This is a genomic window from Pelomonas sp. BJYL3, assembly GCF_027257975.1.
Classification (GTDB): Bacteria; Pseudomonadota; Gammaproteobacteria; order Burkholderiales; family Burkholderiaceae_C; genus Roseateles_B; species Roseateles_B flavus.
The window spans coordinates 57,672-426,277 of the sequence record NZ_JANZKX010000005.1; the positions used below are offsets into that span (position 1 = coordinate 57,672).

Genomic DNA, 368,606 nt, shown 5'->3' on the forward strand with positions numbered 1-368,606 from the left:
ACCTACATCGATGGCGACAAGGGCGAGCTGCTGTACCGCGGCTATCCCATCGAGCAGCTGGCCGTCAACTGCGACTACCTGGAAACCTGCTACCTGCTGCTGAACGGCGAGCTGCCCAACGCCGACCAGAAGGCCGAGTTCGAGAACCGCGTGATGCACCACACGATGGTCAACGAGCAGATGCAGTTCTTCCTGCGCGGCTTCCGCCGTGATGCACACCCGATGGCCGTGATGACCGGCCTGGTGGGCGCGATGTCGGCCTTCTATCACGACAGCACCGACATCAATAACCCCGAGCATCGCGAGATCGCGGCCATCCGCCTGATCGCCAAGATGCCGACGCTGGTGGCCATGGCCTACAAGTACACCATCGGCCAGCCCTACATCTACCCGAAGAACGATCTCTCGTACGCCGGCAACTTCATGCGCATGATGTTCGCCACGCCCTGCGAGGAGTACAAGCCCAATGACGTGCTGGTGCGCGCCATGGACCGCATCTTCACGCTGCACGCCGACCACGAGCAGAACGCCTCGACCTCCACCGTGCGCCTGTGCGGCTCGTCGGGCACGAACCCGTTCGCGGCCATCGCCGCCGGCGTGGCCTGCCTGTGGGGCCCGGCTCACGGCGGCGCCAACGAGGCCTGCCTGAACATGCTCAACGACATCCAGCAGATGGGTGGCGTGGCCAAGATCGGCGAGTTCATCAAGCAGGTCAAGGACAAGAGCAGCAACGTCAAGCTGATGGGCTTCGGCCACCGGGTCTACAAGAACTACGACCCGCGCGCCAAGCTGATGCGCGAGACCTGCCATGAAGTCCTGGGCGAGCTGGGCCTGCACAACGACCCGCTGTTCAAGCTGGCCATGGAACTCGAGAAGATCGCGCTGGAAGACGAATACTTCGTCGCCCGCAAGCTCTACCCGAACGTGGACTTCTACTCGGGCATCGTGCAGCGCGCGATCGGCATCCCCGTGCCGCTGTTCACCGCCATCTTCGCGCTGGCCCGTACCGTGGGCTGGATCGCCCAGCTGAACGAGATGATCGCCGACCCCGAGTACAAGATCGGCCGTCCGCGCCAGCTCTTCGTGGGCGCCACGCCCCGCAACGTCAAGCCCATCGCCGAGCGTTGATCCTTCGCCCCGGCCGGCTTGCGCTGGCCAGGGTGAATGACCGGAAGCCCCGTTGCAGTGATGCGCGGGGCTTTTGCTTTGTGGCCCGGGCTGGGTTGGATGGGTGCTGGTGCTGGTCGAGCGCTGCTCCGGGCCGCTGCTCCGGGCCGCTGCGCTCCTCGGCGCCACGCAAGGCGCCCAGCCGGGATGGCGCCACCACCGGGCAGAAGCACTGAGCGCAGGCCAGGAAGGCAAGCCATGCCAGGCTCGCCCCTGCGCACCCCCGCGTGCCTCGGTACGACGCAAGGCACTCGGCCGGAGCATGGCGTTCAGGCTCCAAGCGCAGGGGTCGCATGCCCCAGCGCAGGACCGGGGCAGGGCGCTCGCGCTATGCTGGCCGGATGACTCGACCGCCCATCCTCGATCCGCGCGCCGTGCCGGTGGCCTCCCGTGACGACGGCCTGCCGGCGGTGCCGGCTGAAGCGCTGACGGCCGAGGCTCTGCGCGCCCGCTTCCGCGCGCCGCCGGACTGGGCGCCGGAGCTGCCGGGCGATGGCGGCGTGCTGAGCCAGCGCGAGCCGGCCTCGGCGGCGGTGCTGGTGCCCCTGGTCCAGCGCCCGGGCGGTCTGCAGGTGCTGCTGACCCAGCGCACGGCGCATCTGCGGGACCACGCCGGCCAGATCAGCTTCCCCGGCGGGCGCACGGAGCCGGAGGATGCCGACGCCGTCGCCACCGCCCTGCGCGAGGCCCAGGAGGAGATCGGTCTGCAGCCACAGCATGTGGAGGTGCTGGGTCAGCTGCCCCTCTACCGCACGGTGACGGCCTTCATGGTGCATCCCGTCGTGGCCCTGGTGCAGCCCGACTTCCGCCTGGTTCTGGACGAGTTCGAGGTGGCCGAGGCCTTCGAGGTGCCGCTGGCCTTTCTGATGGATCCGGCGCGCCACCAGCGTCATGTCTTCCGCTGGCAGGAGGGGGAGCGGCAGTTCCTGTCCATGCCCTGGACGGGGTCAGATCTTGCTGGCGTGTCGCGTGAGTACTTCATCTGGGGCGCCACGGCTGCCATGCTGCGCAACTTCTACCGCTTCCTCTCCGCCTGAGGGGCGCAGGGCCGCTATCATGCGGGCCCATGAACTTCTTCGCCGTCCTGCTGGCCCTGATCTGTGAGCAGCTCAAGCCGCTGCCGCATGGCAATGCCGTGCACGAGGGCGTGATCAGCTGGGTGCGCTGGACGGGTCGCAATTTCGACGCCGGCAAGGAACGCCACGCCCTGGTCGTCTGGGGCATCACGGTGCTGGGGCCGGCGTTGCTGGCCGCGGCGATCTACGGCCTGGTGCGCCACTTCACCGTGCTGGGCGCCCTGGCCCTGGACGTCCTGGTGCTGTACCTGACCCTGGGCTTCCGGCAGTTCAGCCACTACTTCACCGACATCCGCGACGCCCTGGAGCGCGCCGACGAGCTGGAGGCCCGCCGCCTGCTGGCCGAATGGCGGCACCTGGACGCCAGCGAGCTGCCCCGCACCGAGCTGCTGCGTCATGTGATCGAGCATTCGCTGCTGGCCGCGCACCGCCATGTCTTCGGCGTGTTCTTCTGGTTCATCGTGCTGTCCACCGTGGGCCTGGGGCCGGCGGGCGCCATCCTCTATCGCATGGCCGAGTTCGCCAGCCGCTACTGGGCTTTCAAGAGCCGCACCATCGACGCGCCCACCAATGAGCGCCTGATGCAGATCTCCCGCCAGTTCTTCGGCTGGGTGGACTACGTGCCCGCCCGCCTGACCGCCACCGGTTTTGCCATCGTCGGCAACTTCGAGGAAGCGGTGAACGGCTGGCGGCGCGACGCCGGCCTGTGGATGCACCCCAACGAGGGCATCATCCTGGCCTCGGCCGCGGGTGCCCTGGGCGTGCAGCTGGGCGGCTCGGCCGCACCGGGTGTCACCCCGGACCGCAGCAAGACCTTCGAGGCCGGTGGAGACATGGACGCCACCCGCGCCGAAGGTTCCACCCCCGGCATGCCGCCCGCCCTGGGTCATCTGCAGAGCGTGGTGGGCCTGGTCTGGCGTTCCGTGGTGCTGTGGATGTTCCTGCTGGCCTTGCTGACGCTGGCCAATCTGCTGGGCTGATCATCCCGCCCGGCCCTGGGCGCGGTTTACCTGCATGGCCACTTGCGGGTCTCGACGCCCGCCGGCCTCAGGCCTCTCTCACGTCCGCGATCACCTGCTCCCCGAAATCCGGCCGCGCCAGGTAGCGCAGCACGGCAGTGGCCGTCTGGGCCGGGCTGCTGAGCTGCTGTTCGGCCTTCAGGGCGCTGAACCGCGGCTGGTCCGGGAACGCGGCGGGTGCGGCGCTGCGCAGCTGCTGCTGCATGTCGGTGTCGATGACGCCCGGCGCCAGGGAGACGATGCGGGCCGCCTTCAGCCCCTGGCTCGCCCGGTGTGCCTCGTCCAGGGCCATGGCCCGGGACAGGTGGTCCATGGCCGCCTTGGCCGCGCAATAGGCCGCCGTGCCGGCCATGGCGCGCCGCCCAAGTCCGGACGAGATATTCAGCACGCGCAGCTCGCCCGGCACGTGGCGGCAGGCGTCCAGGAAGGCCGCGCTGAGCAGCAGGGCTGCCTCCGCGCCCACGCGCAGGGCGCTGGACAGCTCGGCCAGGGGCGTGTCCTGCACGGCGCCCGGGTGGGTCACCACGCCGGCGTTGTTGATCAGCGTGAGGCTGTTGAAGCGGTCCAGGGCTTGCGCCTGCAGCCACTGCTTCAGGGCCTGGGCCACGGGCAGGGGCTGGGCGAGGTCCTGGCGCCACTGCTGCAGCACGCTGCCGGTGGAAGCTGCCAGGCCGTAGAGCGCTTCGTTGTCCCGCCGGGCAATGCCCAGGACCTGGTGCTCGGGGCTGGCCAGCAGCTCGCGCGCAAGGGCCAGGCCCAGGCCGCGTGAGCTGCCGCTGACGATGTAGAGATGGCGCTTGGGGCTGTTCATGCCTGCATTCTCGCGCTGGATTGCATCGGATGGCGCCGGGCCGGGCGCTCAGAACGGGGGTGTGCTCTGCAGCTGCAGCGCCGGCACCTCGCCCAGGGCGGGCAGGCCCAGCTGGCAGGCGTGCAGCAGCAGGCGCGGGGCCGCCTGCTGCAGGGCGGGCGGCGCATAGAGCGCATCGCCGAGGATGGGGTGGCCGATGGCCAGACAGTGCACCCGCAGCTGGTGCGAGCGCCCGGTCAGCGGCAGCAGCTCGACGCGGGTCTGCTGACGGGCGGTGTCGCGCTCCAGCACCCGCAGAAGGGTCTGCGAGGGCTTGCCGCGCTGATGGCAGACCATTTGCCGCGGTCGATTCGGCCAGTCGGTGAGCAGGGGCAGGTCGATGGCCTGCTCGTCGGCTTCGACCAGACCGCCCAGCACCGCCACATAGCGCTTCTCGACCCGGCGCGTGGCGAAGGCATCGCTCAGCAGGCGCTGCATCTCGGGGCTGCGGGCGAAGACCAGCAGGCCGGAGGTGGCCATGTCGAGACGGTGCACCACCAGCGCCTCGGGGAAGCGCGCCTGCACGCGGCTGGCCGCGCAGTCCTGCTTGTCCTCGCCCCGGCCGGGCACGGACAGCAGGCCGCTGGGCTTGTCCACGACCACGCAGCCCGGGCCGACATGGACCCAGCCCAGCTGCAGCGTCTCGGGCGCCGGTGCGGGTGGCAGTGGGCTGGTGGCGCTCAGAACTGCTCCACCCAGCCGCTCTGCACGGCGGACTGGGGATTGGACCCCGCCTGCCGCACCCGCTGCAGGGACTCCTCGACCTCCAGGCCGAGGCCCTTGAGCACGCAGGCCGCCACGGTGCCGGTACGGCCAATGCCCGCGGCGCAGTGCAGCAGCACGCGGTCGCCTACGCGCAGGCTGTGGATCAGCGTCTCCACGCCCTGGCGGAAGGCCTCGGGATTCGCGCCCAGGCCGAAATCGCGCATGGGCAGGTGCTGCCAGCGAAAGGGCAGGCGGCCCTCGCTGACGGCCTTGTGGTACAGCGGCGAGAGCTGGGCCACCTCGTCCAGCGGATTGAGGCAGCTGACCAGGCTCAGCTGGCGCAGCCGGGCTTCGTCAAGGAATGCGCCCCAGGGCTCCAGGCGGCCGGGCATGGACTGCAGCCACAGCCGGCCGCTGATGTCGGGAGGGAGTTCGAGTGCACGGAATGGCATGGCGGGATTGTGCCTTCGGTGCCTGCCGATGTCAGCGGCGCGCTCGTGGTTAATCAACGATTTGTTGATAAATTGAAGGCCTGCCTGCATCATGCCGCCATGACGAATCGACAGCCCCCCGCGGCCGCCCCCGCACCATGAGCGCCGCACTCCATCCTCCGCTGCCCCAGCCCGAGGCCCCGCAGATCCGCCATCCCTACTGGGTGCTGGGCGCCGTGTGCGCGCTGGCCCTGATGAGCACGGTGGGCGTGTCCATGCCCTATCCCATCCTGGCGCCCATCTTCGTGGACGGGCCGCCGGATGCCTTCACCCACTTCCTGGGCCTCGACCCCAAGCTGCTGATGGGCCTGGCCCTGGCGGTCAACCCGCTGGGCATCCTGCTGGGCAGCCTCTTCATCGGGCCGCTGTCCGACCGCTACGGCCGGCGTGCCACTCTCAACGTCACGTTGACGGCCACGCTGCTGGGCTATCTGCTGACCGCCTATGCCCTGCATCAGCGCTGGTTCCTGGTCTTCGTGCTGGCCCGCTTCCTGACCGGCATCACCGAGGGCAATGTGGCCGTGGCCCGTGCCCTGGTGGCGGACCTGCACGGCCAGATCGACCGCACCCGCGGCCTGGCCTGGCTCAATGCCTGCCTCTATGCGGGCTGGCTGCTGGGGCCCCTGGTTGGCGGGCTGACGCTGGGCCTGGGCGAGCCTGTGCCCTTCGTGCTGGCCGGCCTGGCCATGCTGCCCTGCCTGGTGATCCTGGGCGCGGGCGTGCCCGCCGGCAAGCGCGTGAGCGGGCCCCTGCATCTGCTGCAGTCCATGCGCGAGCAGCAGGCCCTGGGGCTGCTGCGCGAGGACCCGGTGCTGGCGCGTCTGGCCCTGCTGCAGTTCCTCTACACGGTGGGCGTGACGGCCCTCTATGAATTCGCGCCGCTGTGGATGCTGGAGCAGGCCGGGCTGGGCAGCCGCGGCATTGCCTACGTCACCGCCGCGCAGTGCGCCACCATGACGCTGGCCAGCGTGATGGCGGGGCGCTTTGGCAGCGGGCGGCGAGCCCATCCCCTGCGCGACGCCGCCTGGCTGGCCCTGCTCGCGGCCCTGGGCCTGAGCCTGCTGGCGGTGCTGCCGTCCACGCCGGGGCTGGTGATGATCGCCTTCCTGGGCCTGCCCCTGGCGCTCTACAACGCCGTCATGCCGGCCTGGATGTCCGAGCGCTTCGCCAGCCATGGCCAGGGGCGGGTGATGGGCCTGCTGTCCACCATCTTCTGCCTGGCCAATGTGGTGGTGGCCCTGCTGGGGTCAGGTCTTGCCTTGCTGTCCTCGCGCTGGATCATGGGCCTGGGCGGCCTGACCTGCGTGCTGGCGGCCTGGCAGCTCGTGGCGCTGGCGCGGGCGGAGCATCAGAGGGGTCGGCAGCAGGAGGGCCAGGCATGAAGACCGAAGCCCGCCAGCGCCTGCTGCAGCAGCTCAAGAGCGGCGGCCCTCAGACGGCGGCGCAGCTGGCCGAAGGCCTGGGCCTCAGCGGCATGGGCGTGCACAAGCAGCTGCAGCAGCTGGCTGACGAAGGCCTGCTGCTGTGGCAGGACGAGGCCGGTGCCGTCGGTCGCCCGCGCCGCGTCTGGCGGCTCAGTGCCGCGGGCCATGCCGAGTTCCCGGATCGCCACGGCGAGCTCACGGTGCAGCTGATCCACCAGGTCCGCAGCCTGCTGGGCGAGCCCGCGCTGGAGCGCCTGATCGATGCCCGCGAGCAGGACAGCGAACGCCGCTACCAGGCCGCCCTGGCCGGCAAGCGCGGCCTGCGCAGCGCCCTGCTGGCGCTGGCCGCCGAGCGCGAGAGCGAGGGCTATATGGCGCGGGTCGAGCGCGCGGGCGCGGACTGGCTGCTGATCGAGGACCACTGCCCCATCTGCGCGGCCGCCCAGGCCTGCCAGGGCTTCTGCCGCTCGGAGCTGGCCCTGTTCCAGCGCTGCCTGGCACCCTGGGGGCAGGTGCAGCGCACGGAGCACCAGCTGGCGGGCGCGCGGCGCTGCGCCTACCGCGTCAGTCCGCACCCCTGAGGACGACGCGCAGCCAGGGATCGAGCTGCAGCAGCTCCTGCGCCAGCGCCTCGCGCGCCTGCGTGGCGGCCTGGGTGCAGCGCTGTTCCCAGCGTTGCCGTTCGGCCTCCAGCTCGCGGATGCGGTCCTGGGCATTGGGTCCGTCCATGGCACGCAGGCTGCGCAGGGCCTGTCGCAGGACCGAGCCGTGCAGCTGTACATTGGCCTGCAGGTCAGGCTCGGCGAGCAGGCGGGCCAGGAGCTGCCAGGCTTCGCCTGGGCGGCCCCGGCGGTTCAGCAGGTCGGCCAGGGTTTCCTCGGCCGACCAGCGCCAGTAGCGCGTCCGGTCATCGACGGACCATTGCGCCAGCAGCTGATTCAGCAGGATCTCGGCCTCATCCAGACGGTGCAGCAGCACCAGCAGGTGGGCCACGGCCAGCTTCAGCACGCCCTGGAAGATGGCATGCAGGCGGCCGTCCTGGGCCAGCGAGCGCGCCCCGCCCAGGTGGCGCTCGGCGCGGCGCAGGGCGAGGCGGGCCATCACCCGGCCTTCCTCGTCGCCGCGGTCCAGGGCCTGCTCGTGGGCGGCGGCCATGGAGACCAGCAGATTGGTGTAGGCCCGCATGCGGTCGCCGCTGTCGATGGACTCGCGGGCCAGGGAGAGGGCCCGCATGTGCAGCAGCTCGGCCTGGTCCAGCTCGCCCAGCCGGGCGTGGACATGGCCCAGGCAGCTCAGGCAGGCGGACAGCGGCTCATGCAGCTGCTCGCGCTCCAGGTAGCGCACGGAGGCGCGGGCCAGGGGCAGGGCTTCGGCAGCCAGTCCGAACTCGCACAGGGCCAGGGCGGCCTGGCGCAGGGCATGCGGGAGGGCCGTGGACGCCGGCCCGCCACTGAGGGCGGCCGCAGCGGCCAGGGCCTGGCGGCAGCTGCCCAGCAGATCACCGGTCTGCCAGGACTGGATGGCCCGCTCAAGCAGGGCCTCGCCCGTGGCAGGGGCCTCCGGGGCGTCGGCGGCGGTGCGGGGAACCTCGGCCGGGGCGGCATCGGGGTGCTGCGGGTACTGCGGGGACTGCATGCCCGGACTCTATGCCAATTCCTTGGCGCCTCGCTCCCGGGATTCACCGCTAGACTGGGGCGAGAACCGTGATGCCGGATCCTGCCATGCCCGCCGACAAGTCTTCCGAAGTCCGTGCCGCCCTGGACCGGCATGCCGACACCCACGAGTGGTTTGCGCTCTTCGAGCTGGCACCGATGTCCCTCTGGCTGGAGGACTTCAGCGCCCTGGCTCAGCTCTTCCGCCGGCTGCGGGCCGAGGGTGTGAGCGAGCTGCGACCCCACCTGCAGCGCCATCCTGAGGACCTGCGGGTGTGCACCGAGGGTCTCCGGGTGCTGTGCGTCAACCGCATGACCCTGAGCCTGTTCGGCGCCCGGGACCAGGCCCATCTGGTGGCCAATCTGGGCGCCGTCTTCCGGGACGACATGCTGGACCACCATGTGCAGGATCTGGAGCGGCTGTGGCGCGGCGAGCTGAGCTACGAGAGCCAGACCGTCAACTACACCCTGGACGGCCGCCGCCTGGACGTGCGCCTGTCCGTGCGCGTGCTGCCGGGGCATGAGGCGGACTGGTCACGGGTGCTGCTGTCCCTCGAGGACATCACGGCGCGCGTGCAGGCCCAGCGCGAGCTGCAGGCCAGCGAGCGCTATGCCAACGGCCTCTTCGAGCATTCGCCTGTCTCGCTGTGGGTGGAGGACTTCAGCGGCGTCAAGCGCCTGTTGGACGAGGTCCGCGAGCAGGGCATCACCGACTTCCGTACCTTCACCGACGTCCATCCGGATTTCGTCGAGCGCTGCATGGCCCAGATCCGCGTGCTGCGCGTCAACCGCCAGACCCTGCGCCTGTTCCGCTCGCCCGACCAGGCCACCCTGGTGGCCCGCCTCAGCGACGTGTTCCGGGACGAGATGCGCCGCCCCTTCACCGAGCAGCTCATCGAGCTGTGGAACGGCCAGATCTTCCAGCAGCGCGAGACCGTCAACTACACCCTGGACGGCGAGCTGCTGCACGTGCACCTGCAGTTCAGCGTGCTGCCGGGGCATGAGCACGACTGGTCCCTGGTGCAGGTCTCGCTGACCGACATCAGCGCCCGCAAGAAGGCGGAGGCCTATCTCGAGTTCCTTGGCAAGCACGACGCCCTGACCAAGCTGCGCAACCGCAGCTTCTTCAGTGACGAGATCAACCGCCTGGAGCGTCGCGGGCTGGCGCCGCTGGGCATCCTGCTGCTGGATGTCAACGGGCTGAAGCGCTTCAACGACGAGACCGGCCATGCCGCGGGCGACGCCCTCCTGCGCCGTGCCGGCGAGGTGCTGGCCAAGGCGGTGGAGGCGCCGATGACGGCTTCGCGCATCGGCGGGGACGAATTCGTGCTGCTGATGCCCGGTGCCGACGAGGCCGCCGTGGAGGCCATGCAGGCCCAGGTCGAGGAGCTGCTGGAGCTCAACAATCAGTTCCATGCCGGGGCGCTGCTGGAGATGTCCGTCGGGCGGGCCGTGTGGCGCGGCGGCGAGCGCATCGAGGCCGCCGTGCATCGCGCCGACACGATGATGTACGAACACAAGAAGGCCTTTTACGCCGCCCGGACGCATGATCGGCGCGCCTGACCGACGCACCTGACGGACGCACCTGACCGACGCTGCGGCGGCCCGGCTCAGGACACCATGTAGGCCGCCGATCCCGTGCTCAGGAGGCGTCCCTGGGCATCCATGAACTCCATGCGGGTGCTGGCCACGCGGCTGCCCAGGCGCAGCACCTCGGCCCGGGCCCGGAAGCGTTCGCCGATGGCGGGGCGCAGGTAGTCCACCCGCAGGTCGATGGTGCCCAGCTTGTTGAAGCGCTGCAGGCGGGCGGCCGGGAGCTCGTCGCGGTGGCGGTCGCCGATGGCCGTCATCACGGCCAGGCCGCCCAGAGCGTCCAGCGTGGCCGAGATCACGCCGCCATGCATGCGGTGGTGGGCGAAGTGCCCGATCAGCTCGGGGCGCATGGCCACGGTGGCTTCCGCGGCCTGCGCCTCCAGTGCGGTGACCTGCAGACCCAGCACCTTGTTGAAGCTGATGTGCTCCTCGAAGATCTGGCACAGGGCGGTCGTGAAGTCGGCCTCGAAGACCGTGCGGGGCGGCGTGCTGCTCATCCCCCGACACTAACCCAGCGGCCGTCCGCCGGGGCCTGGGGCCTTCCCCTGCAGAATGACGCCCAGGCGACAAGCCGCAGGGCCGCCGAGCCGGCTTAAGCCGGGGCTAAGACGTCTGCCGATCCTGCGCAGCACACTAGCGCCCATGATCAGCGTCCATCACTTCCGCCCCCTCCGTCCGGCAGCGCTGCTGGCGGCCCTGGCCTTCAGCGCCACCATGAATCTGGCGCAGGCGGCCGGCTTCAGCCTGCCGCAGGCGGCGGCCGAGGAGCCTGCCTTCCTGGCGGCCCTGGGCGTGCCGGCGCAGACCCCGCTCCGCTACCAGGACGAGGACGGCCGCGACCTGCCCCGAGAGGCCTTCTACCAGCGCCTCAAGGCGGCCGAGGGCAAGCTGAGCGTGGCCATCTCCAAGAGCACGCAGGGGGTGGCGCTGCAGCTGCAGCCGCCCGGCAGACGGCCGGACACGGCGCGCTTCAAGGTGTCTGCGGGCGATGCCGTGCCCGGCTTCTCGCTGCGCTCCCTGGACCAGGCGGCGCTGTCGCCGGACACCCTCAAGGGCCGCTACACCCTGATGAGCTTCTACTTTGCCGGCTGCGCCCCGTGCGTGGCGGAGGTGCCTGTGCTCAACGGGCTGCAGGCGCGCATGCCTGAGCTGCGTCTGGCCGCCGTCACCTTCGACGACGAGGCCACCAGCCGGCGCTTCGTCCAGGACCACGGTCTGCGCTGGCCGGTCTATCCCCAGGCCAAGCCCTTCCTGCAGTCCCTGGGTGTCAACAGCTTCCCGGCCTTCGCGCTGCTGAGCCCCGAGGGCAAGGTGGTGAGCATCGGGCCCCTGCACGAGCTCCAGCGCAGCGAGAAGCCGGTCGAGCTGCTGCAGCGCTGGGTCCAGGAGCAGATCGCCCGCGATGCAGGCAAGACCTGACCCCGGGCCTGACTCAGGCGCCGCTATGGCTCACTTGCTGTCCGGCGTCTTGCAGGTGCTCATGCCGAAGGGCAGGTAGGCCGGGCAGAAGCGCAGCAGGCCGGTGGCAATGAAGACCAGGCCGATCCAGCCCCAGGCGCCGATGAAGCCCAGCAGGGTGGCGGCGATCAGGACGACGCCGGCAATGACGCGCATGGCGCGGTCCAGGGTTCCGACATTGGCTTGCATGTGAGTACTCCTTCGGGGGTCTGTGGTTTCAGTGGGTGAGGGGGGTGGCAGGCTTGAGCAGGGCGCCCTCGGCATCCCGCACTTCCGTGGTGATGGCAATGCCCTGGCCCACGCTCTGCGTCACGGTGCAGAAGGCCTCGAACTGGCTCAGTACGCGATCCAGGTGCTGCAGCTGCGCGGCGGGCACGCCCAGCTGCAGCTGGGCGCGCATGGCCAGCACCCGCACCCGGCCTTCGGCATTGCGGCCGACCTGGGCCTCCACACTGCAGCGCAGCGGCTCGGGCGCCTGTTTGTACTTGCGCAGGGCGAAGAGCAGGGAGTCCGAGAGGCAGTTGGCCACGGCCGCGCACAGCAGCTGCACGGGCGACGGGCCCTGGCCGGTGCCCAGGGGGGGCGGCTCATCGGTCAGCAGGGCGGGGACCTCGCCGCCGAAGCGGGTGTCGAAGCGGTAGTCCGCTTGCTGGACCAGGTCGACGCGAACGAGTTCATCGCTCATCAGGCATGTCCTTTCTGGAGATGGGATTGAAGCCAGCGAAGCAGCTCGGCAGCCGACATGGCGCCGCTCTGGCGCGCAATCTCGCGGCCGCCAAGGAACAGCGCCAGGGTGGGGATGCTGCGGATGCCCAGCCGCGCGGCAGTCTGCGGGCAGGCTTCCGTGTCGACCTTGATGAAGCGCACGCCGGGCGCCTGCGCGGCCGCAGCCTCGAACTGCGGCGCCATCATGCGGCAGGGGCCGCACCAGGCCGCCCAGAAGTCCACCAGCACGGGCGCCTCGGTCTTGGCGATGTAGTCGGCGAACAGGGCGTCAGCGAGGGCCAGCGGGCGGGGCGGTGCGATCTCGGCCCCGCAGCGGCCACAGACCGGCTGGTCCTGCAGGCGCTCGGGCGGGACGCGATTGGTGGCGCCGCAATGGGCACAGACCAGATGCATGGACTTCTCCTTGATTCAGCAGCCCGGGCGCACCCCGAGCTTTCGCAGGATCGATTCCATCATGCACCAGCGGGTGAAGCCGCTCTGCAGCAGGTTCAGGCCGACAAAGGCGGTGAAGGCCAGCCACCACTGCGAGTGAAACACGGGACTGCCGGGCAGGCCCAGGGCCAGGGACAGCAGCACGAAGAAGCCGGCGGCGATGCGCACGATTTGCCAGGAAGTCATGTCAGTCTCCTTCAGTGGGTGAGGTCGTGGGAGCGGGGGCCAGCAGCAGGTGCAGGCGGTGGCGGTAGGCGACGAAATAGAGGGTCGGGATGACGATCAGCGTCAGCAGGGTCGAGACCAGGATGCCGAAGATCAGCGAGATGGCCAGGCCGTTGAAGATGGGGTCGTCCAGGATGAAGAAGGCGCCCAGCATGGCGGCCAGGCCCGTCAGCAGGATGGGCTGGGCGCGGGTGATGGCGGAGCGCAGGATGGCCGTCTCGAAGGGCAGGCCGGCCCGCAGCTGCAGCTGGATGAAGTCCACCAGCAGGATGGAGTTGCGCACGATGATGCCGGCCAGCGCGATCATGCCGATCATGCTGGTGGCGGTGAACTGCGCGCCCAGCAGGGCGTGGCCGGGCATCACGCCGATCAGGGTCAGCGGGATGGGCGCCATGATGACCAGGGGCGTCAGGTAGGAGCCGAACTGGGCCACCACCAGCAGGTAGATCAGCACCAGGCCCACGGCGTAGGCGGCGCCCATGTCGCGGAAGGTCTCGTAGGTGATCTGCCATTCGCCGTCCCACTTGAGGGCGTAGCCGCGGAAGGCGTCGTCGGGCTGGCGGATGAAGTGCTCGTCCACCGGCCCGCCGTCCGGCGCCCGGAGCTGGGCGATGGCGCTGCGCATCTGGAACATGCCGTAGAGCGGGCTGTCCACGCGCCCGGCCATGTCGCCGGTGACGTAGTTCACCGGCAGCAGGTCCTTGTGGAAGAGCGGCTGCTCGCGCTGCGTGTCGGACACCGTCACCAGCTCGCGCAGCGGCACCAGCGCGCCCTGGGCCGAGCGCACGCGCAGCGAGAGCAGGGCGTCCAGGCTGCCCTGCTGCTCGGGCGGCAGCTGCAGCCAGGCGGCCGTGGGGTACTTGCTCTGGTCATGCAGCCACAGCACGGCCTCGCCGGCCTGCGCCGTGCGCAGGGTGCTGACGATGGCCGCCTGGCTCACGCCCAGCTGCGCCGCGCGGGCGCGCTGCACCAGCAGCAGCTGGCGCGGGGCCGCGGCGATGCTGCTGTCGTCCACGTCGACCACGCCGGCCTGCTGCTCGAAGACCTGGCGCACCTGGCGGGCCAGCTGCTGGCGGCCGGCGTCGTCGGGGCCGTAGACCTCGGCCACCAGCGGGGCCAGCACCGGCGGACCCGGCGGCACCTCGACCACCTTCAGGTTGGCGCCGAAGCGCCGCGCGATGGCCTGCAGCGGCGGGCGCAGGCGCGTGGCGATCGCGTGGCTCTGGTCCTTGCGGTGCTGCTTGTCGACCAGGCTGACCTGGAGATCACCCTGCTCGCTGCCGGAGCGCAGCCCGTACTGGCGCACCAGACCGTTGAAGTTGATGGGCGAGGCCGTGCCGGCGTAGGCCTGGTAGTGCAGCACCTCGGGCACGGTGGCCAGGTAGGCGCCCAGCTCGTGCATCACCGCGGCCGTCTGCTCCAGCGGCGTGCCGGCGGGCAGGTCCACCACCACTTGCAGCTCTGACTTGTTGTCGAAGGGCAGCATCTTCAGCATCACCAGACCGGCCACCGGCAGGGCCAGGGACAGGGCGATCAGCCCCGCGATGCCCAGGCCCAGCAGGCGGCGGCTGCGCGGGCCCCGCTTCGCGTCCAGCAGCGGCGTGAACAGCCGCGTGAAGACGGGCGCCAGCTTCGCCGAGAGGCCGTGCAGCGCGTCCGGATCCGCCGCGTGGTCGGCCGGCAGGGCCTTCATCCACAGGCGGGCCAGCCAGGGCGTCACCACGAAGGCGATGGCCAGGGACAGCAGCATGCCCATGCTGGCGTTGATGGGGATGGGGCCCATGTACGGCCCCATCAGCCCGCTGACGAAGGCCATGGGCAGCAGCGCGGCAATCACCGTCAGCGTGGCCAGGATGGTGGGGCCGCCGACTTCATCGACGGCACCCGGGATCAGCTGCGCCAGGCTGCGGCCGGGATGCAGCTGCTGGTGGCGGTGGATGTTCTCGACCACCACGATGGCGTCGTCCACCAGAATGCCGATGGAGAAGATCAGCGCAAACAGCGACACCCGGTTGAGCGTGAAGCCCCAGGCCCAGGAGGCGAAGAGGGTGACGGTCAACGTGAGGATCACGGCCGTGCCCACGATGGCGGCCTCGCGCCGGCCCAGGGCCAGGAAGACGAGGGCCACCACCGAGGCGGTGGCGAAGAGCAGCTTCTGGATCAGCTTCTGCGCCTTGTCGTTGGCGGTGGCGCCGTAGTTGCGCGTTTCCTGCACCTGCACGTCGGCGGGGATGACGGTGTTGCGCAGGGTGTCCACGCGCTGCATCAGGGCGTTGGCGACGTCGATGGCGTTCTCGCCGGCCTTCTTGGTGATGGCCATCGTGATGGCCGGATATTCGCCACGCACGCCGGAGGCCGCACCAGGCGGCAGCGGGGCGCCGCCCGTGCCATGCCAGACATAGCGGCTGGGCGTCAGCGGGCCGTCCACGATGCGGGCCACCTCGCGCAGGAACAGGGGCTTGCCCTCGCGCACGCCCACCACCAGCGTCTCCAGGTCCCGGGCCGAGGCGAGCCAGGGGCCGGCCTCCAGCGCGACGGCCTGGCCGCCCTGCAGCAGATCGCCCAGGGGCAGACCCATCTGGGCCGACTGCAGGGCCTGGCGCAGCTCGCCCAGGCTCAGCCCCGCCTTGGCCAGGCGGGCGGCATCGATGTGGATCTGCACGGCGCGGCCCGGGCCGCCCAGGCTCACCACGTCACGGGTGCCGGGCACCCGCTTGAGCTCGCTCTCCAGGCTGTGGGCCACGCGTTCAAGCGCATAGGCCCCGGTCTCGGGCTGCGTGCTGAAGAGGGTGAGGCTGACGATGGGCACGTCGTCGATGCCCTGGGGCTTGACCAGGGGCTGCTGCACGCCCAGGCCGGCGGGCAGCCAGTCCGCATGGCTGCTGACGGTGTCATGCAGGCGCACCAGGGCCTCGGTGCGCGGCACGCCCACCTTGAACTGCACGGTCAGCACCGCCAGGCCCGGCCGCGAAACCGACATCACATGCTCGACGCCCGCCATCCGCGCCAGCACCTGCTCGCCGGGGCTGGCCACCATCTGCTCCACGTCCTTGACCGAGGCGCCGGGGAAAGGCACCAGCACCTGGGCCATGGTGACGTTGATCTGCGGCTCCTCCTCGCGAGGCGTGACCATCACCGCGAAGATGCCCAGCAGCAGGGCCACCAGGGCCAGCAGGGGCGTGATCTGCGCAGACTGGAAGAAGGCCGCGATGCGACCCGAGACGCCCAGTGCCGGCTTGTCCATTGATTTCATGGGGCCTCCCGCTCAACGCACTCGGGCTGCGGCCTGCGGCTCCAGGGCCACGCGCTCGCCGGCCCTGAGGCCGCTGAGGATCTCGATCTCGCCGCCGCGGCGCTCACCCAGGCGCACCTGGCGCAGCAAGGGGCGGCCTTCGGCGTTGAGCACATAGAGCCCCGTCATCTCGGCGCGCCGGACCACGGCCTCCGCGGGCACGAGCAGGACCGCGGGCCCTGCCGCATCCGGCGCGGTCCCGCCGAGACGGATGCGGGCAAACTGCCCCGGCACCAGGCCCTTGAGCGTGGACGGCAGCTCCGCCCGCAGCTCCACGGTGCCGCTGCCGCTGTCGACGGTGGGCAGCCACTGCACGCGGCTGGGCATCTGGCCCTGAATGCCGAGGCCGGGGATGTCCACCAGCACGGTGCGGCCCGTGCCCTGGGCGAGCTGGGCCTGGGCCTGCGGCACATGGGCGGTGACGCGCAGGGCGGCCGGGTCGTAGAGCACGGCGAGGCTGCGGCCGGGCAGGGCCATGTCACCCTGCACCACGGGCACCTCGGCGATCACGCCGGCATAGGGCGCGCGCAGCTGGTACCAGGCGCTCTGGCTGCGCGCGGCGCCGGCCTGGGCCAGCTGGGCCTGCACCTGCGCCTCGGTCGCCTTGAACTGGGCTTCCGCCTGATCCAGGGCCGCCTGGCTGATGAAGCGCTGGCGGAAGAGCTGCTGCTGGCGGTCCAGCTCGCGCCGCGCCAACTCCAGCTGCGCACGGGCGACCTGGGCCTGGGCCTCGCTGGCCTGGGCGCTCTGGTCGGCGCTGCGCGCGTCCAGCCGCATGAGCAGCTGGCCGGCCTTGACGGCGTCTCCCGGCTTGATGCGCAGCTCAAGCACGGCGCCAGCCACCTGGGCGGCCAGCGTGGTCTGGCGCAGGGCCTCGACGCGAGCCTCGTGCGCCTGGCCCAGCCCGCCCGTGCCGGACTGCACGGTGTAGGTCTTGAGCGCCGGCTGAGCCGCCCCGGACGCCAGGGCCGGCAGGCCGGTCAGGGCCCACGCCAGTGTCAGCGCGGCGGCCGGAGCCCAGGCGGGCAGGGGCCGGAGCGGGTGCGAGGGAGGAGGGGTCTTGCGCATGGTGGGGGTCGCGGGCTGGACAGAGGGCTGTGTTGGATTTATTATTTGCGCAATCACGCAAATAGTCAAATGAATCTGAACCGGCAAGGCGAACCGAAGCCCGCCTGCCGCCGCGCCGGAGGTCGGTCTTCCATGCCCCAGTCCCGTTCTGATGCTGATCCGCCGCTGCCCGGGCCGCCGCCGGCCGTCGCCCCGCACTGCGGCCTCCGCGACCTGCCCGACAGCGCCCTGGAGCAGGTGGCAGGCTTCTTCCAGCTGCTGGCCGAGCCCAGCCGGCTGCGCGTGCTCAACCTCCTGCGTGAGCAGCCGCAGTGCGTGGGTGATCTGGCCCGGGCCTGCGGCAGCAGCGCCGCCAACATCTCCCGCCACCTGGCGCAGCTGCAGCGCCATGGCCTGGTGCACCGCGAGGGCCGGGGCACCAGCGTGTACTACCGCATCGCCGATCCCTCGGTCTACGCGCTGTGCGACCTCGTCTGCGGCCAGCTGGCCCGCCAGCAGGCCCATCTCGCCGAGGTCCGGGCCCGCTTTCTCAAGCCCTGAACGCCCGGCGGTCCCGGTCCCTCTTGAACGCAACGGAATCCCGCAATGAACGCTCACCTGCTGTCCCTCGATCCCCGTGCCGCTCTGGAAGCCCTGGCGCAAGGGGCCTGGCTGGTCGATGTCCGCGAGGCCCACGAGGTCCGGAGAATGGCCTATGACGTGGAGCGGGTGCTGCACCTGCCCCTGAGCGAGCTCGAGCGGCGCCACCACGAGCTGCCCATGGATGCCGAGCTGCTGATGGCCTGCGCGGCCGGCGGCCGCAGCCAGCAGGCCATGAACTACCTTCTCCATCATGGGCACCGCAAGGTACGCAACCTGGCAGGGGGCATGGCCGCCTGGCTGGCCCACGGCCTGCCGGTGCGGGCTTCCTGAGGGAATCGGCCGCCAGCCGCAGGCCCGGATTCGCGGCATCTGTCGCATATCAAGGCTTGTCCCTGTGGCGTAGACGCCCATGCAACGGGCCGGCCGTCGCCTGCTTCCTCTAGGATGGTTGGATGGTGTTGCGCATCCTGCTGGTTTTGTCATGCCTTCTGGGATTCCCGGGCCTGCCGGTCCCGGCTGCGGCTCAGCCGGCGGCCAAGGTCCTGCGCGTGCTGGCCTGGCCGGGCTATGCCGATCCTGAGGTGCTGCAGGGCTTCACGCAGAAGACCGGGGCGCGGGTCGAGCTCACCGTGGTGGGATCGGACGAGGCCATGCGGCAGCGCCTGCTGGCCAACAAGGGCCGGGACTTCGATGTCTTCGCGCTCAACACCGCCGAGCTTCAGCAGTACATCGATCAGGGCATGGCCCTGCCCATCGAGCTCCAGCGCATCCCCAACACCCGCCGCCAGCTGCCGCGCTTTCGCGAGCTCTCGTCCATCCCGGGCCTGAGCCGCCGGCGCGAGGGCCAGCTGCAGGTCTTTGCCGTGCCCTACACCTTTTCTGAGATGGGCCTGATCTACGACCGGCGCCAGGTCACGGCCCCGCCGGCCTCCCTGCAGGAGCTGTGGGATCCGCGCTGGAAGGGCAAGGTCCTGGCCTATGCGGGCGGCACCCACAACTTCTCGCTGGCCGCCCTGGCGCTGGGGCAGAGCCAGCCCTTCCGCATCGAGGACGCGCGCTGGCCGGCGGCCGTGGACAAGCTGGTGGCCCTGCGGCGCAATGTGCTGGGCTTCTACAGCCTGCCTGAGGAATCCGTGCAGCTCTTTCTGCGGCACCGCGTCGCGCTGATGTACGCCAACTACGGCATGCAGCAGGTGCACCTGCTGAAGGCGGCCGGCGCCGATGTGGGCTACGTCATCCCGCGCGAGGGGGCGTTGGCGTGGCTGGACTGCTGGGCCATCTCCGCCGCGACGCAGCAGGCCGAGCTGGCCCATGCCTGGATCAACTTCATGCTGGAGGAGCCCGCCAGCAGCCTGCTGGTGACGCGCCAGGGCCTCGCCAACACGGTCAGCGAATCGGTGAGCAGCGCGCCGCAGGTGACGCTGCGCTGGCTGGAGCCGGTGGAGGATGAGCAGCGGCGCGAGCAGCTGTGGTCGCGCATCCAGTCCGGCGACCGGCCGTCCAAGGTGCTGCAGCGATGAAGGGCGGCATCTCCTGGCGCCTGGGCCTTGCCCTCGCCCTGAGCGGCGTGCTGGCCGCCGGGCTGACGGGCTATTACGCCTACAGCGCCAGCCGCCAGCTCCTGGTGTCCGCCGCTGAGCAGCGCCTGGTGACGGCCACCCGGGTGCTGGTCCGGCAGCTGGCCGTGGGCCTGGACGGCACGGCCCGGGACGTGCTGATGGTGGCCGGCCACCCGGGCGCGGCCCGCATGCTGCTACGGACGGACCCGGAGGTGCTGGCTCGCAGTGAGACGACCCTGGCCCTCCTGTTCCGGCAGATGCTGGAGACGCATCCCGAGTACTTCCAGATGCGGCTGATGGACGCCGCCAACCACGGCATCGAGCGCGTGCGCGTGGACCGCGACGACCTGGGCGTGACGCGCGTGCAGGGCGACGACCTGCAGGAGAAGGGCCACTATCCCTACGTCTACGAAGCCCTGCGGCTGCAGGCGGGCCAGGTGTACGTCTCCCGGGCGGTGATCAACCACGAGGTGGGGGCGCACGCCGGGCAGGGCAAGCCGGCCCTGGAGGTGTCGGCGCCGGTGATGGACATGCGAGGCGTGGCCCTGGGCGTCATCGTGATCAATGTGGACCTGAACGGTCTCTTCGGCCAGCTGGCCGCCGACCTCCCGCCGAGCCTGCAGCTCTACCTCAGCAATGCCCAGGGCGAGTACCTGGTCCATCCCGACCGGAGCAAGACCTTTGCCTTCGACCGCGGACAGTCCTCGCTCGTGCAGGACGAGTTTCCCGGCGTGCGCGAGCTGCTGGTGAACCCGCCCGCCCAGGACGAGCAGACCGTGGTGACCCGCTCCGAGGGCAGCGATGCCTCCGTGCAGGTGGCGGCCTTCGTGCGCCAGCCGGCGACCGCGCTGAAGGCCGAGGAGGATTTTGTGCTGGGCCTTTCGCAGCCCCTGTCCGAGGTGCTGTCCGAGAGTGACAGCCTGGGGCGCATGGTGCTGCGCATCGTCGCGGCCTTCAGTGCCATGGCGGTGCTGCTGGCCGCCCTGCTGGCGCGTGCCCTGACGCGGCCGCTGGCGCAGATCGTCCGTGCGGTCGAGGGCTTCGTGGGCGGCCTGCGCAGCGGCGAACTGCCCACCGACCGCCGGGACGAGATCGGCATGCTGGCCCGCTCCATCGAGCACATGCAGCTGCAGATCAGCGGCCAGTTCGCCAAGCTCGCCCAGAAGCAGCACGAGCTGGACCACCTGGCCAGCCATGACAGCCTCACCGGCCTGCAGAACCGGCGCTTCTTCATGGACCGCCTGGACCACGCCCTGGCCCATGCCCGGCGCGACCAGGGCCGCCTGGCCATGCTCTTCGTGGACCTGGACGGCTTCAAGGAGATCAATGACAGCGTGGGCCACGCGGCCGGCGATGCCGTGCTCAAGGCCCTGGCCCTGCGGCTGCGGCACCTGGTGCGGGAGTCCGACACCGTGGCCCGCATCGGCGGCGACGAGTTCGTGATCCTCATCGACCAGGTCAGCGACCCCGAAGACGTGGACGTGGTCGCCCGCAAGATCCGCGACGCCCTGGCCGAGCCCGTGCAGTGGGACGGGCGCGAGCTGCGGGTGGGCGCCAGCGTGGGGGTGGCTCGCTTCCCCGAGCACGGCCAGGACGCCGAGACGCTGATGGTCGCAGCCGATCAGGCCATGTACCGCGCCAAGAGCGGCGGTGGCGGCCTCATCTGCCATGCCGAGGCGCCGCCGCGGCGCCTGCCCTGAAGAAGGCCGGGCCGGGCCGCCGCCCGATCAGGGCCGCCGCGCGCGGCAGAGCATGGCCATCAGCAGACCGAACCCCAGCAGGGACAGACCATGCAGCCAGGCCGCGCAGGGCAGCAGGTGCGAGGCGCCCACGCCCACCTGGCCCAGGGCCCGCAGCAGCAGGCTCAGCGCCATCAGGCCCAGAGGCGCCAGTGCCCAGGGGCTGTAGCGCGGCTGCAGGCGCAGCAGGGCGGGCAGCATGATGGGCGCATGGCCGAAGACCATGGCCATCACGAAGCCCAGCCACAGCCAGTGCCAGGCCAGCTGCGGCAGGCCCTGCAGCCCCGCCAGTGCGGCCGCCGCGGCCCAGGCATAGCCCAGCAGCAGGCAGCGCGCCGTGTGGCCGGCCCAGGCCTTTGCACGCCACTGGCGGCGGGCGATGTCGAAGACCAGCAGCCACAGGGCCAGGCCCAGCAGCAGCGGCCAGGCCAGCCGCGCGGCGAGCGCCGGCTGCCAGAGGCTCAGGCCGCCGCTGGCCAGCAGCCCCGCCCACAGCAGCAGGAATCCGTGGCGGGCCAGCGGGCCCAGGGGCAGCAGCCGGCAAAGCTCGCGCCGCTCCCCCGCGATGGTCAGCAGCAGGAAGAGGGATCCGTTCCAGCGCAGGGCGAAGTCCGAGCCCTGCGCCTGCCCGGCCACGGCCATCAGCAGGGGCAGGGCGGCGCTGGCCTCGATCAGCAGGGGCAGGGACCAGGCCCGCGAATGCCCCGCCCACAGGTACAGCGCCAGCAGGCCCAGTGCGGCAGCGGCCCAGAGGCCCAGGGCCACGCCGGGCAGGCCGGCGACCAGGACCACCCCGGCCAGGCCGCAGGCCAGCGGCACCGCAAAGCCACGGCCCAGCGCGGCCGCCCGCTCCAGTGAAATAAGGGTGGCGAAGAAGCCGCCCAGCATCAACAGCCCATGGTACTGCAGGGCCTGCTGGGCGATGAAGGACAGGCCCACAGGCAGGCCGCCCAGGCGCTGCAGCCCGCCAGCCAGGGCCAGCAGCAGATTCAGCAGGGCCAGGGGCAGCGCGAGGCGCAGGCCCAGGGGCAGGGGGCGGCGCGCGTGGGGGTTCACGGGGTGTGGGTGACGCCGGCGGGGCTCAGGCCCAGCCCAGGCGCAGGCGCAGGGCGGTGGACATGCGCTGGGGCGTCCAGGTGGCGTCCCAGTCCATCTCGACCGCCACCGCCCAGTCCGGCGGGCAGGCCTGGCGCAGGGCGGTCTCGGCATCCTCGATCAGCACGTCGGCCATGGGGCAGGTGGCGCTGGTGGGGATCAGCGTCAGGGTCACGCCGGCGGGGCCCAGCACGAGGCTGTCCACCAGCCCCAGGTCCACGATGCTCTCGCCGATCTCGGGGTCGGCCACGCGGCGCAGCACGGCCATGAGGCGCTCACGCTCGGGGTCGGCGGCGGCTGTGGGGCTGGTGGCGGGGTCAGGTCTTGCGTCGTCCATGAGGGCTCCGGGGTGGCGCTGTCAGCGCGGCACGAAGAAGCTGGCCTCGGCCTGGAAGGCGGGGGCCTCTGGATGGTCGAGGTCGCGGGCCAGCAGCTGCACGCGGCGTGCACCGCTCTCCCGGACCACGCCCGGTGGCAGGCGCAGCTGCACGGGCAGGGACACGATGGCGGCCGGCGCCACCTCCACCCGTTCACCGCCAAGCAGGCGCAGGCCTGGCAGGCCGGCGGCCTCCAGCGTGAGGTGCAGGGTGCGCTCGCTGCGGTTGAGCAGCTGCAGGCGGTAGACGTTCTCGACCTGGCCGTCGTCGACCTGGCGGGCCATGACCCCGCGGTCCTTGATGACGTCGATCAGCAGGGCGCTTCGCTGGCTCAGCTGCCAGACCATCAGTGCGCCCAGGACAGCCAGGGCGCCGCCGTAGATCAGCACCCGCGGCCGCAGGGTGCGCCGCCACATCTGGGCGCGTGTGAGCCCCTGGGCCACGCCGTTCTCCGTGGCATAGCGGATCAGGCCGTGCGGGGCGCCGATCTTGTCCATCACCTGGTCGCAGACGTCGATGCAGGCGGCGCAGCCGATGCACTCGTTCTGCAGGCCCTTGCGGATGTCGATGCCGGTGGGGCAGACCTGCACGCACAGGGTGCAGTCCACGCAGTCGCCGCGGCCCTGGGCCAGCACCTCGGCCGACTTGCGCGAACGTGCGCCGCGCGGTTCGCCGCGCTTGGCGTCGTAGGTGATGATGAGCGAGTCGGCGTCGATCAGGGCGCTCTGGAAGCGGGCATAGGGGCAGATGTACTTGCACATCTGCTCGCGCAGCCAGCCCGCATTGCCATAGGTGGCGCCGGCGTAGAACAGCACCCAGAACAGCTCCCAGGGCGAGAGCGCGAACTGCATCAGCGCCGCGCTCAGCTCGCGGATGGGGCTGAAGTAGCCGACGAAGCTGAAGCCGGTGAACAGGGCCAGCAGGATCCAGCCGGCGTGCTTGGCCGACTTGCGGGCCAGCTTCTCGGGGCTCCAGGGCGAGGCGTCCAGGCGCATGCGGGCCTGGCGGTCGCCCTCGGTGTGGCGCTCTATCCAGAGAAAGAGCTCCGTGTAGACGGTCTGCGGGCAGGCATAGCCGCACCACAGCCGCCCGGCCACGGCGGTGAAGAAGAAGAGCAGCAGGGCGCTGAAGACCAGCAGGGTCGCCAGGTAGATCAGGTCCTGCGGATAGAAGACCAGGCCGCCGATGTAGAAGCGCCCGCCCACCAGGTCGAAGAGCAGGGCCTGGCGGCCTTCCCATTGCACCCAGGGCATGCCGTAGAAGAAGAGCTGGGTCAGCGCCACCAGGGCCCAGCGCCAGTTGGCGAAGCGGCCGCTGACGGAGCGCGGGTAGATCTTCTGCTCGGCCACGTAGAGCGAGCTGCCGGCCGCTGCGGCAGCGGCCTGGATGGGAATGACGCGGCGGGCCGCGGGGTCGGCGGCAGGGGGCTCGGCGGAGGACATGCGCGGGGTCAGGCCTTGAGGGCGCGGATGGGGAAGTCGGGAGGCGGGCGCAGGGGCAGCTTGCGGCCCGGCGGCGGGAGCAGCTCGGCCAGCGTGTGCTGGTCCAGCTCGCCCAGGAAGGCCGCGAGCGCTTCCTTGAAGATGCGGGTGAGGCGGCAGCGCTGGGTCAGGCGGCAGTCGCTGTCCTCGCCCAGGCATTCCACCAGCATGAAGTCGGGCTCCACGGCGCGCACCAGGGCGCCGAGGTTGATGGCCGAGGGATCGTGCGCCAGGCGCATGCCGCCGCCCTTGCCGCGTACAGTGGTGATCCAGCCGCCCAGCCCCAGCTGGTGGGTGATCTTGGTCAGGTGGGCCTCCGAGATCTCATAGGCTTGCGCGATCTCGGCGGTGGTGCACAGGCGCTCCGGATGGCTGCCGAGGTAGATCAGCAGTCGCAGCGCGTAGTCGGTCATGGTGGTGAGGCGCATGGAGGCATTGTCTCCCTGTCAGGCTCAACCGGGCTGGCCATCTGCGCGGGTGCGCACCAGGAACGGTACATAGCGCCACAGATAGAGCGCGAACGAGACGCTCCACAGCAGGGACGAGGCCAGGGCCGCTTCCATCAGCCACTGCGGCCGCAGCAGCGGCAGGGCTACGCGGACCAGGGCCGCGGCGAACATGCAGAGGTAGGCGAGGGTCTCCACCGGACCGGCCTGCAGGCGGCGCCCGGTGTGCCCCAGGGCCGTGCGGGTGATCATGCCCAGGGTGATCATGCCGATCACGCCCACTGTCAGCGCATGGGTGGCCGGGCCGCTGGGCAGCTGCCACAGCAGGGCGGCGATGCGCAGCAGCAGATGCACCGGCAGCCACAGATAGGCGGCGTGCAGCACCCACACCAGCGGATTGCGCCAGGTCTTCCAGGGCTGCCACAGCAGCAGGCGCCAGCTGTGGGCCAGCAGCGCGAGGCTCAGCACGGCAAAGCTCAGGCCGCCGCCCACGCCCAGGGCGTCCAGCACGAGGAGGGCGATCACGCTGCCCAGCGAGGCCTGCTCCACCCAGGGCTCGCGCCGCGCCTGCATGCCCGGCACGCCGTTGTTGGAGAACATGGGCACCACGCGACCGGCCATCACCGCGATCATGAAGAGCACGACGTCCAGCCCCAGCGGCAGGCCGGCGGCGCTCAGCAGCGGCAGGTTCAGCAGGCCCATGCTGCCCAGGTGCAGCAGCGCGCTGCCCAGGCCCATCAGGACCAGCAGACCGACGAAGAAGTAGTTGCGGCGGTTGCTCCCCTTGTGCAGGGCCTGCCACAGGCCCCAGGCCGCGGCCCAGGGCACCGCCACATTGAGCAGCAGGGACAGCCAGGCCCAGGGGCTCAGCACCGCCAGGCGGGCCAGCACCCACAGGGCCGCGAGGGCCTGCAGCGGGCGCCCGGTCGGCGTGGCCTGCCCGGACCAGTTGCGCCCGGCCGTGAACAGGAAGCCGATCACCACCGCCAGCGCATAGCCGAACACCATCTCGTGCGCGTGCCAGGCCGGGCCCTGGAGCAGCGCGTGCGGCAGCCAGCCGCTGAACTGCAGCGCCCACAGGGGCACCATCAGCAGGGCCTGCAGCGCGGCCAGCAGGTAGAAGGGCCGGAAGCCCAGGGCCCACAGGGCGAAGCCAGCCCGCGGGGCCGGCGGTTCCTCGAGGCGCAACAGGACGGTGCTCATGGTGTCAGTCTTTCTTGCCAAGGCGTCAGGGCGAGGCCTCAGCCTCCACAGCAGCCACAGCAGCTCTTGCCGGCGGGCTTGCGGGAGATGCGGACACGCCACTGCTCGGGGCCCGACTCCAGGGCCTCCCACTCGAACTGGCCGGGCCACATCACCTGGAACTGGCGGTGCAGGGGCTCGGGGTTGTGGTCGTTGCTGAGCTCCAGCCAGCCACCAACGGGCAGGGCCTCGAAGGTGCCGAAGATGGTGGGGTGGCGCTCCTGCGGCGGCAGGCTGGGCACATGGATGTGGGGCATGGCGGTGGTGTTCATCTTTAAACCTTCATGTGAGATGTAGGAATTGTGCCGAGCGGCATGACGTAAAGCAATATTTAGGATATTTCTTTTGACCTGGATCAAGTGGCGCCGGCCGCCTGGGCGGCGCCGCCGGCCCCGGTGCTCAGTCTTCGGGCATGGACAGGCGCTTGACCGCCCGCACGAAGCGGCTCAGCGTGGGCGACAGCGAGCCGGCCGGCAGCCGGGCGTCGATCAGCTGGAAGCGGCCGCGCTGCTGGAGCGCCTGGTCCAGCGCCATGCGCAGCTCGCCCACGGTGGCGGCGCGGTGGCCGGTGCCGCCCATGCCGGCGGCCATGGCGGCGAAGTCCCAGTCGCCGCGGCCGTGGTAATGGCCTTCGGGCTGGAAGGTGCGCAGCATCTCCCAGCTGCTGTTGTTGAAGACCACGACGATGGGATCCACGCCCAGGGCCCGGGCGTTGCCCAGCTCCCAGCCCGTCATCTGGAAGGCGCCGTCGCCGACGAGGATCAGCGGCCGGCGGCCGGTGGCCACCTGCAGGCCCAGGCCGGCGGGCACGCCGTAGCCCATGCTGGCGTAGTAGCCCGGCGCGAGCAGGTCGCCCGGGGCCAGGTCCAGGGCGCTGAAGAGGCAGTCGCCCACATCGCTGGCCACGGGCATGGCGCCGTGGCGCTGCTGGAACTCGTTGAGCACGCTGATGATGGCGCCCGGACTCAGCGCTGCGTCTGCGCTGGGCAGCAGGGGCGCGGGCCAGGGGTGGGGCGGCGCGGCCGGACGCAGGGGCCGGGTCAGCAGGCGCAGCAGCAGGGCCTCGACCAGGTCCTTGATCGGCACGTCGTGGTAGCTGTGGTGGCCCATCTCCACCTGGCCCTGCCACACGCGGATGCCGTGGCGGAAGTCGATGGGCCGGCGGGCGGCGGCGAAGTTGGTGTCGCTGAGGATGGCGCCCAGCAGCAGCAGGCCGTCCGAGCTCTCGACCTGCTCGGTCAGCGCCGCGTCGCCGGCCAGGCCCAGGTAGGTGCCCAGCAGGGGCACGCCGGCATCGTGCAGCAGGCCACGACCCATCAGCGTGGTGGCCACCGGGATGTCCAGGCGCCGCGCCAGCTCGGCCACCTGCTCCTCGATGCCGTAGCGGCGGATCTCCACGCCCACCAGCATCAGCGGATGACGGGCCTGGCGCAGGCGGGCCAGCAGCTCGTCGGCGCAGGCGGCCAGGCGCTCGGCGTCCACCGGGCGTGCCTGCGGTGCGGGCACGGGCTCGCAGGGGCGGGCGGGCATGTCGCGCGGGATCTCGAGGTAGACCGGCCCGGCCTCGCGCAGGGCCGAGTCCAGCACGCGGGCGATCAGGGCCGGCGCGGTGCGCGGATCGTCCAGGCGGGCCTGGTCGACGGTGATCTCCTGGAAGATGCGCCACTGGCTGTCCAGGGACTTGACCTGATGGTGCAGCATCAGCCCGCTGGCCGCCTCGTGCGCGGCCGGGGCGCCGGACAGAATCACCAGCGGCACCCGTTCCGCATAGGCACTGGCCACGCCGTTGACGAGGTTGAGCGCGCCGGCGCCGTAGGTCACCGCGGCCACGCCCAGGCCGCCCCGGGCGCGCGAGGCCGCATCCGCCGCGAAGGCCAGCGCGGGCTCGTGTGAGAGCGGATGCAGGGGCAGGGTGCCGGCCTTCTGCATCTCCAGGAACAGGGGCAGGGCGAAGTCGCCGGGGATGCCGAAGACCTCGGTGGCGCCGCGCGCCTGGAGAGCCTGCAGCAGGGCTTGGGTGAGATTCATGGCGGGCTCCGGCCGGTGGCGGTTCAAGGCTTCAGAGAGGGCGCCCGAAGGCGGTGGCGGGCAGCAGCGGGCCGATGGCATCGAGGGTGTTCTTGAGCATCAGGCCGAACTCGGTGTTGCCTTCCATGACCAGGGCGCGGTCGAAGAAGAGGCGGTCGGCGTCCTCCTCGCCGCGCAGCAGCCGCCACAGGGCGGGCGTGCGGGCGCGGATGCGCAGCAGCACCGGCGCCTCGCGCGGGGCCAGCGTGAAGCCGGCATCGCCCAGCTGCAGGCGCAGGCGGATGCCGGGTTCCAGCAGCTCCAGCTCCATCACCTTGTGAGACAGGCTTTGGCGCTGGCTGGCATCCAGACGCGGCAGCAGGACCTGGTCCAGCAGACGAGCGGCGACGAAGGAGGGCGGCTCCACGGGCAGGCGCCGCACCACGCCGCGGACGTGGTCCAGCAGCATCTGGTGCAGGCCGGCCGGGGCCGTGGGGCGTGCAGTGGCGTCGCGCGGGGAGGCTTGCATGGGAGTCCTTTCAGGCCAGGGCCTGCATGCCCGGCTGCTGGTGGGCGAAGCCATGGACCAGGCTGCCGGGCAGGTCCAGGGTTTGCAGTTCGGCCAGGGCCTCGTCGGCATCGGCGCCCTGACGGTAGACGGCGTCGAAGAGCGCCAGCACGCGAGAGAAGCCGCCGCTGCAGGGTGAGAGCCGCAGGGCCTTCACGCCCGCGGCGCGCACGGCCTCGTGTTCCTGCAGCAGGCACTGCAGGCCGGCTGACTGCGTCGAGATGCCGTTCAACGCGAGGAAGGGCTGGCCCTCGCTGGTGCGCAGCAGCAGGCCGTCGGCGTCGTCACGGCAGCGGAATTCGCACTGGTCCTTGCTCAGGCGGTGGTGGCGCGCAGTGAAACAGCGGGCCGAGAAGGCCAGCGGCATGCGGCCGAAGGCCAGCAGCTCGGTGGCCACGGGCCGGCCCAGCGCCTGCACCGGATCCAGCGGCGGATTGCAGCGTGCGAGGGCCGCCAGAGACATCTCCGCCGGCGGCACCCAGACGCCCGCGCCCAGGCTGGCCAGCTCCTCCAGCGCGGGCCGGTTGTAGACGTTGATGTGCGGCCCCAGCACCAGCTGGCTGCGGCGCTCCTGCGCGGGCAGCTCGCGGGTGAGGCCGTGCCAGACCTGCAGGGCCGAGGCGTCACCCGCCTCGAAGTCCATGGGCGTGTCAGCACTGAGGGCGGCCTCGGCCAGGCGGCGCAGGCCGCGCAGCTCGGCCTCTGACATCAGCAGCGGCATGCTGGCCAGGCGCACGCGCTTGCCGGCCTGCTGCAGCTCGCGCGCGATGGCCAGCCAGTCCTCCAGCGAGAACTCGTTGCGGCGCGAGCAGGTGACCTCGCCCAGCACGATGGCATGGGCGGGGCTGTCCGCCAGCTCGGCGTAGAAGTGCATCAGCGTCTGGCGCGGCCACCAGTACTGCAGCGGGCCGACGGTGAGGGTGGGGGCTTGTAGGGCGGTCATCGGACGTTGGTCGCTGCGGCTCATCGCCAGGGTCGGTCAAAGGCGCCCAGGGTGCTCTGCTGGCCCTCGGCCCAGTGCGAGAGTGCCTGCTGCCAGGCGGGCGTGACGGTGTAGCGCTCGCCCGAGGCGGCGCGGTCGATGGCCTCGCGCCAGACCTTGCTGACCTGGGCCACATAGGCCGGGCTGCGCTGGCGGCCCTCGATCTTGAGGGCACGCACGCCGGACTCGATCAGCTGCGGCAGCAAGGCCAGGGTGTTGAGGCTGGTGGGCTCCTCCAGTGCGTAGTCGCGCTGGCCCTGCACGTCGAAGCGGCCCTTGCACAGCGTGGGGTAGCCGCGCGCCTCCTCGGGCGCGTAGTGGTCGATCAGCACGCCGTTGAGCCGGGCCTCGACGCCGTCCCCGCGTTCCTGCCACTGCACGGCCGAGGGGGGCGAGCACACCCCATGCGTGTTGGGCGACTGGCCCGTGGCATAGGAGGACAGCGCGCAGCGGCCCTCGACCATCACGCAGAGGCTGCCGAAGCCGAAGACTTCGATCTCCACATCGGTATGGCGGATCACGTGCTGAACCTGCTGCAGCGTCAGCACGCGGGGCAGCACGGCACGCTGGATGCCGTAGCGCTCGCGGTAGAAGTTGATGGCCTCGTAGCTCGTGGCCGAGGCCTGCACGGAGAGGTGCAAGCGAAGCTGCGGATGGGCCCTGGCTGCATAGGCCAGCACCGCGCAGTCGGCGACGATCAGCGCATCGGCGCCCAGGCTCGCGGCGCTGTCCACCGCGGCAAACCAGGGGGCCAGGTCTTGCGACTGGCCGTAGGTGTTGAGCGCCATCAGCACCTTGCGCCCGCGCTGGTGCGCATAGGCCATGCCGCTGCGCACCTGCTCCAGGTCGAAGTTGAGGCCACCGAAGTTGCGGGCATTGGTGGCGTCCTTGAGGCCCAGGTAGACGGCGTCAGCGCCCGCATCCACCGCCATCTGCAGGGCGCGCAGGCTGCCGGCCGGACACACCAGCTCAGGCTTGTTCAGGCTCATGAATAGAAGGGCCAGGCCCCCCGCTTTTTAAAGTTGCAAAATATATGAACCTTATTCGCGCAGGGTTTTGCGCCCGCGCAAATGCGGGTGGCCCCGCGACCTGGGGGAAGCGCTGATCCGGCGGAAGGGCTGGGCGTTGATGCCGCTCAAACTGGATCGATCAGCGGCGCCGCAAAGTGTGGCTTGTGCACGATTCAGTGGCACGACTCCGAGGAGACCCGCATGGGATCGATCGACTGCGCATCGACGGCGGCGCCAACACCCGAGGGCGCCCTGGAAAGGACGCATCGCAGGCGCGCCGCCGCGATGGCTCAACCGCTTATTTCCGAACGTGTGGCGGCACCGCTGCGCGAAGTGCTGATAGAGGTCGGCCAGTGGCGCCGCGTGCCCGCCGGTCAGCCCCTGTTCGAGCAGGGCGAGCACTGCGAGACCATGTGGCTGCTGCTGGAGGGCAGCGTCTGCCTGGGCCACCACGACAGCCAGGGCGAATGGCGCCAGTTCCGCCTGGCCGAGGCCGGTGAGTGGATGGGCTGCGCCGCCTGCTGGCTGCGCGAATCCCACAACCTGCGCGCCGTGGCCGCGGTGGACGTGCTGGCCGTGGGCATGAGCCGCGCACAGATCGACGCCTGGGCCGCCGAGGACCCGGCCGCCTGGCGCGCGGCCATGGAATCCGTGGTCGATGCCCTGGCCGAGCTGCAGCTGCAGCAGACCCGCCAGGCCGTGCGCCGCGAAAGCCTGGATGCGCTGGGCCGCGTGTCCGAGTGGCTGCTGGACATGTGGCGCCGCCAGGGCAGCCCGGTGCGCTTCATCCAGCGCAAGAAGTACGTGGCCTCGCAGCTGGCGATCACGCCCGAGACCTTCTCGCGCTGCCTGCGCCAGCTGGAGGAGGAGCAGTGCATCAGCGGCGCAGGCTACGAGCTGCAGATCCTGGCGCCCGACCTGCTGCGCCAGAAGGCCAGGCCGCGTTGCGAGGACAAGGCCGCCGCGGCCCGCGCAGGCGCCTGAGCGGCCGGCCACGGTAACGCGGGACAGGGGGCCGGCATGCCGCTAAGCTCTGGGCTGGCAAATTTCCGGAGCCGCCCATGCAAGCCCCCGTGCACCGCTTTTCCGACCTCTTCGCCCAGCTGGGCCTGGCCAACGACGCCGCCAGCATCGAGGCCTTCCTGCTGGACCATTCCCCCTTGCCCGACACGCTGCGGCTGGAGGAGGCGCCTTGCTGGAACGCCGCGCAGGCCGCGCTGCTGCGCGAGGAACTCCGGGCCGATGCCGACTGGGCCGAGCTGGTGGACCAGCTCAACGCGGCCCTGCGCTGAGCGGCGCCCCGGCCGTGGCATCCGCTACGGTGGCGCGCTAGCGTCGGCGGGGCTGGCCTTGAAAAAGGCAAACTGCATCAAGGATTCCTTGGGCGCGCATCCCTAGACTGGCCACTTCGTCAAGCAGAGGCAGGGAGTCTCGCGATGGAGTTCGTACGCCGCCGTCAATGTCTTCTGTGGGTGCCGGCCCTCTGGCTGGCCGGCCAGGCCCATGCCGAGGTCCGTGACCTGCCCGATGCCATCAACAAGGCCGGTCGCCTGCGCATGCTGAGCCAGCGCTGCGCGAAGGCCTATATGGCCCTGGGCCAGAAGGTGCGGTCGGAGCAGGCGGAGAAGGTCCTGTCCGATTCCATGGCGCTGTTCGACCGCCACCTGGTCGAACTGCGGGCCTTTTCACACAGCCCGGCCGTGGCCAAGGTCTACGAGCAGATGGACGGCAGCTGGAGCGCCTACAAGCTGCTGCTGGTCGGCGAGCGGCCTCATCCCAAGGGGGCAGAAGCCGTGATGGCCGCGGCGACCCAGGTGCTGGCCCAGGCCCAGCAGGGCACGGGGCTGCTGGAGCAAGCCTCGGGCAAGTCGGTGGGGCGCCTCGTCAACCTGGCGGGGCGGCAGCGCATGCTCAGCCAGCGCATGGCCTCGGCCTACCTCGGTGCCGCCTGGGGCGTGCAGAGCGAGGGCCTGGTCAAGCAGCTGAATCAGGCCCGCGAGGAATTCACGCAGGCCCAATCCAACCTCAAGGCCGCGCCCGAGACCACGGCAGCCCTGCGCTCGGAGCTGGAGATGGTGGACCAGCAGTACGTCTTCTTCGACGCCGCGCTGCGCGCCCTGCGGCCCGGCAACACCGACACCCGCTCGCTCAGCGAGGTCTTCACCACCAGCGAGCGCATCCTGCAGCTCATGGACGAGGTGACGCAGCAGTACGCCCGGCAGGCCTGAGGTCAGGGGGCGCTTTTGTGCCGGGCCAGGCCCTCCGGCGGCGCAGCGGATGCCAAGTCCCGGCGCCTGCAGGGGATGCCGCTGCATGCTAGGCTGCCGCCCCATGAGCAAGCCCACACTGATCTACTTCGACGCCCCGGTCAGCCGCGGCGAGGAATGCCGCCTGGCCCTGCACCTCGCAGGGGTGGATTTCGAGGACCGCCGCATCCCGTCCGCCGACTGGCCGGCGCTGAAGCCCTCGACGCCCTACGGCGCCATGCCCATCCTCGAGATTCCAGGCCAGGCGCCGCTGGGCCAGACCAACGCCATCCTGGTGCTGATCGGCCGCCGCCACGGCCTGCATCCCAAGGACGACTTCGAGGCCGCGCGCCACGAGGCCATGATGGCCCACGTGGAGGACCTGCGCGCCGCGGTGGGCCCCACTATCCGCATGGAGGCCGAGGAAAAGCGCCGCGTGCGCGAAAACCTGGTGGCCGGCTTCCTGCCCGACTGGGCGGCGGCGGCCGAGCGCAACATCCTGGCCCAGCCCTTCTTCGGCGGCGAGCAGCTGAACGTGGTGGACCTGAAGCTGCACATGGCCGTGCGCTGGTTCCTGGGCGGCAAGGTCGATCACATTCCGGCCGACATCTTCGCGGCCTACCCGCGTCTGATGGGTGTGCACGACGCCGTGCGCGAGCATGCCGGCGTGAAGGCCTGGTACGCCAGGGGCTGAGCGCGCACAGCGCCCGGCGCCTCGATAGCCGGGCGGTGAGGGGCTTGACCTTCCCACCGGGGCAAGCCTCACAGTGCGACTGCCGCGACTCCCGCGGCCGTCCTCTTACACTTCGAGCATGAGCACTTTCTGGCGGATCGCACTGGCATGGATGCTGGCCCTGGCCTTGCCCCTGCAAGGCCATGCCTCCCAGCGTCTGCTCGCCAGCGCCTTCGCGCCGGTGCTCGCCGGTGTTGAACCCATGCAAGCCCGCGACGCAGCCGGCGGACCCGGTCTGCACGAGGGCATGATGACCGGCCTGGCGAGCGCTCATGCCAGCCATTGCGACCAGGCCGCCGCCGCGGCGGATGGCGATCCCGCCAAGCCCGCCTCCACGGGCAGCTGCAGCGCCTGCGCCTCCTGCTGCCATGCCGCGGCCCTGCCTCCGGCGGTGCCCCAGCTGCCCCTGATGCCTCTGGCCCTGCCCGAGGCGCCCGAGTTCCACCTGGCCCTGGCCTATGTGTGGCTGGACGGGCTGGAGCGGCCGCCCAGGCCCGCCCTGCGCTGAAGCGCGCGCGGCCCTTTTGCGCCGCCACACCGTGCGGCCCTGTCCGGGGGCCTGCCATCCTTGATCCCGTCGATGCCAGGCCTGCGCACCCGAGCCGGGCCGGCCGGCGTTCAACGCACCCGCTGCCTGTCGACGCCTGCGCCAGCCCATGGCTGCCGGCACCGCCGGGCGAGCCCTGACGATTCCCATGGTCTCCACGCCAATGAACGAGCTGCCCATGCACCCCCACATCACCCGAGTCCGCCTGTCGCGGCTGGCCCTGGCGCTGGCCCCGCTGCTGCTGGGCGCCTGCGCCAGCCTCAGCCCCGATGAGGGCATGGCCCCCCTTCAGTCCACCGCGAGGCAGCAGCTCCAGGCCGAGCTGCAGACGGCGCGCACGCCGCAGGACCAGGACCGCATCGCTGCCCGCGTGGCCGAACTGCTGCGGCAGCCCCTCAGCGCGGACAGCGCCGTGCAGCTGGCCCTGCTCAACAATCGCGGCCTGCAGGCCGGCTTCCAGTCCCTGGGGATTGCCGATGCCGAGCGGGTGCAGGCCAGCCGCCTGCCCAATCCCGGTTTCCGCCTGGGCCGCCTGAAGCAGGGCGAGGAGCGCGAGATCGAGCGCACGCTGGCGCTGGACCTCGGGGCCCTGATCAGCCTGCCCCTGCGCCGCCAGCAAGCACAGCAAGGCCTGGTGGCCCAGCAGCGCGAGGTGGCGCTGCAGATGCTGGCCCTGGCCGCCGACACCCGCAAGGCCTTCTACGAGGCCGTGGCCGCGCAGCAGACCGCCGCTTACCGCCGCGACGCCCGCGAAGCCGCGCAGGCCGCCGCCGAGCTGGCGCGTCGCATGCAGCAGGCCGGCAACTGGAGCGCCCTGGACCAGGCCCGGGAGCAGGGCTTCCTGGCCGAGGCCCGGCTGGGCGCTCTGCAGGCCGAGCTGGCACAGGGCCGCGCCCGCGAACGGCTGGCGCGCCTGCTGGGGCTGGCCAGTCCCGATGCATTCCTGCTGCCGGACCGGCTGCCCGCGCTGCCGGCCCAGGTGGAGGCGCCGCCGGACATCGAGCGGCAGGCCCTGCAGGGGCGCCTGGACCTGCAGGCGGCCCGGGCTCGGATGGAGGCCAGCGCCCGCGCCCTCGGGCTGAGCCGCGTGACCCGCTTCGTCGATGTGCTGGAGCTGGACCTCAAGCACAACAGTGCCAGCGAGGCCCCGCGCCAGACCGGCGTCGAGCTCGGCTTCGAGATTCCTCTCTTCGACTGGGGCGAGGCGCGTGTCGCCCGGGCCGAGGCCCAGTACCTGCAGGACGCCCACCTCGCCGCGCAGGCCGTGATCGAGGCCCGCTCCGAGCTGCGCGAGGCCTACCAGGGCTACCTCAGCGCCCATGAGGTAGCCCGCCACTACCGCGACGAGCTGCTGCCCCTGGCGCGGCGGGTGTCGGACGAACAGCTGCTGCGCTACAACGGCATGTTCATCGGCGTCTTCGAGTTGCTGGCCGATGCGCGCACGCAGATCGGCACCGTCAGCGCCTCCATCGAGGCCCTGCGCGATTTCTGGATCGCCCGGGCGGACCTGGACCTGGCCCTGGTCGGCCGGCCCGCGCTCGCACCGACCGTGGCGCCCGCCCCCTCGAACAGCGCCCGCGGCGCCGCGCACTGAAAGGACAGCCCATGTTTTCCCGACGCAATTTCTTCCGTGGTGCCGGTGCGCTGACGGCCGCCGTGTCGGCCGCCTCCGTCAGCCGCGTGGCCCTGGCCGCGCTGCCTGAGGCCGTCCAGCAGACCAGCCCCGACACCCAGCCGCCCCTGGCGCCCAGCGCCGGCCGCCCCTACCGCCCGGTGGTCACGCTCAATGGCTGGACCTTGCCCTTTCGCATGAACCAGGGCGTCAAGGAGTTCCACCTCGTGGCCGAGCCCGTGCTGCGCGAGCTCGCGCCCGGCATGAAGGCCCGGCTGTGGGGCTACAACGGCCAGTCGCCCGGGCCCACCATCGAGGTGGTGGAGGGCGACCGCGTGCGCATCTTCGTCACCAACCGCCTGCCTGAGCACACCAGCGTGCACTGGCACGGCCAGCGCCTGCCCAACGGCATGGACGGCGTCTCCGGCCTGACGCAGAAGGCCATCCAGCCCGGGCAGACCTATGTCTACGAGTTCGTGGCGCGCCGCCCCGGCAGCTTCATGTACCACCCGCATGCCGACGAGATGACGCAGATGGCCATGGGCATGATGGGCCTGTGGATCACGCACCCCAAGGGCCGGCACCCGCTGATCGAGGAGGTGGACCGCGACTTCTGCTTCCTGCTCAACGCCTTCGACATCGATCCCGGCTCCGCCACGCCGCGCATCATGACCATGCTGGACTTCAACCTGTGGTGCTGGAACAGCCGTGTCTTCCCCGGCATCGACACGCTCAATGTGCGCAGGAACGACAAGGTCCGCATCCGCGTGGGCAACCTCACCATGACCAACCACCCCATCCACGTGCATGGCCATGAGTTCACCGTGACCGGCACCGACGGCGGCCCCGTGCCCAAGACCGCGCGCTGGCCCGAGGTCACCACCGACGTGGCCGTGGGCCAGATGCGCCAGGTCGAGTTCGTCGCGGACGAGGAGGGCGACTGGGCCTTCCATTGCCACAAGAGCCACCACACCATGAACGCCATGGGCCACCAGGTGCCCACCATGATCGGGGTGAAGCAGCAGGACCTGGCCGAGAAGATCGCGAAGCTGGTGCCCGACTACATGGCCATGGGCGAAAGCGGCATGGCCGAGATGGGCAGCATGCAGATGCCCCTGCCGGACAACACCCTGCCCATGATGACGGGCGACGGCCCCTTCGGTGGCGTCGAGATGGGCGGCATGTTCTCCATCCTCAAGGTGCGCAAGGACCAGAAGCCCGGCGACTACAGCGACCCGGGCTGGTACCGCCACCCGCCCGGCACCGTGGCGCGCGAGTGGACGGGCGGCCTGCCCGATGCCGCGCGCTCCGGCACGCCAGGCGGCCAGTCCATGCCCCGCCAGGCCCCCTCGGAGACCGAGCTGCGCGCGCGCAAGCCAGGCGCTCATGGAGGGCACGGTGGGCATGGCGAGCATTGAGGGCGGCCAGCGAAAGGCATCACGATGAAGACAAACGAAATGGCAAGACCTGACCCCCTGCGCCGCCACGCCCTGCATTTGGTCCTGGGCCTCGGCGCCCTGGCCGTGCCCGGCCTGGCCCTTGCGGCGGCGCCGCGCGTGCAGGTCTGGAAGGGCCCGGCCTGCGGCTGCTGCACGGACTGGATCCGGCATCTGCAGGCCCAGGGCTTCCAGGTTGACGTGACCGAGGGCGGCAACACCCAGGCGCGCCAGCGGCTGGGCATCCCCCTGGCGCTGGGCTCCTGCCATACCGCGCTCGTGGGCGGCTATGCCCTCGAAGGCCATGTGCCCGCCCGCGAGATCCGCCGTCTCCTGCAGGAACGCCCGCAGGCCCTGGGCCTGGCCGTGCCCGCCATGCCCCTGGGGTCGCCCGGCATGGACGGGCCGGCCTACGGCGCTCGCAAGGATCCCTACGAGGTGCTGCTGCTCCTGAAGGACGGCAGCACCCGTGTCTACCAAAACTATCCATGAAGGACGTACGCATGCACACGATCAAGCTCAAGCCCAAGCACCTCGCACTCGCCGCACTGATCGCCGCGGGCGCTCCCCTCGCAACACCTGTCCTGGCCCAGAGCACGGCCGCCTCCACGCCGGCCAGCGAGCTGAGCGAGGGCGAGATCCGCAAGGTCGACAAGGAGGCACGCAAGCTGACCATCAAGCATGGCGAGCTCCGCAATCTGGACATGGCCGCCATGACCATGGTGTTCCAGGTGAAGGACCCGGCCATGCTGGACCAGGTCAAGGCCGGCGACCACGTGCGCTTCAAGGCCGAGCGCAAGGGCGCCAGCCTGGTGGTGACGGAGCTGCAGCCCCCGCTGCGCTAAGGCCGCCCCCCCTTTGATCTGAGGCAAGCTGCCGCTGCCGCCGCCTTCTATGCTTGCGACCATGCAACTCGCCAGGCGCCTTCGCCGCTGGATGGGCTCCGGCCTGTCGCTGGCCCTGCTGTTCATGCAGCTGGCCACGGCGGCCTATGCCTGCCCGCAGCTGGCGGCCGCTTCGGCAGCGGTCTCGATGGCGGCCCAGATGCCTGGCTGCGAAGGTATGGGCGCCGGCATGGACGAGGACCAGCCCCAGCTGTGCAAGGCCCATTGCGAGAAGGATGCGCAGGGCAGGGCGCTGTCGGCCGTGCCGGACCTGCAGCCCAACGCCTCGGCGCCGGCCCTGCTGATGGGCGTCGTCACGCCGCTGCAGCCGGCCCTGCCGCCGCTTCTGCAGCGCCTGCATGCCGGCGCGCCGCTGCGCCCGCCCGGGGCGCCGCCCTTGTACCTTTCACTGCTGATCCTCAGGAATTGAGCCGGACCCGCGTCGCCGCGCATGGGGCGCGGCCGACTGTCGTCCTGTCTCGATGCCGAGGATCACCATGTCTGCCTTCCTTCCCGGCCGTGCGCGCAGTCGCCCGGCCCCTGCCGGCGCCGTCAGTGCGCGGGCGGCGCTCCTGTCCTTCGCCCTGCTGGCCGGTCCGGCCGTCGCGCTGGACCCGGCCGAGGCGCTGCGCCTTGCCGAACAGCTGAACCCCGCCCTTCACGCCCAGCAGGCCAGTGCCGACGGCGCCCGGGCTTCGCAGGCCGCCGCCGCCGCACTGCCCGACCCGCGACTGAGCCTGGGCGTGGAGAACCTGCCCACCACCGGCCCCGACCGCTGGAGCCTGACGCGCGACTTCATGACCATGCAGCGCCTGGCGCTCATGCAGGAGGTGCCCAACGCCGCCAAGCGTGCCGCCCGCGCCGAGGCCGCCCAGGCCCGTGCCGACCGGGAGCGCGCACTCCTGGTGCTGCAGCGCCTGCAGCTGCGCCAGGCCCTGGGCACGGCGTGGATCGCGGTGCAGTCGGCGCAACGGGGGCGCGACCTGCTGCAGGCCCTGGTGGACGAGAACCTGCAGCTGCAACGCACCCTGCCGGCCCGCATCGCCGGCGGCAGCGCGGCGGCCGCCGAGCTCGTGATGGCGCGCCAGGAAGCCCTGGCCCTGGCGGACCGGCAGGATGAGCTGACGCGCGAGCTGTTCAAGGCGCGCGCGGCCCTGCGCCGGCTCGTCGGCCCGCGGGGCGACGAGCCCCTCATCGGCGAGCTGCCCCTGCCCCCCGTGCAGGCTGAGGCGCTGCGGGCCCGCCTGCATGCCCATGCCGAGCTCGCCGCCTTCCCGGCTCAGCAGGCCCTGGCCCGGGCCGAGCTGCGCGAGGCCGAGTCCGAATCGCGCGGCGACTGGGCCTGGGAGCTGGCCTACAGCCGCCGTGGCCGGCAGTGGGGCGACATGCTCTCCTTCCAGCTCAGCTTCGACCTGCCCTGGCAGCGGGAGCGCCGCCAGCAGCCCATGGCCGCGGCGCGCCAGCGGGAGCTGGAACGGGTGCAGCTGGAGCGCGAAGAGGCCGAGCAGCGCCACCGCCTGGCGCTGGAGGAGGACCTCGCCGAGCTGCAGTCCCTGGCAAGTCAGCACGAGCGCCTGACTTCGCAGGGCCTGCCCCTGGCGAAGGACCGCGTGAGCCTGGCCTTGAGCGCCTACCAGTCCGGCAAGTCCGACCTGGGGGCGGTGCTGGCGGCGCGCGCCCAGCTGCTGGAGCTGCGCCTGCGCCAGAACGAGCTGCAGACGCGGCAGGCGCTGCTGCAGCTGCGCCTGAACAGCCTGGCTGAGGAGTGAAGCCATGAATCGCAAGATGATCCCCTGGACCCTGGTCCTGCTCGCGCTCGGCGCGGGTGCCGGCTGGTGGGTGTCCCGCTGGAGTGCCAGCCCCACGTCGCCGGCTGCGCCCGCCGAGCGCCGGGTGCTGTACTGGTACGACCCCATGGTGCCGGGCCAGCGCTTCGACAAGCCCGGCAAGTCCCCCTTCATGGACATGCAGCTGCAGCCCCGCTATGCCGACGAGCCCGAGCCCGGCGGCCCGGCCCTGCAGCTGGACGCCCGCACCGTGCAGGCCCTGGGCCTTCGCACGGTACCGGTGCAGCGGCGCGAGGTGGCCGCGGCGGTCGAGGTGCCGGGCACGCTGCAGCTGAACGAGCGCGATGTGAGCCTGGTGCAGGCGCGCAGCGGCGGCTTCGTCGAGAAGGTGCACGCCCATGCGCCGGGTGAAGTCATCGCGGCGGGCGCGCCTCTTGCGGATCTCCTGCTGCCGGACTGGCTGGCCGCGCAACGGGAGTTCCTGGCCGTGCGAGCCCTGGGCGACGTCGCCCTGACCGACGCCGCCCGCCAGCGCCTGCCCTTGCTGGGCATGCCGGCGGCGCTGATCGCCGAGGTCGAGCGCAGCGGCCAGGTGCAGGCGCGGCACACCGTCGTGGCGCCGCGCACTGGCCTGCTGGCCGAGCTGATGGTGCGCCAGGGCATGACGGTCTCGGCCGGCATGAGCCTGGCCCGCATCAATGGCCTGGACCCGCTGTGGTTCGAGGTGGCGGTGCCGGAGCTGCAGGCCGGTGCCATCGCCCTCGGGCAGGAGGCCGAGCTGCGCCTCGCGGCCTACGGTGCCGAGGTCTTCAAGGCCCGCGTGAGCGCCGTGCTGCCCGAGGCCAGCCGGGAGACGCGCACCCTGCGCCTGCGTCTGGAGCTGCCCAATCCGGGCCTGCGGCTGAAGGCGGGCCTGTCCGGCCAGGCCCGCCTGCAGGGGACGCCGCGCACGGCCCTGCTGCTGCCCAGTGAGGCAGTGGTGCGCAGCGGGCGGCGTGCGATCGTGTACGCGGTCGATGCGCCTGGCCGCTTCCATCCCGTCGAGGTCCAGCTGGGCGCCGAGCTGGGGGACGAGCTCGTCATCACCGGCGGGCTGGAGGCCGGGCAGTCGGTGGTGGCCTCGGCCACCTTCCTCATCGATTCCGAGGCCAGCCTGCGCGGGGTGCTGCCCGTGCCGGCCGCGAGCGAGCCTGCGCCGGTGGCTCAGGCCGTGAGCCACAGCGCGCTGGGCCGCATCGAGGACCTGGGGGCGGGCGAGCTGATGTTGTCCCACGAGGCCATCCCGGCCCTGCGCTGGCCGGCCATGACCATGGGCTTCAAGCTGGCCGAGCCGCGCCTGGCAGCCGGGCTGACGAGGGGGCAGACCGTGCGGTTCAGCTTCGTGCAGCGGGGCGATGAGCCCGTGATCACGGCGATCCAGCCCGTTGCGCCGGCAGCAGCGGCCTCGCGGACCGGAGGTCGGCCATGATCGCCCGCCTGATCCGCTGGTCCGTCGGCAACCGCTTCCTGGTGCTGCTGGCGACCCTGCTGCTGACCGGCTGGGGCCTGTGGGCCGTGCGCGGCACGGCCATCGACGCCCTGCCCGACCTGTCCGACGTGCAGGTCATCATCCGCACCTCCTACCCGGGGCAGGCGCCGCAGATCGTCGAGAACCAGGTGAGCTATCCGCTGTCCAGCACCATGCTCTCGGTGCCCGGTGCCAAGGCAGTGCGTGCCTTCTCCTTCTACGGCGATTCCTTCGTCTATGTGCTCTTCGAGGAAGGGACCGACCTCTACTGGGCGCGCTCCCGTGTGCTGGAGTACCTCAACCAGGTGCAGGGCCGCCTGCCGGCCTCCGCGCGCCCGGCGCTGGGGCCGGACGCCACCGGCGTCGGCTGGATCTACCAGTACGCCCTGGTGGACCGCAGCGGCCGCAACGATCTTTCCCAGCTGCGATCACTGCAGGACTGGTTCCTGAAGTTCGAGCTCAAGAGCCTGCCCGGCGTGGCAGAGGTGGCCAGCGTAGGCGGCATGGTGCGGCAGTACCAGGTGGTGCTGGACCCCCTGCGGCTGAGCGCGCTGGGCATCACCCAGGCCCAGGTCCGCGAGGCCCTGACGGCCGCCAACCAGGAGACCGGCGGCTCGGTGCTGGAGCTGGCCGGCGCCGAGTACATGGTCCGGGCCGACGGCTACCTCAAGACCCTGGACGACTTCCGCGCCGTGCCGCTGGCCCTGCGCTCGGGCGTGCCGGTGCGCCTGGGCGACGTCGCCACCGTGCAGCTGGGCCCCGAGATGCGGCGCGGCATCGCCGAGCTGGACGGCGAGGGCGAAGTGGCCGGCGGCGTGGTGATCCTCCGCTCCGGACGCAACGCGCAGGAAGCCATCGCGGCGGTGCGCGCCCGGCTGGCCGCACTGCAGGCGGCGCTGCCGCAGGGCGTCGAGATCGTCACCACCTACGACCGCAGTGCCCTCATCGAGCGTGCCGTCAGCAATCTGAGCCACAAGCTGCTCGAGGAGTTCCTCGTCGTGGCCCTGGTCTGCGCCGTCTTCCTGTGGCACCTGCGCTCGGCGCTGGTGGCCATCCTGGCGCTGCCGCTGGGCGTGCTGGCCGCCTTCATCGTGATGCGCTACCAGGGCATCAACGCCAACATGATGTCCCTGGGCGGCATCGCCATCGCCATCGGCGCCATGGTGGATGCGGCCGTGGTGATGATCGAGCACGCGCACAAGAAGCTGGAGGCCTGGCAGCATGCGCACGAGGGGCGGATCCCGTCCGGCGGCGAGCGCTGGCAGCTCATCACCGACGCTGCCGTGGAGGTGGGACCGGCGCTGTTCTTCTCGCTGCTGGTGATCACGCTGTCCTTCGTGCCCGTCTTCACGCTGGAGGCGCAGGAAGGGCGTCTCTTCGGCCCGCTGGCCTTCACCAAGACCTATGCCATGGCGGCGGCGGCGGGGCTGTCCGTCACCCTGGTCCCGGTGCTGATGGGCTTCTGGATCCGCGGCCGGATCCCGGACGAGCAGCGCAACCCCATCACCCGTGCGCTGATCGCCGTCTACCGGCCCGCGCTGGAGTGGGTGCTGCGCCGGCCGCGCGGCACGCTGGTCCTGGCCCTGATGGTGCTTGCCAGCACGGCCTGGCCCTTGATGCGCCTGGGCGGCGAGTTCCTGCCCGCCATCGACGAGGGCGACCTGCTCTACATGCCCTCGGCCCTGCCGGGACTCTCGGCCCAGCGTGCGACCGAGCTGCTGCAGCTGAGCAACCGCATGATCCGCACGGTGCCCGAGGTCGAGCATGTCTTCGGCAAGGCCGGCCGCGCCGAGACCGCCACGGACCCGGCGCCGCTGGAGATGTTCGAGACCACCGTCAAGCTCCGGCCCCGCGAACAGTGGCGCCCCGGCATGACGCCGGAGAAGCTGGTGGAGGAGCTGGACCGGGCGGTGCGCATCCCCGGCCTGTCCAATCTGTGGATCCCGCCGATCCGCAATCGCGTGGACATGCTGGCCACGGGCATCAAGAGCCCCATCGGCGTCAAGGTCAGCGGCCCGGATCTGGCGGCCATCGAGCGCATGAGCCTGAGCATCGAGCAGGTGGCGCGCACGGTGCCGGGCGTGAGCTCGGCGCTGGCCGAGCGCCTCACCGGCGGGCGCTATCTCGACGTGCACATCGACCGAACCGCCGCCGCACGCTACGGTCTCAACGTGGCCGATGTGCAGGCCGTGGTGGCGGGCGCCATCGGCGGTGAGAACATCGGCGAGACGGTGGAGGGCCTGGCCCGCTACCCCATCAACCTGCGCTATCCGCGTGAATGGCGGGACTCGCCGCAGCGCCTGGCCGAGCTGCCCCTGCTGACGCCCGCGGGCCTGCAGATCACCCTGGGCAGCGTGGCCCGGCTGCGCCTCGGCGAAGGACCGCCCATGCTGCGCAGCGAGAACGCGCGGCCCACGGGCTGGGTCTATGTCGACGTGCGCGGCCGCGACCTGGCCGCGGTGACCCGCGAGCTGCGGGCTGCCGTGGCGAGGTCGGTGAAGCCGGAGCCCGGCACGAGCATCGCCTACTCGGGCCAGTTCGAATATCTGGAGCGCGCCAATGCCCGGCTGCAGGTGGTGGTGCCGGCCACGCTGCTGATCATCTTCCTGCTGCTGTACCTGACCTTCCGCCGGCTGGACGAGGCCTTGCTGATCATGGCCACGCTGCCCTTCGCGCTGACCGGCGGCGTCTGGTTCCTCTACCTCATGGGCATGCATCTGTCGGTGGCCACCGGGGTGGGCTTCATCGCGCTGGCAGGGGTGTCGGCGGAGTTCGGCGTGGTGATGCTGGTCTATCTGCGGCATGCGCTGGAGGCGCGGCAGCGCGAGGGCGAGGCGCTGTCTCGCGCCGAGCTGCTGGACGCCATCCGCGAAGGTGCCGTGCTGCGCGTGCGGCCCAAGGCCATGACGGTGGCGGTGATCCTGGCCGGCCTGCTGCCCATCGTCTTCGGCAGCGGCACGGGCATCGAGGTGATGAGCCGTATCGCCGCGCCCATGCTGGGCGGCATGCTCAGCGCTCCGCTGCTGTCGCTGTTTCTGATCCCGGCCGCCTTTCTGCTGCGGCGGGGCAGGGCTTGAGCGGGCGCAAGCTCCGCGGCGATGCCAGGCTGCGGTCGTTATGCATGGGTGTATATTGCGCTCGATTCAATCCACCGCCTCCGCAATCCACAAGGACTGCGCACCGTCATGCTCCTTCCCCACCGTCTCCTGCTGAAGGCCGCGCTTGGCGGCGCCATGCTCTGCGCGCTGCCGGCCCTGGCGGCTGATCTCACCGTCTCCGCTGCGGCGAGCCTGGGCAATGCCTTCAAAGAGATCGCACCGGCCTTTGAAGCCCGCCACCCCGGCACGCGCGTGCTGCTCAATGTCGGGGCCTCGGACGCTCTGCTGGCCCAGATTGCCAAGGGTGCGCCGGTGGACGTCTTCGCCTCCGCGGACCAGGAGACCATGGACCGCGCCGAGGCACAGAAGGCCGTGCTCACGGGCACGCGGCGCGACTTCGTGGCCAACAGTCTGGTGCTGGTCGTGCCTGCGACCGGCGCGGTGAGCCTCAAGGCCCTCACAGACCTGCAGCTGCCTGCCGTGCAGCGCGTGGCCCTGGGCAAGCCCGAGGGCGTGCCGGCGGGGCGCTATGCCAAGGGTGCCCTGGAGGCCGCCAGGCTGTGGCCTGCAGTGGCGTCCAAGGCCGTCTATGCCAGCAATGTGCGGCAGGCCCTGGACTATGTGGCGCGGGCCGAGGTGGACGCCGGCTTCGTCTATGCCACTGATGCGGCCGTGCAGCAGGAGAAGGTCCGTGTGGTCGCCGTGGTGCCGACCGTCTCGCCCATCCGCTACCCCGTGGCGGCCGTGGCCGGCGGCGGCAATGCCGAGGGCGCCCGCCAGTTCATCGACTACCTGCTCTCGCCGGCGGGCCAGGCGGTGCTGGCCCGCCACGGATTCCAGAAGCCCTGAGGCGCGGCTCAGATCATGCTGTCCCAGGGCGCCGAGAGTCGCACGGCGCTGTGGATGATGCCCACCATGGAGTAGGTCTGCGGGAAGTTGCCCCAGAGTTCGCCCGTGGCCGGGGCCAGGTCCTCGCTCAGCAGGCCCAGCCTGTTGCGGCGGGACAGCATGGCCTCGAAGTTCTCCCGGGCCTGCGCCCGCCGGCCGGTGCGCGCCAGGGCGTCGATGTGCCAGAAGGTGCAGACATTGAAGGCGGTCTCGGGGAATCCGAAGTCGTCGCGGCCTTCGTAGCGGCGCATGAAGTAGCCGTCGCACAGCGTGGTCTCCAGGGCGCGGACGGTGCTGATGAAGCGCGGGTCCTGCGGGTTCAGGAAGCCCACCTCGCCCATCAGCAGCACGCTGGCGTCCAGGTCCGATCCCTCGAAGCTCTCGACGAAAGCCTGGCGCTTCTCGTTCCAGGAGCGGGCCAGGATCTTGGCCTGGATGGCATGGGCCCGCGTGCGCCAGAGGGCGGCGCGCTCCGGTTGCGACATGCGTTGCGCCACGTGGGCCAGGCGGTCACAGGCGGCCCAGCACATGAGGGCCGAGGACGTGTGGATGCGTGCCCGCGTGCGCAGCTCCCAGATGCCGGCGTCGGGCTGCTCATGCAGCAGCCAGGCCTGCTCGCCCATGGACTCCAGGGCCTCGAAGTCCTTGGTGTCCGCCTGCCTGAAGAGGCGCATGTCATGGAAGGCCTGGGCCGCGCCCAGCACCACGCTGCCGTACACGTCGTGCTGGAAATGCTCGTAGGCCTGGTTGCCGATGCGCACCGGCCCCATGCCCCGGTAGCCGTACGCGCCTTCCACGATGGACTCCGGCAGATCGGCCTCCAGGCCCAGGCCGTAGAGCGGCTGGACATGGCCGTCTCGCGCGCTGCGGATCACGTTGTAGAGCCAGTTCAGGTAGCCCTCCATGGTGCCCACCTCGGAGAGGCCGTTGAGCGCGCGCACCACGAAGAAGGCGTCGCGAATCCAGCAGTAGCGGTAGTCCCAGTTGCGGCCGCTGTTCGGGGCCTCGGGAATGCTGGTCGTCATGGCGGCCACGATGGCGCCGGTCTCCTCGTACTGGCACAGCTTGAGCGTGATGGCCGCGCGGATCACCGCTTCCTGCCATTCCAGGGGCAGGGCCAGGCGGTGGGTCCAGTGGCGCCAGTACAGGGAGGTCTGCTCCTCGAAGCTGCGCGCCGTCTCCTCGATGCCGGCGTCGAGGGTCTCGTCCGGCCCCAGCAGCAGGCTCACCGGCTTGTGCAGGGAGAACCAGGTCTGGTCGACCAGATAGCTCAGCGGCACATTGGTGCTGAGCCGCAGCACCAGCTCGGGCAGGATGTAGCGCAGGTGATGGCTGCCGCGGGTGAGGGTGGGGGCCGTGCGCCCCCAGTCGCCACGCGGTGTCACGCGGAAGCGCACGCGGGGGTGCCCGGCCAGGGGCCGCACGCGGCGCACGAGCTGCGCGGGCCTGAAGGGGCGGTCACGGGTGATGAAGCGAGGGGCGAAGTCGATCACCTCGATGCCCTGGCCCTGCGCGTCCCACAGCTCGGTGCGCACGATGGCCGTGCCCGGCTCGTAGCGCTGCTCGGATCGCGCCAGGTGCTCGATCTCCACGCTGAAGACGCCTTCCGAGCCGATGCCCTCTGCCGAATGCATCAGCGCGTCGAAGACCGGTGTGCTGTCGAAGCGCGGCATGCAGCACCAGACGATGTGGGCCTTCGCGTCCACCAGGGCGCTGATCTGGCAGTTGCCGATGAGTGCCAGGTCCAGGGACGCCGGCGAGGTTTGCAGCGATTGCTTGTCCTGCATACAGAGACCTCTTGTTGCTGATCGAAACCCATGAAGCGCGCGTCGTTGACGCAATATTGGTACAAGAACGCTCGCATGGCACCGGGCCCCGCCTCGGAATCCGGGCCCATGCCGGAATCCAGGGATGAAGACACTCAGACTCCAACTGCGCTTCCTGCTTCCTCTGGCGGTTGCGCTGGTAGGGGCGGCCTACATCGCGCTGCCACTGCTGGATCAGGTTACCTTGCGATGGTTCTCACGGGACCTCAATAGCCGTGGCGCCCTGATGGTCAATGCCATGTCGGACGCCGTGGCGGAGGCCCTGCTGGACCCGCGCGGGGAACGGCTGTCCACGCTGCTCGACCGGGCGGTGCAGGACGAGCGCCTGTTCGCCATCGCCGCCTGCGATGCCCAGGGCACGCTGCTGCATGCCACGCACGCCTTTCCGGACGGGCTCAGCTGTGCGCGCAGCCTCTCCATCGCCAACCGCCAGGATCCTCGTCTCAAGCTGGCGGGCGGTGCCGTGCATGTGGGCGTGCACCACATCATGCGGCCGGCGCCTGATCTGCCCGCCGAGCCCTGGGGAAATCCCGCCAGCGGGCCGGCGACCTTCGACGCCGCCTCGGCTGCGCCCGCCCAGGACGCGGCCGCTGCGGCTCAGGGGCCTGCGATCGTCGGCCGCCTGGTGCTGCTGCATGACATGAGCTTCATCGAGAAGCGCAGCCAGGACACCCGGCGCTACCTGGTCGGCTTCATCGCCATCCTGGGCTTTGTCATCGCCCTCATCACCGTCATCGTGGCGCAGCTGAGCTGGCGCGGCTGGGTCAAGGGTGCGCGGGCCATCATGCGGGGCGAGGGGCTGGTCAGCCCGCTGCTGCCGCCGCCGGAGCTGGCGCCCTTTGTCGACGAACTCCGCAACAGCCTGCGCGACCTCGAGGACGAATACCGCCGCATGCAGGGCCCGGCCCTGGAATGGACCGGCGAGCGCCTGCGCAACCTGCTGCAGACCCAGCTGCGGGGGGACCAGGTCATCGTGGTCTCCAACCGCGAGCCCTACATCCATGAGCAGGGGCCGGAGGGCATCGTCGTGCGCCGGCCCGCCAGCGGCCTGGTCACCGCGGTGGAGCCGGTGATGCGGGCCTGCTCGGGCACCTGGATTGCCCATGGCAGCGGCAGCGCGGACCGCGAGGCCGTGGACCGCCACGACCGCGTGGCCGTGCCGCCCGGCGTGGAGGACTACCAGCTGCGCCGCATCTGGCTGACACCCGAGGAGGAGCAGGGCTACTACTATGGCTTCGCCAACGAAGGGCTGTGGCCGCTGTGCCATGTGGCGCACGTGCGGCCGGTCTTCCGGGAATCGGACTGGGAGGCCTACCAGCGGGTCAACCAGCGCTTCGCCGATGCCGTCGTGGCCGAGGCCCGCAGCGAGGATCCCGTGGTGCTGGTGCAGGACTACCACTTCGCCCTGCTGCCGGCCATGATCCGTGCCCAGCTGCCTCAGGCCACGGTGCTGACCTTCTGGCACATCCCCTGGCCCAATCCGGAGTCCTTTGGCATCTGCCCCTGGCACAAGGAGATCCTGCAGGGGCTGCTGGGCAGCACCATCCTGGGCTTCCATACCCGCTTCCATTGCCGCAATTTCATGGAGACGGTGGACCGCTCCCTGGAGGCCCGCATCGAGGCCGAGTACTCCACCATCCGCTTCCAGGACAAGGAGACGCTGGTGGAGAGCTACCCCATCTCCATCGAATGGCCGGAGCCCGCCACGGTGGCGGCCTGGCCCAGCGTGGCCCAGTGCCGCCAGCAGGTGATCGACCGCCTGGGCCTGCCGCAGGACCTGTGCCTGGCGGTGGGTGTGGACCGCTTTGACTACACCAAGGGCATTCTGGAGCGGCTCAATGCCGTGGAGCGGCTGCTGGAGAAGGCGCCCGAATGGATCGGCCGCTTCGTCTTCGTGCAGGTGGCCGCGCCCACACGCGCCTCGCTGGACGAATACCGCAGCTTCCAGGAACATGTGGAGCGGGTCACCGAGCGCATCAACACGCGCTTCGGGCGGCCCGGCTACCGGCCGGTGCACCTGCTGGCCCAGCACCATGAGCCGGACGCCGTGAACGAGCTGTTCCGCGCCGCGGACATCGGCGTGGTCACCAGCCTTCACGACGGCATGAACCTGGTGTGCAAGGAGTTCGTGGCTGCCCGTGACGACCAGCAGGGTGTGCTGGTGCTGAGCCGCTTTGCCGGCGCGGCCCGTGAGATGACGGAGGCGCTGATCGTGAATCCCTATCACGTCGAGGAGACGGCCGACGCCCTGCTGCGCGCCGCCACGATGCCACCGGCCGAACAGCGCGAGCGCATGGTGAGCCTGCGCAGCACGGTGCGGGAGTTCAACGTCTTCCGCTGGGCGGCCCGCATGCTGGCCGATGCCGGCCGCTGGCGACTGCGGGCGCGCGTGGAGGCGCGCGTGCGGCGGCTCGGCTCGGGCTGAGGGCAGGGCGGGCCATGAAGCTGCACATCTTCAGCCCGCAGGGGGAGCTGGCACTGGCCGCCACCATGGCGTCCCGCCCGCTGCTGGCTTTCGATTTCGACGGCACGCTGGCCCCCATCGTCGCCCTGCCCGACATGGCCCGCATGCCCCCCGGTGTCGTCAGCCGCCTGCGGCTGCTGTCGCTGCGCCTGCCGGTGGCCATCGTGACGGGCCGGGAGGTGGCCGATGTGCGCAAGCGCCTGGACTTCACGCCGACCTACATCGTCGGCAGCCATGGCGCCGAGAGCGATCTGCTCGATCCATCTCCCGTGTGGGTGAGCGCCATGGAATCGGCCCGGGAGTGGCTGCAGCCCTTTCGTGCCGAGCTGCAGGAGCTGGGCGTGCAGGTCGAGGACAAGCGCAGCTCCATCGCCTTGCACTACCGCATGGCGCGGGACCGCGAGCGGGCGCGGCAGCGGCTGGAGGAGATCATGAAGACGGCGGGCCCGGCCCTGCATGTCTTCGGCGGCAAGCTGGTCTTCAACATCGTGGCCGCCCGGGCGCCGGACAAGGCCGATGCCGTGCATGCCGTCGTGGCCCGCGAAGGGGCGGCCGCAGCGGTCTTCATCGGCGACGACATCAATGACGAGCCGGTGTTCCAGCGGGCCCCGGCGCATTGGCTGACCATCAAGGTCGGCCGCACCAGCTGGCAGTCCAGGGCCCGCTTCTACCTGGACAGCCCGCTTGAGATGGCCCTGCTGCTGGACCGCATGCTGGCGCAGTCCGGCGCCCCGCCAGCCCGGCCTGCCGGCCTTCAGTGAGCAGCGCCGGCCAGCTCGTCCCGCAGGTGGAAGCTGGCCACGGCCTGCAGCAGACCCTGGGCCTGGTTGCGCAGGCTGTCCGCGGCCGCGGCACTCTCCTCGACCAGGGCGGCGTTCTGCTGCGTCACCTGGTCCAGCTGGCTCACCGCCGCATTGATCTGGCCGACGCCCGTGGACTGCTGGCTGGTCGAGGTGTTGATGTCATGGATCATGTCGGTCAAGCGCTTCACCTCGGCCACGATCCCGGCCATGGAGGCGCCCGCCTGACGGACCAGCTGACTGCCCTGGTCGACCTTGCTCGAGCTGTTCTCGATCAGCTGCTTGATCTCCTTCGCCGCCTGGGCGCTGCGCTGGGCCAGGATGCGCACCTCGCCCGCGACCACCGCGAAGCCCCGGCCCTGTTCTCCCGCCCGGGCGGCCTCCACGGCCGCGTTCAGGGCCAGGATGTTGGTCTGGAAGGCGATGCCGTCGATGACGCTGATGATGTCCGTGATGCGCTGGCTGGCCTGGCCGATCTCGTCCATGGTGTGCATCACCTGCTGCATGACCCGGCCGCCGGTGTCGGCCGCGCTGGTGGCGGCCTGGCCGACCTCGCTGGCGGCGCGGGTGGTCTCGGAGTTGATCGCGATGGAGCCGGAGATCTGCTCCATCGAGGCCGCCGTCTGCTGCAGATTGCTGGCCTGCTGCTCCGTGCGCTGGCTCAGGTCCAGATTGCCCACGGCGATCTCGCTCGCAGCGGTGGCGATGCACTCGCTGCTGTTGCGCACGTTGTGGATCAGGCCGTGCAGCGACTGCTGCATGGCGCTCATCGCGGCCACGATGCTGCCGGGCCGTGCCCGCGAGGCGTCGATGCGGGCCGCCAGATTGCCCCGCGCGATCTCGTTGGCCATGGCCGCCACGGCCTCCGGCTCTCCACCCAGCTGGCCGGTGATCCGGCGCGTCAGCAGGGCGCCGATGGCAATGCCGAAGGCCCCGCTGAGCACGGTCAGCAGGAGCAGGATGCCGCGGGCCTGCTCGTAGACCTCGGTGCCGGCGTCGGCGGCCTTCTTGCCCTGGGCTTCCTTCAACTCGGAGAGGTGGGAGAGCTTGTCATCGACCTGCTGGTTCAGGTCCCGCACCTGGGTGCCGAGCTCGCGGCTCGCGGCCGAACGCTCTGACAGCGGATCCTGTGCCGCGGTCTTGAAGAACTGCCGCGCCACCGGCAGCCAGCGGTCGATGGACTGCCGGGTGTCGGCGAACTGGCCCTTGCCTTGCTCCGTGATGAACAGGGGCTGGGCCAGGGCCAGCTGCTTTTCCATCGACGCGATGGCCGATTCGAAGTTGCGAACGGCCGTCTCGCGTTCTTGCGGCGTCGTTGCGGCCGAGAAGCGGGCGCGCTCCCGGCCGGCATAGATCAGGTTGATGTTGGCCTCCTTGATGTAGGAGAGGCCCAGCAGCTCTCGGTCATAGAGCCTGTCATTGAAGTCGTTGACCGTGCCAATGCCCCGGATGCCGACCATTGCGACGATCACCCCAAAGGCCACGACGGCCATGAAGCCGAGGATCAGGCGCGTGGCGAGCTTCATCTTCGAAACGCTCATGTGAATGCTCCCTTTCTGATGACCCTGACTGCCCAGGGGGATGGAAAGAATCGCGCAAAACGGCTGCTTTGAGAAATGGCCCTACCGATGAAGAGGTTCCGCACGGCAAGGCGGGCGAGGCCTTTCAGGGCACGGCGCTTGCCCCGCAGCGCCATCAACTTCTGGAGCTTCCATGCCATTCAGTGATGGGCCTTCCTGCCTGGACGGGCAGCCCGCCGCCGGCATCTCGCAGGCATGAAGGCGCTCACGCCCCCCGGCCCTGATCGGCCCTGATCGGTCATGTGCTGCGCATCACGGCCGATCTGGGCCTTCTGGAGGCAGGCGCCGATCACATCAGCTCAATCTCGCCGCCGCGAAAGGTGTTGCCTGGCGGGTCGCAGGCGTTGGGCAGCGGCCCGTGGCGGGGCTGATGAGCCATGCGGCCACGGCCGGTGACGCGCATTTCCGCAGCAGGACTTCCAGCAGGCGCGCCCTGTGATCCATGCCCGCCTCAGGGGCTCCCTGGACCTCATCCAGCAGCCGGCTCGCAGCAGGGTCGAGCGCCGCTTGGGCCGCATGCCGGCCTAGGGCTCCATGGCCGGCCCCCGGTCGAGGCGGCCTGCAGATGGCGGCGGCAGGGTCATGAAGGGGAGTGTCATTAAGGCGTTATTGGTTCCACTCTAGAGTGGCCCAGGCATGCGCTCCGACCGGAGTGTGTGCTCCCACAGATCCTCAAAAGGGATCTTTCGCAACCACGCAGGAGATGGCATTTGCCATTGATTCATGAAGAAACTGTTGAAGTGTCCCCCGCTGTCGCATTCACTTTCGCTGGGGCTGAGTCTCCTGGTCGCCACCGTGCTGTCCTCGGCCTCATGCCAAGCTTCCGCCCTCGAGCCGGCCAGGTCTGAGACGTCGGAGCTCGTCGCCAAGGGCAGGGCTGGCCGCGTGTACGCCTTCACCCGGCTGCACGTCGCGAGAAGCCAGGGTCATACCGTGACCCCGCTGGGCGATGGCCGCCTGCTGGTGCTGGGTGGCCGCAGCGACAACCGTGCGACCCGCGCCGCAGAGCTCATCGATCCGCTGACGGGCCAGGTGGAACTCCTGAGCAGCATGGTGCAGGCTCGCCAGGGTCATGCGGCCACGCTGCTGCCGGACGGCCGTGTGCTGGTCACGGGTGGAGACCTCGGCGACGGCCGGGTGCTGGCCATGAGCTCGGCCGAGATCTTCGACCCCGTCAGCAAGACCTTTCAGGCCCTGCCCAGGCCCATGACGCTCGAGCGCTCCCGCCATACCGCAACGCTGCTCAACAGCGGCAAGGTGCTGATTGCCGGCGGCCAGGGGCTCAGTCCTGCCATGGTCACGTTCTCCGCGGAGCTCTTCGATCCTGTCAGCGGCAGCTTCGAGAGCCTGGCACCACAGCGCCTCGTGGCGCCGCGTACCTACCATGCGGCGGCCTTGCTGGCGTCCGGCCAGGTGCTGATCGTCGGCGGGACCGACTGGCAGACGCTGCGGGCGCCAACGTCAGCAGAGCTGTATGACCCGGTCCGCAACACCTTCACGCAGCTGGCGTGCCCCTTGTCCTTCAGGAACGAGATGCCGCAGCTGATCACGCTCGGCTCCGGTCGCGTGATGGTGCTGAACTCGCGGGGCGCCGATCTGTTCGATCCCCTCAGCCAGACCTTCCAGGCCATCGCGGGGCCGCGCAAGGCACGTGCCTACGAGGCGGCCAGCGCCCTGGGTGATGGCGGCGCGGTGGTGCTCGGAGGGCTCAGCGCCGATGCCGTCACCCCGACCGTGGAACGCTACGACCCCCTGCGCGGCGTCTTCTGGTCCGCCGGCCGGCTGCACAAAGAGCGTGCCTGGGGTGTGGCCATCCTGGCCAACCATGGGGGCGTGCTCGTCATCGGGGGCGTCGACCAGGGTGATGCAGCGATCGCGGATGTGGAGGTCTACTGGCCCTGATCCCGCATTGAGACCGCACAGAGCAGCACAGGAGATCGGGCTGCTCACACATCGCACCCCGGTGGCGCGCCCTGTAAGACCTGCTAGGGCCTCAGTGGCCTCTGTGCCCCTAGCATGCTGACCGCGGAAGTCCTCGGCCTGGATCGCAGGCATCGGTGCACAGAGGAGGCGTCAATGAACGGAAAGTCGGAACGCGGGTCCGCAACGGCGGCCATGACCTTTGACTGCATGTGTCGTGTCTCGATCGACCAGCGGGCGCTGGGCATCACGCTCTACTACCTGTCCCGGGATGGGGGCTCGTTCGGCCCCGAGATCATTGCGCTCGCCGGCACGGTCAAGAGTCCCGCCTCGGTCTACCCCAAGGGCATGCTGAGCTGCATGGTGCCGCCCCAGGCCCTGTCGGGCATGGCCGTCACGATGACGCTGCAAGGGTATGGCCCGCCCAGCGAGTCAGTCAGTACGCTGTCCTTGCGTGCGGTCGAGACAGGCCAGCTGATCGCAATCGGCGACCTCTACGGTACCGGCCTGGGCAGCGGACTGGCCGTCGGCGCCGGAACCTTCGGCCAGGCGAAGCCGTTCATGCTGGCCATGGCCCCTGAGAAGTACGTGATGACCATTGGCGGCAGCGTGAACGAGGCTGGCAGCCCCATCCTCCTGGGCGAACGCAACTGGAGCGACGCCCAGGCCTGGCGATTCAGGCCCGCCAAGGCGCCCGGCTTCTACTGGCTGGAGAACTACGTGAGCGGGCTGGTGGCAGGCCCGTCGAAGGCGACTGCAGGCGCGGGCACTCCGCTGGAGCTGCAGGCCCGGACGGGCGACGACGCGCAGCTGTGGTCCCTTGCCTATGCGGCCGTGGACCCCCATCGAGTCGTGCTGTCATCGAAGGCCGATGCGTCGCAGGTGGTGACCTTGTCGGGAGGCAGCATGGAAGACGGCGCCCCCATCGTCCAGGCGGCCGCCGACGGGCAGGTCACGCAGGCGTGGCTGATCCTGGGGTCAAGGGCTTGGGGGGAGTCCTGATCTTTGCGCAAGTTGCAGCATCGACGGGGCCTCCTGTGCACGTCATGGCGTGCCACTCAGTCGATGAGCTGGCGAGAGCGCAGCGCGCCGATGAACTGGCCCAGGAAGAGGGTGCGGACAAAGTAGAGCAGCACGCTGCGCTCGATCAGCGCAGGCCGTATGTCAGGCAAGAGCGCGGCATGTGCCGAAGGCAGCTCAGTCCAGTGCAGCCGCTCGTTGTCGTGATGGGCCGTGTGGTAACCCACGTTGAACCAGAACCAGTTGATCCAGCCGACGAAGTTGCGTGAGTGGTTGTGCCTCGACCCTGCCACCGCATGCGCATGCTGGAGGTAGTTCGATGCCAGCAGGAAGTGCAAGCCCAGCAGCTGGGGCAGCGCAACGTAGATCAAGGCCTTGAACGGGTCCAGAACCACCAGGGTGGCCCAGAGCGACAGCAGCGCCAGGTGCTGCAGCATGATCCACCAGAACTCCGCGCGGTCCTGATGCCAGCACTTCCGCAGGTGGTCCCGCCTGAGGCGCTGGAGGGCGGGCAGCACCTGGAACGGGAAGCGCAGGTAACCCAGCAGGGTGTTGCCCGTGTCATGGCGCGCCACCCGCGTCAGGTCACCCGGGCTCTGGTTGTGCCGATGGTGGCTGTCGACGTGGGCGGGCTGGAACAGGAACACGGGCTGGCCTTGCAGCAGACCGATCCAGAGATCGGTGATCCGGTTCAGGATCGGGTATCGCCAGATCGGCAGGTGCGCATGGTTGTGATTGATGCAGCACAGACCGATGACCAGCATGAGGGTCAGCCCGTAGGCGGCCGCATTGACCGCCGCTTGCTGCCACTGCCAGCTCACGAGAGTCGGCAGTGCGATGAGGTAGGAGACGCTCTGCCAGTCGCGGCGATGGTGCACAAGAGTCATCGTGAGTTCAGTCGTGCGAGTGGGGGGCATCAGGGGACCGTCCTGACCGCTTGCCCGGACGCCGGCCTGGCGAGGACGTCGCAAAGGCGCCTGAGAAACGCTTCCAGCCGGCCGCCATCGCCGCTGGCCGCCGGGCACGACAGGGAGATCTCGAGGCCGTGATCATGCTGGATCGATTCCACGCTCAAGGCGGTTCCGGGCGTGTTGAAGGGGAGCAATGACACGGCGTCCGGGGTGCACTGGGGCGTGGCGAAGTCGCTCAATGCGACGCTTCCAAGGTGCGAGAGCGTGGCGGAGGTGAGGTAGGCGCCGCGCCTGACCTGCCGGGCATGGTATCGATCAAAAGTCCGGCCCAGCAGGGCCCGGGGCAGCATCGGGATGAATCCATCCAGCGCTGAATAGCGAAGCTCGTCATGCCGCCGCAGGGCGGTGATGATGTCGCGGTAGCACGTGTTCCAGTCCGACGCTGTCTGCAGCGACAGGAACAAGGGATTGCTGAGATTGGCCGTGGAGCGCAAGGTCGCATCCTTCCTGCGAAGGTCTACCGGCATCATGAGGCGGCAGGGCTGGCCAGCACACATGGAAGCCATGAATGCGGCCATCCGGGCACTGGCGGTGACCACCTGACCTGGGACCGTGGCATGGGCATGCACGAAGTGCCTGCCGGCGTGGGCAGGTGGCCCCAGGGGCGAAGTCTGGTCGGCCTTCAGGAACGGGCGACGTCCGGCATGGGCCCGAGCCTTCAGATAGTCATGATCGGAGACCATACAGGCAGTGCCCGCCGGGGACGTTCCCCGCAGGATCCGGAAGACGTCTTTGGCGAAGAGGAGCAGCCCTGCTGCATCCATCAGCGCATGCGAGCAGCGGAAGATCAGGCCGCAGCCGGGCCAGTACAGCACTTCCAGGAGGGGCGTGTCCTGGATGCCGAGCTGCTGGTGCAGGGCGGGATGCGCCAGGGTAAAGGGGAGGGCGTCGCCGGGCAGGCGCAGTTGGGGGGCGAGGCCGCTGTCATGCCAGCGCCTGCCGCGAACGCGGAGCCGCGCACCGGGGTTCGCGCTCGCCGCCTGCTGGATCGCCGCTTCCAGCAGGGCCCGCTCGGGCAAGCGGGCGAGTGCGACGCGCAGCTGGATCGCGAAGGGAGCGAAATGCGGGGAGGCCGCCAGGTACAGCCATTCATAGGGCGTCACCCTTCGTACAGGCGTCCAGGGGGGGAGCACCTCAGGCCCGGTGTTCACGGACGATCCTCCGGCATTTGGCAAGGGCCTCCCCAGCGGGCACGGTGCCGTGGCAGGTCCAACTGAGCTGCTCGGTGGCGATGCCGAGCCGAGCCAGCCCATCGAGCAGTCCCTGCTGTAGCAGCGTCATGCCGTGAGGGTCCAGGCTGGCATGCAGGTCCAGGTTGGCGGGGCCGCGCTGTATCAGGCGATAGTCAGCCTCCCGGGGCAGGCACTGCGCAATCACCCGTGACAGGGAATCGGCAAAGACCTGCACCTGCGGGTGGCGCCGGCCGGGGAGCAGCAGCATGTCGTCATGCCGGCCCTCGATAGCATCCAGGGCGAGGCAGGCGCTGCCGCAGGGGCAGGGCGCCTGGCGCGCCAGCAGCACGTCATCAAGCCGGTAGCGCACGAAGGGCTGCGTCAGCCGCGTGAAGTCGGTGATCACCGGGATGAAACGCCGCCGTTCGTGGTCCAGCCAGCGCGGCTCTACATGGACATAGCCTTCGTTGAGATGAAGGACCCCGTGTGCACAGGTGCTGGCGAGAAAGCCTTCGGTGGCCTGATAGACCTGATGGACCGGCCCGAAGACGCTGGCGATCAGCTCGCGGTCGCGAGGCTCCAGCACCTCGGCCACCGAGATCACGCGGCGGGGCCGCAGGCGCAGGCCGCCCTCCAGTGCACGAAGTGCCAGGGCGCGAAGCACCTGGGCTGGGGCGACGATGATGGTGGCATCGAAGGCCTCGAGCGCATCGAGGTTGTCATCGAAGGGTTGCAGGAGATCGAAGAATCGGAAGGCGATCCAGTGCGAGCGGACGCTCTCGTACACATTGCTGTTCGCCCGCAGGAACAGGGCGACACGCTCCCGGGCGAGAAGGCCGGCAGGCAACATTCTGGCCAGCATGACGCCGGCCCAGATCGCCGCCTCCCGGTCGCTGATGGCGAACACGCCGCGCTGCCCCGACGTGCCCGACGACAGGCCGACATTGATGGACTTCAGTCGTGGCCTGAAGTCCCGGCTGCGCTCGGCGTCCAGGGCCGCATCAAACACCTGGCGCAGCTGGAGTCCTGCCGTGTTGATGTCGTCGAAGTGGGCCAGCATGCGCTGCTTGTCCATGTCAGGCCATTCGCACAGGGGCCGGTCGCCCAGGCCAGCGTAGAAGGGACTGGCAGTGGCCAGCATTCGCTGGAATCGAGCCAGGTGGGTGCGCTGATGGGCCTCCAGTGCCTCGCGCGAGGCGAAGCGCATCCGGCGCTCGCGCAGGTAGGCCGTCAGCAGTCGAAGGCCGCGCATCATGGCGCTTGCTCCGGTGCCTCGTGGGTCAGCATGACTGGAATGCCGCGTGCATGCAGTGCATGAAGACTGTGCAGGGTGCGGTAATAGGCGGACCGCCTGTGCTGGATGAGGAAGGACAGTTCGGACGGACCCCGCAGGGCCTCGTAGCTTTCCTTTGCCCAGGCCGCATCGGAGGCGATCAGCAGCCAGCCCTGTTCCAGGCGGACAAAGGCCCCGAGGTGACCGATGGCATGGCCGGGCAGCGGGACGATCAGGACTTCACCACTGCCATCCAGGTCCGCCCCAAGGGCGAAGGGTGACAGTTCGGCCGGCAGTGCGCGCTGCGGCAAGGACTCGACGAACTGCAGACGCGACTGTGTGTCCGCCGGCACGAGCCCTGGCAGGAAGGCACGTCGAAGGGCCCGCAAGCCGCTGAGTCCCTGGACACTGTCCCAGGCCTCGCCCGAGCAGACGATCCTCGGCGTCGGGAAGTCCTTGAGCCCCGCCATGTGATCGGCATGGAAGTGGGAGATCACGATGGACTGCAGGTCCCTGCCGTGCAGGCCTTCTCTGCGCAGTTGCTCGACCAGCGCAGCCTGCGCATCCAGATGCACGGGGGTCACCAGCGGATACAGACGATAGATTCCGCGCGCTGCATCTTTGAAGTGCGTGGCATAGCCCGTATCCCAGAGGTGCAGCCCGCGCGAGGTCTCGATCAACCAGGCCCTCGAAGGAAAGCAGCGGCTCTCCAGTCCCGCACCTTTCAGGGCCATGCAGGCGGGGTGCATGCAATGGCCAACCTCGAACGCACGCAGTCTAGCCATGGGACTTCAGCCAGTCGGCCGTCCGTGCAATGCCTAGCTCCAGGCTCACCGCGGGCTCGTAGCCCAACAGGGCCCGGGCGCGCGCCAGATCCAGTGTCATGTCATAGGACAGCACCCCGACGCTGTACCGGGTCAGGCGCGGCTCACGTCGGGTGAACAGGGCCTGGCACTCCATGACCGTCGCCGCGGCAGCCAGGGCGAGGGGGGGAATGTCCAGGATCTGCATGCGCCAGCCCAGCTCCCGCGTGAACAGGCGGTGGAGTACCTCCGCGATGGGGGCTGGCTCGCCGTTGGTGATGTTGAAGGCGAGGCCGGAGGACAGTTCTGCACGCAGGGTGGCCAGCCACATCGCCTGGACCACATTGCCCACATAGGTCATGTCGATGACGGCACGACCGCCCCGTGGCAGCGGCAGGCGACCGCCATGCCGCCGCAGCATTTCCTGCAGGCGCGGGACGAGTACCTGGTCATGAGGTCCGAAGATGGCCCGGGGTCGCAGGATGGCCACGCGCATGGAGGGAAAGCGCAGGCCAGCCTCTTGCACGGCATCCTCGGCCAGCGCCTTGGTGCGGGCGTAGTGATTGACCGGCCGACGGGCCCGGAATGACTCGTTGACACCATGGCGGTGCGAGTAGTCGAAATAGATGGCTGGCGTGGAGACATGGATGAAGCGCGACACCCCACATTCGCCAGCGGCCTGGACAAGGCGGGACGTGGCCCGCACATTGCAGTCCTGGAACCGTTCACGGGCCCCCCAGGGCGAGGAGAGCGCCGCGCAATGCCACACGGCATGCACGCCGTCCAGCAGGGCGCGCAGGGCGGGCCCATCCGCCGTCACGAGGTCCAGGCCCATGAATTGGGCGCCGCGCTGGCGCAGCGCGCTGCCGACCTGCGCATTGCGTCCTGTCGCCCTCACGTCGACGCCTTGCTCCAACAGAAAATCGACAGCATTGCGCCCCAGGCCCCCGGTGGCTCCGGTCACAAGTACGCGCATGTCAGAGGTCCAGGACCAGCCCGCCCAGACTCACGCCCGCGGCGGTGCCTATCAGCAGGGCGCGGCGCCCCGGGCCCAGCAGGCCGGACGACAGCGCTTCATGCAAGGCCGTGGGGATTGACGCTGCCACCTGATTCCCGTGCGTGGGGTAGATGTCCACGATGCGGCACCTGTCCAGCCCCATCTTGCGGATCATGTGAGCCATGCCAAGGTGGCTGGCTTGGTGGGGCACGACAACGTCGATGCTGTCGAGGGTGATTCCCGCGGCGGCCAGGAGCTCACTCATGAAGCCCGGCATCTTCTGCAAGGCCAGCTTGAGGACCTGCTTGCCATTCATGCTGAAAAGGAAATCGGCACCTTGGGCCCCGTCTGCCAGCGTCTTGCCCGTGCCGCCGCCGCGTATCTCGCACAGGCGCCGCCCCTCGGTGTAGGTCTGGTAGCCAAAGGAGCGGATCCCTTGCCGGCCCTGGCCTCGCTCCACGAGGGCTGCGGCCGCCCCATCGCCGAAGATGAGGGACGACTCCGGATGGCTCCAGTCCAGCCCATGGGAAGCCTGGTCCGCGGAGACCACGGCAATGCGGCGGTAGCTGCCCGAGGCCAGCAGCGACGCGGCCATCTTCAGGGCGACGACAAAGCCCAGGCAGCTGGCGTTCACGTCAAAGGCCGGTGTGCCGGCAGGTAGCCCGGCATGCGCCGCGATGGCGCAGGCGGTGGATGGCAGGGCCTGCTCCTGGACGCCACAGGCGGCGATCAGGAGGTCAATGGATGCCGGGTCGACGCCCGCGTTCCTCACCGCGTCCCCGAGAGCCCGCGCGGCCAGCTGACTCTGCGATTCAGCGGCCGACGAAAATCGCCGGCAGCGAATGCCCGACATCTTGAAGCTGTAGCCCGCCGGCTGCCGGAGCTGCTCGTCCAGCATGGCCGCGGTCATCAAGGTGTCTGCTTCTGCCTTGCCGGTGGCCAGCAGCCGAAGGCTCAGGAATGGCGGGTGGTCGCCAGCGCTGAGCGCAGGGTCAGTCCTTGCCTCCTCCGCACGGGCCTGTGCGCCCGCGAGGGCACGCTTCCTGAACGGAATCGTTCCTTGTTCGTTCATTCTTCCCCCCTGTCTGTCGCTCTTGTTTTATGCGAATGTTATGCCGGCCCGCTCATGTGCTGGGCCGTTCGGCATGTTAGCGCGGGCGCAGGGGCAGGGTCGGAGTCAACGCCAACAGTGCCCCCATCCGCCCGTCAAATAGCTCTCGACGTGCGCCGCCTCCCCCCAACTGGCCAACCATTGCTTCATCCGATCAAGGTGCTCTGATGAAACTCCGTGATCGACATAGAGGGAGACTCGCCTCGTCGTAGTCATGCGAGCGCCTCTCCTGCGCCCCCAATGACTCGAAACGAGCTTTGGCCGGGTACAAAAGGAAACAGCCCCTGTCGAGGCTGTTGAATTCACGGCTTGCACCTGTGAAATGAACTGAAGGATTGCACACGGTGCAATCCAATGCTTCAAGTCACACTAAGCATCAAGGGCTTAGATGCCGGTGGTGGAGAGGAGGAGGATCGAACTCCCGACCTTCGCATTGCGAACGCGACGCTCTCCCAGCTGAGCTACCCCCCCACGGTCGCGAAAAGTATAGCCAGGCACTGTGACGTGTGCGAGTGCCCGTTGGAACTGAGCGAAACTGCGGGCCTTGCCACGGAGTCCGGGCTTGTGCACCCGGGAGCAGCCATGTCCGAACACAGCGCCGATTGGTTTGAATCGCAGTACAACAACCGTCGCCGTGTCCCCGAGGCCGAGGTCCTGTTGCAGCGCTGGGCCGAGGCGTCGGCGCTGGTGCGGGAGCAGGCACGCTGCCAGCTGGATCTGCGCTACGGTGCCGGGCCACGGCAGCGCCTGGATGTGTTCAGTGACAGCGTCGCCAAGGCGCCCGTGCTGGTCTTCATCCACGGCGGCTACTGGCGGGCGCTGTCCAAGGAGGACCTCTCCTTCGTCGCGCCGGGCTTCACCAGCGAAGGCGCGGTCGTGGTCATCCCAGGCTATGACCTGTGCCCCGAGGTCAGCATGGAGCGCATCCCGCTGCAGCTGGCCGAGGCGCTGGCCTGGGTCTGGCGCCACGTGGCGGACTATGGCGGCGACCCCAATCACATCGTGCTGGCCGGCCATTCGGCGGGCGGGCATCTGGCCGCCTTGCTGAGCTGCTTCGACTGGAAGAGCCTGGCACCGGACCTGCCGCGCCAGCTGGTCAAGGGCGTGCTGTCCCTCTCAGGCCTGCATGAGCTCGAGCCCCTGGTGCATACGCCTTTCCTGCAGGCCGACCTGCGCCTGGACGAGGCCAGCGCCCGCCGCCTGAGCCCGGTGCATCAGGCGCCGCCGGATTCCCCGCTCTATGCCGTCGTCGGCGGAGCGGAAAGCGAGGAGTTCAAGCGCCAGTGCCGCCTCATCCAGGAGGCCTGGGGCCCACAGGCCGTGCCCGTGGTCGAAGAAGTGCCAGGCTACAACCACTTCGACCTGCTCTACGACCTGGTGGCGCCCGAAGGCATCAGCCATGCCCTGGCGCGCCGTCTGCTGGACCTGCGCTGGTACAGCCCGCTGCTCTGAAGTTGCGGCGGCTCAGACCGCCATGTAGCGCCCCGGACGGTGGTTGATGGCCAGGGCCGCGTTCATCGCGGCCATGCCCAGCAGGGAATAGCCGATGCGCTCGGGGCTGACCACCGCCATGGAGGCCAGCAGGATGCTCGCGTCCAGCGCGGCCTGCATGTAGCCGGCACGCCAGCCGCGGCTGTCCTGGAGGTACAGCACCAGGATGTTGAGGCCGCCCAGGCTGGCCCGGTGGCGGAACAGGATCAGCATCCCCGCGCCAATCATCAGGCCGCCGGCGATCGCCGCGAACCAGGTGTTGATCTGGGAGAACTGGACCAGGCGCGGCAGCGCCTCGGACAGCGTGGACATCAGCGTCACCGCCGCCACGGTCTTGAGCGTGAAGGCCAGGCCCATGCGCCGGTAGGCCAGCCAGTAGAAGGGCAGATTGATGCAGAAGAACAGCAGACCGAAGGGCCAGCCGCTGGTGTAGTGCAGCAGGAAGGCGATGCCCACGGTGCCGCCGGTGAGCATGCCCACCTGCTTGAACAGGGCCACGCCCAGGGCCACGAAGAGCGTGCCCGTCAGCAGGGCCTGCGCGTCCTCGAACAGCGTGTGCCGGAAGCTCTTGGTACTGATCACGCCCATGCGGACCTCATTCGCCGACACCGGACAGGAAGAACTTGATCAGGCCCTTGGCGGCAAAGCCCACCAGGCCGAAGCCCAGGCCCAGCAGCAGGATGAAGGTGCCGAACTTGCCCGCCTTGGACTCGCGCGCCAGCTGCAGGATGATGAAGACCATGTACAGCATGAAGGCCGTGACGCCCACGCTGAGCCCGAACTGGGCGATCTGTTCCTCGGTATAGCCAAACATCTCTTCAATCGTTGCGGGTCAGGCCCGAGGTGTCCACGAGGTCCCGGTAGGCATGCCAGCTGGCATGCCCCAGCCAGGGCAGCACGACGACGAAGCCCAGCATCAGCGTGGCCATGCCCAGCAGGGTCAGGCCCATGATGAGGACGGCCCACAGCGCCACCGGCGCGGGGTACTCCATCACCACGCGCCAGCTGGTGAACACGGCGCCCAGCACGCCGATCTGGCGGTCCAGCAGCAGGGGCACGGCGATCACGGTGGAGGCGAAGACAGGAGCGGCCAGCAGGGCGCCCAGCGCCAGCCAGACCTCGAAGAGATGGCTTTGCTCGTTGAGCACCACATGGCGCAGGAAGTCCAGGGGCTTCAGGATGGGCACGCCCGCAAAGCCGGTGATCAGCGAGGCCGAGGTCATCACCCAGCCGGTGCCGGCAAAGGCCAGCAGCACGCCGAAGAGCACCAGCCGCCCGTCGCGGGGCTTCCAGACGTTCAGCACCGTGCGCAGGCCGGGGTGGCGGTTCGCCTCGATCTCGCGGCTGATGGCGTAGAGCCCGGTGGCAAGAATGGGTGCGACCAGCAGGAAGCCGCTGAAGGCGCCGGCCAGCAGCCAGAAGCGGTCACGGCCGAGCAGGAAGATCAGCGCACCGAGCAGGGCCAGCACCAGGCCGTGCAGCAGCGAAGGGCCGGGGCAGCGCGTCATGTCTGCCCAGCCGCGGGCCAGCCAGCCCAGCGGGCGCAGTGGCGGCACGGGCTTGACGCCGAAGCGGCGCGACTCCTGCAGGGCTTTCTCGGTGTACTTGTTGGGCATCAGGATGTTCATGCTGCCATGCTCGACCCTGGCGGGCCTTGATGGGCATCAAGACTAACCCTGATGCCCGCGGATCATCCGGCCGGGGAGGGCGTGGCCCATGAAAAAGCCGCCCCGGCCGGTGGCGGGGGCGGCTTTCGCTGGGGCCTTCAGCCTCAGATAAGCGGCACGATGCGGTTCAGGTCATCGTCCTCGCCAGGCGCCTTGCGCAGCGGCACCAGCTGGTGGTGCAGCACGCCGTGGTGGCCCGGTTGGGTGACCCCGTCGCCCAGCAGGTTGCCCGCCGGTCCGGCCAGGACGTCGCCCAGGCTCAGCTTGGGTTCGCCGGACTTGCCGTGCTCCGGCGTCGCCGCATGGGCGTCGCCCGAGCTGGCGGCGCTGCTGGCGGACTCGCCCGTGTCCTTGGCGAACCAGACGTCCGCCATGTCATGGGTCTTGCCGTCGCTGGTCGTGTAGCCGGAGACCAGGCCCACCAGGTTGCCGTTGTTCACCGCCGTGCCGGTCTGCGCATGCAGGTCCAGCGAGGTGATGCCCAGATCCGCCAGGGCCTTCAGCTCGCCCGCGTCGGTCTTGCCGTCGTGGTTGGCATCCACCCAGAGCTTGAGCTGGCCGAACTGGGCGTCGGTGGCGTTCAGCGCGCCGTCATGGTTGCTGTCCAGCGTGGCCATGGCCTGGTAGCCGTTGGCGGCGCGGCTGCCGTCCGCCAGCTGGGTGCCGCTGCCGAACAGTTCCTTGCCGTCGTTGATCTGGCCATCGCCGTTGCGGTCCATGACCAGCAGGCCGTCGTTGCCGCCCACCCAGCCCCACTTCTGGGCGTTGCCGGTGCCGTTCAGGTCGAAGCTGACGCCCTGGGCCGCCGCGGTCGTCGAGACGCCGTTGCCGTCCAGGTCCAGCACGATGGGCGAGGTCAGCCACAGGGCATCCAGTTGGGCGCCGGTCATCGCGTGGATCACTTCCGTGGTCAGCGCGCCGAACTGGGTCATGTTCAGCTTGGCGATGTCCTCGGACTCCATGCCCAGGATCTGCTCCGTCGTGAGGCTGTGGATCTGCTCCGTGGTCAGCCCGGCGATCTGCGAGGTGGTCAGGGCCTTGATGTCATCGCTGGCGAGGTGCGAGAACTGGTCCGTCGTGAGCGCGTGGATCTGGGCCGAGCTGAAGGCCGCGATCTGCGTGGTGCTCAGCGCATTGATGTCATCGCTGCTGAAGGTGCTGATCTGGTCCGTGGTCAGCGCCAGCACCTGGGCCGTGCTCAAGGCGGCGATGTGCTCGGTGCCCAGGGCCGAGAACTGCTCGGTCGACAGCGCATGCAGGGCGGAGGTCGACAGCAGCTTGATGTCATCGCTGCTGAAGGCCGCCATGTCGGCGCTGTCGATGCCCTTCACCTGAGCCGAGGTCAGCAGACCGATCTGCGTGCTGGTGAAGGCATCGATCTGGTCGGAGCTGAAGGCCTGGAGGTCATCAGACTGCAGGGCGCGGAAGGCCGCCGTGCTCAGGGCGCGGATGTCCTCGGACGAGAAGGTCACGATCTGGTCCGAAGTCATGGCCGTGACCTGGGCCGCGCTGAGCGAGGCCACCTGGTCGGAGCCCAGGGCCTGGATGTCGGCGGTCTCCCACTTCTGGACCTGCGTCGTCGTCAGCGCGGCCACCTGCACCACGCTCAGCGTCGGCACCTGGTCGCTGGTCAGGGCGTTCAGCTGGTCGCTGCTCAGGGCGCGGACGGCGAAGGCGTTCAGCGCGCGGAGGTCGTCCGTCTGCATGGCCGCGATCATGCCCACGCTGATGCCGGGCACCTGGACCGAGGTCAGGGCCGCCATCTGGGCGGTGCCCATGGCATTGAAGTCGTCCGAGCCCATCGCGTTGATCTGGGCCGAGCTCAGCGCCGCCACCTGGGTCACCGTCAGCGCGGCGACCTGGTCGGAGGTCAGCGCCACGAACTGGTCGGTGCTGAAGCTGCGCAGGGCTGCAGTGCTCAGGGCACGCAGGTCATCCGTGGCCAGGGCCGCGATCTGGTCGGAGTGCAGACCGGCGACCTGGTTGGAGGTCAGCCCGCTGTACTGCGCCGTGGTCAGCGCCACCAGCTGGTCCGTGCCCATGGCGCCCAGCTGGACGCTGCTGATGCCGCGGATGCCGGCACTGCTGATGGCCTGCAGATCCTCGGTCGCCAGCTTCATGAACTGGTCGGTGCCGATGGCTGCGACCTGCGTCGAGCTCATGGCTGCGTACTGGTCGGTCGTGAAGGCCACCAGGTCCTCGCTGCCCAGGCCGCGGATCTGTGCGCTGGTCAGCGCATTGACCTGGGCCGTGGTCATGGCGGCGAACTGGTCGGAACCGAGCGTGCCCAGCACATCCGTGCTGATGGCGCGCAGGGCGGCCGTGCTGATGGCACGCAGATCGTCCGACTGCATCTTGGCCAGCTGATCACTGCTGAAGCCCACGATCTGGCTGCTGGTGAGGGCCGCGGCCTGGGCCGTGGTCAGTGCCACGACTTCATCCGTGGTCAGCGCGGCGATCTGGGCCGAGCTCAGGCTGCGCAGGGCGGCCGTGTTGAGCGCCGCGAAGTCCTCGGTCTGCAGGGCACGCAGCTGGTCGGTGCCCAGGGCAGAGACCTGCGCCGAGGTGAGCACGGCGAACTGGTCGGTGCCCAGCGCGTTCAGGTCGTCGCTGACCATGCCCTTGATCTGCGCGCTGGTGAGCGCGGCCACCTGGGCGGTGGTCAGGGCGCCGATCTGGTCAGAGCCGAGGGCACCGATCTGCTCGGTGCCGAGGGCCCGGATGGCCGCGGTGCTGATCGCACGGAGGTCGTCGGTTTCCAGCGCAGCGATCTGGTCGGTGCTCAGGCCCTTGACCTGCGCACTGGTGAGCGCCGCGGCCTGGGCCGTGGTCAGTGCCTTGATCTCGTCGGTCGAGAAGCCGCCGAACTGGTTGCCCGGGCTGGTGGCCAGCGAGGCGATCTGGGCCGAGGTGAGGGCCACGATCTGGTCGGAGGTCAGCGCGGCGATCTGGTCGCTGCTCAGCGCCTTGATCGTGGCGGTGCTGAGGGCGCGCAGGTCGTCGGTCTCGATCTTGGCGATCTGGTCGCTGGTGAGGCCGGTGACCTGGCTGCTGGTGAGGGCCGCGGCCTGGGCGGTGCTCAGGGCCACGATCTCATCGGTGGTCAGGGCACCGATCTGGACGGAGCTCATGCCACGCAGGGCCGCCGTGTTGATGGCGGCGAGGTCCTCGGTCTGCAGGGTCTTGATCTGGTCGCTCGTCAGGGCGGCCACCTGGCTGGAGCTCAAGGCCTTGAACTGGTCGGTGCCCAGCGCGTTGAGGTCGTCGCTGGCGAGGCTCTTGAGCTGGCTGCTGGTCAGCGCCTGGACCTGGCTCGTGGTCAGCGCGCCCAGCTGGTCCGAGGTCAGCTGTGCCAGCTGGTCGGTGCCCAGCGCCTTGATCACCGAGGTGCTCAGGGCACGCAGGTCCTGGGTCTCGAGCTTGATCAGCTGGTCGCTGGTCAGGCCGCCGATCTGTGCCGAGGTCAGGGACGCCGCCTGGTCGGTGGACAGCCCGATGATCTGGTCGCTGGTCAGCGCGCTCAGCTGCGCCGAGGTCAGGCCCTTCAGGGCGGCCGTGCTGATGTTGCCGAAGTCGTCGGTGGTCATGGTGCGGATCTGGTCCGTACCGATGGCCGCGATCTGGGCCGAGCTCAGCACCTTGATCTGGTCGGACACCAGGGCATTGAGGTCGTCGCTGCCCAGGCCCTTGATCTGGGCGGTGGTCAGGGCCGAGACCTGGGCGGTCGTCAGTGCGCCGATCTGGTCGGAGCCCAGGGCCGCGATCTGCTCGGTGCTGAGGGCCTTGATGGCGGCGGTGCTGATGGCGCGCAGGTCATCGGTCTCGAAGGCGGCCACCTGGTCGGTGCTCAGACCCTTGACCTGGCTGCTCGTCAGCGCAGCGGCCTGGGCGGTGGTCAGGGCGCGGATGTCGTCCGTGGCGAAGCCGCCGAACTGGTTGCCCGGTGCGGTCGCCAGGGCCGCGATCTGGGCCGAGGTCAGGGCCACGATCTGGTCAGACGTCAGGGCGGCGATCTGCTCGCTGCCCAGGGCCTTCAGCGTCCCGGTGTTGAGGGCGCGCAGGTCGTCGGTCTCGAGCTTGGCGATCTGGTCGCTGGTCAGGCCGGCGACCTGGCTGCTGGTCAGCGCGGCGGCCTGGGCCGTGGTCAGGGCCACGACCTCGTCCGTGGTCAGCGCGCCGAGCTGGACCGAGCTCATGCCACGCAGGGCCGCGGTGTTGATGGAGGCGAAGTCCTCGGTCTGCAGGGTCTTGATCTGGTCCGAGGTGAGGGCGCCGGCCTGGGCGCTGGTCAGCACCTTGAACTGATCGGTGCCCAGGGCATTCAGGTCGTCACTGGACAGCGCGCGCAGCTGGGCCGTGGTCAGGGCCGTGACCTGGGCCGTCGTCAGCGTCGCCAGCTGGTCGGAGCTCAGCGCGGCGAGCTGGTCGGAGCTCAGGGCCTTGATGGTGGCGGTGCTGATGGCGCGCAGGTCATCGGTCTCCAGCTTGACCAACTGGTCGCTGGTGAGGCCGCCGACCTGGTTGCTGGTCAGTGCCGCGGCCTGGGCCGTGTTCAGGGCCACGATCTCGTCCGTGGTCAGGGCGGCCAGTTGGGCCGAGTTCATGCCGCGCAGGGCCGCGGTGTTGATGGAGGCGAGGTCCTCGGTCTGCAGGGCCTTGATCTGCTCGGAGGTCATGGCGCCGACCTGGGCGCTGGTGAGCACCTTGAACTGGTCGGTGCCCAGGGCATTCAGGTCGTCCGTGCCCATGCCCTTGATCTGGGCCGTGGTGAGCGAAGCCACCTGGGCCGTGGTCAGTGCGCCGATCTGGTCGGAGCCCAGGGCCGCGATCTGCTCGGTGCTGAGGGCCTTGATGGCGGCCGTGCTGAGGGCGCGCAGGTCATCGGTCTCGAAGGCGGCCACCTGGTCGGTGCTCAGACCCTTGACCTGGCTGCTCGTCAGCGCGGCGGCCTGGGCGGTGGTCAGGGCGCGGATGTCGTCCGTGGCGAAGCCGCCGAACTGGTTGCCCGGTGCGGTCGCCAGGGCCGCGATCTGGGCCGAGGTCAGGGCCACGATCTGGTCAGACGTCAGGGCGGCGATCTGCTCGCTGCCCAGGGCCTTCAGCGTCCCGGTGTTGAGGGCGCGCAGGTCATCGGTCTCGATCTTGGCGATCTGGTCGCTGGTGAGGCCGGCCACCTGGCTGCTGGTCAGGGCGGCGGCCTGGGCCGTGTTCATGGCCACGATCTCATCCGTGGTCAGCGCGCCGAGCTGGACCGAGCTCATGCCACGCAGGGCGGCGGTGTTGATGGAGGCGAAGTCCTCGGTCTGCAGGGTCTTGATCTGGTCCGAGGTGAGGGCGCCGACCTGGGCGCTGGTCAGCACCTTGAACTGATCGGTGCCCAGGGCGTTGAGGTCGTCACTGGACAGCGCGCGCAGCTGGGCCGTGGTCAGGGCCGTGACCTGGGCCGTCGTCAGCGTCGCCAGCTGGTCGGAGCTCAGCGCGGCGAGCTGGTCGGAGCTCAGGGCCTTGATGGTGGCGGTGCTGATGGCGCGCAGGTCATCGGTCTCCAGCTTGACCAACTGGTCGCTGGTGAGGCCGCCGACCTGGTTGCTGGTCAGGGCCGCGGCCTGGGCCGTGTTCAGGGCCACGATCTCGTCCGTGGTCAGAGAAGCGAGCTGGGCCGAGTTCATGCCGCGCAGGGCCGCGGTGTTGATGGAGGCGAGGTCCTCGGTCTGCAGGGCCTTGATCTGCTCGGAGGTCATGGCGCCGACCTGGGCGCTGGTCAGGACCTTGAACTGGTCGGTGCCCAGGGCATTCAGGTCGTCCGTGCCCATGCCCTTGATCTGGGCGGTGGTCAGGGCGGCCACTTGTGCCGTGGTCAGCGCGCCGATCTGGTCGGAACCCAGGGCCGCGATCTGCTCGGTGCCCAGGGCCTTGATGGCGGCGGTGCTGATGGCGCGCAGGTCATCCGTCTCGAAGGCGGCCACCTGGTCAGTGCTCAGGCCCTTGAGCTGGCTGCTCGTCAGCGCGGCGGCCTGGGCCGTGGTCAGCGCCTTGATCTCGTCGGTCGAGAAGCCGCCGAACTGGTTGGCCGGCGCCGTGGACAGGGCCGCGATCTGGGCGGTGGTCAGGGCGACGATCTGGTCAGACGTCAGCGCGGCGATCTGGTCGCTGCCCAGGGCCTTCAGCGTCCCGGTGTTGATCGCCCGCAGGTCGTCGGTCTCGATCTTGACGATCTGGTCGCTGGTCAGGCCGGCGACCTGGCCGCTGGTCAGGGCGGCGGCCTGGGCCGTGTTCATGGCCACGATCTCGTCGGTGGTCAGGGCCGCCAGCTGGGCCGAGTTCATGCCGCGCAGGGCTGCGGTGTTGATGGAGGCGAAGTCCTCGGTCTGCAGCGCCTTGACCTGCTCGGAGGTCATGGCGCCGACCTGGGCGCTGGTCAGCACCTTGAACTGGTCGGTGCCCAGCGCGTTGAGGTCGTCCGTGCTCATGCCGCGGATCTGGGCCGTGGTCAGGGCGGCCACTTGTGCCGTGGTCAGCGCGCCGATCTGGTCGGAGCCCAGAGCACCGATCTGCTCGGTGCTGAGCGCCCGGATCGCAGCGGTGCTGATGGCGCGCAGGTCATCCGTCTCGAAGGCGGCCACCTGGTCGGTGCTCAGGCCCTTGACCTGGCTGCTCGTCAGCGCAGCGGCCTGGGCGGTGGTCAGGGCGCGGATGTCATCCGTGGCGAAGCCGCCGAACTGGTTGCCCGGTGCGGTCGCCAGGGCGGCGATCTGGGCCGAGGTCAGGGCCACGATCTGGTCAGACGTCAGGGCGGCGATCTGGTCGCTGCTGAGCGCCTTGAGCGTGCCCGTGCTGAGGGCGCGCAGGTCGTCGGTCTCGATCTTGGCGATCTGGTCGCTGGTCAGGCCCGCGACCTGGCTGCTGGTCAGGGCTGCGGCCTGGGCTGTGGTCAGCGCGACCACCTCGTCGGTCGTCAGGGCACCCACCTGCACGGAGCTCAGACCACGCAGGGCCGCGGTGTTGATGGAGGCGAAGTCCTCGGTCTGCAGGGTCTTGATCTGCTCCGAGGTGAGGGCGCCTACCTGGGCACTGGTCAGCACCTTGAACTGGTCGGTGCCCAGGGCATTCAGGTCGTCACTGGCCAGGGCACGCAGCTGCGAGGTGGTCAGGGCCGCGACCTGGGCGGTGGTCAGCGTCGCCAGCTGGTCGCTGCTCAGGGCGGCGAGCTGGTCGGAACTGAGGGCCTTGATGGTGGCGGTGCTGATGGCGCGCAGGTCATCGGTCTCCAGCTTGATCAACTGGTCGCTGGTGAGGCCGCCGACCTGGTTGCTGGTGAGGGCCGCGGCCTGGGCCGTGGTCAGTGCCACGACCTCATCCGTGGTCAGCGCAGCCAGCTGGGCCGAGTTCATGCCGCGCAGGGCGGCGGTGTTGATGGAGGCGAAGTCCTCGGTCTGCAGGGCCTTGACCTGCTCGGAGGTCAGGGCGCCGACCTGGGCGCTGGTCAGGACCTTGAACTGGTCGGTGCCCAGGGCGTTGAGGTCGTCACTGGCGAGGCCACGGACCTGGGCCGTGGTCAGCGAGGCCACCTGTGCGGTGGTCAGGGCGCCGATCTGGTCGGAGCCCAGGGCGCCGAGCTGTTCGGTGCTGAAGGCCTTGATGGCGGCGGTGCTGATGGCGCGCAGGTCATCCGTCTCGAAGGCGGCCACCTGGTCGGTGCTCAGGCCCTTGAGCTGGCTGCTCGTCAGCGCGGCGGCCTGGGCGGTGGTCAGGGCCTTGATCTCGTCGGTCGAGAAGCCACCGAACTGGTTGCCCGGCGTGGTCGCCAGGGCCGCGATCTGGGCCGTGGTCATGGCCACGATCTGGTCGGACGAGAGCGCGGCGATCTGGTCGCTGCTCAGGGCCTTGATGGTGCCGGTGCTGATGGCACGCAGGTCATCAGTCTCGATCTTGGCGATCTGGTCGCTGGTGAGACCGGCGACCTGGCTGCTGGTCAGCGCCGCGGCCTGGGCCGTGCCCATGGCCACGATCTCGTCCGTGGTCAGGGCGGCCAGCTGGGCCGAGTTCATGCCACGCAGCGCGGCGGTGTTGATGGAGGCGAAGTCCTCGGTCTGCAGCGCCTTGATCTGCTCGGAGGTCATGGCGCCAACCTGGGCGCTGGTCAGGACCTTGAACTGGTCGGTGCCCAGGGCGTTCAGGTCGTCCGTGCCCATGCCGCGGATCTGCGCGGTGGTCAGGGCGGCCACCTGGGCCGTGGTCAGCGCGCCGATCTGGTCGGAGCCCAGGGCCGCGATCTGCTCGGTGCTGAGGGCCTTGATGGCGGCGGTGCTGATGGCGCGCAGGTCATCGGTCTCGAAGGCGGCCACCTGGTCGGTGCTCAGACCCTTGAGCTGGCTGCTGGTCAGCGCAGCGGCCTGGGCGGTGGTCAGGGCCTTGATCTCGTCGGTGGAGAAGCCACCGAACTGGTTGCCCGGCGTGGTCGCCAGGGCGGCGACCTGGGCCGTGGTCAGGGCCACGATCTGGTCAGACGTCAGGGCGGCGATCTGCTCGCTGCCCAGGGCCTTGATCGTGGCGGTGTTGATCGCCCGCAGGTCGTCGGTCTCGAGCTTGGCGATCTGGTCGCTGGTGAGACCGGCCACCTGGCTGCTGGTCAGCGCCGCGGCCTGGGCCGTGGTCAGGGCTACGATCTCGTTCGTGCCCAGGGCACCGATCTGGGCCGAGTTCATGCCGCGCAGGGCGGCGGTGTTGATGGACGCGAAGTCCTCGGTCTGCAGGGCCTTGATCTGGTCCGAGGTGAGGGCGCCGACCTGGGCGCTGGTCAGCACCTTGAACTGGTCGGTGCCCAGGGCATTCAGGTCGTCGCTGGACAGCGCACGCAGCTGCGAGGTGGTCAGGGCCGCGACCTGGGCGGTGGTCAGGGTCGCCAGCTGATCGGAGCTGAGGGCGGCGAGCTGGTCGGAGCTCAGGGCCTTGATGGTGGCGGTGCTGATGGCCCGCAGGTCATCGGTCTCCAGCTTGACCAGCTGGTCGCTGGTCAGGCCGCCCACCTGGCCGGTGGTCAGGGCCGCGGCCTGGGCGGTGCTCAGGGCTACGATCTCATCCGTGGTGAGGGCCGCCAGCTGGGCCGAGTTCATGCCGCGCAGGGCGGCGGTGTTGATGGAGGCGAGGTCCTCGGTCTGCAGGGCCTTGATCTGCTCGGAGGTCATGGCGCCGACCTGGGCGCTGGTGAGCACCTTGAACTGGTCGGTGCCCAGGGCATTCAGGTCGTCCGTGCCCATGCCCTTGATCTGGGCCGTGGTGAGCGAAGCGACCTGGGCCGTGGTCAGTGCGCCGATCTGGTCAGAGCCCAGGGCGGCGATCTGGTCCGTGCCCATGGCCCGCAGCGTGGCGGTGTTCAGCGCACGCAGGTCATCGGTCTCCAGGGCGGCGATCTGGTCGCTGCTGAAGCCGCGGATCTGGCTGCTGGTGAGGGCCGCGGCCTGGGCCGTGGTCAAGGCCTTGATTTCATCGGTGCTCAGGCCGCCGAACTGGTTGGCCGGCGTGGTGGCCAGGGCGGCGATCTGGGCCGAGGTCATGGCCACGATCTGGTCGCTGCTCAGGGCGGCGATCTGATCGCTGGACAGCGCCCGGATGGCACCCGTGCTCATGGCGCGGAGGTCGTCGGTCTCGAGCTTGGCGATCTGGTCGCTGGTCAGGCCGGCCACCTGGGCGCTGGTCAGGGCGGCGGCCTGGGCGGTGCTCAGGGCCACGATCTCGTCCGTGGTCAGTGCGCCGACCTGGGCCGAGTTCATGCCGCGCAGCGCGGCCGTGTTGATGGAGGCGAGGTCCTCGGTCTGCAGCGCCTTGATCTGCTCGGAGGTCATGGCGCCGACCTGGGCGCTGGTGAGGACCTTGAACTGGTCGGTGCCCAGGGCATTCAGGTCGTCCGTGCCCATGCCCTTGATCTGGGCCGTGGTGAGCGAAGCGACCTGGGCCGTCGTCAGGGCGCCGATCTGGTCGGAGCCCAGGGCCGCGATCTGCTCGGTGCCCAGGGCCTTGATGGCGGCGGTGCTGATGGCACGCAGGTCATCGGTCTCCAGCGCGGCGATCTGATCAGTACTCAGGCCCTTGACCTGTGCACTGGTCAGCGCGGCGGCCTGGGCGGTGGTCAGGGCCTTGATCTCGTCGGTCGAGAAGCCGCCGAACTGGTTGCCCGGCGTGGTCGCCAGGGCGGCGACCTGGGCCGTGGTCAGGGCGACGATCTGGTCAGAGCTCAGGGCGGCGATCTGGTCGCTGCTGAGGGCCTTGATGGTGGCGGTGTTGATCGCCCGCAGGTCGTCGGTCTCGAGCTTGGCGATCTGGTCGCTGGTCAGACCGGCGACCTGGCTGCTGGTCAGCGCCGCGGCCTGGGCCGTGGTCAGGGCCACGATCTCGTTCGTGCCCAGGGCACCGATCTGGGCCGAGCTCATGCCGCGCAGGGCGGCGGTGTTGATGGAGGCGAAGTCCTCGGTCTGCAGGGCCTTGATCTGGTCCGAGGTGAGGGCGCCGACCTGGGTGCTGGTCAGCACCTTGAACTGGTCGGTGCCCAGGGCGTTGAGGTCGTCGCTGGACAGGGCGCGCAGCTGCGAAGTGGTCAGGGCCGTGACCTGGGCGGTGGTCAGGGTTGCCAGCTGATCGGAGCTCAGCGCGGCGAGCTGGTCGGAGCTCAGGGCCTTGATGGTGGCGGTGCTGAGGGCGCGCAGGTCGTCGGTCTCCAGCTTCACCAGCTGGTCGCTGCTGAGGCCGGCCACCTGCGTGCTGGTCAGGGCCGCGGCCTGGGCGGTGCTCAGGGCCACGATCTCGTCCGTGGTCAGGGCCGCCAGCTGGGCCGAGTTCATGCCGCGCAGGGCGGCGGTGTTGATGGAGGCCAGATCCTCGGTCTGCAGGGCCTTGATCTGTTCCGAGGTCATGGCGCCGACCTGGGCGCTGGTCAGGACCTTGAACTGGTCGGTGCCCAGGGCGTTCAGGTCGTCCGTGCCCATGCCCTTGATCTGGGCGGTGGTGAGCGAAGCGACCTGGGCCGTGGTCAGCGCGCCGATCTGGTCAGAGCCCAGGGCCGCGATCTGCTCGGTGCCCAGGGCCTTGATGGCGGCGGTGCTGATGGCGCGCAGGTCATCGGTCTCCAGCACGGCCATCTGGTCGGAGCTCAGGCCCTTGATCTGGCTGCTGGTCAGGGCGGCGGCCTGGGCCGTCGTCAGGGCGACGACGTCTTCGGTGTTGAGGGCGCCCAGCTGGCTGCTGGTCAGGGCGGCGGCCTGGGCCGTGGTCAGCTGGGACACCTGGTCGGAGCTGAGGCTGCGGATCTGGTCGCTGCTGAAATTGCGCAGGGCGCTGGTGCTCAGCGCCCTCAGATCGTCCGATTCCAGCTTGGCCAGCTGGTCACTGCTGAAGCCGGTGACCTGGCTGCTGGTCAAGGCGGCCGCCTGGGCCGTGGTCAGCGCGACCACCTCGTCGCTGGTCAGTGCGCCGATCTGGGCCGAGCTCATGCCGCGCAGGGCGGCGGTGTTGATCGAGGCCAGGTCTTCGGTCTGCAGCGTCTTGATCTGGTCGGTGCCGATGGCGGCGACCTGCGCCGAGGTCAGCACCTTGAACTGGTCGGTGCCCAGGGCGTTCAGGTCCTCGCTGCCCATGCCCCGGATCTGCGAGGTGGTCAGGTTGGCGACCTGGCTGGTGGTCAGTGCGCCGATCTGGTCGGAGCCCAGGGCCGCGATCTGGTCGGAGCTCAGGGCCTTCAGGGCGGCCGTCGAAATCTGGCGCAGGTCTTCCGTCTGGATCAGCGGGATCTGGTCGGAGGTAAGGACGCCGACCTGCGTCGAGGTCAGGGCCTTGTACTGGTCCGTGGTCAGCGCCTGGAGGTCGTCGCTGCCCAGGCCCTTGATCTGGCTGGTGGTCAGGGCGGCGACCTGCGTGGTGGTCAGCGCGCCGATCTGGTCGGACCCCAGCGCACCCAGCTTGGCGTCCGACATCGCGCGCAGGGCGGCGGTGTTGAGGGCCCGCAGGTCCTGCGTCTCGAAGCGCGCGATCTGGTCGCTGGCCAGGGAGTTGATGGCGAAAGTTCCGAGCGAGGCCACCTGCTGGGTGGTCAGCGCGATGATCTGGTCGCTGCTGAAGGCGGCCCAGTCTTCCGTCGTGAGCTTGGCCAGCGTTTGGGTCGACAGGGCAGCGATCTGGTCGGTCGACAGGGTGAGAATCAATGACGCCATGGTGTGCTCACTTGGTTATTGCTGGACGCCCGGCCTGAAAGCTCGGGAGCTGGGGAAGTGCGGCTCCAGGCGCCCCGGCTGGGGCCTGTACACCACTTCCTGACCATCAATGTCAATCAATGCGTTGCGCGGGACTTTTCCCGCTTCAGTCGGATTTCGACCCGCCCAGCGCAAACTTGAGCGCAGGCGCGCCCCCGACACCGGGGACGAGGCTGGAGGGGCGAAAGGGCGGAGGTTTTTCACGAATTTCAGCCTTGGCCGTCCGGCAGGGGCCCGGACGCAGCCTGGGAATAGCTCGCCCGGCGATGCTAGGGGCGGGCGGACGCTGGCAAAGCCGGCAAAAGCTGTTGCAATACTTGCCTGTTCCCGCCATGGGCGTGGCTGCATCCGGCTCCAATGACGTCGACGATGGGGCCCGGCATGCGCCCGGACCGATCCATTGATGCCTCTATGCAGATCACCACACTCATCCCGGCCTACAAGACCAAATACCTCGCGGAGCTGCTGACGGGCCTGCTGACCCAGACGCGCCCCGCCGAGCGGGTGATCGTGTCGGATGACAGCCCGGACGGCAGCTTCGGCGCCTTGCTGAGGGAAGGGCCGCTGGCCAGGTTCGCGTCCCGGCTGCCCCTGGAGATCCATCCGGGGCCGCGCGCGGGTGCCTATGAGAACTTCAAGCACCTGGTGAAGCTCTGGGGAGGCCAGTCCGAACTCTTCCATATCCACCTGGACGACGACGTCATCTACCCCGACTTCTATGCCCAGCACCGCATGGTCCATGCTGCGGGAGACGCGATCTCCTGCAGCGTCAGCGCGCGCTGGACGGCAAACGAAAAGGGGCAACCCATCGAGGGCATGCCCATCCCGGATGGAATCTTCCATGCTCAGGCCCGCATGATGTCGGTCGGCCCCATGGCCCTGATCTCCAGTACCGTGCCTTATTGCCAGAATTGGCTGGGAGAATTTTCGAACTGCGTCATCCGGGCCGAGCATGCCGGCTTGCTGGCGGACACCCAGTTTGGCGGCGTCTCTTACGCCGGCCTGTGGGACCTGGGCTTCTTCATTGCGGCCAGCCTGCGCCAACCCATCGCCTACATCCAGGACCGCCTGGGCTACTTTCGCGCCGGCGGCGAGGGCCACTCGGCCCAGGTCAACGGCAAGCACATGAAGGCGGCCCACCTGGGCTATGCGGCACTGGGCGTCGGTCTGCAGCGCCTGGGGCGCATGAATGAGGCGCAGGCCAGGCTCTGCTACGAAGGCATCGCGCAGGCCCTGATGGCACGCTATGGCGGCCAGGAGGACATGCTGCCGTTCGCCGCCCTGCTGATGCGCATGGCGCAGCAGGATGCGCAGGCGGGCGAGGACTTCGTGAACGCCTGGCAGGCCTTCCTGACCCAACACGGCTTCTGAGATGAATCTGATGCAACGCCTGGAGCGCTGGCGCGGCCTGATCAGCCGCCTGCCGGCGCTGGAACTGGAGGGCGCCGTGCGGGCCCTCCTTGTGCACTTCTTCTTCCACACGTCCGACAAGCAGCGGGTGGAGCTGGTGGGTGAGGGCCCGCGCACGGTCAACGTCCTGACGCCCACGGTATTCAAGGGTGCCGGGGCCTTCAGGCTCAGCAATCGGGCCGTCTTCGGCGTGCCGCGCTCGCCGGGCAGCCTGTCCTGCAGCTACTTCGAGTCCCGCACGCCGGAGTCGCTGATCGACATCGGCCCGGGCACGGTCTTCAACAACCGCTGCGTGCTGATCTCGGAGGGCGCCTTCATCCGCTTCGGGGCGGACTGCCTCGTGGGCCAGGAGCTGCAGGTCTTTGACAGCCATCTGCACGACCTGCGCCTGGCGCACCGCCGCTCGCCGGACCCGACGCCGCGTGGGGTGGAGATCGGCAATCAGGTCTTCATCGGCGCGCGGGTGACGATCCTCAAGGGCGTGAAGATCGGCGACGGCTGCATCATCGCCGCCGGCGCCGTGGTGACGCCGGGCTTCGAGGCGCCGCCCATGACCCTGGTGGGCGGCAACCCGGCGAGGGTGCTGGGGCCGGTGCCGCAGGACTGAGCGGTCGTCGGGTCCGCATGAAAAGGAAAAGGGCGCTTCGTGCGCCCTTTGTCATGGCTTGATGCGCGTCAAGACTCGTCGTTGAGGCGCAGCAGGTAGGTGTCCTGCGCCCGGGTGGCGCGCACGACGCGGCGGCCGTGCTCGTTGACGGCCAGGTAGAGGTCGATCGAGCCCTTCTGCGCGACCTGGGCCTGCAGGGCCTCGGGCACGTCGTAGCCGATGGTGGACACGGGCTGCTCGGCGCCGTGCTTCTGGGGCGACAGGCCGGTGTACTCCCAGGATCCCAGCATGGAGCGGCGGGCCCAGCTGTCATCGGCGGGCAGGGCGGTGCCGCGGTCCACGGCGCGGCAGACGATGGAGATGAAGCCGCACTCCTTGCCCGGCACATAGAGGGCGGCATCGGAGGGGTGGCGGCTGTAGAGGCAGTCGATGGGCGCGAAGTTGAAGTAGCGCAGCATGTACTCCAGCAGCGGGATCGAGGGGTACCAGAAGGTGTTGGGCTCGGTCTGCAGCTTGCCGGCGGTGTTGAAGTGCATCACGTCGGACTGCTCGTTGACGACGTTGGTCGAGAGCATGAAGAGCCCGTTCTTCTTCACCAGCGGCCGGGCGCAGGCCAGCGTGTGCATGGGCGAGAACACGTGGTAGAGCACGCCGGAGAGGTTGACGTAGTCGAAGGTGCCTTCGTCGGCCAGCTTCTGGTGCAGGTCGTACATCAGGCCGACCTCTCGGAAGTCCCAGTCGGCCTTGTAGACCTTCTTGAGCCAGTCCATCTTCTGGGCGCAATGGGGCACGGCGTCGGTGGCGAGCACGCGGCGGGCGCCCTTGCGGTTCATCAGCACGGGGATCACGCCTTCCATGCTGCCGAGGTCCAGGCAGTCCTGGCCCTGGAGATGGGCCTGGCGCATCAGCATGCGGGGCATGTAGGGGAAGTCGGGCGGATAGGTGCCCTGGGCGACGAGGCCGGGGGAGAGCTCGACGGTGTAGTACCACCATTCCTTGGCGGCCTGGGCCAGTTCTTCGTTGCTGAGCATGGGAGGGGCTCCTGTCCGTGGACGACGTGGCAGCGGCGCCTGCGGGCGGGGCTGCATACCGGGAGTCTGCCTGGGGTGGCCGGGGCTGATCCATCCTGGATGGGGCGGGGGAGGGGGTAATTCCGGCGTTTGGGATGGTGCTGGGCTTCATGCGTCGGGTGGAGCATCGCCGGGATGCGGGGGCACGGGATTGCTCCGTGTCCTCCGGACCGCGTTGCGGTCCTCCCCCTTTTACCTGCGCAATCCCATGCCCCCGCATCCCGGCTCGTGCGCAGTGAAGTTGTGCGGAGAGCTTGCTACGCGAAATGCTTGAAAGGGAGCTTGGGTTGGGCGTATGAGTCAGGCCGCCTGCGGCGCCGCCGCATTCAGCCCATTCTCGAAATGCAGCCTCATGCGCTGAGCCACCTGCTCCGGCCGGCGTTCGATGAGGGCCTGCATCAGGTCCCGGTGCTCCTGCAGGGATTCGGCCAGACGGCCCTGCTTGAAGAGCGAGTGGTGGCGGTTGAGCTTCATCACGCGGCGCAGGTCGGTGACGATCTGCTGCCGCCAGCGGTTGCCCTCCAGCTCCAGCAGGCGCAGGTGGAAGGCCTCGTTGAGGGCGAAGAAGCGCTCGCGCTCACCAATGGCGGCCTCCAGCTGCGCGTGCAGGGTCTGCAGCTCCGCCAGCTCTTCGCCCGTGGCCCGCTCGGCCACGCGCGCGGCGGCGTCGCTCTCCAGCAGGGCCAGCAGCTGGTAGGCCTCGCGCACGTCGCGCTCGGACATCTCGGTCACGTAGGCGCCACGGCGGGGTCGCATGGTGACCAGGCCCTCGACGGCCAGCACCTTCAGCGCCTCGCGCATGGGCGTGCGGCTGATGCCCAGCTCGCCGCAGAGCTTGAGCTCGTCGATCCAGCTGCCGGGCTCCAGCAGGCGGCCGAAGATGCGCTGGCGCAGCTGCTCGGCCACTTCCTCATAGAGCGGACGCTGGGCAAACGGGGAGGTGGCCGGCATGGTGGGCTGCAGTGTTGGACGTCGGATGGGCCCGCAGCACGCAAGCTGCTGCGCAAGGCCGATGCTGTCAGAGTGTAGTCAAATTTGCATTCATAATTATGAATAACGAAGGCGCTATGATGCGTGGCCTTCAGGAGTTGTCAATGTCTGATTCGTCCAACGACAAGCAAGAATTCGCCACCGCCACGCTGGAGCAGTGGCACAAGGCCGCCGCCAAGTCGGCCCCCGGGGGCGATGTCTCGGCCCTGAACTGGGTGACGCCAGAAGGCCTCACCGTCAAGCCGCTCTACACCGCGGCGGACACCGCGAATCTGCCGCACGCCGACACCCTGCCGGGCTTCGAGCCCTTCCTGCGCGGCCCGCAGGCCACCATGTATGCGGTGCGCCCCTGGACCATCCGCCAGTACGCCGGCTTCTCCACTGCCGAAGAGTCCAATGCCTTTTACCGCAAGGCGCTGGCCGCGGGCGGGCAGGGCGTTTCCGTGGCCTTCGACCTGGCCACCCACCGCGGCTATGACAGCGACCACCCCCGCGTGACGGGCGACGTGGGCAAGGCCGGCGTGGCCATCGACTCCGTGGAAGACATGAAGATCCTGTTCGACGGCATTCCGCTGGACAAGGTCTCCGTCTCCATGACCATGAACGGCGCCGTGCTGCCCGTGCTGGCGGGCTACGTGGTCGCGGCGGAGGAGCAGGGCGTCTCGCAGGACAAGTTGAGCGGCACCATCCAGAACGACATCCTCAAGGAGTTCATGGTCCGCAACACCTACATCTACCCGCCCGAGCCGTCGATGAAGATCATCGGCGACATCATCGAGTACACGAGCCAGAACATGCCCAAGTTCAACTCGATCTCGATCTCGGGCTACCACATGCAGGAAGCGGGCGCCAACCAGGCGCTGGAGCTGGCCTTCACCCTGGCCGACGGCAAGGAGTACGTGAAGACCGCCCTGGCCAAGGGCCTCGACGTGGACGACTTCGCCGGCCGGCTGTCCTTCTTCTGGGCCGTGGGCATGAACTTCTATCTGGAGATCGCCAAGATGCGGGCCGCGCGCCTGCTGTGGTGCCGGATCATGAAGGGCTTCAATGCCAAGAACCCCAAGAGCCTGATGCTGCGCACGCACTCGCAGACGTCGGGCTGGTCCCTCACCGAGCAGGACCCCTACAACAACGTGGTGCGCACCACCATCGAGGCCATGGCCGCGGTCTTCGGCGGCACGCAGAGCCTGCACACCAACTCCCTGGACGAGGCCATCGCCCTGCCCACCGAGTTCAGCGCCCGCATCGCCCGCAACACGCAGCTGATCATCCAGGAAGAGACCCACATCACCAACGTCGTCGACCCCTGGGCCGGCAGCTACCTGATGGAGTCGCTCACGCAGGACATGGCCGACAAGGCCTGGTCCATCATCGAGGAAGTCGAGGCCATGGGCGGCATGACCAAGGCCGTGGACTCCGGCTGGGCCAAGCTCAAGATCGAGGCCAGCGCGGCCGAGAAGCAGGCGCGCATCGACTCCGGCAAAGACGTCATCGTGGGCGTCAACAAGTACCGCCTGGCCAAGGAAGACCCGGTCGAGATCCTGGAGGTGGACAACCTCAAGGTGCGCGACGCCCAGATCGCCCGCCTGCAGTCCATCAAGGCCAGCCGCGACAGCGCCGCCGTGCAGGCCGCGCTGGCCGCGCTGACCGAGGCCGCGAAGTCCGGCCAGGGCAATCTGCTGGACCTCTCGATCAAGGCCATCCGCCTGCGCGCCACGGTGGGCGAGGTGTCGGATGCGCTGGAGTCGGTGTATGGTCGCCACCGTGCCGACACGCAGAAGGTGACCGGGGTGTATGCCGCTGCCTACGATTCCGCCGAGGGCTGGGCCAAGCTGCAGGCCGAGATCCAGGCCTTTGCCGAGGAACAGGGCCGCCGGCCGCGCGTGATGATCGCCAAGCTGGGCCAGGACGGCCATGACCGCGGCGCCAAGGTCGTGGCCACGGCCTATGCCGACCTGGGCTTCGACGTGGACATGGGCCCGCTGTTCCAGACCCCCGAGGAATGCGCCCGCCAGGCCATCGAGAACGATGTACACGCCGTGGGCGTCTCGACCCTCGCCGCGGGCCACAAGACCCTGGTGCCGGCCATCATCGCGGAACTGCGCAAGCAGGGCGCGGACGACATCATCGTCTTCGTCGGGGGTGTGATCCCGCAGCAGGACTACGACTACCTCTACGAAGCCGGCGTCAAGGGCATCTACGGCCCCGGCACGCCCATTCCGGCCAGCGCCAAGGACGTGCTGGAGCAGATCCGCAAGGCGGTGAGCAGCGCCGGGGCGGTGGCCTGATGGCGCTGCGCCTGGTCCCGGTCGTGGCCGAGGACTTCGAGGAGCTGCTGGCCCTGCGCATCGCCGCCATGCAGGACAGCCTGGAGCGCGCCGGCATCTTCGACCCGGAGCGGGCCCGACAGCGATTCCTGGGCCAGTTCGACCCTGCCAGCACCTGGCACATCGAGCGCCTCACGGCGGCAGGGCCGGTGCGCGCCGGACTGCTGACCCTGAAGGTGCAGGACGGTTTCCTGCGCCTGGAGCACCTCTACATCCATCCCCGCCACCAGAACCAGGGCGTGGGCACCTGGGCGCTGGCGCAAGCGAAGTCGAGGGCGCGCGAGGAGGGGCTGGATCTCTCGCTGGCCGCGCTCAGGATCAGCGACGCCAACCGCTTCTACCAGCGTCACGGCTTGCGTGCGGTGAGCTCCACCGAGCTGGACACCGAGTACCGCTGGTCTCCTGAAGGAGACCGCGCATGAGCCTCGCGCACGCCATCCTGGCCGGGCCCGGCCCGGCCCAGCGCCGCGCCATGGCCAAGTCCATCACGCTGCTGGAGTCCACCCGGGCCGACCACCGCGCCCAGGCCGACACCCTGCTGGGCGAGCTGCTGCCGCACACGGGCCGGTCGCTGCGCCTTGGAATCTCGGGCGTGCCAGGCGTGGGCAAGAGCACCTTCATCGAGGCCCTGGGCCTGTTCCTGATCGAGCGCGGCCATCGTGTGGCCGTGCTGGCCGTGGACCCGTCGAGCACGGTGTCGGGTGGCTCCATCCTGGGGGACAAGACCCGCATGGAGCGCCTGTCCATGGACGAGCGCGCCTACATCCGCCCCAGCCCCAGCAGCGGCACTCTGGGCGGCGTGGCCGAGAAGACGCGCGAGGCCATGCTGGTCTGCGAGGCCGCGGGCTTCGACGTGGTCATCGTCGAGACCGTGGGCGTGGGCCAGAGCGAGACCGCCGTGGCCGGCATGACGGACATGTACGTGCTGCTGCAGCTGCCCAATGCCGGCGACGAGCTCCAGGCCATCAAGAAGGGCGTGATGGAGCTGGCGGACCTGGTGGTGATCAACAAGGCCGATGTGGACCCCGCCGCGGCGACGCGGGCGCAGGCCCAGATCATGTCCTCGTTGCGCCTGCTCGGGATGCACGGCCGGCCCGAGCACGCGGCGCATGACGAGACGCTGTGGCACCCCAAGGCCCTGCAGCTCAGTGCGCTCAAGTTCCAGGGCCTCAGCGAGTTCTGGGCTGCTGTCGAGCAGTTCCGGCAGCTGCAGACCGCCGGCGGCCGTTGGGCCGAGAAGCGCCAGCAGCAGGCCCTGGCCTGGATGTGGGAACGCATCCAGAGCGGGCTCAAGGCGGCCTTCATGGCAGACGCTTCGGTACGCGCCCAACTGCCCGACACCACGGCCCGCGTGCTCGCCGGCCAGCTGGCGCCCTCGACCGCCGCACGCGCGCTTCTCACCGCTTTCCATGGCCAGGCGGCCGCGGCCGGGCCGGTTTCCCCGACATCCGACTCCTCCAGTTCCCAGGTGCCAGGTCTTGCCCCCGCGGCGACGCCCGGCACTGCCCCGTGAAAGGACCGTTATGCACGACATCCAACAAATGCTTGAAGAGAAGCGCGCCAAGGCGCGGCTGGGCGGTGGCGAGAAGCGCATCGCCGCCCAGCACGCCAAGGGCAAGCTGACGGCGCGCGAGCGCATCGAGCTGCTCTTCGACGAAGGCACCTTCGAGGAATGGGACATGTTCGTCGAGCACCGCTGCGTCGACTTCGGCATGGCCGACAACAAGATCCCCGGCGACGGCGTGGTGACGGGCTACGGCATGATCAACGGCCGCCTGGCCTTCTGCTTCAGCCAGGACTTCACCGTCTTCGGTGGCGCGCTCTCGGAATCGCATGCCGAGAAGATCTGCAAGATCATGGACCAGGCCATGAAGGTCGGTGCCCCGGTGATCGGCCTCAATGACTCGGGCGGCGCGCGCATCCAGGAAGGCGTGGCCTCCCTGGGCGGCTATGCCGACGTGTTCCAGAAGAACGTGCTGGCTTCGGGCGTGATCCCTCAGATCAGCCTGATCATGGGCCCCTGCGCGGGCGGCGCGGTGTACTCGCCGGCCATGACCGACTTCATCTTCATGGTGAAGGACAGCTCCTACATGTTCGTCACCGGCCCCGAGGTGGTGAAGACCGTGACGCACGAGGAGGTCACGGCCGAGGAGCTGGGCGGCGCAAGCACGCACAGCAGCAAGAGCGGCGTGGCGGACCTGGCCTTCGAGAACGACGTCGAGGCCATCATGATGCTGCGGCGCTTCTTCAACTACCTGCCGCTGAACAACCGCGAGAAGGCGCCGAGCCGCCCCAGCGGCGATCCCGGCAACCGCATGGACATGTCGCTGGACACCCTGGTGCCCGACAACCCCAACAAGCCCTACGACATGAAGGAGCTGATCCTGAAGGTCGTCGACGACGGGGATTTCTTCGAGCTGCAGCCCGACTACGCCAAGAACATCCTCACCGGCTTCGCCCGCATGGACGGCCAGACCGTGGGCATCGTGGCCAACCAGCCGCTGGTGCTGGCGGGCTGCCTGGACATCAAGAGCTCCATCAAGGCCGCGCGCTTCGTGCGCTTCTGCGATGCCTTCAACATCCCCGTGATCACCTTCGTCGACGTGCCCGGTTTCATGCCCGGCACCTCGCAGGAGTACGGCGGCATCATCAAGCACGGCGCCAAGCTGCTCTACGCCTATGCCGAGTGCACGGTGCCCAAGGTCACCGTGATCACCCGCAAGGCCTATGGCGGCGCCTATGACGTGATGGCCTCCAAGCACCTGCGCGGCGACGTCAACTTCGCCTGGCCCAATGCCGAGATCGCGGTGATGGGCGCCAAGGGCGCGGTGGAGATCATCTTCCGCGAGGACAAGGGCGATCCGGCCAAGCTCGCGGCCAAGGAGGCCGAGTACAAGGCCCGCTTCGCCAACCCCTTCGTGGCCGGCGCCCGCGGCTTCATCGACGACGTCATCCAGCCGCACGAGACGCGCAAGCGCATCTGCCGCTCGCTGGTGATGCTCAAGGACAAGAAGCTCGAGAACCCGTGGCGCAAGCACGGGAACATTCCGCTTTGACCCGTCCGGCGCGAGCACGACTTCCGTCCATCATGCCCAAGTCCATCCTGCTGTCGCTGTTGCTGGCTGTCCTGGGCTCGGCTCACGGCGCTCCTCGACCGCTGACGGCCGAGGCCGTGGCGCCCTGCGTGGCGTTGCGTGCCTTGCCGGCCCTGAGCCTGGACTACCTGGACGCACGCCACACCGAGCAGGGCATGGCCATGCTCCTGCTGCTGGAGCAAGGCAGCGAGCTCGCCGCCGAGGACCAGGCCTGGTGGCGCGAGCAGCTGGCGCAGCCGGGCGAGATCGACGACGCGCGTCTGCGGCACTGGGCCGAGCAGGGCTTCGAGCGCTGCACGGCCCGCCTGGTGCCGGACAGCAGCCCCGGACAGCGCGCGGCCTGCGGTGCGGACCTCGACACCCTGCCGGTGATCCTGCTGTACCGCGCCGACGGCCTGCCGCTCAAGGAAGCGCGTCGTGACCTGCGCGAGGCGCTGGCGCAGGGCGTCGACGGCCTGGAGGCCGGCCGGGCCGAGGCCATGCTGCGCTTCGGCTACGAAGGCACGGGCCCCCGCAAGGGCGACATGAGCGCCTGGCTGCGCGAGCGCCAGGAGCGCTGGGTCGCGCGCTGCCTGCAGGCGCGCACCGCGAAGTCGCAGCCATGAACCACTGTCTGAAATTCGAATCGAAGGCTGGCGTGCTGCCAGCTTGGAGGCACTATGTTTAAGAAGATCCTGATTGCCAATCGCGGAGAGATCGCCTGCCGGGTGATCAAGACGGCTCGCAAGATGGGCATCAAGACCGTCGCCGTCTACTCCGAGGCCGACAAGGACGCCCGCCACGTCGAGCTGGCCGACGAGTCCGTGCTGCTGGGCCCGGCCCCGAGCCGCGAGTCCTATCTGGTGGCCGACAAGATCATCGCCGCCTGCAAGGCCACGGGCGCCGAGGCCCTGCACCCGGGCTACGGCTTCCTGTCCGAGAACGAGGACTTCGCCCGGCGCTGCGAGGAGGAGGGCATCGTCTTCATCGGCCCCAAGCACTATTCCATCGCGGCCATGGGCGACAAGATCGCGTCCAAGAAGCTGGCCAATGAAGCGAAGGTCAGCACGATTCCGGGCCATAACGAGCCCATCCTGTCGCCGGAAGAGGCCGTCGAGATCGCGAAGAAGATCGGCTACCCGGTCATGATCAAGGCCAGCGCCGGCGGCGGTGGCAAGGGCCTGCGCGTGGCCTTCAACGACAAGGAATGCTTCGAAGGCTTCAGCTCCTGCCGCAATGAGGCGCGCAACAGCTTCGGCGATGACCGCGTCTTCATGGAGAAGTTCGTCGAGCAGCCGCGCCACATCGAGATCCAGGTGCTCGGCGATGCCCACGGCAACGTGGTCTACCTGCATGAGCGCGAGTGCTCGATCCAGCGCCGTCACCAGAAGGTGATCGAGGAGGCGCCGTCGCCCTTCATCAGCGACGCCACCCGCAAGGCCATGGGCGAGCAGGCCGTGGCCCTGGCCAAGGTGGTGAAGTACCAGAGCGCCGGCACGGTGGAGTTCGTGGTCGGCAAGAACCAGGACTTCTATTTCCTGGAGATGAACACCCGCCTGCAGGTGGAGCACCCGGTCACGGAGTGCATCACCGGCCTGGATCTGGTCGAGCAGATGATCCGCGTGGCCGCTGGCGAGAAGCTCACCTTCGGCCAGGCCGACATCCGCAAGGAGGGCTGGGCCATCGAGTGCCGCATCAACGCCGAGGATCCGTTCCGCAACTTCCTGCCGTCCACCGGCCGTCTGGTGAAGTACCAACCGCCAGCCGCCAACCTGGAGCAGGGCACGCCGACGCTGCAGGGCGAGGCCTATGCCCTGGCGTCCTTCGGCGGCGTGCGCGTGGACACGGGCGTGTACGAGGGCGGCGAGATCCCGATGTTCTACGACTCGATGATCGCCAAGCTCATCGTGCACGGGAAGGACCGCAACGAGGCCATCGCCAAGATGCGCGAGGCACTCAACGGCTTCGTGATTCGTGGCATCTCCAGCAACATCCCCTTCCAGGCGGCCCTGCTGGCCCACCCGGACTTCGTCAGCGGCAACTTCAACACTGGCTTCATTGCCCAGCACTACGGCAGCGGCTTCCGCGCCGAGGACGTGCCGCATGCGGATCCGCGCTTCCTGGTGGCGCTGGCGGCCTTCATCCGCCGCAAGACCCGCGAGCGCGCCGCCGGCATCAGCGGCCAGCTGCGCGGCCATGAGGTGCGCATCGACAGCGATTGCGTGGCCGTGGTCAGCGAAGGCGCGGGCAAGCACACGCACCACGAGGTCCATGTGGCCGAGTACGCGGGCCACAAGGGCGAGGCCACGGTGGACGTGGGCGGCCAGCGCTACCTGATCGTCTGCAACTCGCGCCTCAACGACATCCGCCTCGAAGGCTCGGTCAACGGCCAGCCCTTCGTGGCCCAGGCCGAGCGCGGCACGGGCAAGAATCCGCTGGCCTATCGCATCAGCCACAACGGTTTCGCCATGGACGTGACCGTGCTGCAGCGCCGCGCCGCCGAGCTGCTCAAGCTGATGCCCTACAAGGCCCCGCCCGACACCAGTAAGTTCCTGCTCTCGCCCATGCCGGGCCTGCTGGTGCACATCGCCGTGCAGCCGGGGCAGCTGGTGCAGGCCGGCGAGCGCCTGGCGGTGATCGAGGCCATGAAGATGGAGAACATCCTCGTGGCCGAGCGCGATGTGAAGGTCGCCGAAGTCCTGGCGAAGACGGGCGAGAGCCTGTCCGTTGACCAGCCGATCCTTCGATTTGAATGAACCACCCCCTACCGGCTGCGTCGGCCCCCTCGAGGGGGGGGCGCACCCGCAGGACCGGCGGAGCCGGATCCTCGGGTGCCGCTGAGTCCCCAAGGCCTCGGTGCCCCGGTGTTGTCGGCCCTGGAGAACTTCAGTGACACACAAGCCCTATCGAATCCTCGGCATCCAGCAGATCGCCATCGGCGGTCCGGACAAACAGGCCCTGCGCAAGCTGTGGGTCGACGTGCTGGGCCTCACCGTGACCGGCAACTTCGTCTCCGAGCGCGAGAACGTGGACGAGGACATCTGCGCCATCGGCAGCGGCGCGCACAAGGTCGAGGTCGACCTCATGCAGCCCCTGGACCCCGAGAAGAAGCCCGCCGTGCACGTCACGCCGCTCAACCACGTGGGCCTCTGGGTGGATGACCTGCCCAAGGCCGTCGAGTGGATGAGCGCCAACGGTGTACGCTTCGCGCCCGGCGGCATCCGCAAGGGCGCTGCGGGCTTCGACATCTGCTTCATCCATCCCAAGAGCAACGAGGAGTTTCCGATCGGCGGGGAAGGGGTGCTGATCGAGCTGGTGCAGGCCCCGCCTGAGGTGGTGGCAGCGCTGGGCTGACCCGAGAGACCGGCCTTCGTCCGCGGACCGGGGCGCCCGTCGCGGAACCAGGGGGCTGGTCGCATGCCTGTCGACCCGGCAGGTCCGTCCCGCTCATGCTGGAGGCCTGTTGATTCCCCGAGGGAGACTTGCATGGATTGGAAAGTACTGTTTGCCGCGCCTGCTGCGGTGCTCCTGATGGCTGCCGCCAGCTCAGGTTTCGAGAACGCCAAGGGCTGGGGTTCATCCAGCACGGGCCCGGGACCCACGGCCTACCGCATCGGCCTGGACCCGCAGAGCGCCTACCTGGACGCCCCGACCCTCTCGGTGCAAAGCACGGCGGCGCTTGACGAGTTCACCCATGGCTCGGCCACGACCTGGGCCACGGGCTATGCCGGCAAGCGCGTGCGCCTGAGCGGCTTCTACCGCACCGAGGGCGTCAAGCATTGGGCCGGCGTCTACATGGAGGCTCGCGAGCGCCCCGACAGCGCCAGCTTCGTCGGACCGCGCCGCGTGCTGAAGAGCAGCGAACTGCCTCTGGTCGTCGGCACGAACGGTGATCCCGCCCAGCCGCGAGACAGCGCCGGCTGGCAGCCTTTCGCCATCACCCTCGATGTGCCGCAAGGCAATGGCGGCGTGGTGATGATGGGCCCGCTGGTCCGTGGCGAGGGCAAGGTCTGGGTCGCCCGCATGCGCTTCGAGGAGGTGGGCCAGTCCGTGCCCCTCAGCGTGGACCGCCTGCCGCTGCGCCTGGAGGCCTTCAACGCCGGGCTGCAGCAGGTGCCGCAGTACTCGGCCAGGCCTCAGCCTCCGGGCAATCTGGACCTGATGTGAGCCTCGCCCCGTCCGCAGACCGGCAGGCCTGGCCCGAGCTGCTGGCTCCGTATGTTCTGAACCGTGGCCAGCTGCTGCCGACGGCGCTGTACGTCGCCGCCCTGGTCGGGGCCCGGGCCTGGGGCGCGTCGCCCTGGGTGCTGCAGCACCTCCTGTCCCTGTGGGTGGCCTACACCGCCGTCGGGCTGTGGTTGACGGGCTGCCGATGGGCCTGCGGGCGCACGCGGGTGGGCCCCTGGGCCGCCCGTCACGCGCGCTGGAGTGCCGTGGCGGTAGTGCTGGGCGCGCCGCTGCCCGCAGCGGGCGCCGCCCTGCTCGCGACGCAGCTCGGCACCCGGCTGTATGGCTGGCCCCTGAAGGAGATTCCGTGGCACCAGCTCCCGGCGCCATTGACCTTCGCCCTGGCCCTGCACGGTCTTCCCCTGCTCGGGCGCTGGCGCCAGTGGCGGCAGCAGCAGGGCCAGCGGGCACGCCAGGCCCAGCAGGCCGTGCTTTCGGACCTTGCCCGCCAGGTGACGCAGTCCGAGCTCAAGGCCCTGCAGGCCCAGATGGAGCCGCACTTTCTCTACAACACCCTGGCCGGCATCCAGTACCTGGTCCGTCACAACCCGGCGCTGGCCGACGAGATGCTGGGGCGCCTGCACCGCTACCTGCGCCTGGCGCTGCCTTCCATGCGGGCGCCCATGTCCACCCTGGCCCATGAGCTGGAGCTGGCCTCGCACTACCTGGCACTGGCGCAGATGCGCCTGGGCGAGCGCCTGCGTGTCGACATGCCTGCCGTGGCCGACGACCTGGGCGCACAGCCCCTGGCGCCGCTGATGCTGGGAACGCTGGTCGAGAATGCCCTCCAGCACGGCATCGAGCCCAGCGCCCGTGGCGGAACCATCCGCGTGCTGCTGCAGCGCGAGGCGGAAGGCAGCGAAGACGCGGCCTGGCTCCTGGCAGTGGAGGACGACGGCGTGGGCCTGTCCACCGGCCCGGCCGCCAGCGCCGGCTCGGGCCTGGGCCTGCACAATCTGCGCGAACGCCTGGCCCTGCTGCACGGACCGCGGGCCCGGCTGTCGGTCACGAGCCGGCCGGGCGGCGGGGTGCGGGCGAGCCTGCACCTGCCCTGGCAGGCGTCCGATGCCGCTGCGGGCCGTCCCTGAAGCGGGCTGCGCCCGCCTTTTCCGTCAAGTGCTCTCCTGCCTGCCCATGCCCCGTGCCCTGCTGATCGAAGACGAAGCCCTCCCGCGTGCCGCCCTGCGCGAGCAGCTGGCCCTGCTGTGGCCCGAGCTGGTGCTGGACGAGGCGCCCGACGGCCAGCAGGGCCTGGCGCTGTTCGAACAGCATCGACCCGAGCTCGTCTTCCTGGACATCCGCCTGCCTGTGCTGGATGGCCTGGCCCTGGCTCGACTGCTCTCGGGCCGGGCCCATCTCGTCTTCGTGACCGCCTACGAGCAGCATGCGCTGCAGGCCTTCGAGCATGGCGCAGTCGACTACCTGCTCAAGCCCTTGCAGGTGGAGCGCCTGGCCCAGACCGTGCAGCGCCTGCGCGAGCGCCTGCGCCAGGCGCCACCAGACCTGGGCGCCGTGCTGGACCGCCTCGCCAGACCGCCGGCTGCACAGCCCCTGCGCTGGCTGCAGGTGGGGGAGGGCGAGGCCCTGCGCCTGCTGACGGTGGCCGAGGTCCTCTATTTCCAGTCCGACAGCAAGTACACCCAGGTCGTGGCGCAGGGCGGCGAGGCCTGGATACGCACCAGCCTCAAGGACCTGCTGGCCCAGCTGGATCCGCAGCAGTTCTGGCAGGTGCACCGCGGCAGCGTGGTCAACCTCAGCCATGTCGACTGGGTGGAGCGCCACGGCCTGGGGCAGATGCGCATCCACCTGCGTGACCACCCGCGCACCCTGGCGGTGAGCCAGAGCTTCCAGGGCAAGTTTCGCCAGATGTGAGGGGGCGTCGGCCTTCGTCGCCACCGGCTTGGGTCCGGCGCGGGATTGCTGTATTCTTCGCTTTGCGCGAAGGCTTGTTTGGGTGATTGGGTAGTAACAAAGTCTTCCGCGAAGACTAAATTACTGCCAAGGCCACTCACATGCGACTCGACCTCACCACCCTCAACCTCGTGCTGGCGATCGAACAGACCCGTTCGATCACCCGCGGCGCGGAGCGCGAGCACCTCGCACTGGCCGCGGCCTCCAAGCGGATTTCCGATCTGGAGACGCGCCTGGGTGTGCAACTGTTCGAGCGCCGCGCCCGTGGCGTGGAGCCCACCGAGGCCTGCCGCGCGCTGGTGCGCCACATCCGCTCCCTGCATGCCTCGCTGCATGCGCTGGAGAGCGAGGTGATGGAGTTCGCCCGCGGCATCAAGGGCCATCTGCGCATCGTGGCCAACAGCGGCGCCATTGCCGAGGCCCTGCCGCCGGACTTGGTGGCCTTCTCGCAGGCCCACCCGCAGATCCGCATCAGCCTGGAAGACCTGACCAGCGCCGAGGTGCAGGCCGCCGTGGCGGAAGGGCGCGCCGATGTCGGCGTGTTCACCGCGCCGCTGCTGGACAGCCGCATGCAGACCTTCAACTACCGCTCTGGCCGCCTGGCCGTGCTGGTGCCCGAAGGCCATGCGCTGGCGGACCGCGCCTCGATCAGCTTTGACGAGCTCCTGGACTACGACCTCGTCGGCCTTCATGCCGGCGCCGCCGCCCAGGAGCTGATGCGCGAGCAGGCCCTGGCCCGCGGCCGCACGCTCAACGCGCGCCTGCAGGTGCGCGGCTTCGATGCCATCGCCCAGCTCGTGGAATCGGGCCTGGGTGTCGCCGTGCTGCCCCAGGCGCCGGCCGAACGTTTTGCCCAGGTCTTCAAGGTCCGCCAGCTGCGGCTGGAGGAAGACTGGGCCCGGCGCGACTACGTGCTGGGCGTGCTGCGCCAAGAGCGCCTGCCCACCGTGGTCCAGCGATTCGTGGACGCCCTGTGCCCGCCCGAGACCCGGACCGAGACCACGGCCACCACCCAACCCCTGCGCGGCACGGCCTGACCCGCTGGCCGCATCACAGCCTGAGAGACCCACATGAGCGCACGCACCCTCTACGACAAGCTCTGGGACGAGCACGTCGTGCACACCGAGGAAGACGGCACGGCCGTGCTCTACATCGACCGCCATCTCGTCCATGAGGTGACCAGCCCGCAGGCCTTCGAGGGTCTGGACATGGCGGGCCGCAAGGTCTGGCGCCTGTCAGCCAACCTGGCGGTGAGCGACCACAATGTGCCCACCACCGACCGCAGCGCCGGCATCGCCGATCCCATTTCGCGCCTGCAGGTCGACACTCTGGATGCCAACTGCGACCGCCATGGCATCACCCAGTTCAAGATGAGCGACCGCCGCCAGGGCATCGTCCACGTGATCGGCCCGGAGCAGGGCGCCACGCTGCCCGGCATGACGGTGGTCTGCGGCGACAGCCACACCTCCACCCACGGTGCCTTCGGTGCGCTGGCCCACGGCATCGGCACCTCCGAGGTCGAGCATGTGCTGGCCACGCAGACGCTGCTCGCCAAGAAGGCGAAGAACATGCTGGTGAAGGTCGAGGGTCAGGTCTTGCCTGGCGTCGGCGCCAAGGACATCGTGCTGGCCATCATCGGCAGGATCGGCACGGCCGGCGGCACGGGCTACACCATCGAGTTCGCCGGGTCGGCCATCCGTGCGCTGAGCATGGAAGGCCGCATGACGGTCTGCAACATGGCCATCGAGGCCGGTGCCCGCGCCGGACTGGTCGCGGTGGACGAGGTCACCCTCAGCTACGTCAAGGGCCGTCCCTTCTCGCCGCAGGGCGTGGAATGGGAGCAGGCGATGAAGTACTGGCGCACCCTGCACTCGGATGCCGGCGCGCACTTCGACGCCGTGGTCGAGCTGGACGCCGCACAGATCCGCCCCCAGGTCACCTGGGGCACCTCGCCCGAGATGGTGCTGTCCATCGAGGACCGCGTGCCTGACCCTGACAAGGAAAAGGACGCCGTCAAGCGCGGCGCCATCGAGCGCGCGCTGACCTACATGGCCCTGGAGCCCAACAAGGCCATCAGCGACATCCGCATCGACAAGGTCTTCATCGGCTCCTGCACCAACAGTCGCATCGAGGACATGCGCGAAGCCGCCGCCGTGGTGAAGCGCCTCGGTGGCCGCATCGCCAGCAATGTGCGCCTGGCCCTCGTGGTGCCGGGCTCGGGTCTGGTGAAGGCGCAGGCCGAGGCTGAAGGCCTGGACCGCATCTTCACCGCCGCGGGTTTCGAGTGGCGCGAGCCGGGCTGCTCCATGTGCCTGGCCATGAATGCCGACCGCCTGGAGCCGGGCGAGCGCTGCGCTTCCACCAGCAACCGCAACTTCGAAGGCCGCCAGGGCGCGGGTGGCCGCACCCATCTGGTGAGCCCGGCCATGGCGGCCGCGGCCGCGATGCAGGGCCATTTCGTCGACGTGCGCAAGATCGCCTGAGGACCCCGTCATGGAAAAGTTCACCATCCACAAGGGCCTCGTGGCGCCCATGGACCGCGACAACGTCGACACCGACGCCATCATCCCCAAGCAGTTCCTGAAGTCCATCAAGCGCACCGGCTTCGGCCCCAACCTGTTTGACGAATGGCGCTACCTGGACAAGGGCGAGCCCGGCCAAGATCCCGCCTCGCGCAAGCCCAATCCGGACTTCGTGCTGAACCAGCCGCGCTACGCGGGCGCTTCCATCCTGATCGCCCGCAGCAACTTCGGCTGCGGCTCCAGCCGCGAGCACGCGCCCTGGGCCCTGGAGCAGTACGGCTTCCGCGCGCTGATCGCGCCCAGCTTCGCCGACATCTTCTTCAACAACTGCTTCAAGAACGGCGTGCTGCCCATCGTGCTGCCGGAGAGCCAGGTGGCCCGCCTGTTCGACGAGGTCCACGCCTTCCCCGGCTACCAGCTGACGGTGGACCTGGAGCGCCAGGTCGTGATCAAGGCGGACGGCACCGAGCTGCCCTTCGAGGTGCAGCCCTTCCGCAAGTACTGCCTGCTCAACGGCTTCGACGACATCGGCCTGACCCTGCGCCATGCCGAGAAGATCAAGGCCTTCGAGGCCGAGCGCCTGCTGGTCAAGCCCTGGCTGGGCCGGCGCATCTGAGGCGGGCGAGGGCGCTGCCGTGATGGCCCCGAGAGCCTGGTTCCGCCGTGTGGTGCTGGCCAGGCCCGGGCTCGCCTTCATCGTGATGGTGCTGAGCTTCTTTGCCTTCGGCATCGGCACGCTCAACCTCTTTCACCTGCTCTCTGCCAACGGGCGCTTCCTGCTGGACCACGGCTGGGACGCCGTGCTGGAAGGCGGCTTGCGCCAGCTGCTGGAGCTGCTGCTCAACGGATTCCTGGCCATGATGGCCTATGTGGTGTTCAAGGCCTGCGAGCACCGCCTGAGCCACTGGCTGTCGGACGACTGACCCCCATTTTCGAGACTGACCCACCATGAAGATTGCAATCCTGCCGGGTGACGGCATCGGCACCGAGATCGTCGCTGAAGCCGTCAAGGTGCTGAAGGTCCTGGACCTGCCCTTCGAGATGGAGACCGCGCCCGTGGGCGGCGCGGCCTACGAGGCCGCCGGCCACCCGCTGCCCGAGAGCACCCTGGCCCTGGCCAAGGCGGCGGACGCCGTGCTCTTCGGCGCCGTGGGCGACTGGAAGTACGACACCCTGGAGCGCCGCCTGCGCCCCGAGCAGGCCATCCTGGGCCTGCGCAGGGAGCTGGGGCTCTTCGCCAACTTCCGCCCGGCCATCTGCTATCCCGAGCTGACGCACGCCTCCAGCCTCAAGCCCGAACTCGTGGCCGGCCTGGACATCCTCATCATCCGCGAGCTGACCGGCGACATCTACTTCGGTCAGCCCCGCGGCCGTCGCACCGCGGTGGACGGTCATTTCCCCGGCGCCGAGGAAGCCTTCGACACCATGCGCTACTCGCGCCCCGAGATCGAGCGCATCGCCCACGTCGCCTTCCAGGCCGCCCGCAAGCGCAACAGGAAGGTCACCAGCGTCGACAAGGCCAATGTGCTGGAGACCTTCCAGTTCTGGAAGGACGTGGTCACCGAGGTCCATGCCCAGTACCCCGATGTGGAGCTGGAGCACATGTACGTGGACAACGCCGCGATGCAGCTTGTGAAGGCGCCCAAGAAGTTCGATGTGGTCGTAACTGGCAATATGTTCGGTGATATCCTGTCCGACGAAGCGGCCATGCTGACGGGTTCCATCGGCATGCTGCCTTCGGCCTCGCTGAATGCGGCCAACCAGGGCTTGTACGAGCCCAGCCACGGCAGCGCGCCTGACATCGCCGGCAAGGGGATCGCGAATCCCCTGGCCACCATCCTCTCCGCTGCCATGATGCTCAAGTTCTCCCTGAATCAGCCGGAAGCCGCCGCCCGTATCGAGGCCGCGGTGCAGTCCGTGCTGTCGCAGGGCCTGCGCACCGCCGACATCCATTCGGAAGGCACGCGCAAGGTGAGCACCCGCGAGATGGGTGATGCCGTGGTGGCTGCCGTCACGGCAGGTGTCACCATGACCAAAACCATTAAGGGCTGATCCAGCTCCGGTTCGTCTCGCCTCCACAAACCCGGCGAACGAGCCGGAGAAGGACCAGAAGGGTTTGTGGTGTGAGATGACAAAGGAAGCAAGATGACGACTCTCGTAGGTTTGGTGGGCTGGCGTGGCATGGTCGGCTCTGTGCTCATGGACCGCATGACGGCCGAGCGCGATTTCGACCTGATCGAACCGCTGTTCTTCAGCACCTCCAATGCCGGCGGCAAGGCCCCGGCCCAGGCGAAGAACGAAACCACGCTGCAGGACGCCTTCGATATCGAGCAGCTCAAGCGCTGCGAGATCATCATCACCGCCCAGGGCGGCGACTACACCAGCGAGGTCTTCCCCAAGCTGCGCGCTGCAGGCTGGAACGGCCACTGGATCGACGCCGCCTCCACCCTGCGCATGAAGGATGACGCCGTCATCATCCTGGATCCGGTCAATCTGCCCGTGATCAAGGACGCCCTGGCCAAGGGCGGTCGCAACTGGGTGGGCGGCAACTGCACCGTCTCCTGCATGCTGATGGGCGTGGGCGCGCTCTACAAGGCCGGCCTGGTCGAGTGGATGAGCACCCAGACCTACCAGGCGGCCTCCGGCGGCGGCGCCCAGCACATGCGCGAGCTGCTGACGCAGTTCGGCACCCTGAACGCCGAGGTGCGTGAACTGCTGGCCGACCCTAAGAGCGCCATCCTCGAGATCGACCGCAAGATCATCGCCAAGCAGCGCAGCCTGAGCGCCAGCGAGACGGCCAATTTCGGCGTGCCCCTGGGCGGATCGCTGATCCCCTGGATCGACAAGGACCTGGGCAACGGCACCTCCCGCGAAGAGTGGAAGGGCATGGCCGAGACCAACAAGATCCTGGGTCAGGGCGAGGGCTTCGGTTCGCCGGCCGTGCCGGTGGATGGCTTCTGCGTGCGCGTGGGCGCCATGCGCTGCCACAGCCAGGCCCTGACCTTCAAGCTCAAGAAGGACGTGCCCCTGGCCGACATCGAGGCCATGATCGCCGCCGACAACGAATGGGTGAAAGTCGTCCCCAATACCCGGGAAGCCACCATCCAGGACCTGACGCCCGTGGCCGTCACCGGCACCCTGGGCATCCCGGTGGGCCGCCTGCGCAAGATGGCCATGGGCCCCGAGTACCTGGGCGCCTTCACCATCGGCGACCAGCTGCTGTGGGGTGCTGCGGAACCGCTGCGCCGCATGCTGCGCATTCTGCTGAGTCAGTAAAATCCCTCGGCCAGCCTTCGCTACCCGTTGCCCACATGCGACAGCTGGTAACGGGTAGTGAACCAGACGCTTGTCAAGGGTGAAATTCAGCCTTTGCATGAGTTGTCTGGCGTATATGCTTGACGCTGTTGTGATTTCTGCAGCGCTGAAGCCGTGTACGACAGCATCTCGAGGGCTGTGATCCACATAACAAACATCGTCGAAACAGGCGGACACCTTGGGGTGCCCGCTTTGTTGCTTTGGGGGACGCCTTGAACAAGTACTCTCGCGCTTTCGGGCGCTTTGCCTTGACCCGCGTTGCGGTGGCCGCCTTGTCTCTGGCCAGCTTGCAGGCCTGGGGCCTCGGGCTGGGTAGCTCAAAAGTCCAGTCTTCGCTGGGCGAGACGCTCAAGGCCGAGATCGATGTGAGCAGCATGACGGCCGAAGAGGCCGGCTCGCTGAAGGTCCGCATCGCCACGCCGGACGTCTACCGCGCCAGCGGCGTCGAATTCAATTCGGTGCTGACTTCCACCCAGGTCCAGCTGCTGCGTCGACCCGACGGTCGCCCCTACCTGCGCATCACCAGTGATCGCGCCGTGCAGGAGCCCTTCGTCGACCTGATCCTGGAACTGAACTGGTCCACCGGCCGGCTGACGCGTGAGTACACGCTGCTGTTCGATCCGCCCACGCTGGCCCGCCCGACCGCGCCCAGCGAAGTCACCACGGCGCCGGTCATCGCCGCGGCACCGGTGGATTCCAAGGCCGTCGCCAGCCAGCCCGCCCAGCGTCCCGCTGCGCAGCGCCCGGCCGTGACCCCGCCGGCGCCTCGTGCCGAGCCCAAGCCGGCGCCCGCGCCTGCTCCCGTGAACCCCACGGCCGCCAGCGACTACGCGGTGAAGCCGGGTGACACCCTGTCGCGCATCGCAGGCAAGACGCAGGTCGATGGCATCTCGCTGGACCAGATGCTGGTGGGCCTCTACCGCGCGAACCCGGACGCCTTCGTCGACAACAACATGAACCGGCTGAGGGCTGGCGTCGTGCTGAAGGTGCCTGGCAGCGAGAAGCTGGGCGAACTGAGCCCGGCCGAAGCCCGCCAGGTGATCCAGGCCCAGAGCGCCGACTTCAACAGCTACCGCCAGCGCCTGGCCTCTGGCGCTCCCCTGATCCACCAGGACGAGAGCGACAAGTCCGCCAAGGGTCGGGTGCAGGCCGAGGCGGCGGACAAGAAGCCCGCTGCCGCCGCGCCCGACAAGCTGACCCTCAGCAAGCCCAGCGCCTCGACCGGCACCGAGGTCAAGGCCTCCAAGGACACGGAGAAGAAGGACTCCGCGGCGCGTGTTGCTGAGCTGACCCGCAACGTGGAAGAGCTCAAGAAGCTGTCCAGCCAGACCAAGCCGACGGCTGCGCCCGCGCCAGCTCCGAGTCCGGCGCCGACTCCCGCGCCGGCCCCGGCTCCGGCGCCCGCCGTGACCCTGCCGGCAGCGCTGCCCACGCCTGCCAGCGTGCCGAGCCCGGCGGCGTCCGTTGCTGCCCCGGCTGTCGCTGCCTCGCAGGCCGCTTCGGAGGCTGCCCCGGCGGCGAGCCGTCCCAAGCCGGCACCGCGCAAGCCTGCTCCTGCGCCTGCACCTGAGCCCAGCTTCATCGACTCGCTGACCGACGGCCCCATCCTGCCGATCCTGGCCGGCGTGCTGGTGGTCGCTCTGGGTGGCCTGGGTCTGATGCGTCTGCGCAATCGCCGTCCTGAGTTCAAGGCCGAGACCGCCTTCACCGAAAGCCGCCTGCAGCCCGATTCCTTCTTCGGTGCCAGCGGTGGCCAGCGCATCGACACCCGGGAGTCCGGCAATTCCAGCCAGAGCTCGATGAGCTACTCGCTGAGCCAGCTGGATGCCATCGGTGACGTGGATCCGGTGGCGGAAGCCGATGTCTATCTGGCCTATGGCCGCGACCTGCAGGCCGAGGAAATCCTGAAGGAAGCCCTGCGCGCGAACCCGGAGCGCCTGGCCATCCGCCTGAAGCTGCTGGAGGTCTACGCCAAGCGCCGCGACACCAAGGCCTACGAGCAACTGGCCTCTCAGCTGTACGCCGAGACGCAAGGCCAGGGCGAGGACTGGCCCAAGGTGCAGGAGCTGGGTCGTCAGATCGATCCCGAGCATCCCCTGTACCAGCCGGGTGGCATGCCTGCCGCCCTGGCTGCTGGCGACGCCGAGCAGCGCCCCGAGCCCATGAACGCGACCACCCTGCCTGCGACCGCCGGCATGATGGGCACGCCTGCGACCGATCCTGGTCCGGCCAGCAGCCTGGACCTCGACCTGGACCTCGATCTCGGGGGCTCCAGCTCCTCGATGGAGGCGACGCAGGCGCTGCCGGTGTCCGCAGCCCAGGCGCCCCTGCGCATGGATGTGGACCTGGGCGCGCCCAAGCTGCCGGAATCGGCGCAGGCCGCCGCGGCTGATCTGCAGTTCGACCTCAACGAGCTCGGCGACTTTGATGCAGCCACCGCCGCAGCCCCGCTGCCGCCGGATGCCCACAGCCTGGACTTCGACCTGTCCTCGATCGACCTCGACCTGCCGGCGACGGACGCCCCGTCGCCCACGGCCACGGCCACGGTCGCGGACCCGCTCGGTCTGGAGACCTCGGGCCGCAGCGCCGCTGACCAGCTGGCCGATGCCATCGACGCCCTGGCCGACGACGAAGGCGATCCTCTGCAGCGTCAACTGGAGCTGGCTGAGGAATTCCGTCAGATCGGTGATGTGGAAGGGGCCCGCGACGTCCTGCAGGAACTGGTGATGAAGGCCGAGGGCAACCTCCGCGCCAAGGCCCAGGCCATGCTGGACGAGCTCCGCTGAGCGGCCTGCTCACGAGCGCGGCGCAATGTCCGCGACAATGACAAGGCGCCCGAGCTTCGGGCGCCTTTTTTCTTGGCCGCAAGACCTGACCCCGTTGCCGGGGCGGCGGCGGCTTGTGACCGGCGAGGGCAGGGCGGCAGGCCCGGCATTTCCTGTGAGGATGATTCGATGACGCAGCGCGTGGCCCTGGGGGTCAGTTACCGCGGAGATGGCTACCTGGGCTGGCAGTCCCAGCCCAATGGCCGCACCGTGCAGGATGCCCTGGAGAAAGCGCTGTCCCAGTTTGCCGATGCGCCCATCCGCACGATCTGCGCCGGCCGCACGGACACCGGCGTGCACGGGCTCAACCAGGTCGTGCATTTCGATACCGAGGCCTTGCGCGAGCCTTTTTCCTGGGTGCGCGGGACCAACCGCTACCTGCCTCCGGACATCGCCATCCAGTGGTGCGCCTTCCCGGGGGCGGACTTCCATGCCCGCAACCACGCGCGTGGGCGGCGCTATGCCTACCTGCTGCTGGAGTCTGCCGTGCGGCCGGCCATCGAGAGTGGCGCCTGTGGCTGGGTGTTTCGCCCGCTCGATGGGGAGGCCATGCGTTCCGCGGTTCAGCACCTGCTGGGCGAGCACGACTTCTCCTCCTTCCGCTCCGCCGAATGCCAGGCCAAGTCGCCGGTGAAGGTGCTGCGCGCCATCGACATCCACCGCCGCGGCGCCTACTGGCGCTTCGAGTTCGATGCCTCGGCCTTCCTGCACCACATGGTGCGCAACATCATGGGCTGCCTGATCACGGTGGGCAGCGGGCTGAAGCCGCCCGAGTGGATGGCCGAGGTGGTGGCCGCACGCAGCCGACAGGCGGCAGCGCCGACCTTCTCGCCGGCAGGGCTGTACTTCCTCGGCCCGTACTACGATGCCCCTCTGGGCTTGCCGGAGCGTACGGCGGCCATGGATTGGCTGCCGTGAGGCCCTTGCCGCGGTCCAGCCTGGGAGAGCAGCGATGACCCGAACACGCATCAAGATCTGCGGCCTGACCCGCGAGCAGGACCTGGACTTCGCCGTCCAGGCCGGGGCCGATGCCATCGGCTTCGTCTTCTATGAAAAGAGCCCGCGCCATGTGAGCCCGCTGCGCGCCGCCGAGCTGGCGCGGCGCCTGCCGCCCTTCGTCACGCCTGTGGGCCTCTTCGTCAATGCCAGCGATGAACTGCTGGCCGAGGCCATGGCGGCGCTGCCGAACCTGCTGCTGCAGTTCCATGGCGACGAGACGCCGCAGCAGTGCGAGCGCATGGCGCGGCCCTATATCCGTGCGGCACGCATGAGCCCCGGCTTTGATTTGCTAGACTTCGCCCAACAGTTCTCTAGCGCCCAGGCCATGCTCGTCGACGCCCATGTCGAGGGCTATGGTGGTGGTGGAAAGGTCTTCGATTGGTCACTGCTTCCTCGAAACGTGCCCTCTCCAGTCGTTTTGTCTGGTGGGTTGCATGCCGGAAATGTGATCGAAGGGATTCTTCGCGTCCGGCCCTGGGCCGTTGACGTCAGCTCCGGGGTGGAGGAGGCCAAGGGCCTCAAGAATCCCCTGCTGATGCGTCAGTTCTGCGAGGCTGTCCGTGAAGCGGATGCCCGCCTTGAAGATGCCGGCTGAGCCCGCCCGGGATGGGTGGCTCGGCCCCTGAAGAGAGAACCATCATGTCGCACTACAACATGCCGGATGCCCGCGGGCATTTCGGACCCGTGAACGGCCAGGTCTATGGCGGCCGTTTCGTCGCAGAGACCCTGGTCCATGCGCTGGACGAGCTCAACGAGGCCTATGCCCGCTACAGCCAGGACCCGGACTTCATCGCCGAGTTCAAGAAGGAGCTGGCGCATTTCGTGGGGCGCCCCAGCCCCATCTATCACGCCGATCGCCTCAGTCGTGAACTGGGGGGCGCGCAGGTCTACCTCAAGCGCGAGGACCTCAACCACACCGGCGCCCACAAGGTGAACAACACCATCGGGCAGGCCCTGCTGGCCCGGCGCATGGGCAAGAAGCGCATCATCGCCGAGACCGGCGCCGGCCAGCACGGCGTGGCCACGGCCACCATCTGCGCCCGCTACGGCATGGAATGCGTGGTCTACATGGGCAGCGAGGACGTCAAGCGCCAGTCGCCCAACGTCTACCGCATGAAGCTGCTGGGTGCGACCGTGGTGCCCGTGGACTCGGGCTCCAAGACCCTCAAGGACGCCCTCAACGAGGCCATGCGCGACTGGGTGACGAACGTCGAGTCGACCTTCTACATCATCGGCACCGTGGCCGGCCCGCATCCCTATCCGATGATGGTGCGCGACTTCCAGCGCATCATCGGCGACGAATGCCTGGAGCAGATGCCGCCGATGATCGGCCGCCAGCCGGATGCCGTCGTGGCCTGCGTGGGCGGAGGCTCCAATGCCATCGGCATCTTCTACCCCTACATTCCTCACGAGCAGGTGCGCCTGATCGGCGTGGAGGCCGCGGGCGAAGGCCTGGAGGGCCACAAGCATGCGGCCACGCTGAGCCTGGGCAGCCCCGGCGTGCTGCATGGCAATCGCACCTATCTGCTGCAGGACGAGAACGGCCAGATCATCGAGACGCACTCCGTCTCCGCCGGTCTGGACTATCCCGGCGTGGGGCCTGAGCATGCCTATCTGAAGGACATCGGTCGGGCCGAGTATGTGGGCATCACCGACCAGGAAGCCCTGGATGCCTTCCACCGCCTGTGCCGCACCGAGGGCATCATCCCGGCGCTGGAGTCCAGCCATGCCGTGGCCCATGCCATGAAGCTGGCCCCGACGATGCGCCCGGACCAGCACATCCTGGTCAACCTCTCCGGACGGGGTGACAAGGACATCGGCACGGTGGCTGACCTTTCCAAGGCCGACTTCTACTGCCGGCCGTCGTGTCGTGGCCAGTCGGTGAAGGGGTCCGACACCGTGGTTGTCAGCGCGCCCGCGAAGGGAGGTGCGCAATGAGCCGCATCCAGTCCACCTTTGCCCGCCTGGCCGAGCAGGGTCGCAAGGCCCTCATCCCCTACGTTACCGCTGGCGATCCCTTCCCGGACTGCACGGTCGAGCTGATGCTGGCCATGGCGCGTGCCGGTGCCGACGTCATCGAGCTGGGCGTGCCCTTCTCCGATCCCATGGCCGATGGTCCCGTGATCCAGAAGGCCGCCGAACGCGCGCTGACCCATGGCATCGGCCTGAAGCAGGTGCTGGCCTATGTGCGAGCCTTCCGTGAGCAGGATGGCGAGACGCCCGTGGTGCTGATGGGCTACGCCAATCCCGTGGAGCGCTATGGCCAGGCCGCTTTCGTGGCCGATGCCAAGGCGGCGGGCGTGGACGGCGTGCTGATCGTCGACTACCCGCCCGAGGAATGCGAGGCCTTCGCCGGCCTGATGAAATCCGCCGGGCTGGACCCCATCTTCCTGCTGGCGCCCACGTCCACGGACGAGCGGATGGCCAGCGTCGGCAAGGTGGCCAGTGGCTATGTCTACTACGTCTCGCTGAAGGGCGTGACCGGGGCGGGGCACCTGGACACCGAGGCTGTGGCCCGCATGGTGCCGCGCATCCGGGCCCGGGTTTCGGTGCCGGTGGGGGTGGGATTCGGCATCCGCGATGCGGCCACCGCCCAGGCCGTGGCCCGCGTTTCCGATGCCGTGGTGATCGGTTCCCGCCTGGTTCAGCTGCTGGAGGTCGAAGCACGCGATAATGTGGCTTCCACCGGGGCGGCCTTCATCCGCGAGATCCGCGAGGCGCTGGACGCCTTGCCTCGCAGCTGAAGAGGGCTGACGCCCCTGCTGACCCCGGCGACCCATCACCCAAGAGGCGGTGGGTCGCCCGAAAACGAGACCTGAGACGAAGGAGTCTGCCCATGAGTTGGCTTGAGAAACTTCTGCCGCCCAAGATGCAGCAAAGCGAGGCCGCCGAGCGTCGCACCGTGCCTGAAGGGCTGTGGATCAAGTGCCCGTCCTGCGAGACGGTGCTCTACAAGACCGACCTGGAGCAGAACATCAATGTCTGCCCCAAGTGCAGCCATCACCACCGCATCGGTGCCCGTGCACGCCTGAACGCCTTCCTGGACGGGGAAGGGCGCTATGAGATCGGCCAGGAAGTGATCCCGGTCGATGCCCTGAAGTTCAAGGACAGCAAGAAGTACCCGGACCGCCTCAAGGAAGCCCTCGAGACCACCGGCGAGACCGACGCCCTCGTGGTGATCGGCGGCGCCGTGATGAGCGTGCCCGTGGTGGCCGCCTGCTTCGAGTTCGACTTCATGGGCGGCTCCATGGGCTCCGTGGTCGGTGAGCGCTTTGCCCGGGGGGTCGAGACGGCCCTCGAGCAGAAGACGCCCTTCATCTGCTTCACTGCCACCGGCGGCGCCCGCATGCAGGAAGGCCTGCTGTCCCTGATGCAGATGGCCAAGACCAATGCCGCGCTGACCCGCCTGGCCAAGGCCAAGCTCCCCTACATCAGCGTGCTGACCGACCCGACCATGGGCGGTGTCTCGGCCTCCTTTGCCTTTGTGGGTGACATCGTCATCGCCGAGCCCAAGGCCCTGATCGGCTTTGCAGGCCCCCGCGTGATCGAGAACACCGTGCGCGAAAAGCTGCCGCCGGGCTTCCAGCGCGCTGAATTCCTGATGGAAAAGGGCGCCGTGGACATGATCGTGGACCGCCGTCAGCTCCGCGAGACCATCGCCCGCCAGCTGGCCATGCTGCAGCGCCAGAGCTCTGACGCCGTCGCCTGATCCGGTTCCATCGCCCCCTCGCGGCCAGGCCCCCAGCCTGGCCGTTTTGCATTCCGGACACTCCCGCCCATGACCACCGCCCCGATTGCCCACCAGAGCGCCCCCGCCAGTGCCGCCCAGCAACGCCTGGACGACTGGCTGGCCCACTGCGAGCGCCTGCACCCCAAGGAAATCGACATGACCCTGGCCCGGGTCAACACCCTGCGGGACCGCCTGGGCCTGCGCTTCCAGGCGCCGGTGGTGATGGTGGCGGGCACCAATGGCAAGGGCTCGACCTGCGCGATGCTGGAGTCCATCGCCCTGCAGGCCGGCTACCGGGTGGGCCTGTACATCAAGCCGCACCTGGTGCATTTCCAGGAGCGCTGCCGTGTGGGCGGGGCGCCTGTCGATGCCGACAGCCTGCTGCCGCACTTCGAGGTTGTCGAAGCGGCGCGCGGCGAGGTGGCCCTGACCTATTTCGAGTTCACGACGCTGGCCATCCTGAGCCGCCTGGCGGCGGAGCCGCTGGACCTGGTCATCCTGGAGGTGGGGCTGGGCGGGCGGCTGGATGCCGTCAACACCATCGACGCCGATTGCGCGGTGATCACCAGCATCGACCTCGACCACGTGGAGTACCTCGGCCCGGACCGCGAGTCCGTGGGGCGGGAGAAGGCCCACATCATGCGCCCGGGCAAGCCGGTGGTCGTCAGCGACCCCATGCCGCCGGCCAGCCTGGCGGCGCATGCTGCGGCCGTCGGCGCCGATCTGCGCCAGCTGGGCAAGGACTTCAGCTATGGCGGCGACCGCCAGCAATGGCAGTGGGCAGGGCGCCAGCGCAAGTTCAGCGGTCTGGCCTTTCCGGCGCTGCGCGGCGTCAACCAGCTGCTGAATGCCTCGGGCGTGCTGGCCGTGTTCGAGGCCTTGTATGAGCAGTTGCCGATCAGCGCCCAGGCGGTCCGCACCGGTCTGGCCCTGGTGGAGCTGCCGGGGCGATTCCAGGTGGTGCCGGGTCAGCCGGCCCTGGTGCTGGATGTGGCCCACAACCCCCATGCCATCGCGGCCCTGGCCCAGAACCTGGACCAGATGGGCTTCTTCCCGCGTACCCATGCCGTTTTCGGTGCCATGGCGGACAAGGACCTGGCGGAGATCCTCGCGCGCATCGCGCCCCTGGTCGACCGCTGGCATTTTTGTGATCTGCCGCTGCCCCGGGCCGCGACCGCCACCGCCCTGGCGGAGCGCTTTGCCGCGCTGCAGGCGCAGGGAGGGCTGAAGACGCCCAAGGAGGTCAGCATCGCCCAGCACGCAGACCCGCAGTCCGCCCTGGCCGCCGCCGCGGCCGAGGCGGACCCCGCTGATAGAATTCTGGTCTTCGGTTCCTTCTACACCGTGGGCGGTGTGCTGAAGGACGGTGTGCCCAGGCTGACGGCCGGTGCAGCGGCTGCCAAGCCCTGAGCCTGCTCCCGCTCGCCACCGGCCTGACCGAGTCCCAACGCCTGTCTCACGCGGCCCTGGCGCCGTCCATCTCCGGCTCTCCAAGGTGCCGCATCACACATGGGTTTGCTGTCATTCTTCAAGCGTGCCGAGGACAACAAGACGGCGGCCAAGCCGGTGGCCGAGGGGCTGGATGCCGTGCAGCAGCTGCGCCTGCGCGCCAGGCGGCGCCTGATCGGCGCAGCGGTGCTGGTGGCGGCCGGCGTGATCGCCTTCCCGCTGGTCTTCGAGACCCAGCCGCGACCCGTGCCGGTGGACCTGCCCATCGAGATCCCCAAGAAGGACGGCCTGCCGCCCCTGAGCGTGCCCGTGGCCACTGCGCCGGTCGCCAGCGCTGAACGCCATGCGGCAGCGCCTGCGGAGCAGGGCACTGGCATCGTGAACGAAGTGCCCGCGCCTGTGGCGGAGCCGGTGAAACCCACCGAGGCGCCCAGGCAGGACACGCATCCCGAGGCCCGCAAGGAGGCCGCCAGCAAGCCCGAACCCAAGGTGGAGCCCAGGCCGGAGCCGCGCAAGCCCGCTGACAAGGCGCCGGAAAAACCGCAGGACAAGGCCGCGGCCAAGCCCGCTGAGAAGCCCGCTGAGAAAGCCACCGAGAAGCCACAGGACAAGGCGCATGCCCGCCCTCAGTCCGAGCGTGAAGCCGATGCCGCCCGCGCCCAGGCCCTGCTGGAAGGGCGTGAGCCGCCCAAGCCTGCCGACAAGAAACCCGATGCCGTGGCTGGAGCCCGCTTCATCGTGCAGGTGGGCGCCTTTGCCGAGGCCAAGGCGGCGCAGGACGTGCGGGGCAAAGTCGAGAAGCTGGGCTTGAAGACCTACACGCAGGCGATCGAAACGCCGGACGGCAAGCGCATTCGCGTGCGCGTGGGCCCCTTTGCCAGCCGTGAGGAAGCCGATCGAGCGGCTGCCAAGCTGCGTGGCGGCGGCCTGTCCGGCACGGTGCTGACGCTCTGATCCGATGGGCTGGGTCGACCTGTCCCTGTTGATCGTCCTGGGCCTGTCCGTCGCCGTCGGGCTGTGGCGGGGCCTCGTGTATGAGGTGCTCGCGCTCGCCGGCTGGCTTGTCGCCTACCTGCTGTCACCCTGGCTGGCGCCTGTGGTGCAGGGCCTGCTGCCCGAGGGGCGCCTGGGCCCGACCCTGAGCCATGCGGCCGGGCTGGTGCTCGCCTTCATCGCCATCCTGGTGGTCTGGAGCCTGGTGGCCAAGCTGGTCCGCGCGCTGATCCAGGCCTCGCCGCTGTCCTGGCTGGACCGCCTGGGCGGTGGCGGCTTCGGCGCCTTGCGCGGGCTGTTCATCGGCCTGCTCGTGGCCCTGCTGGTGGGCATGACGCCGCTGGTGCAGTCTGAGCCGTGGCAGGGCTCCGCGCTGGCGCCATGGTTGCAGTCGGGGCTGCGGGTGCTGCATCCCCTGCTGCCGGAGTCGGTCAACAAATTCATCCCGGCCTGAGCGCCACAAGCGCCCGGGCCCTGTGTATCGTAGCGAGTGCTTCCAGCCCAGGAAGCCGACAAGTCGAGGAAGAGAACATGTGTGGCATCGTTGGTGTGATATCCCAGACGCCGGTCAACCAGCTGATCTATGACGCGCTGCTGCTGCTGCAGCACCGCGGCCAGGATGCCGCCGGCATCGTCACCATGCAGGGCAACAAGTGCTTCATGCACAAGGCTCGCGGCATGGTGCGCGACGTCTTCCGCACCCGCAACATGCGCGCGCTGCCGGGCAATGTGGGCCTGGGCCAGGTCCGCTACCCGACCGCCGGCAATGCCTACAACGAGGAAGAGGCCCAGCCCTTCTACGTCAACGCGCCCTTCGGCATCGTGCTGGTGCACAACGGCAACCTGACCAACGCCCATGCGCTGAAGCAGGAACTCTTCGCCGTCGACCGCCGCCACATCAACACGGAGAGCGACTCCGAGGTGCTGCTCAACGTGCTGGCCCATGAGCTGGAACAGGTCGCCCGCGAACTGCCGCTGACGCCTCAGGCCGTGTTCAAGGCCGTGCGTGCCGTGCACAAGCGCATCAAGGGCTCCTATGGGGTGATCGCCCTGATCGCGGGCCACGGCCTGCTGGCTTTCCGTGACCCCTTCGGCATCCGCCCGCTGTGCTTCGGCCATGGCGCCAATGGTGACGTGATGGTGGCCAGCGAGAGCGTGGCGCTGGAAGGCACGGGCGTGAAGCTGGACCGCGACGTGGCCCCCGGCGAGGCCATCTTCATCGACACGCAGGGGCAGGTCCACACCGAGCAGTGCGCCGAGAACCCCTCGCTGAATCCCTGCATGTTCGAGTTCGTCTACCTGGCGCGCCCGGACTCCGTGATGGACGGCATCTCCGTCTACCAGGCCCGCCTGAACATGGGCGAGACCCTGGCTCAGCGCCTGATCTCGACCATGCCGCCCAGCGAGATCGACGTGGTCATCCCCATTCCCGAGTCCAGCCGTCCCTCGGCCATGCAGCTGGCCCACAAGATCGGCAAGCCCTATCGCGAAGGCTTCGTGAAGAACCGCTACGTGGGCCGGACCTTCATCATGCCGGGGCAGGGCGCGCGAAAGAAGTCGGTGCGCCAGAAGCTCAATGCCATCGGCCTGGAGTTCAAGGGCCGCAATGTGCTGCTGGTGGACGACTCCATCGTGCGCGGCACCACCTCCAAGGAGATCGTGCAGATGGCCCGCGAGGCCGGCGCCAACAAGGTCTACCTGGCCTCGGCCGCGCCGCCGGTGCGCTTCCCCAATGTCTATGGCATTGACATGCCGACGAAGGAAGAGCTGATCGCCCATGGCCGCAGCATCGAAGAGGTGCGCCAGTACATCGGGGCCGATGCCCTGATCTACCAGGACGTGGATGCCATGAAGCGCGTCGTGGCCGCGCTTCGGCCGGGCCTCAAGGGCTTCGAGGCCTCCTGCTTCGACGGCACCTACATCACCGGCGACGTCTCGGCAGAGGACTTCGCCACCATCCAGGCTCAGCGCAAGAGCCAGGGCGACGAGGAAGACGGTCCTGCCCGCACGCGCCTCGCCCTTCAGAGCGGGGGCGATGCCCAATGAGCCAGAACGAGGAAGCGCGCCGCCTGGCGCGCGCCCAGCTGCCTGAGGGGCTGCGCCCCGAGACCCTGGCCGTGCGCACGGCCCTGGCTCCCAGCCAGCATGGCGAGAATTCCGAAGCCCTGTTCCTGACCAGCGCCTATGTGCAGCCGGATGCCGCGACGTCGGCCCAGCGCTTCTCGCAGTCGGAAGACTTCACGTACTCGCGCACCAGCAATCCCACCGTGCGCAGCCTGGAAGCCCGGCTGGCGGCCATGGAGGGCACGGAAGCAGCTATCTGCACCTCCAGTGGCATGAGTGCCATCCTGCTGCTGTGCATGGGGCTGCTGAAGGCGGGCGACCACGTCATCTGCTCGCGCTCGGTCTTTGGCTCCACCATCAATCTCTTCGCCAAGGAGTTCGGCAAGTTTGGTGTCGAGACCAGTTTCGTCTCGCAGACTGATCTGCAGGAGTGGCGGGATGCGATCCGACCCACCACGCGCCTGCTCTTCGCCGAGACGCCCACGAACCCGCTGACCGAAGTCTGCGACATCCAGGCGCTGGCCGACATCGCCCATGCAGCGGGCGCCTTGCTGGTGGTGGACAACACCTACTCGTCGCCCGCGCTCCAGCAGCCCGCGAAGATGGGCGCTGACGTGATCATGCATTCGGCCACCAAGTACATGGACGGGCAGGGCCGCGTGATGGCCGGTGCCCTGTGTGGCCCGAACAAGCTGATCAAGGACGTCTTCGGCCCGGTGGTTCGCACGGCCGGCATGGTGCTGTCGCCCTTCAATGCCTGGGTGGTGCTCAAGGGCCTCGAGACCCTGGGGCTGCGCATGAAGGCGCAGAGCGAGCAGGCCCTGGCCGTGGCGCGCTGGCTGGAGACCCGCCCTGAAGTGGCGCGTGTCTACTACCCCTCTTTGCCCTCGCATCCACAGCACGCGCTGGCCATGCGCCAGCAGTCGGGGCAGGGCGGGGCAGTGCTGTCCTTCGAGCTGAAGGGCGATACGCCCGAGGCCGCCCGCGCCGCCGCCTTCCACGTGATCGACAGCACCCGCGTGCTGAGCATCGCCACCAACCTGGGTGACACCAAATCCATCATCACCCACCCTGCCACCACCTCGCATGGCCGGCTGAGCGAAGCCCAGCGCCAGGCGGCCGGCATCGGCCAGGGGCTGATCCGGCTGTCGGTCGGACTTGAGCACGTCGACGACATCACCGATGACCTGCTGCGCGGACTTTCCACCTTGAATCACTGATGAGCACCTCTGCATCCACCCCTGTGCGCACCCGCATTGCGCCGTCCCCGACCGGCTTCCTGCACCTGGGCACCGCCCGCACGGCGCTGTTTTCCTGGGCTTTCGCTCGTCACCACGGCGGCGAGTTCGTGCTGCGTATCGAAGACACCGATGTCGCGCGCTCGACCCAGGACTCGGTCGACCAGATCCTCGCCTCCATGCACTGGCTCGGCCTGGAATATGACGAAGGCCCCGTCTACCAGATGCAGCGCCTGGACCGCTACCAGGCGGTCGTGGACCAGCTGATCGCCGAAGGCAAGGCCTACCGCTGCTACACCACGCCTGAACAGCTGGAGGCCATGAAGGCTGCCCAGGAGGCACGAGGCGAGAAGCGCCGCTATGACGGCACCTGGCGTCCGGCCGCTGGCAAGACCTTGCCGGCCATCCCCGAGGGCGTGCAGCCGGTGATCCGCTTTGCGAATCCGGTGGACGGTGCGGTCACCTGGGACGATCTGGTCAAGGGCCCGATCACCATCGGCAACAAGGAAATCGACGACCTCATCATCATGCGCGCCGACGGCGTGCCCACCTACAACTTCGCAGTGGTGGTGGATGACTGGGACATGCGCATCAGCCATGTCTTCCGTGGCGACGAGCACGTCAACAACACGCCCTGGCAGATCAACATCTTCCAGGCCTTGGGTGCGCCGCTGCCCAAGTTTGGCCATGTGCCGGTGATCCTGGGCGATGACGGGCAGAAACTGTCCAAGCGCCGTGGCGCTGTCAGCGTCACTGCCTACGAAGAAAACGGCTACCTGCCCGAGGCCATGCTCAACTACCTGGCCCGCCTGGGCTGGAGTCATGGCGACGACGAGCTGTTCAGCCGCGAGCAGCTGGTGGCCTGGTTTGATGGCAGCCACCTGTCCAAGAGTCCGGCGCAGTGGGATGCCGCCAAGCTGGAGTGGGTCAACGGTCAGTACATCAAGCAGGCCGACGATGCCCGCCTGGCTGAGCTGGTGGCCCAGCAGTTCGGCAAGCGGGGTCAGGTCGTGCCTGAAGCGGCCCGTCTGGCCCGGATGTGCGCGCTGTTCAAGGACCGCTGCAGCACCACGGTCGCCCTGGCGGACTGGCTGTCGATGTATGTGACGGATGTTCAGGCCAGCGATGAAGAGCGGGCCCAGCATCTGACGGATGCCCTCCGTCCGGCGCTGCACGCCCTGGCTGACAAGTTCGGCAGTCTGGAATGGACGAAGGCGGCCATCCAGGGGGCGATCAAGGAAGTGATCACCGCCCATGGCCTGAAGATGCCGCAGCTGGCCATTCCGGTGCGCGTGCTGGTGTGCGGCCGCGCCCAGACGCCCTCCGTCGACGCAGTGCTCGAACTCTTCGACAAAGAAATTGTTGTGAACCGCTTGCGCTCCTTCTAAAAAGCGTTCTATAATCTTTTTCTCGCTTGAACGGCGCAACAAACAAAGCGCAGCGCGATGGCCTCGCAGGGTTAGCCAAGGTTGACCAGAGTGGCAGAAGCGTTGAGCAGTGTTTGCCCAAAGAAGAGATTCGATGGGGGTATAGCTCAGCTGGGAGAGCGCTTGCATGGCATGCAAGAGGTCAGCGGTTCGATCCCGCTTACCTCCACCAAATTCAAATGAATGGGTGGCGCGCAGTTCAAGGAAGAAGGTTTAGTCCCCTTCGTCTAGAGGCCTAGGACACGACCCTTTCACGGTTGTAACAGGGGTTCGAATCCCCTAGGGGACGCCAAGTTTGACAAGGCTTGGCAGTTTGTTGAAAAACAGATTGCAAACTTGTTAAATATTGTGGTTATAATACGCTGCGATATTTGGAGTGGTAGTTCAGTTGGTTAGAATACCGGCCTGTCACGCCGGGGGTCGCGGGTTCGAGCCCCGTCCACTCCGCCAACAATTTGTATGCAGTAAATAAATACTGTGTATAATATATAAAGCTTGAACGGCGCGCCGTTATTGAGTAAAGCTCAATGGGGGTATAGCTCAGCTGGGAGAGCGCTTGCATGGCATGCAAGAGGTCAGCGGTTCGATCCCGCTTACCTCCACCAATATTCTTATGAATAGGTGGCGCGCAGTTCAGGGTAGAAGGTTTAGTCCCCTTCGTCTAGAGGCCTAGGACACGACCCTTTCACGGTTGTAACAGGGGTTCGAATCCCCTAGGGGACGCCAAGTTTGACAAGGCTTGAGAGCATCGCTCTGAAACTTGTCCTGTGCTGGCTCGCAAGAGGCAGCATCAGGAGTGGTAGTTCAGTTGGTTAGAATACCGGCCTGTCACGCCGGGGGTCGCGGGTTCGAGCCCCGTCCACTCCGCCAAATTTGAAGCCCTGGTTGCAATGCAGCCGGGGCTTTTTCTTTTCCCTCTCTGAATGCTGTGTTTGCCAGCGGGGAGGTGCTCCGCAGCGCTTCGGCGCGCCTCTGCAGGCGCTTCCGGGGCGGCATGGCAATTGCCAGCATCTCCAGCTGGAGGCCGAGGCGGCATTTTTGCTGCAATTTATGACTGTAGAGGTATGGCCGGGGGTATCACTTGCCCACGCCAATATCGTGCGCTGCACATGGCATGGGAAGAGTTTCTTCTGTTTCATGTTGTGCGGGAGGCGGCAGCCCTTCATCGCCAAGGGCTCGTCAATAATCCTTCACAGTTCACATCTAAGCTTGCATACGATTTCAATGTGAAATTTTTCATATTCGTTGATGTGGTGAAACAAAAGGTATCAGTGCGCCTTTGTGAACTACCGCACCAACTCAGGGGGCGCCCCTCCAAACAGGGGGCTTTCATCGAAGAGGCCTGGAGGCATGATGCACCGCACTGCAAGTCCGGCGGAGTCCTGATGGCGCAGCAAGCCATGGGGGCAGCCCGATCGATCGGGAAGCGTGTTTGGGGATTGGCATGATCAGAATTTTTAACCACTACCTTCATCGGCGCACGCTGATGCAAGTTGCGCTCGACCTGGGCCTGATCTTCCTGGCAACGATGCTTGTCGTGATGGCAAAAGGAGATTCGGCCGATGCGCTGATTCCTTTCGCCGCTTCGCAGGGGCTCTCCCTGGCGGGCTTCATGTTTGTCATCAATTCCGCTTCCGGTCTGTATCAGCACACGCATAACCGTTCGCTGACGCAGTCCTGCGCCCGAGCCTTGCTGGCAACCCTGGTGGCTCTGCCGCTGGCCTATGGCTTCTCGAGGCTGGTGCCGGCATCCATTCCCCATCGCGACCTGCTGGTCCTGGCAGCCATGGCTGCCATTGCTGCGGTGATGGTGCATCGTGTCTATGCCGCGCATTCGTCGGTCCATACCCGCTCGCGCACCAAGATCCTGATTTTTGGTGCTGGCCCTGTGGCCAAGTCGGTGGGTGCGACGCTGAATTCTGCAGATCCGCATGCGGAGATCGTGGGTTATTTCGCCGGCCCCAACGAGACTGAAACGGCTGTCGGGCAGGCAGACATCATTCATCCGCAAGGCACCCTCACCGAGACTGCGCTGCGCCTGGGCGTCGACGAAATCGTCGTGGCCCTGAGCGAACGCCGGGGCGGCAGCATGCCATTGCGCGAGCTGCTGGACTGCAAGATCTACGGCGTGCGAGTCGTGGACATCGCCACTCACTTCGAGAAGACACTGGCCCAGATCAAGATCAGCCATGTGAATGCCGGCTGGCTGATTTTTGGCGACGGCTTCAACCAGGGCATGTTCCGGACCTTCGTGAAGCGCAGCTTCGACCTGCTGTTCTCGGGTCTGCTGCTGGTGCTCAGCAGCCCCATCATGCTGCTGGCAGCGCTGGCTGTCCGCCTGGAGTCGCGCGGCCCTGTCTTCTACAAGCAGGAGCGTGTGGGCCTGAATGGCACGACCTTCGACGTGGTGAAGTTCCGCAGCATGCGCACCGACGCCGAGAAGGATGGCAAGCCGCGTTTCGCCAGCAAGAACGACGACCGCGTGACGCGCGTTGGTCGCTTCATCCGCCGGGTCCGGATTGATGAACTGCCGCAGCTGTTCAATGTGCTGCGGGGCGAAATGAGTCTGGTGGGCCCGCGTCCCGAGCGTCCCTTCTTCGTCGATGACTTGACCACCAAGGTGCCTTATTACGCAGTGCGCCACAGCGTCAAGCCGGGCGTGACCGGCTGGGCCCAGGTGCGCTACGAGTACGGGTCTACGCTGGAAGACTCCGTCGAGAAGCTGCAATACGATCTGTACTACGTCAAGAACCATACGCTGTTCCTGGATCTGCTGATCCTGCTGGAAACTGTTGCGGTGGTCCTGACTGGCAAGGGCGCTCGCTGAGCAGCGTCCAGGCACATGGGTGGCGCGGCCCCGCCGCGGCGCTGTTCATACATTGATGCACATCGCTGATGTCATTTGATCTGGGCGTGGCCGGCTTTCTGCTGGCCTTGCTTTTTTATGGGGCATTTGCGGCAGCCTACGGCCTGCAGCTGAGGCGTCTGCAGGGGGAGCAGCGTCGTGGCGCGTGGTTCTTCTGGGCGGGCCTGCTATGCAGCGCTGCCTGGGCGGCCACAGGGCTGGTCCAGGAGCTGCAGACCCACGATGGCATCCTGCAGGCGCTACCGCCCCTGTTTGATGCAGCGCGCTACCTCGCCTGGCTGGGCTTCATGCGCTGCTTGCTGCAGGAGGGCCGTAGCTCTGGCGACGATCGCCTGATCCATCGCAGTGCGCAGTGGCTCGCCCTGGCGCTGCTGCTGGGCAAGGCCGTGCTGGAGGGACTGTCTGAGCTGCTCCCCGCCCCGCGAGCCGTGCTGAACCATTGGGCCGCTTTTGACTGCCTGGCGCTGGCAGTGCTCGGCCTGGTGCTGGTCGAGCAGCTGCATCACAACGTCCAGGCCAGTGCGCGCTGGAACGCCAAGCCGGTCTGCATCGCGCTGGGCGTCATCTTCGCCTTCGATCTGTACCTGTATTCGCAGATGGCCCTGTTCAGGGAGTCCGACCTGGATGCCGTGAGCATCCGTGCGGGCGTGCATGCCATTGCCGTTCCTCTGCTTTTCGTCGCTGCCAGAAGGCACAAGGACTGGATCGCCAAGCTGCATGTGTCGCGCGCGGCCGTCTTCCATTCAGCGACGCTGATCCTCAGCGGCCTGTACCTCCTGTCGGTTTCTGCCGTGGGTTACTACCTGCGCTACACCGGTGGCGGATGGGGCCGTGCTTTGCAGATCGGCTTGCTGGTCCTGTCCCTGGTCGGACTGCTGCTCCTGTTCTTTTCAGGGGCCTTGCGCGCCAAGCTGCGTGTCTACATCAGCAAGAACTTCTTCAGCTACCGATATGACTATCGGGAGGAGTGGCTGCGCTTCACGGCCATGCTGTCCTCGCAGAATTCACCGGAGGCGCTGGGGCAGTCCATCATCGAAGGCTTGGCCAACCTGGTCGAGAGTCTGGGTGGGTCACTGTGGTTGCCCTCTCAGACCCAGGGCGGCTTTGTGCAGGCGGTGCGGCACAACGCGGTCCGCAGCCCGCTGGTGGTCCTTGAGCAAGACGAGTTCGCCCAGTTCCTGTCCAGCAGCGGCTGGATTCTGGACCTGGACCAGCTGCGTGCCGGCGGCGCCGAGGTGGGCAAGCAATGGGTCCGCGTGCCGCAGGCCCTGCTCGATGAGCCGCGGCACTGGCTGATCGTGCCCTTGCTCGCTGGCCCGCGCCTGATCGCCTTTGTGGTGCTCGAGCGCTCGCGCGCAAGCCTGGATGTGAACTGGGAAGTCCGCGACCTGCTCAAGACGGCCAGTGCCCAGGCCGCCGGCTTCCTCGCGCAGGTGCAGGCGACCGAGGCCCTGCTCGAGGCGCGCAAGTTTGACGCCTTCCACAAGATGTCGGCCTTTGTGGTCCATGACCTCAAGAACATCGTCACCCAGCTGTCGCTGATGATGAAGAACGCTCAGAAGCATCGCGACAACCCCGAATTCCAGGACGACATGCTGGCCACGGTCGAGAACTCGCTGGAGAAGATGCGCCAGCTGTTGATGCAGCTCCGCGATGGCCAACGCCCCTTGGGAGCTCAGGGCGGCGTTGAGCTGCAGGCCCTGCTTCGGCGTTTGCAGGCTCAGGCGGCAAAGAAGGGGCGTTCGCTGGAGCTCGGCGAGCTGGAGGCCATCCAGTGCCGGGGCCAGGAGGACCGCGTCGAACGCGTGTTAGGCCATGCCGTGCAGAATGCGCTGGACGCGACGCCGCCGGAGGGCAGGGTGTCGGCGAGCCTGCATCGGCACGGCAGCAATGCCGTGGTCACCGTCACCGACACCGGCGTGGGCATGAGCGAGGACTTCATTCAGACCAAGCTCTTCCGGCCATTCCAGACGACCAAGGAAACGGGCATGGGCATCGGTGCCTTCGAAAGTTTCCAGTATGTCCAGGAATTGGGGGGCAAGATTGAGGTGGCGAGCGTCGTGGGGGAGGGCACACGCCTCACAATCAGCCTGCCGCTGCTTTTGACACAGGAAGGCCAAGGCTTGGGGATGGTGGATGCTGCATGAGTAACGAGAACACACGTCAGCTGCTGATCGTCGAGGACGATCTGGCCCTGCAGAAACAGCTCAAATGGTCACTGGACGGCTTTGAGGCCGTGCTCGCCAGCGATGGTGCCAGCGCAGTGCAGCAGTTCCGCCGGCATCAACCGACCGTGGTCACGATGGACCTCGGCCTTCCCCCTGACCAGGACTCGGTCAGCGAAGGATTCAAGCTGCTGGAGCGCCTCCTGGAGCTGGATCCCGCTGCCAAGGTGATCGTGCTGACGGGGCAGAACGACCATGCCAATGCGTTGCGCGCCATCCGCCTGGGCGCCTACGACTTCCTGTCCAAGCCGGTGGATCCGGATGTGCTGTCCCTGACAGTCGAGCGTGCCTTCCGCCTGCGTGAGCTGCAGGATGAGAACCGTCGCCTGCAGCGCGAACAGCAGCATGATGCCCTGGGCGGCCTGCTGACCCGCGATCCCCAGATGGTGAAGGTCTGCCGCATGGTCGAGCGGGTGGCTCCCAGCGATGCCACCGTTCTGATCCTGGGTGAAAGCGGCACCGGCAAGGAAGTGCTGGCCCAGGGACTGCATGCCGCCTCGCGCCGCAGTGGCAAGTTCGTCGCCATCAATTGCGCGGCCATCCCCGAGGCACTGCTTGAGAGCGAGCTGTTCGGCTATGAGAAGGGCGCCTTCACGGGGGCGACCAAGACCACCGTCGGCAAGATCGAAACCGCCAACGGCGGCACCTTGATGCTTGACGAAATCGGCGATCTGCCCATGGCGCTTCAGGCCAAGCTTCTGAGATTCCTCCAGGAGCGCAGCATTGAACGCCTGGGTGGGCGGGGCGAGATCCCGGTGGATGTGCGCGTGGTCGGTGCCACGCACCAGGACCTGCAGGCCCTGATCGCCGAGGGCCGGTTCCGCGAGGATCTGTATTACCGCCTGGCTGAGATCGTGGTCGAGGTGCCGCCGTTGCGTGAGCGCCTGGGCGACGCCGTGCTGCTCGCGCATGCTTTCGTGAAGCGCTTTGCTGCGGAGCTCCGGCGCCCCGGCTTGAGCCTGGGCGAGGACGCGCAGTCCGTCATCGAGCGATGGAAGTGGCCCGGCAATGTCCGAGAGCTGCAGAACGTGATCAAGCGTGCGGTGATCATGGCCGAGCATGAGCGCATCTCGGCTGCAGACCTGTCCATCCGCGGGGCGGTGGATGACGGTGCACAGCCTGTCAACGCAGAGTTGGATCTGCGCCAGGTGCGCGAGCGAGCGGAGCGAGAGGCTGTGGTCAAGGCGCTGGCGCGGACTGACGGCAACATCGTCCGTGCCGCCGAGTTGCTGGGCGTCAGCCGCCCCACGCTCTACGATTTGATGAACCGCTTGCAATTGAAGTGAGCGGCCAGAGACCGCGCTAAAGGAGGCAGCTTTGCTGGCAATTTCCAGAACGATTCTTGCCGCAGGCTTGGCGGCAGCCCTGCTTGGCGGCTGCGGCAGCAAGACGCCCGAGCAACACTTGACCGCCGCCAAGGCCATGCTTGCCAAGAACGACGGCAAGAGTGCCGCGATTGAGCTGAAGAGCGCCCTGCAGGGCGACCCCTCCATGGCAGAAGCGCGGTTCCTGCTGGGGACCACCTTGCTGGCGCAGGGGGACCCCATCAGCGCCCGGATCGAGCTGGAGAAGGCGCGTGAGCTTGGCTATCCCGCGGACCAGCTGGTGCCGCCGCTGGCCCGGGTCCTTTTCATTTACGGCGAGTATGAGAAGGTCATCAGCGAATTCTCCCGGACTCAGCTGGATGTGCCGGCCGCCCAGGCCGACCTGATGACCACCCTGGCCGAGTCGGCCTTGCTGCTGCGGCGCAAGGAATATGCCGAGCGCTTCATCCAGTCAGCGTTGAGCCTGGACGCCAAGCAACCGCGGACCCTGCTCGTGGCGGCCAATGTGGCCGGCTACAGCGGTGACTACGAGACGGCGCTGCAGCGCGTGTCCCAGGTGCTGGCCGACGAGCCCAAGAATGCCAAGGCCTGGCTGGCCAAGGCGGAGTTCCTGCGCTTCGGCTTGGGGCGTGACTCGGAATCCGTGGCGGCCTACGACCAGGCGCTTTCCCTGGACCCCAAGTCCGTCGGCGCGAATGTGGGCCTGGCCACCTTCCGGCTCACCAAGGGTGAACTGGACGCTGCGCGCAAGCAGGTTGAGCTGATGCGCAAGGCCTTGCCAAACCATCCCCAGACCCGGTTTGTTGCTGCACTGGTGGCCCTGGAAGGCGGCGATCTGAAGCAAGCCAACGAGGAATCCCAGGCCATGCTGAAGCTCGGCCCGGAGGATGCCCGCTTCCTGCATCTGGCCGGTGCCATCGCTGCGCAGTCCGGTGCGCTGCTGGTCGCCGAGAAGTACCTCAGCCAGTCATTGAACCAATCTGCCGACAACCCTTCGGCACGCTTGCTGCTGGCTCACACCTTGCTCAAGGCGGGTGAGGCCGGCAAGGCCCTCAGTGCGCTGCAGCCCCTGATGGAGCAGCAGGGGCGCAGCCATGCGGCCATGGCGCTGGCGGGGCAGGCCCACCTCATGCAAGGGGAGACGGCCAAGGCTGTGGAGGCCTTCCGCAAGGCTGTCGAGCTGGACCCCAAGGATGTCCGCAGCAAGACGGCCCTGGCCGTGGTGGACTTGGAGAAAGGGCGCATCGATGAGGGGCTGGGCGCGCTGAAAGGCCTCGCCAGCAGTGATGCCACGGGCTATACCGCCGACCTCGCCCTGATCAGCGCGTTGCTGAGCCGAGGCGACTCCGCAGGTGCCCTGCAGGCGATTGCCCAACTGCAGCAGAAGCAGCCCAAGCTGGCTGACGCGCCTTATCTGCGGGGAAGCATCCAACTGAGGGCCAAGCAACTGGCTGAAGCGCGGGCTTCGTTTGAGCAGGCGTTGCAGCTGGCACCGGGGCATTTCCAGGCTGCCGTCGCCCTGGGACTGCTGGACGTCGATTCCGGACACATCACCGATGCCATCAAGCGCTTCGATGCGATGGTGGAAAAGGATCCCCGCAATATCCGCGCCCGCATGGCCGCCATCGAGCTGCGCGTCCGTGCTGGCGCCAGTGCCGCAGAGTACGAGCAGCAGCTGCAGGGGGCCATCAAGGCCTCGCCGGATGCGGCGGAGCCCAGGCTTGCTTTGATCCGTCACCGCATGGCGCAGGGCGATGTCAAACAAGGGTTGCAAGCTGCTCAGGAAGGGCTCAGTGCCATTCCCGACAGCGCCGAGATGCTGCTGGCCCTGGGGCAGGTGCAGGCACTCAGCGGGGACGTCAACCAGGCGGTCAGCACGCTGAACAAGCTGGTAGCCAAGATGCCGAATTCGCCGGACCCTTACCTGCGCATGGCTGAAGTGCATGCGCAGGTCAAGGATCTGCCTTCGGCAGCGCAGGACCTGCGACGGGCCATGGTGCTGGCGCCCCGCAATGTGGAGGTCGTGGGCAAGCTGGTCGCGGTGCAGGTGGCATTGGGCAAGTTTGCCGATGCCCGGGCTGCCTTGAAGGACATGGAAGTGGCGGGCACTGCAAAGCCGGTCGTCCTTGCGGCCTACGGCGACCTCGCTTACGCCCAGAAGGCCTGGCCCGAAGCGGCACGTCAGTACCGGGCTGCCCTGGATCTGCAGCGGGACGACGTGATGCTGGCCATCAAGCTGCACAGCGTGCTGCTCAAGGCAGGTCAGTCCGCTGAGGCGGCACGCCTGGCTTCCGCCTGGACCGGTTCGCACGCTCAGGATGCCCACTTCCTCAGTCACCTGGCTACGCAGGCATTGCAGGCGGGCAAGATGGCCGAGGCTGAATCCCTGTACAGACAGGTGCTTGCGATCGAGCCACGTCATTCGGCGGCGCTGAACAACCTGGCCTGGCTCCTGATGAAGACGGGCAAGTCCGGCGCCCTGGAGTTCGCCCAACGTGCGGTGCAGGTTCGTGATGATGTAGACGACTACTGGGACACCCTAGCCATGGTCTACCTGGCGGGCAAGGAGCCTGCCCGTGCTCTGGAGGCTGTTCGCAAGGCCGTCCAGCTGAATCCCTCGGGGCTCGCATCTCGGCTGCACCTGGCTCAGGCCATGCTGGAAACGGGCGACAAGAGCGGTGCCAAGGCGGAGCTGCTCAAGCTGGACGCGGCGCCCTTGACTGGCGAGCTCAAGCGCCTCAAGGACGAACTGCAGCGTCAACTCTGAATCAGCGAAGCGGAGGGCAAGACTTGACCGCGCTCGTGGCGGCCTTCTTGCAGTAAGCTGCATCAGGCTCAGGCCTCGACGAGGCTTGGCAGGGAGGAACGTTCATGGCCGCAATCAAGCGATCAAGTCTGCGCAAACGTCTGCACACGGGCCTGCGTGCCTTGTTCGGTGGACTGCCCAGGGACTGGCGATTTGCGGTCTATCGCCGCATGGTGGATTGCGACCCGCAGCCAGACTCCCGGCTGCAGCTGAAGATCGCTGAAACCCAGGAAGAGTTGGAAGCCTGCTTCCGCATTCTTCATGACGCCTATGTGGCTGCCGGCTTCATGAAGCCGGATCCCTCCGGCATGCGCATCACGATCTACCACGCGCTGCCGACCACCACCACCATATGCGCCAAGTGGGATGGCAGGGTGGTGGGGACGATCTCCATGATCCGGGAAGGCGTCTTCGGATTCCCGCTCCAAAGCGTGTTCGATCTTGCCGGGGTGCGCCGCAAGCGCGGCAACATCGCCGAGATCTCTGCGCTCGCCGTGCATCCGGATTTCCGCAAGACGGGCGGGGCCGTGCTCTTCCCCCTCATGAAATTCATGCACCAGTACTGCACGGAGTATTTTGATACCCGGCATCTGGTCATCGCGGTCAATCCCGACAAGATCGAACTGTACGAAGCCCTGTTGTTCTTTGAGCGTCTGCAGGCGCGCACGGTCGATGCCTATGACTTTGCGAACGGTGCACCCGCGGTGGGGGCCACCCTGGATCTCAGCCAGGCAGAGGCGCTGTTCCGGGCGGTGTACCAGTTCCGGCCCCTGCGCAAGAACCTTCACCACTTCTTCTATCGCCAGTCGCTGGACAACATCATCTTGCCCAGCCGTCGCTATTTCACGACCAATGATCCGGTGCTGACCCCTGCATTGCTGGACCACTTCTTCAACCAGCGAAGTCCGGTCCTGCAAGGCCTCGATGATCGCAAGAAGGCTCTGCTCTGGTCCATCTACAACACCCCCGAGTACCGCCAGGTGCTCCCCATGCTGGCTGGTCAGGCGCTGGAGCATCATCCGCTCCGGCAGCATCAGCGGTATTCGATTCGGTGCCCCGCGGAAATGCGACTGGTGTCGGCTACTGGCGAGCGCGTCTGTGTGCTGGACATCATCGAGATTTCCGCGGCCGGCTTCCAGGCCCGTTGCGGGAATGACTTGGCGCTGGAAGTCACTGGTGATGTGGTGGTCGATCTCGGCGAGCATGAGCGCGCCAGGTTGCGAGCTCAGGTCGTGCGCAAGCGCGAAAGCGAGCAAGGTCGCTTCTTCGGCTTCAAACTGGTGGAAGAGCCTGATGCGCCCTGGCGCAATTGCGTTGCTGCCTTCGAAACCGGGCAGACGCATCGAGATTTGTGAAGCGCCTTAAACCGTGGCCTCCGACCAAACGGGATGGCGCATGCTCGCGGCGAGGTTCTGCGTAGCCCAACTGGGCGCTGTGGTGGGACCTTGTTTGGTCGCCATATGCCGGCTGGATGGGGCCGGCGGCCGGCCTAGCAGTCACGCACCAGGGCCAGCCGATGTCTGCGGATGCGATGTCTGCGGTGCTGGACCCACGAAAAAGGGGTGCCATCGGCACCCCTTCGTCTTGGTCAGCGAAGCTGATTACTTCTTGGCGCTGCGGCGACGGGCCACGCCCAGACCCAGCAGAGCGACGCCAGCCAGGGCGATGCTTGCGGGTTCGGGGATGTCACGCACCAGGTAGGCGTCGCCACCGGACGTTGCCGTTGCCGTGATGCAAGTGGCCGATGCATCGAAGGAGCACTTGGCCGGGCCGGTCGTCGACGAAATGAAGTTATTGGTGACGGTCTGGAACAAAACCTTGCCCGAAGCCATGTCCGAAGCCAGGCTATTGCCCAGGCTGTCCTTGATGGAGAAGCCGGGGTTCAGGATGTTCAGCACCATGGCCAGCAGGGTGGAATCGCCATTCACGCCGCCGATCACTGTCGTCGACGAAGCGTTGCCGCCCAGGCCGATGATCGAACCGGACGCGTAGGTCGGGCCACCGTCTTGACCGATCGAGAACATGCCCGAGGTGAAGGTGTAGTGGAAGCCGCCACCCGGGTTCAGAGAGGTCACCTTGCCAGCGACGTTGCTGAAGCTGATGATCAGATCATCACCCAGGGACTTCGGAGAACCCGTGTCACCTGCACCAACAGTGTTTTCCTTGGTATAGGTCACGCTGTAGATGGTGCCGGTCTCAGTGAAGCGGGCGCCAACGAAGGCTTGACCCAGACCGTTGACTTCTTGCTGAACCTGGGCGTCTCCGCTGGCCAAGTTGAGGCGACCAATTTGGGACTTGCTGGTCGAGGGCGTGGTCAGCTGCCAGCCATCCAGCACCACGTAGCCTGCGGAAGCCGAAGCGCTTGCTGCGACCAGGGCTGCTGCGGCAGCGGTGCGCACGATGTGCTTGAAGTTCATGTTTCTCTCCATTCCTTGTTTCAGGTTGGTCAGCTGTGTGATTCGCTGAGCCGCCTGCGGTTCTATGAGCAAGCCCTGTGCCAGAGATGGGAATTTCATAAAAATCAATAGCTTGCGTCGTTCAATTTTTGCTGAACTGGTTCAAGGGGCGGGAGTTGTAAAGCGCGCCGACATGCCTGTCGCGAGCTTCAGACCTGCAATGACGACAAAGGGCGCCGAATCGAGCGAGCTTTCGCAGCCGGGCCATGTCCCACTCGCCCCATGAAGATGGCCCGTTCGGCCAGATCAGTGCCCAGCAGGCGCTCCATCCGGCCGCGGATGTCGTGAGCCATTGGCATGGCGTGTGCAGACCGGGAGAAATGGCGGCTCTCGCGCGAATACCTGCTAAATACCAGCGGAGTGACCTCGGGTTGCAGCTGTAAGCTCAGCGCGCTGGCCTGGAGCCAGAAGCGTTGAATGGCGCGCCCCGCCTCCACATAGTCCTGTGGATCGCGTGCTGGCCTGGAGGCGTGGATCACGAAATGTGCGGCGCAGCAAATGGACGGCACGAAATCCAGTTCGATGCGCGGTGCCCAGGTGCCCGCCAGAAAGGTGTTGAAAAACTTGACACGCTGCCAGCTCTTCATCACCTGGCGCATCAGCAGCACGGTGCCGGGGCTGGCGCCCAGTGCCTGGTCGGGGACTTTGTCGGTGCTGAATTGCGCATGCCACTCAATGATGTCCCGATGGACCTCATAGGCTTCCTCGATGGTCAAGCGCAATTTGGCGGAGTGAAACAGCAGCTTGGCTGTCTTCAGGCGCTCAAAGCGCTGGTCGAGCCAATGCACGGCCATACCCTCGGGAAGACAGGACTGGAGCGCAGATTTCTCCTGCGCGGTGAGGGGCGTGCGGTGCAGGGGGCGTCGTTGCACGCTGCGCTTCTCGATCTGGGCGGCCAATTCCTGCTGGCTGGGGGCGTCTGCAGGATGGATGCTGATGTCAAAGCGCGGCCTGGGCTCATCGCTGAAGTCCAGCTGGTCGATGTTCATGCGCCAGCCCTTGCTGGCAGCAGCAATTGAGAATGTCTCCAGCCAGGTGCCGAAACTGATCTGGCTAGGGTGGCCGTCCAGGTCATAGACGCAATGATCTCGCGTATCGAAACCATGGACGCGCAGCTGCCGATCGCCCAGCTTCTCGAAGCGCCAAGGCTGGGTGTTGTCCCCACTCGGGGCCCATCGGGCCATGTCCAGCAATCGGTCCAGCATATCGGGCTCAGTCATTCAAGTCTCCCTGTTGGCGAATTGCCGGGTCTTCTGGAATCTTGACATAGCTTCCGAAGATTGGCGCAAACTGGCGGGCGGTGGTGGTTGGTCCAAAGCTTGGCTCAGAATGCAGCGAGGCACGCGCCCCGTGCGGGGTGATCAGGGAAGAACATATGCAAGAACAGTCCGGATTCGATTACGGCAAGGCTTTTTCCCGAAATATCGGGTGGGTGACTGAAGTCGAGCAGCAGAAGTTGAGGCGATCCACCGTGGCGATTGCCGGGCAGGGCGGGGTAGGGGGGGCGCACGCCCTGACGCTCGCGCGCCTGGGAATCGGCGGCTTCCGCCTGGCCGACTTCGATGAATTCGAGGTGCACAACTTCAATCGGCAGGTCGGTTCTTCCATGGAAACGATCGGCAGGCCAAAGGTTGATGTCATGGGTGAGATGGTGCGAAGCATCAACCCGGAGGCGGACGTTCGCTGCTTTGAGCAAGGTGTCAACGAGGACAACGTCGCGGCTTTCCTGGACGGGGTGGATGTCTATGTCGATGGCATCGACTTCTTCGCCGTCGATGCCCGTCGCCTGCTTTTTGCTGAATGCGCACGCCGTGGCATTCCTGCGCTCACGGCTGCCCCGCTGGGCATGGGAGTGGCGCTGCTGTATTTCAAGCCTGGCGCCATGAGTTTCGAAGAATATTTCAAGGTCGATGGCCAGCCTCGCCAGGAGCAATATGCCCGTTTCATCGCCGGGCTTTCACCAGCCATGCTGCAGCGGCCTTATCTGGTGGAGCCGCTGGCTGTCAACTTTGCCGAGCGCAAGGGGCCGTCGACCATGATGGCCTGCGATCTTTGCGCTGGCGTGATGGGAACTTCCGTGCTGAAGGTGCTGCTGGGCCGGGGTGAGCTGCGCCCGGCACCCTGGGCCATGCAGTTTGATGCCTACCGCCAGAAACTCAGCTATACCTGGCGCCCAGGAGGGAATGGCAACCCCTTGCAGAAACTCCTGATGATGTTCATTCGGCCCGTACTGCGCGGCACAAACTCGTAAGCACTTGTGAGTGCCAGGCGTGCCGCACTCATACGAGGGATGGGCATGGCGCGGCGACTGGTGTGCAATCTCCGCCTGGGAAAATGGCCCTTGACGGATGCTGGCGGTCGCCGGTGCCGATGAGGCTTGCGGGAATGCTTGCGGGCTGTCGGCGCCCCTATGGCATGATGACTTGCCGGGTACGTTGGCTTGGCACGCGGTGCGCTCAGTCATCCCTTTCTGAAGATCAGCGAAGAAGGACAGCTCTATGTTCAAAGCCCTTGCCCTGCGTGGGTTCGTCGTTGTCGCGCTCGGCGCGGTTCTGAGCCTGCTCGGTGCCTGTGCCACGTCCGGCAAGTATCCGCAGGCCCCTGCCAAGGTGGGTGAAGGCAATTACAGCTACATCATCGGTGCCGGGGACAACCTGAACATCATCGTGTGGCGCAACCCCGAGCTGTCCATGACGGTGCCGGTCCGCCCTGATGGCAAGATCGCCACGCCGCTGATCGACGAGCTGGTGGCTCAGGGCAAGAATCCCGTGGAAGTGGCACGGGACATCGAGAAGCAGCTCTCCAAGTATGTCCGTGATCCGGTGGTGACCGTGATCGTGACCAGTTTTGTCGGCCCCTACAGCGAACAGATCCGCGTGGTGGGCGAAGCTGCCAAGCCTCAGTTCCTGCCCTACAAGCAGCAGATGACCTTGCTGGACGTGATGATTGCCGTGGGCGGGCTGACAGACTTCGCTGCGGGCAACGAGGCGACCATCCTGCGTTCGTCGGAAGGCAACAAGCAGTATTCGGTGCGCCTCAAGGACTTGATCAAGCGGGGCGACGTGTCCGCCAATGTCGAGATGCGGCCTGGCGACATCCTCATCATTCCCCAGAGCTTCTTCTGAGCCCCATGACCGGCTTGGTTCCTCCGAGGCCGGGCATGCAACTTGACGGCGGTGGTCGCGCAGGCGGTCACCGCTGATTGCTTCCGACAAGCGGACAACAATGGAACAGTTATTCTCTCAGTTGCTGACGTTGGGTCGGCGCATGTGGAAGTACCGTTGGGCCGGTCTTCTCGCAGCCTGGCTGGTGGGGGCCCTGGGCGTTCTGGTGGCCTTGCTGCTGCCCAATCGCTATGAGGCCAGCGCCCGCATCTACGTGGACACCCAGTCCATCCTGAAGCCTTTGATGAGCGGCCTGGCTGTCCAGCCAAATGTGGACACGCAGGTGCAGATGCTCAGCCGGACGCTGATCAGCCGTCCGAACATGGAAAAACTCGTCCGCATGGCGGATCTGGACCTGGGCAACCAGAGCAAGGCCCAGCAGGAAGCGCTGATCGAGATGCTGACGCGCGAGCTGTCCATCCGCAGCACGGCCAAGGACAACCTCTACACGCTGTCCTATCGCGACAAAGACCCCGACACCGCCAAGCGGGTCGTGCAGTCGCTGGTGTCCATTTTCGTCGAGTCCAGCCTGGGTGCCAGCCGCAAGGAAACGGCGACGGCGACTACCTTCATCAACGAGCAGATCAAGAACTACGAGGCCAAGCTGGAAGAGGCCGAGGCGCGACTGAAGGAATTCCGCCTGCGCAATCTCGAGCTCACCGCCAGCGAAGGCAAGGACGCGGCCTCGCGGCTGGGCGAGCTGAGCAACCAGCTGGACCGGGCACGCCTGGAGCTGCGCGAAGCCGAGAACGCGCGCAGTGCGGCCAAGCAGCAGCTGGCCGCCGAACGGGCCCGCTTGGACAGTGCGGCTCAGACGGCTCTGCAGGACCCTTCCGCCTTTGCCATGCCGGAGATGGATGCCCGCATCGACGCCCAGAAGCGCAACCTGGACGTGCTGCTGCAACGTTTCACGGACCAGCACCCGGACGTCATCCAGACTCGCAAGCTGATCAAGGATCTGGAAGAGCAGAAGAAGCGCGAGCTGGCCGACATGCGCCGCAACAACAGCGGCTCTCTCGGCACCGGCAGCGCCAGCACGGGAACCCCCGTGCAACAGGACCTGTCCCGCATGCTGGCCACCACCGAGGTGCAGGTGGCCCAGTTGCAGGCGCGGGTGGGCGAGTACTCGGCGCGTTATCAACAGGCCCTGTCCGCGCTCAAGACCGCACCGCAGTTGGAGGCCGAGGCGGCCCAGCTGAACCGTGACTACGCTGTCCACAAGAAGAATTACGAAGAGCTGGTGGCGCGTCGTGAATCGGCGGCCATTTCGGGCGAGCTGGACGTGGCGTCTGGCGTGGCCGACTTCCGGCTGATCGACCCGCCGCGCGCATCCAACCAGCCCGTGGCACCCAACCGCCTGGTTCTGTTGGCCGCGGCCTGGGGCCTGTCGGTGGCGGCTGGCCTGGGGACCTCCTTCATCGCCAGTCAGCTGCGCCCGGTGTTCCATGACACCCTCGAGCTGCGTGACATCACCGAGCTGCCCGTTCTGGGCGTGGTCGGCCGCCTCAACACGCCGGCAGAGGTGTCTCGAGCGCGGCGCAGCATGCTGCGCTTCTGGTCGGCGGGCAGCCTGCTGTTCATCTGTTTTGCCATCGGGATCGCAGCGATGGCCGTCATTGCGAATCGGGGGGCTTGATCATGGCCGGCAGTCTGATTGAACAAGCGGCGCAGCGCCTCGAGCAGCTGCGGCAGGCCGGGGTGGACATCGACCAGCTGACGCCTCCCGCCGTCCCTCCGCCCATGGTCAGCGATGACCTGGCGTCGCCCCTTCCGGCGGCCCCGGTCACGGCAGCGCCGCGGGCTCCCGTGGCGTCGTCCGCGACGGCCTCGGGTGGCGCCGTGGCAGCGGCCCGCAGCGCGTCCGTGCCTGCGCCCGCCGTCTCCAAGCGTGTCGAGCTGGATCTCGAAGCCCTGGCGGCCATGGGTCTGGTGACGCCCAACGCCCCGCGGACGCCCATGGCGGATCAATACCGCGTGATCAAGCGCCCGCTGATCCGCAATGCCACCGGACGTGGCGCTGAGATGCTCAACCATGGCAACCTGATCATGGTCACCAGCGCCCTGGCTGGCGAGGGCAAGAGCTTCACCTCTCTCAACCTGGCGATGAGCATCGCGGCCGAACTGGATCACACGGTGATGCTTGTTGACGCCGACGTGGCGCGCCCTTCCGTGCTGCGCATGCTGGGCCTGCCTCCGGGCCCGGGCCTGCTTGATGTCCTCGATGAATCCGTGGACCTGGCGGATGCACTGCTGCGCACCAGCATCGACAAGCTGACCGTCCTGCCCAGCGGGACACCTCATGCCCGCGCGACCGAGCTGCTGGCCAGCGATGCCATGCGCAAGCTGCTGGATGACATGGCCCGGCGCTATCCGGACCGCATCATCATCTTTGATTCGCCGCCCTTGCTGCTGACCACCGAGTCCGCCGTGCTGGCTTCCCAGATGGGTCAAATCGTGGTGGTGGTGCACGCCGAGAGCACGCCGCAGTCCGCGGTCCGCCGTGCCCTGAGCACCATCGAGTCCTGCCCCGTCCGCCTGATGCTGCTGAACCAGGCACGTGTCGATGCCGATGGCAGCTATGGCTACGGCTATGGCTATGGTTACGGCTACGAGCACAGCGAGTCGCCGGACGCCTCTGCCAGCCTGCAGCCTGCCGAGGTGTCTGGACATGAGCATTAAGACGCGGGATCGCTCGTCGCCGCTGGTGCTGGGGGTCTGCATGGCAGCCGGGCTGCTGGGGCCGGCCAATGCACAGGAGGCCGCCGAAGGCACCAGTGCTGCAAGCCGGCGCCAGATCACGCTGGAGCCGCGAGTTCTGGTCTCCCAGGGCTACACCAGCAACCTCAAGCTCTCGAGCAATGCGCCGGATGCCGCCCTGGTCACCACCCTGGCTCCGGGGCTGTCCTTGCGCGCGCGTGGCCTGGAGCTCAATGGCAATCTGGACTACTCGCTGAACGGGAACTACTACATGAAGTCCCCGGAGCCGGATCGCGTCTACCACCGGCTCAGCTCCCAGCTGCGCTGGGCGCCCACCGACGGCTCCATGTTCGTGCAGGCGGCGGCCACCATCTCGCAGCAGAACCTCAGCGCGCTCGGGCCGCGCAGCGTGGACCCCAATCTGCCCAACCCGAATGCGACCCAGGTGGCCAACCTCAGCGTGATGCCGGGCCTGCGGCTGCGCCTGGGTGATGCCGCGATCCTGGAATCACAGGTCAACCTGACGCTCAACCGGGCCAAGGACACCAATCTCGGCGACAACAGCGGCTATGCCGCGGGTGCCGTGCTGCGGCCGTCACGTGCCGGCACGCTGCTGGGCTGGCAGGTCATGGCCGACGTGCAGTCCACCCAGCCGCGAGTCGGGAGACGGGTGGCCAGCGATCGCCTGATCGGCATGCTGACCTATCGCCCGGACCCCGACTGGGAGGCCAGCGTCAATTTCGGCACCGACGCCAACAACTTCACCAGCGAGGCCAAGGAACGCAAGCCGGCCTACGGCGTCCAACTGGCTTGGCGGCCATCGCCGCGGACCACGGCCTCTCTGGCCGCAGACCGCCGCTCCTATGGCAATACCCACAGCCTGGCCTTTGAGCACCGGCTGGCGCGGCTGTCCTTGCGGGTCTCCGACATCCAGCAGGTGGCCCCGCCCGGCGTGCAGGGGGGGCTGGGCACGCGGACCAACTACGACCTGCTGTTCCAGATGCTGGCCTCACTGGAACCCGACGCCGACAAGCGGCGGGAGTTGGTGCTCGCCACTTTGAGGGCCAGCGGCCTGCCGCCGGATGCGGTGTCGGCGCCGGGCTTCCTCAGCTCGGCGGTCAGCTTGTCGCGCTCGCAGCAGCTGGGCTTGCTGTGGCAAGGCCTGCGCACCACGGTGAGTGTCTCGCTGGCACACACCCGCAACCAGCGCCTGGGCGCGGTGAGCCTGCCGGGCGATGACTTCGGCCTCGGCGACCGCATCTCGCAGCAGGGTGGGGTCGTGGCCGTATCGCACCGCCTGACACCCATGAGCAGCCTGTCGCTGGGCTACACCGACCAGCGCACCCGCACCGAACAGGCCAAGGTGACCAGCACGCACCTGCGCACGCTCAGTGCGGCGCTGAGCATGCGTCTGCCGCAGGAACGGACGCTGTCGTTCAGTGTCCGCCGGGCCGAGATGGAAAGCCCTTTGCAGCCCTATGTGGAGAACGCCGTCACCGGCACTCTGCAGCAATTGTTCTAGTTCCATGTATGAAGCTTTTTACGGGCTGACGAGCAAGCCGTTCCAGCTCAGCCCGGATCCCAATTTCTATTTCGGCAGCAAGCAGCACAGGCGCGCCAAGGCCTATCTGGACTACGGCGTGCTGCGCAATGACGGCTTCATCGTCATCACCGGCGAGGTGGGGGCGGGCAAGACCACGCTGCTGCGCGGCCTGCTGGACAGCCTGAACCGCAGCAATACCGTCATCGGCAACCTGGTGACCACGCAGCTGGACGCCGAGGACACGCTGCGCCTGGTCGGCGCGGCCTTTGGCGTGCGGGTCAAGGACATGGCCAAGTCCGAGCTGCTGATGGCCCTGGAGGCCTTCCTGGTGAGCCAGGCGGCCCAGGGCAAGCGCTGCCTGCTGGTGGTGGACGAGGCGCAGAACCTCAGCGCCCGCGCCGTTGAGGAGCTGCGCATGCTCTCCAACTTCCAGTACGGCAACCAGTCGCTGCTGCAGACCTTCCTGGTCGGCCAGCCCGAGTTTCGCGCCATCCTGCAGCGGCCGGAGATGGAGCAGTTCCGCCAGCGCGTGGCGGCCACCTGCCACATCGGCCCGCTGGACGAGGAAGAGACGCAGCGCTACATCGAGCATCGTCTCAAGTGCGCGGGCAGCACCGGCAATCCCAGCTTCGAGCCCGCAGCCTTCGGCGCCATCCACAAGGCCTCGCGCGGCATTCCGCGCCGGATCAACAGCCTGTGCGATCGCCTGTTGCTCCTGGGCTTCATGGCCGGCCGCATGTTGCTGACGCAGGCGGACGTCGAGGAAGTCGTCAAGGACATCCGGGACGAAGCCGCCATTCCTGACTCTGCGCATGCGGCCCTGGCCACGGGTCCGGCTTCGTTGCCGGCCGCGCACCTGGGGCAAGTCGGCCTGGACATCGACATCGGCCAGATCCAGCTGCCGGCAGCGACGGGGCAGGGCATGTCCGCCCAGATCCTGAACCTGGCTCAGGACCATCACACGGACCGCCTGCAGCGCCTGGAACGCAGCCTCATGCGCCTGGAGCGCATCAATCTGCAGACGCTGGCGCTGTTGCAGAAGCTGGTCGACGCCGCCAGCATCAAGGAAAGACGGGAAGGGACGGAGCCATGAAGCCGGTCAACGCCATGACCATCGACGTGGAGGACTACTTCCAGGTCTCCGCCTTTGCGCCCTACATCCGCCGGGAGCGCTGGAACGAGCTTGAATGCCGGGTCGAGCGCAACGTCGACCGCATCCTGGAGCTGCTCGCCGCCCATGACACGCGGGCGACCTTCTTCACCCTGGGCTGGATTGCCGAGCGCTACCCGGCGCTCGTCCGGCGCATCGTCGCTGCGGGGCACGAACTGGCCAGCCACGGCTACGGCCACGAACGCGCGAGCGACCTGAGTCCTGAGGCCTTCCGCGAGGATCTCAGCCGCGCCAAGAAGGTGCTGGAAGACCTGGGCGGCCTGCCGGTCCTGGGCTATCGGGCCCCGAGTTTCTCGATCGGCAAGGGCAATCTCTGGGCCTTTGATGTATTGCGGGAGACCGGCCACCAGTACAGCTCCAGCGTCTATCCGATTGCACACGATCATTACGGCATGCCGGATTCGCCGCGGACGCCGTATTTCGTCCGCGAGGGCCTCCTCGAGATTCCGATTACCACGTTGCGCCTGTTCGAGCGCAATCTGCCCAGCAGCGGCGGCGGCTATTTCAGACTGTTTCCGTATGGCCTTTCGCGCTGGATGCTGGAGCGCGTCAACGCCCATGAGGCGCAGCCGGCGGTGTTCTATTTCCATCCCTGGGAAATCGACCCTGATCAGCCGCGCGTTCAGGGGATTGATGCGAAATCCCGCTTTCGCCACTATGTAAATCTTTCGCGCACGGAGGGGCGGATTGCCCGTCTGTTGAAAGATTTCAAATGGGGCCGCATGGACGAGGTTTTCCTCAAACCTCGATTGACGGCTCAAGCAGCGGGTCAGCACTGAATGTCATTCGAGTTGGTAATCCAAGGCCTGGTGTCCATGGCTCAGGTCCGGGATGGGCGTGTGCGCGTGGCATGCAGGCGTCCGGACGCCGGTCGCTCCGAGGCGTCCACGCGATGGCAGGTGATGCCGGCACGCCGTGCCAGGCCGGTGAGGGCTTGAGATGGCCAACATCCTCTACCTCGTCCACCGCCTGCCGTACCCGCCCAACAAGGGCGACAAGGTCCGGTCCTGGCATCTGCTGAAGCACCTGGCGCAGCGCCACCGCGTTTTCCTGGGCACCTTTGTCGATGACCCGGAAGATTGGCAGTACCTGGACAAGCTGCGCAGCGTCTGCGCCGATGTCTGCGCCCTGCCGCTGAACCCCAGGCTCGGCAAGCTGCGCAGCCTCAAGGGCTTGCTCAGCGGCGAGCCCCTGGGCCTGCCCTACTACCGGGATGCCGCGATGAGCGCCTGGGTGCAGCGCTGCCTGAAGGAACAGGCACTCGATGCCAGCATCGTCTTCTCGTCCACCATGGCCCAGTACGCCCTGGATCTGCCTCTGCCCATGCTGGTCGACCTGATCGACGTGGACTCGCAGAAATGGGTGGGCTATGCCCGGGCGCATCGCTGGCCGATGTCCTGGGTCTATGGCCGCGAAGGGCGCACGCTGCTGGACTACGAGCGCCGCATCGTCGGCGCTGCCCGGATGAGCTATCTGGTCACCGAGCCGGAACGGCAGCTGTTCCTGGGCCTGGCGCCCGGGCTGGATGCCAAGATCCAGGCCCTGTGCAATGGAGTCGACAGCGACTTCTTCCAGCCGCAGCAGGACAGCGCGAGCCCCTTCTCCGGCCCCGGGCCGCATCTGGTGTTCACCGGCGCGATGGACTATTGGCCGAATGTGGATGCGGTGTCCTGGTTTGCCGAGGCGGTGTTGCCGGCGGTGCTGCAAAGGCATCCTCAGGCGCAGTTCCACATCGTCGGACGCAGTCCCACGCCGGCCGTGCAGGCCCTGGCCGGGCCGCAGGTGCGCGTGACAGGCACGGTGCCCGACGTGCGGCCCTATCTGCAGCATGCCGATGCTGTCGTCGCCCCGCTGCGCCTGGCGCGAGGCGTGCAGAACAAGGTGCTGGAGGCCATGTCCATGTGCAAGGCCGTGGTCTCGGCGCGCGGCTGTGCGCAGGTGATCGGGGCCCTGCATGGGGACGCCCTGTACGAAGCCGAAACGGCCGAGGAATACCTGGGCGCACTCGAGACCGTGCTGGCGGATCGCGAGCAGTCGCGGCGCGTCGGGCTGGCCGCACGCCGCTATGTGCTGGATCACTACAGCTGGGATGCGCACCTGTCGGCCATCGACGGTGCCCTGGACCGGGCCATGGGGGGCGCATGCTGAAGGAACTGCTGCAGGACTGGGTCCACGACACCCGTAGCTTCTGGCGCAGCCTGCCTGACAGCCTGCGCGCCAGCTGGCGCGCAGCGCTGCTGGCCTGGCTGCTGTGCACCGTGGCCGCCGTCGGCCTGCTGTGGCCGTCCTTCGAGTCCATGGTGGGCATCTGGTCGCGCTCGGACACCTTTGCCCATGGCTACCTCGTCTTCCCGGCGGTGCTGTGGCTGGTCTGGCGCCGGCGCTATGACTGCCTGGTGCTGACGCCGCGCCCCTGGTGGCCGGCCCTGCTGGGTCTGGCCCTGCTGCTGCCGGCCTGGCTGGTGGTGCGCCTGGCCCATGTGAATGCGGCCGAGCATTTCGCCATCGTGGCGCTGCTGGTGCTGCTGGTGCCCCTGGTCTTCGGCCGGGCCGTTGCCCTGCGCCTGCTCTTTCCACTGAGCTTCAGCTTCTTTGCCGTGCCCTTCGGCGAGTTCCTGCTGCCCACGCTGATGAACTCCACGGCGGACTTCACCGTGGCAGCCCTGCGGGCCACTGGCATTCCGGTGTACCGCGAAGGCCTGGAGTTCGTCATTCCCAGCGGGCACTGGTCCGTGGTGGAGGCCTGCAGCGGGATTCGCTACCTGATCGCCTCCTTCATGGTGGGTACGCTGTTCGCGTACATCAACTACCGCAGCGCCTGGCGCCGCTGGATCTTCGTGGTGGTGTCGCTGGTGGTGCCGCTCATCGCCAACTGGCTGCGGGCCTACATGATCGTGATGATCGGCCATCTGTCCGGCAATGAGCTGGCCACGGGCGTGGATCACATCATCTATGGCTGGATCTTCTTCGGCCTGGTGATGACCCTGCTGTACATGGTGGGCATCCGCTATGTCGATGCGCCGCTGGTCGAGCCGCGGCCTGAGGTGCCTGCCCAGCCGCAGGGCGCTCGTGCGCCCTGGCTCCAGACGGCGCTCGCCCTGGTGCTGCTGGCCCTGCCGGCCGCCTGGGCCTATCACGTCGAGCATCTGCCGGGCGCAGATGCGCCAGTCGCGCTGGCACCCCTGGATCTCGAGTCCCAGGGCTGGCACCTGGTCGAGGGCACGACGCCGGGCGGCTGGAAGCCAGCCTATGGCGGCGAGAGCGCTCGGCAGCAGTCCTGCTATCAGAAGGACGGGCGTTCCTTCTGTATCTGGGTGATGTTCTACCGGGGGCAGGACGAAGAACGCAAAGTGATGAATTCGGAGAACCGCCTGGCCGGCTTCAAGGACGACTGGGTGGAGCAAGCCGCGGCCGAGGCCGGCCCGGCGTCGGGCATCTGGCGTGCTGCCCAGCTGCGGCAGCGCATGCACGTGACCGGCACGCGCGAGGCGCTGCAGGTGATGCAGACGCACTGGGTGGACGGCCATTTCACCAATTCCTCGGTGCGCGCCCGTCTGTTCACGGCCTGGTGCCTGCTGGGAGGGCGCGTGGACAACGCGGCCGCCGTGTTCATCTACGCACCGCAAGCGGAGGAGGGGGGCTCAGCCCTGGCAGAGCTTCTGCCAAGCTTGACCCCCGTGATTCAAGGCTACCTGCAGTCACAGTCTCAGCGCTGAGGACTGGCCATAATTCGAGAATCTTCAGAAAGGCATTTGTATGACGACTTTGGCAGTGATCGGTCTGGGCTATGTGGGCCTGCCGCTGGTCGTGGAATTCGGCAAGCAGATCAAGACCATCGGTTTTGACATCCACCAGGGCAAGGTGGACGCCTGCAAGCGCGGGACCGACCCGTCGCGCGAACTGACGGACGAACAGGTGCAGGCTGCCAAGCACGCGGTCTACACCTCGGATCCCGCCATGCTGGGTGAGGCCGACATCATCATCGTCGCCGTTCCCACCCCCGTGGACGAGGCCCACATCCCCGACTTCAAGCCCCTGATCGGTTCCTCGACCAGCGCAGGCCGCCACATGAAGAAGGGCGCCATCGTGGTCTATGAGAGCACCGTGTACCCCGGCGCCACCGAAGAGGTCTGCATCCCCGTGCTGGAGCGTGAATCCGGCATGAAGTGGAAGCAGGACTTCTTCGTGGGCTACAGCCCCGAGCGCATCAACCCGGGCGACAAGGAACACACCCTCACCAAGATCCTGAAGATCGTCTCCGGCGACACGCCCGAGACCCTGGATCGTGTGGCCAAGCTCTACGAAATGATCATCGTGCCGGGCGTGCATCGCGCTTCCAGCATCAAGACCGCCGAGGCGGCCAAGGTCATCGAGAACACGCAGCGTGACCTCAACATCGCGCTGATGAACGAGCTGGCCATCATCTTCGACAAGATCGGCATCGACACCAGTGAAGTGCTGGAAGCCGCCGGCACCAAGTGGAACTTCCTGAAGTTCAAGCCGGGCCTGGTGGGTGGCCACTGCATCGGCGTGGACCCCTACTACCTGACCCACAAGGCCGACATGCTGGGCTACCACCCGCAGGTCATCCTGGCCGGCCGTCGCATCAACGACAGCATGGGCAAGTTCATCGCCGAGCAGACCATCAAGCAGATGATCGCCAGCGGCTCGCACATCAAGGGTTCCAAGGTCAATGTGCTGGGCCTGACCTTCAAGGAGAACTGCGGCGACCTGCGCAACTCCAAGGTGATCGACATCATCAACGAGCTCAAGACCTACGGCGTGGACGTGATCGTGACCGATCCCCAGGCCGAGTCGGCCGAGGCCGAGCACGAGTACGGCGTGAGCCTGACGCCCTGGGACGAACTGCCCAAGGCCGACGCCATCGTGGCGGCCGTGTCGCACCGTGAATTCGCCAGCCTCAGCGTGGCGCAGCTGGGCGAGAAGCTGGTGGCGGGCGGTGCCTTCGTTGACGTGAAGGCTGCCTTCGACGAAGCGGCCCTGAAGGCGGCGGGCTACCGGGTCTGGCGCCTGTGACCTCCGAGGCGGCCCTGCGCCGGGCCTGAGGCCCGGCGCAGGGCCGCCGCCCAGGATTGTGAAGATTGCTTGCCGAGCTTGCTCGGCAAGCTTGTTTCCGGACCAGGCCAGACCAGGGCCTTGGCCCGGTCAGGGCATTGCGGATTGAAGGCAGACCATGTGCGGCATCACCGGCATTTTTGACACCCGCCAGGCGCGCGCCATCGACGGCGCCGTGCTGCGTCGCATGAACGACTCCCAGCACCACCGCGGTCCGGACGAAGGCGACCTCTACCTGGAACCCGGCCTGGGCTTCGGCCACCGCCGCCTGTCCATCATCGACATCGCCACGGGTCAGCAGCCGCTGTTCAACACGGACCGCAGCGTTGCCATCGTCTTCAATGGCGAAATCTACAACTACCAGGAACTCATCCCCGAGCTGCAGGCCCTGGGCCACCACTTCCACACCCGCAGCGACACCGAAGTCATTGTTCATGCCTGGGAGAGCTGGGGTGAGCGCTGCGTGGACCGCCTGCGTGGCATGTTCGCCTTCGTGATCTGGGATCGCAAGCAGCAGTGCCTGTTCATGGCGCGTGACCGCCTGGGCGTCAAGCCCCTGTACTGGACGGTGCTGGACGACGGCCTGCTGCTCTTCGGCTCCGAGCTGAAGTCCCTGCTGGCCCATCCGCAGCTGCGGCGCGAGATCGAGCCGCAGGCGGTGGAGGAGTACTTTGCCTTCGGCTACGTGCCCGAGCCGCGCACCATCTTCAAGGGCATCCACAAGCTGGACATGGGCCACACCCTGCGCATCCAGCGCGGTGTGCCGATTCCGGCGTCCAAGCCCTTCTGGGACCTGCGCTACACGCTGGACAACCCCATCAGCCTGGCCGATGCCCAGGCCGAGCTGCTGGAGCGTCTGCGCGAGTCCGTGCGCCTGCGCATGATCGCTGAGGTGCCGCTGGGCGCCTTCCTGTCCGGCGGGGTCGACTCCAGCGCGGTGGTGGCCACCATGGCGGGCCTGTCGGACCAGCCGGTGCGCACCTGTGCCATTGCATTCGACGACCCGCGCTTCAACGAGTCCGAGTTCGCCGCCATGGTCGCCCAACGCCATGGCACGGCCCATGTCTGCCATACCGTGGGCAGCAATGACTTCGACCTCGTGGACACCCTGGCCCGCCTCTACGACGAGCCCTACGCCGACAGTTCCGCCGTCCCCACCTACCGCGTCTGTGAGATGGCCCGCCGCCATGTCACCGTGGCCCTGTCCGGTGATGGCGGGGACGAGGCCTTCGGTGGCTATCGCCGCTACAAGCTGCACATGCTGGAGTCCGGCCTGCGCGGCATGCTGCCCGGCCGCATGGGGCAGAGGGTCTTCGGTGCGCTGGGGCGGGCCTATCCCAAGCTGGACTGGGCGCCGCGTTTTCTGCGTGCCAAGACCACCTTCCAGGGCATGGCCATGGACCCGGTCAGCGCCTACTGCCACTCGGTGTCCCAGAACAAGGCCCCGCTGCGCCAGCGCCTGTTCAGCCCCGCGATGCGCCAGGCCCTGGCCGGCTACAGCGCGGACCAGGTCTTCCACCGCCACGCACAGAATGCCAATACCGACGACCAGCTGGCCCTCATCCAGTACCTGGACACCAAGACCTACCTCGTCGGTGACATCAACACCAAGGTGGACCGCGCCAGCATGGCCCACTCGCTGGAAGTGCGCGAGCCGCTGATGGACCACGAGCTGCTGGAATGGCTGGCCACGCTGCCCTCCTCGCTCAAGCTGCACGGCCAGGAGGGCAAGTACCTGCTCAAGAAGAGCATGGAAAGCCAGCTGCCGCACGAGGTGCTGTACCGGCCCAAGATGGGCTTCTCGGTGCCCCTGGCCAACTGGTTCCGCGGGCCCTTGAAGGACAAGGTGCGTGAGTCCGTGCTGGGTCCGCGCCTGGCCGACACCGGCTGGTTCAATCCCGACTGCCTGCGGGATCTCGTCGACCAGCACCAGTCCGGCCGGGCCGACCACAGCACGGCGCTGTGGTCCTTGACCATGTTCGAGGCCTTCCTGCGCGTCGTGGTCGATGGCCCCCATCCGGTGGTGCCCGACCATGCCATCGCCAGCAAGGCCGTGCCGGCCCTCGCCACCCCGTCTGCCGCCTCCTGATATGACCGTCCGCGTCCTCCACATCCTCGACCACTCCCTGCCGCTGCACAGCGGCTACACCTTCCGCACGGCTTCGCTGCTGCGCGAGCAGCGCAAGCTGGGCTGGGAGACCCTGCATGTCACCAGCCCCAAGCACGAGCAGAGCTCGGGCCGCCACGATGGAGCGCTGCAGGAGCAGGTTGATCACTGGACCTTCCACCGCACCCCGCTGGCCGAAGCCAGCGGCCTGCCGGTGATCAAGGAGATGCAGCTGATGCGCGCGCTCGAACGCCGCATCGACACCCTGATCCAGGAACACCGCCCCCACATCCTCCATGCGCATTCCCCCGTGCTGAATGCCCTGCCGGCGGCACGCGCCGCGCGGCGTGCCGGCCTGCCGGTGGTCTACGAGATCCGGGCCTTCTGGGAGGACGCCGCAGTCGACCACGGCACCACCACCGAGGGCAGCCTGCGCTACAAGGCCACGCGGGCCCTGGAGACTCGTGCCATGCGCCGCGTGGACCATGTCTTCACCATCTGCGAGGGGCTGCGCAGCGACATCCTGGGGCGCGGCATCCCCGCGTCCAAGGTCAGCGTCATCCCCAACGCGGTGGACATCGCCAGCTTCGAACCCGGCGGTCAGCCGGACCCGGCCCTGCAGACGCAGCTGGGCCTGCAGGGGGCCGAGGTGCTGGGCTTCATCGGCTCCTTCTATGCCTACGAAGGCCTGGACCTGCTGCTGGAGGCGCTGCCTCAGATGCTGCAGCGGGACCCCAGCGTGCGCCTGCTGCTGGTCGGCGGCGGCCCGCAGGATGCCGCCCTGAAGGCGCAGTGCCAGGCCCTGGGCCTGGCCGACAAGGTGGTCTTCACCGGGCGCGTGCCGCATGCCCAGGTTCAGCGCTACTACGACCTGATCGATGTGCTGGTGTTCCCCCGCCATCCCATGCGCCTGACCGAGCTGGTGACGCCGCTCAAGCCGCTGGAGGCCATGGCGCAGGGGCGCCTGCTGGTCGCCTCGGATGTGGGCGGCCACAAGGAGCTCATCGAGGACGGGCAGACGGGCCATCTGTTCAAGGCAGGCGACCGCCAGTCTCTGGCCGATGTGGTGATGCGCGTGCTGTCGGCCCCGGCCGACTGGCCGCGCGTGCAGGCCAACGGCCGTCGCTTCGTCGAGGACGTGCGCAACTGGCGCAACAGTGCGGCCAACTACGTGCCGGTCTACGAACGCCTGCTGGGCCGCTCCGTGGCCTGAAGCCGGCGACGACTGCATCGCCCCTGGTATCTCCCCCCGGCTTCGCCTCCTCGCACCTGCCCGCATGGACCGTCCCATCCGCACCCTGCTGTTTTCCACGCTGTATCCCAGCCCCAGCCGCCCGGGGCATGGCATCTTCGTGGAGACCCGCCTGCGCGAGCTGCTGAAGGCGGGCAAGGTGCAGGCCAAGGTGCTGGCGCCGGTGCCCTGGTTTCCCTCCTCGAATCCGCGCTGGGGGGCCTGGGCCAAGATGGCGGCCACGCCACGCCAGGCCGTGCACAACGGCATCGAGGTCCGCTATCCGCGCTACCTGCTGCCGCCCAAGGTGGGCATGAATGTGGCTCCGCACCTGCTGGCCCTGCGCTCGGCCCTGGCCATCCGTCAGTGGATGAAGGAGGGGCTGGCATTCGATGTCATCGACGCCCACTACTACTACCCCGATGGCGTGGCTGCTGCCTGGCTGGCCCGGTACTTCGACAAGCCGCTGACCATCACCGCTCGCGGCTCGGACCTCAATCTGTTCCCGACGTTCCCCTGGCCGCGCAAGCTGATCCAGGGCGCCGCGCGGCAGGCGGACGCCTCCATCGGCGTCTGTGCCGACCTGATGGAACGCCTGCATGAGCTGGGCGAGCCGCGCGACAAGCTCCATGTGTTCCGCAACGGCGTGGACCTGCAGCGCTTCCGGCCCCTGGACCAGGCACAAATGCGCCAGGAGCTGGGCCTGGAGGGCGGGCCGCTGATGCTGTCGGTGGGGCACCTGGTGCCGCTCAAGGGGCATGACCTGTGCGTCGAGGCCCTGGCCCGGCTGCTGCCGCAGTTCCCGCAGGCTCGGCTGGTCATCATCGGGGAGGGCGCGGACCGGCCGCGTATCGAGGCCACCATCCAGCGCCTGGGTCTGCAGGACAAGGTCCGCATGACCGGGGCCCTGCCCAATGCCGAGCTGCTGCGCTGGTACAGCGCCGCGGACATGCTGCTGCTGGCCTCCAGCCGTGAAGGCTGGGCCAATGTGCTGCTGGAAGCCATGGCCTGCGGTGCGCCCGTGGTGGCCACGCCGGTGGGCGGCTCGCCCGAGGTGGTGCAGAACGACGTCGCCGGGCGCCTGGTCGCCTCGCGCGATGGCGAGGGCATCGCGGCGGCCGTGGCCTCCCTGTGGCAATCCCACCCCGGGCGCGAGGCCGTCCGCCGCTATGCTGAGGACTTTTCCTGGGATGCCACCAGCGAGCAGCAGTACCAGCTGTTCCACCGGCTGGTGGAGGCCCATGCGGCCAGATCCTCTGCACGGAGCACCCCATCATGATCATGATTGCGCCCGGCCGCCGCGCCGGCCTCTCCTGATGCTGCCCTCCACATCGACCCCGGCCCTGGCCATGCCCCCGGCTTTTCTGCCCTGTTCATGAAGACTGACGCCCGCCTGCACGTCATGCACCTGCTCTACCGTTTCTCAAGCGGTGGGCTGGAGAATGTCGTCACCCAGCTGATCAACGGCCTGCCGCGGGACCGTTTTCGCCACACCCTGGTGGCCCTGACCGAGGTCGACCCCGTCTACCGCGCGCGCATCGAGACGCCAGACGTGCAATGCCTGGCCCTGAACAAGCAGCCCGGCGGTCCGCTGCCGTACTGGCCGCAGGCCTGGCGTCTCTTCCGGGAGCAGGCACCCGACGTCCTGCACAGCTGCAACCTGGCCGCGATGGACTTCCTCCCCATGGCCGCGCTGGCGCGCATTCCGCGGCGCATCCACGCCGAGCATGGCTGGGACGTCAGCGACCCTGGTGGCAGCAATCTGAGGAACCGTCGCAACCGGCGGATCATGGCGCCCTTCGCCCAGGACTTCATCGCCGTCTCCGAGCAGGTGCGTGACTACCTGCGCGACATCATCCGCGTGCCCGCCCCGCGCATCCAGCTGATCACCAATGGCGTGGACACCGAGCGCTTCCGCCCGCCGCAGTCCGGCGAGGCCTGGCCCGAGGGCTTGCCCTTCCGCGCCGGCGAGCATCTGCTGATCGGCACGGTCGGGCGCCTGGACCCCGTCAAGGACCAGGCCCGGCTGATCGAGGCCTTCGCCCAGCTGCAGACCATGGATGACGAGGCCTGCCGCCGGGCCCGCCTGGTCCTGGTGGGCGAGGGCCCGCTGCGGCAGGCCCTGGGAGAGCGGGTGGCACAGCGCGGTCTGCAGGACCGGGTCTGCTTCGCCGGCCAGCGCCAGGACGTGCCCGCCGTGCTGCGGGCCCTGGACGTCTTCGTGCTGAATTCCCTGACCGAGGGCACCTCCTGCGCGCTGCAGGAGGCGCTGGCCACGGGCATGGCCATTGTGGCGAGCACCGTGGGCGGCAATGCCGCCGTGCTGGGCGAGGGAACGGCCGGCCATCTGGTGCCGCCCTCGGACACAATGGCGCTGGCGCAGGCGTTGAGGCAGGCCCTGGCACAGCGCCTGGACCCCGCCGCCCGCCTGGCCCAGCAGGAGGCCGCGCGCTCGCGGGCCCTGAGTGCCTACTCGCTGCAGGCCATGCTGGCCCGCTACGAGACCCTGTTTGCCAGCCGGAAAGGGCAGGTCGTGCAATGAAGGAGTATCTGGTCATCTTCGCCCAGCTGCTTTGCGTGGGCTGGCTGCTGCGCACCATGTCCAAGGCGCGAGGCAAGCTGGACGAGGAAGAACTGGGCTGGTTCGACATCCGCTTGGGCGGCAAGGCGCCCAAGCCGCCGAAGTCCAACCGCAAGCCGCCGCCGGCTCCCAAGGTCGCGGCCTGGCCCGACGAGGGGAGGGGGCCGCGTGCGTGACATCATCACCCTGATCTTCATGCTGGGGCTGGCGCCCCTGGTGATCCGCAGCGCCTTCGCCTCCCTGCTCATGTGGTCCTGGGCCAATCTGGCGGCCCTGGGCTTCTACATGTTCGGCTTCATGGCCGGCGTGCCCTACGTGATGATCTTTGCGGTCTCGACGCTGGTGCTGATGCTGACGCAGCGCAAGCAGATCGTCGGGCGCTGGGAGCTGGGCGGGCCGCAGATCCTGTTCCTGATGTTTTCGCTGCATGCGCTGTTCGTGGCCAGCCTGGCCTATGGAGGCATCGAGCGGAACTGGGAAATCGCCACCAATCTGCTGAAGAACATCCTGCTGTGCCTGCTGATGCCCCTGCTGGTGGTCAACCGCACGCGCCTGGTTGCCATGGTCATCATCATGGCGCTGGGTTTGGGCGGGCATGGCGTGGTGGAGGGCCTCAAGTTCCTGGCCTCGGGGGGCGCGCACATCGTGCTGGGCAACGCCAAGCTGGGGGACAACAACCACTTCGCGCAGTCCGTGCTGCTGTCGGTGCCCCTGGCCTTCTACCTGTGGCAGTACAGCAAGACCCGACCCTGGCGCTATGCCTTGCTGGGCTTCATGTTCCTCGTGGCCATGGCGGTGATCGCCACCAAGTCGCGCGGGGGGCTGATCGGCTTCGTCTGCTTCGGCGTCTGGATGGTGCTGATGGGCCGGCAGAAGTTCAAGGGCCTGCTGATCTTCCTGGCCATCGGCCTGGCCATCTACGCCGCCGCGCCGGCGAGCTGGTTCGAGCGCATGGAGACGCTGCAGTCCGCCAACGAGGACGCGTCCTTCATGGGCCGCGTGACCGCCTGGAAGCGCGCCAGCGCCATCGCGGTGGAGAACCCCGTCTTCGGCGGCGGTTTCCGGGCGGTGCAGGCGCCGGTGATCTTCGAGCAGTTCCGCTACAAGCAGGGCTTGCTGGGCTTTGTCGAGACGCCCAATGTCAACTACCCGGCGGCCGCCCACAGCATCTACTTCGAGGTGCTGGGTGACATGGGCTTCGTCGGCCTGCTGATCTTCGTGGCTCTCATGTGGACCACCTTCGCGGCGCGCGGCGAGGTGCAGCGGCTGGTGAAGAAGTCCGGGCGGGATGACCTGCTCTGGGCCGCCGACATGGTCAATGCCCTGGCCGGCGCGATGTTCATCTTCCTGATCACCGGTGCCGCCCTGAGCGCCGCCTTCTACGACTTCCACTACATGCTGGTGGCCCTGGCGGACTGCGTGCGCCGCTATGTGCGCGAGCAGGTCAACCCCCGGAAATCCACGGCGGCGCTGCGGCCCTGAGCCCGGCCCGAGCCATGCCCATGATGCTTTCTCTCACCCGCAGGTTCGGCCGTGGCAAGCTGACCATCCTCTCCTTCCATCGACTGCCCCGCGAGGCGCAGCGGCTGGACCCGCACGAGTACAGCTTCGAGCGCTTCAAGGAACTGGTGACCGAGTTGCGGTCCTCCTTCCGCATCCTTGCCCTGACGGAGGCGGTGGATCTGCTGCGCGCCGGGCTGCTCAAGGAACCGGCCGTCGTGCTGACCTTCGATGACGGCTACAAGAGCTGGATCGATCATGTGGCCCCCTGGCTGCAGGGCCAGGGCCTGCGCGGCACCTTCTTCATCACCACGGCGCAGCTGCGCGGGCAGCCGCTGTGGAACGAGCGCATCGAGCATGCGATCCACCACCTGCCGGCAGGCCTGAAGACCCTCTCCGGCGTGCCGGGGGCCACGCCCGGGCTGGACGTCAGCAGCCGCGAAGGCCGGGTGGACGCGGTCCGGCTCGTGACCGCGGCCCTGAAGTACCAGCCCCAGGACCAGCGCCGCGAGGCCATGGCCGAGCTGGAGCGCCTGTGCGGGCCGGGCTATGCCGGCCCCAGCTGCTTTGGCAGCGAGGACCTCAAGGCCCTGCAGGCCATGGGGATGGAGATCGGTGCGCATTCGGTGAACCACCCCATCCTGTCCTGCTGCAGCGAGGAGGAAGCGGAGTACGAGATCCGCGAGAGCCGCGCCGACATCGAGGCCGTGCTGGGCCCGCTGCGCATGCCCTTTGCCTATCCCAACGGCGAGCCCGGCAAGGACTACACCAGCCGCCATGTGGAGATGGTGCGCCGAGCCGGCTACGCCTGTGGCGTGAGCACTCAGAAGGGCTATGCCACGCTGGAGAACTGCTTCCTGCAACTGCGCCGCTTCACGCCCTGGGGCGCCACGGCCAATTCGCGGGCTTTCCAGCTGCTGGGCAATCTGCTGCGTCCGCCCGAGCCTGACCTGGCACGGCCGGCTCGTCCCCATGCCGCCTTGATGGTCGCCTTCCACTTCCCGCCGCAGGCCGGCTCCAGCGGCGTGCTGCGCAGCCTCAACTTTGCCAAGATCCTGCCCGAGGCCGGTTGGGACGTGAGCCTGCTGTCGGCCAGCGCCAGCGCCTACGAGCGCACCAGCGTGGACCTGATGGCCCAGGTGCCGCCGGACATCCGCCTGGATCGTGCCCTGGCCCTGGACGTGCGGCGCGACCTCTCCATCCGCGGCAAGTATCCCGAGCTGCTGGCCATGCCCGATCGCTGGTCCAGCTGGTTCTTCGGCGGCGTGCGACGCGGCATCCGCCTGGTGCGCAGCCGCCAGGCACAGCTGGTCTGGAGCACCTATCCCATTCTCTCGGCTCACCTGATCGGTGGCATGGTGGCCCGCTGGACCAGCCGGCCCTGGATCGCCGAGTTCCGCGATCCCGTCTACCACGAGGACTGGGATGCCAGCCGCCTCAAGCGCTGGCTGCTGCCGCGCCTGGAAGGCTGGGTGGTGCGCAGCGCCACCTGCTGCGTGGTGACGACGGATGGCGCGCGCCAGCTCTTCGAGCGCCGCTATCCCGAGGCCCGCGGCCGCGTTCATGTGATCGAGAACGGCTACGACGAGGGCTCCTTCGTGGGCGCGCAGGCACAGCGTTATGACGTGGCGCCCGAGCGCCTGCTGATGCTGCACAGCGGCGCCATCTATCCCAAGGAACGCGATCCCAGCAACCTTTTCCGCGTGATGGCCCGCCTGCGCGACAGTGGCCGCATCGAGGCCTCCCGCCTGTGCGTGCGCTTCCGCGCGCCGGGCGCCGACCAGGCCATCCGCGAGCTGGCGCAGAAGTTCGGCGTGGAGGACATGGTCGACATCGCCGGGCCCGTGCCCTACCGCCAGGCCCTGCAGGAGATGATGGGCGCGGACCTGCTGCTGGTGTTCCAGGGCTCGGCCTTCAACAACCAGATCCCCGCCAAGATCTACGAGTACCTGCGGGCACTGCGTCCCATCCTGGCCCTGGTGGACTGTGCCGGCATCACCGCGCAGCGCCTGTCGCAGTTCGAGGGCGTACGCAATGTCGACGTGCTGGACGAGGCGGCCATCGAGGCGGCCCTGCTGCAGTCCTACGACGCCTTCGTGGCCGACATGGCCGCCTGCCGCCAGCCGGTGCGCACGGTGGAGGCGGTGTCGCCGACCTCGCGCCAGCATGGCGCCTGGCAGCTGGCGCAGCTGATGATCGCGGTGGACGCCCGGACCAACGACGCACCGCTGCGAGGCTGACCGAAGCCTGCCAGGCTGAGCCGGGCCCGTGACGGCCCCCACCGCGGGGGCAGGGTTCGACTCAGGGGCGGATCTTCAGCTGCGCATCCAGCGGTGCCCGGCCCAGGCCGTCGCTGCTGACGTCCTTGTTGGCGAAGGTGCGCACCGAGCCGTCACCCAGGTTGCCGATCAGCCGTGCCGCGGGGCTGGTGCCGCGCACATTGATGCCGGCGGTGTTGATCAGCACATTGCCTTCCAGCGTGATGCTGGTCGAGTGGTTGATGTCCAGGCCGGCGTCATTGCAGTTGGCCACGATGTTGGCGCGTGCGAGGCCGTTCTCGTGCTCGGTGCGGCACAGCTGGTCCCGGCAGTAGCTGGGTCCCGTCAAGCCGCCCCCGAAGGAGATGCCCAGCCGCGTGCCGCGCGAGGACACGCCCTGGACGGCGCAGACCACCAGGTTGCGCTCAATGCGCCCGCCGCTGCCGCCGCCCTTCATGAAGATGCCGTAGCTGCTGGCCCTGTCATCGGGGTGCACGAAGTGGCGCACGATGTTCTCGTCGATCACCCAGTGGCTGGCGGCCACGATGTCCACCGGATTGGCTGGTCGTGCGCTGACGCGCTCGCCCTTGTTCAGCAGGGTGTTGCGGGTCAGGTGGCCGTGGTCGGGGAACAGGCCCTTGCTGCCGTTCACCTTGACATGCGAATCGAAGTCGCTGATCACGTTGTTCTCGGCTCGGAAATGGCTGGCCTTGCCCGTCACGTGCAGGGCGTGCTCGCAGCCGGGCGGCTTGCAGTGGCCTTCGATGTCCAGGTCCTCGACATGCCAGTAGGGCTCCGTGATCTCGAACAGCGTGGCCGTTTCCGAGACCAGCACAGCGGCCCGGGCATGGGCCGCGCGCAAGGTGATGGGCTGCTCGGCCGTGCCGGCCGAGCGCGTCCACAGCGAGCGGGTGATGGGGTAGCGGCCGTCGGCCAGCTCGAGGATGTCACCGGGCCTGGCCTCCTGCAGGGCCAGCTCCAGGGCCGCCGGGCTGTCCACCGGGCGCAGTCGCCGGCCCAGCTCCTCGTCGATCCTGCCGCGCCCGGCCAGGGCCTGCTGTCTTACACTGCGGGCGCTTTCGGCCCGCGCGCCGCGGCCGTGGTCGGGGTGCTGGCTGAGGTCCACCTCGGGCTCCAGCCAGGACTGCCATCCCTGCAGCAGCGGCTGAAAGACCGTCTCCAGCTTGGGATGGCCTTCCAGGCGCTTGAGAAGGTAGCGGGCATAGTCGTTCCCGCGCTTGGATGTCCAGGGCGTGCCGCCCAGGCGGTCCAGGTCCGCATAGATCAGCTTGAACGAGACAATGAGCACGAGCAGCAGCAGGGCCGCAGCAATGAGGGGCAGTCGTCGGACTTTCATGGACATGGGCATTGACTCGGGCGGGGCGGATCGAGCCCCGATTCTCTGATGTCCCTGTTCCAGACGCCGCCCTGGTTTCGCCTCATGGCCTCCCGCGGTCTGGGGGGGCAGGGTGAGCCCGTGTTGTTCAGTGCCGAAGCCGGGGCCGGCCGGCGTCTCTCGCTGTGGCTGTGTCGGCATGAGCGCCCCGTCGCGCCAGCCGGTGCGCGGCTGACCGCCCTGGGCAACTTCTACAGCCCGCGCTTCGGACCCTTGCTCGAGCCGGCCTCACCCGCCTGGGAGTCAGCAGAGGCTGCGCAGGCCGCGAGAAGCATCGGCCTGCAGCTGCGCTGCGACGCCGATGGCGCGGTGCTCAGCCTGCAGCCCCTGCAGGCCGGCAGCGCCGAGCTGAAGCTGCTCCAGGGCGGGCTGACCGCCGCAGGCTATCGCACGGATTGCTACCACTGCTTCGAGAACTGGGTGCTGCCCTGCGCGGGCCTGCGCTTCGAGCCCTACTGGGCCGCGCGCTCCTCCCGGCTGCGCAATACCGAGCGGCGCGCCCGCAAGCGCCTGCAGGCCGAGCATGGGCTCAGCATCGAGATCGTGCGAACGGCAGGGCCCGCGCTGGACCGCGCGCTTCAGGACTTCGAGTCGGTCTACCAGGACAGCTGGAAGCAGGGCGAGGTCCGCCCCGACTTCATCCGCGAGCTGGTGCAGCTGCTGGCTGCCGACGGGCGCCTGCGCCTGGGCGTGCTGCGCCTGCAGGGCGTGGCGCAGGCGGCACAGCTTTGGTGGGTGCATGAGGGGGTGGCCAGCATCTACAAGCTGGCCTACCGCGACAGCGCCGCAAAGCTGGGCGTGGGCACCGTGCTGTCTGCCAGCCTGTTCCAGGACACGCTGGACAGTGGCGAGGTGCACCTCATCGACTACCTCAACGGCTCCGAGCCCTACAAGCAGGACTGGGTCAGCGAGCGCCGCGAGTTTCTGGGCCTGGTGGCCTTCGACCTGCGCCGCCCGGCGGCCTGGATGCCGGCCTTGCGGCACTTCGGCGGCCGCTGGATCAAGGGCCTGCTGAAAAGGCTGCGCCCGCACAAGGCGGGCGCAGAAGCGGTCGACAGGGCCCAGGACGAGGCCTGAGCCGGGTTCAGCAGAGGCCTCAGACGGCCAGCAGCTCCACCTCGAACAGCAGCGTGGCATTGGGCGGGATCACGCCGCCTGCGCCGTAGGGGCCATAGCCCAGGTCCGAGGGGATCACCAGCATGCGCTTGCCGCCGACCTTCATGCCCTGAACGCCTTCGTCCCAGCCCTTGATGACCTGGCCGGCATCCAGGTGGAACTTGAAGGGGTCGTTGCGGTCCTTGCTGGAATCGAACTTCTTGCCGCGCTGGCCGTTCTTGTAGAGCCAGCCGGTGTAGTGCACGGTGACGCGCTTGCCCGAGACGGCTTCGGCGCCGTCACCCACGGTCACGTCCTCGAACTGCAGGCCGCTGGCGGTGGTCTGCAGGGTCAGCGCGAGGGGCTCGGAACCGCCGGACACGCCCAGCAGCTCCACCTCGAACATCAGCGTGGCATTGGGCGGGATCACGCCGCCGGCGCCGCGGGCGCCATAGCCCAGCTGCGCGGGGATCACCAGCACGCGGGTGCCGCCGATCTTCATGCCCTGCACGCCTTCGTCCCAGCCCTTGATGACCATGCCGCCGTCGAGCTCGAACTCGAAGGGCTGGCCGCGGTCCTTGCTGGAGTCGAACTTGGCGCCCTTGACGCCGTCCTTGTACAGCCAGCCGGTGTAGTGCACGCGCACGTCCTGGCCGGACTTGGCCTCGGCGCCGTCGCCGACCTGGGTGTCTTCGTACTGCAGGCCGGTGGAGGTGGTGATCATGGATAAAGCCTCGTGGGGAAAAACGCGAATCCCGGGATCATGCCATCAAAGACGGGCGGCGCAGGTCCTGGCTCGCCCACGCGCGCACCGCGGCGGCGAGCCAGTCGGCCATCGTCGAGCCGGGCAGGGCGGGCAGGCCCAGCGCGGCGCCGGCTTGCTGCAGGGTGGCCAGCGGCTCGCCCAGGTCCAGCGGCCGGGCGCCGTTCTGCTTGGAGAGCTTCTCGCCATTGGCGCCCAGCACCAGCGGCGTGTGCAGGTAGCGCAGGGCGGGGAGGCCCAGCAGCTGCTGGAGGCGGATCTGGCGCGGGGTGTTGTCCGCCAGGTCCTCGCCGCGGACGACGTCGGTGATGCCCTGCTCGGCATCGTCCACCACGACGCAGAGCTGGTAGGCCCACAGCCCGTCCGCCCGGCGCAGCACGAAGTCGCCCACGGCCTCGGTGAGGTTCTGCCGCTGGGCGCCCAGCCGGCGGTCCTGCCAGGACAGGGTCAGGTCTTGCGCCCCCGCCAGATCGGCGGTGCTCAACAGCCGCCAGGCGCGGGCCTGTGCGGAGGACAGCCGGCGATGCCGGCAGGTGCCGGGATAGACCAGCTCGCCGTGCCGGGGCTTCTGCTGCGCCTGCGCGGCCAGGGCGTCGGCGATGGACTTGCGCGTGCAGTCGCAGCCATAGGCCCAGCCGGCATCGACCAGGCGCAGCAGGGCCGCCGCGTACAGGGGCTCGCGCCGCGACTGCCAGACGGGCGGCTCGTCGGGCACCAGGCCCAGGGTCTGGAGCTGGCCCAGGATGGCCTGGTCCGCGCCGCGGACGCAGCGGCCCTGGTCGTGGTCCTCGATGCGCACCAGCCAGCGGCCACCGTGGGCGCGGGCGTCCAGCCAGCTGGCCAGCGCGGCGACCAGGGAGCCGGCATGCAGCAAGCCGGTGGGCGAGGGGGCGAAGCGGCCGCGGTAGGGGAGGCCGCTCAGGGCCTGATTCACAGCAGCAGGCCCTCGTGCTGCTCGAGCAGCGCGCCGCGCGTGACCGGGCTGCGCAGCTGTTGCAGCCACCAGGCCAGGGCACGGGCCGGCGGATGGCCGGCCCGCCAGGCGTAGTTCAGCGAGACCGGCGGGCGGACCTGGGCATAGGGCTTGTGCACCAGACGGCCGGCCTCGACATGCCGCCGCACCATGGAGCGGGGCAGGGAGCCGCAACCCAGGCCGCGCAGCAGGGCCTCCAGCTTGGCGGCCATGGAGGGCATGGTCAGCACCTCCTGGCCGGGCATCACGCCCACCGTCATGGGCAGCAGCTGGCGGGCCGTGTCGGCCACGGCGATGATGCGGTGCTGGGCGATGGTGCCCGGGTCCAGGGCGCCCTCATGCGTGGCCAGCGGGTGGTGGGGGGCCACGACGAAGATCATCTCCATCTCGCCCAGGGGCTCGCAATGGAAGCTGCTGCCGGGCGGCTGGGTGGTGGTGCCGATGGCCAGGTCGGCCTGGCCCGAGCTCAGCGCCTCCCAGGTGCCGGCCAGCACCTCGGTGCGCAGCTTCAGCCGGGTGGGCGGCGGCTTGCCGTCCTCGCGCAGCTGGAAGAAGGCTTCCATCAGGTCGTAGACCGCGCGGCGGGCGATGGCGTCGTCGATGGCCACCGTCAAAGTGCTTTCCCAGCCCGTGGCCACGCGGCGCACGCGGTTGGCCACGGCGTCCATCTCCTGCAGCAGGCGGCGGCCCTCGGCCAGCAACTCCTGGCCCGCGGCGGTCAGCACGGCCTGGCGCGAGCTGCGGTCGAAGAGCAGCACGTCCAGCGCCTCTTCCAGCTGGCGCACGCTGTAGGTGAGGGCGGAGGGCACCTTGCCCATCTCGCGGGCGGCTGCCGCGAAGCTGCCGGTGCGGGCGATGCTGTCCATCATGGAGAGCGCCTCGGGCGTCAGCACCCGCCGGCTGGTCTGGTGGGCCTCCAGCGACAGCGTGCTGATGGCGTAGGGGCTGGCGGGATCTTTGTGCGGCATGCCTTCATCTTATTTGAACGATGGCTTCAAGCGCGCTCGACCCCGGCGGAGGCAGGGATCCCTACAGTGAGTGCAGGAGAAATCGCACCATGTCCCAGACCCAGCTGATCCGTTCCTGCGACCGAGGCTATGCCGACCACGGCTGGCTGAAGAGCTTCCACAGCTTTTCCTTTGCCGACTACTACGACCCGTCCCGCATGGGCTTCGGCGCCCTGCGCGTGATCAACGAGGACCGCATCGCCCCCGGCACCGGCTTCGGTACCCATGGCCACCGGGACATGGAGATCATCAGCTACGTGCTGGACGGCGAGCTGGCGCACCGCGACAGCATGGGCAATGGCGATGCCGGTGCCGCCAACGCCGGCGTGATCCGCCCGGGTGACGTGCAGCGCATGAGCGCCGGCACCGGCGTGCTGCACAGCGAGTTCAACCATGCCAAGGACCGGGCCACCCATTTCCTGCAGATCTGGATCCAGCCCAACCAGCGCGGTGTGGCGCCGGGCTATGAGCAGAAGCACATCGAGGTGCAGCGCAAGCGTGGCCGGCTGGCCCTGATCGCCGCCCCCGCGGGCGAAGCCAGCGCCGCGGACGCCGTGATGATCCACGCCAATGCGCGGGTCTATGCCGGGCTGTTCGATGGCGCCGAAACCGAGACATTGCCCCTGCCCGCAGGCCGCCTGGCCTATGTGCACCTGATCCGCGGCAAGCTCAGCGTCAATGGCCAGCGCCTGGCCACCGGTGACGCCCTGCAGCTCCAGGACGTGGCCCAGCTGCAGCTCGCCGAGGGCGAGGATGCCGAAGTGCTGGTCTTCGATCTGGCGCCCTGAAGCTCGCGTTCCGATGAGGCCGGGGGCCTGCGCCCGCGCGTGGGCCCTCGCTACACTGGCGTGATGCAAAAGCTGTTCTCGCACCTGGGCCTGCTGCCGCTGGCCGACTGGCTGGCACTCGTGGGTTTCTTCGTGGCCTGGGTGGGCTACGCCCAGTTCGCCCGCCACCGGGCGCAGCAGAAGGGCTCGCTGCTGGCCATCACCAACCAGGTTCGGCGCCGCTGGATGATGCAGGTCACCTACCGCGAGGTGCGGGTGATCGATGGCGTGGTGGTGCAGAGCCTGGCCTCCAGCCCCTCCTTCTTTGCCTCCACCACCATCCTGATCCTGGGCGGCCTGCTGGCGGCCCTGGGCGCCAGCGACAAGGCCAGCGAGCTGGTCAAGGAACTGCCCTTCGCGGCCAGCACCAGCAACCTGGTGTTCGACCTGAAGCTGGTGTTGCTGACGGCCATCTTCATCTACGCCTTCTTCCGCTTCACCTGGAGCATGCGCCAGTACACCTTCGGCGCGCTGCTGGTGGCTTCGGCGCCAGAGTCGGAGCAGTACCTCGCCGAAGGCCTGGACCGCACCGCCTTTGCCGACCGCGCCGGCCGCGTGGTGGGCATGGCCGCCGAGACCTTCAACGATGGCCTGCGGGCCTACTACCTGGCCTTTGCCGCCATCGCCTGGTTCTTCTCGCCCTGGGCCATGCTGGCCGCGACGGTGGGCGTGATCTACATCCTCTACCAGCGCGAGTTCCACTCCGAGGTGCTGGACGTGCTGCGCGAGGCAGTCCGGCACTGAGCCGGTCAGGGGCTGCGCTCAGTGCAGCGGCTCGGCCCCCCGCAGCAGCCGGGCCAGCGAGCCGGAGATGTCCTGGCCGGTCGCGTCCTCGAAGAAGCTGTAGCCCGGGCTGGGATTGGCCTCGAAGCAGTAGGTGAGCCCGTCGTCCGCCAGCATCAGGTCCAGGCCCACGAAGGGCAGCCCCAGGACCTGCGAGGCGCGCAGGCAGCGCTCGCGCGTGCGGGGCTCCAGGGTGGTGGGCCGCAGGTGGGCGTCGCCGCCCTGGCGCGAGGCATAGCGGTAGTCCACCACGTCCGCGTCGATCTCGGTGGCATGGACCTCCTGCCCCACCACATGCACCCGCACATTGCTGCCCCGCAAGCGCTTCTGGAACAGGGTGGGGCAATGGCGCAGGCGGTCCAGGCGGGAGCGGGCCTCGTCGTCCAGCTCCCGCACGATGGAGCGCACGCCGCTGGCGGACTTGTAGATCAGGGGCCCCTGCTCGGCCTCGAAGGCCAGCACCTCCGCCGGGTCGTTGCTCACGAGGCTGGGCGGCACGGCAAAGCCCAGCCCGGCGAGCAGGCGCAGCTGGTAGGGCTTGGAGGCGTTCGACCCCATGGCCGACACGCGGTTGACCACCGTGCCCGGGAAGAGTTCGCCCAGCTCCGCCCAGGCCTGGCACCACAGCTGCTGCTGCAGGGCCGAGGCCTGCGAGCCGCTCCCCGGTCGGCCGAAGGGACGCAGGTAGATCCCCTGGACGGCCTCGAGCGCCTGGGACCGCCCTCCATGGGCAAAGCTGCCCGTGAGGCGTCCTCCAGCCAGGGCATGGCGAGGCAGCTGCTGCGCCTCAGTCTCCGGCCGCAGCCACAGGGGCTGGACGCCCTGGTGTCGAAGGGACTGGACCAGCAGTTCACAGGGGCTGTCGCTGCCGATGATCAGTACGGGGGCCTGGCTCATGGGTGGAGCTCCTCTGCTGGCAAGGTGGTGGGAGGCGGCCGCCAGGCGTCGCCGCCGGCGGCGGTGCGGGGCAAGACCTGACCCCGCCGGTCCGGGCCCAGGCCCAGGCAGGCCAGCAGGGCGGCCTCGAGGGCGGTATCCAGCTGGCGCAGTTCGGGGCGCGGGTCGGCACGGTCCAGCACCCAGCGGCCGGCGCCGTCCCTGCAGAGCCAGACTTCCAGCAGGGCCAGGTCCAGCCGGGCGGCAAAGGCGGGCAGGGCCGAGGTCCAGTAGCGCAGGGCAGGCTCCATGGCCGCACGGGACTGCACATCCGGCAGACACTGTGAACCCAGCACCAGCAGGCGGCGCTGCTCGCGCCCTGGGGGCGGGGGCGAGGTCTCCGGCCAGGCCGGCAGCCCGGCATGGCTGGCCTGCAGCCGCCACCAGCTGGGCGAGCCCTGCGGCCCGCAGAGCCCCGTGGGATGCGCAGGGTTCAGCACGGGGCAGGGCAGGCTGGCCAGCCAGAATGACAGGATGGCCTGCCATTCCTGCTGCTGGTAGGCCGCGTCCGCGTGCGTGCCGGCCAGCTGGGGCGGGCCCAGGCGGTTCAGCACCGCCCGCAGGCGATGGCCCTCGATGCGGTGCGGGCCCAGCTGCAGCGCAGACCGGGTCCGGCCTGCGCTGTCCATGCGCAGGGACCAGTGCCTGGCCTGCAGCAGCGCCGGGGCGGGCAGGCTCAGGAGCTCGCCGCCTTGCGCCCGGGCAGCCAGTGCCAGGCAGCGCCGCAGGGGCTCTGCGCTGGCATCGTCCAGCTCGTGCAGCAGCAGCCACAGCGGGCCTTCGGCAGAGCCGCCCTCGCGGACGGCTCCTGGCTCACTGGCCCTGGCTGCCATCGTCCGATCCCCCACCGACCAGGGGCCGCAGCGCTTCAGGAATGAAGTGCTCCTGGCCTCCCAGGCCCTGGAGCTGCAGCATCTGGGCCAGGCTCTGCACGGTGGCCTCGAGCGCCGCCAGGCGTGCTTCGCTGCTGGCCGCTTCCGCCGGCGTGCGGATGACGCCGCCGCCGATGCCGCCCTCGAAGACGTCCTTCTCCTTGTCCTTTTCCTTGATTGGCTTCTCGAGCTCCTTGATGTCCTTCTCCTTGAGCTCCTTCAGGTCCTTTTCCTTGAAGTCCTTGATGTCCTTGTCCTTGTCTTTCTCCTTTTCCTTCTCCTTGACATCCTTGATGTGGTCCTTGAGGTCCTTCTCCTTCAGGTCCTTGTCCTTGATCTCCTTGAGCGTCTCCTTGAGGATGGGCTTGGGGAAGAGCTTGCCGTAGATCTCGCGCAGATTGGGCCGCTTGCCGATGCGCTGGCTGACCGGCCGGCCGGGCTCGTCCTGCTGGGGTGAGCCGGTGTTGCGCAGCATCTGGCGGGCGCTGGCGGGCGTCATCAGCGGCTTGCCGGCGGCACGCAGCCAGCCCTGCACGCAGCCCAGGGCACCGACCACGATGGGCGAGGCGCTGGAGGTGCCGGAGAAGGTGTCGGTGTACTGGGTGTTGCTGCTGTTGTTCTGCAGGTCGCCGTAGCCGGTGCTCGTCACCTCGCGGCCCCAGCCCTGGCAGTCCACGGCCGAGCCGTAGTTGGAGAAGCCCAGGCGCGAACGGTCCGCACCGTGGTTGCGGCCGTGCGTCCCGGGAGGCGGTGCGCCGGCGCCGACCAGGATGGCGCCGCACTGCGGGTTGTTGCGGTTGAAGGGGTTGCGCCAGCTCTGCGGGAAGCCGGCCGGGCGGACGCTGTAGAGCGCGTCGTCCAGGTTCTCGGCGCCGTTGCCCGCGGCTTCCACCACGAGGATGCCCTTGGCGGTGGCGTAGAGGATGGCGGCGAAGTCATCAGGCCACCACTCGATGCCGATATAGCCCAGCTGGTCGTCGCGGGCCTGGAAATTGTGGCGCGGGCCGGCGCGGTGGATCTCCAGCAGAATGATGTCGCCCGGGCCCAGGCGGTCGGCCGCCTTGCGGATGGCCGCGGCGGAGGGGTTGGTCACGAAGGAGATGGTGGAGAGCTTGGCATTCGGGGCGATGCCCATGATGCCCAGACCGTTGTGGTCCCCGCCGATCTCGCCCAGCACGGCGGTGCCGTGGTGGTTGTTGGCCGAGTTCGAGCCGTCCAGCAGGCCACCGGAGTTGGCCAGCAGGTCTTCGTGGCTGAAGTTCCAGCCCCATTCCAGATCGATCACGCGGCCGCCGTCGCCGCGGCCGCCGGGCTTGGTCCAGGCGAAGCGGGCGTCGATGCCGGCGGGGGCGGCGTCGAGGTAGATCTGGCGGGCGTTGAAGTCGGGCGTGGGAGCCGGGGCGCTGTCGGTCGGGGCGGGCATGCCGTTGGCCTCGCCTTCCTCGCGGTAGACCGGCGGCTCGCCACCGGGCTTGAGGTAGGCGCCTTCGATGGACTCTTCGTTGAGCAAGTCAGCGATCAGCTTCTTGGGGTTCTTCACCTCGCCGCTGACCACGTAGTAGCTGCCGGGGTCGGGCGTCTCGCCTCCCGCGTGCTTCATCATGGGTTCGCTCATCACGGAGCGGACGGCCGCCTCGTTGTCGCCGAACAGCGGCTCCAGGCTGAGCTTGCCGCTCTTGAGCAGGCTGTTGAGCCCGCTGACCTTGGCGCCGGGGCCGGCGCTGACCGTGGGCATGCCCTTGGGCGAGCGCAGTGCGGCGGAAGTCTTGGCCACCACGATGATCTCGGGGGCGGAATAGGTGTCTTTCATTGAGCCTCCTTGTGGACCGGCAGGCGCCGGCTTAGGCTCAGTGTCGAAAGCGGCGAAGTCGCTCTCAAGTCCCCTTAGTCCCCAAGCTTGAGGACGCCAATGCTTCGAATCCCTAAGGCATAGGCCCGTCATTCAAGGGGTGAGGCCCCAAAGGCTAGGGGGCTCGTTTGGGGGGGCGCGCCTCATGCTGCGCCATCAACGAGTCAGGAGACCTGCATGGACACACCGGCACAAGCCGTCCTTCTGCTGCAGCCCGGCGCCCCGCTCGCGCCCCTGCAGCCCCTGCTGAAGCAACTGGGCCTGGACGCCCGGCCCATGCATCCCGGCAGCAACGATCCCACGCTTCAAGGCTGGTACACCCTCAGCCATCCAGACGCCGCCCAGCTCGACGCCGCCCTTCGGCGCCTCCAGCAGGCCCCGGGCGTCGACGGCGCCTACCGCAAGCCCGAAGGCGAGCCACCCGGCTGAACGCACCAGGGGGTCAGGTCTTGTCAACTCCTCCCTGGCCAGCCCCACCACGAAACGCAAAACGGGACCCGCCCAAGGTCCCGTTTTGCCCTCAACAGAGCCCGAGGATCCGGCTCCGCCGGTCCTACGGGCTCGCCCCCCTGGGGGGGCCGGCGCCAGCCGGCAGGGGGGGCACTTCAGCCCCACCACGAAACGCAAAACGGGACCCGCCCAAGGTCCCGTTTTGCCCTCAACAGAGGCCGAGGATCCGGCTCCGCCGGTCCTGCAGGCTCGCCCCCCTGGGGGGGCCGGCGCCAGCCGGTAGGGGGGCTACTTCAGTCCACCACTGAGGAAGGCCTTGAGCCGCTCACACTGAGGCTTGATCAGGATCTCCTTCGGATGCCCCTGCTCTTCCACCCGGCCCTGGTGCAGGAACAAGGTGTAGTTGGAGACCTCGCGGGCGAAGCCCATCTCGTGGGTGACGACGATCATGGTGCGGCCTTCGGCGGCCAGGTCGCGCATCACCTTGAGCACTTCGCCCACCAGCTCGGGGTCCAGCGCGGAGGTGGGCTCGTCGAAGAGCATCACCTCGGGCTCGACGGCCAGCGCGCGGGCGATGGCCACGCGCTGCTGCTCGCCGCCCGAGAGCTGGGCCGGGTAGACGTCCTTGCGATGCGCCACGCCCACGCGGGCCAGCAGGGCCTCGGCCTTCTCCAGGGCCTCGGCCTTGGGCACGCCCAGCACGTGCACGGGAGCCTCGATGACGTTCTCGATCACGGTGCGGTGGGCCCAGAGGTTGAAGTTCTGGAACACCATGGCCAGGCGCGAGCGCCAGTGCTGCAGCTGCTTGGCATCGGCGGCCTTGAGGCTGCCGTCGCGGTCGCGGACCAGCTTGAGCTGTTCATCGTGCAGCCACAGCTGGCCTTCGTAGGGTTGCTCCAGCAGATTGAGGCAGCGCAGGAAGGTGCTCTTGCCGGAGCCGCTGGAGCCGATCAGGGTGATCACATCACCCTTGTTGGCCGTCAGCGAAACGCCCTTGAGCACCTCGCGCTCGCCGTAGCGCTTGTGCAGGTTCTCGACTTTCAGGCTGGCACTCATCTCGTCAGGCTCCCAGCAGCTTGCCGCTGCGCAATGCATTCAATCCGGCCACCTTGGCGACGCGTGCGCCCGCGGTGACGAAGCGCAGGTTGTCCCGCGCAAAGAGAAGACCGTCCACCGGGCTCTTGAGCTCGGTCAGCCGGGCGGTCACGGGGTCGATCACATGGGCGAGCACCTCGCCCTCGCGGACCTCCTCGCCCGGCTGCCGCAGAAAGGTCAGCACGCCACCCACGGGCGACTTGATGGGCATGGAGCCGGCCAGCGGGCGGGCGTCCCCCTGTGCCGGCGGCACGGGCTTGGCCTCGCCGGCCAGGGCGCCGCGCCAGCGGAGGTAGTCGACGATGTTGGCGGCGTCCTGCTCAGCCAGCGCGTGTTCCACGTCCTGCTGGCCGCGCAGCTCCACCGTGACCGAGAGGCAGGCCTGCGGGATCGGGAAACGGTCGCCGAAGTGGCGCTGCCACTTCCACCACACCTGCGAGCAGGCTTCGTCGAAGGGGTTGTCGCCGGAGTCCGTGGCCAGCAGGGTGACGCGCGAGCCGAGGAAGCGGGCGAGGGGATCGCACAGGTCTGCCGCGGGGGTCTCGCAGTAGAGGTGCAGCACGGCCTGCGCGTCGCAGTGCAGGTCCAGCACCACGTCGGCATCGCAGGACAGGCCCATCAGCGTGCGGCGCAGGCTCTGCAGCTCGGTGTCCACGGGCTGGGCCAGCACGGCCTTCTTCAGCTCGCGGCGCAGCACGGCGATGTTGCGGGCCGGGTCCGGGCCCAGCTCGGGCTCGGCGGCGCGGGCCGCGGCCTCGATCTGGTCGGGGTAGTGGCGGTTGAAGTTCTCGCCCGAGAGCAGCTCGAAGCGCCCGAGATGGCCCTGCAGCAGCCACTGCGCGAGGCCGATCGGGTTGGCCATGGGCACGAGCACGATCTCGCCCCGGATCTGGCCGGCGGCCTCCAGGGCATCGAGCTGGCGGCGCAGGTGCCAGGCGGTGAGCATGCCCGGCAGCTCGTCGGCATGCAGGGAGGCCTGGATGTAGACCTTGGGGCCCTGGCCAGGCTGGCCGTAGTGCAGCGAGACCAGCTCGCGCTGCGTGCCCGGGGCGGGGGAGAGAAGGGAATGGGTCTGGATCTGCATGGTGAGGACTCCAGCGGGGCACGCCCGTGGCGCACCCGCCTGTCGGCGCGGGCTCAGCGCGGCATCAGCGGCTTGAGCCAGCGGGCCTCGGCCTTGTGGAAGAGGCCGACCAGGGTGAGCGTCATCAGGAAGTAGAAGACGGCGGCGGTGATGAAGGCCTCGAAGGGGATGTAGTGGGTCGAGTTCACTTCACGGGCAACGCCGGTGAGGTCCATCAGCGTCACGATGCTGGCCAGCGAGGTGCCGTGCAGCATGAAGATGGCCTCGTTGCTGTAGGCCGGCAGGGCGCGGCGCAGGGCCGAGGGCAGCACGATGCGGCGGAACATCACCCAGGGGCTCATGCCCAGGGCGCGTGCGGCCTCGACCTCGCCGTGAGGCAGGGCGCGGATGGCGCCCGCGATGATCTCCACCGTGTAGGCGCAGGTGTTCAGCACGAAGCTCAGGCAGGCGCAGAACCAGGCCGAGCTGAAGTACTCCCAGGCCCAGCTCTGCTGCATCCACTCGAACTGGCCCAGGCCGTAGTAGATGAGGAAGAGCTGCACCAGCATGGGCGTGCCGCGGAAGACGTAGGTGTAGAACCAGATCGGGCCGGAGATCCACTTCCTGCGGCTCACCCGCAGCACGGCCAGCGGGATGGCGGCACTCAGGCCCAGGGCCAGGGAGATGGCCAGCAGCTGCAGCGTGACCCAGGCGCCCTCGAGGTAATGGGGCCAGTTCTCTTGGATGGCTTCGAAATTCATGGCGCGCTCCGCTCAGAAATGGCTCTGGCGCACGCCGATCGACAGGCGCTTCTGCAGCCAGTTGAACAGCAGCTCGGAGAGCGTGGTGAAGCCCAGGTAGATCACCGCCACCGCGGCATAGAACACAAAGGGCTCGCGCGTGGTGCCCGCTGCCTGTGAGCCGCGGGTCATCAGGTCATGCAGGCCGATCACGGAGACGATGGCCGTGCTCTTGATCAGCACCAGCCAGTTGTTGGACAGCCCCGGCAGCACATGGCGGAACATCTGCGGGAAGGTGATGCGCCAGGCGATCTGAGCGGGCGACATGCCATAGGCCAGGCCCGCCTCGCGCTGCCCCGGTGGCACGGCCAGGAAGGCGCCGCGGAAGGCCTCGGTGAGGTAGGCGCCGAAGATGAAGCCGATGGTCAGCACGCCGGCCACATAGGGGTCGATGTCGATGTACTCGTCATGCCCGAGAGACTGGGCGATCGAGTTCACCGCCACCTGGCCGCCGAAAAAGATCAGCAGCATCAGGACCAGGTCCGGCACGCCGCGGATCAGCGTGGTGTAGACATAGGCCAGGGTCTTGGCCCACCGCCAGCGGGACAGCTTGGCCATGGCCCCGAGCAGGCCCAGCACCATGGCCAGGGCCATGGAGGCGAGGGCCACGCTGAGCGTGATCACCGAGCCTTGGAGCAGGCTGGGCAGGAAACCGTGCAGGAACATCGGTGGTGGTACTGCGAGATAGAAAAACCGAGGCGCCCCCGGGTCGCGGCGGGCGCCTCCTTGAATCGAGGTCCGGGCGCATTATCAGCGCATCCGGACCTGCGGGGGCGGGGCCCCCTGGCGGCCTTGCTTGGCCGAGATTACTTGGCCGAGATGTCGTACTCGAAGTACTTGTCGTTCAGCTTCTTGAAGGTGCCGTTGGCCTTGACGGCGGCGATGGCGTCGTTGAACTTCTTGGCCAGGGCCTTTTCGTCGGCCTTGCGCATGCCCACGCCGGAGCCGATGCCGAAGTACTTGACGTCGTCATAGCTGGGGCCCTGGAAGGCGAAGCCCTTGCCGGCCGGCGTCTTCAGGAAGCCCTGGTCCACGGCCACGAGGTCGGCGATGGTCAGGTCGATGCGGCCCGACTTCAGGTCCAGGAAGGCCTGGTCCTGGGTGGCGTAGCGCACGATATTGCTCTGCTTGAAGGTCTCGGCCACGAACTTCTCGTGGATGGTGGCGCGCTGCACGCCGATCTTCTTGCCCTTCAGGCCGGCGGGGCTGAATTCGAACTTGGCGTCGGCCTTGGCCGCGAAGCGGGCCGGGGTGTTGTAGTAGGGGTTGGAGAAGGCGATGGCCTTCTTGCGCTCGTCCGTGATGGACATGGAGGCAATGATGGCGTCGATCTTCTTGGCCTGCAGGGCGGGGATGAGGCCGTCGAAGTCCTGCTGCACGAGGGTGCATTCGGCCTTCATCTCGGCGCACATGGCCAGGGCCAGGTCGATCTCGAAGCCCTTGAGCTTGCCGTCAGCACCGACTTCCGAGAACGGAGGGTAGGCGCCCTCGACGCCGATGCGGATCTTCTTCCAATCGGGGGCCTGGGCCGAGGCGCTGATGGCGCTGAAGCCCAGGGTGGCCATGGCGGCCAGTGCGATCAGATGGCGTTTCTTCATGGGGTCTCCTGCTCGTCTTGCGAGACTGGGTTGGAAAAACTCGATCTTGCATGGCCGCAGCCGGCGCTCGCATCAGGGTTTGAGCGAGTGCAGGAAGTCCTGCACCGGCCCAAGCGTCTGCTGCGGGTCTTCCTCCTGCGGCACATGCCCCAGGGTATCAAAGACCACCAGCCTGCTATTTGCAATGCTTTGTTTCAGCTGCCGGCCATAGGCCAGCGGGATCAGACGGTCGCGCCCGCCCCAGAGGATGAGTGTCGGCTGCCGGATCTGGGGGAGCATGTTCGCATAACGCCCGGGCTCCAATTGCGCAAATCGTTGCACCAGGGCTGCACGGTTGCCCTCGCGCAGGGTGAGCTCGAAGTAGCGGTCGACCAGGGCGTCATGGACCTTGGACGGATCACCGAAGACGTTGCGCACGCTGCGCTCCACCATCTGGCGCGGCAGCAGCTGCGAGGCCAGGCTGCGCAGGCCCGGCAGGCGTGCCACGCGGAAGGCCAGGGGCACCGATTCGGACTGGAACTCCAGCCCGCCCGCATCCACCAGCACCAGGGCCTGGACGTGCTCGCCATGCTGGGCCGCGTATTCCCAGGCGATCTGCCCGCCCAGGGAATTGCCGCCCAGGACCACGCGATCCAGCTTCAGGTGGGTCAGCAGGGCGTGGAGGAAGTCGACGTAGCTGGCGTCGTGGTAGTCCCCCAGCACGCTGGGGCCGGTGAGGCCGAAGCCGGGGAGGTCCAGGGTGATGACGCGCCGCTGCCGGCTCAGCACCTTCACCCAGGGCTCCCAGGTGTGCAGGCTGGCGGAGGTGCCATGCAGCAGCACGAGGGGCGCCTCGGTGCCCCGCGGCCCTTCGTCGCGCAGATGCACTAGCTGGCGCCGGCCCTGCCAGGGCAGCTCGATGAAGTCGGAGGGCGGCGGGGCCCAGCGTGCGACGAGCGACTCCAGCGGCCGCTCCGGGGCTTTGAAGGCCGCGGCCCCCAGCGCCAGCACCACGATCAGCAGCCCCAGTCCACGCAGCAGCCAGGCGCCCAGGGTCTTCATGGGGTCAGGCCTTGCCTGCCGGCTTGAGTTCGGAGGAGGGGGCCAGCCCGGCGTCCAAGGCCTCGCGCTGGTCGAAGACGAAGCAGCTGCCGTGGTAGTGGGCGCCGTCGGTCTCTTCGAAGTACTTGAGGATGCCGCCCTCGAGCTGGTAGACGGGGCCGTCCAGGCCCTGCTGCTGCAGCACGATGGCGGCCTTCTCGCAGCGGATGCCGCCGGTGCAGAAGCTCACCACGGTCTTGCCCATCAGCTCGTCCTTGTGGGCGGCGAGGGCGGCGGGGAACTCGGTGAACTTGTGGATGCGCCAGTCGATGGCACCGTCGAAGGTGCCGTAGTCCACCTCAAAGGCATTGCGGGTGTCCAGGGTCACGACCGGGCGGCCGTCGTCGTCATGGCCCTGGTCCAGCCAGCGGCGCAGGGTGGCGGCTGGCAGGGCCGGGGCGCGCGGCAGCTGGTCGGGCCGGATCGCGGGCATGTTCATGCGGATGATCTCGGGCTTCACCTTGACCAGCAGCTTGCGAAAGGGCACGGACGCGCTCCAGCTTTCCTTGGGCGCCAGCTCGGCGAAGCGCGGGTCGGCCTTCAACAGCGCCACCCAGCCGCGCACGCCTTCGGCTGAGCCGGCCAGGAAGAGGTTGATGCCTTCCTCGGCCAGCAGCACCGTGCCCTTGAGCCCGCGGGTCAGGGCCTCGGCATGCAGATGCTCGCGCAGTTCGGCGGCATCGGGCAGGCCGACGAAAAGATAGCAAGTGATGTTGAGGACGGGCGCGGGAGACGACATGGCGCCGCATTCTAGGCCGCGGCAGCACCGCGCCCGGCGCTGTCCGGCGTCAAGCCGGGTAGCAGGCCGCGACCAGGCCGGCCAGGGCCTGGGCACGTGGACGCCGGCCCTCCAGAAAGGGCCGCCAGTGGGCGTCCAGCGGCTCGACCGCAAAGGCCCAGCCCCGCCCGAATACGCCACGGCGCTGGGCGTAGGGGAGGTAGTCCCGGCCGGACACCGACAGCAGGCGCTGCGTCACATGGCCCACCGTGTAGAACTGGACGGCGTGCCACAGCTGCTTGCGGTCCTGCAGGCCGCGTGGGGCGAGCAGGGCCTCGATGTCCTCGCGGAGGCGGTCGTCCATGCCGGTGTGGCTGGCTTCGTGGAAGAGCATTTCCAGCGCCGCGTCACCCTGGTAGTCCTCGCGCAGGCTGGGCATGACCGTGTGCGGCGGCTGGCCGTCGGTGTAGGCGCCGCGTCGGTCGCCGCTGAGGGGGACGAGGTCGACCAGGATCAGCTCGGGCAGGGCGGGCTGGAGCACGGCCTCGAGCCGCTCGCGCAGCGCCGATCCCCAGCGGCTCAGGCGCGTGCGGGCCTCCTGCATCCAGGCCTGGTTGGCCGCGTCATGGGCCGGCCAGAGCTGCCGGCGGTACGGGGCGGCGGCCTGGCTCAGGGCCTGAGCCAGGGGCTGCAGCGCGGCCTCCATCGCAGGGAGGGGCTGCGAGTCACCGAGGCCCAGCAGGGCCAGGCGCAGGGCCTGGAAGCGATCGTCGTTGAGCAGATCCTGTTCGGCGAAGGCGTGGCGGTAGGCCTGCAGCGCGTCCAGCCAGTCCTGCGTCTCCTGGGCTGACCAGCCCTGGGGCTGGCGCCAGTCGCCGCGCTGGCTGCTCGGCTGGAAGGCCTCCGCCAGCGTGTGGTGGAGGTTCATCCAGAAGCGGCTGCGAAGCCGGAAGGGCAGGGGGCGCGCTGGGGTCAGGTCTTGCGCGACGCCGGCCAGAGGGGCTGCCCCGGCCGCCAGGAGCCCCAGGACCTGTCGACGATCCACGGGCGTCTCAGGGAGCGCTGCGCACCGGGGGCAGCGCACTGCACAGCTCCACCTTGGCCGGCTCATGCACGAACCAGCCGCCGCCGCGGAAGCGCCGGCTGTTGAGCCAGGCCTGCCAGGTGGCGGTGTCGGTGCGCAGCACCTCCAGGCGCGGGCGCTCGGCCTCGGGAATGTCGGCCAGCACGCGGACGCGGGTGATGGGGGTGCGCTCCTCGGCCTTCTCGTAGAAGCCCAGGGCGCCGGTGCCGCGGGGCAGGCTGCTGAGTTTTTCCATGCCCTGCAGCACACGGCCCACGGTGGTGATGTTGAGGTCCAGGGCGCGCGGGGCGTGGCCAATGATGGCGTAGAGGCCGCTGCCGTCGCTGGAGTCGGGCTCGTTGCCGCGGGCGGCGCCCACGATGCTGTTGCAGTGGGCGAGCCAGGCGCGGCCCTTCCGGGGGTCGACGGCGACAGGCCAGCCATCCACGAAGCCGACCTTGGCCGCCCAGGTGTCGCGTTCGGGCAGCGGGGTGAGCTTCAGTCCCTTCAGCGGACGGGAGAACTCCGCCGGGGCCTTGCCCAGGTTGTCCGGCTTCTTGCGGGCCTTGGCCTCATCTTCTTCGGCGTCGCCCCATTGGGTCACGTAGTTCTCCTGGGAGCGGATGACGGCCAGGCCGTCGAAGTAGCCCGCGCGGGTCAGCTTGACGATGTTGGCCGCATGGGCCGGTGCGAAGCTGCTGGCCAGCTCGATGATGACCATGCCGCTGGGCAGCTCCATCTGGAGGGCCTGTTCGGGGTTCACGGCACGCCAGTCGGAGGGTTTGGCGGCGGCCAGGACGTCGGCGCTGGAGGGCTTCTTGCCAGGCGCCGGGCCGGCCGGCCTGGCTGCAGGCTGGGCAGCCGCGGGGGCCGGTGCGGCCGACTGGGCACAGGCCAGCGAGGCGCTCAGCAGACCGGCGCAGGCGCCGAGCGCCAGGACCAGGGAGCGGGGACGGGACGGGCGATCTTGGCGGCGTTCTTGCATGAGTAATCTCGGCGTCAGCAGGGTTGGCGGGGCAGCATACGGCAGGCAGCCCGAGGTGGCGTCCCCGAATGATCCCTGAGTCCCGCCCGCTCGGGCGCTCAGCGCCCGCCGGGCCCGCACCGCACCCGGCAGCGCGCCCGCAAACTCGCCCGCAAACTCGCCCGCAAACTCGCCCGTCAATGCACTCAGTTGCCTTCGGGATGGAAGACGCGCAGGCGGTGGCCGTCCGGGTCCGTGGCGACGAAGGTGTAGCCGAAGTCCAGGGCCACGGGCGCCTGGGCCATGGGGATGCCGGCCGCGCTCCAGCGTGCATGCAGGCTGTCCACGGTGCCGCGATCGGGCTGGGCGAAGGCCAGCTCGGTGCCGCCGCCGGCCGCCGTCGGGCCGGGCTCGGCCGTATGGCGGGACCACAGACCCAGGCGGGCGCTGTCACCCAGGGCCAGCATCGCGAAGGTGGGGGAGGACTCCAGCACCCGGGCACCGAAGTGCTCGCTGTAGAAGGCCGCGCTGCGGGCAGGCTGGTCCACGAAAAGGATCTGGAGGCTGGGGCTGAGGTTCATGGGTTTCTCCCTGGATGTGGCGCGTTCCCGGATGAGGGCGTTGCCGGTTGCAAAAAGGCTCCCTCGTTGGAGCTGGGCCCATGCTAGGTGCGGTAATTGACAGGATTTGTCAGTAGGCTCGACGGCCGTCGACAGCGCTGGGCACGCTTGGGCGAGCCGCGCCCGTCTCTACAATCCGGCATGGCTTTTGTTCACCTGCGTACCCACACCGAGTTCTCCGTCGTCGACGGCACCCTGCTGATCGACGACGCCGCCGCCGCTGCCGCCAAGGACGGCCAGGTGGCCCTGGCCGTCACCGACCTCGCCAACATGTTCGGCGCGGTCAAGCACTACAACGCCTGCCGCAAGAAGGGCGTCAAGCCCATCCTGGGCGCCGACTGCTGGGTGGAGGCCGAGGTGGCCGACAAGCCGCCGCACCGCCTGCTGCTGCTGGTGCAGAACAAGCAGGGTTACCTGAACCTGTCCGAGCTGCTGTCACGGGCCTGGATCCAGGGCGTTCAGCGCACCCAGGCCTGCCTGAAGCTGGAGTGGATGCAGGAGCTCAACGAGGGGCTGATCTGCCTCTCGGGCGCGCAGATGGGCGCCATCGGTCAGGCCCTGCTGATCGGTGACCAAGCCCGCGCGCGCGACTGGGCGGGCAAGCTGGCCGCCATCTACCCGAACCGCTTCTACCTGGAGCTGCAGCGTGCCGGCTTGCCGGGCCAGGAGGCCGTCGTCGCGGCCACCGTGCCGCTGGCGGCGGAGCTGGGCCTGCCGGTGGTGGCCACCCACCCGGTGCAGTTCCTGACCGAGGAGGACTACGACGCCCACGAGGCCCGCGTCTGCATCGCCGATGGCGAGACCCTGGCCAATCCCAAGCGGGTCAAGCGCTTCTTGCCGGGGCAGTTCTTCCGGCCGCAGGCGGACATGGAGGCGCTCTTCGCCGACATCCCCTCGGCCCTGGCCAACACCATCGAGATTGCCCGGCGTTGCAGCCTGTCGCTGGTGCTGGGCAAGCCGCAGCTGCCCAACTTCCCCACGCCCATCCTGGACGACGGCCAGCCCATGCCCATGGACCGCTACTTCCGGGAGCTCAGCTACGAGGGCCTGGACGCGCGCCTGAAGCAGCTCTATCCCGACGAGGCCAAGCGCGAGGCCCAGCGCCCGCGCTATGTGGAGCGCCTGGAGTTCGAGCTGGAGACCATCATCAAGATGGGCTTCCCGGGCTACTTCCTCATCGTGGGTGACTTCATCCGCTGGGCCAAGCAGAACGGCTGCCCCGTGGGCCCGGGCCGGGGCTCGGGTGCCGGCTCGCTGGTCGCCTACGTGCTGCTGATCACCGACCTCGACCCCCTGCAGTACAACCTGCTGTTCGAGCGTTTCCTGAACCCCGAGCGGGTGTCGATGCCCGACTTCGACATCGACTTCTGCCAGGGCAACCGCGACCGCGTCATCGAGTACGTCAAGGACAAGTACGGTCGCCCCGCGGTGAGCCAGATCGCCACCTTCGGCACCATGGCGGCCAAGGCCGCGCTGCGCGACATCGGCCGCGTGCTGGGCATGGGCTTCGGCCATGTGGACTCCATCGCCAAGCTGATCCCCGCGCCGCCGGGCAAGACCGTGACCCTGGCCAAGCTGCCGCCGGACTTCGACCCGGACAAGGCCAAGGTCATCTATGCCCGCCATGAGGCCCCGGAGATCGAGGAACGCGAGAAGCAGGAAGAGGAAGTGGCCGAGCTGCTGAAGCTGGCGGCGCGGGTCGAAGGCATGGTGCGCAACATCGGCATGCACGCCGGGGGCGTGCTGATCGCCCCGGGCAAGATCACCGACTTCTGCCCGATGTACCAGCAGCCGGGCTCCACGAGCGCGGTGAGCATGTACGACAAGGACGACGTCGAGGCCATCGGCCTGGTGAAGTTCGACTTCCTGGGTCTTGCGACGCTGACCATCCTCGAGCTGGCCAAGGACTTCATCGTGGCCCGCCATCCGGGCCAGAAGGACTTCGCCTTCGAGAACATCCCCCTGGATGACAAGAAGGTCTACAAGCTCTTCTCGGACGGCCTGACGGAATCGGTGTTCCAGTTCGAATCCCGCGGCATGCAGGGCATGCTGCGCGACGCCAAGCCCTCGCGCCTGGAAGACCTCATCGCCCTGAACGCGCTGTACCGCCCGGGCCCCATGGACCTGATCCCGACCTTCGTCGCGCGCAAGCACGGCAAGGAGACGGTGGAGTACCCGCACCCCCTGACCGAGCCCGTGCTGGCCGAGACCTACGGCATCATGGTCTACCAGGAGCAGGTGATGCAGACGGCCCAGGTGCTGGGCGGCTACAGCCTCGGCGGCGCCGACATGCTGCGCCGGGCCATGGGCAAGAAGAAGGCCGAAGAGATGGCCATGCACCGCGACCTGTTCCGAAAGGGCGCGGCGGAGAAGGGCATCGACCAGGCCAAGGCCGACGAGGTCTTCGACCTGATGGAGAAGTTCGCGGGCTACGGCTTCAACAAGTCGCACGCGGCCGCCTACTCCCTGCTGGCCTATCACACGGGCTGGCTGAAGGTGCATTTCACGGCGGAGTTCTTCGCCGCGAACATGACCATCGAAATGGACGACACGGACAAGCTCAAGGTCCTGCTGGAGGACGCGAAGCTGTTCGGCATCGAGTTCCAGCCGCCTTGCGTCAACCGGGGCGTCTATCGCTTCGAGCCCATCCACGACAAGCTCGTCAACTACGGCCTGGGTGCCGTCAAGGGCACGGGGCAGGGCGCCATCGAGGCCATCCTGCGCGCCCGCAAGGAGGGCGGCCCCTTCAAGAGCTTCTTCGACTTCTGTGCCCGCGTGGACCGCAAGGCCGTCAACAAGCGCGTGGTGGAGGCCCTGATCAAGGCGGGCGCCTTCGACACCCTCGAGGCCGATCGCGCCCGTCTGCTGGCCAGCGTGGCCCTGGGCTACACCTATGCCGAGAACCTGGCCGCCAATGCGGACCAGGGCGGCCTCTTCGACTTCGATGACACCCATGGCTCCTCGACCGCCGAGCCCGATCTGGTCAGCGTGGCGCCCTGGAGCATCAAGGAGAAGCTGAGCCTCGAGAAGACGGCCATCGGCTACTACCTCTCAGGCCATCTCTTCGATCAGTCCGGTGAGGAAGTGCGCCGCATGGTGCGCCGGCGCATCGCCGACCTCACGGACAGCCGTGAGCCGGTGCTGGTGGCGGGCATCGTGTCTGACATGCGCATCATCAATGGCAACCGGGGCAAGGTGGCCATCTTCAAGCTGGACGACAAGACCGACGTCATCGAGTCCGTGGCCAATGAAGAACTGATCAACAGCGCCAAGGGCATCCTGGCGGACGACGAGCTGATCATCGTCTCCGGCAAGGTGCAGAACGACCGCTTCTCCGGCGGCCTGCGCATGAGCATCCAGGCCGTCTGGGACCTGGCCGGCGCGCGCGCCCGCTTCGGCAAGTTCCTGCGACTGGCGGTCAACGGCACGGTGCCGCCGGTGCAGGAGGTGGTCAAGACCTGGCCCCCGAAGGTGGTCCAGACCGAGCAGGGCACGCTCACCCACGGCCTGGGCCTGCGCCTGAGCCTCAAGCGCGAGGGCGCCGTGGCCGAGCTGGAACTGGGCGACGCCGCCAAGTTCTGGCCCTGCGACGAGGCCCTGGCGAAGTTCGCCGGGCCCAAGGGCGAGCCGGTGCAGATCAGCTACGAGTGAGGACCGACCCGGCACGACCGTGGCTGCGCCGTGCCTGATACGCCGCGCCATCGGTGTTCTGACCGGTGTCGTCACCTCCCCCAGGACTAGGGGGATTCCGCGCTATCCTTTTCCGCTGGGAAGGGCCGGCATGCTGCGATGATCGGCTCAGCGGGCGCGGGTCGCCTTTCACGGATGCCAGCGCCCGCTGCCTCTTTCGCAGACCCGCAGCGCGGAGACCATGCCTTGAGCGCGACCGCCCACACGCCACGCACCGGCCTCATCCTCACCGGAGGCGGCGCCCGTGCGGCCTACCAGGTCGGTGTGCTGGCTGCCATCGCCCAGCTGCGGCGCGATGCGGGTGTTCAGGGGCCCAATCCCTTTCCCGTGATCGCCGGCACCTCGGCAGGTGCCATCAATGCGGCCACGCTGGCCTGCCAGGCCGATGAGTTCGATGCTGCCGTCGATGGCCTCATGCACATCTGGCGCAACATCCATGTGGACCAGGTCTATGCGGCCGACTCGCTGGGTGTGATCCGCACCGGCGCGCGCTGGATGACCATGATGAGCCTGGGCTGGGCCCTGGCCCGCTGGCGCCGCTCCAAGCCGCGCAGCCTGCTGGACAACGACCCGCTGTCGCACCTGCTGCAGCGCTGGATCCGCTTCGACCGGCTGGAGGCCATGCTGGACAGCGAGCACCTGGAAGCCCTGGCCATCAGCGGCTCCAGCTACACCTCGGGCCAGCACGTCACCTTCTACCAGACCCACAAGCCCTATGAGCCCTGGCTACGCTCGCAGCGTATCGCCGTGCGGGCACAGCTGGGCATCGAGCACCTGCTGGCGTCCTCGGCCATCCCCTTCATCTTCCCCGCCCAGCAGCTGGAGCTCGACGGTCAGCTGGAATGGTTCGGCGACGGCTCCATGCGCCAGAGCGCGCCGGTCTCGCCGGCCGTGCACCTGGGGGCGGAGCGCGTGCTGGTCATCGGTGCCGGTCGCATGCACGAGCCGCCGGGCCGGCGGGTGACGCTGGTGGAGGGGCATCCGTCCATGGCACAGATCGCGGGGCATGCGCTGTCCAACATCTTCCTGGACGCCCTGGCGGTGGATGTCGAGCGGCTGCAGCGCATCAACAAGACCCTGTCGCTGCTGCCGCCGGCCGCGCGTGAAGGCACGCCCCTGCGGCCCATCGACGTGCTGGTGATCGCGCCCAGCCGCCGCCTGGACGACCTGGCCGCCGAGCACCAGGGCAGCCTGCCGCCGCCCATCCGCGCCATGCTGCGCAGCGTGGGCGTGTCCGGCGAGGGCAAGGGCGCGACCGGCTCGGCACTGACCAGCTACCTGCTCTTCGAGCCCTCGTTCACCGTGGACCTGATCAACCTGGGCATGGCGGACACCCTGGCGCGCCGGGGCGATGTGCTGCGTTTCTTCAACTGGCCGGCGCAGGCCAGCCGGCCCGATCCCGCCCGGCAGCGCCGCGGCGAACGCGATGCGCCCGTCAAGCCTGCGGTGACGACGCCGGCCTGAGCCTGCCCGCGGGCGCGGCGTCCAGCGGCTGCCCGTTGATGCGCAGGCCCGCCGCTGACAGCCGAGCCCTCATCCTCGGGCCCATGCCCTTGACCCTTCGTGCCAGGTCTTGCCCGTCCTGGAAGGGCGCCTGCTGGCGTGCGGCCAGCATCAGGCCGACGAGGGAGGGGCCGAGCCCGGGCAGGGACTCCAGCTCCGCGCGGTTGGCCGTGTTCAGCTCCAGCGGCGGCGGGGTGTGCGGGGTCAGGTCTTGCCCCAGGGCCGATGAGACGGCCAGGCCCAGGGCCGCGGCTGCGCCGAGGAAGCGCCGCCGCCGCAGGCCCGCAGAAGGCTCAATGCTGGGCTCGCACCATGCCGGCATAGACGCCTTCCAGGGCCAGCAGGGTCTCGTGCGTGCCGCTCTCGATCACCCGCCCCTGGCTCATCACATGGATGCAGTCGGCATGCCGGACGGTGGACAGGCGGTGGGCGATCACGATCAGCGTCTTCTTGCCCTGCCACTGCTCCAGGGCCTGCTGCACGGCGCGCTCGCTTTCGGTGTCCAGGGCCGAGGTGGCTTCATCGAAGACCCAGACCGGCGCTTCCTTGTACAGGGCGCGGGCGATGGCCAGACGCTGGCGCTGGCCGCCCGAGAGCAGGCTGCCGTTGGCGCCCACGGGGCTGTCCAGACCCAGGGGCTGCTGGTGGACGAAGTCCCACAGGTGCGCGGCGCGCAGCACCTGCTCCAGGCGCGCATCGTCGCGCGGCTGTGCATAGGCAATGTTGTCGGCGATGCTGCCATCGAAGAGCACGATGTCCTGCGAGACCACCGCGAACTGGCGACGCAGGCTGGCGCGGGTGTGGTCGGCAATGTCCCCGCCGTCCAGCAGGATCCGGCCTGCCTGTGGCCGGGCGAAGCCCAGCAGCAGCTGGATCACCGAGCTCTTGCCCGCGCCGGAGGAGCCCACCAGCGCAGTGGTCCGGCCGCTGGGGATGTGGAGCTGCAGTGCGTCCAGGGCCGGCCTGTCGGCATTGGGATAGCGCAGGGTGACGCCCTCCAGTTGCAACTCGCCCCGGCAGTGCTCGAAGGTGGCGCTGCCGCTGTCCTGCTCGCGCGGCGTGTCCAGCAGCTGCAGGCAGCCCTGGGCCACCACCAGACCGTTGATGATGGGCTGGCTGACCTCGGTGAGATGGCGCAGGCGCGAGGTCAGCAGCAGCAGGGCGGTGATGAAGGCACTGAACTCACCGACGCCCGTGTGCGCGCCGCGCGCCTGCAGCAGGGCCAGACTGACGATGGCCGAGAGCCCGATGCTGGCCACGAACTGCGACAGCGGCTGGGCGGAGGCATTGGCCGCGGCCGTCTTGAGCGCCGCACGCTGGGCCTCGCGGGCCAGCTGCTCGAAGCGCCGGCGCTCGTGCTCGGCGGCGTCGAAGCTGCGCACCACGCGCCAGGCCCGGCTGACGTCCTCCACCTTGGCGACCAGGCCCAGCTGCGCGTCATAGGCGGCACTGCCCATGGCGCGCACCCGCTTGCTGACCTTGCTCACCACAAAGCCCATCACCGGCGTGGTCACCATGGACAGCAGGGTCAGCTGCCAGTTCAGGAAGAAGAGATAGCCCAGCATGGCCAGGGCCGGCAGGCCATCCCGCAGCAGCGTGATCACGCTGGTGGACAGGCGCTCCATGATCTGCTGCGGGTCATTGACCACCTTGGAGACGGCCACGCCGGGCTGCAGGCTGGTGTAGACGGCGGCGTCGGCCTGCAGCAGGGCGTCCACCAGGGCCAGGCGCAGGCGCATCACGGTGCGTGAGCTGGTCCAGTTGAGCAGGTACTGGCCCAGGAAGCTGAAGATGCCCCGCAGCACGAACAGGCCCACCAGCACCACGGGCACCCACCACACGGCGAAGGCGTCGGCATGGAAACCGTCGCCGAAGATCTTCTGGATCAGGGCCGGGATCAGGGGCTCGGTGGCGGCCGCTCCAAGGTAGGCCACCATGGTCAGGGCCAGGCCCCAGCGCTGGGGCCAGAAGAAGGGGAGCAGGCGGCGGGCCGTCTGGCGCAGGCCCGGTGTCGTGGGCGCCGCCGGCAGGGCCTGGGCGTCCTGGGCGGGCGCATCCAGGGACTGGGGTTGGGGGTCGGAAGGCGGGCTTGCTTGCATGTGCTTGCATTGTCGCTGCGAATACCGATCGATTCCGCTTGACGCCCCTGCCTATACTGTTCGCATGTCGGATGCTTCCTCCTCCCCATCCAAGCCCTTCACCCGTTCACTGCCCATCCAGGAGCAGGTGGTGATGCACTTCGTGACCGGCGGTTTCTCCGGTGCGACCCAGGTCGCGGTCGACTTGTGCAATGCCGCCAAGGCCCCTGGCAGCGGCATGCGCGCCGTGCTGGTCCTGCGCCGCAAGCGCAACACCGACCCCCAGCGACTGCAGAACCTGCAGGACCGCGGGATCGATGTACACGTGGTGCCGGGCTGGTCCCATCTGCTGACGGTGTGGTCGCTTTATCGACTTTGCAAGCAGATGAAACCGGATGTGCTGGTGGCCCATGGCTTCAGCGATCACATCTGGGGCCGCCTGGCCGGCTGGCTGGCGGGCGTGCCGACCCTCGTGCATGTGGAGCACAACACCCGTGAGCGCTACAGCCGCTGGCGCCTGATGCAGTCGCGCTGGCTGGCCAAGCACACGGCGCGCTTCATCGGCGTGTCCGAGGGGGTGCGTCGGCGCCTGGTCGAGCTGGGATTTCCAGAGGACCGCAGCTTCGCCATCCCCAATGGCATCGACCTCTCCAAGTTTCCCGAGAACCGCATCCTCGGCTTTGCCGAACGTCCGGCCTGCATCGTCATGTCGGCCCGCTTCGCTCGCCAGAAGGACCAGAAGACGCTGATCCGCGCGCTGGCCATCCTCAACCAGCGCGGGCTCAAGCTGCCGCTGCTGCTGGCCGGTGCGGGCAAGGACGGCTATCGCAAGGACTGCGAGGCCGAGGTGCACCGCCTGGGCCTGCAGAAGCAGGTGCAGTTCCTGGGTCACCATGCCGAGATGCCCAAGCTGCTGATGAACTCCGCCGTGTTCGTGCTGTCCACGCACTGGGAAGGCATGCCGCTGGCCCTGGTGGAGGCCATGGCCGCGGGCTGCGCCTGCATTGCGTCCGACGTGCCCGGCGTGGAGGGCGTGATCGAGCATGGTCGCACCGGCCTGCTGGTGCCGGAATCCGATCCGGCCTCCCTGGCCCTGGCGCTGGAGCGCGTGTTCAGCGAGCCCGGTCTCGGCCAGCAGCTCTCCCAGGCGGCCCGCAAGCAGGCCTTGCAGGCTCATGGCCTGGACCTGATGCGCCTGCGCTACCAGGCGCTGCTGGCCTCGATCTGAGCCCGTCCTGAGGGCTCAGCGCCCGGCGGAGCGGCACTGGCCCAGCCAGTGCCTCAGGCGCAGCGCGCGCCACCACCAGCCTCGCCTCACATAGGCCCTCAGCAGCGCGCTGGCGCCCAGGGGCGATGCCGCCGTGAAGACCTCCAGGAAGCCGGGCAGACGGTCGCGATCGCCAACCTTGCTCACATGCCGGCAGGCGCCGATGAAGGAGCGCGCAGCGAAATGCGCCGCCGCGAAGGCGATGCGCGGGTCTGCCCGGGACGCCTCCGCCCAGTGCTGGCCCAGGCCGGCCAGCGCCTGCATCATGTGCTCGTACTTGCGCGTGTCGCCCGTGGCGAGGATGGAGCCAGGCCGCTGGCGGTAGCCGATCCAGACCTCGGGCACATGCAGCCAGGAGCGGGCACGCAGGGCCAGGGCGGGCACCACGGCCATGTCCTCGTAGTAGCGCCCGACGGGGAAGCGCAGGCCCTCGTCCCACAGCGAGCGCCTCGAGATGCGGCTCCAGCAATGCAGATAGCCCGGCAGCAGCAGGCCCTGCATCAGCAGGCCGCGGTCGTTCAGCACTTGCGACGACGGGCCGTCGAAGCTGCGCACGTGCCGCTCGCCGCGCAGTCGATGCTTGAGCTTCTCCCTTTCTCGGAGATAGGCGAAGTCGCACAGCACCAGATCAGGCTGCAGGGCCTGGACCTGCTGCTTCAGCGAGGCGACCGCGCCGGGCATCAGCACGTCGTCGGCATCCAGGAACCAGAGGTAGTGTCCGCGGCTGGCCTCGACCAGGGTGTTGCGCGTGGCGCTGATGCCGGCATTGCGCTCGTGGCGGATCACGCGCAGAGGGCCGGGATGCCGCGCCGACCAGGCCGCGAGCACCGCGGGCGAGCCGTCTGTGGCGCAGTCGTCCACCGCCAGCACTTCCACTCCGTCCAGGCTGTCCTGCGCGAAGACGGAGGCCAGGCAGGCTTCCAGCCAGGGCTCGACGTTGTAGACGGGGATGAGCAGGCTCAGCCAGGGCCGGGCGGCGCTGACGTGTGCGGCGTCATGTGAGGAGTCATGCGAGGAGGCGTGGCTCATGCGCGGTCCGAGGGATGCGCGGGGCGCAGGGTGGGCAGGTAGCGGTCCAGCAGGCTGCCACGCCGCGCCGGCCGTTTCTGCAGCTGCTGCTCCAGCACTCGGCGGTCATTGCCCCGCAGCTTGAGCAGGGCCGGCACACGCGCCGGGCAGGGGCACAGGGCCAGCTTGGCGTAGAGGTGGCGCTTGCGCCAGCCCACGGCCTGCTGCAGCGCGAAGGCGCTGTCCTCGGCGCGCTGCAGGGCGAGGCGGTAGCGGCCGGCATCGGCGTCCAGCAGGGAGGAGGCGGCCACATGCATGATCAGGTACTCATGCAGGCTGGGGTCGATGGCCTGGATCACACGATCGAAACGGCCTGCCTCACGCAGGGCCTGCAGGTAGCTGGCCTCGCCCATGGTCAGGGCGCGGACAAATTCGGCGTTGAGGTCCGCGATGAAGCGGCTGCCCGGCACGGCCGCCATGAACCAGTTCTCGACCAGGGGCAGCTCGGGGCGGTTGCTGAGGCGGTCGATGTAGAAGCCGACGAACTCGGCGCCGCTGGCGGCCTGCTGCGCCTGCACCCAGTCCAGCCCGGTCGTCAGCAGGGTGGAGGCGTCGATCCAGAGCCCGCCGTGGGCCTGCAGCAGCTGCAGGCGCAGCCAGTCGGCCTGACGGAAAGGGGGCAGCCCCTGCATGAGGCTGAGGTCCGTGCCTTCGGGCAGCCAGGCGCGCAGGGTGGCGGGCGTCAGGAAGCGCAGCTCATGGTCGGGTGCCTGCTGGCGCCAGTTGTCGGCGCAGGCCTGGATCAATGGGGGCAGGGCCTCGCTGTTCCAGTAGCTCCAGATCACCTTCGGGATGCCTGGACCGGAGCGGGCAGGGGCGCTGCCCAGCTGCAGGCTGCGGACCTGCCCCGGCGCCTGGGCCCGCAGCAGCCGCAGCAGCTCCCAGGCCAGCAGCGCCAGCAGGAGCAGGGGCAGCAGGAGCAGCCAGGCGAGCAGGCTCATTCGCGCCAGTGCTCGGCGATCCAGGGGGCCGGCTTGGCCTTGCGCCAGTTGCCGTTGCTGCGGCCGGCCAGGGCGTCTGGCGGGTTCATCACGCCGTGGAAGATCAGGATGCGCGCACCCTTGGGGATGTGCGGCGGCTTCCAGTAGTTGCTGGGCCAGGTCGGGATGCAGTGGTACTTGTAGCTGGCGCACCAGGCGGCGTCCCAGTACTGCAGCTTGCCCTGCTGGTGGATCTCGTCGGAAAGGTAGGCCTGCTCGTTGCGGAATCGGGAACGGATGGCCTCGTGCTCGCGCCGGAACCTCTCCAGCACGTCCGCATGCGCTCCGAGCCTGAAGCGGTAGACCGAGGAGTTGCCGGTGATGCGCCAGGGGCGCTTCCAGTCATGGATGATCAGGAAGTCGCCGGGCACCTCGAAGAAGGGCGTGATGTCGTCGACGATGACCACGTCCAGGTCCAGGAAGAGGGCCGTGCCCTGCAGGCCGTGGAGGTCCGCCTCGAAGGTGGTGAGCTTGGTCCAGCCGCGCTCGGGGATGCCCGCCGGCAGCTTCAGTTCGGGAATGGGCAGGCACTGCACTTCCGGGCGGATGCCTTCAACGCGGTCGGTCAGGCACACGAACCTGAACGGTCCGCGCAGATGCCGGGCCACCATGGCGTAGAGCCGGTTCACGTACTCGGGGCCGTACTTGGTGCCCCACTTCATGCAGAGGATGACGCGATCGCTCGCAGCTTGGGATGGGCTCATCAGAGTTCCTCGACGTGGCGAGGCGGGTAGGTGTCCCAGTTGAGGCAACCGGGGCACTGCCAGAAATAGTGCTGGGCTTCGAAGCCGCAGGCGGCGCAGCGGTAGCGCTGCAGGGGGCGCACGGCCTTGTCCAGTGCAGCGGCCACGAGCGGGGCTTCCTCTTCGCTGAGGCGGGACTGCGATTGCGCCAGCAGCGCGCGCGCGGCCGAGAGGGCCGGCTCGGCCTGCAGATGCTGGCGCAGGCGGCGGCGCTGGGCCTCGCCCTCGGGTTCCAGCAGGGCCAGGGCCAGCAGCAGGTGCATGCTGGGATGGCGCTCGTACTGGGCCTGCAGCGCGCGCTGGGCTTCGGCCTGCTTGCCGGTCTGCAGGGCGGCCTGCGCGTAGTCGCGGGCCACGAGATTGAAGGCCTCCGGATTGGCCGCCAGCAGCTCGGCATAGGCGGCCATGGCCTGCTCGGGTTGCTCGCGCCGGCTCAGCAGCTGGCCGGCCAGCACATGGGCCCGGGCCGATTGCGGCGCGGCCTTTCGGGCCTCGGCCAGCAGGGCCTGGGCCTCGGCGTCCTGGTTGCGTGCCTGGGCCTCCAGGGCCTGCTCACACAGATAGTGGGCGATGCGCGAGGCAAAGGAGCCCGTGCCGCCCTGTTCGAGGTGGCGGGCGACCTCGGCCGCCTTGCGCCACTCGCGGGAGCGTTCGTAGAGGGACAGCAGGGCCAGCTCGGCCTCGCTCTCGAAGCGGGTGCCGCGCAGCGCGGCAAAGGCTTCCTCGGCGCGATCGAAAAGGCCGGCCTTGTAGAAGTCCTGGGCCAGGGCGTGCTGGGCGCGGTCGCGCTCGGACTTGGGCAGATCGCCGCGCTGCAGCAGGTGCTGGTGCACGCGCACCGCGCGCTCGTACTCGCCGCGACGGCGGAAGAGGTTGCCCAGCGCGAAATGCAGCTCGGAGGTGTCAGGGTCGGCCTGCACCGCCTCGATGAAGGCGTCGATGGCCTTGTCCTGCTGTTCGTTGAGCAGCAGGTTCAGGCCCTTGAAATAGGCCTTGGGCGCGTCGCGCTGCTCGCGCTTCCACTGGCGGGAGTCGAGCTTGGAGGCCAGCCAGCCAAGGGCGAAGACCAGGGGCAGAGCAATGAGGAGGGCGCTGAGTTCAAAGCCCATCGTGCACGCCCGGATTGGCCAGGGGGTCAGGTGTTGCCAGGGTGCTCTGCTGCGCCTCGATCTGGCGCGTGGCTACGCGGCGGTGGCGCCACCAGGCCGGCACCATGGCCAGCACGCCGAAGGCGCAGCCCAGGCCGAAGCTCAGCAGCACCACGATCACCAGGGGCGAGTGCCAGGCATGGCCGAAGAACCAATGCACGGCCACCTCCTGGCTGTTGTTCAGCGCGAAGGAAAACAGGGCGAAGAAGATGAAGGCCCAGAAGAGCCGGACGATGAATCGCATCGTGGCGGATTCTAAGGGGCAGGGGCGGGGGCGTCAGCCTTGGCCCGGGGGAGCGCCTGCAAAGTGCGGCGCTGACTGTGGCGCGGGAGGCGCAGCCAGTGGATCAGACGGTGCTGTCGTCGACAGGCAGCTGGGCGTCAACCGCTTCGCGCAGGGCCTTGCCCGGCTTGAAGTGCGGCACCAGCTTCTCGGGGATCAGGACCTGCTCGCCACTGCGCGGATTGCGTCCCATGCGGGGCGGGCGACGGTTGATGGAGAAACTGCCGAAGCCACGGATCTCGATGCGGTGGCCGCGGGCCAGGGCATCGGACATGGCATCCAGGATCGTCTTGACGGCGAATTCGGTGTCGCGCTGCGTGAGCTGGCCAAAGCGGTCTGCCAGGTGCGCGACGAGATCGGAACGGGTCATGACGATGGAATTCCAGGCTGGGGAGAAAAACAGGCTCGCCCCCGTGAGAGTGGCGAGCCTGCGTTGGCAGCTGGGGCCCAGGCTACCAGAGCCCGGGCCTTCGCGGAACAGGGATTAGCTGTTCTGGTTGTCCAGCTTGGCACGCAGCAGGGCGCCCAGGCTGGTCGTGCCGGCGTTCTCACGCTCGGACGAAGCCGACAGACGCTGCATGGCTTCCTGCTGGTCGGCGCTGTCCTTGGCCTTGATGGACAGCTGGATGTTGCGGGTCTTGCGGTCGATGTTGACGATCAGGGTCGTCACTTCGTCGCCTTCCTTCAGCACGTTGCGGGCGTCTTCCACGCGGTCGCGGGAGATTTCCGAAGCGCGCAGGTAGCCCAGCACGTCTTCAGCCAGCTCGATCTCGGCGCCACGGGCGTCGACGGTCTTCACCTTGCCGGTCACGGTCATGCCGCGATCGTTGATCGAGGTGTAGCTGGTGAACGGGTCAGCGTCCAGCTGCTTGATGCCCAGGGAGATGCGCTCGCGCTCGACGTCCACAGCCAGGACCACGGCTTCGACTTCCTGGCCCTTCTTGTAGTTGCGAACGGCGGTCTCGCCCGGCTCGTTCCAGGACAGGTCGGACAGGTGCACCAGGCCATCGATGCCTTGTGCCAGGCCCACGAACACGCCGAAGTCGGTGATGCTCTTGACGGGGCCCTTGACCTTGTCGCCGCGCTTGACGTTCTCGGCGAACTCTTCCCACGGATTGGCCTTGCACTGCTTCATGCCCAGGGAGATGCGACGCTTGTCTTCGTCGATTTCCAGGACCATGACTTCCACTTCGTCGCCCAGGGAGACGATCTTGGAAGGAGCGACGTTCTTGTTGGTCCAGTCCATTTCGGAGACGTGCACCAGGCCTTCGATGCCCGGCTCGATCTCGACGAAAGCGCCGTAGTCAGCGATGTTGGTGACCTTGCCGAACAGGCGGGTGTTGGCCGGGTAGCGGCGCGACACGCCGAACCAGGGATCGTCGCCCAGCTGCTTCAGGCCCAGCGAGACGCGGTTCTTCTCGGCGTCGAACTTCAGGACCTTGGCGGTCAGTTCCTGGCCGACCTGAACGACTTCGCTCGGGTGACGGACACGGCGCCATGCCATGTCGGTGATGTGCAGCAGGCCGTCGATGCCGCCCAGGTCCACGAAGGCACCGTATTCGGTGATGTTCTTGACCACGCCCTGGACGATCGCGCCTTCCGACAGCGTTTCCAGCAGCTTGGCGCGCTCTTCACCCATGGAGGCTTCCACCACAGCGCGACGCGACAGCACAACGTTGTTGCGCTTGCGGTCCAGCTTGATGACCTTGAATTCCATGGTCTTGCCCTCGAACGGGCTCATGTCCTTCACCGGGCGGGTGTCCAGCAGCGAACCGGGCAGGAAGGCGCGGATGCCATTGACCAGGACGGTCAGGCCGCCCTTGACCTTGCCGGAGACGGTGCCGGTCACGAAGTCGCCGGACTCCAGTGCGGTTTCCAGGCTCAGCCAGGAAGCGAGACGCTTGGCCTTGTCGCGCGACAGGATGGTGTCGCCGTAGCCGTTTTCGATGGCGTCGATGGCCACCGAGACGAAGTCACCGACGTTGACTTCGAGTTCGCCCTGGTCGTTCTTGAACTCTTCAATGGGCACGTAGGCTTCAGACTTGAGGCCGGCGTTCACCACCACGAAGTTGTAGTCAACACGGACGACTTCGGCCGAGATGACCTCGCCGGAGCGCATGTCAGCGCGTTGCAGCGATTCTTCGAAGAGAGCGGCGAAGGATTCGCCGCCGGTGGCGGTTTGGGTTTGGGACATGTTGATTCCTGAATCGGCGCGCACAGCGTAGGAAGAACTCTGAAAAAGCGCCGACGGTGAGTGCAAGTTGCCTTGCGGGTTAGGTTGCAGACAAAGCGCACCCGGTGGACTGTCGTCCGGAGGGCAGGTGCGCCCGCTTTTGGGCCAAAGCCCGTGGGTCAGCGCCCTTGCGAGCGCCTTCCCGTGGATCCGTTCGCGAAATTCATCGCCGGGGGATCCATTCCGGCCCTCAGAAGGGCTGACGCTCCTGCCACCACCCCAGCACCAGGTCCTTCGATTCCTCGATGGTCTGGCCGGAGTTGTCCAGCAGCTGCGCATCCTGCGCGGGCTTCAGTGGCGAGGCGGCGCGACCCTTGTCACGCGCATCGCGCGCTTCCAAGTCCGCACGCAAGCTCTCCATATTAGCGGAAATTCCCTTGCCAATCAATTGCTTATAGCGGCGTTCAGCGCGCGTCTGGGCACTGGCCGTGAGGAAAACCTTCAGTCCGGCGTCCGGGAACACGGCGGTGCCCATGTCGCGGCCATCGGCCACCAGGCCGGGCAGACGACGGAAATCCAGCTGCAGCTGATGCAGGGCCTGGCGGACCTCGGGGTGCGCGGCCACCTGGGAGGCCATCAGCCCGGTAGCCTCCTCGCGCAGCAGCTCGCTGATGTCCTCGCCCTGGAGGATGGCGCGACCCTTGCGGAAATGCAGGTCCAGCCCGGCGGCGATGCGTGCCACGCCCGGGCCGTCGTCCAGGCTGACGCCGGCGCGGAAGGCAGCCAGGCCGGCCGTACGGTACAGAGCGCCGGAGTCCAGCACGATGTAGCCCAGCTGGTGCGCGACCTCGTCTGCCAGCGTGCCCTTGCCGGAGGCAGTGGGGCCGTCGATGGTGATCACGGGGATGTCGGCGCGGCGGGCCTGCACCACCTCGAACAGGGTCTCGAAGTAGTCCGGGAAGGTCTTGGCCACACAGGCCGGGTCCTCGATGCGAACCGGCACCGGACGCCCGGTGATCAGCGGGTTCAGTGCGGCCAGCGAGAAGCACATGGCCACGCGGTGGTCGTCGTAGGTGTGGATGCTGGCGGCGCGCCAGTCCTTCAGCGGGTGGACGCGCAGCCAGTCCGGGCCTTCCTCGACCTGGGCGCCCAGCTTCTTCAGCTCGGCGGCCATGGCGGCAATGCGGTCGGTCTCCTTGACCCGCCAGCTGGCGATGTTGCGCAGGGTGCTGGGGCCGTCAGCGTAGAGCGCCATGACGGCCAGGGTCATGGCTGCGTCAGGGATGTGGTTGCAGTCCAGGTCCAAGGCCTTCAGCGGCCAGGCACCCCGGCGGACCTCCACCCAGTTGGGGCCCTGCTCGATGCGCGCGCCCATCAGCGCGGCGGCCTCGACGAAGCGCACGTCGCCCTGAAGAGAGGCCGTGCCTACGCCCTCGATGCGTACCGGCGCCTCGATGCCGGCCAGCGCGCCCAGCGCGACGAAATAGGAGGCGGAGGAGGCGTCGCCCTCCACATGGATCTCCCCGGGCGAGCGGTAGCGGCTGCCTGCCGGAATGATGAAGCGTTCCCAGCCCTCGCGACGGACCTCGATGCCGAAACGCTGCAGCAGCGCCAGGGTGATGTGGATGTAGGGCTTGGAGATGAGCTCGCCCACCACCTCGATCACCACGTCCTCGCGGGCCACCAGGGGCAGGGCCAGCAGCAGCGCGGTCAGGAACTGGCTGGAGACGTCGCCACGCACGCGGACGGGCTCCGAGAGACGCAGCGCAGAGGGGCCGCTCAGGCGCAGCGGCGGATAGCCTTCCTGGCCGAGGCAGGCGATGTCGCAGCCGCGCTCGCGCAGGGCGTCGACCAGGTCGCCGATGGGGCGCTCGTGCATGCGCGGCACGCCGCTGAGCTCGAACTGCCCGCCTTGCGTGGCCGCCAGCAAGGCCAGCGCCGCGGCCAGCGGGCGCATGGCCGTCCCGGCATTGCCCAGAAAGAGCTTCAGGCCGGCTTCACGTACTGGGGCCGACAGCTGGCCCCCGATGCCGCGCACGCGCAGTTGTGAGCCGTCCTGGGTGATGGTGCAGCCCAGCTGACGCAAGGCCTCCAGCATCACGGCGGTGTCGTCGGAGGCCAGCAGGTCGTGGATCAGCGTCTCGCCCTCGGCCAGGCCGGCCAGCAGCAGCACGCGGTTGGAGATGCTCTTGGAGCCGGGCAGGCGCACGCTGCCGGCTGCGGCCTGTAGCGGGGGCAGGTCCAGAAAGGGGATCTTGTACATGGGAGAACCGGAAAGGCGGTGCCGGGAAGACGGGGGCGGATTCAGTGCTGGCCAGTCATCATCTCAACGCGGACGATTGCCGGACAACTGGCCCATCTGCCACTGCGAGCGTCCCTCCGAGGCCTGCTGCAGCAGGGCCTCCAGGGCCTGCGCGTTGTCTTGCTGGAGCAGTTGCTCGAAGCGGGCGAGCATGTCGCGGAAGCGCTGGGACTGGGCCAGCACCTCCTGCTTGTTGGCGAGGAGGATGTCTCGCCAGATGGCCGGGTCACTGGCCGCGATGCGGGTGAAGTCGCGGAATCCCGGTCCTGCCAGGCTGAGGAAGTCTCGCCCGGCGGATTGGTTGGCAATGGTGCTGAAGTAGGCGTAGGCCAGCAGATGCGGCAGGTGGCTGACGGCGGCAAAGGCGGCGTCATGGTTCTGCGGTGTCATCTTCAGGACCTGGCAGCCCAGAGCGGACCAGACGTCGGTCGCCTTCTGGATCAGCGCTGCGTCGGTCTGGGGCAGGGGCGTGAGGATGACCTGCCGGCCCTGGTAGAGCGTGGCGTCGGCCGCCTGCACGCCGGACTGCTCCTTGCCGGCGATGGGGTGGCAGGGCACGAAGGAACCGATCTGCTTGCCCAGCACGCGCTGGGCGGCGTCCACCACATCGCACTTGGTCGAGCCCACGTCCATCATCAGGACCTTGGGGTCGACCAGGTGCTTGACGGCGCGGAAGGTGGCCTCGGTGGCGGCCACGGGCACGGCCACCAGCACGATGTCGGAGCCCGCCACGGCCAGCAGGGCGGATTCGGCAGCGATGTCGATCACGCCCAGGCGCTTGGCCGTCTCGGTGGTGGAGGGCGATTTGCTGTAGCCGACGACCCGCTTGACCAGGCCGGCCTTCTTCAGGGCCAGCGCGAAGGAGCCGCCCATCAATCCACAGCCGATCACACCCAGTTGATTGAACATTGTGTTCTTGTGTCCTTTGCTTGGCTCAGCCCTTGCGGGGGTAGGCGCCGATGACCTTGTAGAACGCGCACAGGGCGCGCAGCTCTTCCAGGGCTGCGGCCACATTGGGCTCGCTGGGATGGCCGTCCAGGTCGATGTAGAAGTAGTACTCCCACTGGCCGGTGCGGGCCGGGCGGGACTCCAGGCGCGTCATGGACACGCCATGCTTCTTCAGCGGCACCAGCATGTCGTGCATGGCGCCGGGCTTGTTGGTCACGGAGACCACGAGGCTGGTGCAGTCGCGGCCGGTGGCCGGCGGCGTGGCCATGGTCTGCGGCAGCGTGATCACGGCGAAGCGCGTGCGGTTGTAGGCCTCGTCCTGGACGGCATGGGCCACGATGTGCAGACCGAAGAGCGTGGCGGCGCGTTCGCTGGCGATGGCGCAGAAGTCCGGGTTCTCGGCGGCCAGGCGCGCGCCCTCGGCGTTGCTGGAGACCGCACGGCGCTCGGCGTCCGGCAGATGCTTGCTGAGCCAGTTCTGGCACTGGGCCAGCGCTTGCGGATGAGCCAGCACGGCCTTGATGCCGTTCAGGCTGTTCTCCTTGCGCAGCAGGTTGTGGCGGATCAGCAGGCTGACCTCGCCGACCACATGCGTGGGCGTGTGCAGGAAGAGGTCCAGGGAGCGGGTCACCACGCCCTCGGTCATGTTCTCCACGCCCACCACGCCGTACTGCGCGCTGCCGCTGGCGGTGGCATGGAAGACGTCGTCGAAGCTGCTGCAGTAGATCAGGTCCGCGGCGCCGCCGAAGTACTCGATGGCGGCCTGCTCGCAGAAGGTGCCCATGGGGCCCAGGACGGCCACGCGCTGCGGCGATTCCAGGGCCAGGCAGGCCGACATGATCTCGCGCCAGATGGCGGCCACATGCTCGTTCTTCAGCGGGCCAGGGTTGGCGGCCTGGATCTTGTGGATGACCTGGGCCACGCGGTCCGGCCGGAAGAAGGGCGTGCCATCGCGCCGCTTGAGTTCACCGACCTGCTCGGCCACATGGGCACGCTCGTTCAGCAGGCGCAGCAGCTGCCCGTCCAGGGCATCGATCTGGTCACGCAGGGCCAGCAGGGCCGGGTTGGCAACAGGTGCAGGGGGCTTGTCCTCAGCCATGGCGGGTCTCAAAGTCCTTCAGGAAGTCCACGAGGGCATGCACGCCCTCCAGGCTCATCGCGTTGTAGATGGAAGCACGCATGCCGCCCACCGACTTGTGGCCTTTGAGTTGCAGCAGTTGCCTCTCCCGGGCTTCATCCAGGAAGGCTTGGTTGAGTTCAGGGGTGTCGTGGGTGCCACGCAGGTAGAAGGGCACGTTCATGCGGGAACGGCAGTCGGGCGCGACGCGGTTCTCGAACAGGGCGCTGTGGTCCAGCGCCTGGTAGAGCAGGGTGGCCTTGTCGATGTTGCGCTGCTCGATGGCGGCCAGGCCGGTCTTGCCGCCGTATTCGAAGCGCTTGAGCCACTGGAACACCAGGCCGGCGACATAGATGGAGAACGTCGGCGGCGTGTTGTACATGGACTGCGCCTCGGCGACCGTCTTGTAGTCGAAGGCCGAGGGGCAGATGGGCAGGGCGTGGCCCAGCAGGTCTTCCCGGATGATCACCAGGGTCAGGCCGGCAGGGCCGATGTTCTTCTGTGCGCCGCCAAAGGCCAGGCCCACGCGGGACCAGTCCACCGGGCGCGACAGCACATGGGAGGAGAAGTCGATGACCAGGGGCGCGTCGCAGCCCAGGGCCTTCAGGTCAGGCAGCTCGTGGAACTCGAGGCCGTCGATTGTCTCGTTGCTGCACAGGTGCACATAGGAGGCATCGCCGCGCAGCTGCCACTCGGCCGCGGCGGGGATGGCACGCTGGCCATTCGACCTGGCATCCGCTGCAATGCGGACGTCGGCATAACGGCCAGCCTCCTGGGCACTCTTGCGAGACCAGGAGCCGCTCACCACCACGTCCACCTTGCCGCCCCGCGACAGGTTCAGCGGCACGATGGCGTTCTCGGCCAGGCCGCCGCCCTGCATGAAAAGGATGCGGAACTGCGGCGGGACCGCCAGCAGCTCGCGCAGGTCCGCCTCGGCCTGCTCGCAGATGGAGACGAACTCCTTGCCGCGATGGCTCATCTCCATGACGCTCATGCCCGAGCCGTGCCAGTCCAGCATCTCCTGGGCGACTTGCTGCAGCACCTCCTCGGGGAGGGCGGCGGGTCCGGCGGAGAAATTGAACGGGCGTCGGTTCATGGCATGGAGGCGCTGGAGGGACGAACGAGCGGGATTGCGCTTACTTCTTGGGCGAGTTCTTGTTGCCGGCGGGGCTGCTGGCGGCGCCGGGCATCGGCACGCCCAGGTGCTTGGCCACGTTCTGCTGCAGCACCTTGAAGCGTGCGTCCAGGGTGGCACCGTTCTCGGCCAGTACCTTGTCGCCCAGAGCCTTCTGCATCTCGCCGCCCAGCTGGCCGAACTTCTTGCTGACCGGGGAATCCAGCCAGGCCAGGATCTGCTTCAGCTCGTCCTCGGTGAACTTCTCTTCCAGGATGGCGCCCACGGTGCTGGGTGCCAGCTTCTGGGCCTTGTCACGCAGGAAGGGGCCGTTCTCTTCGACGAACTTCTTGACGTCGGCCTCGATGGCCTTGGCGGCGGCCTCGCGCTTGTCGGCGGGCATCTGCTGCAGCATGCCGCCGGCGCCCTGCATCAGCTGGGCCACGGGGGCTTGCAGCATGTTGCGCGCCATGATCTCGACGCCCTGCTGCTGATGCTGCAGGACCTTGGCGACCAGTTCCTTCTTGGCAGGCGAACTCGCCGGGGCGGCGGGGCCCTGGGCCATCGCCAGGCTGGCGCAGGCCAGGGTGGTGGTGGCTGCGAGCAGCTTCAGTGCATTCATGCGGGGTGCCTTCACGTTCATTCCTTGTTGGAGTCCTGGTCATCGGCCGGGCCGGCACCGACGTCGTCACCGGCGTCGCCGCCGGCGTCATTGCTGAGCTCGCCGCTGGCCTCGTTGGCATCGTTCTCCACGATGCGCTGCAGGCCGGAGAGCTTGGAGCCATCGTCCAGCGCGATCAGGGTGACCCCCTGGGTGGCGCGGCCGAGCTCGCGGATCTCCGCGACGCGGGTGCGCACCAGCACGCCCTTGTCGGTGATCAGCATGATTTCATCCTCGGGGCGCACCAGCGTGGCGGCGACCACGCGGCCGTTGCGCTCGCTCTGCTGGATGGCGATCATCCCCTTGGTGCCGCGGCCGTGGCGGGTGTACTCGATGATGGAGGTGCGCTTGCCGTAGCCGTTTTCGGTGGCGGTCAGCACGCTCTGGCTTTCGTCCTCGGCCACCAGCATGGCGATGAGGCGCTGCTCGGGCTCCAGCATCATGCCGCGCACGCCGCGGGCCTGGCGGCCCATGGGGCGTACGTCATCCTCGTCAAAGCGCACGGCCTTGCCGCCGTCGCTGAAGAGCATGACGTCGTGCTTGCCGTCGGTCAGGGCCGCGCCGATGAGGAAGTCACCCTCGTCCAGGTCCACGGCGATGATGCCGGCCTTGCGCGGGTTGCTGAAGTCCTTCAGCGAGGTCTTCTTGACGGTGCCCAGGGCCGTGGCCATGAAGATGAAGTGATCCTCAGGGAAGCTGCGGAACTCGCCGGTCAGCGGCAGCACCACGGTGATCTTTTCGTCCTGCTGCAGCGGGAACATGTTCACGATGGGCTTGCCGCGCGAGTTGCGCGAGCCCTGCGGCACTTCCCACACCTTCAGCCAGTAGACGCGGCCGCGGTTGGAGAAGCACAGGATCCAGTCGTGGGTGTTGGCGATGAAGAGCTGGTCGATCCAGTCGTCGTCCTTGGTGGCGGCAGCCTGCTTGCCGCGACCGCCGCGACGCTGGGCGCGGTACTCGCTGAGGGCCTGGCTCTTGATGTAGCCGGTGTGGGAGAGGGTCACCACCATGTCGGTCGGGGTGATCAGGTCCTCGGTGCCCAGCTCCTGCGCATTGCGCTCGATCACGCTGCGGCGGGCGCCCAGCTTGGTCTGGCCGAATTCCTGACGCAGCTGGACCAGTTCCTCGCTGATGATGGTGGTCACGCGCGAGGGCGTAGCCAGGATGTGCAGCAGATCGGCGATCTGGGCCATCACGTCCTTGTATTCGCCGACGATCTTGTCCTGCTCCAGGCCGGTCAGGCGCTGCAGGCGCATCTGCAGGATTTCGCTGGCCTGGTCGTCCGAGAGGCGGTAGAGGCCGTCCGGCTGCATGCCGTACTGGGCGGGCAGCCCCTCGGGGCGGTAGGCGTTGCGGCCGCCCGTGGTCTCGTTTTCGGCGCGGGCGAGCATCTCGCGCACCAGCGAAGAGTCCCAGCTCTTGGCCATCAGCGCGGCCTTGGCGACCGGCGGGGTCGGCGAGGTCTTGATGGTCTCGATGAACTCGTCGATATTGGCCAGCGCCACGGCCAGGCCTTCCAGCACGTGGCCGCGCTCGCGGGCCTTGCGCAGCTCGTACACGGTGCGGCGGGTCACCACCTCGCGACGGTGCTCCAGGAAGACCGTGATCAGGTCCTTCAGGTTGCAGACCTTGGGCTGGCCGTCGATCAGGGCGACCATGTTGATGCCGAAGGTGTCCTGGAGCTGCGTCTGCTTGTACAGGTTGTTCAGCACGACCTCGGGCACTTCGCCGCGCTTGAGCTCGATCACCACGCGCATGCCGGACTTGTCGGACTCGTCCTGGATGTGGCTGATGCCCTCGATCTTCTTCTCGTGGACCAGCTCGGCAATGCGCTCCAGCAGCGTCTTCTTGTTGACCTGGTAGGGGATCTCGTCAACGATGATGGCCTGGCGGTTGCCGCGGTCGATGTCCTCGAAGTGGACCTTGGCGCGCATCACCACCTTGCCGCGGCCGGTGCGATAGCCCTCGCGCACGCCGTTGAGGCCGTAGATGATGCCGGCCGTGGGGAAGTCGGGCGCCGGGATGATCTCCATCAGCTCGTCGACCGAGCACTCCGGGTTCTTCAGCGCATGCAGGCAGGCGTCGACAACTTCATTGAGGTTGTGCGGCGGGATATTGGTGGCCATACCCACCGCAATACCGGCCGAGCCGTTGACCAGCAGATTCGGCAGCCGGGTCGGCAAAACCAGGGGTTCCTTCTCGGAACCGTCGTAGTTGGGGCCGTAATCGACAGTTTCCTTGTCGATATCCGCCAGCATTTCGTGGGCGATTTTGTCAAGGCGGATTTCGGTGTATCGCATCGCCGCGGCGTTGTCGCCGTCGATGGAACCGAAATTGCCCTGGCCGTCCACGAGCATATGGCGCAGCGAGAAATCCTGGGCCAGTCGGACGATGGTGTCGTAGACGGCACTGTCGCCGTGAGGGTGGTACTTACCGATCACGTCGCCGACGATACGGGCCGACTTCTTGTAAGGCCGGTTCCAGTCGTTGTTCAGTTCGTGCATCGCGAACAGCACCCGGCGATGCACGGGCTTCAAGCCGTCCCGGGCATCGGGGAGGGCTCGACCCACGATCACGCTCATCGCGTAGTCGAGGTAGGAGCGCCGCATTTCCTCTTCGAGGCTGATGGGCAGGGTTTCCTTGGCGAACTGAGTCATGCGCGTTGCGGCGCCTGGTGCGAACCGGCGCCGAATCTGGTACGGACGGGAAGGGCTGATTCTATGCTGGCCGGCATGTCGCTCTCGCACAACATGGATCCATGGCTTTCGACAGGTAGGCAGCAGAATGCTGAACGCCCTGGGCGCTATGGCACAATTGCTGAGTCCCTAGTGGAAACCCTTGGCTTTGGCTGGGTGGAATCTGCTTGGCATTTCAAAGATCCGGACATTTCGCAGGGCAACTGCGTCTTTCCTTGAGAGGATAAACATGAAGAAATTGAACCGTGTGGCGTCGCTCTTCGCAGTGGCTGCTGTCCTGTCGTCTGGCGCCTTCGCTCAGACCGTTGACAACTGGCGCTCGACCGACGGCACCGTGTGGAAGAACGGCAGCAACGAATACTGCTGGCGCAACAACTTCTGGACGCCTGCCACCGCCGCCAAGGACTGCGACGGCGCCCTGAAGCCGGAAGTCAAGAAGGTTGAAGAAGCCAAGCCCGTGGCCCCGACGCCTGCTGTCGAGCCGGCCAAGCCCGTGGCCCCGGTGGCTCCCCCGGTGGTGCAAAGCGAGAAGGTCACCTTCGCCGCTGACGCCTTCTTCGATTTCGACAAGGCTGTGCTGAAGCCCGAAGGCAAGGCCAAGCTGGATGACCTGGTCTCCAAGACCTCGGGCATCAACCTGGAAGTGATCGTTGCCGTCGGCCACACCGACAGCGTCGGTTCCGACGAGTACAACCAGAAGCTGTCGGTGCGTCGCGCCGAAGCCGTGAAGGCCTATCTGGTCTCCAAGGGCATCGAGAAGAACCGCGTCTACACCGAAGGCAAGGGCGAGAAGCAGCCCGTGGCCGACAACAAGACCACCGAAGGTCGCGCCAAGAACCGTCGCGTGGAAATCGAAGTGGTCGGTACCCGCGCCAAGAAGTAATCAGGCCTTCAGCCTCGGCTGATTTGTCTGACGAAGAAGTCCCCGCCTCGGCGGGGATTTTTTTTGCCCATCGCCGGGGCGCTAGGCGCTAGGCGCTGGGCAGCCTGCCGGAGGCGGGCTGTCTGATTCCATGCTCCCGCCGGGCGAAGGGCGGAAACGAAAAAGGCGCCCGAAGGCGCCTTTGACATGCGGGACGATCCGGCGCTTAGACGCGCTTGCGGTATTCGTTGGTGCGGGTGTCGATTTCGATCTTGTCGCCGTTTTCCACGAACAGGGGCACGGGGATCTCGAAACCGGTGCCCTTCACGCGGGCGGGCTTCATGACCTTGCCGGAGGTGTCGCCCTTGACGGCGGGCTCGGTCTCGATCTCGCGCACGACGGTGGTGGGCAGTTCGACGGAGATGGCCTTGCCGTCATAGAACACCACTTCGACGCCCATGTTGTCGTCGAGGTAGTTCAGAGCGTCGCCCATGTTCTCGGCTTCGACTTCGAACTGGTTGTATTCGGTGTCCATGAACACGTACATCGGGTCAGCGAAGTAGGTGTAGGTGCATTCCTTCTTGTCCAGGATGATCTGGTCCATCTTGTCGTCGGCCTTGAAGACGACTTCAGCACCTGCGCCGTTCAGCAGGTTCTTCATCTTCATGCGCACGGTGGCGGCGCCGCGGCCACCACGGCTGTATTCGGTCTTCAGAACGACCATCGGGTCCTTGCCCTGCATGATCACGTTGCCGGCGCGGATTTCCTGAGCGAGTTTCATGGTGTTTACTTGCTGATGTCTTGATGGGATGCGCTGTTTCGAGCGCTGTCTTGAGCAATCTTCTGAGCGATCCTGTTGTGATCGCCAGCGTGTGACCGCCAACGCTGGGCGATGCTGAAACCGTGCCCACGAAAAGGCTCGACCCTTGCATCGCAGCTCGCGCACCCGGGACTCCAGACAAGAAGCTAAAGGCAGGGTCAACGCGGCAAAGCTGCCTATTCTAGCCCGAAGTGGCCCGCCGGGGCCGTAGCGCGCCGGCTCAGCGCTGCAGGAATCCCTGCAATTGCGTCACAAGGTCGACCTGCGTCAACAGTCCGGAGCGCCAGGCGAGAAAGGCGTCCGTCGCGGCGGCGAGCGACGGGAGCTGCAGTGGGGCGCTGGCCTCAGGGCCTGAGTCCAGGCCGTTCCAGGCGCGCCACAAGGCCTGCCAGGCCAGGCGCTGGTCGGGCGCCATGCCTGCGAATGCCCGATCCATGAAGGCCTGCAACTTGGCCTCGTGGGCGCCGTCGTCCTGGGGGTAGATGTGCCACACGAAGGGGCGGCCAGCCCACTGCGCGCGCACGAAGGAATCCTCGCCGCGGACCAGGTTGAGGTCGCAGGCCCACAGCAGGCGGTCGAAATCGTCCTGGGACAGGAAGGGGAGATGCTGCACACGCAGGCGCTCAGGCAGGGCCCGTGCGGCCTGCAGCTCATGGAGCATTCGACTGCCGGGGCCGGGGCAGGCCAGGATCAGGGTGGGCGTCCCGACCAGGCCTTGCAGCAGTCGAGGCAGGGCGGGGTTGTCGTAGCAGAAGAGGGTGACCAGACGTTCGCCTGGCTCGCGCACGATGCCCTGCTGGCGCAGCCAGGCCTCGTGATCGGCGGCTTCCCGTGCTTCCATCAAGCCGGGTTCACGCAGCAGGCCGCCGGTGCGTGCCGTGAATCCGGGATAGAAGAAGAACTTCTCCAGTCCCGCGGCCGGGCCTTGCCACTGCGGCGAGCGCAAGCCGTGGCTGCGCTCCACATAGTCTTCGGCGCTGAGGTATTCCAGGTTGAGCCAGAGAGGCGTCGGACGGGCGGCTGCCATGCGCGCCTTCACGCCGTCGGGCAGTTCGCATCCGAAGGCCTCGATCACGACGCCTCCCGTCTGCGCCTCGAAGCGGAGCTCGGCTTCGGACCATGCCATCAGCTGGACGAACTCGAGGTCCGAGGGGGCGGCCATCCACTGCAGGGGGCGGGCATCGTCGATCCACAAGCGGACCTGATGGCCGCGGCGGCTCAGCTCACGGCACAGGCGCCAGCAGACGCCCGCATCGCCGTAGTTGTCGATGACGCGGCAGAACACGTCCCATGCTCTTGAATCCATCGACGCATTATCGGCGGCGGCACAATCGCGCCCATGAGCAAGAAGAAGCCGGATCCCGCGTTGAGCCCAGCACTGCCGGAAGGCGTCTCCAATCCCTCGGAGGCGGACGCGGCTGCGCAGGGCGAGGCGCCGGCCGGGGCATCGTCGACGCTGGGGGAGGCGCAGATCTCGGCCTGGGCCGAGGAGCGCGAGGCTGTCGAGCGTGCCGAGGCGCAGCGCGTCGCCGAGGTCGAGGCGGCCGCGCTGGCGGTGCGCGAGCGGGTGCTGGCCGAAGTGGCGGCGCTGCCGGGGCTGCCGGGCGTCTATCGCTACTTCGATGCGCAGGACCAGGTGCTGTACGTCGGCAAGGCCAAGAACCTGAAGAAGCGGGTCTCCAGCTATTTCCAGAAGAACCATGGGGGCACCCGCATCGGGCTGATGGTGGCCCGCATCGCGAGGCTGGAGACCACGGTGGTGCGCACCGAGGCCGAAGCCCTGCTGCTGGAAAACAATCTGATCAAGGCGCTGAATCCGCGCTTCAACATCCTCTTCCGGGATGACAAGAGCTATCCGTATCTGCGCCTCAGTGCCCATGCCTATCCGCGGGTGAGCTACTACCGGGGCGGTGTGGATCGCCGGCATCGTTACTTCGGGCCGTATCCAAGTGCATGGGCCGTCAAGGAATCGATACAGCTGATTCAAAAGGTATTCCGACTGCGCACCTGTGAGGACACCGTCTTCAACAACCGCAGTCGGCCCTGTCTGCTATTCCAGATTCGCCGCTGCTCCGGGCCCTGCGTGCCGGAGAACCAGGGGGAGGCCTACGCCCGCGATGTCCGCAATGCCGAGCGCTTCCTGCTGGGTGAGACGGATGAGGTGCTCCAGGGCCTGCAGGCGCAGATGATGGCGTACGCCGAAGCCATGCAGTACGAGCAGGCCGCCGAGGTCCGCAACCAGATCACGGCGCTGTCCAGGGTGCTGCAGCAGCAGGCCGTGGACGAAAGCAGTGCCACCGGCCGCGACCGCGATGTGGACGTGCTCGCGGTCAAGGTCCAGGGCGGGCGGGCGTGCGTCAACATGGCCATGGTGCGCGGTGGTCGCCACCTGGGAGATCGCGCCTTCTTTCCCAAGCATGTGGAGGAGGGGACCCAGTGGTTCGTCGAGGATGAGACCGACGCGGCCGAGGGCTCCGGTGAAAGCGCCGGGCCGAGTCGACCCAGCCCCGAGCGGCAGGTTCTGGAGGCTTTCATGGCCCAGCATTACCTGGAAGCCGCGGTCCCCTCGCTGATCGTCGTCAGCGAGATGGTGGACGAGGGTCTGGCCGCCGCGCTCAGCGCGCAGCAGGGTGCCAAGGTCACTGTGCAGGCGCAGCCCCGCGGCCAGCGTCGCATCTGGCAGGAGATGTGCATCAAGGGCGCCGAGCTGGCCCTGGCGCGCCTGCTCTCGGAGGAAGGCTCGCAGCAGGCCCGCACCCGAGCGCTGGTCGAGGCCCTGGATCTCAACGTGAGCGATCTGGAGTCCTTCCGCGTCGAGTGCTTCGACATCAGCCATACCGCTGGCGAAGCCACGCAGGCCTCCTGCGTCGTCTTCCAGGGCCACCAGATGGTCAGCAGCGAGTACCGCCGCTACAACATCGAGGGCATCACTGGCGGTGATGACTACGCCGCGATGCGCCAGGTGCTCACACGCCGTTACGCCAAACTTGCCGAGGCTGTTCAACTGGGGACGGGCCGCATGCCGGACCTTGTGCTGGTCGATGGCGGCAAGGGGCAGATCTCCATGGCGCGCGAAGTGTTCGAGGAGCTGGGGCTGGACCTCGGCCTGCTGGCCGGCGTCGAGAAGGGCGAGGGCCGCAAGGTCGGCCTGGAGGAGCTGGTGTTTGCCGATGGCCGCGAGAAGGTCTACCTGGGGCGCGATTCGGCAGCCCTGATGCTGGTGGCCCAGATCCGGGACGAGGCGCACCGCTTTGCCATCACCGGCATGCGGGCCAAGCGGGCGGCGGTGCGCACGGGTGGTTCGCGTCTGGAGGACGTCCCGGGCGTGGGTCCGAAGAAGCGCGCCCAGTTGCTTCAACGCTTCGGCGGTGTGCGCGGCGTGGCCGCTGCCAGCGTCGAGGACATCGCCAGCGTCAAGGGCATTTCGCGTGAACTGGCCGAGGAGATCTATCGTGTTCTGCACTGACAAGCCGTCGCTCGCCCCCACCGGGGCGGTCGCTCCACTGCGGCACTACCGTTGCGTGGCCGGCTCGGGCCTGGCCCTGCTCGTGATGCTGGCCGGCTGTAGCAATTCGCCCACCTCAGCCCCCGCTTCGCCGCCCGCTGCCACGAACGCGCCGGGCCCCTCGGGCTCCGCGGCGTCCGGCAAGGGCGGCGGGGCGCCGAGCTCCTCCGTGCCGGCCAAGAGCGGGGCAGGGGGACAGGTCTTGCTGGGGCCGCCCAGGACGCCACGCTCCCATGCCGAGCTGCGGCGTCAGGCGGCACAGCGCCTGGTCGCGGCCAATCCCGAACGCAGCTACATGGGCACGGTGCCGGAGGTGCTGCTGGCCATCCCCGTGCTCGAGGTGGAGCTGAATGTCGATGGCCATGTGCGGCACATCAAGGTCCTGCGCAAGCCGGGCCAGGCGCTGGATACCGTGCAGCTGGCCATGGATGCCGTTCACCGTGCGGCGCCCTTCGGCAATGTCTCGGCCCTGCCCAAGCCCTGGGTCTTCAGCGAGACCTTCCTCTTCAATGACCAGCGCAAATTCAAGCCGCGCACGCTGGATGAATGAACGCAGCGTCGCTGCAACAACGTACAGGCCAGAAGGCTGTTCGCGCTCGGGCACAATGCGCCCATGTTTCTGACCCTGCCAACCTTGCTGACCTGGGCGCGCATCGTCGCGATCCCGCTGATCGTCGGCGTGTTCTACCTGGACATCGAGCCGGGGCACCAGAACCTCTTTGCTACCTCGCTGTTCGTGCTGGTCGCCCTGACCGACTGGCTGGACGGCTACCTGGCCCGCAAGCTGAACCAGACCTCCTCCTTCGGTGCCTTCCTGGATCCGGTGGCTGACAAATTCCTGGTCTGCGCCGCCTTGCTGATCCTGCTGGAGCTGGGTCGGGTCAATGCCCTCGTGGCCCTGGTGATCATCGGCCGGGAGATCGCCATCTCCGCGCTGCGTGAATGGATGGCCCAGATCGGCGCCTCGCGCAGTGTCGCGGTCCACATGGTGGGCAAGCTCAAGACCACGGTGCAGATGGTCGCCATCCCCTTCCTGCTCTACGACGGCCGGCTCTTCGGCCTCATTCCCACGCGGGTCTGGGGGACCTGGCTGATTCTGGCCGCCGTGGTGCTGACCATCTGGTCCATGGTCTATTACCTGCAGAAGGCCGTGCCGGAGATCCGCGCCAAGGCCCGTTGAGTGCACAGCCGCCGTGCGTGGCGCCGGCGTGTCCCCCATGCGGGGTGCAGAGGCCTCCGGGCCCATGACCGCCGAGCCCGGAAGGGCCTGACATCCGGGCTTGTACCCGTCCGGCCTGACCCTTGATTCGGTCTAGAATCCGCTTCCCCAACGGACGCTTGCTGCCAGTGCGGCGCGGGCTCCTGGCGGGCGGTGTGCAACCGGCAGGGCATCCAGCAGGAGATCCATCAGGACGGCCTGCAGGGCTTCCAACAGGGCATCCATTGCGAGCGCCTGCGCGTCCAGGCATGTTGTTGAGGGGTAGGTTTGTGAACAAGTCAGAATTGATCGAACACATCGCCAAGCAGGCCGACATCTCCAAGGCTGCTGCGTCCCGCGCACTGGAGGCCGTGATCGGCGGCGTGAAGACCACGCTCAAGAAAAACGGCACGGTTTCTCTGGTAGGCTTCGGCACCTTCAGCGTGACCAAGCGCGCTGCGCGCAGTGGACGCAACCCGCGCACCGGCGACACGATCAAGATCAAGTCTGCCAAGGTGCCCAAGTTCCGTCCCGGCAAGGCGCTCAAGGACGCGGTGAACTGAATTCCTTTCTTTGCGGGTGCTTAGCTCAGTTGGTAGAGCGCTTCCCTTACACGGAAGATGTCAGCGGTTCGAGCCCGTTAGCACCCACCAGTCCCAGCACCCCCGGCCGGCCCTGTGCGGCGCGTGCCGGAGGTGAGGGATAGAATCCCACGCAGCAAAGGCGAACTCCGGTTCGCCTTTGTCGCACTTGATGCGGCCTTTGCCAGGCCCTGTGATCCGCCAGTACGGGGTGTCCGTCTTCGGCCCTTCCGAGGTTTTGAATGTTTGATTTCGTTCGCAAGCACAACCGTCTGTTCCAGCTGATCCTGCTGGTCCTGATCCTGCCGTCTTTCGTGGCCCTTGGGGTCAATGGCTACAGCAACTTCATGGATGGCAGCAATGCCGCGGTGGCTCAGGTTGATGGCCAGAAGATCACCCGCGCAGAGTGGGATGCAGCGCATCGCCAGCAGTCCGAACGCCTGCGCCAGCAGATGCCCAATCTGGATCCCAAGCTGCTGGACTCGCCCGAAGTGCGCCAGCGTTCGCTGGACAACCTCGTCCGTGAGCGTGTGCTGCAGTCCGCCGTGCGTCTGCAGCACTGGCAGGTGTCAGACGAACAGCTCAAGCATGTCTTCCAGACTGACCCTCAGTTCGCGGCGCTGCGCCAGCCTGATGGCTCGCTGAATGCTTCGCTGCTGGCCTCGCAAGGCATGAATGGCCCGATGTTTGAACGCCGCCTGCGCGACAGCCTCGCTCAGGATCAGGTGCTGCGTGGCGTGGCGAACTCCGCCGTCGGCAGCGGCACGCTGTCGGCCCAGGCCTTCGATGCTTTCTTCCAGCGCCGCGAGGTGCGCCTGCTGACGCTGAGCCCGGCCGAGTTTGCGGCTCAGGTCAAGCCTGCCGATGCCGAGATCGAGGCCTACTTCAAGGACCCGGCCAACGCCAGCAAGTTCCAGCTGCCCGAGGTGGCCCAGATCGAGTACGTGGTTCTCGACGCCGAAGCCCTGAAGGCCGGCGTGACCGTGGCCGAGAAGGACCTCAAGGACTACTACGAGCAGAACCTCAACCGCTACACCGTGGCCGAAGAGCGCCGCGCCAGCCACATCCTGATCAAGGCCGACAAGGCTGCGCCCGAGGCCGAGAAGGCCAAGGCGCGTGCCCGCGCCGAGGAATTGCTGGCGCAGGTGCAGAAGGCTCCTGCCAGCTTTGCTGACGTCGCCCGCAAGAACTCGCAGGACGAAGGCTCTGCTGTCCGTGGCGGAGACCTGGACTTCTTCCCTCGGAAGAATGGCATGGTCGAGCCTTTCGCTGCCGCGGCCTACGCTCTCAAGGTCGGTGAGATCAGCAAGGTCGTCGAGACCGAGTTCGGCTTCCACATCATCCAGCTGACGGCCGTGCGCGGTGGCGACACCAAGTCCTTCGACAGCGTCCGCGCGGAGATCGAGAACGAGGTCCGCAAGCAGCTGGCCCAGAAGCGCTATGCCGAGCTGGCTGAAACCTTCAGCAACACGGTCTACGAGCAGTCAGACAGCCTGAAGCCGATCGCCGAGAAGCTCGGCCTGAGCATCCGCAGTGCCCTGGTCCAGCGCAAGCCCGCCGCGGATGCGCAGGGCCCTCTGGCCTCGGCCAAGCTGCTGGATCTCGTGTTCAGCAAGGACTCGCTGCAGAACAAGCGCAATACCGAGGCCGTCGAGTTCGGCCCCAGCCAGCTCGTTGCCGCCCATGTGACCGACTACAAGCCCGCCCGCATGCCGGCCTTCGATGATGTGAAGGCCCAGGTGACTCAGCTGCTGGTGGCCCGCCAGGCGGCCGCAATGGCGGTGAAGGCCGGCGCTGAGAAGCTCGCCGCTCTGAAGGCCTCGGGCGACGTGGGCTCGCTGCAGGCAGCCCAGACCGTGTCCCGCATTCAGCCAGGCAAGCTGCCTCCTCAGGTGCTCAAGGCCATCCTGCAGGCTGACGCCAGCAAGCTGCCCAGTTTCGTGGGTCTCGAGGCCGGTGACGGCAGCTATGTGATTGCCGCCGTGACGCAGGTGCTGCCGCGCGAGGGGCAGGCTGCTGATCCCGTGCGAGCGGCCCAGCAGTACGCCAAGGCTTGGAGCACCGCTGAAACAGAGGCCTACTTCAAGGCTCTGAAGACGCAGCTCAAGACCACGATCAAGGCGCCCGCCGCGGCGGCCTCTGCCGTCGCGTCCAACTGAATTTGGGTGCCTTGAAAAAGTTTTCGGAAAAGTCTTCCCAAGCGAATGAAATACTGCTTATAATCTAAGGCTTCACCGGTGGCTGTAGCTCAGTTGGTAGAGTCCCAGATTGTGATTCTGGTTGTCGTGGGTTCGAGTCCCATCAGCCACCCCACCGGATAAAAGCGAACGGCGACAAGAATTCAGGTTCTTGTCGCCGTTTTGTTTTGGTGCGTCGGATTTTTCTGCTTGGTCCGTACTGGCCAATTGGTGGTCGCTGGTTGGCCCGGCTGTGTTTGGGCAGGTCTGGATGGCTTTGATATTGCCGTCTGCCTCAGTCGCTGCATGGGCTGTCTTGGCGCCCTTCGCAGGTTGTGGCTGTGCCACGTTGCTTGAGACCGGTGAGGACAGCCGAAGGCCGCCGGGAGGCGCGACGGGAGGCGCGCTGGGGCATGGCGGGGCCGGCCCGGTGCTCAAAACACAGTGCCCAAAAACAAAGGCGCCCAGGGCGCCTTCTGCTATTGCTGCGTATCGTGGCGCAGGCTGCGCCAATCCGGCGTCAGACCAGGCCTTGCTTGCTGGCCAGCACGGCGGCCTCGGCACGGCTGGAGACGTTCAGCTTCTTGTAGATCGACTTGATGTGGTCGTTGACGGTGAACCACTTGATGCCCATCAGGTTGGCGATCTCCTTGATGGTGAAGCCCTTGCTCAGATAGGTGAGCACTTCGTTCTCGCGTGGAGTGAGGCGCTCCCATTCGGGCGCAGGATCCAGGGCCACCGTGCGGCTGTTGGAGAAGCCGCCCGGACTGGTCAGCGCGCCAAAGCCGGAGTTCAGCCCCATGGGGCCGCTGTCACCACTGGCGCCAGGACGGAAGTGGGACAGCAGGCGCCGTGCGATGGCGGGCGACAGCGGCGGCTGGCCGCGCACGATGCGCTGCAGCTCTTCCACCAGCACCTCGAAGCGGTCTTCCTTCAGCAGATAGCCATCCGCTCCGCACTGCAGGGCAGGGAAGAGGTGGTCATCATCGGAATAGAGGGTGGTGACGATCTTGATGGCCGGGCTGTTGGCAATCTCGGCCAGCAACTCCATGCCATTGCCATCCGGCAGTTCAAGGTCGACCAGCACCAGGCGGAAGCCTTGTTCGGGCGGCAGCGAGGCGACGCGAGCGAGCTGCTTGCGAGCGCCTTCCAGGTCGCCTGCTTCGACGAGTTCCATGGTGTCGCTGAAGCTTTCCCTCACCACGCGGCAAAGAAAGCTGCGGGCAACGGGGTTGTCTTCGAGGATGAGTACTTTGACGGCCATGGTCCGAGGGGCTCAGAAGACCTGCATCCTAGCGCACCGGACTCGTGAACAAAGCCCCTGAAAGCGGGGAGTCGACAAGCCGCCATTTCCCGTTCGCGAAAGGCGCTCGCACGGCGAATGGGCCCTGCCCATGCGGTCTTTCGGGCGCCACATCGCGTCAGTGGTCATTGAGCAGCAGCACCTTGCCCGTCACCTGGCGTGACTGCATGCGTTCGAAAGCGGCCGGAAGCTCGCGCATGGAGAAGCGCTGGTCGATCACGGGTGCGATGCGCCCCTCGAGGTGCAGGCGCACGAGTTGCTCCATCATGGCTGCATTGCGCTGCGGTTCCCGCTTGGCAAACTCTCCCCAGAAGACGCCGATCAGGGACGCGCCCTTGAGCAGGCAGAGGTTCAAGGGCAGGGCAGGGATCTGCCCTTGCGCGAAGCCTACGACCAGATGCCGGCCGCGCCAGGCAATGGAGCGGAACGCCGCTTCGCTGAGCTCGCCGCCCACGGGGTCGTAGATGAGGTCGGGGCCTCGGCCCCCTGTCAACTCTTTCAGGGTGGTCCGCAGGTCCTGGCTGGAGAGATCGATGGCGTGGTCAGCACCGATGTCCAGGCAGCGTCGGCATTTCTCGGTGCTGGAAGCCGCGGCGATCACACGTGCGCCAGCAGCCTTGGCCAGCTGGATGGCGGCGGTGCCCACGCCGCCCGCTGCGCCCAGCACCAGCACGGTCTCGCCGGCCTGCAGCTGGCCGCGGTCCAGCAAGGCGTGCTGGCTCGTCGCATAGGTGCAGATGAAGGCCGCGGCCATGTCCAGGTCGAAGGCGTCCGGCAGGGGCACGAGCAGCGCAGCGCTGATGCAGGCGTGAGTGGCGAAGGCGCCGGTGCCGCTGAAGCCGGCAACGCGGGCGCCGGCCTGCAGGTGGCGCACGCCTTCGCCCACGGCCTCCACAATGCCCGAGAACTCGGCGCCGGGAACGAAGGGCAGGGGTGGGCGCATCTGGTACTTGCCCTGCACGATCAGCAGGTCCGGGAAGTTCAGGCTGGCGGCGTGGATCTTCACGCGGACTTCGCCGGGGCCCGGCTCGGGCACGCGCTGGGTCTCCCATCGCAGGGTCTGGACGCCGGCGGCGTCGGGGCTGATCCAGGCTTGCATGGCGGTCTCCTTGATGTTGGCTCGCGGGTTGGGAGCGGCGGCGAAGTGCTGGCTCCCGGCTAGCGGCGCATGCTAGAGGCAAGTCGGGCGCCGAGGCGTCACCCGCGTGACGCAAGTCAAGCCCGTGCCAGCCCCGAGCCGGAGCCGGCCGCCGCTCAATAGAATCGACGACATGCGGATTCTCATTTCCAACGACGACGGCTATCTGGCCCCCGGCCTGGCGGCCCTGGTGAAGGCCTGTGAGGGCCTGGGGCAGATCGACGTCATCGCGCCGGAGCAGAATGCTTCGGGAACCTCCAATGCGCTGACGCTGTCACGGCCCCTGTCGGTCTACACCGCGGCCAACGGCTTTCGCTATGTCAACGGCACGCCTTCGGACTGCGTCCACCTGGCGCTGACCGGCGTGCTGGGCTACCGGCCGGACCTGGTGCTCTCCGGCATCAACAACGGCGCGAACATGGGGGACGACACGCTCTATTCGGGCACGGTGGCGGCGGCCACGGAGGGCTATCTCTTCGGCATTCCTTCGGTCGCCTTCTCGCAGGCGGACAAGGGCTGGGCGTACCTCGATGCCGCGGCGGCCCTGGCCCGCTCCCTGGTGGAGCAGCTCATCGCGGGCGGGCTCGGCGAGCCCTTCCTGCTGAATGTCAACGTGCCCAATCGTGCCGATGCCGCGAGCCTTCCGCGCACCCTGACGCGCCTGGGCCGGCGCCACGCCAGCGAGCCGCTCATCCATCAGCTGAACCCCCGGGGCGAGTCGATGTACTGGATAGGCCCGGCCGGTGATGCACGTGAGGCGGGCGAGGGCACGGACTTCCATGCCTGTGCCAATGGCCAGGTGTCCATCACGCCGCTTCAGATCGACCTCACCGATCACGCCCGACTGCCGCAGTGGCGCCAGCGCCTGGCAGGAGTGCAGCCGTGAACGCAGGCACGCCCAAGCCGCGCCGCTTCCCGCTGGGACTGGAGCAGGTCCAGGCCAAGCCCTCAGCGCCCGCGCGAGAGCTGCTGCGCCCACAGGCGCACCTGCACATGGCGGCCGCGGATGCTGCCCGGCTGCAGGCCCCTCAGGGCCTGGGGCTGGACTCCGCCGGTGTGCGCCAGCGCATGGTGCAGCGCCTGCAACGTGAAGGCCTGAGGGATGAGCGCGTGCTCCAGGCCCTGGCCGACGTGCCGCGCCATGAGTTCGTCGACAGCGCGCTGGCGATTCAGGCCTACGAGGACACCAGCCTGCCCATCGGCCACGGTCAGACCATCTCCAAGCCCTCGGTCGTGGGGCGCATGCTGGCCCTGTTGCTTGCCGGCGAGGGCGCGCGCCAGCAGGGGCGCCTGGGTCGGGTGCTGGAGATCGGTACCGGCTGCGGCTACCAAGCGGCTGTGCTTGCACGCCTGGCCCGCCAGGTGGTGAGCATCGAGCGGCTCAAGCCCCTGCACGACAAGGCCGTGGACACGCTGGCGCGCCTGCAGGTGCCAGGTCTGAAGCTGATCCATGGCGACGGTCGACTGGGTGATGCGGGCTCGGCGCCCTACGATGCGATCATCGCAGCGGCTGGTGGCGAAGACCTTCCGCCCGCCTGGCTGGCTCAGCTGGCTCCTGGCGGCCGTCTCGTTGCGCCCATGCAGGCGCCGGGCGGCAAGGGGCAGGTGCTGGTGGTGGTCGATCACGTGCGGGATGCGAGCGGTCAACGATTTGTTCGTACCCAGCACGAGGCCGTGCTTTTCGTGCCCCTAAAATCCGGCGTCATGTAAGGGCGAAGGCCTCGCCCTGTGATGTCGTCCCGCTTCGGCGGGCTTTCAGGGTGATTGCAAGAACATGCCTTTCCAACTCCGCCCACTGCCGCTGGTGCAGACGCCGTTGATGTCCATCGAGGGGCGCCTTCGCGGCCTCGCGTCCCTGGGCTTGCTGGGCCTGCTGGTGGCTTGCGCAGTCCCGCCTCACCGCGCGCCGGTGGAAGACCGCAGCGCCGGCTCGGCCAGCAAGTCCGCCACCACCACGCCCGTGCCTGCGGGCACCGGGGCCACGCCTGCGGTGGATCCCAAGCTCCTGCCCGGTGCCGAGAATGCCGGCAAGCCGGGCTACTACACGGTCAAGCAGGGTGACACGCTGATCCGCATTGCGCTGGACAACGGCCAGAACTGGCGTGACCTCGTCAAGTGGAACAACCTCGCCAACGCCAACCTGATCGAGGTGGGTCAGGTCTTGCGCGTGGTGGCGCCGGGCGCCAGTGCCGTGGTGAGCACCAAGCCAGTGAGCACGGCCAAGGTCGAGACCCGACCCCTGGACGGCAAGCCCTCTGTGGTCGCGCCGGCTGCATCGGCTGGGGGCACGGTGCCTTCGTCGGCCTCGGCATCTTCTGCGCCGGCCAGCGCCGTGGCTTCTGCCGCCTCGTCCACCGCACCGGCGACCAGTGTGCCTGCTGCCAAGGGCGGTGACGAAGACGTCGCATGGGCCTGGCCCGTGCCCGGCGCGGTGATCCAGTCCTTTGATGACAGTCGCAACAAGGGCGTGGACCTCGGCGGCAAGGCCGGCGATGCCGTGCTGGCCGCGGCCAGCGGCCGCGTGATGTACGTGGGTTCCTCCCTGCGGGGCTACGGCAACGCCATCATCGTCAAGCATGCGAATGACTACCTCAGCGTCTATGCGCATAATCAGACCATGCTCGTGAAAGAGGACCAACTGGTCCACCGCGGTCAGAAAATTGCCGAGATGGGGTCAAGCGATGCCGATCAGGTCAAGCTTCATTTCGAAGTCCGCAAGAGTGGCAAGCCCCTGGATCCCGCCAAGGTGCTGCCGCCGCGCTGAACACGCCTAGCACAAGGGGCTGATCATGGAGAACCCTCTGGAATCCGCCCCTGACCTGCCGCGCCTGCCGCTGAACGGCGCTCCAGGCCTGGCCGACGACAGCACGTCGCCTGACGACGACAGCGAAGAAGCTGACAGCGTGCGCCCCCCAGAGCTGCTGGCTCAGGGCGAGGTCGAGCTGGGCAATGCCTTGCAGGCCTATCTCCGGGACATCCGGCGCACGCCGCTGCTGACACCTCAGCAGGAGTTCGACACCGCCATGCAGGCGCGTGCAGGCAGCTTCGAAGCGCGGCAGGCCATGATCGAGCACAACCTGCGCCTGGTCGTGAGCATCGCCAAGAACTACCTCGGCCGCGGCCTGCCGATGAGCGACCTCATCGAGGAAGGCAATCTGGGCCTGATGCATGCCATCGGCAAGTTCGAGCCCGAGCGCGGCTTCCGTTTCTCCACCTATGCGAGCTGGTGGATCCGCCAGGGCATCGAGCGCGCCCTGATGCACCAGGCCCGCCTGGTGCGGCTGCCCGTGCACATCGTGCGCGAGCTCAACCAGGTGCTCAAGGCGCGTCGTGCGCTCGAGGCCCTGGCCAGCCAGAAGGGCGCCGAGGCGCAGGTGCGCGCCGACGAGATCGCCCACCTGCTCAACCGCCCGGTCGGTGAGATCAACGAGCTGCTGGCCTATGCCGAGCTGCCCAGTTCGCTGGACCTGCCCGTGGACCGCGGCAATGAGGGCGGCGAGGCCATGGTCGACCTCGTCGCCGACGAGCAGTCGCCCGACCCCATGGGCTCGCGCCTCAACCACGAGATCGAGGACCTGCTGGCCCACGGGCTGGCCTCGCTCAGCGAGCGCGAGCGCGAGGTGCTGTCGGGTCGCTACGGCCTCGCGGACCGCGAGCCCGAAACCCTGGACGTCCTGGCGCAGCGCCTGGGCCTCACGCGGGAGCGCATCCGGCAGATCCAGATCGAGGCCCTCACCAAGCTCAAGCGCAACATGATGCGCCACGGCATCAATCGCGACGCCATCTTCTGAGCGGTCGGGGCCGCGCTTCCCGGGCGGTGCCGCCGGCCCTGGGATAATCGGCGCATGACGCAACAATCGGAATGGCTCAAGGTCGAGTCGCTGGACATCGAGGCGCAGGGCATTGCCCACAACAGCGAAGGCAAGGTGGTCTTCATCGAGGGCGCACTGCCTGGTGAAGAGGTGCAGGTCACCGTCGGCCGCAAGAAGAACAACTGGGAGCAGGGCAGCCTCGTCGCCCTGCGTCGCGAAAGCTCGCAGCGGGTGACGCCCGGCTGCCCGCACTTCGGCCTGCATGCCGGCGCCTGCGGTGGCTGCAAGATGCAGCACCTGCATGTCTCGGCCCAGGTGGCCGTGAAGCAGCGGGTGGTCGAGGACAACCTCTGGCACCTGGGCAAGGTCAAGGCCGAGCGCCTGCTGCGCCCCATCGAGGGGCCGGCCTGGGGCTATCGCTACCGTGCGCGGCTGTCGGTGCGCTATGTCGCGAAGAAGGGGGAGGTGCTGGTGGGCTTCCACGAGCGCAAGAGCCGCTACATCGCCGACATGCAGCAATGCCGCATCCTCCCGCAAAAGGTCAGCGACCTGCTGCTGCCCCTGCGCGCCCTGATCGCCAGCATGGACGAGCGCGACCGCCTGCCCCAGATCGAACTGGCGATGGGCGACGTCGACGGGCAGCAGATCACGGCCCTGGTGCTGCGCCACCTGGAGCCATTGGGCGAGCCCGACAAGCAGCGCTTGCGCGACTTCGCCGCGCAGCACGAGGTGCAGTGGTGGCTGCAGCCCAAGGGGCCGGACACCGTGCATCTCCTGGACGAAGGCGGCACCGAGCTGGCTTACACGCTGCCCGAGTTCGGCATCCTGATGCCCTTCAAGCCGACCGACTTCACGCAGGTCAACCACCATATCAACACCGTGCTGGTGGGGCGTGCGCTGCGTCTGCTGGAGGTGCAGAAGGATGAACGCGTGATCGACTGGTTCTGCGGCCTGGGCAACTTCACGTTGCCCCTGGCCACGCAGGCGCAGGAGGTGCTGGGCATCGAGGGCAGCGAGGCGCTGGTGCAGCGCTCGCGCGAGAATGCCCGGCGCAACAAGCTGGATCACAAGACGAGCTTCGTGGCGCGTAACCTGTTCGAGATGACGCCCGCCATGCTCGTGGCCGATGGGCATGCCGACCGCTGGCTGGTCGATCCGCCTCGCGAAGGCGCCTTCGCGCTGGTCAAGGCCCTGTCGGACCTGTGTGCCGACCCGAGCCTCGCGCCGGGCTGGCAGCCGCCGCGGCGCATCGTGTACGTGTCCTGCAACCCGGCCACGCTCGCGCGCGACGCGGGCCTGCTGGTCAATGTGGGCGGCTACCGCTGCACGGCGGCCAGCGCGGTGAACATGTTCCCGCACACCGCCCACGTGGAGAGCATCGCCGTCTTCGAGCGCTGAGCTGCTTTGCCATCGAAATGAAAAAGGGCTCCGGTGACGGAGCCCTTTGTACTTTGGCGTCTCCTGCAGGCCGGGATGACCTGCGGGGGCGCAGGCGCTCAGTCGCGCTCGCCGCCGAGGATGCCCAGCATCGCCAGCAGGTTCTGGAACACGTTGTAGATGTCCAGGTAGATGGCGAGCGCGGCGCTGATGTAGTTGGTCTCGCCGCCGTCGATGATGCGCTTGACGTCATACACCATGAAGGCCGAGAACACGGCCATGGACAGCACCATCAGTGTCAGCATCAGGGCCGAAGACTGCAGGAACACGTTCACCAGGCCGGCCACCAGCATGATGATGGCGCCGATGAACAGGAACTTGCCCATGCTGGACAGGTCCCGCTTGATCACCGTCGCGAGACTGGCCATGGCCAGGAAGATGACGCCGGTGCCGGCAAAGGCCGTCATGATCAGCGAGGGGCCGTTCTTGAAGCCCAGCACGAAGCTCAGCAGGCGGGAGAGCATGAGGCCCATGAAGAAGGTGAAGGCCAGCAGCGAGGCGACGCCGGCAGCGCTGTTCTTCGTCTTCTCGACCAGGAACATCAGGCCAAAGGCGCCCACCATGAACAGGACGAGGCTGGCTCCGGTACCCAGGGTCGACAGAATGCCAGTGCTCACGCCAATCCATGCGCCCAGCACGGTAGGCACCATGGACAGCGCCAGCAGCCAGTAAGTATTGCGCAGCACGCGCTGCCGGTCGGCGGCCAGGCCTTGGGCAAAGCTGCCGAGTTGACCTTGAACGTCGTACATGAATTTCTCCGGTTTCATTGACAGTCCGCCCGGGATGGGCAGGCTGGCCGATTCTAGGGTGAGGCGCGCGACTGTTTTGCCATTCTTGCGCCGAATCCCGCGATGGCCTGAGGCTAAAGTGAGGCCTTGTCTGCAATTCTCAAGATCACGGGATCTCCTCATGAAGCAAAAGCCCTACCTCGCCCTGGATGACGTCAAGCGCATCGCCGCCGCCGCCGAAGCCGAGGCGCTGAAGAACCAATGGGCGGTCAGCATCGCCATCGTGGACGACGGCGGCCACCTGATGTGGCTGCAGCGCCTGGACGGTGCCGCCGCCATCTCGGCCCAGATCGCCCCAGCCAAGGCGCACACGGCCGCGCTGGGCCGCCGCGAGTCCAAGGTCTATGAAGACATGATCAACCAGGGCCGGGTGTCCTTCCTCAGTGCGCCGGGCCTGAGCGGCCTGCTGGAGGGCGGCGTGCCGGTGATGGTGGAGGGCTTCTGCGTAGGCGCCGTGGGGGTCAGCGGCGTGAAGTCGAGCGAGGACGCGCAGATCGCACGCGCCGGTATCGCCGCTCTGGGCTGAGGACAAGCAGCTGGGCCTGCGAGGGTTCGTTTCACACGAATGACACCGCCATCGATGACGGGACTTTTTGTGCGGAACTTCGCTCGGTAATTACCCTGCTCGGTTATACTTAGCAGGTTTACCCGCAACCACCCCGCACCCAGCGAAACTCGAACCGTTTCCCCATCGGATTCAGGTCTTTTCGGAAGCTGCGCCAAGCAGCTTTCGGGACCGCACAAGCCGCCTCAGACCTCCTGGTGTGTGGCGGCTTTTTCAGAGCAGAGCTGGGCGCGCACAATAACGGAGAATCCCGTGCTGCCCGATCTGCTTTCCTCCCCCTCAGCGATCCTCGCCCTGGCAGACGGCACGGTCTTCAAAGGCACCTCGATCGGCGCTGCCGGTCATACCGTCGGCGAAGTGGTGTTCAACACCTCGCTCACCGGTTACCAGGAAATCCTCACCGACCCCAGCTATTGCCGGCAGATCGTCACGCTGACGTATCCGCACATCGGCAACTACGGCGTCAACGATGAGGACGTCGAGGCCCAGAAGATCTTTGCCGCAGGCCTGATCATCAAGGAAGTCCCCGTCCTTGATTCCAATTTCCGCAAGACGCGCAGCCTCCAGCAGTACCTGAAGGACGAAGGCACGGTGGCCATCGCCGGCCTCGACACCCGCCGACTCACCCGCGTGCTTCGCACCCATGGCGCCCAGAACGGTTGCATCCTGGCGCTCCCTGCGGGCGAAGCCATCACCGACGCCCACATCGCCGACGCCATCGCACGTGCCAAGGCAGCCCCCAGCATGGCTGGCCAGGACCTGGCCAAGGTGGTGTCCCGCCCCGAGCGCGAGACCTGGACCCAGACCGAATGGGTGCTGGGCAAGGGCTACGGCGAACAGACCGCGCCCAAGTTCCATGTGGTCGCCTACGACTTCGGTGTGAAGCGCAACATCCTGCGCATGCTGGCCTCGCGCGGCTGCAGGATCACCGTCGTGCCGGCCCAGACGCCCGCCAGCGCGGTCTTCGACCTCGAGCCGGATGGCGTCTTCCTGTCCAACGGCCCCGGGGATCCGGAACCCTGCGACTACGCCATCGAGGCGGCCCGCCAGCTGATCGAGGCCGGCATCCCGACCTTCGGCATCTGCCTGGGTCACCAGATCATGGCCCTGGCCAGCGGCGCCAAGACCTTCAAGATGAAGTTCGGCCACCACGGCGGCAACCACCCCGTGAAGGACCTGGACAACCAGCGCGTCTCCATCACCAGCCAGAACCACGGTTTTGCTGTGGATGCCGCCACCTTGCCTGCCAATCTGCGCCCCACGCACATCAGCCTGTTCGACGGCACGCTGCAAGGCCTGGCCCGCACCGACAAGCCCGCCTTCTGCTTCCAGGGCCACCCCGAGGCCAGCCCGGGCCCGCATGACATCGCTTACCTGTTCGACCGTTTCATCGGTCTGATGGCCAAGGCCTGAGGCCGACAGAGAAGGAGAACAAACAATGGCAAAACGCAGCGACATCAAGAGCATCCTCATCATCGGCGCCGGCCCCATCATCATTGGCCAGGCCTGTGAGTTCGACTACTCCGGCGCCCAGGCCTGCAAGGCCCTGCGCGAAGAGGGCTACAAGGTCATCCTGGTCAACAGCAATCCGGCGACCATCATGACGGACCCGGACACGGCGGACGTGACCTACATCGAGCCCATCACCTGGCAGGTGGTCGAGAAGATCATCGCCAAGGAGCGCCCGGACGCCGTCCTGCCCACCATGGGCGGCCAGACCGCGCTGAACTGCGCGCTGGACCTGCACAAGCACGGCGTGCTGGCCAAGTACAACGTCGAGATGATCGGCGCGAACGAGAAGGCCATCGAGAAGGCGGAGGACCGCCTGAAGTTCAAGGACGCGATGACCAAGATCGGGCTGGACTCGGCCAAGTCCGGCATCGCCCACACCATGGAAGAGGCCTGGGCGGTGCAGAAACGCATCCAGGCCGAGATCGGCGGCCCCGGCTTCCCCATGGTGATCCGCCCCAGCTTCACGCTGGGTGGCACCGGCGGTGGCATTGCCTACAACCCCGAGGAATTCGAGGAGATCTGCAAGCGCGGCCTCGACCTCTCGCCCACCAACGAGCTGCTGATCGAGGAATCGCTGATCGGCTGGAAGGAGTACGAGATGGAAGTGGTCCGCGACAAGGCGGACAACTGCATCATCGTGTGCTCCATCGAGAACCTGGACCCCATGGGCATCCACACCGGTGACTCCATCACCGTGGCCCCGGCCCAGACGCTGACCGACAAGGAATACCAGCTGCTGCGCAACGCCTCCATCGCCATCCTGCGCGAGATCGGCGTGGACACCGGCGGCTCCAACGTGCAGTTCTCGATCAACCCGAAGAACGGGCGCATGATCGTGATCGAGATGAACCCGCGCGTGTCGCGCTCCTCGGCGCTGGCCTCCAAGGCCACGGGCTTCCCCATCGCCAAGGTGGCCGCCAAGCTGGCCGTGGGCTACACGCTGGACGAGCTGAAGAACGACATCACCGGCGGCGCCACGCCGGCCTCGTTCGAGCCCTCCATCGATTACGTCGTCACCAAGATCCCGCGCTTCGCCTTCGAGAAGTTCCCGATGGCCGACTCGCACCTGACCACGCAGATGAAGTCGGTGGGCGAAGTGATGGCCATGGGCCGCAGCTTCCAGGAATCGTTCCAGAAGGCCTTGCGTGGCCTGGAGACCGGCATCGACGGCCTGACCGAGCGCTCGACCGACCGTGAAGAAATCGTTCAGGAAATCGGTGAGCCCGGCCCCGAGCGCATTCTTTTCCTGGCCGACGCCTTCCGCATCGGCATGAGCCTGCAGGAGGTCTTTGACGAGACCGCCGTGGATCCCTGGTTCCTGGCCCAGATCGAGCAGCTGATCCACATCGAGCAAAGCCTCAAGGGCCGCAATCTGGCCTCGCTGAGCAAGGACGAGCTGCGCTTCCTGAAGCAGAAGGGCTTCTCGGACAAGCGCATCGCCAAGCTGCTGGGCACCAATCAGCACGAGGTGCGCCGCACCCGTCATGCCCAGGGCATCCGCCCGGTCTACAAGCGTGTGGACACCTGCGCGGCCGAGTTCGAGACGCAGACGGCCTACATGTACTCCACCTATGACGAGGAGTGCGAGGCCGCCCCGACGGACAAGAAAAAGATCATGGTGCTGGGCGGTGGCCCGAACCGCATCGGCCAGGGAATCGAGTTCGACTACTGCTGCGTCCACGCCGCCCTCGCCATGCGCGAGGATGGCTACGAGACCATCATGGTCAACTGCAACCCCGAGACCGTCTCGACCGACTACGACACCTCGGACCGCCTCTACTTCGAGCCGGTCACGCTGGAAGACGTGCTGGAGATCGTCGACAAGGAAAAGCCCGTCGGCGTGATCGTGCAGTACGGCGGCCAGACCCCGCTGAAGCTGGCGCTGGACCTGGAAGCCAACGGCGTGCCCATCATCGGCACGACGCCTGATTCCATCGACATCGCCGAGGACCGCGAGCGCTTCCAGAAGCTGCTGCACACCCTGGGCCTGAAGCAGCCGCCCAACCGCACCGCGCGCAGCGAGGACGAGGCCGTCGCGCTGGCGCAGGAGATCGGCTACCCGCTGGTCGTGCGCCCGAGCTATGTGCTGGGCGGTCGTGCGATGGAGATCGTGCACGGCGACAAGGACTTGGAGCGCTACATGCGCGAAGCGGTGCGCGTCTCCGACAAGTCCCCGGTGCTGCTGGACCACTTCCTGCAGGACGCCGTCGAGGTCGACGTGGACTGCATCTCCGACGGCGAGGCCACGATGATCGGCGGCATCATGGAGCACGTGGAGGCCGCCGGCATTCACTCGGGCGACTCCGCCTGCTCGCTGCCGCCCTACACGCTGTCCGCCGAGCTGCAGGACGAGCTGCGCCGCCAGACCGCGGCCATGGCCCGCGCGCTGAAGGTGGTCGGCCTGATGAACGTGCAGTTCGCCATCCAGGGTGACGTCACCAAGGGCCTGGCCGAGAACCAGGTCTATGTGCTGGAAGTGAACCCGCGTGCCTCGCGCACGGTGCCCTTCGTGTCCAAGGCGACGGGCCAGCAGCTGGCCAAGATCGCCGCGCGCTGCATGGCCGGCCAGAAGCTGGCCCAGCAGAAGGACCGCAAGGGCGAGGTGCCGCATGAGGTCGTGCCGCCGTACTTCAGCGTCAAGGAAGCCGTCTTCCCCTTCAACAAGTTCCCTGGCGTGGATCCCATCCTCAGCCCGGAAATGCGTTCGACGGGTGAAGTCATGGGCGCCGGCCGCACCTTCGGCGAGGCCATGCTCAAGAGCCAGCTGGGCGCAGGCAGCCGCCTGCCGCGCCAGGGCAATGTGCTGATCACGGTGAAGAACAACGACAAGGCCCGCGCCGTTGCCGTTGCCCGTGACCTGCATGCCCTGGGCTTCGGCGTGGTCGCCACCAAGGGCACGGCTGCTGCCATTGCCGAGGCCGGCGTGCCGGTCCAGCTGGTCAACAAGGTCAAGGACGGCCGCCCGCACATCGTGGACATGATCAAGGGTGGCGACATCCAGCTGGTCTTCACCACCGTGGACGAGACCCGCACCGCCATTGCCGACAGCCGCCACATCCGTCAGGCTGCTCTGGCCAATCGCGTGACCTACTACACCACCATGGCCGGCTGCGAGGCCGCCGTGGAGGGCATGAAGCACAAGGACGGCCTGCTGGTGCAATCCCTTCAGGAGCTGCACACCGAACTGAACTAAACTTCAGTCCTGCCGGATCGCTCCCTCAGTGCAGGGAGCCCGGTCCGGCCCCAAAAACCGCCGCCGCGGCTCCCTAGCGAGCTTCCGCGGCGGTCTTGTTTTGTCTATCAAGGTTCCATGTATGGCCACGATCCCTCTGACCAAGCGCGGCTCTGAAAAGCTGAAGGAAGAACTGCATCGACTCAAGACGGTCGAGCGTCATGCCGTGATCAACGCCATCGCCGAGGCGCGTGCGCAGGGCGATCTGTCCGAGAACGCCGAGTACGAGGCCGCCAAGGACAAGCAGGGCTTCATCGAAGGCCGCATCCTCGAGATCGAGGGCAAGCTCGCTGCGGCCCAGGTCATTGATCCGTCCGAGGTCGACGCCGGTGGCAAGGTCGTGTTCGGCACCACCGTGGACCTGGAAGAGGAAGCCACCGGCAACGAGGTGACCTACCAGATCGTCGGTGATGACGAGGCCGACCTGAAGCTGGGCCTGATCTCCATCTCCTCGCCCATCGCCCGCGCGCTGATCGGCAAGGAAGCCGGTGACGTGGCCGAGGTGCATGCGCCGGGTGGCGTCAAGCGCTACGAGATTGTCGAAGTCCGGTATGTCTGACCACCCCCTACCGGCTTCGCCGGCCCCCTCAAGTGGGCAAGGCCGCGGGCCCGGCAGAGCCGGATCCCCGGCCTTCACTCGGGAAGGCAGTGCGGGGACTCAGGGTGTGGTGGCTCATGTCAACGGAGCCGGCCGATGCTGATGCGTGTTCGGGCTTTGCTGGCCGCTCTGTGGAGCGGCTTTCTTCTGTGCGTGGCAGGTGTCGCAGCGCCGGTGGCGTTTGGCGTGCTGGCGCGGCCGGAGGCGGGGCGGTATGTGGGGCGGCTGTTCGAGCTGGATGCGCAGCTGGGCTTGGTGCTCGGCTTGCTGCTGGTGATGATGGAGCGCCGTGTGCAGCGGGATGCAGAGTCCGCACGCATCACGACGCCGGAGCTGCTGCTGCCGCTGGGCGCGCTGTTCTGCGTGGTGCTGGGCTACTACGGCCTGCAGCCGCTGATGGCAGAGGCGCGGGCAGGGCAGGGCGCGCTCAGCTTTGGGGCGCTGCACGGCATCTCCTCAGGCATCTTCGCGCTCAAAGCCTTGCTGGTGCTGAGTCTGGCCTGGCGGACCAGCCGACGCTGAACCCTTCGCAGACATGAAAAAAGGACCGGCACCCGAAGGTGGCGGTCCCGGCCGGCTGGTGCCAGCGGTGTTCAGTCGGTGACGCGCTTCTTCACGCTGCGCTGCTTGGGCCTGGCGCGCTTGATCTCGCCACCCTGGGCCACGCGCTGGTTGCCCAGCAGCTGGACCTTCTTGATGGTTGGGCGGCTGTTGCCGTTCTTGGAGAACTTCACGATCTTCACCACCTTGGGTGCGGGCATGCCGCCCTCGCGCTCATTGCGCTCCTTCTCGGGGATGGGGCGCCACAGGATCAGCAGCTTGCCGATGTGCTGAATGGGCGCGGCATCGAGTTCGTCAGCGAGCTGATCGAGAATGGCGCCGCGCATCTCGCGGTCATCGGACATCACGCGCACCTTGATGAGGCCATGGGCCTTCAGGGCGTGGTCGGTTTCTTTCACGACGGCAGGCGTGAGTCCATCGGCGCCAATCATCACGACGGGGTCGAGGTGATGGGCGTCGGCACGTTTTTCCTTGCGCTGGGCAGGGGTCAGTTGAATCGCAGGCATGGCCGTATTATCGGGCCAGACGCTCCAAATCATGAAAATCGACAGCAAAAGCAAGAAGATCAACAAGGCGTGGCTCAACGACCACGTCAACGACCCCTATGTGCGCCAAGCCCAGAAGGAGGGCTACCGCTCCCGGGCGGCCTACAAGCTCAAGGAGATCGACGAGGAACTGCGGCTGATCAAGCCGGGACAGGTCGTCGTGGATCTCGGCGCCTCGCCGGGCGCCTGGAGCCAGTACCTGCGCCGCAAGTTCGCGCCCAAGCAGGCGGGGGCGGGCGGTGCCGCGGTCGGTGAGCTCAATGGCACCATCATCGCGCTGGACCTGCTGGAGTTCGAGCCCGTCGAGGGTGTGCAGTTCATCCAGGGCGACTTCCGCGAGGAGGCCGTGCTGCATGAGCTGGAGGCAGCGCTGGAGGGCAAGCCGGTGGACGTGGTCGTTTCGGACATGGCCCCGAATCTCTCCGGGATCGAGATCACCGATGCCGCGCGCATCGAGCACCTGATCGAGCTGGCCATCGATTTCTCCCAGCAGCACCTCAAGCCCGAGGGCGTGCTGGTGGCCAAGGTCTTCCATGGCAGTGGCTACAACCAGCTGGTGGAGTTGTTCAGGAAGGCCTTCAAGAAGGTGAAGGCCGTCAAGCCCAAGGCCTCGCGGGACCGCTCCGCAGAGACCTTTCTGGTGGGCATGGGTTTGAAGTAGGTCAAGCCGGAGTGCCGCAAAAGTCGCAAGCGCGACTTTTGGCTATCGCGCGGCAAGGATTTGACAATCAGGTCTCAGCCCTTGACTGCAATAGAATCAACCCCATATGCCGTGCATCAGCCGCTCCCTGCGGCATGTGGAATGGAATAAGGAGTCGCGGTGAACAATCAGTGGTTCTCGAAGGTAGCTGTTTGGCTGGTGATCGCCTTGGTGCTTTTCACCGTGTTCAAGCAGTTCGACAAGCAGCGCCCTGTCGATGCCGTGACCTATACCCAGTTCATGGACGACGCGAAGGCCGGCAAGATCAAGCGGGTCGAGACGCAAGGGCGCGTGATCAAGGTCACGCCCAACGATGGCGTGCCTTACTCCATCGTCCAGCCCGGTGATCTGTGGATGGTGGGTGACCTGATGAAGTACGGCGTGCAGGTGGTCGGCAAGGCCGACGACGAGCCGTCCGTGCTGCAGACCCTGCTCATCAGTTGGGGTCCCATGATCCTGCTGATCGGCGTGTGGATCTACTTCATGCGCCAGATGCAGGGCGGCGGCAAGGGCGGTGCCTTCAGCTTCGGCAAGTCCAAGGCTCGCATGCTGGACGAGGCCAACAACAACATCACCTTTGCCGACGTCGCCGGATGCGACGAGGCCAAGGAAGAGGTCAAGGAACTCGTGGACTTCCTCAAGGATCCGCAGAAGTTCCAGAAGCTGGGTGGCCGCATTCCCCGTGGCGTGCTGATGGTCGGCCCTCCGGGCACCGGCAAGACGCTGCTGGCCAAGTCCATCGCCGGCGAGGCCAAGGTGCCGTTCTTCACGATCTCGGGTTCCGACTTCGTCGAGATGTTCGTGGGCGTGGGCGCAGCCCGTGTCCGTGACATGTTCGAGCAGGCCAAGAAGAGCGCGCCCTGCATCATCTTCATCGACGAAATCGACGCCGTCGGCCGTCACCGCGGTGCCGGCCTGGGCGGTGGCAATGACGAGCGCGAGCAGACCCTCAACCAGATGCTGGTCGAGATGGACGGCTTCGACACCAACCTCGGTGTCATCGTGATCGCCGCCACCAACCGCCCGGACATCCTGGACCCGGCCCTGCTGCGCCCCGGCCGCTTCGACCGCCAGGTCTACGTGACCCTGCCGGACATCCGCGGCCGCGAGCAGATCCTGAACGTGCACATGCGCAAGGTGCCCATCGGTCAGGACGTCAATGCATCCATCCTCGCCCGTGGCACGCCCGGCATGAGCGGTGCGGACCTGGCCAACCTGGTCAACGAGGCGGCCCTGTTCGCTGCCCGCCGCAATGCCCGCACCGTCGAGATGATCGATTTCGAGCGCGCCAAGGACAAGCTCTACATGGGCCCCGAGCGCAAGAGCATGGTCATGACGGACGAGGAAAAGCGGGCCACCGCCTACCACGAGTCCGGCCATGCCATCGTGGCGGAGTGCCTGCCCGGCACGGATCCGGTGCACAAGGTCACCATCATGCCTCGCGGCCGCGCCCTGGGCGTGACCTGGCAGCTGCCCGAGCGTGACCAGTACAGCCGCTACTACAAGCAGATGCTCAACGAGATCAGCATCCTCTTCGGTGGCCGCATCGCCGAGGACCTGTTCGTCAAGGACATCTCCACGGGTGCCTCCAATGACTACGAGCGTGCCACCCGCATCGCCCGCGACATGGTCACCCGCTACGGCATGAGTGAGCTGCTGGGCCCGATGGTCTATGCGGAAAACGAGGGCGAAGTCTTCCTCGGCCGCAACATGACCAAGACGGCCAACATCAGCGAGAACACGCAGCAGAAGGTCGATGCCGAGATGCGCCGCATCCTGGACGAGCAGTACGCCGTGGCCCAGAAGATCCTCGAGGACAACCGCGACAAGGTCGAGACCATGACCGAGGCCCTGATGAAGTGGGAGACCATCGACCGCGATCAGGTGCTGGACATCATGGCCGGCAAGCCGCCCCGCGGTCCTGGCGAATCGCCCAGCACCAGCAGCGGCTCCAGCAATGGCGGCACGCCGCCGGTCAGCACGGATGGCGCGCCGGCAGCCGCCTGATCCGCTGCCTTGAAGCACGAGGCCTGTCTCCCTGAGACGGGCCTTTTTCTTTTCTACCGACCCGATGGAGCCCAGCCGGGCTCTTGCAAGCGATGTTCTGGCAGACCACCCGTTTTCGTATCGACCTTCGGACGCCGCAGGTCATGGGCATCGTCAACGCGACGCCCGATTCCTTTTCCGATGGCGGCCAGCACGCCGGCACCGCCGCGGCGCTGGCACATTGCGAGCAGCTGCTGAAGGAGGGGGCTCACATCCTGGACGTCGGGGGGGAGTCCAGCCGCCCGGGCGCGCCGCGCCTCAGCGTGGACGAGGAATGGCAGCGCATCGAAGGCGTTCTGCGCGGCGCCCTGCGCCTCGGTGTGCCGGTGTCCATCGATACCTGCAAGGCCGAGGTGATGCGCCGCGCGGCCGACCTGGGCGTGGACATCCTCAACGACATCCTTGCCCTGCGCGACCCCGGCGCGGAGGCGGTGATGCAGGCCCATCCGCAGCTGGGCGCCTGCCTCATGCACATGCGCGGTGACCCCGGCAGCATGCAGTCCCTGACCGACTATGGCGATGTGGTGCAGGAGGTGGCTCAGTTCCTGAGCGAGCGGGCCCAGGTGCTGCGAGGGCAGGGCGTGGCGGCCGATCGCATCGTGCTGGATCCGGGCTACGGATTTGCCAAGACCGTCGAGCAGAACTTCGAGCTGCTGCGTCGGCAGGCGGAGCTTCTGGCCTTGGGCTATCCCCTGCTGGCCGGTCTGTCGCGCAAATCGGCCATCGGAGTTGTTACGGGGCGTACGGTCGACCAGCGTCTGCCGGGCAGCCTGGCGGCGGCCCTGCTGGCCCTCAGCCATGGGGCGCGGGTGCTGCGGGTGCACGATGTGGCCGCCACGGTGGACGCCCTGCAGGTATGGGGGGCGGGCGGTGGCGCAGGCGCCTGAGCCGGCTTGATCGGCGAGAATGCCAACCATTCAAAATTCGGAGGAAGCTCGCAATGAGCCGTAGCTATTTCGGGACGGACGGTATCCGCGGTACCGTCGGCCAATCGCCGATCACGCCGGACTTCATGCTGCGCCTGGGCCATGCCGTGGGCAAGGTGCTGCGCCGCAATGGCGCGGCGCGCCCCAGCGTGCTGATTGGCAAGGACACGCGCATCTCCGGCTACATGCTGGAGTCTTCGCTGGAGGCGGGCTTCGCTTCCGCCGGCGTGGACGTGTGGCTCACCGGCCCGCTGCCCACGCCGGGCGTCGCCTATCTGACGCGCGCCCTGCGCCAGGACCTCGGCGTCGTGATCTCGGCCTCGCACAATCCGTTCGCGGACAACGGCATCAAGTTCTTCTCCGCCAAGGGCGAGAAGCTGCCGGATGCCTGGGAGATCGCCGTGGAGCAGGCCCTGGAAGAGCCCGCCGCCTGGGTGGATTCCGCCAGTCTGGGGCGCGCTCGCCGCCTGCAGGATGCGCGTGGCCGCTACATCGAGTTCTGCAAGGCCTCCTTCAGCCAGGACCTGAGCCTGCGCGGCCTCAAGCTGGTGGTCGATGCCGCCCACGGCGCGGCCTACCACGTGGCGCCGGACGTGCTGCATGAGCTGGGCGCCGAGGTCATCTCCATCGGTTGCAGCCCGGACGGTTTCAACATCAACAATGGTGTCGGTGCCACGGCACCGGCCGCGTTGGTGAAGGCCGTCAAGGAACACGGCGCGCACTACGGCATTGCCCTTGATGGCGATGCCGACCGCCTGCAGTTCGTTGACGCTGAAGGCCGCCTCTACAACGGTGACGAGCTGCTCTACGTGATGGTTGCGGACCGCCTGGCCCAGGGCCAGCGCGTGCCGGGCGCCGTGGGCACCCTGATGACCAATATGGCCGTGGAGCTGGCGCTGAAGAAACGCGACGTCGATTTCGTCCGCGCCAAGGTGGGCGACCGCTATGTGCTGGAAGAGCTGATCTCGCGCGGCTGGCAGCTGGGCGGCGAGGGCTCGGGTCACCTGCTGGCCCTGGACAAGCACACCACCGGCGACGGCATGGTCAGCGCGCTGCTGGTGCTGTCGGCCATCTGCCGCACGGGCAAGAGCCTGTCCGCGCAGCTGGAGGGCGTGACGCTGTTCCCGCAGACCCTGATCAACGTCCGCATGCAGCCCGGCCAGGACTGGAAGGGCAATGCCGAGCTGGCGCGCGTGCAGGCCGAGGTGACGGCCGAGCTGGGCGACCGCGGGCGCGTGCTGATCCGAGCCTCGGGCACGGAGCCGCTGCTGCGGGTGATGGTCGAGGCCAGCGATGCGGCCCTGGCCCAGTCCTGCGCCGAGCGCATGGCGGCCACCGTGCGCGCCTGATCCACCTCAGCGATCCGCGCACCACGGTCCGCGATCCGAACGCAAGAAGGGCGCCCCACAAGGGCGCCCTTTGCATTGGGTGCTTGGCATCGAGGCATGCCGGCCGAGGAGCCGGCGGCCGGCTTACTTCTTGGCCGGCAGCAGCACGCGGTCGATCACATGGACCACGCCATTGGTGGCGCCGATGTCGGCACGCTGGACCACGGCGTCCTCCACCGTCACGAACTCACCGGCGCGTGCCAGCGCCAGGGCGCTGCCCTGCAGGCTCTTGGGGCTGCTGTTCTTCACTTCGGCGGCCGGCAGCTTGCTGGCCAGCATGTGCAGGTGCAGGACGGCCTTGAGCTGTTCCTTGTCCTGGCTGAGCTTGTTCAGGGTGGCGGCGGGCAGGGCCTTGAAGGCCTCGTCGGACGGAGCGAACACCGTCAGCGGGCCGGCGGCGCGCAGCTCCTCGGTGAGGCCGGCCTGCTCGACCAGGCGGTTGAAGGTGCTCAGCTGGGGATCGCGGCCCAGGGTGTCGGCCAGCGGGGCCGGTGCCGGGGTCGTGGCGCAGGCCACCAGGCCGAAGAGGGCGGCGCTGAGCGCCAGGATGCGGGTCAGATGTGTCATGTCGGGTCTCCACCTTGGCTGTGAATGAGCAATGCCCGGCAGCGTAGGCAGGCGACATGACAGGGCAGTGAAGATCACATGACAATTCAGCTGCCCCGGTCAGCAGGGGGAATGCGGCTGTCATTTGTGTCACGCACCCGTCACAGACCGGTCATAGCATTCCGTTCATCGCTCCACAACCCAAAACGCGATAGGACTGACATGACAAACAAGCTGATCCGCACCGGCCTCCTGATGACTGCATTTGCTGCCGCCTGCGGCCTGGCTCAGGCGCAGGACGTGACGGGCGCTGGCGCCTCCTTCCCGGCGCCTGTGTATGCCAAGTGGGCCGACGCCTATCACAAGGCCAATGGCGCCCGCATCAATTACCAGTCGGTGGGCTCCGGTGCCGGCATCCGCCAGATCAAGGCCAAGACCGTGGACTTCGGTGCCTCCGACGCGCCGCTGAAGGACGACGAACTGGCCAAGGACGGCCTGCTGCAGTTCCCCACCGTGATCGGTGGCGTGGTGCCCGTGGTCAACATCAAGGGCGTGACCCCGGGCCAGCTCAAGCTCACCGGCGCCGTGCTGGGTGACATCTACCTGGGCAAGATCAGCAAGTGGAACGACGCAGCCATCACCGCGCTGAACCCCGGCGTGGCTCTGCCTGACGCCACCATCGCCCCGGTGCGCCGCGCCGATGGCTCCGGCACCAGCTTCCTCTTCACCAACTACCTCTCCAAGGTCAATGCCGAATGGAAGAGCAAGGTGGGCGAGGGCACGGCGGTGAACTGGCCGACGGGCACCGGCGGCAAGGGCAACGAAGGCGTGTCGGCCTTTGTGATGCGCCTGCCCAACTCCATCGGCTACGTGGAGTACGCCTACGCCAAGCAGAACAAGATGGCCTATGTGCAGCTGAAGAACCAGGCCGGCAACTATGTCTCGCCCAGCGATGACGCCTTCAAGGCCGCCGCCGCCGGCGCCGAGTGGAACAAGAGCTTCTACCAGGTGCTGACCGAGCAAGCCGGCAAGGACAGCTGGCCCATCACGGGCGCCACCTTCATCCTGATGCACAAGGTGCAGGACAAGCCCGCCGCCGCCGCCGCCAGCCTGAAGTTCTTCGACTGGGCCTACAGCCAGGGCGACAAGATGGCCGACGACCTCGACTACGTGCCGCTGCCCGCCTCGGTCAAGGACCTGGTCCGCAAGCAGTGGGCGGACCAGATCAAGGACGCCGCCGGCAAGGCCATCAGCCACAAGTAAGCACCATAGAAGCAGATGCCCATGCGACACAAGCCCCGACGCTGCTGCCCGGCGCCGGGGCTTGTGCGTATCGCCTGAACTGCTCAAGCACCGTATCGTGGAGGTATCCATGGCTGCCGTACTGACTCCCCCTATGACCGACACCACCGACCGGGAACGCGCACAGAAGAAGGCGCTGCCCCAGGGCCAGCCGCCTGAGCGCCGCCGCACCCTGCCGTGGGCCGACGCGCTGTTCGCAGGACTCGCACAAGGCGCCGCCTGGCTGACGCTGGCGCTGCTGGCTGGCATCCTGCTGTCCCTGCTGCTGGGCGCCATGCCGGCGATCCGCGAGTTCGGCCTGGGCTTCCTGATCAGCAAGGACTGGGATCCCGTGCAGGAGAAATTCGGCGGCCTGGTGATGATCTACGGCACGCTGATGACCTCCTTCATCGCGCTGCTGATCGCCGTGCCGGTGAGCTTCGGCATCGCGATCTTCCTGACCGAGCTGTCGCCCAGCTGGCTGCGCGGCCCTCTGGGCATCGCCGTGGAGCTGCTGGCCGCCGTGCCCTCCATCGTCTATGGCATGTGGGGCCTGCTGGTCTTCGGCCCCATCCTGTCGACCTTCGTGCAGCAGCCGCTGCAGAAGCTGTTCGACGGCGTGCCCTACCTCGGCGCGCTGTTCACCGGCCCGCCGGTGGGCATCGGCATCCTCTCGGCCGGCATCATCCTGGCCATCATGATCATCCCCTTCATCGCCTCGGTGATGCGCGACGTCTTCGAGGTCACGCCGCCCATGCTGAAGGAATCGGCCTACGGCCTGGGCGCCACGACCTGGGAAGTGGTGTGGAAGGTCGTGCTGCCCTTCACCAAGACCGGCGTGGTCGGCGGCGTGATGCTGGGCCTGGGCCGAGCCCTGGGCGAGACCATGGCCGTCACCTTCGTGATCGGCAACATGAACCAGCTGAACTCGCCCTCCATCTTCGAGGCCGCCAACAGCATCACCTCGGCCCTGGCCAACGAGTTTGCCGAAGCCGGCGAGGGCCTGCACCAGGCCTCGCTGATCTACCTGGGCCTGGTGCTGTTCTTCATCACCTTCGTGGTGCTGAGCTTCTCCAAGGTCCTGCTGAGCCGCCTGAAGAAGAGCGAAGGAGCCCGCGCATGAACACCTCCGTTGCTCCCGCGATGGACCCCCGGCGCCTGCGCCACCACGCGCGCCGCAAGCGCACCAATGCCATCGCCCTGACCCTGTCCCTGGCGGCCATGGCCTTCGGCGTGTTCTGGCTGATCTGGATCCTCTTCGAGACCGTCCGCCTCGGCCTGGGTGGCCTCAACTGGGCCACCTTCACCGAGATGACGCCGCCCCCGCAGGCGGAAGTCGGTGGCCTGGCCAATGCCATCTTCGGCTCCATCACCATGGTGGGCCTGGCCACGCTGCTGGGCACGCCCATCGGCATCATGGCCGGCGTCTACCTGGCCGAATACGGGCAGAAGACGCGGCTGGGATCCTCGGTCCGCTTCATCAATGACATTCTGCTCTCGGCACCGTCCATCGTGATCGGCCTCTTCGTCTATGCGGTGGTGGTGTCGCGCATGAAGACCTTCTCGGGTCTGGCCGGCGTGCTGGCCCTGGCGCTGATCGTGATCCCGGTGGTGATCCGCACGACCGAGAACATGCTGAGCCTGGTGCCCAACGCCCTGCGCGAGGCGGCCTATGCCCTGGGCACGCCCAAGTGGAAGGTGATCCTGTCGGTGACGCTGAAGTCGGCCCGCGCCGGCGTGATCACCGGCGTGCTGCTGGCCCTGGCCCGCATCTCCGGCGAGACCGCGCCCCTGCTGTTCACGGCGCTGTCCAACCAGTTCTGGACCTCGTCGCTGGGCGAGCCCATGGCCAGCCTGCCGGTCACCATCTTCAAGTTCGCGATGAGCCCCTACGAGAACTGGCAGAAGCTGGCCTGGGCGGGGGTCTTCCTCATCACGATGGGCGTGCTGGCGCTGAACATCCTGGCGCGCGTCCTGTTCAAGAAAAAGCACTGAAGCGAGAGACTCATGGATACCAAGGTCGATATGCCCGTGACGGAGCGTGCCAAGCTGTCGGTGCGCAACCTGAACTTCTATTACGGCAACTTCCACGCCCTCAAGAACATCAACCTGGACATTCCCGAGAAGAAGGTCACCGCCTTCATCGGGCCCTCCGGCTGTGGCAAGTCCACGCTGCTGCGCACGCTCAACCGCATGTTCGAGCTCTATCCCGAGCAGCGCGCGGAAGGCGAGATCCTGCTGGACGGCAGCGACATCCTCTCCAGCGGTGAGGACGTCTCCCTGATCCGCGCCAAGGTGGGCATGGTCTTCCAGAAGCCCACGCCGTTCCCCATGTCCATCTACGACAACATCGCCTTCGGCGTGCGTCTCTTCGAGACCCTGCCGCGGGTGGAGATGGACGAGCGCGTGGAATGGGCCCTGAAGAAGGCCGCGCTGTGGAACGAGGTCAAGGACAAGCTCAACCAGAGCGGTTCCGGCCTTTCCGGCGGTCAGCAGCAGCGCCTGTGCATCGCCCGCGGCATTGCCATCAAGCCTGAGGTGCTGCTGCTGGACGAGCCCTGCTCGGCCCTGGATCCCATCTCCACGGGCAAGATCGAGGAACTGATCCACGAGCTCAAGACCGATTACACGGTCGCCATCGTGACCCACAACATGCAGCAGGCGGCTCGCTGCTCGGACTACACGGCCTATATGTACCTGGGCGACCTGATCGAGTTCGGTCCCACCGCCGAGCTCTTCATGAAGCCCAAGCGCAAGGATACGGAGGACTACATCACCGGGCGCTTCGGCTGAAGCCGAGGCACCGTGGATGTCGGGGCGCAGGCGGGGCCTGTGCCGAGGAAAGCAAGGGCGGCCGGCCGTGAGGGCCGGCCGCCACAAGGAGCAAAAGAATGAGTGACAAGCATCTCTCCACCCAGTTCGATGCCGAGCTGAGCGGCATCTCCACGCGTGTGCTGGAGATGGGCGGGTTGGTCGAGGCGCAGGTGGCGCAGTCGGTCGAGGCCCTGATCAATTTCAGCGCCGACCTGGCCGGCACCGTGCTCAAGACCGAAGACCGGGTGAACGCCATGGAGGTCGAGATCGATCGCGACCTCTCCAGCATCATCGCCCGGCGCCAGCCCACGGCGCGGGACCTGCGCCTGCTGATCGCGGTGTCCAAGACCATCGCCAATCTGGAGCGCGTGGGCGACGAGGCCGCCCGCGTGGCCCGCACCGTGCAGCGCCTGATCAACGAGGGCGTGTCCGGCCGGCTGCGCCTGCCCATGTCCGATCTCAGCTTCGAGGCCGAACTCGCCACCGCCCAGCTGCGCAAGGCCCTGGACGCCTTTGCTCGCCTGGATGTGGATCGTGCCCTGGAAGTGTTGAAGCAGGATGACGCCATCGACAAGGAGTTCGACGGCCTGATGCGCAAGCTGATCACCTACATGATGGAAGACCCGCGCACCATCTCGGCCTGTATCGACCTGATCTTCGTGGCCAAGGCCATCGAGCGGGTGGGCGACCATGCCAAGAACCTCGCCGAGGTGATCATCTACGTGGTGAAGGGCACGGACGTGCGTCACAACACGCCGGACGCCGTGGCCACCATGGTCAAGCCCTGACCCTCAACGACAAGGAGCACCAATCATGAGCCGCATTCTCGTCGTCGAGGACGAAGCCGCCATCGCCGAACTCATTTCCATCAACCTGCGCCATGCGGGCTTCGAGGTGACCCTGGCCGGCAGCGCCGACCAGGCCCAGCTCGAAGTGGACCGTGTGCTGCCTGACCTGGTGGTGCTGGACTGGATGCTGCCGGGCCAGTCGGGCATCGGCCTGGCCCGGATGTGGCGCTCTGCCGCACGCACCAAGGAGCTGCCCATCATCATGCTGACGGCCCGTGCGGAGGAGAGCGACAAGGTCTCCGGCCTGGACGCCGGCGCCGATGACTACCTCACCAAGCCCTTCTCGACCAACGAGCTGCTCGCCCGCATCCGCGCCGTGCTGCGTCGCAAGGCGCCCGAGGCCCTGGACTCGGTGGTCGAGGTCGGCCAGCTGAGCCTGGACCCCGGCACGCGGCGCGTCAGCCGCGATGGCGTGGAGGTGAAGCTGGGCCCGACCGAGTTCCGCCTGCTGCATTTCTTCATGACGCACCCGGAGCGCGTGCACAGCCGCTCGCAGCTGCTGGACCGCGTGTGGGGCGATCATGTCTTCATCGAGGAACGCACGGTGGACGTGCACGTCAAGCGCCTGCGCGAGGCCCTGGAGAAGGTGCAGTGCCAGCGCATGATCGAGACGGTGCGCGGGGCGGGCTATCGCCTGACCCAGCAGGTGGCTGCCGTTTCCGCTTGATGGGGCCTCTCGGAACGTGTCGCGAAATGACCCGTGCCGGGTCAAGTTGCAGGAATTGAAATGACCTGGATGTTGCCTCGCGTCGTACTGGCGGCGCTGGCGGTGCTGCTGGGGGCAGGTCTTGCCTGGCTGCTGGGCCGCTGGTGGCCGCAACTGCCCTGGCTGCCTCCGCTGACGGGCTCGCTGATCGGCGTGGCCGCGCTGTTCACGGTGGATTCGCTGCGTGCGCACCGCCTCATGCAGTGGCTGCGGGGAGCGCTGGCCGGCTCGGCGCCGCGTGATCGCGGGCTTTGGGGCGAGCTTGCCTACCGTGTGGAGCGCGCCGTGCGCGACCGTGACCGTGCCATCGAGCGCGAGCGTCAGGAACTGCTGCAGTTTCTCTCCGCCATCGAGGCCTCGCCCAATGGCGTGCTGATGCTGGATGCGGAGGACCACATCCGCTGGTGCAACCGCGTCGCGGCCGATCACTTCTCGCTGGACCCGCAACGTGACCGCGACCAGCGCGTGACCAATCTCGTGCGTTTCCCGGCCTTCGTGGCCTTGCTGCAGTCAGGGGACTACAGCCAGCCGCTGGTGCTCCCGCACGTGCGCGGTCGGCTGACCCTGGCCGTGGTGGTCCGGGCCTATGGGGAGGGCATGCGCCTGGTGCTGACGCAGGACATCACCGAGCGCGAACGCGCCGAAGCCATGCGGCGCGACTTCGTGGCCAATGTCTCGCACGAGATCCGCACGCCCCTGACGGTGCTGGCGGGCTTCATCGAGACCATGGCCTCCCTGCCGCTGACCGAGCCGGAGCGCAAGCGCGTGCTGAGCCTCATGAACCAGCAGACGCAGCGCATGCAGTCCCTGGTGAGCGACCTGCTCACCCTCGCGCAGCTCGAAGGCAGCCCGCGGCCGGGAGCGGACCGCTGGCTGGGCGTCCAGGCCCTGCTGCAGCGTGTGCTGAGTGATGCCTCGGCCCTGTCCAACGGCCGCCATGAACTGGTGCTGGAGAGCGGGCCGGCGGCCGAGCTGGCTGGCGTGGAGGCGGAATTGCTCAGCGCAGTCGCCAACCTGGCCAACAACGCCGTGCGCTACACGCCGGACGGCGGACGCATCGAGCTGAGCTTCGGTCTGCTGGCCGATGGCTCGGGCGAGATCTGCGTGTGCGACACCGGCCCTGGCATCGCCCGCGAGCACTTGCCGCGCCTGACTGAACGCTTCTACCGTGTCGACGGCAGCCGCAACCGCGACACCGGCGGCACGGGGCTGGGCCTCTCCATCGTCAAGCACGTGGCCCAGCGCCATGGCGGCGAGCTGAAGATCGACAGCGAGGTGGGCAAGGGCTCGCGCTTCCGTGTGGCCCTGCCGGCGGCCCGGGTGCGCTCGGTGGAGGCGCTGGGCGTCGAGGCCGCGCGAGTGCCCGAGGGCAGCCTCTGAGCGGCTCCTGAAGGCACTGCCCTCTGTGCTCCCGTCTGCCCTGAACGCGGGCGGACGAGGAGGGCGGATCGTCAGGCAGTCCTCGCGGCTGGGCTCGAGGCGCTCAGCGTGTCTCGCGCTGGTACAGGCGGTAGGACAGGTTCCGATCGGTCGGCCGCTTGACCGTCGCAAGCAGTTGCCAGCCCGGAGCAGGCGCCGAGGCATTGGCGTCATCCGACTGGACCAGCAGCAGCCGGCAAGAGGTGTCGGCGGCGCTGTGCAGGGCGTCAACCTTCCAGTGCCCCTGGACTTCCAGGGCCGCCACCAGCGACAGCGCCTGGCCCGGCGTGGCCAGGCAGGTCGTGTCCGCGGGCATGACGCGGGCCAGTCGCTCGACCAGCGGCCGGTGGCTGCGTGCATAGTCCAGCACCGGCAGCCACAGGGTCATGGCCAGCAGCCAGGCCAGGGCCACGCCGCCCGAGGGCAGCACCATGCTCTTCCACAGCGCATGCCGGTGGCGCGCGGTGCGCCAGCGCAGCAGTCCGAGCCAAGCCGCCGTGCCCAGGACCGCGAACAGCAGCGCCAGCGGGTGGAAGCTGGGCTCGAAGCCCTTGGCCAGGTTGCGCACATTGGCCAGCGGCTGGGCCGGCCAGCCCGTCTGCATGGACAGGTAGTAGAGCCAGATGAACAGCGCGATGGCGCTGAAGAAGAACATCGAGAACCAGTCCAGCATGGCACTCATGCTGCGGCTGAAGGTTGGCAGTGCGAAGCTCGCCAGCACGGCCAGCGCGGGCAGGCCCAGCATCAAGGCGCGGTCCGAACCGCCCATGGCCAGGCAGCTGAGCAGCGAGACCATGACGGCCAGCAGGGGCACGCTGACATGGCGGCGCTGCAGGTAGGCGCGCCAGCGCCACAGAGTCCACAGCGCCAGCGGCCAGACCGGCCAGGCGAACCACAGCAGCAGGGTCCCGACACGCAGGGGGAAGTCAGCTCCGGGCAGGGCCTGCAGTCGCCAGGCCCAGCTGCCCAGCCCCCAGGCCAGCAGGGCCGACAGCGCAGTGGCCGCGACGACCCACAGCATGCTGGCCCGTACCGGCTCATAGGCCGAGCGCCAGCAGATCAAGGCGCCACCCATCCCCAGCATCAGGGCGACGGCCGGTGCCGCGGAGGCCGCGAGGATGGGCAGGGCCAGCAACAGGGCCAGGCGGGCCTTCAGGGCGCGGAAGGGCGCCGCCGCCATGCCGTACACGAACAGGGTCATGCCCAGCAGCTGCAGCAGCTCCGGCGTGGTTTCATGGCCCAGCAGCAGCAGCCCCAGCGAGGCCACCAGGGCCAGCAGGGCCCCGTCTGCCAGGGCGCGGGCGTAGTCCACCGCCTGCGCCTCGCCTCCGAAGGCAAAGGCCACCGGCTGGGCGGCCTCCGTGCGGGCGAAATGGAAGCTGCTGTACCAGACGAGGGCGATCACCCCGACCAGGATCAGCGCGAAGGGGATGCGCGCCGCCAGGGCGGGGTCCAGGAAGGGCAGCAGCTTGATGAAGAGGGCACCGACCCAGTAGGGCAGCAGGCCGCCGTCCGTGGTGATGCCACCCAGCTCGGGGTGATGCCAGGGGCTCAGTCCGGCGGCGATCTTGGCCATGAAACCGTAGGCCGTGAGGTCGGCGTTGCGCCAGGGGTCGCGGCCGAAGACGCCAGGGATCACATAGGCCGCACAGAAGAGCAGCAGGGCCAACCGGGGCAGGCGTTGGGCGCCGCGTTCGGCAACGATGGCGGGGGTGGCTTGGTTCACGCAGGCGGCAGAGGGCTTGAAGGCCGCATCATGCCCCAATTACGGGCAGACGCTGGGCCGGTGGCATGCGGCGTCCTACGCCAGGCGCATGCTCAGGGGACGTGGACATGAAAAAAGGCAGCCGGGGCTGCCTTTTCTGTGGGGCTCGACGCTCGAAGCGCGGCCGCGGGGCTTACTTCTTGAGGCCGACGCGAGCGAACTTGTTGCGGAACTTCTCGACGCGACCGCCCAGGTTGTCGACGCTCTTCTGAGTGCCGGTGTAGAAGGGGTGCGATTCGCTGGTGGTTTCCAGCTTGACCAGCGGGAAATCCTTGCCGTCGACGGTGATGGTTTCCTTGGTCTGGACGGTCGAACGCGTCACGAACTGGAAGCCGTTGGACTGGTCCACGAACACCACGTCGCGGTAGTTGGGGTGAATGCCTTCTTTCATGGGAAACCTCTCGCCGTAGCTGTTTCAGTGCCGGGAGCCACGTCACACCATGTGACGCACTTTCTGGCGGCGGAAAAACGTTGATTATAGCCACAAATGAAAACGCCGCCTACCCAGTGAGGGAGGCGGCGCCGGAAGGCCGGAATTACCCGCCTCTTCGCATCATGTCGAAGAAGTCGTGGTTGTTCTTGCTGGCCTTCATCTTGTCGAGGATGAACTCCATCGCTTCGATCTCGTCCATGTTGTAGAGCAGCTTGCGCAGGATCCAGCTCTTTTGCAGGATCTCGGGCTTGAGCAGCAGCTCCTCGCGGCGGGTGCCGGACTTGTTGATCAGGATCGAAGGGTAGACACGCTTCTCGGCCATGCGGCGATCCAGGTGGATTTCGCAGTTGCCGGTGCCCTTGAACTCTTCGTAGATCACTTCGTCCATGCGCGAACCGGTATCGATCAGCGCGGTGCCGATGATGGTCAGCGAGCCGCCTTCCTCGACATTGCGAGCCGCACCGAAGAAGCGCTTGGGACGCTGCAGGGCGTTGGCGTCCACGCCGCCGGTCAGCACCTTGCCGGAGGAGGGCAGGACGTTGTTGTAGGCGCGGGCCAGCCGGGTGATGGAGTCCAGCAGGATCACCACGTCCTTCTTGAGCTCCACCAGGCGCTTGGCGCGCTCGATCACCATTTCGGCGACCTGCACATGGCGGGCGGCGGGTTCGTCGAAGGTGGAGGAGATCACCTCGCCGCGCACGGTGCGCAGCATTTCGGTCACTTCCTCAGGGCGCTCGTCCACCAGCAGCACGATGAGGTGCGCTTCCGGATGATTGGCCGTGATGGCGTGTGCCAGCTGCTGCATCATCATCGTCTTGCCGGTCTTGGGCTGGGCCACCAGCAGGGCGCGCTGGCCTTTGCCGATGGGCGCGATGAGGTCGATGATGCGGCCGGTGATGTTCTCGTCGCTCTTGATGTCGCGCTCGAGCTTGAACTGCTCCTTGGGGAACAAGGGCGTCAGGTTCTCGAACATGATCTTGTGCTTGCTCTCCTCGGGGGTGAGCCCGTTCACGCGATCGACCTTGACCAGCGCGAAGTAGCGTTCACCGTCCTTGGGGACGCGCACTTCGCCTTCGATCATGTCGCCGGTGTGGAGATTGAAGCGGCGGATCTGGCTCGGGGAGAGGTAGATGTCGTCGGTGGACGCCATGTAGCTGGTGTCCGGCGAGCGCAGGAAGCCGAAGCCGTCAGGCAGGACTTCGAGGACGCCGTCGCCGAAGACTTGCTCGCCGGCTTTGGCGCGCTTCTTCATGATCGCGAACATCAGCTCCTGCTTGCGCATGCGGGCGACGTTGTCGATCTCCAGCTCCTCGCCCATCTTGATGAGGGCGGAAACGTGAAGCGCTTTCAGTTCAGAAAGATGCATGGGGAAACCCGGTTGGGTCGTCCAGGGTCTGCCAGAAACCCGGGACAGGATCTTCGGTCGCCATCGCCATCGCCACGGCCGCCCATGCGCAGCGCATCAGGGCAGTCAATACAAAACAGAAAGGGGCGGGAGCTTGGGCGCCGAGTCCATGCCCCGAAGCCGGTCCGGCTGGGGCATGTTGGCCATTCAAGCCCGGCCGAGTGGGGCCGGGCATGTGGGGAGATTATAGGTTGGCGTCGAGGAAGGACGTCAACTGGGCCTTGGAGAGGGCGCCGACCTTGGTGGCAGCCAGCTGGCCGTCCTTGAAGAGCATGAGGGTCGGGATGCCGCGGATGCCGAACTTGGCGGGCACTTCACGGTTCTCGTCCACGTTCATCTTGGTGACCTGCAGGCGGCTGCCGTAATCCTTGGCCACTTCGTCCAGGATGGGGGCAATCATCTTGCAGGGGCCGCACCATTCGGCCCAGTAGTCCACCAGCACGGGCGTGGCGGATTGGAGGACATCGGCGTCGAATGACGCGTCGGAGATGTGTTTGATCAGTTCGCTGCTCATGGATGAGTCCTTGGACAGGCTGCACGCAGCCGGGGCCCGAGTCACTGTCTTGCGAGCCCGCCAGGGGGCAGGACTCAGGGCACAATGATTCTGACACAAGAGCCAAGGGCCCGAACTGATTGGGGTTCATGGCTGGCGAACTGGCGCTTGCCGGGCGCCGGGGATGTCGGGACGGAGCCTTGCACGGCGTGACTGCAGAACAACAGATCGAGACGCAACACCTGCCCCTGGGCCTCGGCGACGGCGCCCGGCCCTTCTGGGACGCGGCCGTCCAGCGCATGGCCGCCTGGATGCAGTCGCGCGGCGTGCAGAGCCGGGATGCCGTCGTCCTGCTGCCTTTTGCCCAGCACCTGGCATCGGCGCGGCGGGCCTGGCGCAGCACGGGGCTCTGGCAGCCCCGCATGGAGACCACGCACAGCCTGGCCTCAGCCCTGGGGCCCAGCCCGCTCTCGCAAGGATTGCAGATCAGCTTCGATGCCGCCATTGACGTGCTCAACGCACGCCAGCTGCTGGCCGGCCAGAGCTGGGCCGAGGCGCTGCGCGAGCAGGACCCCCGGGCCTGGCGGCTGGCCCTGCAGCATCTCGTGGAGGCCGCGCAAGCCCTGGCGCGCCACGCCCAGGCCCTGGGGCCGCAAGGTCGGCAGGCCTTCTGGCCGCGTGCCCGCCAGGCCCTGCAGCAGGGCGGGCCGGCTGACCTGGAACGGGCCCTGGCCCTGGTGGCGCTCGAGTGGGCCGCCAGCGACAGCCGCGTGCCGGCGACCGACGCCCTCTTCAGCCTGCGCCCCAGCGCCTGGGTGCTGATGCGCGCCGGCGGTGTCGACCCGCTGAGCGACGCCCTGCTGGCCGATGCCTCCGCCCAGGGCATCCCCTGCCTGCTGCTGGATGCCGACTGCGTGCTGGAGCAACTGGCGCTGGATCCGCCCCCGGCCCGCCTGCAGGAGGCCCGCTGCGAGGACCCCGAATCGCTGGCCCAGTGCACGGCTGCCACGGTGCTGGAGCACATCCGGCGGCAGGAGCTGCCCGTGGCCCTGATCGCCCAGGACCGGGTGCTCGTGCGGCGCGTGCGTGCCCTGCTGGAGCGGCAGTCCGTGCGCCTGGGCGACGAAACCGGCTGGACCCTGGCGACCACCCCCGAGGCCGCCCAGCTGATGGCGCTGCTGCGCGCGGCCCAGCCGCGGGCCAGTGTCGACGAGCTGCTGCAGTGGCTCAAGAGCGACCTGGCCCGCGACCTGCGCGAGCGCCAGGCTGCCGACGCCGTCGACCAGCTCGAGTCCCAATGCCGCCGCCTGGGCTGGGTGCAGGCCGGCGCGGTCCAGGCCGCGCATCTCAAGTTCCCGGCAAGCGGGCTGTGGCAGGACGCCCAGGAGCTGCTGTCCCTCCTGCGTGCCGGCCCTGCGCAGCGCAGTCTGGAGCAATGGCTGAGGCAGCTTCGCCACCTGCTGGAGCGTCTGGGGGGCCTGGCCTGGCTGGGCGAGCAGGCCGCGGGGCGCCAGCTGCTGCTGGCCCTGTGGCTGCAGCGCGAGCCCTGGCCTGATTCGGCGCATCAGCTCGCCCTGCAGAGCACGCTGCTGGGCAGCGCCGATTTTGTCCAGTGGGTCAACGAGACGCTGGAGGCCCAGCAATTCGTGCCCGAGCTGCCCATGGACCTGCAAGTGCTGGTCACGCCCCTGGCCCGGGCCATGCTGCGCCCCTTTGCCGCCATCGTGCTGCCGGGTGCCGATGCCCAGACCCTGGGCCAGGTGGCGGCAGGCCCCGTGCTGCTGCCCGAGGCGCTGGCGCGCCAGCTGGGCCTGCCGGATCAGGCCGGGCGGCGTGCCCAGCTGGCGGCGGGTTTCGTTCAGCTGCTGCGCGCGCCCCATCTGACCCTGCTTCGATGCGACCGGGCCGGTAGCGAGCCCCTGGCGCGCAGCCCCTTGCTGGAGCGCCTGGAGGCGGCCCGCCAGCAGGCCGGTGCCGGAGCGATTCCTGCGTGGCAGGACCCCCGGACGCAGCGCGCCCTGACAGCCCGGCCCATGCACATGGCTCAGGCGAATGCGCCGGGGCAGCTGCCGCGCGCCCTCAGCGCCAGCGCGCTGGACGCCCTGCGCAACTGCCCCTACCAGTTTTTCGGCCTGCAGCTGCTGGGCCTGCGCGAGGATGAGGAGCTCACCGAGGAGCTGGACAAGCGCGACTACGGCAACTGGCTGCACGCCGTGCTTCACCGCTTCCACGAGCAGCGCAAGGCGCAGCCCGGCCGTGATGCTGCGCAGGCCCTGGCGGAGGCCGCCGAGCAGGAGCGCCAGCGCATGGGGCTGTCCGAGGCCGAGTTTCTGCCCTATCTGGCCAGCTTCCGTCGCCTGCTGCCGCGCTACCTGGCGTGGCTGCAGGCGCACGAGTCGGCCGGCTGGCACTACGAGGCCGGCGAGCAGTCCCGGCACTGCCAGCCCTGGACGCACCCAGCCCTGCGCGAGCTGCGCCTGCAGGGTCGCCTGGACCGTCTGGACGACCAGCCCGGGCGCCGTCTGATGCTGGACTACAAGACTGGTTCCACCGAGTCCATCAAGGACAAGCTCAAGCGCCCGCTCGAGGACACGCAGCTGGCCGTCTACGCCTTGCTGAGCGCCGAGGAGGCTGCCCAGGCCGGCGCGGCGCTGGAGGCCGCCTACCTGATGCTGGATGACAGCAAGGGCCTGCAGCTGCTGGCGCATCCCGAGGTGCAGCACAGCGCTGAACTGCTGCGCCAGGGGCTGGAGCAGGACCTGGCCGCCGTGCAGTCCGGCGCGGCCCTGCCTGCCCTGGGCGAAGGCCGGGCCTGTGCGCTGTGCCCCGTGCGCGGCCTGTGCCGCAAGGACGACTGGTGGGAGGGAAGTCTCTGATGGCAGCGCCCCAGGCGAATGCGGCCTACACGGTCGATGCGCGCGTCGTGCCGCGCGAGCGCTTCTATCAGGTGGCCTGCGACCCGCGGCGCAGCGTGGTCGTGGAGGCCTGTGCCGGCGCGGGCAAGACCTGGATGCTGGTGTCGCGCATCCTGCGGGCCCTGCTGGAAGGCGCCGAGCCCCAGCAGATCGTGGCCATCACCTTCACCCGCAAGGCCGCCGGCGAAATGCGCCAGCGCCTGGCGGAGTGGCTCGCCGAGTTCGCCCGGGCAGACCACGCCGGGCGCTGCGAAGCCCTGACCCAGCGCGGCATGGCCGAGGACGAGGCCCAGCGCGCCGCTCCGCTGCTGCAGGGCCTGCAGCAGCGCCTGCTGGAGGGCGGGCGGCCGGTGGAGATCCGCACCTTCCATGCCTGGTTCTCCCAGCTGCTGCGAGCCGCGCCCATGGCCTTGCTGCAGCAGCTCGGCATTGCGCCAGAGCTGCAGCTGCTGGAGGACGAGAGCGAGCTGATGCCCGAGGTCTGGCGCGGCTTCCATGCCCGCCTGCTGGCCGACGCGCCGCTGCTGGCCGACTACCAGGCTCTGGTCGACGACTGCGGTCGCAGCAAGGTCCTGCGATGGCTGGAGGCCGGCTTCGGCAAGCGCGTGGAACTGCGCCTGGCCCAGGCTCAGGGCGTGCTGATGGGGAGCGTGGAGGGAGCGGCCTCGGTGTCGGCGCGCTTCGCCGGGGCGGACCCGCTGGACTGCATCGAGGCGATGCGCCCGCAGTGGCAAGACCTGGCCCTCGAGCTGGGCCAGGGCCGCAACGAGACCATGCGCAAGGCGGCCACTGCCATCGAGCAGGCCCTCAGTGATCAACTGCCGCCGGCCGCCCTGTTCGAGGTGCTGCGTGGCAAGTTGCTGACCAAGTCCGGGACGCCCGTGAAGGCCCTGGCCACCAGCCCTCTGGCGGCGGCGTTGGCGGACGACATTGCCCTGGTCCAGCGCGGCCTTGACCAGCAGGAGGCCCAGGTGCTGCACCAGCGGCTGGCGCGGCTGAGTCTGGTGCTGGTCGACAGCTTCGATCAGATCAAGAAGACCCGGGGTCTGGTCGACATGAACGATCTGGAGCGCGGCGCGCTGGCCGTGCTGGGGGATGCCGCGCTGGCCGGCTGGGTGCAGGAGCGCCTGGACACCCAGCTGCGCCATCTGCTCATCGACGAGTTCCAGGACACCAGCCCCCTGCAGTGGCAGGCGCTCCATGCCTGGCTCTCGTCCTACAGCGGGGCAGGGGGCGGGGGCAGCGGGCAGCGTCCGCTGTCGGTCTTCATCGTGGGCGATCCCAAGCAGAGCATCTACCGCTTCCGGCGCGCCGAGCCGCGCGTGTTCGCCGCCGCGCGGGACTTCCTCCAGCAAGGCCTCGATGCGGCCGTGCTGGCCTGCGACCACACGCGCCGCAATGCCCCGCAGGTGCTGGCGGCCGTCAATGCAGCCCTCCTGCAGGCTCAGGCCCTGGGCGAGTACCAGGACTTCCGGGCCCACACGACGGAGTCCGGCGGCGTCGATGCCCTCGCCGGTGTGTGCCGCCTGGACGCCGAGCCTGAAGCCGATCCGGCGGCGGATCCTGCGGGCGCGGCCGATGATGCCGCTGACGACGAGGCCGCGCTGGCCTGGCGCCCCAGCCTCAGCGAGGCCCGCCATGAGCCCGAGCTGCAACGCCGTGCGGGGGAGGCCCAGCGCATCGCCCGGGCCCTGGGCGAGCTGCTGGCCGCTGGTGGCCTGCAGCCGGGCGACATCTTCGTGCTGGCGCGCAAGCGCGAGGCCTTGCGCGTGCTGGCCCAGGCGCTCAAGGCGCAGGGCATTGCGCACGTGGCGCCGGAGGAGCTGGCGCTTCTTGACTCGCCCGATGTGCGCGACGTGCTGGCGCTGCTGGACGCTCTGGCCTCGCCCTCGCACGACCTGTCCCTGGCCCATGCCCTGCGCAGCCCACTGTTTGGCGTCAGCGAGGCGGCCTTGCTGCAGCTGTCCCTGGCGGCCCGCACGGTGCGGCGCCTCGGGGCTGCGGATGCCGATGAAACCGGCGCGCCGCGCTGCAGCTTCTGGCAGGCCCTGATGCAGTCGGACGAGTCCGCGCTGGAACCGGCCCTTCAGCGCGCCCGCGGCCTGCTGGCGTCCTGGGCGGCGCGCCTGCAGCAGAGCACGCCCCAGGAGCTGCTGGACCGCATCTTTGCCGAAGGCGACCTGCTCGCGCGTGTGGCCCAGTGCGTGCCCCCCAGCGAGCGCCGCAGCCGCCTGCATGCGCTGCAGTCCCTGCTGGGCCTGGCCCTGGACCTGGATGGCGGGCGCTATGCCACCGTCTACGGCTTTGTGCGTGCGTTGCGGCAGCGGGCGCTGAGCCTGCCGGCCCATGGCGAAGCCGATGCCGTGCAGCTGCTCACCGTGCATGGCGCCAAGGGTCTGGAGGCGCGGGTCGTGGTGCTGATGGATTGCGATGCCGCGCCAGCCCGGGCCGATCACGCCACCCTGCTGGTCGACTGGCCGGTGGACCTGCCCGGCCCCCGGCGCGTGGCCTTCATCGCCTCGGAGAGCAGCCCGCCGCCTGCGCTGGAACCGCTGATGCGCTTCGAGCAGGGCGAGCGCCAGCGCGAGGAGCTCAATGCGCTGTACGTGGCCATGACCCGTGCCAAGTCACGGCTGGTGATCAGCCGCAGCGTTTCGGCGCGGGGCGGTGGGGCGGGCAGCTGGTGGCAGCGGCTGCAGGCGCTGGCCGAGCCCTGGCAGCCGGCCGCCGGCGCGCAGCTGGCGCCTGCCGGCCACGACTTCAGTCTGCTGGAGCTCCCCTTGCTGCCCGAAATGCTCCCGAAGGCGCAAGCCCTGGGGCAAGCCCTGGCACCAGCCGAACCCGCCGAGCTGGTGGTGCGCACGACTGAGCTGGACGAGATGGCCGCGCTGGGCGAGGCCATGCACCGCGTGCTGGAATGGGCCAGCGGCCCGCAAGGGCAGGGCGGGGCGCTGGAGCCGCTGCTGGGCGCTGCGGCCCAGATGTACGGTCTGGACGCTCGGCGCAGCGAACGTCTGGAGCGCTGTGTGCGGGCCATCCTGGCCAGCCCTGACTGCGCGCCCTTCTTCGACGCCGCTCAGCTGCAGTGGGCCGGCAACGAGGTCCCGGTCAGCCATGAGGGTCAGGACTTGCGCCTGGACCGCCTGGTGCTGCGCCGCCCGGCGCCTGGTGAGCTGGCCCAGTGGTGGGTGCTGGACTACAAGCTGCACGAGGCACCGCAGCGTCAGCCCGAGTACGTGCAGCAGTTGCAGCAGTACCGAGCCGCGGTGCAGGCGCTGCAGCCCGGCGAGCCAGTTCGCATCGCCTTCATCACCGGGCAGGGGCGCTTGGTGGAACTGGCATGAGCAGTGTGGCGTGATCGTGGAGCGCATTTTTTCCGGAAAGCAGAAATTCCCGGGTTAGAATGCAAGGCTTCGTCGGGGCGTAGCGCAGCCTGGTAGCGCATCTGCTTTGGGAGCAGAGGGTCGCGAGTTCGAATCCCGCCGCCCCGACCATTGAATCTGGTGCATGTTCCATGCATGCACGCAAACCCGCCCCGGCCCCGCCGCGGCGGGTTTTTGCTTTTTGAGAAGCGCCGGCCAGGCCCTTTCTTTCGGGACTTGGCCTGGGTCAACAAGCGGATTGCTTCCAGGCCTTCCCGCCGTTTCCAGGGCCGCCCCCTACTGGACAACCCCCTGGCTGCGGCGCGAAGGCGGCTGACACAATCCGCGCACCATTGCGGCTGGGCGCCACGAGCGCCCGCAGCTGCTCAGTCGGCTTGCCGACGTCCATCATCAAGAACAGCATGGCCATTCAACATCTCAGCGACGAGCAGATTCGCAGCTGGAGCCGGGCAGAGAAAGACGCCTGGTGGTTCAACAACGTCTTCCAGAAAGACATGCCGCAGCTGACGCTGCGCTCCGCACTGACGGGCTTTCTGCTGGGCCTGGTGCTGACGGCGACCGCGCTGTACATCGGTGCCAAGACCGGCGTGGGCATCGGCGTGGGCCTGACCTCGGTGATCCTGGCCTTTGCGCTGTTCAAGTCGCTTTCCAATGCCGGCATGGCCCGCGACTTCAGCGTGCTGGAGAACAACTGCACCCAGTCCATCGCCACCGCGGCGGGCTACACGGTGATGCCGCTGATCGCCGGCCTGCCGGCCTACATGATGATGACCGGCCACATCATCCCCTGGTGGCAGCTGATGGTCTGGCTGATCGTCGTGTCGGTGCTGGGCGTGCTCGTGGCCTTCCCGATGAAGCGCCGCTTCATCAACGAGGACCAGCTGCCTTTCCCCGAGGGCCGCGCCTGCGGCGTGGTGCTGGACTCGCTGTATTCCGGTGATGGCGCCGAAGGGCTGTACAAGGCACGCCTGCTGGGCAAGGTGGCGGGCATCGCGGCCGTCTACCAGGCGCTGGTCAGCGATGGCTGGATGAAGCTGATCCAGTTCAAGATCCTGCGCATGGACCAGTGGGCCGGCATGAAGGAACCCTGGTACCTGCACGAGAAGCTGGACCACTACTACTACGCCTGGGCTACCAAGGCTGAGGCCTGGATCCCCAAGATCCTGGGCACCGACCTGCGCGTGCTGGGCCTGCGTCTGACGCTGGACATGGCCATGCTGGGCGTGGGTGGCCTCATGGGCATGGCCGTGGCCACCAGCTGCCTGATCGGCGCGCTGCTGAACTTCGGCGTGCTGGCGCCGTTGATGATCCAGATGGGCGACATCGCGCCGCGCGTGCGCCTGGACGGCACCGTCGTGCCCCTGGTGCGGACCGAGATCGTCAACCAGTGGTCGCTGTGGTGGGCCGTGACCATGATGGTGGTGGGCGCCCTGGTAGGCCTGCTGGCCAAGCCGGAGCTGATCACCAGCCTCTTCAAGCGCAAGTCCAAGGTCGACAAGGCCAGCGAAGGCCCTGACCTGCTGCGTGACATCGAGATGCCCCTGTGGCTGTCCTACGTCGGCGTGCCCGTGCTGGGCGCCCTCAGCGTGTGGCTGACCCACACCTTCTTCGGCGTGCCCTGGCTGCTGGGCCTGATCTCCCTGCCCCTGATCGTGGTGCTGACCGTGATCTGCGCCAATGCCATGGCCCTGACCTCGTGGACGCCCACGGGCGCGCTGTCCAAGATCACCCAGTTCACGGTGGGGGCCCTGGACCGCAGCAATCCGGCCTCCAACCTGCTGCCGGCGACCATGACCTCGGACATCGCGTCCAATGCCTCCAACCTGCTGTCGGACATCAAGCCCGGCTACATGCTGGGCGGCAAGCCGCGCCACCAGGCTGTGGGCCACATCATCGGCATCCTGGCGGGCACCTTGTCGGCCGTGCCGCTGTTCTTCCTGCTCTTCCTGCCGCCTGACGCCAACGGCGTGCGCAGCGCCGCCACCATCGTCAGCGACCAGTTCGCCTTCCCGGCCGCGCTGCAATGGAAGGGCGTGGCCGAGCTGATCGCCAAGGGCATCAGCCAGCTGCCCACCTCCGCGCTGATCTCCATGGCCGTGGCCGCCGTCACCGCCGTGGTCATCGAGGTGCTGCGCATCCGCACGCGCGGCCGCTTCCCGCTGTCCTCGGTCTCCATCGGCCTGGGTGTGGTGCTGCCGCCTGATTCGGTGATCTGCATGTTCATGGGCGCGCTGCTGTTCTGGATCATGCACAAGCGCAACGAGGCCAACCCCAAGAGCGCCGGCTACCGCCGCTGGGTCGAGGGTGCCGAGCCCATCTGTGCCGGCCTCATCTCCGGCGCCGCGCTGATGGGCATCGGCAATGCCCTGCTCAACGTGCTGATCTGAGCCCCCGGGCCGGCAAGAAGGCCGGCCGCGCATGGCACAATTCCAGCCTGCTGATGCACGCCGAGTCGGGAGACTCGGCGTGCATCTCCACATTCAAGTTTCTGCCCGTAGCTCAACTGGATAGAGCAGCTGCCTTCTAAGCAGCAGGTCGGGGGTTCGAGTCCCTCCGGGCAGGCCATTGCGGACATTCCCTGTCCATGACTTCCAGGCGATACCCCGCCGGCACCGGCCATGGAATGATCGGCGTCTGTCATGAACTCGCTCCCGGGAGTGTGCCCATGAGGCCAGCGACTGCCTCCACCTTGCGTCTTGGTGTCCTGATCGGCCTGATCGGCCTGATGGCCGCGATCCTGCCAGCGCAGGCCACGCCGCCGGCCTCCGCGGACGCCGAGGTCTGGCACCGCGAATGCGCCTTTGCCGCCACCATGGCTGACCGCGACTTGCAGGCCTTTTCCAGCTTCGTGTCGGAGCAGGCTCTCTTCCACAGCGGCCCCACGCCGCTGAAGGGCAGGGCGGCCGTCCGCGGGTTCTGGCAGCGCTTCTACACCGAAGCTGCCGCCCCCTTCAGCTGGTACCCGGACCGGGCCGAGCTGCTGGAGCCGGGTCGGCTGGCGCATACCAGCGGGCCGGTCTTCGGGGCTGACGGAGCGCTGATCGGGCGCTTCTACACGATCTGGCGCAAGGAAGCCGACGGTGAGTGGCGTGTGCTCCACGACCACGGCGGCCCGCCCGACGCCAAGGACCGCGAACGGCACGCCCGCCCTGATCCCGACGCCTGCAGCTGAACCCGCGCCGCGCCTTCTGCGCCAGCGCAACTGTCCGGCGGAATCGGGCTTCATCGGACTTTCCATCGCCAGGCAAAAGCGTTACACCTGAGGGGTACGCGCCTGCGATCGGGCAGGGCGCCCCAAGGAGAAGCTGATGCACGCCACGAACGAGGCCCAGGCCCCTGGCTCCCCCACGAACGATGCGACCGCCGCCCGCATGCGCGCCCTCATGGTGCGAGCGCCCAGCGCGCTGTGCTTCGTCGACCAGGGCACTTTCCAGGTGGTCAGCGAGCAGTTCAACCACCTGTTCGGCCACGGGGACGACACCGACCTCTGCCAGCAGCCCACACGCGGCATCTTCGTGTCTGACCTGTCCCACCAGGGCCTCATGGAGCGCATGGGCGCGGCCTTCGGTGCCGGGCGGCCGCTGGACGAGGAGATCGAGCACGTGCGCCGCGACGGCTCCCGCTTCTGGGGCCGGCTGCAGGCCACGCCCGTGCACTGGGACAAGCCGGCCGGCGAGGCCCTGTGGATCATCGAGGACGTCACCGCTGCCCGCCAGCTGCGCATGCAACCCACCTGGACGGCCAAGCACGATGTGCTGACCGAGCTGGCCAACCGGCGTGAGTTCGAGCGCCGCCTGTCCGAGCATGTGGGCAGCCGCCGCCACGAGCCCGTCTCAGTGCTGTGGGTGGACGTCGACAAGTTCAGCGAAGTCGTGCACGGCATGGGCACCGAGGTGGCCGACCATTTCCTCTACGGACTCGGCCAGATGCTGGTGACCAAGGTGCGGGCCTCGGACCTCGTGGCGCGGCTGGAGAACGACCATTTCGCCGTCCTGCTGCCGGATTGCGACCAGCATTACGCTCAGATCGTCGCCGACAAGGTCCGCTCCTCCATCGCCGCCTACCGCCTGCGCTGGGGCCTGCACCGCACACGGGTCAAGGCCTGCGTGGGCGTGGTGCAGCTGCAGCCCACCCTGGAGACGGTCGATGCCGTGCTGGGCGCCGCGGCCCTGGCCTGCACCGAAGCCAAGGCAGCGGGCGGGGATAGCGTGCGCGTCTACGTGCCGGCCGGCACCTTCGAGGAACTGGCGGGCTGAGCCCCGGCCGCACCCGGCAGAGCCCGCCCCGGCGGGCTTTTTTCGTGCCGGCGGCCGGTGAAATTCGGCGAAACAGCGTGATTTCCCGGGCTGGAGGCTGCCCGCTGCGCCGTTTCCTCACTTTTTTTCGCCAGGAGGGCTAAAGTTCTGCCGTGATCGGCCGAAAAGGCGGCCAATCACGGTCCATCTTTCGGAGATTCTTCATGGCCATCAGCTTGAGCACGGCGCTTTCCGGCATGTCCGCGGCGAACGAGCGCCTGCGCGCCAGTTCCGAAAACCTGGCCTCCGCAGCCAAGCGCCCGGAGTCCATGGAAGGGCAGGACCAGAAACAGTCCGACACCCTCACGCGCGAGGCGACCAATGCCACGACCTCCGTGCAGGTCGAGAAGGAAATCGTCGAGCAGCGCTCGGCCACCTACGCCTTCGTGGCCAACCTGAAAGTGCTGCAGACCCAGGTGCGGGCCGAAGGCGCGCTGCTGGATATCAAGGCCTGACCCTGGTCCGGTAGCCCCGGCCCGGTAGTTCTGGCTCGGTAGTTCCGGCCCGTTGACCCCGGCCTGGCTCAGCGGCTGAGCCTCCCCATTCACGATCCGCGCTACCCGCGGCCGCGGTTGAGCGGCCCGCCTGGCTGCTGGCCGAACAGCACCTCGCGCGCCTTGTCGGTGGTGAGGGGCCGGCGCTGGTCGGCCAGTACCTCGAGTCCGCGTTGCACGGCGGGCCGGCGGGCGATTTCGTCGAACCAGCCCTTGAGGTGTGGATAGTCCGACATCTCTACCCCCTGGTTCTTCCAGGAGCGCAGCCAGGGGAAGACGGCGATGTCCGCGATGCTGTAGTCCTTGCCGCCCAGATACGTGCTCGAGGCCAGGCGGCGGTTGATCACGCCGTACAGGCGCTGCGCCTCCTTGGTGTAGCGCTCGATGGCGTAAGGCAGCCGCTCCGGCGCATAGAGCCTGAAGTGATGCGCCTGCCCCAGCATCGGGCCCACCGAGCCCATCTGGAACATCAGCCACTGGAGGACCTCGTACTTGCCGCGCACATCGGCGGGCAGCAGGCGGCCGGTCTTGCCCGCCAGATAGAGCAGAATGGCACCGGACTCGAACAGCGACATCGGCTGACCGTCGGGCCCATCGGGGTCGACGATGGCCGGGATCTTGTTGTTGGGGCTGATCTTCAGGAAGTGTTGTTCAAACTGTGCACCGCTGCCGATATCCACTGGAATGACGCGATAAGGCAGGGCACACTCCTCCAGCATGATGTGGACCTTGTGGCCATTGGGCGTTGCCCATGTGTAAACGTCGATCATCGTCGCTCTCCTGTCTGCCGCGATCGCGGTGCCCTTGGATGCACACTGCCTGCCCATGGTAATCAAACAACTTCAGCATTGGTTCGTGGCGCGCGCCAACGCGGCACGCTGGAAACCCATCGCCGACTGGGCGGAGTCGCTCGGCGGTCAGCTGCGGGTCGTGAACGAGGGCCAGGGCTTCATCCTGGACATGCCACCCGGCCGCGCCGGCGGTGCGGTGCGCATCGAGTGGGGGCCCTCGCAGCGGGCCTACATCCCCGGCCATGAGCTGAGAATCCGCTACGAGGCCCGGCTGCACGGTGACCTGCAGATGATGGTGATCGAGCAGCAGCTGATGGAGCAGCTCGAGGGCGCCGTCTTCGAGGCCTACACCGACACCCTGCGCACCCGCGTCGACACCGACACCCCCGAGGAAATGCGCTGGCTGGTGATGTTCCCCAAGCTCACGCAGATCAGCTCAAAGATCGTCCGCGCCCAGTTCGGGGTGCTGGGCATTGCGCGCGAGTTGCTGCATGTGTGGATCGAAGGTCGCTTCAGCGAGGCACTGGCGCGGGTGTCCCAGGACCTGGTGACGCCCGGCCGGCCCTTCGTGCTGATGAGCATGCGCGGCAACCTGTACCTGCGCATGGCCATGGAGGAGCCGCGGCTCAACGACGTGCAGTCCCTCTTCAAGCTCTGCGAGATCGCCGTCGAGGCCGCGGAGCGCGTGAGCCAGGCTCTGGGCGATTCCAGCCCCTGGCCCAGCGTGCCCTCCAGCACCACGATGCACGGCTCCCTGCCGGAGCCCGATTCCTCGCAGTGAGGGCAGGGCGGCGGGCCTGCACCAGGCCCGGTCCGCCACCCGGCCACCCGGCCTTCAGGCCTTCAGGCCTTCAGGCCGCCTTCTGCGCGAATTGCCAGGCCAGCTCGGCCAGCGGCCGCGCGCCGGCGCCGGCCTCGCGGGCGCGATCGCTGGAGGCCGTGCCGTCCTCCACCCGCTTGGCAATGCCCTGCAGGATGGCCGCGATGCGGAACAGGTTGTAGGCCATGTAGAAATTCCAGTCGCGCTGCACGGCGGCCACGTCGCTGCGGCCCGTGCGCTCGCAGTAGCGGCGGATGTAGTCGGCCTCGGACGGAATGCCCAGCGCGGCCAGGTCCAGCCCGGCCAGGCCCTGCGCGGCGCCGGCCTTACGGATGTGCCAGGACATGCAGTGATAGCTGAAGTCGGCCATCGGATGGCCCAGCGTGGACAGCTCCCAGTCGAGGATGGCCAGCACGCGCGGCTCGGTGGGGTGGAAGACCAGGTTGTCCATGCGGAAGTCGCCATGCACGATGGAGACTTCGGCATCCGAGCGCGCGGCCTCGGGCACGTGCGCGGGCAGCCAGGCGATCAGCGCGTCCATGGCCGGGATGGGCTGGGTCACGGTGGCCAGGTACTGCTTGCTCCAGCGCCCGATCTGCCGCTCGAAATAGCTGCCCGGCTTGCCGTAGTCGGCCAGGCCCACGGTCTCGGGCCGCACGCTGTGCAGGGCGGCGATGACGCGGTTCATCTCGTCATAGAGGGCGCCGCGCTCGGCGGGCGTCATGCCCGGCAGGCCCTGGTCCCACAGCACGCGGCCCTCCACGAACTCCATCAGGTAGAAGGCGCGGCCGATGACGGATTCGTCCTCGCACAGTGCCAGCATGCGCGGCACGGGCACGTCCGTCTGGCCCAGGGCCTGCATGACCTTGAACTCGCGCTCGATGGCATGGGCCGAGGGCAGCAGCTTGGCCACCGGCGCCGGCTTGGCCCGCATCACGTAGGTGCCGCCGGGCGTGATCAGCTTGTAGGTGGGGTTGGACTGCCCGCCCTTGAACTGCTCGATCTGCAGTGGGCCGGCAAAGCCGGGCACCTGGGCCTGCGCCCAGGCGGCCAGGCGCTCCGCGTCAATGGCCTGTGAGGGTGGGCGGGTGCCGGTGAATGCGTCCATGAGGGTCCGATCGGAAGGTGAGAAGAGGGAGCAGGCGCCGACCGCAGGCGGTTCGGGCAAGACCTGACCCTCCCTTCCCGATCAGCGCCCCGCGATGGCGAGCAGCTTTTCCTTGCTGAGCACGACAAGGCGCGTGGGTTCCACGCGCACCGCACCATCGCGCTCGAAGCCCTTGAGCTCCTGGTTCACGCGCTGGCGTGAGGCGCCCAGCAGCTGGGCCAGGTCTTCCTGGGCCAGCTGCAGGCCGATGCGGATCTCCTCGCCCTGCGCGATGCCGTAGGAGCGTGCCAGCAGCAGGATCTGTTTGGCCAGGCGCGCCGCGAGCGGCCGCGTGTTGAGGTCCTCCACCGCATCGAACATCAGGCGCAGGCGCCGGCAGTTCAGGCGCAGCAGGGCTTCGTAGAGCTCGGTGTGGTGCTGCAGCAGGTCCTTGAAGTCGGGCTTGCGGACCACCAGCAGGGTGGTCTCGCCATGGGCCGCCGCATCGTGGGTGCGCGGCATGCCGTCGAAGAGGGAGATATCGCCGAACCAGGTGCCGGGCTCGACATAGGTCAGCGAGACCTGCTTGCCGGCCAGGGACACCGAGCTGATGCGCACGGCGCCCTTGGCGACTCCCACCCATTCCTCGGCGGGTTCGCCCCGGCAGGAGAGCATGGTGCCGTCCGGCACCCGCTTCACCACGGCCCTGGAGAGGATGTCGTTGCGAAGGGGCAGGGACAGCTTGGAAAACCACGAACCCGACTCGATATTGCTGCGTTCGGAAATTGTAAGAACAGTGCTACTCATGCTTTGTCACGGCTGCGACAGCCCCGGTACGACGTGATTCCGGCCTGGACCGGGCGCTCCTGGCCGATTGTCCATGAAGCGTCAACTATTCGTGCAGCGTCGCGGAAACACGGTGCTAGCGTGGCAATTCAGTGCTTGGTCAGCCCGCCGCTGGTGCTAGAGTCTGTTGCAAAGTACTTACAAGTCGCATGCGCCGAACCACGAAGCCCGAGACGCCCGGTCCACGTTGCGCGAGCCCCTGGCTGGCCGCGCTGGGCCTTGGCCTCACGCTCACGATGCCGGCTGCCGCCTTGAGCGTCGGCGCCCCTCAGACGCATTCGGCGCTGTTTCAGCCGCTGAGGCTGGTCTTCCCGGTGCAACTGCTGCCTGGCGAGACCCTGCATCCGGAATGCGTGCGGGCGGTGCTGGTCGCGGGGGAGACACGGCTGGCCTCGGACCAGGTCCAGGTGCAGTTGCTGGGCCGCACGGAAGGCGAGGTCAATGCGGTGCGGGTGAGCAGCCTGGTGCCCATCGACGAACCCATGGTCACGGTCAGCCTGAGCCTGGGCTGCCCGACCCGCTACACGCGCCAGTTCACCGCCCTGATCGATCCGCCTTCCGGCAACACTCGCAGCGACGCGCCGCCTGCCCTGCTGGAAGGCGACGAGCTCTATTCCCCAGCCCTGCGCGCCGCACTGGCCACCCCGGGCTCCCGCGCCAGTGAACTGCTGGCGTCCGGCAGGGCCGCGTCGGCGCAGGGGGGGGGCGGCACCTCGGTACCGGCCGCCGGATCGACAGCCTCGCCCGCCGCAGCCCCGACGGACCACGCGGCGGCCACGAAGCCGTCCGCACCGCGCAGCGCCGCGGCGTCGCCGGCCAGGACCAAGCCCAGGTCCGCCGCCAGACTGGATCCGCAGACGCGGGCCGAGCCTCGCGGTGCCGCAGCATCGGCGCCTGCAACGCCTGCGCCCCCCCGCCTGCAGCTGGAGGCGCCCGAGGTGCTGTCGGCGGCTCCGGCCGCTGCAGCGGCGTCCGAGGCGGCATCCTCTGCTGGCCAGGAGTCCCAGCAGCGTGTGAAGCAGCTCGAGGCCGAGCTGGCCCGCATGCGCGCCGAGGCACGCGAAGTGCAGGACACGCTCAAGCAGCTCTCCGCGCAGCTGCGCCAGCCTCAGGGTCATGATCGCAGCTGGCTGCTGATGCTGGCGGGTATCAGCCTTCTGCTGGCGGTGGCCTGCACCTGGCTGTTCATGCAGTTGCAGAGCCTGCGTCGCGCCTCCCACGAGGCGTGGTGGGCCCACATGCCTGAGCCGGACGGCGGGAACGCCAGTCCACGGCCCGCACGGCGCACCGGCAAGTCCCCGGCCGCCGAGGCCGGGCCCACGCCCACCATCAATGACGGCGCCGGTGCCCTGCAGCCGGTGACCGCTGCCCATGAGGATGCCGCCGGCCAGGACTTCCTCAACAGCGACCTTCCTGCCATGGAAGAGGACACTGAGGCCGCGCCCTTCACCCACACGTCCCCCGAGTCCGACGAGGACGCAGACGCCGTCAGCCTGCAGCTGCTGGACATGCCGCAGGCCAACACCGATCTTCAGCCCCTGCAGGCCCTGCCCGAGCGCTCGGCCGCGGAAGGGGTGAGCGTCGAGGAGCTGATTGACCTGGAGCAGCAGGTCGACTTCTTCATGGTGCTGGGCCAGCAGGAGGCGGCCGTGGAGCTGCTGTCGCAGCGCCTGCACGAGAAGGGCCGCCACACAGCGCTGCCCTACCTCAAGCTGCTGGAGATCCTGCAGCGCCACGGGGACCAGGCCGGCTTCGAGCGCGTGGCCAGCGAGTTCAGCGAGCGTTTCCACGCCCAGGCTCCCGTGTGGAGCGACGACATCGCCGCGGGCGAGGGCCTGCTGGCCTATGCCCAGGCCACCGAGCTGATCGTGCAGAGCTGGCGCGATGCCGCCATGACCATGCAGCTGATCCAGACACTGCTGGCCCATGGCGACCCGGACGGCCATGCCTTCGACCTGGCTGCCTACCGCGACATCCTGATGCTCTACGCCGTGGCCCGGGACATCTCCGAGCATGAGGTCCGTGGCGAAGACATCGACCTCTTCCTGCCCCTGGACGCCAGCCGGCAGGGAAGCCCCACCTCCATGATGGCGACCATGCCCTTCCAGCGTGCGGGCGGGCCGCCTCCTGCGGCGGGGCCTGTGGACCTGGACCTGGACCTCTCCAAGGACGGCGCAAAAGACAGCGCCAGGGGCTGAGCCCCGGCTGGGCGGTGGCTCAGAGCCGCCGCAGCTTGTCCAGGGCGGACTGCAGGGTCTCGTCCTTCTTGGCAAAGCAGAAGCGGATCAGCCGGTCCTCGCCCGGCTCCGCATAGAAGGCGGACAGCGGGATGGCCGCCACGCCGATCTCCCGCGTGAGCCAGCGGCAGCATTCCTCCGGGGCCATTCCCGCAGCGGCACTCACGCCGCTGTAATCCACGCACTGGAAGTAGGTGCCCTCGCAGGGCAGCAGGCGCAGGCGCGTCAAGGCCAGCCCCTCGCGGAAGCGGTCGCGCTTTCGCTGGTAGAAGGCCGGCAGGTCCAGGTAATGGCGCGCTTCACGCAGGTAGTCGGCGAGGCCGTGCTGCATGGGCGTGTTGACCGTGAACACATTGAACTGGTGGATCTTGCGGAACTCGGCCGTCAGGGCCGCGGGTGCGGCCACATAGCCCACCTTCCAGCCGGTCACGTGGTAGGTCTTGCCGAAGCTGCTGACCACGAAGCTGCGCGCCGCGAGGCCCGGGTGGCGGGCCGCGCTCTGGTGCTGCTGGCCGTCGAACACCATGTGCTCGTAGACCTCGTCGCTGATCACCAGCACCTCGGTGCCGGCCAGCAGCTCAGACAGGGCCTGGAGGTCCTCGGCCGGCCAGATGCGGCCGCTGGGGTTGTGCGGCGTGTTGATCATCAGGGCCCGCGTGCGCGGCGTCAGGGCGGCGGCGATGGCGGGCAGGTCGGGGCGGTAGCTCTCGGGCTTGAGCTTCACCCGCACCACGCGGCCACCGGCCAGCTCGATGGCCGGGCCGTAGGCGTCGTAGCAGGGCTCCAGCACGATGACCTCGTCACCCGGATGCACGATGGCCAGCAGCGCGCTCAGCAGGGCCTGGGTGGCGCCGGCGGTGACCGTGATCTCGCGGTCTGCGTCATAGCGATGTCCGTACAGCGCCTCCATCTTGGCCGCGATGGCCTGGCGCAAGGCCGGCACGCCGCTCATCAGCGGGTACTGGTTGTGGCCCGCCCGCATGGCCTGGTGCACGGCCTCGACCAGCGCCGGATCGCAGTCGAAATCCGGGAAGCCCTGGCCCAGGTTGACCGCGCCATGCTGCTGGGCGAGGGCGGACATGGTGCTGAAGATCGTGGTGCCCACATGGGGCAGGCGGGACTGGATCGCGGGTGTCTGGCTCATGGAGATGATGGGAAGCGGGCGGCGGCAGCCGCGCCCGGTCAGAGGTCGTAGTCGCTGGCTTCGCCGCTGAGGGCGCGCTGCAGCAGGCTGCGGTTGAGGCGGTCGGACAGCAGCTCGGCGAAGGCGTACACGTAGTTGCGCAGGAAGGCTCCGCGCTTGAAGGCGACGCGGGCCGTGTTGAAACCGAAGACATGCCCCAGCGGCCGCGCCACCAGATCGCCGCCGGGCGGGTCGTCCCGCACCGCCATCTCGGCGACGATGCCCACGCCCATGCCCAGGCGCACATAGGTCTTGATGACGTCGGAGTCGATGGCCTCGAGCACGATGTTCGGGCTCAAGCGGCGTGCGGCGAAGGCTTTGTCGATGCGCGTGCGGCCCGTGAAGCTGGGGTGGTAGGAGATCAGCGGCTCCTGCGCCAGCTGCTCCAGGCTCGGGCGCTCCACCTGGGCCAGGGGATGCTGGGCCGGCACCACCAGCACATGCTGCCATTCATAGCAGGGCAGGGTGACCAGGTCCTCGAACTCGGCCAGCGATTCCGTGGCGAGGCCCAGATCGGCCGTCTCGTCCAGCAGCATGCGTGCCACCTGCTCGGGGTTGCCCTGGTGCAGGCTCACCTGCACCTGCGGGAACTGCCGCCGCAGCTGGGCCACCGGCGCGGGCAACACGTAGCGCGCCTGCGTGTGGGTGGTGGCGATGCTGAACTTGCCGGCGTCCTGCTTGGAGTACTCCTCGCCGATGCGCTTGAGGTTGTTGACCTCGCGCATGATGATCTCGATGGACTTGAGCACCTGCAGGCCCGGCTCCGTCACGCGGCGCAGGCGCTTGCCGTGGCGCGAGAAGATGTCCACCCCCAGCTCTTCCTCCAGCTCCAGGATGGCCTTGGAGACGCCAGGCTGCGAGGTGAACAGCGCCTTGGCGGTCTCGGTGAGGTTGAGATTGCGGCGCACCGCTTCCTGGACGAACTTGAACTGGTGCAGGTTCACGGCAGGCTCCGGGGTCAGGTCTTGCTGATGGGGCCGTCCAGCGGAGCCATGCAGGCCTCAGCCATGGCATCGATGACGCTGGCGATCTCACCCAGCGGCGCCTGGAGCGTCCACTCGATGCGCTCGCCATGCAGGGCGCGCTGCTGATCCACCAGGCCGGGAAGGTCTCGCTGCACATGGCCGCCGCTGCCCAGGAACATGGGCATCACGTGGATGCGGGTGCAGCCCTGGTCGATCAGACTCGCCACGGCGCCGGCGAAGTCGGGCTGCATGAACTCGAGGAAGCCCAGGGCCACGGCCTGGCCGGGCCGCTGCTGGGCAATGCGCCGGGCCACGGCTTCGAAGGGGCCTGCCCAGCGTGGGTCGCGGGCGCCGTGGGCAAAGAGGAGCAGTCCATCCATGGGCAGATCAGCGGTAGCGCACCAGCCAGCCGAAGGCGGCCAGCGAGATGCAGAGGTAGAGCAGGCTGGGCGCGGATGCCACGGCCCAGGGCGACCATTGCTTGAGCAGGCCCAGGTGGCCGGCCAAGTTGTTCAGCAGCACGAAGCTGATGCCGCCCATGATGCCGCCGAAGACCTTGAGGCTGATGCCGCCCGAGCGGCCATGCAGGTAGGCAAAGGGCAGCGCCAGGGCCACCATCACGAAGCAGGCCAGCGGGTAAAGGGCCTTGCGCCAGAACTGGATGTCGTACTGCTGGGCCGACTGCGCCTGGGCCGAGAGGTGGCGCGTGTAGCGGTACAGCTCCAGCGTGGACATCGACCACGGAGGCAGCACGGCCGCGCTCACCACATTGGCGCTGAGGCCGCCACGCCATTCCCATTCGTCCAGATGGCTTTCCCAGACGCGGGCACGCTGCCCTTTCTCTGCGGTGGTCCACTGGCTGCGCTCGACGTCGTACAGGCGCCAGAGCCCGTCCTTGTCGACCTGCGCGCGCTGGGCCTGCGTGCGGCTCAGGAGGCGGCCCTGAGAGTCGAACTCGAACAGCCGCACTCCGCCGAGCTCGCCGCTGACCGTGGCCGACTTGACGTTGATGGAGAAGCTGCGCTCGCCCTCGGGACCGGACTGCCTGTCCTTGAGCCAGACCCCCGGCGTGCCCGCAGCAGCGGCTTCCTTCGGGTCGCGGCGCAGCATCTCGGCCTTCTTCTCGGCCCAGGGCGCCACGTAGTCGCCCACCACGAAGGTCAGTGCCCCGAACAGGGCGGCCAGCACGGCCAGCAGGCTCAGCGCACGGCCGGGGCCCAGGCCGCCGGTGCGCAGGATGGTGAATTCGCTGGACTGCGCCATGCGGGCCAGCGAGAAGATGCTGCCGATCAGCACGGCGATGGGGAAGATCTCGTAGAAGTGCGAGGGCATCTCCAGCAGGGCCAGCAGGCTGGCCAGCATGGCGCCGCCGCCCAGCTTGCTGGCGCGGCCCAGCTCTTCGATGAAACCGATGAAGAAGAACAGCGACAGGAAGGCCACCGCCACGAAGATCACGGCGGTGACGATGTCACGGTAGAGCAGTCGGCGGACAGTCCTCATGCGCCGGACCCCTTCAGCGTGCGCGGGCCGCGAGCCATGCAGAAGCGATTGCTGTTGTCCCGCCACCAGAGCAGCAGGAGCGCCAGCACGAAGGCGCTGCCATGCAGGGCCAGCAGGGCTCGGGGCAGGGTGGTGCGCTCGTTGGCCACCCAGGTCTGGGTCAGATTGATCAGGTTGTAGTAGATGATGTAGCTCAGCAGCGCGACCAGCAGGTTCCAGTTGCTGGCACGGCGCGGATTGCTGGCCGACAGGCCGATGCCCAGCAGCACCAGATTGACGGCGCCCAGAGCCAGGCCCAGGCGCCAGGTGAGCTCGCCCAGGTTGCGCGGCGTGGGCTTGCGCAGCAGGTCCAGGGTCATGGTGGCCTTGGGCGGCAGCTCCGTGTCACCGCGCTCGACCTGCGTGTCCATCAGCACGCGGTAGTGTTCGAAGCGGGAGAGGGTCTTGTCCCCGCTGTCCTTGTCGATCTCGTTGCGCTGGCCCTGCGCGAGCGTCAGGAAGCGGTCATTGCCCTGGAACTCGATCTGCCCGCGGTGGGCGGAGGTCACCGATTCCTGCGCCTTCTGCTCGGTCAGGATGAAGACATTGCGGCCCACGCTGCCGTCCTGGCTGTCGCGGTCGATGAAGAACACGCGGCTGCCGTCGCGCGAGGTCTGGAACTGGCCGGGCGAGACACGGGAGAGGTCCGAGCGCTTCTCGTAGCGTTCGCGCAGCTGCTCGCTGTTCTGGTTGCTCCAGGGCCAGACCAGCAGCTGCAGGGCAGCCACGGCCACCAGCACCGGCGCCGTCATGCGCAGCACGGGCTGCACGAAGCGCGACAGGCCCACGCCGCTGGCGAACCAGATGGTCATCTCCGATTCACGGTACATGCGGCCCAGGCAGGCCACGATGGCGATGAACAGCGCGAGGCTGAAGATGATGGGCAGGTAGCCGAGGCTGGTATAGCCCAGCAGCAGCAGCACGTCCTGTGGCGCCACGCTGCCGCCCGCCGCCTGGCCCAGGGTACGGATCAGCAGATAGGTGAGCACGACGGTCAGGATGACGATCACGGTCACGCCAAAGCTGCGCGCCAGATCCTTCCTCAGGGTGGAATCGAATAACATCCGAGCACTTTACTAATTGCACCGCATTATGGACTTCCGTACTCAGTCTGCGTCCCTGGACGCCCTGGCCGGCATCAATGCCGACGCCCTGATCGTCGTGATCGCCGGTGAGGCCCTGCCGGCCAAGCTGGACAAGGCCGTGGCCGACGCGGCCAAGGACGCCATCAAGCTCGGCGATTTCGAGCTCAAGGCCGGCAAGACCCTGCTGGTGCAGCGCGCCGCTGGCGTGAAGAGCGCCCGCCTGGTGCTGGCCGCCGCTGGCAAGGCCAGCCTCAAGAGCGCCAAGGCCGCCGTGGCCGCCGCGCTGGGCCTGGTCAAGGCCCGCAATGCCGCCCATGCCGCCGTGATCTACCTCGGTTTCGAGGGCATGGACGAGGCCCTGGCCGAGCAGACCGCCCTGGCCGCCGCAGACGCCGTCTACACCTACCGCCACACCAAGCCCAGCGCGCCCGCCGCCTCGGCCCTGAGCAAGCTCACGCTGCTGGCCGACAAGGCCGCGGCCAAGGCCGTGAAGCTGGGTCTGGACCGTGGCCAGGCCATTGCCGCCGGTGTGGAACTCGCCAAGGAATGCGGCAATCGCCCGGGCAACTACGCCACGCCGACCTTCCTGGCCGAGCAGGCCAAGGCCCTGGCCAAGAGCCATGGCATCAAGGTCGAGGTGCTGGACAGGAAGGCCGTCGAGAAGCTGGGCATGGGCTCCTTCCTGTCGGTCGCCCAGGGCTCGGACGAGCCCCTGAAGTTCATCGTCGCCAAGTACGAAGGTGCGCCCAAGACGCAGGCGCCCGTGGTGCTGGTGGGTAAGGGCCTGACCTTCGACTCCGGCGGCATCTCGCTGAAGCCGGGCGCCGAGATGGACGAGATGAAGTTCGACATGGGCGGTGCCGCCGGCGTGCTGGGCACCCTGCGCGCCGTGGCCGAGCTCAAGCCCAAGCTGAACCTGGTCGTGCTGATCCCCTCCTGCGAGAACATGCCCAGCGGTAAGGCGCTGAAGCCGGGTGACGTCGTCACGTCCATGGCTGGCCAGACCATCGAGGTGCTGAACACCGATGCCGAAGGTCGCCTGATCCTGTGCGATGCGCTGACCTACGCCGAGCGATTCAAGCCCGCAGTGGTGGTGGACGTGGCCACCCTGACCGGTGCCTGCGTGATCGCGCTGGGCGCCGTGCGCTCGGGCATGTACGCCAGCGATGACGAACTCGCCGCCCAGCTGATGGCCGCCGGTGAACAGGCCCTGGACCCCTGCTGGCGCATGCCCCTGGACGAAGAGTACGAGGAAGGCCTCAAGAGCAATTTCGCCGACGTGGCCAATGTGGGTTCGCGCGCCGGTGGCTCCATCACCGCGGCCCTGTTCCTCAAGCGCTTCACCAGCAAGTACCGCTGGGGCCACCTGGACATCGCTGGCACGGCCTGGAAGAGCGGCGGCGCCAAGGGCGGCACTGGCCGGCCCGTGGGCCTGCTGACGCATTTCGTGCTGTCGCACGCCAAGTGAAGCGGAGGCGGCCGGTGGGCATGCGTGGCGTCGGCCGGGCCCGGTCCGTAGAGCGCGACGGAGGCCTGCATGGCCGCTGAAGTGAGCTTCTACACGGGTGTCTCCGACCGCCTGCATTTCGCCACCCGCCTGCTGCGCAAGGCCTATGGCAGCGGGGCGCAGGTCCTGGTGCTGGGGCCTGCCTCGCTGCTGTCGCGGCTGGATGCGGCCCTGTGGACGCAGGAACCCACCGACTTCGTGCCGCACCTGCTGCTGCGCGGTGACGTGGACGAGGCCTTGCTGAAGGCCACGCCCATCGTGCTGGCCGAGCGCCAGGATGCCGCGCCCCATTGCCGCACGGTGCTCAACCTGGGCGCCGACTTCATGGCGGATGTGGCCGCGCTGGATCGCGTGCTGGAGGTGCTGTCGAGCGAGCCGGAGCAGGTCCAGGCCGGCCGCCGCCGCTACAAGGCCTATCGCGAGATGGGTCTGGACATCAAGCATCACGAGGTCAATGCATGAGTTCGACCGGCACCCGCGTGGTGCCCACCCTGACCGAGGTGCTGGATGAGCAGCGCCTCTCCAAGCCCGTCTCGAACCTGAGCACCGAAGCCTGGCCCTCCGGTCGGCGCGGTGACGAGGAGCTGGTGCCCATCAGCCTGGACTGGGGCGACGAGCCCGCGGCCATCGAGGCTGCGGGGCATCACGCCGATGCGGGCGGTGTGATGACGCCCTGGCAGGTCGTGCAGCCCCGATCGGCCAGCGCGCTGCCGGACGACACGCCCTTCATCGACCTGTCCATCGACGTCGCCCCCGTGCAGGCGCCTGCCCTGGATGCGCAGATGCTGGACGTCTTCGCACTGCCCCCTTCGCTCGCCGCAGAGCCGGTGGGCAGCGCCGACCCCGCCTGGCCCGCCACCGAGCTCGAGGAGGCGCCACCGTGGGCTGCCGAGCCTGGCCTGTCTGTGCCGCAGGCGCTGGCCGCGCTCTTGCAGCCTGTGGGCGATGACGGGGTGGCCGAGGCCGCTGCATCCGCTTCAAGGGCCACGGTGGTGCCAACGGCCCTGGCGGGCGAGGCCCTCGAGGCCAGCGCCCTCAGTGCCATGGAGCCCGTGCCGCCTGCGCCAGAATTTGCACCGGCACCGGCTGTCGAGCCTGCGCAGGAAGCGGCCCTGCCGCCGTCGACAGCGGTGCCCGTCGAGGTGCCAGCCTCCGTGCTGAACATGCTGGCCGCAGCCGGTGCTGCGGCGGCGATGGCGCCCACGCCCCCGTTGCCCACGAGCGCGGTACTTCCGGGCGCCCCGGCCACCTCCCAGGCGCTGGATCCGGGCATGCATGCGGTCCGCCAAGGCGGCGAGCATGTGCCGGGCATCAGCGAGGAGCGTCTGCAGGCCATCCTCCAGCAGGCCCTGGACCGGCTGCTGCGCGACGAGCTGCCCAGTGCGCTGGTGGAGACGCTGATCCGCCTGTCGCCGCAGCTGTCGGAGTCCCTGATCGAATCGCTGAAGCCCAGCCTGCACCTGCACGTGATGGAGGCGCTCAGCGCCGAGTCCCTGTCATCGCACGAGGGCCGCTCCAAGGCTTGAGTGCGGCGCAGGCCGCAGGGAAGCTGCTGCGGCGAGGCCCCGTCCGCGGGCATGCCGCACCGGGCGCGGGCGTGCCCGCACAGGGCCGGTGAAAGCGTGGTCCGAGGTCAACCGAACAGCGGCCAGGGCGTTGGTGTGATCGGCGCAACGCAGACGCGACGCAGGCGGCTTTCCATGCTTTCCCCATAGAGGACGCCTCGGAATTGGAGTATGGTCTGCGGCGTTGAGCAATCGACAACATAACGCTCTCCTTCTTCCAACTCGGAGGTTATTCATGCAAGTCAAGTTGAATGTGGTTGTGGGTGCCGTCGCCCTGATGCTGGGCGGTGCTGCCATGGCTCAAGACCTGGTCGTGAAGATCGGTCACGTCGGTCCCACCAGCGGCGGCATTGCCCACCTGGGCAAGGACAATGAGTTGGGCGCCCGCATGGCCATCGATGAACTGAACGCCAAGGGCGTGACGATCGGTGGCAAGAAGGCCAAGTTCGAACTGCTGGCGGAAGACGACGCCGGCGATCCCAAGCAAGGCACGGCCGCAGCCCAGAAGCTGATGGACTCCAAGGTCAACGGCGTGATCGGCCACCTGAACTCGGGCACCTCCATCCCCGCGTCCAAGGTCTACAGCGACGCCGGCGTGCCGCAGATCAGCCCCTCGGCGACGAACCCCAAGTTCACCCGCAACGGCTACAAGACCGCCTTCCGCGTGGTGGCCGATGACGTGCACCTGGGTGGCACCCTGGGCAAGTACGCCGTGAACCAGCTCAAGGGCAAGGCCATCGCCGTGATCGATGACCGTACCGCTTACGGCCAGGGCGTGGCAGACGAGTTCGAGAAGGGCGTGAAGGCCTCCGGCGGCAAGGTCGTGGGTCGCGAGTTCACCAACGACAAGGCCACGGACTTCAGCTCCATCCTGACCTCCCTGAAGGGCAAGAAGCCCGACGTCATCTTCTTCGGCGGCATGGACGCCGTGGCCGGCCCGATGCTGCGCCAGATGAAGCAGCTGGGCATCGAAGCCAAGTTCATGGGCGGCGACGGCATCTGCTCGGGCGAGCTGCCCAAGCTGTCGGGCGGCACCATGGGTGACGGCCAGGTGGTGTGCGCCGAAGCCGGCGGCGTGGAAGGCGAATCCAAGAAGTCCATGGACGACTTCAAGGCCCGCTTCAAGGACAAGTACAAGGTCGAAGTGCAGATCTACGCACCGTACGTGTACGACGCGCTGAACGTGATGGTCGCCGCCATGGTGAAGGCCGGCTCGGCCGAACCCGCGAAGTACCTGCCGGTGCTGGCCAAGACCGAAGGCTACAAGGGCGTGACGGGCACGATCAGCTTCGACAACAAGGGCGACATCAAGAACGGCGCCCTGACCCTGTACACCTACAAGGGCGGTGCCCGCGAGCAGATCGCGGTCGTGCGCTAAGCATCAGTGCCTCGGCAGGCTCAGGCCTGCCGAGACCTGAAAGTCGAACGCCCACTTCGGTGGGCGTTTTTCGTTGCTGGCACGCCTGGCGAATGAGGGCTGGCAAGACCTGACCCCGTGCCAGGCCTGACCCGTGTTAGGTCAGGCTCCGTGCGATGCCTGACCTCGTGCAAGGCCGGCCTCGCACAAGACCTGACCCCACGTCAGGCCATGCCGCACCAAGCCACTTGCCAGAACGCAGACAAGTGGCCCGGCAGGCGCCGGGCTCAGAACTGATTGCGGATCAGCCCCACGGCCAGGCCCTCGATGGCGAAGGGTTCGTCGCCAGTGACGACGATGGGCTGGAAGTCCGGGTTCTCGGGCAGCAAGGTGATGTGCTGGCGCTCCTTGCGGAAGCGCTTGACCGTGACCTCATCGCCGATGCGGGCGACGACGATCTGGCCGTTCTTGGCCTCGGCACACTTCTGCACGGCGAGCAGGTCGCCGTCCATGATGCCGACGTCACGCATGCTCTGGCCGCGCACGCGCAACAGGTAGTCCGGTTTCCTGGCGAAGAGGCTGGGCTCGACGCTGTACTGCTGTTCGATGTGCTCCTGCGCCAGGATGGGCGCGCCGGCGGCCACGCGGCCCACCAGGGGCAGGGTCAGCTGGGCCAGGCCGGGAATGGGCAATGCAAATTGCGCATCGCTGCTGAGGGAATCGCGCAAGGTTTCGCGCATCGATTCCCTCATTTCGCGGGCCCTGTTGAGCGCCTTCAGCGCAGCCCCCGGCAGGCGAATGCCCCGCGAAGTGCCGCCCACCAGCTCGATCACGCCCTTGCGGGCCAGCGCCTGCAAATGTTCCTCGGCGGCATTGGCGGACTTGAAGCCCAGCTCGGCGGCGATTTCGGCACGGGTGGGCGGAGCACCGGTTTCCTCGATACTCTGGCGCACCAGATCGAAAATCTGCTGCTGCCGGGCGGTGAGTTTGGGGCTGGCGTCCACGGGCGACCTTTCGGTGATGGGGCTGGCGCTGGCCTCCAGCCCCGGGATTCATGAGATCTGGATATTCATCCAGTGGCTGTATTTTTATCCAGGACCTCGGAAATTGCAAAACAAAGTTGCGGACTTGATCGTCATCCTCGGCACCGGCGGCACCATTGCCGGCAAGGCCGCCCAGGCCAATGACAACGTGGGCTACAAGGCCGGTGAGATCGGCGTCGACGCCCTGGTGGCGGGCGTGCCCGGCCTGTCGGCCTTCAGGCTGGAGGCACGGCAGCTCGCCCAGCTGGACAGCAAGGACATGGACTTCCTGACCTGGCGCCGCCTGGCCCTGGCCGTGGAGGCGCAGCTGGCGCGCGAGGAGGTCCGCGGCGTGCTGATCACGCACGGCACGGATACCCTCGAGGAGACCGCCTACTTCCTGCACCGCGTGCTGGCGCCGCGCAAGCCGGTGGTGCTGACCGCCGCCATGCGCCCGGCCACGGCCTTGCAGCTGGACGGCCCCCAGAACATGCTGGATGCGGCCCATCTCCTGAACGATCCGGCGGCCTGCGGGGTGATGGTGTGCGTAGCGGGCCAGGTCTACGGCGCCGACCAGGTCCAGAAGGCCCACAGCTACCGCGTGGACGCCTTCCGCGGCCGCGACGGCACCGTGCTGGCGCAGGTGGAGGAGGGCCGGGTGCGCTGGCTCTCGCAGGCCCTGGCGGCTCCGCAGGCCATCGGCAGCGCCCTGCTGCCGGCGGAGGGCGAGGCCTGGCCGCGCGTGGAGATCGTGCTCAACCATGCCCATGCCGACGGCCGCCTGGTGCGGCTGCTGGCGCACGACGGCGTCGAGGGCCTGGTGGTGGCCGGCACGGGCAATGGCACGCTCAGCACGGCCCTGGAGCAGGCCCTGCTGGACGCGCAGGCTGCGGGTATCCAGGTACTGCGCAGCACGCGCTGCGATGGCGGGCCGGTGGCCGAGAACGGGCGCGGGCTTCCTGCGGCGGGCGGGCTCAGCCCGGTCAAGGCGCGGGTCGAGCTGCTGCTGCGCCTGCTGGGGGAGCCTGCGCAGTCCTGAGCGCGGCGCCTGGCTCCGCCGCAGCAATGAAAAGCCGGTCGCAAGGACCGGCTTTTTTCATGGGGTCAGGTCTTGACTGGTTCAGACCAGGGTCAGGCTGACGTCGATATTGCCACGGGTGGCGTTGCTGTAGGGGCAGACCTGGTGGGCGGCATCGATCAGAGCCTGGGCGGCGGCGCGCTCCATGCCGGGCAGGCTGATGCGCATGGCCACCTGGATGCCGAAGCCCTGCGGAATGGGGCCGATGCCGACGTCGCTGGTGATGGAAACGTCATTGGGCACGGCGATCTTCTGCTTGGCGGCCACGGCCTTGATGGCGCCGATGAAGCAGGCGGAGTAGCCGGCCGCGAACAGCTGCTCGGGGTTGGTGCCGTCGCCGCCGGCGCCGCCGAGTTCACGGGGCGTGGACAAGTCGATCTTCAGCTTGCCGTCACTGGATTCGGCCGTGCCCTGGCGGCCGCCCGTGGCGGTGGCGGTGGCGGTGTAGAGCACTTTTTCGAGAGCCATGATGAGTCCTTTCGTGGTGAGCCCGAGGGCGGGGGGTGTCAGGCAGCGTCCTGGACGCTGCGTTGGAGTTGATCGCGCAAGGCATGCAGGCGCTGGGTGAGGGCGGCCAGCTCGTCCAGCGAGCAGGCGCTGGCGCAGGCCAGGGCTTCGGGAATCTTGCGGGCCGGGGCCTTCAGGGCGCGGCCTTCGCGGGTCAGGCTCAGCAGCACGCGGCGCTCGTCCTGGGCGTCGCGCAGGCGCACCAGCAGCCCGGCCTGCTCCATGCGCTTGAGCAGCGGCGTCAGCGTGCCGGAGTCCAGCGTGAGGCGCTCGCCCAGGGCGCTGACGGACTGGCCGTCCTGCTCCCACAGGGCCAGCAGCACCAGGTACTGCGGATAGGTCAATCCCAGCGGCGCCAGCAGGGGCTTGTACAGCTTGGTCATCGCCAATGAGCTGGAATACAGGGCAAAGCACAGCTGGCTGTCCAGGCGCAGCCACTGGTCACGCGGGTCCGCGGCCTTGCTGGAACTGCTCTTGCGCGATGTCTTGTTCGATGCCATGGGGTGAACTGTAGACAACAATTAAATTGCACACAATCTAAATGGTCTTTCGAGCAAGGCCGTCCAGGATCCGGGAATTCCCGCGTGCCGCAGGTGACACGGCCGGGCGGTGGGCTGTGCAAAGATCGCGCCCCTGAGCATCCGCAAGTCGGGAAGGAGCGTTCGCATGCATGCAGTGGCATCCCTGCTGGTGGCCCTGGTGGGCCTGATCCACGTCTACATCCTGGTGCTGGAGATGTTCTGGTGGACGGCGCCTAAGGGCCGCAAGGCCTTCGGCCTCACGCCTGAGTTCGCCGAGGCGAGCAAGGTCCTGGCGGCCAACCAGGGCCTCTACAACGGCTTCCTGGCCGCGGGGCTCTTCTGGGGCCTGCTGCGGGCAGACGTGCCCACCCAGGGCTTCTTCCTGGGCTGCGTCTTCGTGGCCGGGCTCTACGGCGCGGCGACGGCCAGCCGCAAGATCCTGTTCATCCAGAGCCTGCCGGCTGCGCTCGCAGGGCTGGCGCTGGCGCTGGCCTGAGCCCGGCATCCGCGCCCTGGGGCGTTGGGTGCAGGCGCAGCGGTGGGCGCATCGCCTTGATAGGCATGGCAGGTGCGTCCCGCCGGCGCAGCCCTCAGCCCGGGGCATGTGCCTGCCGCCCGGCCGGACGGGTCACAGCCCGGCAGCGGTGGTGATGGCCTCGATCTGCTCGCTGAGCTCCAGCCAGCGCAGCTCCAGCTCGTCGATCTCATCGCCCACGGCCTTGAGGCGGCGGCCGCTCTCCGCGATGGCTGCGGGGGCGAGGGCGCCCGTGGCCAGCTCGGCCTCCAGGGACTCGCGCTCCTGGCTCAGCTTGGCCAGCTGCTTGTCGATGGATTCGATCTCCTTGCGCAGCGGCCGCGTCTGCTCGTTGAGCTTGGCGCGGGCCTGCGCGGAAGCCTTGCGGTCCTCCCGCTGATTGGCCGGACTTGCGCTGCTCTGCGCCTTCTGGGCCTCGGCGGCGCTGCGGCTGGCCTCCTTGATGGCCTTGGCGGCCTCGCGGGCGGTTTCCAGCAGCCAGCGCTGGTAGTCGTCCAGGTCGCCATCGAAAGGCGAGACCTGACCCTTGGCGACGAGCCAGAACTCGTCGCAGACCTCGCGCAGCAAGGCGCGGTCGTGGCTGACCAGCATCACCGTGCCCTCGAACTCATTGAGCGCCATGGACAGCGCCTCGCGGGTCTGCAGGTCCAGATGGTTGGTCGGTTCGTCCAGCAGCAGCAGGTTGGGGCGCTGCCAGACCAGCATGGCCAGCACCAGGCGCGCCTTCTCGCCGCCGGAGAGGCTGCCTACGGCCTGGTTGACCATGTCACCGGTGAAGCGGAACTGGCCGAGGAAGTCGCGCAGCTCCTGCTCGCGCGCCTGCGGGCTGACCTCCTTGGCCAGGCGGATCATGTGGGCCAGCGGGCCTTCATCGGGCCGCAGCACGTCCATCTCCTGCTGGGCAAAGTAGCCGATGGCCAGGCCCTTGCCCTCGGTGAGCGTGCCGGCGAGGGCCTTCTGCATGCGGGCGACGGTCTTGACCAGGGTCGACTTGCCCTGGCCGTTGGCGCCCAGGATGCCGATGCGCTGGCCGGCCAGCACGGTGCGGTTGATGTCGCGCACGATGGTGGTCTCGCCGTAGCCGCAGGCCACGTCACGCAGCGAGAGCATGGGGTTGGGCAGGGAGAGTGGCTCGCGGAACTCGAAGGCGAAGTCCGCCGAGGCCAGCACCGGCGCGAGGCGCTCCATGCGCTCCAGCGCCTTGACCCGGCTCTGCGCCTGCTTGGCCTTGGTGGCCTTGGCCTTGAAGCGGTCGATGAACTTCTGCAGGTGGGCGATGCGGTCCTGCTGCTTCTCGAAGGCCGCCTGCTGCTGCTCCATGCGCTCGGCGCGCATGGCCTCGAAGGCGGTGTAGTTGCCGCCGTAGCGGGTCAGCTTGGCCTCGTCCAGGTGCAGGGTGACGCGGGTGATGGCGTCGAGGAACTCGCGGTCGTGGCTGATGATCAGCAGCGTGCCCTCGTAGCGCTGCAGCCAGGCCTCCAGCCAGACCAGGGCGTCCAGGTCCAGGTGGTTGGTGGGCTCGTCCAGCAGCATGAGGTCGGCCGGGCACATCAGCGCGCGGGCCAGCTGCAGGCGCATGCGCCAGCCGCCCGAGAAGCTGTTCACCGGCGCATCCACCTGCGCGCCCTTGAAGCCCAGGCCCATCAGCAGGGCTTGCGCGCGGGCACGGGCATCGAAGGCGCCGGCATCGCTCATGGCGACATGGCCCTCGGCGATGCCGTGGCCGTCCCCCTCGGCCTCGGCCTTGGCCAGCAGCTCGCGGGCGGCCATCAGGCGGGTGTCGCCTTCCAGCACGAAGTCGGTGGCGGAGGCCTCGGTCTCGGGCATGTGCTGGGCGACCTCGGCCATGCGCCAGTGCTTCGGCACTTCCACATCGCCGCGGTCCGCATGCAGACGCTCGGTCAGCAGCGCAAAAAGGCTGGACTTGCCGGCGCCGTTGCGGCCCACGAGGCCGATCTTCTCGCCGGGTTGCAGCACCACGCTGGCATCGTCCAGCACGACCTTGGTGCCGCGTCGCAGCACCACATTCTTCAAGGTGATCATGTCTTGTTCAGTTGAGACCGGCGAGCAGGGCTTCGCGGGTCACGAGCAGCACCTGGTCCTCGCCGGCGCTGCATTCCATCCAGGCCACTTCCAGGCGGGGGAAGGCGGCTTCGAAAAACTCGCGCTCGTTGCCGATCTCCAGCACCAGCACGGCCCTGGCGTTCATCTGCGCCGGCGCGGTGGCGAAGAGCTTGCGCACGAAGTCCATGCCGTCGCTGCCGCCGGCCAGCGCCAGCTCGGGCTCGGCGCGGTACTCGGCGGGCAGGGCGGCCATGGACTGGCTGTTGACGTAGGGCGGGTTGCACAGGATGAGGTCGTAGGGGCCCTGCGCCGGGGCCAGCGCGTCACCTTGCAGCAGGCGGATGCGGCCGGCCAGGCCGTGCCTGTCCACGTTGATGCGTGCGACGGCCAAGGCGTCCTCGGAGAGGTCGATGGCATCCACCTGCAGGTCCGGCCAGGCCATGGCAGCCAGGATGGCCAGGCTGCCGTTGCCGGTGCACAGGTCCAGGGCCCGCGTGGTGCTGTCGGACAGCCAGGGGTCGATGGTGGCCTCGGCGATCAGCTCGGCGATGAAGCTGCGCGGCACGATGGCGCGCTCGTCCACGTAGAAGGGCACGCCCTGCAGCCAGGCCTCGCGGGTGAGATAGGCGGCGGGCTTGCGCGTGCGGATGCGCTCGTCCACCAGGGCCTCGATGCCGGCGAGCTGCGCGGCGTCCAGCAGGTCCTCCTCGTGGTCGCCCAGGCTGTCCAGCGGCAGGCCCAGCTTCCACAGGACCAGCCAGGCCGCCTCGTCAAAGGCGTTGGTGGTGCCATGCCCAAACGCGACGCCCGCCTTGACGAGGCGGGCGGCTTGGGCTTCGATGCAGTCGATCAGCTTCACAGCAGCAATTGTTCCAGGCAGAGGCAGTAGATGGCGGCCAGCGGGCCGACCTGGTCCACGGGCACGTATTCGTCGATCTTGTGAATGCTGGCGTTGAGCGGCCCGAACTCGGCCACCTGCGGGCAGGCCTTGGCGATGAAGCGGCCGTCCGAGGTGCCACCGGTGGTGGACAGCTCGGTCTGCACGCCAGTCACCTCGCGGATGGCCGCGCCCAGCGCGTCGCTGAGGCTGCCCACGGGCGTCAGGAAGGGCTCGCCGCTGAGGTTCCAGTCGAGCGCGTACTCGAGGCCGTGGCGGTCCAGCAGCGCATGGACGCGGGCCTTGAGGCTGTCCGGCGTCGATTCGGTGGAGAAGCGGAAGTTGAAGTCCAGCACCAGCTCGCCCGGGATGACGTTGGTGGCGCCGGTGCCGGCCGCGATATTGGAGATCTGGAAGGTGGTCGGCGGGAAGTAGCTGTTGCCGCGGTCCCATTCGGTGGCCGCGAGCTCGGCCAGGGCCGGGGCGGCCTGGTGCACGGGGTTGCGCGCCAGCTGCGGGTAGGCCACGTGTCCCTGCACGCCGATCACCCGCAGGCGGCCGGAGAGCGAGCCGCGGCGGCCGTTCTTGACCGTGTCGCCCAGGTGCTGGACCGAGGTCGGCTCGCCGACGATGCAGAAGTCCAGGCGCTGGCCGCGCGCCTTCAGCCGCTCCACGCAGACCACGGTGCCGTCCTTGGCCGGGCCTTCCTCGTCGCTGGTCAGCAGGAAGGCGATGCCGCCTGCCGGCGCCGGATGGCGCTCCAGGAAGGCCTCGCAGGCGGTGACCATGGCGGCCAGCGAGGTCTTCATGTCCGCCGCGCCGCGGCCATAGAGGCGGCCATCGCGGTAGCTGGGCACGAAGGGATCGCTGGACCAGGCACCCAGGGCGCCGGTGGGCACGACGTCCGTGTGGCCGGCGAAGACCAGCACCGGGCCATCGCTGGCGCTGCCCGGGCGCAGGGCCCAGAGGTTGCTGACGCGGGCGTCCTCAGGGCCGCTGTCCATGCGCTCCAGCTGGAAGCCCAGGGCGGCCAGGCGCGCGCCCAGCAGGTCCAGGCAGCCTTCGTCGCGCGGGGTCACGGAGGGGCGGCTGATCAGCTGCTCCAGCAGCTGCAGGGTGGGTTCGCCGAGGCGCTCGGCCAGCGCGCCGGCCTCGTTCACGCGGGGATTCATTCGGTGCGCACGTCCAGGGTGATGGAGGTGAAGCTGGCGGTGTCCTCTGCCGGCTCTTCCTTCTTCTTGTTGCCCTCGCCCTTGCCCAGTGCGGGGCCTTCGTTCTGCAGGCGCCACAGCAGGTTGGTCGGGGAGTCGGCAAAGGCCAGGCCCTCTTCCTTGCTGATGATGCCTTCCTTGATCAGGTGGGCGAAATGTTCCTCGAAGGTCTGAGAGCCTTCGGCGATGGACTTCTCCATCGCTTCCTTGACGCCGTTGAAGTCCCCGTGCTCGATCAGCTCGGCGGTGAGCTTGGTGTTGACCAGGATCTCGGTGACGGGCACGCGGCCGCCGGACTGCGCGCGCACCAGGCGCTGGGACACCACCGCCTTGAGGCCCGCGGCCAGGTCATTCAGCAGGGCAGGGCGGCTTTCCGGCGTGTAGAAGGACAGGATGCGGTTCAGCGCGTGGTAGCTGTTGTTGCCGTGCAGGGTGGCCAGCACCAGGTGGCCCGACAGGGCGTAGGAGATGGCCGCGGTCATGGTCTCACGGTCCCGGATTTCGCCGATCAGGATGCAGTCCGGCGACTGCCGCAGCGCGTTCTTCAGCGCCACGTGCAGCGAGGCGGTGTCCCGGCCCACCTCGCGCTGGTTGACCACCGAGCGCTTGTTGCTGAACAGGAATTCGACCGGATCCTCGATGGTCAGGATGTGCCCAGCCATGTTCTGGTTGCGTTGCTCCAGCATGGCCGCGAGCGTGGTGCTCTTGCCGGTGCCGGTGGCGCCCACCATCAGGATCAGGCCGCGCTTTTCCATCACCAGCTTGGAGAGGATGGGCGGGAGGTTGAGGCTGTCCAGCGAGGGGATGACGTGCGGGATGTGGCGGAACACGGCCGCGATGGAGCCGCGCTGGCGGAAGGCCGAGAGGCGGAAGCTGCCCACCTTGGAGATGGACACGGCCATGTTCAGCTCACCCGTTTCGTCCAGTTCAGCCAGGTTGCGGGCGTCCAGCACCTCGGCGATCAGCTGGCGCGGCTGGCTGGGCGTCAGCAGCTGGTCGGAGAGCTGCAGCATCTGGCCGTTGATGCGGATCAGCACCGGCATATTGGCCGAGAGATAGATGTCCGAGGCGCCCTTGTCCGCCATCAGGCGCAGGATGCGCTCCATGTTTCCGCTCATGCCACCGGCCTCCACCGCAAGTCAAAACGCATTTCAAAAAACAAACGGGCTCCGCCGCCCCGGAAGGCGCGCGAAGCCCGAATCATCGCCTAGTTTTGCGGGCCGCAGCCCGGGGAATGGTCCTCAGGCGCGCAACAGTTCGTTGATGCTGGTCTTGGCGCGGGTGCCCGCGTCGACCTTCTTGACGATGATGGCGGCGTAAAGGCTGTACTTGCCGTCCGCCTTGGGCAGGGAGCCGCTGATCACCACGGAGCCGGCGGGCACGCGGCCGTAGGTGACCTCGTCCTTCTCGCGGTCGTAGATGGGCGTGCTCTGGCCGATGTAGACGCCCATGGAGATCACCGAGTTCTCCTCCACGATCACGCCCTCGACCACTTCGGAACGGGCGCCCACGAAGCAGTTGTCCTCGATGATGGTCGGGTTGGCCTGCAGGGGCTCCAGCACGCCGCCGATGCCCACGCCGCCGCTCAGATGCACGTTCTTGCCGATCTGGGCGCAGGAGCCCACGGTGGCCCAGGTGTCGACCATGGTGCCTTCGTCCACATAGGCGCCGATGTTGACGTAGGAGGGCATCAGCACCACGTTCTTGGCCATGAAGCTGCCGCGGCGGGCCACGGCGGGCGGCACCACGCGCACGCCGGTGGCGCGCAGCTGGTCTTCACTGAGTCCGGCGAACTTGGTGGGGACCTTGTCGAAGAAGCCCAGGTCGCCGCTGCCCATGGCGCGGTTGTCATTGAGGCGGAAGGACAGCAGCACGGCCTTCTTGATCCACTGATGCACCGTCCACTGGCCCACGGCCTGGCGCTCTGCCACGCGCAGGCGGCCGGCATCGAGCTCGGCCAGCACATGGTCCACGGCCTCGCGCACGGCGGCGGGGGCGCTGCTGGGACTGAACTGGGTGCGGTCTTCCCAGGCTTGGTCGATGAGGGTCTGCAGGTCTTGGCTCATGGTGTTCTCAGGTCAGGAAGAGGGAAGGGAGGGGCGCCGCCGCGATGGCAAGGGGCGCCCCGGGCGCTGACTACCTGGCGTCAGGCTCGGTAGGCGCGGGTGAAATCGACGATACGGCGGGCCGCTTCCAGGCATTCGGCCTCCTCGGCGACCAGGGCCAGGCGGATACGCCCGCGGCCCGGGTTGACGCCGTGGGCCTCGCGGGCCAGCAGGCTGCCGGGCAGGACGGCGACATTGTATTGAGCGAGCAATTCGAGGGTGAAGCGGACGTCATCTCCGCCCGGCACGCCGGCCCAGAGGTAGAAGCTGGCATCGGGCAGGGCCACGTCCAGGACCTCGGCCAGCAGGGGCGTCACCGCGGCGAACTTGGCGCGGTAGGCGTCCCGGTTGGCAACCACGTGGGCCTCATCATTCCAGGCGGCGATGCTGGCGGCCTGCACCATGGGGTTCATGGCGCTGCCATGGTAGGTGCGGTAGAGCAGGAACTTCTTCAGCAGCGCGGCATCGCCGGCCACGAAGCCCGAGCGCAGGCCCGGCACGTTGGATCGCTTGGAGAGGCTGGTGAAGGCCACGAGATTGCGGAAGTCCGGGCGGCCCAGCTGCACGGCGGCCTGCAGGCCGGAGAGCGGCGCTTCGTCGCGGAAGTAGATCTCGGAGTAGCACTCGTCCGAGGCGATCACGAAGCCATGGCGGTCCGAGAGCTCGAAGAGCTGGCGCCATTCCTCCAGGGGCATGACGGCGCCCGTCGGGTTGCCGGGCGAGCAGACGTAGATCAGCTGGGTGCGGGCCCAGGTGGCGTCGTCGATCTGGCGCCAGTCGGCCGCGAAGTTGCGCGCCGGGTCGGAGTTGGCGAAGGCGGGCTTCGCGCCGGCCAGCAGGGCCGCGCCTTCGTAGATTTGATAGAAGGGATTGGGGCAGACGACGGTGGCGCCGGGGCGCGAGGCGTCGATCACCGTCTGGGCGAAGGCGAACAGCGCCTCGCGAGAACCGTTGACGGGCAGCACCTGCGTGGCCGGGTCGAGGGCCAGGCCATAGCGGCGCTGCAGCCAGCCGCAGATGGCCTCGCGCAGCCGGGGCTCGCCGGCCGTGGCCGGGTAGACGGAGAGGCCCGAGAGATGCGCCATCAGCGCGTCCTCGATCAGCTTGGGGGCTGGGTGCTTGGGCTCGCCGATCCCGAGGCTGATGGGGCGCAGGGCCGGGTTGGGCTGCAGGTCCTTCGTGAGGGCGCGCAGGCGCTCGAAGGGGTAGGGCTGCAGCGTGTCCAGCAGGGGGTTGTGAGGCGTTTGCATCCAGCGGGGCGCCGCTCGTGGCGGCTCAAAGACGACCCTGGCAATTGTCAGCCCCACAGTGGCATTCCAGCCGGCCTTCATGGTGGGTCAGGCCGTAGGACACGGTTATTTCTTCGCCAATCGCGATTTCGCGCAGGGCGAAGAAGCGCACCTCGCCGTCCTGCACGTCGATGCGGGCATTGGCCGCGCAGCTGTGGTTGGTGAAGCGCATGGCGTCGTCGGAGCGGCTGCAGTCGATGGCGCGCGAGGGCGAGAGCTCCACCAGCATCAGGCGCGGCCGGCCCTGGGCGCGGCGCCGGGCCTCGGCCACGGTGATGGACTCGCCCGTCAGGTCGCCGATGTGGCGGCCGGCGGCGATGGCCTCGTCCGCGAAGACGCCGAAGCCGTCGATGCGGCTGCGCTTCACGCGCACGGCGGCGTACTGGTGCAAGGGACTGGTGTCGAAGGCCATCTGGACGGCAATGAAGAAGGGGGCCGAAGCCCCCTCGATGCTGTGATGCCTGGCTTACAGCAGGCCGGTCTCGGCGCCGTGCTGGGGCAGGTCCACGCGGGGCTGGGGCTTCCAGCCCTTCTTGCGGTGCTCGACAACCACATTGGTGTAGATGCCGCCGCGCACGTACCACTTGGCGGTGATGCGGATGAAGCGCGGGTTGGTGACCTTCACGATGTCTTCCAGGATGGTGTTGGTCACCTTCTCGTGGAAGGCGCCTTCATCGCGGTAGGACCACATGTACATCTTCAGGCTCTTGAGCTCGACGCAGTATTCGTCCGCGATCATGTCGATCGTGAAGTGGGCGAAGTCAGGCTGGCCGGTCAGGGGGCAGAAGCAGGTGAACTCGGGCACCTGGAACTGGATGACGTAGTCACGCTGCGGGGCCGGGTTGGGGAAGACGTGCAGTTCCTTGCTGGGGCGCGAGGGCGGGTTCACCGGCATTTCGCGCATCTTGGGTGCGGCTTTGGTGACGGCCTTGGTGGATGCCTTGGTGGCGGGCTTTGCAGCGGCCTTGCTCACGGGCTTGGCGGCGGCGGTCTTGGTGTTCTTGCTCATGTGGATTCCAGGCCGGCGCCCGCCACTGACTTGGGCGTCAGCGCTGGCGCATGGGGAAGGATTTGGGGGAGGTGGGCGATGTTATCATCCGGCCCCGAGATTTGCCCCTGTTGAGGGGCATTTCTGTAAATAAATCAACGCCTTAGCTTCTGCTTCAGCGCCGGCTTCGGCGCAACGCCTCGTGCGGACTTCGGGATTCTTAGAGCCAGCCTAGCCGTCCATGCGCCTGAACTCGATCAAGCTCTCGGGCTTCAAGTCCTTTGCCGAGCCCACCAATTTCCAGCTGCCGGGGCAGCTGGTGGGCGTGGTCGGGCCCAATGGCTGCGGCAAGTCCAACATCATGGACGCCGTGCGCTGGGTGCTGGGCGAGAGCAAGGCCAGCGAGCTGCGCGGCGAGTCCATGCAGGACGTGATCTTCAACGGCTCCGGCAACCGCCGCCCGGCCAGCCGCGCCAGCGTGGAACTCGTGTTCAGCAACGAGGACGCCCGCGCCGGCGGCCAGTGGAACCAGTTCGCGGAGATCGCCGTCAAGCGCGTGCTGACCCGTGAAGGCGGCAGCAGCTACTTCATCAACAATCAGCCCGTGCGCCGCCGCGACGTGCAGGACGTGTTCCTGGGCACCGGCCTGGGCCCGCGCGCCTACGCCATCATCGGCCAGGGCACCATCAGCCGCATCATCGAGTCCAAGCCCGAGGAGCTGCGCCTGTTCCTGGAAGAGGCCGCGGGCGTCTCCAAGTACAAGGAACGCCGGCGCGAGACCGAGAACCGGCTCAAGGACACGCGCGAGAACCTCACCCGCGTGGAGGACATCCTCCGCGAGCTGAACAACAACCTCGAGAAGCTGGAGCGCCAGGCCGAGGTCGCCGCCAGCTACCGCTCCTTGCAGGACGCCGGCACGCTGAAGCTGCACCAGCTATGGTTCCTCAAGCACCGCGACGCCGCCACCGAGCAGGACCGCGTCAAGAAGGAGCACCTGGACGCCGTCAACGCCCTGGAAGCGCGCCTGGCCGAGCTGCGCGCCGTCGAGGCCGAGCTGGAGACCGTGCGCCAGGCCCACTACGCCGCGGGCGACGAGCTGCACGCCGCGCAGGGCCGCATGGCCGAGGCGCAGCTGGAGGTGAGCCGGCTGGAGGAGCGCATCCGCTATGTGGTCGAGGGCCGCCAGCGCGTCGAGAGCCGCCTGATCGAGCTGCAGGCCCAGAACCAGCAGTGGGAAGAGCGCGCCGCGCAGGCCGAGGCCGAGCTGGAAGACATCGCCGCGAAGATCGCCGAGGCCGAGGAGCAGAGCGAGATCCTCGCCGCCCAGGCCGAGGAGCAGGCCATGAACCTGCCCAACCACGAGGACGCGGTGCGGGCGCACCAGGCCCGGGCCAACGAGCAGCGCACCCAGGTCAGCCAGGTCCAGCAGCAGATCCAGGTCTTGGCCGCCGAGAGCCGCAACATCGACGAACAGAACCGCCAGCTGCGCACCCGCCGCGAGCGGCTGGCCACCGAAAGGCAAGGCCTGACCCTCCCGGACCAGGGCCGTCTCGAGGAACTGAAGGCCCAGAGCCTGGACGCCGACGAGCAGCGTGACCTCGCCGACGCCCGCCTGCACGAGCTGCAGGAGCAGGTGCCTCAGCTGGACGAGTCCCGCCGCGCCGCCCAGGACGACGCCAACCGCCAGCTCGCCCGCCAGGCCGATCTCTCGGCCCGGCTGGAAGCACTCAAGGCCCTGCAGGAAAAGGTGCAGACCGAGGGCAAGCTCAAGCCCTGGCTCGCGAAGCACGGTCTGGACGGTCTGGCCGGCCTGTGGACGCGCCTGCACATCGAGTCCGGCTGGGAGAACGCCCTCGAGGCCGCCCTGCGCGAGCGCATGGGCGCACTGGAGGTCGGCCGCCTGGAGACGGTGCGCGCCTTCGCCACCGACGCGCCGCCCGCCCGCCTGGCCTTCTATTCGCCGCCCGCCGCGGCCATCGCCAACACCCACGAGACCCTGCCGCGCCTCACGGACCTGCTGCGCCTGGACGACGCCGGCCTGAAGGCCCTGCTCAACGACTGGCTGGAGGGCGTCTACACCGCGGCGTCGATGGACGAGGCCCTGGCCGGCCGCGGCAAGCTCTCGCACGGCGAGGTCATCATGACCCGCGAGGGTCACGCGGTGAGCCAGTTCGCCGTCAGCTTCTACGCGCCCGATTCCGAGGCCGCCGGCCTGCTGGCCCGTGCGCAGGAAATCGAGAACCTGGGCCGCGAGCTGCGTGCCCAGACCCTGATCGCCGACGACGCCAAGACCCACCTGATCCGCGCCGAGGCCGCCTACACCGAGGCCTCGCAGCGCCTGGCCGCCGTGCGGCGCGAGGCTAGCGAGTCTCAGACCCGCGCCCACCAGCTGCATGTGGAGCTGCTGCGCCTCTCGCAACAGGCCGAGGCCGCCAGCACCCGCAAGGCCCAGCTGGAGGATGAGATCGCCGAGATCGACGCCCAGTCCGAGGAGCTGCAGGAGCGCCGCATGACCGGCGAGGCCCGCTTCGAGGAGCTGGACCTGCAGCTGGCCGACACCCAGGAGCGCCATGCGCAGCTGGAAGAGGGCGTGATCGCGGCCGAGCGCAAGCTGGCCGAGGCCCGCGAGCAGCTGCGGGCGCTGGAGCGCCGCGCGCAGGAATCGCAGTTCGCCGCCCGCGGCCTCGCCGCGCGCCGGGGCGAGCTGCAGCGCGGCATCGAGACCGCCGGCCAGCAGATCGCGCAGAACAAGACCTCCGCCGAGAACCTGCAGACCGAGCTGGACACGCTCAACGACGCCGCCGCCCAGGCCGGCCTGCAGGACGCGCTGGCCCTCAAGATGGAGCGCGAACAGCAGCTGGCCGCCGTGCGCAGCAGCTATGACGACCTCAGCCTGCGCCTGCGCCGCGCCGAGGAGCAGCGCCTGAGCTTCGAGCGCAGCCTGGAGCCCCTGCGCGAGCGCATCACCAAGCTGCAGCTGGACGAGCAGGCCGCGCAGCTGGGCGGCGCCCAGTACCTGGAGCAGCTGAGCGCCGCAGGCGTGGACCTGGAACAGCTGGCCAGAACGGTCGAAGAGGGCGAGGTCAAGCTGTGGGGCCTGCAGAGCGAGATCGACCGCATCAACCGCGAGATCGCCGCCCTGGGTGCCGTCAACCTCGCCGCGCTGGACGAGCTCACCGCGGCGCGCGAGCGCAAGACCTTCCTGGACTCGCAGTTCGGCGATCTCACCAGCGCCATCAACACCCTGGAAGACGCCATCCACAAGATCGACCTGGAGACGCGCGACCTGCTGTCCGCCACCTTCAACCAGGTCAACGAGCATTTCGGCCGCATGTTCCCCAGCCTCTTCGGCGGCGGCAACGCCAAGCTGGTGATGACGGGGGACGAGATCCTGGACGCCGGCGTGCAGGTCATGGCCCAGCCGCCGGGCAAGAAGAACAGCACCATCCACCTGCTCTCGGGCGGCGAGAAGGCGCTGACGGCCATCGCGCTGGTGTTCGCCATCTTCCAGCTGAACCCGGCGCCCTTCTGCCTGCTGGACGAAGTGGACGCGCCGCTGGACGACGCCAACACCGAGCGCTATGCGCGGCTGGTCGCGCAGATGAGCGCGGGCACGCAGTTCCTCTTCATCTCGCACAACAAGATCGCGATGGAGATGGCGGAACAACTGATCGGGGTGACCATGCAGGAGCAGGGCGTGTCCCGTATCGTGGCGGTGGACATGGAAGCCGCCCTGACCATGGCAGAGAGCTGATGAGGACTATTGCAGTGGACCGCTTGGCGTGTGAAGTGATGGAGGTCGGGGCATGACGCTGACCGCAATGCTGGCCATCCTGGGCGGCCTGGTGCTGGCCGCCGTGATTGCCCATGGCGCCTGGACCGCCCGCAAGGCCGGCCCCAGGCGTGCCGACCCGCCGCAGGAGCCCGGCCTGGGCGAGCGCCAGGAGCCGGGGCTGGGCGAAGCCCGAGCAGCCGTGGGCGAGCCTTTCGCCGAGGACCCGGGCATGGCGGACACCGTGCCCATGCCCGGCCGCCACCCGCTGCCGCGCAAGCCTTCGGCCCGGATCGACGCCCTGATCGACGCCATCGCCACCGTCACCGTGGAACTGCCGGTGAGTGGCGAGATGGCGCTGTCCCACCTGCCCGGCAGCCGCCGCGCCGGCACCAAGCCCTTCCACATCGAGGGCCTCAATGCCGAGACGGGGGACTGGGAGCTGCCCGCGCCGGGCCAGCGCTACAGCGAGTTCCAGGCCGGCGTGCAGATGGCCAACCGCAGCGGTGCCCTGAACGAGATCGAGTACTCGGAGTTCCTCCAGAAGGTGCAGGGCTTCGCCGACGGCATCACCGGCTTCCTGCAGGCCCCCGACATGCTGGACGTGGTGTCGCGGGCACGCGAGCTGGACCAGTTCGCCAGCGAACACGACGCCCAGCTGGCCGTGGTGCTGCGCGCCAAGACGGCCGCCTGGACCCTGGGTTATGTGCAGCAGATGGCCCTGCGCCACGGCTTCGTGCCCGGCGCCATTCCCGGCCGCCTGGTGCTGCCTGCGGCGGAGGAGGGCGCGCCGCCCGTGCTGCTGCTGAGCTTCGAGCCCCAGGCCGCGCTGGCCGAGGACCCGGCGGCCAGCAGCCTGCGTGAGCTGACCCTGTCCCTGGACGTGCCCCAGACACCCGAATCCCTGGAGCCCTTCGCCGCCTGGCAGGAGTGCGCCCGCCAGCTGTCCCGCGACTTCGAGGCCGACGTCTGCGACGACCGGGGCCAGGTCTTGCCCCTGGTGGCCTTCCAGCACATCGGCCAGGAGCTCTCCACGCTCTACAAGGCCCTGGCCTCGCGCGACCTGGCCGCGGGCAGCCTGGCGGCGCGGCGGCTTTTCAGCTGACCCAGCCGGTAGTGGCAGGACTACACTGGGGGCCCGCCACTCCTGACGCCCGCCCTTGAGCACCAGCCTCCTGCTCATCGCCCTGCTGATCGCCGCCAGCGCCTTCTTCTCGATGGCCGAGCTGTCCCTGGCGGCCTCGCGCCGCCTGAAGCTGCGCCAGCTGGCCGAGGAAGGGGATGAGCGCGCCGAGCGCGTGCTGCAGGTTCAGGAGCAGCCGGGCCACTACTTCACCGTGATCCAGATGGGCGTCAACACCGTCGCCATCCTGGGCGGCATCGTGGGCGAGGGCGCCTTCACGCCACATTTCGCACAGGCCCTGTCCCTCGTGATGGCGCCCGAGCAGGCGCAGACCCTGGGCTTTGCGGCCTCCTTCGCGGTGATCACTGCGCTGTTCATCGTGCTGGCGGACCTTGTGCCCAAGCGCCTGTCCATGAACGAGCCCGAGCGCGTGGCCCTGGTGCTGGTCGGGCCCATGCTGGCGCTCGTGAGCCTGCTCAAGCCCCTGGCCTGGGCCTTCAGCAGCCTCACCGAAGGCCTGATCCGGCTGATGGGCCGGCCGGCCACGCGGGACAACAGCATCACCCATCTCGACATCCTGGCCCTGGCCGAGGCCGGCAACGAGGCCGGCGTGGTGGCCGATGCCGAGCACCAGGTCATCGAGAACGTCTTCGAGCTGGACACCCGCACGGTGGAAAGCAGCATGACTACCCGCGAGCGCGTGGTCTTCTTCAGCCTGGACGACGACGACGCCCTGGTGCGCAACCGCATCGCCGAGGAACCGCACTCCACCTACCTCGTCTGCGACGGCGAGATTGACCAGGTGGTGGGCTATGTGGACGCCACCGACCTCTTCCAGCGCGTGCTGCGCGGCGAGCGCATCGAGCTGCGCGGCAGCAGCGGCCTGATCAAGAAGGTGCTGATCGTGCCGGACCGCATCACGCTGTCCGAGGTGCTGGCCCAGTTCCGCCAGGCACACGAGGACTTTGCCGTCATCGTGAACGAGTACAGCCTCGTGGTCGGCGTGATCACGCTCAATGACGTGATGAGCACCGTGATGGGCAGCCTCGTGAGCCCACACGACGAAGAGCAGATCGTGCGCCGCGAGGACGGCTCCTTCCTCGCCGACGGCATCACGCCCATCCCCGATGTGCAGCGCGCCCTGGGCCTGGAGGCCTGGCCGCATGCCGGCCAGTACGACACCCTGGCGGGCTTCCTGATGGTGATGCTGCGCCGCATCCCGAAGCGCACCGACCATGTGCTGTGGGAGGGCTGGCGTTTCGAGGTGATGGACGTCGACAGCCACCGGGTCGACCAGGTCATGATCGCGCGCGACGAAAGCCCCTCCGCAGGGGGGAGCCTCGGCTGAGGCGCCCGGCCTTGGGCACAATCGCTGCCCATGAGCCAGAACGATCTTTTCGCCGCCCCCCCTGAAGACGAGGCCACGCCCGTCGAGCGCGCCGCCCGCCTGCGCGAGCAGCTGAACCACCACGCCCATCTCTACTATGTGCTGGACGCGCCCGAGCTGCCGGACGCCGAATACGACCGCCTCTTCCAGGCCCTGCAGGCCCTGGAGGCCGCGCACCCGGAGCTGCTGACGCCGGACTCGCCCACGCAGCGCGTGATCGGCCGCGTGCTCGACAACTTCATCCCGGTGCAGCATGCGGTGCCCATGCTCTCCATCCGCACCGAGACCGACACCGAGGCCAGCGGCGCCGAGAACTTCGACGCCCGCGTGCGCCGCGAGCTGGGCCTGGGCGCGGGCGATGCGCCGGTGGAGTACGCCGCCGAGCTCAAGTTCGACGGCCTGGCCATGAATCTGCGCTACGAGCAGGGCGTGCTGGTGCAGGCCGCCACCCGCGGGGACGGGCAGACCGGTGAGGACGTCACCCAGAACATCCGCACCATCGGCCAGATCCCGCTGAAGCTGAAAGGCCAGGCGCCGGAGGTGCTGGAGGTGCGCGGCGAGGTCTACATGCGCCGCGACGACTTTGACCAGCTCAACGAGAAGCAGCGCGCCAAGGGCGAGAAGACCTTCGTCAACCCGCGCAATGCGGCGGCCGGTGCGGTGCGCCAGCTGGATCCCGCCATCGCCGCGCAGCGCCCCCTGAGCTTCTTCGCCTACGGGCTGGGCGAGGTGCGCGGCTGGACCCTGCCCGCCACGCACAGCGGCCTGCTGGACGCCCTGGCGGCCTTCGGCCTGCCCGTCTGCAAGGACCGCGCCGTGGTGCAGGGCGCGGCCGGCCTGGTCGCCTTCCACCGCGAGATGGGCGAGCGCCGTGACGCGCTGCCCTTTGACATCGATGGCATCGTCTACAAGGTCAACAGCCTGGCCCTGCAGCAGCGCCTGGGCTTCGTGACTCGCGAGCCGCGCTGGGCCGTGGCCCACAAGTACCCGGCCCAGGAGCAGATGACGCGCCTGCTGGACATCGACATCCAGGTCGGCCGCACCGGCAAGCTCACCCCCGTGGCCAAGCTGGAGCCCGTCTTCGTGGGCGGCACCACGGTCAGCAATGCCACGCTGCACAACGAGGACGAGGCCCGGCGCAAGGACGTGCGGGTGGGAGACACCGTCATCGTGCGCCGCGCCGGGGACGTGATTCCCGAGGTGGTGGGCGTGGTGCTGGAGCGCCGCCCCGCGGACGCCAGCGCGCCCTTCGACCTCTACCAGCGCCTGGGCGGCCACTGCCCCGTCTGCGGCAGCGGCATCGCCCGCGAGGAGGGCGAGGCCGACTGGCGCTGCACCGCCGGCCTGTTCTGCCCGGCCCAGCGCAAGCAGGCCCTGCTGCACTTCGCCAGCCGCCGCGCGATGGACATCGAGGGCTTCGGCGACGAGATCGTCTCCGCGCTGGTGGACGGCGGCCTGGTCAAGACGCCGGCCGATCTCTTCCGGCTCCAGCGCGAGCAGCTGATCGGCCTGCGCCTGGCCGGCGGCAGCAGCCTGCAGGCGCTCAGCGCCGACAACCTGCTGGCCGCCCTGCAGGCCGCGCGCACGCCGGCCCTGGGCCGCTTTCTCTTCGCGCTGGGCATCCGCCACGTGGGCGAGAGCACCGCGGCGGCCATCGCCAAGTTCTACGGCAGCTGGCAGGCCTTCCTGGCCACCGGCCGTCATACGCCACGTCTGATCCCTGACATCGGCAAGGAGGTGGCCGAGTCCATCGCCGCCTTCAATGCCGAGCCGCACAACCGCGAGGTGGTGACGGCCATGACGGGCCCTGAGGCGCAGGTCCAGCCTTCACAGCTGTCGCCGTCGGTGCGCGTGCCGTTGAAGCAGCTGCTGGCCCTGGTGAAGGCGGTGGATGGAGAGGAGGGCGGCCGGCGGCTCAAGGGCATCGGCGGGGGCAGCATCGAGCGCCTGGCCGAGGCCTGCGGCACGCCGCAGGCCCTGGTGCAGGCCTCGCTGGCCGATGCCACGCTCGAATCGGCCCGCCTGGCCTTCGGCGAGCTCCTGGTGCAGCCGCTGTGGGCCGCGACGGTCGCGGAGCTGAACGCGCTGGGCAATGTCTGGGAGAGCGCGCCCGCCCAGCCCGAGGGGCAGACCGGCGTGGCCGGGCTCACCTTCGTGCTGACGGGCACCCTGCCGACACTCTCACGCGACGCGGCCAAGGCGCTTATCGAGGCGGCGGGTGGCAAGGTCAGCGGCTCGGTCTCGAAGAAGACGCACTACGTCGTCGCGGGCGAGGAAGCCGGCTCCAAGCTGGACAAGGCCCGCGAGCTGGGCGTCACCGTGCTGGATGAGGCGGCGCTGCAGGCGCTGCTGAAGTCCGGCTGAGCCCGGCAGTGCTGGCCCCATGGCGGTATGCGCCGCCGCGGGGCCTCCCGCTCAGGCGAAGTCCGAGATCATCGACGGCCAGTCGTCCTCGCCGTCGCCGAAGCGCTTGCGGATGCCCTGCACTTCCTCCCAGTGCTCGAAGAAGACCGCCACGCACGCCGGATCGAAGTGCGAGCCTGACTGGTTGCGGATCCATTTCGATGCGTCCTCGAGCGTCCAGGCCGGCTTGTAGGGCCGGGCCGAGGTCAGCGCATCGAAGACGTCCGCCACCGCGACGATGCGGCTGAAGATGGGAATGTCCTCGCCCCGCAGCCGGTTCGGGTAGCCGCTGCCATCGAACTTCTCGTGGTGGCCCAGCGCGATGATGGCCCCGGCCTGCAGGATCTCCGAGGTGCTGTCCCGCAGGATCTCGTAGCCATAGACAGTGTGCTGCTTCATCAACTCGAACTCGTCCGGCGTGAGGCGCCCCTGTTTGAGCAGGATGGCGTCGGCCACGCCGACCTTGCCGATGTCATGCAGCGGTGCGGCCACCAGAATCAGCTCCTGGTGCGCCTGGCTCAGGCCCAGGGCGCGGGCGATGAGATGCGAGTAGTGCGCCATGCGCAGGATGTGGGCCCCGGTCTCGGGGTCGCGGTATTCCGCCGCTCGCGAGAGCCGGATCACCGTTTCGTGCTCGCGCTGCACGGCCTGCGCCGTGGCCTTGCGCACTTCCTCGGCCAGCCAGGTGGCGCGGTCGGCGAGCTGCCGGCGGGCATCACCCAGCGCGAGCAGGTTGCTCGCGCGGGCCTCGAACTCGGTGCGGTCCACGGGCTTGGTGAGGAAGTCGGACGCTCCCGCGCGCAGGGCCCGATAGCGCACCTCCTTCTGGTCATTCGCCGTGACCATCAGGATGGGCACGGTCTCCAGGCCGGGCTTGGCCCGCACCGCCTGGATGAAGTCCAGCCCGTTGAGCAGGGGCATCATGTAGTCCACGATGATGAGGTCCACGTCCTGCCCGTCCAGCCAGGACAGGGCCTGCACGGCGTCGCCGAAGCTGCACACCTCGCAGCCGCCCAGCCGCTTCACCAGCGCCTCGAACAGCGCGAGGTTCACCGGCGCATCGTCGACGATCAGTACCTGGCGCTGGCGGCTCATGGGGCCTCTCCTGCCGGCAGCAGGCGCATCAGCGCGGGAATGCCGGCCATGAGCGCTTCCAGGCGATCGGCGACGCCAGTGCTGTCGCCGGCCTCGGTCTGCTCTTCAATCGCGGCGGCCAGGTCGGCCAGCGGCGTGGCGCCGAACATGCGCAGGGTGGACTTGAGGGCGTGAGAGGTGTGCATGAGGGTGTCGAGATCGCCGTCCGCCAGGGCCTGGCGCAGGCGCTGCTCGTCGACGGGCCACTGCTCCTGGAAGATGGGCGCGATGATGCCGACGATGTCCTGGTCGACGGCGGCGAGGCCGGCGGCAAGGTCAAACGCCGGATCGGGCGGCTCGGGTGGCTTGCTACCGGACGTACACGGGCAGGCGCTGGCATAGCGGTCGACCAGGCGCTTGAACTCCCGCAGGTCCAGCGGCTTGGAGAGGTAGTCGTCCATGCCGGCGGCCAGGCAGCGGTCGCGGTCCCCCTGCATGGCCTTGGCCGTCATGGCAACGATGGGTGTGCGCGGTCCCTGCTCGGTGGCCCGGTAGCGGCGCGTGGCCTCCAGGCCGTCGAGCACAGGCATCATCATGTCCATCAGGATGAGGTCGAAACGCTCGTCCGCGAGCCGGGCCAGAGCCCGCTCGCCGTTGTCGGCCAGCGTCACCTGATGCCCCCAGCGCTCCAGCAGCTGCTTTGCCAGCCGCTGGTTCACGGGATGATCCTCCACCAGCAGCACGCGCAGCGAGGCGCCGGCCAGTGCGGGCTCCGCATCGGGGCCGTCGCCGGAGCCCATGCCCATGGGCGCCTGCTCGTCCAGGCCTGCGGCCAACAGCGGCAGGGCGAGGTGGAAGCGGCTGCCTTCGCCGGGGGTGCTCTCCACCCAGATGCGGCCCTGCATGGCGTCCACGAGCCGTGCCGAGATCGTCAGCCCCAGCCCGGTGCCGCCATAGCGCCGCGTGATGGAGCTGTCTTCCTGCGAGAAGGGCTCGAAGATGGTGCCGAGCTTCTCGGCCGGGATGCCGATGCCGGTGTCGGCAATGGTGAACGTCACCTCGCCGGCACGGCCGGGGTGCAGGCTCAGCTCCACAAGGCCCCGCTCGGTGAACTTGATGGCATTGCCCAGCAGGTTGATCAGCACCTGGCGCAGCCGGCCCGGGTCTCCGAGCACGCGCGTGGGCAGGCCTGGCGCCATCGCGCAGCGCAGCGCGAGGCCCTTGTCCGCCGCACGCACGGACAGCGGCTTCAGGACCTCCTGCACCAGCGGCTCCAGCGCGAAGGGGATGTGCTCGATCTGCAGCTTGCCAGCCTCGATCTTGGAGAAATCCAGGATGTCGTTGATCACCCGCAGCAGCGCGTCGGCCGAGGAGCGCACGATGGTGAGGTACTCGCGCTGCTGGGCATCCAGCACGCCGTCCAGGGCCAGCTCGGTCATGCCGATGATCCCGTTCATGGGCGTGCGGATCTCGTGGCTCATATTGGCCAGGAAGTCGGACTTGGCGCGGTTGGCCGCCTCGGCCCCGTCCTTGGCGCGGCGCAGCTCCTCGGACACGGCGCGGGCCTCGGTGATGTCGGCGAGGTAGCCGTTCCACTCGATGCCGCCCTCGGGGGTCCGCTGCGTGCGGGCCTCGCCGTGGACCCACACGATGGCGCCGGTGTCCCGGTGCACCAGGCGGTAGTCCAAGGACCAGGCCTGCAGATCGCGAGCCGACTGCTCGAAGGACTGCACCATGCGCAGGCGATCCTCGGGGTGCACGCGGGCCATCATGGCGTCGGGGTCGGCCACAGCCATGTCGGGGCTCAGGCCGCAGATGCGCTGCAGGGCGGCGCTGCAGAACACGATGTGCGAGGCGCCCTCGGCCGGCCGAAGAATCTGGAACACGGCCACCGGGATGCTCTCGGTGATGTCACGCAGCCGGGCGTGCGCCTCCTTCAGCGGCGTGACGTCCTGCCACAGCCCGGTGAAGACGAGCTGCCCGTCCGGCGTCAGCTCCGGCTCTGGGCGGCTCTCGCCGCGCAGCCAGCGCACTGTGCCATCCGGCAGGCGGATGCGGAAGTCGTCGCTCCAGGGCGTGCGCTGCTGGACGGAACGGGCCGTGCTGGCCGCGCAGCGTTCCAGGTCCTCCGGGAAGAGCTGGCGGGCGGACGCGTTGCCGTCCGCCAGCAACTCGGCCGGCTCGAGGCCGCGCAGTTCCTTGAGGCGCTCGCTGACGAAGGTGTAGCGCGGCGCCCCGCCTTCGGCGGGCATCTGGCACTGGTAGAGCACACCGGGCACGGCATTCGTGACGTGGCGCAGCCGGGACTCCGCGGCCTTCAGCGCGGCCTCCATCAGCTTTCGCTCGGTGATCTCGGTGCGGATGGCGATGAAGCGTTCAGGCTGGCCCTGGGTATCCAGCAGCGGCACGATGGTCGCCTGCACCCAGTACAGCCTGCCGCTCTTGGCGCGGTTGCAGATCTCGCCGTGCCAGACGCGGCCGGCCCGGATCGTCGACCACAGATTCTCGAAGAACTCCGCCGGGTGGTGGCCGGAGTTGATGAGGCGGTGATTGGTGCCCAGCAGCTCCTCGCGGGAGTAGCCGCTGATCTCGGTGAACTTGTCGTTCACGTAGACGATCTCGCCCGCCAGCGTGGTGATGCTCACGATGCCGTGCTGGTCAAGCGCGAACTTCTGGTGGGCCAGCTCGGTGAGGGCCGACTGCAGGCGCCGCTGGCTCTCCTCGCGCCCCCGCACGAGCTCGCCCATCAGGCGTGACAGCGATTCGAGGTTGTCATCCCGCAGCGGCGGCAGGCCGGCGTCGATGGACTGCATCAGCTCCTGGGCGGTGTCACGCAGGGAGTCGATGGCGCGGGTGCGGCTCGCCAGCTCGGTGCGCAGCCGCTCGTTGGTGGCCGTCAGCTCGACCGAGCTCAGTTCCAGGCTGCGGGTCTTGAGGTCGATGTCGCGGTCGCTGTGCTCGTAGGCCTCGCCAACGCGCTGCAGAAAAGTATCCAGCCCGCCCAGCAGGCGCGCGGCCGCGGGCGAGAGGCTGCCCTGCGCCGCGAGCGTGGCGAGCTCGTCCAGCACCTGGGGCAGCTGGTCTTCCTCGCAGCCCAGCAGGCGGCGGGTCTGGCGGGCCAGCAGCTTGTGCAGGCGGCGCGGCGGGGCAGTCGTCATGCGGCGTTCAGGCTTCGGCGATGTGGGTGATGGTCATGGTCTGGTTGTGCAGCCTGCATTCCCGATTGCCGGTGAACGGGCTGATCTCGCCGTTGGAGTAGAAGCCGGCGATGCAGGCTCCCTGACCGAAGACCTCGGCCACGGCCTCGATCTCCTCGTCCACGCGCCCGCCCATCACCAGCTTGCGGCCCACGCAGCTGACCAGCAGCGCCAGGCCCTGGCCATCGCCCGCGTGCATGCTGCGCGCCGCCTGCGCCGCGGCCTCGGCGCCCTCGACCAGGGCATCGGTGCCGGCATGCATCAGGCGCAGATAGCCCTCCGGATCGATCTCGCCGGCCAGCGTGAGGCTGCCGCTGGCCTCGTCCACGCCGAGGATGGTGCGGATCAGGCCGATCTCGGTGTGATCGCTGCCCAGCATCGCGAAGGGGAACAGCAGGCCCGAGGCCGGCAGGTCCCGGGCATGCTCGCCGAGGTAGCGCTTGTAGACGTCGAGTGCCGGCTCGCCATCGAGCTCGTACAGCACGTTGTGCTCGCAGCGCGTCACCTTGCGAGCCGGTCCGAAGGGGGACCAGCCGCCGAAGGAGCCGTGCGAGAACTGCAGGGCCTCGCCGTAGAGGCCGAGGCACACCAGCTCGTCGCGGTGCACGCCGGACTGGTTCAGCACCCAGGTCTCGGCGAAGGCGGCGGCATCCCCCGCCAGGCCGCCGGTGATGGGCACCTGCTGGCCCAGCACCTCGGCCATCCCCACGATCAGCGCGCTGCCGTTGATGGCCACGCCCTGGCCCAGCACGATGACGGCGCGCAGCCCCTCGGCGGGCAGCTGTCGGGCCAGGCGGCGACCGGCCTCGGTGGAGTCCGCCATGCCGGTCAGGCGCGTGGAGACCTGCGCCAGCCGGCACCGGTCGAAGCGCACAGCGGTGATGACGCAGCTGTCGTCGGTGACGCCGTCGGCCGAGATCTCGCCCGCCGTGGTGCAGCCCATGCGCAGGGCGTTGGGAAAGGCGTCCGCCAGGGGCGCTGCCACGCGCTGCAGCCACGCGGCGGAGCCGAAGACCAGCAGCAGGCCGGGCCGGATGGCGCGCAGGGGAGCCAGCGCGTCGGCGGTCGGGGCACCGGCGCGGGGCCGGAGCGTCAGCTGTTCGACTTGCATCTCGGGCACCTTTCAGGCCAGCCAGACGATGCTGGAAGTTTTGCATGGCCTGGCGCGGCCCCGGGGGGGCACTTCCGTTCGGAATGCACGCTTGGGCACGCTGCATGCGCCCGGCGCGCCTCGCCAGAAGCATTCCTGGCCCGCAGGGGCCTGCGGGCTTCGGGCTCTCCCGCGGCGCAAGGGGCCCGGATGCCGGTGCCCAGCGCCGTCCCGGGCGGCACGATGGCGCAGCCGGCGGCCCTGTGCGGCTTGAAGGGCTCGCCAGGACGGCCAGGCACCAGCGCAACGCGCAGTCGGGGATCAGGACGGCCAGGGACAGCGCGCAGGCCGACCTGATGGCCCATCTACCGGACGCGAGGATGGCGAGTGCTGGTCCCTGTGGCTGGCCGAGCCGTCCAGCCGCAGGGTGCCGAAGCGGCTCAGGCCGCCTGCCGCTGCGGCAGCCTGAGCACGCCGATGGCCAGGGCCGTGCCCAGCAGCACGATGCCGCAGCCCGCCGCCATGTGCAGGGTGAAGGACTCGCCCAGGAAGACCGCGCCCCACAGCACCGCAAAGACCGGGATCAGGAAGGTGACGGACAGCGCGTAGCTGGGCCCCGCCCGCTTCATCAGCCGGAAATAGAGGATGTAGGCCAGGCCGGAGCACAGCAGGGCCAGGGCGATGGCGCTCAGCCAGGCGGTCTGCCCCGGCATCTGCGCCGGCCATTGCACCGCCGCCGGCAGGGCCAGCAGCAGGGCAGCGAAGGCCTGGCTGCCGGTGGCCACGGCCAGGGGGCGGGTGTGGCTGAGGTACTTCTTGGTGGCGCTGGCGGCCAGGCCGTAGCAGCAGGTTGCGCCCAGGCAGGCCAGGATGGCCCAGCCGCTGCCGCCGGGCTTGAAGCTGGCCTGCTCCCAGGCCAGGAAGACCACGCCGCCGAAGCCCACCAGCAGGCCCAGGCGCCGGCCCAGGTCCAGGCGCTGGCCCAGCCAGATCGAGGCCACCAGGGCGCCCCAGATGGGCGTGGTGGCGTTGAGGATGCTGGACAGGCCCGCCGTGATGGACAGGGCCGCATAGCTGAAGAAGGCGAAGGGCAGGGCGCTGTTGAGCAGGGCCACCAGCATCAGCGGGCGCCAGTCGCGGCGCAGCTCGTGCAGGCCTTCGCGGCCCCCCTGACAGGCCAGCAGCGGCAGCAGGAACAGACCCGCGCCCGCCACACGGACAAAGGCCAGGGCCAGGGGCCCGAACGAGGGGGCGCCCAGGCGCAGGAAGAGGAAGGAGGCGCCCCAGATGGCCGCCAGCAGCGTCAGTTCGGCCACATCGAGCCGGGCGTGGTCTTGCATGGTGTCAGGTCTTGCTTCGCGTGGATCGGGCCGCGTGGTGCCACAGCTGCAGCACGGCGTAGGAACGGTAGGGGCTGAAGGCCTGGGCGCGCTGGGCCAGGGCCTTGGGGGTGGGCGCGGGCTGGCCGGGCTCGGTGAGCTGCTGCTTCAGCACGACGTCGCCGGGCGGGAAGAGGTCCGGCGCGCTCCAGCCGCGCATCAGCATGTACTGCGCGGTCCAGGGCCCGATGCCGGGCAGGGCCTGCAGCTCGGCCAGCGCTTGCTCCTGCGTGCCCTGCTGGCTCGCATAGGCCAGCGTCGGCCACTGCCGGGCCAGGGTGATCAGAGCCTGGGCCCGGGTGCGGATGATGCCCAGCTCGGCGATGGCCTCCACCGGCAATTCGGCGATGGCCTCGGGGCGGGGAAAGAGCCGCTGCACCTCGGGCGTGCGGTGGCCTTCGGGCAGCAGCTCGCCGAAGCGCTCGACGAAGCGCGAGGCCAGGGTGCGGGCCGCCGCCACCGTCACCTGCTGGCCCAGCACGGCGCGCACGGCCAGCTCGAAACGGTCCAGGCAGCCGGGCAGGCGCAGGCCGGGCTCCAGCGCGGGCAGGCCCGTGAGCTGCTGGTGGATGGCCTCGGGGGCGGCGTCCAGGTCCAGCCAGCGGCGCACGAGCGGGATCAGGCTGCCCGCCGCCCCCCACAGCGTGGAGCAGGGCGACAGCAGCACCGTGCTGCGCTCGGGCTGGAATCGGACCACCAATCGGCCCACGGCCCAGTGGCCCTGGTGCTGCATGCGCAGGCTGCGGCTGAGCAGCAGCTGGCGGCGGTCCACCTGCTCCACGCCGGGCACGGCCCGGGCCTCGAGAAAGGCCAGCAGGGCGTCGACAGCCAGGGGCGGGCGGTAGGCCAGGCGCAGGCCCGGCTCCCCGCAGGCGGTGACGGATGGCGGCGGCTCGCCCGCCTTGCGCAGGCTGCCCGGCTGCAGGCGGTAGTGCTGGAGGAAGAGGGCGTTGAAGCGCCGCAGGCTGCCGAAGCCCGCGGCCTCGGCCACCTCGGCCATGGCCAGGGGGCTGTCCATCAGCAGCTGCTTGGCCAGCAGCAGGCGCCGTGTGTGCAGGAAAGCCAGGGGCGAGACGCCGTGCTCGGCCTCGAAGATGCGCTGGAGGTGGCGGCTGCTGATGCCCAGCCGCTCGGCCAGGGCGCTGACGTTCTGGCGCGGATCGGCCTCGATCAGCTGCGCGGCCTGCCGGGCCAGGGTGCGGCTGGCGTCGGTCACGCTCCAGCGCAGGTCCTGGGCCGGCGCGGTCTCGGGGCGGCAGCGCAGGCAGGGGCGGTAGCCGGCGGCCTCGGCCTGGGCCGCGTTGGCGAAGAAGTGGCAGTTCTCGCGCCGCGGCGTCTTCACCCGGCACACCGGCCGGCAGTAGATGCCGGTGGAGCTCACGCCCACGAACCAGAGCCCGTCAAAGCGGGCGTCGCGCGCCAGCAGGGCGGGGTAGCAGTGCTCGGGGCTGAGCTGGGGGCTGGGGGCAAGGCTGGACATGGGCCCATCTTAGGCGGCCCACCGCTCCGGGGCTGGACGAAATCGGACCTGTGAACGCTGGCCGCGCCGACCTGAAGCGCCGCCCTGAAACGCCGCCCTGAAGCGCCGCTCACATCGCCTTGAAGAGGTGGACGTAGGCCCGGCTCACCGGCAGCTCCTGGCTCAGCCCGCGAAAGCGCAGGAAGAGCCGGCTCAGCTCGTCTCGCCGGGTGCCGGCCAGGTGGGCCAGGTTGACCAGGGTGGCGCGGTGCACCCGGCAGAAATCCTGCGGGTCCAGTTGCTGGGCCAGTTCGGCGATGGGGGTGCGGATCAGGTACTCGCCCTCGGCCGTGCGCACGCAGGTGTACTTGTCATCGGCATGGAAGTAGATGACCTCGGCGATGGGGATCTGGTGCATCAGCTCGCCCTGGCTGGCGCGGACGTAGCGCAGCAGCGGCGCCGGCGCGGCCGTGCCCTGGAGACGGCCCAGGGCCTGGGCCAGGGCGCCGCCATCGCCACCATCGCCGTTGTCGGCGGGCGTGGGCGCCGCCAGGCCGGCCTGCAGGCGCTGCACGGTCTTCAGCAGGCGGTCCGTCTTGACCGGCTTGAGCACGTAGTCCAGGGCCGCCTGCTCGAAGGCCTGGCAGGCGAACTCGTCGAAGGCGGTCACGAAGACCACGCGGGTCGGGCCTTCGATGCCCTCGGCCACCTCCAGCCCGGTGAGGCCGGGCATCTGGATGTCCAGGAAGGCGATGTCGGGCTGCAGGGCCTCGATCTGGGCGGCGGCTTCCCGGCCGCTGCGGGCCAGGGCCACGATCTCCAGCTCGGGCCACAGCTGCGCGAGCTCGGACTTCAGGTGCTCGGCCAGGTGGATTTCATCGTCGGCGATCAGGGCGCGCAGGCTCATGGCTTGGGTTCGAGTAGGTCCAGGGGCAGACGCAGCAGGGCCTGGCAGCCTTGCTCGTCCAGGGTCAGTTGCAGCTCGGCACGCTCGCCATAGCGGGTGGCGATGCGCTCGCGGATGTTTTTCAGCGCCAGGCCATGGCCCGGGCGGGCGCGGCGCGGGCGGGACTGCGAACCCAGGCCGTCGTCCCGCACCTCCAGCAGGAGATGGCGGTCCTGCACCCAGGCCCGCACGTGCACCTTGCCGCCCTCGTCCTTGCCTTCCAGGCCATGGACGATGGCGTTCTCGACCAGGGGCTGCAGCAGCAGGGGCGGCAGGCGCAGGGCCTCGGCCTGGGGCGTGGCCTCGATGTCAAAGCGCAGGCGCTCGCCCATGCGGATCTGCATCAGGCCCAGGTAGCTGCGGGCCAGCTGCAGCTCGGCGGCCAGCGGGCAGTTGTCCTCGCGCAGGGCCGAGAGGCTGGCGCGCAGGTAGTCGGTGAAGTGCTCCAGCATTTCCAGCGCCCGGTCCGGGGCCGGCTTGATCAGGCTCTGCACGGCCGCCAGGCTGTTGAAGAGGAAGTGCGGCTCGATCTGGGCCTGCAGGCGCAGCAGCTGGGCCTCCGTGGCCAGCAGCTGCAGGGCCTGGCGGCGGCGGTGCTGGTGATCCAGGTACCAGCCGACCAGGGCAAACACGAGGGAGAGGAAGAGGAAGCGGCTCAGGCCCTGGGGGCTGTCGAAGGGCGTTTCCACACGGGCCTGCATCCACCAGCCCAGCAGCTGGCCGAAGAGCAGCAGGCCCGAAGCGATGCACAGCATGGGCATCAGGCTGAAGAAGAGCCCGGCGCGCCAGCCGCCGGCATTGAGGCGGTCCAGGGCGGACTGGGGCAGCAGCCGCTCGCTGAGGCGGTAGCCGCCGTGGATCATGAAGGCGATCAGGAAGCCGCAGGCATAGCTGGCGAGCACGCTGGCGAGATTCAGCGGCCGCGCGCCGAAGACCAGGGTAACGGCCAGTAGCCCCGTGGGAAAGGCCAGTGCGAAGCCGCTGGTGATCAGCAGGCGTGCCAGCAGGGACTCCTTGCGGACCTTGGCCAGGCGGAAGTAGCGCCTGAAGGCCAGCTGGAGTTCGTCGGCGAAGCGGGGCGGGGTGCTCATGTCGGGGCGATGAAGGAGACACGGGAGCAGCGTAGGCCGCGAGTGTCCCTCAAGCGCCGGCCCTGCGACGAACGGCAAGCGCAGGCGCCGGATGGCAAGCGGCCGGTGCCTTGCTCACATGGCCTTGAAGAGATGCACGTAGGCGCGGCTCACCGCCAGTTCGCCGTCCAGGCCCTGCAGGCGCAGGAAGAGCTTGCCGTTGCCGTCGCGCCGCGTGCACTGCAGGTGGTCGACATTGACCAGAGTGGCGCGGTGCACCTGCCAGAAGCGCTGCGGGTCCAGCTGGGTCAGCAGCTCGCTGATGGGCGTGCGGATCAGGAACTCGGACGCCGCGGTGCGCACGACGGTGTACTTGTCGTCCGCCTGGCAGTAGAGGATGTCCTCCACCGGGATCTGGTGGGTCAGCTGGCCCTGGTTCGCGCGCAGGTGGCGCAGCAGCGGCTTGCCGCCGAGGGCGGCGGCGCCGGGCAGGAGCTGGCGCAGCAACCGGTGCAGCTGGTCGTCGCGCGCCGCCGCGGGCTCGGGGGCTTCCGGGGTGAGCGCGCGCTGCAGTCGCTCGACCGTCTTCTGCAATCGCTCCGCGCGGACCGGCTTGAGCACGTAGTCCACGGCCTCCTGCTCGAAGGCCTCCAGCGCATGCTGGTCGTAGGCGGTGACGAAGACGACGCGGGTGAGCCCTTCGATGCCCTGAGCCACCTCCAGGCCGCTGAGGCCGGGCATCTGAATGTCCAGGAAGGCGATGTCGGGCTGCAGGCGGGCGATCTGCTCGGCGGCCTCGGCGCCGTTGGCTGCCACGGCCACGATGCGCAGGGCCGGCCAGAGCTCACGCAGGCGGTCCTGCAGCACGCGGTTGAGGTGGGGCTCGTCGTCGGCCAGCAGGGCCGTGGCTGCGGGGGCGGGATGCTCAGTCATGGGTGTCGGAGGCATGGGAGCGCTGCTGGGGAAGGGTCAGGCGGACGAGGGTGCCGACGCCCCCTGGGGCATCGGCCAGTTCCAGCGTGGCGGCCGGGCCGTAGACCGCCAGGAGTCGTTCGCGAATGTTCTGCAGTGCCATGCCCTGTCCGCGCCGCGGGCGTTCGCGGCTGCGGGCCAGGCCGATGCCGCTGTCCTCGACGTCGATCTGCAGGCCATGGGCGAGGGCCCGGGCCCGCAGCTGCAGCAGTCCGCCTTCAAGCCGCGGCTCCAGCCCGTGATGCAGTGCATTCTCGACCAGCGGCTGCAGCAGCAGGGGCGGGAGGCGGGCCTCCAGCAGCGCCGCGGGCACTTCCATGCGCGTCTGCAGGCGCCCGCCCATGCGGCATTGCATCACCGTCAGGTAGTTGCGCACGAGGTCCAGCTCCTGACCCAGGCTGACTTCCTGGGCGCGCATCTGCTGCAGGCTGGCGCGCAGGTAGTCGGTGAAGGCGTCGAGCATGCGCTTGGCCTGAGCCGGTTCGTAGTCGATGAGGCCCTGGATGTTGGCGAGGGTGTTGAACAGGAAATGGGGCTCGATCTGTGCCTGCAGCATCCGCAGCTGGGCCTCGGTCAGCTGGCTCCGCACCTGCCGGGCACCCAGCTGGGTGCGCATGCGCCAGAGGCTGAAGCCGGCGAACAGCGCGCCGCAGACGAGGAAGGTGATCAGGCTGCTGCGGTGCGGCGGCTTGAAGGGCTCCCAGACTCCGGTGATTCGCCACCGCAGCAGCCCCTGCACCAGCCAGAGGCCCAGGCCGCTGCACAGGGTGGGCAGGCCCACGAAGACCAGCAGGCTCGCGCGGTCCAGCCCCTCGTTGAGCCGCTTCAGCCGGTCCTCCGGCAGCCAGGCCTCCAGCACGCGGAAGCTGCCCAGACACATCAGCGCGATCAGGCCGCCCAGCTCCACGGACAGCTCCAGACTGGGCAGCCACCAGCGGGTGTCCAGGACGTTGCCGGACAGCAGGGCCGCCAGCAGCACGAAGCCCGCGCCCACGCCCATGCCGGACACCACGCAGGCCACGATCGCCATCCACCAGGGATACGGATGCCGCTTGCGCAGGCGCCAGCTGTCGGTGAAGGCGGCATGCCAGGGAGAGACGGGGGAAGCGTTCATGCGGTCAGTGTAGGCAGCGGCACCCCGTTCCCCGGCGCAGATTGCGACGGGCCGGCCGGCACCGGCGCGAATCGACGAGGGCGTGCTGCAGGCCGCGCGCCCGGGTTACATCACGGTCACGGAGCCCGGTTTCAGGCGTGCCTACAATCGCGCTGAAACAAACCTACAAGGACGATGCAGCCCCCGGCTGCCGAGGCACAACGCATGCAAGTTCACGCTTCCATCTTCAAGGCTTATGACATCCGTGGCGTCGTGGGCCAGACCCTGGACGAGACCCTGGCCGAGCACCTGGGCCGGGCCTTCGGCACCGAAGCCCTGAAGCTGGGCGAGAAGGCCGTGGCCGTGGGCCGCGATGGCCGGCTCTCGGGTCCCGGCCTCGTGGCGGCCCTGGTCCGCGGCCTGCAGTCCACGGGCATCGACGTCGTGGACATCGGCGCCGTGACCACGCCCATGCTCTACTACGTGGCCGCCACGCGCGGCAAGCACGGCTGCAACTCGGGCATCCAGGTCACGGGCAGCCACAATCCCAAGGACTACAACGGCTTCAAGATGGTGCTCAAGGGCGCCGCCGTGTATGGCGAGCAGATCCAGGACATCCGCCGCCGCATCGAGGCCGAGGACTACGCCACGGGCCAGGGTCGCGTGGGCGCCATGGACATCGGCGCCGAGTACAGCCACCGCATCGTCAAGGACTGCAAGCTGGCCCGCCCGATGAAGATCGTGGTGGACAGCGGCAATGGCATTCCCGGTGCCAGCGCGCCCGCCATCCTGCGCGCCCTGGGCTGCGAGGTGATCGACATCTACTCCAAGGTCGACGGCGACTTCCCCAACCACCACCCGGATCCCTCGCGCCCCGAGAACCTCGAGGACCTCAAGCGCATCGTCCACGCCTGTGACGCCGAGCTGGGCCTGGCCTTCGACGGTGACGGTGACCGTCTGGGCATCGTCACCAAGGACGGCCAGATGATCATGCCGGACCGCCAGATCATGCTGCTGGCCGCCGACATCCTCAAGCGCAATCCCGGCGCCGAGATCATCTTCGACGTCAAGTGCACGCAACGCCTGGCCCCCTGGATCCGCGAGCACGGCGGCAAGCCGCTGATGTGGATGACGGGCCATTCCCTGGCCAAGGCCAAGCTGAAGGAGACCGGTGCGCCCATGGCCGGGGAGCTCTCGGGCCACATCTTCTTCAACGAGCGCTGGTACGGCTTTGACGACGCCATGTACACGGCCGGCCGCATGCTGGAGATCCTGTCCCGCAGCGAAGACCCGAGCGCCGTGCTGAACGCCTTGCCCACCAGCTTCGCCACGCCCGAGCTGAACGTGCCCTGCGCCGAGGGCGAGCACCACAGCGTGGTCGCCACGCTCAAGGAGGTGGCCGAGTTCCCCGATGCCAAGGAGATCGTCACCATCGACGGCCTGCGCATCGAGTACGAAGACGGCTTCGGCCTCATCCGCGCCTCCAACACCACGCCGGTGCTGGTGCTGCGCTTCGAGGGCCACACGCCCGAGGCCCTGGAGCGCATCGAGCATGCGGTGCTGGCCCAGCTCAAGCGCGTGAAGCCGGACGCCACCTTCGCGGCCGGCCACTGAAGGCTTGGGCACGCCGCCTTCTTCCGTACGCCCACCCGGTGCCTGGGCCGAGCGCCTGGCGCGCTGGGGCTATGCGACGGCCTTGCGCCTGGCCACGCCGCTGTACTTCCTGAAGCTGTGGCGGCGGGGCGGGGCCGAGCCTCTGTACCGCGCGCACTGGGCCGAGCGGCTCGGCTGCGGTGAGCGCACGGCGCCGGGCGCGCTGTGGCTGCATGCGGTGTCCATGGGCGAGACTCGGGCTGCCGCGCCCCTCATCGCCGCCCTGCGCGCCAGGCGGCCGGACCTGCGCCTGCTCCTGACCCATTCGACGGCCACCGGCCGCGAGACCGGGCGCGAACTGCTGCGCGAGGGTGATGCCCAGCGCTGGCTGCCCCTGGACACCCCCGGTGCCGTGCGCCGCTTTCTGGACCGCCATCAGCCCATCGCCGGGGTGCTGATGGAAACCGAGATCTGGCCCAGCCTGATGGCCGAGGCTGAGCGCCGCCGCCTGCCGGTGGTGCTGGCCAATGCGCGCCTGTCCGCCAAGAGTGCCCGCCAGGGTCAGCGCCTGCGGGCCCTGCTGCATCCGGCCGCCGCGCGCCTGGCCCTGGCCCTGGCGCAGACCGCCGATGACGCCCGGCGCTTGCGCGAGGCGGGGGTCGGCGAGGTGCAGGTCTGCGGCAATCTGAAGTACGACCTCCAGCCTGACGAGGCGCTGCTGGCGCGCGGACAGGCCTGGGCCGCCGCGCAGCCCCAGCCGCGCCGCCCGGTGCTGCTGATGGCCGTCAGCCGCGAGGGCGAGGAGGCGGCACTGCTGAGCGCCTGGCGGCAACGCCCCGAGGCCGGTGGTGCGCGTCCGCTGCTCTTGATCGTGCCCCGGCATCCGCAGCGTTTCGATGAGGTGGCCACGCTGGTGCGCGACGCCGGCTTCAGCCTGGCGCGGCGCAGCAGCTGGGTGGGGCAAGACCTGCCCCCGCCCGAGGCCTGGTCAGCCGAGGTCTGGCTGGGTGACACCCTGCGCGAGATGCCGCTCTACTACGGCCTGGCCGATCTGGCCCTGCTGGGCGGCAGCTTCGAGCCCCTGGGCGGCCAGAACCTGATCGAGGCGGCGGCCTGCGGCTGCCCGCTGCTGATGGGCCCGCACACCTTCAATTTCAGCGAGGCCGCGGCGCTGGCCGAACAGGCCGGGGCGGCACGCCGGGTACCGAGCCTGGCCGAGGCGGTGACGATGGCGACCGGCCTGCTGGCCGAGCCGGGTGCCCTGGCGCAGCAGGCGGCGCGGGCACGTGACTTTGCGGCCGAGCACCGGGGTGCCGCCGAACGCATGGCGCAGGCGCTTGCCGGCCGGCTGCCCCAGCGCTGAAGCAGCGCGGGGCTGTCGCTGGACTGAAGCCGTACTTACGTCTGAAAGACACCTGGGGGCGCTGCGCCCGCAGGGTCAGGTCTTGCCTGCCCGCGCACCGCGGTGGGCGCTCAGCCCTTGGGCACCAGCAGACCGTCCTGCCGCAGCTTGCGGTAGAGGGTGCTGCGGCCGATGCCCAGCTGGCGTGCGGCCAGCGAGAGGTTGCCGCCCGCCGCCCGGATGGCGTCGCGGATGGCCAGCGCCTCGGTCTCTCGCAGGGGCGGCGGTTGCAGGCCCATGCCGCTGTTGCGCGGGGGCGTGGGGCTCAGCAGGCCGCTGGCCGCGACCGGTGCGGGCCTGTTCAGGTAGCTGCCCGGCAGGGCGCCACCGGCCAGGCCCTCGCCCATGCCCGTGGCCACGCCGGTGGCCAGCCCGGCTCCGGCGCCGGCCCAGCTGACCAGGCGCTGCGCGGGCCAGCGCAGCTTCAGCTGCAGGGTTTGCGGCTGCTGCTCGTGGCGGGTGGGGATCTGCACCGGCAGGGGCTGGTCGTGCTGTGCTGCGGTGATCAGCTGCTCCATGCTGAGGCCGAACAGACTCTGCACCGACTCCCGGTGCAGGGTGGCCGTGCCACTGCCCAGCAGGTCCAGGCCGCGGCGGTTGATGCCCAGCACATGGCCGTCCTCGGCAAGGGCGAGCACGCCTTCCTGCAACGTGCCCAGGCCCTCGGCCTGGCCGTGCATCTGCAGCTGCGGGGACTGGCGGAAGCGGTCGGCGAACCACTGGGACTCGATCAGCCGCGCCGCCAGGCTGGCCAGGGCCAGGGTGTGCGGGTGGTAGGAGCGGCGGTCGCCCGAGACGTCCAGCACGCCCAGCAGCGCGCCCTTGTGGTCGAAGATGGGGGCGGCCGAGCAGGTCAGGAAGTGCATGGAGCGCAGGTAGTGCTCAGCGCCGTGGACCAGCGTGGGGGCCTCGGTCATCAGGGCGGTGCCGATGGCATTGGTGCCCTTGTCCGCCTCGGCCCAACGGGCGCCGGGGCTCAGAGCCACGCGCTGGGCGCGGGCCAGGAAGCTGGGGTCGCCCAGGGCATGCAGCACCGTGCCGCTGGCATCGCTGAGCACGACCATGCTCTGGGCATGGGCCAGCTGCTCGTAAAGCATCTCCATGACGGGCAGCGCCTGGGTGCACAGGCGCGCGTTGCGATGCTGCGCCTCCTGCAGCGCGGTCTCGCTCAGCCGGTGCAGGTCCGGGGCCTGTGCCGGCTGCAGGCCAAAGGCCTGGCTGCGCTCATGGGAATGCTGGATGGTCTGCTGGTGCAGCTGCTGCGCGACCAGCATGGAGGCGCTGGCTGTTGCAGCACCGGCCTGGGTCTGGGACACAAAGGCTGTGGACAAGTCGTTCCCCCTGACTTTCATCACGGGCCGACTATCACGGAAGCCCTGCCACCTGACAAGCGGGAAACTCTGGTGAGCAGGGGGGCGCATGGCCCCCCAAGCAGGGACAGCCCGCGCGCACGCCTGTGCGCTGGGCGATCGGCAGGGGCCGCTGGCTCAGGGCGTGCCGACGCGGATGACGCGACGGCTCTTGGCGTCCGCTTCTTCCAACAGTTGGGCGCTGCGGGCGGTTTCCTGCTCCCAGTCCTGGACGCTGCGGATGATGCTGGACTTGATCAGCACCACCAGCTCGCGCTTGCGGCCGCTGTTGGCGCGGTTGCCGAAGAGCGTGGCGGTGAGCGGGGTCGCGTCCGCGCCGGGCAGGCCCGAGCCGCGCCGGCTGCTCTCCTGCTGCATCAGGCCGCCGATGGCGACGATGGCGCCATCGGGCACGCGCACCACGGTGTCGGTCTCGTTGACGGTGCTGGAGGCCAGCGGCAGGCGGTAGTTGCCGGCCGCGCCCAGGTCCACCTGCTTGGTCCGCTCGGTCACGCTGGTGACGGAGGGGTGCACGTGCAGGGTGATCATGTCGCCGTCGTCGATCTGGGGGGTGACGTCCAGGGCGATGCCGGAGAAGAAGGGCGTCAGCGTCAGCGTGGGCATGACCACGCCGCCGTTGTTGGTGGTGTTGCCGGTGCCGGTGTTGGCATTGCCGCCGGAGATGCCGGTGACGAAGTAGTCGTCCGACCCGACCTTGAGCACGGCCTTCTGGTTGTTGAGCGTGGCCACGCGGGGGCTGGACAGGATCTGCGTGTCACCGTGGCTTTCCAGGAAGCTGATCAGGCCCTGGAAGCCGCCCTTGCTCAGTGCCAGCCCCAGGGTGCCATTGCCGGCGGAGGGCAGGGGGATGAGGTCGGACCAGGCCGGGCTCTGGTTCGCCGTGGACAGCACCGGCAGGTTGTTCAGGTTGCTGACCAGCGGGTTGACGATGGTGTTGACGCCGCTCGGGATGGAGGGGTTGACGCTGGTCTGGCCCAGGGCGCCGCGCTTGCCGAGGATGGACCAGTCGATGCCGCTCTGGTAGCCCTCGCGCAGCTCGACCTCGACGATCTTGGCCTCCAGCATGACCTGGCGCTCCACGGCCGCCCGCGTGGCGCGCAGAAAGGCCTCGACGGTGCGCAGCTCCTCCGGCATGGCCCGCACGGCCACGGTGCTGGCCTGCGGGCTGACGATCACGCTGCGGCCCTCACCGGTCCCGACGAGATGGCGCAGGGCCTCCTGGGTCTCGGCCCAGAAGTCGGACTTGGTGGCCGTGCTCACGTGGCTGCTCTCGGGCTGCTGCTGCGCCTGGCTGGCGCCCGTCGAGCCGGTGCCGGTACCGTTGCTCGAGGTGTTGCCCGTCTGGCTGGCGACCATGGCCGCGCCGGCACTGACCCGCAGGTCGCTGCGGCCCACGCGCTGGCCGGGCAGGTAGTTGAGGCTGAAGACGCGGGTCTGCATCGTGGCCGGGTAGACCGTGACCCGGCGGCCCTCGATGCGGAAGTCGTAGCCGTAGACATCGCGCAGCGACTCCAGGGCCTCGCGCAGGGTGATGCCCTTGAGCGTCAGGGACAGCTGGCCGCTGACGCCGGGGTGGACGATCATGCTGTAGCGGGTGTCGGCCACCAGGGACAGGTAGACGTCACGGGCCTGGGCGCCGTTGACGACGAGATCGAAGCGCGGCTCCGCCGGCACGGCGGCCGGTGCAGCCGTCGCCGGGGCCGGCGCGCTGGCCGCGGCAGACTGGGCCTCGGCCTGCGCGGCCCGTGCACGGGCGGCGTCCAGCTCGGCGCGCAGGGCGGCCACCGGCTGGGCCAGCTGCAGGGGCTTCTCGGCGCAGGCACTCAGCAGGCCCAGGCCCAGCAGCAGGGCGGCATGGCCAAGGCGCTGCGGACCCGGGCGCGGGGCGGGCCGGAGGGCGGACTGGGCGGGGCGTTTCATGGGCGATCCCTTTTCTCTTGAGACTTGTCGGGCGAACCGGATTCTGGGCTGGGCTTCCTGCTGACACCGCTGACCATGGGCAGGGCATGCAGCCCCTCGCGGCTGCGCAGCCAGACCCCATGCTCGTTGACGCGCTCAACGAGCAGGGCCTCGGGGCCGCTGCCGATGCGTTCGCCCTGCGCGTAACGGCGGCTGCCGATCAGCGCAAAGGCCTTGCCCTCGGTGATCAGCACCTGGGCGTTCTCGGGCAGGGCCAGCACGGCCAGCGGGCCTGCGCCGGATGCGGCCGGCGCGCGCAGCACGGCGGGAGGCTGCATGGGGTCGCGCAGCGGGGCCTGGGCTCCCGCCGGGCCGGTCTGGCTCAGTGCCAGTGCCAGTCCCAATGCCAGCAGGGCGCCGAGACGCAGCGGCTGTCGCAGATCCGGTGAAAGACGTGGGGTCATGACTGCGGCCTCAGCACATACATCTGCACGCTCATGCGGTGCGCCCCCTCCAGCGCGTCGCCCTGGATCTGCAAGGGGCCCCAGCGCAGCTCGGGCAGGGCCTGCTCGAGCCGGGCCAGATAGCGCATGAGCTCGAGGTAGTCGCCCCGCATCTCCAGGTCCACGGCCTGCCACTGCAGGCCCTGCGGCGCGACGAGGCGGCCGGCCATCTCGGCGGCGGGCCGGGCGCCGCTGTCCAGGCGGGTGAGCTGCAGGCGTTCCTGCTTCTGCAGCAGGCTGGTGAGCAGCTGGGGGAGCTGGGGCAGGGTGCCGCTGCCCTGGCGCAGCTGGTCCAGCTGCTGGGACTGGGCCTGCAGGCTGTCGTTCAGCTGGTTCAGCTCACGGCGCCGGCGTGCCAGCTCGGAGTCGCCCTGGCTCAGCGCATTGAGCTGGTTGATCTGGTCGCGCAGGCGCTGCAGGTCCTGCCCCTGGCGCTGCAGCAGCCCCTGCTGTTCGCGCTGCTCGCGCATCATGGGGTCCAGCACGAGGGTGTCCACGGCCAGCACCAGCACCACGGCCAGGCACAGGAAGAGGAAGACCCGCTCGCGCAGGCTCAAGGCATCGATGCGGGCCGCGGTGCGGCTCCAGCGCTTCAGGGCGTCCTGGAGGAAGGGGGGCGCGTTCATGGCTGGGCTCCGGTGCTGGCCGCCACCTTCACGCCCGGGTCGGCCCCGCGAAGCTGGAAGGCCCAGATGGGCTGACCGGCGCCGCCTGCGCCGGGTGGCAGCTGCAGGCGGCCGGCGATGGCCGTGGCGCCGCCATTGCCGGCCTGGGCAGCCGAGACCATCTCCAGCCTGAGCTCGGCCATCACGACCCGGTGCAGCAGCGCCTGCCCCTGCAGCTGGGTCAGCCAGGCGCGCAGGGCGGCGGGGTCCAGCGTGCCACCGCTGAGCTCCAGCTGGCCGGATTGCCAGCGCAGGCCCTGCAGCCAGACCGAGGCAGGCACGGTGCTGGCAACGAGGGCCAGCAGGTCGCTGTGCCGTTCACCGGCCCTCTGGTGCCCGCTTCGCAGCGACTGCAGCAGTTCAGCCTGCCCCTCCTGCTGCTCCTTCAGCACCTTGATCTGGGATTCCAGGGCCTTGAGGTCGGTGGTCGCCGGCAGGCCGGCCAGGCTGCGGCTCAGGGCCTGCTGCTCGGCCTGCAGGGCCTGCTGCCGTACCAGGAATTCGGCGCGCCGCTGCTCGGCGCGCCCATGGATCCAGCCGGCCAGCAGCAGGCTGCCGACCAGCACGAGGCCCAGGCCCTGCGCCATCGCCGTCGCGGTGAAATGCCGCCGCGGCTTGAGCAGGATGGGGGTGAGGAGGTTGATCTGTTGTGCCATGGCGATCTAGGGGCGGGCCGTTTCGTCGCGCAGGGCGGCACCCAGCAGGGGCAGGCAGGCGGCGGGCAAGACCTGACCCTGGGCCAGGGCGTCGCCGGTGAAGAGCTGCTGCGGCAGCAGGGCCAGGGTGCGCAGCCCCAGCTCCTTCTGCAGCAGCCGGGCCACCGCTTCCGCATGGTCGGCGCTGAGCACATAGAGCCGGCTCAGCGGCCTGCCGGGCCAGGACCGCTCCCAGACGTCGATGGAGCGCTGCAGCTCGATGATGAGGCTGGATTCCTCGGACTCCATGCTGCCGAAGCTGAGCTCGTCACCGGGCATGTACTCGAAGCCCAGGGGCACCTCCTCCCGGACGGCCTCCTTGGCCGTGCTGGTGGCGCGCTCGAAGAGGCGGTCGTCGGCGTCGAGACGCCGGGTGTAGTAGAGCTCCTCACCGGCGCAGATGGTCAGCAGGCACTGGCCGGGCAGCAGCATGAGGGCGGCGGTGGCCTTGTCGGCCAGGCCGTCCATGGCCGCCTGCGCCGTCTGCAGATTGCGCTGGGCGGTCTCCCAGACATCGACGACCCGCGTCTCCTTCGCACTCGCCGCCCCGGCCTGGCAGACGCGCTCGATGGCCGCATTGCGGGCCGCGAAGACCAGCATCTCCTTCTGGCTGCGGGAGTCGTCGCCGGCCTGCAGCACGTCGATGGTCAGCTGCTCCAGTTTGCCCTCGACCAGCTCCTTGAGCTGCCAGCGCGCTGCGGCCTTGAGCTCGTCGGGCGGCACATTGGGGGCGGGGAGCTTGTAGACGGCGTAGTCGTCCAGCTCCAGCAGGGCGATGACCTGGCTGCCACTCAGGCCCAGGCTGCCGAGCTTGTTCAGCCACTGCGGTGTGTCTTCGTCGCCCCGGGCGAGCTCGCCCACGCTCAGGACCTCGCGGGGCCAGGTCTTGCCGGGCGCCAGCTCGACCCAGCTGAAGCCCTCGGACGTGGCCCGAAAGGCCAGCACGCCGCCCTGGCCCAGGGCCTTGCGCCAGGGGCTGCCCAGCTTCTGCAGCAGTGTCTTCATGGGCGGCCTCCGGGCTGGAGGCGCTGTGTGCGGATCAACTCAGTTCTCCCGCTGGTAGATGATGGAGTCGGTGCCCGTGTAGAGCCCGAAGCTGGCCCGGGCGCTGGGGTCCTTGTCCGCGGCCGTGCCACACCAGGGCCAGCGCAGGTGGCTCAGGTTGGCGCCGCTGCTGGCAGCGGGCGCGGGCGCAGGGGACCAGCTGAGGCAGCTGGCATCCGTGGCGGTGCTGCCCAGGGCGAGGGCCAGGTCGTAGCTGCCGCTGCGGCCGGCGGCCGGCTTGGCCAGCGTGATCAAGGCCTTACCCTGGTTGACGGTGATGGGGCTGGCGAGCACGGTGGCGTCCGAGCTGGTCATGGTCTTGCGGTAGTTCCCGAAGCTGATCTGGCTGCTGCTGATCCGGGTGCAGCTGTCCTGGGTGTTGATCTGGTAGACGCTGCCATCCCAGTACTGGGCCTGCAGTGGCACGCTGAGGGGGCGATGCTGGGAGCCTATTGCATTTTGCAGGCGCAGGCGACCATAGCGCAGGGCAACTGTCGCGACCAAGCCGCGCTCAGCGCCGTTGGCCGGGACATCGGTGTCGAGATTGGGCGCGCTCACGCCGCTGGCCTCGCCGTCCGAGGGCAGGATGCCGAAGCTGGCGCTGAAGGGGCCATCGGGGCTGCTGGCGCCGCCGGCTCCGATGGCGCGGGCGGCGTTGAGGACCAGGGTCGCGCTGGCGGCGCCGTTGCTCCAGCTGCCGGTGCTGCTCACCGCGCTGAGGCGTCCGCCACCGGTCTTGAAGGTGGTGCTGCCGGCCACGCCCGCGGGCCCGAGGTTGGCGGGCACGGTGAGGTTCAGCTTGGCATAGCTGCCGGTGTAGTTGAAGGTCCGGCTGCCCAGCGCATTGCGCGCCTCGAGGTCGAAGCCGAGCTGGAAGTTCTCGCCCAGGTAGCTGAAACCGGCGGCCGGGGTGCAGGAGGCCGTGCTGCGGTGGGTCACCGAGCCGTTGGAGACGGCAAAGCTGGCGGGGATGAAGCGGCCCACCATCGTGTTCTGGACGCCGCTGGCATTGAAGAAATAGCCGCGCATGTTGAGGCCGAGGTAGCCGGTCAGCACGTTGCTGGTGTCGAACTGGAAGCCACCCACCTCGGTGTACTGAAGGTTGCTGGCCGTGGCGCTGCCGCCGGTGACGGCCACCGAGCCATTGTTGAGGGTGCCCAGGGCCGGGATGCCGCTGGCAGGGCGCAGGACCGCCGTGTATGCGAATCCGGGTGCGATGCCTCCAGCGGTGATCGCGGCAAAGCCGACATTGGCATCCGGCACCCCGTCGTTGGTGCTGACGCCGGTGGCGTCGCCCGCATCGCCGAGGTCGGCGGTGTTGCTCCAGCGGTAGGCCGCTACCGTGGCACTGAAGTTGGCGCCGGCCGCTCCCAGGATGGCATCGCTGGGGAGGCTGCCGTTGGGGTTGTTGGTGCTGCCCATCTTGATCCCGCTGATGACGATGGCGAAGGGTCGCACCGTCATCAGGCTGCTGCTGCCGCTGATGGCATTGGTGGCGTAGGAGCCAGTCTCGTCCGCGACGCTGAAGGTGTACTGGCCGACGTCGCTGGTGCCGAGATTGAAGGTGGCGGCGCCCGTGCTGAAGTTCAGCGTGAGGTTGCTGGCGGCAGGCTTGGCCGTGGGGATGCTCAAGGCTGGCGAGACCACGCTGGGTGCCGTCCAGGCGCCGCCGCTGTCCGTGCGCCAGAGTTTGAGGTTGCGGCTGCCGGTGTAGTCGGTGGCGGGGCCGCAGGCACCGGTGATCGCGTCCTTCTTCACCAGCGTGAGCTTCATGTCGTGCGGGCGGCCGGCCACGCCGATCCAGCTGCCGGAGATCTTGTCGTTGAGGTCCTCGGTCCAGACGAAGGCGTTGTCGCGGAACTGCACCGTGGCCGAGTTGGTGTTGGCGCCGGTGCTGGTGTCCGTCACCAGCACGGTGAGGTCCCGGGCGGCCGAATGGCTCAGCGTGAAGCGGGCCACGCCGGCATCGCCGCTGACGAAGGTGTAGGTGGCCTGCCCGTCATTGCTGCCTGCCGAGAAGCCGCCACCCGGTGCTGGGCTGCCCAGAGCCCAGGTGCCCATGCCGCTGGAGGTGCGCAGCGTGACGGTGCCGGTGTAGCCGGTGATGGTGTTGCCGCCGCTGTCCTTGGCCGTCACGGTGACGGCTTGCGGCGAGCAGGTGGAGGCCGTGCTCGTGACGCTGATCAGAAAGCTCGCGATGGCGGGCACGCAGCTGTTGAGGTTGCGCGTCGTGCCATCCCAGTTCTTGCCGGCGCGCTGGTAGTTGTAGATGGCGCTGATGTCACTGGCCCCGAGGGCCGTGTTGAAGACCATGAACTCGTCCAGCGGCGCGCGGAAGGCCTGCAGGTTCAGGCTGTCGCAGGAGCTGCCGATGTAGCGCAGGCCGTAGCTGCTGCTGGCGCTGTTGACGCGCAGGCCCAGGGTCTCGCGGTAGCTGCCGTCCAGGTAGAGCTGGGTGCTGCTGCCGCTGCCGACCAGGGCGATGTGATGCCAGCCGCTGGCGAGGTTCAGCACCTGCGAGCCGATGACGGGCCCGTTGGCATTGGTGTAGACCCGCCAGCGGTAGGCGTCGTTGTCGCGGGTGTACATGAAGTCGCCGATGCAGCTGCCGCTGACGGGATCCAGCGCGGCCAGCGAGTGGATGTTGTTGGTGTTGTCGATCGCGAAGGGCGTGAGGTACCAGGTCGCGATGGTGTAGGAACCCGCCAGCGGCACCTTGCTGGTGGTGGTGAGATAGCTGTTGAGCGCGTTGCTGTTGAAGTAGCGCCCCACCACGCCGCCCGCCGCGGTACTGGGCTTGGCGCCGGAGGACGTGGCGTGGTAGCTGCCGCGGCTGTCGCGGGCTTCGCCCGAGCTGCCGTTGTAGCTGCATTCGTCGAAGTGATAGTCGGCGACCAGGCCCACGCTGGTGGCGTCACAGGTGCTGAGCCCGCCGATGGCGGCCTGATCGGCGGCGCTCAGGGTGATGCTGGAGCCCCCCGAGAAGCTCAGCGATCCCTTGATGGCGATCAGCCCGGTCAGCACGGCGTTGTTCCCCATGATGACGCTGTTGGTGCCGGTGCCGTAGATCACGCCACGGAAGGTGTTGTAGTTGCCGAAGCCGGCACTGGCGCTGGGGCCGAGCTCGATCAGGCCATTGGCGGTGGGTCCCGCGGTGTTGAACAGAAAGCTGTTGCCCACCGACAGGTAGTTCCCCATGTAGATCTTGACCGCGCCGGACAGGATCACGGTGACGTTGTTGCCGACGCTCCAGTTGTAGAGATAGTAGGTCCCGGCGCCCAGGGTGATGGTGCTGCTCGAGGCCACGTTGAAGTTGACGATGTAGTAGGTGCCGCCGCTGGTCGAGAAGCCGTCCACCGCGCTGACGGTGCTGTAGGTGCCTGCCGCCAGCGGCCCACTGCTGGCACTGGTGCTGCTGCTGAAGCTGGGGAAGCTGGCGGGCACGAGCGAGGGGAAGGTGCTGGCGTTGTTGTTGCGGATGCCGGTGGTCGGCAGATTGGGGCCGGTGCCGCTGGTGCTCAGACCGTTGACGATGAAGTCCCCCGGCAGGCTCAGGGAGCCGCCGCTGCCGGCGGTGAGGGCATTGGCGGTGGGGATCGGCCCGCACTGGGCCCGTGCCGGCGTGGCGCAGAAAAGCGCCAGCCACAGGCACAGCAGGCCCAGCAGGGTCAGGTGCCGTGCGCGGGAGAGGGTCCAGGAAGTGTTCATCGTGCCACCCGCTTGCTGAGGCTGCGTTCCACATAGGTCGCCGAGGGCGCTGCGCCCGCCGGGCAGGCACCGCCCACCGGCTGGTTGCAGGCGATCGACGTGATGTCGTAGAACACGAGGCTGGTCGCGCCGTCGGTGGCCGTGCCGGTGGCCGGCGTGCGAGCGCAGAAGACCGTGACCGTGAATTCGGAGAGGGCGGCGTCCGTGGCTGGCGCGAAGGTCAGCTGCGTGGTGCTGAAGCAGGCCGGCGCTGCCGCCGGCGGGAGCGGATTGCGCAGCAGCTCGTAGCTGGCCCATTCCAGCCCGGCATGGGCCGCCTGGTAGGCCCGTGCGGCGGACAGCTCGGCGGCCGAGCCCATGTGCTGGCGCTGGGTGAACAGGGCCATGGCGGCGCCCAGCGCGCCCAGAACGACCAGGATGAAGATCAGGGAGGCCATGGTGAAGCCGGCCTGTGCTGCGCGCCTCATGGCAGGTTCTCCACGTGCACGGCCCGGAAGAGCTGCACGGTCTCCCCGCCCAGCACCGTATCCGCCTTCAGCGCCAGGCGCAGGTTGACGGTGCCGGCCCGGTAGGCCACCACGGCGCTCTCGTAAATGAAATTGCAGCTCGTGACGCCCTTGGCCAGCAGGGCGCTGCGGCCTCCGTTGGGCGGGTCCGGCTGGGCGGCCTGGAAGCCGTAGCCGCTGTAGCGCGTGAGCGTGCCCGCGGTGAGGTCGCAACGGTAGGTGACGGGATCGCTGACCGCGTAGACCCGGTAGGGCGGGGCCATCAGACTCACGGGCAGGCCGGGATTGCTGGCGAGGGTGATGGTGGTCTGGGTGCCGGCGGCATTGCTGGCGATGCGCCGGTTGCTGGAGCTGCTGATGTCCGCGTAGGCATTGGCATCCGGCACATTGACGCCCAGGTTGTACCAGACCAGCTGCTGGCTGGTCCCGAGGGCAAGACCTGGCCCCACGAGCTTGAAGCTGGCCGCTGGCGTGCCGAAGACCAGGGCGCCGGCGCCCTCGGTCTGGTAGCGCGCGGCGCCCGTGGTGGGCACCAGCTCCAGGGTGGTGCCGCTGGCGTTGATGCGCACGCTGTTCGGCAGGGATTCCGCAAGGTCCCGCGCGATGCGCCGCAGGGCGAGGTCGGTGCGGGCGGCCACGTCCGCGCGGGCGGCGCTGTCCAGGTAGCCGCGCACGGCCGGCGCGATGAAGATGGACACGCCCGCCAGGATGCCTCCCATCACCACGATGACCATGACGGCCTCGATCAGCGTGAATCCACGCTGGCGCGCGAGGGGGCGGCGCTCAGCCGGCATTGGGCGCATGGCGGGTGCGGTAGCCCTGGAGGGTGACCGAGGTGTTGCCGGGGCCGCTGACCTGCACGGTGATGCGCAGGGCGTCGCCCGCCGGGACGCTCTTCAGCGCGACGGGCGCGACCTGCACGCTCGCGCTGTAGTCGCTCAGACCGGCGACGGGCGTGTTGGTGATGTCGACGATGCCGCTCATGGCGAAGCCGTGGTAGTCGTTGACATTGTCGAACTGCGGGGCGGTGTAGCGCGTTTCGCCGGTCTCAGGGCCCAGGGCTTCGGCCGTCGTGGCGCAACCTGCCGCGGACGCGGCGGTGGCGGCGGCCGCGTCGTCCGGGTCGCAGAAGGTGAAGGGCTGGAGCTGCACTTCCTGCAGCAGGGATTCGGCGATGGCCAGGGCCTGCCGCTGTGCCTGGGGGTTGGCGCTGGCACGCGTCGCCTGGGCGAAGACCTGCAGCACGCCGGCCAGGGCCAGCCCCAGGACCATGATGAAGACCAGCAGCTCCACCAGCGTCAGGCCGGCCTGAGGCCGTGTGGCGGTGGTGAGCGCAGGGCGGAGTGGCATGGCCGGCATGCTAGGGCAAGCGGGCCGGTGGCGGCGCTTCAAGGAAGCGCGTGAAAGAGGCCCGTTTCGTTTTCAAGGCGGTAGCTCTTGCTGTAGCTGCCATGGCTGACCGTGAGATCGAGGGAGCTGCCACTGGCGGTGCTGGTGAGCCCGGTGCTGGTGGCGAAGAAGGTCGCGCTCACGGGGCTGGCCAGACTCAGGCAGGGGCTGTTGCGCGTCGGGCAGGTGACCGCGACCAGCGGCGTGCCGTCCCCGTAGGCGAAAGTGGCCCCCGTGCTGCTGAAGGTGGCCACGATGGCCCGGCGCTGGTTGAGGGCCAGGCGCTGGACTTCCAGGCAGCGCGAGCGCAGGTCGTCTCCAAAGGCTCGCAGCCGCCAGCCATCGAGATCGGCGAACTTGGGGGCAGCGAAGACCGCCAGTGCCGCGACCAGCACCAGGGTGATGATCAGCTCGACCAGCGTGAAGCCCGCCGCGGTGCGGCGGGCCGCTGAGCTCATCAGAGGATGCCGGTCGCCGTGAAGACGGCGCTGGCGCCACTGGGGCCGTTCACCACGCAGTCGGACTTGGTGGCGTCGGCGGCCACGGCGGCGGGCGTGGTGATGGTGTAGCCCGAGGGCACGTCGCCGGACTGCAGGGCCTTCTTGACGTCGTCGCAATCCACGATCTTGACACCCGCGCCCGTGCCCTTGGCCTTGCGCTCGGCGTAGTTGATGGCGGATGCCGAGCTCAGTGCGCCGGCAACACCCTGCACGGCCGCCGCCTTGGCATCGCTGCCGAAGTCGACGAACTTGGGCAGGGCGATGGCCGCCAGGGCGCCCAGGATGACGATCACCATCACCAGCTCGATGAGGGTGAAACCAGCTTGATTGTTCTTGCGCATGCGGAAAGCTCCGTGATTCAGGCCTGGCCTGACATCCGGCGTGACGGCCCACGCCTCCACTCCAAGACCGGATGTGTGCTCACGGTATCGGCTTTCGAGCTCCAGGGTGAAGGACTTCTTTCACGAACTCCTGCAAGGGGTTGCCCGGCCAGCGCATTCCTGCGATTTGGCGCAAATGCGGAACGAAAAAAAATGAGCGCGGGGAGGGCATGCGGTGCCAGCGCTCATCCCGGACGGCGCCAGGGCGGGAGGGGCGCCTGCTGGCCGCCGCAGCCGCCCGGGGCGGCGCCTGGTATGTCCGGCATTTGCGGATTTCGGCTTTGAATCCTCTGGCTTGACAAGCCGTCCGGAAGAACAGTGTGGTTTTTTAAATCCCCCATTGTCCGCGCGGAATAATGCTGCGCATCCCGGGCTGAATCGGGCTTGCCGCCTGCCGGGCACAGCTTAACAAAGTCCAGGGGTTTTCTGTAAGAGGGCACTGGGCCCAATGACCTATTGGATGGATGAATCATGCGCAAATTGTCGCGATTTCTTTTTCTTCTTGAAATTGTGCCGCTGCTGGTATTTGTCGCCATCCGCGCCCTGGGTCTGGACATGACGCAGCGCATCCTGGTGGCGGGCAGCTGCGCCCTGGCAGCGCTCGTGCTGCTGAGGGTGCTGCGGGTGGCCTACACGCCGCTGTTCTTCGCGACGAACGTCTTCTTCATCTTCGCGGCCTCGCTGCTGCTCTCGCCCTTTGACGGGCTCAGCGCCTTCTTCCTCTATCTGGGCGAGGTGGGGATGTTCGTGACCATCCTCCTGATCGGCTTCGTCTGGCTGCTGAGCCAGGACGCCGGCCTCTTTCATCCCAGCACGGCCGCCGGGATCAAGCACAAGCGCTATTCCTGGCTGCTGCTGCTGGTCTATGCGGCCTGCCTGCCCATCGCCTGGACCTTCAAGGGCAATGAAAACCTCGCGGGAGCCCTGCCGTTCATGATGATCACGGTCGCAGAAAAGCTCTTCTACCACCTCCAGCTGCGGGAAATCAAACGGGCCGCATGATGGGTTTGGAAGGCGCTCGATCGGGATTGGCGGGCTATCTTCGATATAGCCCCGTTTCCTGTTCTTGCGGGTTAATCAAGTATTTATTCCCGTAGTGGTGCAATACTGGGCTGCGGCGAATGCAGATATTATTCGGTACGCTCAGGCCGGGCGCCGAATCAATTCGCTCGATGATCCGAAGAATCCCGGTGAGGTGCTGGTGAGCTGCGGCAGATTCGTGCGGAGATATCCGCCCCTGCATCATCTTCATGTCGGCATCTCGCCGCGCGCGGTCCCGGTGCCTGATATGCGGCAGCGCCTGCCGCCGGGGGCTCAGCTCCGCCCCATGGCCGCCTGACCCAGGCTCCACAAGGGCATGAACACGCCCAGGGCCAGCACGAAGACCATCACGCCGATGACCAGCAGCAGCAGGGGCTCGATGGCGGAGGAGAGGCCCTTGATGGCGTAGTCGGTCTCGCGCTCGTACATCTCGGCGATCTCCAGCAGCAGCTGGTCGAGCTCGCCGGTCTCCTCGCCCACGGCGATCATCTGCAGCACGATGGGGGTGAAGACGCCCGCGGCCGTGGCGCAGCGCGAGATGCTTTCGCCGCGCTCCACGCCGTCGCGCATCTGCTCCACGCGGCTGGCGATGAAGGCGTTGTCCACCGTCTGGGCCACCACGTTCATGGCCTGGCTGACGGGCACGCCGCTCTTGGTCGCCAGCGAGAAGCTGCGGGCGAAACGGGCCAGCGTGGCCTTGAGCACGATGGGGCCGGCGATAGGCAGGCGCAGCTTGACGCGGTCCCAGCGGTAGCGGCCTTCCTCGGTGGCCAGCCAGGCCCGCACCATCAGCATCAGGCCCACCGCGCCGGCCAGCAGCAGCGGCCACCAGCGGACCATCCAGGCGGAGAAGCCCAGCAGCAGCCGCGTCATCAGCGGCAGCTGGGCCTTGAAGCCGGCGAAGACTGTGGCAAAGGTGGGCAGCACGAAGATGTTGAGCACCACGATGGCGATGGCGATGGCCGCCAGCACCATGACCGGGTAGCGCAGCGCCTGCTTGATGCGGGCCCGGGTGTCCAGCTCGAACTCCAGGTGCTGGGCCAGACGCAGCAGGACGTCCGGCATGCGGCCGGTCATCTCGCCGATCTGCATCATCGCGATGTAGAAGGAATTGAAGATGCCCGGGTGCCGCGCCATGGCCGCGGACAGCTCGCGGCCCTGGTCCAGGCTGGCGCGCAGGTCCTGCAGCAGATGGATCAGGCTGGCCTGGGCGGTGGAGGCCTGCAGGCCGGCCAGGGAGCGCAGGATGGGCACGCCGGCCTTCTGCAGGGTGTAGAGCTGGCGGGTGAGGATCAGGCAGTCGTCCATGCTGACCGGCGCGCGGCGCAGCTGCTCCCACCAGGAGGGGCTGTTGTCGGACAGGCTCTTCTGCGCGCTGGCCTCGATGCGGACGGGGATCACCCCGCCGGCCATCAGCTGGGCGGCCACGGCGTCGCTGCTGTCGGCATCGGTGTGGCCCTGGACGAGTTCACCCCGGTTGTTGCGACCCTGCCAGGCAAAGCTCCTCATGCTCAGTCGCCCTGATCAAAGCCGATGCGCATGGCCTCGGCCAGGGTGGTCTTGCCGGCCTTGACCAGGGCCAGGCTGCGGTCCGCCAGGGTCTTGCCGCGCAGGGCCTCGCGGGCGGCACCCATGAAGGCACCGGCGTCACCGCGCTGCACGGCCAGGGCCATCTCGGCGTTCATCTCCAGCATCTCGTAGATGCCCTTGCGGCCCTGGTAGCCCGTGCCATTGCAGTGGGAGCAGCCATGGCCGCGCAGGCTCTTGACGCTGCCGGCTTCGTCGCCTGCCACGGCCTCCAGCCAGGCGCGTTCCTGGGCATTGGGTGCATGCGGCTCGGCGCACTGCGTGCACACGGCCCGCAGCAGGCGCTGGGCAAACACCGCCTGCAGAGAGCTGGCCACCATGAAGGGCGGGGCGCCCATGTCCAGCAGGCGGAAGGGGGTGCTGAGGCTGTCCCGGGTGTGCAGGGTGGACAGCACCATGTGGCCGGTGATGGCGGCGCGCAGGCCGATCTCCACCGTCTGCGCGTCCCGCATTTCGCCAACCAGGATCACGTCCGGGTCCTGGCGCAGGCAGGCACGCAGCACACGGGCGAAGTCCAGCTCGATCTTGTCGTTCACCTGGACCTGGGTCAGCCCCGGCAGGCGGTACTCGACCGGGTCTTCCACGGTGATGATCTTGCTCTTCTCGGCGTCCAGCTCGGCCAGCGCGGCATAGAGCGTGGTCGTCTTGCCGGAGCCCGTGGGGCCGGTGACCAGCACCATGCCGGCCTGCTGCGAGAGGATCTCGCGGAAGCGGGCCAGCATGTCTTCGGGCATGTCCAGCTGGTGCAGGCGGCGCACCGCATTGCCTTGCCCCAGCAGGCGCATCACCACGGACTCGCCGTACTGGCCAGGCAGGGTGGAGAGGCGCACGTCCACGGTCTTGTCCCGCAGGCGCAGGGTGAAGCGGCCGTCCTGGGGCAGGCGCTTCTCGGAGATGTCCAGCGCGGCCATCAGCTTCAGGCGCTGGGCCAGGGCGGGCGCGATGCGCTTGTCGGCCTGGGTCTGGATCTGCAGCTGGCCGTCGATGCGGGTGCGGATCAGCAGCTCGGTTTCCTGGGGCTCGATGTGGACGTCCGAGGCGCCGGCCTGGCTGGCGTCCTCGAAGACGGACTGCAGCAGTCGCACCACCGGCGCGCCCTCCTGGCCCACGCTGGCCTGCAGGGCGCCGAAGTCCACCGCATCGCCGATGTCCTTCTCCAGGGCCTTGGCCAGGCCGGAGATCTCCTCGCTGCGCCGGTAGTGGCGGTCGAAGGCCGCGGGCAGCTGGCTCTCGGCCACCACGGCCATGGCGATGCGGCGCTTGAGCAGGCGCGAGAGCTCGTCGTAGGCAAAGAGGTCCAACGGGTCGGCCAGGGCCACCAGCAGGGTGTCGTTGCGCTCCTCCAGCACCAGGGCGCGGAAGCGGCGGGCGGGTGTCTCGGGCAGCAGGCGCACCAGCTCGGTCTTGAGCGGGAAGGTCTTGAGGTTGACGAAGGGGATGCGCAGCTGGCGGGCCAGCACATGGGCCAGGGCCTCTTCGCTGATCAGGCCGGCGTCGATCAGCAGCCGGCCCAGCTTCTTGCCGCTGCTGCGCTGCATCTCCAGCGCCTGCGTCAGCTGCCCCTCGGTGATCAGCTCCTGCTGGACCAGCACATCGCCCAGGCGCAGTTTCTGGGGGCGGCCGCTGTTGCGTTCAGCGTCGGAAGCGTTGGCGGAGGCAGGTGCGGTGCTGGGGCTGTCCATCGAATTCATGCATTGCTGGTGGCGCGGACCTCGGCCAGGCTGGTGACGCCCTGCAGTACCTTGACGATGCCGTCCTGGCGCAGGGTGCGCATGCCTTCCTTCATGGCCTGGGTCTGGATCTCCTCGGCGCGGCTGCCGGTCTGGATCAGGCGGCGGATCTCGCGCGAGACGCTCAACAGCTCGTGCAGTCCGGCCCGGCCCCTGAAGCCCGTGTTCTCGCACTGGGGGCAGCCCGCGCTGTGATAGTGCATCAGCTGGCCGCCGCTGCCATGAAGCTGGCGCCACTGGGCGAGCAGATCGTCACGGCCGGGCCGAATGTCTGGGGCGAAGGCGTGCAGATAGTCCTCCACCAGCTCCTCCAGGTCGGCCGCCGGCAGCGGCGAGCTCTTGAGACAGTGGGGGCACAGCCGCCGCACCAGGCGCTGGGCCAGCACGGCCAGCAGGGAGTCGGCGAAGTTGAAGGGGTCCATGCCCATGTCCAGCAACCGGGTGATGGTCTCCGGTGCGCTGTTGGTGTGCAGGGTGGAGAGCACCAGATGGCCCGTCAGCGAGGCCTCGACGGCGATCTGGGCCGTCTCCTCGTCGCGGATCTCGCCCACCATGATCACGTCCGGGTCGGCCCGCAGGAAGGCGCGCAGGGCCTTGGCGAAGGTCCAGTCGATCTTGGGGTTCACCTGGACCTGGCGCAGGCCCTGCTGGGTGATTTCCACCGGGTCCTCGGCCGTCCAGATCTTGCGCTCGGGCGTGTTGATCCGCGAGAGCACCGAGTGCAGGGTGGTGGTCTTGCCCGAGCCCGTGGGCCCCACGCACAGCACCATGCCGTAGGGGCGCTCGATGGCCGCCGTCAGCCGGGCCATGTTGTCGGGCGAGAGGCCCAGCTTCTCCATGGGGATGGGCCGGGCGGAGGACAGCAGGCGCATCACCACGTCCTCCAGGCCGTTGTTGGTCGGGATGGTGGCCACGCGCAGCTCCAGGCGGTGCTGGGGCGAGAAGCGGGCGAAGTTGATCTTGCCGTCCTGGGGCTTGCGGCGTTCGGAGATGTCCAGGTCGCACATGATCTTGATGCGGGCGATCATGGCGTTGCGGTAGGTGTGGGGCAGCTCCAGGTAGGGCTGCATGTGGCCGTCCCGGCGGAAACGGATCTTGAGCTTTTCGCGGCCGGGGTGGGTCTCGATGTGGATGTCGGAGACGCCTTGCTGGCTTGCCTCGATGATCATGGTGTTGATCAGGCGCACCAGGGAGTTGTCGGACTGCTCGATCTGCGGCTCGTCATCACGGCTGCCGCGCTCCTGGACCTCGCGCTCCAGGCTCTCGATCAGCTTGTCGGTGTTGTCGAACTCGAAGTCGGGCTGCAGTCCCGGCAGGGGGATCTCGCGGGGCGCGATGCTCTCGCTGCCGAAGCGGTCGTAGGTGGCGGGCAGGGCGAACTGCAGGCTGCCGACCTTGGTCAGGGCCGGCGCCACCTTGAGCTGGGTGACGAACTCGATCTCATCCAGGGCGTCGCGCCGGGTGGGGTCCTCCATGGCGACGATCAGCCGCCCGTCGCGCAGGACCAGGGGCAGCACCTCCAGGCGCCGGGCCACCGAGAAGGGCAGCTTGCGCACCGCGTCGGGCTCGACCGGGAAACGCTCCAGGTCCACGAGCGGATAGCCCATCTTGCGCGCCAGCGCGGACTGCAGCTGCTGGCGGGTCACGATGCCCTTGCGCACCAGCAGCTCGCCCAGCGGGACGGAGCGGTCGCTGCGCTGCTGGGCCAGGGCGTCTTCCAGCTGGTCGTAGCTGATCAGCTCCATGGCCAGCAGGGCTTCGCCGATGCGCACCATGGGCATCCTGGCCTGCTGCTCGATGGCCTGCAGCAGCTGCTCGGGCGTGACGATCTGGCGGGCCAGGAGGATGTCGCCCACGCGCTGGCTGCGCAGCTTCTGCTGCTCCTGGGCCGCGGCCTCGACGTCCTCGATGCGGGCCAGCTGGTCCTTCACCAGGACGTCGCCCAGGCGCTCGCCGATGTCATGGCTGGCCACGCACTCGCGGGGAATGAAGACGCAGCGGACGGCGTCATCGAACTCGCTGACCGGCACGAAGAGGAACAAGCCCAGGGCGTTCTCGTGGTGGCCGATGGTCATGCCCTTGAGCTCGCCGCCGCCAGTGAAGCGCACCTTGAACTCCACGCGGGGGCGCTGGTCCAGGTTCAGGGCCTCGGGCGGCTGCTCCGGCTGCCGGGGGGCTGCAGGGATGGCCTGCAGCAGCTTCAGGGCACGGAACTGGCTGAACTTGAGTGCGACCGGGCTGCGCGCCGGCGGCACCAGCAGCTGGGCCACGCGCTCCTGGGCCTGCATCTGCAGCAGCTGGCCCTGGGTGCGGCTGTTGTTGAGGCCCAGGATCTCGCAGGGCTGGGGGGCCTCGCTGGGGGGGACAGGTGCGTAGGCGGCGTAGGGCGGTGTGGGCCAGGCAAACACGGCATCCATCCCCGCGTCCGATCCGGACCCGGGCTCGGGCCAGTCAATCGTCGCGGACAGGTCGTTCATCTCAAGGACTCCAGGGGCAGAGGCGGCGGCGCACACCGGCGGCATGCCCGGACGGGCCGGCCTAGGCCGCATGCTAATCGCAAGGGCAGGGGGCGGATAGCCGGAACTGGCCTCGCCGGGGCAGGCTGTTGCATTGCTGCCGCCGGTCCGATGGGCGAAAGACGTGCCTGGATGACGAGGGAGGCAAGAACTGGCCCCCGCGGGTTCGCGGCCTGAGCCGGCCCGGGCCGTGGACCTGCGGGCGCCCGGCGGGCGGGGCTCAGCCCAGGCCCTCGTCCTCGCTGTAGCTGCGCCAGCGCTGGCTGGCCTTCTGCATCAGCTGGACCTGCTGGCGAAAGCGCGGGCAGGCCGCGCACAGGGGCATGTGCAGGGCCACCAGCACGCGCTCGCGCAGGGTGGGCGGCCGCTCCTGGGCCAGCAGCAGCATCTGCGTGACCTGGCGGCAGTTGGGCAGCAGCAGGCGCAGGATGGGAATGAAGAGCTTTCGTAGCAGTTTCATGCGGCGGCTCCCGGGCCGGCGCCGGCAAACCAGTTGAGTTCCAGACATTCGCGCAGCCTCAGCCGCGCGCGGTGAAGCATCACCCAGAGGTTGGTCGGGCTGATGGCCAGGACCTTACAGATCTCCTCGGTGTCCAGCTCCAGCCACTCGCGCATCATGAACAGCCGGCCCTGCTGGCCGGGCAGCTTGTCCACGCAGGCCTCCAGCACGCGCATGAAGTCCATCTGGCGCAGGGCGGCTTCCGGGTCGCTGCCCCAGTCGCCGGGGGCCTCGCGCCAGTGGCCGGTGCTGTCGAAGAGCTGCTCGTCCAGGTCTTCCTCGTCCTCACGGCTGGTGGAAAGCTCGCGGCAGTTGCGGCGGATCTGGTCCACCAGCTTGTGCTTGAGCACGCCCACCAGCCAGGTCTTGAGCTGGGAACGGCCGGCAAAGCCGTCGGGGCGCTCCAGTGCGGCCAGCAGGGTCTCGGAGACGGCGTCCTCGGCCCAGGCCTCATTGCGCAGCTGCAGGCGGGCGTACTTGAGCAGCTGCGGGCGCAGGCTCTCCAGCTCGGCGGGGGCGATGCTCATGGTGGGATGCAGGGGAAGGGAGGGGGCGGGCACGGAAAGTTTGCAGCGCAGTGTAAGGACTGTCAGGCCTCTTGCGACACACCCCGCGTGGGTCGATGATGGCCGCCTCGCGGCGCACCTTCCGCGACCCCGCTGTCCACTCAACACTGTCAACAAGGAACCATCATGTCGCACAGCAAGACTCTCAGCACCGCACTGGCCGCCGCACTCGCCCTGGGCCTGGTCCAGCAGGCGCAGGCCGAGGACAAGGGCGCCAAGGAGAAGTGCTATGGCATCGCCAAGGCCGGCCAGAACGACTGCGCCAACCTCAACGGCAGCCACAGCTGCGCCGGCCAGGCCACCACCAACAATGCGCCCGAAGAGTGGCGCTATGTGGCCAAGGGCAGCTGCAAGAGCCAGGGCGGCCTCAGCACTGAGGAAGCCCGTGCCAAGATGAAGAAGTGAGCCATGCAGGCCGCGGTCGCAGATCCGGCGCTGTGCGGCATCGGCTGGCGCCACGGGCATGAGGCCGAGCTGCTGGAGCGCCGGCCCCCGCTGCCCTTCATCGAGGTGCACTCGGAGAACTACTTCCAGCCCGGCGGCGCGGCCCTGCAGACGCTCATGCTCGCGCGGGAGCACTACCCGGTGAGCCTGCATGGTGTGGGCCTCTCCCTGGGATCGGCCAGCGGCCTGGACGCGGGGCACCTGGACCGGCTCGCGCGGCTCGCCGAGCGGGTGCAGCCCCTGCGCATCTCCGATCACGCCAGCTTCGCCCGCGTCCCGATGGAGGGTCAGGTCTTGCATGGGGCCGACCTGCTGCCCGTGCCCTTCAGCCGGCGCTGCCTGGATCGCATGGTCAGCCAGGTGCAGCAGGCGCAGGAGCGGCTGCGGCAGCCCCTGCTGGTCGAGAACCTCAGCGCCTACCTCGCCTGGACACCCGAGGCCGAGGAAGGCCCTCTGGCCGAGGTCGAATTCCTGGACCAGCTGTGCCGCCGCAGCGGCTGCGGCCTGCTGCTGGATCTCAACAACCTCATGGTCAACGCCCTCAACAGGCATGGCGGCGCCTGGGAGCCGGCCCAGCAGGACTGCCTGGACTGGGTGCAGGCCCTGCATGGCGTGCCGGGGGAGATCCACCTGGCCGGGCACAGCCGGCAGCAGGGCCTGATCGTGGACGATCATGGCGATCACGTGGCTGACCCCGTGTGGCGGCTCTATCGCCAGACCCTGCGGCATTTCGGGCGGGTCATCCCCACGCTGATCGAATGGGACACCCGCCTGCCGCCCCTGGATCTGCTGCTGGCCGAGGCCCGGCGGGCCGATGAGATCGCGGCGGAGGTCCTGCAGGACCGGGCGCCCCAGCCACAGGCTCGCCATGCCCTCGGACATTGAGCGCCAGGCCGCCCTGCTGAAGGCCATCCTGCAGGGCGACAGCGGCTCGCTGGCGGCCCTGGGCCTGCGCGGCGTGCTGCCCGGCGAGGCGCAGGCGGCGGTTCAGGAGGGCCTGCTGGCCTATCGCGGCAATGCCATCGCCCTGTCCGAGCGGGCCCTGGCGGGCGCTTTCCCGCACCTGGCGGCGCTGCTGGGCCGGCAGTTCGGCAGCCTGGCGTGGACCTTCTGGAAAGCCAGTCCGCCGACCTGCGGGGACCTGGGCGAGTGGGGCGCCGCGCTGCCGGACTTCCTGCGGCGCACGGCAGACGACGCCCTGGCCGACCTGGCCACGCTGGAGTGGGCCCTGCACCAGGCCGAGCGTGCGCCGGACGCCGTGCTGGACGCCCCGTCGCTGGCTCTGCTGCAGGGCGAACCGCAGGCGCTGCGCCTGGCCCTGCGGCCGGGGCTGGCGCTGCTGTCGCTGTCCGACGAAGCGCTGTCCCTGCTGGCCCCCCATCGCGCCTGGCTGCACCCCCCGAGGCAGGGGGCGCCGGCCGTGCTGGTATGGCGTAAGGACTGGCGCGGCCGGGCGACTCAACTGCAGGCGGCCGAGGCCGCCTTCATGCGCAGTGCACTGGCCGGCGACAGCCTGGAGACCGCCCTGGCGGCTTCGGTACAGGCCGACGACGAAGGGGTGGACTTCACGGCCTTCCTCCAGCAGGCGCTGCGTGAGCAATGGCTGATGGCCGTCCGGCCCCTCGAGGCCGAGGGCGGCAAAGAGGAAAACAACGATGAACACCCTGAAGAAGCTCCCGCGCCGCCTGCTGGCTAGCGCCTGCCACGTCGGCCCGGATGCCGAGCAGCCCTGGCCGGCCCCTCTGTTCCGCTGGGGCCAGTCGCTGGCCCTGCTGGCGGCACGGGTCTATGTGGCCCGGGTCTTCTTCCTGTCTGGCCTGACCAAGCTGCGGGACTGGGACACCACCCTCGCGCTGTTCCAGGACGAATACCGGGTGCCCCTCCTGCCGCCGGAGGTGGCGGCTTATGCGGGCACGGCGGGCGAGGTGCTGCTGCCGGTCCTGCTGCTGCTGGGCCTGGGCACGCGCTTCGCGGCGGCCGGTCTCTCCGTGGTCAACGTGATGGCCGTGCTGAGCCTGGCCGAGATCGCGCCCGCGGCCCTGGCCGGGCATCAGTGGTGGGGCAGCCTGCTGCTGGGCGTGCTCCTGTGGGGCGCGGGCCGCTTCTCGGTGGACCAGGCCTTGCAGCCACGGCTCAGGGCCTGAGGCAGGAGCGCAGGCAAGACCTGGCCCCGCGCCGGCTCAGTCGTTGGGCTTGAAGCTGATCACCAGCACCGGCGGCACGCGGCCGTCGGTGTCTCGGGGCAGGCGGTCGGTGCGCTCGATGGCGCGCTGCACGGCACGGTCCCAGTCGGCATCGCCGCTGGACTTGGTGAGGCGGCTGCTGATGATCTTGCCGTCAGGCGCGCAGCGCACCTCGACCTCGGCCTGCGGATTGGCGCCGCTGCTGGCCGTGTAGATGATGTTGGGCCGGATCGCCGCCTTGATGCGCCCGGCGTAGGTGGCCGAGGGGCCCGAGCTCTGCTGGGCCGTGCCCGTGCTGCCCGGCGAGCCATTGGCGCCGGCCATGCCCATCATGCGCTCCAGGTTCTGCTTGCGCAGCGCATCGAGCTTGGCCTGTGCGTCCTTGGCGGCCTTTTCCTGCTTCTGCTTTTCCAGCTTCTCCTGCTTGGCGAGCTCTTCCTTCTTCAGGCGCTCCTGCTCCTTGAGCTTGTCGCGCTCCTTCTCCTTCTCGAGCTCCTTCTGCTTCTCCAGCTCCTTCTGCTTCTCCAGCTCCTTCTGCTTCTCCAGCTCCTTCTTGCGCTGGAGTTCGAGCTCGGCCTGACGGCGCTCGTCTTCCTTGCGCTTCTTTTCCTTGGCGATGGCGATTTCGGCCACGCGCTGCTCGGGCTGCGCTTCGGGGACGGGCGGCGGCGTCTTGGCCTTGGGCTGCTCGGGTTCGGGCTGGGGCTCGGGCTCCTGCAGGCGCGGCGCGGCGGCCTGGGGCACCAGGGACCACAGCTCGGCCTCGAAGGCGGGCTCGGTCTGGGTGTGCCATTGCACGCCCAGACTCAGGCCCAGCACCAGCAGGGCATGGGCCAGCAGGGCCAGGCCGAAGCCGCGGCCCATGGCAGGCGCCTGCGGCGGGCGCAGGGGGTCGGCGGACAGGGCGCTCATGGCCTGAGCCTCCCGGGGCGATGCGTCGCGATGGAGTCCAGGTGGACAGCCGGCGTGCTCTTGCTCATGGCGGGGCTCAGCGGCTCGCTTCGGCGGCGGCGCCGCTCTTCACGGCCAGGCCCACGCGCTGGATGCCGGCGCTCTGCAGGCTGTCCATGACCTTGACCACGGCCTCGTACTTGACGTTCTTGTCCGCCGAGATGACCACCGGCGTGCTGGCGTCACCGCCTTGCGCCTGCTTGACCTGGCGCGGCAGGTCCTTGAGCGTGGTGGGCTCGGGCTCGGACTTGTCCAGCTTGAACTTGAGCTTCTCGTCGGGCCCCACGACCACGTGGATCACATGGTCCGGCTGCTGGCGGCTCTTGCCCACGCTGGGCAGGTCCACCAGGCCGGTGGTGATCAGCGGCGCACTGACCATGAAGATGATCAGCAGCACCAGCATCACGTCGATGAAGGGCACCATGTTGATCTCGTTGATGGTGCGGCGGCGTCCACGGCCGCGGGAGGCAAGGGCAGCCATGGCGGATCAGCGGGTGGTGGGCGCGGCGGCGGGCGTGCCGGCATTGCGCTGCAGGATGTTGGAGAACTCCTCGATGAAGGTCTCCAGCGTGATCGCGCTGCGGTCGATCTGGCGCGCGAAGCGGTTGTAGGCCAGCACCGCCGGAATGGCCGCGAACAGGCCGATGGCCGTGGCCACCAGGGCTTCGGCAATGCCCGGGGCCACCGTGGCCAGGGTCACCTGCTGCAGATTGGACAGGCCCACGAAGGCATGCATGATCCCCCAGATGGTGCCGAAGAGGCCCACATAAGGCGACACCGAACCGACCGAGGCCAGGAAGGACAGGTGGGACTCCATGGCGTCCAGCTCGCGCTGGAAGCTGGCCCGCATGGCGCGCCGGGCGCCGTCCAGCAAGGCACTGGCCTCGGACACGCGACGCTCGCGCAGCTTCAGGAACTCGCGCATGCCGGAGGCGAAGATGCGCTCCAGCGGCGCGCCGTCGCTCTTGCTGGAAACGGCGTTGTAGAGGTCGTTGAGGTTCTTGCCCGACCAGAATTCCTGTTCGAAGGCCTCATTGCTGGACTTCACCCGGCCCAGGGCGATGAACTTCGAGAAGATCACGCTCCAGCTGGCCAGGGAGACGGTCAGCAGGGCGCCGATCACCAGCTTGACCACGAAGCTGGCGTTGGCGATGAGGGTGAAGATGGAGAGGTCTTGGTTCATCTCGGTTCGCTTGGAGCAGCGGGAAGAATCAGTGATGAGGGCGGCAAAGAAGGTGCGAAGTATGCCCGGCGCGGCGGGACATCGGTCTCAGCCTGCCGCCAGGGCCAGGGTGGACAGCCGCTCGAGGAGGTCTTGCGGCATGCGGGCCGGGCGGAAACTCGCAGCATCCACGCAGCCTATGCGGATTTCGCCTTCGGCCAGTAACTGTCCGTCACGCCAGGCCTGCTGGAACAAGGTCATGCTGGCTCTGCCCTGTTCGCGCAGCTCGACGGTGACGCGGAGCCAGTCGTCCAGCCGGGCCGGTGCCAGGTAGTCCAGCGCCGTGCGGCTCACCACGAACATGCGGCCCTGCTCCAGGCGCATCCGCTCCTGGCTGAAGCCCAGCTCGCGCAGCCACTCGGTGCGGGCGCGCTCGAAGAACTTGAGGTAGTTGGCGTAGAAGACCACGCCGCCGGCGTCGGTGTCTTCCCAGTACACGCGCAGGGCGTGGCAGTAGTGCTGGCGCTCATCCGCCTCGGGAGCCAGGGGGCTGCTCATGCGCGTCGCAGGCTGGGCAGCAGCTCGGCCAGGCGCCGGACGGCCTCGTCCAGGTCTTCGTCACTGCTGGCGAAGGACAGGCGCAGGAAGCGCGAGGCCAGCGCGGGGCCGAAGTCCCGGCCCGGGGTCAGGGCGATCTGGGCGCGGCGCATCAGCTCGAAGCTGAAGTCCCAGGCGTTGTCGGTGAAGCCGGAGACGTCCATCCAGACGTAGAAGGCGCCGTCGGGCATCACCGGCACCTCCAGGCCCAGGGCCTGAAGTGCCGGCACGATGCGGTCGCGGCGGGCCTTGAGCACGGCGCGGCGGCGTTCGTATTCGGCCAGCGAGGCCTCCTCGAAGCAGGCCAGCGCTGCATGCTGGGCGATGCTGGAGGGGCAGATGAAGAGGTTCTGCGCCAGCTTCTCGACGGGCCCCACCAGGGCCGGCGGCAACACGAGCCAGCCCAGGCGCCAGCCCGTCATGCCGAAGTACTTGGAGAAGCTGTTGATCGAGATGATGTCCTCGCCCAGGGCCAGGGCGCTGTGGCTGAAGGCTTCCTCGTAGGACAGGCCCAGGTAGATCTCGTCGATCAGCGTGAGGCCGCCACGCTGGCGCACGGCGGCCACGATGCGTGCCAGCTCGGCGGGCTCGATGGAGGTGCCCGTCGGGTTGCTGGGCGAGGCCAGCAGCACCGCGCGGGTGTGCGCGTTCCACGCCGCTTCCACCTGGGCGCAGCTGGGCTGGAAGCGCTGGTCGGCGCCGGCCGGCAGCAGCACGGCCCGGGCATCGGCCGCGGCCACGAAATGGCGGTTGCAGGGGTAGCTGGGGTCCGGCATGAGGACCTCATCCCCGCGCTCGAACAGGGCCAGGCTCACGAGCTGCAGCGCCGCCGAGGCGCCCGCCGTGATCACGATGCGCGAGGCCGGCACATCCAGCCCGAAGTGCCGGCCGTACCAGGCGCTGATGGCCTGGCGCAGGGCCGGTAGGCCGGCGGCCGCCGTGTACTGCGTGCGACCTTCGGCAATGCAGCGCGCGGCCGCCTCTGCCACGCCGGGGCTGGCCCCGAAGTCGGGCTCGCCGATGTTCAGGTAGATCATGCGGCGACCGCCTTGGGCGGGGTCGCACAGCGCCGTGCGGGCCAGTTCATCGGCCGCCTTGGCGCATTCCATGACGTAGAAGGGATCGATGCGATCCAGTCGCTGGGCCAGCTTCATCCGGGGCTGCGAGGGTGGGCTTGCAAGCGTGCGCCCGCAAGCGTGGGCTTGTGAAATTCCGCTCAGCGGGCCGGCTTGCGCTGGGCCTGCACTTCCACGGGGCGCAGGTCCCCGGCCGCGCGGTCCAGCACGCCGTTGACGTACTTGTGGCCGTCGGTGCCGCCGAAGGACTTGGCCAGCTCCACGGCCTCGTTGATCGCAACCTTGTAGGGGATGTCGATGCAGTGCTTGAGCTCGTAGGCACCGATCATCAGGATGCCGTGCTCGATGGGCGAGAGCTCGGTGGTCTTGCGGTCCACGTGGCGGCCCAGCACGCCGTCGAGGTCGGCGGCTTCATGCACGCTGCCGTTGAACAGGGCGTCGAAGTGGGCCTTGTCGCACTTGTCGAAGCCCTGCTGCTCGCGCATGTGGGCCTCGATGGCGGCGGGCTCGTCACCGGTCACCAGCCATTGGTACAGCGCCTGGAGCGCGAATTCACGCGAGCGGCGACGGGCCGACTTGGCGCCGGCGCGCTTGACGCCGGGCTTGGCCGCGGCGTTGGCTGCCGGCTTGGCGGCGGGCTTGGCTGCAGCGGGGGAGGGGGTCTTGTCGTTCATGCTCACTGCAGGGCTTTCAGAAGATGGGCCATCTCGACGGCCACGCGTGCGGCGTCCGCGCCCTTTTCCGCGGCACGGGCCCAGGCCTGGGGCTCGTTCTCGACGGTGAGGATGGCATTGGCGACGGGCAGGTTGGCGTCCAGCGAGACCCGGGTCACGCCCGCGCCGCTTTCATTGGCCACCAGCTCGAAGTGGTAGGTCTCGCCGCGGATGATGCAGCCCAGGGCGATGAGCGCGTCGAAGCGCTCGCTGTCGGCCATGGTCTGCAGGGCCACGGGCACTTCCAGCGCGCCGGGCACCGTCACATGGCGGATCTGGTGGCTGGGCACGCCCATGGCGGCCAGCGCCTCCAGGCAGCTCTGCGCCAGCGTGTTGGTGAGGGTCTCGTTGAAGCGCGCCTGAACGATGCCGATACGCAGGTCCTGGCCGTCCAGGGCGGCCTGCTGTCCCTTGTCTGCTCCTTGCATGGGCTTCTTACTCCTTGTGGGTGCCAGACTGGGCACTCATGAAACCGGTGACTTCCAGGCCATAGCCGGTCATGCTGGGCATGCGACGCGGGCTGCCCAGCAGCTTCATCCTGTGCACGCCGAGCTCGCGCAGGATCTGGGCGCCGACCCCGTAGGTGCGCAGGTCCATCGCCGTGGCGCGCGGTGCCGAGGCATCGCCCGACTCGAAGCGGCCCAGCAGGGCCTCAGCCGATTCACCGCAGTTCAGCAGCACGGCCACGCCGGCAGGCGACTGCTTCAGCGCTGCCAGGGCCTGGGGCAGGGGCCAGGAGTGGCCGCACTGGCCGGCATCCAGCAGGTCCAGGGCCGAGAAGGGCTCATGCACGCGCACCAGCACTTCGTCGGCGGGCTGCCACTGACCATGGCTCAGGGCCAGGTGCACGGCGCCGGTGCGGTCCTTGAAGACGGCGCAGTCGAAGCTGCCCTGGTGCGTCTGCAGCGAACGGCGGCTGACCAGTTCGACCAGGGATTCATTGCGGCTGCGGTACTCGATCAGGTCGGCGATGGTGCCGATCTTGATGCCGTGCTCCTGGGCGAAGACCTCCAGGTCCGGCAGGCGGGCCATGGTGCCGTCGTCCTTCATGATCTCGCAGATCACCGCGGCGGGCGTCAGGCCGGCCATGCGGGAGAGGTCACAGCCGGCTTCGGTATGGCCGGCGCGCATCAGCACGCCGCCGTCCTGCGCCTGCAGGGGGAAGATGTGGCCGGGCTGGACGAGGTCTCGCGCCTCGGCATTGCGTGCCACGGCGGCCTGCACCGTGCGAGCGCGGTCCGCGGCCGAGATGCCGGTGGTGACGCCCGTGGCCGCCTCGATGGACACAGTGAAGGCCGTGCCATGCTGCGTGCCGTTGCGCGTGGCCATGGGCGGCAGCTGCAGGCGCTCGCAACGCTCACGGGTCAGCGTGAGGCAGATCAGGCCACGGCCGAACTTGGCCATGAAGTTGATGGCTTCGGGCGTGACGTGGTCCGCAGCCAGGACGAGGTCACCCTCGTTCTCGCGGTCTTCTTCGTCAACCAGGATGACCATGCGGCCGGCGGCCAGTTCGGCGACCAGCTCGGGGACAGGAGAGATAGGCATAGGGGCGGATTGTAGAGGGGCGGGGCGACCATCCGGTATTTCCCGGGGGCCGAGTTGCACAGATCCCTGGGGCGCGTCCCCTAGTCCGGCCACTGGCCTTGATCCGGTGGCGTCCCCTCGTGCCATCCCCTCGTGCCATCCCCCCTTGCCGTCCTCGTTCTCCTTTCGCTTGCCAAGACCCGCCTGCACGGCAAGCCAGCGATGGGCCGCCCCATGTTTGATGGACCTCATCGGGAGGCTGGCACGCCGTAGCAGGCCAGGGGCGCCGTTCAGGAACCGCAGGGCCGCATCATGTTTGATTGACCCCATCGTTGCTGGACCCCATTGGGGGGCTCGGCACGCCGCGGCGGCTTAAAGGGCGTCATTCATGAAGCGCAGGGGCGCCCCAAGTCGTGCAGTCCTTTCGGGTACGGAAGGCAAGGCGAGGGCGGGAACTTTCAATAGCCCAGCGATGCGCGGCGCAGGCGTAGCCGGAGGTCCCCGTCCACCAGCGCTGTTTCCAGCCAATCGAACCTGGGGGCCGCCGCCAGTTCGGGCAGCAGGCCCAGGGCAGCCATGCCGCGGCCCTCGCCCAACAGGGCAGGGGCCAGATAGATCAGCAATTCATCGACCAGGCCGGCCTTCAGCAAGGCGCCGTTGAGGGTGGCGCCGGCTTCCACATGGAGTTCATTGATCCCGCGCCGACCGAGCTCCGCCAGCAGGGCGGGCAGGTCGACCTTCGGCTCCGGGGCTTGGCCGCCCGGGTGGCTGGCCGGCTGATCGCCGGGGTGCCCGGCGCGCGGGTCACCCGGGTGCCCAACGGGCAAGGCCAGGGTCTCGACGCCTTCGGGCCAGGGGGTGGTCGAGGTCGCGCCCGCATGGACCAGCAGCACCTGGCCGGGGGACTGGAGGATGCGGGCGGTGGCGGGCGTCTGCAGCCGGGAATCCACGATCACGCGCAGCGGCTGGAGTGGCGGCGATTCGATGCCTGGCAGGCGCAGGTCCAGGCGCGGGTCGTCGTCCCTGACCGTGCCCAGGCCCGTGAGGATGGCTCCGGCCCGCTGCCGCCACCAGTGGCCGTCCTGCCGTGCGCCCGGGCCGGTGATCCACTGGCTGCGGCCGTCCGGCAGCGCAGTGCGGCCGTCCAGGCTGGCGGCGATCTTCATGCGGACGTGGGGCCGGCCTCGCACCATGCGGCTCAGGAAGCCGATGTTGATCTCGCGGGCCTCGGCAGCGCCCAGGCCCAGCTCGCAGGCGATGCCCGCCGCTTCCAGGTGTGCGCGGCCCTTGCCGGCCACGAGTGGATTGGGGTCCAGCAGAGCCAGGTGCACACGCCCGACCTTCGCGGCGGCCAGCGCCTCGCAGCAAGGCGGGGTCCGCCCATGGTGGGCGCAGGGTTCCAGCGTGACGTAGACCTGGGCGCCCGCCAGCGCGGCCTCGTCGTGACCCCGGGCGCGGACGTCACGCAGGGCCATCACCTCGGCATGGGGGCCGCCCGCCTGCTGCGTGTGGCCGGCGCCGAGCAGACGCCCGGCATGGTCGGTGATCACGCAGCCGACGCGGGGATTGGGGTCGCTGAGCCCGATGGCCTGCCTTGACAGCGACAGGGCTAGAGCCATGGCTTCCTCGGGTGAGAGCACGCGATCATCAAGGCGGTCAGGGGTCACGATGGGTGTCAGCGGGTGGATGGTTGGCGTGTTGACCTGTTGGCACGCGAGCATGCCGGCAAGGTGGCAGGCCTGGCTGCCCGTCAAGGTTTTGCCCTGCGGCAGATCGGGGCGAAGAATAGCGCGCTCTGCAGGCCCCGGCGACATCCGATGCCGACGCGAGCGCGGGATCGCCCGCCAGCGCTGCAGCCTTTGCGGAGAGCGCTGATGCGGGCGCTATTGCAAGTCCCCGAAGCGCGACACGGCAACGCACGGTATGGCACGGCAACGCACGGCACGGCACGGCACGGCACGGCACGGCACGGCACGGCGCGGCACGGCATGGCACGGCACGGCATGGCATGGCATGGCATGGCATGGCGCAGGGAGGTGCGGTGCGGGGGGCATGCCGATAGAGACGCTGTCTACTCTGGCGGTTGATGGGGCCGCGTGCCCAGGTCCAGGAGCCGGCCTGCGGCCGGATCCGGTGGCAGGCCGCCAGGGCAGGGAAAGCCCGCGCGGATCACCAGGAAGTTCTGCTGGGTCATCGGGCCGTCGACGTCGTGGTAGTCCAGCGGGTGCTCAGGGTTGCTGATGCGCCCGTCGTGGTCATGATCGGCACTGTAGCGACAGACACGGAATCGCTCCGGGTCAGCGGCAGTGCCGCCCAGTTCGCTGCGGCCGCTCCATCGCTGGTCCAGGCCGCGCGGATAGACCAGGCAGTGGTAGCTCACCACCGGCAATCCTCTGGCGATTGCGCTGGACGCATTGCTGACGCAGTGCGGCGGCGCGGGCGAGGCCGCGGCATCGCTGAGGTGCAGCACGACGGTGAGCGGCACGGCACTGGACCGTGGCTTGTCGGGCGAGGGGCTGTCCTCCAGGTCGAAACGGATCTCGCCGCTGAGCAGCAGCGCGTCTCCACCGGCCATGCGCGAGCGGCAGGCGGCGATGTCGGCCGCCCGGAGCTCGTCGACACTGCGCCCGCCGAGCTCGCAAAGGCCCAGGACCCAGCCGGTGCGGGCATCCATCAGCCAGGCTTGCGCGGGATCGCCCGCCGGCGAGAAGGCCAGCCATCCCGGTTCCAGCAGCCGGGCTGACTCCGGGATCGCGGCATGGCGTGCACGGGTCAGGGCCACATCGCCGGTGGCCTGCGCACTGAAGGCCAGCAGCGCAGCGGCAGGCTGGGCGGGAGCCAGCCGGGCGGGCCATCGGAGGGCCTGCCAGTCACCGAATCTGTCCTGCCAGCGCAGCTGCAGATCGATGTCCTTCAAGGCCCCCCCGGGGCCGCTCAGCACGCGCTGGCGAAAGCCATAGCGGCTGCTGTCGAGATCCTCATGCCAGGTGGTCTCGCCTGCGTCGAGGCCGGCATCTGCCGCGTCGCTCTTTGGGCCGAGCAGGGGTGCCGAACCGTGAGCGGCCGAACCGTGAGCGGCCGAACCATGAGCGGCCGAACCATGAGCGGCCGAACCATGAGCGGCCGAATCATGAGCGGCCGAATCATGAGCGGCCGAATCATGAGCGGCCGAATCATGAGCGGCCGAATCATGAGCGGCCGAATCATGGACTGCAGCACTATGGATTTCGGTCGGGGCTGCGTCGAGCATGCCGCTGCGCAGGCGCTCGATCCGGGCCTCGGCCAGCACCGCGGCGGCGGCGCGCTCGCGGGCGAAGTCGCTGTAGGCGCGGGCGCTTGCCTGCCCCTTGAGCAAGAGCAGCATGCCGGCACTCAGGAACAGACTGGCCAGCAAGGCCTCGACCAGGCTCCAGCCTGTCATGCGAGCCGGCCGATGGCGAGGGTGCGCTCTCATGGCTTGCCTCCGAAGTGTTCGGGTGTTCGGGTATTCATGGGGTCCAGCCTCCAGGCAGTCGCGCCCAGCTGCCTCTGAGATCACTCAGCCGGCGCATCAATGGGGCGTCATGGACGATCTGCACCTGGCCTGCCAGGGTGATCGCCCCTGCGCCGATCAGGGCGCCGTCGATGCGCAGCACGCCCTCCGCCGCATGCAGGCGGGCGGCGCCGTGGCTGTAGATCAGGCCGTGGAACTGCAGCGGGGTGTCGATGTCCAGGGCGTCATCACACAGAAGCAGCAACGGGTTCTCGCTGCTGCCCAGCGAGAGGGGGCTGCGCAGTTGCAAGGGCCCCAGCACCCACAGCCAGGCATGGCCGGACCGGACACGGGCCTCCAGGGCCGCGCTGCAGTCCGGCACGCCGCGGCAATCGAGCACGGACAGTCCGGCGCGTTCGCGGTACTGCGAAGGCGGCATGGCGAAGTAGCGCTGGAAGAAGGCGTCCGGCGGCAAGGCCAGCTCGGGCTCCAGGCGGCGGATCAGGCGCTCCGCGGTGCTGCCCGGAGGCCCCTGGATGTGGGCCGCTGTGGCCCTCACCTCGCCGCCCGCCTGCAGCACCCAGGCGCTGTCCGGATCGGGGGGCAGCGCCAGACCGGCCCGTGTGGCAGCCAGTCCGAGCAGGTCCACCTTGGTTGCGCCGACCACGGCGCTGCCGGGGGCTTGAGCGAGCGCTGAGGACAGCACGACCAGCTGTGCCTGCCCCTTGTCAGGCATGGGGCTGGATGCCGCCGTGCCCGCCAGTTCGCAGGGGCTCTGGCCCTCGGCACAGGACTGGGCCAGCAGGCGCAACGTCCGTCGATGCCAGGCTGAAGCATCTGCACGCTCCTGCCCCTGGAATTCCAGGCTGAAGCGAGCAAGTCGGTCGGTGAAGTGCCCGCCACCAGAGGGGCTGGTACTGGGGGCGGGTGTGCTGCCATCGGGGCAGTGGCAAGTCCATGTGCCGGCGTCGACGGTGCATGCAAAGGGTCGCCCCTGCCAGGACGGGCGCACCTGCCGGTGCCCGCGCTCGTCCACCAGGCTCACGCTGTCTCCAAAGGCGGGGCCTTCGCTGGTGCCGGGCCGGCAGTCGGTGTCGAGGTGGGGGCTGTTCAGCAGGTGCAGGCCCCAGTCCAGACCGCTTTCCTGAAGGCTCTGGCGCTGATGTCCCTGCACAAGGGCCTCGCTGCCCATCTGCTCACCCTGGATCACCCGGCTGCTCAGCAGGGCCACCATGCCCAGCAGCAACAGCAGGACCATGAGCGTGGCGAGCGTGGCCACGCCGGCCACCGGATACCGTCGACCCAGGGGGCGCGGGGCGCGAGTCTGGGTGTGGCCTCGAACAGAGGGTCGGGTAGGCATGCGGACCTTGTGGGTTGAAGGGGCCATGGGCTCCGGCATGTGGGCTGCAACATGCAGAGGCTGACGGAACGGCGCCGGGTCCCACTCGGCGGGTGCATTGGCCCGGCGTGCGGACGAAGTGTGCGAGCCCATGGCCGGAGAGGCATCGGGGTACTTTCTGCGGAAGGCCCGGTGCCTGCCAAGCGCTTTGACGGATGTGCAGCCACTGGGAATATGCGCGCTGCGCTTGCTGCTGAGGTCGTCACTGAGGTCGTCGCTGGGGCGGCCGCTGTGATCGTGGTGGTACCTGCCGCTGTTGGCGTAGCGGCGGGTGTGGCTGCGCTTGCGGCTGCGGCCGGTGCGGATCGCGGGGTCAAAGCTCAACATGAGGCCGCGGTCCATGCAAGGCGTTGGTTGCGAACGTGGATGCTGCTGCTGATGCTGCGCACCGTGTGGGGGTCCAGGCGCGACTGCCCCACCAGCAGCACGTGGAGCGTTTGCGCCTGCAGCCGGGTGTCGCAGGACCGGACCTCGCGTGGGGAGCCGGCGCAGGGACAGGCGTCCGGCAGGCTGCCCTCCGAACCGGCCAGGCGGACTTCCATGCGGATGAAGCGGACGGTGTTGCTGTCGCTCCAGGGCTGCCAGCTGTGTTCCAGCAGGTACTGCAGCTGCGTGCCCTGTAGCCGAAAGCCACGCTCGATGCGCCGCCGGGCCTCACCCGCTTCGGCCCGGACGTAGACCAGGCGCAAGCCGTCGCCGGCGCTCTCGTCGGGGATGGGCGCGCCGCCCAGCAGCAGCTTGAGGCGCGGGGCTTCAGCGGGGCGTGAGGGCAGGCGTCCGCGTTCGGGCATCAGCTCGTGGGCCGCAGGATCGGCACCGCTGCGGTGGACTTCGTGGCGCATCAGGGCGATGGCATTGCGCAGTTCCTGCTGGAGAAGGGTCTCCGCCAGTAGATGCCTGTGCTCGCGCCACTGGCTGAGCATGAGGGTGCCGGCCACCGCGCACAGGAAGAGGCCCACAGCCATGCCGACCATCAGGTCCACCAGAGTCCATCCAACTTGACCGCTCACCGGGATGGCCTTTCCCTGGCCAGGACGGCAAGGCTCCGACCGGGCGCTGGAGCGCTGCAGCAGCCGTCTCATTGGGGCCAGCACGGGGCGCTGGGACTGCCCGTGGCATCGGAAGCGTTGTGGGTGAGCTGCCGGCCTTCCAGTGTCAGGCTCAGGACGGCGCAGGTCCTGTCATGCGCCTGGGGGCTGGTGTGCAGCGGGGTGGCCAGGGCGACGAAGCCTTTGCTGAAGGGCTCGGCCTCGGCGTCGTCGGCGGCTTTGGGCAGGTCGAGCAGGCGCAGCTGGTAGTGCTGCAGCGAGCTGGTTCCGAAGCCAAGCTCCGCCAGGCTTCCGGCGTAGCGCCGGTGGCTGCTGCGGTAGCGGGACTGGGCGTTCAGCAACTCGGACAAGGCCGTCTGCGCTTCGCTGCGACGGGCCCTGTGCATGGCGCCTTGAAAGTGCGGCCATGCGAGGGCGGCCAGGGTGGCGGTGATGCAGAGCGCCACCAGGAGCTCGACCAGGCTCAGCCCGGCCCCTTGCCTGCGTGCCGGTGGCGGGCCGGCGGAGTGCCGCTGCGCTGGCGGTGCGATGGCGGCATCCGGCGCAGGCACGCAGGGGCGCTGCGGGCCCGGAGGCCGTGCGCGACGTGCTTGGCAGGGCCGTGGCTTAGGCGCTTCGGAAGGCGTTGAAGGGTACATGAAGGGCTCCCAGAGCGGCGGGCAAGGTTCAGGCCAGCGGCGGCAGGCACGGCGGCAGGGCGCTGGGCTCCCATTCACGCGCGCAGCTGCGGACGCGCCCGGCAGGGCTCAGCAGATACCAGATGCCACGGCCTGTGGCGGACTGCTCGACCCGGAAGGTGCCTGCGCTGGTGACAAAGCCCTCGCCGGGATGCAGGGTGACGCCTGGCACGTTGGCCATGAGCCGCATGCCGCTGCTGCTGGCGATCCAGCGGTATCGGATGGGCGGGGCGTCTGCCTCGCAGTGGGCGCCGGCGGCGCTGCAGACGCAACGGTCATGCGGGGCAAGGTGCAGCACGTAGCAAGTCCCGCCGGGCATGTGCTTGACGCTGAGCCGCAGGGCCTGCTCCCCGCTGAGCGCGAGGCTCCGCGCCAGCTGCAGGTCATGGGCGAAGTCCACCGCCAGCGTCTCCAGGCGGCGGCGCAGGACGGCGCTCTGCAGTGCGGGCCAGGCGATCTGACCCAGCACGCCGATCACGGCCATGGTGATCAGGGCGCTGATGAGCCCGAAGCCTTGCTGAGGCGCCCGGGCGGGGCGTCGTGCCGGCAGCGCTGCCCGATTGGAAGCGCCAAGGTGCGCGTCAGATGCCCAAGCCGGTGGCTGCGCCGCAAGCCCGGCAGGAGGTCCTGCCGGAGCCTGGCCTGGCAGCGGGGCTGGTCGGTGGGCGAGGGAGTGATCCGGAAAGTGGGCCGGAAAGTGGGCAGTAAAAGGTCGCACGGCAGGCCTTCGTCAGGGAAGGCTTGCAGGGTAGGACCGGTGCAGGTGCCGTGCATCCCCAGGCTGCGTGAGGGGTGCCGGGTCTGGTCCGCAAGGCTGCGGACTTCATGCGTTAGTGCGGCGGATTTGCCGGGTCAGATGTCCCGGATCAGCTGCCGGAATTCGTCGACGTCCTCGAAGCTGCGGTAGACCGAGGCAAAGCGGACGTAGGCCACCTTGTCGATGCGCTTGAGCTCGCGCATGACCAGTTCGCCGAGCTTGGTGGAGGGGATCTCGCGGGCGCCGCTGGTCAGCAGCTTGTCCTGGATGCGCTCCAGTGCAGCGTCGATCTGCTCGATGCTCACGGGCCGCTTGCGCAGGGCCAGCTGCATGGAGGCCCGCAGTTTGGCGGGGTCGAAGTCGGCGCGGGTGCCGTCCTTCTTGACCACCGCGGGCAGGGCGATCTCGGCCCGTTCGTAGGTGGTGAAGCGCTTGTCGCAGCTCAGGCAGCGCCGCCGACGGCGGACCACATCGCCCTCATCCGACTCGCGGGTCTCGGCGACCTGGGTTTCGTGATGGGAACAGAAGGGGCAACGCATCGGCGGCGGACCGGCTTAGCGGTAGACGGGGAACTGGCGGGTCAGCGCAGCGACCTTCTCGCGCACCGTGGCCAGATTGGCTTCATCGTGCGGCTTGTCCAGGACGTCGGCGATCAGGTGGGCGGTGGCGCGCACCTGCTCTTCCTTGAAGCCGCGCGTGGTCATGGCCGGCGTGCCCAGGCGGATGCCGCTGGTCACCATGGGCTTCTGCGGATCGTTGGGGATGCCGTTCTTGTTGCAGGTCATGTGGGCGGCGCCCAGGATGGCCTCGGCTTCCTTGCCGGTCAGGCCCTTGGGACGCAGATCCACCAGCATGACGTGGCTCTCGGTGCCGCCGGACACGATGCGCAGGCCGCGCTCGATCAGGGTCTCGGCCAGCACCTTGGCGTTCTTGACCACCTGCTCCTGGTAGGCCTTGAACTCAGGGCTCAGGGCTTCCTTGAAGGCCACGGCCTTGCCGGCGATGACGTGCATCAGCGGGCCGCCCTGGATGCCGGGGAAGATGGCCGAATTGATCTTCTTGCTGATCTCTTCGCTGTTGGTCAGGATGATGCCGCCACGCGGGCCACGCAGGCTCTTGTGGGTGGTGGAGGTCACCACGTCGGCATGGGGCAGGGGGTTGGGGTAGACGCCCGCGGCGATCAGGCCGGCATAGTGGGCCATGTCCACCATGAAATAGGCGCCGATTTCCTTGGCGATCTTGCCGAAACGCTCGAAGTCGATGCGCAGCGAGTAGGCGGAGGCGCCGGCGATGATCAGCTTGGGCTTGTGCTCGCGGGCGATGCGCTCCATGGCGTCGTAGTCGATGGCTTCGTTGGCGTCGAGGCCGTAGGACACGACCTTGAACCACTTGCCCGACATGTTCAGCGGCATGCCGTGCGTCAGGTGGCCGCCTTCGGCCAGGCTCATGCCCATGATGGTGTCGCCGGGCTGCAGCAGACCGAAGAACACGCCCTGGTTGGCCTGCGAGCCGGAGTTGGGCTGCACATTGGCGAACTGGGCGCCGAAGAGCTGCTTCAGGCGGTCGATGGCCAGCTGCTCGACGACGTCGACATACTCGCAGCCACCGTAGTAGCGCTTGCCGGGGTAGCCCTCGGCGTACTTGTTGGTCAGCTGGCTGCCCTGGGCCTGCATGACGGCCGGCGAGGTGTAGTTCTCGGAGGCGATCAGCTCGATGTGCTCTTCCTGGCGGCGGTTCTCGTTCTGGATGGCAGTCCAGAGGTCGGGATCGATGGCGGCCAGGGTGGATTGGGTGCGGTCGAACATGGTGTTAGTGGGAATCTAGGGTTGTAGCCGGGCCCGGACCACAAGAAAGCATCTCGATGCTCCTTGCTCGGCTGCCCAGGCGAACGGCGGATCTGCCGGCCACCGAGGGTGCACAGGCAGCCGCGCTCCCCGGTGGTCACCCACCTTGGCCCCTCACTGCAGCAGGGGCGTCATCGCCAGTTGCGCGGCCCGTGGAGTGTAGCGGGTCCCGCCGCCGGGCTGGGGGACCATTCCACACCTGCAGGGTCGGTCTCCTTTGACCTGCACAGGGCTAGCGCAAAGGGAAAAGCCCCGGGGCGGGAGGCGCCGGGGCTTGGCGTGGCGTTGGAGGCCCGAGGGCCAGGCCTGAAGACGAGGGCTGAAGACGAGGGCGCTGGCGTTGCCGCCAGCCAGCTCGCGCACCCTCGGGACATCTCAGCGCAGCAGGGCCACCTGCTGAGGGGCCGAGGACGCCATGGGAGCCTGGGGCTCCGCAGCGGGGCGGGGCGTCGGGGCACGGCCTGCCGCCACGGCCTTGAGTTGCTCGTGCTCGTTGAGGACCCGGCCTGCATAGCCGGCGTCATCGCTCAGGTTGGCGGCGCCGACGTAGTACTTCAGGCCGTCCTCCAGGCTGCCGCCGCGCTGGATGCACTCCTTCAGCACCTGCACCCCCACGCGCAGGTTGGTGACCGGGTCAAAGGCGGCATGGGTGCCACCGAAGGCCTCGTACTTGTCATCGTGGACGCGGGTCATCACCTGCATGAGACCCTGGGCGCCCACCGTGCTCTGCGCAAAAGGGTTGAAGCCGGACTCCACGGCCATGATGGCGAGGATCAGGGTGGGCTCGACCTTGGCCTTCTGGCCCACGACCCAGGCTTCCTGGACCAGGCGGGCGACCGGCTCGGGGGCGACCTTGTAGCGCCGTGCCAGCCACTGCGCCACGGCGGCCTGCGGGCGGCTGAGCTCCTTGGGATTGGTGGCGGTGGCGCGCTGGATGGCGGTGGGGTCGCTCAGGGTGTTGAGGACGTCGCCGCTGGCTTCCGCACGGGCTTCCTGGCGGGCGCTGAGCCAGCCCAGGGTCTGGCTTTCGAGTTGATGGCGCAGGTCTGCCTGGCTGGCAAAGGTGGCCAGCAGGGCGACGACGGTGAGCCCGAGCAGGGCCAAGGTGTTGTGGCTGACGACCAGCAGGCCCTGGCCGATGTCTTTGAGAAATACCTCGGTCGCGATGCGGGCATGGCGTCCGAGGCTCAACAGGTTAGCTTGCGCTGTCATGTGACTCCTTTCTTCTCCGCCCGATCCCCACCCCGCGCAGGACGCGGGGCAAAGACCGACGGTGATAATGGGCCGCCTGGTGTGCGGACGGGCATGAAGCCCTTCCACAGGCGGCGTCCATTGGCAGCGGTCGTGCGCTTGAACCCTGGAACGGCGCACGGGTTAACCCTTGCTGGTGCAAGGCTGGCCGGATTCTAAGGATGAAAAATAACCGGTCAAGCTTATAAGTGCTTGTCTTAATAGCTAATAGTTATGAAATATCGAGATCTGCGGGCCTTCATGGCCGGCCTGGAAGCCCAGGGTGAGCTGCTCCGCGTGAAGGATCCCGTCAGTACGCACCTGGAGATGACGGCCCTGTGCGACCGGGTGCTGCGCGCCGAAGGACCGGCCCTGCTGTTCGAGCAGCCGGTCACCCCCCAAGGCGCGGGGGGGCGGCAAATGCCGGTCCTTGGCAACCTGTTCGGCACGCCGCGCCGGGTGGCGCTGGGCATGGGGGCGGACAGCCTGGCCGAGCTGCGGGACGTGGGCCAGTTGCTGGCCAACCTGAAGGAGCCCGAGCCACCCAAGGGTCTGAAGGACGCCGGCAAGCTGCTGCAGATGGGCAAGGCGCTGTGGGACATGAAGCCCAGCCTGGTCTCCCGGCCCGCCTGCCAGGCCAACATTCTGGAGGGAGATGCGCTCGATTTGGGGCGGCTCCCTATTCAGTACTGCTGGCCGGGCGACGCCGCGCCATTGCTGACCTGGGGCCTGGTCATCACGCGCGGGCCGCAGTCCATTCCCAAGCCACGACTGCGGCAGAACCTGGGCATCTACCGCCAGCAGCTGATCGGGCCGCGGCAGCTGATCATGCGCTGGCTGGCCCATCGGGGCGGGGCGCTGGATTTCCGTGATTTCGCCCTGGCCCATCCGGGCCAGCCTTTCCCCATCGCCGTGGCGCTGGGGGCGGATCCGGCCACCACCCTGGGCGCCGTGACGCCGGTGCCGGACAGCCTGTCCGAGTACCAGTTCGCCGGCCTGCTGCGGGGCTCGCGCACCGAGCTGGCGGACACCGCCGTGGGCGAGGGCGGTCGCATGCTGCAGGTGCCGGCCACCGCCGAGATCATCCTGGAGGGCCACATCCCGCCCGCAGCGCCAGGCTTCGAGGGCCGCAGCGAGCACGGCGTGCCGCTCAAGGAGATCAAGGGCTACCTCCATGCCCTGGAGGGCCCGTATGGCGACCACACCGGCTACTACAACGAGCAGGACTGGTTCCCCGTTTTCGAGGTGCAGCGCCTGACGCACCGGGACGATCCCATCTACCACAGCACCTACACCGGCAAGCCGCCTGACGAGCCCGCAGTGCTGGGCGTGGCGCTGAACGAAGTCTTCGTGCCCATCCTGCAGAAGCAGTTCCCGGAGATCGTCGACTTCTACCTCCCGCCGGAGGGCTGCAGCTACCGCATGGCGGTGATCTCCATCCGCAAGAGCTACCCGGGGCACGCCAAGCGGCTGATGTTCGGCCTGTGGAGCTTCCTGCGGCAGTTCATGTATACGAAGTTCATCGTCATCGTCGACGAGGACGTGGACGTGCGCGACTGGAAGGAGGTGGTCTGGGCCATCACCACCCGCATGGACCCGGTGCGCGACACCACGCTGGTGGAGAACACGCCCATCGACTACCTCGACTTCGCGTCCCCCGTCAGCGGGCTGGGAGGCAAGATGGGCATGGACGCCACCAACAAGTGGCCGGGCGAGACCAGCCGGGAATGGGGGCGCACCATCACCATGCCGGAAGCGGTGCAGCAGTCCAGTCAGCGGCTTTTCGACCAGCTCTTCGCCGGCCGGACATAGGCGTCTCGGGGAGTGAAGTCCAGGCGGGATCGCTCGGGGTTAATCAGGATCAGTGAGGCCGTCGGCGCTGCTTGAAGTCTCCTGGCCTGCCGGCTAAGTTTGGGGAGCCTAACGATAGGCATTCCAACTGGCGCAGTCTCTGCGCGCCAGGAGCCCTCCGGTCATTCACCGTTGAGCTCCACCGGTGGCGCCAGCCACCCACCCCTCCGTGCGAAAGCCCGGGGGGGTTCCTCTTTCTGGGGGGTATTTTCGTGTGAGGGGGCCGTGAAGGGCCGGTCTCCGCGGCTCAGTGCCCGGCCAGCTGCCCCAGAACCTCGTAGAAGACGTAGCGCATGCGGCGATAGCCGGCCTCAGAGGGCGTCCAGTCATAAGGGGACAGATCCTCCAGCGGCCGCCCGCCGACCGGCGCCGCGAGCAGCGTCAAGGGGTAGCGCTCGGCCTGTGCGGCGGTCTCGAAGGCGCGCAGGCTGCGGGGCATGTGTTCCGCATGCGTGACCAGCACCAGGCGCTGAATCCCCCGTTCGCGCAGCAAAGGCAGGCTCAGGCGGGCGTTCTCGCGGGTGTCCCGCGCGGCGGGCTCGGCAAGGGACAGGGGGAGGCCGAACTCCTCGCGAGCCACCTGTTCCGCCACCCGGCTCTCCGGCATGTCACCCGGCTTCGCCGGTGAGGGCAGGCCGCCGGTGAAGCCCAGCGGCCAGTCGCAGCGCCGGGCCAGCCGGACGCCCTGCCGCAGCCGTTCCAGCGTACCCAGCTTGAGGTCGGGCCCGTCCCGCTCGGCCGTCCATTGGTGGATGCCGCCGCCCAGCACCAGCACCAGCGTCCGGGGCGGCGCCGCGCAGTCGCTGGCTTCGAGCCGCAGCGCAGGAGGCGGGCGCAGCAGGGCGTGCTGCAGCAGCAGGGCCGGTGCTTCGCACAGGGACAGCCACATCAGCGCAAAGACCGGCGGCAGCGCCCAGCGCCAGCGGCCGGCACGCCGCCACAGCAGCACGCCAACCAGCAGGGGCGGCAGCAGGAGGCCGGGGGGAGCCAGCAAGGCCAGGCACAGGGCCTTGAAGGGGGGGTAGAGGTCCATGGCGGGGCAATGCGTCCGTGCGCGGGAGGATGCCGGGGCAGCGGCCGGCGCTGAGTCAGGGCGCGATTTGAGCATGCACCGCAGCGTCCGCTGCACAATGCAGGCTGTCGACGCGGGACTGCGTCATTGGAGGATCACACGATGAGCCATGTCGGCACGGGCCGCATCACGCTGGGAGGCGGCTGTTTCTGGTGCACCGAGGCGGTGTTCGCCCGCGTCCGAGGCGTGCAGGCCGTGGAGCCCGGCTATTGCAATGGCGAGCTGCCCGACCCCAGCTACGAGCAGGTCTGCACGGGCCGGACCGGTCATGCCGAGGTGGTTCGCATCGACTACGACCCGGCCCAGGTGAGCCTGCGCCAGCTGCTGGAAGTGTTCTTCTGCATCCACGACCCGACCAGCCTGAACCGCCAGGGGGCGGACGTCGGCACGCAGTACCGCTCCGGCATCTATTACGAGCACCCGGACGACCAGTCCCTGGCCCGCAGCTTCCTGGCGGAGGCCGACGCGGCCCTGGGCGGGCGCGTGGTGACCGAGCTCCAGCCCCTGCGCCTCTACAGCAGCGCCGAGCCCTATCACCACCAGTATTTCGCCCGCAATCCGGACCAGGGCTACTGCGTGTTCGTGGTCGCCGGCAAGGTCGACAAGTTCATGAAGACCTTCGGACATCTGCTGCGTGACGATGCCGGGACAGACTGACGCCATCCGGCCCTGGCGGCCGTCCATGCGGGGCCTGCGGCAGGGGAGGGGCAGGGCATGACCGTGCTCAGCGAACCCATGATCGCCTGGCACAGCCTGCGCCACGCCTATCCCGGTGGCGCCCTGCTGTACTTCGACGACTTCGTGCTGGCGCCGCGCCATCACCTGCTGGTGCATGGCCCCTCGGGCGTCGGCAAGTCGACCCTGCTGAACCTGATGGCCGGCCTGCTGCGCCCCTCGGACGGCCAGCTTCGCCTGGCCGGTGTGGAGCTCGGGCAGTTGCAGGGGGCGGCCGTGGACCGCTGGCGAGGCAGTCAGCTGGGCCTGGTGTCGCAGCGCCTGCACCTGAGCCCGTCGCTCAATGTGCTGGAGAACCTGCGCCTGCCTTTCCTGGCCGCCGGCCTGCCCGTCGACAAGGAACGCATCGGCCTCGTGGTGACCAGCCTGGGCCTGGAAGGCCTGGCCAAGCGCCGTGCGGCCCAGCTCAACCAGGGGCAGCTGCAGCGGGTGATCCTGGCTCGCGCCCTGTTGCGCGGGCCGCGCATTCTGCTGGCTGACGAGCCCACCGCCAATCTGGATGAAGAGGCGAGCGAACGCATGATCGGCCTGCTGTGCCAGGCCGCGTCCGAGCATCACGTCACCCTGGTGGTGACCACGCATGACGCACGCGTGGTGCAGCGCTTCCAGGCCCTGCTGCCCGTGCAGCTGCACCGCCTGCGCAACCTGGGCTGGCTGGCTTCGGGCCTGACCGCGGGGCTCAGTACCGTGCTGGGAGGTCAGCCCGGATGAAACGATGGGGATCTGCCATGGGGCCGACGCTGCCCTGGCTGGCCTGGCGCCATCTGTGGTCCAGGCCGCAATATGCCGGCATGAGCCTGCTGCTGCTGAGTCTCGCCCTGACCGCTGCGGGGCTGCTGATGCAGCTGAGCCAACGCATCCCCCAACGCCTGGAGCGCGAGCTCCAGGGCATGGAGCTGCTGGTCGGGCCCAAGGGCGACCCCTGGCGGCAGACCCTGTCTGCCATCCAGCTGCTCAGCGAGCCCGGCGGCACGCTGCCCTATGAAGCGGTGCCCCTGCTGCGGGGGCTGCCGCAGGTGAAGCAGGCCGTGCCTGTGCTGCTGGGAGGGCGGCATCGGGGATTTGCGGTGATCGGTACCGAAGCGCCCTTCCTGGCCCTGCGCCAGGCCCGGCTCGCCAAGGGGCGCGGCTTCGAGCATGTGATGGAGGTGGTGCTGGGAGCGGATGCCGCCGAAGGCCTGGGCCTGGCCGTGGGTGCTGAGTTCAGCGGCCTCGAGCTGCCGGATCTCAAGCCGGCGGGGGCCTTGCCCAGGGCTTTTGTTGTCGTCGGCATCCTGGGGCGCCAGGGCTCGGCACTGGACGGCCTGATCCTCACCGATCTGAGCTCTCTGTGGGCCCTGCGGCAGCCGGCAGCCACGCGAGCGCCGGCGCTGTCAGCCGGCCTGACCGGGCTTGAGGGACAGCCAGGGTCCGACACGGGCGAAGAGAGCCTGGGCGACATCAGCCATGTGCTGGTCAGCCCGTCCAGTCCGGAAGCCCTGGGCGTGCTGCTCCCCTGGCTCAATGCGCAGGCCCATCTGCAGGCGGCCGTGCCGCGCGACGAGATCGACCGCATGGCGGCCGCCCTGGGCTGGCTGCCGGTGCTGCTCAAGACGCTGCTGGTCCTGCTGCTGCTGTGCGCCTGGCTGGCGGCCTTTGCGCTGATGCTGCAGGCCCAGGAGCAGCGCCGCCAGGACCTGGTCCTCCTGCGGGTGCTGGGCGCCCCCGCCAGTCGTGTGGCGCTGCTGCCTCTGCTGGAATGGTTGTGGCTGGCCGTCCTGGCCCTGGTGCTGGCCTGGGGGCTCAGCGAGCTGGCCTGGATGAGCCTGCGACACCTGGCAGCGCCTGAGCAGCTGCATTGGCTGGGCACGCAGGGCCACGCCCTCCAGCATGGGCTGCTCCTGGTGCTGCTGGGGGCCTTGCTGGCCCTCGCCGGCGCGGCCTGGCCGGCCTGGTGCGCGTGGCATCTGCAGGTGTCGCGGATGCTGCAGCCGGGCGAGTAATCCCCTCAAGGGCGGACGGCCCCCGGGGGATGCCTGATGGCAGGGTGCCCGCCGGTGTGCACAATGCCGCTGTTTTCACCCTGACGGCCCCTGTCTTGGTCCACACCCGCTTACGCTCCAGCGCGCTGCATCCCGCCCTTGCCGGCAGGGTGGGCGTGGCTGCGCATGCGCTGAGCAGCGGTCCCGGGCACGCCCTGCGCACGAGGTGGCGGGGATGAGCGGGCTCCGTGGTGTCCGCCGCCCTCGCGGCTGGCCGGCCGTGGCGCTGCATGCCTGGCTGGCCCTGTGCCTGCTGCTGGCCCAGGGCCTGGGCCAGGGGCACCGTACAGCCCATCAGAGCTTCAGGTTGGCGGCCGCGGCGGCCGAACAGGGTCCGTCGGATGCCTGGGGCCATGCGCTGGGTTCCACGGACTGCCAGCTCTTCGACCAGCTCGCCCACGGCGATCAGCTGTGCGGCGCCGAGCCGGCTGCGGTCCTGCTGGCGCTGGCCACGGTGGTGGTCGCCAGCCCCGCGCCGGTGTCCGCCGACACCGCACGGGCCACCCCGCGGGCCCGCGGCCCTCCTGTTCTTGCCTGAGTCTCCGCCCCGCACAGGGGCATGAAGCTCGCCCGGCGGCGCCAGTGCGCCGCGGGCGCGCGGGTGCCATCGCGCCCGCCACTCAGACCCGGCGTGGCCCTCGGCCCCGCCCATGCCAGGGGGCCTCATCCAGCAGGCCCAGCATCCATGCAAGACAACGCTCTCCATCCGGTCCGGCGCGCGGCGCGCCAGGGCCTTGCCTCCCCGATCCACTCGACCACCTCCATGCCGGCCTGGCCGCGCACCGCGCTGCTGCTGGCCCTGCTCGGCGCCCAGTGGGTGCATGCCGAGGGCAATCCCGCTGACAGGCAGACCCTGGACGCCGTCCAGGTGACGGGCAATCCCCTGGGCAACAAGGAGCTGGCCCAGCCCGGCCAGTCCCTGGCTGGCGATGCGCTGCTGCTGCGCCGCGGTGCCAGCCTGGGCGAGACGGTCGAGGGCCTGCCCGGCATCGCCGCCACGTCCTTCGGCCCCAATGCCAGCCGGCCCACCATCCGCGGACTGGACGGCGAGCGGGTGCGCATGCTCAACAACGCGGGGGGCTCGCTGGACGTCTCCAGCCTCAGCTATGACCATGCGGTGCCGGTCGATCCCCTGGTGGTGGATCGCATCGAGGTGCTGCGCGGCGCGTCGGCCCTGCTGTATGGCGGCAATGCGATCGGTGGCGTGGTCAACACCATCGACAACCGCATCCCGCGCAGCCCGCTCCAGGGCGTGTCGGGGGCCACGGAGTTCCGGCTGGGCGGCGCTTCGAACGAGCGCGCCCTGGCTGCGGTGCTGGACGGCGGACAGGGGCCCTGGGCCTGGCATGCCGATGTTTCGCGACGCCTGGCCGACGACCAGAAGACACCAGGCTTCACCGCCCCGGACGGGCAGTCCATGAGCCATGTGCGCAATTCCGCCAGTGCGTCCCGCAGTGCGGCTGTCGGGGGATCCTGGGTCGATCGGGACGGCTATGCCGGCCTGAGTTTCGACGACTACCGCAACGACTACGGCGTGACGGTGGAGCCCGACGTGAAGATCGCCATGCAGCGCCAGCGCGTGGCCGGTGCCGGCGAATGGCGCTGGAACGACGGCCCCCTGCGCAAGCTGCAGTGGCAGTTCAGCCGGGCCCGCTACCAGCACGATGAGATCGAGGGCGATGGCTCCCTGGGGACACGTTTTGCCCAGCGGGGTTCCGAGCTTCGGCTGCAGGCCGAGCATGCACCGCTGGCCGGCGCGCGCGGCGTGCTGGGCTGGCAGCTGGAGCAGAGCCGTTTCGAGGTCCAGGGCGAGGAAGCCCTGATGCCCAGCAACCGCAACCGCGCCCAGGGGCTTTTCATCCTCGAGCAGTGGAGCGACGGGCCCTGGCAGCTGGGCCTGGGTGCCCGGCGCGACCAGGTCCGTGTGAGGTCCGACGGCGATGCCTCAGACGCCGCGGATGCGCGCTTCGGTCCCGCGACGGAGCGGCGCTTCTCGCCGGCCAGCGCCTCGGCCAGCCTCAGCTGGCATCCGATGCCGGCCCTGGGCCTGAGCCTCAATGTCAACCACTCCGAGCGCGCGCCTTCGGCAGGCGAGCTGTTCGCCAGCGGCGTGCATGTGGCCACTGGCGCCTTCGAGCAGGGCGACGCCACGCTGGGTCTGGAGCATGCCAGCGGCCTGGACCTGGGGATGCATTGGAAGCACGCCAGCGGCAGCGTGGAGATCAATGCCTACCGGACCCGCTTCAAGGACTACATCGCCCTGCGCGCGACCGGTGCCACCGTGCCGGGTGAGGGCGAGGAGTCGCTGCCGGTCTATGCCTACCAGGCCGTCGCTGCGCGCGTGCAGGGCCTGGAGCTCCAGGTGCAGCAGGACCTGCGGCTGGGCTGGTTGCCGGGTGCGCTGTCAGGCTGGCAATGGCAGGCGGGGCTGCAGCTGGATTGGGTCCAGGGCCAGGACCTGAGCCACGGAGAGCCGCTGCCTCGCATGGCGCCACGCCGCAGCACGCTGAGCCTGGACGGGCAGGGCGGTGCCTGGGGCCTGCGCCTGGAGATCCAGCAGACCGCGGCCCAGAACCGGGTGCCGGCCATCGACCGGCCGACCCCGGGCTATACCCTGGCGCGCCTCTCGCTGAGCCGCCAATTCCGCTGGCAGCAGGCGGATGCCCTGTGGTACCTCAAGCTCGACAATCTCGGCAATGCCCTGGGCTACCGTGCGGCGAGCATGTCCACCATCCGCGACTGGGCGCCGCTGCCCGGGCGCAGTGTGTCCACCGGGGTGCAGCTGCGCTTCTGAGCCAGAACGGCCGGGATCTCAGGGCGCGAGGCGCTCCTTGATCCAGGCCTGCCCCTCCTGCTTGTAGGTGATGCGGTCATGCAGACGGGACTTGCGGCCCTGCCAGAACTCCCAACGCTCGGGCACCAGGCGGTAGCCCCCCCAATGCGGGGGGCGGCTGGGGCTCAGCCCGTGCATCGCGGCGGCCTTGGCGGCGTTGGCCACCAGCACCGCTCGGGAGCTGATCACCTGGCTTTGCGGGGAGGCCCAGGCTCCCAGGCGGGAGTCCAGGGGGCGCGAGTTGAAATAGGCGTCCGATTCCTCGGCGCTGACCTTCTCGACCCGGCCCTCGATGCGCACCACGCGCTCCAGCTCCACCCAGTGGAACTGCAGGGCCGCGAAGGGATGGATGGCGAGCTCACGGCCCTTGCGGCTGTCGTAGTTGGTGTACCAGACGATGCCGCGCTGATCGAGGCCCTTGATCAGCACGATGCGGGTGGACGGGCGACCGTCCTCGCCCACGGTGGCCAGGGTCATGGCATTGGGCTCGGGCAGCTCGGCTTTCAGGGCTTCATCGAGCCACTGGCGGAACTGGACCAGGGGCTCGCTGGAGGCCTGGGACTCGTCCAGCTCGGCCAGCTCGTAGCTCTTGCGCAGATCGGAAAGCTTGTTCATACCGGGAGTATCACTCAGGCGGGAACTCCTTAAGTGAAGCCCCCTATGGGGCGGCCATGGGGCAGCAGGCATGCTGCAGGGCAACAGCCGCTAAACAGGCGGCGAGATGAAAAAGGTGATTCGAATGGATGAACGACGGCCTGTTGTCGTCGTGCTGGCCGCGGGCCAGGGCTGCCGTTTCAAAGGCCCCGGCCACAAGCTCCATCAAGAGCTGAAGGCCGGGGAGACGGTGCTGCAGCGTACCGTTGCCCAGGTGCGGGCCGCGGGCCTGCCATGGGTGATCGTCACGACACAAGCCATGCAGGACCAGGTTCAGAGCCTGGTCCAGCAGCTGGATCAGCTGGTGGTGCTGCCCGAGCGCGGCGTGCAGGGTCAGGTCTTGCCTGTCGGCATGGGGCACAGCATTGCGGCGGGTGTCTCCGCCACTGGCGATGCGCCCGGCTGGGTGCTGCTGCCGGGTGACATGCCCACCATCAGCCCCGGTACCTTGCGTGCCGTGGCCGAAGGCCTGGGCGAGCAGGCCGTGGCCTTTGCCCAGCACCGGGGCCGCGGTGGCCAGCCTCTGGCCTTCTCGGCCGAGCTGTACTCGGACCTGGTCGGCCTGCAGGGCGACGAAGGCGCGCGCCGCCTGGTGGCGCGCTACCCGGCGGTGGGCATCGAGGTGCCGGACCCCGGCGTGCTGGAAAGCGTGGACACCGTGGAGGACCTGCAGCGCCTGCGGGAGCGTGAGCTTGCCGGGCCGCCTGACCATGCTGCCCAGGCGGCCATGGTGGGCAGCACCTGGACATGAAAAAGCGCCCCCGATGAGCCATCGGGGGCGCTTTCAATCCTGAGGGCGGCGGGCGCCGCGGTGATCAGATCGGCGCGTCGTCGCTGCTCGTGTCGGTCTTCTTGATTCGCACCGGGCCGCGCTTGCGCTCGGCAGGGGCGGCGGCGACCTTCTTGGCCACTTCGCCGCTGGCGTCCGCGCCAGAGGCCTTGCCGGCGGACTTGCTGGCGTCTTCGTCCAGCGCTTCCTGCGTGATCACGCGGGTGTAGGGCGCCAGGATCTGGACCAGCTGGCCGTAGATGCGGGGATTGCCAGCGACGATCTCGCGCTGGTGCAGGAAGTCGGCCTCGCCGGTGAAGTTGCCCACCAGGCCACCGGCCTCAGCAATGATCAGCGAGCCTGCGGCCACGTCCCAGGGGTTCAGGCCGGTTTCGAAGAAGGCGTCGTAGTAGCCGGCGGCCACGTAGCAGAGGTCCAGGGCCGCAGCGCCCGGGCGGCGCAGGCCGGCGCATTCCTGCATCACGGCCTCGAACATCTTCAGGTAGCGCTTGAAGTTGTCGCCGCGGCGGAAGGGGAAGCCGGTGCCGATCAGGGCGTCGCTCATGCGGGTGCGGCGCGACACGCGCAGGCGGCGGTCGTTCAGGTAGGCGCCACGGCCCTTGGTGGCGTAGAAGAGATCGTTGCGGGTCGGGTCATAGACGACGGCCTGCTGGACCACGTTGCGGTGGGCCAGGGCGATGGACACCGCGTAGACGGGGAAGCCGTGGATAAAGTTGGTGGTGCCATCGAGCGGGTCGATGATCCACTGGAATTCGGAGTGCTTGTTGCCGTGCTCACGGCCCGATTCTTCGGCCAGGATGCCGTGGTCGGGATAGGCCTGCAGCAGGGTCTCGATGATGAGCTGCTCGGCGGCCTGGTCCACCTCCGTCACGAAGTCATTGGGTGACTTGCTGTTGATCTTGAGGATGTCGAGGTCCAGGGAGGCGCGGTTGATGATGGATCCCGCTGCACGGGCCGCCTTGATGGCGACGTTGAGCATGGGATGGAGTGAAGCTTGCGTCATGCGTGACCCTGCAAACGAAAGAGGTGGACTGGCGAAGGAAAAGAGCGGAGCGCCTGCATGGGCGCACGCCAGACCTTCGACAGTCGGCACACGGCATCCACGGCGCGGATAATCGACCATTTTAGCCGAGAAGCTCATGCCCGCCAGCGTGGAATCCACACGATTTGTCCTGATTCAGACCAGCCACCCCGGCAACGTGGGTGCCGCTGCACGGGCCATGAAGGTCATGGGCTTCTCCGAGCTGGTGCTGGTGCGCCCCCGTTTTGCCGACGTGCTCTGCCAGGAGGACACCATCGCCATGGCCAGCGGCGCGGCGGACATCCTCGCCCGCGCCCGCATCGTGCAGACGCTGGAAGAGGCGCTGGAGGGCGTGACCTTCGCCTGCGCCACCGCCATGACGCCGCGGGATTTCGGCCCGCCGACCTCGGCGCCCCGGCCGCTGTTCGCGGAGCTGGCGACCTCGGGGCACACGCTGGGCCTGGTCTTTGGCTCCGAGCGCTACGGCATGAGCAATGAGGATGTCTACCGCTGCCATGCGGTGCTCTCCATTCCCACGCATCCGGACTATGGCTCGCTGAACCTGTCCCAAGCCGTGCAGCTGGTGGCCTATGAATGGCGCCAGGCCCTGGGCGGCTTCGAGGTGGCGGCCCGCACGGCGGATCCCCAACTGGCCGATGGCCGCGCGGTACAGGGCCTGCTGGGCCATCTGCAGGAGGCGCTGGAGCACATCGGCTACCTGGACCCGGCCGCGCCCAAGAAGCTGATGCCGCGCCTGAACCAGCTCTTCAACCGCGCCCAGCTGACGCAGGAAGAGGTGCACATCCTGCGCGGCATGGCCCGCAGCATGCTGCGCCTTCACACGCCGGGTACCCCCAGGGACGAGGCCGGCGAGGACTGACACCAATCTCCCCATGGCCCCGGCTGGCAACCCCCGCCGCTACACTGGCGCTCCCTTGTTCACGACTCCCCGGCACCGCCACCATGTTCAAGCGCCTGCGTGAAGACATCCAGCTGATCCTCGAGCGCGACCCCGCCGCGCGCAGCAGCTGGGAGGTGCTGACTTGTTATCCCGGCCTGCATGCGCTGGTGCTGCACCGCCGGGCCCACTGGTGCTGGACCCACGGCTTCAAGTGGCTGGGGCGTTTCATCTCGCACCTGTCGCGTTTCCTGACCGGCATCGAGATCCATCCCGGCGCCACCATCGCTCGGCGCGTCTTCATCGACCACGGCATGGGCATCGTGATCGGCGAGATGGCCGAGATCGGCGAGGGCTGCACCATCTATCAGGGCGTGACCCTGGGTGGCACCTCGCTGGTGAAGGGCGCCAAGCGGCACCCGACGCTGGAGCCCGGCGTCATCGTGGGGGCCAATGCCTGCGTGCTGGGCGGCTTCACCGTGGGCGCCGGCGCGCGCATCGGCTCTGGCGCAGTGGTGACAAAGCCCGTGCCCGCGGGGGCGACGGCCGTCGGCAACCCGGCCCGCATCATCGAGGCCCAGGCGGAGGCCCAGCGCGAGGCCGCGGCGGCACGCATGGGCTTCTCGGCCTACGGCGTCACGCAGGGCGACGATCCGGTGGCGATGGCCATGAAAGGCCTGATCGACAACGCCGCCGGCCACGAGCACCAGATTGCACTGCTGTGGCAGGCCATCGCCAAGCTCTCCGAGACGCAGCGCAGCGACTGCGTGCCCCAGGATGCGCAGCAGGACGAGTGCTTTGACGCCGCGTCGCTGAGCCGCCTGGTCAAGTAGGCCTTGGCGCAGCCATGACAACGGGCGCCACGCGGCGCCCTTTTTGCCATGCAGGCGGTGCTCAGGCCTGGGGTCGCACGCGCACGGCGTTCTTCGGCCGGAAGGCCTTGATGCGGTCCTCGCGCGTTTCCAGGTAAGGGCCGCCGATGAGGTCGATGCAGTAGGGGATGGCGGCAAAAATGCCGCTGACCAGCACCTCGCCCGTGGGCGACTTCAGGCCCTCCAGGGTCTCGGCAATGCTCTTGGGCTGGCCCGGCAGGTTCAAGATGAGCGCCTTGCCGCGGATCACCGCCGTCTGGCGCGAGAGGATGGCCGTGGGAACGAAGCGCAAGGAGATCTGCCGCATCTGCTCGCCGAAGCCAGGCATTTCGCGATCGGCCACATCCAGCGTGGCCTCCGGCGTCACGTCGCGCGGGGCGGGGCCGGTGCCGCCGGTGGTCAGCACCAGGTCGCAGCGGGCTTCGTCCACCAGCTCGCGCAGCGTGGCGGCGATCAGCGGGCGTTCGTCGGGGATCAGGCGCGCCTCGAAGTGCAGCGGGTTCTGCAGGGCCTGGGCCAGCCAGTCCTTCAGCGCGGGCAGGCCCTTGTCCTCGTAGACGCCGGTGGAGGCGCGGTCCGAGATGGAGACGATGCCGATGCGGACCGGCTCGAATCCCGCGGATGCTGCGGCCTCACTCATCGCCATCGCCTTCGAGGCCTTCCGCCGATGCGTCCTGCGCCATGCGCTTGGCCTCGGCCTTGATGAACTGGAAGAGCTCGCGGAAGGCGCGCCCGCTGCGCTGCTCGGGTGCCACGGAGGCGTCCTTGCGCGCGGCGCGCACGAGGCTGCGCAGCTGCTGCACGTCCACACCCGGATGCTGGCCGATGAAGTCCTGCAGCGCCTCGTCCTGGGCCAGCAGGCGCTCGCGCCAGGCTTCGCTCTCGTGCAGGGTGAGGCTGTCCTGGGCGCGGCCCAGCTTGAAGTCGGCCACGGCCTGGCGCACGGGCTCGGCGTCGATCTTGCGCATCAGCTTGCCGATGTACTGCATCTGCCGGCGACGCCCCTCGAAATTGGTGATCTTCTTGGCCGCCTTGATGGCGTCCAGCAGGATCTCGGGCAGGTTCAGCGGCTCCAGGCGGCTGGCGGGCAGGGTCAGCAGGTCCTCGCCCAGGGACTGCAGGTCGTGCATGTCGCGCTTGAGCTGGCTCTTGCTGGGGCGGCTGAAGTCGTCGTCAGCGCCGGTGTCGTCGTAGGAATGGTGCATGGGTGCTCGATACGGCAGGGGCGCTCCCCCGGGCCTGCGTGCTGCGGGCGGAGGGTCGCCAAGCCTCGTATGATAGTCGCCCACCCCGGCCATCCGCCGGTCAGACCCAATCCCAGCACATGACCAAGACCACCGAGAACCCCGCTTCGAGCGCTCATGCCGTCCACGGCTTTGCCTACAGCCAGGACCAGTTCCGCCAGCTGGTGGAGGATGCCCTGAACGAGGCGCGCCGCCTGGGGGCCAGCGATGCCGGCGCCGAAGTCTCCGAAGGCTGCGGCCTCTCGGTCTCTGTGCGGCGGGGCGAGCTGGAGAACGTCGAGCGCAACCGGGACAAGACGCTGGGCATCTCGGTCTACCTGGGGCAGCGTCGCGGCAATGCCAGCACTTCCGACTTCTCGCCGCAAGCCCTGAAGGACACCGTCCGCGCCGCCTTCGACATCGCACGCTTCACCGCCGAGGACGCCTTCGCCGGCCTGCCCGACGAGCAAGACCTGGCCCTGGACGCCAGCCAGCGCCCGGAGCTGGACCTCTTCCATCCCTGGGACCTGGACGCCGAAGCCGCCGCACAGCTGGCCCTGCGCTGCGAGGCGGCCTGCTTCGCCACCGACCCGCGCATCACGAATTCCGAAGGCGCGGCCGTGTCTGCCCAGCAGTCGCACTTCATCGCCGGCAATACGCGGGGCTTCATGGGCGGCTATGCGAGCTCGCGGCACACCCTGTCGGTGGCGCCCATCGCGGGCCGTGGCGCCGGCATGCAGCGTGACGCCTGGTACAGCTCCATGCGCGCGGCCCAGGACCTGGCCTCGCCCGAGGCCATCGGCCGCTACGCCGCCGAGCGGGCGCTGTCCCGTCTCAAGGCCCGGCGCGTCAAGACGGCCGAGGTCCCGGTGCTGTTTGAATCGACCGTGGCGGCCGGCCTGCTGGGCGCCCTGGTGCAGGCCACCAGCGGCGGTGCGCTGTACCGCAAGGCCAGCTTCCTGCTGGACAGCCTGGGCACGCCCGTGCTGGCCCCGCACATCGACGTGCAGGAGGACCCGCACGAGCCCAAGGGCAAGGGCAGCACGCCCTTCGATGACGAGGGCGTGATCACCCGGCCGCGCACCGTGGTCGAGGCCGGCGTGCTGCAGGGCTATTTCCTGTCGACCTACTCGGCCCGCAAGCTGGGCCTGCGCACCACGGGCCATGCGGGCGGCTCGCACAACCTGCGCATGAGCAGCCGCAACACGGCTCCGGGGGATGACCTCCCCACCATGCTGCGCCGCCTGGGCCGCGGCCTGTTCGTGACCGAGCTGATGGGGCAGGGCGTCAACTACGTCACCGGCGACTATTCCCGCGGCGCCAGCGGCTATTGGGTGGAGAACGGCGAGATCGCCTTCCCCGTCCATGAGGTGACCATCGCCGGCAATGTGCGCCAGATGTTCCAGGACATCGTCGGCATCGGCAACGACGTCTACACGCTGGGCAGCAAGTCGGTGGGTTCCATCCTGGTCTCCCGCATGAAGCTCGCCGGCGCCTGAGCCGCGCCGCCGGCTGCGAACACAGGCCCGCCGCGTGCGGGCCTTTTTTTTGCCGATATGAGGCAGAAGAGGGGCACAAGAGGGGCGGAAGAGGGGCGGAAATCAGTTTCGTGAAAGCCTCGTTTCAGCCTGTTTTCAGACTGGGCGCGTGACGCACGAAATCGTGCGGCGTTTCACGGGTTTGTACCTGTCAGCACCCAGGAGGGGCACTCCTAGAATCATTTTCAACCTGGGATTTCCCCCGCGTTTGACCACTTTTCTAGGAGTCGTGTATGGAACGTCGTTCCTTCGTGAAGCAGGCTGGCCTGGCAGGTGTTCTGGCAGCCGCTTCGGCACCGGCCATCGTGCATGCGCAAGCGAATATCCGCTGGCGTCTGGCTTCCAGTTTCCCCAAGTCCCTGGACACCATTTTTGGCGCTGCCGATGTCTTCGCGAAGAAGGTTTCGGAGATGACGGGCGGCAAGTTCCAGGTCTCCGTGCACGCCGGCGGCGAGCTGATGCCTCCCTTCGGCGTGGTGGATGGCGTGCAGAACGGCACCGTGGAGATGGCGCACACGGCGCCCTACTATTTCTTCGGCAAGGATGAAACCTTCGCACTGGGTTGCGCCATTCCCTTTGGCCTCAACAGCCGCCAGATGTCTGCCTGGATGGTGGAGGGCAACGGCCTGAAGCTGATGCGCGAGTTCTATCGCAACTACAACATCATCAACTTCCTGGGCGGCAATACCGGTGCGCAGATGGGCGGCTGGTATCGCAAGGAAATCAAGTCCGTGGCCGACATCAAGGGCATGAAGATGCGCATCGGCGGCTTTGCCGGCCGCGTGCTGGAGCGCATGGGCGGCGTGCCGCAGAACATCCCCGGCGGCGAAATCTATTCGGCGCTGGAAAAGGGCACCATCGACGCCGCCGAGTGGGTCGGCCCCTACGACGACCAGAAGCTGGGCTTCAACAAGGTCGCTCCCAACTACTACTACCCCGGCTGGTGGGAAGGCGGCCCGCAGCTGGACTTCTACATCAACACCAAGGCCTATGACGGCCTGAGCGCCGAGTACAAGGCCATCGTCGAATGCGCGGCCGCCCAGGCCCACATCGACATGCAGGCCAAGTACGACGCCAAGAACCCGCAGGCCCTCAAGAGCCTGGTGGGTTCGGGGACCAAGCTGTTCAAGTTCCCGCGCGACGTGATGGACCTGGCCTTCAAGGAGTCCATGGCCATCTACAGCGAGCTGTCGGCCAAGAACCCGAACTGGAAGAAGGTCTACGAGGATCTGTCCGCCTTCCGGCGCGATCAGAACCTGTGGTTCCGTTTCGCCGAAGCCGGCTTCGACGACTTCATGCAGGCTCAAAAGCTCTGAGTCCGCCAGCGCCCCGCGGCGCATGGCCTCTCGCATGCAGCCCCCACGCCACCCGGCCTGGGGCTTTTTGCTGCCTGTCTCGTTCCGGGTGATGGAAAGCCAGAGTCTGAGAGGCGGACGTTTGCCGCCATGTGGAATCAGAGCCTCTGATCGTGTGCTTGATCTCAGGGCTCTGGCGGTCAATCTCTCGTACTGCGAAAAGCGAGAAGAGGAGATTGCCGGCTTGAGGCTGAAATTTCACGATACGCAATCAGCATTTCAGATCGCAAAAAGAAGACCTGCTGCGGCGCAGCAAGATTTCTCATCATGGTAAAAATCGTTTTGCGATACGAAATGTGAAAGATAAGTTGTTGATTTGAAAGGAAAAGATTTTTAGTCTTATATAAGACATAAGTCACCACAAAAGCTGGCCCAGGCCCTAGATTTGAGTCCAACGAGTTCTTCGTTTCACATCTCACCAGGAGCTAAGCATGACGACTCTGACCCGTGAACAGCAAATCGCCGCCCTCGAGAAGGACTGGGCCGAGAACCCCCGTTGGAAGGGCATCAAGCGCGGTTACACCGCCGCCGACGTGGTGCGCCTGCGCGGCTCCCTGAAGATCGAGCACACCCTGGCCCAGCGTGGTGCCGAGAAGCTGTGGAACCTGGTCAACACCGAGCCCTTCATCAACGCCCTGGGCGCCCTGACCGGCAACCAGGCCATGCAGCAGGTCAAGGCCGGCCTGAAGGCCATTTACCTGTCGGGCTGGCAGGTCGCCGGTGATGCCAACAGCAATGGCGAGATGTACCCCGACCAGTCGCTGTACTCGGTTGATTCCGTGCCGAAGGTCGTCAAGCGCATCAACGCGACCTTCAAGCGCGCCGACGAGATCCAGTGGAGCGAAGGCAAGAACGACACCGACTTCTTCGCCCCCATCGTGGCTGACGCCGAAGCCGGCTTTGGCGGCGTGCTGAATGCCTTCGAGCTGATGAAGTCGATGATCGAGGCCGGTGCCGCCGGCGTGCACTTCGAAGACCAGCTGGCTGCCGCCAAGAAGTGCGGTCACATGGGCGGCAAGGTGCTGGTCCCGACCCGCGAAGCCGTGGCCAAGCTGGTCGCCGCCCGTCTGGCCGCCGACGTGATGGGCACGCCGACCGTGCTGCTGGCCCGTACCGACGCCGAGGCCGGTGACCTGGTCACCACCGACGTGGACGACAACGACAAGCCCTTCTGCACCGGCGAGCGCACCGTGGAAGGCTTCTTCCGCACCCGCAACGGCCTGGACCAGGCCATCAGCCGCGGCCTGGCCTACGCTCCCTACGCCGACATGATCTGGTGCGAGACCGGCAAGCCTGACCTGGCCTTCGCCAAGGCCTTCGCGGACGCCATCCATGCCAAGTTCCCCGGCAAGCTGCTGGCCTACAACTGCTCGCCGTCCTTCAACTGGAAGAAGAACCTGGACGACGCCACCATCGCCAAGTTCCAGCGCGAGCTGGGCGCCATGGGCTACAAGTTCCAGTTCATCACGCTGGCCGGCTTCCACAGCCTGAACTACTCGATGTTCGACCTGGCCTACGGCTACGCTCGCAACAACATGAGCGCTTTCGTCGAGCTGCAGGAGAAGGAATTCGCCGCTGCCGACCGTGGCTTCACCGCCGTCAAGCACCAGCGCGAGGTCGGCACCGGCTACTTCGATGCCGTGACCACCACCATCGAAGCCGAGGCCTCCACCGCTGCGCTGAAGGGCTCGACGGAAGACGAGCAGTTCTTCGACAAGAAGCACGGCTGATCCGCCAACCCCACCGGCAGCCCGGCTCGAGCCCGGGCTCCGGACGGACCCAAAGGCAAGGCCTGACCCCGCGAGGTGTCAGGCCTTGTTGCTTCTTTCCGCGGCGCGGCAAAGGCGCGCGCGCCATTCTCAAGCTCGGTGGTCGTGCCCCGTCCCCCTCAAGCGCATGCCTTCAGCAAGCCCTCGTAATCCTGCGCACTCGCCTCCCTCGGATTCGTCCCATGACAGTGATCCTTCAGCGCCCGCTCGATGATGAGGTCGGCATCCGACACATCCAGTCCCATGTCGGCCAGGCGGGTGGGGAGGGCCAGGTCTTGCGTGCGCTGGCGCAGGGCCTCGGCCAGGGCTTCGGGTGCGGCATCCGCCAGGCCCATGGCCTGGGCCATCCGCGCCAGCTTGGCCTCCGCCAGCAGGCTCGGATGGCTGGCATTGAAACGCAGCACCGCCGGCAGAAAGACCGCATTGAGCGTGCCATGGTGCGCTTTCGGGTGCAGCCCGCCGATCGCGTGGCTCAGCGAATGAACGCAGCCCAGTCCCTTCTGGAAGGCCATGGCGCCCATGGCGCTGGCGCACATCATCTGCAGGCGCGCGTCGAGGTCATCGCCCTGGTGGACGGCCCGCTCGATGGCCCCCCAGCCCCGGCGCAGTCCCTCCAGCGCGATGCCGTCCGCCACCGGATTGAAGGCCGCGGACATGAAGGTCTCCAGGCAGTGGGCGAGGGCGTCCATGCCCGTTGCGGCCGTCAGGCCCGGGGGCAGGGCCTGGGTGAGGACCGGGTCGCACAGGGCCAGGCGCGGCAGCAGGTGCCAGGAATGGAAGCCCAGCTTGCGGCCGTCGTCCGTGATCAGCAGCGAGCCACGCGCCACCTCGCTGCCCGTGCCCGCTGTGGTGGGTACCGCGATCAGGGGCAGGGCCTGCGGACCGATGCGTCCACTGCCACCTTCGATGGTCGCGTAGTGGTGCAGCGGCCCTTCATGCGTGGCCCTCAGGGCCAGGCCCTTGGCCAGGTCGATGCTGGAGCCCCCACCGATGGCGATCAGCCCGTCGCAGCCCTCGTCGCGCCAATGCTGCCAGGCCTCGCGGACCGCCGCCTCGGTCGGGTTGCCCGGCGTGCCGTCATAGATGGCCAGCGGCCAGCTGCCGAGGCCTTCCAGCGCCAGGTCCAGCACGCCCGCGGCGCGCACGCCGCGATCGGTGATCACCAGGGGCTTGCGAAAGCCCAGTGCGCGCGCCTCCTCGCCCAGGCGCAGTCGAGCGCCTGCCTCGAGATAGACGGGATTGACGAAGCGGATCAATGCCATGAGCGGTCCTTCCGGTTTTCAAGCCCTTGCGAGCAGCCCCGGGCCGGTCTGCGAAAATGCCCGCCCTGGCCGCCGCGCGATGCGCTGCAGCCTAAGCCCTGGAGTCCTCTTTGAGTAGCACCTTGTTGACACCGCGCATGGCCGCGGTGCTGGAACGCATCCACCGTGCCAACCGGCCGGCCTTCCACAGCCTGACGCCCAAGCAGGCGCGCATCGGCTATCTGATGGGCGCCGAGATCCTGGACCTGCCGCGCGCACCGCTGGCACGCGTCGAGAACCTGACCGTGCCCGGCGCCGAAGGCCCGCTGCAGGCCCGGCTCTATGCGCCCAGCGATGCCGTCCTGCCCGTGCTGCTGTACTTCCATGGCGGCGGATTCACCATCGGCAGTCTCGAGACGCACGACAGCCTGTGCCGGCAGCTGGCCCTGCGCAGCGGCTGTGCCGTGATCGCGCTGGACTACCGCCTGGCACCCGAGCACAAGTTTCCCGCGGCCGTCGACGACTGCTGGGCCGCCATGAAGTGGCTGCCAGGCGCCGCCTCGGCCCTCGGCCTGGATGGCAGCCGGCTGGCGGTCGGTGGAGACAGCGCGGGCGGCACCCTGGCCGCCGTCTGTGCCCTGCATGCGCGCGACCTCGGCCAGCCGCTGGCCCTGCAGCTGCTGATCACGCCGGGCACCACGGCCCATGCGGACACGGCCTCGCACAAGTTCTTCTCTCAGGGCTTCCTGCTGGATGCCTCGTCCATCCAGTGGTTCTTTGACCACTACATCGAGCATCACCACCGCAAGGACTGGCGCTTTGCGCCGCTGGAGGCCCCGGACCATGCCGGGCTCGCGCCCGCCGCGCTGATCCTGGCCGAATGCGATCCGCTGGTGGACGAAGGCCTGGCCTACGGCGACCTGCTGCGCAGCCAGGGCGTGGCGGTGCAGTTGGAGCTCTACCGCGGCGTCACCCACGACTTCATCAAGATGGGCCGTACCATCCCCGAAGCCCTGCAGGCGCTGGACGCCTGCGCCGAGGCTCTCAAGGAGACCCTGAAGCCATGACCCACGTGACCGACATGTCCCGACAGGATTTCCGCTGCCTGGAACGCCTGCGCGTGCGCTGGGCCGAAATCGACGCGCAGCAGATCGTCTTCAACGCCCACTACCTGGGCTATTTCGACACCGCCGTGGGCGCCTACTGGCGCGCGCTGGCCTTGCCCTATGCCGACACCATGAAGGCGCTGGGCGGCGACCTCTTCGTGCGCAAGTCCACCGTCGAGTACCTGGGCTCCGCCCACTATGACGACCTGCTGGACATCGGCGTGCGCTGCGCCCGCGTGGGCACCACCTCGCTGACCGTGCAGTGCGCCGTCTTCCGGGGTGACGAGCTGCTGGTGCATGGCGAGCTGGTCTATGTCTTTGCCGACGCCAGCACGCAGCGCCCACTGCCCGTGCCTCAGGCCCTGCGCGACACGCTGCTGGGCTTCGAGGCCGCAGAGCCCATGGTCAGCGTCCGTGTGGGCGACTGGGACCGGCTCGGCGAGCACGCCGGCGCCATCCGCCAGGCGGTCTTCGTGCAGGAACAGAAGATCCCGGCCGAGATGGAGTGGGACGCCGCCGATGCCAGCTGCGTGCACGCGGTGGCCTACAACCGCCTGGGCGTGCCCCTCGCCACGGGGCGCCTGCTGGAGCATGTGCCGGGCGTGGCCAAGATCGGCCGCATGGCGGTGATGCGCAGCATGCGCGGCGCCCGCATCGGCCGCGAGGTGCTGGAGGCGCTCATGCAGGCCGCGCGTGAGCGTGGCGAGCGCGAGGTGCTGCTGCATGCGCAGCTCTCGGCAGCCAGCTTCTACATGCGCGCCGGCTTCCAGCAGCGCGGGCCGCTGTTCGAGGAAGCGGGCATCCAGCACGTGGAGATGGTGCGGGGGCTCTGAACCCGCCCCCGCGGCCGGCGCTCAGACCGGCACGAACTGCTCCAGATGCCGCGGTCCCTGGATGAAGGGGGCGAGTGCGGCGGCCAGGGCGGGCTCGGTCTGCGCGCCGGTCTCGGCAGCGTGGATTTCCATCCAGGTCTGCAGGGCGCCCGCGCCCGCGTCCAGGCGGCGCATCAGGCGCACGCTGCCCGCGGGCACGGCCTGCGTGAAGGCCTGCAGCGCCGCCGCGGCATCCGCCTCGTTCACGCGGTAGTAGACGAAGCGCTCGACGCCAGGGCGTTCCTGGCTCATTGCGGCTCCGTGATCTCGTAGGGCAGAGCCTGCTGCGTCAGCGCCGGGCCCAGTGCCGAGCCCAGGTGCAGGCTGCCGGACTGCAGGGCCGCCAGCTTGGTCTCCACCAGCAGCAGACTGCCCGCACCCTGGACCGCCACACCGGCGACCAGGCCGGCGGGCTGCTCCGGGTCCTCACTGTGGAAGACCTCCTGTCCGACCTGCGCCGGGGCAGGGCAGGCAAAGGCGAAGGTCCGCCGCTTGATGGTGCCGCGGTACTGGCTGCGGGCCACGACTTCCTGGCCCGGGTAGCAGCCCTTCTGGAAGTTGACGCCGCCCAGCAGCTCCAGGTTCAGCATCTGCGGCACGAACTGCTCGACGGTCGGGCTGCGCACCCAGGCCAGGCCGGAGGCGATGTCCAGCGCGGCCCAGTCGGAAGACCCGATGGCCGGCAGTTCAGGCCGCGCCGCATCGGCCGGGAGCAGCACCAGATAGCGCGCCACGGCGCCGCCCTGCGTGCCGGCATCCGGCAGGCGGGCGCCCCAGGCCTGGCGACCGTCCGGAAGTGCCTTGCCGAGGGTGGACCAGGTCGCCTCGCTGCCATCGGCACCCAGCCATTGCTGCGCGGTGCGCCCGGCCATGCCCCACACGACCCAGCCGCCGGGCTGGCCGGCGCTGGCATCGCTGAGCTTGCACTTGGCGCGCATTACGAACATGGCGAGGCGCTTCTGGGTTTGCGGCAGCAGCTCGGCGGGCAGGGCCAGCAGCACGGCGTCGGTGGCCGGCTTGAAGGCCACCATCGTGGCCAGCAGGCGGCCCTTGGCCGAGCAGTAGCCTGCCAGGCGGGCCTGCTCGGGCTTCTGGAGGGCCAGGTCTTGCGTCAGCTGGCTGTGCAGGAACTTGGCGGCTTCCTCGCCCTGGGCGGCAATGACGCCCCAGTCGTCCAGAGGGACGGCGCCGTCGATCGGGCCGGTCAGGGAGGGGCGGGGCAGGGCGGTGGTGGCGGTGGTGCTGGGCGATGCTTGGCTCATGGGCGAATTATGATTTGCCCGGCCTGCCCCTGGGCGCAGCAAGGTTGAGCCTTGCCAAGGTCGCCTGCATTGTTCTGTCGCCCGGATACCGACTCCTGCATGTTCAAGTTCCTTCGCACTGTGTTCCTTCTGCTCCTGCTCGCGGCGCTCGCGCTGGCGGGGGCTGCCTGGTGGTGGCTGCAGCGGCCGCTGACGCTCAATGCGCCCACGGTGGAGCTGTCCATCGAGCCCGGCGCCTCGCCGCGCGAAGTGGCCGGGGCCTGGGTGCTGGCTGGCGTCCAGGAGGATGCGCGGCTGCTGTACCACTGGTTCCGCTGGTCCGGTCAGGCGCGCCAGATCCGCGCCGGCAGCTACGAGATCCACCAGGGCATCACCCCCCGCGGCCTGCTCGACAAGATGGTCCGCGGCGAAGAGGTGATGGAGCAGGTGCGCCTCATTGAAGGCTGGACCTGGCGCCAGTTCCGCGCCGCCCTGGCCAAGGCGCCCGCGCTCAAGCAGACCCTGCAGGACCAGGACGATGCCACCGTGATGAGCCGCCTGGGCCTGCCCGGCGTCTCGCCCGAGGGGCGCTTCTATCCCGATACCTATGCCTACAGCCGTGGCGTCAGCGATCTCACGGTGCTCAAGCGGGCGCACCAGGCCATGCAGCGCAAGCTGGAGGCCGCCTGGGCCGCACGCGCCCAGGGCCTGCCGCTCAAGAGCGCCGAGGAGGCCCTGATCCTGGCCTCCATCGTCGAGAAGGAGACGGGCGCCGCGGCCGACCGCCCCATGGTGGCCTCGGTGTTCGTGAACCGCCTGCGCATCGGCATGCCGCTGCAGACGGACCCGACGGTCATCTACGGCCTGGGCAGCGCCTTCGATGGCAACCTGCGCAAGCGCGATTTGCTGACGGACACGCCCTACAACACCTACACGCGCGGCGGCCTGCCGCCCACGCCCATCGCCATGCCCGGCGTGGCCGCGCTGCAGGCGACGCTGCACCCGGCGCCCAGCAAGGCCCTGTACTTCGTGGCACGGGGCGACGGCAGCAGCGTCTTCTCGGACGACCTGGCCGCGCATAATCGCGCCGTCAATCAATACCAGCGCGGCCGCTGAGCCCGCGCCTTCCAGGATCCAACAAGCGTGAGCGGCCGATTCATTTCCTTCGAAGGCATCGACGGGGCGGGCAAGTCCACCCACATCGCTGCTGTCAGCGAACGCCTGCGCCAGGCCGGCGCCGAGGTGCTCAACACCCGCGAGCCGGGCGGCACGCCCCTGGCCGAGCGCCTGCGCGAGCTGGTCCTGCATGAACCCATGGATGTGCTGACCGAGGCCCTGCTGGTCTTCGCGGGGCGGCGTGACCATGTGCGCCAGGTCATCGAGCCCGCCCTGGCCGCCGGCCGCACCGTGGTCTGCGACCGCTTCACCGATGCCAGCTTCGCCTACCAGGGCGGGGGCAACGGCCTGTCGCTGCCGGTGCTCGAGCAGCTGGAGGCCTGGGTCACCGAAGGCCGGCAGCCTGACCTGACGATCTGGTTCGACCTCCCGCCCGCGACGGCCGCCGCACGACGCGCCGCGGCCCGCGAGGCCGACCGCTTCGAGCAGCAGGACCTGCACTTCTTCGAACGCGTGCGCGCCGGCTACGCCGCACGGGCCGCGGCCGCTCCGCAGCGTTTCGCCCGGATCGACGCCAGCGGCGACGTCGCCAGCGTGGCGGCCCAGATCGTGGCCGTGCTGGAGCAGCGAGGATGGTGAGCATCAAGGAAGACGGCGCCTTGCCGCTGCCCTGGCTGGGCGCCCCGCTGGGCCATGCCCTGCAGCAGGCGCGTTCACATGCCTTGCTGGTGCAGGGTCCCGAGGGCGTGGGGCAGCTGGAGATGGCCCTGGCCCTGGCGCAGTCCTGGCTGTGCGAATCGCCCCATGCCACGGGCCTGGCCTGCGGGCGCTGTGCCAGCTGCCATCTGTTCCAGTCGCGCTCGCATCCCGACTTCCTGCTGCTGGTGCCCGATGCCCTGCGCGAGGCCCTGGGCCTCGAGGCCGACGAGGGCGAAGGCAGCAAGGACGGTGAAGGCAAGGCCAGCAAGAGCAAGCCCAGCCGCGAGATCAAGGTCGACGCCGTGCGCGCCATGCTCGGCTTCGCCCAGGTCACGGCGGCCCGCGGGCGGGCCAAGGTGGTCGTGCTGTTTCCCGCCGAAAGCCTCAACACGGTCGCGGCCAATGCCCTGCTGAAGACCCTGGAGGAGCCTGCCGGCCTGCTGCGCTTCGTGCTGGCGAGCACGGCGCCGGAGAGCCTGCTGCCCACCATCCGCAGCCGCTGCCAGCCCGTGCCCCTGGGCCTGCCCCCGCGCGAGCAGGCTTTGGCCTGGCTGGCCGAGCGGGGCGTGGCTTCGCCCGAGGTCCTGCTCGACGCCTGCGGCGGTCGCCCGCAGCAGGCGCTGCAGTGGTCCGAGGACGGCGTGGCGGCCAAGAGCTGGCTGGAGCTGCCGCGGCGCATCGCCCGCAATGAGTCCGCGGCGCTGGCGGACTGGCCGGTGCCGCGTGCCATCGATGCCCTGCAGCGCCTGGCCACCGATCTGATCCGGACGGCGCATGGCGCACCGCCGGCCTACTTTCCCCGCGAGTCCCTGCCTGCGCCGCGCAATCCGGAGGCCATGCAGGAATGGGCGCGTGTGCTCAAGGACGCCGCCCGGCATGCCGAACATCCGCTCAACGCGCCGCTGCTGCTGGAGTCGCTGGTGGGGCAGGGGCAGCGGCTGATGCGGGTGTCGGTGCGCAAGGAGGGCTGAGGGCGCCCTGCGCACCGCTGAGACCGGGGCCCGGCAGCCGGTTTGCCGAGATGTCCCTTCAATTGCTCACAGATCCATCGACCGCGGTCCGCCACCGCGCCTGAGGCATTCGTTACACTTGTCCGCATGAGTGACATCCCCGCCAAGTCCCAGGCCGCAGCCCTGGCTGCCGCGCAGCCCGGTGGGGGCGCCCGCCCCAGCATGATGCAGCTGGTCTTCAAGGAGAAGGGCGCTCTGTATGCGGCCTACATCCCGGCCTTCGCCGACGGCGGGCTTTTCGTGCCCACGCCGCGCGAATACAAGCTGGGCGAAGACATCTATCTGATCCTCACCCTGCCGGACGACCCGCAGCGCTACCCCATTGCCGGCAAGGTGGCCTGGATCACGCCGGCCAACGCCTCGGGCGGCCGCACCCAGGGTGTGGGCGTCAAGTTCCCTGGCGACGAGAAGACCCGCCTGATCCGCCTGAAGATCGAGGAGATCCTGGGCACGGCCATCTCCTCCACGAAGCCAACGCAGACGCTCTGAGCCGGCCTCGCCAGGAGCCGCCGCCGCGGGCTGCGGCATGATGTGCCTCCCGCGGGCTCCACGGGGCATGCCAGGCCCGGCGCGGTGCCAGGCGCCATCCATCGCAATGCCATGTTCATCGATTCCCACTGCCATCTGAGCTTTCCCGAGCTCAGCGCCCAGCTGCCAGACATCCTCGCGGCCATGCAGACGGCGCAGGTCCGCCAGGCCCTGACCATCTGCACGACCATGGAGGAGTTCCCCAGCGTGCTTGCGCTGGCGCAGGCCCATGCCCAGCTCTTTGCGAGCGTGGGCGTGCACCCCGACAACGAAGACATCCATGAGCCCAGCGAGGATGAGCTCGTGGCTGCCAGCCAGCACGAGAAGGTGCTGGCCATCGGCGAGACCGGCCTGGACTACTACCGCCTCAACGGTCGCAGCCTGGACGACATGGAGTGGCAGCGCGAGCGCTTCCGCACCCACATCCGCGCAGCACGCCGGGCCGGCAAGCCGATGGTGATCCACACCCGCTCCAGCGCTGCCGACACCCTGCGCCTCCTCAACGAAGAAGGCGGCGAGCAGGCTGGCGGCGTCTTCCATTGCTTCACCGAAAGCCTGGACGTGGCCAAGGCCGCGGTGGACAGGGGCTACTACATCTCCTTCTCCGGCATCCTCACCTTCAAGAACGCGGGCGATCTGCGCGAGGTGGCCGCGGCCCTGCCGCTGGACCACCTGCTGATCGAGACCGACAGCCCCTACCTGGCGCCCGTGCCCTACCGCGGCAAGACCAACAGCCCCGCCTACGTGCCCCATGTGGCCGCGCAGCTGGCCGCCATCAAGGGCCTCAGTGTGGAGGCCGTGGCCGAGGCCACGACGGCCAACACGCGCCGCCTCTTCCGCATGCCGGCATGAGCAAGGCAGGGCGCTGGCTGCTGACGATCACCCTGGCTTCAGGCCTGACGGGGACGTTGGCGGCAGCCGCCGAGCCGCCGGCGCTGCCGGCACGCGTGTCCGTCTTCCGTGCCGCGACGGACGAGGAGTTTCGGGACCTGATGCTGGCGGCCGCCCGGGACCAGCCCAGCTTCGTGATGAAGCTGCTGCTGGCCGGCGTGGACCCCAACCAGGCCGATGCCCAGGGCAACACGCCCCTGCACAAGGCCATCATGGAGGAGTCCGAGCGGGTGGTGAAGCTGCTCCTCGACCACCCCCACACGGACGTCAATGCCCTGAACCAGGCCGGTGAGACGCCTGTGATGCTGGCCGCCCTGCGCGGCCGCCTGCCCTGGGTGCAGGCGCTGGTGCAGCGCGGGGCGCTGATCAACGAGGCTGGCTTCACGGCCCTGCATTACGCCTGCAGCGGGCCGGACAACGGCGTCAGCGCCTGGCTGGTCGCGCAGGGTGCCGAGCTCGATGCCCGCTCGCCCAATGGCAGCACGCCGCTGATGATGGCCGCCGGCTACGGCTCGCCCGACAGCGTGGACATCCTGCTGCAGGCCGGCGCCGATGCCAGCCTGGTCAATGACAAGGGCCTCAGCGCACTGGACTTCGCGCGGCAGTCCGGCCGGCCGGAGCTGGTGCGGCGCCTCCAGGCGGCCCTGCAGCCGCCGAATCCCTACTGAGCTGGGGGAGGGGAGCGCCGGGACGGCCGGCCCTGCACCTGACAGCCACGTCAGGTTTTTTCCGACACGCGCTTTGTCCGGTGCCCGACTGGGCCGGGGCGGCGGCTTTGCCTACAGTGGACCCATCACAAGGCGCCACGCCTGCAGGAGACCCTGATGTCCACCCGCCCGACCCCTTTCAGTGCCAATCCCTTCGCCATGCTGCTGGACCCCGAGCAGTACGCCCGCGAGGCGGCCCACTCCGACCGCCTGAACCGCCTGCGCAGCCGCATCTACCGGCCGCTGGACAAGCCCCTGATCCCCAAGGCCGTCAGTGCCGACCAGGCCGCCTTCGACCGCCTGGTCGACAGCAGCCGTGTCGCGCCTGAGGACTTCCTGGATGACGAAGGTATCGACGCGGGCATGCAGTCCGTGTCGGTCGAGGCCAGCCACTGAGCCGCTTGGCAAGCCCCGCAGATACTGGGGCTTGCACGCTTGCGGCGAGGGCGGCATCGCGCACAATGCGGCCGGTCCCCGTCATGGCCAGCGTTGCGCTGCCCGGGAGGGCTGTTTCTCTGCTGTGCCGCATGTCCCGTCTCCCTGGCTCCCACACTGTCCTGAACCGCCAGCGCCGATTGCTCGGCGCGGCCGGCCTGCTGGCCCTGGGGCTGCCCGTCTTGGCCCTGCCGCAGGGCGGCGGCAACGCCGCAGCGCTCACGCCGCAGACTGCTTCGCAGACCGCGACGCCGGTGCGCATCGAGGCCTCGCGCACGCTCACGCGCATCCGTGACACGGGCGTGATCGTGATGGGCTACCGGCCCGCGTCCCTGCCGTTCTCCTACCTGGACGGGCGCCTGAAGCCGGTGGGCTACTCGGTCGAGCTGTGCGAGCGGGTGATCGACGTCATCCGCGAACAGCTGCAGTTGCCGGACCTGGAGGTCAAGCAGATCGCCGTCAACTCGGCCACCCGCCTGCCCCTGGTCGCCAATGGCACGCTGGACCTGGAGTGCGGCATCACCACCCACACGGCCGAGCGCGCACGCAGCCAGTCCTTCTCGACGACCACCTATGTGGCGGAAAGCCGCCTGTTGTCTCGCCGCAGCCAGATGATGCGCACCGTCGAGGACCTGCGCGGCCTGACCGTGGCCTCGACCATTGGCACGACCAGCCTTCAGTACATGCACCAGCTCAATGTGCAGAAGGGCCTGGGCTTCCGCATCCTCGTGGGCCAGGACGATCAGGAGTCCTTCCGCCTGCTGCAGACCGGCCGCGCCGTGGCCTATGCCATGGACGACGTGCTGCTGCGCAGCCTGATCGCCCAGGTGCGCGATCCCCAGGAGTACTTCATCGCCGAGCAGGCGCTGTCGGTGGAGCCCTATGCCATCGGCCTGCCGGCCAATGATCCGGCCTTCAAGCGCCTCGTCGACGGCGTCATCATGAGCCTCTACCGCAGCGGCGAGATCCATGCGATCTACCAGCGCTGGTTCCAAAGCCCCATTCCCCCGCGCAACCTGAACCTGCAGCTACCGATGGGTGAGGCGTTCAAGCGCGTGATCGCAAAGCCGACGGATTCGCCGGATCCAGGGGCCTACCGCTGAGCGAAACCGTACGCCAGCCCAGCGCTTCACGAAACGAAGGCAGGCCAGTTCCCGACTGGCTTCTGGCCGTGGTGGGGTGGTCGTGAAACAGGCATGGCCGCCTGCCTCGCCGCCTGTGGCTGGTCCGCCATTGCCTGTGCGGGCGCACTCCTGATCATTCGCCCCATCCGGCTGTGGGCTCGCTGGCCGGCCCTGCCGGGGACGGTTCTGGTGGGCCTCGCCCTGTGGCGGGTGTGCCACCCGTAGCCCTGGTCCTGATGCACTGAAGGGCTGCGGCCCTGCTCCCGGAAAGGCCCGGGGAGGGGCCTGCGTGGCCATCACAGGCGTTGCGGGCGCTCGCGTTCAACTGGCGCTTCGGAACCGCTCCAGCTCGATCCCATGCCGATGCAGCTTGTCATAGAGCGTCTTCTTGGGCGTCCCCAGCAGCTCCATCACCGCGGGGATCTTGCCGTGGCAGCGGCGCAGGGCCTGCTCGATCAGGGTCTTCTCGATCAGGTCCATCTGCTTGGCCAGCGTCAGCGGGGCGGGCTCGATCAGCTGGGCCTCGTTGCCGCCGGCCAGGCCCAGCACGAAGCGGTCGGCGGCGTTGCGGATCTCGCGCACATTGCCGGGCCAGTCGTGGGACATCAGCTCGCGCAGGCGCTGCGGGTCCAGCTCCGGCGCGGGTCGCTCGTAGCGGGCCGCGGCCTGGGCGATGAAGTGCTGGAAGAGCAGGGGGATGTCCTCGCGGCGCTCGCGCAGGGGCGGCAGCGTGAGGGTGGCCACGTTGAGGCGGTAGTAGAGGTCGCCCCGGAACTGCTGGGCCTCGCTCATGGCCTTGAGGTCGGCCTTGGTGGCGGCGATCACGCGCACATTGATGGGCACCTCCTCGTTGGAGCCCAGGCGTTCCAGGCGGCGTTCCTGCAGCACCCGCAGCAGCTTGATCTGCAGAGGCACAGGCATGGTCTCGATCTCGTCCAGCAGCAAGGTGCCGCCGTTGGCGAACTCCAGCTTGCCCACGCGGCGCTTGGCGGCCGAGGTGAAGGCGCCGGGCTCATGGCCGAAGAGCTCGCTCTCGAAGAGGTTCTCGGGCAGGCCGCCGCAGTTGATGGCCACGAAATGCCGGTCGCGGCGCTTGCTCTGGTCATGCAGGCAGCGGGCGACCAGCTCCTTGCCGGTGCCCGTCTCGCCCAGGATCATCACGTCGGCCGAGGTGTCGGCCAGGTTGAGGATCTGCTTGCGCACCTGCTGCATGGCACCGGACTGCCCCAGCAGCACGGCCTCGATGCCATTGGCGCGCTGCAGCTGCGAGCGCAGGTCGTCGACGGCATTGCGCAGCATGCGCTTGTCCAGCGCGCGCAGGGCGGTCTCGACGAAGCGCTCGGGCGCGAAGGGCTTCTCGATGAAGTCATAGGCGCCGATGCGCATGGCCTGCACCGCCATGGCGACGTCTCCGTGCGCGGTGATCAGCACCACGGGAATGCTGGGATCCACGTTCATCACGTGCTCCAGCAGGCGCATGCCGTCCATGCCGGGCAGGCGGACGTCACTCATCACCACGATCTGCGCGCCGGGCACGATCTCGGGCAGCGCCTCCTCGGCGGTGCCGCAGGCCTGGACCTCCAGCCCGGCCAGTTCCAGCGATTGCGACAGACTCAGCCGGACCGGCGGGTCGTCCTCGACGAAGAGAACCTTGTATCCCTCAAACATGTCATTCCCAGGCCAGATCAAACTCGAAACACATGCCGCCGGCCTCCGCGTGCGGCATGTCCTCGGGCGGTACAGCCCTGAGCGTACCGCCGAATTCATGGACGATCTTCGACGAGATCACCAGCCCCAGCCCCAGGCCCTGGCCCGCGGGCTTGGTGGTGAAGAAGGGCTCGAACAGGCGCGGCACCAGGGCAGGGTCCAGCCCTTTGCCGTTGTCGCGCACCTGCACGCGCACGCGCTCGCCATCGAGCCGGGCGCTGATCAACAGCCGCCGGGGCGAGACCTCGTCCATCGCATCGATGGCATTGCCCACGAGGTTCACCAGCACCTGCTCCAGGCGGTTGGCGTCCGCCTTGACACGCAGGTTCTCCGGTAGGGTCAGGTCTTGCCTGACTTCGACCTGGGCCGCACGCAGCCGGTGCTCCAGCAGCAGCAGCACGTTGGCGATGGCGGTCTGCAGCACGGCCGGCTCGGCGGCGTTCTCGGCCTTGCGGGCGAAGCTCTTGAGCTGGCGGGTGATGGCGGCCATGCGCTCCACCACGCTGTCGATGGCCTTGAGATTCTCGGCAACGGTCTGGGTGCGGCCGGCCTCCAGGAAGCGCAGGGTGTTGGCTGACAAGGCGCGCAGGGCGGTCAGCGGCTGGTTGAGCTCATGCGAGATGCCGGCGGACATCTGCCCCAGCACGGCCAGCTTGCCCGCCTGCACCAGCTCGGTCTCGGCCTGCAGGGTCTGGGCGATCTGGCGCTTGAGCTCCTCGTTGGTGGCACGCAGCTCGCGGGTGCGGTGGTCCACCAGGCGTTCCAGCTCGCCGTGGGCCTTCTGCAGAGCTGTCTGGGCCTGGAAGACCTGGCGCAGGGCGCGGCGGCGCGAGGCCAGGTAGAGGCTCATCAGGCCCACGCTGGCGCCGAAAGCGCCACCGCCCCAGGTGGCGTAATGTGCCTGGCGCCAGACCTCGGCCGGGTCGGACAGGGTGACCAGGCGCACCCCCAGCGGCGCCGCTGCGCGCTGCTGGGCCAGCAGCAGTCCGCCCTCGCGCAGGCCCTTGGCGGCAGGCACGGCGACCAGCAGGGCGTCCTGCTTCTCCATGCCTTCGGTGTCCACGCCCATGCCCTGCAGATCGGCGCCGGGGTATCGGCCCGAGGCCTGCAGTGCGGCGCGCACCTCGGGCGTCACGTGGCCGAGGATGCGGTACTTCCACTCGGGCACGGAGGACATGATCAGCACGTCGTTGTCGTCCACCACCAGCAGCTTCTCGCCGTGCGAGCGCAGGCCCAGGTCCACCCAGGTGGCCTCCAGCGGTGCGAGGTTGAGGCGCACCACCACGGCGGCCTGCAGCTGCCGCTGGCGCCGCACCAGGTGCAGCATGAAGTACTCGGTGCTGCCATTGCCCTCGTTGACGGCGAAGAAGTGCTGGGCCTGGGCCTGCAGGGCGTCGCGCAGGCGGGCCTGCTCGCCGGCGCTCAAGGGGTTGTTGCCGGTGTTGCTGGCCTGGCTGCTGGCCAGCACATTGCCCTGGGCGTCCACCAGGTAGGAGGCGCTGGCGCCCGCGCGTACGGTGATGCGTGCCAGCTTCAGGTCGGCACGGCGGCGCAGGGTGGTGTCCTGGGGCTGGGCGATCAGGGCCTGCACCTCCTCGTCGATGGCGATCAGGTTGGGCAGGTAGTCGTGCCGCGCCAGTTCGGCCTCCAGCGCAGCGGTGTAGAGCTCCAGCCGCTCGCTGGCCACGGCGGCCAGCTGCGCCATGCCGGCGTTCTCGCTCAGGCGCTGGCCCAGCAGCATGCCCAGGGCCACCAGGCCCAGGGTCAGCCAGACATGGGCATTGGGCTTGCGCAGGCGTGCGGCCCAGCGCCGCCACCAGGGGCGGGTATCGGGCGGGGGCAGGGCTTGCAGCAGGGCAGGGGGCGCGCTCATCAGGTGGCGTAGTGTGCCCAATCGCTGACGGGGTGTCGCGCCTGCGCCCCGTGTCGTGCCACCCCTGCTGCGGGCTGGGGTCGACCCGTCGGGCGCCCCGCGTGTGGATTTCCGCACAGGGGCTCGGCGGGCTGGGCGGAATTCCGCCCAGTTACGGTGGTGTGACGAACGACACCTTTCTACACAGGCAAGACTTGACCCCCGACAAAGCATTGCCGGACTGCGACTGGTCTTCGAAACAAAGGGTAAACACCAGGATTTCTGATCTGGTGACCCTGGTGTTTACCCGGAATTCCTGCGACATGGCACGGCTCGTGCAGTAACTATGCCCAGTGGGGCGGCCGTTTCGCCCGGCAAAAAAGCAAAGGAAGACCTGTTATGGAGACTTTTCTGCAACAGATCATCAATGGCCTGGTGCTCGGGAGCATGTATGCGCTCGTGGCACTGGGCTACACGATGGTCTACGGCATCATCAACCTCATCAATTTCGCCCACGGCGAGATCCTGATGGCTGGTGCACTCACCAGCTGGACGGTCGTCACGCTGCTGGCTGACGCCGGCCTGCCGGGCTGGGCGCTGATGGTGATCGCGCTGATGTGCGCGGTGGCCGTGTGCACCTTCCTGAACTTTGCGATCGAGAAGATCGCCTACCGCCCGCTGCGCAACGCGCCGCGCCTGGCGCCGCTGATCACGGCGATGGGCATGTCGCTGCTGCTGCAGACGCTGGCGATGATCGTGTGGAAGCCGAATCCGAAGCCCTTCCCGCTGCTGCTGCCCACTGAGCCCTTCAACCTGGGCGGCCCGGTGATCACGGTGACGCAGGTGCTGATCCTGGTGCTGACGGTGGTGATCCTGGCGGCGCTGATGTACCTG

General features: G+C 68.5%; 317 protein-coding genes, 11 tRNA genes, 1 pseudogene and 1 riboswitch (1 of these 330 only partly in view). Of the genes and pseudogenes, 175 read left to right on the forward strand and 154 right to left on the reverse strand.

Annotated features, from left to right (window positions below):
- The 3 genes from gltA to O9Y01_RS15870 form a co-directional block, all read left to right on the forward strand.
- Positions 1-1,128, forward strand: partial view of a citrate synthase gene (gene gltA / locus O9Y01_RS15860; RefSeq protein WP_269632581.1) — the 3' portion only. It extends 183 nt beyond the left edge of the window; only the last 1,128 of its 1,311 coding nucleotides appear in the window; its start codon lies beyond the left edge, outside the window; it ends in the stop codon at positions 1,126-1,128.
- Between the two features lie 380 nt (positions 1,129-1,508).
- Complete coding sequence (locus O9Y01_RS15865; RefSeq protein WP_269632582.1) at positions 1,509-2,204, forward strand: CoA pyrophosphatase; 696 nt, start codon at positions 1,509-1,511, stop codon at positions 2,202-2,204.
- A 29-nt stretch (positions 2,205-2,233) separates the two neighbouring features.
- Positions 2,234-3,223, forward strand: a complete 990-nt coding sequence (locus O9Y01_RS15870) for a CobD/CbiB family protein (protein ID WP_269632583.1) — start codon at positions 2,234-2,236, stop codon at positions 3,221-3,223.
- Between the two features lie 67 nt (positions 3,224-3,290).
- Here the strand turns inward: O9Y01_RS15870 and O9Y01_RS15875 are convergent, their stop codons facing one another.
- The 3 genes from O9Y01_RS15875 to O9Y01_RS15885 form a co-directional block, all read right to left on the reverse strand.
- Entirely contained in the window at positions 3,291-4,073 is a 783-nt protein-coding gene (locus O9Y01_RS15875) for an SDR family NAD(P)-dependent oxidoreductase (protein ID WP_269632584.1), read from the reverse strand.
- A 48-nt stretch (positions 4,074-4,121) separates the two neighbouring features.
- Positions 4,122-4,709 (reverse strand): pseudouridine synthase, encoded by a 588-nt coding sequence (locus O9Y01_RS15880; RefSeq protein WP_332108755.1) that lies wholly within the window; start codon positions 4,707-4,709, stop codon positions 4,122-4,124.
- An 83-nt stretch (positions 4,710-4,792) separates the two neighbouring features.
- Positions 4,793-5,269 (reverse strand): protein-tyrosine phosphatase family protein, encoded by a 477-nt coding sequence (locus O9Y01_RS15885; protein ID WP_269632585.1) that lies wholly within the window; start codon positions 5,267-5,269, stop codon positions 4,793-4,795.
- A gap of 137 nt (positions 5,270-5,406) precedes the next feature.
- Here O9Y01_RS15885 and O9Y01_RS15890 point away from each other — a divergent pair, with 137 nt between their 5' ends.
- The gene (locus O9Y01_RS15890) at positions 5,407-6,690 is read left to right on the forward strand and encodes an MFS transporter (RefSeq protein ID WP_269632586.1); all 1,284 of its coding nucleotides are present in this window, start codon (positions 5,407-5,409) and stop codon (positions 6,688-6,690) included.
- Complete coding sequence (locus tag O9Y01_RS15895; protein WP_269632587.1) at positions 6,687-7,313, forward strand: helix-turn-helix transcriptional regulator; 627 nt, start codon at positions 6,687-6,689, stop codon at positions 7,311-7,313. Before O9Y01_RS15890 ends, O9Y01_RS15895 begins: the two co-directional genes overlap by 4 nt.
- Here the strand turns inward: O9Y01_RS15895 and O9Y01_RS15900 are convergent.
- Complete coding sequence (locus O9Y01_RS15900) at positions 7,297-8,367, reverse strand: hypothetical protein (RefSeq protein ID WP_269632588.1); 1,071 nt, start codon at positions 8,365-8,367, stop codon at positions 7,297-7,299. The genes O9Y01_RS15895 and O9Y01_RS15900 overlap by 17 nt on opposite strands.
- Positions 8,368-8,543: 176 nt before the next feature.
- Between O9Y01_RS15900 and O9Y01_RS15905 the strand changes: the two genes are divergently transcribed.
- Positions 8,544-9,947 carry a sensor domain-containing diguanylate cyclase gene (locus tag O9Y01_RS15905; protein WP_269632881.1) on the forward strand — a complete coding sequence of 468 codons (1,404 nt, stop codon included), beginning with the start codon at positions 8,544-8,546 and terminating at the stop codon, positions 9,945-9,947.
- A gap of 47 nt (positions 9,948-9,994) precedes the next feature.
- Here the strand turns inward: O9Y01_RS15905 and O9Y01_RS15910 are convergent, their stop codons facing one another.
- Positions 9,995-10,474, reverse strand: coding sequence for a thioesterase family protein (locus O9Y01_RS15910; protein WP_269632589.1), 480 nt, complete (start codon positions 10,472-10,474; stop codon positions 9,995-9,997).
- A gap of 145 nt (positions 10,475-10,619) precedes the next feature.
- On the opposite strand from O9Y01_RS15910, the gene O9Y01_RS15915 reads away from it, so the two are divergent.
- Positions 10,620-11,396, forward strand: a complete 777-nt coding sequence (locus tag O9Y01_RS15915) for a TlpA family protein disulfide reductase (RefSeq protein ID WP_269632590.1) — start codon at positions 10,620-10,622, stop codon at positions 11,394-11,396.
- Positions 11,397-11,426: 30 nt separating this feature from the next.
- On the opposite strand, the gene O9Y01_RS15920 is transcribed toward O9Y01_RS15915, so the two are convergent.
- From O9Y01_RS15920 to O9Y01_RS15945, 6 genes are read right to left on the reverse strand one after another with little or no spacing between them, the layout of a single operon-like run.
- The gene (locus O9Y01_RS15920) at positions 11,427-11,624 is read right to left on the reverse strand and encodes a YgaP family membrane protein (protein ID WP_269632591.1); all 198 of its coding nucleotides are present in this window, start codon (positions 11,622-11,624) and stop codon (positions 11,427-11,429) included.
- Positions 11,625-11,652: 28 nt separating this feature from the next.
- Positions 11,653-12,120, reverse strand: a complete 468-nt coding sequence (locus tag O9Y01_RS15925) for an OsmC family protein (protein ID WP_269632592.1) — start codon at positions 12,118-12,120, stop codon at positions 11,653-11,655.
- Entirely contained in the window at positions 12,120-12,554 is a 435-nt protein-coding gene (gene trxC, locus O9Y01_RS15930; RefSeq protein ID WP_269632593.1) for a thioredoxin TrxC, read from the reverse strand. The genes O9Y01_RS15925 and trxC overlap by 1 nt, the downstream gene beginning before the upstream one ends.
- Positions 12,555-12,569: 15 nt before the next feature.
- Positions 12,570-12,779 (reverse strand): YgaP family membrane protein, encoded by a 210-nt coding sequence (locus tag O9Y01_RS15935; protein WP_269632594.1) that lies wholly within the window; start codon positions 12,777-12,779, stop codon positions 12,570-12,572.
- 1 nt (position 12,780) lies between these two features.
- Positions 12,781-16,062, reverse strand: a complete 3,282-nt coding sequence (locus O9Y01_RS15940; protein ID WP_269632882.1) for an efflux RND transporter permease subunit — start codon at positions 16,060-16,062, stop codon at positions 12,781-12,783.
- 21 nt (positions 16,063-16,083) lie between these two features.
- Complete coding sequence (locus O9Y01_RS15945) at positions 16,084-17,178, reverse strand: efflux RND transporter periplasmic adaptor subunit (RefSeq protein WP_269632595.1); 1,095 nt, start codon at positions 17,176-17,178, stop codon at positions 16,084-16,086.
- Between the two features lie 132 nt (positions 17,179-17,310).
- On the opposite strand from O9Y01_RS15945, the gene O9Y01_RS15950 reads away from it, so the two are divergent.
- The 4 genes from O9Y01_RS15950 (at position 17,311) to O9Y01_RS15965 (ending at position 21,019) form a co-directional block, all read left to right on the forward strand.
- Positions 17,311-17,718, forward strand: coding sequence for an ArsR/SmtB family transcription factor (locus O9Y01_RS15950; protein ID WP_269632596.1), 408 nt, complete (start codon positions 17,311-17,313; stop codon positions 17,716-17,718).
- Positions 17,719-17,763: 45 nt separating this feature from the next.
- Positions 17,764-18,090, forward strand: coding sequence for a rhodanese-like domain-containing protein (locus O9Y01_RS15955; RefSeq protein ID WP_269632597.1), 327 nt, complete (start codon positions 17,764-17,766; stop codon positions 18,088-18,090).
- Between the two features lie 122 nt (positions 18,091-18,212).
- Positions 18,213-19,280 (forward strand): ABC transporter substrate-binding protein, encoded by a 1,068-nt coding sequence (locus O9Y01_RS15960; protein ID WP_269632598.1) that lies wholly within the window; start codon positions 18,213-18,215, stop codon positions 19,278-19,280.
- Positions 19,277-21,019, forward strand: coding sequence for a bifunctional diguanylate cyclase/phosphodiesterase (locus O9Y01_RS15965; protein WP_269632599.1), 1,743 nt, complete (start codon positions 19,277-19,279; stop codon positions 21,017-21,019). The genes O9Y01_RS15960 and O9Y01_RS15965 overlap by 4 nt, the downstream gene beginning before the upstream one ends.
- A 27-nt stretch (positions 21,020-21,046) precedes the next feature.
- On the opposite strand, the gene O9Y01_RS15970 is transcribed toward O9Y01_RS15965, so the two are convergent.
- The 10 genes from O9Y01_RS15970 to ubiU form a co-directional block, all read right to left on the reverse strand.
- Complete coding sequence (locus O9Y01_RS15970) at positions 21,047-22,114, reverse strand: hypothetical protein (protein ID WP_269632600.1); 1,068 nt, start codon at positions 22,112-22,114, stop codon at positions 21,047-21,049.
- 25 nt (positions 22,115-22,139) lie between these two features.
- Positions 22,140-22,490 (reverse strand): metal-sulfur cluster assembly factor, encoded by a 351-nt coding sequence (locus tag O9Y01_RS15975; protein ID WP_269632601.1) that lies wholly within the window; start codon positions 22,488-22,490, stop codon positions 22,140-22,142.
- A gap of 21 nt (positions 22,491-22,511) precedes the next feature.
- Positions 22,512-23,972 (reverse strand): cytochrome c oxidase accessory protein CcoG, encoded by a 1,461-nt coding sequence (gene ccoG, locus O9Y01_RS15980; RefSeq protein WP_269632602.1) that lies wholly within the window; start codon positions 23,970-23,972, stop codon positions 22,512-22,514.
- An 8-nt stretch (positions 23,973-23,980) separates the two neighbouring features.
- Complete coding sequence (locus tag O9Y01_RS15985) at positions 23,981-24,439, reverse strand: RrF2 family transcriptional regulator (protein ID WP_269632603.1); 459 nt, start codon at positions 24,437-24,439, stop codon at positions 23,981-23,983.
- 24 nt (positions 24,440-24,463) lie between these two features.
- Positions 24,464-25,660, reverse strand: a complete 1,197-nt coding sequence (locus O9Y01_RS15990) for an NnrS family protein (protein ID WP_269632604.1) — start codon at positions 25,658-25,660, stop codon at positions 24,464-24,466.
- A 38-nt stretch (positions 25,661-25,698) separates the two neighbouring features.
- Positions 25,699-25,971 (reverse strand): DUF2249 domain-containing protein, encoded by a 273-nt coding sequence (locus tag O9Y01_RS15995; RefSeq protein WP_269632605.1) that lies wholly within the window; start codon positions 25,969-25,971, stop codon positions 25,699-25,701.
- A gap of 127 nt (positions 25,972-26,098) precedes the next feature.
- Complete coding sequence (gene ipdC / locus O9Y01_RS16000) at positions 26,099-27,727, reverse strand: indolepyruvate/phenylpyruvate decarboxylase (RefSeq protein ID WP_269632606.1); 1,629 nt, start codon at positions 27,725-27,727, stop codon at positions 26,099-26,101.
- A gap of 31 nt (positions 27,728-27,758) precedes the next feature.
- Positions 27,759-28,235, reverse strand: coding sequence for a ubiquinone anaerobic biosynthesis accessory factor UbiT (gene ubiT, locus O9Y01_RS16005; RefSeq protein WP_269632607.1), 477 nt, complete (start codon positions 28,233-28,235; stop codon positions 27,759-27,761).
- A gap of 10 nt (positions 28,236-28,245) precedes the next feature.
- Positions 28,246-29,217: a U32 family peptidase gene (locus O9Y01_RS16010; RefSeq protein WP_269632608.1), complete on the reverse strand. Its 972-nt coding sequence runs from the start codon at positions 29,215-29,217 to the stop codon at positions 28,246-28,248.
- A gap of 20 nt (positions 29,218-29,237) precedes the next feature.
- Positions 29,238-30,245 (reverse strand): ubiquinone anaerobic biosynthesis protein UbiU, encoded by a 1,008-nt coding sequence (gene ubiU, locus O9Y01_RS16015; RefSeq protein WP_269632609.1) that lies wholly within the window; start codon positions 30,243-30,245, stop codon positions 29,238-29,240.
- A gap of 306 nt (positions 30,246-30,551) precedes the next feature.
- On the opposite strand from ubiU, the gene O9Y01_RS16020 reads away from it, so the two are divergent.
- From O9Y01_RS16020 to modA, 14 genes are all read left to right on the forward strand, one after another.
- Entirely contained in the window at positions 30,552-31,250 is a 699-nt protein-coding gene (locus O9Y01_RS16020; protein WP_269632610.1) for a Crp/Fnr family transcriptional regulator, read from the forward strand.
- A 77-nt stretch (positions 31,251-31,327) separates the two neighbouring features.
- Positions 31,328-31,558 (forward strand): DUF2789 domain-containing protein, encoded by a 231-nt coding sequence (locus O9Y01_RS16025; RefSeq protein ID WP_269632611.1) that lies wholly within the window; start codon positions 31,328-31,330, stop codon positions 31,556-31,558.
- A gap of 144 nt (positions 31,559-31,702) precedes the next feature.
- A complete protein-coding gene (locus tag O9Y01_RS16030) occupies positions 31,703-32,494 on the forward strand; it encodes a type IV pili methyl-accepting chemotaxis transducer N-terminal domain-containing protein (protein ID WP_269632612.1) in 792 nt (263 codons plus the stop codon).
- A gap of 103 nt (positions 32,495-32,597) precedes the next feature.
- Positions 32,598-33,206 (forward strand): glutathione S-transferase family protein, encoded by a 609-nt coding sequence (locus tag O9Y01_RS16035; RefSeq protein ID WP_269632613.1) that lies wholly within the window; start codon positions 32,598-32,600, stop codon positions 33,204-33,206.
- 118 nt (positions 33,207-33,324) lie between these two features.
- Positions 33,325-33,753 carry a hypothetical protein gene (locus O9Y01_RS16040; RefSeq protein WP_269632614.1) on the forward strand — a complete coding sequence of 143 codons (429 nt, stop codon included), beginning with the start codon at positions 33,325-33,327 and terminating at the stop codon, positions 33,751-33,753.
- A gap of 148 nt (positions 33,754-33,901) precedes the next feature.
- A complete protein-coding gene (locus O9Y01_RS16045; RefSeq protein WP_269632615.1) occupies positions 33,902-35,386 on the forward strand; it encodes a TolC family protein in 1,485 nt (494 codons plus the stop codon).
- 11 nt (positions 35,387-35,397) lie between these two features.
- Positions 35,398-36,822 (forward strand): copper oxidase, encoded by a 1,425-nt coding sequence (locus O9Y01_RS16050; RefSeq protein ID WP_269632616.1) that lies wholly within the window; start codon positions 35,398-35,400, stop codon positions 36,820-36,822.
- A gap of 24 nt (positions 36,823-36,846) precedes the next feature.
- Positions 36,847-37,332 carry a DUF411 domain-containing protein gene (locus O9Y01_RS16055; RefSeq protein WP_269632617.1) on the forward strand — a complete coding sequence of 162 codons (486 nt, stop codon included), beginning with the start codon at positions 36,847-36,849 and terminating at the stop codon, positions 37,330-37,332.
- 11 nt (positions 37,333-37,343) lie between these two features.
- Positions 37,344-37,685 carry a copper-binding protein gene (locus tag O9Y01_RS16060; protein ID WP_269632618.1) on the forward strand — a complete coding sequence of 114 codons (342 nt, stop codon included), beginning with the start codon at positions 37,344-37,346 and terminating at the stop codon, positions 37,683-37,685.
- A 61-nt stretch (positions 37,686-37,746) separates the two neighbouring features.
- Entirely contained in the window at positions 37,747-38,154 is a 408-nt protein-coding gene (locus O9Y01_RS16065; protein WP_269632619.1) for a hypothetical protein, read from the forward strand.
- 67 nt (positions 38,155-38,221) lie between these two features.
- On the forward strand, positions 38,222-39,493 hold the full coding sequence (locus O9Y01_RS16070; RefSeq protein WP_269632620.1) for a TolC family protein: 1,272 nt from the start codon (positions 38,222-38,224) through the stop codon (positions 39,491-39,493).
- A gap of 4 nt (positions 39,494-39,497) precedes the next feature.
- On the forward strand, positions 39,498-40,979 hold the full coding sequence (locus O9Y01_RS16075) for an efflux RND transporter periplasmic adaptor subunit (protein WP_269632621.1): 1,482 nt from the start codon (positions 39,498-39,500) through the stop codon (positions 40,977-40,979).
- Positions 40,976-44,095 carry an efflux RND transporter permease subunit gene (locus O9Y01_RS16080; protein ID WP_269632622.1) on the forward strand — a complete coding sequence of 1,040 codons (3,120 nt, stop codon included), beginning with the start codon at positions 40,976-40,978 and terminating at the stop codon, positions 44,093-44,095. Before O9Y01_RS16075 ends, O9Y01_RS16080 begins: the two co-directional genes overlap by 4 nt.
- Before the next feature lie 108 nt (positions 44,096-44,203).
- On the forward strand, positions 44,204-44,965 hold the full coding sequence (gene modA / locus O9Y01_RS16085; RefSeq protein WP_442952763.1) for a molybdate ABC transporter substrate-binding protein: 762 nt from the start codon (positions 44,204-44,206) through the stop codon (positions 44,963-44,965).
- An 8-nt stretch (positions 44,966-44,973) separates the two neighbouring features.
- On the opposite strand, the gene O9Y01_RS16090 is transcribed toward modA, so the two are convergent.
- A complete protein-coding gene (locus O9Y01_RS16090; RefSeq protein ID WP_269632623.1) occupies positions 44,974-46,791 on the reverse strand; it encodes a glycoside hydrolase family 15 protein in 1,818 nt (605 codons plus the stop codon).
- A 124-nt stretch (positions 46,792-46,915) separates the two neighbouring features.
- Here O9Y01_RS16090 and O9Y01_RS16095 point away from each other — a divergent pair, with 124 nt between their 5' ends.
- On the forward strand, positions 46,916-49,255 hold the full coding sequence (locus tag O9Y01_RS16095; protein ID WP_269632624.1) for an alpha,alpha-trehalose-phosphate synthase (UDP-forming): 2,340 nt from the start codon (positions 46,916-46,918) through the stop codon (positions 49,253-49,255).
- A 14-nt stretch (positions 49,256-49,269) separates the two neighbouring features.
- Entirely contained in the window at positions 49,270-50,055 is a 786-nt protein-coding gene (gene otsB / locus O9Y01_RS16100; protein ID WP_269632625.1) for a trehalose-phosphatase, read from the forward strand.
- Here the strand turns inward: otsB and O9Y01_RS16105 are convergent.
- Entirely contained in the window at positions 50,049-51,635 is a 1,587-nt protein-coding gene (locus O9Y01_RS16105) for a methyl-accepting chemotaxis protein (RefSeq protein WP_269632626.1), read from the reverse strand. The two genes, otsB and O9Y01_RS16105, sit on opposite strands and share 7 nt — an antisense overlap.
- 924 nt (positions 51,636-52,559) lie before the next feature.
- Here O9Y01_RS16105 and O9Y01_RS16110 point away from each other — a divergent pair.
- The gene (locus O9Y01_RS16110; protein ID WP_269632627.1) at positions 52,560-53,576 is read left to right on the forward strand and encodes a Kelch repeat-containing protein; all 1,017 of its coding nucleotides are present in this window, start codon (positions 52,560-52,562) and stop codon (positions 53,574-53,576) included.
- Between the two features lie 174 nt (positions 53,577-53,750).
- On the forward strand, positions 53,751-54,596 hold the full coding sequence (locus O9Y01_RS16115; protein ID WP_269632628.1) for an RICIN domain-containing protein: 846 nt from the start codon (positions 53,751-53,753) through the stop codon (positions 54,594-54,596).
- A gap of 56 nt (positions 54,597-54,652) precedes the next feature.
- Here O9Y01_RS16115 and O9Y01_RS16120 read toward each other — a convergent pair whose 3' ends face one another.
- From O9Y01_RS16120 to O9Y01_RS16150, 7 genes are all read right to left on the reverse strand, one after another.
- Positions 54,653-55,501 carry a fatty acid desaturase family protein gene (locus O9Y01_RS16120; protein ID WP_269632629.1) on the reverse strand — a complete coding sequence of 283 codons (849 nt, stop codon included), beginning with the start codon at positions 55,499-55,501 and terminating at the stop codon, positions 54,653-54,655.
- Positions 55,502-55,530: 29 nt separating this feature from the next.
- The gene (locus O9Y01_RS16125; protein WP_269632630.1) at positions 55,531-56,688 is read right to left on the reverse strand and encodes a hypothetical protein; all 1,158 of its coding nucleotides are present in this window, start codon (positions 56,686-56,688) and stop codon (positions 55,531-55,533) included.
- Positions 56,689-56,719: 31 nt separating this feature from the next.
- Positions 56,720-58,012 (reverse strand): F390 synthetase-related protein, encoded by a 1,293-nt coding sequence (locus tag O9Y01_RS16130; protein WP_269632631.1) that lies wholly within the window; start codon positions 58,010-58,012, stop codon positions 56,720-56,722.
- Complete coding sequence (locus O9Y01_RS16135; RefSeq protein ID WP_269632632.1) at positions 58,009-58,815, reverse strand: MBL fold metallo-hydrolase; 807 nt, start codon at positions 58,813-58,815, stop codon at positions 58,009-58,011. The genes O9Y01_RS16130 and O9Y01_RS16135 overlap by 4 nt, the downstream gene beginning before the upstream one ends.
- Positions 58,808-59,809, reverse strand: a complete 1,002-nt coding sequence (locus O9Y01_RS16140) for an NAD-dependent epimerase/dehydratase family protein (protein WP_269632633.1) — start codon at positions 59,807-59,809, stop codon at positions 58,808-58,810. Before O9Y01_RS16140 ends, O9Y01_RS16135 begins: the two co-directional genes overlap by 8 nt.
- A gap of 1 nt (position 59,810) precedes the next feature.
- Complete coding sequence (locus tag O9Y01_RS16145) at positions 59,811-60,728, reverse strand: 3-oxoacyl-ACP synthase III family protein (RefSeq protein WP_269632634.1); 918 nt, start codon at positions 60,726-60,728, stop codon at positions 59,811-59,813.
- 608 nt (positions 60,729-61,336) lie between these two features.
- Positions 61,337-61,412 (reverse strand) — tRNA-Ala (locus O9Y01_RS16150).
- Positions 61,413-61,523: 111 nt separating this feature from the next.
- On the opposite strand from O9Y01_RS16150, the gene O9Y01_RS16155 reads away from it, so the two are divergent.
- A complete protein-coding gene (locus O9Y01_RS16155) occupies positions 61,524-62,393 on the forward strand; it encodes an alpha/beta hydrolase (RefSeq protein ID WP_269632635.1) in 870 nt (289 codons plus the stop codon).
- Positions 62,394-62,405: 12 nt separating this feature from the next.
- On the opposite strand, the gene O9Y01_RS16160 is transcribed toward O9Y01_RS16155, so the two are convergent.
- From O9Y01_RS16160 to O9Y01_RS16175, 4 genes are all read right to left on the reverse strand, one after another.
- Complete coding sequence (locus O9Y01_RS16160; RefSeq protein ID WP_269632636.1) at positions 62,406-63,020, reverse strand: YitT family protein; 615 nt, start codon at positions 63,018-63,020, stop codon at positions 62,406-62,408.
- Positions 63,021-63,027: 7 nt separating this feature from the next.
- A complete protein-coding gene (locus O9Y01_RS16165; protein WP_269632637.1) occupies positions 63,028-63,246 on the reverse strand; it encodes a DUF2788 domain-containing protein in 219 nt (72 codons plus the stop codon).
- Positions 63,247-63,250: 4 nt separating this feature from the next.
- Positions 63,251-64,060 (reverse strand): DUF2189 domain-containing protein, encoded by an 810-nt coding sequence (locus O9Y01_RS16170; RefSeq protein ID WP_269632638.1) that lies wholly within the window; start codon positions 64,058-64,060, stop codon positions 63,251-63,253.
- A gap of 143 nt (positions 64,061-64,203) precedes the next feature.
- Positions 64,204-76,299, reverse strand: a complete 12,096-nt coding sequence (locus tag O9Y01_RS16175) for a hypothetical protein (RefSeq protein WP_269632639.1) — start codon at positions 76,297-76,299, stop codon at positions 64,204-64,206.
- Between the two features lie 450 nt (positions 76,300-76,749).
- On the opposite strand from O9Y01_RS16175, the gene O9Y01_RS16180 reads away from it, so the two are divergent.
- A complete protein-coding gene (locus tag O9Y01_RS16180) occupies positions 76,750-77,709 on the forward strand; it encodes a glycosyltransferase family A protein (protein WP_269632640.1) in 960 nt (319 codons plus the stop codon).
- A gap of 1 nt (position 77,710) precedes the next feature.
- Positions 77,711-78,355, forward strand: coding sequence for an acyltransferase (locus tag O9Y01_RS16185; protein ID WP_269632641.1), 645 nt, complete (start codon positions 77,711-77,713; stop codon positions 78,353-78,355).
- 68 nt (positions 78,356-78,423) lie between these two features.
- Here the strand turns inward: O9Y01_RS16185 and O9Y01_RS16190 are convergent, their stop codons facing one another.
- The gene (locus O9Y01_RS16190) at positions 78,424-79,386 is read right to left on the reverse strand and encodes a class I SAM-dependent methyltransferase (RefSeq protein ID WP_269632642.1); all 963 of its coding nucleotides are present in this window, start codon (positions 79,384-79,386) and stop codon (positions 78,424-78,426) included.
- A gap of 339 nt (positions 79,387-79,725) precedes the next feature.
- Positions 79,726-80,376, reverse strand: coding sequence for a GntR family transcriptional regulator (locus O9Y01_RS16195; protein WP_269632643.1), 651 nt, complete (start codon positions 80,374-80,376; stop codon positions 79,726-79,728).
- 143 nt (positions 80,377-80,519) lie between these two features.
- On the opposite strand from O9Y01_RS16195, the gene scpA reads away from it, so the two are divergent.
- The 40 genes from scpA (at position 80,520) to O9Y01_RS16395 (ending at position 123,093) form a co-directional block, all read left to right on the forward strand.
- A complete protein-coding gene (gene scpA, locus O9Y01_RS16200; protein ID WP_269632644.1) occupies positions 80,520-82,703 on the forward strand; it encodes a methylmalonyl-CoA mutase in 2,184 nt (727 codons plus the stop codon).
- Positions 82,703-83,164, forward strand: coding sequence for a GNAT family N-acetyltransferase (locus O9Y01_RS16205; RefSeq protein ID WP_269632645.1), 462 nt, complete (start codon positions 82,703-82,705; stop codon positions 83,162-83,164). Before scpA ends, O9Y01_RS16205 begins: the two co-directional genes overlap by 1 nt.
- Complete coding sequence (gene meaB, locus O9Y01_RS16210; RefSeq protein ID WP_269632646.1) at positions 83,161-84,255, forward strand: methylmalonyl Co-A mutase-associated GTPase MeaB; 1,095 nt, start codon at positions 83,161-83,163, stop codon at positions 84,253-84,255. The genes O9Y01_RS16205 and meaB overlap by 4 nt, the downstream gene beginning before the upstream one ends.
- A gap of 10 nt (positions 84,256-84,265) precedes the next feature.
- Positions 84,266-85,798 carry an acyl-CoA carboxylase subunit beta gene (locus O9Y01_RS16215; RefSeq protein ID WP_269632647.1) on the forward strand — a complete coding sequence of 511 codons (1,533 nt, stop codon included), beginning with the start codon at positions 84,266-84,268 and terminating at the stop codon, positions 85,796-85,798.
- Between the two features lie 32 nt (positions 85,799-85,830).
- The gene (locus tag O9Y01_RS16220) at positions 85,831-86,442 is read left to right on the forward strand and encodes a hypothetical protein (RefSeq protein WP_269632648.1); all 612 of its coding nucleotides are present in this window, start codon (positions 85,831-85,833) and stop codon (positions 86,440-86,442) included.
- Positions 86,443-86,496: 54 nt separating this feature from the next.
- The gene (locus O9Y01_RS16225; RefSeq protein WP_269632649.1) at positions 86,497-88,572 is read left to right on the forward strand and encodes an acetyl-CoA carboxylase biotin carboxylase subunit; all 2,076 of its coding nucleotides are present in this window, start codon (positions 86,497-86,499) and stop codon (positions 88,570-88,572) included.
- A 133-nt stretch (positions 88,573-88,705) separates the two neighbouring features.
- A complete protein-coding gene (locus O9Y01_RS16230) occupies positions 88,706-89,170 on the forward strand; it encodes a VOC family protein (protein WP_269632650.1) in 465 nt (154 codons plus the stop codon).
- A 132-nt stretch (positions 89,171-89,302) separates the two neighbouring features.
- Complete coding sequence (locus O9Y01_RS16235; RefSeq protein ID WP_269632651.1) at positions 89,303-89,983, forward strand: hypothetical protein; 681 nt, start codon at positions 89,303-89,305, stop codon at positions 89,981-89,983.
- Complete coding sequence (locus tag O9Y01_RS16240) at positions 89,980-91,131, forward strand: sensor histidine kinase (protein WP_269632652.1); 1,152 nt, start codon at positions 89,980-89,982, stop codon at positions 91,129-91,131. The genes O9Y01_RS16235 and O9Y01_RS16240 overlap by 4 nt, the downstream gene beginning before the upstream one ends.
- Positions 91,132-91,177: 46 nt before the next feature.
- Positions 91,178-91,915 carry a LytR/AlgR family response regulator transcription factor gene (locus O9Y01_RS16245; protein ID WP_269632653.1) on the forward strand — a complete coding sequence of 246 codons (738 nt, stop codon included), beginning with the start codon at positions 91,178-91,180 and terminating at the stop codon, positions 91,913-91,915.
- A gap of 140 nt (positions 91,916-92,055) precedes the next feature.
- Positions 92,056-92,991 carry a LysR family transcriptional regulator gene (locus tag O9Y01_RS16250; protein WP_269632654.1) on the forward strand — a complete coding sequence of 312 codons (936 nt, stop codon included), beginning with the start codon at positions 92,056-92,058 and terminating at the stop codon, positions 92,989-92,991.
- 33 nt (positions 92,992-93,024) lie between these two features.
- Positions 93,025-94,437 (forward strand): 3-isopropylmalate dehydratase large subunit, encoded by a 1,413-nt coding sequence (gene leuC / locus O9Y01_RS16255; protein WP_269632655.1) that lies wholly within the window; start codon positions 93,025-93,027, stop codon positions 94,435-94,437.
- Positions 94,438-94,447: 10 nt separating this feature from the next.
- Positions 94,448-95,092 carry a 3-isopropylmalate dehydratase small subunit gene (gene leuD, locus O9Y01_RS16260; protein WP_269632656.1) on the forward strand — a complete coding sequence of 215 codons (645 nt, stop codon included), beginning with the start codon at positions 94,448-94,450 and terminating at the stop codon, positions 95,090-95,092.
- A gap of 19 nt (positions 95,093-95,111) precedes the next feature.
- Positions 95,112-95,399 (forward strand): hypothetical protein, encoded by a 288-nt coding sequence (locus tag O9Y01_RS16265; protein WP_269632657.1) that lies wholly within the window; start codon positions 95,112-95,114, stop codon positions 95,397-95,399.
- Positions 95,400-95,424: 25 nt separating this feature from the next.
- Positions 95,425-96,528, forward strand: a complete 1,104-nt coding sequence (gene leuB / locus O9Y01_RS16270) for a 3-isopropylmalate dehydrogenase (protein WP_269632658.1) — start codon at positions 95,425-95,427, stop codon at positions 96,526-96,528.
- Between the two features lie 93 nt (positions 96,529-96,621).
- Positions 96,622-97,752, forward strand: a complete 1,131-nt coding sequence (gene asd, locus O9Y01_RS16275; protein WP_269632659.1) for an aspartate-semialdehyde dehydrogenase — start codon at positions 96,622-96,624, stop codon at positions 97,750-97,752.
- A 287-nt stretch (positions 97,753-98,039) separates the two neighbouring features.
- A complete protein-coding gene (locus tag O9Y01_RS16280; RefSeq protein ID WP_269632660.1) occupies positions 98,040-100,577 on the forward strand; it encodes a FimV/HubP family polar landmark protein in 2,538 nt (845 codons plus the stop codon).
- A 168-nt stretch (positions 100,578-100,745) separates the two neighbouring features.
- Positions 100,746-101,534, forward strand: a complete 789-nt coding sequence (truA, locus tag O9Y01_RS16285; protein WP_269632661.1) for a tRNA pseudouridine(38-40) synthase TruA — start codon at positions 100,746-100,748, stop codon at positions 101,532-101,534.
- Between the two features lie 34 nt (positions 101,535-101,568).
- Positions 101,569-102,210 carry a phosphoribosylanthranilate isomerase gene (locus O9Y01_RS16290; RefSeq protein WP_269632662.1) on the forward strand — a complete coding sequence of 214 codons (642 nt, stop codon included), beginning with the start codon at positions 101,569-101,571 and terminating at the stop codon, positions 102,208-102,210.
- Positions 102,211-102,254: 44 nt separating this feature from the next.
- On the forward strand, positions 102,255-103,553 hold the full coding sequence (gene trpB / locus O9Y01_RS16295) for a tryptophan synthase subunit beta (RefSeq protein ID WP_269632663.1): 1,299 nt from the start codon (positions 102,255-102,257) through the stop codon (positions 103,551-103,553).
- The gene (gene trpA / locus O9Y01_RS16300) at positions 103,550-104,359 is read left to right on the forward strand and encodes a tryptophan synthase subunit alpha (RefSeq protein ID WP_269632664.1); all 810 of its coding nucleotides are present in this window, start codon (positions 103,550-103,552) and stop codon (positions 104,357-104,359) included. Before trpB ends, trpA begins: the two co-directional genes overlap by 4 nt.
- A 92-nt stretch (positions 104,360-104,451) precedes the next feature.
- Positions 104,452-105,324, forward strand: coding sequence for an acetyl-CoA carboxylase, carboxyltransferase subunit beta (gene accD, locus O9Y01_RS16305; protein ID WP_269632665.1), 873 nt, complete (start codon positions 104,452-104,454; stop codon positions 105,322-105,324).
- A gap of 69 nt (positions 105,325-105,393) precedes the next feature.
- Positions 105,394-106,755, forward strand: coding sequence for a bifunctional tetrahydrofolate synthase/dihydrofolate synthase (folC, locus tag O9Y01_RS16310; RefSeq protein WP_269632666.1), 1,362 nt, complete (start codon positions 105,394-105,396; stop codon positions 106,753-106,755).
- Positions 106,756-106,854: 99 nt separating this feature from the next.
- Entirely contained in the window at positions 106,855-107,748 is an 894-nt protein-coding gene (locus O9Y01_RS16315; RefSeq protein ID WP_269632667.1) for an SPOR domain-containing protein, read from the forward strand.
- 4 nt (positions 107,749-107,752) lie between these two features.
- The gene (locus O9Y01_RS16320) at positions 107,753-108,241 is read left to right on the forward strand and encodes a CvpA family protein (RefSeq protein WP_269632668.1); all 489 of its coding nucleotides are present in this window, start codon (positions 107,753-107,755) and stop codon (positions 108,239-108,241) included.
- 77 nt (positions 108,242-108,318) lie between these two features.
- Complete coding sequence (purF, locus tag O9Y01_RS16325; protein ID WP_269632669.1) at positions 108,319-109,833, forward strand: amidophosphoribosyltransferase; 1,515 nt, start codon at positions 108,319-108,321, stop codon at positions 109,831-109,833.
- Positions 109,830-111,071 carry an O-succinylhomoserine sulfhydrylase gene (locus O9Y01_RS16330; RefSeq protein WP_269632670.1) on the forward strand — a complete coding sequence of 414 codons (1,242 nt, stop codon included), beginning with the start codon at positions 109,830-109,832 and terminating at the stop codon, positions 111,069-111,071. Before purF ends, O9Y01_RS16330 begins: the two co-directional genes overlap by 4 nt.
- Positions 111,071-112,477, forward strand: a complete 1,407-nt coding sequence (gene gltX, locus O9Y01_RS16335) for a glutamate--tRNA ligase (protein ID WP_269632671.1) — start codon at positions 111,071-111,073, stop codon at positions 112,475-112,477. Before O9Y01_RS16330 ends, gltX begins: the two co-directional genes overlap by 1 nt.
- Before the next feature lie 135 nt (positions 112,478-112,612).
- Positions 112,613-112,688, forward strand: a tRNA-Ala gene (locus O9Y01_RS16340).
- Positions 112,689-112,732: 44 nt separating this feature from the next.
- Positions 112,733-112,808 (forward strand) — tRNA-Glu (locus O9Y01_RS16345).
- An 81-nt stretch (positions 112,809-112,889) separates the two neighbouring features.
- Positions 112,890-112,966 (forward strand) — tRNA-Asp (locus tag O9Y01_RS16350).
- A 79-nt stretch (positions 112,967-113,045) separates the two neighbouring features.
- Positions 113,046-113,121: transfer RNA gene (locus tag O9Y01_RS16355), tRNA-Ala, on the forward strand.
- Between the two features lie 45 nt (positions 113,122-113,166).
- Positions 113,167-113,242 (forward strand) — tRNA-Glu (locus O9Y01_RS16360).
- Between the two features lie 67 nt (positions 113,243-113,309).
- Positions 113,310-113,386: transfer RNA gene (locus tag O9Y01_RS16365), tRNA-Asp, on the forward strand.
- A 239-nt stretch (positions 113,387-113,625) separates the two neighbouring features.
- Positions 113,626-113,964 (forward strand): hypothetical protein, encoded by a 339-nt coding sequence (locus O9Y01_RS16370; protein WP_269632672.1) that lies wholly within the window; start codon positions 113,626-113,628, stop codon positions 113,962-113,964.
- Positions 113,961-115,343, forward strand: coding sequence for a TIGR03013 family XrtA/PEP-CTERM system glycosyltransferase (locus O9Y01_RS16375; RefSeq protein WP_269632673.1), 1,383 nt, complete (start codon positions 113,961-113,963; stop codon positions 115,341-115,343). The genes O9Y01_RS16370 and O9Y01_RS16375 overlap by 4 nt, the downstream gene beginning before the upstream one ends.
- A gap of 68 nt (positions 115,344-115,411) precedes the next feature.
- On the forward strand, positions 115,412-117,529 hold the full coding sequence (prsK, locus tag O9Y01_RS16380; protein ID WP_269632675.1) for an XrtA/PEP-CTERM system histidine kinase PrsK: 2,118 nt from the start codon (positions 115,412-115,414) through the stop codon (positions 117,527-117,529).
- Positions 117,526-118,893 carry a PEP-CTERM-box response regulator transcription factor gene (gene prsR, locus O9Y01_RS16385; protein ID WP_269632676.1) on the forward strand — a complete coding sequence of 456 codons (1,368 nt, stop codon included), beginning with the start codon at positions 117,526-117,528 and terminating at the stop codon, positions 118,891-118,893. The genes prsK and prsR overlap by 4 nt, the downstream gene beginning before the upstream one ends.
- A 31-nt stretch (positions 118,894-118,924) precedes the next feature.
- Positions 118,925-121,699, forward strand: coding sequence for an XrtA/PEP-CTERM system TPR-repeat protein PrsT (prsT, locus tag O9Y01_RS16390; RefSeq protein ID WP_269632677.1), 2,775 nt, complete (start codon positions 118,925-118,927; stop codon positions 121,697-121,699).
- A gap of 104 nt (positions 121,700-121,803) precedes the next feature.
- Entirely contained in the window at positions 121,804-123,093 is a 1,290-nt protein-coding gene (locus O9Y01_RS16395; RefSeq protein WP_269632678.1) for a GNAT family N-acetyltransferase, read from the forward strand.
- 246 nt (positions 123,094-123,339) lie between these two features.
- Here O9Y01_RS16395 and O9Y01_RS16400 read toward each other — a convergent pair whose 3' ends face one another.
- Positions 123,340-124,155 (reverse strand): PEP-CTERM sorting domain-containing protein, encoded by an 816-nt coding sequence (locus tag O9Y01_RS16400; RefSeq protein ID WP_269632679.1) that lies wholly within the window; start codon positions 124,153-124,155, stop codon positions 123,340-123,342.
- Positions 124,156-124,343: 188 nt separating this feature from the next.
- Positions 124,344-125,414: a nitroreductase family protein gene (locus O9Y01_RS16405; protein WP_269632680.1), complete on the reverse strand. Its 1,071-nt coding sequence runs from the start codon at positions 125,412-125,414 to the stop codon at positions 124,344-124,346.
- A 155-nt stretch (positions 125,415-125,569) separates the two neighbouring features.
- Between O9Y01_RS16405 and O9Y01_RS16410 the strand changes: the two genes are divergently transcribed.
- From O9Y01_RS16410 to O9Y01_RS16490, 17 genes are all read left to right on the forward strand, one after another.
- On the forward strand, positions 125,570-126,445 hold the full coding sequence (locus O9Y01_RS16410) for a ThiF family adenylyltransferase (protein ID WP_269632681.1): 876 nt from the start codon (positions 125,570-125,572) through the stop codon (positions 126,443-126,445).
- Positions 126,446-126,692: 247 nt separating this feature from the next.
- Positions 126,693-127,319: an XrtA/PEP-CTERM system exopolysaccharide export protein gene (locus tag O9Y01_RS16415; RefSeq protein WP_269632682.1), complete on the forward strand. Its 627-nt coding sequence runs from the start codon at positions 126,693-126,695 to the stop codon at positions 127,317-127,319.
- A 100-nt stretch (positions 127,320-127,419) separates the two neighbouring features.
- Positions 127,420-128,994: an XrtA system polysaccharide chain length determinant gene (locus O9Y01_RS16420; protein ID WP_269632683.1), complete on the forward strand. Its 1,575-nt coding sequence runs from the start codon at positions 127,420-127,422 to the stop codon at positions 128,992-128,994.
- Positions 128,995-128,996: 2 nt separating this feature from the next.
- Positions 128,997-130,037, forward strand: coding sequence for an XrtA-associated tyrosine autokinase (locus O9Y01_RS16425; protein ID WP_269632684.1), 1,041 nt, complete (start codon positions 128,997-128,999; stop codon positions 130,035-130,037).
- On the forward strand, positions 130,027-131,577 hold the full coding sequence (locus O9Y01_RS16430) for a TIGR03016 family PEP-CTERM system-associated outer membrane protein (RefSeq protein WP_269632685.1): 1,551 nt from the start codon (positions 130,027-130,029) through the stop codon (positions 131,575-131,577). Before O9Y01_RS16425 ends, O9Y01_RS16430 begins: the two co-directional genes overlap by 11 nt.
- A gap of 4 nt (positions 131,578-131,581) precedes the next feature.
- Positions 131,582-132,691: an XrtA/PEP-CTERM system-associated ATPase gene (locus O9Y01_RS16435; RefSeq protein ID WP_269632686.1), complete on the forward strand. Its 1,110-nt coding sequence runs from the start codon at positions 131,582-131,584 to the stop codon at positions 132,689-132,691.
- Positions 132,688-133,548 carry an XrtA system polysaccharide deacetylase gene (locus O9Y01_RS16440; RefSeq protein ID WP_269632687.1) on the forward strand — a complete coding sequence of 287 codons (861 nt, stop codon included), beginning with the start codon at positions 132,688-132,690 and terminating at the stop codon, positions 133,546-133,548. Before O9Y01_RS16435 ends, O9Y01_RS16440 begins: the two co-directional genes overlap by 4 nt.
- Positions 133,549-133,708: 160 nt before the next feature.
- The gene (locus O9Y01_RS16445) at positions 133,709-134,917 is read left to right on the forward strand and encodes a TIGR03087 family PEP-CTERM/XrtA system glycosyltransferase (RefSeq protein ID WP_269632688.1); all 1,209 of its coding nucleotides are present in this window, start codon (positions 133,709-133,711) and stop codon (positions 134,915-134,917) included.
- Positions 134,911-136,485, forward strand: coding sequence for an exosortase A (gene xrtA / locus O9Y01_RS16450; RefSeq protein ID WP_269632689.1), 1,575 nt, complete (start codon positions 134,911-134,913; stop codon positions 136,483-136,485). Before O9Y01_RS16445 ends, xrtA begins: the two co-directional genes overlap by 7 nt.
- Positions 136,486-136,525: 40 nt before the next feature.
- Positions 136,526-137,806, forward strand: a complete 1,281-nt coding sequence (locus tag O9Y01_RS16455) for a nucleotide sugar dehydrogenase (protein ID WP_269632690.1) — start codon at positions 136,526-136,528, stop codon at positions 137,804-137,806.
- 157 nt (positions 137,807-137,963) lie between these two features.
- The gene (locus O9Y01_RS16460) at positions 137,964-139,934 is read left to right on the forward strand and encodes an XrtA/PEP-CTERM system amidotransferase (protein ID WP_269632691.1); all 1,971 of its coding nucleotides are present in this window, start codon (positions 137,964-137,966) and stop codon (positions 139,932-139,934) included.
- A gap of 1 nt (position 139,935) precedes the next feature.
- A complete protein-coding gene (locus O9Y01_RS16465; RefSeq protein WP_269632692.1) occupies positions 139,936-141,165 on the forward strand; it encodes a TIGR04063 family PEP-CTERM/XrtA system glycosyltransferase in 1,230 nt (409 codons plus the stop codon).
- A 64-nt stretch (positions 141,166-141,229) separates the two neighbouring features.
- Positions 141,230-142,462, forward strand: a complete 1,233-nt coding sequence (locus O9Y01_RS16470) for a glycosyltransferase family 4 protein (RefSeq protein ID WP_269632693.1) — start codon at positions 141,230-141,232, stop codon at positions 142,460-142,462.
- A 96-nt stretch (positions 142,463-142,558) separates the two neighbouring features.
- Positions 142,559-143,725, forward strand: a complete 1,167-nt coding sequence (locus tag O9Y01_RS16475) for a glycosyltransferase (protein ID WP_269632694.1) — start codon at positions 142,559-142,561, stop codon at positions 143,723-143,725.
- A complete protein-coding gene (locus tag O9Y01_RS16480) occupies positions 143,722-143,940 on the forward strand; it encodes a hypothetical protein (protein WP_269632695.1) in 219 nt (72 codons plus the stop codon). Before O9Y01_RS16475 ends, O9Y01_RS16480 begins: the two co-directional genes overlap by 4 nt.
- Positions 143,933-145,246, forward strand: coding sequence for a putative O-glycosylation ligase, exosortase A system-associated (locus tag O9Y01_RS16485; protein WP_269632696.1), 1,314 nt, complete (start codon positions 143,933-143,935; stop codon positions 145,244-145,246). Before O9Y01_RS16480 ends, O9Y01_RS16485 begins: the two co-directional genes overlap by 8 nt.
- A gap of 20 nt (positions 145,247-145,266) precedes the next feature.
- Complete coding sequence (locus O9Y01_RS16490) at positions 145,267-147,504, forward strand: polysaccharide deacetylase family protein (protein ID WP_269632697.1); 2,238 nt, start codon at positions 145,267-145,269, stop codon at positions 147,502-147,504.
- Positions 147,505-147,565: 61 nt separating this feature from the next.
- Here the strand turns inward: O9Y01_RS16490 and O9Y01_RS16495 are convergent, their stop codons facing one another.
- Complete coding sequence (locus tag O9Y01_RS16495) at positions 147,566-148,879, reverse strand: chondroitinase-B domain-containing protein (RefSeq protein WP_269632698.1); 1,314 nt, start codon at positions 148,877-148,879, stop codon at positions 147,566-147,568.
- Between the two features lie 48 nt (positions 148,880-148,927).
- Here O9Y01_RS16495 and O9Y01_RS16500 point away from each other — a divergent pair, with 48 nt between their 5' ends.
- The gene (locus tag O9Y01_RS16500) at positions 148,928-149,995 is read left to right on the forward strand and encodes a GNAT family N-acetyltransferase (protein WP_269632699.1); all 1,068 of its coding nucleotides are present in this window, start codon (positions 148,928-148,930) and stop codon (positions 149,993-149,995) included.
- Between the two features lie 19 nt (positions 149,996-150,014).
- Here the strand turns inward: O9Y01_RS16500 and O9Y01_RS16505 are convergent, their stop codons facing one another.
- The 4 genes and pseudogenes from O9Y01_RS16505 to O9Y01_RS16520 all read right to left on the reverse strand — a co-directional run bounded on the left by O9Y01_RS16505 (position 150,015) and on the right by O9Y01_RS16520 (position 152,618).
- Positions 150,015-150,368, reverse strand: coding sequence for an FKBP-type peptidyl-prolyl cis-trans isomerase (locus tag O9Y01_RS16505; RefSeq protein WP_269632884.1), 354 nt, complete (start codon positions 150,366-150,368; stop codon positions 150,015-150,017).
- 24 nt (positions 150,369-150,392) lie between these two features.
- Positions 150,393-150,737 (reverse strand): annotated as a pseudogene (locus tag O9Y01_RS16510) (FKBP-type peptidyl-prolyl cis-trans isomerase); the annotation flags it as partial.
- A 37-nt stretch (positions 150,738-150,774) separates the two neighbouring features.
- Positions 150,775-151,710, reverse strand: coding sequence for a tRNA glutamyl-Q(34) synthetase GluQRS (gene gluQRS, locus O9Y01_RS16515; protein WP_332108756.1), 936 nt, complete (start codon positions 151,708-151,710; stop codon positions 150,775-150,777).
- Positions 151,707-152,618 (reverse strand): LysR family transcriptional regulator, encoded by a 912-nt coding sequence (locus O9Y01_RS16520; protein WP_269632886.1) that lies wholly within the window; start codon positions 152,616-152,618, stop codon positions 151,707-151,709. The genes gluQRS and O9Y01_RS16520 overlap by 4 nt, the downstream gene beginning before the upstream one ends.
- Before the next feature lie 188 nt (positions 152,619-152,806).
- On the opposite strand from O9Y01_RS16520, the gene O9Y01_RS16525 reads away from it, so the two are divergent.
- Positions 152,807-153,544 carry a pirin family protein gene (locus O9Y01_RS16525; RefSeq protein WP_269632700.1) on the forward strand — a complete coding sequence of 246 codons (738 nt, stop codon included), beginning with the start codon at positions 152,807-152,809 and terminating at the stop codon, positions 153,542-153,544.
- A gap of 63 nt (positions 153,545-153,607) precedes the next feature.
- Positions 153,608-154,327 carry a DUF599 domain-containing protein gene (locus tag O9Y01_RS16530; protein WP_269632701.1) on the forward strand — a complete coding sequence of 240 codons (720 nt, stop codon included), beginning with the start codon at positions 153,608-153,610 and terminating at the stop codon, positions 154,325-154,327.
- 18 nt (positions 154,328-154,345) lie between these two features.
- Here O9Y01_RS16530 and O9Y01_RS16535 read toward each other — a convergent pair whose 3' ends face one another.
- From O9Y01_RS16535 to O9Y01_RS16545, 3 genes are read right to left on the reverse strand one after another with little or no spacing between them, the layout of a single operon-like run.
- On the reverse strand, positions 154,346-155,263 hold the full coding sequence (locus tag O9Y01_RS16535) for an ATP-grasp domain-containing protein (protein ID WP_269632702.1): 918 nt from the start codon (positions 155,261-155,263) through the stop codon (positions 154,346-154,348).
- Positions 155,260-156,135 (reverse strand): hypothetical protein, encoded by an 876-nt coding sequence (locus O9Y01_RS16540; RefSeq protein ID WP_269632703.1) that lies wholly within the window; start codon positions 156,133-156,135, stop codon positions 155,260-155,262. Before O9Y01_RS16540 ends, O9Y01_RS16535 begins: the two co-directional genes overlap by 4 nt.
- The gene (locus O9Y01_RS16545; protein WP_269632704.1) at positions 156,116-157,984 is read right to left on the reverse strand and encodes a S8 family peptidase; all 1,869 of its coding nucleotides are present in this window, start codon (positions 157,982-157,984) and stop codon (positions 156,116-156,118) included. Before O9Y01_RS16545 ends, O9Y01_RS16540 begins: the two co-directional genes overlap by 20 nt.
- A gap of 216 nt (positions 157,985-158,200) precedes the next feature.
- On the opposite strand from O9Y01_RS16545, the gene O9Y01_RS16550 reads away from it, so the two are divergent.
- Positions 158,201-158,452, forward strand: a complete 252-nt coding sequence (locus tag O9Y01_RS16550) for a hypothetical protein (RefSeq protein ID WP_269632705.1) — start codon at positions 158,201-158,203, stop codon at positions 158,450-158,452.
- Between the two features lie 309 nt (positions 158,453-158,761).
- Here O9Y01_RS16550 and O9Y01_RS16555 read toward each other — a convergent pair whose 3' ends face one another.
- The 10 genes from O9Y01_RS16555 to O9Y01_RS16600 form a co-directional block, all read right to left on the reverse strand.
- Positions 158,762-159,529, reverse strand: coding sequence for an ABC transporter ATP-binding protein (locus tag O9Y01_RS16555; RefSeq protein WP_269632706.1), 768 nt, complete (start codon positions 159,527-159,529; stop codon positions 158,762-158,764).
- A 4-nt stretch (positions 159,530-159,533) separates the two neighbouring features.
- Positions 159,534-160,652 (reverse strand): succinylglutamate desuccinylase/aspartoacylase family protein, encoded by a 1,119-nt coding sequence (locus O9Y01_RS16560; protein ID WP_269632707.1) that lies wholly within the window; start codon positions 160,650-160,652, stop codon positions 159,534-159,536.
- A gap of 53 nt (positions 160,653-160,705) precedes the next feature.
- Positions 160,706-161,392, reverse strand: coding sequence for an ABC transporter permease (locus tag O9Y01_RS16565; protein WP_269632708.1), 687 nt, complete (start codon positions 161,390-161,392; stop codon positions 160,706-160,708).
- Between the two features lie 12 nt (positions 161,393-161,404).
- Positions 161,405-162,097, reverse strand: a complete 693-nt coding sequence (locus O9Y01_RS16570) for an ABC transporter permease (protein ID WP_269632710.1) — start codon at positions 162,095-162,097, stop codon at positions 161,405-161,407.
- A gap of 140 nt (positions 162,098-162,237) precedes the next feature.
- Complete coding sequence (locus O9Y01_RS16575) at positions 162,238-163,029, reverse strand: ABC transporter substrate-binding protein (RefSeq protein WP_269632711.1); 792 nt, start codon at positions 163,027-163,029, stop codon at positions 162,238-162,240.
- 72 nt (positions 163,030-163,101) lie between these two features.
- Positions 163,102-164,070 (reverse strand): alpha/beta fold hydrolase, encoded by a 969-nt coding sequence (locus O9Y01_RS16580; protein WP_269632712.1) that lies wholly within the window; start codon positions 164,068-164,070, stop codon positions 163,102-163,104.
- Positions 164,071-164,074: 4 nt separating this feature from the next.
- The gene (locus O9Y01_RS16585) at positions 164,075-164,848 is read right to left on the reverse strand and encodes a sulfurtransferase (protein WP_269632713.1); all 774 of its coding nucleotides are present in this window, start codon (positions 164,846-164,848) and stop codon (positions 164,075-164,077) included.
- A 49-nt stretch (positions 164,849-164,897) separates the two neighbouring features.
- Positions 164,898-165,872 (reverse strand): hypothetical protein, encoded by a 975-nt coding sequence (locus O9Y01_RS16590; RefSeq protein WP_269632714.1) that lies wholly within the window; start codon positions 165,870-165,872, stop codon positions 164,898-164,900.
- Positions 165,873-165,879: 7 nt separating this feature from the next.
- On the reverse strand, positions 165,880-166,875 hold the full coding sequence (locus O9Y01_RS16595) for a peptidylprolyl isomerase (RefSeq protein ID WP_269632715.1): 996 nt from the start codon (positions 166,873-166,875) through the stop codon (positions 165,880-165,882).
- A gap of 185 nt (positions 166,876-167,060) precedes the next feature.
- Positions 167,061-167,435, reverse strand: coding sequence for a VOC family protein (locus O9Y01_RS16600; RefSeq protein ID WP_269632716.1), 375 nt, complete (start codon positions 167,433-167,435; stop codon positions 167,061-167,063).
- A gap of 180 nt (positions 167,436-167,615) precedes the next feature.
- Between O9Y01_RS16600 and dnaE the strand changes: the two genes are divergently transcribed.
- Together dnaE and O9Y01_RS16610 are read left to right on the forward strand one after the other, a co-directional pair.
- A complete protein-coding gene (gene dnaE / locus O9Y01_RS16605) occupies positions 167,616-171,125 on the forward strand; it encodes a DNA polymerase III subunit alpha (RefSeq protein ID WP_269632717.1) in 3,510 nt (1,169 codons plus the stop codon).
- A gap of 174 nt (positions 171,126-171,299) precedes the next feature.
- Positions 171,300-172,628 carry a patatin-like phospholipase family protein gene (locus tag O9Y01_RS16610; RefSeq protein WP_269632718.1) on the forward strand — a complete coding sequence of 443 codons (1,329 nt, stop codon included), beginning with the start codon at positions 171,300-171,302 and terminating at the stop codon, positions 172,626-172,628.
- Here O9Y01_RS16610 and O9Y01_RS16615 read toward each other — a convergent pair.
- Both O9Y01_RS16615 and msbA read right to left on the reverse strand, forming a co-directional pair.
- Positions 172,600-172,989 (reverse strand): ComEA family DNA-binding protein, encoded by a 390-nt coding sequence (locus tag O9Y01_RS16615; protein ID WP_269632719.1) that lies wholly within the window; start codon positions 172,987-172,989, stop codon positions 172,600-172,602. The genes O9Y01_RS16610 and O9Y01_RS16615 overlap by 29 nt on opposite strands.
- Positions 172,961-174,766 carry a lipid A export permease/ATP-binding protein MsbA gene (gene msbA, locus O9Y01_RS16620; RefSeq protein WP_269632720.1) on the reverse strand — a complete coding sequence of 602 codons (1,806 nt, stop codon included), beginning with the start codon at positions 174,764-174,766 and terminating at the stop codon, positions 172,961-172,963. The genes O9Y01_RS16615 and msbA overlap by 29 nt, the downstream gene beginning before the upstream one ends.
- A 64-nt stretch (positions 174,767-174,830) precedes the next feature.
- Here msbA and O9Y01_RS16625 point away from each other — a divergent pair, with 64 nt between their 5' ends.
- Positions 174,831-175,973, forward strand: a complete 1,143-nt coding sequence (locus tag O9Y01_RS16625) for a glycosyltransferase (RefSeq protein WP_269632721.1) — start codon at positions 174,831-174,833, stop codon at positions 175,971-175,973.
- Between the two features lie 15 nt (positions 175,974-175,988).
- On the opposite strand, the gene O9Y01_RS16630 is transcribed toward O9Y01_RS16625, so the two are convergent.
- The 13 genes from O9Y01_RS16630 to gyrA all read right to left on the reverse strand — a co-directional run bounded on the left by O9Y01_RS16630 (position 175,989) and on the right by gyrA (position 191,206).
- On the reverse strand, positions 175,989-177,041 hold the full coding sequence (locus tag O9Y01_RS16630; RefSeq protein WP_269632722.1) for a glycosyltransferase family 2 protein: 1,053 nt from the start codon (positions 177,039-177,041) through the stop codon (positions 175,989-175,991).
- Positions 177,038-178,021 carry a glycosyltransferase family 32 protein gene (locus O9Y01_RS16635; protein WP_269632723.1) on the reverse strand — a complete coding sequence of 328 codons (984 nt, stop codon included), beginning with the start codon at positions 178,019-178,021 and terminating at the stop codon, positions 177,038-177,040. Before O9Y01_RS16635 ends, O9Y01_RS16630 begins: the two co-directional genes overlap by 4 nt.
- Entirely contained in the window at positions 178,018-178,764 is a 747-nt protein-coding gene (locus O9Y01_RS16640) for a glycosyltransferase (RefSeq protein WP_269632724.1), read from the reverse strand. Before O9Y01_RS16640 ends, O9Y01_RS16635 begins: the two co-directional genes overlap by 4 nt.
- Positions 178,764-179,912 (reverse strand): lipopolysaccharide assembly protein LapB, encoded by a 1,149-nt coding sequence (gene lapB / locus O9Y01_RS16645; RefSeq protein WP_269632725.1) that lies wholly within the window; start codon positions 179,910-179,912, stop codon positions 178,764-178,766. Before lapB ends, O9Y01_RS16640 begins: the two co-directional genes overlap by 1 nt.
- Complete coding sequence (locus O9Y01_RS16650; protein WP_183104342.1) at positions 179,902-180,195, reverse strand: LapA family protein; 294 nt, start codon at positions 180,193-180,195, stop codon at positions 179,902-179,904. The genes lapB and O9Y01_RS16650 overlap by 11 nt, the downstream gene beginning before the upstream one ends.
- Positions 180,196-180,298: 103 nt before the next feature.
- Positions 180,299-180,604, reverse strand: coding sequence for an integration host factor subunit beta (locus O9Y01_RS16655; RefSeq protein WP_269632726.1), 306 nt, complete (start codon positions 180,602-180,604; stop codon positions 180,299-180,301).
- Between the two features lie 114 nt (positions 180,605-180,718).
- Positions 180,719-182,746, reverse strand: coding sequence for a 30S ribosomal protein S1 (gene rpsA, locus O9Y01_RS16660; protein WP_442952764.1), 2,028 nt, complete (start codon positions 182,744-182,746; stop codon positions 180,719-180,721).
- Positions 182,658-184,670: a bifunctional 3-phosphoshikimate 1-carboxyvinyltransferase/cytidylate kinase gene (locus O9Y01_RS16665; RefSeq protein WP_269632727.1), complete on the reverse strand. Its 2,013-nt coding sequence runs from the start codon at positions 184,668-184,670 to the stop codon at positions 182,658-182,660. Before O9Y01_RS16665 ends, rpsA begins: the two co-directional genes overlap by 89 nt.
- Before the next feature lie 63 nt (positions 184,671-184,733).
- Entirely contained in the window at positions 184,734-185,618 is an 885-nt protein-coding gene (locus O9Y01_RS16670) for a prephenate dehydrogenase (protein WP_269632728.1), read from the reverse strand.
- 25 nt (positions 185,619-185,643) lie between these two features.
- Complete coding sequence (gene pheA / locus O9Y01_RS16675) at positions 185,644-186,756, reverse strand: prephenate dehydratase (protein ID WP_269632729.1); 1,113 nt, start codon at positions 186,754-186,756, stop codon at positions 185,644-185,646.
- Positions 186,749-187,870, reverse strand: a complete 1,122-nt coding sequence (gene serC, locus O9Y01_RS16680) for a 3-phosphoserine/phosphohydroxythreonine transaminase (RefSeq protein WP_269632730.1) — start codon at positions 187,868-187,870, stop codon at positions 186,749-186,751. Before serC ends, pheA begins: the two co-directional genes overlap by 8 nt.
- A 40-nt stretch (positions 187,871-187,910) precedes the next feature.
- Positions 187,911-188,510 carry a DUF2059 domain-containing protein gene (locus O9Y01_RS16685; protein WP_269632731.1) on the reverse strand — a complete coding sequence of 200 codons (600 nt, stop codon included), beginning with the start codon at positions 188,508-188,510 and terminating at the stop codon, positions 187,911-187,913.
- A 17-nt stretch (positions 188,511-188,527) separates the two neighbouring features.
- Positions 188,528-191,206 (reverse strand): DNA gyrase subunit A, encoded by a 2,679-nt coding sequence (gene gyrA / locus O9Y01_RS16690; RefSeq protein WP_269632732.1) that lies wholly within the window; start codon positions 191,204-191,206, stop codon positions 188,528-188,530.
- 268 nt (positions 191,207-191,474) lie between these two features.
- Here gyrA and ompA point away from each other — a divergent pair, with 268 nt between their 5' ends.
- Complete coding sequence (gene ompA / locus O9Y01_RS16695; RefSeq protein ID WP_269632733.1) at positions 191,475-192,128, forward strand: outer membrane protein OmpA; 654 nt, start codon at positions 191,475-191,477, stop codon at positions 192,126-192,128.
- Between the two features lie 205 nt (positions 192,129-192,333).
- Here the strand turns inward: ompA and efp are convergent, their stop codons facing one another.
- Entirely contained in the window at positions 192,334-192,888 is a 555-nt protein-coding gene (gene efp, locus O9Y01_RS16700) for an elongation factor P (protein ID WP_183104334.1), read from the reverse strand.
- A 259-nt stretch (positions 192,889-193,147) separates the two neighbouring features.
- Positions 193,148-194,233, reverse strand: a complete 1,086-nt coding sequence (earP, locus tag O9Y01_RS16705) for an elongation factor P maturation arginine rhamnosyltransferase EarP (RefSeq protein ID WP_269632734.1) — start codon at positions 194,231-194,233, stop codon at positions 193,148-193,150.
- Positions 194,234-194,266: 33 nt separating this feature from the next.
- Here earP and uvrC point away from each other — a divergent pair, with 33 nt between their 5' ends.
- The 7 genes from uvrC (at position 194,267) to O9Y01_RS16740 (ending at position 200,524) form a co-directional block, all read left to right on the forward strand.
- On the forward strand, positions 194,267-196,393 hold the full coding sequence (gene uvrC, locus O9Y01_RS16710) for an excinuclease ABC subunit UvrC (RefSeq protein ID WP_269632735.1): 2,127 nt from the start codon (positions 194,267-194,269) through the stop codon (positions 196,391-196,393).
- Positions 196,380-196,982: a hypothetical protein gene (locus O9Y01_RS16715; RefSeq protein ID WP_269632736.1), complete on the forward strand. Its 603-nt coding sequence runs from the start codon at positions 196,380-196,382 to the stop codon at positions 196,980-196,982. The genes uvrC and O9Y01_RS16715 overlap by 14 nt, the downstream gene beginning before the upstream one ends.
- A 63-nt stretch (positions 196,983-197,045) precedes the next feature.
- A complete protein-coding gene (pgsA, locus tag O9Y01_RS16720) occupies positions 197,046-197,612 on the forward strand; it encodes a CDP-diacylglycerol--glycerol-3-phosphate 3-phosphatidyltransferase (RefSeq protein WP_183104332.1) in 567 nt (188 codons plus the stop codon).
- Positions 197,613-197,920: 308 nt separating this feature from the next.
- Positions 197,921-198,193: an HU family DNA-binding protein gene (locus O9Y01_RS16725; protein ID WP_269632737.1), complete on the forward strand. Its 273-nt coding sequence runs from the start codon at positions 197,921-197,923 to the stop codon at positions 198,191-198,193.
- Between the two features lie 14 nt (positions 198,194-198,207).
- Positions 198,208-198,283 (forward strand) — tRNA-Val (locus O9Y01_RS16730).
- A 170-nt stretch (positions 198,284-198,453) separates the two neighbouring features.
- Positions 198,454-200,370: a SurA N-terminal domain-containing protein gene (locus O9Y01_RS16735; protein WP_269632738.1), complete on the forward strand. Its 1,917-nt coding sequence runs from the start codon at positions 198,454-198,456 to the stop codon at positions 200,368-200,370.
- A gap of 78 nt (positions 200,371-200,448) precedes the next feature.
- A tRNA-His gene (locus O9Y01_RS16740) sits at positions 200,449-200,524 on the forward strand.
- A 384-nt stretch (positions 200,525-200,908) separates the two neighbouring features.
- Here the strand turns inward: O9Y01_RS16740 and O9Y01_RS16745 are convergent.
- Positions 200,909-201,652, reverse strand: coding sequence for a LuxR C-terminal-related transcriptional regulator (locus tag O9Y01_RS16745; RefSeq protein WP_183104329.1), 744 nt, complete (start codon positions 201,650-201,652; stop codon positions 200,909-200,911).
- Between the two features lie 157 nt (positions 201,653-201,809).
- Positions 201,810-202,790: an NADPH:quinone oxidoreductase family protein gene (locus O9Y01_RS16750; RefSeq protein ID WP_269632739.1), complete on the reverse strand. Its 981-nt coding sequence runs from the start codon at positions 202,788-202,790 to the stop codon at positions 201,810-201,812.
- Between the two features lie 172 nt (positions 202,791-202,962).
- Between O9Y01_RS16750 and surE the strand changes: the two genes are divergently transcribed.
- The 5 genes from surE (at position 202,963) to rlmD (ending at position 208,039) form a co-directional block, all read left to right on the forward strand.
- Positions 202,963-203,715, forward strand: a complete 753-nt coding sequence (surE, locus tag O9Y01_RS16755; RefSeq protein ID WP_269632740.1) for a 5'/3'-nucleotidase SurE — start codon at positions 202,963-202,965, stop codon at positions 203,713-203,715.
- Positions 203,712-204,539 (forward strand): protein-L-isoaspartate(D-aspartate) O-methyltransferase, encoded by an 828-nt coding sequence (locus O9Y01_RS16760; RefSeq protein WP_269632741.1) that lies wholly within the window; start codon positions 203,712-203,714, stop codon positions 204,537-204,539. Before surE ends, O9Y01_RS16760 begins: the two co-directional genes overlap by 4 nt.
- A 109-nt stretch (positions 204,540-204,648) precedes the next feature.
- On the forward strand, positions 204,649-205,593 hold the full coding sequence (locus tag O9Y01_RS16765; protein ID WP_269632888.1) for a peptidoglycan DD-metalloendopeptidase family protein: 945 nt from the start codon (positions 204,649-204,651) through the stop codon (positions 205,591-205,593).
- 25 nt (positions 205,594-205,618) lie between these two features.
- Positions 205,619-206,620, forward strand: a complete 1,002-nt coding sequence (gene rpoS, locus O9Y01_RS16770) for an RNA polymerase sigma factor RpoS (RefSeq protein ID WP_442952765.1) — start codon at positions 205,619-205,621, stop codon at positions 206,618-206,620.
- Between the two features lie 54 nt (positions 206,621-206,674).
- Entirely contained in the window at positions 206,675-208,039 is a 1,365-nt protein-coding gene (gene rlmD / locus O9Y01_RS16775; RefSeq protein WP_269632742.1) for a 23S rRNA (uracil(1939)-C(5))-methyltransferase RlmD, read from the forward strand.
- A 98-nt stretch (positions 208,040-208,137) separates the two neighbouring features.
- Here rlmD and O9Y01_RS16780 read toward each other — a convergent pair whose 3' ends face one another.
- Entirely contained in the window at positions 208,138-208,827 is a 690-nt protein-coding gene (locus tag O9Y01_RS16780) for a Bax inhibitor-1 family protein (RefSeq protein WP_269632743.1), read from the reverse strand.
- Positions 208,828-208,987: 160 nt separating this feature from the next.
- Between O9Y01_RS16780 and O9Y01_RS16785 the strand changes: the two genes are divergently transcribed.
- From O9Y01_RS16785 to O9Y01_RS16805, 5 genes are all read left to right on the forward strand, one after another.
- A complete protein-coding gene (locus O9Y01_RS16785; protein WP_269632744.1) occupies positions 208,988-209,392 on the forward strand; it encodes a GlcG/HbpS family heme-binding protein in 405 nt (134 codons plus the stop codon).
- A 291-nt stretch (positions 209,393-209,683) separates the two neighbouring features.
- The gene (carA, locus tag O9Y01_RS16790; RefSeq protein ID WP_269632745.1) at positions 209,684-210,844 is read left to right on the forward strand and encodes a glutamine-hydrolyzing carbamoyl-phosphate synthase small subunit; all 1,161 of its coding nucleotides are present in this window, start codon (positions 209,684-209,686) and stop codon (positions 210,842-210,844) included.
- A 25-nt stretch (positions 210,845-210,869) separates the two neighbouring features.
- Positions 210,870-214,136, forward strand: coding sequence for a carbamoyl-phosphate synthase large subunit (gene carB / locus O9Y01_RS16795; protein ID WP_269632746.1), 3,267 nt, complete (start codon positions 210,870-210,872; stop codon positions 214,134-214,136).
- A 121-nt stretch (positions 214,137-214,257) separates the two neighbouring features.
- Complete coding sequence (gene greA / locus O9Y01_RS16800; protein ID WP_269632747.1) at positions 214,258-214,734, forward strand: transcription elongation factor GreA; 477 nt, start codon at positions 214,258-214,260, stop codon at positions 214,732-214,734.
- Positions 214,735-214,869: 135 nt separating this feature from the next.
- Positions 214,870-215,295: a DUF4149 domain-containing protein gene (locus O9Y01_RS16805; RefSeq protein ID WP_269632748.1), complete on the forward strand. Its 426-nt coding sequence runs from the start codon at positions 214,870-214,872 to the stop codon at positions 215,293-215,295.
- 71 nt (positions 215,296-215,366) lie between these two features.
- On the opposite strand, the gene yhbY is transcribed toward O9Y01_RS16805, so the two are convergent.
- Entirely contained in the window at positions 215,367-215,840 is a 474-nt protein-coding gene (yhbY, locus tag O9Y01_RS16810) for a ribosome assembly RNA-binding protein YhbY (protein ID WP_269632749.1), read from the reverse strand.
- Between the two features lie 31 nt (positions 215,841-215,871).
- On the opposite strand from yhbY, the gene O9Y01_RS16815 reads away from it, so the two are divergent.
- From O9Y01_RS16815 to glmM, 4 genes are all read left to right on the forward strand, one after another.
- The gene (locus O9Y01_RS16815; protein WP_269632750.1) at positions 215,872-216,540 is read left to right on the forward strand and encodes an RlmE family RNA methyltransferase; all 669 of its coding nucleotides are present in this window, start codon (positions 215,872-215,874) and stop codon (positions 216,538-216,540) included.
- A 159-nt stretch (positions 216,541-216,699) separates the two neighbouring features.
- Positions 216,700-218,586: an ATP-dependent zinc metalloprotease FtsH gene (ftsH, locus tag O9Y01_RS16820; protein ID WP_269632751.1), complete on the forward strand. Its 1,887-nt coding sequence runs from the start codon at positions 216,700-216,702 to the stop codon at positions 218,584-218,586.
- Positions 218,587-218,678: 92 nt separating this feature from the next.
- On the forward strand, positions 218,679-219,512 hold the full coding sequence (gene folP, locus O9Y01_RS16825) for a dihydropteroate synthase (protein WP_269632890.1): 834 nt from the start codon (positions 218,679-218,681) through the stop codon (positions 219,510-219,512).
- Between the two features lie 53 nt (positions 219,513-219,565).
- A complete protein-coding gene (glmM, locus tag O9Y01_RS16830; protein ID WP_269632752.1) occupies positions 219,566-220,900 on the forward strand; it encodes a phosphoglucosamine mutase in 1,335 nt (444 codons plus the stop codon).
- A 123-nt stretch (positions 220,901-221,023) separates the two neighbouring features.
- Here glmM and O9Y01_RS16835 read toward each other — a convergent pair whose 3' ends face one another.
- A complete protein-coding gene (locus O9Y01_RS16835) occupies positions 221,024-221,506 on the reverse strand; it encodes a fasciclin domain-containing protein (RefSeq protein ID WP_269632753.1) in 483 nt (160 codons plus the stop codon).
- Positions 221,507-221,707: 201 nt separating this feature from the next.
- Here O9Y01_RS16835 and pstS point away from each other — a divergent pair, with 201 nt between their 5' ends.
- From pstS to phoR, 7 genes are all read left to right on the forward strand, one after another.
- Positions 221,708-222,748, forward strand: coding sequence for a phosphate ABC transporter substrate-binding protein PstS (pstS, locus tag O9Y01_RS16840; protein ID WP_269632754.1), 1,041 nt, complete (start codon positions 221,708-221,710; stop codon positions 222,746-222,748).
- Between the two features lie 133 nt (positions 222,749-222,881).
- A complete protein-coding gene (gene pstC, locus O9Y01_RS16845; protein WP_269632755.1) occupies positions 222,882-223,889 on the forward strand; it encodes a phosphate ABC transporter permease subunit PstC in 1,008 nt (335 codons plus the stop codon).
- The gene (gene pstA, locus O9Y01_RS16850; protein WP_269632756.1) at positions 223,886-224,761 is read left to right on the forward strand and encodes a phosphate ABC transporter permease PstA; all 876 of its coding nucleotides are present in this window, start codon (positions 223,886-223,888) and stop codon (positions 224,759-224,761) included. Before pstC ends, pstA begins: the two co-directional genes overlap by 4 nt.
- Before the next feature lie 12 nt (positions 224,762-224,773).
- Positions 224,774-225,559, forward strand: coding sequence for a phosphate ABC transporter ATP-binding protein PstB (pstB, locus tag O9Y01_RS16855; RefSeq protein ID WP_269632757.1), 786 nt, complete (start codon positions 224,774-224,776; stop codon positions 225,557-225,559).
- Between the two features lie 98 nt (positions 225,560-225,657).
- Positions 225,658-226,368, forward strand: coding sequence for a phosphate signaling complex protein PhoU (gene phoU, locus O9Y01_RS16860; protein ID WP_269632758.1), 711 nt, complete (start codon positions 225,658-225,660; stop codon positions 226,366-226,368).
- A 25-nt stretch (positions 226,369-226,393) separates the two neighbouring features.
- Positions 226,394-227,095, forward strand: a complete 702-nt coding sequence (phoB, locus tag O9Y01_RS16865; RefSeq protein ID WP_269632759.1) for a phosphate regulon transcriptional regulator PhoB — start codon at positions 226,394-226,396, stop codon at positions 227,093-227,095.
- 60 nt (positions 227,096-227,155) lie between these two features.
- The gene (gene phoR / locus O9Y01_RS16870) at positions 227,156-228,514 is read left to right on the forward strand and encodes a phosphate regulon sensor histidine kinase PhoR (RefSeq protein ID WP_269632760.1); all 1,359 of its coding nucleotides are present in this window, start codon (positions 227,156-227,158) and stop codon (positions 228,512-228,514) included.
- A gap of 103 nt (positions 228,515-228,617) precedes the next feature.
- On the opposite strand, the gene O9Y01_RS16875 is transcribed toward phoR, so the two are convergent.
- The 4 genes from O9Y01_RS16875 to trxA form a co-directional block, all read right to left on the reverse strand.
- On the reverse strand, positions 228,618-230,279 hold the full coding sequence (locus O9Y01_RS16875; RefSeq protein WP_269632761.1) for a hypothetical protein: 1,662 nt from the start codon (positions 230,277-230,279) through the stop codon (positions 228,618-228,620).
- Between the two features lie 172 nt (positions 230,280-230,451).
- Complete coding sequence (locus O9Y01_RS16880) at positions 230,452-230,709, reverse strand: type B 50S ribosomal protein L31 (RefSeq protein WP_269632762.1); 258 nt, start codon at positions 230,707-230,709, stop codon at positions 230,452-230,454.
- 145 nt (positions 230,710-230,854) lie between these two features.
- A complete protein-coding gene (gene rho / locus O9Y01_RS16885; RefSeq protein ID WP_269632763.1) occupies positions 230,855-232,117 on the reverse strand; it encodes a transcription termination factor Rho in 1,263 nt (420 codons plus the stop codon).
- A gap of 223 nt (positions 232,118-232,340) precedes the next feature.
- A complete protein-coding gene (gene trxA, locus O9Y01_RS16890; protein ID WP_269632764.1) occupies positions 232,341-232,670 on the reverse strand; it encodes a thioredoxin TrxA in 330 nt (109 codons plus the stop codon).
- Positions 232,671-232,858: 188 nt separating this feature from the next.
- On the opposite strand from trxA, the gene O9Y01_RS16895 reads away from it, so the two are divergent.
- The 8 genes from O9Y01_RS16895 to O9Y01_RS16930 all read left to right on the forward strand — a co-directional run bounded on the left by O9Y01_RS16895 (position 232,859) and on the right by O9Y01_RS16930 (position 243,697).
- Positions 232,859-235,525 carry a PD-(D/E)XK nuclease family protein gene (locus tag O9Y01_RS16895; RefSeq protein WP_269632765.1) on the forward strand — a complete coding sequence of 889 codons (2,667 nt, stop codon included), beginning with the start codon at positions 232,859-232,861 and terminating at the stop codon, positions 235,523-235,525.
- Positions 235,525-238,908, forward strand: a complete 3,384-nt coding sequence (locus O9Y01_RS16900; protein ID WP_269632766.1) for a UvrD-helicase domain-containing protein — start codon at positions 235,525-235,527, stop codon at positions 238,906-238,908. The genes O9Y01_RS16895 and O9Y01_RS16900 overlap by 1 nt, the downstream gene beginning before the upstream one ends.
- A 73-nt stretch (positions 238,909-238,981) precedes the next feature.
- Positions 238,982-239,058, forward strand: a tRNA-Pro gene (locus tag O9Y01_RS16905).
- A gap of 290 nt (positions 239,059-239,348) precedes the next feature.
- Positions 239,349-241,334, forward strand: a complete 1,986-nt coding sequence (locus O9Y01_RS16910) for an OPT family oligopeptide transporter (protein ID WP_269632767.1) — start codon at positions 239,349-239,351, stop codon at positions 241,332-241,334.
- Between the two features lie 101 nt (positions 241,335-241,435).
- Positions 241,436-241,512 (forward strand) — tRNA-Arg (locus tag O9Y01_RS16915).
- A gap of 100 nt (positions 241,513-241,612) precedes the next feature.
- Positions 241,613-242,119 (forward strand): YybH family protein, encoded by a 507-nt coding sequence (locus tag O9Y01_RS16920; protein WP_269632768.1) that lies wholly within the window; start codon positions 241,613-241,615, stop codon positions 242,117-242,119.
- A 136-nt stretch (positions 242,120-242,255) separates the two neighbouring features.
- Entirely contained in the window at positions 242,256-243,203 is a 948-nt protein-coding gene (locus O9Y01_RS16925; protein ID WP_269632769.1) for a GGDEF domain-containing protein, read from the forward strand.
- A gap of 203 nt (positions 243,204-243,406) precedes the next feature.
- The gene (locus O9Y01_RS16930) at positions 243,407-243,697 is read left to right on the forward strand and encodes a flagellar basal body rod protein (protein WP_269632770.1); all 291 of its coding nucleotides are present in this window, start codon (positions 243,407-243,409) and stop codon (positions 243,695-243,697) included.
- 101 nt (positions 243,698-243,798) lie between these two features.
- On the opposite strand, the gene O9Y01_RS16935 is transcribed toward O9Y01_RS16930, so the two are convergent.
- Positions 243,799-244,506, reverse strand: a complete 708-nt coding sequence (locus O9Y01_RS16935) for a glutathione S-transferase C-terminal domain-containing protein (RefSeq protein WP_269632771.1) — start codon at positions 244,504-244,506, stop codon at positions 243,799-243,801.
- A 55-nt stretch (positions 244,507-244,561) separates the two neighbouring features.
- On the opposite strand from O9Y01_RS16935, the gene O9Y01_RS16940 reads away from it, so the two are divergent.
- Entirely contained in the window at positions 244,562-245,308 is a 747-nt protein-coding gene (locus O9Y01_RS16940; RefSeq protein WP_269632772.1) for a hypothetical protein, read from the forward strand.
- Between the two features lie 70 nt (positions 245,309-245,378).
- Here the strand turns inward: O9Y01_RS16940 and O9Y01_RS16945 are convergent, their stop codons facing one another.
- Both O9Y01_RS16945 and O9Y01_RS16950 read right to left on the reverse strand, forming a co-directional pair.
- Entirely contained in the window at positions 245,379-246,455 is a 1,077-nt protein-coding gene (locus O9Y01_RS16945; protein ID WP_269632773.1) for a phosphotransferase, read from the reverse strand.
- Positions 246,456-246,536: 81 nt separating this feature from the next.
- Positions 246,537-247,241 (reverse strand): Crp/Fnr family transcriptional regulator, encoded by a 705-nt coding sequence (locus tag O9Y01_RS16950; protein WP_269632774.1) that lies wholly within the window; start codon positions 247,239-247,241, stop codon positions 246,537-246,539.
- 188 nt (positions 247,242-247,429) lie between these two features.
- On the opposite strand from O9Y01_RS16950, the gene O9Y01_RS16955 reads away from it, so the two are divergent.
- On the forward strand, positions 247,430-249,478 hold the full coding sequence (locus O9Y01_RS16955) for a type IV pilus assembly protein FimV (RefSeq protein WP_269632775.1): 2,049 nt from the start codon (positions 247,430-247,432) through the stop codon (positions 249,476-249,478).
- Between the two features lie 19 nt (positions 249,479-249,497).
- On the opposite strand, the gene O9Y01_RS16960 is transcribed toward O9Y01_RS16955, so the two are convergent.
- From O9Y01_RS16960 to lptF, 5 genes are read right to left on the reverse strand one after another with little or no spacing between them, the layout of a single operon-like run.
- On the reverse strand, positions 249,498-250,661 hold the full coding sequence (locus O9Y01_RS16960) for a pyridoxal phosphate-dependent aminotransferase (RefSeq protein WP_269632776.1): 1,164 nt from the start codon (positions 250,659-250,661) through the stop codon (positions 249,498-249,500).
- A 38-nt stretch (positions 250,662-250,699) separates the two neighbouring features.
- A complete protein-coding gene (locus O9Y01_RS16965) occupies positions 250,700-251,644 on the reverse strand; it encodes a CysB family HTH-type transcriptional regulator (RefSeq protein WP_269632777.1) in 945 nt (314 codons plus the stop codon).
- Positions 251,645-251,658: 14 nt separating this feature from the next.
- Positions 251,659-252,045, reverse strand: a complete 387-nt coding sequence (locus O9Y01_RS16970) for a sirohydrochlorin chelatase (RefSeq protein ID WP_269632778.1) — start codon at positions 252,043-252,045, stop codon at positions 251,659-251,661.
- A 7-nt stretch (positions 252,046-252,052) separates the two neighbouring features.
- Positions 252,053-253,165, reverse strand: coding sequence for an LPS export ABC transporter permease LptG (gene lptG, locus O9Y01_RS16975; protein WP_269632779.1), 1,113 nt, complete (start codon positions 253,163-253,165; stop codon positions 252,053-252,055).
- The gene (gene lptF, locus O9Y01_RS16980) at positions 253,162-254,268 is read right to left on the reverse strand and encodes an LPS export ABC transporter permease LptF (RefSeq protein WP_269632780.1); all 1,107 of its coding nucleotides are present in this window, start codon (positions 254,266-254,268) and stop codon (positions 253,162-253,164) included. Before lptF ends, lptG begins: the two co-directional genes overlap by 4 nt.
- Positions 254,269-254,296: 28 nt before the next feature.
- Between lptF and O9Y01_RS16985 the strand changes: the two genes are divergently transcribed.
- The 4 genes from O9Y01_RS16985 to O9Y01_RS17000 all read left to right on the forward strand — a co-directional run bounded on the left by O9Y01_RS16985 (position 254,297) and on the right by O9Y01_RS17000 (position 258,739).
- Positions 254,297-255,757: a leucyl aminopeptidase gene (locus O9Y01_RS16985; RefSeq protein ID WP_269632781.1), complete on the forward strand. Its 1,461-nt coding sequence runs from the start codon at positions 254,297-254,299 to the stop codon at positions 255,755-255,757.
- A gap of 69 nt (positions 255,758-255,826) precedes the next feature.
- Positions 255,827-256,258, forward strand: a complete 432-nt coding sequence (locus O9Y01_RS16990; protein ID WP_269632782.1) for a DNA polymerase III subunit chi — start codon at positions 255,827-255,829, stop codon at positions 256,256-256,258.
- Positions 256,255-257,322 (forward strand): hypothetical protein, encoded by a 1,068-nt coding sequence (locus tag O9Y01_RS16995; protein ID WP_269632783.1) that lies wholly within the window; start codon positions 256,255-256,257, stop codon positions 257,320-257,322. Before O9Y01_RS16990 ends, O9Y01_RS16995 begins: the two co-directional genes overlap by 4 nt.
- Before the next feature lie 274 nt (positions 257,323-257,596).
- Positions 257,597-258,739, forward strand: a complete 1,143-nt coding sequence (locus O9Y01_RS17000) for a branched-chain amino acid ABC transporter substrate-binding protein (protein WP_269632784.1) — start codon at positions 257,597-257,599, stop codon at positions 258,737-258,739.
- A gap of 266 nt (positions 258,740-259,005) precedes the next feature.
- On the opposite strand, the gene lexA is transcribed toward O9Y01_RS17000, so the two are convergent.
- Positions 259,006-259,722 carry a transcriptional repressor LexA gene (lexA, locus tag O9Y01_RS17005; RefSeq protein WP_269632785.1) on the reverse strand — a complete coding sequence of 239 codons (717 nt, stop codon included), beginning with the start codon at positions 259,720-259,722 and terminating at the stop codon, positions 259,006-259,008.
- Positions 259,723-259,825: 103 nt separating this feature from the next.
- On the opposite strand from lexA, the gene O9Y01_RS17010 reads away from it, so the two are divergent.
- The gene (locus tag O9Y01_RS17010) at positions 259,826-260,779 is read left to right on the forward strand and encodes an asparaginase (RefSeq protein ID WP_269632786.1); all 954 of its coding nucleotides are present in this window, start codon (positions 259,826-259,828) and stop codon (positions 260,777-260,779) included.
- Positions 260,780-260,860: 81 nt separating this feature from the next.
- Here the strand turns inward: O9Y01_RS17010 and O9Y01_RS17015 are convergent, their stop codons facing one another.
- Entirely contained in the window at positions 260,861-261,286 is a 426-nt protein-coding gene (locus tag O9Y01_RS17015; RefSeq protein WP_269632787.1) for an organic hydroperoxide resistance protein, read from the reverse strand.
- 38 nt (positions 261,287-261,324) lie between these two features.
- Positions 261,325-261,825, reverse strand: coding sequence for a MarR family winged helix-turn-helix transcriptional regulator (locus O9Y01_RS17020; protein WP_269632788.1), 501 nt, complete (start codon positions 261,823-261,825; stop codon positions 261,325-261,327).
- 166 nt (positions 261,826-261,991) lie between these two features.
- Between O9Y01_RS17020 and O9Y01_RS17025 the strand changes: the two genes are divergently transcribed.
- Entirely contained in the window at positions 261,992-262,342 is a 351-nt protein-coding gene (locus O9Y01_RS17025) for a DUF1304 domain-containing protein (protein WP_269632789.1), read from the forward strand.
- Positions 262,343-262,474: 132 nt separating this feature from the next.
- Here the strand turns inward: O9Y01_RS17025 and O9Y01_RS17030 are convergent, their stop codons facing one another.
- The 8 genes from O9Y01_RS17030 to queF all read right to left on the reverse strand — a co-directional run bounded on the left by O9Y01_RS17030 (position 262,475) and on the right by queF (position 270,822).
- Positions 262,475-264,424 carry an ATP-binding cassette domain-containing protein gene (locus O9Y01_RS17030; protein ID WP_269632790.1) on the reverse strand — a complete coding sequence of 650 codons (1,950 nt, stop codon included), beginning with the start codon at positions 264,422-264,424 and terminating at the stop codon, positions 262,475-262,477.
- 7 nt (positions 264,425-264,431) lie between these two features.
- Positions 264,432-265,304 (reverse strand): 50S ribosomal protein L3 N(5)-glutamine methyltransferase, encoded by an 873-nt coding sequence (prmB, locus tag O9Y01_RS17035; RefSeq protein WP_269632791.1) that lies wholly within the window; start codon positions 265,302-265,304, stop codon positions 264,432-264,434.
- The gene (dapE, locus tag O9Y01_RS17040) at positions 265,301-266,494 is read right to left on the reverse strand and encodes a succinyl-diaminopimelate desuccinylase (protein WP_269632792.1); all 1,194 of its coding nucleotides are present in this window, start codon (positions 266,492-266,494) and stop codon (positions 265,301-265,303) included. Before dapE ends, prmB begins: the two co-directional genes overlap by 4 nt.
- Positions 266,491-267,651: a PilT/PilU family type 4a pilus ATPase gene (locus O9Y01_RS17045; protein ID WP_269632793.1), complete on the reverse strand. Its 1,161-nt coding sequence runs from the start codon at positions 267,649-267,651 to the stop codon at positions 266,491-266,493. The genes dapE and O9Y01_RS17045 overlap by 4 nt, the downstream gene beginning before the upstream one ends.
- A gap of 123 nt (positions 267,652-267,774) precedes the next feature.
- Entirely contained in the window at positions 267,775-268,599 is an 825-nt protein-coding gene (gene dapD, locus O9Y01_RS17050; RefSeq protein ID WP_269632794.1) for a 2,3,4,5-tetrahydropyridine-2,6-dicarboxylate N-succinyltransferase, read from the reverse strand.
- 80 nt (positions 268,600-268,679) lie between these two features.
- Positions 268,680-269,888, reverse strand: a complete 1,209-nt coding sequence (gene dapC / locus O9Y01_RS17055; protein ID WP_269632795.1) for a succinyldiaminopimelate transaminase — start codon at positions 269,886-269,888, stop codon at positions 268,680-268,682.
- Between the two features lie 25 nt (positions 269,889-269,913).
- A complete protein-coding gene (locus tag O9Y01_RS17060) occupies positions 269,914-270,339 on the reverse strand; it encodes an SET domain-containing protein (RefSeq protein ID WP_269632796.1) in 426 nt (141 codons plus the stop codon).
- Positions 270,340-270,393: 54 nt separating this feature from the next.
- Positions 270,394-270,822, reverse strand: a complete 429-nt coding sequence (queF, locus tag O9Y01_RS17065) for a preQ(1) synthase (RefSeq protein ID WP_269632891.1) — start codon at positions 270,820-270,822, stop codon at positions 270,394-270,396.
- Between the two features lie 334 nt (positions 270,823-271,156).
- Here queF and smc point away from each other — a divergent pair, with 334 nt between their 5' ends.
- From smc to ligA, 4 genes are read left to right on the forward strand one after another with little or no spacing between them, the layout of a single operon-like run.
- Positions 271,157-274,669, forward strand: coding sequence for a chromosome segregation protein SMC (gene smc, locus O9Y01_RS17070; RefSeq protein WP_269632797.1), 3,513 nt, complete (start codon positions 271,157-271,159; stop codon positions 274,667-274,669).
- Between the two features lie 52 nt (positions 274,670-274,721).
- Positions 274,722-275,792, forward strand: coding sequence for a cell division protein ZipA C-terminal FtsZ-binding domain-containing protein (locus O9Y01_RS17075; protein ID WP_269632798.1), 1,071 nt, complete (start codon positions 274,722-274,724; stop codon positions 275,790-275,792).
- Positions 275,793-275,847: 55 nt separating this feature from the next.
- The gene (locus O9Y01_RS17080) at positions 275,848-277,158 is read left to right on the forward strand and encodes a hemolysin family protein (RefSeq protein WP_269632799.1); all 1,311 of its coding nucleotides are present in this window, start codon (positions 275,848-275,850) and stop codon (positions 277,156-277,158) included.
- Positions 277,159-277,188: 30 nt separating this feature from the next.
- Positions 277,189-279,561, forward strand: coding sequence for an NAD-dependent DNA ligase LigA (gene ligA / locus O9Y01_RS17085; protein WP_269632800.1), 2,373 nt, complete (start codon positions 277,189-277,191; stop codon positions 279,559-279,561).
- Positions 279,562-279,612: 51 nt separating this feature from the next.
- Here the strand turns inward: ligA and O9Y01_RS17090 are convergent, their stop codons facing one another.
- From O9Y01_RS17090 to O9Y01_RS17130, 9 genes are all read right to left on the reverse strand, one after another.
- Positions 279,613-280,695: an HD domain-containing phosphohydrolase gene (locus O9Y01_RS17090; RefSeq protein WP_269632801.1), complete on the reverse strand. Its 1,083-nt coding sequence runs from the start codon at positions 280,693-280,695 to the stop codon at positions 279,613-279,615.
- Positions 280,692-283,832, reverse strand: coding sequence for a PAS domain-containing protein (locus tag O9Y01_RS17095; RefSeq protein WP_269632802.1), 3,141 nt, complete (start codon positions 283,830-283,832; stop codon positions 280,692-280,694). The genes O9Y01_RS17090 and O9Y01_RS17095 overlap by 4 nt, the downstream gene beginning before the upstream one ends.
- 7 nt (positions 283,833-283,839) lie before the next feature.
- A complete protein-coding gene (locus O9Y01_RS17100; RefSeq protein ID WP_269632803.1) occupies positions 283,840-284,982 on the reverse strand; it encodes an FIST signal transduction protein in 1,143 nt (380 codons plus the stop codon).
- A 419-nt stretch (positions 284,983-285,401) separates the two neighbouring features.
- Positions 285,402-286,301 carry a DMT family transporter gene (locus tag O9Y01_RS17105; RefSeq protein ID WP_269632804.1) on the reverse strand — a complete coding sequence of 300 codons (900 nt, stop codon included), beginning with the start codon at positions 286,299-286,301 and terminating at the stop codon, positions 285,402-285,404.
- A 4-nt stretch (positions 286,302-286,305) separates the two neighbouring features.
- Positions 286,306-287,820 carry an Ada metal-binding domain-containing protein gene (locus O9Y01_RS17110; RefSeq protein ID WP_269632805.1) on the reverse strand — a complete coding sequence of 505 codons (1,515 nt, stop codon included), beginning with the start codon at positions 287,818-287,820 and terminating at the stop codon, positions 286,306-286,308.
- A gap of 109 nt (positions 287,821-287,929) precedes the next feature.
- Entirely contained in the window at positions 287,930-288,706 is a 777-nt protein-coding gene (locus O9Y01_RS17115; protein ID WP_269632806.1) for a LytR/AlgR family response regulator transcription factor, read from the reverse strand.
- Positions 288,703-289,836, reverse strand: coding sequence for a sensor histidine kinase (locus O9Y01_RS17120; protein WP_269632807.1), 1,134 nt, complete (start codon positions 289,834-289,836; stop codon positions 288,703-288,705). Before O9Y01_RS17120 ends, O9Y01_RS17115 begins: the two co-directional genes overlap by 4 nt.
- A gap of 114 nt (positions 289,837-289,950) precedes the next feature.
- Entirely contained in the window at positions 289,951-290,763 is an 813-nt protein-coding gene (locus tag O9Y01_RS17125) for a LytR/AlgR family response regulator transcription factor (RefSeq protein WP_269632808.1), read from the reverse strand.
- Positions 290,741-291,901 (reverse strand): sensor histidine kinase, encoded by a 1,161-nt coding sequence (locus O9Y01_RS17130; protein ID WP_269632809.1) that lies wholly within the window; start codon positions 291,899-291,901, stop codon positions 290,741-290,743. The genes O9Y01_RS17125 and O9Y01_RS17130 overlap by 23 nt, the downstream gene beginning before the upstream one ends.
- 204 nt (positions 291,902-292,105) lie before the next feature.
- Here O9Y01_RS17130 and O9Y01_RS17135 point away from each other — a divergent pair, with 204 nt between their 5' ends.
- On the forward strand, positions 292,106-293,494 hold the full coding sequence (locus O9Y01_RS17135) for a phosphomannomutase/phosphoglucomutase (protein WP_269632811.1): 1,389 nt from the start codon (positions 292,106-292,108) through the stop codon (positions 293,492-293,494).
- Between the two features lie 4 nt (positions 293,495-293,498).
- Positions 293,499-294,836, forward strand: coding sequence for a 3-deoxy-D-manno-octulosonic acid transferase (locus tag O9Y01_RS17140; RefSeq protein ID WP_269632812.1), 1,338 nt, complete (start codon positions 293,499-293,501; stop codon positions 294,834-294,836).
- Positions 294,837-294,946: 110 nt separating this feature from the next.
- On the opposite strand, the gene O9Y01_RS17145 is transcribed toward O9Y01_RS17140, so the two are convergent.
- From O9Y01_RS17145 to O9Y01_RS17200, 12 genes are all read right to left on the reverse strand, one after another.
- Positions 294,947-296,206 carry a sigma-54-dependent Fis family transcriptional regulator gene (locus tag O9Y01_RS17145; RefSeq protein ID WP_269632813.1) on the reverse strand — a complete coding sequence of 420 codons (1,260 nt, stop codon included), beginning with the start codon at positions 296,204-296,206 and terminating at the stop codon, positions 294,947-294,949.
- 156 nt (positions 296,207-296,362) lie between these two features.
- Entirely contained in the window at positions 296,363-298,165 is a 1,803-nt protein-coding gene (locus O9Y01_RS17150; RefSeq protein ID WP_269632814.1) for a pilus (MSHA type) biogenesis protein MshL, read from the reverse strand.
- Entirely contained in the window at positions 298,162-298,608 is a 447-nt protein-coding gene (locus O9Y01_RS17155; RefSeq protein ID WP_269632815.1) for a hypothetical protein, read from the reverse strand. The genes O9Y01_RS17150 and O9Y01_RS17155 overlap by 4 nt, the downstream gene beginning before the upstream one ends.
- Entirely contained in the window at positions 298,605-299,273 is a 669-nt protein-coding gene (gene gspM, locus O9Y01_RS17160) for a type II secretion system protein GspM (RefSeq protein WP_269632816.1), read from the reverse strand. Before gspM ends, O9Y01_RS17155 begins: the two co-directional genes overlap by 4 nt.
- Positions 299,270-299,968, reverse strand: a complete 699-nt coding sequence (locus O9Y01_RS17165) for a PilN domain-containing protein (protein ID WP_269632817.1) — start codon at positions 299,966-299,968, stop codon at positions 299,270-299,272. Before O9Y01_RS17165 ends, gspM begins: the two co-directional genes overlap by 4 nt.
- A 6-nt stretch (positions 299,969-299,974) precedes the next feature.
- Entirely contained in the window at positions 299,975-301,012 is a 1,038-nt protein-coding gene (locus O9Y01_RS17170; protein ID WP_269632818.1) for a hypothetical protein, read from the reverse strand.
- A 39-nt stretch (positions 301,013-301,051) separates the two neighbouring features.
- Positions 301,052-304,759, reverse strand: coding sequence for a DUF6701 domain-containing protein (locus tag O9Y01_RS17175; protein WP_269632819.1), 3,708 nt, complete (start codon positions 304,757-304,759; stop codon positions 301,052-301,054).
- Positions 304,756-305,226, reverse strand: a complete 471-nt coding sequence (locus O9Y01_RS17180; RefSeq protein ID WP_269632820.1) for an agglutinin biogenesis protein MshP — start codon at positions 305,224-305,226, stop codon at positions 304,756-304,758. Before O9Y01_RS17180 ends, O9Y01_RS17175 begins: the two co-directional genes overlap by 4 nt.
- Positions 305,223-306,068, reverse strand: coding sequence for a type II secretion system protein (locus O9Y01_RS17185; protein WP_269632821.1), 846 nt, complete (start codon positions 306,066-306,068; stop codon positions 305,223-305,225). The genes O9Y01_RS17180 and O9Y01_RS17185 overlap by 4 nt, the downstream gene beginning before the upstream one ends.
- Entirely contained in the window at positions 306,049-306,615 is a 567-nt protein-coding gene (locus O9Y01_RS17190; RefSeq protein WP_269632822.1) for a type II secretion system protein, read from the reverse strand. The genes O9Y01_RS17185 and O9Y01_RS17190 overlap by 20 nt, the downstream gene beginning before the upstream one ends.
- 38 nt (positions 306,616-306,653) lie before the next feature.
- Positions 306,654-307,112, reverse strand: a complete 459-nt coding sequence (locus O9Y01_RS17195) for a prepilin-type N-terminal cleavage/methylation domain-containing protein (RefSeq protein ID WP_269632823.1) — start codon at positions 307,110-307,112, stop codon at positions 306,654-306,656.
- Positions 307,112-307,495, reverse strand: a complete 384-nt coding sequence (locus O9Y01_RS17200) for a type II secretion system protein (RefSeq protein WP_269632824.1) — start codon at positions 307,493-307,495, stop codon at positions 307,112-307,114. The genes O9Y01_RS17195 and O9Y01_RS17200 overlap by 1 nt, the downstream gene beginning before the upstream one ends.
- A gap of 510 nt (positions 307,496-308,005) precedes the next feature.
- On the opposite strand from O9Y01_RS17200, the gene O9Y01_RS17205 reads away from it, so the two are divergent.
- Positions 308,006-308,536, forward strand: coding sequence for a hypothetical protein (locus O9Y01_RS17205; RefSeq protein ID WP_269632825.1), 531 nt, complete (start codon positions 308,006-308,008; stop codon positions 308,534-308,536).
- A 312-nt stretch (positions 308,537-308,848) separates the two neighbouring features.
- Here O9Y01_RS17205 and O9Y01_RS17210 read toward each other — a convergent pair whose 3' ends face one another.
- From O9Y01_RS17210 to O9Y01_RS17230, 5 genes are all read right to left on the reverse strand, one after another.
- Complete coding sequence (locus O9Y01_RS17210; protein ID WP_269632826.1) at positions 308,849-310,084, reverse strand: type II secretion system F family protein; 1,236 nt, start codon at positions 310,082-310,084, stop codon at positions 308,849-308,851.
- A 2-nt stretch (positions 310,085-310,086) separates the two neighbouring features.
- Complete coding sequence (locus O9Y01_RS17215; RefSeq protein ID WP_269632892.1) at positions 310,087-311,844, reverse strand: GspE/PulE family protein; 1,758 nt, start codon at positions 311,842-311,844, stop codon at positions 310,087-310,089.
- A 5-nt stretch (positions 311,845-311,849) separates the two neighbouring features.
- Positions 311,850-314,369: a GspE/PulE family protein gene (locus O9Y01_RS17220; RefSeq protein ID WP_269632827.1), complete on the reverse strand. Its 2,520-nt coding sequence runs from the start codon at positions 314,367-314,369 to the stop codon at positions 311,850-311,852.
- Positions 314,370-314,628: 259 nt separating this feature from the next.
- Positions 314,629-314,868, reverse strand: a complete 240-nt coding sequence (locus O9Y01_RS17225) for a zf-HC2 domain-containing protein (RefSeq protein ID WP_269632828.1) — start codon at positions 314,866-314,868, stop codon at positions 314,629-314,631.
- Positions 314,865-315,434 carry a sigma-70 family RNA polymerase sigma factor gene (locus O9Y01_RS17230; RefSeq protein ID WP_269632829.1) on the reverse strand — a complete coding sequence of 190 codons (570 nt, stop codon included), beginning with the start codon at positions 315,432-315,434 and terminating at the stop codon, positions 314,865-314,867. Before O9Y01_RS17230 ends, O9Y01_RS17225 begins: the two co-directional genes overlap by 4 nt.
- 165 nt (positions 315,435-315,599) lie before the next feature.
- On the opposite strand from O9Y01_RS17230, the gene O9Y01_RS17235 reads away from it, so the two are divergent.
- The 4 genes from O9Y01_RS17235 to O9Y01_RS17250 are packed head-to-tail and all read left to right on the forward strand — an operon-like array spanning position 315,600 to position 318,061.
- The gene (locus O9Y01_RS17235; RefSeq protein WP_269632830.1) at positions 315,600-315,878 is read left to right on the forward strand and encodes a BufA1 family periplasmic bufferin-type metallophore; all 279 of its coding nucleotides are present in this window, start codon (positions 315,600-315,602) and stop codon (positions 315,876-315,878) included.
- Positions 315,879-315,881: 3 nt separating this feature from the next.
- Positions 315,882-316,802, forward strand: a complete 921-nt coding sequence (locus O9Y01_RS17240; RefSeq protein ID WP_269632831.1) for a DUF692 domain-containing protein — start codon at positions 315,882-315,884, stop codon at positions 316,800-316,802.
- Positions 316,786-317,613, forward strand: a complete 828-nt coding sequence (locus O9Y01_RS17245; protein WP_269632832.1) for an HvfC/BufC family peptide modification chaperone — start codon at positions 316,786-316,788, stop codon at positions 317,611-317,613. Before O9Y01_RS17240 ends, O9Y01_RS17245 begins: the two co-directional genes overlap by 17 nt.
- Positions 317,573-318,061: a DoxX family protein gene (locus tag O9Y01_RS17250; RefSeq protein ID WP_269632833.1), complete on the forward strand. Its 489-nt coding sequence runs from the start codon at positions 317,573-317,575 to the stop codon at positions 318,059-318,061. Before O9Y01_RS17245 ends, O9Y01_RS17250 begins: the two co-directional genes overlap by 41 nt.
- Before the next feature lie 36 nt (positions 318,062-318,097).
- Here O9Y01_RS17250 and tolA read toward each other — a convergent pair whose 3' ends face one another.
- The 17 genes from tolA to O9Y01_RS17335 form a co-directional block, all read right to left on the reverse strand.
- The gene (gene tolA, locus O9Y01_RS17255; RefSeq protein ID WP_269632834.1) at positions 318,098-319,012 is read right to left on the reverse strand and encodes a cell envelope integrity protein TolA; all 915 of its coding nucleotides are present in this window, start codon (positions 319,010-319,012) and stop codon (positions 318,098-318,100) included.
- Positions 319,013-319,088: 76 nt separating this feature from the next.
- On the reverse strand, positions 319,089-319,532 hold the full coding sequence (gene tolR / locus O9Y01_RS17260; protein WP_269632835.1) for a protein TolR: 444 nt from the start codon (positions 319,530-319,532) through the stop codon (positions 319,089-319,091).
- 6 nt (positions 319,533-319,538) lie between these two features.
- Positions 319,539-320,234 (reverse strand): protein TolQ, encoded by a 696-nt coding sequence (gene tolQ, locus O9Y01_RS17265; protein WP_269632836.1) that lies wholly within the window; start codon positions 320,232-320,234, stop codon positions 319,539-319,541.
- 87 nt (positions 320,235-320,321) lie between these two features.
- The gene (gene ybgC / locus O9Y01_RS17270; protein ID WP_269632837.1) at positions 320,322-320,771 is read right to left on the reverse strand and encodes a tol-pal system-associated acyl-CoA thioesterase; all 450 of its coding nucleotides are present in this window, start codon (positions 320,769-320,771) and stop codon (positions 320,322-320,324) included.
- Positions 320,768-321,964, reverse strand: a complete 1,197-nt coding sequence (locus tag O9Y01_RS17275) for a pyridoxal phosphate-dependent aminotransferase (protein ID WP_269632838.1) — start codon at positions 321,962-321,964, stop codon at positions 320,768-320,770. Before O9Y01_RS17275 ends, ybgC begins: the two co-directional genes overlap by 4 nt.
- Before the next feature lie 62 nt (positions 321,965-322,026).
- Positions 322,027-322,560 carry a transcription antitermination factor NusB gene (gene nusB / locus O9Y01_RS17280; RefSeq protein WP_269632839.1) on the reverse strand — a complete coding sequence of 178 codons (534 nt, stop codon included), beginning with the start codon at positions 322,558-322,560 and terminating at the stop codon, positions 322,027-322,029.
- 2 nt (positions 322,561-322,562) lie between these two features.
- The gene (gene ribH, locus O9Y01_RS17285; RefSeq protein ID WP_269632840.1) at positions 322,563-323,027 is read right to left on the reverse strand and encodes a 6,7-dimethyl-8-ribityllumazine synthase; all 465 of its coding nucleotides are present in this window, start codon (positions 323,025-323,027) and stop codon (positions 322,563-322,565) included.
- A 7-nt stretch (positions 323,028-323,034) separates the two neighbouring features.
- The gene (gene ribBA, locus O9Y01_RS17290; RefSeq protein ID WP_269632841.1) at positions 323,035-324,144 is read right to left on the reverse strand and encodes a bifunctional 3,4-dihydroxy-2-butanone-4-phosphate synthase/GTP cyclohydrolase II; all 1,110 of its coding nucleotides are present in this window, start codon (positions 324,142-324,144) and stop codon (positions 323,035-323,037) included.
- A gap of 437 nt (positions 324,145-324,581) precedes the next feature.
- Positions 324,582-325,742, reverse strand: a complete 1,161-nt coding sequence (gene ribD, locus O9Y01_RS17295) for a bifunctional diaminohydroxyphosphoribosylaminopyrimidine deaminase/5-amino-6-(5-phosphoribosylamino)uracil reductase RibD (protein WP_269632842.1) — start codon at positions 325,740-325,742, stop codon at positions 324,582-324,584.
- 452 nt (positions 325,743-326,194) lie between these two features.
- Positions 326,195-327,577, reverse strand: coding sequence for a type IV pilus modification PilV family protein (locus tag O9Y01_RS17300; RefSeq protein ID WP_269632843.1), 1,383 nt, complete (start codon positions 327,575-327,577; stop codon positions 326,195-326,197).
- Between the two features lie 34 nt (positions 327,578-327,611).
- A complete protein-coding gene (locus O9Y01_RS17305; RefSeq protein WP_269632844.1) occupies positions 327,612-328,955 on the reverse strand; it encodes a hypothetical protein in 1,344 nt (447 codons plus the stop codon).
- Positions 328,956-329,314: 359 nt separating this feature from the next.
- The gene (locus O9Y01_RS17310) at positions 329,315-329,977 is read right to left on the reverse strand and encodes a PilW family protein (RefSeq protein ID WP_269632845.1); all 663 of its coding nucleotides are present in this window, start codon (positions 329,975-329,977) and stop codon (positions 329,315-329,317) included.
- Positions 329,978-330,072: 95 nt separating this feature from the next.
- On the reverse strand, positions 330,073-330,681 hold the full coding sequence (locus O9Y01_RS17315; RefSeq protein ID WP_269632846.1) for a type IV pilin protein: 609 nt from the start codon (positions 330,679-330,681) through the stop codon (positions 330,073-330,075).
- A 28-nt stretch (positions 330,682-330,709) separates the two neighbouring features.
- Positions 330,710-331,204: a pilus assembly FimT family protein gene (locus O9Y01_RS17320; RefSeq protein ID WP_269632847.1), complete on the reverse strand. Its 495-nt coding sequence runs from the start codon at positions 331,202-331,204 to the stop codon at positions 330,710-330,712.
- Between the two features lie 368 nt (positions 331,205-331,572).
- Positions 331,573-332,016 (reverse strand): transcriptional regulator NrdR, encoded by a 444-nt coding sequence (gene nrdR, locus O9Y01_RS17325; RefSeq protein ID WP_183105134.1) that lies wholly within the window; start codon positions 332,014-332,016, stop codon positions 331,573-331,575.
- 15 nt (positions 332,017-332,031) lie between these two features.
- On the reverse strand, positions 332,032-333,282 hold the full coding sequence (gene glyA, locus O9Y01_RS17330) for a serine hydroxymethyltransferase (protein WP_269632848.1): 1,251 nt from the start codon (positions 333,280-333,282) through the stop codon (positions 332,032-332,034).
- A gap of 66 nt (positions 333,283-333,348) precedes the next feature.
- Positions 333,349-333,476: riboswitch (ZMP/ZTP riboswitch) on the reverse strand.
- A 220-nt stretch (positions 333,477-333,696) separates the two neighbouring features.
- Positions 333,697-334,533 carry a lytic transglycosylase domain-containing protein gene (locus tag O9Y01_RS17335; protein WP_269632849.1) on the reverse strand — a complete coding sequence of 279 codons (837 nt, stop codon included), beginning with the start codon at positions 334,531-334,533 and terminating at the stop codon, positions 333,697-333,699.
- Positions 334,534-334,785: 252 nt separating this feature from the next.
- Here O9Y01_RS17335 and O9Y01_RS17340 point away from each other — a divergent pair, with 252 nt between their 5' ends.
- Complete coding sequence (locus tag O9Y01_RS17340; protein ID WP_269632850.1) at positions 334,786-336,363, forward strand: UbiD family decarboxylase; 1,578 nt, start codon at positions 334,786-334,788, stop codon at positions 336,361-336,363.
- A 286-nt stretch (positions 336,364-336,649) separates the two neighbouring features.
- On the opposite strand, the gene O9Y01_RS17345 is transcribed toward O9Y01_RS17340, so the two are convergent.
- A complete protein-coding gene (locus tag O9Y01_RS17345) occupies positions 336,650-337,435 on the reverse strand; it encodes a YdcF family protein (protein WP_269632851.1) in 786 nt (261 codons plus the stop codon).
- A gap of 141 nt (positions 337,436-337,576) precedes the next feature.
- Here O9Y01_RS17345 and msrA point away from each other — a divergent pair, with 141 nt between their 5' ends.
- The 5 genes from msrA to O9Y01_RS17370 all read left to right on the forward strand — a co-directional run bounded on the left by msrA (position 337,577) and on the right by O9Y01_RS17370 (position 343,024).
- Positions 337,577-338,131: a peptide-methionine (S)-S-oxide reductase MsrA gene (msrA, locus tag O9Y01_RS17350; RefSeq protein ID WP_269632852.1), complete on the forward strand. Its 555-nt coding sequence runs from the start codon at positions 337,577-337,579 to the stop codon at positions 338,129-338,131.
- Between the two features lie 57 nt (positions 338,132-338,188).
- On the forward strand, positions 338,189-338,920 hold the full coding sequence (locus tag O9Y01_RS17355) for an ABC transporter ATP-binding protein (protein ID WP_269632853.1): 732 nt from the start codon (positions 338,189-338,191) through the stop codon (positions 338,918-338,920).
- A 17-nt stretch (positions 338,921-338,937) separates the two neighbouring features.
- The gene (locus tag O9Y01_RS17360) at positions 338,938-340,191 is read left to right on the forward strand and encodes an ABC transporter permease (RefSeq protein ID WP_269632854.1); all 1,254 of its coding nucleotides are present in this window, start codon (positions 338,938-338,940) and stop codon (positions 340,189-340,191) included.
- A 214-nt stretch (positions 340,192-340,405) separates the two neighbouring features.
- Positions 340,406-340,768, forward strand: coding sequence for a hypothetical protein (locus O9Y01_RS17365; protein ID WP_269632855.1), 363 nt, complete (start codon positions 340,406-340,408; stop codon positions 340,766-340,768).
- A 147-nt stretch (positions 340,769-340,915) separates the two neighbouring features.
- Positions 340,916-343,024 (forward strand): TonB-dependent receptor, encoded by a 2,109-nt coding sequence (locus tag O9Y01_RS17370; RefSeq protein ID WP_269632856.1) that lies wholly within the window; start codon positions 340,916-340,918, stop codon positions 343,022-343,024.
- A gap of 18 nt (positions 343,025-343,042) precedes the next feature.
- On the opposite strand, the gene pdxH is transcribed toward O9Y01_RS17370, so the two are convergent.
- Positions 343,043-343,678: a pyridoxamine 5'-phosphate oxidase gene (gene pdxH / locus O9Y01_RS17375; RefSeq protein WP_269632857.1), complete on the reverse strand. Its 636-nt coding sequence runs from the start codon at positions 343,676-343,678 to the stop codon at positions 343,043-343,045.
- A 124-nt stretch (positions 343,679-343,802) separates the two neighbouring features.
- Here pdxH and O9Y01_RS17380 point away from each other — a divergent pair, with 124 nt between their 5' ends.
- A complete protein-coding gene (locus O9Y01_RS17380; protein WP_269632858.1) occupies positions 343,803-344,468 on the forward strand; it encodes a nucleotidyltransferase family protein in 666 nt (221 codons plus the stop codon).
- A gap of 64 nt (positions 344,469-344,532) precedes the next feature.
- Here the strand turns inward: O9Y01_RS17380 and O9Y01_RS17385 are convergent, their stop codons facing one another.
- On the reverse strand, positions 344,533-345,510 hold the full coding sequence (locus tag O9Y01_RS17385; RefSeq protein WP_269632859.1) for an inositol monophosphatase family protein: 978 nt from the start codon (positions 345,508-345,510) through the stop codon (positions 344,533-344,535).
- A gap of 136 nt (positions 345,511-345,646) precedes the next feature.
- On the opposite strand from O9Y01_RS17385, the gene O9Y01_RS17390 reads away from it, so the two are divergent.
- Positions 345,647-346,408, forward strand: a complete 762-nt coding sequence (locus O9Y01_RS17390) for an RNA methyltransferase (protein ID WP_269632860.1) — start codon at positions 345,647-345,649, stop codon at positions 346,406-346,408.
- An 83-nt stretch (positions 346,409-346,491) separates the two neighbouring features.
- A complete protein-coding gene (gene cysE, locus O9Y01_RS17395) occupies positions 346,492-347,259 on the forward strand; it encodes a serine O-acetyltransferase (protein WP_269632861.1) in 768 nt (255 codons plus the stop codon).
- Positions 347,260-347,320: 61 nt separating this feature from the next.
- Here the strand turns inward: cysE and mog are convergent, their stop codons facing one another.
- Together mog and yjgA are read right to left on the reverse strand one after the other, a co-directional pair.
- On the reverse strand, positions 347,321-347,944 hold the full coding sequence (gene mog / locus O9Y01_RS17400) for a molybdopterin adenylyltransferase (RefSeq protein ID WP_442952766.1): 624 nt from the start codon (positions 347,942-347,944) through the stop codon (positions 347,321-347,323).
- A complete protein-coding gene (gene yjgA / locus O9Y01_RS17405; protein ID WP_269632863.1) occupies positions 347,931-348,503 on the reverse strand; it encodes a ribosome biogenesis factor YjgA in 573 nt (190 codons plus the stop codon). Before yjgA ends, mog begins: the two co-directional genes overlap by 14 nt.
- Positions 348,504-348,622: 119 nt before the next feature.
- On the opposite strand from yjgA, the gene pmbA reads away from it, so the two are divergent.
- From pmbA to aceA, 3 genes are all read left to right on the forward strand, one after another.
- Positions 348,623-350,020 carry a metalloprotease PmbA gene (gene pmbA / locus O9Y01_RS17410; protein WP_269632864.1) on the forward strand — a complete coding sequence of 466 codons (1,398 nt, stop codon included), beginning with the start codon at positions 348,623-348,625 and terminating at the stop codon, positions 350,018-350,020.
- Positions 350,021-350,292: 272 nt separating this feature from the next.
- A complete protein-coding gene (locus tag O9Y01_RS17415) occupies positions 350,293-351,375 on the forward strand; it encodes a TRAP transporter substrate-binding protein (protein WP_269632865.1) in 1,083 nt (360 codons plus the stop codon).
- Between the two features lie 470 nt (positions 351,376-351,845).
- Positions 351,846-353,144, forward strand: coding sequence for an isocitrate lyase (gene aceA, locus O9Y01_RS17420; protein ID WP_430765637.1), 1,299 nt, complete (start codon positions 351,846-351,848; stop codon positions 353,142-353,144).
- Between the two features lie 158 nt (positions 353,145-353,302).
- Here aceA and O9Y01_RS17425 read toward each other — a convergent pair whose 3' ends face one another.
- Positions 353,303-354,445: an iron-containing alcohol dehydrogenase gene (locus tag O9Y01_RS17425; RefSeq protein WP_269632866.1), complete on the reverse strand. Its 1,143-nt coding sequence runs from the start codon at positions 354,443-354,445 to the stop codon at positions 353,303-353,305.
- 137 nt (positions 354,446-354,582) lie between these two features.
- On the opposite strand from O9Y01_RS17425, the gene O9Y01_RS17430 reads away from it, so the two are divergent.
- Complete coding sequence (locus O9Y01_RS17430) at positions 354,583-355,491, forward strand: alpha/beta hydrolase (RefSeq protein WP_269632894.1); 909 nt, start codon at positions 354,583-354,585, stop codon at positions 355,489-355,491.
- Complete coding sequence (locus tag O9Y01_RS17435) at positions 355,488-356,363, forward strand: YbgC/FadM family acyl-CoA thioesterase (RefSeq protein WP_442952767.1); 876 nt, start codon at positions 355,488-355,490, stop codon at positions 356,361-356,363. Before O9Y01_RS17430 ends, O9Y01_RS17435 begins: the two co-directional genes overlap by 4 nt.
- A 21-nt stretch (positions 356,364-356,384) precedes the next feature.
- Here the strand turns inward: O9Y01_RS17435 and O9Y01_RS17440 are convergent, their stop codons facing one another.
- The gene (locus O9Y01_RS17440) at positions 356,385-356,654 is read right to left on the reverse strand and encodes a DUF4936 family protein (RefSeq protein ID WP_269632867.1); all 270 of its coding nucleotides are present in this window, start codon (positions 356,652-356,654) and stop codon (positions 356,385-356,387) included.
- Positions 356,651-357,664, reverse strand: a complete 1,014-nt coding sequence (ygfZ, locus tag O9Y01_RS17445; RefSeq protein ID WP_269632868.1) for a CAF17-like 4Fe-4S cluster assembly/insertion protein YgfZ — start codon at positions 357,662-357,664, stop codon at positions 356,651-356,653. The genes O9Y01_RS17440 and ygfZ overlap by 4 nt, the downstream gene beginning before the upstream one ends.
- A gap of 99 nt (positions 357,665-357,763) precedes the next feature.
- On the opposite strand from ygfZ, the gene mltG reads away from it, so the two are divergent.
- The 8 genes from mltG (at position 357,764) to O9Y01_RS17485 (ending at position 364,132) form a co-directional block, all read left to right on the forward strand.
- Positions 357,764-358,759: an endolytic transglycosylase MltG gene (mltG, locus tag O9Y01_RS17450; protein ID WP_269632869.1), complete on the forward strand. Its 996-nt coding sequence runs from the start codon at positions 357,764-357,766 to the stop codon at positions 358,757-358,759.
- 27 nt (positions 358,760-358,786) lie between these two features.
- Complete coding sequence (gene tmk / locus O9Y01_RS17455; RefSeq protein WP_269632870.1) at positions 358,787-359,398, forward strand: dTMP kinase; 612 nt, start codon at positions 358,787-358,789, stop codon at positions 359,396-359,398.
- Complete coding sequence (locus O9Y01_RS17460) at positions 359,392-360,429, forward strand: DNA polymerase III subunit delta' (protein WP_269632871.1); 1,038 nt, start codon at positions 359,392-359,394, stop codon at positions 360,427-360,429. Before tmk ends, O9Y01_RS17460 begins: the two co-directional genes overlap by 7 nt.
- A 204-nt stretch (positions 360,430-360,633) precedes the next feature.
- Complete coding sequence (locus O9Y01_RS17465; protein WP_269632896.1) at positions 360,634-360,957, forward strand: PilZ domain-containing protein; 324 nt, start codon at positions 360,634-360,636, stop codon at positions 360,955-360,957.
- Positions 360,958-361,068: 111 nt separating this feature from the next.
- Complete coding sequence (locus tag O9Y01_RS17470) at positions 361,069-361,848, forward strand: TatD family hydrolase (protein WP_269632872.1); 780 nt, start codon at positions 361,069-361,071, stop codon at positions 361,846-361,848.
- Positions 361,845-362,555, forward strand: coding sequence for an ankyrin repeat domain-containing protein (locus tag O9Y01_RS17475; protein ID WP_269632873.1), 711 nt, complete (start codon positions 361,845-361,847; stop codon positions 362,553-362,555). Before O9Y01_RS17470 ends, O9Y01_RS17475 begins: the two co-directional genes overlap by 4 nt.
- A gap of 156 nt (positions 362,556-362,711) precedes the next feature.
- Positions 362,712-362,990 (forward strand): hypothetical protein, encoded by a 279-nt coding sequence (locus O9Y01_RS17480; RefSeq protein WP_269632874.1) that lies wholly within the window; start codon positions 362,712-362,714, stop codon positions 362,988-362,990.
- 131 nt (positions 362,991-363,121) lie between these two features.
- Positions 363,122-364,132 (forward strand): amino acid ABC transporter substrate-binding protein, encoded by a 1,011-nt coding sequence (locus O9Y01_RS17485; protein ID WP_269632875.1) that lies wholly within the window; start codon positions 363,122-363,124, stop codon positions 364,130-364,132.
- A gap of 342 nt (positions 364,133-364,474) precedes the next feature.
- Here O9Y01_RS17485 and O9Y01_RS17490 read toward each other — a convergent pair whose 3' ends face one another.
- Together O9Y01_RS17490 and O9Y01_RS17495 are read right to left on the reverse strand one after the other, a co-directional pair.
- Positions 364,475-365,821, reverse strand: a complete 1,347-nt coding sequence (locus O9Y01_RS17490) for a sigma-54-dependent transcriptional regulator (protein ID WP_269632876.1) — start codon at positions 365,819-365,821, stop codon at positions 364,475-364,477.
- 1 nt (position 365,822) lies between these two features.
- On the reverse strand, positions 365,823-367,733 hold the full coding sequence (locus tag O9Y01_RS17495; RefSeq protein ID WP_269632877.1) for a sensor histidine kinase: 1,911 nt from the start codon (positions 367,731-367,733) through the stop codon (positions 365,823-365,825).
- Positions 367,734-368,111: 378 nt separating this feature from the next.
- Between O9Y01_RS17495 and O9Y01_RS17500 the strand changes: the two genes are divergently transcribed.
- The coding region (locus O9Y01_RS17500) for a branched-chain amino acid ABC transporter permease (RefSeq protein ID WP_269632878.1) at positions 368,112-368,606 on the forward strand (495 nt) is incomplete at its 3' end.

Coding starts and splice junctions, on each gene's coding strand:
- O9Y01_RS16610 (WP_269632718.1), top strand. CDS start 171,300: ATGCCAGCGCCCGCTGCCTCTTTCGCAGACCCGCAGCGCGGAGACCAT.
- O9Y01_RS15975 (WP_269632601.1), bottom strand. CDS start 22,490: ATGGACGACGCAAGACCTGACCCCGCCACCAGCCCCACAGCCGCCGCC.
- O9Y01_RS16990 (WP_269632782.1), top strand. CDS start 255,827: ATGGCCGCTGAAGTGAGCTTCTACACGGGTGTCTCCGACCGCCTGCAT.
- O9Y01_RS16140 (WP_269632633.1), bottom strand. CDS start 59,809: ATGCGCGTACTTGTGACCGGAGCCACCGGGGGCCTGGGGCGCAATGCT.
- O9Y01_RS16455 (WP_269632690.1), top strand. CDS start 136,526: ATGACGACTTTGGCAGTGATCGGTCTGGGCTATGTGGGCCTGCCGCTG.
- ccoG (WP_269632602.1), bottom strand. CDS start 23,972: ATGTCCTCCGCCGAGCCCCCTGCCGCCGACCCCGCGGCCCGCCGCGTC.
- O9Y01_RS16425 (WP_269632684.1), top strand. CDS start 128,997: ATGGCCGGCAGTCTGATTGAACAAGCGGCGCAGCGCCTCGAGCAGCTG.
- O9Y01_RS16135 (WP_269632632.1), bottom strand. CDS start 58,815: ATGGCTAGACTGCGTGCGTTCGAGGTTGGCCATTGCATGCACCCCGCC.
- pstB (WP_269632757.1), top strand. CDS start 224,774: ATGGATACCAAGGTCGATATGCCCGTGACGGAGCGTGCCAAGCTGTCG.
- O9Y01_RS17075 (WP_269632798.1), top strand. CDS start 274,722: ATGACGCTGACCGCAATGCTGGCCATCCTGGGCGGCCTGGTGCTGGCC.
- O9Y01_RS16160 (WP_269632636.1), bottom strand. CDS start 63,020: ATGGGCGTGATCAGTACCAAGAGCTTCCGGCACACGCTGTTCGAGGAC.
- greA (WP_269632747.1), top strand. CDS start 214,258: ATGGCCACGATCCCTCTGACCAAGCGCGGCTCTGAAAAGCTGAAGGAA.
- O9Y01_RS17370 (WP_269632856.1), top strand. CDS start 340,916: ATGCAAGACAACGCTCTCCATCCGGTCCGGCGCGCGGCGCGCCAGGGC.
- O9Y01_RS16560 (WP_269632707.1), bottom strand. CDS start 160,652: ATGCAGATCCAGACCCATTCCCTTCTCTCCCCCGCCCCGGGCACGCAG.
- O9Y01_RS16520 (WP_269632886.1), bottom strand. CDS start 152,618: ATGATGGACAGCATCGCCCGCACCGGCAGCTTCGCGGCAGCCGCCCGC.
- gltX (WP_269632671.1), top strand. CDS start 111,071: ATGAGCACCTCTGCATCCACCCCTGTGCGCACCCGCATTGCGCCGTCC.
- O9Y01_RS16220 (WP_269632648.1), top strand. CDS start 85,831: ATGCCCAAGTCCATCCTGCTGTCGCTGTTGCTGGCTGTCCTGGGCTCG.
- O9Y01_RS16640 (WP_269632724.1), bottom strand. CDS start 178,764: ATGAGCCCATCCCAAGCTGCGAGCGATCGCGTCATCCTCTGCATGAAG.
- O9Y01_RS16530 (WP_269632701.1), top strand. CDS start 153,608: ATGCAAAAGCTGTTCTCGCACCTGGGCCTGCTGCCGCTGGCCGACTGG.
- cysE (WP_269632861.1), top strand. CDS start 346,492: ATGTTCAAGCGCCTGCGTGAAGACATCCAGCTGATCCTCGAGCGCGAC.
- O9Y01_RS17170 (WP_269632818.1), bottom strand. CDS start 301,012: ATGAAGACACTGCTGCAGAAGCTGGGCAGCCCCTGGCGCAAGGCCCTG.
- O9Y01_RS16145 (WP_269632634.1), bottom strand. CDS start 60,728: ATGCTGGACGAGCAGCTCCGGCAGCCGGCGGGCTACAGCTTCAAGATG.
- O9Y01_RS15955 (WP_269632597.1), top strand. CDS start 17,764: ATGAACGCTCACCTGCTGTCCCTCGATCCCCGTGCCGCTCTGGAAGCC.
- uvrC (WP_269632735.1), top strand. CDS start 194,267: ATGAGCAAGAAGAAGCCGGATCCCGCGTTGAGCCCAGCACTGCCGGAA.
- trxC (WP_269632593.1), bottom strand. CDS start 12,554: ATGCATCTGGTCTGTGCCCATTGCGGCGCCACCAATCGCGTCCCGCCC.
- rlmD (WP_269632742.1), top strand. CDS start 206,675: ATGACGCAACAATCGGAATGGCTCAAGGTCGAGTCGCTGGACATCGAG.
- O9Y01_RS16960 (WP_269632776.1), bottom strand. CDS start 250,661: ATGAGCCAGACACCCGCGATCCAGTCCCGCCTGCCCCATGTGGGCACC.
- truA (WP_269632661.1), top strand. CDS start 100,746: ATGACGCAGCGCGTGGCCCTGGGGGTCAGTTACCGCGGAGATGGCTAC.
- O9Y01_RS17460 (WP_269632871.1), top strand. CDS start 359,392: ATGGTGAGCATCAAGGAAGACGGCGCCTTGCCGCTGCCCTGGCTGGGC.
- O9Y01_RS16685 (WP_269632731.1), bottom strand. CDS start 188,510: ATGAATGCACTGAAGCTGCTCGCAGCCACCACCACCCTGGCCTGCGCC.
- dapC (WP_269632795.1), bottom strand. CDS start 269,888: ATGCAAACGCCTCACAACCCCCTGCTGGACACGCTGCAGCCCTACCCC.
- O9Y01_RS17430 (WP_269632894.1), top strand. CDS start 354,583: ATGGCCGCGGTGCTGGAACGCATCCACCGTGCCAACCGGCCGGCCTTC.
- O9Y01_RS17020 (WP_269632788.1), bottom strand. CDS start 261,825: ATGGCATCGAACAAGACATCGCGCAAGAGCAGTTCCAGCAAGGCCGCG.
- lptF (WP_269632780.1), bottom strand. CDS start 254,268: ATGTTATTCGATTCCACCCTGAGGAAGGATCTGGCGCGCAGCTTTGGC.
- O9Y01_RS17090 (WP_269632801.1), bottom strand. CDS start 280,695: ATGAGCCGCCAGCGCCAGGTACTGATCGTCGACGATGCGCCGGTGAAC.
- O9Y01_RS15865 (WP_269632582.1), top strand. CDS start 1,509: ATGACTCGACCGCCCATCCTCGATCCGCGCGCCGTGCCGGTGGCCTCC.
- O9Y01_RS16935 (WP_269632771.1), bottom strand. CDS start 244,506: ATGATCGACGTTTACACATGGGCAACGCCCAATGGCCACAAGGTCCAC.
- scpA (WP_269632644.1), top strand. CDS start 80,520: ATGTCTGATTCGTCCAACGACAAGCAAGAATTCGCCACCGCCACGCTG.
- glyA (WP_269632848.1), bottom strand. CDS start 333,282: ATGTTCGACCGCACCCAATCCACCCTGGCCGCCATCGATCCCGACCTC.
- trpA (WP_269632664.1), top strand. CDS start 103,550: ATGAGCCGCATCCAGTCCACCTTTGCCCGCCTGGCCGAGCAGGGTCGC.
- dapE (WP_269632792.1), bottom strand. CDS start 266,494: ATGAATCCCCGCGTGAACGAGGCCGGCGCGCTGGCCGAGCGCCTCGGC.
- pgsA (WP_183104332.1), top strand. CDS start 197,046: ATGTTTCTGACCCTGCCAACCTTGCTGACCTGGGCGCGCATCGTCGCG.
- tolA (WP_269632834.1), bottom strand. CDS start 319,012: ATGAGCGCCCTGTCCGCCGACCCCCTGCGCCCGCCGCAGGCGCCTGCC.
- O9Y01_RS17060 (WP_269632796.1), bottom strand. CDS start 270,339: ATGGCCTTCGACACCAGTCCCTTGCACCAGTACGCCGCCGTGCGCGTG.
- O9Y01_RS16535 (WP_269632702.1), bottom strand. CDS start 155,263: ATGAGCCAGGCCCCCGTACTGATCATCGGCAGCGACAGCCCCTGTGAA.
- ribBA (WP_269632841.1), bottom strand. CDS start 324,144: ATGCCTATCTCTCCTGTCCCCGAGCTGGTCGCCGAACTGGCCGCCGGC.
- O9Y01_RS16120 (WP_269632629.1), bottom strand. CDS start 55,501: ATGACTCTTGTGCACCATCGCCGCGACTGGCAGAGCGTCTCCTACCTC.
- ipdC (WP_269632606.1), bottom strand. CDS start 27,727: ATGAATCTCACCCAAGCCCTGCTGCAGGCTCTCCAGGCGCGCGGCGCC.
- O9Y01_RS15925 (WP_269632592.1), bottom strand. CDS start 12,120: ATGAGCGATGAACTCGTTCGCGTCGACCTGGTCCAGCAAGCGGACTAC.
- O9Y01_RS16080 (WP_269632622.1), top strand. CDS start 40,976: ATGATCGCCCGCCTGATCCGCTGGTCCGTCGGCAACCGCTTCCTGGTG.
- O9Y01_RS16430 (WP_269632685.1), top strand. CDS start 130,027: ATGAGCATTAAGACGCGGGATCGCTCGTCGCCGCTGGTGCTGGGGGTC.
- O9Y01_RS16170 (WP_269632638.1), bottom strand. CDS start 64,060: ATGAACATCCTGATGCCCAACAAGTACACCGAGAAAGCCCTGCAGGAG.
- O9Y01_RS17190 (WP_269632822.1), bottom strand. CDS start 306,615: ATGCCACTCCGCCCTGCGCTCACCACCGCCACACGGCCTCAGGCCGGC.
- O9Y01_RS16940 (WP_269632772.1), top strand. CDS start 244,562: ATGGTAATCAAACAACTTCAGCATTGGTTCGTGGCGCGCGCCAACGCG.
- O9Y01_RS16540 (WP_269632703.1), bottom strand. CDS start 156,135: ATGGCAGCCAGGGCCAGTGAGCCAGGAGCCGTCCGCGAGGGCGGCTCT.
- dapD (WP_269632794.1), bottom strand. CDS start 268,599: ATGAGCCAAGACCTGCAGACCCTCATCGACCAAGCCTGGGAAGACCGC.
- O9Y01_RS16925 (WP_269632769.1), top strand. CDS start 242,256: ATGCACGCCACGAACGAGGCCCAGGCCCCTGGCTCCCCCACGAACGAT.
- O9Y01_RS17225 (WP_269632828.1), bottom strand. CDS start 314,868: ATGAAACTGCTACGAAAGCTCTTCATTCCCATCCTGCGCCTGCTGCTG.
- earP (WP_269632734.1), bottom strand. CDS start 194,233: ATGGATTCAAGAGCATGGGACGTGTTCTGCCGCGTCATCGACAACTAC.
- O9Y01_RS16010 (WP_269632608.1), bottom strand. CDS start 29,217: ATGACCGCCCTACAAGCCCCCACCCTCACCGTCGGCCCGCTGCAGTAC.
- O9Y01_RS16175 (WP_269632639.1), bottom strand. CDS start 76,299: ATGGCGTCATTGATTCTCACCCTGTCGACCGACCAGATCGCTGCCCTG.
- O9Y01_RS17100 (WP_269632803.1), bottom strand. CDS start 284,982: ATGCAAGTCGAACAGCTGACGCTCCGGCCCCGCGCCGGTGCCCCGACC.
- O9Y01_RS15875 (WP_269632584.1), bottom strand. CDS start 4,073: ATGAACAGCCCCAAGCGCCATCTCTACATCGTCAGCGGCAGCTCACGC.
- smc (WP_269632797.1), top strand. CDS start 271,157: ATGCGCCTGAACTCGATCAAGCTCTCGGGCTTCAAGTCCTTTGCCGAG.
- O9Y01_RS16475 (WP_269632694.1), top strand. CDS start 142,559: ATGAAGACTGACGCCCGCCTGCACGTCATGCACCTGCTCTACCGTTTC.
- modA (WP_442952763.1), top strand. CDS start 44,204: ATGCTCCTTCCCCACCGTCTCCTGCTGAAGGCCGCGCTTGGCGGCGCC.
- ligA (WP_269632800.1), top strand. CDS start 277,189: ATGAGCCAGAACGATCTTTTCGCCGCCCCCCCTGAAGACGAGGCCACG.
- O9Y01_RS16035 (WP_269632613.1), top strand. CDS start 32,598: ATGAGCAAGCCCACACTGATCTACTTCGACGCCCCGGTCAGCCGCGGC.
- O9Y01_RS16490 (WP_269632697.1), top strand. CDS start 145,267: ATGATGCTTTCTCTCACCCGCAGGTTCGGCCGTGGCAAGCTGACCATC.
- O9Y01_RS16410 (WP_269632681.1), top strand. CDS start 125,570: ATGCAAGAACAGTCCGGATTCGATTACGGCAAGGCTTTTTCCCGAAAT.
- yjgA (WP_269632863.1), bottom strand. CDS start 348,503: ATGCACCATTCCTACGACGACACCGGCGCTGACGACGACTTCAGCCGC.
- O9Y01_RS17155 (WP_269632815.1), bottom strand. CDS start 298,608: ATGACCCCACGTCTTTCACCGGATCTGCGACAGCCGCTGCGTCTCGGC.
- O9Y01_RS17365 (WP_269632855.1), top strand. CDS start 340,406: ATGAGCGGGCTCCGTGGTGTCCGCCGCCCTCGCGGCTGGCCGGCCGTG.
- O9Y01_RS15915 (WP_269632590.1), top strand. CDS start 10,620: ATGATCAGCGTCCATCACTTCCGCCCCCTCCGTCCGGCAGCGCTGCTG.
- O9Y01_RS17205 (WP_269632825.1), top strand. CDS start 308,006: ATGCGCAAATTGTCGCGATTTCTTTTTCTTCTTGAAATTGTGCCGCTG.
- leuD (WP_269632656.1), top strand. CDS start 94,448: ATGGAAAAGTTCACCATCCACAAGGGCCTCGTGGCGCCCATGGACCGC.
- O9Y01_RS16215 (WP_269632647.1), top strand. CDS start 84,266: ATGCACGACATCCAACAAATGCTTGAAGAGAAGCGCGCCAAGGCGCGG.
- O9Y01_RS16665 (WP_269632727.1), bottom strand. CDS start 184,670: ATGTACAAGATCCCCTTTCTGGACCTGCCCCCGCTACAGGCCGCAGCC.
- O9Y01_RS16470 (WP_269632693.1), top strand. CDS start 141,230: ATGGACCGTCCCATCCGCACCCTGCTGTTTTCCACGCTGTATCCCAGC.
- O9Y01_RS16440 (WP_269632687.1), top strand. CDS start 132,688: ATGAAGCCGGTCAACGCCATGACCATCGACGTGGAGGACTACTTCCAG.
- O9Y01_RS16500 (WP_269632699.1), top strand. CDS start 148,928: ATGTCCCTGTTCCAGACGCCGCCCTGGTTTCGCCTCATGGCCTCCCGC.
- O9Y01_RS15920 (WP_269632591.1), bottom strand. CDS start 11,624: ATGCAAGCCAATGTCGGAACCCTGGACCGCGCCATGCGCGTCATTGCC.
- xrtA (WP_269632689.1), top strand. CDS start 134,911: ATGCTGAAGGAACTGCTGCAGGACTGGGTCCACGACACCCGTAGCTTC.
- O9Y01_RS17135 (WP_269632811.1), top strand. CDS start 292,106: ATGCAAGTTCACGCTTCCATCTTCAAGGCTTATGACATCCGTGGCGTC.
- O9Y01_RS16525 (WP_269632700.1), top strand. CDS start 152,807: ATGTCCCAGACCCAGCTGATCCGTTCCTGCGACCGAGGCTATGCCGAC.
- O9Y01_RS16745 (WP_183104329.1), bottom strand. CDS start 201,652: ATGGCCGTCAAAGTACTCATCCTCGAAGACAACCCCGTTGCCCGCAGC.
- O9Y01_RS17355 (WP_269632853.1), top strand. CDS start 338,189: ATGACCGTGCTCAGCGAACCCATGATCGCCTGGCACAGCCTGCGCCAC.
- phoR (WP_269632760.1), top strand. CDS start 227,156: ATGACCTGGATGTTGCCTCGCGTCGTACTGGCGGCGCTGGCGGTGCTG.
- O9Y01_RS16575 (WP_269632711.1), bottom strand. CDS start 163,029: ATGAAGAAACGCCATCTGATCGCACTGGCCGCCATGGCCACCCTGGGC.
- O9Y01_RS17485 (WP_269632875.1), top strand. CDS start 363,122: ATGTCCCGTCTCCCTGGCTCCCACACTGTCCTGAACCGCCAGCGCCGA.
- O9Y01_RS16105 (WP_269632626.1), bottom strand. CDS start 51,635: ATGAGCGTTTCGAAGATGAAGCTCGCCACGCGCCTGATCCTCGGCTTC.
- O9Y01_RS16155 (WP_269632635.1), top strand. CDS start 61,524: ATGTCCGAACACAGCGCCGATTGGTTTGAATCGCAGTACAACAACCGT.
- O9Y01_RS16670 (WP_269632728.1), bottom strand. CDS start 185,618: ATGTTCAATCAACTGGGTGTGATCGGCTGTGGATTGATGGGCGGCTCC.
- O9Y01_RS15895 (WP_269632587.1), top strand. CDS start 6,687: ATGAAGACCGAAGCCCGCCAGCGCCTGCTGCAGCAGCTCAAGAGCGGC.
- dnaE (WP_269632717.1), top strand. CDS start 167,616: ATGGCTTTTGTTCACCTGCGTACCCACACCGAGTTCTCCGTCGTCGAC.
- O9Y01_RS17300 (WP_269632843.1), bottom strand. CDS start 327,577: ATGAGAGCGCACCCTCGCCATCGGCCGGCTCGCATGACAGGCTGGAGC.
- O9Y01_RS17165 (WP_269632817.1), bottom strand. CDS start 299,968: ATGGCACAACAGATCAACCTCCTCACCCCCATCCTGCTCAAGCCGCGG.
- folC (WP_269632666.1), top strand. CDS start 105,394: ATGACCACCGCCCCGATTGCCCACCAGAGCGCCCCCGCCAGTGCCGCC.
- O9Y01_RS17220 (WP_269632827.1), bottom strand. CDS start 314,369: ATGAACGACCTGTCCGCGACGATTGACTGGCCCGAGCCCGGGTCCGGA.
- pstA (WP_269632756.1), top strand. CDS start 223,886: ATGAACACCTCCGTTGCTCCCGCGATGGACCCCCGGCGCCTGCGCCAC.
- O9Y01_RS17030 (WP_269632790.1), bottom strand. CDS start 264,424: ATGATCACCTTGAAGAATGTGGTGCTGCGACGCGGCACCAAGGTCGTG.
- O9Y01_RS16580 (WP_269632712.1), bottom strand. CDS start 164,070: ATGAAGACCCTGGGCGCCTGGCTGCTGCGTGGACTGGGGCTGCTGATC.
- O9Y01_RS15960 (WP_269632598.1), top strand. CDS start 18,213: ATGGTGTTGCGCATCCTGCTGGTTTTGTCATGCCTTCTGGGATTCCCG.
- O9Y01_RS17125 (WP_269632808.1), bottom strand. CDS start 290,763: ATGCCTCCGACACCCATGACTGAGCATCCCGCCCCCGCAGCCACGGCC.
- O9Y01_RS16375 (WP_269632673.1), top strand. CDS start 113,961: ATGATCAGAATTTTTAACCACTACCTTCATCGGCGCACGCTGATGCAA.
- O9Y01_RS16330 (WP_269632670.1), top strand. CDS start 109,830: ATGAGCCAGAACGAGGAAGCGCGCCGCCTGGCGCGCGCCCAGCTGCCT.
- O9Y01_RS15910 (WP_269632589.1), bottom strand. CDS start 10,474: ATGAGCAGCACGCCGCCCCGCACGGTCTTCGAGGCCGACTTCACGACC.
- O9Y01_RS17495 (WP_269632877.1), bottom strand. CDS start 367,733: ATGAGCGCGCCCCCTGCCCTGCTGCAAGCCCTGCCCCCGCCCGATACC.
- O9Y01_RS17380 (WP_269632858.1), top strand. CDS start 343,803: ATGGATGAACGACGGCCTGTTGTCGTCGTGCTGGCCGCGGGCCAGGGC.
- ygfZ (WP_269632868.1), bottom strand. CDS start 357,664: ATGAGCCAAGCATCGCCCAGCACCACCGCCACCACCGCCCTGCCCCGC.
- O9Y01_RS15985 (WP_269632603.1), bottom strand. CDS start 24,439: ATGCGCCTCACCACCATGACCGACTACGCGCTGCGACTGCTGATCTAC.
- O9Y01_RS17475 (WP_269632873.1), top strand. CDS start 361,845: ATGAGCAAGGCAGGGCGCTGGCTGCTGACGATCACCCTGGCTTCAGGC.
- O9Y01_RS17000 (WP_269632784.1), top strand. CDS start 257,597: ATGCAAGTCAAGTTGAATGTGGTTGTGGGTGCCGTCGCCCTGATGCTG.
- O9Y01_RS16550 (WP_269632705.1), top strand. CDS start 158,201: ATGGACACACCGGCACAAGCCGTCCTTCTGCTGCAGCCCGGCGCCCCG.
- O9Y01_RS17480 (WP_269632874.1), top strand. CDS start 362,712: ATGTCCACCCGCCCGACCCCTTTCAGTGCCAATCCCTTCGCCATGCTG.
- rpsA (WP_442952764.1), bottom strand. CDS start 182,746: ATGCGCAGCTGCTGGACAACTCCGGCCAGACCATCGAGGAATCGAAGG.
- phoU (WP_269632758.1), top strand. CDS start 225,658: ATGAGTGACAAGCATCTCTCCACCCAGTTCGATGCCGAGCTGAGCGGC.
- msrA (WP_269632852.1), top strand. CDS start 337,577: ATGAGCCATGTCGGCACGGGCCGCATCACGCTGGGAGGCGGCTGTTTC.
- O9Y01_RS16065 (WP_269632619.1), top strand. CDS start 37,747: ATGCAACTCGCCAGGCGCCTTCGCCGCTGGATGGGCTCCGGCCTGTCG.
- O9Y01_RS16460 (WP_269632691.1), top strand. CDS start 137,964: ATGTGCGGCATCACCGGCATTTTTGACACCCGCCAGGCGCGCGCCATC.
- O9Y01_RS16565 (WP_269632708.1), bottom strand. CDS start 161,392: ATGAATTTCGAAGCCATCCAAGAGAACTGGCCCCATTACCTCGAGGGC.
- O9Y01_RS17490 (WP_269632876.1), bottom strand. CDS start 365,821: ATGTTTGAGGGATACAAGGTTCTCTTCGTCGAGGACGACCCGCCGGTC.
- O9Y01_RS16635 (WP_269632723.1), bottom strand. CDS start 178,021: ATGAGCCTGCTCGCCTGGCTGCTCCTGCTGCCCCTGCTCCTGCTGGCG.
- lptG (WP_269632779.1), bottom strand. CDS start 253,165: ATGAGGACTGTCCGCCGACTGCTCTACCGTGACATCGTCACCGCCGTG.
- O9Y01_RS15940 (WP_269632882.1), bottom strand. CDS start 16,062: ATGGACAAGCCGGCACTGGGCGTCTCGGGTCGCATCGCGGCCTTCTTC.
- pdxH (WP_269632857.1), bottom strand. CDS start 343,678: ATGAACAAGCTTTCCGATCTGCGCAAGAGCTACGAGCTGGCCGAGCTG.
- O9Y01_RS16030 (WP_269632612.1), top strand. CDS start 31,703: ATGGAGTTCGTACGCCGCCGTCAATGTCTTCTGTGGGTGCCGGCCCTC.
- carB (WP_269632746.1), top strand. CDS start 210,870: ATGGCAAAACGCAGCGACATCAAGAGCATCCTCATCATCGGCGCCGGC.
- O9Y01_RS15950 (WP_269632596.1), top strand. CDS start 17,311: ATGCCCCAGTCCCGTTCTGATGCTGATCCGCCGCTGCCCGGGCCGCCG.
- O9Y01_RS17335 (WP_269632849.1), bottom strand. CDS start 334,533: ATGACAGCGCAAGCTAACCTGTTGAGCCTCGGACGCCATGCCCGCATC.
- O9Y01_RS17345 (WP_269632851.1), bottom strand. CDS start 337,435: ATGGACCTCTACCCCCCCTTCAAGGCCCTGTGCCTGGCCTTGCTGGCT.
- ompA (WP_269632733.1), top strand. CDS start 191,475: ATGAAGAAATTGAACCGTGTGGCGTCGCTCTTCGCAGTGGCTGCTGTC.
- O9Y01_RS16180 (WP_269632640.1), top strand. CDS start 76,750: ATGCAGATCACCACACTCATCCCGGCCTACAAGACCAAATACCTCGCG.
- msbA (WP_269632720.1), bottom strand. CDS start 174,766: ATGCAAGCAAGCCCGCCTTCCGACCCCCAACCCCAGTCCCTGGATGCG.
- O9Y01_RS17240 (WP_269632831.1), top strand. CDS start 315,882: ATGCAGGCCGCGGTCGCAGATCCGGCGCTGTGCGGCATCGGCTGGCGC.
- O9Y01_RS15945 (WP_269632595.1), bottom strand. CDS start 17,178: ATGCGCAAGACCCCTCCTCCCTCGCACCCGCTCCGGCCCCTGCCCGCC.
- O9Y01_RS16130 (WP_269632631.1), bottom strand. CDS start 58,012: ATGATGCGCGGCCTTCGACTGCTGACGGCCTACCTGCGCGAGCGCCGG.
- O9Y01_RS16920 (WP_269632768.1), top strand. CDS start 241,613: ATGAGGCCAGCGACTGCCTCCACCTTGCGTCTTGGTGTCCTGATCGGC.
- prsK (WP_269632675.1), top strand. CDS start 115,412: ATGTCATTTGATCTGGGCGTGGCCGGCTTTCTGCTGGCCTTGCTTTTT.
- mltG (WP_269632869.1), top strand. CDS start 357,764: ATGTTCAAGTTCCTTCGCACTGTGTTCCTTCTGCTCCTGCTCGCGGCG.
- folP (WP_269632890.1), top strand. CDS start 218,679: ATGTTCTGGCAGACCACCCGTTTTCGTATCGACCTTCGGACGCCGCAG.
- O9Y01_RS17440 (WP_269632867.1), bottom strand. CDS start 356,654: ATGAGCCAGGAACGCCCTGGCGTCGAGCGCTTCGTCTACTACCGCGTG.
- O9Y01_RS16585 (WP_269632713.1), bottom strand. CDS start 164,848: ATGTCGTCTCCCGCGCCCGTCCTCAACATCACTTGCTATCTTTTCGTC.
- trxA (WP_269632764.1), bottom strand. CDS start 232,670: ATGAGCAGCGAACTGATCAAACACATCTCCGACGCGTCATTCGACGCC.
- gspM (WP_269632816.1), bottom strand. CDS start 299,273: ATGAACGCGCCCCCCTTCCTCCAGGACGCCCTGAAGCGCTGGAGCCGC.
- O9Y01_RS16070 (WP_269632620.1), top strand. CDS start 38,222: ATGTCTGCCTTCCTTCCCGGCCGTGCGCGCAGTCGCCCGGCCCCTGCC.
- O9Y01_RS16950 (WP_269632774.1), bottom strand. CDS start 247,241: ATGAGTAGCACTGTTCTTACAATTTCCGAACGCAGCAATATCGAGTCG.
- nrdR (WP_183105134.1), bottom strand. CDS start 332,016: ATGCGTTGCCCCTTCTGTTCCCATCACGAAACCCAGGTCGCCGAGACC.
- O9Y01_RS16235 (WP_269632651.1), top strand. CDS start 89,303: ATGGATTGGAAAGTACTGTTTGCCGCGCCTGCTGCGGTGCTCCTGATG.
- O9Y01_RS16805 (WP_269632748.1), top strand. CDS start 214,870: ATGCTGATGCGTGTTCGGGCTTTGCTGGCCGCTCTGTGGAGCGGCTTT.
- O9Y01_RS17360 (WP_269632854.1), top strand. CDS start 338,938: ATGGGGCCGACGCTGCCCTGGCTGGCCTGGCGCCATCTGTGGTCCAGG.
- O9Y01_RS16835 (WP_269632753.1), bottom strand. CDS start 221,506: ATGACACATCTGACCCGCATCCTGGCGCTCAGCGCCGCCCTCTTCGGC.
- O9Y01_RS17025 (WP_269632789.1), top strand. CDS start 261,992: ATGCATGCAGTGGCATCCCTGCTGGTGGCCCTGGTGGGCCTGATCCAC.
- O9Y01_RS17200 (WP_269632824.1), bottom strand. CDS start 307,495: ATGCGCAAGAACAATCAAGCTGGTTTCACCCTCATCGAGCTGGTGATG.
- O9Y01_RS16970 (WP_269632778.1), bottom strand. CDS start 252,045: ATGGATGGACTGCTCCTCTTTGCCCACGGCGCCCGCGACCCACGCTGG.
- O9Y01_RS16600 (WP_269632716.1), bottom strand. CDS start 167,435: ATGAACCTCAGCCCCAGCCTCCAGATCCTTTTCGTGGACCAGCCTGCC.
- O9Y01_RS17385 (WP_269632859.1), bottom strand. CDS start 345,510: ATGACGCAAGCTTCACTCCATCCCATGCTCAACGTCGCCATCAAGGCG.
- accD (WP_269632665.1), top strand. CDS start 104,452: ATGAGTTGGCTTGAGAAACTTCTGCCGCCCAAGATGCAGCAAAGCGAG.
- O9Y01_RS15890 (WP_269632586.1), top strand. CDS start 5,407: ATGAGCGCCGCACTCCATCCTCCGCTGCCCCAGCCCGAGGCCCCGCAG.
- O9Y01_RS16815 (WP_269632750.1), top strand. CDS start 215,872: ATGAAAATCGACAGCAAAAGCAAGAAGATCAACAAGGCGTGGCTCAAC.
- O9Y01_RS16480 (WP_269632695.1), top strand. CDS start 143,722: ATGAAGGAGTATCTGGTCATCTTCGCCCAGCTGCTTTGCGTGGGCTGG.
- O9Y01_RS16025 (WP_269632611.1), top strand. CDS start 31,328: ATGCAAGCCCCCGTGCACCGCTTTTCCGACCTCTTCGCCCAGCTGGGC.
- O9Y01_RS15995 (WP_269632605.1), bottom strand. CDS start 25,971: ATGAACACCACCGCCATGCCCCACATCCATGTGCCCAGCCTGCCGCCG.
- O9Y01_RS15885 (WP_269632585.1), bottom strand. CDS start 5,269: ATGCCATTCCGTGCACTCGAACTCCCTCCCGACATCAGCGGCCGGCTG.
- O9Y01_RS16055 (WP_269632617.1), top strand. CDS start 36,847: ATGAAGACAAACGAAATGGCAAGACCTGACCCCCTGCGCCGCCACGCC.
- O9Y01_RS16050 (WP_269632616.1), top strand. CDS start 35,398: ATGTTTTCCCGACGCAATTTCTTCCGTGGTGCCGGTGCGCTGACGGCC.
- O9Y01_RS16405 (WP_269632680.1), bottom strand. CDS start 125,414: ATGACTGAGCCCGATATGCTGGACCGATTGCTGGACATGGCCCGATGG.
- O9Y01_RS16190 (WP_269632642.1), bottom strand. CDS start 79,386: ATGCTCAGCAACGAAGAACTGGCCCAGGCCGCCAAGGAATGGTGGTAC.
- O9Y01_RS16060 (WP_269632618.1), top strand. CDS start 37,344: ATGCACACGATCAAGCTCAAGCCCAAGCACCTCGCACTCGCCGCACTG.
- pstC (WP_269632755.1), top strand. CDS start 222,882: ATGACCGACACCACCGACCGGGAACGCGCACAGAAGAAGGCGCTGCCC.
- O9Y01_RS16195 (WP_269632643.1), bottom strand. CDS start 80,376: ATGCCGGCCACCTCCCCGTTTGCCCAGCGTCCGCTCTATGAGGAAGTG.
- O9Y01_RS17150 (WP_269632814.1), bottom strand. CDS start 298,165: ATGAAACGCCCCGCCCAGTCCGCCCTCCGGCCCGCCCCGCGCCCGGGT.
- O9Y01_RS16045 (WP_269632615.1), top strand. CDS start 33,902: ATGGCTGCCGGCACCGCCGGGCGAGCCCTGACGATTCCCATGGTCTCC.
- O9Y01_RS16555 (WP_269632706.1), bottom strand. CDS start 159,529: ATGAGTGCCAGCCTGAAAGTCGAGAACCTGCACAAGCGCTACGGCGAG.
- O9Y01_RS16495 (WP_269632698.1), bottom strand. CDS start 148,879: ATGAAAGTCCGACGACTGCCCCTCATTGCTGCGGCCCTGCTGCTGCTC.
- ubiU (WP_269632609.1), bottom strand. CDS start 30,245: ATGAGCCTGAACAAGCCTGAGCTGGTGTGTCCGGCCGGCAGCCTGCGC.
- surE (WP_269632740.1), top strand. CDS start 202,963: ATGCGGATTCTCATTTCCAACGACGACGGCTATCTGGCCCCCGGCCTG.
- O9Y01_RS16880 (WP_269632762.1), bottom strand. CDS start 230,709: ATGAAAGAAGGCATTCACCCCAACTACCGCGACGTGGTGTTCGTGGAC.
- ybgC (WP_269632837.1), bottom strand. CDS start 320,771: ATGAGCAGCCCCCTGGCTCCCGAGGCGGATGAGCGCCAGCACTACTGC.
- pheA (WP_269632729.1), bottom strand. CDS start 186,756: ATGGCTGAGGACAAGCCCCCTGCACCTGTTGCCAACCCGGCCCTGCTG.
- O9Y01_RS17245 (WP_269632832.1), top strand. CDS start 316,786: ATGCCCTCGGACATTGAGCGCCAGGCCGCCCTGCTGAAGGCCATCCTG.
- O9Y01_RS17120 (WP_269632807.1), bottom strand. CDS start 289,836: ATGAGCACCCCGCCCCGCTTCGCCGACGAACTCCAGCTGGCCTTCAGG.
- O9Y01_RS17340 (WP_269632850.1), top strand. CDS start 334,786: ATGAAATATCGAGATCTGCGGGCCTTCATGGCCGGCCTGGAAGCCCAG.
- O9Y01_RS16185 (WP_269632641.1), top strand. CDS start 77,711: ATGAATCTGATGCAACGCCTGGAGCGCTGGCGCGGCCTGATCAGCCGC.
- asd (WP_269632659.1), top strand. CDS start 96,622: ATGACGACTCTCGTAGGTTTGGTGGGCTGGCGTGGCATGGTCGGCTCT.
- O9Y01_RS16995 (WP_269632783.1), top strand. CDS start 256,255: ATGAGTTCGACCGGCACCCGCGTGGTGCCCACCCTGACCGAGGTGCTG.
- lapB (WP_269632725.1), bottom strand. CDS start 179,912: ATGGGCTTTGAACTCAGCGCCCTCCTCATTGCTCTGCCCCTGGTCTTC.
- O9Y01_RS17320 (WP_269632847.1), bottom strand. CDS start 331,204: ATGGCCGTGATCGGCGTGCTGGGTCAGATCGCCTGGCCCGCACTGCAG.
- O9Y01_RS16785 (WP_269632744.1), top strand. CDS start 208,988: ATGAAGCAAAAGCCCTACCTCGCCCTGGATGACGTCAAGCGCATCGCC.
- O9Y01_RS16090 (WP_269632623.1), bottom strand. CDS start 46,791: ATGCAGGACAAGCAATCGCTGCAAACCTCGCCGGCGTCCCTGGACCTG.
- ubiT (WP_269632607.1), bottom strand. CDS start 28,235: ATGCAAGCCTCCCCGCGCGACGCCACTGCACGCCCCACGGCCCCGGCC.
- O9Y01_RS16735 (WP_269632738.1), top strand. CDS start 198,454: ATGTTTGATTTCGTTCGCAAGCACAACCGTCTGTTCCAGCTGATCCTG.
- trpB (WP_269632663.1), top strand. CDS start 102,255: ATGTCGCACTACAACATGCCGGATGCCCGCGGGCATTTCGGACCCGTG.
- O9Y01_RS16750 (WP_269632739.1), bottom strand. CDS start 202,790: ATGCAAGCCTGGATCAGCCCCGACGCCGCCGGCGTCCAGACCCTGCGA.
- O9Y01_RS15935 (WP_269632594.1), bottom strand. CDS start 12,779: ATGACTTCCTGGCAAATCGTGCGCATCGCCGCCGGCTTCTTCGTGCTG.
- O9Y01_RS17215 (WP_269632892.1), bottom strand. CDS start 311,844: ATGGACAGCCCCAGCACCGCACCTGCCTCCGCCAACGCTTCCGACGCT.
- O9Y01_RS15965 (WP_269632599.1), top strand. CDS start 19,277: ATGAAGGGCGGCATCTCCTGGCGCCTGGGCCTTGCCCTCGCCCTGAGC.
- O9Y01_RS16595 (WP_269632715.1), bottom strand. CDS start 166,875: ATGCAAGAACGCCGCCAAGATCGCCCGTCCCGTCCCCGCTCCCTGGTC.
- O9Y01_RS17465 (WP_269632896.1), top strand. CDS start 360,634: ATGCAGCTGGTCTTCAAGGAGAAGGGCGCTCTGTATGCGGCCTACATC.
- O9Y01_RS16115 (WP_269632628.1), top strand. CDS start 53,751: ATGAACGGAAAGTCGGAACGCGGGTCCGCAACGGCGGCCATGACCTTT.
- O9Y01_RS17115 (WP_269632806.1), bottom strand. CDS start 288,706: ATGAGCCTGCGCGCCCTGATCGCCGACGATGAAATCCACCTGGCCGAG.
- O9Y01_RS16655 (WP_269632726.1), bottom strand. CDS start 180,604: ATGACCCGTTCCGATCTCGTCGCGCACCTGGCAGACCGCTTTGGCCAG.
- otsB (WP_269632625.1), top strand. CDS start 49,270: ATGAAGCTGCACATCTTCAGCCCGCAGGGGGAGCTGGCACTGGCCGCC.
- O9Y01_RS16225 (WP_269632649.1), top strand. CDS start 86,497: ATGTTTAAGAAGATCCTGATTGCCAATCGCGGAGAGATCGCCTGCCGG.
- O9Y01_RS15900 (WP_269632588.1), bottom strand. CDS start 8,367: ATGCAGTCCCCGCAGTACCCGCAGCACCCCGATGCCGCCCCGGCCGAG.
- O9Y01_RS17185 (WP_269632821.1), bottom strand. CDS start 306,068: ATGCGCCCAATGCCGGCTGAGCGCCGCCCCCTCGCGCGCCAGCGTGGA.
- serC (WP_269632730.1), bottom strand. CDS start 187,870: ATGAACCGACGCCCGTTCAATTTCTCCGCCGGACCCGCCGCCCTCCCC.
- O9Y01_RS16250 (WP_269632654.1), top strand. CDS start 92,056: ATGCGACTCGACCTCACCACCCTCAACCTCGTGCTGGCGATCGAACAG.
- O9Y01_RS16040 (WP_269632614.1), top strand. CDS start 33,325: ATGAGCACTTTCTGGCGGATCGCACTGGCATGGATGCTGGCCCTGGCC.
- queF (WP_269632891.1), bottom strand. CDS start 270,822: ATGCCGGTGAACCCGCCCTCGCGCCCCAGCAAGGAACTGCACGTCTTC.
- ribH (WP_269632840.1), bottom strand. CDS start 323,027: ATGCAAGGAGCAGACAAGGGACAGCAGGCCGCCCTGGACGGCCAGGAC.
- tolR (WP_269632835.1), bottom strand. CDS start 319,532: ATGGCTGCCCTTGCCTCCCGCGGCCGTGGACGCCGCCGCACCATCAAC.
- O9Y01_RS16245 (WP_269632653.1), top strand. CDS start 91,178: ATGCCCCGTGCCCTGCTGATCGAAGACGAAGCCCTCCCGCGTGCCGCC.
- O9Y01_RS16445 (WP_269632688.1), top strand. CDS start 133,709: ATGGCCAACATCCTCTACCTCGTCCACCGCCTGCCGTACCCGCCCAAC.
- O9Y01_RS17435 (WP_442952767.1), top strand. CDS start 355,488: ATGACCCACGTGACCGACATGTCCCGACAGGATTTCCGCTGCCTGGAA.
- O9Y01_RS17175 (WP_269632819.1), bottom strand. CDS start 304,759: ATGAACACTTCCTGGACCCTCTCCCGCGCACGGCACCTGACCCTGCTG.
- meaB (WP_269632646.1), top strand. CDS start 83,161: ATGAGCCTCGCGCACGCCATCCTGGCCGGGCCCGGCCCGGCCCAGCGC.
- purF (WP_269632669.1), top strand. CDS start 108,319: ATGTGTGGCATCGTTGGTGTGATATCCCAGACGCCGGTCAACCAGCTG.
- nusB (WP_269632839.1), bottom strand. CDS start 322,560: ATGAACGACAAGACCCCCTCCCCCGCTGCAGCCAAGCCCGCCGCCAAG.
- O9Y01_RS17425 (WP_269632866.1), bottom strand. CDS start 354,445: ATGGCATTGATCCGCTTCGTCAATCCCGTCTATCTCGAGGCAGGCGCT.
- O9Y01_RS17235 (WP_269632830.1), top strand. CDS start 315,600: ATGTCGCACAGCAAGACTCTCAGCACCGCACTGGCCGCCGCACTCGCC.
- O9Y01_RS16630 (WP_269632722.1), bottom strand. CDS start 177,041: ATGAGCCACGCCTCCTCGCATGACTCCTCACATGACGCCGCACACGTC.
- O9Y01_RS17015 (WP_269632787.1), bottom strand. CDS start 261,286: ATGGCTCTCGAAAAAGTGCTCTACACCGCCACCGCCACCGCCACGGGC.
- O9Y01_RS16625 (WP_269632721.1), top strand. CDS start 174,831: ATGTCGGATGCTTCCTCCTCCCCATCCAAGCCCTTCACCCGTTCACTG.
- O9Y01_RS17470 (WP_269632872.1), top strand. CDS start 361,069: ATGTTCATCGATTCCCACTGCCATCTGAGCTTTCCCGAGCTCAGCGCC.
- O9Y01_RS16420 (WP_269632683.1), top strand. CDS start 127,420: ATGGAACAGTTATTCTCTCAGTTGCTGACGTTGGGTCGGCGCATGTGG.
- pstS (WP_269632754.1), top strand. CDS start 221,708: ATGACAAACAAGCTGATCCGCACCGGCCTCCTGATGACTGCATTTGCT.
- O9Y01_RS16370 (WP_269632672.1), top strand. CDS start 113,626: ATGGCATGGGAAGAGTTTCTTCTGTTTCATGTTGTGCGGGAGGCGGCA.
- O9Y01_RS16320 (WP_269632668.1), top strand. CDS start 107,753: ATGGGCTGGGTCGACCTGTCCCTGTTGATCGTCCTGGGCCTGTCCGTC.
- O9Y01_RS16765 (WP_269632888.1), top strand. CDS start 204,649: ATGTCCATCGAGGGGCGCCTTCGCGGCCTCGCGTCCCTGGGCTTGCTG.
- O9Y01_RS16985 (WP_269632781.1), top strand. CDS start 254,297: ATGGACTTCCGTACTCAGTCTGCGTCCCTGGACGCCCTGGCCGGCATC.
- leuB (WP_269632658.1), top strand. CDS start 95,425: ATGAAGATTGCAATCCTGCCGGGTGACGGCATCGGCACCGAGATCGTC.
- O9Y01_RS16315 (WP_269632667.1), top strand. CDS start 106,855: ATGGGTTTGCTGTCATTCTTCAAGCGTGCCGAGGACAACAAGACGGCG.
- O9Y01_RS17045 (WP_269632793.1), bottom strand. CDS start 267,651: ATGAGCGGAAACATGGAGCGCATCCTGCGCCTGATGGCGGACAAGGGC.
- O9Y01_RS16570 (WP_269632710.1), bottom strand. CDS start 162,097: ATGTTCCTGCACGGTTTCCTGCCCAGCCTGCTCCAAGGCTCGGTGATC.
- aceA (WP_430765637.1), top strand. CDS start 351,846: ATGACGACTCTGACCCGTGAACAGCAAATCGCCGCCCTCGAGAAGGAC.
- O9Y01_RS15990 (WP_269632604.1), bottom strand. CDS start 25,660: ATGAGCACCGTCCTGTTGCGCCTCGAGGAACCGCCGGCCCCGCGGGCT.
- O9Y01_RS15870 (WP_269632583.1), top strand. CDS start 2,234: ATGAACTTCTTCGCCGTCCTGCTGGCCCTGATCTGTGAGCAGCTCAAG.
- O9Y01_RS17275 (WP_269632838.1), bottom strand. CDS start 321,964: ATGAAGCTGGCCCAGCGACTGGATCGCATCGATCCCTTCTACGTCATG.
- pmbA (WP_269632864.1), top strand. CDS start 348,623: ATGACCAAGACCACCGAGAACCCCGCTTCGAGCGCTCATGCCGTCCAC.
- O9Y01_RS16910 (WP_269632767.1), top strand. CDS start 239,349: ATGGCCATTCAACATCTCAGCGACGAGCAGATTCGCAGCTGGAGCCGG.
- O9Y01_RS16020 (WP_269632610.1), top strand. CDS start 30,552: ATGGCTCAACCGCTTATTTCCGAACGTGTGGCGGCACCGCTGCGCGAA.
- O9Y01_RS17305 (WP_269632844.1), bottom strand. CDS start 328,955: ATGCCTACCCGACCCTCTGTTCGAGGCCACACCCAGACTCGCGCCCCG.
- O9Y01_RS17390 (WP_269632860.1), top strand. CDS start 345,647: ATGCCCGCCAGCGTGGAATCCACACGATTTGTCCTGATTCAGACCAGC.
- O9Y01_RS17095 (WP_269632802.1), bottom strand. CDS start 283,832: ATGACGACTGCCCCGCCGCGCCGCCTGCACAAGCTGCTGGCCCGCCAG.
- O9Y01_RS16435 (WP_269632686.1), top strand. CDS start 131,582: ATGTATGAAGCTTTTTACGGGCTGACGAGCAAGCCGTTCCAGCTCAGC.
- rho (WP_269632763.1), bottom strand. CDS start 232,117: ATGCATCTTTCTGAACTGAAAGCGCTTCACGTTTCCGCCCTCATCAAG.
- O9Y01_RS16400 (WP_269632679.1), bottom strand. CDS start 124,155: ATGAACTTCAAGCACATCGTGCGCACCGCTGCCGCAGCAGCCCTGGTC.
- O9Y01_RS16465 (WP_269632692.1), top strand. CDS start 139,936: ATGACCGTCCGCGTCCTCCACATCCTCGACCACTCCCTGCCGCTGCAC.
- O9Y01_RS16900 (WP_269632766.1), top strand. CDS start 235,525: ATGGCAGCGCCCCAGGCGAATGCGGCCTACACGGTCGATGCGCGCGTC.
- O9Y01_RS16650 (WP_183104342.1), bottom strand. CDS start 180,195: ATGCGATTCATCGTCCGGCTCTTCTGGGCCTTCATCTTCTTCGCCCTG.
- O9Y01_RS17315 (WP_269632846.1), bottom strand. CDS start 330,681: ATGTACCCTTCAACGCCTTCCGAAGCGCCTAAGCCACGGCCCTGCCAA.
- O9Y01_RS16945 (WP_269632773.1), bottom strand. CDS start 246,455: ATGGACGCATTCACCGGCACCCGCCCACCCTCACAGGCCATTGACGCG.
- gyrA (WP_269632732.1), bottom strand. CDS start 191,206: ATGACTCAGTTCGCCAAGGAAACCCTGCCCATCAGCCTCGAAGAGGAA.
- O9Y01_RS16290 (WP_269632662.1), top strand. CDS start 101,569: ATGACCCGAACACGCATCAAGATCTGCGGCCTGACCCGCGAGCAGGAC.
- O9Y01_RS16165 (WP_269632637.1), bottom strand. CDS start 63,246: ATGTTTGGCTATACCGAGGAACAGATCGCCCAGTTCGGGCTCAGCGTG.
- O9Y01_RS17230 (WP_269632829.1), bottom strand. CDS start 315,434: ATGAGCATCGCCCCCGCCGAGCTGGAGAGCCTGCGCCCGCAGCTGCTC.
- O9Y01_RS16930 (WP_269632770.1), top strand. CDS start 243,407: ATGGCCATCAGCTTGAGCACGGCGCTTTCCGGCATGTCCGCGGCGAAC.
- O9Y01_RS16780 (WP_269632743.1), bottom strand. CDS start 208,827: ATGTACGACGTTCAAGGTCAACTCGGCAGCTTTGCCCAAGGCCTGGCC.
- O9Y01_RS17105 (WP_269632804.1), bottom strand. CDS start 286,301: ATGCAAGACCACGCCCGGCTCGATGTGGCCGAACTGACGCTGCTGGCG.
- O9Y01_RS17110 (WP_269632805.1), bottom strand. CDS start 287,820: ATGTCCAGCCTTGCCCCCAGCCCCCAGCTCAGCCCCGAGCACTGCTAC.
- O9Y01_RS16075 (WP_269632621.1), top strand. CDS start 39,498: ATGAATCGCAAGATGATCCCCTGGACCCTGGTCCTGCTCGCGCTCGGC.
- yhbY (WP_269632749.1), bottom strand. CDS start 215,840: ATGCCTGCGATTCAACTGACCCCTGCCCAGCGCAAGGAAAAACGTGCC.
- O9Y01_RS15905 (WP_269632881.1), top strand. CDS start 8,544: ATGTCCCTCTGGCTGGAGGACTTCAGCGCCCTGGCTCAGCTCTTCCGC.
- O9Y01_RS16205 (WP_269632645.1), top strand. CDS start 82,703: ATGGCGCTGCGCCTGGTCCCGGTCGTGGCCGAGGACTTCGAGGAGCTG.
- O9Y01_RS16545 (WP_269632704.1), bottom strand. CDS start 157,984: ATGAAAGACACCTATTCCGCCCCCGAGATCATCGTGGTGGCCAAGACT.
- O9Y01_RS16095 (WP_269632624.1), top strand. CDS start 46,916: ATGAAGACACTCAGACTCCAACTGCGCTTCCTGCTTCCTCTGGCGGTT.
- O9Y01_RS17195 (WP_269632823.1), bottom strand. CDS start 307,112: ATGAGCTCAGCGGCCCGCCGCACCGCGGCGGGCTTCACGCTGGTCGAG.
- O9Y01_RS17250 (WP_269632833.1), top strand. CDS start 317,573: ATGAACACCCTGAAGAAGCTCCCGCGCCGCCTGCTGGCTAGCGCCTGC.
- glmM (WP_269632752.1), top strand. CDS start 219,566: ATGAGCCGTAGCTATTTCGGGACGGACGGTATCCGCGGTACCGTCGGC.
- O9Y01_RS16395 (WP_269632678.1), top strand. CDS start 121,804: ATGGCCGCAATCAAGCGATCAAGTCTGCGCAAACGTCTGCACACGGGC.
- O9Y01_RS16955 (WP_269632775.1), top strand. CDS start 247,430: ATGCGCCGAACCACGAAGCCCGAGACGCCCGGTCCACGTTGCGCGAGC.
- O9Y01_RS16415 (WP_269632682.1), top strand. CDS start 126,693: ATGTTCAAAGCCCTTGCCCTGCGTGGGTTCGTCGTTGTCGCGCTCGGC.
- O9Y01_RS17415 (WP_269632865.1), top strand. CDS start 350,293: ATGGAACGTCGTTCCTTCGTGAAGCAGGCTGGCCTGGCAGGTGTTCTG.
- tolQ (WP_269632836.1), bottom strand. CDS start 320,234: ATGAACCAAGACCTCTCCATCTTCACCCTCATCGCCAACGCCAGCTTC.
- efp (WP_183104334.1), bottom strand. CDS start 192,888: ATGAAACTCGCTCAGGAAATCCGCGCCGGCAACGTGATCATGCAGGGC.
- mog (WP_442952766.1), bottom strand. CDS start 347,944: ATGGCGATGAGTGAGGCCGCAGCATCCGCGGGATTCGAGCCGGTCCGC.
- prsR (WP_269632676.1), top strand. CDS start 117,526: ATGAGTAACGAGAACACACGTCAGCTGCTGATCGTCGAGGACGATCTG.
- ribD (WP_269632842.1), bottom strand. CDS start 325,742: ATGGCTCTAGCCCTGTCGCTGTCAAGGCAGGCCATCGGGCTCAGCGAC.
- O9Y01_RS17130 (WP_269632809.1), bottom strand. CDS start 291,901: ATGAACGCTTCCCCCGTCTCTCCCTGGCATGCCGCCTTCACCGACAGC.
- phoB (WP_269632759.1), top strand. CDS start 226,394: ATGAGCCGCATTCTCGTCGTCGAGGACGAAGCCGCCATCGCCGAACTC.
- O9Y01_RS16615 (WP_269632719.1), bottom strand. CDS start 172,989: ATGCCGGCATGGTGCGAGCCCAGCATTGAGCCTTCTGCGGGCCTGCGG.
- leuC (WP_269632655.1), top strand. CDS start 93,025: ATGAGCGCACGCACCCTCTACGACAAGCTCTGGGACGAGCACGTCGTG.
- O9Y01_RS17210 (WP_269632826.1), bottom strand. CDS start 310,084: ATGAGGAGCTTTGCCTGGCAGGGTCGCAACAACCGGGGTGAACTCGTC.
- O9Y01_RS17180 (WP_269632820.1), bottom strand. CDS start 305,226: ATGAGGCGCGCAGCACAGGCCGGCTTCACCATGGCCTCCCTGATCTTC.
- rpoS (WP_442952765.1), top strand. CDS start 205,619: ATGGAGAACCCTCTGGAATCCGCCCCTGACCTGCCGCGCCTGCCGCTG.